This window comes from Brevibacterium sp. OS20 (assembly GCF_056837565.1).
Window position 1 is genome coordinate 1669073 of the sequence record NZ_CM166367.1, and the last position, 456076, is coordinate 2125148.

At 64.1% G+C, this 456076-nt stretch carries 433 protein-coding genes, 12 tRNA genes, 1 other RNA gene and 1 riboswitch (2 of these 447 cut by a window edge); of the genes, 264 read left to right on the forward strand and 182 right to left on the reverse strand.

Going from position 1 to position 456076, the window contains the following annotated elements:
- Together ACVZTU_RS07315 and ACVZTU_RS07320 are read right to left on the reverse strand one after the other, a co-directional pair.
- Window positions 1-231, reverse strand: partial view of a methionine synthase gene (locus ACVZTU_RS07315; protein ID WP_139466837.1) — the beginning only. 804 nt of this gene lie to the left of the window's left edge; 231 of the gene's 1035 nt are visible here — the first part of the coding sequence; its start codon is at window positions 229-231; its stop codon lies off the left edge, out of view.
- Between the two features lie 17 nt (window positions 232-248).
- Entirely contained in the window at window positions 249-1241 is a 993-nt protein-coding gene (locus tag ACVZTU_RS07320; RefSeq protein ID WP_139466838.1) for a putative oxygenase MesX, read from the reverse strand.
- Window positions 1242-1364: 123 nt separating this feature from the next.
- On the opposite strand from ACVZTU_RS07320, the gene ACVZTU_RS07325 reads away from it, so the two are divergent.
- Entirely contained in the window at window positions 1365-2312 is a 948-nt protein-coding gene (locus ACVZTU_RS07325; RefSeq protein WP_139466839.1) for a LysR family transcriptional regulator, read from the forward strand.
- 43 nt (window positions 2313-2355) lie between these two features.
- Window positions 2356-2610: a 2-phosphosulfolactate phosphatase gene (locus ACVZTU_RS07330; protein WP_139467400.1), complete on the forward strand. Its 255-nt coding sequence runs from the start codon at window positions 2356-2358 to the stop codon at window positions 2608-2610.
- Window positions 2611-2625: 15 nt separating this feature from the next.
- On the opposite strand, the gene ACVZTU_RS07335 is transcribed toward ACVZTU_RS07330, so the two are convergent.
- Window positions 2626-3480: an NAD(P)H-binding protein gene (locus ACVZTU_RS07335; protein WP_181270394.1), complete on the reverse strand. Its 855-nt coding sequence runs from the start codon at window positions 3478-3480 to the stop codon at window positions 2626-2628.
- Between the two features lie 167 nt (window positions 3481-3647).
- Between ACVZTU_RS07335 and ACVZTU_RS07340 the strand changes: the two genes are divergently transcribed.
- From ACVZTU_RS07340 to ACVZTU_RS07355, 4 genes are all read left to right on the forward strand, one after another.
- Complete coding sequence (locus ACVZTU_RS07340) at window positions 3648-4241, forward strand: TetR/AcrR family transcriptional regulator (protein ID WP_229663894.1); 594 nt, start codon at window positions 3648-3650, stop codon at window positions 4239-4241.
- Window positions 4242-4448: 207 nt separating this feature from the next.
- Window positions 4449-5678, forward strand: a complete 1230-nt coding sequence (locus tag ACVZTU_RS07345; protein WP_482401653.1) for an alpha/beta hydrolase fold domain-containing protein — start codon at window positions 4449-4451, stop codon at window positions 5676-5678.
- A gap of 221 nt (window positions 5679-5899) precedes the next feature.
- Window positions 5900-6253: a DUF1801 domain-containing protein gene (locus tag ACVZTU_RS07350; protein ID WP_139466843.1), complete on the forward strand. Its 354-nt coding sequence runs from the start codon at window positions 5900-5902 to the stop codon at window positions 6251-6253.
- Window positions 6254-6417: 164 nt separating this feature from the next.
- Complete coding sequence (locus ACVZTU_RS07355; RefSeq protein WP_139466844.1) at window positions 6418-6858, forward strand: YtoQ family protein; 441 nt, start codon at window positions 6418-6420, stop codon at window positions 6856-6858.
- 77 nt (window positions 6859-6935) lie between these two features.
- Here ACVZTU_RS07355 and ACVZTU_RS07360 read toward each other — a convergent pair whose 3' ends face one another.
- Window positions 6936-7409: a phage tail protein gene (locus tag ACVZTU_RS07360; RefSeq protein ID WP_482401654.1), complete on the reverse strand. Its 474-nt coding sequence runs from the start codon at window positions 7407-7409 to the stop codon at window positions 6936-6938.
- A 148-nt stretch (window positions 7410-7557) separates the two neighbouring features.
- Between ACVZTU_RS07360 and ACVZTU_RS07365 the strand changes: the two genes are divergently transcribed.
- The 4 genes from ACVZTU_RS07365 (at window position 7558) to ACVZTU_RS07380 (ending at window position 10492) form a co-directional block, all read left to right on the forward strand.
- Complete coding sequence (locus tag ACVZTU_RS07365) at window positions 7558-7953, forward strand: hypothetical protein (protein WP_482401655.1); 396 nt, start codon at window positions 7558-7560, stop codon at window positions 7951-7953.
- 139 nt (window positions 7954-8092) lie between these two features.
- Window positions 8093-9064 (forward strand): alpha/beta fold hydrolase, encoded by a 972-nt coding sequence (locus ACVZTU_RS07370; protein ID WP_482401656.1) that lies wholly within the window; start codon window positions 8093-8095, stop codon window positions 9062-9064.
- Window positions 9065-9098: 34 nt separating this feature from the next.
- Window positions 9099-9626, forward strand: coding sequence for a GNAT family N-acetyltransferase (locus ACVZTU_RS07375; RefSeq protein WP_482401657.1), 528 nt, complete (start codon window positions 9099-9101; stop codon window positions 9624-9626).
- A gap of 2 nt (window positions 9627-9628) precedes the next feature.
- The gene (locus tag ACVZTU_RS07380; protein WP_482401658.1) at window positions 9629-10492 is read left to right on the forward strand and encodes a GNAT family N-acetyltransferase; all 864 of its coding nucleotides are present in this window, start codon (window positions 9629-9631) and stop codon (window positions 10490-10492) included.
- A 6-nt stretch (window positions 10493-10498) separates the two neighbouring features.
- On the opposite strand, the gene ACVZTU_RS07385 is transcribed toward ACVZTU_RS07380, so the two are convergent.
- The 4 genes from ACVZTU_RS07385 to ACVZTU_RS07400 are packed head-to-tail and all read right to left on the reverse strand — an operon-like array spanning window position 10499 to window position 12704.
- On the reverse strand, window positions 10499-10993 hold the full coding sequence (locus tag ACVZTU_RS07385; RefSeq protein WP_139466850.1) for a mycothiol transferase: 495 nt from the start codon (window positions 10991-10993) through the stop codon (window positions 10499-10501).
- Window positions 10994-11038: 45 nt separating this feature from the next.
- Window positions 11039-11482, reverse strand: a complete 444-nt coding sequence (gene arfB / locus ACVZTU_RS07390) for an alternative ribosome rescue aminoacyl-tRNA hydrolase ArfB (RefSeq protein WP_482401745.1) — start codon at window positions 11480-11482, stop codon at window positions 11039-11041.
- A gap of 1 nt (window position 11483) precedes the next feature.
- Entirely contained in the window at window positions 11484-12089 is a 606-nt protein-coding gene (locus ACVZTU_RS07395) for a 1-acyl-sn-glycerol-3-phosphate acyltransferase (protein ID WP_482401659.1), read from the reverse strand.
- Window positions 12090-12122: 33 nt separating this feature from the next.
- Window positions 12123-12704 carry a hypothetical protein gene (locus ACVZTU_RS07400; protein WP_482401660.1) on the reverse strand — a complete coding sequence of 194 codons (582 nt, stop codon included), beginning with the start codon at window positions 12702-12704 and terminating at the stop codon, window positions 12123-12125.
- Between the two features lie 88 nt (window positions 12705-12792).
- Here ACVZTU_RS07400 and ACVZTU_RS07405 point away from each other — a divergent pair, with 88 nt between their 5' ends.
- Complete coding sequence (locus ACVZTU_RS07405) at window positions 12793-13479, forward strand: SDR family oxidoreductase (RefSeq protein WP_139466853.1); 687 nt, start codon at window positions 12793-12795, stop codon at window positions 13477-13479.
- 114 nt (window positions 13480-13593) lie between these two features.
- Here the strand turns inward: ACVZTU_RS07405 and ACVZTU_RS07410 are convergent, their stop codons facing one another.
- Window positions 13594-14232: a dihydrofolate reductase family protein gene (locus ACVZTU_RS07410; RefSeq protein WP_139466854.1), complete on the reverse strand. Its 639-nt coding sequence runs from the start codon at window positions 14230-14232 to the stop codon at window positions 13594-13596.
- A 120-nt stretch (window positions 14233-14352) separates the two neighbouring features.
- Here ACVZTU_RS07410 and ACVZTU_RS07415 point away from each other — a divergent pair, with 120 nt between their 5' ends.
- Window positions 14353-14844 (forward strand): winged helix-turn-helix transcriptional regulator, encoded by a 492-nt coding sequence (locus ACVZTU_RS07415; RefSeq protein WP_139466855.1) that lies wholly within the window; start codon window positions 14353-14355, stop codon window positions 14842-14844.
- A gap of 11 nt (window positions 14845-14855) precedes the next feature.
- Here the strand turns inward: ACVZTU_RS07415 and ACVZTU_RS07420 are convergent, their stop codons facing one another.
- The gene (locus tag ACVZTU_RS07420) at window positions 14856-15716 is read right to left on the reverse strand and encodes a sigma-70 family RNA polymerase sigma factor (protein ID WP_139467402.1); all 861 of its coding nucleotides are present in this window, start codon (window positions 15714-15716) and stop codon (window positions 14856-14858) included.
- A gap of 77 nt (window positions 15717-15793) precedes the next feature.
- Here ACVZTU_RS07420 and ACVZTU_RS07425 point away from each other — a divergent pair, with 77 nt between their 5' ends.
- From ACVZTU_RS07425 to ACVZTU_RS07435, 3 genes are all read left to right on the forward strand, one after another.
- Entirely contained in the window at window positions 15794-16183 is a 390-nt protein-coding gene (locus ACVZTU_RS07425) for a DoxX family protein (RefSeq protein ID WP_218973594.1), read from the forward strand.
- A 103-nt stretch (window positions 16184-16286) separates the two neighbouring features.
- Entirely contained in the window at window positions 16287-16619 is a 333-nt protein-coding gene (locus tag ACVZTU_RS07430; protein ID WP_139466856.1) for a VOC family protein, read from the forward strand.
- Window positions 16612-17082 carry an SRPBCC domain-containing protein gene (locus ACVZTU_RS07435; protein ID WP_482401661.1) on the forward strand — a complete coding sequence of 157 codons (471 nt, stop codon included), beginning with the start codon at window positions 16612-16614 and terminating at the stop codon, window positions 17080-17082. The genes ACVZTU_RS07430 and ACVZTU_RS07435 overlap by 8 nt, the downstream gene beginning before the upstream one ends.
- Here the strand turns inward: ACVZTU_RS07435 and ACVZTU_RS07440 are convergent.
- Window positions 17072-17974: a carbohydrate kinase family protein gene (locus ACVZTU_RS07440; protein ID WP_482401662.1), complete on the reverse strand. Its 903-nt coding sequence runs from the start codon at window positions 17972-17974 to the stop codon at window positions 17072-17074. The two genes, ACVZTU_RS07435 and ACVZTU_RS07440, sit on opposite strands and share 11 nt — an antisense overlap.
- Window positions 17975-18093: 119 nt before the next feature.
- Between ACVZTU_RS07440 and ACVZTU_RS07445 the strand changes: the two genes are divergently transcribed.
- From ACVZTU_RS07445 to ACVZTU_RS07465, 5 genes are read left to right on the forward strand one after another with little or no spacing between them, the layout of a single operon-like run.
- A complete protein-coding gene (locus ACVZTU_RS07445; RefSeq protein ID WP_482401663.1) occupies window positions 18094-18552 on the forward strand; it encodes a DUF2695 domain-containing protein in 459 nt (152 codons plus the stop codon).
- A 27-nt stretch (window positions 18553-18579) separates the two neighbouring features.
- Window positions 18580-19740 carry a nucleoside hydrolase gene (locus ACVZTU_RS07450; protein WP_482401664.1) on the forward strand — a complete coding sequence of 387 codons (1161 nt, stop codon included), beginning with the start codon at window positions 18580-18582 and terminating at the stop codon, window positions 19738-19740.
- Entirely contained in the window at window positions 19737-20615 is an 879-nt protein-coding gene (locus tag ACVZTU_RS07455) for a histidine kinase (protein WP_482401665.1), read from the forward strand. Before ACVZTU_RS07450 ends, ACVZTU_RS07455 begins: the two co-directional genes overlap by 4 nt.
- 17 nt (window positions 20616-20632) lie before the next feature.
- Window positions 20633-21451: an energy-coupling factor transporter transmembrane component T family protein gene (locus ACVZTU_RS07460; RefSeq protein WP_139466862.1), complete on the forward strand. Its 819-nt coding sequence runs from the start codon at window positions 20633-20635 to the stop codon at window positions 21449-21451.
- Window position 21452: 1 nt separating this feature from the next.
- Window positions 21453-22859: an ATP-binding cassette domain-containing protein gene (locus tag ACVZTU_RS07465; protein ID WP_482401666.1), complete on the forward strand. Its 1407-nt coding sequence runs from the start codon at window positions 21453-21455 to the stop codon at window positions 22857-22859.
- A gap of 39 nt (window positions 22860-22898) precedes the next feature.
- On the opposite strand, the gene ACVZTU_RS07470 is transcribed toward ACVZTU_RS07465, so the two are convergent.
- Window positions 22899-23186 (reverse strand): YrhK family protein, encoded by a 288-nt coding sequence (locus ACVZTU_RS07470; protein ID WP_139466864.1) that lies wholly within the window; start codon window positions 23184-23186, stop codon window positions 22899-22901.
- A 113-nt stretch (window positions 23187-23299) separates the two neighbouring features.
- Between ACVZTU_RS07470 and ACVZTU_RS07475 the strand changes: the two genes are divergently transcribed.
- From ACVZTU_RS07475 to ACVZTU_RS07495, 5 genes are all read left to right on the forward strand, one after another.
- Entirely contained in the window at window positions 23300-23941 is a 642-nt protein-coding gene (locus tag ACVZTU_RS07475; protein WP_482401667.1) for a hypothetical protein, read from the forward strand.
- Window positions 23942-24001: 60 nt separating this feature from the next.
- A complete protein-coding gene (locus ACVZTU_RS07480) occupies window positions 24002-24574 on the forward strand; it encodes a DinB family protein (RefSeq protein WP_139466866.1) in 573 nt (190 codons plus the stop codon).
- 13 nt (window positions 24575-24587) lie between these two features.
- A complete protein-coding gene (locus ACVZTU_RS07485; RefSeq protein ID WP_139466867.1) occupies window positions 24588-25049 on the forward strand; it encodes a VOC family protein in 462 nt (153 codons plus the stop codon).
- A gap of 80 nt (window positions 25050-25129) precedes the next feature.
- Complete coding sequence (locus ACVZTU_RS07490) at window positions 25130-25810, forward strand: PepSY domain-containing protein (protein ID WP_248283828.1); 681 nt, start codon at window positions 25130-25132, stop codon at window positions 25808-25810.
- Window positions 25803-26423, forward strand: coding sequence for a thymidine kinase (locus ACVZTU_RS07495; RefSeq protein WP_482401668.1), 621 nt, complete (start codon window positions 25803-25805; stop codon window positions 26421-26423). The genes ACVZTU_RS07490 and ACVZTU_RS07495 overlap by 8 nt, the downstream gene beginning before the upstream one ends.
- Before the next feature lie 24 nt (window positions 26424-26447).
- Here the strand turns inward: ACVZTU_RS07495 and ACVZTU_RS07500 are convergent, their stop codons facing one another.
- Window positions 26448-27092, reverse strand: coding sequence for a mismatch-specific DNA-glycosylase (locus ACVZTU_RS07500; RefSeq protein ID WP_181270400.1), 645 nt, complete (start codon window positions 27090-27092; stop codon window positions 26448-26450).
- A 23-nt stretch (window positions 27093-27115) separates the two neighbouring features.
- Here ACVZTU_RS07500 and ACVZTU_RS07505 point away from each other — a divergent pair, with 23 nt between their 5' ends.
- Window positions 27116-27631, forward strand: a complete 516-nt coding sequence (locus ACVZTU_RS07505; protein ID WP_482401669.1) for an SRPBCC family protein — start codon at window positions 27116-27118, stop codon at window positions 27629-27631.
- Here the strand turns inward: ACVZTU_RS07505 and moeB are convergent.
- The 4 genes from moeB to thiO form a co-directional block, all read right to left on the reverse strand.
- Complete coding sequence (gene moeB, locus ACVZTU_RS07510) at window positions 27602-28882, reverse strand: molybdopterin-synthase adenylyltransferase MoeB (RefSeq protein ID WP_139466871.1); 1281 nt, start codon at window positions 28880-28882, stop codon at window positions 27602-27604. The genes ACVZTU_RS07505 and moeB overlap by 30 nt on opposite strands.
- Complete coding sequence (locus ACVZTU_RS07515) at window positions 28879-29646, reverse strand: thiazole synthase (RefSeq protein WP_139466872.1); 768 nt, start codon at window positions 29644-29646, stop codon at window positions 28879-28881. The genes moeB and ACVZTU_RS07515 overlap by 4 nt, the downstream gene beginning before the upstream one ends.
- Window position 29647: 1 nt before the next feature.
- Entirely contained in the window at window positions 29648-29905 is a 258-nt protein-coding gene (thiS, locus tag ACVZTU_RS07520) for a sulfur carrier protein ThiS (protein ID WP_139466873.1), read from the reverse strand.
- Complete coding sequence (gene thiO, locus ACVZTU_RS07525) at window positions 29902-31059, reverse strand: glycine oxidase ThiO (protein WP_139466874.1); 1158 nt, start codon at window positions 31057-31059, stop codon at window positions 29902-29904. The genes thiS and thiO overlap by 4 nt, the downstream gene beginning before the upstream one ends.
- A riboswitch (TPP riboswitch) is annotated at window positions 31049-31152 on the reverse strand. Its footprint overlaps the gene before it by 11 nt.
- A gap of 11 nt (window positions 31153-31163) precedes the next feature.
- On the opposite strand from thiO, the gene thiE reads away from it, so the two are divergent.
- Together thiE and ACVZTU_RS07535 are read left to right on the forward strand one after the other, a co-directional pair.
- A complete protein-coding gene (thiE, locus tag ACVZTU_RS07530) occupies window positions 31164-31847 on the forward strand; it encodes a thiamine phosphate synthase (protein WP_229663897.1) in 684 nt (227 codons plus the stop codon).
- Window positions 31844-32809, forward strand: a complete 966-nt coding sequence (locus tag ACVZTU_RS07535; RefSeq protein ID WP_181270402.1) for a ketopantoate reductase family protein — start codon at window positions 31844-31846, stop codon at window positions 32807-32809. The genes thiE and ACVZTU_RS07535 overlap by 4 nt, the downstream gene beginning before the upstream one ends.
- On the opposite strand, the gene ACVZTU_RS07540 is transcribed toward ACVZTU_RS07535, so the two are convergent.
- Window positions 32763-33986: a DedA family protein gene (locus ACVZTU_RS07540; RefSeq protein WP_181270403.1), complete on the reverse strand. Its 1224-nt coding sequence runs from the start codon at window positions 33984-33986 to the stop codon at window positions 32763-32765. The two genes, ACVZTU_RS07535 and ACVZTU_RS07540, sit on opposite strands and share 47 nt — an antisense overlap.
- Window positions 33987-34139: 153 nt before the next feature.
- Here ACVZTU_RS07540 and ACVZTU_RS07545 point away from each other — a divergent pair, with 153 nt between their 5' ends.
- The 6 genes from ACVZTU_RS07545 (at window position 34140) to ACVZTU_RS07570 (ending at window position 41264) form a co-directional block, all read left to right on the forward strand.
- Window positions 34140-35336, forward strand: coding sequence for a sensor histidine kinase (locus ACVZTU_RS07545; RefSeq protein WP_139466878.1), 1197 nt, complete (start codon window positions 34140-34142; stop codon window positions 35334-35336).
- Between the two features lie 29 nt (window positions 35337-35365).
- On the forward strand, window positions 35366-36025 hold the full coding sequence (locus ACVZTU_RS07550; protein WP_139467405.1) for a response regulator transcription factor: 660 nt from the start codon (window positions 35366-35368) through the stop codon (window positions 36023-36025).
- Complete coding sequence (locus ACVZTU_RS07555; protein WP_482401670.1) at window positions 36022-37275, forward strand: alpha-hydroxy acid oxidase; 1254 nt, start codon at window positions 36022-36024, stop codon at window positions 37273-37275. The genes ACVZTU_RS07550 and ACVZTU_RS07555 overlap by 4 nt, the downstream gene beginning before the upstream one ends.
- A 27-nt stretch (window positions 37276-37302) precedes the next feature.
- Window positions 37303-38622, forward strand: a complete 1320-nt coding sequence (locus ACVZTU_RS07560; protein WP_482401671.1) for an FAD-dependent oxidoreductase — start codon at window positions 37303-37305, stop codon at window positions 38620-38622.
- Between the two features lie 106 nt (window positions 38623-38728).
- The gene (locus ACVZTU_RS07565) at window positions 38729-40207 is read left to right on the forward strand and encodes an amino acid permease (RefSeq protein ID WP_482401672.1); all 1479 of its coding nucleotides are present in this window, start codon (window positions 38729-38731) and stop codon (window positions 40205-40207) included.
- A gap of 100 nt (window positions 40208-40307) precedes the next feature.
- Window positions 40308-41264: an ABC transporter substrate-binding protein gene (locus ACVZTU_RS07570; RefSeq protein WP_139466881.1), complete on the forward strand. Its 957-nt coding sequence runs from the start codon at window positions 40308-40310 to the stop codon at window positions 41262-41264.
- A gap of 38 nt (window positions 41265-41302) precedes the next feature.
- Here ACVZTU_RS07570 and ACVZTU_RS07575 read toward each other — a convergent pair whose 3' ends face one another.
- Window positions 41303-41761: an NUDIX hydrolase gene (locus ACVZTU_RS07575; protein ID WP_172169011.1), complete on the reverse strand. Its 459-nt coding sequence runs from the start codon at window positions 41759-41761 to the stop codon at window positions 41303-41305.
- A 91-nt stretch (window positions 41762-41852) separates the two neighbouring features.
- On the opposite strand from ACVZTU_RS07575, the gene ACVZTU_RS07580 reads away from it, so the two are divergent.
- The 8 genes from ACVZTU_RS07580 (at window position 41853) to ACVZTU_RS07615 (ending at window position 48652) form a co-directional block, all read left to right on the forward strand.
- Window positions 41853-42341 carry an SRPBCC family protein gene (locus ACVZTU_RS07580; protein WP_482401673.1) on the forward strand — a complete coding sequence of 163 codons (489 nt, stop codon included), beginning with the start codon at window positions 41853-41855 and terminating at the stop codon, window positions 42339-42341.
- A 9-nt stretch (window positions 42342-42350) separates the two neighbouring features.
- Window positions 42351-43139, forward strand: coding sequence for an alpha/beta fold hydrolase (locus tag ACVZTU_RS07585; RefSeq protein ID WP_482401674.1), 789 nt, complete (start codon window positions 42351-42353; stop codon window positions 43137-43139).
- A 72-nt stretch (window positions 43140-43211) separates the two neighbouring features.
- Entirely contained in the window at window positions 43212-44120 is a 909-nt protein-coding gene (locus ACVZTU_RS07590) for a sulfurtransferase (RefSeq protein ID WP_482401675.1), read from the forward strand.
- Window positions 44120-44605: a SufE family protein gene (locus ACVZTU_RS07595; protein ID WP_482401676.1), complete on the forward strand. Its 486-nt coding sequence runs from the start codon at window positions 44120-44122 to the stop codon at window positions 44603-44605. The genes ACVZTU_RS07590 and ACVZTU_RS07595 overlap by 1 nt, the downstream gene beginning before the upstream one ends.
- 96 nt (window positions 44606-44701) lie before the next feature.
- A complete protein-coding gene (locus ACVZTU_RS07600; protein ID WP_139466886.1) occupies window positions 44702-45769 on the forward strand; it encodes an iron chelate uptake ABC transporter family permease subunit in 1068 nt (355 codons plus the stop codon).
- 86 nt (window positions 45770-45855) lie between these two features.
- Window positions 45856-46869, forward strand: coding sequence for a FecCD family ABC transporter permease (locus tag ACVZTU_RS07605; RefSeq protein ID WP_139467407.1), 1014 nt, complete (start codon window positions 45856-45858; stop codon window positions 46867-46869).
- Entirely contained in the window at window positions 46866-47693 is an 828-nt protein-coding gene (locus ACVZTU_RS07610) for an ABC transporter ATP-binding protein (protein ID WP_181270407.1), read from the forward strand. The genes ACVZTU_RS07605 and ACVZTU_RS07610 overlap by 4 nt, the downstream gene beginning before the upstream one ends.
- A 29-nt stretch (window positions 47694-47722) precedes the next feature.
- On the forward strand, window positions 47723-48652 hold the full coding sequence (locus ACVZTU_RS07615) for an ABC transporter substrate-binding protein (RefSeq protein ID WP_172169026.1): 930 nt from the start codon (window positions 47723-47725) through the stop codon (window positions 48650-48652).
- Window positions 48653-48734: 82 nt separating this feature from the next.
- Here the strand turns inward: ACVZTU_RS07615 and ACVZTU_RS07620 are convergent, their stop codons facing one another.
- Genes ACVZTU_RS07620 through ACVZTU_RS07630 form a run of 3 tightly spaced genes read right to left on the reverse strand, consistent with a single transcriptional unit; the run spans window position 48735 to window position 50503 of the window.
- On the reverse strand, window positions 48735-49706 hold the full coding sequence (locus ACVZTU_RS07620; protein ID WP_139466889.1) for a DUF808 domain-containing protein: 972 nt from the start codon (window positions 49704-49706) through the stop codon (window positions 48735-48737).
- Window positions 49707-50027, reverse strand: a complete 321-nt coding sequence (locus ACVZTU_RS07625) for an META domain-containing protein (protein WP_139466890.1) — start codon at window positions 50025-50027, stop codon at window positions 49707-49709. It abuts the gene before it with no gap.
- Window positions 50024-50503 (reverse strand): META domain-containing protein, encoded by a 480-nt coding sequence (locus ACVZTU_RS07630; protein WP_172169032.1) that lies wholly within the window; start codon window positions 50501-50503, stop codon window positions 50024-50026. The genes ACVZTU_RS07625 and ACVZTU_RS07630 overlap by 4 nt, the downstream gene beginning before the upstream one ends.
- A 246-nt stretch (window positions 50504-50749) precedes the next feature.
- Between ACVZTU_RS07630 and ACVZTU_RS07635 the strand changes: the two genes are divergently transcribed.
- Both ACVZTU_RS07635 and ACVZTU_RS07640 read left to right on the forward strand, forming a co-directional pair.
- Complete coding sequence (locus tag ACVZTU_RS07635) at window positions 50750-52690, forward strand: S1 family peptidase (RefSeq protein ID WP_181270408.1); 1941 nt, start codon at window positions 50750-50752, stop codon at window positions 52688-52690.
- 267 nt (window positions 52691-52957) lie between these two features.
- On the forward strand, window positions 52958-55153 hold the full coding sequence (locus ACVZTU_RS07640; protein ID WP_482401677.1) for a S1 family peptidase: 2196 nt from the start codon (window positions 52958-52960) through the stop codon (window positions 55151-55153).
- Between the two features lie 75 nt (window positions 55154-55228).
- On the opposite strand, the gene ACVZTU_RS07645 is transcribed toward ACVZTU_RS07640, so the two are convergent.
- Window positions 55229-56206 (reverse strand): GNAT family N-acetyltransferase, encoded by a 978-nt coding sequence (locus tag ACVZTU_RS07645; protein WP_345788930.1) that lies wholly within the window; start codon window positions 56204-56206, stop codon window positions 55229-55231.
- Between the two features lie 84 nt (window positions 56207-56290).
- Here ACVZTU_RS07645 and ACVZTU_RS07650 point away from each other — a divergent pair, with 84 nt between their 5' ends.
- The 7 genes from ACVZTU_RS07650 to tpx all read left to right on the forward strand — a co-directional run bounded on the left by ACVZTU_RS07650 (window position 56291) and on the right by tpx (window position 62427).
- Window positions 56291-56506 carry a hypothetical protein gene (locus ACVZTU_RS07650; RefSeq protein WP_139466894.1) on the forward strand — a complete coding sequence of 72 codons (216 nt, stop codon included), beginning with the start codon at window positions 56291-56293 and terminating at the stop codon, window positions 56504-56506.
- 42 nt (window positions 56507-56548) lie between these two features.
- Window positions 56549-57367: a thioesterase family protein gene (locus ACVZTU_RS07655; RefSeq protein ID WP_434594985.1), complete on the forward strand. Its 819-nt coding sequence runs from the start codon at window positions 56549-56551 to the stop codon at window positions 57365-57367.
- Window positions 57368-57474: 107 nt separating this feature from the next.
- Window positions 57475-57846 carry a VOC family protein gene (locus tag ACVZTU_RS07660; RefSeq protein WP_101544850.1) on the forward strand — a complete coding sequence of 124 codons (372 nt, stop codon included), beginning with the start codon at window positions 57475-57477 and terminating at the stop codon, window positions 57844-57846.
- Between the two features lie 55 nt (window positions 57847-57901).
- Window positions 57902-58420, forward strand: coding sequence for a DinB family protein (locus ACVZTU_RS07665; protein ID WP_482401678.1), 519 nt, complete (start codon window positions 57902-57904; stop codon window positions 58418-58420).
- 44 nt (window positions 58421-58464) lie between these two features.
- Window positions 58465-59472, forward strand: coding sequence for a DUF368 domain-containing protein (locus ACVZTU_RS07670; protein WP_139466898.1), 1008 nt, complete (start codon window positions 58465-58467; stop codon window positions 59470-59472).
- Between the two features lie 115 nt (window positions 59473-59587).
- Window positions 59588-61786, forward strand: coding sequence for a bifunctional metallophosphatase/5'-nucleotidase (locus tag ACVZTU_RS07675; RefSeq protein ID WP_139466899.1), 2199 nt, complete (start codon window positions 59588-59590; stop codon window positions 61784-61786).
- Window positions 61787-61926: 140 nt separating this feature from the next.
- Complete coding sequence (gene tpx / locus ACVZTU_RS07680; protein WP_139466900.1) at window positions 61927-62427, forward strand: thiol peroxidase; 501 nt, start codon at window positions 61927-61929, stop codon at window positions 62425-62427.
- Between the two features lie 147 nt (window positions 62428-62574).
- On the opposite strand, the gene ACVZTU_RS07685 is transcribed toward tpx, so the two are convergent.
- Entirely contained in the window at window positions 62575-63291 is a 717-nt protein-coding gene (locus ACVZTU_RS07685) for a PIG-L deacetylase family protein (RefSeq protein WP_482401679.1), read from the reverse strand.
- 105 nt (window positions 63292-63396) lie between these two features.
- Here ACVZTU_RS07685 and ACVZTU_RS07690 point away from each other — a divergent pair, with 105 nt between their 5' ends.
- Window positions 63397-64059, forward strand: coding sequence for a hypothetical protein (locus ACVZTU_RS07690; RefSeq protein WP_218973595.1), 663 nt, complete (start codon window positions 63397-63399; stop codon window positions 64057-64059).
- On the opposite strand, the gene ACVZTU_RS07695 is transcribed toward ACVZTU_RS07690, so the two are convergent.
- The 4 genes from ACVZTU_RS07695 to ACVZTU_RS07710 all read right to left on the reverse strand — a co-directional run bounded on the left by ACVZTU_RS07695 (window position 64029) and on the right by ACVZTU_RS07710 (window position 67600).
- Window positions 64029-65264, reverse strand: coding sequence for an NAD(P)-binding domain-containing protein (locus tag ACVZTU_RS07695; protein ID WP_139466903.1), 1236 nt, complete (start codon window positions 65262-65264; stop codon window positions 64029-64031). The two genes, ACVZTU_RS07690 and ACVZTU_RS07695, sit on opposite strands and share 31 nt — an antisense overlap.
- A gap of 90 nt (window positions 65265-65354) precedes the next feature.
- Window positions 65355-65909 carry a hypothetical protein gene (locus ACVZTU_RS07700; protein WP_180345513.1) on the reverse strand — a complete coding sequence of 185 codons (555 nt, stop codon included), beginning with the start codon at window positions 65907-65909 and terminating at the stop codon, window positions 65355-65357.
- A gap of 305 nt (window positions 65910-66214) precedes the next feature.
- Window positions 66215-66853, reverse strand: a complete 639-nt coding sequence (locus tag ACVZTU_RS07705; RefSeq protein WP_482401680.1) for a hypothetical protein — start codon at window positions 66851-66853, stop codon at window positions 66215-66217.
- A 159-nt stretch (window positions 66854-67012) separates the two neighbouring features.
- Window positions 67013-67600 (reverse strand): HhH-GPD-type base excision DNA repair protein, encoded by a 588-nt coding sequence (locus ACVZTU_RS07710; RefSeq protein WP_139466906.1) that lies wholly within the window; start codon window positions 67598-67600, stop codon window positions 67013-67015.
- 53 nt (window positions 67601-67653) lie between these two features.
- Between ACVZTU_RS07710 and ACVZTU_RS07715 the strand changes: the two genes are divergently transcribed.
- From ACVZTU_RS07715 to ACVZTU_RS07740, 6 genes are all read left to right on the forward strand, one after another.
- Entirely contained in the window at window positions 67654-68037 is a 384-nt protein-coding gene (locus tag ACVZTU_RS07715; RefSeq protein WP_482401681.1) for a YchJ family protein, read from the forward strand.
- Window positions 68038-68232: 195 nt separating this feature from the next.
- Complete coding sequence (locus tag ACVZTU_RS07720; protein WP_482401682.1) at window positions 68233-68712, forward strand: DUF2087 domain-containing protein; 480 nt, start codon at window positions 68233-68235, stop codon at window positions 68710-68712.
- 59 nt (window positions 68713-68771) lie between these two features.
- Entirely contained in the window at window positions 68772-69275 is a 504-nt protein-coding gene (locus tag ACVZTU_RS07725; protein ID WP_025778180.1) for a phosphoribosyltransferase, read from the forward strand.
- A gap of 9 nt (window positions 69276-69284) precedes the next feature.
- Entirely contained in the window at window positions 69285-70586 is a 1302-nt protein-coding gene (locus ACVZTU_RS07730) for a carboxylesterase family protein (RefSeq protein WP_446655693.1), read from the forward strand.
- Window positions 70587-70674: 88 nt separating this feature from the next.
- Complete coding sequence (locus tag ACVZTU_RS07735; protein WP_172169074.1) at window positions 70675-71784, forward strand: winged helix DNA-binding domain-containing protein; 1110 nt, start codon at window positions 70675-70677, stop codon at window positions 71782-71784.
- A 35-nt stretch (window positions 71785-71819) separates the two neighbouring features.
- Window positions 71820-72833, forward strand: a complete 1014-nt coding sequence (locus ACVZTU_RS07740) for a diacylglycerol/lipid kinase family protein (protein WP_446655692.1) — start codon at window positions 71820-71822, stop codon at window positions 72831-72833.
- Here ACVZTU_RS07740 and ACVZTU_RS07745 read toward each other — a convergent pair.
- Genes ACVZTU_RS07745 through pdxS form a run of 3 tightly spaced genes read right to left on the reverse strand, consistent with a single transcriptional unit; the run spans window position 72816 to window position 75887 of the window.
- The gene (locus ACVZTU_RS07745; protein WP_139907601.1) at window positions 72816-74417 is read right to left on the reverse strand and encodes a helicase HerA-like domain-containing protein; all 1602 of its coding nucleotides are present in this window, start codon (window positions 74415-74417) and stop codon (window positions 72816-72818) included. The two genes, ACVZTU_RS07740 and ACVZTU_RS07745, sit on opposite strands and share 18 nt — an antisense overlap.
- A gap of 10 nt (window positions 74418-74427) precedes the next feature.
- Window positions 74428-75009: a pyridoxal 5'-phosphate synthase glutaminase subunit PdxT gene (pdxT, locus tag ACVZTU_RS07750; protein ID WP_434595010.1), complete on the reverse strand. Its 582-nt coding sequence runs from the start codon at window positions 75007-75009 to the stop codon at window positions 74428-74430.
- Window positions 75006-75887, reverse strand: coding sequence for a pyridoxal 5'-phosphate synthase lyase subunit PdxS (gene pdxS, locus ACVZTU_RS07755; RefSeq protein WP_139466913.1), 882 nt, complete (start codon window positions 75885-75887; stop codon window positions 75006-75008). Before pdxS ends, pdxT begins: the two co-directional genes overlap by 4 nt.
- 218 nt (window positions 75888-76105) lie before the next feature.
- Between pdxS and pdxR the strand changes: the two genes are divergently transcribed.
- Complete coding sequence (gene pdxR, locus ACVZTU_RS07760; RefSeq protein ID WP_172169083.1) at window positions 76106-77500, forward strand: MocR-like pyridoxine biosynthesis transcription factor PdxR; 1395 nt, start codon at window positions 76106-76108, stop codon at window positions 77498-77500.
- Window positions 77497-77886 (forward strand): hypothetical protein, encoded by a 390-nt coding sequence (locus ACVZTU_RS07765; RefSeq protein ID WP_172169086.1) that lies wholly within the window; start codon window positions 77497-77499, stop codon window positions 77884-77886. The genes pdxR and ACVZTU_RS07765 overlap by 4 nt, the downstream gene beginning before the upstream one ends.
- 180 nt (window positions 77887-78066) lie before the next feature.
- On the opposite strand, the gene ACVZTU_RS07770 is transcribed toward ACVZTU_RS07765, so the two are convergent.
- The 3 genes from ACVZTU_RS07770 to ACVZTU_RS07780 form a co-directional block, all read right to left on the reverse strand.
- Window positions 78067-78711: a 4'-phosphopantetheinyl transferase family protein gene (locus ACVZTU_RS07770; RefSeq protein ID WP_482401683.1), complete on the reverse strand. Its 645-nt coding sequence runs from the start codon at window positions 78709-78711 to the stop codon at window positions 78067-78069.
- 3 nt (window positions 78712-78714) lie between these two features.
- A complete protein-coding gene (locus ACVZTU_RS07775) occupies window positions 78715-79173 on the reverse strand; it encodes a LapA family protein (protein ID WP_139466917.1) in 459 nt (152 codons plus the stop codon).
- A 102-nt stretch (window positions 79174-79275) separates the two neighbouring features.
- Window positions 79276-81504, reverse strand: coding sequence for an NADP-dependent isocitrate dehydrogenase (locus tag ACVZTU_RS07780; protein WP_181270422.1), 2229 nt, complete (start codon window positions 81502-81504; stop codon window positions 79276-79278).
- A 157-nt stretch (window positions 81505-81661) separates the two neighbouring features.
- On the opposite strand from ACVZTU_RS07780, the gene ACVZTU_RS07785 reads away from it, so the two are divergent.
- The 4 genes from ACVZTU_RS07785 to ACVZTU_RS07800 all read left to right on the forward strand — a co-directional run bounded on the left by ACVZTU_RS07785 (window position 81662) and on the right by ACVZTU_RS07800 (window position 85034).
- Window positions 81662-82303 (forward strand): thymidine kinase, encoded by a 642-nt coding sequence (locus ACVZTU_RS07785; RefSeq protein WP_139907616.1) that lies wholly within the window; start codon window positions 81662-81664, stop codon window positions 82301-82303.
- A 96-nt stretch (window positions 82304-82399) separates the two neighbouring features.
- On the forward strand, window positions 82400-83179 hold the full coding sequence (locus ACVZTU_RS07790) for an alpha/beta fold hydrolase (RefSeq protein ID WP_482401684.1): 780 nt from the start codon (window positions 82400-82402) through the stop codon (window positions 83177-83179).
- An 82-nt stretch (window positions 83180-83261) separates the two neighbouring features.
- Complete coding sequence (locus ACVZTU_RS07795) at window positions 83262-84332, forward strand: NADH:flavin oxidoreductase/NADH oxidase (protein WP_181270424.1); 1071 nt, start codon at window positions 83262-83264, stop codon at window positions 84330-84332.
- Between the two features lie 48 nt (window positions 84333-84380).
- The gene (locus ACVZTU_RS07800) at window positions 84381-85034 is read left to right on the forward strand and encodes an MBL fold metallo-hydrolase (protein WP_139466922.1); all 654 of its coding nucleotides are present in this window, start codon (window positions 84381-84383) and stop codon (window positions 85032-85034) included.
- A gap of 2 nt (window positions 85035-85036) precedes the next feature.
- Here the strand turns inward: ACVZTU_RS07800 and ACVZTU_RS07805 are convergent, their stop codons facing one another.
- Window positions 85037-85621, reverse strand: coding sequence for a hypothetical protein (locus ACVZTU_RS07805; RefSeq protein ID WP_229663900.1), 585 nt, complete (start codon window positions 85619-85621; stop codon window positions 85037-85039).
- A gap of 259 nt (window positions 85622-85880) precedes the next feature.
- Between ACVZTU_RS07805 and ACVZTU_RS07810 the strand changes: the two genes are divergently transcribed.
- The 7 genes from ACVZTU_RS07810 to ACVZTU_RS07840 all read left to right on the forward strand — a co-directional run bounded on the left by ACVZTU_RS07810 (window position 85881) and on the right by ACVZTU_RS07840 (window position 97483).
- Window positions 85881-87686 (forward strand): ABC transporter family substrate-binding protein, encoded by a 1806-nt coding sequence (locus ACVZTU_RS07810; RefSeq protein ID WP_482401685.1) that lies wholly within the window; start codon window positions 85881-85883, stop codon window positions 87684-87686.
- Between the two features lie 104 nt (window positions 87687-87790).
- Window positions 87791-89335 carry an ABC transporter permease gene (locus ACVZTU_RS07815; RefSeq protein WP_139907628.1) on the forward strand — a complete coding sequence of 515 codons (1545 nt, stop codon included), beginning with the start codon at window positions 87791-87793 and terminating at the stop codon, window positions 89333-89335.
- On the forward strand, window positions 89332-90363 hold the full coding sequence (locus ACVZTU_RS07820; RefSeq protein WP_139466925.1) for an ABC transporter permease: 1032 nt from the start codon (window positions 89332-89334) through the stop codon (window positions 90361-90363). Before ACVZTU_RS07815 ends, ACVZTU_RS07820 begins: the two co-directional genes overlap by 4 nt.
- Window positions 90363-92285, forward strand: a complete 1923-nt coding sequence (locus tag ACVZTU_RS07825; RefSeq protein ID WP_139466926.1) for an ABC transporter ATP-binding protein — start codon at window positions 90363-90365, stop codon at window positions 92283-92285. Before ACVZTU_RS07820 ends, ACVZTU_RS07825 begins: the two co-directional genes overlap by 1 nt.
- Before the next feature lie 106 nt (window positions 92286-92391).
- The gene (gene typA / locus ACVZTU_RS07830; RefSeq protein ID WP_139466927.1) at window positions 92392-94302 is read left to right on the forward strand and encodes a translational GTPase TypA; all 1911 of its coding nucleotides are present in this window, start codon (window positions 92392-92394) and stop codon (window positions 94300-94302) included.
- A 52-nt stretch (window positions 94303-94354) separates the two neighbouring features.
- Window positions 94355-95674, forward strand: coding sequence for a PIG-L family deacetylase (locus tag ACVZTU_RS07835; protein ID WP_181270425.1), 1320 nt, complete (start codon window positions 94355-94357; stop codon window positions 95672-95674).
- Window positions 95675-95722: 48 nt separating this feature from the next.
- On the forward strand, window positions 95723-97483 hold the full coding sequence (locus ACVZTU_RS07840) for a VanW family protein (protein WP_482401686.1): 1761 nt from the start codon (window positions 95723-95725) through the stop codon (window positions 97481-97483).
- Between the two features lie 33 nt (window positions 97484-97516).
- On the opposite strand, the gene ACVZTU_RS07845 is transcribed toward ACVZTU_RS07840, so the two are convergent.
- A complete protein-coding gene (locus ACVZTU_RS07845) occupies window positions 97517-98602 on the reverse strand; it encodes a GNAT family N-acetyltransferase (protein ID WP_139907636.1) in 1086 nt (361 codons plus the stop codon).
- Window positions 98603-98792: 190 nt separating this feature from the next.
- Here ACVZTU_RS07845 and fdxA point away from each other — a divergent pair, with 190 nt between their 5' ends.
- From fdxA to ACVZTU_RS07860, 3 genes are all read left to right on the forward strand, one after another.
- The gene (gene fdxA, locus ACVZTU_RS07850; RefSeq protein ID WP_025776980.1) at window positions 98793-99119 is read left to right on the forward strand and encodes a ferredoxin; all 327 of its coding nucleotides are present in this window, start codon (window positions 98793-98795) and stop codon (window positions 99117-99119) included.
- A 3-nt stretch (window positions 99120-99122) separates the two neighbouring features.
- A complete protein-coding gene (gene dapC, locus ACVZTU_RS07855; RefSeq protein WP_172169106.1) occupies window positions 99123-100244 on the forward strand; it encodes a succinyldiaminopimelate transaminase in 1122 nt (373 codons plus the stop codon).
- A gap of 234 nt (window positions 100245-100478) precedes the next feature.
- Window positions 100479-101762, forward strand: a complete 1284-nt coding sequence (locus tag ACVZTU_RS07860) for a citrate synthase (protein WP_482401687.1) — start codon at window positions 100479-100481, stop codon at window positions 101760-101762.
- Between the two features lie 609 nt (window positions 101763-102371).
- Here the strand turns inward: ACVZTU_RS07860 and dapD are convergent.
- Window positions 102372-103316, reverse strand: coding sequence for a 2,3,4,5-tetrahydropyridine-2,6-dicarboxylate N-succinyltransferase (gene dapD / locus ACVZTU_RS07865; RefSeq protein ID WP_139466931.1), 945 nt, complete (start codon window positions 103314-103316; stop codon window positions 102372-102374).
- Between the two features lie 41 nt (window positions 103317-103357).
- On the opposite strand from dapD, the gene dapE reads away from it, so the two are divergent.
- The 6 genes from dapE (at window position 103358) to ACVZTU_RS07895 (ending at window position 108204) form a co-directional block, all read left to right on the forward strand.
- On the forward strand, window positions 103358-104524 hold the full coding sequence (dapE, locus tag ACVZTU_RS07870; RefSeq protein ID WP_139466932.1) for a succinyl-diaminopimelate desuccinylase: 1167 nt from the start codon (window positions 103358-103360) through the stop codon (window positions 104522-104524).
- Window positions 104525-104529: 5 nt separating this feature from the next.
- Window positions 104530-105393 (forward strand): LOG family protein, encoded by an 864-nt coding sequence (locus ACVZTU_RS07875; protein WP_482401688.1) that lies wholly within the window; start codon window positions 104530-104532, stop codon window positions 105391-105393.
- Complete coding sequence (folP, locus tag ACVZTU_RS07880) at window positions 105390-106289, forward strand: dihydropteroate synthase (protein ID WP_216656715.1); 900 nt, start codon at window positions 105390-105392, stop codon at window positions 106287-106289. Before ACVZTU_RS07875 ends, folP begins: the two co-directional genes overlap by 4 nt.
- A gap of 35 nt (window positions 106290-106324) precedes the next feature.
- On the forward strand, window positions 106325-106660 hold the full coding sequence (locus ACVZTU_RS07885) for a DivIVA domain-containing protein (RefSeq protein ID WP_139466934.1): 336 nt from the start codon (window positions 106325-106327) through the stop codon (window positions 106658-106660).
- Window positions 106657-107892 carry a hypothetical protein gene (locus tag ACVZTU_RS07890; protein ID WP_139466935.1) on the forward strand — a complete coding sequence of 412 codons (1236 nt, stop codon included), beginning with the start codon at window positions 106657-106659 and terminating at the stop codon, window positions 107890-107892. Before ACVZTU_RS07885 ends, ACVZTU_RS07890 begins: the two co-directional genes overlap by 4 nt.
- A gap of 141 nt (window positions 107893-108033) precedes the next feature.
- Complete coding sequence (locus ACVZTU_RS07895) at window positions 108034-108204, forward strand: DUF3117 domain-containing protein (RefSeq protein ID WP_064485784.1); 171 nt, start codon at window positions 108034-108036, stop codon at window positions 108202-108204.
- A gap of 79 nt (window positions 108205-108283) precedes the next feature.
- Here ACVZTU_RS07895 and ACVZTU_RS07900 read toward each other — a convergent pair whose 3' ends face one another.
- Together ACVZTU_RS07900 and ACVZTU_RS07905 are read right to left on the reverse strand one after the other, a co-directional pair.
- On the reverse strand, window positions 108284-108919 hold the full coding sequence (locus tag ACVZTU_RS07900; RefSeq protein ID WP_139466936.1) for an O-methyltransferase: 636 nt from the start codon (window positions 108917-108919) through the stop codon (window positions 108284-108286).
- Window positions 108920-108955: 36 nt separating this feature from the next.
- Window positions 108956-109288, reverse strand: coding sequence for an MGMT family protein (locus tag ACVZTU_RS07905; RefSeq protein ID WP_139466937.1), 333 nt, complete (start codon window positions 109286-109288; stop codon window positions 108956-108958).
- A gap of 79 nt (window positions 109289-109367) precedes the next feature.
- On the opposite strand from ACVZTU_RS07905, the gene ACVZTU_RS07910 reads away from it, so the two are divergent.
- The gene (locus ACVZTU_RS07910) at window positions 109368-109823 is read left to right on the forward strand and encodes a twin-arginine translocase TatA/TatE family subunit (protein WP_139466938.1); all 456 of its coding nucleotides are present in this window, start codon (window positions 109368-109370) and stop codon (window positions 109821-109823) included.
- 85 nt (window positions 109824-109908) lie between these two features.
- Here the strand turns inward: ACVZTU_RS07910 and ACVZTU_RS07915 are convergent, their stop codons facing one another.
- The 4 genes from ACVZTU_RS07915 to ACVZTU_RS07930 form a co-directional block, all read right to left on the reverse strand.
- Window positions 109909-111330 (reverse strand): polysaccharide deacetylase family protein, encoded by a 1422-nt coding sequence (locus ACVZTU_RS07915; protein ID WP_139466939.1) that lies wholly within the window; start codon window positions 111328-111330, stop codon window positions 109909-109911.
- A 4-nt stretch (window positions 111331-111334) separates the two neighbouring features.
- Complete coding sequence (locus ACVZTU_RS07920; RefSeq protein WP_181270429.1) at window positions 111335-112456, reverse strand: Mrp/NBP35 family ATP-binding protein; 1122 nt, start codon at window positions 112454-112456, stop codon at window positions 111335-111337.
- A 69-nt stretch (window positions 112457-112525) separates the two neighbouring features.
- The gene (locus ACVZTU_RS07925; RefSeq protein ID WP_229663902.1) at window positions 112526-113074 is read right to left on the reverse strand and encodes a DUF1003 domain-containing protein; all 549 of its coding nucleotides are present in this window, start codon (window positions 113072-113074) and stop codon (window positions 112526-112528) included.
- A gap of 2 nt (window positions 113075-113076) precedes the next feature.
- On the reverse strand, window positions 113077-114351 hold the full coding sequence (locus ACVZTU_RS07930) for a magnesium transporter MgtE N-terminal domain-containing protein (protein ID WP_101544936.1): 1275 nt from the start codon (window positions 114349-114351) through the stop codon (window positions 113077-113079).
- A gap of 216 nt (window positions 114352-114567) precedes the next feature.
- Here ACVZTU_RS07930 and ACVZTU_RS07935 point away from each other — a divergent pair, with 216 nt between their 5' ends.
- The gene (locus ACVZTU_RS07935; protein WP_172169129.1) at window positions 114568-116493 is read left to right on the forward strand and encodes a calcineurin-like phosphoesterase C-terminal domain-containing protein; all 1926 of its coding nucleotides are present in this window, start codon (window positions 114568-114570) and stop codon (window positions 116491-116493) included.
- A gap of 110 nt (window positions 116494-116603) precedes the next feature.
- On the opposite strand, the gene ACVZTU_RS07940 is transcribed toward ACVZTU_RS07935, so the two are convergent.
- Both ACVZTU_RS07940 and ACVZTU_RS07945 read right to left on the reverse strand, forming a co-directional pair.
- Window positions 116604-117695, reverse strand: a complete 1092-nt coding sequence (locus ACVZTU_RS07940) for a P1 family peptidase (protein WP_172169131.1) — start codon at window positions 117693-117695, stop codon at window positions 116604-116606.
- A complete protein-coding gene (locus ACVZTU_RS07945) occupies window positions 117695-119221 on the reverse strand; it encodes an aminopeptidase P family protein (protein WP_139466943.1) in 1527 nt (508 codons plus the stop codon). Before ACVZTU_RS07945 ends, ACVZTU_RS07940 begins: the two co-directional genes overlap by 1 nt.
- Window positions 119222-119299: 78 nt before the next feature.
- On the opposite strand from ACVZTU_RS07945, the gene ACVZTU_RS07950 reads away from it, so the two are divergent.
- Window positions 119300-120157, forward strand: a complete 858-nt coding sequence (locus tag ACVZTU_RS07950; protein WP_139466944.1) for a PHP domain-containing protein — start codon at window positions 119300-119302, stop codon at window positions 120155-120157.
- Between the two features lie 228 nt (window positions 120158-120385).
- On the opposite strand, the gene ACVZTU_RS07955 is transcribed toward ACVZTU_RS07950, so the two are convergent.
- Entirely contained in the window at window positions 120386-121918 is a 1533-nt protein-coding gene (locus ACVZTU_RS07955) for a DEAD/DEAH box helicase (protein ID WP_482401689.1), read from the reverse strand.
- 60 nt (window positions 121919-121978) lie between these two features.
- Here ACVZTU_RS07955 and ACVZTU_RS07960 point away from each other — a divergent pair, with 60 nt between their 5' ends.
- Complete coding sequence (locus ACVZTU_RS07960; protein WP_482401690.1) at window positions 121979-122611, forward strand: ferritin-like fold-containing protein; 633 nt, start codon at window positions 121979-121981, stop codon at window positions 122609-122611.
- A 148-nt stretch (window positions 122612-122759) separates the two neighbouring features.
- Here ACVZTU_RS07960 and ACVZTU_RS07965 read toward each other — a convergent pair whose 3' ends face one another.
- Both ACVZTU_RS07965 and ACVZTU_RS07970 read right to left on the reverse strand, forming a co-directional pair.
- Window positions 122760-122981, reverse strand: a complete 222-nt coding sequence (locus ACVZTU_RS07965) for a DUF3107 domain-containing protein (RefSeq protein ID WP_139466946.1) — start codon at window positions 122979-122981, stop codon at window positions 122760-122762.
- A 120-nt stretch (window positions 122982-123101) separates the two neighbouring features.
- A complete protein-coding gene (locus ACVZTU_RS07970) occupies window positions 123102-123695 on the reverse strand; it encodes a TetR/AcrR family transcriptional regulator (RefSeq protein ID WP_253903686.1) in 594 nt (197 codons plus the stop codon).
- 115 nt (window positions 123696-123810) lie between these two features.
- On the opposite strand from ACVZTU_RS07970, the gene ACVZTU_RS07975 reads away from it, so the two are divergent.
- Window positions 123811-127131, forward strand: a complete 3321-nt coding sequence (locus tag ACVZTU_RS07975) for a PD-(D/E)XK nuclease family protein (RefSeq protein WP_482401691.1) — start codon at window positions 123811-123813, stop codon at window positions 127129-127131.
- On the forward strand, window positions 127131-130310 hold the full coding sequence (locus tag ACVZTU_RS07980; protein ID WP_181270436.1) for an ATP-dependent helicase: 3180 nt from the start codon (window positions 127131-127133) through the stop codon (window positions 130308-130310). Before ACVZTU_RS07975 ends, ACVZTU_RS07980 begins: the two co-directional genes overlap by 1 nt.
- A 2-nt stretch (window positions 130311-130312) precedes the next feature.
- Here ACVZTU_RS07980 and ACVZTU_RS07985 read toward each other — a convergent pair whose 3' ends face one another.
- Complete coding sequence (locus ACVZTU_RS07985) at window positions 130313-131539, reverse strand: protein kinase family protein (protein ID WP_229663904.1); 1227 nt, start codon at window positions 131537-131539, stop codon at window positions 130313-130315.
- 137 nt (window positions 131540-131676) lie between these two features.
- Here ACVZTU_RS07985 and nudC point away from each other — a divergent pair, with 137 nt between their 5' ends.
- Both nudC and ACVZTU_RS07995 read left to right on the forward strand, forming a co-directional pair.
- The gene (gene nudC, locus ACVZTU_RS07990) at window positions 131677-132654 is read left to right on the forward strand and encodes an NAD(+) diphosphatase (RefSeq protein ID WP_139466949.1); all 978 of its coding nucleotides are present in this window, start codon (window positions 131677-131679) and stop codon (window positions 132652-132654) included.
- Window positions 132651-134690, forward strand: coding sequence for an ATP-dependent DNA helicase UvrD2 (locus tag ACVZTU_RS07995; protein ID WP_139466950.1), 2040 nt, complete (start codon window positions 132651-132653; stop codon window positions 134688-134690). The genes nudC and ACVZTU_RS07995 overlap by 4 nt, the downstream gene beginning before the upstream one ends.
- On the opposite strand, the gene ACVZTU_RS08000 is transcribed toward ACVZTU_RS07995, so the two are convergent.
- On the reverse strand, window positions 134667-135569 hold the full coding sequence (locus ACVZTU_RS08000) for a hypothetical protein (protein WP_139466951.1): 903 nt from the start codon (window positions 135567-135569) through the stop codon (window positions 134667-134669). The two genes, ACVZTU_RS07995 and ACVZTU_RS08000, sit on opposite strands and share 24 nt — an antisense overlap.
- 570 nt (window positions 135570-136139) lie before the next feature.
- Here ACVZTU_RS08000 and ACVZTU_RS08005 point away from each other — a divergent pair.
- Window positions 136140-136691, forward strand: coding sequence for a M48 metallopeptidase family protein (locus ACVZTU_RS08005; RefSeq protein WP_139466952.1), 552 nt, complete (start codon window positions 136140-136142; stop codon window positions 136689-136691).
- On the opposite strand, the gene ACVZTU_RS08010 is transcribed toward ACVZTU_RS08005, so the two are convergent.
- Both ACVZTU_RS08010 and ACVZTU_RS08015 read right to left on the reverse strand, forming a co-directional pair.
- Entirely contained in the window at window positions 136675-137229 is a 555-nt protein-coding gene (locus ACVZTU_RS08010; protein WP_139907689.1) for an NUDIX hydrolase, read from the reverse strand. The two genes, ACVZTU_RS08005 and ACVZTU_RS08010, sit on opposite strands and share 17 nt — an antisense overlap.
- On the reverse strand, window positions 137230-138666 hold the full coding sequence (locus ACVZTU_RS08015; RefSeq protein ID WP_482401692.1) for a zinc-dependent metalloprotease: 1437 nt from the start codon (window positions 138664-138666) through the stop codon (window positions 137230-137232). It lies immediately after the preceding gene.
- A 171-nt stretch (window positions 138667-138837) separates the two neighbouring features.
- On the opposite strand from ACVZTU_RS08015, the gene ACVZTU_RS08020 reads away from it, so the two are divergent.
- Together ACVZTU_RS08020 and ACVZTU_RS08025 are read left to right on the forward strand one after the other, a co-directional pair.
- Complete coding sequence (locus ACVZTU_RS08020; protein WP_139466955.1) at window positions 138838-139977, forward strand: YlbL family protein; 1140 nt, start codon at window positions 138838-138840, stop codon at window positions 139975-139977.
- The gene (locus ACVZTU_RS08025) at window positions 139977-142997 is read left to right on the forward strand and encodes a UPF0182 family membrane protein (protein ID WP_434595047.1); all 3021 of its coding nucleotides are present in this window, start codon (window positions 139977-139979) and stop codon (window positions 142995-142997) included. The genes ACVZTU_RS08020 and ACVZTU_RS08025 overlap by 1 nt, the downstream gene beginning before the upstream one ends.
- 508 nt (window positions 142998-143505) lie before the next feature.
- On the opposite strand, the gene ACVZTU_RS08030 is transcribed toward ACVZTU_RS08025, so the two are convergent.
- A tRNA-Met gene (locus ACVZTU_RS08030) sits at window positions 143506-143579 on the reverse strand.
- 161 nt (window positions 143580-143740) lie between these two features.
- Here ACVZTU_RS08030 and ACVZTU_RS08035 point away from each other — a divergent pair.
- Window positions 143741-144289, forward strand: coding sequence for a YceI family protein (locus tag ACVZTU_RS08035; protein ID WP_139466957.1), 549 nt, complete (start codon window positions 143741-143743; stop codon window positions 144287-144289).
- Window positions 144290-144507: 218 nt separating this feature from the next.
- Here ACVZTU_RS08035 and ACVZTU_RS08040 read toward each other — a convergent pair whose 3' ends face one another.
- The 5 genes from ACVZTU_RS08040 to ACVZTU_RS08060 are packed head-to-tail and all read right to left on the reverse strand — an operon-like array spanning window position 144508 to window position 149512.
- Window positions 144508-145773 carry an aminotransferase class I/II-fold pyridoxal phosphate-dependent enzyme gene (locus ACVZTU_RS08040; RefSeq protein WP_434595049.1) on the reverse strand — a complete coding sequence of 422 codons (1266 nt, stop codon included), beginning with the start codon at window positions 145771-145773 and terminating at the stop codon, window positions 144508-144510.
- The gene (gene hisN, locus ACVZTU_RS08045; RefSeq protein WP_482401693.1) at window positions 145773-146564 is read right to left on the reverse strand and encodes a histidinol-phosphatase; all 792 of its coding nucleotides are present in this window, start codon (window positions 146562-146564) and stop codon (window positions 145773-145775) included. The genes ACVZTU_RS08040 and hisN overlap by 1 nt, the downstream gene beginning before the upstream one ends.
- Window positions 146565-146573: 9 nt before the next feature.
- Entirely contained in the window at window positions 146574-147677 is a 1104-nt protein-coding gene (gene rsgA / locus ACVZTU_RS08050; protein WP_139466960.1) for a ribosome small subunit-dependent GTPase A, read from the reverse strand.
- 1 nt (window position 147678) lies between these two features.
- A complete protein-coding gene (gene aroA / locus ACVZTU_RS08055; protein ID WP_219922131.1) occupies window positions 147679-149022 on the reverse strand; it encodes a 3-phosphoshikimate 1-carboxyvinyltransferase in 1344 nt (447 codons plus the stop codon).
- Window positions 149015-149512, reverse strand: a complete 498-nt coding sequence (locus ACVZTU_RS08060; protein WP_139907894.1) for a DoxX family protein — start codon at window positions 149510-149512, stop codon at window positions 149015-149017. The genes aroA and ACVZTU_RS08060 overlap by 8 nt, the downstream gene beginning before the upstream one ends.
- Window positions 149513-149657: 145 nt before the next feature.
- Between ACVZTU_RS08060 and ACVZTU_RS08065 the strand changes: the two genes are divergently transcribed.
- The gene (locus ACVZTU_RS08065) at window positions 149658-150314 is read left to right on the forward strand and encodes a sigma-70 family RNA polymerase sigma factor (RefSeq protein WP_373284066.1); all 657 of its coding nucleotides are present in this window, start codon (window positions 149658-149660) and stop codon (window positions 150312-150314) included.
- A complete protein-coding gene (rsrA, locus tag ACVZTU_RS08070) occupies window positions 150311-150568 on the forward strand; it encodes a mycothiol system anti-sigma-R factor (RefSeq protein WP_039210641.1) in 258 nt (85 codons plus the stop codon). The genes ACVZTU_RS08065 and rsrA overlap by 4 nt, the downstream gene beginning before the upstream one ends.
- A 97-nt stretch (window positions 150569-150665) precedes the next feature.
- Here rsrA and ACVZTU_RS08075 read toward each other — a convergent pair whose 3' ends face one another.
- The 3 genes from ACVZTU_RS08075 to ACVZTU_RS08085 form a co-directional block, all read right to left on the reverse strand.
- A complete protein-coding gene (locus tag ACVZTU_RS08075; protein ID WP_098731028.1) occupies window positions 150666-150740 on the reverse strand; it encodes a 50S ribosomal protein bL37 in 75 nt (24 codons plus the stop codon).
- A 174-nt stretch (window positions 150741-150914) separates the two neighbouring features.
- Window positions 150915-151529 carry a GDSL-type esterase/lipase family protein gene (locus ACVZTU_RS08080; protein WP_139466963.1) on the reverse strand — a complete coding sequence of 205 codons (615 nt, stop codon included), beginning with the start codon at window positions 151527-151529 and terminating at the stop codon, window positions 150915-150917.
- The gene (locus ACVZTU_RS08085) at window positions 151526-155248 is read right to left on the reverse strand and encodes a multifunctional oxoglutarate decarboxylase/oxoglutarate dehydrogenase thiamine pyrophosphate-binding subunit/dihydrolipoyllysine-residue succinyltransferase subunit (protein WP_139466964.1); all 3723 of its coding nucleotides are present in this window, start codon (window positions 155246-155248) and stop codon (window positions 151526-151528) included. The genes ACVZTU_RS08080 and ACVZTU_RS08085 overlap by 4 nt, the downstream gene beginning before the upstream one ends.
- 102 nt (window positions 155249-155350) lie before the next feature.
- Here ACVZTU_RS08085 and guaB1 point away from each other — a divergent pair, with 102 nt between their 5' ends.
- The 30 genes from guaB1 (at window position 155351) to ACVZTU_RS08235 (ending at window position 188163) form a co-directional block, all read left to right on the forward strand.
- Window positions 155351-156808: a GMP reductase gene (gene guaB1 / locus ACVZTU_RS08090; RefSeq protein ID WP_139907896.1), complete on the forward strand. Its 1458-nt coding sequence runs from the start codon at window positions 155351-155353 to the stop codon at window positions 156806-156808.
- Window positions 156809-156939: 131 nt separating this feature from the next.
- Window positions 156940-158271: a hemolysin family protein gene (locus ACVZTU_RS08095; protein ID WP_139466966.1), complete on the forward strand. Its 1332-nt coding sequence runs from the start codon at window positions 156940-156942 to the stop codon at window positions 158269-158271.
- The gene (locus tag ACVZTU_RS08100) at window positions 158268-159329 is read left to right on the forward strand and encodes a hemolysin family protein (RefSeq protein ID WP_101545483.1); all 1062 of its coding nucleotides are present in this window, start codon (window positions 158268-158270) and stop codon (window positions 159327-159329) included. The genes ACVZTU_RS08095 and ACVZTU_RS08100 overlap by 4 nt, the downstream gene beginning before the upstream one ends.
- Before the next feature lie 416 nt (window positions 159330-159745).
- Window positions 159746-160783: a M15 family metallopeptidase gene (locus ACVZTU_RS08105; RefSeq protein WP_139466968.1), complete on the forward strand. Its 1038-nt coding sequence runs from the start codon at window positions 159746-159748 to the stop codon at window positions 160781-160783.
- A 112-nt stretch (window positions 160784-160895) separates the two neighbouring features.
- A tRNA-Arg gene (locus ACVZTU_RS08110) sits at window positions 160896-160971 on the forward strand.
- 122 nt (window positions 160972-161093) lie between these two features.
- Window positions 161094-161867 carry an ABC transporter ATP-binding protein gene (locus ACVZTU_RS08115; RefSeq protein WP_139466969.1) on the forward strand — a complete coding sequence of 258 codons (774 nt, stop codon included), beginning with the start codon at window positions 161094-161096 and terminating at the stop codon, window positions 161865-161867.
- On the forward strand, window positions 161864-164413 hold the full coding sequence (locus ACVZTU_RS08120) for an ABC transporter permease (RefSeq protein WP_139466970.1): 2550 nt from the start codon (window positions 161864-161866) through the stop codon (window positions 164411-164413). Before ACVZTU_RS08115 ends, ACVZTU_RS08120 begins: the two co-directional genes overlap by 4 nt.
- Before the next feature lie 49 nt (window positions 164414-164462).
- Window positions 164463-165638 (forward strand): MFS transporter, encoded by a 1176-nt coding sequence (locus ACVZTU_RS08125; protein ID WP_446655672.1) that lies wholly within the window; start codon window positions 164463-164465, stop codon window positions 165636-165638.
- 84 nt (window positions 165639-165722) lie between these two features.
- Complete coding sequence (locus ACVZTU_RS08130; RefSeq protein ID WP_420095545.1) at window positions 165723-166550, forward strand: DALR anticodon-binding domain-containing protein; 828 nt, start codon at window positions 165723-165725, stop codon at window positions 166548-166550.
- The gene (gene lysA, locus ACVZTU_RS08135) at window positions 166550-167989 is read left to right on the forward strand and encodes a diaminopimelate decarboxylase (protein ID WP_446655671.1); all 1440 of its coding nucleotides are present in this window, start codon (window positions 166550-166552) and stop codon (window positions 167987-167989) included. Before ACVZTU_RS08130 ends, lysA begins: the two co-directional genes overlap by 1 nt.
- Window positions 167990-168024: 35 nt before the next feature.
- A complete protein-coding gene (locus ACVZTU_RS08140; protein ID WP_420095543.1) occupies window positions 168025-169332 on the forward strand; it encodes a homoserine dehydrogenase in 1308 nt (435 codons plus the stop codon).
- A 2-nt stretch (window positions 169333-169334) separates the two neighbouring features.
- Window positions 169335-170420: a threonine synthase gene (gene thrC, locus ACVZTU_RS08145; RefSeq protein WP_172169184.1), complete on the forward strand. Its 1086-nt coding sequence runs from the start codon at window positions 169335-169337 to the stop codon at window positions 170418-170420.
- A gap of 2 nt (window positions 170421-170422) precedes the next feature.
- Window positions 170423-171325, forward strand: coding sequence for a homoserine kinase (gene thrB / locus ACVZTU_RS08150; RefSeq protein ID WP_482401694.1), 903 nt, complete (start codon window positions 170423-170425; stop codon window positions 171323-171325).
- A gap of 224 nt (window positions 171326-171549) precedes the next feature.
- On the forward strand, window positions 171550-173544 hold the full coding sequence (gene rho, locus ACVZTU_RS08155) for a transcription termination factor Rho (protein ID WP_482401695.1): 1995 nt from the start codon (window positions 171550-171552) through the stop codon (window positions 173542-173544).
- Between the two features lies 1 nt (window position 173545).
- A complete protein-coding gene (gene prfA / locus ACVZTU_RS08160) occupies window positions 173546-174622 on the forward strand; it encodes a peptide chain release factor 1 (protein ID WP_482401696.1) in 1077 nt (358 codons plus the stop codon).
- Window position 174623: 1 nt separating this feature from the next.
- On the forward strand, window positions 174624-175550 hold the full coding sequence (prmC, locus tag ACVZTU_RS08165) for a peptide chain release factor N(5)-glutamine methyltransferase (RefSeq protein WP_482401746.1): 927 nt from the start codon (window positions 174624-174626) through the stop codon (window positions 175548-175550).
- 77 nt (window positions 175551-175627) lie between these two features.
- A complete protein-coding gene (locus ACVZTU_RS08170) occupies window positions 175628-176278 on the forward strand; it encodes an L-threonylcarbamoyladenylate synthase (RefSeq protein WP_482401697.1) in 651 nt (216 codons plus the stop codon).
- On the forward strand, window positions 176279-177388 hold the full coding sequence (locus tag ACVZTU_RS08175; RefSeq protein WP_181270442.1) for an MraY family glycosyltransferase: 1110 nt from the start codon (window positions 176279-176281) through the stop codon (window positions 177386-177388).
- Window positions 177385-177831 (forward strand): Cg1360 family ATP-synthase-associated protein, encoded by a 447-nt coding sequence (locus ACVZTU_RS08180; RefSeq protein WP_482401698.1) that lies wholly within the window; start codon window positions 177385-177387, stop codon window positions 177829-177831. The genes ACVZTU_RS08175 and ACVZTU_RS08180 overlap by 4 nt, the downstream gene beginning before the upstream one ends.
- Window positions 177832-178158: 327 nt before the next feature.
- Window positions 178159-178905 (forward strand): F0F1 ATP synthase subunit A, encoded by a 747-nt coding sequence (atpB, locus tag ACVZTU_RS08185; RefSeq protein ID WP_039211199.1) that lies wholly within the window; start codon window positions 178159-178161, stop codon window positions 178903-178905.
- An 80-nt stretch (window positions 178906-178985) separates the two neighbouring features.
- Window positions 178986-179216, forward strand: coding sequence for a F0F1 ATP synthase subunit C (atpE, locus tag ACVZTU_RS08190; protein WP_139907920.1), 231 nt, complete (start codon window positions 178986-178988; stop codon window positions 179214-179216).
- 19 nt (window positions 179217-179235) lie between these two features.
- Entirely contained in the window at window positions 179236-179787 is a 552-nt protein-coding gene (locus ACVZTU_RS08195) for a F0F1 ATP synthase subunit B (protein WP_039210678.1), read from the forward strand.
- Complete coding sequence (locus ACVZTU_RS08200) at window positions 179787-180593, forward strand: F0F1 ATP synthase subunit delta (protein WP_420095677.1); 807 nt, start codon at window positions 179787-179789, stop codon at window positions 180591-180593. Before ACVZTU_RS08195 ends, ACVZTU_RS08200 begins: the two co-directional genes overlap by 1 nt.
- Before the next feature lie 81 nt (window positions 180594-180674).
- Window positions 180675-182309 carry a F0F1 ATP synthase subunit alpha gene (gene atpA / locus ACVZTU_RS08205; RefSeq protein ID WP_482401699.1) on the forward strand — a complete coding sequence of 545 codons (1635 nt, stop codon included), beginning with the start codon at window positions 180675-180677 and terminating at the stop codon, window positions 182307-182309.
- A gap of 31 nt (window positions 182310-182340) precedes the next feature.
- Window positions 182341-183273: a F0F1 ATP synthase subunit gamma gene (locus ACVZTU_RS08210; protein ID WP_139466984.1), complete on the forward strand. Its 933-nt coding sequence runs from the start codon at window positions 182341-182343 to the stop codon at window positions 183271-183273.
- A gap of 26 nt (window positions 183274-183299) precedes the next feature.
- On the forward strand, window positions 183300-184748 hold the full coding sequence (gene atpD / locus ACVZTU_RS08215; RefSeq protein WP_139466985.1) for a F0F1 ATP synthase subunit beta: 1449 nt from the start codon (window positions 183300-183302) through the stop codon (window positions 184746-184748).
- Window positions 184749-184751: 3 nt separating this feature from the next.
- On the forward strand, window positions 184752-185012 hold the full coding sequence (locus ACVZTU_RS08220) for a F0F1 ATP synthase subunit epsilon (protein WP_101545515.1): 261 nt from the start codon (window positions 184752-184754) through the stop codon (window positions 185010-185012).
- 22 nt (window positions 185013-185034) lie between these two features.
- Entirely contained in the window at window positions 185035-185502 is a 468-nt protein-coding gene (locus ACVZTU_RS08225; protein ID WP_025776910.1) for a DUF2550 domain-containing protein, read from the forward strand.
- The gene (murA, locus tag ACVZTU_RS08230) at window positions 185502-186815 is read left to right on the forward strand and encodes a UDP-N-acetylglucosamine 1-carboxyvinyltransferase (RefSeq protein ID WP_482401700.1); all 1314 of its coding nucleotides are present in this window, start codon (window positions 185502-185504) and stop codon (window positions 186813-186815) included. The genes ACVZTU_RS08225 and murA overlap by 1 nt, the downstream gene beginning before the upstream one ends.
- Before the next feature lie 340 nt (window positions 186816-187155).
- Window positions 187156-188163 (forward strand): hypothetical protein, encoded by a 1008-nt coding sequence (locus ACVZTU_RS08235; RefSeq protein ID WP_482401701.1) that lies wholly within the window; start codon window positions 187156-187158, stop codon window positions 188161-188163.
- 256 nt (window positions 188164-188419) lie between these two features.
- Here ACVZTU_RS08235 and nucS read toward each other — a convergent pair whose 3' ends face one another.
- Entirely contained in the window at window positions 188420-189115 is a 696-nt protein-coding gene (nucS, locus tag ACVZTU_RS08240; protein WP_139466990.1) for an endonuclease NucS, read from the reverse strand.
- A 30-nt stretch (window positions 189116-189145) separates the two neighbouring features.
- Here nucS and ACVZTU_RS08245 point away from each other — a divergent pair, with 30 nt between their 5' ends.
- Window positions 189146-189442, forward strand: a complete 297-nt coding sequence (locus ACVZTU_RS08245) for a hypothetical protein (RefSeq protein WP_482401702.1) — start codon at window positions 189146-189148, stop codon at window positions 189440-189442.
- Window positions 189443-189626: 184 nt separating this feature from the next.
- Here ACVZTU_RS08245 and ACVZTU_RS08250 read toward each other — a convergent pair whose 3' ends face one another.
- Window positions 189627-191246 carry a cell division protein gene (locus ACVZTU_RS08250; RefSeq protein ID WP_482401703.1) on the reverse strand — a complete coding sequence of 540 codons (1620 nt, stop codon included), beginning with the start codon at window positions 191244-191246 and terminating at the stop codon, window positions 189627-189629.
- Window positions 191247-191479: 233 nt separating this feature from the next.
- Between ACVZTU_RS08250 and ACVZTU_RS08255 the strand changes: the two genes are divergently transcribed.
- The 9 genes from ACVZTU_RS08255 to ettA all read left to right on the forward strand — a co-directional run bounded on the left by ACVZTU_RS08255 (window position 191480) and on the right by ettA (window position 200364).
- Window positions 191480-192670, forward strand: coding sequence for an acetyl-CoA C-acetyltransferase (locus ACVZTU_RS08255; protein WP_482401704.1), 1191 nt, complete (start codon window positions 191480-191482; stop codon window positions 192668-192670).
- A gap of 87 nt (window positions 192671-192757) precedes the next feature.
- A complete protein-coding gene (locus tag ACVZTU_RS08260; protein WP_139466993.1) occupies window positions 192758-193072 on the forward strand; it encodes a thiamine-binding protein in 315 nt (104 codons plus the stop codon).
- An 88-nt stretch (window positions 193073-193160) separates the two neighbouring features.
- Window positions 193161-193367 (forward strand): hypothetical protein, encoded by a 207-nt coding sequence (locus ACVZTU_RS08265; protein WP_139466994.1) that lies wholly within the window; start codon window positions 193161-193163, stop codon window positions 193365-193367.
- A 121-nt stretch (window positions 193368-193488) separates the two neighbouring features.
- Window positions 193489-193562: transfer RNA gene (locus ACVZTU_RS08270), tRNA-Arg, on the forward strand.
- A 124-nt stretch (window positions 193563-193686) separates the two neighbouring features.
- Entirely contained in the window at window positions 193687-195384 is a 1698-nt protein-coding gene (locus ACVZTU_RS08275; protein ID WP_172169214.1) for a dynamin family protein, read from the forward strand.
- The gene (locus ACVZTU_RS08280; protein ID WP_482401705.1) at window positions 195381-196961 is read left to right on the forward strand and encodes a GTPase; all 1581 of its coding nucleotides are present in this window, start codon (window positions 195381-195383) and stop codon (window positions 196959-196961) included. The genes ACVZTU_RS08275 and ACVZTU_RS08280 overlap by 4 nt, the downstream gene beginning before the upstream one ends.
- 190 nt (window positions 196962-197151) lie before the next feature.
- Entirely contained in the window at window positions 197152-197745 is a 594-nt protein-coding gene (locus tag ACVZTU_RS08285) for a single-stranded DNA-binding protein (RefSeq protein ID WP_180987860.1), read from the forward strand.
- Window positions 197746-197846: 101 nt separating this feature from the next.
- On the forward strand, window positions 197847-198572 hold the full coding sequence (locus tag ACVZTU_RS08290; protein ID WP_139466998.1) for a DUF6993 domain-containing protein: 726 nt from the start codon (window positions 197847-197849) through the stop codon (window positions 198570-198572).
- Between the two features lie 109 nt (window positions 198573-198681).
- Window positions 198682-200364, forward strand: coding sequence for an energy-dependent translational throttle protein EttA (gene ettA / locus ACVZTU_RS08295; RefSeq protein WP_139466999.1), 1683 nt, complete (start codon window positions 198682-198684; stop codon window positions 200362-200364).
- 208 nt (window positions 200365-200572) lie between these two features.
- Here the strand turns inward: ettA and ACVZTU_RS08300 are convergent, their stop codons facing one another.
- Both ACVZTU_RS08300 and ACVZTU_RS08305 read right to left on the reverse strand, forming a co-directional pair.
- Complete coding sequence (locus ACVZTU_RS08300) at window positions 200573-200818, reverse strand: hypothetical protein (protein ID WP_258041945.1); 246 nt, start codon at window positions 200816-200818, stop codon at window positions 200573-200575.
- Complete coding sequence (locus ACVZTU_RS08305; protein WP_139467000.1) at window positions 200815-201723, reverse strand: acyl-CoA thioesterase; 909 nt, start codon at window positions 201721-201723, stop codon at window positions 200815-200817. The genes ACVZTU_RS08300 and ACVZTU_RS08305 overlap by 4 nt, the downstream gene beginning before the upstream one ends.
- Before the next feature lie 95 nt (window positions 201724-201818).
- Between ACVZTU_RS08305 and ACVZTU_RS08310 the strand changes: the two genes are divergently transcribed.
- The gene (locus tag ACVZTU_RS08310; RefSeq protein WP_139467001.1) at window positions 201819-202361 is read left to right on the forward strand and encodes an acyl-CoA thioesterase; all 543 of its coding nucleotides are present in this window, start codon (window positions 201819-201821) and stop codon (window positions 202359-202361) included.
- Entirely contained in the window at window positions 202358-203029 is a 672-nt protein-coding gene (locus ACVZTU_RS08315; RefSeq protein ID WP_139907946.1) for a DUF8185 domain-containing protein, read from the forward strand. Before ACVZTU_RS08310 ends, ACVZTU_RS08315 begins: the two co-directional genes overlap by 4 nt.
- Window positions 203030-203057: 28 nt before the next feature.
- Here the strand turns inward: ACVZTU_RS08315 and ACVZTU_RS08320 are convergent, their stop codons facing one another.
- The 3 genes from ACVZTU_RS08320 to pepN are packed head-to-tail and all read right to left on the reverse strand — an operon-like array spanning window position 203058 to window position 207225.
- On the reverse strand, window positions 203058-203459 hold the full coding sequence (locus ACVZTU_RS08320) for a globin (protein ID WP_181270454.1): 402 nt from the start codon (window positions 203457-203459) through the stop codon (window positions 203058-203060).
- The gene (locus ACVZTU_RS08325) at window positions 203443-204534 is read right to left on the reverse strand and encodes a mechanosensitive ion channel family protein (RefSeq protein WP_139467004.1); all 1092 of its coding nucleotides are present in this window, start codon (window positions 204532-204534) and stop codon (window positions 203443-203445) included. Before ACVZTU_RS08325 ends, ACVZTU_RS08320 begins: the two co-directional genes overlap by 17 nt.
- Before the next feature lie 12 nt (window positions 204535-204546).
- A complete protein-coding gene (gene pepN, locus ACVZTU_RS08330) occupies window positions 204547-207225 on the reverse strand; it encodes an aminopeptidase N (protein WP_139907948.1) in 2679 nt (892 codons plus the stop codon).
- Window positions 207226-207418: 193 nt separating this feature from the next.
- Between pepN and ACVZTU_RS08335 the strand changes: the two genes are divergently transcribed.
- From ACVZTU_RS08335 to ACVZTU_RS08345, 3 genes are all read left to right on the forward strand, one after another.
- Window positions 207419-208024 carry a mycothiol-dependent nitroreductase Rv2466c family protein gene (locus tag ACVZTU_RS08335; RefSeq protein ID WP_139467006.1) on the forward strand — a complete coding sequence of 202 codons (606 nt, stop codon included), beginning with the start codon at window positions 207419-207421 and terminating at the stop codon, window positions 208022-208024.
- 64 nt (window positions 208025-208088) lie between these two features.
- Entirely contained in the window at window positions 208089-208562 is a 474-nt protein-coding gene (locus ACVZTU_RS08340; RefSeq protein ID WP_139467007.1) for a ribose-5-phosphate isomerase, read from the forward strand.
- 13 nt (window positions 208563-208575) lie between these two features.
- On the forward strand, window positions 208576-209688 hold the full coding sequence (locus ACVZTU_RS08345; RefSeq protein ID WP_139467008.1) for an alcohol dehydrogenase catalytic domain-containing protein: 1113 nt from the start codon (window positions 208576-208578) through the stop codon (window positions 209686-209688).
- A gap of 153 nt (window positions 209689-209841) precedes the next feature.
- On the opposite strand, the gene ACVZTU_RS08350 is transcribed toward ACVZTU_RS08345, so the two are convergent.
- Window positions 209842-209915, reverse strand: a tRNA-Pro gene (locus ACVZTU_RS08350).
- A 165-nt stretch (window positions 209916-210080) separates the two neighbouring features.
- Here ACVZTU_RS08350 and ACVZTU_RS08355 point away from each other — a divergent pair.
- The 7 genes from ACVZTU_RS08355 to ACVZTU_RS08385 all read left to right on the forward strand — a co-directional run bounded on the left by ACVZTU_RS08355 (window position 210081) and on the right by ACVZTU_RS08385 (window position 217474).
- Window positions 210081-210154 (forward strand) — tRNA-Gly (locus ACVZTU_RS08355).
- Window positions 210155-210216: 62 nt separating this feature from the next.
- Window positions 210217-211635, forward strand: a complete 1419-nt coding sequence (locus ACVZTU_RS08360) for a glycoside hydrolase family 15 protein (protein WP_248283833.1) — start codon at window positions 210217-210219, stop codon at window positions 211633-211635.
- Between the two features lie 212 nt (window positions 211636-211847).
- A complete protein-coding gene (tig, locus tag ACVZTU_RS08365) occupies window positions 211848-213224 on the forward strand; it encodes a trigger factor (RefSeq protein WP_139467009.1) in 1377 nt (458 codons plus the stop codon).
- 203 nt (window positions 213225-213427) lie between these two features.
- Window positions 213428-214024 carry an ATP-dependent Clp protease proteolytic subunit gene (locus tag ACVZTU_RS08370; protein ID WP_101545567.1) on the forward strand — a complete coding sequence of 199 codons (597 nt, stop codon included), beginning with the start codon at window positions 213428-213430 and terminating at the stop codon, window positions 214022-214024.
- A 26-nt stretch (window positions 214025-214050) separates the two neighbouring features.
- A complete protein-coding gene (locus ACVZTU_RS08375) occupies window positions 214051-214695 on the forward strand; it encodes an ATP-dependent Clp protease proteolytic subunit (RefSeq protein ID WP_139467010.1) in 645 nt (214 codons plus the stop codon).
- A gap of 196 nt (window positions 214696-214891) precedes the next feature.
- Complete coding sequence (gene clpX / locus ACVZTU_RS08380; protein ID WP_139467011.1) at window positions 214892-216175, forward strand: ATP-dependent Clp protease ATP-binding subunit ClpX; 1284 nt, start codon at window positions 214892-214894, stop codon at window positions 216173-216175.
- Between the two features lie 12 nt (window positions 216176-216187).
- Window positions 216188-217474, forward strand: a complete 1287-nt coding sequence (locus tag ACVZTU_RS08385) for an MFS transporter (protein WP_139467012.1) — start codon at window positions 216188-216190, stop codon at window positions 217472-217474.
- A 549-nt stretch (window positions 217475-218023) separates the two neighbouring features.
- Here ACVZTU_RS08385 and ACVZTU_RS08390 read toward each other — a convergent pair.
- The gene (locus tag ACVZTU_RS08390; RefSeq protein WP_139467014.1) at window positions 218024-218716 is read right to left on the reverse strand and encodes an AIM24 family protein; all 693 of its coding nucleotides are present in this window, start codon (window positions 218714-218716) and stop codon (window positions 218024-218026) included.
- A 258-nt stretch (window positions 218717-218974) separates the two neighbouring features.
- On the reverse strand, window positions 218975-221620 hold the full coding sequence (valS, locus tag ACVZTU_RS08395) for a valine--tRNA ligase (RefSeq protein WP_482401706.1): 2646 nt from the start codon (window positions 221618-221620) through the stop codon (window positions 218975-218977).
- Window positions 221621-221806: 186 nt separating this feature from the next.
- Here valS and ACVZTU_RS08400 point away from each other — a divergent pair, with 186 nt between their 5' ends.
- The 6 genes from ACVZTU_RS08400 (at window position 221807) to ndk (ending at window position 229811) form a co-directional block, all read left to right on the forward strand.
- A complete protein-coding gene (locus tag ACVZTU_RS08400; protein ID WP_482401707.1) occupies window positions 221807-223039 on the forward strand; it encodes an acyltransferase in 1233 nt (410 codons plus the stop codon).
- 78 nt (window positions 223040-223117) lie between these two features.
- Window positions 223118-223873, forward strand: coding sequence for an SDR family oxidoreductase (locus ACVZTU_RS08405; protein ID WP_482401708.1), 756 nt, complete (start codon window positions 223118-223120; stop codon window positions 223871-223873).
- A gap of 311 nt (window positions 223874-224184) precedes the next feature.
- Entirely contained in the window at window positions 224185-227448 is a 3264-nt protein-coding gene (gene ileS, locus ACVZTU_RS08410; RefSeq protein WP_482401709.1) for an isoleucine--tRNA ligase, read from the forward strand.
- Window positions 227445-228947 carry a bifunctional folylpolyglutamate synthase/dihydrofolate synthase gene (locus ACVZTU_RS08415; RefSeq protein ID WP_482401710.1) on the forward strand — a complete coding sequence of 501 codons (1503 nt, stop codon included), beginning with the start codon at window positions 227445-227447 and terminating at the stop codon, window positions 228945-228947. The genes ileS and ACVZTU_RS08415 overlap by 4 nt, the downstream gene beginning before the upstream one ends.
- A complete protein-coding gene (locus tag ACVZTU_RS08420) occupies window positions 228944-229309 on the forward strand; it encodes a DUF4233 domain-containing protein (protein ID WP_139467025.1) in 366 nt (121 codons plus the stop codon). The genes ACVZTU_RS08415 and ACVZTU_RS08420 overlap by 4 nt, the downstream gene beginning before the upstream one ends.
- Window positions 229310-229391: 82 nt before the next feature.
- Complete coding sequence (gene ndk, locus ACVZTU_RS08425) at window positions 229392-229811, forward strand: nucleoside-diphosphate kinase (RefSeq protein WP_039210750.1); 420 nt, start codon at window positions 229392-229394, stop codon at window positions 229809-229811.
- 105 nt (window positions 229812-229916) lie between these two features.
- Here ndk and ACVZTU_RS08430 read toward each other — a convergent pair whose 3' ends face one another.
- Window positions 229917-230564 (reverse strand): vitamin K epoxide reductase family protein, encoded by a 648-nt coding sequence (locus ACVZTU_RS08430; protein ID WP_482401711.1) that lies wholly within the window; start codon window positions 230562-230564, stop codon window positions 229917-229919.
- 301 nt (window positions 230565-230865) lie between these two features.
- On the opposite strand from ACVZTU_RS08430, the gene ACVZTU_RS08435 reads away from it, so the two are divergent.
- Complete coding sequence (locus ACVZTU_RS08435) at window positions 230866-233889, forward strand: Rne/Rng family ribonuclease (protein WP_482401712.1); 3024 nt, start codon at window positions 230866-230868, stop codon at window positions 233887-233889.
- Between the two features lie 93 nt (window positions 233890-233982).
- Here the strand turns inward: ACVZTU_RS08435 and ACVZTU_RS08440 are convergent, their stop codons facing one another.
- Window positions 233983-235380 carry an SPFH domain-containing protein gene (locus ACVZTU_RS08440; protein ID WP_229663909.1) on the reverse strand — a complete coding sequence of 466 codons (1398 nt, stop codon included), beginning with the start codon at window positions 235378-235380 and terminating at the stop codon, window positions 233983-233985.
- 140 nt (window positions 235381-235520) lie between these two features.
- Between ACVZTU_RS08440 and ACVZTU_RS08445 the strand changes: the two genes are divergently transcribed.
- From ACVZTU_RS08445 to ACVZTU_RS08500, 12 genes are all read left to right on the forward strand, one after another.
- On the forward strand, window positions 235521-237050 hold the full coding sequence (locus ACVZTU_RS08445) for an alanine/glycine:cation symporter family protein (RefSeq protein WP_482401713.1): 1530 nt from the start codon (window positions 235521-235523) through the stop codon (window positions 237048-237050).
- A gap of 112 nt (window positions 237051-237162) precedes the next feature.
- A complete protein-coding gene (locus ACVZTU_RS08450; protein ID WP_139467033.1) occupies window positions 237163-237480 on the forward strand; it encodes a chorismate mutase in 318 nt (105 codons plus the stop codon).
- Window positions 237481-237728: 248 nt separating this feature from the next.
- Window positions 237729-238037: a 50S ribosomal protein L21 gene (gene rplU / locus ACVZTU_RS08455; RefSeq protein ID WP_025776790.1), complete on the forward strand. Its 309-nt coding sequence runs from the start codon at window positions 237729-237731 to the stop codon at window positions 238035-238037.
- A 15-nt stretch (window positions 238038-238052) separates the two neighbouring features.
- Window positions 238053-238304 (forward strand): 50S ribosomal protein L27, encoded by a 252-nt coding sequence (gene rpmA / locus ACVZTU_RS08460; protein ID WP_025776788.1) that lies wholly within the window; start codon window positions 238053-238055, stop codon window positions 238302-238304.
- Between the two features lie 100 nt (window positions 238305-238404).
- The gene (gene obgE / locus ACVZTU_RS08465; RefSeq protein WP_139907960.1) at window positions 238405-239970 is read left to right on the forward strand and encodes a GTPase ObgE; all 1566 of its coding nucleotides are present in this window, start codon (window positions 238405-238407) and stop codon (window positions 239968-239970) included.
- Window positions 239967-241133 (forward strand): glutamate 5-kinase, encoded by a 1167-nt coding sequence (gene proB / locus ACVZTU_RS08470; RefSeq protein WP_139907962.1) that lies wholly within the window; start codon window positions 239967-239969, stop codon window positions 241131-241133. The genes obgE and proB overlap by 4 nt, the downstream gene beginning before the upstream one ends.
- Before the next feature lie 3 nt (window positions 241134-241136).
- Window positions 241137-242426: a glutamate-5-semialdehyde dehydrogenase gene (locus ACVZTU_RS08475; protein WP_139467039.1), complete on the forward strand. Its 1290-nt coding sequence runs from the start codon at window positions 241137-241139 to the stop codon at window positions 242424-242426.
- 176 nt (window positions 242427-242602) lie between these two features.
- Window positions 242603-242764: a hypothetical protein gene (locus ACVZTU_RS08480; protein WP_167443897.1), complete on the forward strand. Its 162-nt coding sequence runs from the start codon at window positions 242603-242605 to the stop codon at window positions 242762-242764.
- Between the two features lies 1 nt (window position 242765).
- On the forward strand, window positions 242766-243371 hold the full coding sequence (nadD, locus tag ACVZTU_RS08485) for a nicotinate-nucleotide adenylyltransferase (RefSeq protein ID WP_139467041.1): 606 nt from the start codon (window positions 242766-242768) through the stop codon (window positions 243369-243371).
- Window positions 243364-244833: a prolipoprotein diacylglyceryl transferase gene (locus ACVZTU_RS08490; RefSeq protein WP_139907963.1), complete on the forward strand. Its 1470-nt coding sequence runs from the start codon at window positions 243364-243366 to the stop codon at window positions 244831-244833. The genes nadD and ACVZTU_RS08490 overlap by 8 nt, the downstream gene beginning before the upstream one ends.
- A 52-nt stretch (window positions 244834-244885) precedes the next feature.
- Window positions 244886-245263: a ribosome silencing factor gene (gene rsfS / locus ACVZTU_RS08495; protein WP_229663911.1), complete on the forward strand. Its 378-nt coding sequence runs from the start codon at window positions 244886-244888 to the stop codon at window positions 245261-245263.
- Window positions 245260-245856, forward strand: coding sequence for a histidine phosphatase family protein (locus ACVZTU_RS08500; RefSeq protein ID WP_139907964.1), 597 nt, complete (start codon window positions 245260-245262; stop codon window positions 245854-245856). Before rsfS ends, ACVZTU_RS08500 begins: the two co-directional genes overlap by 4 nt.
- A gap of 95 nt (window positions 245857-245951) precedes the next feature.
- On the opposite strand, the gene ACVZTU_RS08505 is transcribed toward ACVZTU_RS08500, so the two are convergent.
- On the reverse strand, window positions 245952-247091 hold the full coding sequence (locus ACVZTU_RS08505) for a glycosyltransferase family 4 protein (protein WP_180987862.1): 1140 nt from the start codon (window positions 247089-247091) through the stop codon (window positions 245952-245954).
- Window positions 247092-247205: 114 nt separating this feature from the next.
- Here ACVZTU_RS08505 and ACVZTU_RS08510 point away from each other — a divergent pair, with 114 nt between their 5' ends.
- From ACVZTU_RS08510 to ACVZTU_RS08535, 6 genes are read left to right on the forward strand one after another with little or no spacing between them, the layout of a single operon-like run.
- Entirely contained in the window at window positions 247206-250244 is a 3039-nt protein-coding gene (locus ACVZTU_RS08510) for a DUF4040 family protein (protein WP_139467046.1), read from the forward strand.
- On the forward strand, window positions 250241-250573 hold the full coding sequence (locus tag ACVZTU_RS08515) for a sodium:proton antiporter (RefSeq protein ID WP_139467048.1): 333 nt from the start codon (window positions 250241-250243) through the stop codon (window positions 250571-250573). The genes ACVZTU_RS08510 and ACVZTU_RS08515 overlap by 4 nt, the downstream gene beginning before the upstream one ends.
- Window positions 250570-252087 (forward strand): monovalent cation/H+ antiporter subunit D family protein, encoded by a 1518-nt coding sequence (locus ACVZTU_RS08520; RefSeq protein WP_139907965.1) that lies wholly within the window; start codon window positions 250570-250572, stop codon window positions 252085-252087. Before ACVZTU_RS08515 ends, ACVZTU_RS08520 begins: the two co-directional genes overlap by 4 nt.
- Window positions 252087-252461, forward strand: coding sequence for a Na+/H+ antiporter subunit E (locus ACVZTU_RS08525; RefSeq protein WP_139467420.1), 375 nt, complete (start codon window positions 252087-252089; stop codon window positions 252459-252461). The genes ACVZTU_RS08520 and ACVZTU_RS08525 overlap by 1 nt, the downstream gene beginning before the upstream one ends.
- Window positions 252458-252718, forward strand: coding sequence for a monovalent cation/H+ antiporter complex subunit F (locus tag ACVZTU_RS08530; protein WP_139467051.1), 261 nt, complete (start codon window positions 252458-252460; stop codon window positions 252716-252718). The genes ACVZTU_RS08525 and ACVZTU_RS08530 overlap by 4 nt, the downstream gene beginning before the upstream one ends.
- Window positions 252718-253107 (forward strand): cation:proton antiporter, encoded by a 390-nt coding sequence (locus ACVZTU_RS08535; protein ID WP_482401714.1) that lies wholly within the window; start codon window positions 252718-252720, stop codon window positions 253105-253107. The genes ACVZTU_RS08530 and ACVZTU_RS08535 overlap by 1 nt, the downstream gene beginning before the upstream one ends.
- Before the next feature lie 45 nt (window positions 253108-253152).
- Here the strand turns inward: ACVZTU_RS08535 and ACVZTU_RS08540 are convergent, their stop codons facing one another.
- Window positions 253153-253875: an alpha-ketoglutarate-dependent dioxygenase AlkB family protein gene (locus ACVZTU_RS08540; RefSeq protein ID WP_139467053.1), complete on the reverse strand. Its 723-nt coding sequence runs from the start codon at window positions 253873-253875 to the stop codon at window positions 253153-253155.
- A 56-nt stretch (window positions 253876-253931) separates the two neighbouring features.
- Here ACVZTU_RS08540 and ACVZTU_RS08545 point away from each other — a divergent pair, with 56 nt between their 5' ends.
- A complete protein-coding gene (locus ACVZTU_RS08545; protein ID WP_139907966.1) occupies window positions 253932-254600 on the forward strand; it encodes an alpha/beta fold hydrolase in 669 nt (222 codons plus the stop codon).
- A 68-nt stretch (window positions 254601-254668) separates the two neighbouring features.
- Here ACVZTU_RS08545 and ACVZTU_RS08550 read toward each other — a convergent pair whose 3' ends face one another.
- Window positions 254669-255880 (reverse strand): NAD(P)/FAD-dependent oxidoreductase, encoded by a 1212-nt coding sequence (locus ACVZTU_RS08550; protein ID WP_139907967.1) that lies wholly within the window; start codon window positions 255878-255880, stop codon window positions 254669-254671.
- A 162-nt stretch (window positions 255881-256042) separates the two neighbouring features.
- Between ACVZTU_RS08550 and ACVZTU_RS08555 the strand changes: the two genes are divergently transcribed.
- From ACVZTU_RS08555 to ACVZTU_RS08570, 4 genes are all read left to right on the forward strand, one after another.
- Window positions 256043-256115 (forward strand) — tRNA-Ala (locus ACVZTU_RS08555).
- A gap of 117 nt (window positions 256116-256232) precedes the next feature.
- Window positions 256233-256589: a DoxX family protein gene (locus tag ACVZTU_RS08560; RefSeq protein ID WP_229663912.1), complete on the forward strand. Its 357-nt coding sequence runs from the start codon at window positions 256233-256235 to the stop codon at window positions 256587-256589.
- A gap of 203 nt (window positions 256590-256792) precedes the next feature.
- Window positions 256793-258103: a GH1 family beta-glucosidase gene (locus ACVZTU_RS08565; protein ID WP_482401715.1), complete on the forward strand. Its 1311-nt coding sequence runs from the start codon at window positions 256793-256795 to the stop codon at window positions 258101-258103.
- 65 nt (window positions 258104-258168) lie between these two features.
- Window positions 258169-259389 (forward strand): MFS transporter, encoded by a 1221-nt coding sequence (locus tag ACVZTU_RS08570; RefSeq protein WP_482401716.1) that lies wholly within the window; start codon window positions 258169-258171, stop codon window positions 259387-259389.
- 35 nt (window positions 259390-259424) lie between these two features.
- Here ACVZTU_RS08570 and ACVZTU_RS08575 read toward each other — a convergent pair whose 3' ends face one another.
- From ACVZTU_RS08575 to ACVZTU_RS08590, 4 genes are all read right to left on the reverse strand, one after another.
- Window positions 259425-259967: a YdeI/OmpD-associated family protein gene (locus tag ACVZTU_RS08575; RefSeq protein WP_482401717.1), complete on the reverse strand. Its 543-nt coding sequence runs from the start codon at window positions 259965-259967 to the stop codon at window positions 259425-259427.
- A 112-nt stretch (window positions 259968-260079) separates the two neighbouring features.
- Window positions 260080-261609 carry a 3-hydroxyacyl-CoA dehydrogenase NAD-binding domain-containing protein gene (locus tag ACVZTU_RS08580; protein WP_482401718.1) on the reverse strand — a complete coding sequence of 510 codons (1530 nt, stop codon included), beginning with the start codon at window positions 261607-261609 and terminating at the stop codon, window positions 260080-260082.
- On the reverse strand, window positions 261606-262517 hold the full coding sequence (locus tag ACVZTU_RS08585; protein ID WP_139907972.1) for a beta-keto acid cleavage family enzyme: 912 nt from the start codon (window positions 262515-262517) through the stop codon (window positions 261606-261608). The genes ACVZTU_RS08580 and ACVZTU_RS08585 overlap by 4 nt, the downstream gene beginning before the upstream one ends.
- Window positions 262514-263446: a TetR family transcriptional regulator C-terminal domain-containing protein gene (locus tag ACVZTU_RS08590; protein WP_139907973.1), complete on the reverse strand. Its 933-nt coding sequence runs from the start codon at window positions 263444-263446 to the stop codon at window positions 262514-262516. Before ACVZTU_RS08590 ends, ACVZTU_RS08585 begins: the two co-directional genes overlap by 4 nt.
- A gap of 193 nt (window positions 263447-263639) precedes the next feature.
- On the opposite strand from ACVZTU_RS08590, the gene ACVZTU_RS08595 reads away from it, so the two are divergent.
- Window positions 263640-265013 carry a pyridoxal phosphate-dependent decarboxylase family protein gene (locus ACVZTU_RS08595; RefSeq protein ID WP_482401719.1) on the forward strand — a complete coding sequence of 458 codons (1374 nt, stop codon included), beginning with the start codon at window positions 263640-263642 and terminating at the stop codon, window positions 265011-265013.
- A gap of 70 nt (window positions 265014-265083) precedes the next feature.
- Here ACVZTU_RS08595 and yczE read toward each other — a convergent pair whose 3' ends face one another.
- Window positions 265084-265779, reverse strand: a complete 696-nt coding sequence (gene yczE / locus ACVZTU_RS08600) for a membrane protein YczE (protein WP_139907975.1) — start codon at window positions 265777-265779, stop codon at window positions 265084-265086.
- Between the two features lie 108 nt (window positions 265780-265887).
- Between yczE and yczR the strand changes: the two genes are divergently transcribed.
- The 5 genes from yczR (at window position 265888) to ACVZTU_RS08625 (ending at window position 271365) form a co-directional block, all read left to right on the forward strand.
- Window positions 265888-267378: a MocR-like transcription factor YczR gene (gene yczR / locus ACVZTU_RS08605; protein WP_482401720.1), complete on the forward strand. Its 1491-nt coding sequence runs from the start codon at window positions 265888-265890 to the stop codon at window positions 267376-267378.
- A 41-nt stretch (window positions 267379-267419) separates the two neighbouring features.
- Entirely contained in the window at window positions 267420-268199 is a 780-nt protein-coding gene (locus tag ACVZTU_RS08610) for a YggS family pyridoxal phosphate-dependent enzyme (protein ID WP_482401721.1), read from the forward strand.
- A 14-nt stretch (window positions 268200-268213) separates the two neighbouring features.
- On the forward strand, window positions 268214-269239 hold the full coding sequence (locus tag ACVZTU_RS08615; protein ID WP_172169308.1) for an arsenic resistance protein: 1026 nt from the start codon (window positions 268214-268216) through the stop codon (window positions 269237-269239).
- A gap of 92 nt (window positions 269240-269331) precedes the next feature.
- Window positions 269332-270729 (forward strand): DNA-3-methyladenine glycosylase 2 family protein, encoded by a 1398-nt coding sequence (locus tag ACVZTU_RS08620; protein WP_482401722.1) that lies wholly within the window; start codon window positions 269332-269334, stop codon window positions 270727-270729.
- A 63-nt stretch (window positions 270730-270792) separates the two neighbouring features.
- The gene (locus ACVZTU_RS08625) at window positions 270793-271365 is read left to right on the forward strand and encodes a methylated-DNA--[protein]-cysteine S-methyltransferase (RefSeq protein WP_318278508.1); all 573 of its coding nucleotides are present in this window, start codon (window positions 270793-270795) and stop codon (window positions 271363-271365) included.
- A 103-nt stretch (window positions 271366-271468) separates the two neighbouring features.
- Here ACVZTU_RS08625 and ACVZTU_RS08630 read toward each other — a convergent pair.
- A tRNA-Ala gene (locus tag ACVZTU_RS08630) sits at window positions 271469-271541 on the reverse strand.
- Between the two features lie 186 nt (window positions 271542-271727).
- On the reverse strand, window positions 271728-271955 hold the full coding sequence (locus tag ACVZTU_RS08635) for a hypothetical protein (RefSeq protein WP_139467077.1): 228 nt from the start codon (window positions 271953-271955) through the stop codon (window positions 271728-271730).
- 863 nt (window positions 271956-272818) lie between these two features.
- Between ACVZTU_RS08635 and ACVZTU_RS08640 the strand changes: the two genes are divergently transcribed.
- Window positions 272819-273724: a universal stress protein gene (locus ACVZTU_RS08640; RefSeq protein WP_139467079.1), complete on the forward strand. Its 906-nt coding sequence runs from the start codon at window positions 272819-272821 to the stop codon at window positions 273722-273724.
- Between the two features lie 133 nt (window positions 273725-273857).
- Window positions 273858-274601, forward strand: coding sequence for an alpha/beta fold hydrolase (locus tag ACVZTU_RS08645; RefSeq protein WP_229663913.1), 744 nt, complete (start codon window positions 273858-273860; stop codon window positions 274599-274601).
- A gap of 94 nt (window positions 274602-274695) precedes the next feature.
- Here the strand turns inward: ACVZTU_RS08645 and ACVZTU_RS08650 are convergent, their stop codons facing one another.
- Window positions 274696-274926, reverse strand: a complete 231-nt coding sequence (locus tag ACVZTU_RS08650; RefSeq protein ID WP_139467084.1) for a hypothetical protein — start codon at window positions 274924-274926, stop codon at window positions 274696-274698.
- Between the two features lie 72 nt (window positions 274927-274998).
- Window positions 274999-275418 (reverse strand): phage holin family protein, encoded by a 420-nt coding sequence (locus tag ACVZTU_RS08655; RefSeq protein WP_039210811.1) that lies wholly within the window; start codon window positions 275416-275418, stop codon window positions 274999-275001.
- A 252-nt stretch (window positions 275419-275670) separates the two neighbouring features.
- On the opposite strand from ACVZTU_RS08655, the gene ACVZTU_RS08660 reads away from it, so the two are divergent.
- Together ACVZTU_RS08660 and ACVZTU_RS08665 are read left to right on the forward strand one after the other, a co-directional pair.
- Window positions 275671-276981: an MFS transporter gene (locus ACVZTU_RS08660; RefSeq protein WP_229663914.1), complete on the forward strand. Its 1311-nt coding sequence runs from the start codon at window positions 275671-275673 to the stop codon at window positions 276979-276981.
- A gap of 147 nt (window positions 276982-277128) precedes the next feature.
- Window positions 277129-278598 (forward strand): peptide MFS transporter, encoded by a 1470-nt coding sequence (locus tag ACVZTU_RS08665; RefSeq protein ID WP_139467086.1) that lies wholly within the window; start codon window positions 277129-277131, stop codon window positions 278596-278598.
- 221 nt (window positions 278599-278819) lie between these two features.
- On the opposite strand, the gene ACVZTU_RS08670 is transcribed toward ACVZTU_RS08665, so the two are convergent.
- A complete protein-coding gene (locus ACVZTU_RS08670; protein ID WP_373284067.1) occupies window positions 278820-279677 on the reverse strand; it encodes a CPBP family intramembrane glutamic endopeptidase in 858 nt (285 codons plus the stop codon).
- Between the two features lie 111 nt (window positions 279678-279788).
- Here ACVZTU_RS08670 and ACVZTU_RS08675 point away from each other — a divergent pair, with 111 nt between their 5' ends.
- Window positions 279789-281006, forward strand: a complete 1218-nt coding sequence (locus ACVZTU_RS08675; RefSeq protein WP_139467088.1) for a molybdopterin molybdotransferase MoeA — start codon at window positions 279789-279791, stop codon at window positions 281004-281006.
- 37 nt (window positions 281007-281043) lie between these two features.
- Window positions 281044-282246 (forward strand): ThiF family adenylyltransferase, encoded by a 1203-nt coding sequence (locus ACVZTU_RS08680; RefSeq protein ID WP_139907980.1) that lies wholly within the window; start codon window positions 281044-281046, stop codon window positions 282244-282246.
- A 32-nt stretch (window positions 282247-282278) separates the two neighbouring features.
- On the opposite strand, the gene ACVZTU_RS08685 is transcribed toward ACVZTU_RS08680, so the two are convergent.
- Window positions 282279-282524, reverse strand: a complete 246-nt coding sequence (locus tag ACVZTU_RS08685) for a MoaD/ThiS family protein (RefSeq protein ID WP_139467091.1) — start codon at window positions 282522-282524, stop codon at window positions 282279-282281.
- A complete protein-coding gene (gene moaA / locus ACVZTU_RS08690) occupies window positions 282525-283613 on the reverse strand; it encodes a GTP 3',8-cyclase MoaA (RefSeq protein WP_139907981.1) in 1089 nt (362 codons plus the stop codon).
- Window positions 283614-283654: 41 nt separating this feature from the next.
- Here moaA and ACVZTU_RS08695 point away from each other — a divergent pair, with 41 nt between their 5' ends.
- From ACVZTU_RS08695 to gluQRS, 13 genes are all read left to right on the forward strand, one after another.
- Entirely contained in the window at window positions 283655-284875 is a 1221-nt protein-coding gene (locus tag ACVZTU_RS08695; protein ID WP_482401723.1) for a molybdopterin molybdotransferase MoeA, read from the forward strand.
- Window positions 284872-285342 carry a cyclic pyranopterin monophosphate synthase MoaC gene (gene moaC, locus ACVZTU_RS08700; protein WP_482401747.1) on the forward strand — a complete coding sequence of 157 codons (471 nt, stop codon included), beginning with the start codon at window positions 284872-284874 and terminating at the stop codon, window positions 285340-285342. Before ACVZTU_RS08695 ends, moaC begins: the two co-directional genes overlap by 4 nt.
- Window positions 285339-285770, forward strand: a complete 432-nt coding sequence (locus tag ACVZTU_RS08705; protein ID WP_139467095.1) for a molybdenum cofactor biosynthesis protein MoaE — start codon at window positions 285339-285341, stop codon at window positions 285768-285770. Before moaC ends, ACVZTU_RS08705 begins: the two co-directional genes overlap by 4 nt.
- Window positions 285767-286168, forward strand: coding sequence for a TOBE domain-containing protein (locus tag ACVZTU_RS08710; RefSeq protein WP_259356743.1), 402 nt, complete (start codon window positions 285767-285769; stop codon window positions 286166-286168). Before ACVZTU_RS08705 ends, ACVZTU_RS08710 begins: the two co-directional genes overlap by 4 nt.
- Window positions 286169-286264: 96 nt before the next feature.
- Window positions 286265-287029 (forward strand): molybdate ABC transporter substrate-binding protein, encoded by a 765-nt coding sequence (modA, locus tag ACVZTU_RS08715; RefSeq protein ID WP_420097574.1) that lies wholly within the window; start codon window positions 286265-286267, stop codon window positions 287027-287029.
- Between the two features lie 2 nt (window positions 287030-287031).
- Window positions 287032-288765 carry an ABC transporter permease gene (locus tag ACVZTU_RS08720; protein WP_482401724.1) on the forward strand — a complete coding sequence of 578 codons (1734 nt, stop codon included), beginning with the start codon at window positions 287032-287034 and terminating at the stop codon, window positions 288763-288765.
- Window positions 288766-288793: 28 nt separating this feature from the next.
- Window positions 288794-290485 carry an AMP-binding protein gene (locus ACVZTU_RS08725; RefSeq protein ID WP_139467104.1) on the forward strand — a complete coding sequence of 564 codons (1692 nt, stop codon included), beginning with the start codon at window positions 288794-288796 and terminating at the stop codon, window positions 290483-290485.
- Window positions 290486-290612: 127 nt separating this feature from the next.
- The gene (locus ACVZTU_RS08730; protein WP_482401725.1) at window positions 290613-291362 is read left to right on the forward strand and encodes an amino acid ABC transporter ATP-binding protein; all 750 of its coding nucleotides are present in this window, start codon (window positions 290613-290615) and stop codon (window positions 291360-291362) included.
- Between the two features lie 45 nt (window positions 291363-291407).
- Entirely contained in the window at window positions 291408-292307 is a 900-nt protein-coding gene (locus ACVZTU_RS08735) for a glutamate ABC transporter substrate-binding protein (protein WP_139467106.1), read from the forward strand.
- 68 nt (window positions 292308-292375) lie between these two features.
- Entirely contained in the window at window positions 292376-293038 is a 663-nt protein-coding gene (locus tag ACVZTU_RS08740; protein ID WP_092014068.1) for an amino acid ABC transporter permease, read from the forward strand.
- The gene (locus ACVZTU_RS08745) at window positions 293035-293877 is read left to right on the forward strand and encodes an amino acid ABC transporter permease (RefSeq protein ID WP_139907983.1); all 843 of its coding nucleotides are present in this window, start codon (window positions 293035-293037) and stop codon (window positions 293875-293877) included. Before ACVZTU_RS08740 ends, ACVZTU_RS08745 begins: the two co-directional genes overlap by 4 nt.
- Before the next feature lie 95 nt (window positions 293878-293972).
- Window positions 293973-294293, forward strand: coding sequence for a GNAT family N-acetyltransferase (locus ACVZTU_RS08750; protein ID WP_139467109.1), 321 nt, complete (start codon window positions 293973-293975; stop codon window positions 294291-294293).
- The gene (gene gluQRS / locus ACVZTU_RS08755; RefSeq protein ID WP_181270479.1) at window positions 294290-295228 is read left to right on the forward strand and encodes a tRNA glutamyl-Q(34) synthetase GluQRS; all 939 of its coding nucleotides are present in this window, start codon (window positions 294290-294292) and stop codon (window positions 295226-295228) included. Before ACVZTU_RS08750 ends, gluQRS begins: the two co-directional genes overlap by 4 nt.
- Window positions 295229-295272: 44 nt before the next feature.
- Here the strand turns inward: gluQRS and ACVZTU_RS08760 are convergent, their stop codons facing one another.
- Window positions 295273-296484: a glycosyltransferase gene (locus tag ACVZTU_RS08760; protein WP_482401748.1), complete on the reverse strand. Its 1212-nt coding sequence runs from the start codon at window positions 296482-296484 to the stop codon at window positions 295273-295275.
- A complete protein-coding gene (locus tag ACVZTU_RS08765; RefSeq protein WP_259356748.1) occupies window positions 296485-297396 on the reverse strand; it encodes a DMT family transporter in 912 nt (303 codons plus the stop codon).
- Between the two features lie 256 nt (window positions 297397-297652).
- Here ACVZTU_RS08765 and ACVZTU_RS08770 point away from each other — a divergent pair.
- The 5 genes from ACVZTU_RS08770 (at window position 297653) to ACVZTU_RS08790 (ending at window position 301945) form a co-directional block, all read left to right on the forward strand.
- Window positions 297653-297725 (forward strand) — tRNA-Asn (locus tag ACVZTU_RS08770).
- A gap of 110 nt (window positions 297726-297835) precedes the next feature.
- Complete coding sequence (locus ACVZTU_RS08775) at window positions 297836-298852, forward strand: LLM class flavin-dependent oxidoreductase (RefSeq protein ID WP_376905215.1); 1017 nt, start codon at window positions 297836-297838, stop codon at window positions 298850-298852.
- Window positions 298853-298950: 98 nt separating this feature from the next.
- Window positions 298951-300372, forward strand: a complete 1422-nt coding sequence (locus tag ACVZTU_RS08780) for an MFS transporter (RefSeq protein ID WP_376905398.1) — start codon at window positions 298951-298953, stop codon at window positions 300370-300372.
- Between the two features lie 120 nt (window positions 300373-300492).
- Window positions 300493-301776, forward strand: a complete 1284-nt coding sequence (locus ACVZTU_RS08785; protein WP_139467118.1) for an EAL domain-containing protein — start codon at window positions 300493-300495, stop codon at window positions 301774-301776.
- A gap of 92 nt (window positions 301777-301868) precedes the next feature.
- A tRNA-Ile gene (locus ACVZTU_RS08790) sits at window positions 301869-301945 on the forward strand.
- 54 nt (window positions 301946-301999) lie between these two features.
- Here the strand turns inward: ACVZTU_RS08790 and ACVZTU_RS08795 are convergent.
- Window positions 302000-302734 (reverse strand): tyrosine-type recombinase/integrase, encoded by a 735-nt coding sequence (locus ACVZTU_RS08795; protein WP_139467120.1) that lies wholly within the window; start codon window positions 302732-302734, stop codon window positions 302000-302002.
- A gap of 110 nt (window positions 302735-302844) precedes the next feature.
- On the opposite strand from ACVZTU_RS08795, the gene ACVZTU_RS08800 reads away from it, so the two are divergent.
- The 4 genes from ACVZTU_RS08800 (at window position 302845) to ACVZTU_RS08815 (ending at window position 305317) form a co-directional block, all read left to right on the forward strand.
- On the forward strand, window positions 302845-303789 hold the full coding sequence (locus ACVZTU_RS08800; protein ID WP_482401726.1) for a CHAP domain-containing protein: 945 nt from the start codon (window positions 302845-302847) through the stop codon (window positions 303787-303789).
- Window positions 303790-303792: 3 nt separating this feature from the next.
- Window positions 303793-304191 carry a hypothetical protein gene (locus ACVZTU_RS08805; protein ID WP_139467123.1) on the forward strand — a complete coding sequence of 133 codons (399 nt, stop codon included), beginning with the start codon at window positions 303793-303795 and terminating at the stop codon, window positions 304189-304191.
- 136 nt (window positions 304192-304327) lie between these two features.
- Window positions 304328-305044, forward strand: a complete 717-nt coding sequence (locus ACVZTU_RS08810) for a RelA/SpoT domain-containing protein (protein ID WP_139467125.1) — start codon at window positions 304328-304330, stop codon at window positions 305042-305044.
- Window positions 305045-305317 carry a hypothetical protein gene (locus tag ACVZTU_RS08815; protein WP_139467126.1) on the forward strand — a complete coding sequence of 91 codons (273 nt, stop codon included), beginning with the start codon at window positions 305045-305047 and terminating at the stop codon, window positions 305315-305317. It abuts the gene before it with no gap.
- Between the two features lie 61 nt (window positions 305318-305378).
- On the opposite strand, the gene ACVZTU_RS08820 is transcribed toward ACVZTU_RS08815, so the two are convergent.
- Window positions 305379-305636: a hypothetical protein gene (locus ACVZTU_RS08820; protein ID WP_139467128.1), complete on the reverse strand. Its 258-nt coding sequence runs from the start codon at window positions 305634-305636 to the stop codon at window positions 305379-305381.
- A 641-nt stretch (window positions 305637-306277) separates the two neighbouring features.
- Window positions 306278-306766: an FBP domain-containing protein gene (locus ACVZTU_RS08825; RefSeq protein WP_139907991.1), complete on the reverse strand. Its 489-nt coding sequence runs from the start codon at window positions 306764-306766 to the stop codon at window positions 306278-306280.
- A 394-nt stretch (window positions 306767-307160) separates the two neighbouring features.
- Here ACVZTU_RS08825 and ACVZTU_RS08830 point away from each other — a divergent pair, with 394 nt between their 5' ends.
- A complete protein-coding gene (locus tag ACVZTU_RS08830; protein ID WP_139467132.1) occupies window positions 307161-307595 on the forward strand; it encodes a hypothetical protein in 435 nt (144 codons plus the stop codon).
- Here the strand turns inward: ACVZTU_RS08830 and ACVZTU_RS08835 are convergent.
- Both ACVZTU_RS08835 and ACVZTU_RS08840 read right to left on the reverse strand, forming a co-directional pair.
- The gene (locus ACVZTU_RS08835) at window positions 307561-307830 is read right to left on the reverse strand and encodes an N-acetyltransferase (protein ID WP_139467134.1); all 270 of its coding nucleotides are present in this window, start codon (window positions 307828-307830) and stop codon (window positions 307561-307563) included. The genes ACVZTU_RS08830 and ACVZTU_RS08835 overlap by 35 nt on opposite strands.
- 119 nt (window positions 307831-307949) lie before the next feature.
- Window positions 307950-309065, reverse strand: a complete 1116-nt coding sequence (locus ACVZTU_RS08840) for an FUSC family protein (protein ID WP_139467136.1) — start codon at window positions 309063-309065, stop codon at window positions 307950-307952.
- Between the two features lie 273 nt (window positions 309066-309338).
- On the opposite strand from ACVZTU_RS08840, the gene ACVZTU_RS08845 reads away from it, so the two are divergent.
- Both ACVZTU_RS08845 and ACVZTU_RS08850 read left to right on the forward strand, forming a co-directional pair.
- The gene (locus ACVZTU_RS08845; protein ID WP_139467137.1) at window positions 309339-309788 is read left to right on the forward strand and encodes a hypothetical protein; all 450 of its coding nucleotides are present in this window, start codon (window positions 309339-309341) and stop codon (window positions 309786-309788) included.
- The gene (locus ACVZTU_RS08850) at window positions 309785-309973 is read left to right on the forward strand and encodes a helix-turn-helix domain-containing protein (RefSeq protein ID WP_139467139.1); all 189 of its coding nucleotides are present in this window, start codon (window positions 309785-309787) and stop codon (window positions 309971-309973) included. The genes ACVZTU_RS08845 and ACVZTU_RS08850 overlap by 4 nt, the downstream gene beginning before the upstream one ends.
- A 259-nt stretch (window positions 309974-310232) precedes the next feature.
- Here the strand turns inward: ACVZTU_RS08850 and ACVZTU_RS08855 are convergent, their stop codons facing one another.
- On the reverse strand, window positions 310233-310760 hold the full coding sequence (locus ACVZTU_RS08855) for a hypothetical protein (protein ID WP_139467141.1): 528 nt from the start codon (window positions 310758-310760) through the stop codon (window positions 310233-310235).
- Window positions 310761-310918: 158 nt separating this feature from the next.
- On the opposite strand from ACVZTU_RS08855, the gene ACVZTU_RS08860 reads away from it, so the two are divergent.
- Window positions 310919-311410: a DUF3145 domain-containing protein gene (locus ACVZTU_RS08860; RefSeq protein WP_039211244.1), complete on the forward strand. Its 492-nt coding sequence runs from the start codon at window positions 310919-310921 to the stop codon at window positions 311408-311410.
- A 275-nt stretch (window positions 311411-311685) separates the two neighbouring features.
- On the opposite strand, the gene ACVZTU_RS08865 is transcribed toward ACVZTU_RS08860, so the two are convergent.
- From ACVZTU_RS08865 to aceE, 6 genes are all read right to left on the reverse strand, one after another.
- Window positions 311686-312930, reverse strand: coding sequence for a beta-ketoacyl-[acyl-carrier-protein] synthase family protein (locus ACVZTU_RS08865; protein ID WP_482401727.1), 1245 nt, complete (start codon window positions 312928-312930; stop codon window positions 311686-311688).
- A 67-nt stretch (window positions 312931-312997) separates the two neighbouring features.
- Entirely contained in the window at window positions 312998-313249 is a 252-nt protein-coding gene (locus ACVZTU_RS08870; RefSeq protein ID WP_025776743.1) for an acyl carrier protein, read from the reverse strand.
- Between the two features lie 119 nt (window positions 313250-313368).
- Window positions 313369-314370, reverse strand: a complete 1002-nt coding sequence (locus ACVZTU_RS08875; protein ID WP_482401728.1) for a beta-ketoacyl-ACP synthase III — start codon at window positions 314368-314370, stop codon at window positions 313369-313371.
- Between the two features lie 18 nt (window positions 314371-314388).
- Entirely contained in the window at window positions 314389-315294 is a 906-nt protein-coding gene (locus ACVZTU_RS08880) for an ACP S-malonyltransferase (RefSeq protein WP_139467147.1), read from the reverse strand.
- A gap of 34 nt (window positions 315295-315328) precedes the next feature.
- Window positions 315329-316549, reverse strand: a complete 1221-nt coding sequence (locus ACVZTU_RS08885; protein ID WP_181270481.1) for a PucR family transcriptional regulator — start codon at window positions 316547-316549, stop codon at window positions 315329-315331.
- A 126-nt stretch (window positions 316550-316675) separates the two neighbouring features.
- Window positions 316676-319438, reverse strand: coding sequence for a pyruvate dehydrogenase (acetyl-transferring), homodimeric type (aceE, locus tag ACVZTU_RS08890; protein ID WP_139467150.1), 2763 nt, complete (start codon window positions 319436-319438; stop codon window positions 316676-316678).
- Window positions 319439-319731: 293 nt separating this feature from the next.
- Between aceE and ACVZTU_RS08895 the strand changes: the two genes are divergently transcribed.
- The 3 genes from ACVZTU_RS08895 to ACVZTU_RS08905 all read left to right on the forward strand — a co-directional run bounded on the left by ACVZTU_RS08895 (window position 319732) and on the right by ACVZTU_RS08905 (window position 321107).
- Window positions 319732-320175: a DUF3052 domain-containing protein gene (locus tag ACVZTU_RS08895; protein WP_139467151.1), complete on the forward strand. Its 444-nt coding sequence runs from the start codon at window positions 319732-319734 to the stop codon at window positions 320173-320175.
- Entirely contained in the window at window positions 320172-320639 is a 468-nt protein-coding gene (locus ACVZTU_RS08900) for a redoxin domain-containing protein (protein WP_139467153.1), read from the forward strand. Before ACVZTU_RS08895 ends, ACVZTU_RS08900 begins: the two co-directional genes overlap by 4 nt.
- A gap of 63 nt (window positions 320640-320702) precedes the next feature.
- Complete coding sequence (locus tag ACVZTU_RS08905) at window positions 320703-321107, forward strand: HIT family protein (protein ID WP_139467155.1); 405 nt, start codon at window positions 320703-320705, stop codon at window positions 321105-321107.
- A 26-nt stretch (window positions 321108-321133) separates the two neighbouring features.
- On the opposite strand, the gene ACVZTU_RS08910 is transcribed toward ACVZTU_RS08905, so the two are convergent.
- Both ACVZTU_RS08910 and ACVZTU_RS08915 read right to left on the reverse strand, forming a co-directional pair.
- A complete protein-coding gene (locus ACVZTU_RS08910; RefSeq protein ID WP_139467157.1) occupies window positions 321134-321895 on the reverse strand; it encodes a MerR family transcriptional regulator in 762 nt (253 codons plus the stop codon).
- Window positions 321896-321966: 71 nt separating this feature from the next.
- Window positions 321967-323148, reverse strand: a complete 1182-nt coding sequence (locus ACVZTU_RS08915) for a trans-sulfuration enzyme family protein (protein WP_139907999.1) — start codon at window positions 323146-323148, stop codon at window positions 321967-321969.
- Window positions 323149-323257: 109 nt separating this feature from the next.
- Here ACVZTU_RS08915 and ACVZTU_RS08920 point away from each other — a divergent pair, with 109 nt between their 5' ends.
- Window positions 323258-323734, forward strand: a complete 477-nt coding sequence (locus ACVZTU_RS08920) for an Lrp/AsnC family transcriptional regulator (RefSeq protein WP_101546684.1) — start codon at window positions 323258-323260, stop codon at window positions 323732-323734.
- 17 nt (window positions 323735-323751) lie between these two features.
- Window positions 323752-324180 (forward strand): DUF1801 domain-containing protein, encoded by a 429-nt coding sequence (locus ACVZTU_RS08925; protein ID WP_139467160.1) that lies wholly within the window; start codon window positions 323752-323754, stop codon window positions 324178-324180.
- A 79-nt stretch (window positions 324181-324259) separates the two neighbouring features.
- On the opposite strand, the gene ACVZTU_RS08930 is transcribed toward ACVZTU_RS08925, so the two are convergent.
- The 3 genes from ACVZTU_RS08930 to ACVZTU_RS08940 all read right to left on the reverse strand — a co-directional run bounded on the left by ACVZTU_RS08930 (window position 324260) and on the right by ACVZTU_RS08940 (window position 325685).
- A complete protein-coding gene (locus ACVZTU_RS08930; protein WP_139908000.1) occupies window positions 324260-324850 on the reverse strand; it encodes a DUF2249 domain-containing protein in 591 nt (196 codons plus the stop codon).
- A gap of 157 nt (window positions 324851-325007) precedes the next feature.
- Window positions 325008-325081 (reverse strand) — tRNA-Val (locus tag ACVZTU_RS08935).
- A gap of 118 nt (window positions 325082-325199) precedes the next feature.
- Window positions 325200-325685 carry a TetR family transcriptional regulator gene (locus ACVZTU_RS08940; RefSeq protein ID WP_139467163.1) on the reverse strand — a complete coding sequence of 162 codons (486 nt, stop codon included), beginning with the start codon at window positions 325683-325685 and terminating at the stop codon, window positions 325200-325202.
- 82 nt (window positions 325686-325767) lie between these two features.
- On the opposite strand from ACVZTU_RS08940, the gene ACVZTU_RS08945 reads away from it, so the two are divergent.
- Window positions 325768-325844: transfer RNA gene (locus tag ACVZTU_RS08945), tRNA-Pro, on the forward strand.
- A gap of 299 nt (window positions 325845-326143) precedes the next feature.
- Here ACVZTU_RS08945 and ACVZTU_RS08950 read toward each other — a convergent pair.
- Window positions 326144-327610, reverse strand: coding sequence for a uracil-xanthine permease family protein (locus tag ACVZTU_RS08950; RefSeq protein WP_482401729.1), 1467 nt, complete (start codon window positions 327608-327610; stop codon window positions 326144-326146).
- Between the two features lie 260 nt (window positions 327611-327870).
- On the opposite strand from ACVZTU_RS08950, the gene bioB reads away from it, so the two are divergent.
- On the forward strand, window positions 327871-329025 hold the full coding sequence (bioB, locus tag ACVZTU_RS08955) for a biotin synthase BioB (RefSeq protein ID WP_139467164.1): 1155 nt from the start codon (window positions 327871-327873) through the stop codon (window positions 329023-329025).
- A 14-nt stretch (window positions 329026-329039) separates the two neighbouring features.
- Here the strand turns inward: bioB and ACVZTU_RS08960 are convergent, their stop codons facing one another.
- A complete protein-coding gene (locus ACVZTU_RS08960) occupies window positions 329040-330581 on the reverse strand; it encodes a fatty acyl-CoA synthetase (protein ID WP_139467165.1) in 1542 nt (513 codons plus the stop codon).
- Window positions 330582-330709: 128 nt separating this feature from the next.
- On the opposite strand from ACVZTU_RS08960, the gene ACVZTU_RS08965 reads away from it, so the two are divergent.
- Together ACVZTU_RS08965 and ACVZTU_RS08970 are read left to right on the forward strand one after the other, a co-directional pair.
- On the forward strand, window positions 330710-331564 hold the full coding sequence (locus tag ACVZTU_RS08965) for a Nif3-like dinuclear metal center hexameric protein (protein WP_139467166.1): 855 nt from the start codon (window positions 330710-330712) through the stop codon (window positions 331562-331564).
- A gap of 14 nt (window positions 331565-331578) precedes the next feature.
- Window positions 331579-332307, forward strand: coding sequence for a zinc ribbon domain-containing protein (locus ACVZTU_RS08970; RefSeq protein WP_139908001.1), 729 nt, complete (start codon window positions 331579-331581; stop codon window positions 332305-332307).
- A gap of 57 nt (window positions 332308-332364) precedes the next feature.
- On the opposite strand, the gene ACVZTU_RS08975 is transcribed toward ACVZTU_RS08970, so the two are convergent.
- Window positions 332365-333141, reverse strand: coding sequence for a peroxide stress protein YaaA (locus ACVZTU_RS08975; RefSeq protein WP_139908002.1), 777 nt, complete (start codon window positions 333139-333141; stop codon window positions 332365-332367).
- A 141-nt stretch (window positions 333142-333282) separates the two neighbouring features.
- On the opposite strand from ACVZTU_RS08975, the gene rnpB reads away from it, so the two are divergent.
- Window positions 333283-333651, forward strand: an RNA gene (gene rnpB / locus ACVZTU_RS08980) — RNase P RNA component class A.
- A 28-nt stretch (window positions 333652-333679) separates the two neighbouring features.
- Here rnpB and ppgK read toward each other — a convergent pair.
- On the reverse strand, window positions 333680-334513 hold the full coding sequence (gene ppgK / locus ACVZTU_RS08985) for a polyphosphate--glucose phosphotransferase (RefSeq protein WP_139467169.1): 834 nt from the start codon (window positions 334511-334513) through the stop codon (window positions 333680-333682).
- A 1-nt stretch (window position 334514) separates the two neighbouring features.
- The gene (gene map / locus ACVZTU_RS08990; protein WP_139908003.1) at window positions 334515-335423 is read right to left on the reverse strand and encodes a type I methionyl aminopeptidase; all 909 of its coding nucleotides are present in this window, start codon (window positions 335421-335423) and stop codon (window positions 334515-334517) included.
- Window positions 335424-335548: 125 nt separating this feature from the next.
- Between map and ACVZTU_RS08995 the strand changes: the two genes are divergently transcribed.
- Window positions 335549-336274, forward strand: coding sequence for a FadR/GntR family transcriptional regulator (locus ACVZTU_RS08995; RefSeq protein ID WP_139467171.1), 726 nt, complete (start codon window positions 335549-335551; stop codon window positions 336272-336274).
- 78 nt (window positions 336275-336352) lie between these two features.
- On the opposite strand, the gene ald is transcribed toward ACVZTU_RS08995, so the two are convergent.
- Window positions 336353-337471 carry an alanine dehydrogenase gene (gene ald / locus ACVZTU_RS09000; RefSeq protein WP_482401730.1) on the reverse strand — a complete coding sequence of 373 codons (1119 nt, stop codon included), beginning with the start codon at window positions 337469-337471 and terminating at the stop codon, window positions 336353-336355.
- Between the two features lie 319 nt (window positions 337472-337790).
- On the opposite strand from ald, the gene ACVZTU_RS09005 reads away from it, so the two are divergent.
- The 3 genes from ACVZTU_RS09005 to ACVZTU_RS09015 are packed head-to-tail and all read left to right on the forward strand — an operon-like array spanning window position 337791 to window position 342398.
- Window positions 337791-337994 carry a hypothetical protein gene (locus tag ACVZTU_RS09005; RefSeq protein WP_062242447.1) on the forward strand — a complete coding sequence of 68 codons (204 nt, stop codon included), beginning with the start codon at window positions 337791-337793 and terminating at the stop codon, window positions 337992-337994.
- 4 nt (window positions 337995-337998) lie between these two features.
- Window positions 337999-339357, forward strand: coding sequence for a type I glutamate--ammonia ligase (glnA, locus tag ACVZTU_RS09010; protein ID WP_062242448.1), 1359 nt, complete (start codon window positions 337999-338001; stop codon window positions 339355-339357).
- Window positions 339357-342398, forward strand: a complete 3042-nt coding sequence (locus ACVZTU_RS09015; protein ID WP_139467173.1) for a bifunctional [glutamine synthetase] adenylyltransferase/[glutamine synthetase]-adenylyl-L-tyrosine phosphorylase — start codon at window positions 339357-339359, stop codon at window positions 342396-342398. The genes glnA (ACVZTU_RS09010) and ACVZTU_RS09015 overlap by 1 nt, the downstream gene beginning before the upstream one ends.
- A gap of 78 nt (window positions 342399-342476) precedes the next feature.
- Here ACVZTU_RS09015 and ACVZTU_RS09020 read toward each other — a convergent pair whose 3' ends face one another.
- Together ACVZTU_RS09020 and glnA (ACVZTU_RS09025) are read right to left on the reverse strand one after the other, a co-directional pair.
- Window positions 342477-343943, reverse strand: coding sequence for a mycothione reductase (locus tag ACVZTU_RS09020; protein ID WP_181270487.1), 1467 nt, complete (start codon window positions 343941-343943; stop codon window positions 342477-342479).
- 150 nt (window positions 343944-344093) lie between these two features.
- Window positions 344094-345518: a type I glutamate--ammonia ligase gene (gene glnA / locus ACVZTU_RS09025; protein WP_101547431.1), complete on the reverse strand. Its 1425-nt coding sequence runs from the start codon at window positions 345516-345518 to the stop codon at window positions 344094-344096.
- Between the two features lie 143 nt (window positions 345519-345661).
- On the opposite strand from glnA (ACVZTU_RS09025), the gene ACVZTU_RS09030 reads away from it, so the two are divergent.
- Window positions 345662-346102 carry an RDD family protein gene (locus ACVZTU_RS09030; RefSeq protein ID WP_139908007.1) on the forward strand — a complete coding sequence of 147 codons (441 nt, stop codon included), beginning with the start codon at window positions 345662-345664 and terminating at the stop codon, window positions 346100-346102.
- 163 nt (window positions 346103-346265) lie between these two features.
- Here the strand turns inward: ACVZTU_RS09030 and ACVZTU_RS09035 are convergent, their stop codons facing one another.
- The 3 genes from ACVZTU_RS09035 to lipB form a co-directional block, all read right to left on the reverse strand.
- Window positions 346266-347003 (reverse strand): DUF4191 domain-containing protein, encoded by a 738-nt coding sequence (locus ACVZTU_RS09035; protein WP_139467176.1) that lies wholly within the window; start codon window positions 347001-347003, stop codon window positions 346266-346268.
- A 63-nt stretch (window positions 347004-347066) separates the two neighbouring features.
- Window positions 347067-348119 (reverse strand): lipoyl synthase, encoded by a 1053-nt coding sequence (gene lipA, locus ACVZTU_RS09040; protein WP_092013963.1) that lies wholly within the window; start codon window positions 348117-348119, stop codon window positions 347067-347069.
- A gap of 10 nt (window positions 348120-348129) precedes the next feature.
- A complete protein-coding gene (lipB, locus tag ACVZTU_RS09045; protein ID WP_139467178.1) occupies window positions 348130-348768 on the reverse strand; it encodes a lipoyl(octanoyl) transferase LipB in 639 nt (212 codons plus the stop codon).
- A 158-nt stretch (window positions 348769-348926) separates the two neighbouring features.
- On the opposite strand from lipB, the gene ACVZTU_RS09050 reads away from it, so the two are divergent.
- Window positions 348927-350342 (forward strand): hypothetical protein, encoded by a 1416-nt coding sequence (locus tag ACVZTU_RS09050; protein WP_139467179.1) that lies wholly within the window; start codon window positions 348927-348929, stop codon window positions 350340-350342.
- Between the two features lie 62 nt (window positions 350343-350404).
- Here the strand turns inward: ACVZTU_RS09050 and sucB are convergent, their stop codons facing one another.
- The 3 genes from sucB to ACVZTU_RS09065 all read right to left on the reverse strand — a co-directional run bounded on the left by sucB (window position 350405) and on the right by ACVZTU_RS09065 (window position 355267).
- The gene (gene sucB / locus ACVZTU_RS09055) at window positions 350405-352228 is read right to left on the reverse strand and encodes a 2-oxoglutarate dehydrogenase, E2 component, dihydrolipoamide succinyltransferase (protein ID WP_139467180.1); all 1824 of its coding nucleotides are present in this window, start codon (window positions 352226-352228) and stop codon (window positions 350405-350407) included.
- Window positions 352229-352249: 21 nt separating this feature from the next.
- Complete coding sequence (lpdA, locus tag ACVZTU_RS09060) at window positions 352250-353638, reverse strand: dihydrolipoyl dehydrogenase (RefSeq protein ID WP_139467181.1); 1389 nt, start codon at window positions 353636-353638, stop codon at window positions 352250-352252.
- A 153-nt stretch (window positions 353639-353791) separates the two neighbouring features.
- On the reverse strand, window positions 353792-355267 hold the full coding sequence (locus ACVZTU_RS09065) for a leucyl aminopeptidase (RefSeq protein WP_482401731.1): 1476 nt from the start codon (window positions 355265-355267) through the stop codon (window positions 353792-353794).
- Between the two features lie 122 nt (window positions 355268-355389).
- On the opposite strand from ACVZTU_RS09065, the gene ACVZTU_RS09070 reads away from it, so the two are divergent.
- Window positions 355390-356496 (forward strand): quinone-dependent dihydroorotate dehydrogenase, encoded by a 1107-nt coding sequence (locus ACVZTU_RS09070; protein WP_482401732.1) that lies wholly within the window; start codon window positions 355390-355392, stop codon window positions 356494-356496.
- On the opposite strand, the gene ACVZTU_RS09075 is transcribed toward ACVZTU_RS09070, so the two are convergent.
- Window positions 356471-357082, reverse strand: a complete 612-nt coding sequence (locus ACVZTU_RS09075) for a DUF3043 domain-containing protein (RefSeq protein ID WP_482401733.1) — start codon at window positions 357080-357082, stop codon at window positions 356471-356473. The genes ACVZTU_RS09070 and ACVZTU_RS09075 overlap by 26 nt on opposite strands.
- Before the next feature lie 23 nt (window positions 357083-357105).
- Here ACVZTU_RS09075 and ACVZTU_RS09080 point away from each other — a divergent pair, with 23 nt between their 5' ends.
- The 6 genes from ACVZTU_RS09080 (at window position 357106) to ACVZTU_RS09105 (ending at window position 362697) form a co-directional block, all read left to right on the forward strand.
- Window positions 357106-358482 (forward strand): M20/M25/M40 family metallo-hydrolase, encoded by a 1377-nt coding sequence (locus ACVZTU_RS09080; protein ID WP_482401734.1) that lies wholly within the window; start codon window positions 357106-357108, stop codon window positions 358480-358482.
- A 79-nt stretch (window positions 358483-358561) separates the two neighbouring features.
- Entirely contained in the window at window positions 358562-358915 is a 354-nt protein-coding gene (locus tag ACVZTU_RS09085; RefSeq protein ID WP_025778316.1) for a HesB/IscA family protein, read from the forward strand.
- 29 nt (window positions 358916-358944) lie between these two features.
- Window positions 358945-359622 (forward strand): leucyl/phenylalanyl-tRNA--protein transferase, encoded by a 678-nt coding sequence (gene aat, locus ACVZTU_RS09090; RefSeq protein ID WP_181270490.1) that lies wholly within the window; start codon window positions 358945-358947, stop codon window positions 359620-359622.
- 110 nt (window positions 359623-359732) lie between these two features.
- Window positions 359733-360605: an aa3-type cytochrome oxidase subunit II gene (gene ctaC / locus ACVZTU_RS09095; protein ID WP_139467187.1), complete on the forward strand. Its 873-nt coding sequence runs from the start codon at window positions 359733-359735 to the stop codon at window positions 360603-360605.
- On the forward strand, window positions 360602-362299 hold the full coding sequence (ctaD, locus tag ACVZTU_RS09100; RefSeq protein WP_482401735.1) for an aa3-type cytochrome oxidase subunit I: 1698 nt from the start codon (window positions 360602-360604) through the stop codon (window positions 362297-362299). The genes ctaC and ctaD overlap by 4 nt, the downstream gene beginning before the upstream one ends.
- Window positions 362296-362697: a cytochrome c oxidase subunit 4 gene (locus tag ACVZTU_RS09105; protein ID WP_139467189.1), complete on the forward strand. Its 402-nt coding sequence runs from the start codon at window positions 362296-362298 to the stop codon at window positions 362695-362697. The genes ctaD and ACVZTU_RS09105 overlap by 4 nt, the downstream gene beginning before the upstream one ends.
- A gap of 1072 nt (window positions 362698-363769) precedes the next feature.
- Here ACVZTU_RS09105 and qcrB read toward each other — a convergent pair.
- Genes qcrB through ctaE form a run of 4 tightly spaced genes read right to left on the reverse strand, consistent with a single transcriptional unit; the run spans window position 363770 to window position 368002 of the window.
- Window positions 363770-365395, reverse strand: coding sequence for a cytochrome bc1 complex cytochrome b subunit (qcrB, locus tag ACVZTU_RS09110; protein WP_139467190.1), 1626 nt, complete (start codon window positions 365393-365395; stop codon window positions 363770-363772).
- Window positions 365392-366435 carry a cytochrome bc1 complex Rieske iron-sulfur subunit gene (qcrA, locus tag ACVZTU_RS09115; protein ID WP_139467191.1) on the reverse strand — a complete coding sequence of 348 codons (1044 nt, stop codon included), beginning with the start codon at window positions 366433-366435 and terminating at the stop codon, window positions 365392-365394. The genes qcrB and qcrA overlap by 4 nt, the downstream gene beginning before the upstream one ends.
- Window positions 366436-366484: 49 nt before the next feature.
- The gene (qcrC, locus tag ACVZTU_RS09120) at window positions 366485-367270 is read right to left on the reverse strand and encodes a cytochrome bc1 complex diheme cytochrome c subunit (RefSeq protein ID WP_139467192.1); all 786 of its coding nucleotides are present in this window, start codon (window positions 367268-367270) and stop codon (window positions 366485-366487) included.
- Window positions 367271-367327: 57 nt separating this feature from the next.
- Window positions 367328-368002 (reverse strand): aa3-type cytochrome oxidase subunit III, encoded by a 675-nt coding sequence (gene ctaE, locus ACVZTU_RS09125; protein ID WP_172169436.1) that lies wholly within the window; start codon window positions 368000-368002, stop codon window positions 367328-367330.
- Window positions 368003-368181: 179 nt separating this feature from the next.
- Here ctaE and trpD point away from each other — a divergent pair, with 179 nt between their 5' ends.
- Complete coding sequence (gene trpD, locus ACVZTU_RS09130) at window positions 368182-369303, forward strand: anthranilate phosphoribosyltransferase (protein WP_139467193.1); 1122 nt, start codon at window positions 368182-368184, stop codon at window positions 369301-369303.
- Here trpD and ACVZTU_RS09135 read toward each other — a convergent pair.
- The 3 genes from ACVZTU_RS09135 to ACVZTU_RS09145 are packed head-to-tail and all read right to left on the reverse strand — an operon-like array spanning window position 369271 to window position 372345.
- Window positions 369271-371028, reverse strand: a complete 1758-nt coding sequence (locus ACVZTU_RS09135) for a DEDD exonuclease domain-containing protein (RefSeq protein ID WP_139467194.1) — start codon at window positions 371026-371028, stop codon at window positions 369271-369273. The genes trpD and ACVZTU_RS09135 overlap by 33 nt on opposite strands.
- Before the next feature lie 47 nt (window positions 371029-371075).
- A complete protein-coding gene (locus ACVZTU_RS09140) occupies window positions 371076-371528 on the reverse strand; it encodes a YiaA/YiaB family inner membrane protein (RefSeq protein WP_139467195.1) in 453 nt (150 codons plus the stop codon).
- Window positions 371529-371556: 28 nt separating this feature from the next.
- Window positions 371557-372345 (reverse strand): alpha/beta hydrolase, encoded by a 789-nt coding sequence (locus ACVZTU_RS09145; protein WP_139467196.1) that lies wholly within the window; start codon window positions 372343-372345, stop codon window positions 371557-371559.
- Window positions 372346-372451: 106 nt separating this feature from the next.
- On the opposite strand from ACVZTU_RS09145, the gene ACVZTU_RS09150 reads away from it, so the two are divergent.
- Window positions 372452-373204 (forward strand): lysophospholipid acyltransferase family protein, encoded by a 753-nt coding sequence (locus ACVZTU_RS09150; RefSeq protein WP_139467197.1) that lies wholly within the window; start codon window positions 372452-372454, stop codon window positions 373202-373204.
- A 248-nt stretch (window positions 373205-373452) separates the two neighbouring features.
- A complete protein-coding gene (locus ACVZTU_RS09155; protein ID WP_101544153.1) occupies window positions 373453-374034 on the forward strand; it encodes a MerR family transcriptional regulator in 582 nt (193 codons plus the stop codon).
- 202 nt (window positions 374035-374236) lie between these two features.
- On the opposite strand, the gene ACVZTU_RS09160 is transcribed toward ACVZTU_RS09155, so the two are convergent.
- Entirely contained in the window at window positions 374237-375082 is an 846-nt protein-coding gene (locus ACVZTU_RS09160; RefSeq protein ID WP_446657545.1) for a ParA family protein, read from the reverse strand.
- Between the two features lie 175 nt (window positions 375083-375257).
- Between ACVZTU_RS09160 and ACVZTU_RS09165 the strand changes: the two genes are divergently transcribed.
- Genes ACVZTU_RS09165 through ACVZTU_RS09175 form a run of 3 tightly spaced genes read left to right on the forward strand, consistent with a single transcriptional unit; the run spans window position 375258 to window position 380063 of the window.
- Entirely contained in the window at window positions 375258-378659 is a 3402-nt protein-coding gene (locus ACVZTU_RS09165; protein WP_139467199.1) for a pyruvate carboxylase, read from the forward strand.
- Window positions 378652-379158, forward strand: coding sequence for a peptide deformylase (locus ACVZTU_RS09170; RefSeq protein WP_139467200.1), 507 nt, complete (start codon window positions 378652-378654; stop codon window positions 379156-379158). The genes ACVZTU_RS09165 and ACVZTU_RS09170 overlap by 8 nt, the downstream gene beginning before the upstream one ends.
- A 50-nt stretch (window positions 379159-379208) precedes the next feature.
- Entirely contained in the window at window positions 379209-380063 is an 855-nt protein-coding gene (locus ACVZTU_RS09175; protein WP_139467201.1) for a 3-hydroxybutyryl-CoA dehydrogenase, read from the forward strand.
- An 84-nt stretch (window positions 380064-380147) separates the two neighbouring features.
- Here ACVZTU_RS09175 and ACVZTU_RS09180 read toward each other — a convergent pair whose 3' ends face one another.
- Window positions 380148-381407 (reverse strand): aspartate aminotransferase type Ic, encoded by a 1260-nt coding sequence (locus ACVZTU_RS09180; protein ID WP_139467202.1) that lies wholly within the window; start codon window positions 381405-381407, stop codon window positions 380148-380150.
- A 129-nt stretch (window positions 381408-381536) separates the two neighbouring features.
- On the opposite strand from ACVZTU_RS09180, the gene ACVZTU_RS09185 reads away from it, so the two are divergent.
- Entirely contained in the window at window positions 381537-382271 is a 735-nt protein-coding gene (locus ACVZTU_RS09185) for a class I SAM-dependent methyltransferase (RefSeq protein ID WP_139467203.1), read from the forward strand.
- A gap of 113 nt (window positions 382272-382384) precedes the next feature.
- On the opposite strand, the gene ACVZTU_RS09190 is transcribed toward ACVZTU_RS09185, so the two are convergent.
- Window positions 382385-382855: an Hsp20/alpha crystallin family protein gene (locus ACVZTU_RS09190; RefSeq protein WP_139467204.1), complete on the reverse strand. Its 471-nt coding sequence runs from the start codon at window positions 382853-382855 to the stop codon at window positions 382385-382387.
- Window positions 382856-382937: 82 nt separating this feature from the next.
- Between ACVZTU_RS09190 and ACVZTU_RS09195 the strand changes: the two genes are divergently transcribed.
- Window positions 382938-383870 (forward strand): AEC family transporter, encoded by a 933-nt coding sequence (locus tag ACVZTU_RS09195; protein ID WP_139467205.1) that lies wholly within the window; start codon window positions 382938-382940, stop codon window positions 383868-383870.
- Between the two features lie 147 nt (window positions 383871-384017).
- On the opposite strand, the gene ACVZTU_RS09200 is transcribed toward ACVZTU_RS09195, so the two are convergent.
- From ACVZTU_RS09200 to ACVZTU_RS09220, 5 genes are all read right to left on the reverse strand, one after another.
- The gene (locus ACVZTU_RS09200) at window positions 384018-384533 is read right to left on the reverse strand and encodes a ferritin (RefSeq protein WP_139467206.1); all 516 of its coding nucleotides are present in this window, start codon (window positions 384531-384533) and stop codon (window positions 384018-384020) included.
- Window positions 384534-384692: 159 nt separating this feature from the next.
- Window positions 384693-386126: an amidase gene (locus ACVZTU_RS09205; protein ID WP_139467207.1), complete on the reverse strand. Its 1434-nt coding sequence runs from the start codon at window positions 386124-386126 to the stop codon at window positions 384693-384695.
- Window positions 386123-387364, reverse strand: coding sequence for an amidohydrolase (locus tag ACVZTU_RS09210; RefSeq protein ID WP_139467208.1), 1242 nt, complete (start codon window positions 387362-387364; stop codon window positions 386123-386125). The genes ACVZTU_RS09205 and ACVZTU_RS09210 overlap by 4 nt, the downstream gene beginning before the upstream one ends.
- A gap of 94 nt (window positions 387365-387458) precedes the next feature.
- Entirely contained in the window at window positions 387459-388196 is a 738-nt protein-coding gene (locus tag ACVZTU_RS09215) for a hypothetical protein (protein WP_139467209.1), read from the reverse strand.
- A gap of 9 nt (window positions 388197-388205) precedes the next feature.
- Window positions 388206-388952, reverse strand: coding sequence for a DUF5058 family protein (locus ACVZTU_RS09220; protein WP_139467210.1), 747 nt, complete (start codon window positions 388950-388952; stop codon window positions 388206-388208).
- Between the two features lie 241 nt (window positions 388953-389193).
- Here ACVZTU_RS09220 and ACVZTU_RS09225 point away from each other — a divergent pair, with 241 nt between their 5' ends.
- The gene (locus tag ACVZTU_RS09225; protein ID WP_139467211.1) at window positions 389194-389754 is read left to right on the forward strand and encodes a maleylpyruvate isomerase N-terminal domain-containing protein; all 561 of its coding nucleotides are present in this window, start codon (window positions 389194-389196) and stop codon (window positions 389752-389754) included.
- Between the two features lie 37 nt (window positions 389755-389791).
- Here ACVZTU_RS09225 and ACVZTU_RS09230 read toward each other — a convergent pair whose 3' ends face one another.
- The 9 genes from ACVZTU_RS09230 to ACVZTU_RS09270 form a co-directional block, all read right to left on the reverse strand.
- On the reverse strand, window positions 389792-390310 hold the full coding sequence (locus ACVZTU_RS09230) for a hotdog fold domain-containing protein (RefSeq protein ID WP_218973596.1): 519 nt from the start codon (window positions 390308-390310) through the stop codon (window positions 389792-389794).
- 48 nt (window positions 390311-390358) lie between these two features.
- Window positions 390359-390784 (reverse strand): DUF1801 domain-containing protein, encoded by a 426-nt coding sequence (locus tag ACVZTU_RS09235; RefSeq protein WP_139467212.1) that lies wholly within the window; start codon window positions 390782-390784, stop codon window positions 390359-390361.
- Window positions 390785-391135: 351 nt separating this feature from the next.
- Window positions 391136-391633: a transglycosylase family protein gene (locus ACVZTU_RS09240; protein WP_482400260.1), complete on the reverse strand. Its 498-nt coding sequence runs from the start codon at window positions 391631-391633 to the stop codon at window positions 391136-391138.
- Between the two features lie 142 nt (window positions 391634-391775).
- Window positions 391776-394148 (reverse strand): ATP-binding cassette domain-containing protein, encoded by a 2373-nt coding sequence (locus ACVZTU_RS09245; RefSeq protein WP_248283836.1) that lies wholly within the window; start codon window positions 394146-394148, stop codon window positions 391776-391778.
- A 5-nt stretch (window positions 394149-394153) separates the two neighbouring features.
- Window positions 394154-394564 carry a VOC family protein gene (locus ACVZTU_RS09250; protein WP_139467215.1) on the reverse strand — a complete coding sequence of 137 codons (411 nt, stop codon included), beginning with the start codon at window positions 394562-394564 and terminating at the stop codon, window positions 394154-394156.
- A gap of 19 nt (window positions 394565-394583) precedes the next feature.
- Window positions 394584-394991 carry a helix-turn-helix transcriptional regulator gene (locus ACVZTU_RS09255; protein WP_482400261.1) on the reverse strand — a complete coding sequence of 136 codons (408 nt, stop codon included), beginning with the start codon at window positions 394989-394991 and terminating at the stop codon, window positions 394584-394586.
- Complete coding sequence (locus ACVZTU_RS09260; RefSeq protein ID WP_482400262.1) at window positions 394988-396511, reverse strand: APC family permease; 1524 nt, start codon at window positions 396509-396511, stop codon at window positions 394988-394990. Before ACVZTU_RS09260 ends, ACVZTU_RS09255 begins: the two co-directional genes overlap by 4 nt.
- Before the next feature lies 1 nt (window position 396512).
- Window positions 396513-397871: a flavin monoamine oxidase family protein gene (locus ACVZTU_RS09265; protein WP_181270496.1), complete on the reverse strand. Its 1359-nt coding sequence runs from the start codon at window positions 397869-397871 to the stop codon at window positions 396513-396515.
- 103 nt (window positions 397872-397974) lie between these two features.
- A complete protein-coding gene (locus tag ACVZTU_RS09270; RefSeq protein ID WP_139467219.1) occupies window positions 397975-398961 on the reverse strand; it encodes an SDR family oxidoreductase in 987 nt (328 codons plus the stop codon).
- Between the two features lie 63 nt (window positions 398962-399024).
- Here ACVZTU_RS09270 and ACVZTU_RS09275 point away from each other — a divergent pair, with 63 nt between their 5' ends.
- Window positions 399025-399960 carry a helix-turn-helix transcriptional regulator gene (locus ACVZTU_RS09275; protein ID WP_181270497.1) on the forward strand — a complete coding sequence of 312 codons (936 nt, stop codon included), beginning with the start codon at window positions 399025-399027 and terminating at the stop codon, window positions 399958-399960.
- A gap of 29 nt (window positions 399961-399989) precedes the next feature.
- Here ACVZTU_RS09275 and ACVZTU_RS09280 read toward each other — a convergent pair whose 3' ends face one another.
- Together ACVZTU_RS09280 and ACVZTU_RS09285 are read right to left on the reverse strand one after the other, a co-directional pair.
- The gene (locus tag ACVZTU_RS09280) at window positions 399990-400805 is read right to left on the reverse strand and encodes a septal ring lytic transglycosylase RlpA family protein (RefSeq protein ID WP_482400263.1); all 816 of its coding nucleotides are present in this window, start codon (window positions 400803-400805) and stop codon (window positions 399990-399992) included.
- A 282-nt stretch (window positions 400806-401087) separates the two neighbouring features.
- A complete protein-coding gene (locus ACVZTU_RS09285) occupies window positions 401088-401411 on the reverse strand; it encodes a hypothetical protein (protein WP_181270499.1) in 324 nt (107 codons plus the stop codon).
- 56 nt (window positions 401412-401467) lie between these two features.
- Between ACVZTU_RS09285 and ACVZTU_RS09290 the strand changes: the two genes are divergently transcribed.
- Together ACVZTU_RS09290 and ACVZTU_RS09295 are read left to right on the forward strand one after the other, a co-directional pair.
- Window positions 401468-402232 (forward strand): glycerophosphodiester phosphodiesterase family protein, encoded by a 765-nt coding sequence (locus tag ACVZTU_RS09290; protein ID WP_139467221.1) that lies wholly within the window; start codon window positions 401468-401470, stop codon window positions 402230-402232.
- 111 nt (window positions 402233-402343) lie between these two features.
- The gene (locus tag ACVZTU_RS09295) at window positions 402344-402685 is read left to right on the forward strand and encodes an RNA polymerase-binding protein RbpA (RefSeq protein ID WP_098731087.1); all 342 of its coding nucleotides are present in this window, start codon (window positions 402344-402346) and stop codon (window positions 402683-402685) included.
- Between the two features lie 127 nt (window positions 402686-402812).
- Here ACVZTU_RS09295 and ACVZTU_RS09300 read toward each other — a convergent pair whose 3' ends face one another.
- Entirely contained in the window at window positions 402813-403571 is a 759-nt protein-coding gene (locus ACVZTU_RS09300) for a polyprenol monophosphomannose synthase (protein ID WP_229663922.1), read from the reverse strand.
- 277 nt (window positions 403572-403848) lie between these two features.
- Window positions 403849-404775: an amidohydrolase family protein gene (locus tag ACVZTU_RS09305; protein WP_181270642.1), complete on the reverse strand. Its 927-nt coding sequence runs from the start codon at window positions 404773-404775 to the stop codon at window positions 403849-403851.
- A gap of 76 nt (window positions 404776-404851) precedes the next feature.
- Here ACVZTU_RS09305 and ACVZTU_RS09310 point away from each other — a divergent pair, with 76 nt between their 5' ends.
- Both ACVZTU_RS09310 and secA2 read left to right on the forward strand, forming a co-directional pair.
- Window positions 404852-406555: a 5'-3' exonuclease H3TH domain-containing protein gene (locus ACVZTU_RS09310; RefSeq protein WP_434595310.1), complete on the forward strand. Its 1704-nt coding sequence runs from the start codon at window positions 404852-404854 to the stop codon at window positions 406553-406555.
- 42 nt (window positions 406556-406597) lie between these two features.
- On the forward strand, window positions 406598-408859 hold the full coding sequence (secA2, locus tag ACVZTU_RS09315; RefSeq protein ID WP_139467224.1) for an accessory Sec system translocase SecA2: 2262 nt from the start codon (window positions 406598-406600) through the stop codon (window positions 408857-408859).
- 54 nt (window positions 408860-408913) lie between these two features.
- Here secA2 and ACVZTU_RS09320 read toward each other — a convergent pair whose 3' ends face one another.
- The 5 genes from ACVZTU_RS09320 to ACVZTU_RS09340 all read right to left on the reverse strand — a co-directional run bounded on the left by ACVZTU_RS09320 (window position 408914) and on the right by ACVZTU_RS09340 (window position 414727).
- Complete coding sequence (locus ACVZTU_RS09320) at window positions 408914-411634, reverse strand: DEAD/DEAH box helicase (RefSeq protein WP_139467225.1); 2721 nt, start codon at window positions 411632-411634, stop codon at window positions 408914-408916.
- Complete coding sequence (tatC, locus tag ACVZTU_RS09325) at window positions 411627-412469, reverse strand: twin-arginine translocase subunit TatC (RefSeq protein ID WP_308423766.1); 843 nt, start codon at window positions 412467-412469, stop codon at window positions 411627-411629. The genes ACVZTU_RS09320 and tatC overlap by 8 nt, the downstream gene beginning before the upstream one ends.
- On the reverse strand, window positions 412466-412747 hold the full coding sequence (gene tatA, locus ACVZTU_RS09330; protein WP_139467226.1) for a Sec-independent protein translocase subunit TatA: 282 nt from the start codon (window positions 412745-412747) through the stop codon (window positions 412466-412468). The genes tatC and tatA overlap by 4 nt, the downstream gene beginning before the upstream one ends.
- An 86-nt stretch (window positions 412748-412833) precedes the next feature.
- On the reverse strand, window positions 412834-413721 hold the full coding sequence (locus ACVZTU_RS09335; RefSeq protein ID WP_139467227.1) for a WYL domain-containing transcriptional regulator: 888 nt from the start codon (window positions 413719-413721) through the stop codon (window positions 412834-412836).
- On the reverse strand, window positions 413705-414727 hold the full coding sequence (locus tag ACVZTU_RS09340; RefSeq protein WP_229663924.1) for a helix-turn-helix transcriptional regulator: 1023 nt from the start codon (window positions 414725-414727) through the stop codon (window positions 413705-413707). The genes ACVZTU_RS09335 and ACVZTU_RS09340 overlap by 17 nt, the downstream gene beginning before the upstream one ends.
- A 40-nt stretch (window positions 414728-414767) precedes the next feature.
- On the opposite strand from ACVZTU_RS09340, the gene ACVZTU_RS09345 reads away from it, so the two are divergent.
- On the forward strand, window positions 414768-415901 hold the full coding sequence (locus ACVZTU_RS09345) for a DUF3866 family protein (protein WP_139467228.1): 1134 nt from the start codon (window positions 414768-414770) through the stop codon (window positions 415899-415901).
- A gap of 139 nt (window positions 415902-416040) precedes the next feature.
- On the opposite strand, the gene ACVZTU_RS09350 is transcribed toward ACVZTU_RS09345, so the two are convergent.
- The 7 genes from ACVZTU_RS09350 to dop form a co-directional block, all read right to left on the reverse strand.
- The gene (locus tag ACVZTU_RS09350; protein ID WP_025778366.1) at window positions 416041-416415 is read right to left on the reverse strand and encodes an FKBP-type peptidyl-prolyl cis-trans isomerase; all 375 of its coding nucleotides are present in this window, start codon (window positions 416413-416415) and stop codon (window positions 416041-416043) included.
- 42 nt (window positions 416416-416457) lie between these two features.
- Complete coding sequence (locus tag ACVZTU_RS09355) at window positions 416458-417414, reverse strand: FKBP-type peptidyl-prolyl cis-trans isomerase (RefSeq protein WP_229663925.1); 957 nt, start codon at window positions 417412-417414, stop codon at window positions 416458-416460.
- A 64-nt stretch (window positions 417415-417478) separates the two neighbouring features.
- Window positions 417479-418882 (reverse strand): Pup--protein ligase, encoded by a 1404-nt coding sequence (gene pafA / locus ACVZTU_RS09360; RefSeq protein WP_482400264.1) that lies wholly within the window; start codon window positions 418880-418882, stop codon window positions 417479-417481.
- Window positions 418883-419572: a proteasome subunit alpha gene (gene prcA / locus ACVZTU_RS09365; RefSeq protein ID WP_181270501.1), complete on the reverse strand. Its 690-nt coding sequence runs from the start codon at window positions 419570-419572 to the stop codon at window positions 418883-418885. It abuts the gene before it with no gap.
- 34 nt (window positions 419573-419606) lie between these two features.
- On the reverse strand, window positions 419607-420404 hold the full coding sequence (prcB, locus tag ACVZTU_RS09370) for a proteasome subunit beta (RefSeq protein WP_139467231.1): 798 nt from the start codon (window positions 420402-420404) through the stop codon (window positions 419607-419609).
- A 1-nt stretch (window position 420405) separates the two neighbouring features.
- Window positions 420406-420597 (reverse strand): ubiquitin-like protein Pup, encoded by a 192-nt coding sequence (locus ACVZTU_RS09375; RefSeq protein WP_025778371.1) that lies wholly within the window; start codon window positions 420595-420597, stop codon window positions 420406-420408.
- Between the two features lie 11 nt (window positions 420598-420608).
- Entirely contained in the window at window positions 420609-422138 is a 1530-nt protein-coding gene (gene dop / locus ACVZTU_RS09380; RefSeq protein ID WP_181270502.1) for a depupylase/deamidase Dop, read from the reverse strand.
- 32 nt (window positions 422139-422170) lie between these two features.
- Here dop and ACVZTU_RS09385 point away from each other — a divergent pair, with 32 nt between their 5' ends.
- Window positions 422171-422575, forward strand: a complete 405-nt coding sequence (locus ACVZTU_RS09385; protein WP_139467233.1) for a DUF3054 domain-containing protein — start codon at window positions 422171-422173, stop codon at window positions 422573-422575.
- A 102-nt stretch (window positions 422576-422677) separates the two neighbouring features.
- Here the strand turns inward: ACVZTU_RS09385 and arc are convergent, their stop codons facing one another.
- The 3 genes from arc to ACVZTU_RS09400 are packed head-to-tail and all read right to left on the reverse strand — an operon-like array spanning window position 422678 to window position 426606.
- Entirely contained in the window at window positions 422678-424330 is a 1653-nt protein-coding gene (gene arc / locus ACVZTU_RS09390; protein WP_139467234.1) for a proteasome ATPase, read from the reverse strand.
- Entirely contained in the window at window positions 424327-425400 is a 1074-nt protein-coding gene (locus ACVZTU_RS09395; protein ID WP_139467235.1) for a tRNA (adenine-N1)-methyltransferase, read from the reverse strand. Before ACVZTU_RS09395 ends, arc begins: the two co-directional genes overlap by 4 nt.
- A gap of 45 nt (window positions 425401-425445) precedes the next feature.
- A complete protein-coding gene (locus ACVZTU_RS09400; RefSeq protein ID WP_139467236.1) occupies window positions 425446-426606 on the reverse strand; it encodes a site-2 protease family protein in 1161 nt (386 codons plus the stop codon).
- Window positions 426607-426733: 127 nt separating this feature from the next.
- Between ACVZTU_RS09400 and ACVZTU_RS09405 the strand changes: the two genes are divergently transcribed.
- Window positions 426734-427543, forward strand: a complete 810-nt coding sequence (locus ACVZTU_RS09405; RefSeq protein ID WP_139467237.1) for a RecB family exonuclease — start codon at window positions 426734-426736, stop codon at window positions 427541-427543.
- 3 nt (window positions 427544-427546) lie between these two features.
- Here ACVZTU_RS09405 and ACVZTU_RS09410 read toward each other — a convergent pair whose 3' ends face one another.
- Window positions 427547-428221 (reverse strand): HAD family hydrolase, encoded by a 675-nt coding sequence (locus tag ACVZTU_RS09410; protein WP_139467238.1) that lies wholly within the window; start codon window positions 428219-428221, stop codon window positions 427547-427549.
- Between the two features lie 22 nt (window positions 428222-428243).
- Between ACVZTU_RS09410 and ACVZTU_RS09415 the strand changes: the two genes are divergently transcribed.
- Window positions 428244-429074 (forward strand): PAC2 family protein, encoded by an 831-nt coding sequence (locus ACVZTU_RS09415; RefSeq protein WP_139467239.1) that lies wholly within the window; start codon window positions 428244-428246, stop codon window positions 429072-429074.
- Window positions 429075-429130: 56 nt separating this feature from the next.
- Here ACVZTU_RS09415 and mshC read toward each other — a convergent pair whose 3' ends face one another.
- From mshC to ACVZTU_RS09430, 3 genes are read right to left on the reverse strand one after another with little or no spacing between them, the layout of a single operon-like run.
- Window positions 429131-430390 (reverse strand): cysteine--1-D-myo-inosityl 2-amino-2-deoxy-alpha-D-glucopyranoside ligase, encoded by a 1260-nt coding sequence (gene mshC / locus ACVZTU_RS09420; RefSeq protein WP_139467240.1) that lies wholly within the window; start codon window positions 430388-430390, stop codon window positions 429131-429133.
- A 60-nt stretch (window positions 430391-430450) separates the two neighbouring features.
- A complete protein-coding gene (locus ACVZTU_RS09425; protein WP_139467241.1) occupies window positions 430451-431263 on the reverse strand; it encodes an SCO1664 family protein in 813 nt (270 codons plus the stop codon).
- A gap of 6 nt (window positions 431264-431269) precedes the next feature.
- On the reverse strand, window positions 431270-431833 hold the full coding sequence (locus ACVZTU_RS09430) for a DUF3090 family protein (protein WP_139467242.1): 564 nt from the start codon (window positions 431831-431833) through the stop codon (window positions 431270-431272).
- 57 nt (window positions 431834-431890) lie between these two features.
- Between ACVZTU_RS09430 and ACVZTU_RS09435 the strand changes: the two genes are divergently transcribed.
- The gene (locus tag ACVZTU_RS09435; RefSeq protein ID WP_025778383.1) at window positions 431891-432151 is read left to right on the forward strand and encodes a hypothetical protein; all 261 of its coding nucleotides are present in this window, start codon (window positions 431891-431893) and stop codon (window positions 432149-432151) included.
- A gap of 29 nt (window positions 432152-432180) precedes the next feature.
- Here ACVZTU_RS09435 and ACVZTU_RS09440 read toward each other — a convergent pair whose 3' ends face one another.
- Window positions 432181-433095 carry an aldo/keto reductase gene (locus tag ACVZTU_RS09440; protein ID WP_172169536.1) on the reverse strand — a complete coding sequence of 305 codons (915 nt, stop codon included), beginning with the start codon at window positions 433093-433095 and terminating at the stop codon, window positions 432181-432183.
- A gap of 69 nt (window positions 433096-433164) precedes the next feature.
- Between ACVZTU_RS09440 and ACVZTU_RS09445 the strand changes: the two genes are divergently transcribed.
- Window positions 433165-434001: an undecaprenyl-diphosphate phosphatase gene (locus ACVZTU_RS09445; protein ID WP_139467244.1), complete on the forward strand. Its 837-nt coding sequence runs from the start codon at window positions 433165-433167 to the stop codon at window positions 433999-434001.
- A gap of 78 nt (window positions 434002-434079) precedes the next feature.
- On the opposite strand, the gene ACVZTU_RS09450 is transcribed toward ACVZTU_RS09445, so the two are convergent.
- Window positions 434080-434793 carry a histidine phosphatase family protein gene (locus ACVZTU_RS09450; protein WP_181270504.1) on the reverse strand — a complete coding sequence of 238 codons (714 nt, stop codon included), beginning with the start codon at window positions 434791-434793 and terminating at the stop codon, window positions 434080-434082.
- Window positions 434794-434851: 58 nt separating this feature from the next.
- Between ACVZTU_RS09450 and ACVZTU_RS09455 the strand changes: the two genes are divergently transcribed.
- Together ACVZTU_RS09455 and ACVZTU_RS09460 are read left to right on the forward strand one after the other, a co-directional pair.
- Window positions 434852-435034 carry a DUF5703 family protein gene (locus ACVZTU_RS09455; RefSeq protein ID WP_139467246.1) on the forward strand — a complete coding sequence of 61 codons (183 nt, stop codon included), beginning with the start codon at window positions 434852-434854 and terminating at the stop codon, window positions 435032-435034.
- Window positions 435035-435038: 4 nt separating this feature from the next.
- Complete coding sequence (locus ACVZTU_RS09460; protein WP_482400265.1) at window positions 435039-436067, forward strand: DMT family transporter; 1029 nt, start codon at window positions 435039-435041, stop codon at window positions 436065-436067.
- Here ACVZTU_RS09460 and ACVZTU_RS09465 read toward each other — a convergent pair.
- The 5 genes from ACVZTU_RS09465 to ACVZTU_RS09485 form a co-directional block, all read right to left on the reverse strand.
- The gene (locus tag ACVZTU_RS09465; RefSeq protein WP_181270506.1) at window positions 436021-437328 is read right to left on the reverse strand and encodes a M20/M25/M40 family metallo-hydrolase; all 1308 of its coding nucleotides are present in this window, start codon (window positions 437326-437328) and stop codon (window positions 436021-436023) included. The two genes, ACVZTU_RS09460 and ACVZTU_RS09465, sit on opposite strands and share 47 nt — an antisense overlap.
- Window positions 437329-437580: 252 nt before the next feature.
- Window positions 437581-437668 (reverse strand) — tRNA-Leu (locus tag ACVZTU_RS09470).
- Between the two features lie 84 nt (window positions 437669-437752).
- Window positions 437753-438604, reverse strand: a complete 852-nt coding sequence (locus tag ACVZTU_RS09475; protein WP_139467249.1) for a MaoC family dehydratase — start codon at window positions 438602-438604, stop codon at window positions 437753-437755.
- Window positions 438601-439953, reverse strand: coding sequence for a 3-oxoacyl-ACP reductase (locus tag ACVZTU_RS09480; protein WP_482400266.1), 1353 nt, complete (start codon window positions 439951-439953; stop codon window positions 438601-438603). Before ACVZTU_RS09480 ends, ACVZTU_RS09475 begins: the two co-directional genes overlap by 4 nt.
- Window positions 439950-441239, reverse strand: a complete 1290-nt coding sequence (locus tag ACVZTU_RS09485; protein WP_139467251.1) for an acetyl-CoA C-acetyltransferase — start codon at window positions 441237-441239, stop codon at window positions 439950-439952. Before ACVZTU_RS09485 ends, ACVZTU_RS09480 begins: the two co-directional genes overlap by 4 nt.
- A 58-nt stretch (window positions 441240-441297) precedes the next feature.
- On the opposite strand from ACVZTU_RS09485, the gene ACVZTU_RS09490 reads away from it, so the two are divergent.
- Entirely contained in the window at window positions 441298-441909 is a 612-nt protein-coding gene (locus ACVZTU_RS09490; protein ID WP_139467252.1) for a TetR/AcrR family transcriptional regulator, read from the forward strand.
- A complete protein-coding gene (locus ACVZTU_RS09495) occupies window positions 441906-443945 on the forward strand; it encodes an acyl-CoA dehydrogenase family protein (protein WP_482400267.1) in 2040 nt (679 codons plus the stop codon). The genes ACVZTU_RS09490 and ACVZTU_RS09495 overlap by 4 nt, the downstream gene beginning before the upstream one ends.
- A gap of 129 nt (window positions 443946-444074) precedes the next feature.
- Here ACVZTU_RS09495 and metX read toward each other — a convergent pair whose 3' ends face one another.
- From metX to ACVZTU_RS09525, 6 genes are all read right to left on the reverse strand, one after another.
- Entirely contained in the window at window positions 444075-445109 is a 1035-nt protein-coding gene (gene metX / locus ACVZTU_RS09500) for a homoserine O-acetyltransferase MetX (RefSeq protein WP_139467254.1), read from the reverse strand.
- Window position 445110: 1 nt separating this feature from the next.
- Window positions 445111-446433, reverse strand: a complete 1323-nt coding sequence (locus ACVZTU_RS09505; protein ID WP_139467255.1) for an O-acetylhomoserine aminocarboxypropyltransferase/cysteine synthase family protein — start codon at window positions 446431-446433, stop codon at window positions 445111-445113.
- Between the two features lie 173 nt (window positions 446434-446606).
- On the reverse strand, window positions 446607-450053 hold the full coding sequence (locus ACVZTU_RS09510; RefSeq protein ID WP_139467256.1) for an error-prone DNA polymerase: 3447 nt from the start codon (window positions 450051-450053) through the stop codon (window positions 446607-446609).
- 44 nt (window positions 450054-450097) lie between these two features.
- On the reverse strand, window positions 450098-451723 hold the full coding sequence (locus ACVZTU_RS09515; RefSeq protein WP_139467257.1) for a Y-family DNA polymerase: 1626 nt from the start codon (window positions 451721-451723) through the stop codon (window positions 450098-450100).
- Window positions 451713-452507, reverse strand: coding sequence for a porin (locus ACVZTU_RS09520; RefSeq protein WP_482400268.1), 795 nt, complete (start codon window positions 452505-452507; stop codon window positions 451713-451715). The genes ACVZTU_RS09515 and ACVZTU_RS09520 overlap by 11 nt, the downstream gene beginning before the upstream one ends.
- A gap of 39 nt (window positions 452508-452546) precedes the next feature.
- Window positions 452547-454286: an HNH endonuclease signature motif containing protein gene (locus tag ACVZTU_RS09525; protein WP_482400269.1), complete on the reverse strand. Its 1740-nt coding sequence runs from the start codon at window positions 454284-454286 to the stop codon at window positions 452547-452549.
- A 257-nt stretch (window positions 454287-454543) separates the two neighbouring features.
- Between ACVZTU_RS09525 and ACVZTU_RS09530 the strand changes: the two genes are divergently transcribed.
- The 3 genes in view from ACVZTU_RS09530 to ACVZTU_RS09540 are tightly spaced (at most 45 nt apart) and all read left to right on the forward strand, a layout consistent with a single transcriptional unit that may run on beyond the window.
- A complete protein-coding gene (locus tag ACVZTU_RS09530; protein ID WP_482400270.1) occupies window positions 454544-455221 on the forward strand; it encodes a class I SAM-dependent methyltransferase in 678 nt (225 codons plus the stop codon).
- A gap of 20 nt (window positions 455222-455241) precedes the next feature.
- On the forward strand, window positions 455242-455706 hold the full coding sequence (locus tag ACVZTU_RS09535; protein WP_482400271.1) for a tRNA (cytidine(34)-2'-O)-methyltransferase: 465 nt from the start codon (window positions 455242-455244) through the stop codon (window positions 455704-455706).
- Between the two features lie 45 nt (window positions 455707-455751).
- A protein-coding gene (locus ACVZTU_RS09540) for a PfkB family carbohydrate kinase (protein WP_167196378.1) crosses the window boundary here: on the forward strand, window positions 455752-456076 show its beginning. 500 nt of this gene lie beyond the right edge of the window; the window shows 325 of its 825 coding nt (coding positions 1-325); it begins with the start codon at window positions 455752-455754; the stop codon falls past the right edge of the window.

Here is a 456076-nt window from a genome sequence, read left to right on the forward strand (position 1 = left end):
ATGCTCGATGAACGTCGTCACGAAGTGTTGACGGGTCTGCTCTCCGTCGCTGACGATGTCGATGCCGCGGTTGGTCTGCTCATGAGTCGAGATGCGCAGGGCATCGTGCCTGCCCTCGACCAAGGCTTCGCCTTGGAGGTTCCAGGGGGACCAGAGGGTTTCGGGCTGCGCGAGCCAGGACGGCTTCGGCAGACTGCCGACGATTGAGGTGGGCAGCAGCGGCTGGGTCATCGTTTCTTCTCCTGCGGTCATGCGACTGGGACGGGGCGGTCGGACGCCCACTGCTCGAGCATCTCTCGGTGCGGGTTGACGAAAAACTCCTCCGTGAACTTTCCCTGTCTGGTGCCGAGCTGGTTGCGTTCGACGCGATCATAGGTGACCGGCATCTCCGAGAAGTCGTGCCGGTCCAGCGTCGGCCGGTAGACCTCTCCGGCGGCGGTATTCGCGTTGTAGATCTCGGGCCGATAGATCTTCTGGAAAGTCTCCATCGTGCTGATCGTGCCGATGAGCGCCAGATCGGAATAGTCGCCGAGGAGGTCGCCGCGATGGTAGAAGGCCAGCGGTGCGACGCTGCCCGGTGGCATGAAATACCTCACCTGGAGTCCCATCTTTGCGAAGTAGTCATCGGTCAGCGAGTAGTCGTCCTGCTGGTATTCGAACCCGAGAATCGGGTGGTGATTCTCGGTCCGACGGTACGACTTGCTCGTGGACACGCTGATGCAGATCACGGGTGCCGTCTGGAACCGTTCCCGATAGGCAGCAGAATCGAGGAAGTGTTGGAATAGTTTGCCATGCAGATCACCGAAGTCATCGGGGACCGTGAACTCGGTTGCGGCCTCATTGGCAGCCGGCAGCCGCACGCTGAAATCGAAATCGCGGACAAAGGACGAGAAATTGTTCCCCACGATCCCGGGGTAACGTTTTCCAGTCAGTCTGTCGATGATCTGGATATCCAGGACTTCGAGCAGCGGGAACTCCTGTTCCCGGCCGCCCGAGGTGAAGTGAAGTCCTCCGGAGACGATGTCGAGTTCGAGGACATAGCGATCCCGGTCGGGATTGTCCCAGGACGCGAGTTCGTTGAAGCGGCGATTGATGATGCTCAGAGCAGTGCGGAGGTTCTGCTGGCGGTCCTCGCCCCTGGCGAGGTTGGCGAAGTTCGTCGTCGCTCGGGTGCTCTCCGACGGCGAGTAGTCCTCGTCGAATCGAGTCGTGGTGATGCTGAATGAGAACTCAGGTGTCATGGACGTCCAATTCGGTGGGTGTTCGGCCGGTTGTGGTCGCTGGCATGTCTGTGATCCATCCTGCCCGTCCCCTGTGGTCATCGGGTAACTCGGGGGAACTATGGATTCCTATAGCCTTGATCTATGTCTCGAGGTCTGAAGAACATCACGCTGCTGCAACTCCAGTACTTCATCGAGGTCGCGTCGGAGGGATCGATCACCGCCGCCGCCGATCTCCTCTATGTCTCTCAGCCGACCATGTCTGCCGCGATGAAGGACCTGGAGACCCGTGTGGATCGCGCTCTGCTCGTCCGATCCGCCCGCGGGGTGACGTTGACTGACGACGGTGTGGAGTTCCTCGGCTATGCCCGGCAGGTCGTCGAACAGGTGGAACTCCTCGAGCAGCACTACCTAGGGCGCCCACCGTCCCGGCGTCTGCTCGGAGTCTCGGCGCAGCACTACTCGTTCGTCGTCGATGCTTTCGTTCGGATGGTCAAGGCCAGCGATGCTGCCGAGTACGAGTTCTCACTGCGAGAGACGCGTACCTGGGACATCATCGAAGACGTTCGCACGCTCCGCAGTGAGCTCGGCATCCTCTACCGCAACGACTTCAACAGGAAGGTCATCGATAAGCTGCTGCGAGATTCCGGGCTTGCGTTCCACCCGCTCTTCCTCGCCTCCCCGCACATCTTCATCTCTCGTACGAACCCGCTTGCCTCCCGCCGCCGCGTCACCCTCGACGATCTCGCCGCCCTGCCTCGGCTCACCTTCGACCAGGGGGCGAACAACTCGTTCTCCTTCGCCGAGGAGATTCTCTCCACCCTGTCGAGCAAGCAGGAGATCCGGGTTTCTGACCGTGCGACCATCTTCAACCTGATGATCGGGCTCGACGGCTACACCATCTCGACGGGCATCATCAGCGACGATCTCGATCCGGCCATTGTCGCGATTCCACTCGAGGTCGAGGAGCGCATCGAGATCGGCTGGATCGATCATTCCGGGATCCCGCTGACCGAACAGGCGCAACGCTACCTCGACGAAGTACGGGCCGTCGTCGGCGGTTTCGGCATTGCGCTGCTCGATCAGCCGTGACCGAGGACAGCGCCGAGGCGGTCTCGAATAGCCGTACGACTCGCTGCGCCCCTCGCTTGAAGACCACCTCGGTGCAGGGGCCGTGCGCTCTGGGGTTGCAGATCGCGGAATCCGCGAGGAGATGAGTCCTGTGGCCTCAGCTGCCGCCGACCTATTCGAGGCAGTGAGGCCACGTCTGACTCAGGCCCTGGCCGAATGCGTCGGGATTCGAGAGCTGGAAGCGGTGGGACTTCACTCCGACGTTGAAGTGGCAGCCTCGTTGGACGTCTCATGGGTGGAACTCAGATTCGACGTCTAGTGGACGGCGACCGTGTCACCGAGTATCGAGATCTTTCAATTGATCGGTGATGCTGCGTGGGCTGCGTCCCAGGAGTCGCGTGAGCGTGGGGTCCGAATCCGAGAAATGCCCGCTCCTTGTTGCCTGGAACATCGACAGGGTGAAACGCGCGACCTCCTCGGGCGTACCGCGGGAGATGGCGTCGGCCACCCACTTCTTGTCGTCCACGACGACGCGCTCGATTCGGCGTCCGGCGATCTCGGACGCGGAAGCGGCGAAATCCGCGAGGGTGACCGGCTTGGGCAGCGTCAGGTCGATCGGGCCCTCGAACGGTTCATCCGCAGTCAGAACCGCAGCAGCGGCCTCCGCCGCGTCGCGGCGATCAATCCAGGAAAATGGTCCATCGGCGGGCATAGCGATCTCGCCGGTTTCTTCCCACGCACCGAGCAGCTGAGCCGGGTCTCCGTAGAAGCCGTTTCGCAACGAGGTCCAGGCTGCTCCCGATTCTGATAAATACTGTTCCGTGGCCGCATGGATTCCGAGCGGCGGGTAGGGAGTGTCAAAGCCTGCTCCGTGGGTGCTTGTGTACAGGATCCGCTGAGCCCCTGCACCGACGGCTGCATCGATCGCCCTGCGGTGTTGTGCGACGACGTCGGCAGTAAGGTCGCTGGAGGACACCAGGAGAACCTGTTCGGCGTCCGCGAACGATTGGCGCAGAGCCGCTGGATTGTCATAGCTCCCCTGCCGTACGCGGACTCCGTGATCGGCCAAATGGGTCGCACGCGAGGGATCGCGTACGCTGACGCCGATCTGCTCTGGCGGAATCCGCTTCAGAAGGTGGTCGACTGTGGCTCCGTTGAGAGTGCCTGTCGCTCCGGTGACGATGATCATCTGAATTCCCGTTCGTGCGAAATATGAACTGACGTCGTGCTCAGTGCGCACGTCAGAGCTGCTGTCATGATTGAAATTGACTCATAAGGTCAACTTGCGTGGCCCCATTCTGCACCAAATTGACTGCTATGATCAAGTTATTTGTCGCTGTGGGAGGGAGCGTCATCGTGTCTGATCCAAGTGGTGTGCAGTCTCTTCGCTCGGATGCTCGCCGGAATGTCGACCGGATACGACGTGCGGCGGTCCAGGTGTTCCGGGAGCGGGGGTTCTCTGCGCCCCTCGAGGAGGTCGCCGCAGTCGCAGATGTGAGCAAGGCGACGATCTTCAATCGACTCGGCGGGAGAATCGGGCTCATCGATGCCGTCATCGACGAGGTTGTTGCGGTGGAGCTGCAGACGGTCATCGAGGAGATGCGGTCCATCGGCGAGGTCCGAGAACGTATCTGCTCGTATATCTATGCGTTGCGTGACCTGCAGTATCGAGTTCCTGCGGTCAATGATGTTCTCCTCCAGGAGTATCGCGACTCCGAGCCGTTGCTGGCCCTGTGCCATGCCGGAACGGAATTCCACGACAGCCTTGTCGCTCAGGGGCACGCCGCCGGCGTATTGGTCCCCGCCTTCACAGCAGAAGACTTCCAATCACTTGCCCGCGACAATGCTCTCGTCCTCAAGCACGGGGGCCGACCGCCTCGAGCCGACTATGACCGCCGAACCGCATTCCAGATCAGTGGGATCTGCAGATCGTCCAATATGCCCGACTAGCCTCGCGACATCGATGAGGCTGACTCAGTGCAGGGATTCTCTGCTGACCTCGGCTGCGCTCCCATGGCCGTGGACGCAGGCCGATTCATCTGGGTTGTGAGAATCGGACTGCGTTAGAGTGGCCCCTGGCGTCAGGAGGTGACCGCCACGATGAGATCTGCTGCAGCGGGAATCTCAACCCGACAGATCGGAAGGCGAGGACCGAAGATGACAGCCAGCAAGAGTTCGTCACAGCCCGCGGTGCCCCAGCGCGCGGCCAATACAGTTCGGGCAACGGGTCTCATCCTCGCGCTCGTGTTCGGTGCGATCGCTGCGGTCATCGGCCTGGCATCGCTCATTCCCGGGCTTGGCCCGTTCAGTTCCGCTGCGGCCCGGTTTGCGCCGACGATGGCGCCGATGGCGACTGTGATCGGAGCGATTGTGCTTGGGTTGGGAATCGTCTGCCTGCGCCGAGGCCGGCGAAGGACCGGAGCTGTGGTGACAGGATTCGGAGTGGTGAGCACGATCGCGAATCTGGCTGTCGTCATTGTGCTCCTCGTCGCCATCACCTCGGCCGGTGGTTCGGTGAACCTGTTCACTGCGACGTTCGGACTCTCGGCGATCGACTCGGCATCGCCTGATCGCAAGGAAGTGTACGACAAATCCAGCTCAGGCGATGACCTCTCCGTATCGATCTACGAACCTGAGAGAGCGAAGGGTTCAGCTCCGACGATCATGTACGTCCACGGAGGCGGTTGGATCGCAGGCGAACCGAACGCGGCGAGTTCAGAGCTCCGTGAACTCGCCGATCACGGCTACCTGGTCGTATCGGTCGAATACGAACTCGCCACCCTGGATAACGCCACTTGGCAGAGCGCACCGTCGCAGGTCGCCTGTGCGGCAAGCTGGATTCAGACCCACGCAGACACGATCGGTGCAGACACCGATCGTCTTGCGTTCTGGGGCGAGAGTTCGGGCAGCAACATGGTCGCCAATACCGCCGGTGCCGCAGCGCAGGGCGACGCCGAATCGTCCTGCGGTGGGAAGGTTCCGGTTCCGGCGGCGGTCATTGCCGACTACCCCGCGTTCGACGTGACGGGCCTCTACGAGAACGCCCCCACCGGGCCCGGCGCGGGATCCGGCACGCGCCTGTTCGCAACCAGCTACACGGGTGGCACACCGGAGGAATATCCGGAACGCTACTCAGTGGCCGATTCCGTCACGCATCTGAAAGCACCCGCGCCGCCGGTGCTCATGATGACAGCGATGCGCGATGACGTGATCACCCCAACCGACCAGCTTTCATGGGCCGAATCGGCCCGAAGCCGCGGAGTCGACGTCATAACCGTGAAAGTTCCCCTCGCCAATCATGCGTACCCGCAGAAGGCGAAGAACTCAATCGGCAGCCAGGGACACCTGAGCATCGCAGAGGCCTACTTATCCGAACAACTTCGCTAGCCACACGTCCGTTGTGGATCTCGGCTGTCCTGGCGGGGAGGCGTCGATGCAAGTATCGTGGAAACTGGCAGCACGTACGGTTGCCAGCACTTCCAGGTACCTAAGCCTGAATCATTGCGGAGAGCTCCGGTCGGCCCGGAACATGTCCAGATGGGGTGCGGCGCATTTCTGCGCCGTCTTCAACCGCCGGTGCGACACACCGGCTGACGTAAGGACATGACATGACGACCAAAGACGAGAAGAACCTGTCCCAGGTGATCGACAAGATCGCGAAGATGGACGAACCGGAACGATCGCTCATGCAGCGAGCGCACGAGATCATCGTGACCGTCGCCCCCAGTCTCAAGCCGCGGATCTGGTACGGCATGCCTGCCTATGCTCTGTCAGCGAGCACTCCTGCACTGGTGACACTGCGCAATGACGAGCGGGTCAACCTGGCCCTCACCGAAAAGGTCGACCTCACCCCAGCCGGTGGTTCCGATGGAACGCTGATGCCCGCCGCATGGTACTTCGACACTATCGATGAGGTCGCCGAGAAACGCATTGCCGAGATCGTCTGGACGGCAACCTCCTGACGGTGACGACCGCCGGGGCTGAGCCCGCAGACGACACTGCCTGCGACATTTGTGTCTGGGGCTCGGCCGCGCGGTCGGCGCTGAGCGTCTGACCTCCGATTGGCTATGGTGGTGCCTGAGGGACGAACCGGTCCCTTCTGCCATAAGAATGAGGAGTGATCGACTTGAGTTTCTCTGTCTATCTGTCCGGTGAGATCCACACCGAGTGGCGCGATGAGATCAAGCGCGGTGCCGAGGCGGCCGGTCTGGATATCGATTTCACCGCACCCGTGACCGACCATCCTGCCAGCGATGCTGCCGGTGACCACCTCGGCGAGAACGACAGCGCCTTCTGGCGTGATCACCAGTCGGCGAAGGTCAACGCCATCCGCACCCGGACCCTGATCGAAAAGGCCGATATGGTCGTCGTGCGCTTCGGAGACAAGTACAAGCAATGGAACGCCGCCTTCGATGCCGGCTATTGCGCGGCACTCGGCACACCCTATGTGACCCTCCACGATGCCGACATCGTGCATCCGCTCAAAGAAGTCGATGCCGAAGCCAAGGCCTGGTGCCAGACGACGGATCAAGTGGTCGAAACCCTGAAGTATGTTCTCAGAGACTGAACTCGATGAGTTGAGACCGCGAACGACCGAGGAGTGAAAACGGCCGGTCGCGGCCTCAGGACCTGCGCGTCGTGACGCTACGGCAGGGGATGATCACCCTTGATCTTGAAGAAGGATCCACGGATCTCCCCGGCGAGCTTCGACTTCTGACGGGCGAACTTGAACGCCGACAGCTCGGGAGGCACGTCCATCCCCTCCGAAAGTTTGAAGCCGACGGCCCGCTTGCCATCGTCTGCTCGTGTCCATAGGACATTGACTGCGAGCCCGGACTCGTAGAAGACGTGCACCCAATAGATGCCATCGACGTCATTGATGCTGACTTCGAGGGCAGGCGAGGTCGGTACGATCTCACGCTCGGAGTCAAGGATCTCCTCCACCCAGTTCAGGGCCTCCTGTACCTCGGCGGCCGGGGCCACGGCGAATGTGTGTTTGTATTTGTTGGAGAAGTACCGTGCCTCGTTGGCGCGCAGACCAGCCAGCGCCTCGGCGACGGGGGAGGATTCGAGTCCCGCGGTGGAGACATCGGTGAATGAAACGACTTCGAACGGCATGGGTCAAGGATATGCCTGATCCTGGATATCCGCCCACGACCGGGCCCACGGTCGTCAGGAAGGGTGAGAGACTCGCTCATGAGGCAGCGAATCCGCATGTCGCCGAGGGCCGATGAACATCTGTCAATGAACCTCTGAGGAGGAATGCATGCACAGCGGAACCGACGTCAAACCGTTCACACCGTCAGACCACTGGCTCAACGACTGGCCGTTCGACGTGTGGACCGTAGTTCAAGTCCGGGCCTCGATCACAGGTGCTGCCGCCGAGCGCGCGGTGCGCGCGTTTCAGGCTGCTCTCAGGCCCGACCCCGATGCTGATGTCGCCGAAGGCACAGAAGTTCACTTTTGGGGAGGCTATACGGCGGAGACGTCTCCGTCGACTGGCAGAATTGGATGGCAGATCGTGCTCAAATCGTCGGGTCAGGACGGTATCAGCTCTGTCATCGGAGCGACTGACGACCTCGTCGAGGCGATTCGTCAGACGTCTGGAGAGGTGCGACTCACCTGGCACGAGATGGCCGCGCGCCGGGCCGAAGGCCATTGAGCAGGTGAAAGCCTCCGTCCCCGCACCCAGGGTCCCCGCACCCAGGTCGAATCGGTGCGGTAGGGTGATCTGCATTCCACAGGTTTTGCGAACTGCACCACGGCGGTGCGGACACACGTGACGACAGAGGAGTCCCACCTTGGCCCTGCACGAAATCGAGTTCACCTCTCACAACGGTCGTGACACGGTCTTCGGCTGGCTCTACACACCGACCACTGAACCTCGAGCCACCATCCACATCATCCACGGCCTCGGCGAGCATTCCCGGCGCTACCACCACCTCATCGCCACCCTCGTCGACTCCGGATTCGCCGTCGTCGCCGATGACCATTCCGGTCACGGTCGGACGGCCATGCAGTCGGGAATCTGGGTCGATACAGGTGACGACGCAGCTCGAGTGGTCGTCGCCGACGAACTGACGCTGCAGCGCAAGGCTCGCGAGATCCTCCCGAATCTGCCGTACATCGTGTTCGGTCACAGTTGGGGATCGATGATTGCACGGGTCATGGCCTCCGATCCGACGGCTGGCCTCGCGGGGCTGGCTCTGTGTGGAATCGCTGCGCAGATACGCGGTATCGATCAGACCATCGACCGTGTCGAACTCGCCGAGGCGGCCACCGGCAACCGACGAGCCGAACCTGCATCCGATCAATTGGTGGGCCAGCTCTTCGACGGATTCATCGAACGTTTCGGTCCGGATGCCGGCCCCACCTCCTGGGTCGCCCTCGACGAGGCTGTCGTCGCCGATCATGGGCGCGACCCCTTCAACAACTTCGGCGCCCCGATGAGTGCGCGATTCCTGCAGGGGTTCGTCGACCTCTATGACGGTGCCAATGCCGATTCCTGGTACGCGACGATCCCCAGCGGTCTGCCGGTGCTCATCCTCGCAGGTGATCAGGATCCTGTCGCGAACTACGGCGAAGGCGCCTATCACGTCGCGAACCGCCTCCGCGCGACCGGACACGACGATGTGCGCACCCGCGTCTTCGCCGGAGTCCGCCACGAAGTCCACAACGAACCGACCACCCGCCTCGAGGTCGAGGCGGAGATCGTCGACTTCGCTTCCCGCGTCAGCAATCGGACGAGGCCCGTTCAAACGAACGAGGGCTGAATCCGTGAACCCGGCAGAAAGCTCGAACCGCAGTGTGAATTGGCCACGGGCGACACCCATCGTCACCGACAGGCTGCAGCTTGAGCCGCTCACAGTCCACCATGCGTCGGAGATGGTGGAGACACTGTCCTCACTCGACCTATACACCCATATCGGTGGGACGAGCCCGAGCCTGTCCGAACTCGAACGACTCTATGCACTCCAATCCGCAGGTGCCTCACCGACCGGTGACGCCGGCTGGCTGAACTGGATCGTTCGCGAAACGGCTGAGTCCGCTGCAGTCGGATATGTCCAGGCCACAGTGACAAGAGCCGAAACCGGTTATCAAGCCGACATCGCTTGGGTCATCGGAGTCGACAGCCAGGGGCAGGGATTCGCCACCGAGGCGGCCCGAGCCATGGTAGATTGGCTGGCGGATCACCACGTGACCGCGCTGAGTGCGGCCATCCATCCTGACAACGCCGCCTCCGCCCGAATCGCTGACCGTCTCGGACTGCAGCCGACCGACGAGATCGACGACGGTGAAGTGATCTGGCGAGCAGAGACGAGGACAGAGGAATGACCATGTTGACACCGACTACGACGGACCTGCCGGGCATCATCGACATCGTCGGGTCCTGGCAGCGCGAAGGAATGCCTCTGCAGGTTCATCCCGGCGACCTGGGCTGGTATCAGCGTTTCGGGGCCGATGCGCTCGCCTCGGCACTGCGGGTGTGGACTGTCGGCGACGAAGCTGCGGCCGTCGGATTCCTCGACGAATCCGAACTCATCCGAATGGCCATCTCACCCGATCACTCCGATGACCAAGCGCTCGCTGAGGCGATCTTGGCCGATTTCACCGGAGATCTCACCGAACTGCTGCCTGCAGGGAAGGGCATCGTCGAAGCTCGATTCGGATCCGCCCTGCAACATACCCTCACCGAGGCGGGCTGGGGATCTGATGAAGCGTGGACCACGCTCCACCGAGATCTGAGCGAACCGATCCCATCCGTTACCCAGCGGATCGAAACGGTCGACCCCGACAGAGCAGATAACCGTATCGCCGACCGTATCGCGGTCGAATCCTCGGCTTTTCCCGGGTCCTCATTGACTGCGGACCGTTGGCGGTCCATGGCCGACGGTCACGCTTATAAGCAGGCCAAATGTCTCGTCGGATTTACCGCCGACGGCGCTCCAGCCGGTGCCACAACCGTTTGGTCGGCCGGTCCTAGGCGCCCCGGTGTCATCGAACCACTCGGCGTCCACGGCGACCACCGGGGTCACGGATTCGGAGTCGAGATGACACTGGCCGCGGCCGCGGCGCTGAGGGAGATGGGGGCGTCGAGCGTCACCGTTGCCACGCCGACATCGAACACAGTCGCCGTCGCCACTTACCGTGCGGCTGGGATGAGCATCCTCGGCGAAGTCAGGGATTTCTGTCGACCCTGAACCGAATCAAACAGACGCACCTGCGATGAACGCCGCCTGCGCGACATGCTGGATCGCATCGTCGATGATCGAGACCATCCGAACGCCACGAGTGACTGCGGGAGTCCAGTTCCTGTCGATGACTTCGTCGAAGTCATCCTCGGAGAGCGTCTTTGCATAGTCGGTGAACGCGTTCAGAGTAGCGGCGAGGTAGTCGACGAGCAGCTGTTGATCGTCGACCTTGATCTCTGCCGCCTGTTCGGGACTGTGTCCGTAGCCGAAGGTCTCGCCGATCTCGCCGAGATCGAACCGGTTCCGGAAGTCCTCCCACTGCTGAGGGCGGCCAGTGAGGTCCGAAAGCTGCACATCGATCTCACGGCCGCTGTGCCACAGCAGCCAGGCGACGGAATTCGGATGACCACCCAGACGGCTGTTGAGCTGTTCGGGGGAGAGGTCGGGCAGAGCTTGTGCTGCCTGGAGAGGGCGCTGGGACAGGTCGGTGAGAATGTCGATGCTGTTCATGTCGCCCATTCTGCTCTTCACGTCAACCGCTGTCACCACCGGGGCTCAATCGAGACGGGGCTTGCGACGGTTGCGTTTGATCTCCGACCGCCGCTGTTCGGTCCGGACTCGGCGACGACGGGAATTGCGTGACGGCTTCGTCGCTCGCCTCTGCACCGGCGGAGCCAACGCCTCACGCAGCAGCTGCGCCAGACGCATGCGTGCGTCCTGACGGTTCTTCAGCTGTGACCGCTGCTTCTCCGAAGTCACGGTCACCACGGTGCCCGACGGTCGTGGTGCCAACCGACTGAGCACTCGCTCGCGTTGAACCTCGGTGAGGAATCTCGCTGAGGCCAGGTCGAGGCTCAGTTGCACCCGTGAATCGGAGGTATTGACGTGCTGGCCGCCCGGGCCGGATGACCGGGAGAACTGTTCGGACAGGTCGGACGCGGGGATGACCAGCCCGGCGGGGATACCCGGCCCGGCGGGGACGCGCAGATCACCGTCCATCTCAGTTCGGCTCCGCTTCGCCTTCGCGATCGTCACCGGCGGAGTCTTCTTCGCGCAGCCTCGGCGTGATCTGCAGGTGCGGGCGGATTCCACGCTTGTCGGCGTAGAATTCGCGGATCCGATCCATGTCCGCGGCGATGTCGCCGGTCAACTCCAGGGTCGGGCCCAGCCCCGTCGTCCGGGTCGCGGTATCCAGGTAGCCCAACGTTACGGGCATTCCCGTTGCCATCGCGATGCGATGGAACCCGGATTTCCAATGAGTGTGTCCGCCGCGGGTGCCGTCCGGGGTGATGACGAGCGCGAAGACCTCGCCGTCTCGCATGCGGTCGACCACCTCGGTGACGATCTTGCTCGGATCAGACCGATCGACGGGAATCCCACCGAGTCCCCGCATGATCGGCCCCCGCCAGCCGGTGAACAGGGAATGCTTACCCAGCCAATGGACGTCGACGCGCATGCGCCACGCGATCGCGAGCATGACGACGAAGTCCCAGTTCGAAGTGTGCGGAGCGCCGACGAGGATGGTCGGACGGTTCGGAGCGGGCTCGGTCACGAGGTTCCACTTGCTGAAGGACCAGAAAGCGCGAGCGAGGAGGCGTCGGATCATGAACTCAACGGTAAGGCACGAGGATGTGTGGGCCTATCGGTGTCCATGGACGTGTGGTGAGAAACGGGCATGAGCGGCCCTGAGGACCGGGTAGAGTCGGCGATGTGAGAGGACGAATCCGCTTCTGACGAGCACGCGCGGATTGCGCCCGCGTCCGATGAGTCGGCGGGTTGCCTCTTCGGTGAGCATATAAGCGAGCACCTTCGGGCCTGGAGACACCGCCGATTCGAAGACCACTGACTCGATATCGTGCCATGGCAGCAGAGTCCCGGGCAGAACCTCACCGCGCCGGGCCGACCCGACGCCGGTGGGGGAGACGACGAGGGATTCGTGCCTGCGCAGCCGCACGAATACGCCGATCGGCGCGACGACGAGGCATCCGATGATGCCAGCGACAATTGCCCACATGCGCAGGTTCGCAACGATGACCCATGGGCTGCCTCCGTCACCGAGAGCTGCAGTGACAATGTAGACGAAGAAGGCGAGCAGGCCGATGCCGAGCGGGACCGCGATGGCCAAAGCAGTGAAGACGTTGCGTTTCGAGGAGGGGATGACGACCTGCTGTCCACGCTCGAGCCGGCGCACGACGTCGGCGGGGGAGAAGTCGTCGGTCATGGTCCTCAGAATACCGGCGGACTGGGAATAATCGCGCAAGTGGCATCGCTGTACCGAATGCCAAGCTTCACCGACAACGGAGGTAGATATGTCTGATTCAACTCGTGTCGTCATTCTCGGCGGCCATGGAAAGATCGCACTTCTGGCCGCGCCCAAGCTCAAGGCCGCAGGCTTCGCCGTCGATTCGGTGATCCGCAACCCCGACCAGTCATCAGATGTCGAAGCCGCTGAGGCCAACCCGGTCGTCCTCGACATCGAAACCGCCGACACTCAGGCGCTCGCCGATCTGTTCTCCGGAGCCCAGGCTGTCGTCTTCTCCGCAGGCGCCGGCGGCGGCAACCCGGCCCGGACCAAGGCCGTCGACCTCGAAGCAGCCAAGCGATCGATCGACGCCGCCGGGCAGGCGGGCGTCAAGCGCTTCGTCATGGTTTCCTATGCCAGTGCGAGCGTCGACCGTGATCGCGTCGACCCCGAGAGCTCGTTCTACCCCTACGTCGAGGCCAAGGCCGGTGCAGACGAGCACCTGCGCGCCAGCGACCTTGACTTCACGATTCTCGGACCCGGCGGTCTGACCCTCGAGCCCTCCAGCGGCAAGGTCCTCATCGCCGATGCGGCCGGCGATCTCGACGGTGAACGCCCGGCAGACGAGGTGCGGGTGACCTCCCGCGAACTCGTCGCCGAGGTCATCACACACGTCATCGCCGAATCTGCAGCTGTGCGTGAGACTGTGAACTTCTACGACGGGCAGACCCCCATCGCCGAGGCGATCAACTGACCTGACAATCCATGCGGGCGCTGTCCCGTCCCTACCCGATGGCCTGTGGTCTCCGAACCGAGACCACAGGCCATCGGGCGTTCCGACGAGTCCGGTTCGAGTCGCCGCTGAGATTCAGCCTCGTCTGTTCCACAGTTGATGGGTCAGACCGCTGGCCGTGGTGAGACTCTCGATCGTGAAGTCCTTCTCCAACCCCTCGAGTCCTTCCCAGAGCCAGACCCCGCGGCCGAGGGTGACCGGGACGATGACGAGGTGCATGAAGTCGACGAGGCCGTCCGCAAGGAACTGTCTGACCATCGAAGGACCGCCGCCGATGCGGACATTGCCGCCGTCAGCGGCAGAGGTCGCCTCGGCGAGTGCCTCCGCGGGCGACGCGTCGATGAAGTGGAAACTCGTGCCGTTGTCGAACTCCATCGGCTCCCGTGGATGATGAGTGAGAACGAAGCACGGGGTCTTGAACGGCGGCTCCTCACCCCACCAGCCACGCCAGCCGTCGTCGGGCCACGGCCCCGTCTGGGGACCGAACTTCTTCCGGCCCATGATCTCGGCTCCGATGCCCTGCCCCCACATGGCGAACAGAGCGCGGTCTGCGGTCACCGGGGCGTCGACCTTGTCCACGCCCTCGATGCCGCGGCCGTCGAAGTAGGAGAACAGTGCTTGGGCTTCGCCGATCGGCTGATCGAAGGTGACGAACTCGCCGGCAGCGAATCCGTCGAGGGAGACGAAGAGGTTGTTGACACACGCTTTGGCCATGTGCACTCCAATGTGATGGTTCGGCTGATGTCTTCAGTCCGACGGATGGCGTGGGTTCCGGGGAAGTGGACCCAGTGTAAGATTAAGTAGTTTCAGAATGCAATCACTGGAGGTGGGGCGATGCCTGCACAGCCGCGTTCAGGATGTGCGATCAATGCCGCCGTCGAGGTCCTCGGCGACAACTGGTCGCTCATCGTCCTGCGGGACATCATCTTCGGCAATCGTCGGCACTTCCGCGAGCTGCTCACCCACAATGATGAGGGCATAGCCTCGAACATGCTCGCCAGTCGTCTGAGGAAGCTCATCGACGAAGGGCTGCTGACAAAAGCGGAAGCCGCACGCGGGCAGCGAGCCCAGTACACCCTCACCGAGGCTGGAATCCAGACTCTGCCGGTCATGGTCGCCCTCGGAACGTGGGGAATGACCCACCGGGAGACCTCGCCGGAGCTGACGATCCGATCCAGAATCATGGCCGATGACTCCCGACTCGTCGCAGGTCTCGTGGATGAGCTTCGGGAGACCCACCTCGGGGTGCCGCGCCCGAATCCTGACGAACCGCGTTCCTCGGAGCGACTGCAGGCCGCCTACGAGGCCGAGATCTCGGGAAGCTGATTCAGGTGGGCCTACTGCCCGGGCAGTCTCAGTCGCTCCAGCAGCTTCCTTGAGGTGATCGAGACGATGCCGACCAATCTGCCGTCTGCCACGGTGCATGCCATGAGTCCCAAACGGTGACCGCTTGCGGTCAGAACGAGCAGACCCGGCTCGCCGTTGACGTTGACCTTTCGAACTTCGATCCTGTCCGGATCGCCGCGCCGAATCGCTGCGAGCACCTCGTTCGCACCCATCCGGACCATGTGGCCGCGGGCGTTGCTGCGGTGCCACGTCAGTCCCGGGTCGAGAAAGTGCAGCAGAGCGTCGAAGTCTCCAAGCCGTGCGGCAGTGAGGAATGCGTCGACGACAGCACGGCGCTGTGAAAGTTCTCCGGACGGTGGTGGTGTGTCCTTGACCTTGCGCCGGGCCCGACTGGCGGCCATCTTCGCGGCGGCTTCCGAGGATCCGATGACGGCCGCGATTTCGGCAAAGGGCACTGAGAACATGTCGTGGAGGACGAACGCGACTCGCTCCTCCGGGCGCAGCGAGTCGAGCACGATGAGCATGGCCGGTCCGAGCGAATCCGACAAAGTTGCATTCTGCTCAGGCGTCGGGTCATCCTCGTCGACGATTGCTTCGCTGAGCCAGGCGTCAAGCGACGATTCTCCCCGAGTGGTGCGTCGGCGGAGCGCATCGAGGCAGATGCGTCCGATGACCCGGGTCAGCCACCCGCCGAGATTGTCGATGGACTCCGGGCCGTTCCGCTCCCAGCGGAGCCACGTCTCCTGAACGGCATCCTCGGCGTCCGAGTGCGAGCCGAGCACTCTCGTGGCCAACGCAGTGAGGCGAGGGCGATGAGCTTCGAACTCTGAGGTCGAAGATGACTGCGCGATGGCTGTTACCTTTCCTGGCGGCGATGCGTCATCAGAGTGAGAGTCCGACCGGGCTCTTTCGGCAAAGGAGAATTGCAATGATGGACATCGTACTATGGGTCGTCGCCGCCGCAATGGCAGTGGCTTTCGGCATCGGCGGAGCCTCGCAGGTGATCCTGTCCAAGGAGAAGTATCGGGCGCTGGCTCACAGTCAGCACTGGGTGGACGATTTCAGTCCGGGGCATATCAAAGCCATCGGAACAATCAAGCTCCTCGGTGTGATCGGACTGATCGTGCCGCCGCTGGTGGGGGTCCTTCCGGTTCTCTCGCCGATCGCGGCGTGTGGACTCATGCTGGTGATGGCTGGGGCGGCGACAACCCGATTTCGACGCAGCGAATGGGGCCTGATGGCGGGGGACACCGCATACCTGCTGGTATTTGCGTTCCTCGCATGGGGCCGGTTTGCGTTGGCCCCGTTCGGGGGCTGAGCTGAGCGTCGCTCTTGTTCCCGGGGCCGATGTGTGCTTCCATGGAATAAGTGATTGCAGAATGCAATCACTCAATCTCAAGACTGATCCCGAAGGAGCGATCATGATCACCGGACTCATGGCCAATATCGTTGTCACCAGCGAGAAGGAAGCGACCGAATGGTATTCCCGACTCTTCGAAAGACAGCCGGATGACAAGCCGATGGCGGGGCTGGCCCAATGGCTCTTCGACGAGAGGTTCGGAATCCAGATCTGGGAGGACCCGCAGCGAGCCGGACGCTCCAACGTGGTTCTCGACGTGGACGACCTCGACACGATGGCCGAGCATCTGCGAGCGGCCGGAATCGACCATGACGAACCGTCCCCAGGAGGCGGACAGCGCATCCTGCCGGTCACCGATCCGGACGGAAACCAGGTGGTGTTCTTCGGTGAGTGAGGCAGCATCCGACCAGGGCGCGCCAGTGACCGCGACGATCAGCCTCGGCGCTGATTTCGAGCATCCGGTCTCAAAGGTCTGGAACGCCTTCGCCGATTCGGATCAGCGCGTGCAGTGGGGAGTCCCCGAGGGAGAGGAGATGGTGTGCGACATCGACGAATTCCGTCCGGGCGGTGCGATCCGTGCCCGCTGTGGGTCACCGGGAGAACTCGAGTTCGTCTCCACCGGGCAGTACTGCTCACTTGAGCCGGGACGTCACATCGTCACAACGGAGACTCTCACCAAAGACGATGAGATCCTCTCGACGGCCATCATCACCTGGACCCTGACCGCTATCCCGACAGGCACCCGGGTCGAGCTCGTCGACCAGGTCGTGTCCTTCGTCGGTCGGGGAATGATCGACGGACACCGCAACGGCCATGACATCTGCCTGCGACAGCTCGGCGAATTCCTCAGTTCGTGAGGTCCGCGGCCCACGGCAGATCCGCACCCTCACGGCTGACCGTGATCGCCGCAAGCGCCGATGCGCGATCTCCCAGGGCTGTGAGTTCTGCCGTGCTGAGATCGGACACAGCGTTCTCCTGTGCATTCAGGTCGTGGATGAGTGAGACCATGAACGTATCCCCGGCCCCGATCGTGTCTTTGACTTCCACCTTCTTTGAGGTCACCGATGCCCGCGCCGAGGCGGTCGCCACGATCGCACCCTCACCACCGCGAGTCATGGCGACCAGATTCGCCCCGAGGCTGAGAAGACGGTCGACCTGTGCGGACTCGTCGAGATCGGGATAGAGCCAGTTCGCATCGACGTCGCTGAGTTTGAGAACGTCGACTCGACGAGCCAACTCCTCGAATCGCGGCAGCGCATCTTCGCGGGCGCCGATGATCGACGGTCGGATATTCGGGTCGAAGGAGATGAGCGGACGAGGATGCGTACCGAAAGCCCCGGTCGCAGAGGCGAGGACATCATCGATGGCTGCGGCGCCGGGCGAAAGGAATGCCGCAATCGAGCCGAAATGCACAACGGAGCGAGGTGCGTCCTTGAGCAGGGAAGAGTCAGGGTCCCACCGCAGGTGGAACTCGTACTCGGCGGAGCCGTCATCGGCGAGGCGAGCCAGCGCCGTCGACGTGGCGCCACGTGGTGAAGCGAGCACGGCGACCTGAGACTCCTGAAGATGAGCGAGAAGGAACCCACCGTGGAAATCATCGCCGACATCGGTGAGGAACTCGACATCGTCGCCGAGGCGGCCCAGCCCGAGAGCGACATTGGCTGGAGCTCCACCCGGTGCATATCGGTCTGGACTCCCGGGCGTGCTGACGATGTCGATGAGGGCCTCACCGATGACGAGAATGCTCATGGGCACGATTCTAAGGTGAAAAGTCTTCTCCAGCTGTGACCTGCATTAATAGGTCGGAAATCGATGAACGATGTTAATTCGCCTCGTGTCATGTCAGTGCCGTCTGGAACTGTGTGGCCATGGACAAGAACACCATTGACAACGACGTCAGAACGATCATCGACGAGGAGACCGCACGTGTCTTCGCTCCGCGCCCCGGCGAATGCCTGGCCTGCTATGTGTTCCGCCAACTCGGCGAATTCGGCTGCAACGGCACCCACAGGTTCGCGGAAGGCTTCCGTGACCGTACGGCTCCACGCGCCACGGCTCTTCTCGCGCGGCTGAGCAGCATGGGTGCCTGCTGCTGTGACTGTGAAATGTTCTTCAACGCCTTCACTTTCGCCGCCAAACCGTGGATCACCAGCATGCCGTTCGGTGAGGTCATCGGCACTCCCTTCGGCAGTGAGGAAGCCATCGACATGAGAGAAAGGTTCGGAATCGACGAACCTCCCTCGGCGAAGCTCTACCTCTGCTGCCGACTGGTGAGACGGGGATCCACCCAAGCCTGCGGAAACTGGGCCCGCCTCCGACGGTGGTGACACAGCCGGGTCCGGCAGAATAGAACCATGCCTGCCGCTCTGCCGCTCTTCCTCGACTGCGACCCCGGAATCGACGATGCTATTGCACTGGCCTACCTGTGCTGCCAAGACGACGTGGACGTTGTCGGCATCGCCGCATCCGGAGGCAACGTCGCCACCGCACAAGTCGTCGAGAACACCCGCGGATGGCTGTCGCTGGCCGGACGCAGCGACATTCCCGTACACGCCGGCCACAGTCTTCCGCTGGCATGGCGGGTCCTGCAGATGGATCCGCAGGCAGCGGAGACGGCAACGGGCGAAGCCCTGGAATATGCCGACCTCACCCATGGGGAGTCCGGGCGGGGATATGCGCGGCTGCCGACCCCGAGCGGGCCGGTGAGTTCGGTGACGGCGGCTCAGGCCTGGGTCGATGCTGCCCACGCCCATCCCGGACAGCTCCTCGGTGTCGTCATCGGTCCAGCCACGAATCTTGCCCTGGCCCTCGAAATCGACCCGGAACTCCCGAGTCTGTTCAAACGTCTCTTCATCATGGGCGGAGCGTTCAACTACCGGGGCAACACCCACCCGACGACGGAATGGAATGTCACCTTCGACCCTGAGTCCACCGCCCAGGTGCTTGCCGCTTTCGACCGCACCAGACAGGAGGAGAGGCTGGCCCACCTTCCGGTCATCGCCCCGATCGAAGCGACCGAAGCCGTTGAGATGACACCCGAGCGTCTCGCCACCATCCTCGACGGATCCTCTGCCGGTGGTGCCGATGACCGCTGGCAATCAGTACTCGCACAACTGGCCGAGGCGCTTCGGTTCTACTTCGAATTCCACGAAACCGACGGGCTCGGCTACCTCGCCCACATCCACGACCCGTTCGTCCTCGCCTGCGCTCTGTCCTGGGCTCGGCAAGACACCACAACGTCGACCGGAACAGAGCTCGAGGGATCGGACTCCGACGCCCGGGAGCCGTCCGCCCCGGTGCCCGTGAGGGGAAGTGCGGGGGACCTGCCATGGGCGTCGACGCTGTGGGCACCTGTCGATGTCGAACTCACGGGTACACTCACACGAGGCGAAACCGTCGCCGACTGGCTGGGGCGGTGGGGCCGCCCCGTGAACGCAGAGATCATCCGCGCCATCGACGCTCCTGCCTTCCTCGACCACCTGAGCGCCACCCTGATGAAAGGACCACCCGCATGACCGCACACTCCAGACAGTCTGGGCAGGGGCCGACCACCATGGTCGGTCCCGGACAAAACCGCAACCGCACTCTTCCCCTCATCCTCACACTGCTCGGCACCCTCATCGTCTTCGGCACCTACGTCGCCGTACTCCTCACCCAACCTGCCAACCTCGGCGTTGACCTCGGATACACCACTCTGTGGGTCATGCTCGGCTATCTCGGCGGAGGAGTTCTGCTCGCCGCAGGCACTCTCCCGCTCATTCCTCGCAGCGTTCTCGCGCTCATCCCGGTCGCCATCGCCCTCAACGTCGTCGTCGGGCAGATCATCGGCAACTACACGCCTGTGCCCCTCTACCTCGACTCCATCGGAACCGTGCTCATCGGCGTCCTGGCAGGCCCCGCAGCAGGTGCCTTCACGGGAATCATCTCGAACCTCATCTGGGGCGTGACCCTGAGCCCCAGCGTCATCGCCTTCAGCTCCGGGGCCGCCTTCATCGGCGCCGCCGCCGGCTGGGCAGCAAGGCTCGGAGTCTTCCGCACACCCTGGACCGCGATCATCGTCGGCGCCGTCGCCGGTGTTCCCGCCGGCGCCATCGGAGCACCCGTCGCCGCTTATGTCTTCGGCGGCGGGCTGGGGGCCGGCACCGGGGGAGTCGTCGCGATCCTCCAAGCGACGGGCCTCGAGATGTTCAATGCCACCTTCGCTCAGAGCATGGTCTCCGACATCGTCGACAAGGCGCTCATCTTCGCCCTCGCCTATGTCGTCATCCAGTCGCTGCCCAAACGCATCGTCGGTCGCTACGAGTTCGCCGCTCATAGTCGCCCCCGGGCGAAGAAGTCCGACGGCCCCGATCTGACCAAACAGACCGAATCGGCACAGCCGGCGGAATGAGTCACGCCTCTTCCGACATGCACGCCGCCGTTGACGCGGCTGAGGCTCACCGCCCGAAGCGTCGTCTGCACCCTGCCACGGAATTGATCATCCTTGCCTGCAGCCTGCTGCTCGTCTTCGGAATCCCCTCTCCGATCGTGCCGGTCATCATCCTGACCGGCACGGTCGTGACCGTGACAGTCTCACCCGCCGTGCGACTGCGGGAATGGGCGATGACAGTAGGTCTCCTGTGCCTGCCGACTCTGGTTGTGCTGATCGTCGTGCAGGGGCTGTTCTACCCCGGAACCGATGTGTATGTGCTCTGGCAGGTCGGACCCGCTCGCCTCAGCGTCGAAGGACTGAGCATCGCCGTTCAGATCTGGCTGCGGGTGAGCGCCCTGATCGGGCTGTGCGCGATGTTCGGTCTGGGTGCCGACTCCGCTCGCCTCTTCGACGGTCTGCGTCGACTTCGTCTGCCCTCGGCAGTCGCCTATATGTGCGCCTCTGCCATCGGTCTCATCCCAATGATCGGCGCACGCACCCGACACATCATCGAAGCCAGACAGGCCCGCGGCTGGGCCACCGACTCCTGGCGGGTGCGCATCCGACTGCTGCCGGGAATCGTCACAGGACTCGTCACCGCGATCCTGCTGACCGTCGACCAACGTCACGACGTGCTCGAATCCAGCGGACTCAATTCGAACGCGACCGCGACTGCGCTCCAGGACCACACGGACGGGACAGGGCAGAGCCTCCTGCGGATCCTGACTCCGCTCGTGAGCATCGGACTCATCGTCGCCTCGGTGACGGGATCCCTCCCGCTGCCGGGCGCCGCGCAGCTGATCGGCGGTGCCTGAGATGACCGTTTCGATCACGGACGCGTGGTTCACCTATCGTGGAGAGGACACTGCCGCGCTGAGCGGAATCACTTTCGACGTTGTCAGCGGCACCATGACCGCAGTGCTCGGACCGCTCGGATCGGGAACGTCGACTCTCTGCCGCCTGTTCGCCGGACAGGTCGTCTCTCGGGGAGCCCTGACCGGCACCATCGACCGGAACGGAACCGTGGCGCTGCTCGGCGATGACCCGGAAGCGCAACTGAGCGGAATGACCAGCCACGTCGGTGACGAGTCCCAGCTGGCGTGTCGACTGTACGGGCATGATCCGGCCGATGCCCACCGCCGAGCCCGGAACCTGCTCGAGCTCCTCGGCATCGGAGACCTATGGAACCGACGGCTGGACACGCTCTCCGGAGGGCAGAGGCAACTGGTCGCGGTGGCACGGATCCTCGCACCCGGGCCCGACCTGCTCGTTCTCGACCAACCAGCACAGTCCTTGGATCCGCAGATGCGTGTGCGCCTGGTGACAGTGCTGCAGGAATTCTGTGATCGGGGAGGGGCTGTGCTCATCACCGGTCATCAGACTGACGAACTGACCCGGATCTGCGAAGAGGTCCGCTTCCTTGACGCCGGTCGGCTGCAGACGGCGACTCCCACGGTTCGATCCGTCGGAATCTGGGACAGCCGCCCGAACGATGATGCGACTCTCTCGACGATGCTGAGGTCACAGGCAGATCCGCTGCTCACCGTTCGCGACCTCACCGTGGATCGGGGGAGCAGCCGAATCCTCGACGGCCTCGACCTCGATCTGCGGCCCGGCGAACTCACCTCAGTCACCGGTGCCAACGGGGCCGGCAAGTCCACGCTTCTGCGGGCCCTCCTCGGCCTGCTCGACCGGTCGGCGTCCGTGACGGGCACGATCACAGTCAGCCGCCTCGGCGAGATGATCCGATTGGACACCCTGCCCGCCCACGCGCGCAGTGCTCACCTCGGATGGGTGGGACAGGATGCAGGACTGCAGCTCTCCGCAGCCACAGTGGCACGCGAACTGCTTCACGCCGCTCCGCTGCCGCCGCATCGACGGCGAGACCGAAAGCGAGTGCGCGACCATCGCCTGGCAGCCGCAGACAGCGTCCTCGCCGAGGCGGACCTGACCGAGGTCGCCGACGACCATCCATTCGACCTCGATGTGGCCAGGCGCAAAGACATCGTCATCGCCTCGGCTCTGATGACCGAGACCACGGTGCTGCTGCTTGACGAACCGACGATCGGGCGCGACCTCGCGGCAATGACCCGACTGAACGCGATTATCGAGTCGTTCCTCAACAGTGGAGGCGCTGTCCTGGCAACAACACACGACCAGCGCTGGGCGAACGAGTTCGCGCACCGCAGACTGCGGCTTATCGACGGGCGAGCCCGGTCATGATGGAATGGCGGGCGGATACTTGAGAGCGGATGACAGCGGTCAGTAGTCGAAGGAATCGTCTCCGGCGGCTGCGGGGCTGCGCAGCCTCTGCAGGTGCAGATGCCTGATGAGGCGGATGACCGGGCGAATGAGCATCTCGACACTGCCGATGACGAACAGCCAGGTTCCCGAATAGGTCAGTGATTCGGAGAAGAACATGAAGCTGCCGATGAGGAACCACAGGCCGATGAGCACATCATTGGCGATGCTGATCACCTGGTAGCGCTGCCGGACGACGAGTTCCTCCCGCCCGATCCGCAGATGAAGATCCGGATTGTGCTCGGTCAACACTCTCTCCTTTCCCGCTGAATCTGTTTCACAGCGAGCCTACCGCCGCCGCCCGGGCACGGACTCCGACCGGCGCCGAATCTCGTGTCAGGGGCTGCGCCTACCGTGAGAACATGGATCAGAAGTCGAAACCATTCGATTCCCACGTTGCCGAGTTGCTCGACCGTCACTTGCCGATGTCATGGGATGAGTTGCTCGCCGCTGTTCGTCGGTTCCCGCAGCTCTCCGCCGTCGAAGCGGCCCGCGGTGCGAAGCAGAGGCCCGATCGCACGACCGACGGTCTCAGGTCTCTGCCCGCGGCGAGCCCACCCACCTGGGATGGACTGCACGCAGTCATCAATACGCTGCACCGGAAGAACCTGCTGCCGGACGACCTTCCGCACACACGCAGCCCCTCCGTCATGCTCATCCATCTCCTCAGCGAACTCGCGCTCAGCCTCTCCGACCACCGCAGGCCAGGGCGCGACCTCGGTGCGGCGTCGGTCGAGCCGAAGGCTGAGGGAGTCCAGGCGCGGTTCGAAACCGAATGCATCATCTGGCTCATCACCGGGCGACTCGGTGTGAGGGCCGCCGCGACCGGATCACTCAAGGGCTACCTCAAATACGGAGAGCTCATGCCCGAGTTCTCCCGGGACCGGGTGCTGCAGACCGTCGACACGATCGAGGGACTCTTCGGAGGTGCGCTCGCCTTCGGGATCATGATCCGAGAGGAGATGCCGAGCCTGTTCGAACTCGATGACAGCTTGGCTGTCTGAACCCTGGCAAAGCGCCTTCGACCCTGGTGCTCAGCCGTCCACCGGAGCAGAATGACCATCATGTCCACCTCACCACAGCGCTGGAGCATTGCCACCGTCTACCCCGATATGTGGGTCGATCCCGACGACGACCCCCGCAGCTCCGACAGACACAGTCCCGACGGAGAACTCGCCACACTGCTGAGCTACCTGCGCGACTACCGGCTGACCCTGGATCTGAAATGCCAGGGACTCACGTTTGAGCAGATGATGAAGCTCTCCGTCCCACCGTCGACGATGTCGCTGTTCGGGTTGGTCCGTCACATGACCGAAGTGGAGCGAGACTGGAGGAATTGGATCACCGACGGCGAACCCGAACCCCCGATCTATGGGAGCTTGGATGACGCATTCGACCTCAGTGATGTTCCGTCTCACCCCGAGGAAACCGTCCTCACCGATGCCTTCGCCCGACTGGAACAGGAGCAGGCCGCCACCGACGCTGAAGTCAGCAGACACGACGACCTCGGCACACACGTGGGCCGAGAAGACATCGCGGTTCGGGAATTCTTAGTCCACCGCATCGAAGAATATGCCCGCCACTGTGGTCACGCTGACCTGCTGCGTGAATGCATCGACGGCAGAACCGGACAATAGGGAGCCACCGACCATGAGCCGAACAATCCAGGTGACCGTCGACTGCCACGACCCCGAAAGGCTCGCCCGCTTCTGGGCCGAAGCACTCGGCTACATCATTCCAGGACCTCCGGGGGTGCGACTCGGTGCTGACGACGACCCCCTCGTCGCTTGGAAGGAATTCATCGCCGGACTCGGCATCGAACTCGGTCCCGAGAACATGCGTGCCGCCATCGAAGACCCTGAACAGGTCGGTCCTCGGGTCTTCTTCCAAACGGTGCCCGAGCCCAAAACGGTGAAGAACCGCGTGCACCTCGACGTCCGTGCCGCTCCGGGACTCGACGGCGATGAGCGGATGGATGCACTCGAAGCAGAATGCACCCGACTCACGGGACTCGGAGGCACTCGGTTGCGCCGAGTCGATCCGGACCCGCCGTTGGAACACGGCTTCATCGTCATGGCCGATCCCGAAGGCAACGAATTCTGCCTTGACTGACCAGCAGTCTCGAACCCCTTCAGATGAGATTGTTCTCAGAAACGACTTGTGAAAGGTGTTCGCTTGCTAGCGTGGCAGCCATGAAGACGAATCGCATGGCAATGAGTACAGTGGCCGGACTTGCAGCACTCACTCTCGGCCTGGCCGGGTGTGGCGGAAGTGATTCCGGAAACGGAGGCGATGAGGCGCAGGACTCGTCCGCGGCAAGCGAATCGGCCGAGGCCAGCCCTGCCGGAGGCGAGGATCAGAGCGACGATGGCCAAAACGATGACGGCGATGAAACCAGGCCGGCGGAGGAATCGTCCGGGAAAGGCCTGAGCGCCGGTGCCGACCTGAGCAAAGAATCGCCGGCCATCAGTGCCGAAGACGCGATCAAGACTGCCGAGGAGGAAGTCGGGAACGGAATCGTTCATGGCATCGAGCTCGACTGGGACGACAAAGACGAGGCCTGGCAGTACGAGGTGTCCATCCTCGACGGAAACACCGACCATGACGTCGAGATCGACGCGGAGACCGGGAAGATCGCCGAACACGAGCAGGACTCGACCGATGACAAAGAGAAGGCCATCGACCTCAACGATCCGATGGCCTTCGACGACGCTCTCAAACTTGCCCAGAAGAAAGCCGACGGAAAGCTCGTGAGCTGGAAACTCGAATTCGACGACGGCAAGCAGGAGTACCAGTTCGATTTCGAGAAGGGCAGCGGAGACGTGGAAGTCACCGTTGACACCGACTCCAAGAGAGTCAGCGTCGATGACTGACACCGGTCGTCTCACGGTCATCGCCGGACCTATGTTCTCCGGAAAGTCCGAAGAGCTTATGCGCAGGGTCCGGCGGGCTACGATTGCCGGAATCGATGTCCTCGTCGTGTCCCACTCGCTCGACACCCGATCGGACATCTCCACGATCACCTCGTACACCGGGGTGAATATCCCCGCAGTGCCGCTCGGAGACGTCGCGTCCCTTGCAGGGGCGGCCCTACAGAAGGACTATGACCTCATCGCCATCGATGAGGCGCAGTTCTTCGGCCCGGAGCTCGTCCCCGCCGTCGAGGACCTCCTCAGCCGTGGACTCGACGTCATCGTCGAAGGACTGTGCGTGACCTTCGACGGGCAGCCGTTCGAACCGCTGCCCAGCTTCATGGCCGTCGCTGAGGAGGTCCTGAGACTCACGGCGGTGTGCACAGTCTGTGGGAAGGACGCTGTGTTCCACCAGCGTTTGGAACAGACGGAGAGCCCGAACGGACCAGACGCAGCACGGGCAGTTCAGCCACCCGAGGCGACTCTGGCCGCGACTGAGATCGACGCCAGCCACATCGGTGGCTTGGATACCTATGTCGCTCGCTGTCGGCAGCACTTCACCGGGGCCGGGTAGCTTCACCGGACCTGTCCAACGGTCCTAGCCGTCGATGCTGTCCCAGACCTCTCGCCAGATCCGCGCGAGGTCTGGGATCTGATAGTGGGCGTTGAGGCCGCTCGGCTGCGGAACCACATGCAGCGCCACATCAGCCGGCCACCCGTCGATCAGCGTCGTATCCTGCCGGCCGAGCCGAGCTTTCGGCACCTGAAAGCCGGTGCGGAACGCTGTGATCCCGGCGATCGCGACCGCCCGGGGTCGGATATCGGCAAGACGCTCGATGAGGTGAGCCGCACCTTCACGCAGCTCCTGCCGGGAGAGTTCGTCGGCGCGGACAGTGGCTCGCCCCACGAGGTTGGTCAGACCGATTCCACGACTGAGCAGCTGCAGCTCATCCGCAGGCTCGAGCCCACACGAGGCATCGACTTGGTGATCGGTGAGACCCGCCTGATGCAGAGACGGCCAGAAACGGTTGCCGGGACGTGCGAACGGCGCATTCACCGCGGCCGTCCACAGCCCCGGATTGATGCCGACGATGAGCATCTTCAGCCCGGAGGAATCGCTCGGCAGAATATCGTCGATCGCATCCGGGTCGTCCGTGGCGAAAGCCGCGAGATCGTCCTTGGTCGGTTTGCGACCGCCCAGAGGGGATAGCCGACGATTGCTGACGAAGTTGTCCTCACTCACATCTTTCACACTACCGTCGTACCATGAGCCACGATCATGTGACCCCACAGCCCGGAGAGTCCGCACCCTTCCATTTCAACGACCGCTGGACCACCGACGCCGGAATCGAATCGGTGTGGGCGGTTCTGGAACAGGTCGACGAGTGGCCTGGGTGGTGGCCGGGACTGACAGCAGCCGAAAGGGTCGGGGCCGCACAGGCTGACGTTGATGCCGCCGATCTGCCGGTGACCCCAGGCAGCCGAGCCCGCCTTCTGGTCCACGCACCGGTCGGGTGGTCTCTGCGGTTCTCCATCGAAGTCGAGGAGGTCGATGCACCCCATCACATCCGGTTCCGGGCGAGTGGTGATCTGCGCGGCGAAGGCAGATGGACTCTGACCGCCACCGAGGGGGTGACGACAATCGATTCTCTGTGGTGTGTGACGACGAGCAGAACGATCATCAGTGCGATGCGACCGCTGTCCGGACTCATGCATGGGGCAGTGATGAGTGCCGGCGAACGGGGACTGCGATCACGACTGGCCGACCGGCCCGGCTCCTGAGCGAACCGGTACCCAGGTCCTCGAATCTGCCGGTCGCTGGTCTCTCTGGTCTGCCGAGGCGCGAGCGGCGGCCTCCCACGCCTCGATGCCCCCGGCAAGCGAGCGCAGACGTACTCCGGTCGGGACCGATCGGGACAGAATCTGGGCGGCCTCGGCCGATCGGGCCCCGGACTTGCAGTGGAAGACGATATCGACCGGTGCCTCAGCCCGGCCGGAGGCACCGAGCAACGACTCAAGCGCCTGCCACCCGCCGTCTCGGAGGGCGCCGAGCGGCAGATGCATCGAGCCGGGGATGGCCGCCAGCTCACGTTCCCAGTCCTCCCGCACATCGACGACGAACACATCGTCTTCGACGGACAGGAATTCGGCGACGTCGATCTCATCCGCCGCAGGCTCTGCCACGCCGCCGCCGTCGAGGTCCACAGCACAGGCGGCAGCCACCTCGGTGAGGTCGGTGACCGGGGGACGGTCGGGATCGAGGGAGAACCGCAGGGTCGAGTACTCCCCGGTCAGCGCCTCATAGCGCAGCAGCCGACCGATGAATGGGGCACCGATGCCGCAGATGAGCTTGATCGCCTCGGTTGCCATCGCCGAGCCCACGGTTCCGCACAGCACACCGAGGACTCCGCCCTCGGCGCAGTTGGGCACCGAATCGGGTTCCGGGATATCCGGGAACAGATCGCGCAGCATCGGCCCGTGACCGGGAACGAACGTGCTCACCTGACCGGCGAAGCGGAAGATCGTGCCCCACACCAACGGGGTGCCGGTGAGTTCGGCGGCATCATTGGATAAGTACCGAGTGGCGAAGTTGTCCGCCCCGTCAACGACGACATCGTGTTCAGCGAAGAGACCGAGCACATTCTCCGGGCTCAGCCGTTCCGCGATCGTGCGCACCTCGAAGTTCGGATCGAGCCGGTGCACGGCATCGGCGGCAGATGAGACCTTCGGTCGGCCCACATCCGCATTCCGGTGGATGATCTGGCGCTGCAGGTTCGAAGCCTCCACCACGTCATCGTCGATGATCGTGATCGACCCGACTCCTGCGGCCGCGAGATAGTTGAGGACTGGAGCCCCGAGCCCGCCGGCGCCGATGACCAGCACCGAGGCGGCCCGCAGACGCCGTTGTCCCTCGAGTCCGAATCCCGGCAGGCTCAGGTGCCGGGAGTAGCGTTCCAGCTCCGTCCGGGACAGAGACTCCACGGGGTCGACGAGAGGAGGCAGCGACGGAGGAGTGGCGGCAACGGTGGTCATTGTGCTGCGAGCATTCCATCGAACGGCGATGATGCCAATGCCAACGGTCGTTTGGGAATCCTCCCGGCTCCGGCCGCCAGATGCCCGGCCTCGACGGCCAAAGCCATCGCCCGGGCCATGGCGTGAGCATCGTGGGCGCGGGTGACCGCCGAGGCCAGCAGCACCGCGGTGCACCCGAGCTCCATCGCCAGAGCGGCATCGGAGGCGGTGCCTACACCGGCGTCGAGGATGACGGGCACCTGTGCACGGGAGACGATGGTCTCGATGTTGTGAGGGTTGAGGATGCCCAGCCCACTGCCGATCGGAGCACCGGCCGGCATCACCACAGCTACACCAGCGTCCTCCAGACGCTTCGCCAGGGCCGGATCGTCGTTCGTGTAGGCGAAGACCGTGAACCCATCGAGGACGAGCTCCTCGGCTGCGGCGAAGAGCTCGATGGGATCCGGCAGCAGGGTGTCCTCATCGGCGATGACCTCGAGCTTCACCCAATTCGTCTCCAGCGCCTCTCGGGCCAGTCGGGCGGTGAGCACGGCGTCTCGGGCCGTATAGCAGCCGGCGGTGTTCGGCAGCACCCGAATACCCAGACGCTGGAGCATGGTGAACACTGAGTCGCGGGACTCGGCGTCGAAACGGCGCATCGCCACAGTGGTCAGCTCGGTTCCCGAAGCCACGAGTGCGTCTTCGAGAATGCTCAGGGAACTCGCCCCTCCCGTGCCCATCACGAGGCGAGACGACATCTCCACATCATCGATCGTCCAGGTCATCTCAACCTCCCTGCACAGCGGTGACGATGTCGACGGTGTGCCCGTCGGCCAGGGTGCAATCGGACCAGGCACCGCGACGGATGACTTCACCGTCGACGGCCAGGGCGATGCCCAGGCGGCCGCCGTCGGCTGGTGTCCCATCGGGGTTCAGCTCCCGTCCGGTGACGTCGGCGATGAGGTCGAGCGCCGAGGTGGCACCCGGCAGCTCATGGCGAGCGCCGTTGAGGACGATGGTCGGTGAGTGTTCGTGGTCGGTCATGAGATGCTCCTCATCGGGTAGGCACTGGTGTGGTCTGTGGTGAAGCGGTGTGGGGACACGGACTCGAGCGTCCCGTCAGGAGGCCAGTCGGAGGCGACGCCCAGGGCGAGCTCGGCACCGAGCCTGCCGCCGAACGGGGCCAAGAGGATGCCGTGGCGGAAATACCCGGTGCTCACGATGCAGCCGGGATCGATGCGGCCGATCATCGGCAGGTCGTCCGGAGAACCGGGCCGGGCACGGGTGGTGATATCGGTGATCTCCGCGTCGAGGATGCCCGGGACCAGTCGCTGCCCGTCGGCGAGCAGCCGGTGAATCGCCCCGGCCGGAGTGCCGGAGAGTCCGTCCTCACGCGAACTGGCACCGAGCACGATCTCGCCGTCCGGGCGAGGAACCAGGTAGACGGGGCGACCATTGACCAGCCCGCGGATGGTGCGGCTCAGCAGCGGAGTCGCCTTCGCGGAGGCGCGCAGTCGCAGAACATCACCCCAGACCTCACGCAGAGGCAGCTGCGGGGCACCGACGAACGCGGACACAGCGCTGCCGGCGCAGATGATCACCTGATCGGCCTCCAACCGGCGGCCATCGCCCAGTGCGACTCCCACAGTCGTATCGCCGTCCTTGATCAGGCTGGCCGCCCGCTGGCGAATGAAGCCTCCTGAGTGAGAGGACAGGACAGTCAGCAATGCGGCAGTGAGCCGACGGGGGTCGATCGAGTGATCGCCTGGAATGTGCACGGCCCCGGCGACGGCAGGCGACAACGACGGCTCAACCCGGCGGGCAGCACTGCCGGTGATGAGCTCGGTGGCGAAACCGGACCGCGACTGTGCATCGCGCAGCTCCCGCAGAGCCTGCAGATCAGCTCGGTCACCGGCGCACACCAATGTTCCGGCATCCGAAAAACCGAGATCGCTGCCAGCGGCGCTCGCCACCTCGGCGGAGAACTGAGGATACATCTGCGCGGAGGCTCGCATCAGCGGGTACAGGGGAGTCTGCCCCCAGACCACCTCGGCGGCGGGAGCGAGCATCCCTGCGGCAGCATGGCTCGCACCCTGAGCGGGCGCAGGATCGATGATGGTGACTTCGGTACCGAGGCGGCGCAGATACCAGGCCGTGGACAGGCCGATGATCCCGGCGCCGACGACAATGACTCTCACAGCTTCTCCCTCCGGCGGCATGATCCGCATCAGGTCTGACGGTCGGCTCTTACGCCCTCTCAGCCTCGTTGGGAGGCTCCCGCGAACTCCTCTACTCTATGACCATGACCACACAGATGCCACCGCGCACCGCAGCGCGGCAGACGAAGAGAGCCTGGAGAGAGGCACGACTGGCAGAGGCGAAGCTCTACCTGTGCACCGATGCCCGGACCGGTCAGGGCGACCTCGCCGAGTTCCTCGACGCCGCCTACCGTGGAGGTGTCGACATCATCCAACTGAGGGACAAGAGCCTCGAGGCCCGCGCCGAGATCGCGGCATTGGAGGTCCTCAAAGATATTGCCGCCCGTCACGACAAGCTCTTCTCAGTCAATGACCGTGCCGACGTTGCGCTGCTGACCGACGCCGACGTCTTCCACGTCGGTCAGGGCGACCTCACCAGTGCTCAGGCCAGGGCTGTGCTCGGACCCGATGTCATCCTCGGCCGCTCGACCCATTCCCTCGAGCAGGCGCTCGCCGCCGAGGCGGACCCGGAGACCGACTATTTCTGTGTCGGGCCGGTCTGGGAGACCCCGACGAAGCCGGGCCGCGCCTCTGTGGGGACGGCGCTGCTGACCGCCACCGCCGCCGAGGCGGCCAAACCGTGGTTCGCGATCGGCGGTATCGCGACCGGGGAGAGGCTGGACGCGATCCGGCAGGCGGGCGCGAGGCGTGCCGTCGTCGTCCGTGCGATAGCCTCGGCTGAGGATCCCGCTGCGGCCGCGCGGGAGCTCAAGGAGGAGTTGGAATGACCCAAGCAGCTGACAGAGCATCCGAGGGAATCGGTGCTGGCGCTGACCTGTCGGTTCTCATCGCCGGGGCGGGGGCGACCGGCGGAGCGTTCGGCACCTATCTGCAGGAGGCCGGACGCGATGTCACTTTCCTGCTCCGGCAGGCACGGGCGGAGACGGTCCGCGCGGAGGGACTGCGCTTCACTGCACCCGGTGATGATCGGACGAATCAGGTCGATGTCATCACCGCTGAGGAACTCACAGCCGCATCACGAACCTTCGACCTCGTCATCGTCGCGGTCAAAGCGGGTGGACTCGACTCGGTCATCGCCGATATCGGACCGGCTGTGGGCGAGCAGACGACGATCATTCCGTTCCTCAACGGCATGGCTCAGATCGAGAAGCTGCAGAGCAGATACCCCGGACAGGTGCTCGGAGGGTTCGTCAAGATCGTCGGCACCATCAGGGACGGAGCCGTCGTCCAGCTCACCGACCTGGCCGTGATGACCATCGGAGATCTCCACGGCGCCGAAGTGCCCACACGCATCTCCGAGGCGCTCGATGTGCCCGGATTCAAACTCCAGACCGTCGATGGAATCATCGACGGGCTGTGGGAGAAATGGATCTTCATCGCCGCGGCAGGAGTCGTCACCTGCCTGTTCCGCGCCCCGGTCGGAGCGATCATGGAAGCCGGCGGCAGATCGCACGTGTATGCCATCATCGATGAACTCGAAGCCGTGGCGGCTGCGGCAGGACACCCGGTGTCGGAAGCCTCCCACGCCATGACTATCAAGATGCTCACCGAGGACGGTTCCGCCTTCACCTCATCCCTCTACCGGGATGTGACGGCAGGGCTGCCGAGCGAAACGGAGCACATCCTCGGCGACCTGTCGATCAAGGCGGAGGATCTGGGAGTGGCGACTCCGCTGCTCGACCTCACACTTGTGCAGCTGCGGGCAGGGGAAGCCCAGAAGCGGCTCTGACTTCGGCAATGCCGGTGCGCAGCATCGCCAGATACGGCTCCTGCGGCTGAGCGTGTTCGACGTCTGACGAACGATGCGCGGCGGTGAACGTGACCATCGGGACACCGTCGACATCATCGAGGACGAGCAGCGTCTCGTACCCGCCCGGACCCAGAGAGTGGGAGCTGCCGGCTGCCAGATCGAAGACGAGGCGTTCCAGCGGACTGTCCGGTTCGGGCGGTCGGTGCATCTCCTGTGCCGCCACATCGGCGAACTGTTCGGCAGTGATGAGGTAGGCCTTGGCGGGGGTCGGTCCGGGGAGGAAATGATCGTAGAAGGCCATGCCGCCGCCCCACACCTTGGACTCGCCGGCGAAATAGATCGTTCCGGGCAGTTCGATCCCGGCTTCTGCGCGGGGCAGTGTTGCGTCCCTGGCACCTGGATAGGTGACCATCGCCCCGGGCGGTCGCCCGCCCTGCAGATAGCAGGCGAGCCGATCGCGAGCCATATTCGATCCGTAGCTGACGTACCACACATATGTTTGAGACATCCCTGCCATCGTGACATCTCGGTCTTGGAATTCGGTGAATCGGTGCCGAGTGTGTCCTCTGCGGCGCCGGCATAATCGGCGGATGAGTTCGGCGCTGCCGGTGATGGCCAGGGCGATGCCGATGCCCACGGCGACTCCGAGCAGCGGCCGGTCCTCGAAGATCATTCCCCCGATGAGTCCGATCACCGTCGAATAGAGCGCCCAGGCGAGACTGCCGATCCCGTCCCAGAACAGGAAAGTGCGGATCGGGAACCCGAGCAGACCGGAGCCGATGGTGGCCAGGCTGCGGCCCCCGGGAACGAATCGGCCGGCGATGAGCACGGTCCCGCCTCGGCGAGAGAAGACCGTGTGGGCGGAGTCGAGCAGGTTCGCGATGCGAGCCCACCGTCGCCATCGGCCGACCCCGGTCGCAGCGAATCGGCCGACGAGGTGAGCCGCCAGATCCCCGAGGAGAGCCCCTCCGGCAGCGGCGAGGATGAGTCCTGCCGGGTGAGGGTGCCCCGTCGCGGCGAAGGTCGCAGCGGTGATGAGCAGAGTCTCCGACGGCACAATCGGCATGAGCGAGTCCAGTGCCGCGGCCACGGCTATGAGCAGGTACACCCATGGAGATGTGAGGGTGGCAGTGAGCAGCTCGAGTGCGAGATCCATACTCATCCACGCTAGGCACAAGACGGCAGGGCCGGTACGCGGTCGGGCACACGGTCAGTGCGGTCGAACAACAACCGCCATTGCGGAAAACCGGAATCCGAGACTGCGGCCGAACCTCTGGGAGGCGGCGTCAGGCGTTGCTACGATCGACTCATGCCCTGGCCGAGCGCGCTGTCCACCCGCCTTCCTCCCGAAGTACGGATGTTCACCGCGCGGTGGGCGCGGTCCGTACTCGCCGTCGCGTGGGGCGGTCTGCTGTGTCTGCCGCTGCTCATGGCCTCCGTGCTTCCGCCCACCTCACGCATGGCCGCGAAGGTGCGGAGCTGGGAACTCGCTCGGCATTCTCGCGGGTTCGGACTCGTCCTTGCCGACGAGCCGACCAAACGTCGGTTCCTGCTCGGCAACGGCCTGGTCGCAGCACTCGCCATCATTCCCACCGCGAACCTCCTCGGCGGATTCTTCGTCGTGACTCTCGGATCGCTCTTCCAAGGATTCTTCATCGGGGGAGCGGTCAACATCGGGTTCGACATGTGGTCGATCTCGCAACCCACGCTCTTCGTCGGTGTCCTCTACGGGGCGGCGAACCTCATCGGCGCCGTCGCTCTGGCCGAGGCGGCAAGCTGGGCGCATGGTCGCATCGACGCTCATTTCGTCGAGGTGGAGCGTCCCTTCGCCGTGTACACCCGCATCAGCGAGCTGCTGACGACCCGCCGTGGAGTCGTGCTCGCCATCGACGAGGAACGACGCCGGATCGAACGGGACCTGCACGACGGCGTGCAGCAGAATGTCGTCTCCCTGTCCGTGCTCATCGCCCGAGCCAGGCGTGCCTCTGACCCGGCGAAGTCCCAAGCGCTGCTCGACGATGCGCTGGTCCAGTCCCAGGACCTCATCGACGAGATGCGGGAAGTCGCCTGGCGGGTCTATCCCACTGCGCTGGACGACCATGGTCTTCGAACCGTGCTCGAGAGGATCGCCGGTCGCAGTCCTATTCCGCTGACCCTCGTGACCGTGCCGGAAGGCAGATTTCCGCCCGCAGTGGAATCTGCCGCCTACTTCGTCGTCCGTGAAGCCGTCACGAATGTCGTCAAACACGCCGAGGCGTCCGCGATCACGGTGAGCGTCGTCGCCGAGCCCCGGACCGCGTTGACCGTGACCGTCTCCGATGACGGTGTCGGTGGAGCCGATCCGCGCGGGGGAGGGCTCCAAGGGCTCACACGGCGGGTCGGAGCGCTCGACGGGAATCTCGAGGTCGACTCCCTTGAGGGCGCAGGCACCACAGTTCGAACTCGGATCCCGTTCGGGACCGACGCACAGGACGGCAGCACGACGAAGGAGAAGAGACAGAAGTGAACACGACAGAGGTCCAGACAGAGAACCGGATGCGCGTCGTCCTCGCCGATGACGCGGTGTTGCTGCGAGAGGGCGTCCGCAGTCTGCTCGAAGACGAAGGGATCAGCGTCGTCGCGTCCGTCGGAGACGGAGGGGAGCTGCTGCGGGCGGTCGCCGAGCTGCGCCCGACCCTGGCGATCGTCGATGTGCGGATGCCTCCGACTCACACCACCGAAGGACTCGAAGCGGCGTTGGCGATCAAACGTCGCTTCCCGGATATCGGAGTCCTCGTCCTCAGCCAGTATGTGCTGCGGGAGTATGCGACGGAGCTGCTGAGCACCGAATCGGTGGGCGTCGGCTACCTCCTGAAGAACCGGGTGACCGACATCGACCGGTTCCTCGAGTCCGTACAGCGGATCGCAGAGGGAGGAACGGTCATCGACCCCGACGTCGTCCGGCAGCTGCTCACCACCTCGGAAAGGCAGAATACGTTGTCGACGCTGACTCCACGTGAGAGCGAAGTGCTCGAGGCGATGGCCGAAGGACTGTCGAACCGGGGAATCGGCGAACGGCTCTTCGTCTCGGTCAGTTCCGTCGAAAAGGCGATCAGCTCCATCTTCGATAAACTCGGCCTCCAGGCAGGGGAGACCACGAGCCGCCGTGTCGCGGCAGTGCTCGCCTACCTCAACCGAGAACGAGGAGAGAGATGAAGCGCCGACTGCCCGATCTGAGAGAACTCGCCCCCTTGCTGCAGTTCGACCTGCCCCGACTCGACCGGGTCGCAGCCAGATTGGAGTCGGCCGCAGACATCTGGGACCTCCGCCGCATCGCCAAGCGCGTGACGCCGACCGCGCCGTTCGACTATGTCGACGGTGCCGCTCTGGACGAGCGGACCTTGGCGAAGAACCGTGAGGCGCTCGGCAACGTTGAGCTCCTTCCGCGCATCCTCCACGGAGTCGATGCGCCGGATACGTCGACGACGATCGCCGGTGCCCGAACCCGGCTGCCCTTCGGCATCGCCCCGACCGGTTACACCCGCATGATGCACTCCGAAGGCGAGGTCGCCGGAGTGCGTGCGGCGACGAAGGCCGGAATCCCGTTCTCACTGTCGACGATGGGCACGACCTCGGTCGAAGACGTCGCGCAGGCGGCGCCGGATTCCACCCGGTGGTTCCAGCTCTACCTGTGGAAGGATCGGCAGCGCAGCCTCGATCTGATCCAGCGGGCCGCCGCCAGCGGTTACGAGACCCTGCTGGTCACCGTCGACACTCCGATCACCGGTCAGCGTCTGCGCGATCACCGCAACGGTCTGACGATCCCGCCCCGACTGACGCTGGGAACCATCCTCGACGCCTCCTATCGACCCGGCTGGTGGTTCAACTTCCTCACCACCGAACCGCCGAAATACGCGTCGCTGTCGAACACCTCCCAGTCCCTCGCGGAGATGACGAAGACGATGTTCGACCCGACCCTCGACCTCGATGGCCTGCGGTGGATCCGCGAACAGTGGAACGGACGCCTGTTCGTCAAGGGAATTCTCACCGCCGAGGATGCCCGCCGCGCTCAGTCGATCGGAGCCGATGGACTCGTCGTCTCCAATCACGGCGGCCGGCAGCTTGATCGGGCTCCGGACTCGCTGACCTCACTGGCCGAAGTCCGTGCGGAGGTCGGACCGGAGATGGAGCTGATCTTCGATTCCGGGATCATGTCCGGCACCGATGTCGTCGCCGCGCTGTGCGCCGGAGCCGACTTCGTGCTCATCGGCCGGGCGTACCTGTACGGGCTCATGGCCGGAGGCCAGCGAGGCGTCGAGCGGGCAATCGAGCTCATCGGACAGGAAATCCTCACCGCCATGGGACTCATGGGTGCCCGGAGCATCTCTGATTTGGGTCCCGAGCTCGTCCGCGGGCTGCCTCAGGCACCGGCCGCTGACGGGGAGTTGCGGACCGACGCTGTGTGAGCCTCGGCCCGACGAAGGAGACCACGCATGATCATCGCGGCAACGGTCAACGAGCAGCTGAAGCACGTGGACTCGGACGAGCTGCGCATTCTCATCGTCGGAGCCGGAATCGCCGGGATCACCCTGGCGCAGCTGCTCCGGGGTCGCGGGATGCACCCGACCCTCATCGATCGGTCGGCCGATTCCGGTCGGATGATCGGTGACAATCGTGCCGGATATATGCTCGCCCTCATGCCCATGGTCGATCCCATCATCGAAGAACTCGAGTGCCGGGAAGCCTACCTCGAAGCCAGCGTCGGCATCGATCGCTATATCGCCCATGCACACACCGGGAAAGTCCTCCGACAGGACCACCTCGGTGATCTTCTGGCCGACTTCGGCGACTATCGCGGGATCTCCCGCTCAGCGCTGCTCGACGTGCTCACCGGCAGCGACTGCCCGATCGCCTTCGGCACCACAGTGACCGGTCTGTCCGACGACGGCGGCACCGTAACACTGGCCCAGGCGAGCGTCGGCCGACAGCGCTTTGGAGAGCAGGAACAGAGCCGTGGCCAGGAAGAAGTGCTCGAATTCGATGCCGTCGTCATCGCAGACGGAATGAATTCCCGAACCCGCAGGCTCGTGACAGGTGGGCCTGCCGCGACCGCCATGTCCGGCTCCGGCAAGACTTCCGCTGACGGTTCTGATAAGCCCTCGTCAGAGTCCGCTGTGGACACGACATGGGGCGGATGGGTCTGCTGGGCAGAGGCGGATGACGATCAGGACGCCGTCGATGAGATATGGGGCGATGGATTCTTCCTCGGCATTTATCCGGTCAAGGGCGCCCTCGGAGTCTTTCTCGGCTGTCCCGACGCCCGGCAGCCGCTCGGCTCCCGGCGGTTCGCCGCCGAGGTCCGCAGTCGACTCACGGTGATGACTCCGCGGATCGACGCCTGCCTCACCGCGGTCGAAAAGGCCGAAGCACCGTTCTTCTGGCCGCTGCGGGATTCGCGAGCGCAGCGCTGGAGCCGTGGTCGCACCGTTCTGCTCGGCGATGCCGCCGCCGGGTTCCTTCCCACCGCCGGAATCGGGGCCGGAATGGCGATGGAATCGGCCGGAGTGCTCGCCGACGAACTCTCCTCCCTGACGACCGGGCCAGGTGCATTCGCAGCGCTCGAACGCTTCGAGGCCCGCCAGCGGTCGCGAGTCGAGGCCGCTCATGACAACTCGCGGTCCCTGGCCCGACTGATGTTCGACCGGTCCCGGCTCTTCGCGTTCGCCCGCGACCAGGCGTTCCGCTTCATCAGCATCCGCACCGCGCTCAAGCCGATACTGCATCTGCTCGAATCCCCGCCGAAGAGGGTGTGACCCTCCTCCCACCTTGCATCTTCGTCGGCCGTGGATGCCTCCGTTTGTGGTAGGAATGGCCAGGGTCCTCGTGCGCGGACCTGCCGAACCACGAACGAGGATGACCATGGGAATGCCAGCCGTTTCGGCGAACGAAGAACGCCGACTCCGACGGGGACTGAAGTCCCGCCACCTGCAGATGATCGCCATCGGCGGTGCCATCGGCACCGGGCTCTTCCTCGGCTCCGGCGGCACGATCTCACAAGCCGGCCCCGGCGGCGCCCTGCTGGCCTATGCCGCGATCGGCATCATGGTCCTCTTCGTCATGCAGTCCCTCGGCGAGATGTCGACCCACCTGCCCGTGGCCGGATCGTTCCACACCTACGGGACCAAATACGTCAGCCCCTCTTTCGGCTTCGCCATGGGCTGGAACTACTGGTTCAACTGGGCGATCACCCTGGCTGCCGAACTCGTCGCCGCCGGCGTCATCATGTCCTTCTGGTTCCCCGACGTGCCCTCGTGGATCTGGGCGGCGGTCTTCCTCATCCTGCTGGCCGGGCTCAACTTCCTGTCCGCGAAGGCCTTCGGCGAAGGTGAATTCTGGTTCGCCGCCATCAAGGTCACGGCCGTACTGGCGTTCCTCGTCCTCGGTGTGCTCATGATCGCCGGCATCCTCGGCGGAACCGCGCCCGGGGTGAGCAACTGGACGACGGGAGAAGCTCCGTTCGTCGGTGGATGGATGTCCGTCATCAGCGTCTTCATGATCGCCGGATTCTCGTTCCAGGGCACCGAGCTCGTCGGCGTCACCGCGGGGGAATCGGAGAACCCGCGCAAGGACATGCCGCGCGCCATCCGCACCGTGTTCTGGCGCATCATGCTCTTCTACATCGGCGCCATCGCCGTCATCGGCTTCATCCTGCCCTATACCGACCCCTCGCTGCTGGCCTCGGCGAACAATGAGGACATCACGGCCTCACCGTTCACTCTCGTCTTCGAACGCGCCGGAATCGCCGTGGCCGCCGGCATGATGAACGCCGTCATCCTCACCGCCATCCTCTCCGCCGGCAACTCCGGCCTCTACGCCTCCACCCGCATGCTCTATGCCATGGCCAAAGAGGGAACCGCGCCGAGGCTGTTCGCCCGACTCAACGAACGCGGAGTCCCCGTCATGGCGCTGCTGGCCACCGCCATGATCGGACTGTTCGGATTCCTCACCGAGATCATGGGCGACGGTGGAGCCTATACCTGGCTGATGAACGTCTCCGGGCTCTCCGGCTTCATCGTCTGGGTCGGCATCGCCTGGTGCCACTTCCGGTTCCGCCGCGCCTATGTGCGGCAGGGGCATGCTGTTGCGGACCTGCCTTATCGGGCGCCGCTGTTCCCGATCGGCCCGGTCATCGCGCTCATCATGCTCATCGTCGTCATCATCGGGCAGAACGTGCAGGCGATCGTCAACGGGCAGCTGCTCCAGGTCGCCAGCGCCTATGCAGGGCTTCCTGCGTTCCTGCTTCTGTGGGTCATCCACCGCATCGTCACGGGCCGCCGCTCACGCATGGTCGCCCTCAATGACATGGACGTCGAAGGGCTCGAGATCAAGGCTCCCTGATCCCTTGGTCGATTCCTCGCCGAGGCGGCCGTGCGGTCGGATTCGAACCGCCGGAGAAATGGGTTAAGCTAGGCTCGCCTAACTACTCAAGAAGGATTCCATGCGCCGTATTCTCGCCCCAGTGATTGCCTCCGTTCTCGTCCTCGCCGGCTGCGGCGGAGGAGCAGATTCAGCCGACGAGGCCTCGGGGCCCACCGTCGACACGAAGTTCGGCGCCGTCGAGGTGCCCGCCGACCCGCAGAAGGTCGTGGCGCTGGGATGGGGCGATGCCGAGACCGCTCTGGCGCTCGGAGTCCAGCCCGTCGGCGCCTCTGACTGGGTCGAGTTCGGCGGCAAGGGCGTCGGGCCGTGGGCCGAAGATCTCTACGACGAAGCTCCGGAGATCATCGCGACGATGGAACCCGACTACGAGGCCATTGCCGCACTTGAGCCCGACGTCATCCTCGATACGAACAGCTCCGGAGAGAAGGAGCGCTACGACCGCCTCTCTGAGATCGCTCCCACGGTCGGAGTGCCGGAAGGCGGCGACAACTACCTGACGACGATGGACCAGCAGGTCGACCTCGTCTCCCAGGCGCTCGGCAAGGAAGACGACGGGAAGAAGCTGCTCGACGACCTCGACGAGACCTACGCCGATGCGCGCGAAGCCCATCCGGAGTTCAAGGACAAGTCCGTGACCGTGGCAGCGAAGACCTCCGAGGGATGGGGTGCCTACGTCGAGGAATCAGGTCGCGTGCAGGTCATGGAGCAGCTCGGCTTCAAGCAGTCCGAGACGATCGCCGGAATGAAGGCGGACGGCTTCTCCGTGCCGATCTCCGAGGAGAACCTCGATCAGCTCGACGCGGACCTGCTCCTGACGTTCCCGATCTACATCGAGGACAAGGATGTCACCGAGGATGCTGCCTACAAGCGCATTCCTGCCGTCAAGGACGGGCACGACCTCGTTCTGACCAACGACAATGACGACATCCGCAAGGCTTTCTCACTCAACTCGATCCTCTCGGCCAAGTACACCGCAGAGGAGCTTCCGGGACTCATCGCCGACAAGGTGAAGTAACCGACTGACGAGCGCTGCTGCGCGCCCATGCGCAGAACTCACACAGCGGCACGCCACGCATCCAGGCCGAGGTCGATGATGCGGGCGTGCCGCACATCTTGAAGCGAATCGATCGGCAGCCATTCCGCCCGATCCGTCGTCCCATCGACCTCGAGTGTGCCCAAGGTGCCGCCGGTGATCCGCGCCTCGTAGACGACGCGTACGCCTTTGAAAGGACGATCCGTCGAATCGCTGAAGATCGGATTGCGACGTGCTTCCGTGAAGGAATGAGTGGTCAGCGGGCGGACGACCTCAGCGTCGAACCCGGTCTCCTCTTTGATCTCACGGACCGTGCCGGCTTCGATGCTCTCGTCGAACTCGATTCCGCCTCCGGGCAGCGTCCAGATCGCGTGCAGGCGGTCCTTTCCGCCGTTGAACCAGCTGAGGAGGATTTCGTCGTCGTCATTGACGATGACCGCATAACCGGCAAGTCGGGTGTCATATTCGGAGAAGTGCATGACCTCACCCTACCCGCGTGTGGCGGTCGCCGAGGTCGGCAGAACTCACGGAAGCCTTGTTCGGCCGGCGTCGGATACTTAGTGTGAAGATATGAGCGAACAGCCGCAGACGCCGAAGGACAGGCTCGTCCGTACCCGCACGATCCCCGCCTCCGTCGATCAGATCTTCACACTGCTGTCCGACCCGCGACGCCACCATGAGACCGAACCCGGTGACTGGGTCCGCGGCGCCATCGACGGCGCCCCCATCACGGAGGTCGGACAGGTGTTCTCCATGGACATGTACCTCGATGTCGTGGGCGGGGCCTACCGCATCGACAACACCGTCACCGCCTTCGACCCTCCGCACGCCATCGCCTGGGACCCCGGCCAGGCTGACGATTCCGGACGAATCGTTCCGGGAGGGTGGAGATGGCGCTACGACCTCGCTGCGACCGACGCCGGCACCGAGGTGGCTCTGACCTATGACTGGTCCGCTGTGACCGAATCCACCAGGGAGGAGTTCGGCGGCTTCCCTCCGTTCCCTGCCGAATTCCTCGAGGCCTCACTGGAGAGCCTCGAACGTGCCGTCACGGGCTAGGCTGGGATCGTGACCACCATCAACAGCACTCGAATCGGCGAGTCCGGGCGCCTGGTCGTCTTCCTCCACGGCCTGTTCGGCCGAGGCAAGAACTTCACCCGCATCGCCAAGGACATCGAGCCCGAATTCTCCAGCCTGCTGGTCGACCTGCCCAACCACGGCGAGTCCGAATGGACCGAGACCTTCGACTACGTCGACCTCGCCGATGCCGTGGCGGCCCATATCGCCGAGGCGGTCGATCCCGGCGATCAGCCAGTGCACCTGGTCGGACATTCCCTGGGTGGAAAGGTCGCCATGGTGCTCGCACTGCGCCACCCCGAACTCATCGACCGCCTCGTCGTCGTCGACATCGGACCCAACGCCGGCGGGTCCACCGGAGTCTTCGACCATCTGCTCTCCAGTCTCGCCGCCCTCGACCTCGACCGGATTGAATCGCGTACCGACGCGGATGAGGCGCTTCGGGACCCGATCCCCGAGGCTGCGATCAGGGGATTCCTGCTGCAGAACCTGCGCCCCACCTCGGCGGGGTATTCCTGGCAGCCCAACCTCGCGTTGCTGCATTCGAGCCTCGACATCATCGGAGGCTTCCCGGACATGGGCGGTGCCGTCTTCGACCATCGGGTCCTCTGGGTCGCCGGTGAGAAATCGGACTATGTCGACCGTGACGACCTGCCGCAGATGCGCAGTCTGTTCCCCCGCACCACCCTTCTCACGGTCAAAGGCTCGGGGCATTGGGTGCATTCGGAGAAACCGCGTGAGTTCGTCTCAGCGCTGTCGGCATTCCTCAGCCGCCCCTGAAAGGGAATATGCTGAACGCGCTCGACGTTGCCACAGCGAGCACAATTGGACTCAAACCCTCAGGAGGAATGCGTGAGCACTTCGATCCCGGCCGATCCCGCAGAGAAGTTCGCCGAATACGCGGACGGAACCCGACTGGTCAGCACCGATTGGGTGGCTGAGCATGCAGGCGATCCCGGACTCGTCATCGTCGAAAGCGACGAAGACGTGCTGCTCTACGAAACGGGGCATATTCCCGGAGCGGTCAAGGTCGATTGGCACACCGAACTCAACGACCCGGTGGCCCGTGACTACGTCGACGGCGAAGGATTCGCCGCACTCATGTCCGCCAAGGGCATCTCCCGCGATGACACCATCGTCGTCTACGGCGACAAGTCCAACTGGTGGGCTGCCTACGCGTTGTGGGTCTTCACTCTCTTCGGCCACGAAGACGTCCGCCTCATGGACGGTGGTCGCGCAAAATGGCAGGCCGAGGGTCGTGAGATGACAACGGACAGGCCGCAGCCTGTACCGACCGAATACCCCGTCGTCGAACGCGACGATTCGGTCATCCGCGCCTTCCTGCCCGAGGTCCGCGACAGCCTCGGCGACCTGCCGCTCATCGATGTGCGCAGCCCGGAGGAATACACCGGCGAACGCACCCACATGCCCGCCTACCCGGAGGAAGGCGCACTGCGCGGCGGCCATATCCCCGGCGCGAAGTCGATGCCCTGGGGCAAGGCGGCCAACGAAGACGGCACCTTCAAGTCCGCTGCCGAACTCAAGGAGCTCTACACCGAGCAGGCAGGGCTGGGCACCAGCGATGAGGTCATCGCCTACTGCCGGATCGGCGAACGCTCCAGCCACACCTGGTTCGTCCTCAAGCACCTCCTCGGATACGAGAACGTGCGCAACTACGACGGTTCCTGGACCGAATGGGGCAATGTCGTCGGCGTGCCGATCGTCACCGGAGCGGAGCCGGGAGAGGTGCCCGGACGCTGATGAGCGAGACGACGACGCCTAAGACCGACGATCTGCCGGAGGCGCTGGCGGAGATCGTCACGGACTTCGCCGAAACCCCGTCCGACGACCGTCTCCAGGTGCTGCTGGAGTTCGCGACGGACCTTCCCGACCTGCCGGAGAAGTACACGGACCACCCGGAGCTGCTCGAGCCGGTACCCGAATGCCAGTCGCCGATCTTCCTCGTCACCGAGGTGGCCGACCCCGAGGCGGGGGCGCGGGCGGAAGTGCGCCTGCACTTCTCCGCGCCCCCGGAGGCGCCGACCACGCGGGGCTTCGCCGGGATCCTGCACGAAGGGCTCGACGGAGCCACCGCCGAGGCGATCCTGTCGGTTCCAGCCGACCTGCCCCTGCGGCTGTCGATGTCGGAGATCGTCAGCCCGCTGAGGCTGCGCGGAATGAGCGGAATGCTCTCGCGGATCCAGCGGCAGGTGTCCGAGAGGATCGGCAAGATCACAGCCGAGTGAGACCTCTCTCGCTTGGCTGAGGTGGTCCGGTGAGTTACAGTGTGGTTAGCCTGCCCTTAGTCACCTGACCGCCACCTCACTCAAAGGACCACCTCGATGACCGGTTCCGCCACCTCTGCCGAGGCGAAACCGCATACCGACACCAGTCATCCGACCGGTGGGAGCCTGCGGATCAGAAGAGTACTGGGACTGGTCGCAGCGATCATTGCGCTCATCGTCGTGATCGCAGCCTCCTTGGCGATCGGCGCCAGGGACATGCCGATCTCGGAGGTCCTCCGAGCCTTCTTCGCGCCCACCGGCAGCGACGATCAGCTCGTCGTCCTCGAACTGCGCCTGCCGCGGACCGTGCTCGGCATCCTCGTCGGCATGGGATTGGGCCTGGCCGGCGGTCTCATCCAAGCCCTGACGCGCAACCCCCTGGCCGATCCGGGCATCCTCGGCGTCAACGCGGGTGCGTCCCTTGCGATCACGATCGGCGTCGCATTCTTCGGGATCTCCTCGATCACCGGTTACATCTGGTTCGCGTTCGCCGGCGCCCTCGTCGCCACTGTCGGCGTCTATGTCATCGGGTCCGCGGGCCGCAGCCGCACGGTCGATCCGATCCGCCTGACTCTGGCCGGAGTCGCCGTCGCCGCTGTGCTCACCGGACTGACCAAAGCCATCCTGCTGACCAACGAACGCGCCTTCGACGCCTTCCGATCTTGGGACGTCGGCGCGATCGCCGGCCGCGATTTCGATACGATCACCGCGATCCTGCCGTTCATGGTCATCGGCACCGTGCTCGCACTGGCACTGTCCCACTCACTCAACGCCGTGGCCCTCGGCGACGATCTGGCCGCCAGCCTCGGCACCTCGGTCAACCGCACCCGAGTGCTCTCCATCCTCGCGGTGACCCTCCTTGCCGGAGCGGCTACGGCCGCTGCCGGACCGATCGGATTCATCGGCCTGATGATTCCGCACATCGCCCGTTGGATCGTCGGTCCCGACCAGCGCTGGATCCTCGGCTACTCACTCGTCCTCTCTCCCATTCTGCTCCTGGCCTCGGACGTCATCGGCAGAGTCGTGATGAAACCCGGCGAACTCCAAGTCGGAGTCGTCACCGCGTTCGTCGGTGCTCCGGTGCTCATCGCCCTTGTCCGTCGAAAGAAGGCGAGCGGCCTGTGAAGACCACCAACCTCGCGGTCACCGACCGCAGCCTCACCGCGCACCCGCATGCACTGCCGGGGGAGAAAGTCGACTTCGGCCGGCCCATGCTGCGAGTCTTCGGATTCCGCATCGACCTGCGGGTTGTCATCACCGCCGGAATCATCACGCTGATCGCGCTGGCCTGCGGCTTCGCCGGTCTCATGCTCGGCAAGTTCTCGCTGACTCCGACCGAAGTGTTCCAGGGCCTGTTCGGGGCCGCTGAGAAGCGCATCGTCAATACCGTCGTCGGGGAGTGGCGGGCACCGCGCATCATCGCCGGCATCGTCCTCGGCGCCGGACTCGGAGTCTCCGGAGCCGTCTTCCAATCGCTGACACGCAATCCTCTCGGCTCCCCGGACATCATCGGCTTCTCCACCGGTGCCTACACCGGCGGCATCGTCACGATCATCGTCTTCGGCACGAGCTTCGTCTCCACCGCGGCGGGCGCGATTATCGGCGGACTCCTGACCGCCGTGGTCGTCTACCTGCTCACCTGGAAAGGCGGGGTCCAGGGCTTCCGGCTCATCATCGTGGGTATCGCACTGACGGCGATGCTCAACGCCTTCAACACCTGGCTGATCATGCGCGCCGATCTCGAGCTCGCCATGGCCGCTGCCACATGGGGTGCCGGAACCCTGAATGGAATGGGCTGGTCGACGATCGCACCGGCGGCTGTGGCCACCATCGTCCTCGGTCTGGCCTGCGGACTCTTCTCCCGAGATCTCGGCACTCTGGAACTCGGTGACGATACGGCGAAAGCGCTGGGCGTACGCAATGAGCCCATCCGTGCCGTTCTCATCGTCATCGCCGTCGCCCTCGTCGCCGTGGTCACGGCCGCGGCCGGTCCGATTGCCTTCGTCGCCTTGGCCGCACCGCAGATCGGGCGGCGGATCGCGCGGGCGCAAGGCACCAGCCTGCTGACCTCCGCGGCTGTCGGAGCACTGCTCCTCGTCGCCGCCGACCTCATCGCCCAACATGCGTTCGGCGATATCCAACTGCCCGTCGGCGTCATCACCGTGAGCATCGGCGGCATCTACCTCATCTGGCTCCTCATCCAAGAAGCTCGGAAGGCATCATGAGCATTCCCAACCCCGCAGGCGCAGCCTCCCCGCTGATCGCCGAGAACCTCGACCTGGCCTATGACCAGCGCCAGATCGTCAGCGATCTCGACGTGAGCATTCCCGACGGTAAGTTCTCGATCATCGTCGGCCCCAATGCCTGCGGCAAATCAACTCTGCTGCGTGCTCTCGCGCGACTGCTGCCGCCGGCGAAGGGCACTGTGCTTCTCGATGGGAACAACATCGAGAAGATGAAGACGAAGAAGATCGCCCAGCGGTTGGGTCTTCTCCCGCAGTCGTCCATCGCCCCGGACGGGATCACGGTCGCCGAGCTCGTCTCCCGCGGGCGGCACCCGCATCAGTCGTTCCTGCGCCAGTGGACCGACGCCGATGAAGCAGCTGTGCTGTCGGCGCTGCGGGCGACGAACACCGAAGAGCTGTCCTCACGGCTCGTCGACGAGCTCTCCGGCGGTCAGCGTCAGCGCGTCTGGGTGGCCATGGTGCTCGCTCAGGAGACTTCCCTCCTGCTGCTCGACGAACCGACGACCTTTCTCGACGTCGCCTATCAGATCGAGCTGCTCGACCTGTTCTCGCAGCTCAATCACGAATACGGGCACACGCTGGTCGCCGTCCTCCACGACCTCAACCAAGCCTGCCGCTACGCCGACGAGATCATCGCCATGAAGAACGGTTCGATCGTCGCTCAGGGGGCTCCGGAGACGATCATCACCTCGGAACTCGTCAACGAGGTCTTCGGCATCGACTGCACAGTCATCGACGATCCGGTCACGGGTGCGCCGATGATCGTGGCGGGAGCACCGAAGAAGACATTCGCTCAGCGCTGAGCGCACGTATCCCGGAAATGAGAACCCTAATGACAAGGACCGCTCTCGGAGTCATCTCGGTGCTGGCGGCCTCGACGCTGCTGCTGGCAGGATGCGGCGGAACCGATGAGGCGGCGGACAACGCCGACTCGGTCACGGTCGACACTCTCAAGGGGGAGGTCGAAGTCCCGGCTGGTGCGAAGAACGTCGTCGTCCTCAATTCGCCTGCCGCTGACGCGGCTGCGGGAATGGGCGTGACACCGGTCGCCGTTGCATCCACGAAAGACCAGATCATGCCGTGGCAGAAGGGCGTCACCGACGATGTCGCGGACGATTCGCTCATCAACGCCGAATATGCGCCGAACCTCGAGAAGATCGCGGAATACGAACCGGATGTCATCTTCGCAGCACCCTGGAATATCGCCGACGACTCCACCTACGAGCAGCTCTCCGACATCGCTCCGGTGATCATTCCGGACACGGAGTCGGCGAATCCCGACTGGGATGAGATGACCGAACAGGTCGGCGAAGCTCTGGGGAAGTCTGATGAGGCAGAGAAACTGATCGACACGACGAAAGACAAGCTCGAAGCCGTCGGTGCCGACCTCGGGGTCGACGGGAAGTCATATCAGCTGATCTCGCCGCGGGCCGAAGGGATCTATTTCGGTAACGCCGCACCGCTGGAACTCTTCGGCCTCAAACCCGGGCAGCACCAGACGCCTGAAGAGATCAACAAGTTCACTCTCTCGGCCGAGAACCTCGACGAGCTCGACGCAGACTACCTTTTCGTGTGGGCCATGGACGACGACGGGAAGAAGCAGGTCGTTGACAATCCGAGCTATGACTCGCTGCCGTCGGTGAAGAACGGCACCGCAGCCTTCATCGACGCCGAATTCGCGACCGCCGTCAATGCCGCCAGCCCGGCCAGCCTCGACTGGCTGGTGACCGACAGCGGCATCGAGGACATGCTCAAAAAGTAGGCGACCGGGCCAGCCCTTCTCTCACCGGCCCAACCCAACTCACGGAGCCCGGAACCCGAGCGACAAGGGACGCCGCCGCAGCTCAGGCGGTAGCAGTGTCCTTCTTGCCGTCCTTCTTCACGAGCGCTTTGACTCCGAAGATCACGCCGACGACGATGCCTCCCCAGATCGCACCGAGGATGAGGGAGAAGAACGTGTTGACCAGCCAACCCAGGAAGGCGCCGATGACCGCGATCGCAGCGACCGGCTCTTCGAGGTGGTGGACAAAGCCGTAGAGGGCGTGGAAGCCGAGCTCATCGGTGCCGACGAGGATGATGTGTCCTCCGACCCACAGCATGGCGAAGGTGCCCACGACAGAGAGCAGAGCGAGCAGCTTCGGCATCGCTCCGACGAGGAACCGACCGAACTTCTGCTGCCCGGGTGAGTCCTTCTTCGCCATATGCAGACCGATGTCATCCATCTTCACAATGAGTGCGACGACACCGTAGACGCCGACGGTGATCGCAACGCCGACGACGGCGAGGATGACGGCACGGCTGGTCAGGGATTCGGCGGCCACCTCGTTGAGGGCGATGACCATGATCTCGCAGCTGAGGACGAAATCGGTGGTGATGGCCGATCGCACGACCTTCTTCTCTGCCGCCTTGCCATCGGTCGACTGTTCGGCGGCCGGGGTGTCCTTCTCGTGGTGGGCGATCCAGCCGAGCTTCTCGAAGACCTTCTCGGCACCCTCATAGCAGAGGTAGGTGCCGCCGATCATGAGCAGCGGAGTGAGGAGCCAGGGCAGAAACTGGCTGAGCAGGAGAATGATCGGGAGGATGATGACGAGCTTGTTGAACAGGGAGCCCAAAGCGATGCGCTGGATGATCGGAAGCTCGCGTTTGGGGTCCACTCCTTCGACGAACTTCGGCGTCACCGCGGCATCGTCGATGACGACCCCAGCCGCCTTCGCACCGGCTCGTGACGCACCTGCGGCGACATCGTCGAGGCTGGCAGCCGAGAGTTTGACGAGTGCGGCCACATCGTCGAGGAGTGCGATCAGACCTCCGGCCATCTAACGACCGCCGAGCTTGTGAGTTGGGCCGGGCAGCTGACGATGAAGGTCGCCGAGGTGGTTCTCGGCAGCGTCGAAGAGGTGCAGACGGTCGCCGTCGGGTTCGACTCTCCTGGCTTTGGGAACCCAGGTGACCATTCCGGGAGCGGCTTTGAGCGTCATCATCGAGGACTTGATCATCAAACCCTCGGGCTCGGCCGACCATGAGGTCATAAGGTTGTTGGCGCCGTCGCTGCCGTGCAGTGAGCCGTCCTCGGTGAACTCGAGGAAGGCCCGCTCGTTCGTCTCGGCCGTCCAGCGGCCGATGAGTTCCTGTGTCATTTGTCGTCCTTTTCCAGTCCGCCGATGACTTTCCCGTTGCTGTCTTTGACCTTCATGACATCGCCTTCGATAGTCGCCGTTGAGGCTTTGCTCAGCCAGGTGTCGACGCCAGCGCAGGCTTTCTGGGTCGACATGAAGGAGTCGATGGTGATCTCGTCGCCTTTGACCTTCCAGCTCGTGACGATCGCGTTGCAGCCGTCAGAGCCTTCGAGCGAGCCGTCGTCAGAGAATTCGAGGAACGGGTCGCCCTTCTCCGGTGAGGTCCATTTACCGGTGGGATCGAGCTTGGAGGCGTCGTCGCTGGGAGACGTGGTTTCGCTGGACTCGGTGGGGGAGGGGGAGCTGGGGTTTCGGGGGTCGTTGCCGGTATCACAGGCTGCCAGCGGCAGAGTGAGAGCAAGGGCCGCGAGTCCGAGCGCGAGCCTCGAGGCGGGTCTTACGGAGGCCAGGGGGCGAAGCTTTGTGTGGTTCGGCATGCCCCTGATCATAACGGCACCGTTTTCGAGCGACCTGGAAGAACACAGGACAGCTTGTGTAGTCCGACTTCTGTAAGTTGTGTTCACCTGCGACATTGATGGTTCTTGCATTGCGTCGTGATCAAACCGTAACCTTTCACACGGTTGGAAATCTGACACCGGAAGCATGAACCGCCGAGTCGCGGCGAAGCCTGTTGACGGGGTCGGGCAATCGAAGCATCGACAACGATCAAGGGAATCAACCTTATGCAGAAGAAACTCGTGCAGAGTTCACTGGCGATCAGCGCCGCTGCGGCGCTGAGCCTGAGCGGCGCGCTCGTCGCCTCACCGGCGATGGCTGACAACGCCCCGCAGAAGCTGGACCTTCAGAGTGAAGCTCACGTCCAGAAGGCACTTTCCGGTATCGAAGGCGTCAACGCCTACGGCACCGACGGCGGCGAGCTCAGCATCGGCGTTGCCAAGAAGACCGACGAGATCAAGAAGCTCGAAAAGAAGTACCAGAACATCAAGGTCACCGAGGGCGTCAAGGAACTGAAGCCCTATGCGAAGAATGATCTCGTCGGCGGTGCCGGCTACCTGGTCAAGGCCGGCGAGAGCGGCGGGGCCTGCTCGACCGGTTTCTCCGGCTGGGACGGAGACGGCAAGCCCGTCGTCCTGACCGCCGGTCACTGCTCGAAGATCATCAACGAGCAGACCAACGAGTTCGACGGCGACACCACTGTCGATCAGACCGAGAAGCCCTCGATCTCCGAGGCCAACGGCGGCGAAGGCTTCCAGGCCTCCGGCAGCGGCGTCATCGGCAAGTGGGGCTTCCACAACTTCGGCGGCGACCTCCTCGAGGGCGCCGACCAGAACAAGTGGCCTGAGCCCAGCGAGTCCGACATCGACTTCGCCGTCATCAACGTCGACGAGTCGAAGTACAACGTCAAGAACGGCATCACCGACTGGTCGACCGCCGATTCGGACGATCTGGCCAAGTCGACCACCGAGATCACCGAGGTCGGTGCGCACAAGGACGGCGCCATCAGCAAGTCCGGTCGCACCACCGGTAAGACCGACGGCGAAGTTCTGCCCCGCTCGGAGTACGACTTCGACTACCAGAATGTCGGCGGTCGTTGGGTCCACGGATTCGGCGTGACCGCGCCGATCGACAAGCCCTTCTCCCAGCCGGGCGACTCCGGCGGCGGCGTCTACCAGGGCAGCACCGCCGTGGGTGTCATCTCCGGCGGCGGCGACCTCGATGCGAACACCTCGTTCACCTGGGTTGCCGACCTGGACCACTCGCTCGAGGAGTCCGGCACGGACTTCAACCTCAAGAAGCCGGGTGAGGAGACCCCTGAGGCACCTGCCGCTCCGAAGGCCGAAGACCAGACCATCGAGCCTGAGGGCAAGGTCAAGGGCAAGGCCGAGGCTGGCGCCAAGGTCGAGGTCAAGTGGGAACCCGCTGAAGGTGCTCAGGCAGCCGAGAACGGTTCTGAGACCGTCACGGCTGACAAGGACGGAAACTTCTCCGTCGAGGGCCCCAAGGCCGAAGGCGACTACAACTTCACTGCGACGGCGATCGTTGACGGACAGGAATCCAAGACGACCGAATTCGATGTGACCGTTGAGAAGGACGAGTCCGAGACTCCCGCTCCTGCCGAGCGTGAGATCAGCGTCGACCCCAAAGAGATCGTCGCGTCCGACTTCGTGAAGGAAGACAAGGGCGTGACGATCACGGTTAAGGGCTTCGACGAGGGCGAGAAGGTCAACCTCGAAGTTGCCAACGGGCCTGAAGGCGTCGAGGGCATCAAGCTGGACGAGACCGCCAATGAGAACGGTGCCGCCGCATTCTCGATCTACGGCACCAGCGCCGAGAACGCCGAGGCCTACCTCGGTAAGTACGACGTCGAGGTTACCGGCGCCAACGATACCGAGGACGAGTCGGCACTGACCGGTACGTTCGAGGTAGTCGCTGACGAAGACGGTTCCGGCGGCGGATCCGGCGGAGACGATGACGGCAACAACGACGACGGCAATGCCGACGGCGGAGCCGGCGACGGAAACGACGATGACGGAAACGGTGACGGCGGTTCTGACCTGCCGCGCACCGGTGCCGAGCTGACCGGCCTGGCCGCCGGAGCCGGACTGCTCCTCGTGGGCGGAACCGCGGTCGTTCTGACCATGCGTCGCAAGAACAACAACTGAGTGCTGTGATGCCGGCCGTCTGACGGTCTGGCGAACTGACACTGACGATGCCCCCGGTCTTCTGACCGGGGGCATCGTCTATTCATGGCGACTGCCTAGAGGCGATAACAGCAAGTCTCTTTGTATACATCTACTGAAGTTTCGTACATTAAGTTCACAGTCTTCGGCCTACTTTTTTGGTAGTCACTGAGTGCGCCCCGTAACCTTATCGTGACTTAGGTCATCAACTTGTGACATTGATCCCTCAGAACAGAGAGACAACAACTTATGCAGAAGAAACTCGTACAGAGTTCGCTGGCGCTCACAGCGGCAACGGCGCTCGGCCTGGGCGGAGCGTTCGCTGCTTCTCCGGCCGTCGCTGACAACGGTCCGCAGAAGCTGAATGTGCAGAGCGATGCGGCTGTGCAGAAGACTCTGGACAAGGCGTCCGGTGTCAACGCATACGGCGCCAAGAACGGCAAGCTCACCATCGGTGTTGAAAAGGCCGACAAGACAACAAAGAAGCTTGAGCAGGATTTCTCGAACGTCAAGGTCGTTGAGGGAGTCAAAGAGCTGAAGGCCTATGCCGGCAACGACTTGGTTGGCGGCGCAGGTTACCTCGTCAAGGCAGGCGAGGGCGGCGGAGCCTGTTCAACCGGATTCTCCGGTTGGGATGCTGATGGAAAGCCGATCGTGCTCACCGCTGGTCACTGCGCGAAGATCATCAACGAGCAGAGCGGGGAATTTGAGGGCGACACGACGGTCGACGAGACCGAACAGCCTTCCACTGCTCCTGCGGTCGGTGGAGCGGGATTCAAGCAGACCGGACTCGGCGTCATCGGCAGCTGGGGTTACAACAAGTTCGGCGGCGAACTGGTTCCTCCGGGTTCAGACGCTCAGCCCAATGACGACGATATCGACTTCGCGGTCATCAATGTCGATGCTTCGAAGTACAACGTCAAGACAGGTGTGACTGACTGGTCGACCGCCGGAGACGACGATCTGGCTGCGAAGCTCGCCACTGATATCACCAAGGTCGGCGCTCACAGCGAAGGTACCGTTCAGAAGGCCGGCCGGACGACCGGACTGACCGAGAACGAGACATGGACTGCCTACAACGAGCAGTTCGACTTCGTCAACGTCAGCGGACGCTTCGTCCATGGTTTCGGTGTTAAGGCACCGTCCGGCAAGCCGTTCTCCGCGCCCGGCGATTCCGGTGGCGGCGTCTTCCAGGGAGACACTGCAGTCGGCGTCATCTCCGGCGGCGGTCCTGCAGAGGACGAGAACGGTCAGGAGATCGACTTCAGCTGGGTAGCCGACCTCGACTACTCGCTCGAGAAGTCCGGACAGTCGATCTCGTTCACTGATCCTAACGAAGAGCCTCCGGGTGATGATGAGGCAGAAGCTGACGCTTCCGCTGCTGCCGACGGTGAAGATGCAGATGCTTCGGCCGCTGCCGAGGGAGACGACGCAAACGCTTCCGACAACGCTGACGCCGACGCCAAGGAAGCTGATGCTTCGTCCGCTGCGGAAGGCGACGACGCTGAAGCTTCGGCCGACGCAGACGGAGCAGAGGCTGACGCTTCCGCTGCCGCCGATGGCGACAATGCCGATGCTTCCTCCTCAGCCGATGGCAAGGATGACAAGGCCGATTCCGACGCCGACGGTGACGAGAAGCCTGAAGCTCCCAAGGTCGGAGACCAGACAGTCGTTGAAGGCGGAAAGATCACCGGCAAGGCTGCTCCGAACGCTGACGTCAAGCTGACCTGGAAGCCCGCTGGCGATGCCCAGGCAGGTTCCGCTCAGGCCCAGGCCGCACCGGCTGAGGGCAGCGTCACGGTCAAGACCGATGCTGATGGAAACTTCTCCACCGAGGCTCCTGCTGAAGCTGGCGAATACGCCTACTCCGCTACGGTCACAGCTAACGGACAGACCTCGGAAGCCACTAACTTCACGGTGACTGTTCGGGCTGCAGAGGCCGAGCGCAAGCTGACTGTCGAGCCGAAGGAGATCGCTGCTTCGGACTTCGTGAAGGAAGACAAGGGCGTGCAGATCACGGCTGAAGGCTTCGAAGAGGGAGAGAAAGTGACCCTCAAGGTTGTCGACGGGCCTGAAGGCGTCAAGGACTACGAGATGACGCAGACTGCCAACGCTGAGGGAGTCGTCGGATTCTCGATCTACGGCACCAGCGCTTCGAACCCCGAGGCCTACCTCGGTAAGTACGACGTTCAGGTCACCGGCGCCAACGACACCGAAGACGAAGAGGCCCTCACCGGCTCCTTCCAGGTTGTTGCCGACGAAGACGGCAACGGCGGCGGCAACGATGGTGACGACAACGGCAACGATGATGGAAACGGTGACGGCGGCGGATCTGATCTGCCTCGCACCGGTGCCGAGCTGACCGGCCTGGCCGCCGGAGCCGGACTGCTCCTCGTCGGTGGAGCCGCTGTTGTTCTGACCATGCGTCGCAAGAAGAACAACTGAAACACACTCTGACGGTCACTCGTTGACCGACTGAGAGAAAGTGCCCCTGGCCTTCTGGCCAGGGGCACTTTCACGTCATCGGACGAAAGCACGGACCGCCGCCCCTGCAGACGGGGCGGCTTCGCTGAAGCCGAGCGACGTGTAGAACTCAGCCAGTCCGGGATCGGCGTCGGTGAGCAGGACGGTCTGTCGGACATCGGCGAAAGGTTCGAGGACGCGAGCGACGAGTTCAGCCCCGATGCCGCGCCGCTGCATTCCTGGAGCGACCAGGACATCTTGGAGGTAGACAAGTGTTCCGAAGTCGCTGACCACGCGCGCCAATCCGACGAGCAGCTCTGCCTGGTGAGCACAAACCACGTGCGAAGAATTGAGGACACTGCGGACCAGTCGTTCCGGGGCGTTCGTGTACGCCGACCATCCGACTGAGTTGTAGAGCGCGAGCATCTCACTGCACGATGGCGGAGTATTCGACGAATACGTGATCCCGGCACGAGTCTGCTCACGGAAATGACGTCGATCATGCCAGTGCAGCTCATGGACGACGCCTGTCTCCCATTCCTCGCGCAGGATCGCATAGCCGACCGAATCCAGCGGATCGCTGCCGATTACAGGCCACGAGCGGCGATAGTGAGCTTCTTTCGTCCAGCCTGCCCGGTCGAAGACCGCCCTCATGGCGTGATTGTCTTCGCGCGTCTGACCCTCGAGTCGAATCGCTCCCGTGGTGGAAAAGACATGAGCGGTAATGGCGGTCAATGCCTCAACGCCGAGGCCCCGACCTCGAAATCGCGAAGCTAATCGGAGGTCGAACATCGGCGTCTCGTCACGAAGATCCTCCAGACGGACGATGCCGATCCGGCCCAGCTCGCTGTGAACGAGCCAGAACGTCTCGGTCTCCTCGCTGATGAAATAGCCGTCCGCAATCCGTTGGCGGACTTCTTCTGCCGACCAGCGAGACAGCCTGGCGTGGAAAGGGAACTCTTCCGTGGTGTAGAACTCAGTCAGATCATGATCGTCGCAGCCATGTGGATCGACCCGGGTCAGCTTCACACTCATGCGCTTAGACTAATCGGTGAGCGCTCACAGCAACTCAACGCAGAGATGAAAGCGACAAGGTGCGCCCGACGAAGGAGTCCAGACATGAGCCTTGAAGACGATCCATTCGACTACCAAATCACCAAATCCGGAATCCTCTTCATTCGCCGAGGCGGCCGCACCGTCATGGAGCTCGGCGGAAAGAAGGTTGCCGCGCTCATTCCCAAACTCGGCCGAGATGACGACACCGACCAGCAGCTGTTGGCACGGGCAACAGGTCACTATCGTCACGGCAACGAACGACAGTCCGGTCGGCATTGAATCTGGCTGGACGTTCGTTCAGTTGTTGGTACTGTATGTGATATGAGTCAATCGACCGTCAGTGAGTTTTCACAGGCCACCGCAGTCACCCGCCAAGGCGACCACAGCTTTACCGCCGACCTCGACGCCGGCTGGAAAGTCGCCGGAGCCGTGAATGGAGGCTACCTCCTCGGAGTCGCCGGACAAGCCCTGCGGGCCGTCAACCCGAGCACCCCGGACCCCCTCGTCATCTCCACCTTCTATCTCGGACCGAGCAGAGAAGGTCCGGTCGACATCTCCACGCGCACACTGCGCGAAGGCCGATCGACGGCGAGCTACGGCATCGAACTCTCCCAGAACGGGGCACCGACGATCTCGGCGATGGCGACGATGGGCAACCTCGGCGACCTTCCCGACGATGTCGGCACGACAGCCACGCCGCCCCAGCTGCCCCCACCGGAAGAATGCGTCGGTGTCGCCGAAGCCAGCGAGGACTTCAAGAAGGCGGCGCCGCTCATCGAACGGTTCGATATGCGCCTCGACCCGGCCACCGCAGGATTCGCGGTCGGCAAACCCAGTGGTCGTGGAGTGCTGCAAGGTTGGATTCGGCTCATCGACGGGACCGACCCGGACCCGCTGTCATTGCTGACTTTCCTCGACTCGTTTCCGCCGGTGATGTTCGACCTCGGTCGCTTCAACTGGGCGCCGACGATGGAACTGACCGCACACGTCCGCGCCCTGCCCGCTCCCGGCTGGATCAGCGCGCGACTGTCCACTCGGAACATCGCCGGTGGAATGTTCGAAGAGGACTGCGAACTGTGGGACTCGGCCGGTCGCCTCGTCGCTCAGTCGCGGCAGTTGGCGCGCCAGCCCCGCGGGTGACGCGACGATGACGGCGGATAACCGACGATGACGCCTTCGACTTGTCATGTCTGTGGGGTGCTCTAGAGTCGGGTCAACACCTATCCGACTGCGAAAGGACCGCGCTCATGGCGTCGCTGGCATCTTTGAGCATCACCTTCGACTGCCTCGATGTGGAAGCACAATCGATCTTCTGGGCAGACCTCCTCGGTGCCGACATCGATCCCGGCGCCAACGAGTTCGTTGCGAGCATCGGGGGAGTCCACAACAGCGAGTCACCGACCCCGGGAATGCTTTTCCTCAAGGTCGACGAACGGGCAGAGGGGAAGAACCCGCTGCACATCGACCTCGACGATCCGCACTATCCGGCGGACGTCGACCGCGCGGTCTCCTTGGGTGCACATAAGCTCGCGTCTTTCGACGAATATGGGATCGAATGGACGACTCTGAAAGATCCCGAAGGAAATCTCTTCGACATCGGTCGGCGAAAACTAGACTGAGCCTCATACACCTGGTTCGAACTTCAGGCCGTCTGCATGGTCAGAGAGGCTCAGCATGACCCTGCCATTGACCGATCCGAGCAACTCCCCGAACGAACGTCGTGGGCTCGAAGAATTCGTCGAGTACTTCCGACAGGTGGTCAGACGCAAGGTCGATGGGCTGACGCCCGAGCAGCTCGACCACGCCGTGGCCTCATCGTCTCTGACGATCGGCGGCATCCTCCGCCATCTCACGCTCGTCGAGGAGAGCTGGTTCGTCGAAGTGCTGCAGGGCCGAGAGCTGGGGGAGCCGTGGTCGAGCGTCGACTGGAACAGCGACCGTGATTGGGACTTCGAGTCTGCGTCAGGGATGACCGCGGACGAGCTCCTGGCGGACCACGAGCAGGCCTGTGAGAAGTCCCGTGAAATCCTCACCGAGGTGGCCGACCTCGACACGCTCACCGAACGAGGAGACCGTGACGGAGAGAAGTTCAACGTCCGATGGATCCTCATTCATCTCATCGAAGAGTACGCTCGTCACGCAGGTCATGCGGACATCCTCCGCGAAGACATCGATGGTGAGATCGGCGACTGAGTCGCACCTCATCGGCGCCCGGTGGATCTAATAGGCTGGAAAGTATGACGAACACCCCGCCGACCGATACCGCCGCTGCGCCGAAGAGATCCAAAGCACTCCTCCCGCTCGACCTGATCCGGGGCTTTCTCATCGGCAGCGCGGAACTCGTCCCCGGGGTCTCCGGCGGAACCATCGCCTTGGTCACCGGCGTCTACGACCAGCTCATCGACTCCGCAGCCCACGTCGTTTCGGCCGCGAAGACCCTCGTGACAGGACCGAACCGTGCCGCGGGGGCTCTGGCGGAACTGCGGCGCACCGACTGGTTCCTCGTCATTCCGGTGCTGTTGGGCATGGCCGCGGCAGTGTTCACCATCGCCGGTGTCATGGAAGGCTTCGTCACCAGCAACCCCGAACTCTCCCGGGGTCTGTTCTTCGGTCTTGTCGCCGCCAGCATCGCGGTGCCGTTGAGGATGTTGCCGGCCCGCTCCTCACGGCAGCCCGTGCTCCTCGGCGTTCTGGCGTTCATCCTCGCCGCCGCTCTCGCGTTCTGGATGACGAGTCTGGCAGGTGGGGCAGACGTGGAGAATCCACCGCTCATCGCCGTCTTCTTCGTCGCCTCTATCGCCATCTGCGCTCTCGTCGTGCCCGGAGTGTCCGGATCGTTCTTCCTGCTGGCAGTGGGTATGTACTCGACCACTCTGCGGGCCGTGGACTCACGCGATTTCGGGTACCTCGGAATCTTCATGCTCGGCGCGATCCTCGGCCTGGCGGTCTTCGTCAACATTCTCAAATACTTCCTGCACAACCACCGGTGGTGGACCCTCATCGTCATGGCAGGACTGATGTTCGGTTCCCTCCGCGCGCTCTGGCCGTGGCAGTCATCTGCAGAGGTGGGCGCCGACGGCGAAGAACACGGAGCGGGCGGCCTGCTGGCCCCCGTCGATCCGGTACTCGGTCCGATCCTGCTTGCGGTCCTCGGCGCGGCCGTCGTCGTCATCCTCATCATCGTCGAGGCTAAATCTGCGTCTGCGAAGGATGAGGCTGATAGAGCCGATTCCACCACAGCGTGAACGCAAGAGAGTTTGTGCAAATTTCTCTCAAGATCCATTCAGAAAACGATCAGCGCCCACTAGGGTAAGAGAGTTGGATCACTTTCATCCTCTCTGACCAGTTCTCTGGAGACTCATGCGTCTGCGCACCCTGACCTCGTCCACACTCGCCCTCGCTCTCATCGTCACCGGCCCCGCGGCCGCCTCCGCGACTGGCCTCGGCAGTGCCGACGCCCCCGCCGACTCTCAGGCGGCGACAACCGGAGAACTGACTCTGTTGGCGACGACTGACGTTCACGGCAACGTACTCAATTGGGACTATTTCGCGAACAAGCCCTACCCTGCAGGGGAGGAGCTGGGCATGTCCCGAGCCTCGACTCTCATCAAGGGAGTGCGCGAGGACAAAGGTGCCGATTCCGTGCTCCTCGTCGACAACGGCGACACCATCCAAGGCAATCCCTTGGCCTACTACTTCGCCAAACAGGAACCGATCACGACGAGCGGCCAAACCCACCCATTGGCCAAGACCTTTAACCACCTGGAATACGACGCACAGGTCGTCGGCAACCACGAATTCAACTATGGCCTCGATCTGCTGGCCACCTACCGCGACCAGGTCGACTTTCCGCTGCTCGGAGCCAATGTCATCGACGATGCCGACGGACAGACCCATTTGGACCCGTACTCGATGGTGGAGAAACAGGTCGATGGTGAGACGATCACCGTCGGCGTTCTCGGCGTGACCACACCCGGCAGCCGCATCTGGGACAAGAACAACCTGTCCGGGAAGGTGCACTTCGACGATCCGGTCGAGACGGCACAGAAGTATGTGCCCGAGATGAAACAGAAGGGCGCAGACGTCATCGTCGTACTGTCCCACTCTGGCAAAGATCCGAAGGGACAGAGCTGGGATCCGGACCAGCTGCAGGAGAACGTCAGCACCTCGGTAGCGAAAGTGCCAGGAGTTGATGTCCTCGTCGCCGGCCATACTCATCAGAACGAACCCAGTCAGGTCGTGACCCGTGACGACGGCACCCAAGTGCTCATCACCCAACCGAACTATTGGGCGCGATCGGTATCCGAGGTGGGACTGCCGATCAATCTTGACACCCACCACGTGGACTGGGGCGAGACCGAGCCGCACGCAGACGCTCTTGCCACACAAGGGGAGGTCGCTGAGGACCAGGAGATCAATGACCTTGTCGATGAGCAGCACCAGACCACGATCGACTACGTGAACACGAAGATCGGATCGGTCACCGAAACACTGTCGGCGAAGACCTCCTACTACGAAGACACGGCCATCCTCGACTTCATCTCCCATGTCCAAACCGAGACGGTTGAAGAAGGACTGAAGGGAACGGACTATGCCGATCTTCCCGTGATCTCGCAGGCATCACCCTTCAGCCGCACCGCAGAGTTCCCGGCGGGCGACATCACGATCCGAGATGTGGCAGGACTCTACGTCTACGACAACACTCTTGCCGGTGTCGAGATCAACGGTGCTCAACTGCGCGACTACCTCGAATTCTCGGCACGCTATTTCAAGCAGACCGAGGAAGGCGCCGAATTCGACCCGGTGGACGGCACGAACGCGATCGACGAAGTCTCGGAATCTCCGATCCCGGACTACAACTACGATGCGCTTGCCGGAATCGACTACGACATCAATGTCTCCAAACCGACCGGGGAGAGGATCGAGAACCTCACGCTGGCCGACGGCAGCGAAATCGGAGACGATGACCGGTTCATCCTCGCCATCAACAACTATCGTCAGTCCGGTGGCGGCGGCTACCCGGTCGACGGACTCAAAGAGGTCTACAACGAACAGGTCGAGGTTCGTCAGGCACTCATCGACTGGGCGGAAGAGAAGCAGATCGTCGACCCCGCCGATTTCTTCGACGAGAACTGGCAGGTCGTCACCAGCAGCCGTGCACCGGGCGGAGACGATGACGATTCCGGCGACAGCGAGGATTCCGACAGCTCCGGCGAAGCCACTGCCGAGGCAGGCTCGAAGGCGTCCGCTGGAGCCGAGTCCGATGCCGGTGGGTCCTCCGACGGCGCGGGTTCCGGGAGCTCCGGAAGCGCTGACGGGGAGGACAATGCCGGAGAGGCAACATCCGAGAACGACGGCTCGACGAACAGTGCATCGGACGGCAATTCTGACGGCGGCGACGCCGACGGCCGTGAAGCTGACGGTTCGGCAACCGGTGCAGGTGGCGGGGCCGACCTGCCGCGGACAGGCCTCGAGCTTGCCACAAGCATCGGCCTCGCTGCTGCGATCATCGCACTCGGTTCGGCACTCGTGGTCGTCTCACGCCGCCGTCGTCGCTGAGCGGCAGTCTGCCACCGGTGGGAATCAGCGGTCCGAGAGGCGGTCGAATGACCGGTCTGCATTCACCAGGTTCCCCTCGGCGCCGTCTCACGTAGAGTGAGAGTGACAGCAGTCAGCTCTGAAGAAGGAGAGAGTCAAGCATGGCCAACACAGCATTTCAGGGATCCCCGGTCAAGACCGTCGGCGAACTGCCCGCAACGGGCGAACAGGCCCCGGCATTCAGCCTCGTCGGCGACGACCTCGGTGATGTGAACTCACAGGACAACTCGGGCAAGCGTGTCGTGCTCAACATCTTCCCTAGCCTCGATACGGGAGTGTGCGCCGCCTCGGTGCGCAAGTTCAACGAACTCGCCTCCGGACTGGAGAACACCACTGTTCTCTGCGTGTCCAATGACCTTCCGTTCGCCCAGGCTCGCTTCTGCGGCGCTGAAGGCATCGAGAACGTCGTGACGGCGTCGGGATTCCGCAGCTCCTTCGGCAAGGATTTCGGAGTGACTATGGTCGACGGTCCGCTCGCCGGTCTGCTCGCTCGGTCTGTCGTCGTCCTCGACGAGAAGGGCACCGTGACGTATACGCAGCTCGTTGACGAGATCACCACCGAACCCGACTACGATTCGGCAATCGCAGCTCTGGGAGCCTGATCTTCTCCCGCGGGTCGAAGGTTCGACTCGCAAAGTACGAACCGGGTGGGACGCACACGCGTCCCACCCGGTTGTTCTGTATCAGCAGCGTGCCGGCCGAAGTGGTTCGGAGCACCGGCTGCTGACGAGGAGCAATTGGCGAAGTGTTCACATATCGACGACGGTGATCGGCAGGGCGTAGTCGACGCCGGCGAGTTCTCCACCGCTCGTGGTGATGCCGGGGATCATATCCTTCGGCGCCGGATGATCGCTGAGGGCGTCCAAATAGACCTTGTGCGCCTCAAGCGATCGCACACCACGGTCGACGTGTGCAGCAGTGAGCGCCACGGCGTGAGTGGGCTGGGCGCCATTGATGAGCAGCCGATCGGCCTTCCACGCTTCCAGTCCCTCATCCTTGAGATCGGTGAAGACCCAGGGATTGTCCGCATCGCGAATTGCATCGACGGTGGCAACGCCGGCATGGCGATGGTCGACATGATTGAGCCCCCATTGCACCTGGAGGTCGAAGGTCGTCACGACAACCGCATTCGGGCGGAACTCGCGGATCTTCCGTGCGATTGCCCGACGCAACTCGTGCGTGGGTTCCAGCAGACCATCCGGGAAGTCGAGGATCTCCAGATCGTCGACGCCGACGATATTGCACGCCCGACGCTGTTCCTCGGCGCGCAGCGGTGCCACTTCCTCCGGGCTCATCTCCCGGATTCCTGCTTCCCCTCGGGTGAGCAGAAGATAGGCGACTTCTTTGCCCTCATCGGTCCATTTCGACACGGCTGCCGAACCCCCGTATTCCATATCGTCAGGGTGGGCGACCACGCAGAGCACACGGTTGATATCGGAGTCATCGAAAAGCGGGATCTCAGTCATGAGTCCAGGCTAGGCGGCAGTTGACGCTTGCGCCAGAGACCGGGGACGACCAGATGATTGGGTACGATGTGGAGGACCCCACCGATCGAGTGAAGGCAGACAATGATGAACAGACCACTCGTAGCGGTGACGCTGGCCCTGGGCCTGACTCTCAGCGGATGTTCGGCGTTCAAGGTCAGCAGCTCCGAAGATGCGGGATCCAAACCGGCGAATGTGGGAATCGGCGACGGACAGTCGCCCTCGCCGACCGCAACCGGCCCGACGATTCCAGACGGGATGAGCGAGACCACTGTCGACCTGGGCGGACAATGTCCCGTCGAAGTCAGTTTGGCCTTGGGCGCCGACTGGGCAGATGGGTCCGGCTACGACGGCTATCGGCTCTACGAGGCTGATTCTGGCGCGATCATCACTGTCAACTGCATTGATGACGACGAGTCGTCACCTCAAGAATTGGTGGACAAGGCGCGGGAGAGGATGTTCAGCACGTCGGGATCGTCCATGACCAGTGAGGCCACCGGATCACTCAGCGGTGGAGAGTACTGGGTCTTCCACGGCACCTTGGCACCCGATGACATGCGAGCTGTCGACAAAGAGGACTCCGTGATGTTCGGTGCAGTTGCCGGAATATCTGTCGACGGTCGACTCTTCAAGGTCAGCGTCGACATGCTTGCGCAAGCCGATGACACAGAGGCTCAAGACCAGTTCCGACAGATGCTGCCGACGGTTCGCTTTGGCGATCAGGTGCTCAAAGCCCCAGACCTGCGCTGAGGCTGCCGACTGCCAGACATGCGTTTGAGCAGTTCTCGAGCCGCTATCCTCCCGGCCCTGGTCGCGCCGACCGTGGAACTGGCTGATCCGTAGCCGACGAGGAACAGCCGTGGATCGTCTTTGACCGCGACCTCGGTTTCCATGGAGATTCCGCCATCAGGTGTGCGCAGGCGCAGCGGTGCAAGGTGTTTGAGTGCTGCTCGGAACCCGGTGTTCCAGAAGATCACGTCGACCTCTTCGACACGGGGTTCGTCGAACGGCGCCCATGATTCGGGCACTGCCAGGTGGTCGCTGGCCGAAGGACCCAAGCCTTCAGAAGTGGGCGGCAGCTCGGTATCGCCGATTCCGGGGAAGTGGACGCCGTGGGGAAGGATGCGGTCGAACATGCCACGAGACACCAGAACTCCCGAGTCGATTCCTTCCCGGAACTCTCTGCGGATCGGCAGGCCAGTCGTGCGGACGACGCTGGCTGGGGCCAGACCGGACAGAGTTCGTTCGCGAACGGCTCGTTCGACCTCAAGTCCCCATTGGCCGTCGAATTGCCTGGACGTGAAGTTCGGGGGACGGCGTGTGGCCCAAAGAGTGTCGGTCACTTCGGCGAGTTCGAGGAGAAACTGCGTGGCGGAGATTCCGCCGCCGACGACGAGCGTGCGCAGCCCCCGGAAGTCCTCGACGTCACGGAAGTTCACGGTATGCAGCTGGTGGCCCTCGAACTCCGCGATGCCGGGGACGAAGGGGACGTAAGGCTGGGTCCACGTGCCGGTTGCGTTGATGAGGTAGTCGCTGGAGAGCGTCACGTGTTCACCGTCGATGGTGGCGGTGATGGTGAACCGTCCCTGTCCGGGTTCTTCGGACCGGACGGTGTCCACTTCAGCCGGGCGGATGACGCAGAGTTCGAGTTCGCGTTCGAAGCGGGAGTAATAGTCGGACACGACCTCCGAGGCGGGAACGTTCGGGTCGGGACGTCCGAGAGGAAACCCAGGCAGGTCGGAGATGTGGTTGGTAGTGCCCAGGGTCAATGAGTCCCACCGTTCTCGCCAGGCACCACCGGGGCCGTCTCCGGCATCGAGGATGATGAAATCTTTGCCCGGTGCGAGGCCGTCGCGCCACAGGTAATGTGCTGCGGACAGTCCGGCTTGGCCCGCGCCGATGATGACGATAGGCCAATGAGAGTCGATCAGGAGCTCGTTGATTCGGCACACCATGGGGCCATTGTTTCAGGTTTCTCTCGTCACGGGTTCACTGATCATGGCGGGGCGATGGGCCGAGCCTTTCCGACTGAGAATGTCACGGCGTCATCGGGCAGATTGGGCACAGTCCGGCCCGCGGGGATTCGAATAGCAGTCTTCGTCGACAAGGTAGCGGTGGTAGCGGTAGACCTCAATGCCGATGTCGTTGCTGGCGACGTGAGCGAATCCGTCGATAGGGAGCCAGGGTCCGCCGTCGACCGAGAATTCTCCGCTGAATGTCGCAGTCATCGATGCCGACACGTTGCCGGATTCTTGGTATTCGTGTCCGATCTGGGGTGTGCCGCCGGGCAGGGGCTTCGCCCCCTTCGCAGTAGTGGTCGTGCCCGAGCCGTCTCCGAAGTCCCAATTGAAGCGCTCTGGGGTGACTTTGACCTTTACTGCGTAGGTCAGCAGGGTCATGTCGATATAGCTGACGTCGATGTCCGTCCAGAAGGCCGCCGGTTTGCCGACGACAGCCCAATCCTTCGGCCAGGCATAGATTGTGGGAGCCGGTATGTCGAAATTCTGGAACTGCGATTCGGGGATATGTGTCGGGGGATCGGGGCGCGCAGGAGTGCCGCCGCCACCGCCCCCTCCGCCACCGGGGCCGGGTTCACTCACGCACAGATAGCCGACGTCTTCAGTCGGGCAGTCAGGCTGACCGCCGCCTCCGCCGGCGCCACCTCCACCTCCGGATCCACCGCCGCCGTTGCCGCCACCACCAGAGCCGCCACCTCCGGAGCCTCCGCCGTCAGATCCCCCTCCGCCATTGTCCGAGCCGCCCCCGCCACCTCCGCCTGGGGTGTCAGCTGAGCAACCGTTGATGTTTCGCATATCGCAGGTAGGAGCGGCCCACGCGGGAAGTGGCAGAAATAGTAATTGGGTCAAGACAACTGCAAGGAAAACTCCCAAAGATGTATTCGCCTTCAACATTTTCGTTCTCGAAGGGTTTGTTCTGTGACTTTCCAGTTGCCAGAGTCTTTGTAGATGTTGTGCTCCATTGTCACCAGATCATCGCCATTGGATGTTTGCGATTCGTTCTTAGGTAACAACGACCACTTTGAAAGATCGAAGCAGAAGTGAACGGTGACTGCATTGGGTGAATCAGTTCCCGCCTCGGACTCAACCTTCTCTATTTCGAGCTTGCTAGGGGCGACGTTGCCAGTGAATTCATACGATCCATCCTTGATGACATCAACGTCTCCGTTGACGGATTTCAGCGCTTCGCCGCTGGCATATTTTGGAAACTTATCGGCCGCGGCGAAATCTCCTGAGTAGGCCTTGTTGACCGTCTGAAAATATCCGACGAACGCAACCAGCGCGCCCTCGACGGCCTTCTTTTCCTCTTTGTCGAGGTCAAGGTGGGTTTCGTAGTCGGGGATGGCCACCTCGGCGGGACTATCGGTCGACCCTCCGTCGGGCTGCTGTGCGGGCAGGGTCGACGTCGGCGCGGCTACCGGCGAGTTGTCGGCACAGCCGACGACCGAGACCAAACTCAACGCGGAGAAAACGGCAACGAATATTTGGGAAGGTCGACGATACGGTCGGGACGATCCAGTTCTCATTCCACGCCTCTGTGGTCTGCAACTGCGGCGCGACCCCGTCGGCCGACACCCGGATTCCCTACATTATTCGACAGGCACGCTTTTTAGAACAGGCGAAGTCCAATCTGTGGATAACTCACGCCCGAGGGTGTGGGAGCACCGACCTTTCGGCGACTGCGGTTACTTGTTCGCGGCCTTCGCCGCCTTGGCCGCAGCCTTCTGCTGCTTCTTGAAAGCACGCACCTCTTGCAGAGTGACGTCATCGACGACGTCGGCGATCGAACGACGGGCGTCCGCGTCACCGTAGTCGCCGGCAGCCTCTTGCCAGCCCTCGGCCTGGAGTTCGAACTGCTTGCCGAGCAGCGCCAGGAAGATCTTGGCCTTCTGATCACCGAAACCGGGGAGTTTCTTCAGTCGTTTGAGGACCTCGGCGCCGCTGGGGTCGCCCTCAGTCCAGATAGCCTCGGGGTTGCCGTCGTATTCGTCGACAATGGCCGCGGCCAGCTTCTGCACCCGTCCAGCCATCGACTTCGGGAACCGGTGGACCGCGGGAGTCTGCGCGAAGATGTCGAGGAAATCGTCCGGGTTCATCTCGGCGATCTCGTCGATATCGAGCTTGCCGAGCCGGTCGGCCAGCTTGGCCGGCCCAGCGAAGGCGCTCTCCATGGTCACCTGCTGGTCGAGCAGCATCCCGACAAGCAGAGCGAAGCGGTCTTCGGCCAAGAGTGCATCGGCCTTCGGATCTCCAGACAGGAACAGTGAAGTCATGACTCCATCTTCGCACGCCGCCTGCGGCTGTCCACTGCCGATATCATCGACAGATGATCTGCCCTTGCTCCGGAATGCCTCCCGGTACCGCCTACGACGACTGCTGCCGCCCAGCCCTCGACGCTGAAATCTGGCCCACCACCGCCGAGGCGCTCATGCGCTCCCGCTACACCGCGTTCGTCCGCGGCAACGAAGACCACCTCTTCCGCACCTGGCATGCCAAGACCCGACCCGACGATGTCGGCGTCGATGACGCCACCACGTGGCTCGGCCTCGAAATCGTGTCCACCACGGGCGGGGGAATCGACGATGCCACCGGCACCGTGCACTTCCGTGCGCGATTCCGAGACCACCTCGGCGATCATGTCCTCGAAGAGAACTCCTCCTTCGTCCGCCGAGCCGGGCGGTGGATGTACCTCGAAGCGCTCGAGAGCTGACAACCGGCAACGGCTTCGAACGCCGACCACTGTGTCTATACTGGTGTTCGGCGCATCCAACGCCCAGCCGAGGTCGTGTTCCCAGCACACCGACCGCATGGCGAAGGGGAGAGAATCCTCGGACGAAACCGGCACGGTGATTTCCTGACCAGGTTTCGTGCTGGGGGAGACTTGGTCGTTTGAGGAAGTGACACCATGACCAAGGACAAGGATTTCAAGAAGCTCGTTCGCACGCGGATGACCGAAACCGGTGAGAACTACACCACGGCCCGCACCGCGCTCGTCGCCGCGAACCAGGGTTCAGGATCCAACAGTGATTCCCGCAGCGAATCCGTCATCGCCCCAGAGATCGCACGGTTTCGGGCGAAGACTCTGAAGTCGTTCATGCCTAACGGTCGCATCGTCGCCATTCCGACGAAACGACGCGCCCTCGTGCTCGTCCTCATCGAAGTCCTCGCCGCCCTCGACCCGGACCAGGTCTACGCCGAGAAACGACTCAACGGCATCCTCGGGGATTTCCATCCGGACTTCGCCCTGCTGCGTCGCGAACTCATCGACTACCGCCTGCTCGAACGCAATGCCCACACGGGGGAGTACTGGGTCAACCCGAACCCGCCGACCCATACCGGTTCGCAGGCGCAGGAGATAGCCGGACTCGAGGTATTTCTGCGCTGAACCGGCGACAGCGTATCCTTGAAGCTCGAACCACAAACGGGCAGACACGAGGAGCATCCATGGCCTATCACGCCGATTCGACCGATCTCGACGAAAAAGAGATTCTCAGCTGGGACATGTTCGGCCGATCGGCGCGTGAGATGGCGCAGACCATCGCGGATTCCGACTACGATCCCGAGATCGTCATCGCCGTAGCCCGCGGTGGACTGCTGCCCGCCGGAGCACTCGCCTACGCGCTCGGACTCAAGCTTTCCGACGCCATCAACGTCGAGTTCTACACCGACGTCCACGAGACCCTGCCCGACCCCATCCTGCTCGCCCCGATGCTCGACATCGAAGCGATCAAGGGCAAGAAGCTGCTCGTCGTCGATGACGTCGCCGACTCCGGCCGCACCCTCGCCCTCGTCCTCGAACTGCTGCGCAAACACGGTGCGGAAGCCCAGTCGGCCGTCATCTACGCGAAGTCCGCATCGATCATCGACCCGGACTTCGTGTGGAAGCGCACCGATCAGTGGATCGTCTTCCCCTGGTCGGCCGAACCCCCGGTCGAACCCAGCAAGTAAGCTGACCAAATGGAGGAGACACGGGACATCGCCGCCCCGTGCGGACGCGTGCGCGCCTACGTCAACGACGACGTGATCCGCGCACGGGGCATCCGCTACGCCCGTGCAGGTCGTTTCCTCCCTCCCGTCGATGAACCTCCGGTGGACTTCATCGACGGCGGTCGACCGGGCCCGGCAAGCCCGCAGCTGCGCCGCGACCCGAATGCCGGAATGACCTTCGACCAGCTCGGCGGGCTGCCCATCAGCGAAGACTGTCTGCGCGTGAGCGTGACTATGCCGAAGGACACCATCACCGAGGCGGGGCTTCCCGTCCTCGTCTGGATCCACGGCGGAGCCTACGTCGCCGGGGCCGGGGACGCGGAGATCTACGATCCGCACGCCCTGGCCGCCGAGCAGAACATCATCGTCGTCTCCGTGACCTACCGCCTCGGAGTGCTCGGATATCTCGGAACCGGCCGAGACGAACACCTCAACCTCGGAGTGCTCGACCAGATCTCCGCCCTGCGCTGGGTGCAGACGAACATCTCCACTTTCGGCGGCAACCCGGACAACGTCACGATCGCCGGGCAAAGCGCCGGAGCAGACGCCTGCGCCCACCTCATGATCGCCGAAGGCACCGAAGGACTCTTCCATCGTGTGCTCATGGCCTCAGCACCCCTGGGGCTCGCCGGCGGCACCGACGCAATGAACTGGGCAATGGGGAAAGTCGCTGCGAAGATCGACCCTGAAGCCAGCGTCGACGGCATCCTCCGAGCGCAGGAAGAAGTGCACAAGGCCGCCCTCGTCGGGGGTCTGCATGCCGGAATGTGCTTCGGAGTCCGCTACGGCCAGTACCCTCTGCCATCGCGCTCGAAGGCAGCCGAGGCCTGGGCCGAAGTCGCTTCGAAATTCGACGTGCTCATGACTCGCACGGAACGGGAGATGGCGTTCTTCGCCGGTTTCGTTCCCGCACTGCGTCGCCTCCACGACCGCACCCTGACCTCGCCGATGCTCGAATCCCTCATCTCCGGAATCACGTCGGCAGTCTATACCCGGGCCGGACGCGAATTCTACGACCGCCACCGGATGTCCGGCGGTCAAGGAGCCCGCCTGCTCATCGTCTCCCGCGGAGACAGGAGCTTCTTCGACGCGGCCCACTCCGGAGATCTGCCGCTGATCTTCCCCGGCGATATCTGGCACGATTCCTTCCTCGACTACGGTGCGACCACCGATATCGCCGGTCCCGAGCTGCGCCGGACCTGGGGCGAATTCGCCTCCTCGGGCACACTGCCGCGGGTGCGGGTGCCCGGACTCATCGACATCATGGGCTGAACGGTCAACTGTACGATCGCCGTCTACGATCCCAGCTCTGTCGTCTTTTCACAACCGCCATGTCACCGGCGTGCACTACCGTTGGACCATGGACGCACATCAGATCTCGGCAGCCCGTCTGATCTCGCAGGGACTCATCGGACCTCCACCCGAGTCACCGACAGGAACCGACCTCTCAACCGCCGGCGCAGTCGTCGAGCATCTCGGCTGTGTCCAAGCCCAAGCTCTCGGCGGTGCACTGATCTCCATCGCCCTGCGCCTAGGACCGGATGTCACTGACGGTGTGGCCGCGGTCCGTGCCGCCATCGATTCCGGAGAGATCGTGCGTTCCTGGACCCAGCGCGGCACCATCCATCTGACCACGGCCAAGGACATCGGGTGGATCCTCGGCCTCACCGGGGCACGGATCATGAAATCCACGGCCAAGCGGCGCGAGTATTTCGGCATCACCGACGCGATGCTCGATACTGCAGCGGAACTCGCCACAGCGGCCATCCGGGACCGGGGACCGCTGACGCGCGAAGAGCTGCTCGAAGCGTTCGCTCCCATCGGTGCCGGAGACGAATACGGCCACGCCCGTTACCTCATCACTTCCTTGGCGCTGCAGAACATCATCGTCCAAGCCCCCGTGATCGAGGGCAAAGATGACATGAAATACGTGCTCACCGCCGATTGGGTGCCCACACCTACAGAGCTGGACACCGAGGCGGCCGACCACGAATGGATGAGACGCTTCGTCACCAGTCACGGACCGGTCACAGTCGATGACGCGACACGGTGGACGGGACTGCCGAAGACGAGAATGAGAAAGGCCATCCGCGCCGGAATCGATGCCGGAGAGATCGTGAGCACCGACATCGACGGCACCGACTACGCTCACGCACCGGATCTGGAGGACCGACTGGCCGAATGGGAGACGGCGGCGCAGGAGACCATGCTGCTGCCGGGATTCGACGAGATCATCCTCGGGTACAAGGACCGCAGCGCCACACTCGACCCTGCGAATGAGAGACTCGTTGTGCCCGGAGGCAACGGAATGTTCAAGAACACGGTGGTGACCGGCACCCGCGCACGCGCGACCTGGAAACGATCACCCCTCAAGACCGGTCCGCGGGTCCGCGTCGACACCTTCCCAGGGGAGAAGGTTGACCTCGAGGCCGTCGAATCGGTGAGTGCAACCCACCCGGCCTTCGTCTGAGCACGCAGAGACGACCGACGGTGGACGATCGCCACATGACACGCACACAGTGGGCCAGCCGTGTGGGTGAAGGCGACCGACCGGCATCGCCTGCGGGCCGAACTGCCGTCGGGATCATCCTCAATCCCAAACACCCGGCGACCCTGCGGGCGTATGCCGAGCTCGTGCCGGAACTGCGCAATACCGGCGCGCACTACCGAAGCATGACCACCAGCGTCGACCGTTCCGGTCGTCGGCAAGCCGAACAGCTCGTCAAATGGGGCGCTGACATCGTCATCATCCTCGGTGGCGACGGCACCATCCGAGCGACAGCGCCGGTACTCGCCGAGGCGGACATCCTGACGTTCCTCGTCCCGACCGGGACCGCGAACGTGCTCAGCCGCCATATCGGCCTCCGATCCTCCCGGCACGCCATTGACCATTGCAAGCGCACGATCGCCTCGATCATCCGTGACGGCTATCCGCCGAACCTCCGGAACGTTCCGATCAATACTGCGGAGTACCAGACGGCCGACGGCGCTCGACATCGCACCGAGTTCATCAGTCTCGCAGGAATCGGGGGAGACGCCCGGGCCGTCGCCCACCACCATGTCTCGCTCGGGCTGCTCGGCTACGCCTGGGGAGCCGCGCAGGCCCTCTTCGCCGCAGATTTCATCGCGAGCACGTGGGACACCGCAAGTATGTGGGAGCGAACCGCCTCGGCGCCGGTGTGGTCGGTGATGGCGTCGAAGGTGGCCCGTCCTGCCGGTCCCATAGCCGTGTTCCCCGAAGCGCACATCGATGCTCCGGCCTTCTCCGTGCTCACCGTCGGCCCGTTTCCGCACTCACCCATGGCGCGGTGCCGAGCCTGGGCAGGAATCGCCGCGGCATGCCTGCAGGGCAGACCGGAGGCCCACCCGCTCATGAACTATCGCCGTACGACCGAGGTGACGGTCACCGTCGAGTCACCGGTACCGGCACAACTCGACGGCGACCTCATCGGCGACTGCCTGGAGCTGCGGGTGAACGCCGGTGAGAAGACACTGCGGGTATCAGCGCCGGCGTCGTGAGGTACCGAAGATTCCGCGTGCGATCTCGCGTGCCGCGGTCCTTGTGAACTGCTTGAACGCCGAGGACTTCACGACCTGGGAAAACAGGTTCTCGTCGTCCTTCTTCGCCGACTTCTTCCCGGAGCCGCCGGACTCCTCCGGGAAATCGATCTTGTCCGCCGATGCGTCGCGACCCTGACTCTCGGCGGGCGCATCGGCAGGAGCTGACTTCCGTTCCTCGGCGTGAGCTTCTGACCCGCCTTCGAGGCGCTTGGTGAGGATCTCGCGGGCAGATTCGTTGTCGATCGCGGTCCCGTACTTCTCATGCTGGGGCGACTCCGCCACAGCCGCTTTGATCTCGTCCTCGCTCATCGGCCCCATCTTCGACTCCGGGGCTCGCATTCGCGTCGGTGCCACCGGGGTCGGAGCACCATCGGGGTCCATGACGGTGACCACGGCTTCGCCGATGCCGAGCGAGGTGAGCAGCTCTTCGAGGTCGTAGTCGGACTTCGGGAAGGTCTGCACGGTCGCTTTGAGAGCCTTCGCGTCGTTGGGTGTATGTGCCCGCAGCTGGTGCTGAATGCGCGAACCCAACTGTGCGAGCACATCTTCGGGAACATCCTTCGGCGTCTGAGTGACGAAGAAGATGCCGACGCCCTTCGAGCGGATCAGTCGCACGGTCTGCGTCACCGACTGGAGGAAGGCCTTCGACGCGCCGGCGAAGAGCAGGTGGGCTTCGTCGAAGAAGAACACAAGCGAGGGCTTGTCCGGGTCGCCGACCTCCGGCAGGTCCTGGAACAGGTCGGCCAGCAGCCACATGAGGAACGTGGAGAACAGGGCCGGCGACTGACTGAGTTTCTGCAGTTCGAGCACAGAGACGATTCCGGCACCGTTGTCGTCGGTGCGCAGCAGATCAGCGGTGTCGAATTCCGGTTCGCCGAAGAACACGTCGCCGCCTTGGGCAGCGAGTTCGGAGATCTTGCGCAGGATGACGCCGACGGTGGCCTTCGACGCCCCGCCGATGCCTTCGAGATCGGCCTTTCCCTCGTCAGAAGTGAGGAAGGTGAGGACGGCCTTGAGGTCGGAGAGGTCGAGCAGCGCCAACCCTGCCTGATCGGCATAGTGGAAGACCAGAGAGAGGACGGATTCCTGAGTGTCGTTGAGTTCGAGCACCTTTGCCAGCAGAATCGGCCCGAACGAGGTCACCGTCGCTCGCAGGGGAGTGCCGAGCCCCGAATCACCGAGAGTGTAGAACTCGGTCGGATTGGACCGCGACTGCCAGTCCTGACCGGCGGCATCGAGGCGCTTGCGCAGCTTGTCGGATTCGACGCCGGCAGCGCCGATGCCCGAGAGATCGCCCTTGATGTCAGAGGCGAACACCGGCACTCCGGCCCGTGACAGCTGCTCGGCGAGCACCTGCAGGGTCACGGTCTTACCGGTTCCCGTGGCACCGGCGACGAGGCCGTGCCGATTGAGCATGGACAACGGGATGGAGATCGGGGTCTCCTTCGAGGGTTCTTCACCGTTCAGGGCGACCCCAAGATCGAGTGTCTCGCCGTCGAAGGTGTATCCGTCTTTGAGTGTCTGCAACGCCTGCTCAGTCATGAGTCAATCTTTACACAGCGGCACCGAGGTGGTGGAGGAATTCTGCATGGATTCGTCCGTCGGTGCCCAATTCCGGGTGGAAGCTGGCACCCCAGACCGAGCCCTGCCGGACGAGGACGGGCACGTCGTCGTGACGGGAGAGCACCTCGGTGTCAGGCCCGAGCTCGAGGATCTGCGGGGCACGAATGAATGTGCCCTCGACCGGTTCGTCCAGTCCGCGTACGGTCAGCGGGGCGGTGAAGGACTCGCGCTGTCGACCGTAGGCGTTGCGGGCAACGATGATATCGAGCCCGCCGAGGCGGTCATACCCACCCAGCGAATCGTCGCTGAGCCGGTCGGCCAAGAGAATGAGTCCGGCACAGGTGCCGAAGACCGGCAGACCGCCGGCCATGTGTTCGCGCAGAGTCGCGAAGAGATCCGTGCCGGCGGCGATGCGCACCATGGCAGTGGACTCACCGCCGGGCAGAACGAGCGCATCGAGGCCCGTAAGGTGTTCGGACCTGGTGACTTTGAGGGTGTCGACCCCCAGGGAGCCGAGCATGAGCAGGTGCTCACGGAAGGCTCCCTGGAGGGCGAGGACGCCGACTCTCACCAGCCGCGCTCGGCCAGGCGGTGCGGTGCGGGGACGTCGGCGACGTTGATGCCGACCATCGCATCGCCGAGTCCGCGGGATGCCTCGGCCACGGCCTGCGGGTCATCGAAGTGCGTGGTCGCCTCGACGATGGCTTTCGCACGGGCCTCCGGGTTGCCGGACTTGAAGATGCCGGAGCCGACGAAGACGCCGTCGGCACCGAGCTGCATCATCATCGCTGCGTCTGCCGGGGTGGCGATGCCGCCGGCGACGAAGGTCACGACGGGCAGACGGCCGAGGCTGGCGACCTGCTTGACCAGGTGGTACGGGGCGGCGATCTCCTTGGCCGCGACGTAGAGCTCGTCTTCGCTCTTCGCTCCCAGTGCACGGATCTCGGAGTTGATGGTCCGCAGGTGGCGCATCGCCTCGGAGACGTCGCCGGTTCCTGCCTCGCCTTTCGAGCGGATCATCGATGCGCCCTCTTGGATACGGCGCAGAGCCTCACCGAGGTTGGTCGCACCACAGACGAACGGCACCTTGAAGACGGACTTGTCGATGTGGTTGACGTAGTCGGCGGGGGAGAGGACCTCCGATTCGTCGATGTAGTCGACACCGAGGGTCTCGAGGATCTGGGCCTCGACGAAATGGCCGATGCGGGCCTTGGCCATCACCGGGATAGACACGGCGCTGATGATCGAGTCGATGAGGTCGGGGTCGCTCATCCGGGCGACTCCACCCTGTGCGCGGATGTCGGCAGGGACGCGTTCGAGGGCCATGACTGCGGAAGCGCCGGCCGCCTCGGCGATGCGTGCCTGCTCTTCGTTGACGACGTCCATGATGACGCCGCCCTTGAGCATCTGAGCCAGTCCGGTGTTGAGCAGGGTCTGTGTTTCGGTCATTGTGGTGTAGATCCATTCACTGTCGCGGAGTCGATCCGGGTCGCCACGGGGAACAGAACAGAGGGATCTCTGTCTGCTGCCGGAGGTCGGAGGGATCGTGGTTCTTCGGGGTGAACGGCCGTTCTCGACCAGCCTAAACCGATGAGTGGCTCATTGAGAGAGCCAGTAATATGCAAGTATTTTAGGCCAGATAGACGTGATCGCTCTATGATCGACTCATGGTCACGAAGTCACCGAACGGCACTCAGGCCGAGGGCATCGCTCTGCCGGTGAACGTCGACAAAGGTCTGTCGACTCCGCTGCCGGATCAGCTCACTCAGGAGCTGCGTCGTCTGATTTCGGAGGGGACTCTGCGGCCGGGGGATGCTGTGCCTTCGAGCCGTCGGTTGGCCAAGCATCTCGGAATCTCTCGCGGCAGTGTGGAGACCGCCTATGCGCAGCTTGCCGTGGAAGGATTCCTCATCGCCGCCGAGCGTTCGGCCACGCGGATCAATCCCGACCTGCCCGCCGCCTCGACGACGGTGCGTCCCAAGCGCCGAGTTCCGGACTCGCCGAGGCGGCGCCTGCGCAACTATGTCGACCTGCGCCCGGGGTTCGGCGGTGACGATCCTCTGCGCGAACCGGCCTTTCGTCGGGCCTGGAGGGAATCACTCGACCTCGACCCGGGCCCGATCGACCCCTTGGGCCAGCCCCGTGCCCGGTGGGCGATCGCCGACTATCTGCGGCTGACTCGTGGGATGGCCGTCGACCCCGACGAGATCATCCTCACCAGCGGGTCTCGCGATGGTCTGCGCCTGCTGCTGAGCCTCGGCGTCTCCGGATCCATCGCCGTGGAGAATCCCGGTTTCCCGGGTCTGCGCCAGGCGATGACCGACCAGCAGCTTGTGCCTCTGGACTTGGTCGGCTCCTCGCCGGCACGGGCCGATGTGGCTGCGGCCGTCGTGACACCGAATCACCAGTTCCCGCACGGAACACCGATGCCGGTCGACCAGCGTGCCCGCCTGCTGGACTGGGCAGCTCGAGGAAACGTCCTCATCGTCGAGGACGACTACGACAGTGAGGCCCGCTTCACCCGCACAGTGCTGCCGACCCTCTTCGACCTCGCATCATCGACCGGCAGCAGCGCGCAGGTCGTCCACATCGGCACCTTCTCTGCCCTGCTGACCTCGGCCGTATCGACCGGATACGTCATCGCTCGCGGACCGATCTCGGAGGAGCTCATGAGCCTGCGCGCGGCACTCGGGCCGGCCTACTCGCCGATTCTGCAGATGGCCATCGCCTCCTACCTCGGCTCCGGTGGGCTGCGTCGCCGCATCTCCCGGGGACGGCGGCGACTCCGGGCCGCCGAGGATGTCGTATCCGAGATCGGCCCGATCCCCGGTCTCGTCCACGAGGGACGCACCCTCGTCATCGAAACGTCTCAGGCCCAGGCCGAAAGCCTCCTGAGGGAGCTAGCCGAGCGCGGCATCCTCGTCGCCTCGTTGGCTCGCGGCTGGACCGGTGGCGACGAGATTCGACACGGTCTGGTCATCGCCCATTCGAACGTCGAGGCCCCTGCGCTGCGGGAGGCCTTGGGGGCGGTGAAGTCCCTGTTGAGTAGGATTCAGTCATGAGGAATTCCGGATTTGCAGTCGACGGCATCATCAAGCTGCTGCTGGCCGTGCTCGGCTTCATCTTCATCGGCGGGCTCGAGGACTTCTTCCTCGCCCCACGCTGGTTGGTCGTCACCGCGCTGGTGCTGCTCTTCCTCAGCGCTGCCACCCAGATCTCCTATGCCGTGACCAAGGGGGAGAAACGCTACCTGAAGTTCCCGATGGTCTTCGACGCGCTTCTCATCGTCGCGGTCGTCGTCGGCCTCATCCTCGCCGCTGCGAGCAACCCTGCCGGCGCCTGGGTCCTCTTCGGATTGGTCGGAGTGGGCTCGTTGGGCATCGCCGTGGTCTTCACGACCGGCGAGAACGGCCCGTCGTTCAGCGAAGACGAGCCGCAGAACCCCTGACCGCTGTCGCACGCCGCCCTACGCCGATGAAGCGTTCCCGCACGGTGCTTTCCGTCGATCAAGCGTTCCCGCGCGCCGCTCTCCGTCGATCAAGCGTTGGCGCACTTGTGCGCCCGTCTACCGGCACGTATCTGCTGTAGGCCTTGATCGGCGCGCAGCTGACGTCGGCAAGGCGTGCGCTCAGCGGTTGAAGGCGATGGCCGCGATATGGCCGTCGGGAATACCGGCCTCGAGATCGTGGATGTCGACATCGGGATGCGGTGAGTTCGGTTCCGGTCCGGCGCCGATGTAGTCGAGACCCGGATCGCGAGCCAGGCCCGTGCTCAGCGCCTTGAGAAAAGCTTCGGTGCGCGCCCACACACGGACGAAGCCGGCAGCGAAGTCGTCATCGGGAAGCGCTTCGAGTTCTGCCCGTTCTCTCTCATGGAGCAGCTGCATCGCCTCCAGTGCGACATCTCGCTCGGGGATCGCTTCGATGTCGAGTCCGACCGGGTCGTCGGCGACGGCGACGAGGACGAGGCGACGAGACCTCGAGACCGAGAACTCGCACTCGTCGTGACGTGGTTTGCCCGCCGAGTCGAGGCGGATCTCGATCGCGGCGGGGTCCTGACTCAGATGCGCTCCGAGCACATGGCGGAGGACGACCCGGCCGGCAGACCAGGTGGCGGCCGCCTCGGCGTCGAATTCCTTCGCATAGTTGCGTTCCTGCTCGGTGAGCACGGAATCGTCATCCCGCGCCCAGGCCGCTTCGGCCGAGGTATCGGCGAGGATGAGAGTGACGGGCAACTCGGTGGGCAGTTCGGTGAAGCTGGGGTGGTGCGCCATCGATCAGCGGCCCAGGGCCTTGTTGATCTTCTTCAGCTTGCGGTTGAGCACGAAGATCCGCACCGAACCGATGATTCCGGCGATGAGGATGCCGCCGATCGCAGCGAAGAGCATCGCCACGCCCAGGGGCAGTTCGAACTGCCAGCCGAAGTACTTGAACTCGGCCGGGACATTGTTCTGCAGAATGAAGATGAGCAGCAGGACGACGATGAGGGCGCCGAGGATGAGGGAGACCCACATTCCCGCGGACATTCCGGATCCGGCCTTCGTCGACGGCAGTTCACCGGTGTGTCCCGTCGGAGGCTGGGTCTGCTCATGCCTCTCCTGCGGGGACATCTCTCGGGTCTTGTCCACCGCAGCGGTCTCGCCCGTCGCGGGAGTATCGCTGCCGAGGACTGAATCGGTTTCGGCCAGGAGCTCTTCGGGCGTCTGCGAATCGCCACGCGGGTCTTGAGTACTCATGCGCCCCATCATAACTGCTGATGGGGCGCATAAGGCAGGTTTGCAGAAAGAGTCCCGGCAACCGCTGCCGGGACTCTTTCCTAAGGGGTGTCGATCAGTTGATCAGACGGTCTTGCTCAGCGAGGAGATGATCTCATTGAGCGTGGCCGAAGGCCGCATGGCGGCTTCGGTCTTCGCATCGTTCGGGTAGTAGTACCCACCCAGGTCGACCGGGCCGCCCTGAACCTCGAGGAGCTCGGCCACGATGGCGTCCTCCTTCTCAGCCAGTGCCTTCGCCACGGGGGCGATGGCCTCGGCCAGAGCTTCGTCCGCGGTCTGCTCGGCCAGCTGCTGCGCCCAGTACAGGGTGAGGTAGAAGTGGCTGCCGCGGTTGTCGATCTCGCCGACCTTGCGCGACGGCGACTTGTTCTCTTCGAGGAACTTGCCGGTCGCGGCGTCGAGGGTGTCGGCCAGCACTCCGGCCCGCTCGTTTCCGTGGACGTTGAACTCGTGGCGGAAGGACTCTGCCAGGGCGAGGAACTCACCGAGGGAGTCCCAGCGCAGGTGGTTCTCCTCGACGAGCTGCTGAACGTGCTTCGGAGCCGAGCCGCCGGCACCGGTCTCGAACAGCCCGCCGCCCGCGATGAGCGGAACGACGGAGAGCATCTTCGCCGAGGTGCCGAGCTCCAGGATCGGGAACAGGTCGGTGTTGTAGTCGCGGAGCACGTTGCCGGTCACCGAGATGGTGTCCTTGCCCTCACGGATGCGGTCGATGGAGAACTGAGTGGCCTCCACCGGGTTCATGATGCGGATGTCCAGGCCCTCGGTGTCGTGGTCCTTGAGGTATTCCTCGACCTTCGACGTGATGTTGCGGTCGTGGGCGCGGGTCTCGTCGAGCCAGAACACGGCCGGAGTCTCGGACAGGCGGGCACGGGTGACGGCGAGCTTGACCCAGTCGCGCACTGGGATGTCCTTCGTCTGGCAGGCACGCCAGATGTCACCGGCAGCGACCTCGTGGCTCATCAGCACATCGCCGGTGGAGTTGACGACCTCGACGGTTCCGGCCTCCGGGATCTCGAAGGTCTTGTCGTGGCTGCCGTACTCTTCGGCCTTCTGCGCCATGAGACCGACGTTGGGCACGGTGCCCATGGTCCGCGGGTCGAAGGCGCCCTTGGCCTGGCAGTCCTCGATGACGGTCTGGTAGACGCCGGCGTAGGAGGAGTCGGGGATGACGGCCAGGGTGTCCTGGGTCTGGTCATCCTTGTTCCACATCTTGCCGCCGACGCGGATCATCGCCGGCATAGAGGCATCGACGATGACGTCGGAGGGCACGTGGAGGTTCGTGATGCCCTTGTGCGAGTTGACCATGGCCAGGTCGGGCCCGTCGGCCAGACCCTTCTCGATTCCGGCTTTGACTCCGGCAGCCGCCTCGGCAGGCAGGGTGTCGAGCCCGGCGAGGATGGCGGCCAGTCCGTTGTCGGAGGTCAGTCCCGCCTCGGCGAGGACGTCACCGTACTCGGCGAAGACGTCGGGGAAGAAGGCTTCGATGACCTTGCCGAAGAGGATGGGGTCGGAGACCTTCATCATCGTGGCCTTGAGGTGGACGGAGAAGAGGACGCCGTCGGCCTTGGCCGCGGCGATCTGGTCCTTGACGAATTCGTCGAGGGCGGCGGCGTTCATCTTCGTCGAATCGACGATCTCGCCGGCCAGAACGGGCAGGGACTCCTTGAGGACCTTCGTCTCTCCCGCAGCGGTGCGCAGGCGGATCGACAGGGTGTCATCGGCCTCGATGATCACGGACTTCTCGTTGTCGCGGAAGTCGTCCGAGCCCATGGTGGCGACGCGGGTCTTCGAGTCCTTGGACCATTCGCCCATCGAATGCGGGTGGGCCTTGGCGAAGTTCTTCACTGCCTGCGGAGCGCGACGGTCGGAGTTGCCCTCCCGCAGCACCGGGTTGACGGCCGAACCCTTGACCTTGTCGTAGCGTGCCCGAACGTCCTTCTCCTCATCGGTCGAAGGCTCTTCCGGGTAGGCGGGCAGGTCGTAGCCCTGGGACTGCAGTTCGGAGATCGTCGCCTTCAGCTGCGGGACGGACGCCGAGATGTTGGGCAGCTTGATGATGTTGGCATCGGGGGTCTTGGCGAGATCGCCCAGCTCCGCGAGTGCGTCGCCGACCTGCTGTTCCTCAGGCAGACGGTCGTTGAACTGGGCCAGCACGCGTGCGGCGAGAGAGATGTCCCTGGTCTCAACCTCGACACCGGCCGACGTGGCGAAGGCTTCGATGATCGGCTTGAGCGAATACGTCGCCAGAAGCGGCGCTTCATCCGTGCGCGTGTAAATGATTTTAGCCATAGTTAAGGACCACTCCGCATCTTCTTGGGGTTTATCGCCCTCCATCCTACCTTCTGGGCCATTTCGGTAGGCGGCCCCGGCCGATGATGGTGCTCACATCCCCAGGTGGCACCCGGTAGTCTTCTGTGTCGGCACGGACAACAGAAAGAGGACGACAGTGGCCAAACTCTACTTCCGGTACGGGGCGATGAATTCCGGCAAGTCGACCGCTCTTCTGCAAGCGGCCTTCAACTACGAGGAACGCGGCCAGCGCGTTCTGCTGGCCAAGCCGCTGATCGACACCAAAGGCGCATCGCAGATCGTGTCCCGATTGGGCGTCACCCGTGAGGTCGACTTCGTCATCCCCGCCGACGGTGACGTGGAGCGGATCTATGCCGAACATGCCGACTACGTCGACCACGATGCCCTCATCGAATCCATCGACGCCCCGAAGATCCCGGTCGCGTGCCTGCTCATCGACGAAGCGCAGTTCCTCAGCCCCGTCCAAGTGGATTCGCTCATGCGGATCGCCACCACCGCCTCGGTGCCGGTGATGTGCTACGGAATCCGCACAGACTTCCAGACGAAGGCATTCCCCGGTTCAGCGCGACTGCTCGAGATCGCCCACACCCTCGAGGAACTCAAGACGATCTGCCGCTGCGGCCGCAAGGCGATGTTCAACGGCCGCCTCGTCGACGGACAGTTCATCTTCGACGGCGATCAGGTCGCCATCGACGGCAATTCCGTGACCTATGAGTCACTGTGCCCGAGCTGTTATCTCGAGTACTCCGGCGGTAGGCTGTCAACGACAGACTCCTGACCGATCCCGACACAGCTTCCCCGTCGAATCCAGCTCATCGACGACCGTCGTATCCAGTCGAAATCCGTTCGCACTTTCAGTTCTCAAGGAGCCTCCATGCGCATCGCCGTTCGTGCCTTCAACGACAATCCCGGTTCTCCCGTCCTCGTCTTCGGCAACGCTTTGGGCACTCGGATGCCTTTGTGGACCTCCGTGGCCGCGCGTCTGGCCGACGATTTCCAGATCTATCTCACCGACCTTCCCGGACATACCCTTCCCGCCGGCGATTCCCTCGCCGAGGCGTCCGCCCCGCTGACAGTCGAAGCGCTGGCTTCCGGTGTCGTCGAGTCCCTCGCCGAGCTCGGGGTGGAGTCCTTCATCTACTGCGGAGTCTCGATCTCCGGCGGCGTCGGTCTGACCCTGGCGCTCAACCACCCCGATTCGCTGGCCGGACTCGTCGCCTGTGCGACGGCCGAGAAGTTCGGCACTCCGGAATCCTGGGACGAACGCATCGGCGAAGTCCGCGCCGACGGCACCAAGGGACTTGTCGATGACACCGCCGATCGGTGGTTCGCCGCCGGGTTCCTCGGCGAGGACATCGCCACCGGCCACCTCATCCTGTCCGACCTCGCCCTGGTCGATGACGAGGCGTACATCGCGGCCGCCTCGGCGCTGAAGACCTACGATCTGAGTGGGAAGCTCGGCTCGATCGCCACCCCGACGCTCGTCATCGCCGGCGCCCAGGATTCCGGCTGCACTCCCGAAGCGATGTCGGAGATGGCCGAACAGATCGAAGGTTCGCACTTCGCCACGATCCCGGACTCCGCTCACCTGCCGATGGTCGAACACCCTGAGATCGTCGTCGATCACATCCAGGAGTTCTGCGGCCAGCTCTAGAGAGGAGCGGACCGCGGCATCTTCGCCGTTCCGGTATTCGGGACCGGTGTCTGAGTCCGAGCGGAACTGGCAGACTGATGTCATGACTGAGCTGTTCGAACCGCTGACACTGCGCGGAACCGAGATCCCCAATCGCATCTGGCTGGCACCGATGTGCCAGTATTCCTGCGAAGCCGAAGACGGAATGCCCGGCCCCTGGCATCTCGTCCACCTCGGTGCCCGGGCGCAGGGCGGATTCGGGCTCATCCTCACCGAAGCCTCCGCAGTCGTCCCCGAAGGTCGAATCTCACCACAGGACGCCGGAATCTGGAACGACGACCAGGCAGAGTCATGGTCGGCCGTCGTCGACTTCGTCCACTCCCAGGGCAGCATCATCGGCATTCAGCTCGCCCATGCCGGCCGCAAGGCCAGCACCTATCGTCCTTTCACCGGTGAACCGAAGGGCAGCGTCCCCGAGTCCGAGGGCGGATGGCCGACGTTCGGCGCCAGCTCCATCGCCTATCCGCAGCTGGCCGAGCCCGTGGAGATGACGAAGGACGACATCGCCGAGGTGGTCGCCGCCTTCGCGGCCGCTGCCCGACGTTCGATCGATGCCGGGTTCGACCTCGTCGAGCTCCACGCAGCCCACGGCTATCTGCTCCATTCCTTCCTGTCCCCGCTGTCGAACCAGCGCAGCGACGAATACGGCGGCGATCTCGCCGGTCGGTCCCGACTGCTCCACGAGGTCTATGCGGCCGTCCGCGCCGAGGTCGGTGAGGACGTGCCGGTGTTCGTACGCATCTCGGCCAGCGAATGGACCGACGGCGGATTCGACATCGCCGAAGCCGCCGATGTCAGCCGTGCGCTGTCGGAGGCTGGAGTCGACCTCATCGACGTCTCCTCGGGCGGCAACTATCCGGTGCGGATCCCCATCGGTCCCGGTTACCAGGTGTCGCTGGCCGCGGCGATCCGCGCCGAGGGCGTGCCGACCGGAGCCGTCGGACTCATCACCGATCCGAAGCAGGCCGAGACCATCCTCAGCACGGGACAGGCCGATGCGATCTTCATGGCCCGAGCAGCCCTGCGCGAACCTTCCTGGCCGCAGCGGGCCGCCCATGTCCTCGGAGCCGAACCCGGACCCTACCCTCCGCAGTACACCCGCGGAGCCTGGTGACCTGTCCCTGAACCTCGGAAGCATCAGCACAGATTGAGGAGTTTGGAAATGCACACGATCGAAACCGAGCACGTCATCATCCGCTCTATCGCGGTCTCCGAGATGGCGAACAACGTCTATCTGCTCACCGCCAAAGAGACCGGCTCCCAGGTGCTCATCGACGCCGCCGACGACGCCGAGGCGATCACCGAGCTCATCGACTCGGGAGCCCAGGACACCGACGCGGAACCCATGCTGCGAGCGATCATCACCACACACCAGCACTGGGATCATATTCGGGCACTGCCGGCCACCTCGGCGAACTATCCCGAGGCGATGACGATCGCCGGTGCCGCGGACGCGGCCGCCATCACCGAGGCGGAAGGCGTGGAGATCGCGCACTCTGTCGATCACCTCGATGTCGGGGACTTCGGCGGATTCGTCCTCCAAGCCATCGCACTGCGCGGGCACACTCCCGGCTCGATCGCACTGCTTCTGCGCGACGGCGGTCAGACGATCCTGTTCTCCGGTGACTCGCTGTTTCCGGGCGGGCCGGGCAAGACCTGGTCGGCGGAGGACTTCACCTCACTCATGGACGACCTCGAGGAGCGGGTATTCGGCGAACTTCCGGACGAGACTCTCGTCCTGCCCGGACACGGGGACTCGACCACCCTGGGCGAGGAACGTCCGAAACTGGGGGAGTGGCGCGAACGCGGCTGGTGACCTCAGCTCGGCAGTGCCGCGAAGCCGAAGAGCGCCCAGACGATGGCGAGGAGACCCACGGCGATGATGCCGATGTTCCATCTCGTCTCGATGACACGCTGCCCACCGGGGTTGGCGAGTTCTGCGTCGCTGAGCGACGAATAGCGCTCGAGCACTGTGTCGACGGCCGGGCTCGGATTCTCGACGAGCCGGCGCATATCGTGCTCGTCCTTCTCCCACTTCTTGCCCTTGCCGGCCAGCGGCCATGAGGCGAACTTCTTCTCATGGGTGCGCACGCTCAGACCGAAGTGGGTCTCGAAGCCGTCGACGAGGTTCCACGGGATCGTCACGGTCTGCAGCGGATTGACCAAGATGAGCTGCTGTCTGTGCAGCTCGACGCGGGGGAACCGGTAGAAGACGAAGACCAAGGTGCCGACGGCCAGAGGGATGCCTGCGGCGGCCAGACCGCGCAGCGTGAAATCGCCGAAGAGGATTGAGAGCACGCCCAAGGCGCAGAGCCCGCCGACGATGAAGAACAGGGCCGTCGAACTCGTCGTCCGCACGACGGTCGGCTCGGTCTCATTGCGATCTATCTCACTGTCAGCCACCTGATCATCCTATCCATTGAGACTGAACAAAAGTTGTCTGTTCCCTTGGTTTCGAAACGGTAACGATTCCGAAATTTGCTCATTATGTGGACTCCGTCACAGTCGCCGGTGAATTAACTTTGTTGCAATCCATGTGAAAAACATGAACGCGGTCACATGCGCTTCGGTCTCTGCCGAAATGCTTCACGTGACCGGAATGCACTCCGGCTTTGGGGTGCAAGAACGAGGGTGACTCGCCCTAGAACAACAAGGAGAGAACGTGAACAAGCGCTTCCTCGCGGCTGGTGCCTCTGTGGCTGCCGCTGCAATGGTGCTCACCGCCTGCACACCCCCTGGCGGAGGCGAAGACGACGAAGCATCGAAGGACACCGCCATCAATATCGGTTGGAACGAATCGTTCCGGTCGATGAATACGTTGACCGCCAACGGCAATGCAACCTCGAACGCCATTCTCACCTACATGATGAATGACAACTTCGGGTACTACGATGGTGACCTCGAAGTTCAGGACGGAGCCCTCGGCAAGGTCGAACAGGTTTCCGAAGACCCGCTCAAGGTCAAGTACACATTCAATGATGATGCCAAGTGGTCCGACGGCACCCCCGTCGACGCCGCCGACCTGGCGCTGACCTGGGCCGGCACCTCGGCGAACTTCAACACCGTCGAAGCCAACAACAACGACGACGGAACGGTGAAGAAGAACGACGCGAAGACCGTCTACTTCGATTCCTCGACCGCCGGTTCGGCTCTGATCAAGAAGTTCCCCGAGATCTCCGACGACGGCAAGGAGATCACCCTCGAATACTCCAAGCCCTTCGCCGACTGGCAGACCGAATTCGGCACTGGTGCCGACGGCGTCGGTGTGCCCGCTCATATCGTGGCGAAGAAGGCTCTCGGGATCGACGATGCCGAGAAGGGCAAGGAGGCCATCCTCAAGGCCATCAAGGACAAGGACACCGAGAAGCTGTCGAAGATCTCGAACACCTGGAACACCGGGTTCGACTTCACTTCGATGCCGAAGGACGAGGACCTGCTGGTCCACAACGGTCCGTACAAGATGACGAAGTTCGAGGAGGGACAGTATGTCACCCTCGAGCTCGACGACAAGTACACCGGTCCGGTGAAGCCGAAGGTCAAGACAGTCACGGTCCGCTACAACGGCGACCCGATGGCGATGATCCAGGCGATCGAGAACGGTGAGGTCGATATGACTCAGCCGCAGGCGACCGCTGACGTCCTCTCCGCCGCCGAGAAGATCGACGGAGTCAATGTCGATGCCGCCGATGGTGCGACGTATGAGCACGTCGACTTCACCTTCGACAACAAGGGTCCCTTCGATCCTGCTGCCAACGGCGGCGACGAGGAGAAGGCGAAGAAGGTCCGTCAGGCGTTCCTCAAGGCTCTGCCGCGTGAGGACATCGTCGAGAAGATCATCAAGCCCCTCAACGACAAAGCCGTCACCCGTGATTCGTACTCGCAGGTGCCGGGCTCGCCGATGTACGACGCGATCACCAAGGTCAACGGCGTCGCCGATGCCGCAGATGGTGACGTCGAGGCCGCGAAGAAGCTGCTCAAGGAAGCCGGAGTGGACTCCCCGACCGTGCGTGTCATGTACGACAACACGAACTCGCGTCGTCAGCAGGAATTCCAGCTGATCAAGGAATCGGCTGAGAAAGCCGGCTTCAAGATCAAGGACGTCGGAGATGTCAACTGGGGCACCCGCCTCGGTGACGGCACCTACGATGTTTCGCTGTTCGGTTGGCAGTCCGAGGGCACCGGCGTGTCCGAGAACGATGCGAACTTCCGCTACGGTGCGCAGAACAACTACGGCGGCTACAAGAGCGAGAAGATGAACAAGATCCTCGACAAGCTTCTCGTGTCCAAGGAAGAGGAGCAGCAGGATCTCCTCATCGACATGGAGAAGCAGCTGACCGAAGATGCCTTCGGTGCGCCGATCTTCCAGTTCCCCGAACTGACGATCTACCGTGACAGCGTGAAGAACGTGAAGTCGACCGCTGTGTCGCCGACGATGTTCTGGAACTACTGGGAGTGGGAAGTCAACTGATCCGCGACTGACGCGATCGGTTCTTCTCCACTCAAGCCTTCTGTGGGGATCACTGTGTGGTCCCCACAGCGGCGTTTTCGGAAGATTGAAACGGAACTCCCATCATGATCAGATTCATCCTCCGACGATTGCTGTCGACAGCGCTCGTGCTCCTCGTCGTCACCTTCGTCCTCTACCTGCTCCTCAACGTCGCGCTCGACTTCTTCTGGGACCTGCGCGCGAGCACATCACCGAACATCGAAGCTCTCTACGAGTCGCGTCGACGTCTCCTCGACCTCGACACTCCGGCCATCGTCCGGTATTTCAAGTGGTTGGCAGGAGTCGGCGGCTGCGCCATCGGCCAATGTGACTTCGGCATCGCCTGGAAGTCGGGTCAGGAAGTCACCGAACAGCTGCAGGGCGCGATCGTCAACACGATCAAGCTCATCACCGCCTCGACGATCGTGGCCATCATCCTCGGCATCGCCGTCGGCATGATCTCGGCCATCCGCCAGTACTCGGGCTTCGACTACTTCATCACCTTCGTCTCGTTCCTCCTCTACTCGCTGCCCGTCTTCTGGGTGGCGGTGCTGCTCAAGCAGTACGGAGCGATCGACATCAACAACTTCATCAACGATCCGACCTTGGAATCCTGGTGGCCGATCATCATCGGCTGTGTGGCCATGGGGCTGTTCTGGATGGGTGCGCTCGGCGGCAGCGCGAAGCGTCGCGTGATCACCTTCGTCGCCGCAGCGGTCATCACCTTCGGCACCATCTACTACATCCTCGCCAGCGGCTGGATGCAGCACCCGACGATCGGCCTCCTCGGCGTGGTCGTCATCGGCGCCGGTGCGGCCATCGTCATGACGTACCTGTCGACGGGCCTGAAGAACCGCCGCGTGCTCTATGCCACACTCATCACGGTGGCCGTCGGCGCGCTGCTCTACTGGCCGCTGATGAACCTCTTCTACTACGTCGACATGAACTGGCTGTGGATGTTCGGGCTCTTCATCGTTGCGATCGCCGTCGCCGTCGGCATCGGTCTGGCATTCCGAGGCCCGGATCCCTGGGATACCGCGCGCACGACGAGCTTCACGGCCATCATCGTGGCAGTGCTCATCTTCGCCGACCGTGTGCTGCAGGGCTGGCAGGAGTATTCGGACGACCCGGCCATCAACAATCGTCCGATCGCGACGATCGGTGCATCGGCGCCGAATATCGACGGCGACTTCTGGATCACGAACCTCGACTCGTTCACTCACCTGCTGCTGCCGTCGATCGCTCTCGTCCTCATCTCCTTCGCCTCGTACACCCGCTATACCCGCGGTTCGATGCTCGAGGTCCTGGGCCAGGACTACATCCGCACGGCACGAGCCAAAGGTCTCAACGAACGTACGGTGATCATGCGGCACGCTATGCGCAATGCGCTGCTGCCATTGGCCTCGGTCGTTCCCGTCGACATCATCACAATGATCGGCGGTGCCGTCATCACGGAGACGATCTTCGGCTGGAACGGCATGGGCAAGCTCTTCATCGATTCGCTGAGACAGGCAGAGCTCGACCCGGTCATGGCCTACATCCTGATCACAGGCCTGCTCGCTATCATCGCCAACCTGGTCGCGGACTTCCTCTATGCCGTCCTCGACCCGAGAATCCGAGTGAACGCATGAGTACTGACAACGACAAACAGAACGCTCTCGCCCTCGACGAAGTCGGGGACAATGCGATCGAGTCGAAGGAAACCGAAGGTCTTTCCCAGGGCAAGATCGTCCTGCGCAAATTCCTCCGTCACAAAGGCGCGATGATCTCCATCGTCGTCCTTGTGCTCGTGGCCATCTTCGCCTTCAGCGCACAGGGATTTGCGGGAATCCCCGGTTGGTGGAAGTTCAGTCATACGGCGTCCGGGCCCGTGGTCAACCCCGGCGGAGCCCCGACCTGGTCGTTTGCGAACTTCTTCTCACTCGGTGATCATCCCTTCGGTCAGGATGAGATCGGTCGTGACAACTTCTCCCGAGTGATGAAAGGGACACAGATCTCTCTCGTCGTCATGTTCATCATCGGCATCGTCTGCCTGATCATCGGCACGGTCGTCGGTGCTGTTGCGGGCTACTACCGCGGTTGGGTCGATTCGGTGCTCATGCGCATCACCGACGGTTTCGTCATCCTGCCGGTCATCGTGGTCGGATCGATCCTCGGTGTGCTCGTCGGCGGAGCGAACGGCCCGCTGCTCGGTGTGGCGCTGGGCTGCATCCTCTGGGTGGGTCTTGCACGTCTCGTCCGCGGTGACTTCATGTCGCTGCGCGAACGGGAGTTCGTCGATTCGGCCCGCGTGGCCGGGGCCAGCGATTTCCGGATCATGTTCAAGCACATGCTGCCCAATGCCATGGGCGTCATCATCGTCAACACGACGCTGATCATGAGTCAGGCGATCGTGCTCGAAGCCTCGCTGAGCTACCTCGGCTTCGGCATCAAACCGCCCGGCATCTCGTTGGGACAGCTCATCAGCGAATACCAGACCTCCTTCGCCACTCGTCCGTGGCTGTTCTGGTGGCCCGGCTTGTTCATCATCGTCATCGCTCTGTGTGTGAACTTCATCGGCGACGGTCTGCGCGACGCGTTCGACCCGCGGATGAAGACCATCCCGAGTTGGAGGAAGATGAAGAAGGCCGAGCGCATGGCACAGAAAGAGGCGAAGTGATGGCTGAGAAGAAAGCAGAGGCCCAGCCGAAGACGGGCTCCCCGATCCTCGAGGTCAATGACCTCGGAGTCCAGTTCTGGGTCAGCGACGAATGGTGGATGGCCGCCGAACACCTCGACTACACGGTCAATGCCGGCGAGGTTCTTGCGATCGTCGGCGAGTCCGGCTCCGGAAAGTCGCAGTCGAGCATGTCACTGCTCGGCCTCCTGCCGAGCAACGGCCGTGCGACCGGCTCAGCGAAGCTCAATGGGCGCGAACTCATCGGCATGCCTCCGGAGAAGATGCAGGCCGTGCGCGGCAACGACATCTCCGTGATCTTCCAGGAGCCGATGACTGCGCTCAACCCGGTCTACACCGCGGGGTACCAGATCGTGGAGACGCTGCGCGTCCACCTCGACATCGGTCCCAGTGAGGCGAAGCAACGGGCGCTCGAGCTCATGCGGCTGGTGGAGATCCCTGATCCGGAGGATCGGTTCCATTCGTTCCCGCATCAGCTCTCCGGCGGTCAGCGTCAGCGCATCATGATCGCGCAGGCTCTGGCCTGTCAGCCGAAGCTGCTCATCGCCGATGAGCCGACCACGGCGCTCGACGTCACGGTGCAGGCCGAGATCCTCAAGCTCATGCGCGAACTGAAGTCGAAGCTCGATGCGGGCATCATCCTCATCACGCACGATATGGGCGTGGTGGCGGATATGGCCGATCGCATCATCGTCATGCGCGCCGGCAAGGTGGTCGAATCGGGTACCGCGGAGGAGATCTTCTACAACCCGCAGCATCCGTATACGAAGCAGCTCCTCGAGGCTGTTCCCCACCTCGGTGAGGGTACCGACAGCGAAGCATTCGGCGGTAGCATCGACGATGTCGAGGCCTCGCTGTCCGATATCACTTCCGATCAGGCCTCGCACGCCGATGACCCGGTCGGCGCACCGGACTCCGCCGTAGGTGGCGACGGTCTCTCCGAGGCCGGGGCTGCCGATATGGCCGTGGCCGAGGCTCGCGCTCAGGTGACCGCGCAGGACCGTCCCGATATCGAGATGGACTCCACGGAGACGTACTACCATCCAGGTTCGCAGGCGGACTTCTCGAAGCCCTCTGCCCTGCAGCTGCGTGACGCCGCGATCGAGTACCCCGCAATCGGAAGGAAGAAGGCCTTCCGCGCCGCTCATCACATCAATCTAATGATCGCCCCCGGCGAAGTCGTGGGCCTGGTGGGGGAGTCGGGGTCGGGCAAGACCACGATCGGGCGCGCCGCTCTCGGGCTGCTGCCCACCGTTGAAGGCGACATGGTCGTCAACGGCACGAGCATCAAGGGCCTGAGCAATAAGCAGATGAGGCCCCTGCGCAAGGAAGTCGGGATCGTGTTCCAGGATCCCGGTTCCTCGCTCAACCCGCGACTGCCGGTCGGAGAGTCGATCGGTGAGCCGCTCTACCTCCACGAGGGGATGAAAGGGCCGGAGCTGAGCAAGCGGGTCGAGGAGCTGCTGACCGCGGTCGAACTGCCGACTTCTATGCGCAACCGCTATCCGCATGAGCTCTCCGGAGGTCAGCGTCAGCGCATCGGCATCGCCCGTGCCCTGACCCTGCGCCCGAAGCTGCTCATCGCCGATGAGCCGACCTCGGCCCTCGACGTGTCCGTGCAGGCGAAGGTCCTCGACCTGTTCGAAGGTCTGCAGAAGGAATACGGCTTCGCGTGTCTGTTCATCAGCCACGACCTGGCCGTGGTCGAGCGCATCGCCGAGCGCATCGCGGTGATGCGCCACGGCTACCTCGTCGAGATCGGCAAGTCCTCACAGGTCGTGTCGAACCCCGTCCACCCGTACACACAGCGTCTGCTGTCTGCGGTTCCCGTTCCGGATCCGCAGGAGCAGCGCAAGCGTCGGGAGGCCAGGGACGCGGTTCTCGAGGCCACGATGAACGCCTGAGTCCGCCCAAGCTGACGGCCACCTGCACGCGAGAGCGTGCGGGTGGCCGTATAATTGTCTGTTGGGTCCGGGCTGGACCGATCTCTCTATCTCAAAAAGGTTCTTGATGACTGAAGCCATCACACGACGGGAAAACCGCCGAAACGTAGCAATCGTCGCACACGTCGACCACGGCAAGACCACGCTGGTCGACGCCATGCTCCGGCAGACCGGTGTGTTCAGCGAACACGGCGACTTCGCCGAACGCGTCATGGATTCAGGCGACCTCGAACGTGAGAAGGGCATCACCATTCTCGCGAAGAACACCTCCGTCCTCTACAACGGTCCCTCGGCCGGCGAGGACCCCATCGTCATCAACGTCATCGACACCCCCGGGCACGCCGACTTCGGTGGTGAGGTCGAGCGCGGACTGTCCATGGTCGACGGCGTCGTCCTCCTCGTCGACGCATCGGAAGGTCCGCTGCCGCAGACCCGCTTCGTCCTGCGCAAGACGCTGGCCGCGAAGCTGCCCGTCATCCTCGTGATCAACAAGACCGACCGTGCCGATGCCCGCATCGACGGAGTCGTCGAGGAAGCTCAGGACCTGCTCCTGGGTCTGGCCTCCGACCTCGCCGACGAAGTCCCCGACCTCGACGTCGACTCCGTCCTCGATGTGCCCGTCGTCTTCGCCGCCGCGAAGGCAGGTGCCGCCTCCCTCGAACAGCCCGCCGATGGAGCGGTCCCGGACAACCCCGACCTCGAACCGCTGTTCAAGACCATTCTCGAGACGATCCCGGCACCGGAGATCAACTCCGACGGCATCCTCCAGGCACATGTCACGAACCTCGACGCCTCGCCGTTCCTCGGCCGTCTGGCTCTGCTGCGCATCTTCGGCGGCACGTTGAAGAAGGGCCAGCAGGTCGCCTGGGCCCGCGGTGACGAGATCAGCTCGGTGAAGATCACCGAACTGCTCGAGACCCAGGGTCTCGACCGGGTGCCCGCCACGGAGGCCTCGGCCGGTGACATCGTCGCCGTCGCCGGCATTCCCGACATCATGATCGGTGACACGCTCACCGACATCAACAATCCGAAGCCGATGCCGGCGATCGTCATCGACGATCCGGCGATCTCGATGACCGTGGGTATCAACACCTCCCCGTTGGCCGGCCGTGAGAAGAACACGAAGGTCACCGCCCGCATGGTCAAGGACCGCCTCGACCAGGAGCTCGTCGGCAACGTCTCGCTCAAAGTCGTCCCGACCGAACGCCCCGACGCCTGGGAGGTCCAGGGTCGCGGTGAGCTGGCTCTGGCCATCCTCGTCGAGCAGATGCGCCGTGAAGGATTCGAACTCACGGTCGGCAAGCCTCAGGTTGTGACCAAACAGGTCGACGGCAAGGTCCATGAGCCCTTCGAAGAGCTCACGGTCGATGTGCCGGAGGACTACCTCGGCGCCGTGACCCAGCTGCTGGCTGCCCGCAAGGGTGTCATGTCGACCATGACGAACCACGGCACCGGCTGGGTGCGGATGGAGTTCAAGGTCCCCGCTCGCGGCCTCATCGGATTCCGCACTCGGTTCCTCACCGAGACCCGCGGCACCGGTATCGCGAACACGATCTCGGCCGGATACGGACCGTGGGCCGGCAATATCGAGTTCCGCATCAACGGATCTCTCGTGGCCGACCGCGCGGGAACAGTGACCCCGTACGCGATGATCAACCTGCAGGACCGCGGTACCTTCTTCGTCGAACCGACCTCCGAGGTCTACGAGGGCCAGATCGTGGGCGAGAACTCGCGCGCCGACGATATGGACGTCAACATCACGAAGGAGAAGAAGCTGACGAACATGCGTTCGGCTTCTGCCGACAGCTTCGAGAACCTCACTCCGCCGCGCAAGCTGACCCTCGAGGAGAGCCTCGAGTTCGCTCGTGAGGACGAGTGCGTCGAGGTCACCCCGGGTGCCATCCGCATCCGCAAGGTCGAACTCGATCAGAAGGAACGCGCAAAGCTCTACGCGAAGATGCGCCGCCAGAACGCCTGAGCCGGATTCCTTGATCCGGCAGCACCGAATGACCTCGAGCACCCAGGAACCAATGACTGTTACGCCACGCGTCCTCCTCGTGCACGCTCATCCCGACGATGAGACGATCACGACGGGCGGCACGATCGCCGAATTGGTCTCCGAGGGTGCCGAGGTCATGGTGCTCACAGCCACCCGCGGTGAGGGCGGCGAGGTCATCCCCGCAGAGCTGAAGCAGCTCGAGGGCGACCGGGCCGGTCTCGCCCGGGTCCGGGAGCAGGAGATCGCCGAGGCGATGCGTGCTCTCGGCGTGCGTATGCACACCTTCCTCGGCGGGACCACGCGCACCTTTGAGGATTCGGGAATGGAATGGGGACCGGACGGTCACGCTCGACCCGCGGCATCGATGACCGACAACGCTCTGAGCGCAGCCGACATCACGACCGTGGCCAGACACATCGCCGCCGTCATCGACGCCTTCGAACCGCATGCGATCATCACCTACGCCGCCAACGGGGGCTATGGTCACCCCGACCACGTGCGGGTGCACGAGGCCACGACCGCGGCAATCGACTTCGCCGAATGGCGGACCGGTCGACTGCTCTACGTCGACACCCCCACCGAGGTGGCCCGCCATTCGTTCGACCCGCACCAGGCAGGCTTCGCAGACACCGGATTCGCCCCCGCCGAGACGATCCCGGCCAAACCGCCTGTCGGTCAGATCGTCATCGACCAGGACGTCAGCGCGGTGCTGCCGGCGAAACGGGCAGCGTTGGAAGCCCACCGTACGCAGGTGAGTGTGTCAGGCGGTTTCTTCGCTCTGTCCAACGGTGTCGGCCAGAAGATCGGCGACCGCGAATACTTCTCGATCGGAGCCGGAGCGCCGATCCCGTCCGAGATCCTCAACGCCGGATCGGCCCCGCACGTGCTCACCGGCCTCGATGTCGCAGTGGTCGAAGCTCAGGAGAATACAGCGGTTCAGCCCCTGCGACGGCGACGCGCACCGCGGAAGCCGGGAATCTTCGCCTACCTCCACTCCGCTGTGCTCGGACTGCTCATCGCCTTCCTCGGCACCATGCAGCACCTCAACGTCACGGTGGTCAACCTCGGCGAGACCCCGATCATCCTGCCGTGGGGACTCGTGCTGGCCCTGGCTCTGGCCGCGGCGGGACTGTGGCACCTGAAAACGATGTATCGCAGCAGCGCCCCGATGCTGGTCGCCGCCGTGATCATCGCCGTACTGTCCTTCGTCTTCGGTCAGCCGAAGTGGCTGCCCGGCGCCGATATGATCGTCACCGGACTGCTGCGTTCAGTTGTGTGGCTGCTCGGACCGATGGTCCTGGCTGCCGTCTTCTCCTTCATCAACGTGCGCGGGCACGATCGCACTCGATAGACTCGTGCGAACCGCACCGAATCAGTCGTTATCGACACCCTCGGGAGAATGATGCCGACCAATACCCTGTCCGATGGAACCTCGAACGCAGGCGGGCCCGACCCGTCCGGCAGCGCTGTCCGGAAGAAGTCGGTCTGGCCCTTCATCCTCGTGGCCGTCGTCGTGCTGGCCGCCATCTATGTGGTGATCGGCTTCTTCAGCGGTCGTATGCTCGCACCGGGGACGACCGTGGCCGGAATCGACATCGGCGGCAAGTCCGCGACAGACGCCGAGAATACACTGCGCAACGACCTGCGCGATGACGCGGAGAAGGACATCGTCTTGAAGGCCGGAGAACCGACGGCGAAGCTCGACCCGGAGAAGGCCGGAATCACCTTCGACGCGGAAGCGACAGTCGAGCGCATCACCGGCTTCAGCCTCGACCCCACCGTCATCTGGGACCGCCTGTTCGGTGAGGACGAAGTCGATCCCGTCATCGAGGTCGACGAGGAGAAGTTCGACAAGGAAACCGCGAAGGTCACGGAATCCCTGGCCGTGGATCCCAAAGACGCCGAACTCGAGTTCGACAAGACCACACCGAAGGTCAAGGACGGCAAGAACGGCCAGACCGTCGAGACCGCCGCCGTGCGCACCGCCGTCGACGATCATTGGCTGCGCACCGAGGATGCTCTCCCGGTCATTCCGACGAACGTCGATCCCGATATCACCACGTCCGAAGCCGAGGACATGGCCGACGGATTCGCGAAAGACGCCGTGAGCAAGGACCTCACGATCACGGCGAAGCCCGGGAAGGATGCGGATTCGAAGGTCAAGGGCGGTGACCTCACCGTGTCTCCGAAGACCGTCGCGAAGACTCTGACGTTCAAGGCCGAGGACTCGAAGCTCAAGCCTGTCTTCGATCAGGAGGCTTTGCAGAAGTCCGTGCTGGCCGCGAACAAGGACATCGGGCGACCGGCCGAAGACGCGAGTTTCGAGATCAAGGACGGCAAGCCCGAGGTCGTGCCCTCCCGCGATGGAATCGGGATCAAGGCCAAGGAGCTGACCGGCGCGGTCACCGATGCCATCAACGGCAAGGAGGACAAGCCCACGGTCACTCTGGCCTCGGTCAAACCCGAGTTCACGACGAAGGACGCGAAGAAGGCCGATGTCTCCGACACCGTGTCACACTTCTCCACCGGCTACAGCTCCGAACCCAACCGCGATACGAACCTGCGAGTGGCTGCGAAGAGGGTCTCCGGCACCGTTCTCAAACCCGGTGAGCAGTTCTCCCTCAATGAAGCTCTGGGCCAGCGCACCGCCGCAAACGGCTACAAACCTGCCGGCGTGATCTCCGAAGGGCAGATGAAGGAAGACTACGGCGGCGGCGTCTCGCAGGTGTCGACGACCCTGTTCAATGCGGCGTTCTTCGCCGGCTTCGAACTCGACGAACACCAGGCGCATTCGCGCTATATCTCCCGCTACCCGGAGGGCCGCGAGTCGACCCTCGACTGGTCGTCGATCGATATGAAGTTCACGAACAACTCGAAGACTCCGGTCGTCCTCGACATGTACCTCAAAGACGGAGAGGTCCACGCGAAGGTCTTCGGCGTCAAGAAGTACGATGTGTCGGCCGACGCCTCGGACCGGTTCAACCACACGTCACCGGGGTCGGTCACCGAAAGCGGGCCTTCTTGCTCCCCGCAGTCGCCGAAGGGCGGCTGGTCGATCCGGATCACCCGGACCATGAAAGACATCGCTTCGGGTAAGACCACGAAGGACGGCTTCACCACGGTCTACCGGCCGGTGAACAAGGTCGAGTGCAAGGGCTGAGCCCTCCCCGCTGGATTCCGGCCGGCTGACCGGTCAGCGTGCTTCGGCGTACCAGGACCGGTGACGCACTGCGGCTCCGAGAGAGGCGAAGAGGCCCAGTGATGCCTCATTGCTCGACTCGACGTCGACGAGGTAGGACCTGACCCCGCGCTGAGCGAGCAGTGCTGCCGCGGCTGCGGCCACCGAACGTCCGGCACCGCGTCTGCGCAGATCGGGACGGGTGATGAGGTTGGTGATGACACCCCATTTGCTGCGCTCGACCACCCTGCAGGCCGCCACCATAGTCCGGGACCCATCGGGATGCTCGGCGTAGGCGGTGACGAACTCACACGGCTGATCGGCTTCGATGAGCGTCTTGAACGCCTCAGCTGAACCCGGTTCCTCACCGGGGTTGCGCTGCGACGTCCATGCGGCGAAATGCTCGGAGGTCGGGGCATCGGAGACGTCGACGATCAGTCCGGCCGCGGCCGCCTCGGCGGGGGAGGATGCACCGCCGGCTGCCTCTGCCGTGGCGCCTGTGAGCAGAAGTGTGGCCTCGGAAGGGGTGTAGCCGCGAGCCGAGAGCAGGGGAGCGAGCCCCTCACATTCGGGTGCCAGCGTCGAGGAATCGTCAGCGGAATAGATCTGGACGCGGCTCGGCCTGCCTCGGGTCCGATACCACTCCTCGACGGCATCGAGTCCCTGTTCCCACCCGAGTCCGGTGTCGGTCACCGGCAGGCAGGAATTGGCGCGCCGGGTCGCTGATTCCGAATGCCGCAGCAGCCAGCCCTTCTGCAGCAGGCTGACCTCGGCGGCCGCCTCGGTGCCTTCGTTGCGCAGATTCTCCACGTGCAGCCAGGACACGTCGTGAGGAAGCCAGGCGGCGGCCGAGATGCGCCGCAGATCCACGGCGGAGACGATCTCATGCGTGCGCCCGGCCTTCGTCGGAGCCGGGGGCACCTCGTGGACGAGGAGGATCTGGGCGCGAGCGATGCGCAGGGGACCGCGCTTCGTATCGATCTCGAGCCCCGCCTCGTCGACGGCTGTGACGACGCCGAGGGCATCCGACGTCGAATGGGTGTCACCGGGTGCGAGCGAATACCGCACGACCACTCGTCTGCCGGGCTGCAGATCGTCCACTTCTGGCCTTCCTCCGCGAAATTGATGCCCTCCCACCCTATGACACGCGCGCCCCGGTCGGGTGCAGGCGTGGTCAGGGATGTCAGATGCAATGCGAATCACTTGAGACCGGTGGTCACGGGAATCGGGCGAAGGCGTATTGTGGGATGTATATGCGCACCATCTGTGAGTCTTTCGAGGAGTCAGCCCAGTGACGTACATCATTGCCCAGCCCTGTGTCGACCTCAAGGACAAGGCCTGCATCGACGAATGCCCCGTCGACTGCATCTACGAGGGCGAACGCAGCCTGTACATCCACCCCGACGAATGCGTCGACTGCGGTGCGTGCGAACCGGTGTGCCCCGTCGAGGCCATCTTCTATGAGGACGATGTGCCCGATGAGTGGGAAGAGTACTACAAGGCCAATGTCGAATTCTTCGACGACCTCGGTTCGCCCGGCGGTGCCGCGAAGCTCGGCAACACCGGCAAGGACCATCCGATCATCTCCGCCCTGCCGCCGCAGAACCACGACGACTGACCGATGACGAACGCCTTCGGACTCAACCTCCCGGACTACCCCTGGGACCGTCTCACGGAATACCGCAACCGGGCCGCCGAGCATCCCGACGGAGTGTGTGACCTCTCCATCGGCACTCCGGTCGACCCCACCCCCGAGGTGATCCGGCGTGCGCTGTCGGACGCAGGGGATGCGCACGGCTACCCGACGACTGCCGGAACCGCACAGCTTCGTGAAGCCATCGCCTGGTGGTACGAGAACTGGCACTCGGTTCAGCTCGATCCCGCCACGGAGATCCTGCCGACTGTGGGCTCGAAGGAGCTCGTAGCCTGGCTGCCGACCCTGTTGGGACTGCGCGAGCGAGGACTGGCCGTCGCCTGTCCCTCCGCTGCCTACCCGACCTACGAGATGGGTGCGACGATCGCTGGCGTCGAATGCCGCCGTCTCGACGCCGCGCAGATCGTCGACGGCGAGTCATTGGACGGTGTCGGTCTGCTGTGGATCAACACGCCGAGCAACCCGACCGGTGAGGTCCTCGACGTCGACACCATCGCCGAGGTGGTTCGCCGTGCTCGTGCCGCCGGAGTCGTCGTCGCATCGGACGAATGCTACGGACTGCTCAATTGGGAATCCGATGAGCCGGCGCCGAGCGTACTTGCAGCCGCGGGGGAGTCGAATGCCGGTGTGCTGAGTGTGTACTCGATGTCGAAGCAGTCGAACCTCGCCGGCTACCGCGCGGCGTTCGTCGCCGGTGACGCCGAGCTCATCTCCGATCTCACCCGCTCACGCAAGCACGCGGGAATGATCGTGCCGTTCCCGATTCAGGAAGCCATGGTCGCCGGACTCCGCGACACCGAACACGTGCTGGCGCAGAAGGAGACCTACCGGTCACGACGCGAGCAGCTGCGAACTGGTCTCGAAGAGTACGGATTCCGCATCGACCATTCGACTGCCGGTCTCTACCTGTGGTCGACCGCGGACAAGAACTGCTGGGAGTCCCTGGCTGACCTTGCCGAACTCGGCATCGTGGCGGGTCCCGGAGAGTTCTACGGAGCGGCGGCTGCCGACCATGTGCGGATTGCGCTGACCGCCACCGACGAACGCATTCGAGCCGCGGCCGAGCGTCTTCGGGCCGCCGCGAGATGATTACGAGGGCGGGGCACGGTGCGAGGAAGTCGACGGTTTCCGAGCGTCCGCTAAGTTCCTGCTAAGACTTCATGCAGGGCGAAAAACTGTTATCTGCCCTGGTCAGACGTATTACCAGCCAGTAAATGAAGCGTGCAGTGATTTTCTGATTCCCGCAGTTGTCGGTAGTCTTTGAAAGAACTGTGCAAAACACCTCAGGAAGTTCTTGGGGTCGGTCAACGGTGAGGAGATCGAATGACTTCGGAGGCGAACCTCAGGATCGCTGATACGGAGCTGACACTGCCCGAGGTGTCAGCAACAGCGGGCAACAACGGATACCGTATCGGTTCTCTGCTCAAAGAGACCGGCGCGGTCACATACGATCCAGGGTTTGCCAACACTGCAACCACCTCGTCGTCCATCACCTACATCGATGGTGACAACGGTGAGCTGCAGTACCGCGGTTACCCGATCGAACAGCTCGCGGAACAGTCGAACTTCGTCGAAGTCTGCTACCTCCTCATCTACGGTGAGCTGCCGACTCAGGAACAGTACGATGCCTTCGACGCTCGCCTGCGCGGACACACCATCGTCCACGAGGACCTGCGGCGCTTCTTCCGAGCGTTCCCGTACGACGCTCATCCGATGCCTATGGTTGCAGCTGCCGTCGCGGCTTTGTCGACGTTCTACCAAGACGACCTCGATGTCTTTGACGAAGACCAGATCGACACCTCGTCGTTCCGTCTGCTCGCGAAGATGCCGACCATCGCGGCACTTGCGCATCGGAAGAACATGGGCCTGCCGGTCATCCACCCGGATAACTCGCTGAGCCTCGTGGAGAACTTCCTGCGAGTGAACTTCGGCGTTCCCGCTGAGGAATACGAACCGGATCCGCTGGCGGTCAAGGCCATGGATCAGCTGTTCATCCTCCACGCCGATCACGAGCAGAACTGCTCGACCTCGACGGTTCGCCTCGTCGGCTCGTCGCAGGCCAACGTGTTCCAGTCGATCTCGGCCGGCGTCAACGCCCTGGCCGGACCGCTGCACGGCGGCGCGAACTCCGCAGTGCTCGAGATGCTCGAGCAGATCGCGGCCTCCGATGACGGACCGAAGAAGTTCATGGAACGCGTGAAGAACAAGGAAGACGGCGTCCGTCTCATGGGCTTCGGTCACCGCGTGTACAAGAACTACGATCCGCGCGCGAAGATCATCAAGAAGACGGCTGACGAGGTTCTCGCGCGGTCCGGCGGCGACCCGCTGCTCGAACTGGCTCGGCAGCTCGAAGAGATCGCGCTGGCCGACGACTACTTCGTCGAGCGCAAGCTCTACCCGAACGTCGACTTCTACACGGGCCTCATCTACAAGGCTCTCGGATTCCCGACGAATATGTTCACCGTGCTCTTCTCGGTCGGTCGCCTGCCCGGCTGGATCGCCCAGTGGCGCGAGATGATCAAGGACCCCGAGACGAAGATCGGCCGTCCCCGACAGATCTACACGGGCGAATACAACCGGAACTACAAGGACATCAGCGAACGCTGAGTCCCAGCGGACGCAACGGCGTCGGAGCAGATTCGTCTGCCCGGCGCCGTTGTGCATTCACCTGCCCGGCACAGTCGTAACTGCCCAGGTCCGTCCCGCGCCGCTGCCCTTTCCCCCGCACCGGCTGCGCTGTTCCGCGCTGCCCTTTTCACAGGTGCATTTCTCCGGCAGGCCTCCCGTCGCCAACATGTCCTCAGCGTGGGCCTTCGTTCGCCATCCCGCACCGGTAGTGCCACTATGCGCCGGTGGTGGCTTCTCCTACACGTGCTTGGGCATGCGTCACCGTTGGTGCCACAACCCCCTGTAGGAACGGGGCGTTATGGCACGCGCGAGATGTTTTGCCTCAAGCGGAGTGATTTGCGACGAGCCATGGTGGATGCACGCTCGCAGGCGAGGCAGATGCGTGCGTGTTCGCTAGGACTGCAGCGATGGGGCGCGTTATCGGAGGAGTGAATGCGCTGAGGGCGCGTCCACATGATGTGAACGCGCCCTCGGCTGCTCTTCGCAGGCGATTCGGCTTCCGCCTCACCGTCAACAAGGTGCCCTCATCTTTCCAGCGAACGGCAGGTCGGTCGATGAGACCCGTTTCGCCGGTCGCCGGAGGCTGACTCAGTGGAGGTCGGGGTTGAGCTCGATGCCCTTTGAGTCGCGAGCGATCGCCTCGACGGTGCCGGTGACAGAATTGCGGCGGAAGAGGATGTTGTTCTTCCCGCTGAGCTCGGCGGCCTTGACCACGGCATCGTCTTCGCCGGGGACCGTCACGCGAGTGCCTGCAGTGATGTAGAGACCGGCTTCGACGATGCAGTCATCGCCGATGGAGATACCGACACCGGCGTTCGCGCCGAGGAGGCTGCCCGAGCCGATGGAGATGCGGTGCGTGCCGCCGCCGGAGAGCGTACCCATGATCGAGGCTCCGCCGCCGATATCCGATCCGTCTCCGACGACGACGCCCTGGGAGATGCGCCCTTCGACCATGGCCGAACCGAGCGTCCCGGCATTGAAGTTCACGAAGCCTTCGTGCATGACTGTGGTGCCGGGAGCAAGGTGAGCGCCGAGGCGGACACGGTCGGCGTCGGCGATGCGCACGCCGGAGGGGATGACGAAGTCCGTCATCCTCGGGAACTTGTCGAGCCCGTACACGGCAACAGGGCCGCGGGCGAGGAGCTTGGCGCGAGTGGCCTCGAAATCCTCGGGGGAGCAGGCGCCGAAGGAGGTCCACACGACATTGGCGATATGGCCGAAGATTCCGTCGAGGTTGACGTCGTTGGGGGTCACGACGCGGTGGGACAGTGCGTGCAGACGCAGGTAGGCGTCGGCCGCCGAGGCGGGACCGGCGTCGAGATCGATCGTGGTGGTGACGACCTCTGAGCGGGTGCCGCGAGCTTCATCGGTGCCCTCCAGGGCGTCGAGACCGTCGTCGGCGGCGCGAGCGGTGGCGGCCGCCTCGGCGGTGTCGTGGGTATCGCCGGTGCTCAGTATCGGGTACCAGACGGAGAGGACGGTGTCGGAATGGATCGTGGCGAGTCCACGTGCGGAAACGATGCGTTCTGTCATGCCTCAAGCCTAGACGGTGGCGCCGTACTAGGCTAAGAGACATGACTGTCGATCCATCTGCTGAGACTGATGCCATATTCGCGCCCGTCGGCGACCTCGGCGAGTACCTGTTCGCCGCGGTGGGTGACCCGGCCGAACTCACCGGCCGATTGTGCGCCATCGAATCCGTGTCCGGGAACGAAACCGTCCTCGCCGATGCCGTTGTCGCTGTGCTGGAGAGGATCAGCGCGGGTCCGGGACCGGACCTGGAGATCCTTCGCGACGGAGACACCGTCATCGCTCGCACGAACCTGGGGCTGGCCGAGCGCATCGTAGTCGCCGGCCACCTCGACACCGTTCCCGTCGAAGACAACCTTCCGCCCGTACGCACCGACATGTCCGGAGACGAGTACCCCGATGACGAGGTCATCTGGGGGCGGGGTGCCTGCGATATGAAGGCCGGAGTGGCGATGCAGCTGTCCACCGCGGCCGCGCTGACCAGTCCGAACCGCGATGTCACCTGGGTCTTCTACGACCATGAGGAGGTCGATGCCTCACTCAACGGACTCGGCCGCGTCTCTCGCAGCCATCCCGATTGGCTGGCCGGCGACTTCGCGATCCTCGGCGAACCCTCGAACGCCTCCGTCGAAGGCGGCTGCAACGGAACCATCCGCGTCGACGTCACCACCACCGGAGTCCGCGCCCACTCGGCCCGTGCTTTCATGGGTGTCAACGCCATCCACGCTGCCGCCGAGATCCTCACCCGGCTCGCCGAATTCGAGACCGGCACCGTCACGGTCGATGGGCTCGACTACCGCGAATCCCTGTCCGCCGTGAACATCCGCGGCGGAGTCGCCGGCAACGTGGTGCCCGACGAGTGCGTGGTGTCCGTGAACTACCGCTTCGCTCCGAGCAAGTCGGCCGCCGAGGCGGAATCCTTCCTGCGCGAGCTGTTCACCGGTTTCGACGTCGTCGTCACCGATGCCGCCGAGGGGGCTCGCCCCGGACTCGACAGGGCGATCGCCCAGGACTTCATCGACACACTCGGACTGTCCCCGGCACCGAAGCTCGGCTGGACGGATGTGTCCCGATTCAGTGCACTCGGCGTTCCGGCGGTGAATTTCGGTCCCGGCAACCCTCTGTACGCCCATAAGTCGGATGAGCATGTGAGAGTCACCGAGGTGGAGCAGGCCACCGCAACTCTGCGCAGCTACCTTCAGGGCCGGTGAATGAGATGACCAGAGCGACAGACGACGTCGATGGCGAGCTTTCGAGTGCTCCCGGGTGCCATTCTGCCGACGATCCGACAGGCGACCTGGGAGACGACCCAACAGGTGACTCGGGCTTCTACAGCAAGGGCCCGCTGCGGCTGAGCGGTGACCAGGTGCCGGAGACGACGACAGACCAGCGCCTCCTCGAATCGAAGTCGGGCACCGACTGGGTGCATGAGGACCCGTGGCGTGTCATGCGCATCCAAGCCGAGTTCGTCGAAGGATTCGGCTCGCTGGCCGAGATCGGACCGGCAGTGTCCATCTTCGGCTCTGCCCGTCTGAAAGCCGGCACCCAGGCCTATGCGGACACCCGCGAGATCGCTCGCCGCATCGCCGAGAACGGCAACGCAATCATCACCGGCGGGGGACCCGGAATCATGGAGGCCGGCAACCTCGGTGCCTGCGAGGGCGGGGGAGTGTCCATCGGGCTGGGCATCGAGCTGCCCTTCGAGACCGGACTCAATCAGCATGTCGAACTCGGCGTGAACTTCCGCTACTTCTTCGTCCGCAAGACCATGTTCCTCAAATACTCGCGCGGATTCGTCGTCATGCCCGGCGGCCTGGGTACTCTGGACGAGCTGTTCGAGGCCTTCACCATGGTCCAGACCGGCAAGATCACCTCATTCCCGATCGTGCTGTTCGGGACCGACTACTGGCGCGGGCTCGTCGACTGGATGCAGAAGACCCTTCTGGCCGCGGGGACGATCAGCGAAGCAGACCTGAATATGTTCACCCTCACCGATGACCTCGACGAAGTCGTCGCCGCGATCGGACCGGGACACGGCCAGGACTCGGCCGCGGCGAATCCTGCGAACGGTCGACCATGAGGGGCGACATCTCATCAGTGCCGGAGGGCGAACGGTTCGATCTGGCCCGGGCTCGGCCCGGAACCCCGGCGATCATGGCCGTGATCAACCGCACCACAGATTCGTTCTACGAATCCGCCGCCACCCTCGACGAGGCGATCACGGCGGTGGAGGCGGCCGCCTCGGCGGGTGCTCAGATCGTCGATATCGGGGGAGTGCGCGCCGGCCGCGGACGGGAGATCTCCGTGGCCGAGGAGATCGACCGCGTGTGCCCGACCATCGAAGCAGTCGCAAGGTCCCACCCGCACGTGCTCATCAGCGTCGACACCTGGCGCCATGAAGTGGCCGAGGCTGCCTGCAGGGCCGGTGCGGGACTGCTCAACGACACCTGGGCCGGGATCGACCCGAAGCTCGCCGAGGTGGCCGCCCGACATGATGTCGGCATCGTCTGCTCCCACACAGGGGGATTGGATCCGCGCACCGACGCCCACCGCAACCGCTATGGCCTAAAGGCCGGTGACGTCGTCGATTCCACCTTGGCAGGCGTCATCGACCTTGCCGAGGCGGCGCGTGCAGCAGGGGTGCGCGAAGACCGGATCATCATCGATCCCACTCCCGACTTCGGGAAGAACACGTACCACTCGCTTCGTCTGCTGCGTGAACTCGACCGATTCGCCGCCACCGGCTATCCGGTGCTGCTGGCGATCTCACGCAAGGATTTCGTCGGTGAGGCCATCGGTGAGGTCGCCCCGTCGGACCGGCTGTACGGAACGATCGCCGCGACCGCGCTGGCCGTCGAGAAGGGAGCGGCGATGATCCGCACCCACGATGTCAGGGCCACTGCCGACGCCATCGACGTGACCGTGGCGATCACCGGCGAAGCGGCGCCGAGACACACCGTGCGCGGACTGCGCTGAGCCTTCCGTGCAGGCGCCTATGCGAAAATGGGGGCATGCCTCTGTGGATTGTCATCGGTGTCGCAGCTGCGGTCTTCGTCCTCGTATTCGTCGTCGCAGCGACCTTCAACGTCTTCTCCTCCGAAACCGTCGACGAGGCCGAAGAGAGCTGGACCGGGCTGCCGGCGGAGTTCACCGTCAAGGACCTGGAATCGGTGCGGTTCCGGCCCGCGCTGCGCGGCTACCGGATGGAAGACGTCGACGCGGCCATGGCGATGCTGCGGGCACGCCTGAGCGAACTCGAAACCGCAGCCGCCCCCGCCGAGGCGGCATCGCCCACCAGACCGACAACCTCACCTGACGGACCGGAAACGGCTGCCGGACCACGATGAGCCGCCCCGCAGACCTCCCCGGAATCACCCTCGCCCCCGAAGTCTTCGACTCCTCCCGTTTCAGCCGCCTCGGCGCACTGTTCATGGCTCTGCCCGTGTGGCTGCAGGCCGTGGCAGTGTACTTCGCCTCCCGCGTCGTGAGCATGTCGATCTTCGCCGCAGTCCTCAAACGGCAGGACCCGGCGAACTGGTCGTCGTCGCCTGTGACGACGACGCTCAATGACTTCCTCAACTTCTGGGACGGCGGCTGGTACGGGCGCGTCGCCGATGAGGGCTATCCCCGCATCCTGCCCGTCGACGAATCCGGAGCGGTCGCGGAGAACCAGTGGGCGTTTTATCCGCTGCACCCCTCGATCGTGTCCACTCTGGCCGACCTCACGGGGCTGAGCTACGAAGTCATCTCGCCGATCGTGTCCACGATCGCGGCCGGTCTGGCCTCGATCGTCATCCTCCACCTCTTCCGGAAGTACGTCGATGCCGGTCAGGCGCTGATGGGCCTAGCGCTCGTGATGTTCTTCCCACCGGCCGCGATCTTCTCCACCGGCTATGCCGAATCACTGACCCTCCTGCTGCAGGCGTCGGCGCTGTTCCTCGTCGTCGAACGCCGCTATCTCACGGCGATCCCGGTCGTCGTCTTCATGGATCTGTCGCGGCCGATCGGCGTGGCGTTCTCGTTCTTCATGCTCTTCCACCTCATCGACCGCTTCCTCCGCCGCCGCAGCGATCCGTATCCGACCGGCGAGGTGATCCGGTCCTGGGCCCTGGGTGTGCTCTCCTGCGCAGCGGCCCTCATCCACCCGGTCCATGCCTGGTGGGCAACCGGATCGCTGACGGCCTATACCGACACCGAGGCGGCCTGGCACACCGGCGAGACCACGTTCGTCGTCCAGTGGGTGGCTCGGTCGATCAGCCTCATCGGTCCGCTCGGTCCGGTGCTTCTCGTCATCGTCGTCGCCGGAATGCTCGCGTTGATCTTCTCCCCGGCGGGAGCGCATATGGGACGGACACTGCAGCTGTTCTGCCTCGGGTACGGCCTGTATCTGCTCATCTTCTTCAATCCGCAGACCTCCACCCTGCGTCTGCTGCTGCCGTTGTTCCCGCTGGCCCTGACGTTGTCGCTGGTGCGCTCACGAGGCTATCGGGCCGCGATGCTGGTGGCCTATATCCTGCTTCAGATCGTATGGGTCGCCTACCTGTGGCACTTCACTCCGCCGGCCGATCTGCCGCCGTGATCGCCTGCTGATCTGCCCCCGTCACCGTCCGTTGGGCGGGAGAGTTACCGGGAACGCGCGGATCATGGAATAATCGTAGGTACATCATTCGGTCCACCTGGTGTGAACCGTCTTTGAATGACAACGGAAGGAAGAGCCCATATGGCAGCCCAGAAACCCCGCACCGGCGACGGACCTCTGGAAGTGACCGAAGAAGGCCGAAGCATGGTGATGCGGCTTCCAGTCGAAGGCGGAGGCCGTCTGGTGATCGAACTCAGCAGAGATGAAGCCACCGGACTCCACGACACTCTCGCCCAGACGCTGGGGCTCTGAGCCGACGGCCGCAGAACACGGCCGGACGGAGACGCACGAACAGCAGAGACTTACCTGTAAGTCTCTGCTGTTGTTGCATTCACCGGGTCTTCTGCAGCAGCAGCAGCCCTTCTCCGATGGGCAGCAGAACCCGTTCGAGGTGCTCCTGTTCGGCGATGCGGTTGAGCATGCTCCGTGCCGCCTGAGTCCGGGGACTGCGATCGACGGGATCGGCGACGGCGCCCTTGAGCAGAGTCTTGTGGATGACCAGCAGGCCCTGGGCATCGAGCAGGCGGAGAGAGGGTTGGATCATCCTCTCAAGGCTGCCCGGCTCCACGTCGATGAAGACCATGTCATAGGCCGAAGGCGCGAGACGTTTGAGCACCTCTTCGGCTCGACCGCTCATCAGACGCAATCGCCCCGGCCGGATTCCTGCCATGTCGGCGAGGTCACGAGCTGCGCTCTGGGTCGTCGAATTCGTGTCGATCGACGTCAGTATCCCGGCGGTCGGCATCCCGCGCAGAAGTGACAGCGTCGACGTTCCCACACCGGTGCCGACCTCGACGGCCGCGACCGGTGTGAGCAGTCGGGCCAGCAGCGTCAGCGTCCTCGCCGTGGTCTGCGACACCGGTGCGATCCCGAACTCATGAGAGTGGGTGCGAGCGGCGTCGAGCAGCGGATCGGGACCGTTGTACTGTTCCGAGAAGGTGAGATCACCTGCATTTTCGCGTGCCAACCGGCCCCTCCCTTCTGGTGCTGAGTTCTCCCAAGTCTAACTGCAATCGGGGTCGATTCCTTGGTTGCGCCACAGTCGATCGAGTTCATCGACTTCGAGGAATGCCGCGCGTTCGACCCGCTCATGTGAATGCGGTGTGCCCTCCTCTTCCCAGTGGATGCGGGCGCGGGCGAAGATCTCGGGCGGCAGGATCCCGGCCGCGTTGACGACTCGCCACCAAGTGACGTTCGATCCGAATTCCCTCATCACCCGTCCGACATAGCGGGGTGAGCAGTCGGCAACGGCGCCGACTGTCCCGTAGGCGACGACGCGTGCGGCGGGTACGAGTTCGATGATGCGCAGCACCCGTTCGACTGCTATCTCGTCCACTGCACCTCCCGGCAGCGGGATGTCGAACCTGAGCTGACCATGAGTCGATGCTACCGCCGTCCACGGTAGACTTGAGACCATGTTCGGTATCAACGGCACCGAAATGGTGATTCTGGTCGTTGTGGCGTTGGTCGTCATCGGACCCAAACGCCTACCCGAATACGCTCAGAAGCTGCGGGACTTCGTGCGGCAGATGCGTCGCATGGCCGAAGGCGCGAAAGACAGCGTCCGACGCGATTTCGGCGACGACTTCAAGGACGTGGACTGGCAGAAGCTCGATCCGCGCCAGTACGATCCCCGCCGCATCGTACGTGAGGCACTCGTCGAAGAGGATGCAGCCATCCGCGAGTCCAAACGTCAGGAACGGGCCTCTGAAGAATTGTCATCCGCTGAGTCCTCCGGTGCTGCCCTGTCCACTGAGACCGACACCGGGGCGACCCCTACCCGGGAGAAATCACCCATCGAACGGTTCCAAGCTCAGATCGACCAGCGCGACCGTTCCGCTGCGGCACCGTTCGACCCCGAAGCCACCTGAGCCGCCCCCGGAACCCACCTGGGGTTGGGGCCGACGGCGTCTGTTGGGAATGTTGCATTCCCACCTCCGTGCAAGCGTCAGTGGCTCAGTTCTTCATCACCGCGGGATGTTCGGGATTCGAGCACAGCTCATCGCCGTAGCCGCGGCAGAAGTACGACCCGCCCTTCTTCCATTCGATCCCGGAGAAGAGCTCGCGCACGGTCACTGCGTAGAGGCCCTTGTCCGCCACGGCCGAGAACACCTCCCGAGCCGCCTTCGCGGTCGACGGATGAATGGAATGCATGAGCACGATTGATCCGGGCCTGGTCAGAGACTGCACACGTCGGACCGTCTTCTTCGCATCTCTGTGCTGCCAATCTCCGGTATCGACGTCCCATATGATCGCAGGGCCACCCAGAGCATGTGCTGCGCGTTTGTCGAGGGCACCGTACGGGGGACGGACGAGAGGTTCGTCCTTCACTCCGACCGATCGCAGTGATCTGTCCGTCCGGTCGAGCTCTCTGCGGATCGTCGCCGAGGAGGTCTTGTCCATCTGGACATGCGAAAACGTGTGATCGTCGACTTCATGGCCGGCGGAGATGATGCGCTCGGCCACTTCGGGGAAGGCAACCGTGTTCTTCCCGAGGAAGAAGTAGGTCAGACGGATGTTCGCCTCATCGGCTGCGTCGAGGATCGTCTGTTCGGTCTTCGCCTCTCCGGGACCGTCGTCATAGGTCAGCGCCACACAGGGCAGCAGCGCGCAGGAGAAGTCGGGGGAGCGCAGATCAAACGGCTGCGGCAGTTCGAGACTGCTGTGCAGCGCCTTCTGGACACGGACGCCGATGGAGGACAGATCGGTGTCGGAGACGGCATCGTCATTGATCGTCAGCGTGCCGGTGTCATCGGCTCCGACGGCGGCCGGGTCGACCGGTGCGGCGAAGAGCCGGCGGGCATTGACTGTGCTGTCGTGGGCGAGATCGGTCAGCAGCAGCCTTGTCTGCGGATGCGGCGACTGAACATCGATTGCGGTCACGACGAATTTCCCGCCGCTTGCCAACACCCGAGTGCTGATGTCCACAGCACGCGGGTCGACTCGAGACGCAGGAGCGTCATCGATGCTGGTCTGGGCTGGTGTGAAAGCCGTCGCCGGCCACCTGTGGACAGGGGCTGTCTGAACGGGGTCGAAGGCAGCGCGGTCGGCGAAGCCTCCGGAACCGTCGATGAGAGACAGCACATGTTCTTCGATCGCCGCATTCAACGAGGCGGCCGTGGGCAGACCGAAGGTGTGGACGTCCAGTCGCGGCGTGCGTTCGTCTGAGACGAGCGCGTAGCTGCGCAGCACTGCGGAGAGAGCGTCCCGGTTCTCGGCGGCGATCGTTCGCTGCGCGGATTCCACCGGCCGTCCGGGGGTGGGGTCATCTCGAAGAGCAGTGACGACAGCTCCGGCCAAGAGGACGAGAGTGGTCAGAGCGCTGAGGCCGACGAAGGCAGAGTAGACGAGGGTATCGCGAGGGGAGAGAGGAGACACCGACTCAGACCGGGCTCAGTCCCAAGGACCTGCCGGACAGGCCGCGACTGCGTCGCCGCAGCGACTCCGCAAGGGTGTCGAAAGCCCTCGCCGCAGGCGAATCTGGACCGCCGAGCACGACCGGGGTACCCGCGTCCGAACCTTCCCGCAGACGAGTGTCCAAGGGGATCTGGGCGAGCAGTGGAACCTCCTGGTCGAGGGCGGCGGCGAGGTTCTCGGCCACGCTGGCACCTCCGCCGGAGCCGAACACCTCCATCCGAGTGCCGTCGGGCATCTCCATCCATGACATGTTCTCGATGACTCCTGCCAACGTCTGCTTCGTCTGTGTGGCGATGGATCCCGCACGTTCGGCGACTTGGGCGGCCGCCGACTGCGGTGTGGTGACGACGAGGAGCTCGGATCCGGGCAGCAGCTGAGCCACGGAGATCGCAATATCACCTGTGCCGGGAGGCAGATCCAGCAGCAGCACGTCGAGGTCGCCCCAGAACACATCGGTGAGAAACTGCTGCAGAGCGCGATGGAGCATGGGACCGCGCCAGACGACGGCCTGGCTCGGCGGGACGAACATGCCGATGCTCATCACCTTCACGTCATGGGCGACCTGGGGCAGGATCATCTCATCGACTCGGGTCGGCTTGCCGGAGAGACCGAGCATACCGGGGATGGAGAAGCCGTAGATATCGGCATCGACGATGCCGACACGCAGGCCCTTGTCCGCCAGGGACACGGCGAGGTTCGCGGTCACCGACGACTTTCCGACTCCGCCTTTTCCGGACGCGATGGCATAGACCTTCGTCAGCGATTCCGGGCGATTGAAGGGGATATCGCGGGTGCCGGAGCCCTGCAGCTTCTCCTTCATCTCCTTGCGCTGTTCGGGGGTCATCGTGCCCAGAACGACAGCCACCTCGGCGACCCCGTCGACACCGGCCACCGCAGCCTTGGTGTCTTTGGTGATCGTGTCCTTCAGCGGGCACCCGGCGATCGTGAGGAGAACTGTGACGGTGACCTTGCCGCCTTCGATCACGATCGACTCGACCATATCGAGTTCGACGATGCTGCGGCGGATCTCAGGGTCGATGACCCCGGTCAGCGCCTCTCTCACGGCGTCCTCAGAGGGACCAGTCATGCCCACGTCCTTTCCTTCCCGGAACAGTGCTCCCGGGCCCTCAACACTACCGCTTCGGCGGTCGTCTCGTCATCCGCCTCGAGGGCCGCCTCGGCGCTTTTCGGAGGCCCGGGGATCGACCTTGTCGGTCCCGTTTTCGTCCTGTCTCTCCTCCTCGAGCTCCTTGAGCAGATCCTTGAGCTCGGAGCGGATGAAGTCACGAGTGGCGACCTCGCGCATGGCGATGCGCAGCGCCGCCACCTCTCGTGCGAGGTACTCGGTGTCGGCCAGGTTGCGTTCGGCGCGCTGCCGATCGTGTTCGAACTCGACGCGGTCCCGGTCGGTGCTGCGGTTCTCCGCGAGCAGGATCAACGGCGCGGCATAGGAGGCCTGAAGGGACAGGATGAGGGTCAACAGGGTGAAGTTGAGCGATCGCGGGTCGAACTGCCACGATTCCGGCAGCAGGGTATTCCACAGCAGCCACACCGCACAGAACACCGTCATCCCGACGAGGAACGCGGGAGTGCCCATGAACCGAGCGAAGGCCTCGGCTCCGCGTCCGAAGGTCTCGGGGGAGACGGTGAAGCTCGGCAGTCGGCGCTTGCTCGACCGCGGGATCTCGAAATCATCGACGGCCATATCTACCCCCTGCTGCGATCGTCTCGACCGGTGGTTCGCCAGTCCTCGGGCAACAGCTCGTCGAGGACGTCATCGACGGTGACCACACCGACGAGGCGATCGTTGTCGTCGGTGATCGGCACCGACACCAGATTGTACGCGGCCAGCAGCTTCGCCACCTCGCCGAGCGGAGTCTCCGGCGACAGCGGTTCGACCTCGGTGTCGAGCATGATGCCCACGGCCTCGTGCGGCGGATGGCGCAGCATCTCCTGGATGTGGACGAGACCCAGATACTTGCCAGTCGGGGTCTCTACCGGCTGCCTGCAGACGAAGACCGCGGCAGCCAGCGCCGCAGGCAGGTCTTCCCGCCGGACATGGGCCAGCGCCTCGGCGACAGTGGCTTCCGGGGTGAGGATGACCGGTTCGGTCGTCATCAGACCGCCGGCTGTGTCATCGTCGTACGCCAGAAGCGTACGCACATCTTCGGCCTCATCCGGTTCCATCAGAGTCAGGAATCGTTCGGCCTGTTCATCGCTGAGCTCGCCGAGGAGGTCTGCCGCATCGTCTGGAGCCATCTCTTCGAGCACGGTCACGGCTCGTTCGGTTTCGAGTCCGGTGAGGATCTCGATCTGGGTCTCGGCCGGCAGCTCCTCGACGACATCGGCAAGGCGTTCGTCATCGAGGGCTCGGGCCACCTGGAGGCGGCGAGCGGCGTTCATCTCGAAGAGCACATCGGCGAGGTCGGCAGGCTTCGTGTCCTGATAGGCGGCGATGAGCTGAGTGGCTTCCTGATCGACCTCGGAATCCACAGGATGGTCGGCATCCGTCCAGTCGATCTGCTTGGTCTCGCCGCGGCGGCGGAACGCGGCGAAGGCGCTGCGTTCGGGCACACGACGCACGAACAGCCTGGTGACCTCCCAGTCCTTGTTCACCTGCTGTTCGATGCCGACGTCCTCGACGAGCACCGGTGAGTTGTCTTCGCGCAGACGCAACCGTCGGTCGAGCAGGTCATTCATCACCAGGGTCTCGGATTCGCGCTGTTCGAAGCGGCGCATATTCACCAGGCCGGTCGTGATGACCTGGCCGGAGTCGATCGCGGTGACCCGGCCCATCGGCACGAATACTCGGCGACGGCCCGGCACTTCGACGACGAGGCCGATGACTCGCGGGAACTGCCGCATCGTCGCACGATAGACGACGACGGCGTCACGGACACGGCCGACCTGATCGCCGAGAGGGTCGAACACGGGGGCGGAGACGAGTCGGGCGACGAAGACTCTTTTCGGTGGACCACTCATGTTCTCAGACTACGTGGTGCATGGAGTTTTCAGTGATCGCCTCCACGAATTGAATCGAGATCACATTCGCGGGCGGTGAACGCAGTGGGCGTCGGGTTCCACTCGCCCACTTTTCCTATTCATCAAGCCGTCCTGTCTGCTTCATCTCGATGTCGCCCCGTCTCCCTAGGGTCATTTCTCGGCAGAACCCGCCATAGTCGAATACAGGAGAAATCCATGCAGACACGACGAATCCGCCCGCGCACCGCTGCCGCAGGCTTGGGAGCCTGTGCCGCGCTCTCGCTCTTCGCTCCGCTTCTCTCGCCGACCTCGGCGACGGCCGCGGACGCACCGGCTGAACTCTACGAGGGCCACGTCCAGGTCGACCGCGGCAAGGCCGCCGACCCGAAGAAGTTCACCGGTCAGGTCTTCGATGACGTGAACGAGAACTCGAAGCTCGACGGCGACGAGAAGGGAGTGGCCGGAGTCGCGGTGTCCAACGGCGTCGACGTCGTCCAGACCGACGGCGAGGGCCGCTACGAGCTGCCCGTGCGGGACAACATGACCGTTTCCATCACTCAGCCGTCCGGCTGGCAGGTTCCCGTCGATGAGGACAAGGTCGCACAGTTCAGCTACAACCACCTGCCCGAAGGGTCCGGTGATCTCGAATACGGCGGCATCGAACCGACAGGGGACACGCCGAAGGCCGTGAACTTCCCGATGGTCGAGTCGAAGGCCTCGGCAAAGGGCGAGCAGAACTGCCCGATCGCCTCCGACACCCAGGCCTATGACAAGACAGAGATGGGCTACGCCCGCGACGGAGCCGTCGGTGACCTTGCTGATCGCAGTGATTATGGGGCCTGCGGAGTGCTGCTGCTCGGGGACAACGTCGGTGACGACCTCAGTCTCAACGATGAACTGCGCGATATCTACTCCCAGATGAACGGACCCGTGCGCGTGGCCCCGGGCAACCATGACCAGGACTACGACGCGGTCGACGACGCTCACGCCCTCGACACCTTCCGTGACCAGTTCGGACCCTCTTACTTCTCCTACGACGTCGGCAAAACCCACTTCGTCGTCCTCGACAGCATCGAATACGAGGGCAAGGCGAACAAGAAGAAGTACAAGGAGAAGATCAGTCAGGATCAACTGACTTGGCTGGAGAACGATCTGAAGAACGTGCCGAAGAACGCACAGGTCGTCGTCGCCACCCACGCGCCCATTCTCACGCACAAAGAGGTCGTCGTCGACAACGCGAAGGACTTCTACGACGTCATCTCCGACTACCCGAACGCCGTGACCGTCGGCGGACACACTCACACTCAGGAGAACCTCGTCGCAGGCGAGACGAGGAAGGAATGGGCTGCAGCCGGGATCGAGAAGCTGCCGAACACGCAGATCGTCGCCGGTGCCGTCTCCGGCGACTGGTACTCCGGCGGCCTCAACGCCGACGGGCTGCCGTACTCATTCACTCAGGACGCTTCGGAACCGGGCGTGCTCACCCTCGAATACGACGGTGCTTCGCGCAGCGAACGCTACACCGTGCGCAACGAATCCGACGACCACCAGCTGCTGCTCGGCGTGAACTCGCCCGAGTGGCGCGACTGGGCGCAGAAAGCCCAGGAATGGCAAGACGCGGACAAGAAGGGCACCGCTCCGAAGGAGATCTCCGAACGCGTCGTCACCCGCGAGGACCTCAAGCAGGGCGAGACCTGGCTGACCTCGAGCTTCCTCGCCGGCACCTCGGACGCACGAGTGGAGGTCAGCTTCGACGGCAAAGCACCGAAGCAGTCCGAGCACACTCAGCCGGGCAAGGGCGAAGCTCTGGCCAAGGGCTGGGAGTACACCGATCCGTACACGGCATCTCAGAATCTGCGCACCTCCGGCAATGTGGGCCAGTCGAGCTCGCACCTGTGGCGGACCGAGATCCCCTCGAACCTCGACCTGGGCACCCACACCGCCGAGGTGACCGGAACCGACCGCTACGGTCGTGACTTCACCGAGTCGGTCCGGTTCACCGTGGTCGAGGATGAGGCCGCGGCGAAGACCGAATCGCAGAAGCTGCTGCGTCAGGATGGCTTCGATACTCAGCAGAAGAAGGAAGTCCGAGACCCGAAGGGTCTCGACTCCGAAGAGGCTCAGTCGGCTCGCAACGACTGACAGCTGAAGAAGGAGCTGCAGCTTCGTGCGGCTGTCGGATGATGGCGCTTGGAAGCTGCGGAGAACTGAGAGGAGCGGGGCCCGCCGAACGGCGGGCCCCGTCTCCGTGATCAGAGAGCGTTGAACTCCGAGGCGAAATCCGGTGCGATCTCGCTCAGCGTCGGCGGCTGCCCCCACGAGCTGTCGACGGGTGTCGCCGAAGCGTGGGCGTCGAGGATCGCCAAGCTCAGCGCATCGGCTGCCGCCGCGGAGATCATCACGAGCTCTCGGGTGGCGGCGTCACGATCGGAGGGCAGATCCTGCGCTCCGGTGGCGATGCCGAAGACCGTGTCGCCGTCGAAGAGGGTGTGCGAGGGCCGCACAGCTCGGGAGATGCCCGCGTGCGCACCCGATGCCATCCGCGTGGTCTGTGCCGAGTCGAGGCGTGCATCGGTTGCGACGATCGCAATCGTCGTGTTCTTCGCAGCAGTCCCCGGGACCGGCGCTGCCGAGTCGGGGAGACTCAGCACCTTCGGCAGATCGAGGCCGATCGAGCGCAGCAGCGGGTCCAACCACAGACCGCCCGACGGCGTGCCGATCGTTCCCAGCGAATTCGCCACGACGAGCGCCGCGACCATGGTTCCGCTGGGGAGCCGGACGGCATAGGATCCGAGCCCTCCGCGCACACTCTGGAATCCGGACCGGGCTCCGATGCCTGCCCCGATGCTGCCTCGGACGTCGTCCGTCCGTCCGGACAGCGCCGCTCGTGTCGCCTCGGCGCCTTCGTCCGGTCTCGGCGGTGCCACGGAACCGTTTCCGCGGCCGAGGTCGAAGATCGCGGCGGCAGGAACGAGCGGAATGACCGCATCGGCAAGTCCGGGAGCAGGGAATCCGAGTCCCGCCTCGGCGAGGGTATCGACGACTCCGGAGACGGCACCCAGCCCGAATGCGGATCCGCCGGTGAGGACGATGGCATCGGCACCATAGGAATGTGTTCCCGTTGCGATGACATCGGTCTCACGGGTGGCGGGACCGCCCCCGCGGACATCGACGCCGATGGTCGAACCGATCGGTGGCAGCACGGTGGTGATCCCGGTCAGCCGGCTGTCGGTGAACTCACCGGCATGGCCGAGGCGGATACCGGGGATCTCGAGGACTCCGCGCCCGCGGAACGGGCCGGGTCGTGCCTCGGAGCCCGAACCGCGTGCGGTATCCGAGGTCATCAGCGGTCCTGGGCTCGGCTCTGCACCCAGGCCTCGATCTCGGCGCGGGTGCGGGGGAAGTCGGCCGAGAGATTCTCCACTCCGTCGGCGGTGACGAGGACGTCGTCCTCGATGCGGACACCGTTGCCGCGGAACTCCTCGGGCAGGAGCAGGTCGTCTGACTTGAAGTACAGTCCGGGTTCGATGGTGAAGACCATTCCCGGTTCGATGGTCGCGTCCAAGTACATCTCCGCTCTCGCCTGCGCACAATCATGGACGTCGAGGCCGAGGTGATGACTGGTGCCGTGGACCATCCATCGACGGTGCTGCTGTCCTTCCGGTGACAGCGAAACGGCAGCGGAGACCGGCAGCACACCGAACTCTTCGAGACGCTTCGCGATGACCTCCATGGCCGCCTCGTGGACCTCACGGAACTTCACAGGACGGTTGGGGTGATCTGCGGCCACAGCGAACGCGGCATCGGAGGCTTCGAGCACGGCATCGTAGATCTTCGCCTGCACCGGAGTGAAGGTGCCCGAAACGGGCAGGGTGCGGGTGATGTCCGCGGTGTAGAGCGAATCGGCTTCGGCTCCGGCATCGACGAGGATGAGGTCACCGTCCCGGACCTGACCGTCATTGCGGATCCAGTGCAGGGTGCAGGCATTGTTGCCCGAGGCGGCGATCGTGTCGTAGCCGACCCCGTTGCCGTCGGAGCGAGCGGCGGTCTCGAACGCGGTCTCGACGACACGCTCACCACGACGGTGTCCGAGTGCCTTCGGCAGCGCTGCCACCACGTTGTCGAAACCGGCGCGGGTGATGGCGACGGCTTCGCGCAGCTGCGCGATCTCGTGGTCGTCCTTGATCAGGCGCAGCTCGGAGAGCAGCTGGGCCAGTTCGGCGTCGCCTGCCTCGGATGTCTCGAGATCGGCCTGGACCTGGCTGCGAGCCAGGTCGATGACTCCGTCGATGCGGGCGTCGGCCTGTCGGACGAGGCGCACGGAGATGGCCCCGAGATCCTTCGTGATGGCGTCATCGACAGTGGCGGAGCTCTCAGTTGCGATGCCGGTCATGGTGGACATCGCTTCGAGATCGGCACGCGGTCCGACCCAGTACTCTCCGTAGCGGGAATCGGAGAAGAACTCCTCCGTCTCGGCACCGGCGCGGGGACGGAAGTACAGCGTCACATCGTGGCCGTCGCCCTCGGGTTCGAAGACGAGCACGGCGTCGGGTTCGGAGTCGGTTTCCAGACCCGTGAGGTGGATGAACGCGGAATGAGCGCGGAAGCGATAATCGGTGTCGTTCGAGCGGACCTTGAGTCCGCCGGCGGGAACGACCAGCCGTTCGCCGGGAAATGCCGCCGAGACCGCGTCCCGACGGGCAGGGGTGAAACCGGCGGCGGCGAGAGCCTCGGCGTTGAGGGGAGTGCGATCCCAACCGGAGGCGACGAAGTCGCGGAAGGCGGCGGAATTCGGGCGATGCGAGCGGTTGTTGACGCGGTCTGCGAGGTCCTGAGTCGAGTCTGGGGTATCTGAGTTGTGCTCTGTCATGCCGCCAGTCTAGACGGGCGGAGTGACATGGTGTGTACACGTGGAAGTCGGAACGACAGATGCAGATAGACTGTGACCATGGTCATCGATCTCCACGTGCACACCGCATTTTCGGACGGGACCCAGACCCCGTCCGAACTCATCTCAGAAGCCTCGATGGAGGGCATCGACGTCGTCGGACTCACCGATCACGACACCACTGCAGGTTGGACCCTTGCCGAAGATGCCGCCCGCGTCTACGGGCTCGGCCTGGTGAGGGGAATGGAGATCTCCTGCCGCTACGAGGGGATCAGCGTGCACCTGCTCTCCTACCTCCACGACCCGTACGATACGGGGCTGGCCGAGGTCGTGCAGGAGACCAGGCGGGCGAGACTCGATCGCACCCACCTCATCATCGAACGATTGGCCGAAGACTATCCGATCGACATGGATGCGGTGCTCTCCGTCTCGGGAGAGGACGCCACGATCGGACGTCCGCATATCGCCGATGCGCTGGTCGCGGCCGGCGTCGTCGAGTCCCGCACCGAAGCGTTCTCGTCGATTCTGTCCAGCCAGGGAAAATATCATGTGTCCCTGCCGACGATCGATCCGATCACCGCGATCGGGCTGATTCGGGAGGCCGGGGGAGTCTCGGTCTTCGCCCATCCGCGCGCAGCCATGCGCGGTCGGGTCGTGCCCGATTCGGCGATGACCGAATTCATCGCCGCCGGTCTCGACGGACTCGAGGTCGACCATAGGGACAACCCTCCGCAGGAGCGAGAGGCGATGCGACGTCTGGCGCATGAGCACGACCTCATCGTCACCGGCTCCAGCGACTATCACGGCACGGGCAAACCCAACCGCCTCGGCGAGCACGTCACCTCCGACCATATGCTCGCGAAGCTGCTCGAGCGTGCGGCATCACGGCCGGGGGGCGTCGACTACATCCAGGGCTGAGCCCGGCTCCGATCTGCGCCAGCCTTCATCCGGCGGTTGAGATCGGCCGAGGATTCGGCGGACGCAGCGCATGCGCGTGATGGATGATGAAGCGTGCGAACATCATCGGTCACAGAATCGAACGGGATCAGGGCTCGAGTCGAATACAGGATGCACGAAGGGCCCCGACCGAGTGGTCGGGGCCCTTCGTGCAGACGGTACGGAGAATAGGTCTCGCCAGCGGAGAGGTCAGTCCTCGCTGGAGTCGGTGGCCGGGTGACCGCCCTGACCCGCCTGGCCGCCCTGCGCGCGGTTGACCGGCTTGCCGCCGCGGGTGCGGCGACGGCTGCGCTGGCGGCGCGGTTTGCGGCTCTCCTCGCCGGATGCGGACGAGGCGTCACGACGGTCGGATGAGCCGCCTCGGCGAGAATCCGAACGGCCACGGCCGGAACCGCGACGATCAGACTCACGGGGCTGGCGCTCACCGGAGGACTTCTCGTCCTCGCTTTCGGGGTGCTGGCGCGGCAGTCGGCCCTTGGTGCCCTCCGGGATGCCGAGCTCGGAGAAGAAGTGGGGCGAGGTCGAATAGGTTTCGGCGGGTTCATCGAAGTCGAGGCCGAGGGCCTTGTTGATGAGACGCCAGCGGGGCATGTCATCCCAGTCGACCAGGGTCATGGCGACACCGGAGTTGCCGGCTCGACCGGTGCGTCCGATGCGATGGACGTAGGTCTTCTCGTCCTCGGGGCACTGGTAGTTCACGACGTGGGTGACATCGTCGATGTCGATTCCGCGGGCCGCGACATCCGTGGCCACGAGCACGTCGACCTTTCCGTCGCGGAAGGACTTCAGAGCCTTCTCACGCTGTGACTGACCGAGATCGCCGTGGAGCGCCTTGACTGCGAAACCGCGATCCTCGAGTTCGGCTGCGAGCTTGTCGGCGGTGCGCTTGGTGCGGGTGAAGATGATCGTGCGACCACGACCCTCGGCCTGGAGCATGCGGGCGACGAGCTCGGATTTGTCCATCGAATGGGCGCGGTAGACGAACTGTGTGGTGTTCTTGCCCGTCAGCGACAGGTCCTCATGGTCCTGGGCGCGGATGTGGGTGGGCTGGTTCATGTAGCGGCGGGCGAGGGTGATGACCGCCCCCGGCATTGTCGCGGAGAACAGCATCGTCTGCCGGTGGGCGGGCACCGCGTTGATGATCTTCTCGACGTCGGGCAGGAAGCCGAGGTCGAGCATCTCATCGGCTTCGTCGAGGACGACGGTGCGGACGCGGTGGAGCTTGAGGATCTTGCGACCGTAGAGATCGAGGAGGCGGCCGGGGGTGCCGACGACGACGTCGACGCCGGATTTGAGCCGGTTGATCTGCGGATCGAAGTCCATGCCGCCGTAGATGGTCATGATGTCGATGTCACGCTGCACCGAGGCGGTGACGAGATCGGCCGCGACCTGCTTGGCCAGCTCACGGGTGGGAACGACCACGAGGGCCTGCGGCAGCCGCGGCTCCTTGGCATCGCCCACGCTGTCGGGAGTCGAATCGGGGTCGGAGGTGACCGACGAGTCCTCGGTTTTGCCGACGACACGCTGGAGCAGGGGGATTCCGAATCCCAGGGTCTTTCCGGTGCCCGTCTTCGCCTGCCCGATGATGTCGGCTCCCGACAGTGCCACGGGCAGTGTCAGCGCCTGAATGGGGAAGGGGTGGGTGATTCCTGCCGAGGCCAGTGAGGCCACGATCGGTCCGGCGACTCCCAGCTCCGCGAAATCCGCTTCTGTCTCCGCCATATTCCAAACTCCTTTTAGCGCGTACGCGCTTGTCATGGTGCGAACCGGTAGTCTTGAACTATGCCCGATTCTGTCCCATTGGCCGGTAATGATGCTGCAACGCTCGCACTTCTGGCGTTCGGCGAGCTGACCGGTTTCGAACGTATGGCCACAAACGCGACGACCGCAGCGGATCTGGATGACAAGGTCATCCTGGCGCGGCTGGCCTCTCAGTCATTCGCGAACTTCGAACAGCTCTCACAGCACATCGATCAGATGGGCCAGGATGTGATCGAGCTCTGTCAGCATTTCGAACCGACCTTCAGCACTCTGGCTGAAAGGACTCGTCCTCGCGACTGGTACGAAAGCCTCATGAAGGGATTCGTCTTCGACGGAATCATGAATGATTTCTACCGCACGGCGGTGGACGAACTCGCGGAGCCCGGATACAGCCTGGCTATTGCAATTCTCGATGATACACGTGCCAGCGAATATGCGCGCAATCGTCTGACCTCCGAAGTGGCTGTCAACACACAGCTGGCCTCGCGGCTGGCCCTGTGGGGCCGCAAGCTCGTGGCCGAGACCCTGGGACGGGCACGCAGTCTGCTCACCGATCCGTTCCTCGGCCTCGACGAAGATCTCGTCGTCGAGCTGATCCCGGCGGTGACGTCGAATCACTCGAAGCGGATGTCGGCGCTCGGTCTCGTCGCCTGATCACACTATAGGCGCCTGCACCGGCAGCGGAGCACGATTCCGCGTCTGCAGCACGAACCTGCGGATCCTGCGAGGGACGCATGGTTCCGCCGCGAACGCGAAAAGGGCCCCAGTCGTTGCGACCGGGGCCCTTCCGCTCAGGCGCAGCTCAGGCGCTGAAACCTACGCGACGTGAAGTCTCGGCACCGATTTCGAGGTAGCCGAGCGAAGCGGAGGGGACGTAGACCTGACGGCCCTTCGTATCGGTGAAGGTCAGCAGTCCATCGGACTGGATCTTCTCTTCGACGCGGGCGGCGAGAGCCTTCGCATCCTCGTCCGTTTCGAGGGTGATCTCGCGCTGAGTCTGCTTGACGCCGATCTTGATTTCCATGGTGCTCCTTGTGCCGATGCTCGGTGATCGATGACGGATTGGACTGTGTTCAGCTTAACGTCCGCAGACTTGGGTTTCTTCCCCATGGATTCTGCTGAAGGCTGAGCGGCCGGTGGAACGTCAGCGATCTGCGAACGACCGCAGTCCGCCCCAGCTCATCTGGGTGAGCAGTTCGACGGCTGTGTCGACGTCGACACCGCGCTGAGAGTCGATCTGCTTGACGACGACCTCGGCGGTGCCGATGAGAGCCCGGCACAGCAGCTGTGCCTCATCGTCGCTGAGGCGGGCGAAGTTCTTCAGCGCCGACACGACCCGTGTAGCCGAACTCTCCCGCAGCGCGCGCAGCTTCTGTTCGGCTTTCGGCTCGTAGACGTCCGAATTGAAGATGATGACGAACTCTTCGCGGTGTGAGACCACGAAGTCGAAATACGCGCGATAGGTCGCGTGGACCTGCTCATGCGGATCTGTCGTCGATCCCAGAGCTTCGGCGAGCCGAGAGTCGAGCAGCGCCGCCGAGGAATCGATGAGCGCCAGATAGAGGTCCTGCTTCGAATCGAAGTGCTGATAGAGCACAGGCTTGGACACACCGGCTGCCTCGGCGATCATGTCCATTGAGGTCGTCCGATATCCACGGGTGGCGAAAACGGAGCGTGCGACTCCCACTAATTGGTCGCGGCGCTGGTCACGGGGCAATCTCTGTTGTGGACTCGACATTCTTCAATGCTACGCGAAGTCAGGCTGTGCACCGGGCATCCGCGCTGTCACATTGACGACGCGCCGGTCAGGGGCTCGGAAGTCTCATGTCAGCGGGCCGTGATGGAATACGAGTATGGATGAGATGACGCAGCGGATGGGCAGCACCCTGCTCTCGGGCGGCTGCCTGAATATCATCGGGCGGCCGGGAACCGGGAAGACGACTCTGCTCGAGTCGCTCTATGCACAGCTGGTGTCGACGATCGACCCCGCCTCGGTCCTCGTTCTCACACCCGACCGTGATCACGCCGATGTGCTGCGCAATCGTCTCGAGCTGCCCGCTGACGCGGTTCTCTCCTCCGCCCCGGCCCGCAGTCTGGCGTCGTTCGCGTACGGGATCGCCCGTGCCGCACATACGACGCGGACCGGGGAGGATCTCGAATTCATCTCCGGTGCCGATCAGGATGTGTTCCTCGCCGATCTCCTCGCCGGACACGAACTCGGTCGTTCCCGTGGCCCGGCGTGGCCGTCGGAGATCACCGCCGAGGTGCGCTCGACCTCGGCCTTCCGAACCGAGGTCCGCGACGCGCTCAACCGAGTGATGGAGTTCGATTTCGGAATGCGCACGCCCGACACGTCGCAGGAGATCGCAGAACACGTGTTCGACTTCGGTCGCAGCGCCCTGGATCGTGCCCTTGCCGACAACCCCGACCCTCGGTGGCAGGCCGTGGCTGAGATCCTCGACGAATATCTGGGCATCATGTCCATGCCCGGCTACGGGGGCGTCGACTCCGCGACCGTTCTCGCCCTTGCCGCTTTCGAGATCCTCCGCGAACCTGCCGAGGTGACGGCCGGACGTTCGTGGACGTTCGCCCCTGACCGATTGCCCACAGTGGTTCTGGCCGACGGGGTCCAGGACTTCCCTGCCGCCAGTTGGGGAATCCTCGAACAGCTGCGGGCCAGGGGGAGTGCCATCGCTCTGTTCGGCTCGCCCGAGACGGTGACCGGACGTTTCCACGGAGCCGACGCGTCGATCATCGATCAGGCGACGGCCGAGGCCGGCTTCGAAACGGTCGTGCTCGATCGTCAGTGGGATGTCGACCCTGCATTGGCGACGACCATCGACGGCTTCGGAGCCAGGATCACCACGCGCTGGTCGACCGGTCATATGCCGCGCCCACGTCCCCTCGAGGATGCTGTTGATTCTGCGGCTTCCGCTGAGGCGTCGGCGACCGTGCCGCAATCAGCTCCGACAGCGGCACCGGTTGAAGAGCTGTCTCCCGTGTCGTCCGAGCCTGCCGTGGAGACGCACGTATTCGAGGGCAGTGCGTCCGGACACCGATATCTGGCCCGTCGGATCACGAACTTCGTCGAACAGGGGCACAGCTGGTCCGATGTCGCACTCATCTGCCGCAATTCGTCGAGTGCTCGCGCGATCGCCAATGAGCTGAGAGCGTCAGGGGTCTCGATCGCCACTCTCATGCAGCCGCTCAATGTCGACCCCGCGACCGCACCGTTGTTGGACCTGCTTTCGGCCGCCCCTGATTTCGACGATGACGAGTCGATCGCCGACCTCGCTCTGTCCCTGGCCGGCAGCATCTACGTCCGCCTCGACCCCGTGCAGATCCGCCGTTTCCGACGAGCAGTGCGCAGACAGTTCCCGGCGTCCAGCAGCACGGCGTCGCTGGCTCAGGCACTGCGCAGCCCGATCGACGATTCGTCCCCACAGGGACTGGCCACGATCTCACGGATGCTCCACGCCGCTGCTGAGGTCGGCACCACCGACCCCCACCAAGCGCTCTGGAGCATCTGGGACGCGGCCGGAGTCGCTGAGAAATGGCAGATCGAAGCCCTGCGCGACCCGGAATCGGTGACCAACGGCTATCTCGATTCGGTGCTTCGGCTGTTCGCGCTGGCCGAGAAGATCGCCGACCGCGGCGGTTTCACCGCTCGCTCGTTCGCCGGCATCGTCGCCGAACAGGACATCGCCCAGGATTCCCTGGCCGATACCGCAGGATTCGCCGACCACGTGCTGGTGGGCACCCCGTCCTCACTGGCCCATGTGCGTGTGCCTCTGGTGATCATCGCCGAAGTCAACGAAGGCGTCTGGCCGAACCCGAAGCTGCGCGGCGGAATCCTCGGCCTCACCGATCTCACGGCGGTGCTCGCCACGGGTGAGACGGTCACCGGTGACCCCGGCTACCACGCGCATGCGAAACGGACGAATCTGCGTGAAGAGGGCGAGCTGTTCTTCACCGCGCTCAGCCGTGCGCAGGAACGCGTGATCGTCACCGCCGTCACCGATGCGGAGACGGAGCCGTCCCCGTTCTTCGATGTGCTCGCCGCTGGCTCCGCCAAGGGCACCGAGGCGGCCGACGGCTATGCGATCACCCACGAGGATGAGCTGCCTCCGCTGACGGTACCGGAGATGGCAGCACATGCCCGCGCTCATCTGCTGCTGACGGCTGCCGCGGCCGATGTCGAAGCTGCGGGGCCATCGTCGACGCTTGTGGACGCCACCACGACCGAAAGCGCCGAAAGCTCTGCGATTCCGGACGCGGACACGCGGTCATGGGCGGCGCTGATGCGGGCGCTCTCAGCTGGTGGCGGGGCGGTGGGGTCACCGACGCAGTGGCGCGAGGCTGAGGACATCACCACGAATGAGCCGCTCTTCACCGACTCCGATACGGTTCGCGTCTCACCCTCCCAGGTCGAAGCATTCACCGACTGCTCTCTGCGGTGGTTCCTCACCCACAACGGTGGTGACCGCCCGATGTCGACAGCCCAAAGTCTCGGAACCATCATCCACGCCGCCGCCGAGAACTATCCGGAGGGCCCCACCTCCGCGATCCGCAGCTTCGTGGAAACTGAGTTCGCGTCCTTGGAATTCGACGCAGAATGGGAACGGGAACGGGAATTCGATGTGGCGATGACCATGGCCGACCGGCTCGGCGACTACATCAAGAAGACTCCGGGCCGCCTCGTCGGAGTCGAAGCACAGGTCTATGCGGTCGGTGTCGACTCGAACGGACGTGAGTGGAAGGTCACCGGACGCCTCGACCGAGTCGAGGAGGTCGAGGGCGGACTGCGCATCGTCGACTTCAAGACCGGCAGGAACGTCGTCGCCGGCAAGGAGATGGACCGGCATGCACAGCTGGGTGTGTATCAGGAAGCCATCAATTCCGGGACCATCAGGATCGGTGAGGACCAGGAGCTCGATGCACACGCTTTCGGCGCTGAACTCGTCTTCCTGCGCAAGTCGGCTCGCACTGTTCGGGAGCAGTCGGCGCTCGACGTCGATGAGAACCCCGACTGGGCTCGTGAACTCATCGACGACGTGTCCGGCAGGATGCGTGCCGCGAGCTTCCCTGCACGGGTCGACCCGCAGAAGTGCAAGTCGTGCCCCGTCCGATCATCGTGCCCGGCGATCGGCCCGAAGATGTTGGAGGAGAACTGATGCGCTTCACCGCCGAGCGGCTTGCCGAGCTCACGGCTGCCGACCCTGCCCAGGCCTTCCCTCCGAGCCCGGAGCAGAAGGTGATCATCGAGGCCGACCCGGCACAGTCGATGAAAGTCACCGCCGGGGCCGGATCGGGAAAGACCACAGTCATCTCCCAGCGTGTGGTGTGGCTGGTCGCCAACGAATTCGTCTCTCCCGAAGAGATCCTCGGCCTGACCTTCACCCGCAAAGCAGTCGGAGAACTCGGCGGACGCATCCGAGTGCTTCTGTCGCGTCTGCGGCACAACCTCGGCCGGGGTCAGGACCTTTCACTGCCCGGTCTCGACAATCCGACCGTGTCCACATACAACTCCTATGCCGCGTCCATCGTCAGCGAACACGGGGTGAGCATCGGCATCGAACCCGAAACTGTCCTCCTCGATGACGCCGCGGCACACACCATCGCCGGGACTCTCATCGATTCGACGCCACCCGACGAGATCCCCGGCGATTTCTCCCGCGAGACGATGATCGCCGATGTCATCGCCCTGGCAGGGCAGATGAATGATCACGGTCGTGATGTCGACGACGTCACGGACTATCTTGAGCAGTGCCTGGCTGCCCTGGTGTCCAGCAAGGGCAAGCCCGTCGATCCCAGTGGACGACGGGCAAAGCTCGAAGCGAAGATCCGAACGGCCCGACTGGCTGATGCCTATATGCGCGCGAAACGGCGCAATCTGGCCATGGACTTCTCCGACCAGGTGCGATTCGCCCAACGCATCCTCGACGAGGTGCCCGCCGCGGCCGAGGCCGAGAGAGCCAGGTGGAAGATCGTCCTCCTCGACGAGTTCCAAGACACCTCGGTGGCTCAGCTGAAGCTCTTGCGCGACCTCTTCCACTCCACCGCAGTGACCGCAGTCGGTGATCCCCGCCAGGCCATCTACGGTTGGCGCGGCGCCAGCGCCGACAACATGGTGCGTTTCTCATCGGACTTCCGGGACGTCGAATCACTGTCGCTGAGCACAAGCTGGCGCAACGACCGCTCGATCCTGCAGGTGGCCAACCGCATCGCCGCCGGACTCGCTGACAGCAGCGAGTCTCCGCTGTCGGCCCGCGATGATGCCGGTGAGGGCGAAGTCTGTGTCGAAATCAGCTCGGGTGCCCACGATCCCGATTTCCTCACCACGGGCCTGCGCGCACTCACGGATTGGTTCCACACGATCCCCGCAGGTTCGTCGAAGGCCGTGCTGTGCCGCAAACGTGCCCACTTCGCGCCGGTCGCGGCGGCGCTGGAAGCCGCCGGATTCGCTGTACACGTGCACGGTTCCTCCGGGCTGCTGACCGATCCCTTCGTCGCAGATCTGCGCGCGGTGCTCACCGCTGCGGTCGATCCTATGGCCGGCGACGAGATCATGAGGCTCGTCAGCGGACGCATGCTCGGCCTCGGCGCAGGCGACATCGCGGGGCTGCAGGCCTTCACTCGCCGTCAGACCGAGCGGCGAGCGTCCGAGCGAACCGAACCGGCCGCCGAGGAGGTGATCGCCGAAGCTATCGACCAGGCGACGATCGTCGAAGGCATCGATGAGCTCATCGAAGTGCGGCGCGTCCTCGACCAAGGAGCGCGGACAGCTGCTGACAGGGGACTCATCGCCGACTATCAGCGGTCCGGTCTGAGCTCGGAGGCGCTGCATCGTCTGGTCCGGTTGGCTCGCGCGCTGCGGGCCACCCGGTCGGGAACCGGCACCGTGGCTTCGATCATCCGCACCGCGATGTCCGAGACCGGAATCGATTCGGATATCTGGGGCCTCGGCGATTCGCTGCGCAATCTGCACAGAGCCTCCGTCGACGCTTTCCTCTCCGCGGCCAGCCAGTACTCGGCCACCGATGACAAACCCTCGATTACAGGCTTCCTTTCCTGGCTCAGTCTCATGGAAGCTCATGATGCGCTGAGCGTCGCCGAGCCGACGACGGCAGCCGATGCGATCAACATCATGACCGTCCATGCCTCGAAGGGTCTGGAGTTCGACGCCGTCGCCGTTCCGTCTCTGGTGGTCAAGGACTTTCCCACCGAGCCGCGGGACAAGGAAGGGTGGATGGATCGCACGGCTCTGCCGTACCCGTTGCGCGGTGACCGCGCACACCTCGTCGACTTCGACCTGCGGGAGGCCGAATTCGAGACGAAGAAGGCCCTGGATGAGTGGATCGGAGACTTCATCCGTCCACGGATCGCCGACGCGCACGAGGGGGAGGAGCGACGCCTCGCCTACGTGGCGTTCACTCGTGCGAAGAGGCATCTGTGGCTCGGGGCGGAACTGATGGGTTCGCGCGCGGTTCCCGACGACCCCTCGCCCTTCCTCACCGAAGCGATCGAAGCCTTGGGCCTCGAAGTGGAGATTCCGGAACCTGCCGACGACACGGCGGAGGACCGCATCGAGACCACTCCATGGCCGGTGCCGCGCACGAAGCAGGTCGCCGCCGCACAGCGAGCCGCCGGTTGGGTCGAAGCGAGCCCGGACGTCAGCTTGGAGTCCTTGGCCGATAATCCGGGAACGATCGGGCGCTTCGCCGCTCAGGCCCTGCGCATCGGTGACCGGCCCGAAGCGGTGTCCGCTGCGGCCATGCCCGACCGTCTGTCGGCAACGGCGCTGGTCGCATGGAGGAGGGACCCGCAGGGTTTCCGTACGCAGACCCTGCGTCCGATCCCGGCTCCGCCCAGCCGGGCGGCCGAGATCGGAACGACCTTCCATTCCTGGGTGGAACAGCACTTCGGCCAGTCGAGCATCGAAATCGGCGAAGACGAATCAGTGAGACCGATCGACGCCGCGACGGTCCAACGGCTGCAGGAGACATTCTCAGCCTCCGAGTTCGCGACGCGTCGGGCCGACCATGTGGAGATGTCCTTCGAACTCGTCCTCGGCAGATTCCGGGTGCCGGGGAAGATCGATGCGGTCTTCATCACCGGGGATCATGCCGAAGTTGTGGATTGGAAGACCTCGAAGAAACCCGATGCGGCAGTGCTCGAAGTGATGAAATGGCAGCTGGCGCTCTACCGGTTCGCGATTCTCAGGGTGCATCCGGAGATCGCCGAGGTGACGGGGACGTTCTACTTCGTCGGCAGTGACGACATCGTGCAGTTCACAGATCTGCCTGATGAGGCCGAAGTCGTCGAATGGCTGGAAGACAACGACATGGGCTGAGATCAGCGGATCCGGCCGGTCTCTTCCCCGTCATCAGTTTCGTCGGCGTCCCGAGTCGGCTCGGTCCGCACCTGCGATCCCGGCTCGGAGTCGAACTCCGAATCGTCTTCCGAGGGCGCCGACGGAGGCTGAGCTCCGGGAATGAACACATCGGGGGCTGCGGTCTCCGTGATCGCAGCTTCCACGTCGGGAGCATCGGCCGCTGCCGGGGCAGAGGAATTCGGGGCCGCTCCGCGAGTGTCTCCACCGTCTGCAGGTTCGATCGCGGACTCAGAAGTCGGTTCCTCAGTGGAGGCGGCTGCATCGGCGGAGGAACCGAACAGGACCTCATTGAACGAGCTGAGGAGCCCGGCGGCATCCTCGACGGCGGTTTCATCCCCGGAGTCGACCGCCTCGAGCAGCCAGTCGAGCACTGCGAATTCGGCCAACAGCTCGGCGCGGGCAATGACATGCTCGTCGGCGCGGGGCCGGGAATTGCGGTACTCCTCGTAGAAGGTCGGCAGGGCGGCAGGATCGATCAGCGCGGAGGCCGCCGCCAGATCGATGGCCGGATCGGCGACGCGCAGACGACCGATCTCGGCGAGTGCGAGCACTCGCTCCTGATCGGTATAGACGCTCGTCTCATCGAGAGAACCGTGGATGGGCGTGGCAAGGAAATGCCAGAGCGCCACCTTCTCGAATTCCTCCTCCCAATGCTGCAGCAGAGACGACGGGACTCGTCCGGTGCTCGCCGCCTGGTCGAGGCGCTCAAGGATGAGGAACTGTGATCGAGAGGGATCCTCCACCGGGAAACCGGCATCGGCGACGGGCTCGGGCGCAGCCGAATGCAGAGTCGCCAGAGCCTGGGCCAGCGAACTGGCCCGCGCAGTGTCGGAGATGGGCACATCGCCCAGCGGCGCACCCGGCAGCGGATCGGCTAGTGTCACAGTCGTCGGGGACGACGTGTCGAAGTAGTCGGCGTCCACCTCGGTGATGGCCCGCAGGCGCGGCCATACGAAGTCAGCGTGTGGATACATGGACTCGTAGATTCGTCCCGCCTCGGCTGCTGAGCCGATGTCCGCGGTCCGATCGAGCTGGGTCTGAGCCGTTGCGACGAGCTGCTGATCGTCATCGCCGAGCAGGACTCTGACTCCGGCATCCAGCGGCGGCAGGGGTGTCCATGTCGTCGGGACGAAGCCGTCGAGCATCGTCGCCGCGATCGCAGTCAACTTGAGCGCCTTGGTATCCACCTTCCCCAATCTACCGTCTGGGTTCGACTGAGACACGGGACTCGCCGTCGAGCGTGTCTGCCGAGGGGACATTCGGGTCCGGTCAGGCATTCACGGCCACGGTCTGAGTGTCAGGACGCTGAGATATCGTGGAGGGCATGAAGCCATTGCCTCCAGTGCAGCCGATCAGCCTCGCCCGACACGGAATCGATCGGGACCATCTGACTCGGGGCCACGACGGAGACCTCAGCGAGATCTGGGCCTCAGGGGCCCTCGCCGTCCTCGAACATCGCGGATCGCTGCTCGTCGCCGGCGGCGGGCTCTTCCTGACCGACCGCGAAGCTGTGCCGGAGGGCCAGACGGAGGTCTACCTCGGCCGAGACCCACAGGGCACCCGCTATATCGGAGTGTCCTTGGACGACGACGGTCGCAGCCACGTCGATTCCCGATTGGACGCCTCTCGCGCCCGGGACGCCACCGATCTGCTGACCGCTCCGGGAGAGGGGATCGACAGTTCCGAACCCGTCTGGCTGACCCTGCGTCATCTCGCCGAAGCCCTTGACGATGTGCAGGTATCCCTGGCCTGCGAGATCGTCGGTTTGGGAAACTGGCATCGTGCACACCTGTTCTCCCCGCGCACCGGCGCACCGACCACTCCGATCATGGGCGGATGGGTCCGCCGCGATCCGGTGACCGGAAGCGAACACTTTCCCCGCACCGATCCGGCAGTCATCGTCGTCATCGTCAACACCGATGACGACGGAGTCGAACGTGTCCTGTTGGGCAACAACGCCGCCTGGGAATCCGACCGGTATTCGCTCCTGGCCGGATTCGTCGAACCGGGTGAGACACTCGAACACGCGGTGATCCGCGAGATCTGGGAAGAAGCTCATCTCGAAGTCACCGAACCTCGGTATCTGGGCTCTCAGCCGTGGCCGTTTCCCTGTTCGCTCATGCTCGGCTTCTCGGCCGTCGCTCCCAGCCGAGACTTCGCCGCCGACGAGGCTGAGATCGCCTCGCTGCGCTGGTTCACCCGGGCGGAGCTGCGCGCTGCCATTGCGAACGGCGAGGTGCGCGCTCCATCGACGATCTCCATCGCCGGTCAGCTCCTGTACAGCTGGTTGGACAACGCATGAATGCTTCGGCCACGGCCCTGCTCGAGGCCTTGGACGAGGAACAGCGCGCCGTCGCCACCCATTTCGACTCACCGGTGATCGTCCTCGCGGGTGCCGGCACCGGTAAGACCCGCGCCATGACGCACCGGATCGCCTTTGGAATTGCGTCGGATGTGTTCCCTGCCAACCATGTCCTCGCGCTGACATTCACCGCCAAGGCGGCGGGGGAGATGCGCTCACGCCTGCGCGGACTCGGAGTCCCCGCGGTCCAAGCCCGTACGTTCCACTCCGCAGCGCTGCGTCAGCTGCGGTTCTTCTGGGACCGGTTCGCCGAAGGAGACTTTCCGCGGATCATCGAGAACAAGGCGGGCATCATCGGCTCGGTCATGCAGAGCCTCGGGTTGGAGACCAGTCGGGAACTGACCAGAGACGTCGCGTCGGAGATCGAGTTCGCGGCCTCGTCCCTGCTCGGCGTCGACGACTATGCGACGAAGGCAGCGGCCCGGGACCTCCCCGGTCAGCTGAGCGTCGACGATATGGTGCGGATCTTCGAAGCCTACGGGGAGGCGAAGACACGGGGACGGCTGCTCGATTTCGATGATGTGCTCCTCGTGCTCTCGGGAGTTCTGGCCGAGTATCCGGCGATCGCAGCCGAGATCCGCGAACAGTACAGGCACTTCGTCGTCGACGAGTTCCAAGACGTCTCGCCGCTCCAATACGATGTTCTCTCCCGGTGGCTGGGCCCCCGTGACAATCTCTGCGTCGTCGGCGATCCCGCTCAGACCATCTATACCTTCGCGGGAGCCGATGCGAGCCTGCTCGGTTCGCTCAGCACGTCGATGCCCGAGGCCAGAACGATCCGCCTGGTGCGCAACTACCGGTCGTCCCAGGCCATCGTGTCCACCGCGAACAATCTGCTGCGACACACCTCTCGGACCGCGCTGACCTTGCGGACCGACAACCCGATGGGCCGCCTGCCGCGCATGGTGGAGTATCCGACCGACGAGGCCGAGGCCACCGGGGTCGTCCAGGCTATCTCGGCAGAGATCCAGGCCGGACGTCGTCCGCGCAACATCGCAGTCCTCTTCCGCACGAACGGACAGAGTCCCTCCTACGAACAGGCTCTGGCCGCAGCCGGGATTCCCTATGTGCTGCGCGGCGGAGAGCGCTTCTTCGCGCGCAAAGAGGTCAAGGAGGCCGTTCTCATGCTCAAGGCCGCACGCGCGACCTCGAGCGGACAGCGTCTGACCGAAGCCGTGACAGAGGTTCTCGGCTCTCTCGGATTCACCCGAGAGCCGCCGGCCGCCGGAGCCGGCAGACAGCGTTGGGAATCGCTCAAAGCCCTCGTCGACCTCGCCGAGGAGCATCAGCACGGTCAGGAACTCCCTGTGCCGATGGAGGTCTTCCTCAGCGACCTGTCGGATCGTGCCGAGCACCAGTTCGCCCCGGACATCGAAGGCGTCACTCTGGCTTCCTTCCACGCGGCGAAGGGCCTGGAATGGGACAGTGTGCACCTGGTGGGTCTCAGCGAAGGTCTGCTGCCCATCAGCTATGCCCAGACGCCTCGAGCCATCGCTGAGGAACGTCGCCTGTTCTACGTGGCGCTGACGCGTGCAGGCACAGACCTGCGGATGAGCTGGTCGCTGGCCCGGTTCGACTCCAAACAGAGACCGCGGAGGTCATCACGCTTCCTCGCCGAACTCGGGCAGTCGGGACCGACGATGGGAGATGGCCGCACAGCGTCGAACTCTGCGGCGCTCAACCGCTGCCGCGGCTGCGGGAGGGCATTGGTCTCGCACCTCGACCGTGCACTCGGACGATGTGCGGACTGTCCTGCCGACATCGATCTCGAGCTGCTGGACCGTCTGCGACGCTGGCGGGTGCGCATCGGAATGGAGCAGGGACTGCCGCCGTACCTCGTTCTCACGGACACCTCGCTGTCAGTCATCGCGGAGGTCCGTCCCCGCACCCTCGACGAACTTGCGCGGGTCCCCGGCATCGGTGCGACGAAGCTCGAACTCTACGGAACTCACCTACTGGGTCTGCTCGGCGACTGACCCGAAATCCGGGACCGGCGTGCGACACTGGCAGCGATCGTGGAAGGTCATTCCACTATCCGTGACCTCGCCGGCATCCAAGGTGACCACGCGTCGGATCGGTGCTGTTTCGGGGCGCAGCAGCGCCTGACGAAGCATCTGAACAACATGCGCCGAACCGAGGATGCGTGCGGCGGGATCGCTGAGGCTCTCACGCTCCGGCAGGGCACGCAGACGCGGATGCTGATCGAGCCAACCGGCATCGCTGTCCTTCCGGTGCAGGCAGGAACACACAGAGCACGGTGTCGAACCGGGCCGGATGAGTCCCGTGATCTCCACAGACTGCTCACCGAGGACGACCTGACAGTGGTCGACTTCGCGATCACTGAGCCACATGGCGGAATTGAGGTCCGGAACCAGGTGAGAACTCGTGACCACCACCGGTGAAGCCATGAGATCGAGCTCCTCGACACGGCGAGCCGCGGCGACGGCGAATCCGAGAGCCGCCAGCTGCCCTTCGACATGGGAGCGCAATGGACCCGTGACCAGCACGGGCCGGGACCTGAGGACCTGGGAGACCCGATCCGGCGACAGATTGAATATGCGCGCCGCGGCGAAGACCGGGGACCCCTTCGGTACGGCGCCGCCGTCCGCGTCGGCCGGGATGAGGACACCTGCCTCGCCGAGGAGGGTGATGAGGGAGCTCGCCCTGCTGAGGTCGACCCCGAGTTCCTGAGCGCGTGAATAGAACTGAGCCGAGCCGATGCCGAGACGGAGATCTTCGATGAGACTGGCGTCACCGAGCAGCAGCCCATCGATGAGCACAGGATCATCTGCGCCGAACTGGATGCACGAGGACGAACGCCATGTGATGGGAACACTCGGAAAGATTCTGAACATCTCGGCCCCTTCGCCTCGCCATCGTGGAGACTTCCACAGTAGTGAACGAGAGCCGGAATGGCCACGGCAGGAGAGAAGTTGTGGATAATCCTGTGGAAAAACGGCTGAGGACAGGCCGGGAAGCGCGTCCCGGCATGCCCTCAGCCGCATAGTGCCCCAGGCGCTCGCGAGGACTCGTGCGGCTTCCCCTTCCGCACGCATCCTCGGGTTTTCCGGGGTCAAGCATAGAACTTATTCCGCAAAAGCCTCCGCGTCAATGCACCGTCATGCACAGACACGTCAACAGCCTGTGGATAACCTGTGGGAATCGCCGTGGAGTCTGTGGAGGAAAGGCGCCTTGAGTGTCGATATGACTGTTGATAAACACGCTCCCGGGTCGGATCAGCTCCCGTTCTGCGGGGACTGCGTTCTCGGAGGCGGCTGTGGACGGGGGATTCGACCTCAACTTTTCGGCAGACTCAGGAAACTCACAAACTCCGAAGGCTGTTCGTCTTCAGAACCGCTGCAGAGACGCCGCCACGGTGCCGGTGGCACTGTCACCGTGTCAGTGCGGTTTCCTATGATGGTCCGGTGAGCAGAGCACAGCGGTGGAGTGAAGAAGAGGTGCTGCGGGCGATCGCCCGGGGTGAGATCGAAGTGCGTCGATCGGTACGGCGGAAGAAGACCGTCGCCGTCTCGAAGGAGGTCGAGACCTACGTGCTGCGCACTCCTGAGCGCTACAGCGTGGAGCGCAACATCCGTTCGCTGACGGATCTGTTCAATCGCCTCTCCGCCCGTGATCACTCGTCGGATGCCGACCTCGCCGAGCTGGCTGAGGAGATGAGCCGTCGTTTCTTCGGCGGCAGGCTGCGACCGACGTCGATCCGCTGGGTGACGAATCAGAATGTCAGCAGATGGGCGTCAACGACGACGTCGACGGGTGACATCCGCGTCTCCCATCGCCTGCAGGCCGTGCCGCGCTGGGTGCTGGAGACGGTCGTCGTCCATGAACTCGTCCATCTCCAGATCGGTCCCCACTCGAAGGAATTCCATGCATTGGCCGATCGCCATCCGCGGCAGACCGACGCAAAGATCTATCTCGAAGGATTCAGCGATGGGGAGCGTTTCAGGCGTGGGAGCTGAGCGCTGACACAGCGGAGCGGAAGAGGCCCGGCAGCCGGTCCGGCAGGTCGGGCATGAGGTCAGCGGGCAGTCGGTCCAGAGTGAACCAGGCGACGTCGAAGGACTCCTCCGACACATTCGGCGAATCGTCAGTCGAAGCCTGGGCTGCGAAGACGACGTCGAAGTGTCGGGTGCAGGTCCCGAACGCGGCCGAGAGGTCATGCACATGCACGTCGATGGGATCGGCAGTGACTCGTGCGAGCGGGCGCAGACCGCTTTCCTCTTCGGCCTCTCTGCGAGCGGCATCATGCAGCGAGGTGTCGACAGATTCGAGGTGTCCTCCGAACTGACCCCACAGCCCGGCCTTCCGGTGGTGGTTGAGCAGAACCGCCTCGGTGACCGGATCGATGACCAGACAGCTGGCTGTGAGATGGTGCTCACCGCCGGAGCGGTGCAGGGCATCGGCACCCTGCCGGTCGAATAGCTCCGCGAAGGACGCGGAGAATGAGTTCCGCGGTCCGCGCTCGACTTCCTGCCGGGCGGTATCGAGATCGATCATTCAGCGATCGTCGCGATCGTCGGAGCTGTCGTCGTCGGAGCTGCTGTCATCGGTCGGCGCAGAGTCGTTGCGATCCGTCTCTTCGGACTCTGTTTTCGCATCGCTGCCGCCGGCTCCCTCAAGTCCCTCGGCGAGAATGCGGGACAGGGCCTCATCGATGCTCGATTCGTTGGTCCATTCGGCCTGACGTCGCTCGGAATAGCCCAGCGGGTCGTCCAGATCCTGCGTGGTCGGCAGCAGATCCGGATGGGAGAACACGCGATCGCGGGCTTCGGCGCCGCCCTGCGTCTCGAGATACGCGAAGAGCGCGGCGGCATCGCGGAGGCGACGGGGGTTGAACTCGAGACCCACAAGGGTTGAGAAGGTCTTCTCCGCCGGTCCCGCGGTTGCCCGCCGACGGCGCAGCGCTTCGCGGATCTGATCGCGACCTGGCAGATGCTTGCACGCCTCATAGACGACAACGTCGACCCACCCGGCGATGACGGCGAGGAGGTTCTCCAAAGACGTCAGCGCCTTCCTCTGATCGTCTGTCGTCGGCGGGTTGAACAGTCCCTGGCGAATATTGTCGCTGAGGTCGGAGATGTTCGACGGATCGATGTTCGACGCCATGTCCTCGATCTGCGAGGTGTCGACCTTCAGTCCCTGCGCATAACGAGTCAGAGCGGTCTCGACCTGGGCGCTCAGCCACGGGGCGCGCTCGAACAGAGCGAGGTGGGCGAGCTCCTGAGCCGCGAGGTAGATGCGGACCTCGGAGACGTCGACGTCGATCTCGGAAGCGAACGTCTCGACGTTCTTCTCGATGACCACGGCAGTGTCGTGGGGCAGCAGCGGGAGTCCCACCTCGGTGCCGGTGAGGACGCTTTCGGACAGCGCGCCGACGGCCTGTCCGATCTGCATGGCGAACATCGAATCGCTCATCGATCCGAACATCGACGATGCGCCTGCGAGGATGCCCTTCATCTCGGCCGGGACCTGGGACTCGAGCGTGTCCGTCAGGGCCGAGGACATGTTCTCCTTGATGGGCAGCACGAACTTCTGCCAACCGGGCATCGTCTCCTTGACCCAGTCGGCTCGGCGCAGCGGACGGGCGGAGCGGTTGGCGACGGAGAAGTCGGTGGCCTCGGCGAGCCAGAGCTCGGCCAGACGGAACGCATCGGTCGTCGCCCGCTCAGCGTCCTCGGATACAGAGGGGTCGGGAGTCGGAACCGCCTTCTGAGCGATCGACACTGCCTGGGCCTGCGAATCGGCACCCTGCCCGAAGAGCCCCTGCATCTGATTCATGATCGTGGACATCATCGCCGGATCGATCGGGAAGCCCTGCGGCATGCCCGAACTGTTCTTGTCATCTCCCTGACCGGATCCGGGACCATTGGCGCCGAAGAGCATTCCGAAGATCTGCTCGAACGGATTCTGTTCGTTGTTGTTGTCATCGGTCATTGTTCTACAGCCCCCAAGAATCGGTTTGACATCAACGTTAACGGTTCCGAATGTGCGAAGCTTCCCAATTCCGGGAGGTTTCGCAGGATGTTCGCACCGGGCGAAAGGAGTCTGTGAAACGGACGCTGAGGTTTCAACTAGACTGGTGGGGCGGTGCAGCGAAAGGATTACATGACAGAGAACGCCCCTCGGGCCGTGCCGGCGTCACCGGCACCGACACGCGGCACCAAACGACGACGGACTCCACGTCTGGCCACGACCTCGGGCGTCCTCACCTACGTCTTCATCGCGCTGGCCGTGCTTCTGCCGGTTCCGTACATGCTTCAGCTGCCGGGACCGGTTTTCAACACCCTCGGCGACTACCAGGGCGACCCCATGATCAGCGTCTCCGGAGCCAAGACCTATCCGACTGCAGGCCGCATCGACATGCTCACCGTCGCCGTCAGCGGCGGACCCGGTCGCGACATCTTTGCCTCTCAGGCACTCGGCGCACTCATCAACGGCGAACAGACCGTCGTCCCCACGGAGGCGTACTACCCGCTGGACACCACTCGCGAGGACGTGACCGAATCGAATGCGGTCGAGATGTCCTCGAGCCAGGATGTCGCCATCGCCGCCGCCATGGGCCAGATGGACAAGTCGTACTCCGTGCATCTGTCGGTCGATGACGTCGTCGCCGATGCTCCGGCTCAGGGCAAGCTGCGCAAGGGAGACCGACTCATGTCGGTCAACGGCAAGAAGCTCGATTCCGATCCCCAGGCCGCGCAGATCATGAGCAGGACAGTGCAGGGGACGGACTCCGTCGAGCTCGGCATCGAACGCGACGGGAAATCGAAGACGATCTCCCTGACTCCCGCGAAGGTCGACGACCGCAAGGCGATCGGCATCACGATGAAGCAGGACTTCGAGTTCCCCGTCGACGTGAAGTTCAACGTCGACGGCGTCGGCGGTCCCTCAGCCGGGACGATGTTCGCGCTGGCCATCATCGATGAACTCACTCCCGGTGCGATGACAGGCGGCAAGCATGTGGCTGGCACGGGAGAGATCACCCCTGACGGAACGGTCGGCCCGATCGGCGGTGCTCGCCAGAAGGTGGCCGCCGCCACCGAGAAGGGAGCGACGCTGTTCCTCTCTCCCGCCGACAACTGCGCGGAGGTCATGGCCGCCGCGGACCAATCCAAGATCACGGTGGCGCGCATCGACACGCTCGATGACGCGCAGACCACCGTGGAGCAGTACGCCGCCGGCAACACTTCGGACCTGCCGAAATGTCCCGCCGATGGTGCCGACAACAATGAGAAAGGGCAGTAGTGAGCACCTCGTCCTCACCCACCTCCGCACGCATGCCGGCGAATCGGCCAAGACGTTCGCCGCTGCTGCTCACCCTCGTGTCTGTGGCGATCCTGCTGATCGCCTTCATCGCCTTCACCCAGGTCTACACCGAGGTGCTGTGGTTCCGCCAGATCGACGCGGCGAACGTCTTCCGAACCATGTGGCTCACCCGCGGGCTGACATTCCTCGGCGGCTTCATCCTCATGGCCGTCCCGGTCTGGCTGAGCCTTCATCTGGCCTACCGCCATCGTCCGGTCTACGCGCCGACGACCCCGCGACAGGAGAACCTCGACCGCTATCGTGAGGCCATCGAGCCTCTGCGGCGGGTCGCGACGATCGCGATTCCCGCGGTCATGGGTGTCCTCGCCGGCATCACCGCCTCGGCGCACTGGAACACGATCCTCGAATGGATCAACTCGACGTCCTTCGGCTCGAAGGACCCTCAGTTCGGTCTCGACAAATCGTTCTTCGTCTTCGTCCTGCCCGGTCTGCGCCTCATCGGCAATCAGCTGGGCATGGCGCTGCTCTTGGCGCTCATCGCCGCCCTCGTCGCCCATTACCTCTTCGGCGGAATCCGTCCGGGGGAGCAGAAGGGCGTCATCCTGACGAAGGCCGCCCAGTGGCAGCTGGGCATCACCGTGGCGGTTCTCGTCATCGTTCAGGCCGGTCGGCTGTGGCTCTCCCGCTACGACCGGATGACCGCTGCCGGCGGGATCGTCCCCGGCGTCACCTACGTCGACGATCATGCCGCCCTGCCGGCCATGGCGATCGTCGCCATCGCCGCCGTCCTGGTCGCACTGCTGTTCGTCTACACCGCGTGGAAGGGCAATTGGCGGATCTCGATCATCGCCACGCTCACCCTCATCGTGCTCGGCGGAGTTTCGATCATCGCGTACCCGGCCCTGCTCCAGCAGTTCCAGGTCAATCCGTCGCAGCAGAGCAAGGAATCCGATTACATCCAGCACAACATCGATGCCACACGCGATGCGTTCGACTTCGATGACATCGAGGTGACTCCCTACTCGCCCAGCACCACCGGCAAGAAGGGTGACCTGCGCAAGGACGCAGAGACCGCGGCGTCGATCCGTCTGCTGGATCCGAACCTCGTCTCGGACACCTTCCGGCAGCTGCAGCAGGTGCGACCGTATTATTCGTTCCCGCAGAAGCTCGACGTCGACCGCTACAACATCGACGGGGACATGCGCGACACTGTCATCTCGGTGCGCGAACTCGCCCCGAGCTCGGTGAACAACCAGAGCTGGTTCAACCGGGCGATCGTCTACACTCACGGATTCGGTGTGGTCGCAGCCAACGGCAACCAGCGCAACCCGGACGGCGAACCGCTGTTCATGGAGTCGGATATTCCGCCGAAGGGCGAGTTCCCCGAATACGAGCCGCGTGTGTACTTCGGAGAGTCATCTCCGGACTATTCGATCGTCGGCGCCCCGAAGGGTGCGACTCCGCGTGAGCTCGACTACCCCTCCGATGAGAAGAGCGGCTCCGGTCAGGTCAACAGCACGTTCTCCGGTGACGGCGGACCGTCGGTGGGCAATGTGTTCAATCGTCTCGCCTACGCCCTGAAGTTCCAGGACGAGCAGATCCTTCTCTCGGACGCGCTCAACGAGGAGTCCCAGATCCTCTACGATCGTCACCCGCGTGAGCGTGTGGAGAAGCTCGCTCCCTTCCTCAAGGTCGACGGCGATCCGTACCCGGCAGTCGTGGACGGGAAGATCAAGTGGATCCTCGACGGCTACACCACCGCCGAGGACTACCCGTATTCGACACCTCAGCCGCTCCAGCAGGCCACTGAGGATTCGACCACGGCGTCGGCTCCGAACTCGGTGGCGACTCTGCCGGACGATGAAGTCAACTACATCAGGAACTCGGTGAAGATCACCGTTGATGCCTACGACGGTTCCGTCGACATGTACCAGTGGGACAAGGACGATCCGGTTCTCAAGACCTGGATGAAGGTGTTCCCCGGAATCATCAAGTCGTCCTCGGAGATGTCCGGTGATCTGATGAGCCACGTCCGGTACCCGGAAGACATGTTCAAGGTCCAGCGCGACCTGCTCACGAAGTACCATGTCACCTCCGCCAGTGAGTTCTACTCCGGTCAGGACTTCTGGACTCTGCCGACCGATCCGACGACGAAGGCGAGCAGCGGGCTGACGCAGCCGCCGTTCTACATGACCCTGCAGATGCCGGGCCAGCAGTCGCCGTCGTTCTCGCTGACGAGCTCGTATATCCCGGCTCGATCGTCCGAGGGGCAGTCGCGAAACAACCTCACCGGGTTCCTCTCCGCCGATGCCGATGCCGGCAACAAGAAGGGCGAGACAGCCGAGGGCTACGGCAAGCTGCGCCTGTTGCAGCTTCCGCGCAACACCACTGTGCCCGGACCTGGTCAGGCTCAGAACAACTTCAACACCGCGCCCGATGTGCAGCGCAGTCTGAACCTGCTGCGTCAGGGTGAGTCCGAAGTCGAGAACGGCAATCTGCTGACTCTGCCGATCGGCGGGGGTCTGCTCTACGTCCAGCCGGTCTATGTCCGGTCTGCCGGTGAGACCTCCTATCCGCTGCTGCAGCACGTGCTCGTGGCGTTCGGTGAGGACATCGGGTTCGCTCCGACCCTCGACGAGGCGCTCGACCAGGTGTTCGGCGGAGATTCCGGAGCCTCGGCCGGTGACGCCGGAACCGAGGACAGCGGAGATGGCGAGTCGGGATCGACCTCCGGCGGAGAGGACGCGGATTCGAAGTCCGGCTCGCCGGACAAGGCTCTCAACGACGCTCTCCAAGAGGCGAAGAAGGCCATGGAGGACTCCGATGCCGCGCTGAAGGACGGCGATTTCGCGGAGTACGGAAAGGCCCAGGACCGCCTGAAGAAGGCGCTTGAGGATGCCGTCGCGGCTGACCCGTCGCTGGCAGAGGACGCGGCGGGCAAGGAATCCTCCGCTCCTGCCTCGGAGCCGGCTGACGAAGGCGGCGACTCGGGCAACTGAGTCAGAGGCGAACCGGTACGGCGCTGAGAGGCCGTGCCGACCGAGTTCGGACTTTCCGCGACGAACGCCCCTGGGACATCCCAGGGGCGTTCGTCGTTCGCAATGGATTCGCCGGAGGTGAGACCGGCGTCGCTCGCTTCTCTGGACGCACTCGCAGCGCTGCGTCAGCCTAGGTGCGCGGTATCTGTCTGAGGTGCTGCGTCAGCTGAGGGCAACGCACCTGTCTGAGGCGCTGCGTCAGTCCGAGATTCGGCATCGGCTTGATGCGAGATGAAGGCGGTGCGGTGAAACAGGCCGTGCGCTCTGCAGATCGACATCTGCCTGGGTGCTTGATGGCCTTCGACGTGCCGAGCGCTCGAGTTGCCGTCACTGTATCGAGTTATGCGGCGAGCGGTCGACGCTGAGTCGAGCGGTCGGCAGGGAATCGGCTCTGCAAAGTCGGTCGGCAAGGGGTGTGAATGAGAAGAACCCCCAGTCAGAGAACTGACTGGGGGTTCTGCCGCTATCGTGGCGGGGGAGGGATTTGAACCCCCGACCTCCGGGTTATGAGCCCGGCGAGCTACCGAACTGCTCCACCCCGCGGCGTGTTCTTAACTTTACACGAGGGGTCACCTGGCGGCCAAACCGAATACAGGTGACCTCCGCCACATGGTCACTTGCCGTTCATCTGCAGCGGTTGCAGCTGGTTGAAAGTTGAACTATAGTCATTCTTGTACTTCAAATTTCAACCAAAAGGAGAAATCATGACTGCTCTGCCTCAGGGACTCACCGCCGGAACCTGGAACATCGACCCCATCCACTCGGAGTTCACCTTCACCGCTCGCCACGCGGGCGTCTCGAAGGTCCGCGGCCACTTCGAAGAGATCGCCGGCAGCGTGAACGTCGGTGAGACCCTCGAAGACAGCGCCGTGTCCGCCGAGGCCTCAGCGAACTCGATCAACACCCGCAACGAACAGCGCGACGGTCACCTCAAGAGCGGTGACTTCTTCCTCGCGGAGGAACACCCGAAGCTGAGCTTCAAGTCGACCGCGATCAAGGCCGACGGAGCCGATGAGTTCGAGACCGTCGGCGAACTGACGATGCGCGGCGTGACCAAGGAAGTCGCCTTCGCCACCGAATTCGCAGGAGTTGCCACCGATCCGAACGGCAACCAGGTCGCCGGCCTCTCGGCCACCGCCACGGTCAACCGCAAGGACTTCGGAATGTCCTTCGAAGCCGTCCTCGGCGGAGGAGAGCTTCTCGTCTCCGACAAGATCAAGATCGAACTCGAACTGGAGCTCGTCAAAGCCTGATATGCCCTGAGCTGGGCTGCTGATCGGCGCGTGCGCCGACACGGAGCCAGACTCAGCGGGCAGCGTCGCTGCCCGAGACAGAAGGGGCGAACCGTCTATGCGGTTCGCCCCTTCTGGCGTCTTTGGGCGCCGCGACTCCTGTCCCTCGGCGCGGCGATGCCCGTGCCGTCCCGCGTATCAGGAACTCATTGTGCCTCGGCCACGAAAGCCAGCGATACTCAGTTCCTCCGACGCAGCGCGTCCGGGTGCTCCCGCAGGTGCCCTCCGAGTGCGTTGAATAGCTGTGCGCCCTTGTCGACATCGGCAACGGACTTACAGAACGAATATCGGATCGAGGACCTATAGGCCTCATACGCCGGGCTGCCCTGCCTGCACAGAGCGGGTACGGGAATTCCGACCAAGGAGAATTCTCTGGCCAGCAGCTCATTGAGCTCGAAGGCATCGCGATCCGTCAGCGCAGAGAAGTCAACCACTGTGAAATAGCCGGCGCGCGGAGTGGACACTTCAGCGCCCGGCACCGAGCGACAGGCGGGCACGAGGACATCGGCGCGTGCCCGCAGCGAAGCTCGGTTCTCGGCGACGAACTGCGAATCGCCGTCCAGCATATCGGCCATTCCGATCTGCATCGGACCGCCGGCCGTGAACGACAGGAACTGCTTGACGGTCTGAATGGCCTGGCGAACCTCGGGAGAGGCGATGACCCAGCCGATCTTCCATCCTGTCGTGTTCCATGATTTGCCCGCCGAGGAGACCGTGACGACGCGTGCAGAATCCTCGATGGCAACTGCGGGAGGCACATGCCCCAGATCAGTGAGGACGAGCTGCTCGTAGACTTCATCGGAGAGTACCCAGGCGTCGACCGCCTCGGCGGCTCGTCCGATGCGGGCGAGATCAGCGGCAGAGAAGATGAACCCGGTGGGATTGTGCGGAGTGTTGACGAGGATGATCGCCGGATCGACCTCGGCGATCACTCGGTCGAAAGTCTCCCAGTCCGGGGCGAAGTCACCACGGCCATCGGGCAGGATCGGCACCGTGTGCAGTGTTCCGCCGGCGGCGGCGATCGCCGCCGGATAGGAGTCGTAGAACGGTTCGAAGGCGACGAGAGAGCCGCCCGGCGGCAGCAGTGCGAGGATCGCGGCGGTCAGGCCCTCCGTGGCGCCCGCAGTGTAGAGCACCTCGTCCGGATCGACGTGCTGTCCGAAATCGCGTCCGCGTTGAGCGCCCACAGCTTCGAGCAGCTGCGGGTATCCCTGACCGGGGGCGTACTGATTGAAACCGGCCCGCATCGCCTCTTCCGTTGCGGCGATGAGCTCGTCCGGAGGCTCCGTGCCCGGAGCGCCCTGTCCGAGGTTGACGGCTCCGACCTCGGCGGCGAACTTCGTCATCTGCCCGTAGATCGTCTCACCGATCGACCCGTCCGGATTCGTGAGCCCTGCGGCCTCGGCCATCTCATGCCACAGCGGGGCTCCCATGATGTCCGGCATCAGGAGACCTCCGCGGGAGCGACCCGACCGAGTCGGTCGAGTGCGGCTTCATGGAGGCGAGAATTGCTGGCCAGGGCATTGCCGCCGAAGGGCCCCGGAAGTCCGGCCGTGTTCGTGAAGGTGCCTCCGGCTTCGAGGACGATGGGTACGAGCGCTCCCATATCGTAGAGCGCGAGCTCGGGCTCGCAGGCGAGGTCGACAGCACCCTCGGCGAGCAGCATATAGGAGTAGAAGTCGCCGTATCCGCGAGTGCGCCACAGCGAATCGCAGAGATCGAGGAACTCATCGAGGATGCCGAGTTCCTTCCAGCCCGACAGCGACGAATACGACAGGGACGCATCGGCGAGAGAATCGACGGATGACACAGCGATGCGTTCGGCCGGGGACCCGAGCTCGGTCGCGTAGGCGCCCTGGCCCGTTACTGCCCACCATCGGCGACCGAGCGCGGGAGCGGAGACGACTCCCAGCAGCGGCTGGTCACCGTCGTAGAGGGAGATCAGCGTCGCCCACACCGGCACCCCGCGCACGAAGTTCTTCGTTCCGTCGATGGGATCGATGATCCACCGTCGCGATGACTGCCCGTGTGCACCGAATTCCTCACCGAGCACGCTGTCATCGGGTCGAACCTCTGTGAGGCGATCCATGATCGCCTTCTCCACCGCACGGTCGCATTCGGTGACCGGGGTGAGATCGGGTTTGGTTTCGACGGCGAAGCCCTGTGCCCGGAAGTGCGGGTGGCTGATGGCATCGGCGAGATCGGCGAGTTCGATCGCCAAGTCGAGGTCGTTCATGCCTCCAGCCTATCCAGTCGAGGGCAGCAGCCGGCGCAGGGACTCCAGCCGTGAGACTCCTCCCGGTCCGGCCTTGCCGTCGGCCACCCATTCATCGAGTCGGCAGCCGGGAGAGTCCGCGAGGTGAGTGCATCCGCGGGGGCAATCGGCCGTGGCCTCGACGAGTTCGGGGAAGGCGGAGAGCAGGGTCTCCCGGTCCACATGGGCCAGGCCGAAGCTACGCACTCCCGGGGTGTCGATGAGCCATCCGCCGCGTTCCAACGGCAGGCACACGGCCGAGGACGAGGTGTGACGTCCGCGTCCGGTCACGTCGTTGACATGGCCCGTCGCGCGCTCGGCGGCGGGAACGAGAACGTTGGTCAGCGTGGATTTGCCCACCCCGGAATGGCCGACGAGGACGCTGATGCGTCCACGGAGACGCTCGGCCACCTCGGCGTGAGGTTCTGTCTCGTCGCGGGCCGCATCGTTCGCGGCGATTGTCGTATCGGTCGGCTCGGCGTCGGGATCGATGGAGGATTCGACGATGTCGATCCCGGACGCGGAGAAGCGTTCCTTCAGCTCCGTCGCCGGGCGCAGATCGGTCTTCGTCACGATGAGCAGGGGAGTGATCCCGGCATCGAAGGCCGCGACGAGTGCGCGATCGATGAGACCGAAAGAGGGATCCGGGTCCACGGTGGCCGTGACGATGCCCATGACGTCGACGTTGGCGACGAGGACGCGCTCGGTCGGGTCGGTGTCATCGGCGCTGCGGCGCAGCAGGGTCTGCCGTTCGGTGATCTCCACGAGCCTGGCCAGGGTCCCCTCGGCCCCCGAGGTGTCGCCGACGAGGCGGACGACGTCTCCGGGAACGATCGCCTGCTTGCGCAGGTGCGAGGCGCGCACCGCCGTCACCGAGGTGGCCCCCCGTGACCGCTTCCCCTTCTTCCGAATCGGGGGACTCGACGGGAAGTTCCCGTCGTCGTCAGCGAGGATGACCCGGTACCGGCCCCGATCGACCGCGGTGACCAGGCCCGATACAGCGTCTTTGTGGTCAGGGCGGTTCTTCGTCCGCGGTCGTGAACCGCGTCGGTTCGGCCGGGGGCGGTAGTCCTCATCGCGAAAGATCTTCGCCATATCAGGCTCCGGGGGTGAGCATGGCTTCCCACAGCTGGGTGAAGGCAGGCAGAGTCTTGGCCACGGTGCCGGCGTTCTCGATGACCATTCCGTCATTGCGCAGGGCGAGGACGGCACCGGCCATGACCATGCGGTGGTCGTGGTAGGTATGCCACAGCGCCGGGCGCAGGTGTGTGGTGCCGGTGATCGTCAGTGCCTCGGCGTGCTCGACGACATCGACGCCGATGGCACCGTACTCTCTGGTCAGAGCCGCCAGACGGTCGGTCTCGTGCCCACGCAGATGCCCGATTCCGCGCAGCTGCGACGTTCCTTCTGCCATAGCTGCGAGAGCCGAGACCACTGGGGTGAGCTCGCCGACGGCCGACAGGTCGAGATCGACAGCGGTGAGCCGGTCCGGGCCCTGCACGTGCAGTCCTTCCCTATCGAGGCGCACCGTGGCTCCGAACGCCTCGGCGATCTCGCGGAAGCCGTCACCTGCCTGCGTGGTGTGCACGGGCCAGTCGGCGATGGTCACGGATCCGGCGGTGGCCACGGCCGCCGCTGCGAAGGCTGCGGCATTGGACAGGTCGGGTTCGACCTGCACGTCGAGACCGCGCGGAAGTCCTGGTTCGACGATCCAGCGCTCGGGTTCGGGCTCGCTGATGTCGACGCCCGCGTCGCGGAGGACTTCGATCGTCATATCCACATGCGTTCGGCTGGGCACCGAGTCCGCAGTGTTGGTGAGTTCGAGTCCCAAAGGCATGACGGGAGCGGCGAGGAGCAGACCAGAGACGAATTGGCTGGAGGCGCTGGCATCGATGCCGAGGTGGCCTCCGCGCAGCTGAGAGTCGGCGTGGATCGTCATCGGCAATGTGCTCGCTGCGGAGGTGATCGACGCACCGAGCTCCCGCAGCGACTCGATCGTCACCGACATCGGCCGCACGCGGGCCTGTTCGTCGCCGTCGAGGACGACCTCACGACCGGTGAGCGCGGCAAGTGGGGGGATGAAGCGCATCACGGTTCCGGCGAGACCGCAGTCGATGGTGATCGGTGCGGAGTCCTGTGCAGCTGCGTCTGTGGGTACGTGTCCGTCCGGGAAGGGGATCGGCTCGATGTGGAGCTCATCGCCGTCTTCGTCGATCACGGCGCCGAGACGACGCAGGGCGTCGACCATGAGCAGGGTGTCGCGGCTGCGAAGCCATCCCCTGAGATCGGATCCGGAACGGGCGAGAGCCGCAAGGATGAGATAGCGGTTCGTCAGAGACTTGGAACCGGGAACGGTCACAGTGGCAGAGACGGCGGAACCGGCGACCGGCGGCTGCCAGTCGCCGGTCGCCGGGGGAGTGTGCGTGGAGATGTCAGTCAACTCCGAGTGCGCTCAGAGCCTGCTTCGAGGTGTCTTCCACGCTCGACCACAGGTCTTCGGCCGCGTGCTGGGTCCGCCACCACAGGCCGGGGCGTCCAGCAGTGTCGACGGCGGCGAGCAGGGCACCGCCGAGCATCGAGGTCCGCAGAAGAGTGCGTTCGTTGCGAGCCTTCTTCTCCTCCTTCGACGTCGTCTTGTCAGCAGACAGACGCTCACCGACGGTGTCGAGCAGGTAGGTGCCGACGAGGATCGATGCGCTGAGGCGGGGGAAGCGTCCGATGGCGAGCATCGAACCGGCAGCGACCTGTGCAACACCGGTGGCTCGGGCGAGAGTCACTGCGTCGACGGGGACGTCGACCTGCTTGCGAGCCTGGTTGAGGAGCGGGCCGACCGATGCGGCCGCTGCCTCCGGCTTGCGCAGTCGTTCGACGCCGTTGAGGATGTAGCCGGCGGCCAGCATGGGCCGTGCGATAAGACGAATGGGAGACACAGTGGTCCTTCCTACGTGGCGGTCATCTCACTGGCAAGCATAACTGCTGAGGTGGGAATAGTGGGGCGTCGGTCCGATGTTGTACGGGGTGAAGCCATTCGACGGGTGCACCCGTCGGGAAGTCGACAGGCAGAAGGAGAAGTCTATGAGCGCCACTGCCGTCCTGGAGAGAACGGGCGTACCATTGACTGCGATGACCGAATCAGTCAAAGAAGCCCCCGAAACCGACGCCGAGAGGTCGGCGCGTTTCGAACGGGATGCTCTGGAATATGTCAATCAGCTCTACGCAGCTGCTCTGCGTATGACCCGGAATCCGGCCGACGCCGAAGACCTCGTCCAGGAAGCCTACGCGAAGGCGTATGCCGCCTTCCACCAGTACAAGCCCGGAACCAACCTCAAAGCCTGGCTGTACCGGATCCTGACGAACACCTTCATCAACAACTACCGCAAGAAGCAGCGTCAGCCGCAGGAACACGGCAGCGAAGACATCGAGGACTGGCAGATCGCACAGGCGAACAGCCACTCGTCCTCCGGCGGTCGTTCCGCCGAACTCGAAGCCCTCGACCACCTTCCCGACTCCGACGTCAAGGAAGCACTCTCGGCACTGCCCGAAGACTTCCGCATGGTCGTCTACTATGCCGATGTCGAAGGACTGCCGTACAAGGAGATCGCCGAGATCATGGAGACGCCGATCGGCACTGTGATGTCCCGACTGCACCGCGGTCGCCGACAGCTGCGAGAGATGCTGGCCGACTATGCCGCCGAGCGCGGTTTCGTGAGTCCAGAGGGAGGTGCGAAATGAGCGACGAAGGATGCTGCGAAAGCGTCAGGACCGAGTCACTGATGCGCATCTACCACTACCTGGACGGAGAACTGACGACGACGGAGATCCGCGAGATCTCGATCCACCTCGAACAGTGCCCGTCGTGTCATGACGAGTACGAGATCGAAGCGCTGCTCAAAGAGCTCGTGCGTCGTTCGTGCAGCCACGACCGTGCCCCGATGGGACTGCGAGAGAAGATCCGGCAGCGGATCGCGCTCGAACAGAACTCCTGACCGGCGCCCAGGCACAGGGGAGTCCACGGACACAACGAAGGCGGGAAGAGATTCGAATCTCTTCCCGCCTTCGTCATTCACCGAACGTATCAGCGAATCATGCGTTTGGACGCTTGCCGTGGTTTGCTTTCTTACGGCGGCGATCGCGACGCTTACGGCCACGCTTGCTCATTGTGCCCTCCTTTGATAGACGCTCAATTGTCTCATGATCACCCGAGCAGAGCAAAGTCGGACCAGGTCACCCGCCTTGCCGAATTCGTCTGACAAGATGATGCGACTGTCACGGCTGAGCTCTTCGTCGGCCGGGCACCCGCAGAGATCTTCGGTCGGGCACCTCATCGACGGCTCAGCTGTCGCCGAGGACGTCCTGGACTCCCAGCCAGTTGAACCAGCCGCGATGGAGAACCAGCCAGGCCAACAGACCGTATCCTTCCTGCGCCGGCAGATGGTCCCGCGACGATGCGACCTCGCGCTGCCACACGGGATGGCCGAGGAGGGGCGTGAAGGTGTCGACATAGGTGATGCCGCGCCGCTTGGCCACATCGGAGAAGCTGGCATTGAGCTCGGCGATGCGACGGTTGCGGTCACCGTCGTGTTCAGGCGGAGGGCCCAGCACGAACGTCGAGACCTTCCGAGCCAACGCCTCGTCGAGGATGTTGGCCACATCGAGCCGGGCCCTGGCCACCGAACGCCCCGAATCGAGATCCCCGGACCCCAGAGCCAGCACCAGACGATTGTCCCCTTCCCGAGTGAACCGCAGGGACGCCTCGGCGATGGTCCGACCGTGAAGACCAGCGGAATCCTCGGCCGGCACGGCCAGGGGATACACCTTGAGTTCAGGCAGACTCGGCAGAGTCCTCGCCGTCACCCGACCGACCCACCCGAGGCCACGGCCATCGCCGTGGCCGGCGACCAAAGGGCCTCCGACCACGGCGATGGTTGTGGTGACGTCGCTGCTCACCGGCTGAAGATCCGGTCGACGAGTTCCTTCTGCTGAGCTTCGTGGAAGTGCTTGAGCCCGGTCGAGGTGGCGGCAGAAGCGGCACGGGAGATGACCTTGACCTCACGGCCGCCGAGGAGCTCGGGCAGGTGCAGTGCCATGAACGGCCATGCACCCTGGTTCTCCGGCTCTTCCTGGGCCCAGACGATCTCGGCATCGGCCGGGAAGCGGTCGAGCACAGCGGTGATGGCCGCCTCGTCGAGCGGGTAGAGCTGCTCGAGGCGGACGAGCGCCATCTTCGTGTCGTTGTCCTTCTCCCGCTTGGCTTTGAGCTCCCAGTAGAGCTTGCCGGAGACGAGGACGACGCGCTCGACCTGCGAGGCATCGACGTCCGTATCGTCGATGACGGCCTGGAACCTGCCCGAGGTGAAGTCCTCCGGCGAGTTCGCGGCAGCCTTGAGGCGCAGCATCGACTTCGGGGTGAAGACGATGAGCGGACGCTTGTTCGTCGTCGAGGCGTGGCGACGCAGCAGGTGGAAGTACGAGGCGCCCGAGGACGGGTAGGCCACCGTCATATTGTTCTCCGCGCACAGCTGGAGGTAACGCTCGATGCGACCCGAGGAATGGTCGGGTCCCTGTCCCTCATAGCCGTGGGGCAGGAGCATGACGACACCGGAGTTCTGCTGCCACTTCTGCTCGGAGGAGGAGATGAACTCGTCGATGACGGTCTGCGCACCCTGTGCGAAGTCACCGAACTGAGCCTCCCACGCCACGAGGGCGTCCTTGCGTTCGACGGAGTAGCCGTATTCGAAGCCGACAGCGGCGTACTCGCTGAGCAGGGAGTCGTAGACCCAGAATCGAGCCTGCTCCTCGGTGAGGTTCTGCAGCGGCGTCCATTCGTTGCCGTTGACCGAGTCGATGAGCACCGAGTGGCGCTGGACGAAGGTCCCGCGACGGGAGTCCTGACCTGCCAGCCGCACCGGCACGCCGTCCATGAGCAGCGAACCGAAGGCCAGCAGCTCGGCGAAGCCCCAGTCGATTCCGCCCGACAGCGACATCTCCTTGCGCTTCTCGAGCAGCGCCCGCAGCTTCTTGTGAACCGTGAAGCCCTCGGGGATCTCGGTGAAGGCCTCGCCGATGCGCTGCAGCGTCTCGGGACTGATGGCCGTCTCGGCATCGTTGAAGGTCTCGATGTCGCTGGGCTCGTAGGGAGCGTTGAACGCTTCTCCGTCGTAGGAGCCGGTCTCGGCTTCCTTGGTCTCGGCGAAAGCCGATTCCAGCTTGGACTGGTAGTCCTTGAGCGCCTCGGCGGCCTCTTCGTCGGTGATGCACTTCCTGCCGACGAGGGATTCGGTGTAGAGCTTGCGCACCGAGCCCTTCTTCTCGATGAGGGAGTACATCGTCGGCTGGGTCATCGACGGATCGTCGCCCTCGTTGTGGCCGCGGCGGCGGTAGCACACGAGGTCGATGACGACGTCCCGGTTGAATTCCTGGCGGTATTCGAAGGCCAGGCGGGCCGCCCGGACGACGGCTTCGGGGTCATCGCCGTTGACGTGGAAGATCGGGGCGTTGATCGACTTGGCGACGTCCGTGCAGTAGAACGAGGACCGCGCCGAGGCGGGGGGAGTGGTGAACCCGACCTGGTTGTTGATGATGACGTGGACCGTTCCGCCGGTGCGGTAGCCGCGCAGCTCGGAGAGGTTGAGCGTCTCGGTGACCACACCCTGTCCGGCGAATGCGGCATCGCCGTGGACGAGGACCGGCAGTACGGTGAAGCCGGACTCGCCCTGGTCGACGAGATCCTGCTTGGCGCGCACGATGCCCTCGAGGACCGGATCGACGGTCTCGAGGTGGCTGGGGTTGGCCGCGACGTAGACGCCGGTGGTGTTGCCTGCCGGCGAGGTGAACGAACCCTTGGTGCCCAGGTGGTACTTCACATCGCCGGAGCCCTGGACGCTGTCCGGGGACATGGTTCCGTCGAACTCACGGAAGATCTGCGCATAGGACTTGCCGGCGATGTTCGTCAGCACGTTGAGGCGACCACGGTGGGCCATGCCGATGGCGACCTCGTCGAGGCCGGTGTCGGCGGACTGGTTGAGGATCTCGTCGAGCAGGACGATCGCAGATTCTCCGCCTTCGAGGCTGAAGCGCTTCTGTCCGATGTACTTCGTCTGGAGGAAGGTCTCGAAGGCCTCGGCGGCGTTGAGACGACCGAGGATGTGTCCCTGCTCCGAACGGGTGAGTTCCTGATGCGGGACCTCGATCTTCGACTGGAACCAACGGCGCTGGACCGGGTCGGCGATGTGCATGTATTCGAAGCCGGTGGTCCGGCAGTAGCTCTCACGCAACAGTCCGAGGATGTTGCGGAAGGGCATCATCGGCTTCGATCCGAACCCGCCGGTGGGGAACTCGCGTTCGAGATCCCACAGGGTCAGACCGTGCTGATTGATGTCGAGATCCGGGTGGGACCGCTGACGATAGACGAGAGGATCGATATTGGCCATGAGGTGACCGCGCGTGCGGTAGGCATCGATGAGTTCGATGACGCGTGCGGTCTTGTTGACGTCGTCCTGGTCTTCGGCCGAGACGTCGGGAACCCAGCGCACCGGCTCGTAGGGCAGGCGCAGGGATTCGAAGACATCGTCGTAGAAGCCGTCTTCGCCGAGCAGGTAGCTGTGGACGAGCTTGAGGAACTCGCCCGAACCGGCTCCCTGGATCACGCGGTGATCGTAGGTCGAGGTCAGGGTCAGCACCTTGGACACGGCCAGAGAGTTGATGGTCTGCTGGCTGGCACCCTGGAACTCGGCGGGGTAGTCGAGCGCGCCGACACCGATGATGCAGCCTTGGCCCTTGGTCAGACGCGGAACGGAGTGGACCGTGCCGATTCCGCCGGGGTTCGTCAGCGAGACCGTGGTGCCGGCGAAGTCGTCGGCGGTGAGCTTGCCCTGCCGTGCCTTGTCGACGAGGCCGTCGTAGGCGTCGACGAACTGGCGGAAGGTCAGCGTCTCGGCCTTCTTGACGTTGGGCACCAGCAGGGTGCGTGATCCGTCCTTCTTCGGCACGTCGATGGCGAGGCCGAAGTTGATGTGGGCGGGGGAGACCATCACGGGCTTGCCGTCGCGGACGTCGTAGGAGACGTTCTGCGAGGGGAAGTTCTGCAGGGCGCGGATCACGGCGAATCCGATGAGGTGGGTGAAGGAGACCTTCCCGCCTCGGGTGCGCTTGAGGTGCGAGTTGATGACGATCCGGTTGTCGATGAGCGCCTTGGCAGGCAGGGCCCGGACCGAGGTGGCGGTCGGGACTTCGAGCGACTCATCCATGTTCTTGGCGATGAGCTTCGCGGGGCCGCGCAGGGGAGTAATCGTCTCCTCCGGTGCGGGCTTCGGTGCGGCTTCCTTCGCGGTGACCTTCGGCACGGACTTGGTCTCTGCCTTCAGCGTCTCGGACTCAGCCGAAGACGGGGAGACGCCGCGAGAGGTCTCACGGGAGGTCGCCGGGGCTGCAGCTGAAGCAGGGGCCTTGGCATCCGACTTGTTCGCGGCCGGCTTCGCCTCCTGCTTGGCGGCGGGCTCGGCAGCGGACTGAGCGCCTCCGCCGTTCTTCTCGTACTTGTCGAAGAAGGGCCACCAGGACTGGTCGACCGAATTCTTATCTGACTTGTACTGCTCATACAATTCCTCGACCAGCCACTCATTCGACCCGAAGTCTTCAACGGTGCGGTTCGGAGTATTGACGGACACGGCGTTGATCGCCTACTTCCTGATTCAAGACTTGCTGCTTAACGACATCTCCAAGCCTAACGTGATGTGCCATCGAATGTGCAGTTAAGGGACAATAGTGTTATGCGTTTCATCTCAAATGACCCGAACACCGATCTCACCTACTCCGATGTCTTCCTCGTGCCGAACTCGTCGGCACTGACTTCGCGCTTCGAAGTCGACCTCACGGCGACCGATCCGACCGGGTCGACGACGCCGCTCGTCGCAGCGAATATGACTGCTGTGTCCGGTCGACGGATGGCGGAGACGATGGCACGTCGCGGGGGACTGGCGGTGCTGCCCCAGGACATTCCGCTGACCGCCGCGCAGGAGACCATCGCCTGGGTCAAGAGCCGCGACCGGATCTTCGAATCCGCGCTGCGCTTCTCGCCTGATGACACAGTGCTCAACGCTCTGCACGTGCTGGCCAAGCGTTCGCACGGCTTCGGCGTCGTCGTCGACGACGGGGGAAGGCTCGAAGGCATCATCAATGCTGCAGATCTGCGCGGAGTCGATCGCTTCACCTCGGTGGCGGAGCTGTTGGACTCCTCACCGCATGTCATCCGCGCTTCCGAGGTAGACTGGGAGGACGCTGCACAGCTGGAGTCCCTCTTCGAGTCGATGACGGAGTCGCGAGCCGAGTTCGCCGCTGTCGTCGACGATGAGAACACGGTGCTCGGCAGCCTGACTCCGAAGTCGCTGCTGCGCTCGTCCATCTACACGCCCAATGTCGACGATCGAGGACGGCTGAAGATCGCCGTGGCCATCGGCGTCAACGGTGCCGCGGTCGAACGTGCCGCTGCGTTGGTCGAAGCCGGCGCGGACGTCCTCGTCGTCGACACCGCCCATGGCCACCAGGTGAAGATGCTCGACACACTGTCGGCGATCGCGGATGCCGAGCTCGGGGTGCCGATCGTGGCCGGAAACGTCGTCACGGCCGAAGGGGTCCGCGACCTCGTCGCTGCCGGCGCCGACATCGTCAAGGTCGGAGTCGGCCCGGGAGCCATGTGCACGACCAGGATGATGACCGCGGTCGGTCGTCCCCAGTTCTCCGCAGTGCTCGAATGCGCCGAGGCGGCTCGCGAGCTGGGTGCCCACGTGTGGGCCGACGGCGGAGTCCGCTACCCCCGCGATGTCGCTCTGGCCCTGGCGGCCGGGGCCTCTCAGGTGATGGTCGGATCCTGGTTCGCCGGGACCCACGAATCGCCCGGCGACCTGCTCGTCGACGGAGAGGGTCGGAAGTACAAGGAGAGCTTCGGCATGGCTTCGGCTCGGGCCGTGGCCAACCGGACCAGAGCGGAATCGGCCTTTGCGCGCGCTCGGAAGGGACTGTTCGAAGAGGGCATCTCTTCGTCAACTATGTACATCGACCCTGAATCTCCTGGGGTCGAGGACCTGCTCGACGGCATCACTTCGGGCGTCCGCAGCTCCTGCACCTATGCCGGGGCCGGTGATCTCGGAGAATTCGCGCGTATGGCCGCGGTCGGTGTTCAGAGCGCCGCCGGCTACGAAGAGGGCCGACCGCTGTCGGGAAGTTGGTAAGATCTCCTCATGCACAGTGACAGTCCCGGCCGGCGGGAAGCCGGCGCCCCAGATGACGACCCTCACCCCGCGAGGGTCTCACACCTCAACTGCTCTGCTGAGCAGATAGCGATCGGCGGGGACAGTCACTGATGGAATGGATACTCCTCGCCCTCGCGCTGCTGCTCATCCTCGGCACCGGAGTCTTCGTCGCAGCCGAATTTTCGCTGCTGACGCTCGACCGCCATACAGCCGATAAAGCGGTTGAAGAAGGTGTCGTCGGCGCGAAGACGCTGCGGCGTTCGATGACCCACCTGTCCACCCAGCTCTCGGCAGCGCAGGTGGGCATCACGATCACCACTCTGCTCACCGGTTACCTCATGGAACCGTCCTTGGGCAGGCTGCTGGCGCCGCTGTTCGAGGCCTGGGGCGTCGGCCCCGGCCTCGCGGCCCCGCTGGCGCTGACCATCGCCCTCATCGTCTCCACCGTGGGATCGATGATCTTCGGAGAGCTCGTGCCGAAGAACCTCGCCATCGCTGTTCCGCTGGCGACCGGTCGCATCGCCGCACCGATGCAGTACGTCTTCTCGATCGTCTTCAAGCCCGTCATCGCCGTCCTCAACGGTACGGCGAACAAGATCCTCATGTCGATGGGCATCGAGCCGCAGGAAGAAGGCTCGGTGGGGCGTTCCCCGGAGGAGCTGACCTCACTCGTGCGGCACTCCGCCGAAGAGGGCGTGCTCGATGAGCAGACAGCAGGTCTGCTGGAGAGGACTCTGAGCTTCTCCGAGCGCACCGCGGAAGACGTGATGACTCCGCGCACGCGCATGTCCACGGTGGACAAGGACACCACGGCTCGACAGATCATCGAACAGGCTCGGGACACCGGATTCTCCCGGTTCCCCGTGGCTGACGAGGACAAGGACCACATCGTCGGAGTCGTTCACGTCAAACAGGCCTTCGCCGTGCCTCCGAGCAACCGCGACGACGCCTACGCAGGAGGGCTGATGACCGAGGTCCGTGAGATCCCGGAGACGCAGCGCCTCGACCCGCTGCTCTTGGAGCTGCGCGCCACCGGTCTGCAGATGGCTGTGGTCGTCGATGAGTTCGGCGGCACAGCTGGAGTGGTCACGCTCGAGGATGTCGTCGAGGAGCTCGTGGGCGAGGTCGCCGATGAGCACGATCGGATGCGCGTCGCGGCACGACCGGCTCGCGACGGCTCCTGGATCGTGCCCGGTCAGCTGCGGCCCGATGAGATCTCGTCGACGATAGGGGTCACGATCCCGGAGGACTCGGACTACGAGACTCTGGCCGGATTCGTCCTCAAGGAGCTCGGGCGGATTCCCGAACCGGGTGACGAGGTCCGCATGGACGATGCCCGCATCGTGGTCGAACGGATGCACGGACGACGCATCGAACGCCTCCGGGTGGTGCTGCGCGCCGCCGACGCAGGGGCTTTCGAAACCGGAGGTGAGACTCGATGAGCGCCGATTGGTTCGGACTGGTCTGGCTGGTCGTTCTCCTGCTGGGCAACTCCTTCTTCGTCGCCGCCGAATTCGCGATTGTCGCTGCCAAGCGATCACAGATCGAACCGCGAGCGGCCGAAGGCTCCGCGGCGGCCAAGACCGCTCTCTATGCGATGGAGCACGTATCACTGATGCTGGCGATCTGCCAGCTCGGCATCACCGTGTGCTCCCTGCTTTTGGGCAATGTGGCCGAACCGGCCATCCACCACCTGCTCGCCGGTCCCCTCGAGGGCCTGGGCATTCCCGCCGGACTGTCCTCGACGATCTCCTTCGTCCTGGCGCTCGGCGTCGTCACCTACCTGCACGTGGTCATCGGTGAGATGGTGCCGAAGAACCTGGCGCTTGCCGCCTCCGGCCAGGCCGTGATGCTGCTGGCGACACCGCTGGTGTTCCTGGCGCGGGTCTTCGGTTTCGTCATCCGCCCCCTCAACGGCCTGGCCAATGGGGTCCTCCACCTGTTCAAGATCGAGGCCCGTGACGAGGTCAATGAGGCCTATACGATCGAGCAGGTCGAATCGATCGTGGCCGAGTCGAAGCGCGAGGGACTGCTCAGTGATGATACTGGGCTGCTCAAGGGCGCCATCGAGTTCAGCGACAAGACTGCGTCCGACATCATGGTCCCGATGTCCGAACTCATCACGATCTCGGACAAGGTGACCCCGAACGAGCTTGTGACCTTGGTCGGCAAGACAGGCTTCTCCCGATACTTCGTCGTCGGTGACGACGGGTATCCGCAGGACTACCTCCACATCAAGGATGTCCTCTACGCGGACACCGAAGAGGCCTTCGACGCTCCAGTGCAGAGCAAGCGCTTCCGCCCCCTGTTCACGGTCACCGCCGATGACGAGGTCGAAGAGGCGCTGGCGCAGATGCAGAAGGCGGGAATCCATGTCGCCCGCGTCATCGACTCTCAGGCGCAGGTCCTCGGCCTGCTGTTCCTCGAAGACGTGCTCGAAGAGCTCGTCGGCGAAGTCCAGGACGCGATGCAGCGGGGACGATTCGACTTCCGCCGCTGAGCGTTCTGCGCCGGCCGATCCGCCCGGCTCACCCATTCGCCTAGACGGCGGCCTCCTGATTGCGGGGAGGCCGCCGTCGAGGCGTCGCGTCCGCTCCCGGCGCTGTGCCGGTGCGCGGGGCCATGTGTTCGGCCGTGAGCCCATGCCTGTGCTCGTGGGAAGTGCCGTTCGGCGCGGAGTCCCAGACGTGACCGACTGTGTAACGGTTCGTAACGAAACAGTGATTCAGGACAGCTGGAGTAGGGCGCCTGTAGTGATCTGTGACCATGCATCGTCAGGAAATGACCAGGTCACACGCTGTGTATGAACTGAAGGTGACATTCTGTAACGATGTCGTTATAGTGTTGTGACATAAGCTTTCGGGCGCCCGGCAGAGGGCTTCCACCGCACAATCTTCACCAACAGTATGGAGCACTATGTCGAGTGAGCTCTCGACCGTCGAGGCGCCGCCGGTCCGCCGACGTGATCTGCGGAAGCAGAACGCCTCTTCGCAGGTTTCGACGATCAACTCTTCGCATCCCGTGACATCGCAGTCGCGGAACAGCGCATCCGCAGCCCTCTCACCTCGTCGCGCGGCGATGGCCGCCGAGGCCCGCGCAGCAGTGGGCTCACCGCGACGGGCAGCGATGGCCAAAGAGGCTTCTCGACCGATGACCCCTGCGGGTCATACGTCGACGCTGGCCGCGGCTCAGCTCGGCAACCGCGGTTCCGACGGTTCGCTGCTGCGCTCGGTCCGCCGCCGTCAAGTCACCACCTTCTCCGCTCTGGCCACCGTCTCGGTCACCGGTACCGCCATCGCTGCCGTGATGGTCGCCGGCAACATGAGCGGCAACCAGGAAGTCAAGGTCGACGACACGGCTGCACAGTCCCAGCCGCGTGCGATCAACGCCGAATCGGTCTCCGCCGACATCAAGGTCGACGACGATGACAAGACCTCGATGACCATCGGCGCCCCGAGCGCCAAGCAGACCAAGGTCGACGCGGCGTCTCGCGCGATCACGAAGACCGTTCTGCCCGGCTGTGACGAAGCAGCCCCGAAGGGTGAGGCGAGCAACGGCGAGCTGCCCGACGGATGGCTGTGCGAGATCGGCGTGGGCAATCACAAGCTGCGCTCCGATGCGGCCGTGTCGTTCGCGAAGATGAACGCTGCCTTCAAGAAGGACACCGGCAAAGACCTCGCAGTCACCGACTCCTACCGTTCGCTGGAATCACAGGTCTCCGTCGCCGCACGCAAACCCGGCTTCGCGGCTCGTCCCGGAACCTCCAACCACGGTTGGGGCCTGGCACTGGACCTCGGCGCGGGAACGCAGAACGGAACCGGCCAGCAGTACGAATGGCTCGTCGCCAACGCCGAGAAGTTCGGGTGGGAGAATCCGGACTGGGCCAAGCGCAATTCCTATGAGCTCTGGCACTGGGAATACGTGCCCGGCCGCAAGGCTATGAAGGGTGCCTGATCTGCTCGAACATCGCTGATCACAGCCCTACGGCACCGCGGGCAGTCCTCGAGGACTGCCCGCGGTGCCGTTTTGGGAGGTGGTGCCCAACGGTGATAGAGTTGCATCCGTTGCCCGCGTAGCTCAGTGGATAGAGCGTCTGCCTCCGGAGCAGAAGGTCGTAGGTTCGAATCCTGTCGCGGGCACCACGACACCGCCCATCTCAACTTCTGAGGTGGGCGGTTCTGCATTCGCGGTCCGAGTGGTCGATGGTGCAGACAGGATCTAAGGTAGTCGGAGACGAGACCCGGACCGCGATGTGAGGCATACGATGTCGGAATCTGCTGAAGAGCCCGTCCAGACCGGCGCGGGGGACGATGAGATCGTCCTCCGAGCGCAGGGTCTGCGCAAGAGCTTCGGCCGCGGTGATACGGCAGTCGACGCTCTCGACGACATCAGCGTCGACTTCGAATCGGGACGCTTCACCGCCATCATGGGACCCTCCGGGTCCGGAAAATCGACGTTCATGCATGTGCTTGCCGGGCTCGACCGTGTCGATTCGGGTTCGATCATCATGCGCGGCCAGGACATCACCCGTCTCAACGACCGGCAGCTGACTCAGCTGCGGCGTGACCGCGTCGGCTTCATCTTCCAGGCCTTCAACCTCGTCCCGACGCTGAGCGCTGAACAGAACATCGAACTGCCGGTCTCGCTGGCCCGGAAGAAGATCGATCGCGAGTGGAAGGCCGAAGTGGTCGAACGCCTCGAACTCGGCGATCGGCTGCAGCATCGTCCGCACGAGCTCTCCGGCGGTCAGCAGCAGAGAGTCGCCGTGGCCCGGGCTCTGCTGACGCGACCGGATGTCATCTTCGCCGATGAGCCCACGGGAAACCTCGACTCCCATGCCGGAGCGGAGGTCCTGTCCCTGCTCGGTCGGGCCACGACCCTGTACGGGCAGACGATCATCATGGTCACCCACGACCCCGTCGCGGCATCGCACGCCGGCCGGGTCGTTCTGCTCAAGGACGGACGAGCCACGGGTGAAGTTCGTCAGCCGACGCGCGAGAGCGTGGTCACGGCGCTGAGTGAACTGAGCTCTCTGTGATCGCAGTCGCCCTCGCGCAGATTCGGATCCACTGGGCCCGATTCCTCGCAATCGGCCTCGGCATCGCATTGGCTTCCGGATTCGTCGCAACCACCCTGATCATCAATTCCTCGCTGCAGGACAGCCTCGAACACGCCGTCGGCCGTTCTTTCGAGAAAGCCGACCTCACCGTCGTCCCGGACAGAGACGTCTTCGTCGGGGGAGACGAGGCCTCTCCGCTGCTGCGCCCCTTGGCCGAAGTCGACGGGGTGGCTACCGCGTCGTTGTCGGCCCGCACAGTGACCACGGGCCGAGGTGCCGCATTCTCCGAAAGCTCTTTTGCGCTGTCTCCGGTGCCCGCCGATGAACGGCTCGACACGTTCGATATGGTCTCCGGTCAGCGACCGGAAGCGACGACGGACCTCGTGCTCGACACTCGCACGGCCAGCGATCTCAACGTCGGAGTCGGCGATGAGATTCGCTTCACCGTCGATGCTGTGCCAGTGGAGAGCGGAAACGATGACATGCCGATCTACCGGGGTCCGAGTCAGAGCAGCGTCACCTTCTCCGTCGTGGGCATCGCCGAAATGGGGCAGGATCCGGCCCTGCCCGGCGCCACTCGAGCGCTGACGACAGCATCGGGCTATCAGGAGTATTTCGCCCAGCAGGGCGATGTCATCGCCATTCAGATCGCCCTCGAGAGCGGCGCGGACCCAGAGGCTGTGCGTACACAGCTGCAGAGGGTCATCGACGGTTCGGAACTGAGCGGCAGCCTCGAAGCGCTCTCCGTGGACGATGCCGTGAAAGCGAAGACCGACCGCCTCTCCGGCGGCAACGCTGTCGTGACCGGTCTCCTGCTCGTCTTCGCCGGAATCTCCGTCATCGTCGCCATCCTCGTCGTCTCCAACACCTTCTCCGTCATCGTCGCCGGACGCCGTCGGGAATTCGCTCTGCTGCGCTGCCTCGGCGCCACCCGCCTGCAGATGTACGGCTCGGTCGTGGCCGAAGGGCTCTTCGTCGGATTGCTCGGGTCGATCTTCGGTGTGCTCACCGGGGTCGTCGGCAGTCGCGGACTGATGGCTGTAGCGGTGCGCTACTGGCCGCAGGAGTTCCCCTACGACACTCTCACCGTTCCCGTCTCCGCCCTGGTCAGCGGTGTCGTCGTCGGTGCCCTGCTGACGATTGTGGCCACCATCCGACCGGCTCGCAGTGCCATCGCTGTGACACCGCTCGAAGCACTCCAGCCCTTCGACGCATCCATCTCGCCGAGCACCCGCGCTCGTCCGCGCCACCTCGTGGGTTTCGGCTGCATCGGGCTGGGTGTGGTTCTCGTCATCGTCTCGGTCTATGCGGTGTCGGCTTCGCAGCTCTGGATCCTCGGCGGAGCGCTGGGTGGGGGACTCGTGGTCACGGGGCTGGTCATCAGCGCGGCGAAGATCATCCCGCCCGTCGTCGCATGGACGGGGGAGGTGCTGTTCAGCCCTTGGGGCGTTCCCGGTCAGCTGGCGACCCTGAACACATTGCGCAATCCGCGTCGCACCGCGGCCACAGCCACGGCGCTCATCATCGGCGTGACCTTGGTGGCGACGATCCTCGTGGGCGGCATGTCGACGAAAGCGACGCTCAGCCACGGCCTCGACCAGCGTTATCCCGTTGACATCTCCGTGCCGCTGTCGGGCCTCGTCGATGATGACCAACTCGACGATGTGCGCGAGATCCCCGGCGTGTCCACCGCGGTCATCGCCCACCGCGCCGAGGCGGTCGAAGACTTCAAAGGCTCCCGTCCCGAGATCTTCGTCATCGACCCGGACAGCGCCGAGACCGTACTCGGAGACGCGGCCGCGAACATCGTGTCCGGACGGGTCACAGTCCCCGAAGACTATCCTTCACCGACAGTGCGGGTGAAAGGGCTCAACGAGATGAGCGTGCCCGTGCACAGGGACGGCCTCTCCAGTCTCGCCTTCTTCACCACCCCCGACGTCGGCAACGATCTCGGCATCTCGGCGACGACGACGGCCGTGCTCGTCCGCCTCGACGAGGATGTCGACGTCGACGAGATCACCCGCATCCGTCAGTCCGTGGCCGAGACGCTCGACGTCTCCAGCGACGAGGTCGGCGGCTCGGCCGTCGCCCGGGGCGCCTATTCCGAACTCATCGATGTCATGCTGGCCGGGGCCGTGGCTCTGCTGTTCGTCTCCGTGGTCATCGCGCTCATCGGCGTCTCGAACACGGTCAGCCTCTCCGTCATCGAGCGCCGCCGGGAGAACGCGCTGATGCGGGCGCTGGGGCTGAGCCTTGCGCAGCTGCGGACCCTACTGGCGCTCGAGGCGGTGCTCATCTCATCGGTGGCTGCACTGCTGGGACTCGTGCTCGGCGGTGCCCTGGGCATCGTCGGCACACGGTTGGTCACCCACGACTACTCCACCGACCTCATCGTCGACTTCTCTGCCCCGTCCTTCCTCGGCATCCTCGGCGTGGCGGTCGTCGCCGGCATCCTCTCCGCTCTGGCACCGGCCAGGCGAGCGTCCCGACTCTCACCGGTCGAAGGTCTCAAACTCGACTTCTGATGGGCCCCGGCCACCGAACCGGACGTCGGTGTCTGATAGGAAAGAGCTCATGAACTCCGCGCGCATCCGCATTCTGATCGTCCTCGGAATCGTCTTCGCTGCCTTCAATCTGCGCCCCGGAGTCACCGGGCTCTCGCCTCTGCTCGACACCATGGGCGAAGAGATCGAACTGAGCGCGGTGTTCCTGGCCGTCATCGGCATGCTGCCGCCGCTGCTCTACGGCATCAGCGGCTTCATCACCCCGCGGCTCTATGCCCGCTTCTCCGGACTCGGCCTGACCTTGGCCGCCATGGTGATGGTCATGATCGGACTGGGTGTCCGCTCGGTCATCGATTCGCCGTCGCTGTTCCTGGCGCTGAGCGTGCTGGCCCTGCTGGGAATGGGCATCGGAAACGTCGTCCTCCCGCCCCTGGTGAAATCGTATTTCCCCGACAGGGTGGCCCTCATGTCGACCGTGCACGTCGGGCTCCTCCAGTTCGGGACGTTCATTCCGCCGCTCGTGGCGGTTCCCCTCGCCTCCGGTGTCGGTTGGAGAGGCTCACTGCTCGTCTGGGCCGGTTTCGCGGCTCTGGGTGCGGTCGTGTGGATCGTCATCCGCATGGCCAGGCCCGCACCCGCCGCCGAGGTGGCCGTCGCCGTCGTCGGCGGCAGCGAGCTCTCCCGCCTTCTGCGCAGCCCTCGGGCCTGGGCGCTGATGACGATGACGGGTCTGACGTCGTTCAACAACTTCATCCTCTTCACCTGGCTGCCGGGTCTGCTCACCCGCTCCGGGTTCGATGCTGCCTTCGGCGGGGCGATGCTCGCGCTGGTCACAGCCATCCCTCTCGTCCTCGGATTCGTCCTGCCGACCCTGGCTCAGAAGATGACCTCGGCCTATCCCATCGTCGTCGGCTTCTGCCTCAGCCTGGCCGTGGGGTACCTGGGTCTGTGGCTGCTGCCGACAGCGGCTCCCGTGCTGTGGACAGTGTTGCTGGGCATCGGCATCTCCACGTTCCCACTCGCTCTGACACTCATCACCCTCCGGGCGCGAAACGCCGAGGCGGCGGCTTCCCTGTCCGGCTTCGTCCAGGGCGGAGGGTATCTCCTCGCGGCCACCGGCCCGCTGATCTTCGCCTTTCTCCTCCAGAGCTTCGACAGCATGTGGCCGGCATTCGTCGTGGTGCTCGCCTCGGTGGCCGTCAAATTCTTCGTCAGCCACGCCGCCTGCCGACCCGGCGCCATCTGAAGCCCGGCGGGCCTCCGTCTCGTCATGAGAGCGAAGATGACATCGGATTCGTCCTCGCCGTCCGGGCCCGAGTACTCTGTTCGAGTGACCCCGGAAGACTTGCAGACTGCACTCGCGCGCGCCTTGGCGACGGCCGAGGCAGGCCTCGTCGCACCGGGGTTCGCCATGCAGATCGACGTCCTGGCTCCGAACCGTTCCGAACTCGGTGACTGGACGACGCCCGTGGCGCTGCGCGCCGCCGCTGCACCCGAGCAGCGGACCGAGCTCGCCGCGCATCTGTGCACCGAACTGCATGCCCTGACCGGGGTGGCGGATGCCGTCATCGCCGGGCCCGGCTTCGTCAACGTGACCCTCACTCCCGCTGGCCGAGCACATGTGCTCAACGACATCATCACCGCAGCGGGGGAGACCGATTCGATCGAGGGAGCGGAACAGGACGGGTCGCCGCTGCGCACCCTGCTCGTCGCTGCGGACCGGGAATCGGCACAGGCGCCCGTCGCCGGCGACCACGACCGTGACGTCGACCCGGTCGCGGTGAATAGCCTGCAGCGCGGCCATGCCGCCGCCTGCCGTGAGCAGCGGCGGGCGCACCGGGCGGGAATCCGGTCCGAGGCCGTCGATGCGGCGAGACTCGAGGATCCGAGCGAGACGCGAATGCTCAATGCCGTGGCGGGACTGCCGTCAGCGCTGGAACGCTCGCGCCGCCTCGGCGAGAACGATCTGTTCGTCAACGCTCTTATCGACCTCGGCGATGCCGTCGAGGACTGGATCCGCCGCTGTCCGGTCACTCCGACGGTCGACGAGGACATCACCGTCACCCATGCCTCCCGGCTCTTCGCTCTGAGAGCCGTCATCATCGTCCTCGCCGCAGGACTACGACAATTGGGCGCTTCGGCCCCGGAGAGGATCTGATGCCCGCACATATCGCAGGGACTCTGCACGCGACACCGGCCCCGGTGTGGCTGCCCTATCCCGATGACGTCAATGCGCTGCTGCCGAGTCTGTGGTCGGACAACGTCACGAAGACCGACGACGGAGTGCTCACGATCGCCGGTCATTCCGTGACGGACCTGGCCGAACGCTACGGGACCCCCACTCTCGTCATGGACGTCGCTGACTTCCGCAGCCGTGCCGAGGCCTACCTGAGCACATTCTCCAACGCCTTCTCCGTGGAGAAGGGACTGGCTGGCGCCGATGTGTTCTACGCCGGGAAGGCATTCCTGTGCACAGCTGTGGCCCGCTGGGTGCATGAGGCCGGGCTCGGCCTCGACACCTGCTCCCTGGGCGAGATGATGATCGCCCGCGCCGCCGATGTCCCCGGCGACCGCGTCGGGCTGCACGGAAACAACAAATCGACGGCGGAGCTCGAATACGCACTCGACTACGGCGTGGCCAGGATCTTCGTCGACAGCCTCGATGAGGTCGCACGTCTGGAATCCATCGCTGCGGCCAGAGGAACGGTCGCCCCGGTCATGCTGCGAGTCACGGTCGGCGTCGAAGCGCACACCCACGACTTCATCGCCACGGCTCACGAAGACCAGAAGTTCGGGCTCTCGCTCGCCGACGGCACCGCCGCCCGGGCCGCTCGGCTGGTCGCCGAATCCGAACATCTGCGTCTCGACGGTCTCCACTCCCACATCGGTTCGCAGATCTTCGACATCTCCGGATTCCAGGTCGCCGCCGCCCGCGTACTCGCCTTCCGAGCCGAGATCATGGGCGAACACGGCATCGACCTGCCCGATGTCGACCTCGGCGGCGGCTTCGGCATCCGCTACACCTCCCAGGACACGCCGATCCCGGTCGCGGAGATGGCCGCAGAGCTCGCCGCCGTCGTGGCCAAGGAATGCCGGGGCCTGGGCACGAGCGTCCCCAGGATCTCCATCGAACCCGGTCGCGCCATCGTCTCCCCGGCGGTGTTCACTCTCTACGAGGTCGGCACCGTCAAACAGGTGAGCACGGACAGCGGCACTCGCACATATGTCGCTGTCAACGGGGGAATGAGCGACAACATCCGCACGGCACTCTACGACGCGGACTATTCGTGCACCTTGGCCAACCGGAACTCGAACGCCGAGCCTGCGATCGTGCGGGTCGTCGGCAAGCACTGCGAATCCGGTGACATCATCGTCCGCGACGAATACATGGGCGCAGACGTCACTGCAGGCGATCTCGTCGCGGTCCCCACCACCGGGGCGTACTGCCGCTCGCTGGCCAACAACTACAACCATCTGCCCCGGCCGGGCGTGCTGGCCGTCGAGGCCGATAGAGTTGAGTGGATCGTGACCCCCGAAGACCACACGCAGATGTTCGCCACGGACCCGGGAATGGCCGGGGGAGTGGCGTCGAACTGATGAGTGCGAGAGACAAGAGCGGAAAAGGTGAGGAAATGCAGGCACTGAAGGTTGCCATGCTCGGATGCGGAGTCGTCGGCACGGAGGTCGCCGCCCGAATCCAGAATCGCGCGGAGGGCCTGGCCGAGCGCATCGGCGCTCCGCTGGAGCTGAGCGCAATCGTCGTCCGCGATGCTTCCAAGGCCCGTCCGGGAATCGACGAGAAGCTGCTGACGACCGACGCCGAGGCGGCCATCGCCGGAGCCGATATCGTCGTCGAGCTGATGGGCGGAATCGAACCCGCCCGCTCGCTCATCACCGCAGCGCTGCGCCAGGGTTCATCGGTCGTGACCGCGAACAAGGCTCTGCTGGCCGCCAGCTACGGCGAGCTCATGTCCGCTGCCGACGACGCTGGTGTGCGCCTCGAGCACGAAGCGGCGGTGGCAGGGGCGATCCCGATCATCCGACCTGTCGGCGATTCGCTGGCCGGGGACCGAATCGAACGCATCATGGGCATCGTCAACGGCACGACGAACTACATCCTCGACCAGATGGACTCCGAGGGCTGGGATTTCGACCAGGCCCTCACTGCCGCCCAAGGGCTCGGATACGCAGAGGCCGATCCGACCGCTGACATCGGCGGACACGATGCGGCGGCGAAGGCTGCGATCCTGTCCTCGCTGGCCTTCCATGCACCCGTGTCGATCGATGACGTCCACGTCGAAGGCATCGAAGGCGTCACCGCCGAGATGGTCGAGACCGCCCGGGACCAGGGCTTCGTCATCAAACTCCTCGCCGTGTGCGAACGTGTGGCCTCATCACCGGCAGGGGCCGGTCTCTCGGCGCGCGTCTATCCGGCGCTTCTCGACCGAGGACACGCACTGGCATCCGTCCGCGGTGCCTTCAACGCCGTGTTCATCGAGGCCGAAGCCGCCGGCGAGCTGATGTTCTACGGACAGGGAGCCGGTGGAGCACCGACCGCATCCGCCGTGCTCGGCGACCTCGTGTCCGTGGCCAGGCGCAAGGTGCTCGGCGGACGCGGACAGTACGAACGCCCCTTCCACGAGGACTACCCGATCCTGCCGATCTCGGCGATCACGACCAGGTACCACATCACCCTCGACGTGGTCGACCGTCCCGGTGTGCTCGCCGCGGTCTCCGAGGTCTTCGCCGATGAAGGGGCATCCATCGAACTGATGCGACAGACGATCGGGGACATCGACGACAACGGCGTCCAGCACGCGAAGCTCGTGCTGGCCACCCACTCGAACACCGACTCGACTCTGCAGAAGACGGTCGATCGACTCGTCGATCTGCCTGTCGTCCACACCGTCAAATCCGTGATCCGCGTAGAAGGACAGTGACTATGAACTACCCCAGACACCAGTGGCAGGGCGTCGTCGAGGAATACCGCAGCCTCCTCGACATCTCTGCTGACACTCCTGCCGTCACACTCGGTGAGGGCGGGACCCCGCTGATCAGGGCGGAGAAGCTCAGCGCACGCACCGGTGCCCAGGTGTGGGTGAAGTACGAGGGCCTCAATCCGACTGCGTCGTTCAAAGACCGCGGTATGACAATGGCGATCACCAAGGCTGTGGCCCACGGTGCCAAAGCCGTCATCTGCGCCTCGACGGGCAACACCTCGGCCTCTGCCGCCGCCTATGCCACGAAGGCCGGACTGACCTGCGCTGTGCTCGTGCCCACCGGCAAGATCGCGCCGGGGAAGATGAGCCAGGCCATCGCCCACGGAGCGACCCTGCTCGAAGTCGACGGAAACTTCGACGACTGCCTGACGCTGTGCCGCAAGCTCTCGGAGTCCTACCCGGTCCACCTCGTCAACTCGGTCAATCCCGATCGCATCGAAGGCCAGAAGACCGCGGCTTTCGAAGTCGTCGACGTCCTCGGCGACGCTCCCGACATCCATGTTCTGCCCGTCGGCAACGCCGGCAACATCACGGCGTACTGGAAGGGCTACAACGAATACCGCGAACACGGGATCTCCAAGCAGCTGCCTCAGATGTGGGGCTTCCAGGCCGCCGGTGCCGCACCGCTGGTGCTCGGCCACCCCGTCGACGAACCGGACACGGTGGCGACCGCCATCCGCATCGGCAACCCCGCCAGCTGGACGCAGGCCGAAGCTGCGCGTGACGATTCGGGCGGTCTCATCGATTCGGTCACCGACGACGAGATCCTCGCCGCCCATAAGATCCTGTCCAGCGAAGAGGGCATCTTCGTCGAACCCGGTTCGGCCGCCTCGGTGGCGGGTCTGCTGAAGATGGCCGACGCCGGTCGGGTCCCTGCCGCTGCGACGATCGCGGTCACCGTGACCGGTCACGGACTCAAGGACCCCAGCTGGGCCCTGCACACCGCCGACGGGTCCGATATCGAGACCAAGCGGGTCTCCGTCGACGCCGTCAGCGCCGCACGCGCCCTGGGACTCGAGGACAGCTGAGGGTGCGCGTCCGACTCGAGGTCCCGGCCACCTCGGCGAATCTGGGGCCCGGCTACGACTCGTACGGGCTGGCCCTCGACATCGTCGACACCCTCATCCTCACCGTCCACGACGCAGCGGTCGATCCTCACCGCTGCGTCGAGGTCACGGGGGAGGGCGCCGAGGTGCTGCCCCGGGACGGCTCGCACCTGATCATGCGCATCATCGGTGAGGTGCTCGACTCGGAGTTTCCCGCCGTCGCGGCGGAGCTGAGGCCGCGTCTGTCGCTGGAGTGCGACAACCGGATCCCTCATTCCCGCGGACTGGGCTCCTCGGCCGCAGCCGTCGTGGCCGGCATCGCCCTCGCAGCGGAGCTCGGAGCCTGGTCGACCGGAGTCGAGCTGAGCCGGGACCGGATCCTCGAGATCGCCACCGCCGTCGAGGGGCATCCGGACAACGCCGCCCCCGCGATCTTCGGCGGACTCACTGTCTCTCTGTCGGAGCCAGTGAAGTCGTGGCAGGTGCCGGTGCGCACCGTCGAGGCGGTCACCGTGCTCGTGCCCTCGTTCCGCCTTGACACCGAGGTCGCCCGTGGACTCATTCCCGCCGGCATCGATCACGCGATCGCGGCCGACAATTCGGCTCGGGCGGGCCTGCTCGTCCACGGGATGAGCAATGACTCCCAGGTGCTCTTCGAAGCCACCCGCGACCAGCTCCATCAGGAATTCCGTCGCGGCGCCTATCCGGAGTCGATGGCGCTGGTCGACGCACTGCGCGCCGAGGGTCTCCCGGCCGTCGTCTCCGGCGCCGGACCGACGGTGCTCGTCCTCGCCGAGGCGGTTCCCGACGCCCTCGTGCCGGAAGGCTTCGTCGCTCAGCGCACCGCGATTGACCTCGGTGGTTACCGGGTGAGCCGAGAAATCTGAGGAAACGATTCGCCAGATCGTCTCCGAACAAGTAGACTGTAGGTGTTCCGACAGGGCACGGCTTCCCGCTGTTCTTCACAGGTCCGTCGCCGATGTCATACATTCTGGAACATCTCCTGCTCATTCTTTAGCAGGTTTTCTTTCACAACGCACCGTCAATGGTGTTTCCGTCGCCGTGAGCAAACGGCACATGCCGCACGGCCGAAAGAGGGAGAAGGACCTTCGTGTCTGAAACCACCACTCAGGATTCCACCCCGCGCACAGGCAGCCTCACAGCGCTGCGGCTGCCTCAGCTCCAGGAAATGGCTGCCGGTCTGGGAATCAAGGGTTACCGTCGCCTTCGCAAGAGCGAACTGATCGACGCCATCAACAGCCACTCGGGCGGATCCGCTGAGAAGAAGTCCGCCCCCACCGAGAAGAAGCCCGCCGCAGAACCGGCCGCCAATACCGAGAAGCCGGCGGAGAAGCAGGACGAGAAGAAGCAGGAGTCGACGAACCGTCGCTCCTCGCGTCGCTCTGCCGCTTCCGCGTCCGAGGACGCTCCGGCGCTCATCATCGAACCGAACTCCGAGTCCTCGTCGTCTTCGACGGCGAACGAGTCCGGTGCGGACCAGTCGGCGGGAGCACCCTCCGAGGAGAACAGCGGCGACCAGGATCGTCAGCGCTCTCGCCGCAGCCGTTCTCGCTCCCGGGGCTCCGAGTCCCAGACCGAGGGCAGCGACAGCAGCGGTGAGGAATCGGCCGACCGCGGCGGCCAGGATCGCTCCGGCGACCAGGACCGCTCCGACCGTGACCACCGCGGAGGACGCGACAACGACCGTCGCAGCCGGAACAACGACCGCTCCGACGACAACCGCGGCGGCAACGGCCGGGGCAACAATGACCGGGACGGCGGCAACGATCGCAGCCACCGCAACGACCGGGGCGGCAACAACGACCGCAACGATCGTCGCAACCGCAGCAACGACGATGACGATCGCGGCAACAACCGCCGCGGACGGGGTCGTGACCGGAAGCGCCGCGGCCGCGGCAACGACGAGCCGGACATCCGCAACGACGATGTGCTCATCCCCGTCGGCGGCATCCTCGACGTCCACGACAACTACGCCTTCCTCCGCACCTCCGGCTACCTGCCGGGACCGAACGACGTGTACCTTTCGGCATCCATGGTGCGCAAGAACGGTCTGCGCAAGGGCGACGCAGTCGCCGGTGCGATCCGTCAGCCGCGTGAGAACGAACAGCGGAACAACAAGCGCGAGAAGTTCGATGCTCTCGTCCGCCTCGATTCCGTCAACGGGCTCACCGTCGACGATGCCCGCAGCCGTGTCGAATTCTCGAAGCTGACTCCGCTCTACCCGCAGGATCGTCTGCGCCTCGAGACCACCTCGAAGCTGCACTCGACTCGTCTCATCGATCTCATCACCCCCATCGGCAAGGGCCAGCGCGGACTCATCGTCGCGCCTCCGAAGGCCGGCAAGACGACGATCATGCAGCAGATCGCCAACGCGATCACGGAGAACAACCCCGAAGCGCACCTCATGGTCGTCCTCGTCGACGAACGTCCCGAGGAAGTCACGGACATGCAGCGTGCGGTCAAGGGCGAAGTCATCGCCTCGACCTTCGACCGTCCGGCCGACGACCACACCACGATCGCCGAACTCGCCATCGAACGCGCCAAGCGTCTCGTCGAGATGGGCTCCGATGTCGTCGTGCTGCTCGACAACATCACGCGCCTGGGACGTGCCTACAACATCGCCCAGCCTGCATCCGGTCGGATCCTCTCCGGCGGTGTCGACGCCAATGCGCTCTACCCGCCGAAGAAGTTCTTCGGTGCTGCACGCAACATCGAAGGCGGCGGCTCGCTGACCATCCTCGCCACGGCTCTCGTCGAGACCGGCTCCAAGATGGACGAAGTCATCTTCGAAGAGTTCAAGGGCACCGGCAACATGGAGCTGCGTCTGAGCCGTCAGCTTGCCGACAAGCGCATCTTCCCGGCCATCGACGTCAACTCCTCGAGCACCCGCCGCGAAGAGATGCTCATGACCAAGGAAGAGACGAAGGTCATGTGGCAGCTGCGCCGACTGCTCTCGGGCCTCGAGCAGCAGCAGGCTGTCGAACTGCTCATGTCGAAGCTCAAGGAGACCGGCTCGAACGTCGAGTTCCTCATGCAGGTGCAGAAGACGACCCCGCTGCCGAAGTCGTCGACCGACAACAGCTGAGATGGTCGACGACACCCTCACGGCCAGCGTCAGCGCACTGCTCGATGAGCACGCCCGGGTGCAGGAGGAACTCTCCGACCCCGCGGTCCACGCTGACGCCGGCCGGGCCAAGAAGCTGACCAGGCGGTACGCGGAACTCGACAAGGTCGCCGCGGCCGCCCGGCACTTCGCCCAACTCGAAGCCGACCACGCAGCCGCCGTGGAGCTGGCCGAGGACGACGTCGACTTCGCAGCGGAGGCCAAGCGTCTGTCCGCAGAGATGGAGACGGCCGAGGGTGAGCTCAAAGATCTCCTGGTACCCAGCGACCCGGATGACTCCCGAGACGCCATCATCGAGATCAAAGCCGGCGAAGGCGGCGACGAATCCGCACTGTTCGCCGGTGACCTGCTGCGGATGTACCAGCGGTGGATCGACTCGCGCGGCTGGTCGAGCCAGATCCTCGACGCCACGCATTCGGATCTCGGCGGATACAAGGACGTCACCATGGCCGTCAAGGCGAAGAACGACGGCGCCTACGGCTGGGTGAAGTTCGAAGGCGGAGTGCACCGTGTCCAAAGGGTGCCGGTCACCGAATCGCAGGGACGCATCCACACCTCCGCAGCCGGGGTGCTCATCTTCCCCGAAGTCGATGAACCCGAAGAGATCCAGCTGGACGAACACGATCTGCGCATCGACGTCTACCGCTCGTCCGGACCCGGCGGCCAGTCCGTGAACACCACGGACTCCGCTGTGCGCATCACGCACCTGCCGACCGGCATCACAGCGAGCTGCCAGAACGAGAAGTCCCAGCTGCAGAACAAAGACGCAGCGATGCGCATGCTCCGCGCTCGGATCTTGGCCAAGCAGGCCGAAGAGGCCGCAGCGGAAGCCGCCGACATCCGTCGTTCGCAGGTGCGCACCGTCGATCGCTCGGAACGCATCCGCACCTACAATTTTCCGGAGAACCGGATCACCGATCACCGCACCGGATACAAGGCCTACAATCTCGATCAGGTGCTCGCCGGCGACCTCGATCCGGTCATCGGATCCTGCCGCGACGCTGACAAGGCCGCACGCCTCGACGCACTGGGGGACTGACCTGGACACTGTCAGGCCGACTCTCGTCTCCGACCTCCTTCGCGGGGCGACCACGCTCCTCACCGAAGCAGGCATAGCGAGTCCCGAAGCCGATGCGCTCGAACTGCTCGCCCACGCATGGTCGATCGACAGGGCATCGCTGAGCCGCCGCCGTCTCTTCGACGAACCCGTGCCGGAGTCGGTGAGCACTCGATTCGCCGAACTCTGTGACCAGCGGCGGCGGCGGACACCGCTGCAGCATCTCACCGGCATCGCCCACTTCCGGCATCTGCAGCTGCAGGTGGGCCCCGGAGTCTTCGTGCCCCGACCGGAGACGGAGCTGCTCGCCGGAGCCGTTCTGAGCGAACTGTCCGAACTCGCCGAAACTGACTCGACGACGGAGAACGACAAGGCTCGGCGTCCCTTCGTCATCGACCTGTGCTCCGGTTCGGGAGCGATCTCCCTCTCCGTTGCCACCGAATTCGACTGCGTCGACGTCCTCGGCGTCGAACGCGAATCCGCGGCCCTGGAATGGTCTCTGAAGAACCTCGAGCAGTGCCGCCTCGGCGAGTCGACGGTCGAGTTCATCTCCGGTGATGCGACGACGATCACGAAGGCTCGGCCGGATCTGTGCGGGCGTGCCGACATCGTGGTGACGAACCCGCCCTATGTTCCCGATTCCGCCGTGCCGCGGGACCCGGAGGTCGCCGAACACGATCCCGCGGCCGCGCTCTACGGCGGGGATTCGGGTTTGGAGATTCCGGGACTCATCATCAGTCAAGCCGAGCAGCTGCTGAGATCAGGCGGACTCTTTCTCATGGAACACAGCGAGGAACAGGGCGAAGGGGCACGGGAACTCCTGGAGGCCACGGCCAGTCTGAGACATGCCGCCACATTCCAGGACTACACTGGACGCGACCGCTATACAGTGGCGCGCCGTGAGGCGTAGGGGATCTCGGAGACGAATTCCCGCCGCGTACTGCCCAGTACCGAAACCACAACCCGAACATTCGAAACGGAGAACTCGTGTCGAGACGATTCGACGTCAGCCAAGAAGAGATCCGTGAACTCGTCTTCGACGAGTGCGCGCGAGTCGTCGACACAGGCAACCTGCTCGTCATCCCCACCGATACGGTCTACGGGATCGCCGCCGATGCCTTCAGCGCATCGGCCGTTGCGGCTCTGCTCGCGGCCAAGGGCCGGGGACGGGACATGCCGCCTCCGGTTCTCGTCCCACGCGCGGAGACCATCTTCGGGCTCGTCGACGGGGTCGATGAGACCGTGCTGGCACTGACCGCGAAATTCTGGCCCGGACCGCTGACGATCATCGCGAACGCTCAGCCCTCCCTCGACTGGGACCTCGGCGATACCCACGGAACCGTGGCCGTGCGCATGCCCGGCGACGAGTCGGCGCTGGCCCTGCTCGGCCGCACCGGGCCTCTGGCCGTGTCGAGTGCGAACATCTCCGGACAGCCCGCCGCCAGGACCGCCGACGAAGCGCAGGAGATGCTCGGCGACGATGTCGACATCTACGTCGACGGGGGAGTGCGGGAGTCGGGGCTGTCCTCGACGATCATCGACCTCAGCGGCGACGTGCCCCGCATCCTGCGCCGCGGTCCGATCACCGCCGAGGACCTGCGCGAAATCGTCCCCGAACTCATCGACCTGGACGGCTGAGTGCGCGCCTACCTCTTCATCCTCGTCGTCTCCGCCCTCGTGGCGTACCTGCTGACTCCAATGGTCAAGCGGGTGGCCGAACGAGGAAAGATCTTCTCACCGCTGCGTGACCGCGACGTCCATTCCGTTCCGACACCGAGGCTGGGCGGAGTCGCGATGTTCGGCGGGCTTCTGGCCGGCCTCATCTTCGCCTCCCAGATGCCCTTCCTCAATCGGATCTTCGTCGAATTGGGCCCGATCATCGGAATCGCCGGAGCCGCCGGCCTGCTGTGTCTGCTCGGAGTCATCGACGACATCTGGGACCTCCACTGGATGGCGAAACTCGCGGGCCAGGCTCTCGCCGCAGGCTTCATGGCGATCAAGGGAGTGGCGCTGCTGTCGATCCCCTTCGGCGGAGTCATCATCGGCTCGCCGCGGATGTCGATCATCGTCACTGTCCTCGTCGTCCTCGTGACCATCAACGCGGTGAACTTCGTCGACGGACTCGACGGTCTTGCCGCGGGCGTCGTCGCCATCGGCGGCAGCGCCTTCTTCATCTACTCCTACTGGCTCGCTCGTGACGCTTCACCGGAGTCGTATGCGAACCTCGCCTCGCTCATCATTGCGATCCTCGTCGGCGCCTGCCTCGGTTTCCTCCCGCACAATTTCAATCCGGCGAGGATCTTCATGGGCGACTCCGGGTCGATGCTCATCGGCCTGCTGCTCGCCGCCTCGACGATCAGGGTCACCGGCCAGGTCGACCCGGCGCTGATCGGCCAAGAGCGAGCGTTCGCCACATTCATGCCGATCATCCTGCCTGTGGCCGTGATGTTCCTGCCGCTGCTCGACCTCGGACTGGCCGTGGTGCGCAGGCTGCGTGCCGGACAGTCTCCGTTCTCCGCCGATGCCAAACACCTCCACCACCGGATGCTGCGTCTGGGACATTCCCACGCGCGTGCGGTGCTCATCCTCTATACCTGGACGGCGCTCATCGCCTTCGGATCGGTGCTGCTCCTGTTCAAGGGCTGGCTGTTCTCGGCCTGCGTCATCGGCGGCCTCGCTGCCATCACCCTGATCTTCACCTTCTATCCCCTTCGCATGCGTCAGAAAGCCAGAGAGGAAATCTCGTGACCGATCCGACACCGCGCCGAGAGACCGAAGTCGAAGCAGCTTGGACCCGCGTCTGGAGGACGCTGCTCATCCGGGGCATCATCCTCGTCCTTGTCGTCGCGGCCCTCGGCATGGGCATCGGCTGGCTGGTCTCGGGGATGACGGGATTCGTCGGCGGGGCCGTCGGCGGGGGACTGGCCGCGGTCTTCATCATCATCACCCTCGTCGTCATGTACGTCGGACGGAACATGGGGCTGACCGCGATCGCCGGGTTCCTCGGCATCGGTTTCCTCTTCAAGGCCTTCATCTTCATGATCGTCATCTGGCGCATCAAGGACGCCACCTGGCTCGACGGAACGGTCGCCTTCTTCACGATCGTCGTCGCAGTGATCGGCTCCTCGCTCGTCGAGGCGATCACCGTGGTCAAGGGACGGGTTCCCTATGTCGATCCGGAGGCGAATTAGTCGGGGAGACCAATCCTCGCTCCCATTTGAGACGCGTCGTGGGGCGAGGCGCAAGACGAATGACGTGTCGTATAAAATCGTTGACAGAAATTGCACAGAGAAGCCTGATGAATTTGTCGGTCACTCTCTACAGTTGGTAGAGTAGACCCGGTGCTTGGGCGGATCTTCGCCCTTTGTCGCTCCTGAACCTCAAGCCTCGCCTTCAGTGCGGGGCCAAGGCCAGGCCATCAGGGCCCTTGACCATGGGAGAGTAGTAAAAACGTGGGAACACTCAACGCCGCGAACACAACAGTCAGTGCTGCAGAAGGCGGCTTCCACGCACCGTCGATGGCTGAATTCTTTCCAGCCTCGTTCCTCTTTGAGGGCACACCGTTCGAAATGAACCGCGTGATGCTCATCCGCATCATCGCCACCGTCGCCGTCGTTGTGCTGCTGGCCGTCTGGGCCAAGCGCATGAAGCTCATCCCGTCCCGCTTCCAGTCGAGCATGGAGCTCGCCATGGAATTCGTGACCGTCGGCATCGCCGAAGACACGATGGGCAAGGAGAAAGCCAAGAAGTTCATGCCGCTCATTGTGGCGATCTTCTTCGGTATCCTCTTCTGGAACGTGACGAAGCTCATTCCGTTCCTCAATATGCCGGGAACCGGCGTCATCGGTATGCCGATCGTGCTGACCCTCGTGGTCTATGTGACCTACCACTGGGCCGGCATCGCGGAGAAGGGCCTCGGCCGCTACCTGAAGGATTCGCTCATCCTGCCCGGCGTCCCGCCGGCGATGCACATCCTGCTCATCCCGATCGAGTTCATCACCAAGTTCGTCACCCAGCCGTTCACTCTGGCGATCCGACTCTTCGCGAACATGATGGTCGGCCACCTCCTGCTCGTCCTCTGCTTCTCCGCTACGAGCTTCTTCCTCTTCGACGCCGCCAACGGATTCCAGTTCTTCGGCATCGTCACCTTCGCCGGCGGCATGTTCGTCTTCATTCTCGAGATGCTCATCGTCGTGCTGCAGGCCTACATCTTCGCTCTTCTGTCCTGTGTGTACATCAATGCCGCGATCTCGGACGAACACTGAGATCGCACCCAGTCTGTAACCCCCTAGTGTTACAAAGCCGGGCCAACCACCCGGCTGCCATATGAAAGGAAAAGCATCCTATGGATACGCTCGCTGCAGTTGAGATCACCGGTAGCCTCAGCACCATCGGCTACGGCCTCGCCGCAATCGGCCCCGGTGTCGGTGTCGGCATCGTCATCGGCAAGACCATCGAGGGAACCGCCCGTCAGCCCGAAATGGCCGGCGCCCTGCGCGGAAACATGTTCCTCGGTATCGCTCTGATCGAGGCCCTGGCCCTCATCGGTATCGCCACCCCGTTCTTCCTGCCCTGATCTCGAAGAGGACTGAAAGATGACTCCGGTAAACATCGTCGCCTCCGCGGAGAACCCGCTTCTCCCGGCGCTGTACGACATCGTCTGGAGTGCCGTCTGTCTGCTGATCGTCTTCCTGGTTGTCTGGAAGTACGTCCTTCCCGCCTTCAACAAGACCCTCGACGAGCGCGCTGAGCGCATCCAGGGTGGAATTGAGAAGGCCGAGAAGGTGCAGGCCGAAGCCGATCAGGCTCTGGCCGAGTATCAGAAGCAGCTCGCCGACGGTCGTGCCGAAGCTGCACGACTGCGCGCCGAGGCTCAGGAAGAAGGCGCCCAGATCATCGCCGACATGAAGGCCCAGGCTCACTCCGAGGCTGATCGCATCATCGCTCAGGCACAGACCCAGATCGACGCCGAACGTCAGTCCGCCATGGTGCAGCTGCGTTCCGAGGTCGGCACTCTTGCCACGGACCTGGCATCGCGCATCGTCGGTGAATCACTCACCGATGACCAGCGTTCGGCCAATGTGGTTGATCGCTTCATCTCCGATCTCGAGTCCAACTCGTCCGCGCAGCCGGTCAAGGGGGCGTGATGCTCCAGTCGAGCAGATTGTCCCTGCAGGCCGTCCTCGAGACCGCGAATTCCGAGATCTCCGGGGGAGACCCCCGACAGATCGGTGAGGAGACTCTGGCACTCGTCGGCGTCCTCGCCGAGAATGTCGGACTGCGCAAGGCTCTGGCAGACTCCTCCGAGTCGGCCGAGAGGAAGCAGCAGCTGCTGCGGACTCTGTTCTCGACTCGGATCACGGATGCGGTTCTGCGTATCAGCGACAAGGCCGTCGGTCATCGTTGGGCGCGGACCCAGGACCTCGTCACCAGTCTCGAAGTCGCCGGTGTGACTGCGATCGCCGCTGCCGCACAGGCAGACGGGAAGCTGGGGCAGGTCGAAGAGGAGATCTTCCGCTTCGCGCGTCTGCTTGAATCCAACCACGAGCTGTCCCGCGCGCTTGATTCGCAGGCCACCGATGAGAGCAAGCGCGCTCTCGTCTCCGACCTGCTCACCGGCAAGGCACAGCCAGACACCATCAAGCTGGTCGAACAGGCAGCTCTGCACCCGCGCGGACTCCGCGTGGCGAAGGCGCTCGACCAGTACAGCGATATCCTCGCCGCCCGCCAGCAGCGGTCGGTTGCGGACGTCACCGTCGCCAGACCTCTGAGCGAGTCGCAGACCGAAAGGCTGCAGGCGGCATTGTCGGCCAGCTATGGTCGCGAACTCGTCCTCAATGTCCAGGTCGACCCCGATGTTCTCGGGGGAGTCCGGGTGCAGGTCGGCGACGAGATGATGAACTCGACCGTGGCCGATCGACTGGCCGATGTGCAGCGCAAGCTCGCAGGTTGACACTAGTGGCCGGCTTCTCCGGCATCGGCGGCCCACCGGTCGTCGGACGCAAGATTTGAGTAAAGGAAGCAGGGAAACCAGATGGCGGAACTGACAATTCGCCCGGAAGAGATCCGGGACGCTCTCGGGAAGTTCGTTGATTCGTACAACCCGGAGAGCTCGGAAAAGACCGAGGTCGGCAAGGTCGTCACCGCTGGTGACGGTATCGCTCACGTTTCGGGCCTGCCCGGCACCATGGCCAACGAACTCCTGCGGTTCGAAGACGGCACGCTGGGCCTGGCACAGAACCTCGACGAACGCGAGATCGGCGTCGTCATCCTCGGTGAGTTCTCCGGAATCGCCGAAGAGCAGAACGTGTACCGCACCGGCGAGGTCCTCTCGATTCCTGTCGGCGACGGCTACCTCGGCCGTGTCGTCGATCCGTTGGGCCGTCCCGTCGACGGACTCGGCGACATCGAGACCGTCGGCCGCCGCGAGCTCGAGCTCCAGGCCGCCGGAGTTATGGACCGCCAGGAAGTGCGTGAGCCGCTCCAGACCGGCTACAAGAGCATCGACGCGATGATCCCCGTCGGCCGTGGTCAGCGTCAGCTGGTCATCGGTGACCGCAAGACCGGTAAGACCGCTCTGGCGATCGACACGATCATCAACCAGAAGGCCAACTGGGAGACCGGAGACCCGAAGAAGCAGGTCCGCTGCATCTACGTGGCCGTCGGCCAGAAGGGCTCGACCATCGCCGGCGTTCGCCGTTCGTTGGAAGAGGCCGGTGCGCTCGAGTACACGACCATCGTGTCCTCGCCCGCCTCGGACCCCGCAGGCTACAAGTACCTGGCTCCCTACTCCGGTTCCGCTATCGGTCAGCACTGGATGTACGACGGCAAGCACGTCCTCATCGTGTTCGATGACCTGTCGAAGCAGGCTGAGGCCTACCGCGCCGTATCCCTGCTTCTGCGTCGTCCGCCGGGCCGTGAAGCCTACCCCGGCGACGTCTTCTACCTGCACTCGCGTCTGCTGGAACGCTGTGCCAAGCTCTCCGATGAGCTCGGCGGCGGTTCGATGACCGGTCTGCCGATCATCGAGACGAAGGCCAACGACGTCGGTGCGTTCATTCCGACCAACGTCATCTCGATCACCGACGGCCAGATCTTCCTGCAGTCCGATCTGTTCAACGCCGGTCAGCGTCCTGCTGTCGACGTCGGTGTGTCCGTGTCTCGAGTCGGTGGTGCGGCTCAGACGAAGGCTCTCAAGGGAGTCTCGGGCACTCTGAAGATCTCGCTGGCCCAGTACCGTTCGCTCGAAGCCTTCGCGATGTTCGCATCCGACCTCGACGACGCGACCAAGCGCGATCTGGCCCGGGGCGCGCGTCTGACCGAACTGCTCAAGCAGGGTCAGTACGCCCCGATGCCGTTCGAGAAGCAGACGGTGTCGATCTTCGCCGGAACCAACGGCTACCTCGATGAGATCCCGGTCGACGACGTGCTCCGCTACGAGTCCGAACTGCACGATCACATCGAGCGCAAGACCGGTATCTTCACGACCATCCGTGAGACGCTGAAGCTCGACGACGACACGACCGAAGAGCTGAAGAGCGTCCTGGCCGAGTTCACCAAGAACTTCGCCAGCTCGGACCAGAGCGGTTCGAAGGCCGGCAGCGAAGACACCGCAGCCGCGTCCTCCGACGAGGTCGAGCAGGAGCAGATCGTTCGGCAGAAGCGTTGAACCTGTTCCGTAACGGCGAAAGGAAGAACTGATGGGAGCCCAGCAGAGGGTCTTCAAACAGAAGATCCGCTCGACTCAGTCCTTGAGGAAGATCTTCAAGGCGATGGAGCTCATCGCTGCTTCGCGGATTCAGAAGGCCATTGCCCGCTCGCAGGCCGCAAGCCCGTACGCGAACGCCCTGACCCGGGCCGTGTCGGCAGTGGCCAGCGAGTCGAACGTCGACCACGTTCTCACCACGGAGTCGGACAACGTCAAGCACGCTGCCGTCCTCGTGATCGGACCCGACCGCGGATTCGCCGGTGCCTATTCGGCGAACCTGCTGCGCGAAGCCGAGGAACTCATTCGGCTGCTGCGCAACGAGGGCAAGAGCGTCGACCTGTTCACGATCGGCAGCAAGGCCAAGAACTACTACACCTTCCGCGATCGCAAGATCGAGAAGTCCTGGACAGGCATCTCCGAGAATCCGCTGGCCGAACACGCACGCGAGATCGGCGAGGCGCTGTTGGAGAACTTCGACCCGGAGTCGGCTGACTCAGGGATCGACGAGATCTACATCGTCTTCACCCGTTTCGTCTCCAGCGTCACGCATGACCCGGAATACCGGCGACTGCTTCCGCTGGAGGTCGTCGACGCCGAAGAGGCATCGACCGGCGGACAGGCTGGGGAATCGTCCGACGCACCCGCGTTTCCGCTCTATGAGTTCGAACCGAGTGCGGAGGCTGTGCTCGACGCACTGTTGCCGCGATACATCGATTCGCGCATTCTGTCGGCGCTGCTCAGCGCAGCAGCATCCGAGCAGGCCTCGCGACAGGCGGCGATGAAGACAGCCACGGACAACGCGGATGATCTCATCAAGACCTACACCCGGTTGGCCAATACGGCTCGCCAGGCGGAAATCACCCAGGAACTCACCGAGATCGTCGGTGGGGCGGATGCCCTCGCGGCATCGGCAGCCGGCGACTGACCGGCGAGAGCAGAGAGAAAGAGACCATGACTGCCACAGCAACGGAAACCTCTCCGGCACAGGGCACTGCCCTCGGCCGGATTTCCCGAGTCATCGGCCCGGTTGTCGACATCGAGTTCCCGCTCGACTCCGTGCCCGAGATCTACAACGCACTGACCGCGTCGGTGGAACTGTCCGAAGGAACCCGGAAGCTGACCTTCGAGGTCGCGCTTCACCTGGGCAACGGACTTGTCCGCGCAGTGTCGCTGCAGCCGACCGACGGACTTGTCCGGGGACAGGAAGTCGTCGACAGCGGCGCACCGATCTCCGTTCCCGTCGGAGACGTGACCAAGCACCACGTGTGGAACACCACCGGTGACTGCCTCAACCTCGCCGACGGCGAGGAGCTGGAGATCTCCGAGCGGTGGCCCATCCACCGTCCGGCTCCGGCCTTCGACGAGCTCGAGTCCAAGACCGAGATCCTCGAAGTCGGCATCAAGAGCATCGACCTCCTGACCCCCTATGTCCAGGGTGGCAAGATCGGTCTGTTCGGCGGCGCCGGTGTCGGCAAGACCGTGCTCATCCAGGAGATGATCTTCCGTATCGCTCACAACCACTCGGGCACCTCGGTGTTCGCCGGTGTGGGCGAGCGTACCCGTGAGGGCAACGACCTCATCATGGAAATGGATGAGGCAGGAGTCTTCAAGGACACCGCGCTGGTGTTCGGCCAGATGGACGAGCCGCCAGGCACCCGTCTGCGTGTGGCGCTGTCGGCGCTGACCATGGCGGAGTACTTCCGCGATGTGCAGAACCAGGACGTGCTGCTGTTCATCGACAACATCTTCCGCTTCACCCAGGCCGGTTCCGAGGTCTCGACCCTGCTGGGTCGCATGCCCTCGGCCGTGGGCTACCAGCCCAACCTGGCTGACGAGATGGGTCTGCTGCAGGAGCGCATCACCTCGACGCGTGGTCACTCGATCACGTCGATGCAGGCGATCTACGTTCCCGCTGATGACTACACCGACCCGGCGCCTGCGACGACATTCGCCCACCTTGACGCGACCACGGAGCTCAGCCGTGACATCGCTTCGCGCGGTCTGTACCCGGCGATCGACCCGCTCGCATCGTCTTCGCGCATCCTCGATCCTCTGATCGTCGGTGACGAGCACTACCGCGTGGCCAACGAGGTCAAGGCGATTCTGCAGAAGAACAAGGAGCTGCAGGACATCATCGCCATCCTCGGTGTCGATGAACTCGGCGAAGAGGACAAGCTCGTCGTTCACCGTGCACGTCGCATCGAGCAGTTCCTGTCGCAGAACACCTACACCGCTGAGAAGTTCACTCAGGTTCCCGGTTCGACCGTGCCGCTGGCCGACACGATCGAAGGCTTCTCGAAGATCTGCTCGGGCGAAGTCGATCACATCCCGGAGCAGGCATTCTTCAACGTCGGTGGCCTTGACGATGTCATGCGCAACTACGAAGAGATGCAGAAGTAAGCCATGGCGACACTCGAAGTGAATGTCGTGGCTGCTGATCGCGAGGTATGGGTCGGTGAGGCCAAGCGCGTCATCGCCCGTACCCTCGACGGCGAGATCGGCATCCTGCCGGGCCACGAGCCCGTGCTGGGTGTCGTCGCCGACGGCGAAGCACGGATTCTCACCCCGGGAGAGGACACCATCAGGGTCAAAGCCGATGGCGGATTCCTCTCCGTGGAGAACAACCGTGTGATCATTGCCGCTGATCAGGCCGAACTTCTCTGATCCGCAGGTTACACTGGCAACCGTGAACCCTTCTGTCCTGCTGATCGTTCTGCTCTCGTTGGTAGGACTCGCGCTTGCTCTGATCGTGGTCGTCACGATCCGACGCAGGTCGATCTCGAAGCTCTCGGGTGCCTTTGACTGTTCCATCAACGTGGGCGAGGAGTATTCTTCTCGCCCACGTTGGCGTCTGGGCGTGGCCGTGTTCTCGGTCACCTCCCTGGACTGGTACCCGGTCTTCGCACTGACCCGGCGCGCCGCGTTCCGATTGCCGCGCGCGGATCTCGACATCCTCGTCCGACGCAAACCCACCTCAGGAGAGCAGTACTCTGTTCTGCCCGAAGCGGTCGTCGTCGACTGCTCGTACGGCAAGGCGGACGGTCGTCCGCGTTCCGTGTCTCTGGCAATGGACACCGAATCCCTGTCCACGATGGCTTCGTGGCTCGAATCATCACCTCCTGGCTTCAATCCGACGATGGGACGTTTCACTTAATGGATGTCTTCCGCTTGACCGGGCCCGCACAGCTGGCGGGAACCATCGACGTCAGAGGCGCCAAGAACAGCGTCCTCAAACTCATGGCGGCGAGTCTCCTCGCCGTGGGGCGCACGACCATCACCAACGTCCCGGCCATCCTCGACGTGCGGATCATGGTCGAACTGCTCGTCCGCCTCGGCTGCGAGGTCGACTATGACGCCGAAGACGGCGTCGTGAGCATCGACGTCCCCGCCGAAGTCGGCATCCAAGCCGACTACGAACTCGTCCGCGCAATGCGGGCCTCGATCTCCGTCCTCGGCCCACTGACCGCACGGATGCGTGCCGCACATGTGGCTCTTCCCGGTGGTGACGCCATCGGATCCCGGGGACTCGACATGCATCAGGCCGGTCTCGAGGCCCTGGGCGCTGTCGTCCACCTCGACCACGGCTATTTCGTCGCAGAGGCTCCGACGGGTCTGCGCGGTACCGAGATCGTCCTCGAATTCCCCTCCGTCGGAGCCACCGAGAACCTCGTCATGGCGGCAACTCTCGCCCATGGCACCACGACCATCGCCAACGCCGCGCGCGAACCCGAGATCGTCGACATCTGCACGATGCTCGTCGAGATGGGGGCGCAGATCGAGGGGATCGGCACCTCTGACCTCACCATCACCGGTGTCGAATCGCTGCAGCCGGTCACCCACCGCACCGTCGGCGACCGCATCGTCGCCGGAACCTTCGCCTTCGGCGCCGCATTGAGCGGGGGCGATGTGACCGTACGCGGAGTCGGACTCGACATCATGCCCAATATCGGTATGAAGCTTCGGGATTCGGGCGCCACGGTGGAAGACCTCGGTGAGATCATCCTCGGTGACGGAACGCGGGGCAAGGGATTCCGCGTCATCGGCGCTCCGCGTCCTCATGCCATCCGGGTGGCCACCATGCCGTTCCCGGGATTCCCGACGGATCTGCAGCCGTTCGTCATCGCATTGAACTCAGTGTCCGACGGAATCGGTCTGCTGTCTGAGAATCTGTTCGAAGCGCGCTGGCGCTTCGTGCAGGAGATCGCCCGCCTCGGCGCGAAGGTCCGCATCGACGGCAACCACGCACTCGTCACCGGCAGCGAGAGTCTTTCCGGTGCCGAAGTCGAAGCTTCCGATATCCGCGCGGGAGCGGGCCTGGTCATGGCCGCCCTCCGGGCCGGGGGAGTGACCGAGGTATCGGGAATCGATCACATCGAACGCGGCTACGAGAACTTCGTCGACAATCTTCGCGCCCTCGGTGTCGACATCGAACGCGTCGAGAAGCGCGACGTCCTCAGCTTCGACTAGAACTCACTCGACGAACTCCGCGGATCTTGGCTGTCAGGAGATGCCTCGTTCGTGCAAGTCCTCGGTTTTCGGTAGTCGTCGTACTCATTCAAGCGGGCCCCCGTCTGTCCGAGGTTCGCTCTCTCGTTCAAGGTCGCCCTCGTTTGTCGATCGGTAGACGGCGCGGAATTCGCGCTTCGCCTTGAACGGCGACTGCGGCCGACCGCCGTTCGAGGGCCAGCGTGGTGGTTCCGCGGACCTGCACGTCGGCCGATCCTCATGACGATGCGGTCTGTGTGGAGGAGACGAGAGTTGTCCACAGCCCGACTTCTCATCCTGGTTCTCCCGCGTCTCGTCACGCATGCTTGAAGGCATGTATATATGTCTGTCGACTGCCGCACTGCTCGAGGCCGGGTGGGACTGTCATCGGATCAGCGCTGCCGAACGCTGCTGTCTGCGACGATTGGAACGAGGGCGATATGTTGTCACCGCAGAATGTTCTGATCCGGCGCACAGTTTCGTCAGTGCGATAGCCGCGGCTCCCACAACCACACTGCCGATAGAGTCGACGGGCCTGCGCAAACGCGTGGAGGATCTGAGAATCCTCGTCCGGTCGTACGTCGATCGCCTGCCTCCGGACGCAGTATTCTCTCACCGCAGCGCACTGATCGTTCACGGCCTTCCAATTCCCTACGTCGAGCGGGACGACGTCTTCGCCGAATCGGTGAGTCCGCGCAGCGGAGTTCGTCTGGCGAAGATGCTTGTGCGGCGACGCGTCTCAGATCGTGCAGGGAACGAGTTCGTCGATGAGATCCCGGTGACGACGGTCCTGCAGACGCTGCTCGACATTGCTCGGGACTGTCCGCTCGCATTCTCTGTCGCGGCGCCCGATGCAGCTGTGCGCAGCTCAGTCGTGACCGTCGAACAGATGCGTTCCTACAGTGAAGCGCATCCTGTTCGCACAGGCACACGGAAGATCGTCAAGGTATTCGAGAGTGTCGATTCACGCCGCGAGAGCGTCGCTGAGTCGATCTGCGCGGTGCGGTTCGTCGAGCATTCGATTCCGGAGTTCGAGCCGCAGGTCGACATTCGCGATGGAAACGGCAAGCACTTGGGCCGTACCGATTTCGCCAATAGACGGGCGAAGGTCATCGCAGAGTTCGATGGTGCAGGAAAATACCACCTCGACGGAGCGGATCCGCAAGTGACTTTCGAGCGTGAACGGCGCCGCGAGTATGCGCTGCGCAACGAGGGTTGGTTGGTCTTCCGGGTCCGGTGGAGCGATCTCTTCTCCGCCGACCTCTTCCTGCGTATCGGAGAGTCAGTGCGACGACGACTGATCATGGACGACAGCCGCCGTGAAACATGATCCTGACGCTCGATCAAGGCGGACAGCGTAATTCGTTCCGGAGACAGGGCGATAAGCGCAGTCCGCCTTGATCGACGGTGTGGGCCCGCGCTGAGGAGCTACGGACGTTGCACGAAGGGAGCGACACGGCTCGGCTTGATCGGCGCGGCTGAAGTGAGTGGCCGGCTTTCCCGCGGGTTGATCGGCGACGCTGGAGTTGGTGGCCGGCCATCCCGCAGGTTGACCGTGGGCTGCTCCGCCGGCTGATCGTGGGTGATCAGAAGAGGCGCGTCTCGGGGTCGTCCATTCCGCGGAGAGCATCGTAGTCGAGAACGACGCAGCGGATGCCGCGGTCCTCAGCGAGAGTACGTGCCTGCGGTTTGATCTCCTGAGCAGCGAAGACTCCGTTGACTGGGCTCAGCAGTGGATCGCGATTCATCAGCTCGAGATAGCGGGTCAGCTGTTCGACACCGTCGATATCGCCGCGGCGCTTGATCTCCACCGCCACAGACTTCTGTCCGTCGTCACGAGCCAAGATGTCCACCGGACCGATCGCGGTCATGTACTCGCGGCGCACCAGACTGTAGCCCTCGCCGAGGGTCTCGATATGCTCGGCGAGCAGTTCCTGCAGATGCGCTTCGACCCCGTCCTTGACCAGCCCGGGATCGACCCCGAACTCATAGGAGTCGTCAGCGAGGACCTCGGCGATGGAGATGACGAGACGGTCACCGGTCTTCGTCTGCGAAACCTCCCACAGCTCCGTCAGACCGGCCTCTGCCTGCTCGGCGTCGGGCTCGATATGCCGAACCGTACACGGGGGAGTCATCCAGTTCAGCGGCTTATAGGAACCGCCGTCGGAATGGATGAGTACCGAGCCGTCAGACTTGAGCATGATGAGGCGGGTGGCCATCGGAAGGTGGGCGGTCAGACGACCGGCATAATCAACGGAGCATTGGGCAATGACTAGACGCACGCGCTTCAGCCTACGTGAGACAATGACTCAATGCCACGATCTTCATCCTCGCGTCGCAAGAACAAATGGCAACAGGCTCCCCGCGATCTGTCCGACTCTGTGGCAGGCATGAGGACAAGCCGTTCACTGCCGGACGGAAACTGGTCCGTGCAGACCGTGAAGGGAAACGAATCCGGCAAGGTCTATGTCTGCCCCGGCTGCGGTCGCGACGTCAGCGCCGCCTCGAGTCATGTCGTTGCGTGGCGTCAGGATGCTCCCCACGGAATCGAGATCGGGGTCGAGAGCAGACGGCACTGGCACCAGCACTGCTTCGACCGCTTCCGGTGAGGGCAGGGTGAGAACAGAAGATCTCTGGGCTGTCGGAAACAGGGCCGGAGTCGACTGAGACCTCAGTCAGCCAACGTGCCTCATAGTGACGAAGGGACCCGCGTCAGCGGGTCCCTTCTCATAGTCGATTCGGCCCGTCTCAGTTCGATTCGTCTGGACGCAGTCGGTCTCGACTCAAACGATCTCAGCGCAGCGAGTTGCGCGAGCGCGAGGTCTTCGAGTTGTCCTTCGAGCCGGAGACCTGAGCGTTGATCGAGATCGTGTCCTCGTCGGTGGCGCCGTTGGGCAGATCTTCGCCTGCCGTGTCCTTCTCATCAGCGGCAGAGTCAGCGTTCGACTCCGCAGCGTTCTTCGAAGCAGGAGTCGACTTCGAGCTTTCGGCCGACTCGTCGGAAGCCTTCGCAGGGCCGTTGCCCTTGGCTCCGGCACCATCGTTCTTCGCAGGACCGGTCGACTTCGAACCCCCGCCCGAGGCGGATCCGGACTTCGAGGTTTCGGCGTCGTTCGATGCTGCGTCATCGGTCGACTTCGCGGAGTCGTCGGCCTTGGGCGCATCCGACGAGTCATCGTCGGCCAGCAGGTCCTCGAGCTCCTGACCGTCGGCGATCTGCTCGGTGGCGTGAGACGCCGATTCGGCCTTCGCCGGATCCACTGAGTCGCCGCCCATGACCCCGGGCATAGCGAACAGCGAACGGAGCTGGTCGAGCTGAGCAGTGATCGTCTTGCGCTGCTTCGTGAGCAGATCGACCTGCGACTGTGCGGAGGCCACATTGCGCTTGGCCTCTGCCGCTGATTCCTCGATGGTCGCCTCGGCGGTGGCGCGAGCTTCAGCGATGAGCGTCTGTGCGCGGGACTTTCCATCGGCAATGATCTCGTCGGCCTTCTTCACTGCGTCGGTGCGAGTCTGCTCCGCACGCTCGGCAGCTTCCTTGGCCTCGGTGTCGGCCTTCGCTGCGCGTGCCTGAGCCTCTTCGACGAGCTTCTTGTTCTCGACCTGAGCCTCTTCGTAGCGCTTCTTGCGTTCGGTCTCGGCTTCCTTGCGCTTGTTCGCGAGCTCGACGTCGAAGTCGTTTCCGGCCTTCTTCGATGCCTCGTCGCGTGCCTTCGCGGACTTGAGTAGCTCATCGGCCTGCGCCTGAGCAGCCGCCACTGTCTCTTCTGCCTCGGTCTTGGCCTCGGCACGCAGATCCGCAGCTTCCTTCTCAGCGGTCGCCCGCAGTTCGGAGAGCTCGAGATCGAGACTCTCACGAGCCTCCTTGGCGGAAGCGGCATTCGCTTCCTTGGCCTGGTTGGTCTCGCGTTCGGTGGTTGCGCTGAGCTCGGCTGCGCGTTTCTCAGCAGCTTTGATCGTCTCTTCGGCGCGCAACTCGGCCGAGGAAGTGATCGCATCGGCTTCCGAACGCGCATTGGACAGTGTGTCGTTGCTCTCGGTGTGCATCCGAGCGCGAGCGGATGCCGCCTCGGCGCGGGCCTTGTTCCGAATCGTCTCGGCATCGGAATTGGCCTGAGCCAGGGTCTCGCGGGCCTGCGACTCGGCGATCTTGAGAAGATGGTCGATGCGGCTTCCGGGAGGCCCTGCCGCCTCTGCATTGTCGTTGGCAGCCTTCTTCAGCTGTGCTTTGGCTTCGGAGAGCTCACCTGCGATCTGCAGCTTCGCCCGATCTGCATTGATGACCTGGCTTCGCGCATCGGCCAGGGCCTTGCGGACCGACTCGACCTCGGTGCGCAGCTGCTGCAGTCGCGAATCGACTTCACTCTTCTCGTAGCCGCGCATCGCTGTGCGGAATTCTTCGGTGGGCGTCACTGAAGCGAACTCCTGTCATCTTGGAAAGGGGGTGTTCTTAGGCTGTCCTCGTCCTACTCTAACGGAGACTCCATGAGTGTTGGGTGCGAATGCGAGAGTGTGGACGAGGGCTTGATCCATGGCCGCGCGGACCCCGTGATGCAGGCCACATGGGCCTCGACTAGGCTGGTGGATGTCGAAATGCATACGTGCTGCGGACACGCGTCCGCAGCGCGGATATCCGAGGAGGAAATATGGCTGATGCAGTGATCGTCGCCGGAGCGCGCACACCGTTCGGGCGACTGCAGGGAGAGCTGTCGAAACTCAGTGCCGTCGAGCTCGGCGCCGAAGCCATCGCCGGGGCACTCGATCGTGCCGGCATTCAGGGCTCCGACGTCGACTACGTGATCATGGGCCAGGTTCTGCAGGCCGGAAACAGTCAGGGCCCCGGTCGACAGGCGGCAGTCAAAGCCGGCATTCCGATGTCCGTTCCGGCTGTGTCGGTCAACAAGCTGTGCCTGTCGGGAATCAACACGATCACCCAAGCGGCTCAGCTGATCCGAGCCGGCGAGTACGACGTCGTCGTGGCGGGCGGGCAGGAATCGATGAGCCAGGCCCCGCACATGCTGATGAAATCGCGTTCGGGGTACAAGTACGGTGATGTCGTCGCCAAGGACCATATGGACTACGACGGACTCTGGGACGCATTCACCGATCAGGCTATGGGCGGACTGACCGAAGAGGCCAATGCCGGTGACCGCGAGTTCTCGCGCGCTGAGCAGGATGAGTTCTCCGCTCGTTCGCACCAGCGCGCGGCGGCGGCACAGAAGGCCGGTGCCTTCAAGAATGAGATCGTGCCAGTGACCATCAGCTCGCGCAAGGGCGATGTCACCATCTCCGCAGACGAGGGTGTGCGTCCTGACACGACGGCCGAGTCCCTGTCCAAGCTGCGGCCGTCTTTCCGGAAGGACGGAACGATCACCGCCGGCAACGCTTCGCAGATCTCCGACGGAGCCTGCGCTGTCGTCGTCATGTCGCGTGAGAAGGCCGAAGAGCTCGGCGCTCCGATCCTCGCCGAGATCCGTTCGCATGCCTGGACCGCCGGACCGGACTCGACTCTCCAGCACCAGCCCTCACAGGCGATCAAGGTCGCTGCCGAGCGTGAAGGCGTCGCAGCCGACTCCTTCGACCTCTATGAGATCAACGAAGCCTTCGCCGCCGTCGGCCTGGCCAGCGCCAAGGACCTCGGCATCGACGAGGACAAGGTCAACGTCAACGGCGGCGCCGTCGCACTTGGCCACCCGATCGGTGCCTCGGGAGCCCGGGTCGTCCTCACCCTTGCCCTCGAACTCCAGCGCCGAGGCGGCGGCACGGGTATCGCCGCACTCTGCGGAGGCGGCGGGCAGGGTGACTCGCTCATCGTGACAGTGCCCGCTCAGGCCTGAGCCGAGTCGTTCGACCTCAATTCAGCCAGATGAACCGGTGGGGAGCCGATCGGCTCCCCACCGGACCGGACAGAAGGGACCATCAACATGCTCGCAGCTTTCTCAGTCGCTCCCAGTGGGGGAGAAGGGGCCGACGCCTCGGTCCACGATGCCGTGGCAGCGGCTGTCGAGATCGTCCGCAATTCCGGTCTGCCGCACCGGACGGACTCGATGTTCACGACCATCGAAGGGGAATGGGACGAGGTCTTCGCGGTCATCAAAGAGGCCACCGAGGCTGTCGGCCAGTTCGGCACTCGAGTGTCCCTGGTAGTCAAGGCCGATATCCGTCCCGGCTACACCGGCGAGATCGACGGCAAACTCGAGCGTCTGGAGAAGGCGATCGACGCTCGGGGCGAAGGCTGAGTCGAATTCTTCCGAAATTCTCAGTGACGTGAGTCTCATCTGGCGTTAGTCTTTCTCCATCGGATGCATCGATCGAAGGAGATGGACAATGAATGGTGCAAAGCTCTTCTCAGTTGCCACGGCACTGACGCTTGTCGCGTTGCTGGGCTTCATGCTCGCAGGATTCTTCCCGATCATCGTCGACTTCGCCTTTGGGATCGAAGCCGTGGCAGTCATTCTTGCGATGACGGGAGTGGTGGCCGTGTCATTCGTGACGGTGAGGAAGTCGATGGAGAACGCAGCCCGTCACTACTGAGATGTTCCTGCCGAGCTTTCACGGCAGCGCGTCGGCCCCGGTTCGAGGCGACGGACGAGACAGTCCGCACCGACCCGGGGCCGCTTTCTGTTCTCATCCGGGCATCGGTTACGATATTTGAGCCTCCGTAGCTCAGTCGGATAGAGCAACCGCCTTCTAAGCGGTAGGTCGCGGGTTCGAGCCCCGCCGGGGGCGCTTCTCATGCCCGCACCCGTTGAACGGGCGGATCCGTCTGATCCCTGCAGTCGCTGAGCAATTCCGCGCCGATACGGCGTGGCAGTTGGTGCCGAGCTGGGAAAACATAGAGAGTGGAGGCGTGATGACTGAGAGCAAGAGCGCCGTGACGCCGCCGGTCGGCCAAGCGTTGAACGATATCGTCAAGCGAGTTTCGGAGACGCGCTTCACCCTGCGCAGCGAAGACTTCGCCGACGCTCGCACAGCACACTCGACACTGACTGCGGAACTCAACGACTACGTGCTGCCGCGGATCAATCGTTCGCGGACTCCGTTCCTCATCGCCGTGGGCGGGTCGACAGGTGCCGGCAAATCGACACTGGTCAACTCCCTCGTAGGGCGCAATGTCAGTCCTGCCGGCGTGCGTCGACCGACGACGGGCAACCCGGTCGTCATCTTCAACCCCGCCGATGCGAAGTTCTTCGAATCAGAGCATTACCTGCCTGACCTGCCGCGCAGCTCCGATCCTCAGTCGGCCATGCCCGGAGTCGTGCTCATCGCCGATGAGAACATCGAAGCGGGCACGGCTATCCTCGACTGTCCGGACATCGACTCCATCTCGGAGACGAACCGTGCGCTCTCGCGCAGGGTGCTGCTCAGCGCCGACCTGTGGCTCTTCGTGACGACGGCGAACCGGTACGCCGATGCCGCCCCGTGGGCCCTGTTGAAGACGGCCGCTGCGCGAAGCACTTCGGTGGCCATCGTTCTCGATCGGGTTCCGCCCGAAGCCAACCGCGAAGTCAGGCATCACCTGTCGAGTCTTCTCGCCGATGCAGGACTGGCGAACTCACCGATCTTCTCCGTCGCCGAGCTCGAGCTGGAAGACGGTCTGCTGCCTCATGCGGCGATCTACCCTATTCGCTCCTGGATCTCTCAAGTCGGCACGGAGGGCACCTCACTCGAACGCATCCGCAATCGCACGCTGACGGGTGCGATCGCTGCCCTGCCCGCACGGGTGAGGGAGCTCGCCGACTTCGCCGAAACTCAGGAACAGGCCCACATCGCCCTGGTCGGCTCAGTGGAGAAGAGCTTCCGATCGGCTCAATCCGGACTCGCCGAAGTCTTCTCCGACGGACGGGTCCTCCACGGAGAGGTCAATGCCCGCTGGCAGGACTTCGTGGGCACAGGACAGCTCTTCCGCGGACTGGAGCCGACGATGGCTCGAATGCGCGATCGCATCTCCGCCGCAGTGACCGGCAAACATGACGCGGCCACTCCATTGCATGTCGCCATCCTGCGCAGCGCGGCTGTGTCGCTGCGCGAACAGGCCATCGACGTGGTCGATGAAGTCAATGCCGAATGGCGAAACACCGCTGCAGGTGCAGCGCTCATCGAAGATCAACCCGAACTGCGCACGGTGGCCGCGGGGCTCGAGGACTCAGTGAAGTCGGCGGTGGCCACGTGGTCGGATGAAGTCAACGCGCTAGTGCGCGATATCGGTCAGGGCAAGAAGTCCAAGGCCCGGATCCTCTCCTTCGGCGTTGCAGGAGTCTGCGCCGTCGTCGAATACGCGGCCTTCTGGGATCCGCGGAGCGCCAGCGATGGCGGGCAGAGCACCCGACAAGGGGCAGGAGTCGCACTCAATCTTGCGGAGACGATCTTCGGAGCCGACGAGGCGGCCGGTCTCATCGCATCGATCCGACAGCGCTTCCTCGACGCGGCTGTAGGCATCGTGGCGGGCTGCCGTACTCCTTTCGACAACGCACTGAGACTATCCGCGGTACCGGCGCGGCAAGCGGGCGCCCTGCGCGCCTCCGGTGAACGACTTGAGGTGGCATTGTGAACAGTTCCGCACAGACCGAGATCCGGCGTCTCGCCGAAGGCATCCGACACGCCCTGTCGCTGAGTGAGGACAAGCTCGGCGGAGAAGTTCGCACCGATGCTCAGAATCTGCTCGACCGGGCGGAAGACCGCCTGGGCCTGGGTGAGGACTTCACCGTCGTGGCCTTCGCAGGGTCGACGGGCTCCGGCAAGTCCTCACTGTTCAACGCAGTGGCCGGTCTCGAGATCGCCCGTGTCGGTGTGCGCAGGCCGACGACTTCACGACCGACCGCATGCGTCTGGGGCGAGGGCGGAAACGATGTCCTCGACTGGCTGCACGTGCCCGAACGCAGCCGCACCTGGCGCGAGTCCGCGCTCGACGGCGACGATCAGAGACGCCTGCACGGACTGATCCTGCTCGACCTGCCCGACCACGACTCCACGGCAGTCGAACACCGTGTCGAGTCGGATCGTCTGGTGGGACTCGTCGATGTCGTCTTCTGGGTCGTCGACCCACAGAAATACGCCGACTTCTCGCTGCACTCCGAGTACCTGACCAAACTTGCCGAGAACAGTGGGAACATGGTCGTCGTCCTCAACCAGATCGACAAACTCAGCCCGGAGGAGCAGAGGGCCGCAACCGACCATCTGCGCCAGCTGCTCAACGAGGATGGGCTGAGCGAGACGAACGTGCGCATCTCCTCGGCCGTGACCCGAGAGGGCATCCCGGAGATCCGCAGCATCCTCGCCGACACCGTCGACTCGAACGACGCAGCGGCCGAGAGGCTGTTGGCCGATATGCAGGCGATGGCCAATCGGATCCGGAAGGAACTCGGAGAACCGGTCTCCTCGCCGGACGAACTGGCCGGCGCATCCCGACTGGTCGAGACGATGTCGGAAGCCGCCGGTGTCGAAGCCGTGGCACAGACCGTGCACGATGATTACATCCGCCGTTCCTACCGCAAGACCGGGTACCCCATCCTCGCATGGGCCCAGCGCAATGCGCCCGATCCGCTGGGTGCCAAACACGGTCAGGACAGGGACGAGCTCGTCCGCGCATCGGTGCCGGCGACGACGAAGGCACAGAGCTCCCACGTCCGGCTCATGGCCCACGAACTCATCGCAGAATCCGTGTCGACCATGCCGCAGGCATGGCAGAACGAGGCCGCGGAAGCAGAGAAGAAGAGCACCGACGAGCTGTCGGCGAATCTCGACTCGGCCGTCACCGCTGTGGATATCACTCGCCAGAGCCCCGGTTGGTGGTCGCTGGCGCACACCCTGCAGATCATCTTCTTCGTCGCCTCGATCGTCGGTCTCCTCGGCATCATCGTCTCCGCCCTCGTCGCCGCAATCGGTTCGGGTGCCTTGCCGACGTGGTGTTGGATCGTCAGCATCGGGCTGTTTCTGATCGGCTGCATCGGTTCGTTCGTGACCTCTCTGATGGCGAAGTCGGCGCGGGCCAGAGGCGCGAAGGAGGCGGCATCCGAGGTCGACGGCAAGCTGCGAGACGCGGTCGGCCGCGTCGCCCAGAGCTCGTATCTCAACTCGGTGAAGAGCGTCATCGGAGAGCACCGACGGGCATACGAGATGCTCGGCTGAGACGCAGACGCGCATCACCGACTCGAACACACCCCGTGGGCGACTCGGACTGTGAAGCCCTGTGGACGGAGAACCTCTGTCCACAGGGCATTTCATGTTTCTGGACACCCGAGCGAAGGACCGGGCTCACTGGAGATCCATGCGGACGCAGACGACCGTATGGTTTCATCACACCGATTTGGAGACACCGATGTCCGCAATCCCGATCAGCGTCACCGGCACCATCGCCACCGAGCCGAGCGCACGAACGCTGCCGTCCGGGCGAGCCTGCGCCTCGTTCAGGCTGGCCGTCAACCACTGGCGAGTCGACAAGAACACCGGCGAGTTCGTCACAGACGGCACCTCGTGGTTCGGCGTCGACTGCTACGGCGACCTGGCGAGCAATTCCGCGATGTCGCTCAACACCGGCGCCGCGGTGATCGTAACGGGCAGCCTGAGGAATCGAGAATGGGCCACCGAGGAGCGCAGCGGAATCTCGCCGACGGTGGTCGCGGAGCATATCGGCCCCGACCTGAGGTACGGAACCGCCCACTACAAGCGCGCCAAAGCAGCCGACCGCTCACAGTCGACGACCGGAGAGTCGAACTCTGAGCCATCCGGATCGAATGATTCGGTCTGGAACACCTTGGGCACCGCAGAAACGCCGCCGGAGTCCGAATCCGACGGCGACACCGATCATGGCGACATCGTCGATGCCGCGAGCGGCGCCGATGCCGACATCGACACCGGTGCCGAAGATGATCCGATCGCACAGGAGACCGCAAAAGCCGCGGCGCCCTTCTGATCGCGTGAATTCCTTGCAGTCCTGGAGAATCTATGCGCCTCGCGGCCCGTGACATCCGCTAGAGTGAGACTGTCAATCGTCCCCTCTCGCCGAGGTTGCAGATGCGTCTTGTTCCTGTGCTGAGTGCTGCGGCACTGACTCTGGCATTGTCGGGCTGCTCGCTTCTCGGCTTCGGTGCCGATGATTCGCAGCCGCAGCCGAAGCAGACCCAGGCGAAGCCCGTTGCCGAAGTCGACAAGGTGCTCAAGGCACTCAAACCGCTGACGGGTGACAAGGAATCGGTGCCGTCGACGAAGAAGTTCTTCTCCACGATGCTCGACGCCGGCTATGAGCCCGAACAGCTGGAGGCGACGATCGACGAATCGCCGCTCGGCAATGAAGTCCCTTCGAAGATGTTCGGAGTCAAGACCGACAAGGGCTGCGTCGTCGGCGAGATCCGGAAGGGCAAAGCCACCGCCGACCTCGTCCAGCCCACCGAATCGACGGGCTCCTGCCTGTTCGGCGAAGTGGAACGGCCGAAAGGTGTCAAAGCACCGAAGGGCGAGAAGCGCGACGAAGACGGCGACTCGAACGGTGCCGGCCACCTGCCCGGCGAGGACATCAACGGCAAGGACGGGGAAACCGAGAGCCCCGTGCCGAGTGAAGACGGCTCCTCGTCGGCAAGCACCGGGGGAGCGGAAGGGACTGCGGGCTCCGAAGGCACTGACAGTTCCCAAGGAACCGATGGTTCTCAGGGCACCGACGGATCCTCCGGTGAGGGCGGGTCCGAGGAGACTTCGAGCGACGGTGGCACTTCGGGTGAAGCCCCGTCTCTCGGCGGAGGCTGAGCGCTCGTCAACGCAGGTCTGGCCGCCTCGGCGGAAGTTCGGACATCCCCGGCGGATGCCGAGCGTCAAGTGGCGCTGGGGTGCGCCGAACCGATAGCCTGAGTGCACTATGGCCGAATTCATCTACACCATGCACAAGGCGCGCAAAGCGCACGGTGACAAAGTCATCCTCGACGATGTATCGATGTCGTTCTACCCCGGAGCGAAGATCGGTATGGTCGGCCCCAACGGCGCCGGCAAATCAACCATTCTGAAGATCATGGCGGGTATCGAGCAGCCCTCCAACGGTGAAGCTCGACTCAGCCCGGGGTACTCGGTGGGCATCCTCATGCAGGAGCCGCCCCTGAATGAAGAGAAGACCGTCCTCGGCAACGTCGAAGAAGGCGTCGGCGAGATCAAGGCAAAGGTCGATCGTTTCAACGCCATCTCCGAGGAGATGGCCGATCCCGATGCGGACTTCGACGCCCTCATGGAAGAGATGGGCAAGCTGCAGGAGGCCATCGACGCCGCTGACGCTTGGGATCTCGACTCCCAGCTCGAACAGGCGATGGACGCTCTGCGGTGCCCGCCGCCGGACGCGGACGTCGCTGTACTCTCCGGCGGTGAACGTCGCCGTGTGGCACTGTGCAAGCTTCTGCTCGAGAAGCCCGATCTGCTGCTCCTCGACGAGCCGACGAACCACCTCGATGCGGAATCGGTGCTGTGGCTCGAGCAGCACCTGAAGACCTACCCGGGCGCTGTCATCGCGATCACCCACGATAGGTACTTCCTCGACCACGTGGCCGAATGGATCGCCGAAGTCGACCGTGGGCACCTCTACCCGTATGAGGGCAACTACTCGACCTACCTCGAGAAGAAGCAGGAGCGCCTTCAGGTCCAGGGTAAGAAGGACGCGAAACTCGCCAAGCGGCTGAAAGACGAACTCGAATGGGTGCGTTCGAACCCCAAGGCGAAGCAGACGAAGTCGAAGGCACGTCTGGCCCGCTACGAAGAGATGGCGGCCGAGGCGGAGAAGACGCAGAAGCTCGACTTCGAAGAGATTCAGATTCCGGCCGGCCCCCGCCTCGGTGATGTCGTCATCGAAGCGGACAAGATCGAAAAGGGCTTCGATGGGCGCAAACTCATCGACGGCCTGAGCTTCTCCCTGCCGCGCAACGGCATCGTCGGCGTCATCGGCCCCAACGGCGTCGGAAAGTCGACGCTGTTCAAGACGATCGTCGGTATGGAAGAGCTCGACGGCGGAGATCTCAAGGTCGGAGAGACCGTGAAGATCTCCTATGTCGATCAGTCCCGCGGCGGAATCGATCCGGACAAGAACCTGTGGGAGGTCGTCTCCGACGGACTCGACTTCATCCAGGTCGGCAAGGTGGAGATGCCCTCCCGTGCCTATGTCTCCGCGTTCGGATTCAAAGGCCCGGACCAGCAGAAGAAAGCCGGAGTCCTCTCCGGCGGTGAGCGCAACCGCCTCAACCTCGCTCTCACCCTCAAACAGGGTGGAAACCTGCTCCTGCTCGATGAGCCGACGAACGACCTCGATGTCGAGACCCTCGGCTCGCTGGAGAACGCTCTGCTCGAGTTCCCCGGCTGCGCAGTGGTCGTCTCGCACGATCGCTGGTTCCTCGACCGTGTGGCCACGCACATCCTCGCGTGGGAGGGCACAGAGGAGAACCCGGCGAACTGGTACTGGTTCGAAGGCAACTTCGAAGCCTATGAGAAGAACAAGGTCGAGCGACTCGGCGAAGATGCGGCCCGACCGCACCGAGTCACCCACCGTCGTCTCACCCGAGACTGAGCTCAGTTCGGTCTGAGCCGAACCGGTTCCGACTCTTCTTTCGAACACAGTGATGCCCCGGTCATAGAGACCGGGGCATCTCTGGATCCTTGCGGAACAGGTGGACGATGAACGCGCCCGCACAGAATCGGTGGGAGACGTGTACTGCGTCCGCTGGCGGACGGTCCAAGCGGGCCAGCGTGAAGCCGCGACCGAGTGAGGAGAAGAGTCAGTCCTCTGAGCGGCGGGTGAGTCCGCCGAGGTTCGCGATCCCTCTGAACAGCAGACGGACGAGAATCGTGCCGATGACTCCACATACGACTGCCAACAGCCCGCAGACCGCCAGATGCAGATCCGTGCGTCCCATGAACGCCACGAGGCTGAGCAGCCCGATGACGAGGAAAAGCGCCACGTTGACCAGTCGGCTGAGGATGGTGCCGATGATGTCCATCATCGTCGGGTCCTTACTCGTCACTGAACCTCCTTGACCCGGACCATGCCTTCCTGGGCCACAGTGGCCAGCAGGGTTCCGTCCTGAGCGAAGATGCGGCCGTAGCCGAGACCGCGCCCACCCTGTGCGGCAGGAGACTCCTGCACATAGAGCATCCAGTCGTCGACGCGCACCCGGTGGTGCCACCACATCGCATGGTCGAGGCTGGCCACCCGCAGCCCCGGGGTTCGCCACGTCAGTTCGTGATGACGAAGGACGGGTTCGAGCAGGTTGAAGTCACTGGCATAGGCCAGAGCCGCGGCATTGAGCACCGGGTCGTCTCCGAACGTCGAACTGGCTCGGAACCAGGAATGCTGTTCGGTGATCGAGGGATCGGAGACGCCCGAGGTGTGCAGGGACGGCTCGACAGGACGGACTTCGAAGGGCCGCTTCCGCAGCCAGTCGCTGACGACCGGAGAATCCTCGTCGCCGATATAGTCAAGCAGTTCCGGGCAGTCCGCGGGAGCCGGCAGACCGGTCGGCATCTGCTCGGCATGGCTGAGACCCGGCTGGTCGTCCTGGAACGAAGCGCTCAACGACAGGATCGGCGCGCCCTTCTGATATGCGTGGACGCGGCGGGCCGAGAACGAACGGCCGTCACGCAGCCGTTCGACGCCGAATTCGATGGGCTCGCTGACATCGCCGGCGCGCAGGAAATATCCGTGGAGCGAATGGATCAGGCGGTCACTGGGAAGTGTGGCAGCGGCTGCGACGACACACTGTGCGAGCACCTGCCCGCCGAAGACCCGACCGTCGGGTTTGTACTGGCTGTGCCCGATGAAGAAGTCCGTTTCGCTGGACGCCGCAGTGAACTCGAGCCGGCGCAGATCGAGGATCTCGTGCAGCCGAGCTACGTTCGCCTCCGCTTCGGAGGATGCTTCGTCGGTCATGGGCTTCTCCCTCGGATGACTGGGCCAATCGTGCGTACGAGTCACGATCCTATCGCGTGCGGCACCGTCGTGATGAAGGTGGCATGATGGGAGGCATGCACTCTGGCGCCACCAACCCCCTTCTCGACGAATTCACCCGCGTACTGTTGGAACTGAGATGGGGTGATATGGACGCCTACGGCCATGTGAACAACGTCACCCAGCTCAAACTGCTGGAAGAGGCGCGCGTCCGTGCCCTCGGCTCTCCCACCCACAGCTCCGATGCACCGACCACGCCGGGAGAGCATGGGGTGTCCGAGACGGTCAGCGGGGTCGAGATACCGACGATCTTCGCCGACGCCTCTGCCACCACCGAGCTGCTCGTGGCCTCCCACGCCATCGAATACCGTGCCCCGATTCCCTATCGGACCGGACCCATCGCCGTCGATCTCGTCATCAGCGAAGTCCGACCCGCCTCGGTGACGGTGGGCTATGTCATCTGCGAACCGGACGGTTCGCGCACCTACACGGTCGCCGAGACCGTCATCGTCTTCATCGACATCGCCAGCGGCCGGCCGCGACGCCTCAGCGAAGCCGAGACCGTCGCCATGGAATCGGTGCTCGGCACGCCCGTTCCGCTGCGGAGGGCCCGACGATGACGGATCTGCATATCAGTGACCCGCTGGCGATGCGGGATCTCTCCGCCTTCACTTCTCTGGCGCACAGGGCAGATGCTGACGGAGCGATGCGACTGCAGGTCGCCTCCGACGTCCTGGCCGCCACCGTGGCACCGCTGTTCCCGCACGGGCTCGGCGATTCGACACCGCTGGTGCTGGCCATGCGGATGCTGCGCCTGCACGACCACGAACAAGACGGATTCGACGAGGCGGTCCCGCTGTCGAATCTGCTCGACCGCTTCGCCCGAGACGAGAATGGAACCACTCTGCCGGTGCCGCCGAATTCGGTGCTCGTGTCGTGGACCGGGATCGCGCCCCCACGCGGGGGCTGGTCCGAGTACGACACGATCAGCGTCGGGCGGCTCCACGAGACTGCGGAGTCGGGGATCGCAGAGATCAGCACCGGTGCGCCCGAGGGTTCCGGGGGACACGCGGTCAAAGCTCTGCGTTCCCGCGTGTGGTCACGTCCGATGGCGGGCGAGCAGGGAACCGGGATGCCAGGAGGATTGGCCTTCGCAGCCGCTGCGCTGCGCTTCATTCCACCGCCGGGGCGCGATGACGACCGTCAGCTGCGCATCATGGAATCCGGAGGCTGGCTGCGTCTCGTCGCCCCAGGCGGTCACCTGCTCACGCGTGCCCGCGGACTGTGATCAGCGGTCTGTGGTCACCGGAGAGTGATCACCGGATGTTCGGGTTCGTATTCACCATCGCGGTCGCTGCCCGCTGGAAGTAGTCCCAGAACATCTCGTCGTACAGCGGCGGCAGGCTCACATCGTCGAGCGCCGCGCGCATGCAGCGCAGCCAGCGGTCCCGGGCATCGAAATCGATCGGATAGTCGAAATGCCGCATCCGCAGTCGCGGGTGACCTCGCTGCTCCTGGTAGGTCGACGGTCCCCCGAAATACTGCTCGAGGAACATCTGCAGACGGTGCTTCGCCCCCTCCAGCTCATGGCCGTCGGGATACATCGCAATGAGCTGAGCATCCGCATCGACATGCTGGTAGAACACGTCGACGAGGCGGGTGAACGTGTCATGCCCGCCGACGGCCTCGAAGATGGAACCGTCAGTTATCTGCGACATCGCTCGATCCTTCACTGGGGGAGTCCTCCTGCACGGTGCTGCGGATCTCCTGGTCACTGGGCAGAGGCGAGGGATTCTCGGAATCCTCGGCGACGGCCGGAGCCATCGCCTTCTCCTGAGCGGGCAGGGTACGCAGAACCGTCTCCTGCACCATACCGATCTGTCCGCCGCGCTTGGCCAGCTGGGTCATCAGTTCGGCACGGAAGGCACGCTCGACCATCCACTGCAGGTTCGGCTTGGTCTTGACCATCGTGCGGATGACCCGGTGGGAGCCCGACAGCGACTGGACACCGGCGATCTCGGGATCCTCCAACATCGCACTGGCCAGCTCGGGATCCTTCCGCAGAGTGCGCGTGATGTCCGCGGTCATCTCGCGGTACTCATCCATCGAGGTCCGGTAGTCGAGCGGGATGTCGAGCACGGCACGAGCCCAACCCTGGGACAGATTGCCCACACGCAGGATCTCGCCGTTGCGCACATGCCACAGGGTGCCGGTGAGGTCACGGATCTGGGTGCGGCGCAGGCCGACGTCCTCGACTTCGCCGACGGCTTCGCCCAGGTCGACGGTGTCACCGATTCCATACTGGTCTTCGATGACGATGAAGAATCCCGACAGGTAGTCGCGGACGAGCTCCTGAGCACCGAAGGCGATGGCAACACCGGCGATACCGGCAGAAGCGAGGATCGGGGCGATGTTGAAGCTCAGCGCATCGAGGATCATGAGGACCGCGATGACACTGACGAGGATCGTCGTCACCGACGACAGCATGCGCCCCACGGTCTTCGCCCGCTGGGCTCGACGCTGCTTGATCGTCTGCTCATCGATCCCGGTCCGCTGAGCCTCAAGCGCGGTGGCGGAGAATTTCGCTCGTCCCGCGCTTTCGGCCTTCTCGCTGCCGACCGTGCCCTTGGCCACCGCAGTGGTGAACCGGCGGATGAAGAGCCGGATGATGAGGTTGACGACGATGGCGCCGATGATGATCACGGTGATCTTCAGCGGAGCGCCGAGGAGGAACGTTGCCCAATCGAAGTCACTTGCGTTCTGAACAGTGGAGTCTATTGCATCGGTTGTCATGATCTTTCGAGACTAACTGTGAAGGTTCAATGATCCCTTGGAAGCGCTGGACACACGCTGAACCTGCAGCGCCCGATTCGCATCGGCTAAGTTCTCCCGCATCAGCCGCACCAGGCCCTTCGGCGCTGAGGGATGCTCGTCGAGCCACTGTGACGTGGCGTCGACTGTGGCAGAACTCACCGGTGGGTACAGCCGCAGAGTCATCGTCTGCGCCATCTCCAGGGTGCGCGTCTCCCACCAGCCTGCCACCCGTGCGAAGTATTCGTCGGCGAAGGACCGCAGCGGCGCCTCGGCGGCGATGGAATCCCCGGAGTTCGTCTGCAGCCCGGTGCCGAAGCCGAGAGCGAGCGCCCCGAGTTCCGAGTTCGGCAGATCTGCATCGTCGACCATCCTTGTGAAGGCCTGCGATTTCGACGCCGAGTTGGGGCGGCTGGCCCGTGCGGTCGCGGCGTGGCGGACGCCGGTGGCGCTGGGGTCTCTGCGGCTCATCTCCCCGACGGTCGAATCGTCGACGGCGTCGTTCGAACACAGACCGATGATGATCTCCCACGTGAGATCGGTGTCCAGGGCGACCCCATAGACGCGTTCGGTCTCCGGTCGCAGCCAGGACTTCAGACGCTCCAGCTGCATAGGTGTGGTCGCGTGACGGATGAATCCGCGCACGAACTGGAAGGCCTGGTCCGATCCTTCCTCGGTCGCCTCGAGGACCTCGAGGAAACGGTCAGCCACCTCGGCGTGCATCCTCTCGCGCTCCTGCGGCGGCAGGTAGGAGCCGACCGCGGTATCGAGCTGGCGCATCTGCGTGAGCAGTCCGGAGGAATGGGTGATGGCGCCCAGATGGGTGAGCACAGTGTTGATGTAGTCGTGGACGGGCCGTTCTCCGTCACGGACTTCATCCCACAGCGTTGCCAGCACGAGGAGCTGGGTGAGCGAATCGTCGAAGTCACCCAGTCTGTTCGCCGCAGTGTCCATGCTGCGGGCGTCGAAGCGGACCTTCGCATAGCTGAGATCGGCGTCGTTGACGACGATGACATCGGGCAGGGCCAGGCCTCGAGCCTCGTCCACCTCTGCGGATTCTCCGTCGATGTCGAGGGGGAAGGAATGAGTGCGTTGCAGACGTCCCTGCCCATTGTCCGAATAGAAGCCGACGGCCAGCCGGTGCGGACGCAGCGACGGGGTCGGCTGACCCGGAATCGACCAGGGCTGCTGAGTCACGCGCAGGCTCGAGATCGTCTGCTCGTCCGTTCCCGATGCCTTGGCCGTGCCATCACCGGCTTCAGTGGTGACGACGGCCTCGAGGAGGTTGACTCCGGATTCCTCCAGCCACAGCTTCGACCAGCTCTCCAGATCCCTGCCCGAGGTGGCCTCGAGCTCCGTGAGCAGATCGGAGAGCTCGGTGTTCGACCACGCGTGCTTGTCGAAGTAGCTCTTGAGGCCGGAGAAGAACTCCTCGCGACCGACCCAGGCCACGAGCTGTTTGAGCACGGAAGCGCCCTTGGCGTAGGTGATTCCGTCGAAGTTGACTTCGACATCGGCAAGGTCCTCGATCGGGGCGACGATCGGGTGCGTGCTCGGCAGCTGATCCTGTCGGTAGGCCCAGGACTTCTCGATCGTGGCGAAGGTCGTCCACGCATCGGCGAATTCGGTGGCCTCGGCCGTCGCCAGCGTCGACATGAACTCGGCGAAGGACTCGTTGAGCCACAGATCGTTCCACCAGCGCATGGTGACGAGGTCGCCGAACCACATATGGGCGAGCTCGTGGAGGATCGTGACGGTCCGGCGCTCAACAAGAGCCTCGGTTGGACGTGACCGGAACACATAGTTCTCGAGGATCGTCACGGCGCCGGCATTCTCCATCGCTCCGGCATTGAACTCGGGCACGAAGAGCTGATCGTACTTCTCGAACGGGTAGGAGACACCGAATTCGCGTTCGAAGAACTCGAAACCGGCCTTCGTGATCCGGAACAGCTTCGTCGCATCGAGGTGCTCGAGCAGAGACGCGCGGCAGTAGAGGCCCAGAGGAACAATCGAACCGTCGGAGGAAGTCAGCTGCGAATGCACGGACTCATACGGGCCGGCGATGATCGCGGTGATATACGACGAAATCGGCGTGGTCGGGGCGAACTGCCACACCGCCATGCCCTCCTGCGGTTCCTCTCCGAGCTCGGCGAAGGTCTCCTTCGCGTCGCTCGGAGTCGGAGTGGGGGAGTTCGAGACGACGGTCCACTTCTCCGGCGCGACGACGGTGAAGGAGTACGGAGACTTGATATCGGGCTGCTCGAACACGGGGAAGACACGGCGGGCGTCAGGGACCTCGAACTGAGAGTAGAGGTATACCTCGTCATCGATCGGGTCGACGAATCGGTGCAGACCTTCTCCGGTGTTCATATAGGCGAAATGGGCATCGACGATGAGTTCGTTCTCAGCGGCGAGGCCGGGAAGGGTGATGCGGGCCGGTGCGACCACCTCGGCGAGGTCGAGGTCGGTGCCGTTGAGTCGGACGCGCTCGACACTCGCGGTGATGGCGTCGATGAATGTCGTCGAATCCGCTGCCGCGGTGAACCGGATACGTGAACGGACGCGGAAACTCTCACCGACTCCTGTGAGGATCAGAGTGTGCTCGTAGCTCGTGACGTCCACGATGGCTGAACGTTCGCGTGCTTCGTCGCGTGTGAGATTGTGTTGCGGCACAGTGAGGTGACCTTCGCTTCGGGAACCGGGTGTACTCGGTCATTCTTTCATGGACAGGCTCCGCTGCGGCGGTGTCGGTGCGACGGATCGCGATTCGGCCACCGTCACCGAGGATGGCCGGTCTTGATAGATTGAGCACTGACACGATGGGTGCCCGGCACGGGACCCGCGAGCGTTTGACGGAGGAGAGACAGTGAGCAAGGAAACACTCGATCTGTGGTTCGACACGGCCTGCCCGTGGGCATGGATGACCTCACGCTGGGGACTCGAAGTGGCGAAGGTCCGCGACGTCGAGGTGAAGTTCCACCCGATGAGCCTGAACTTCCTCAATCGGGACAAAGACATTCCCGAGGACTACCGGGCACTGATGAACCGGGCCTTGGCCCCGATGCGCATCGTCACCGCCGCGATCGCCGAGCACGGTGAGGAGATTGCCGAACCTCTCTACACCGCGATCGGCACAAGGATCCACCCGGGCGGAGAGAAGGACTTCGAGAAGGCAGTGTCCGAGGCTCTGGCCGAACTTCAGCTGCCCGCCGACCTCATGAAGTACGGCGAGACCGATGACTACGACGCGCAGCTCCAGGCCTCCCACGACGAGGCTCTGAGCTTGGTCGGCGACGATGTCGGCACACCGATCTGCCGTGTCGCCGGAACCGCGTTCTTCGGTCCTGTCGTCACCCCCGCTCCGAAGGGAGAGGACGCCGGACGCCTCTTCGACGGAGTCCTCGCGGTCGCCTCGACGCCGGGATTCTTCGAACTCAAGCGCACACGTGACCAGGGCCCGAACTTCGACTGAGACTCAACGGTCCGCACAATCAGCGGACTCGATCGATCAACAGATCCCACCGAAAGGCAGACATATGAAGGTTCACCTCGGCACCGACCACGCCGGATTCGAATTCAAGGAGGTGCTCAAGGCGCACCTCGAGTCGGCCGGGCACGACGTCGTCGACCACGGCGCCCTTGAATATGACGCGCTCGATGACTACCCGGCCTTCTGCATCGCCGCGGCACAGGCTGTCGTCGACGATCAAGCCGCCGGTCAAGAAGCACTCGGAGTCGTGATCGGCGGATCGGGCAACGGCGAGCAGATGGCCGCGAACCTCGTCAAGGGTGCACGCACCGCTCTGGCTTGGAACCCGGAGATCTCGAAGTTGGCCCGTCAGCACAACAACGCGCAGATCGTCGCCGTCGGTGCCCGCCAGCACCCGGAAGCCGAAGCGATCGCGATCGTCGATGCATTCTTGGCCGAGCCGTTCTCCGGCGATGAGCGCCACGAACGCCGCATCGACATCATGGCGAAGTATGAGGAGCAGGGCCGGCAGGCTCTGTAAGAGGGAGAACACTGTGAAGATCCACGGCGCTGTGCTGCGCGAGATGCAGCGGCCTCGGCCATTTGCTCAGTCGCAGCCGATGTCGGTTGAGACCCTCGAACTCGATGAGCCGGGTCCCGGTGAGGTGCTCATTCGGATGACGGCGGCCGGGGTCTGCCACTCGGATCTCTCTGTCGTCGACGGCAACCGTCCCCGCCCGCTGCCGATGCTGCTCGGGCACGAAGGCGCGGGAGTCGTTGAGAAGCTCGGCGACGGCGTCGATGATCTCGAGATCGGCCAACAGGTCGTCACAGTGTTCCTGCCTCGCTGCGGGGAGTGCGCGAACTGCCGCACCGACGGAAAACTTCCGTGCACGCCCGGCAGTGCGACGAACGGAGCCGGGACCCTGCCGTTCGACGGACACAAGGTGCGTCTCCACGACGACACCGGCGCCGAGGTGCTCCACCACCTCGGCGCGTCCGTGTTCGCCACTCACGCAGTGGTCAACCGGGCATCCGTGGTTCCCGTCGACGACGATGTTCCCGCCTCCATCGCTGCGGTGCTCGGCTGCGCCGTGCTCACCGGCGGGGGAGCGGTGCTCAACGCGGGACGGCCGGGACCGGATGACGAGGTGATGATCGTCGGCCTCGGCGGAGTCGGAATGGCCGCGCTCATCACGGCTCTGTCGATCGAGACCGCCGGAGTCATCGGCGTCGACGCGAACCCCGACAAGCTGGTGCGGGCGAAGGAACTCGGCGCCGTCGAGGTCTACACCCCCGAGCAGCTTGGCCAGAGGACAGCGCCGATCGTCATCGAATGCGTCGGGCATGCTCGGGCCTTCGAGACCGCGTTCACGGCCACAGCCGTCGGCGGAACGACTGTGACGGTGGGGTTGCCCGCCCCGGATGCGCAGTCTCACATCACCCCGGTGACCCTGACAGCCGAGGCCCGGACCGTGATCGGCTCCTATCTGGGGTCGGCAGTGCCGAGTCGGGATATCCCCGTCTATGCCCAGCTGTGGAGAGAAGGCAAGCTGCCCGTCGAGGAGCTCATCTCCGACACGATCAAGCTGAACGACCTCAACGAGGCCTTCGACGCGCTCTCCGACGGGACGGTCGTCAGGCAGGTCATCGACTTCGAGGCGTGAGCCTCACCTGAGATGTCTCCTTTGGTACTACCTGACGGCGGCTGAGCAACCTAGCGCCAGGTATCTGGGCCGCCCTCAGGTAGTAATTGGGGGCCAGCGTATTTCGGCATGACGAAGCCGCCCGGACCGATCGGTCCGGGCGGCTGGAGTCTGTCGGGATGACAGGATTTGAACCTGCGACCCTCTGTTCCCAAAACAGATGCGCTACCAAGCTGCGCCACATCCCGCGACGGCTCCTATCTAACCACAGGCGGGTCGCGACGTGCACCTTGTGAATCGCGCAAACCCGTCAATGCGATGCACCTCACATTGAGATCGCAGGGGTGACACAGGTCACCGAATGTCGATTTGGCGCTCGAAGAAGTTCTCGACTATAGTCGAACTCGCAACACGGGGATGTAGCTCAATGGTAGAGCCTCAGTCTTCCAAACTGATGGTGCGGGTTCGATTCCCGTCATCCCCTCCACAAGCCGGTCTGACCTGATGGTCAGGCCGGTTTCTTCATTCCCGGACGGGTAAGATCCTCAGATGACCACAGTCGATCAGCCGCCGCAGAGCACGCCCTTGCGCGATGAGCGGGACACTGCGTCGGCGATCGCCCGGCCCAGCCGGCGAGCGATGCTCACCGGAGCGGTCGCCGGGATCGGTGCGATCGGTCTCGGTTCGGCGATCACCGCAGCCCTCGCCGAGGCGGCCCAACCGGATCCCGTCCGCTCGGTCACCGCCGCCTACACCGGATCAGGCCGGCGTGAGGCCCTCGACGCCGTCGCCGCGCGACGCCTGCCCGCACAGTCACGAGTCATGCCGGATCTGTCCGATCCGGGCCCGGCCCGGAGGCAGCGGGAATTCCTTGACAGATGCGAATCGTGGCTGGGAACGCTGCCTGCCCATCGCCGCGACCTCGCTGTCTCCGCCCTGCTCGACCTATGGGTCCTCAGCGACGAGCTGCCCGCGCCGGTCGCCGGATGGGCCGATGCCTGGCGCTATGTCTGGCCGCGGGACACGGCCTTCTCTGCAGTGGCTCTGGCGCGGGTCGGGTTGTCGGAACTGTCATGGAGCCATCTGCGCTGCCTGCAGTCCGTGCAAGCGGTCGACGGGTCGTTTGCCGCCCGCGTCGACCCGTCGACCGGACTGCCTCCGGACGATCGCGAGTCGCAGTTCGACTCCCTCGGTCTCGTCCTGTGGGCGATCTCCGAAGTGCATTCGGTCTCCAGGGCGACGGCCGCTCAGTTCGACCTCGGCGAGTTCGATGACCTTCTGCGACGGACCACCCGGCGTCTCTTCGACCTCACCGACCGCGGTCTTAGCCTGCCTCCGGTCGGCCCGGACTATTGGGAGGTCGGAGAATCCCAGGTCACCCTCGGCTTGGCCGGACCGACTCTGGTCGGGATGAACTCACTCACCGCACTGACGAAGGCGGATCCGGAACTGTGGGGCCGCCTCGGCGAGGATGCGGCAGCCGTTCTGCTCGCAGCGGATGATTTTCGAGCGACCTTCACTCGAACCTTCGGAGCCAATGGGATGCAGCGGTACCCCACCTCGGGCGGATCGGATTCGGCCATCGCCTACCTGCCTGCGGCCGGGCTCGTGTCGAATCGGTCAGATGGGATCTACGCGCTCGAACCCGAGGTTCTCGCCGGCGTCTGGGACCACCTCGAACAGCCGGCCGGAGGGATCAAGCCCGGACACGGCTGGATCATCGACCGCTCCAGCTGGACGCCGTCGACGTCGCTCATGGCGCTCGGCTTCGCGCGCCTCGGGCTCAGCGACCGAGCCGAATCGATCCTCGACTGGCTGGCAGAGCACCGCACGAGCGCAGGGTCCCTGCCGGAGAAGATCAGCGGGGACGGCGATCCGGTCTCCGTGGCGCCGCTGTCGTGGACTGCGGCCAACGTCATCATCACCCTCGACGAACTCTATGGGCACCGAGGTGGAACGAGCTCGTGAAATCACCCCGGTTTCGCGTATCGGGCGGGGTTTCGCGTAACATAGGGGATTGCGTCTTGCGGACGTGCGCGAACTATTCGTGGACTTTCGCTCCCTCTAAGGTCACGAGATGACCGATCAGGCTGTGAGATGACCGTTTGCGGTCACGAACCCGGATGATCAGGTCGGAGATGACCGAAAATGCATGACTGTCGAATTTGAAAGGTCACACTGTGAAGAGCTCCGTCGAGCAACTCGACCCCACCCGGGTCAAGATCAGCGTGGAAGTCCCATACGCCGAACTCAAACCGAGCGTCGACGAGGCATACAAGACCATCGGGGCCCAGGTCACCGTCCCCGGGTTCCGTAAGGGCAAGGTCCCCGCGCGCATCATCGATCAGCGCATCGGCCGTCCTGCTGTGATCCAGGAAGCCATCAACAACGGTCTTGACGACTTCTACCGCAACGCGGTCGAAGAGCACGACCTCAAGCCGATGGGCCAGCCCGAGGTCGAGATCTCCGAGGTTCCCGGACTCGACGGAACCGAAGACGGCGAACTCGGCTTCACCGTCGAGGTCGACGTGCGCCCCGAGGTCACGCTGCCTGCCTACGACACGATCAACATCGAGGTCGACCCCATCGAGGTCACCGACGCCGATGTGGACGAAGAGCTCGAGCAGCTGCGTACCCGCTTCGGAACCCTCGTCGCCGTTGAGCGCCCCGCGGCCAAGGACGACTTCGTCACCCTCGACCTCGTCGCCACCATCGGTGACGAAGAGATCGACACCGCCTCCGACATCTCCTACCAGGTCGGTGCCGGAACGATGCTCGAAGGCATGGACGAAGCGCTCGACGGCCTCTCCGCGGGAGAGACCACGACCTTCGAGACCACCTTCGCAGGCGGCGAGCACGCCGGCGAGCAGGGCACCGTGAAGATCACCCTGGGTGCTGTGAAGGAACGCGAACTTCCCGAGGCCGACGACGACTTCGCTCAGCTGGCCAGCGAGTTCGACACGATCGACGAACTGCGGGAGGACCTGCGCGTCCAGGCCGGCAAGGCCAAGGAGACCGAGCAGGGCGTCCAGGCACGGGACAAGGTCCTCGAGCATCTCATCGAGACCCTCGACGTCCCGGTCCCGGCCAAGATCGTCACCGACGAGGTCGAGCGTCACCTCGAGTCCGAGAACCGTTCGGACGACGACGAGCACCGCAAGGAGGTCACCGAGGAGACCGAGCGCAACCTGCGCACGCAGTTCATCCTCGATGCGGTCTCCGAAGCCGAGAACGTCGAGGTCAGCCAGCCCGAACTCATCGAGTACCTGATCTCCGCTTCGCAGCAGTACGGAATGAACCCCAACGAGTTTGCCCAGATGCTCGACAGCTCCGGCCAGGTCAACGCCCTCGTCGGCGAGGTCTCGCGCCGCAAGGCTCTGGCCGCCGTCCTCGCCGGTGCCACGGTCAAGGACACCGCCGGAAACGTCGTCGACATGGAGGCCTTCACCTCCGCCGGGGACGACGCCGAGGAAGCCGGCGCCGAGGATGCCGACGCGACTGCGCAGAGCGCGGAAGCCGCGGACGAAGCACCTGCAGAGGCCGCCGAAGAGAACTGAGGACGAGCCGCCTCGGCGGTGGAATCCTGATGAGACGGTGGGTACGGATCACGATCCGCACCCACCGTCTTCGCATCTGCGCAGGTCCGATCACGCTGAGGGCGAACACGGGCCTCGCCGCGGACTAAAACCCGGGGGAGAGCGGTTAGAGTCCATAACAAGCCATCCACAGAACACAGGAGTGAAACGTGAGCGCATACGACATGACAGCTCCCGTCGGCCTCGACGCCGGTGGGGGAATGGGTCTGGACGACCACATCTTCAATCGTCTTCTCAAAGAGCGCATCATCTGGCTCGGTTCGGAAGTGCGTGACGACAACGCCAACGCCATTTGCGCGCAGATGATGCTGCTGGCCGCCGAAGATCCCGAAGCGGACATCTCGCTCTACATCAACTCGCCCGGCGGCTCCGTCACCGCCGGAATGGCCATCTACGACACGATGCAGTACATCAAGCCCGATGTCTCCACCGTGGCCATGGGCATGGCCGCCTCGATGGGACAGTTCCTGCTCTCCTCGGGCACCCCGGGCAAGCGCTACGCGACCCCGCACGCCCGCATCCTCATGCACCAGCCGCTGGGCGGCATCGGCGGCACGGCCACCGACATCAAGATCCAGGCCGAACTGATCCTGCACATGAAGAAGCAGATGGCCGAACTGACTGCTCAGCAGACCGGGAAGTCGCTCGAGCAGATCCTCCAGGACAACGACCGCGACCACTGGTTCACCGCCGAAGAGGCGCTCGAATACGGATTCATCGACAAGATGGTCACCCGCGCGTCCGACGTCGAGAACAACTGAGCAGGAGTGAGGGAAGAATGAATTCAATGAACTTTATGCCGGGTTCGACGGCGTCGAACATGCCGCAGTCGCGTTATGTCATGCCGCAGTTCGAAGAGCGCACACCCTATGGCTTCAAGCGCCAGGATCCCTACACGAAGCTCTTCGACGACCGCGTCGTATTCCTCGGCGCACAGGTCGATGACACCTCCGCCGACGATGTCATGGCTCAGCTGCTCGTCCTCGAATCGCAGGATCCTGACCGCGACATCACTCTGTACATCAACTCGCCGGGTGGGTCGTTCACGGCGATGACGGCCATCTACGACACGATGCAGTACATCAAGCCGGAGATCCAGACCGTCTGCCTCGGTCAGGCCGCCTCCGCAGCCGCCGTGCTGCTGGCCGCCGGCACTCCCGGCAAGCGTCTGGCCCTGCCGAACGCGCGAGTGCTCATCCACCAGCCCGCGATGCAGGGGCAGGGACAGGGTCAGGCCTCTGACCTCGAGATCCAGGCCGCTGAAGTGCTGCGGATGCGCGAATGGCTCGAGGGAACTCTGGCAAAGCACTCGAACAAGGAGGCCGCACAGGTCTCGAACGACATCGAACGCGACCTCTTCCTCACGGCCGAGCAGGCCAAGGACTACGGTCTCGTCGACCAGGTGCTCTCTTCGCGCAAGAACGCGAGCTGATCACCTGTCGGAGGACAGGGAAACACTGAGAACGGGTTCGTGCGATTGTGATCGGACGGACCCGTTCTCGGTTCCTTCCGCCGACACACCGAGTCGTGGCTGGGGGCTCGTGTCAGCCACGTATGGGAAGCTATTGAGGTACAGGAAACACGAGCGGTAGAGTTGGGGCCAAGCGTCCTGGCGAAAGGTTGTGACAGTGGCTCGCAGTGCGGACGGAGCAGACCTGCTCAAATGCAACTTCTGTGGGAAGTCTCAGAAGCAGGTTCGGAAACTCATCGCCGGACCTGGTGTTTACATCTGCGATGAATGCATCGGATTGTGCAATGAGATCATCGAAGAGGAGCTCAGCGAATCCAGTCCGGAGCAGGCCGAACTCGAGTTGCCCAAACCTCGTGAGATCTTCGACTTCCTCCAGGAGTACGTCGTCGGTCAGGAACCGGCTAAGAAGGCACTGTCGGTAGCCGTCTACAACCACTACAAGCGCATCCGATCGCTGCAGTCCGGTGACGAGAAGACCCTTGGCTCCAGCGAGTCCGAGGTTGAGATCGCGAAGTCGAATATTCTGCTCGTCGGTCCCACCGGCTCGGGAAAGACCTACCTCGCCCAGTCGCTGGCCAAACGTCTCAATGTCCCATTCGCGGTCGCCGATGCCACCGCGCTGACCGAAGCCGGCTACGTCGGCGAAGACGTCGAGAACATCCTGCTCAAACTCATTCAGGCCGCGGATTTCGATATCCAGCGTGCCGAGCACGGAATCATCTATATCGACGAGATCGATAAGATCGCTCGCAAGTCGGAGAACCCGTCGATCACCCGTGACGTGTCCGGTGAGGGCGTGCAGCAGGCACTGCTGAAGATCCTCGAAGGCACCCAGGCGTCGGTGCCGCCGCAGGGCGGGCGCAAACACCCGCACCAGGACTTCCTGCAGATCGACACGACCAATGTGCTCTTCATCGTCGCCGGCGCTTTCGCCGGGATGGAGGAGATCGTCGCCGGCCGCAAGGGCAAGCACGGAATCGGCTTCGGCGCCCTGCTGCAGTCGAAGAACGACGAAGAGGACCTCTACGCGGACATCCTTCCCGAAGATCTGCTCAAGTTCGGCCTCATCCCGGAGTTCATCGGCCGCCTGCCGGTGCTGGCCACCGTGTCCAACCTCGACCGGGCAGCGCTGATGTCGATCCTCACGGAACCGAAGAACGCCCTGGTCAAGCAGTACCAGCGGATGTTCGAGTTCGACAATGTCTCCCTGACATTCGAGACCGAGGCACTTGAGGCCATCGCCGATCTCGCTCTGCTGCGCGGCACGGGCGCTCGAGGCCTGCGCTCGATCATGGAAGAGGTCCTGCAGCCGGTCATGTTCGATGTGCCTTCGCGCGAAGACATCGCCGAGGTGGTCGTGACCAAGGACGTCGTCGAATCCAATGTCGCCCCGACCCTCGTGCCGAAGTCACGGAACAGGACGAATAAGAAGTCTGCCTGAGTCTCTTTTCGCATGAGACTCCTGGCCGACACACGCCCACTGCGCTACGCGTCGTTCCGACGACTGTGGGTGGCCAATATCGTCACCGTCATCGGTGCGCAGATGACTGTTGTGGCGATCCCCGCACAGATCTTCCATATCACCGGGTCGTCCGGGTATGTCGGGCTCGCCGGTGCGTTCGGGCTGGTTCCGCTCATCGTCTTCGGACTGTGGGGCGGATCGTTGGCCGATGTCATCGATCGACGCAGACTGCTCGTGATCTCGACGATCGGTCTGATCGTCACGAGCGCTCTACTTGCCCTCATCGCGGTGCTCAGCATCGACAATGCCTGGCTGCTGCTGTCGGTGTTTTCGATGCAGCAGGCATTCTTCGCACTCAACCAACCGGCGAGGGGAGCTCTGCTGCCCTCGATCATCCCGCTCGGCCTGCTGCCCGCGGCGAACTCGCTGAACATGACCGTGATGACATTGGGCGCCGTCGTCGGCCCTGTCGTCGGCGGAGCGCTGATCCCTCTGTTCGGGTACCAGTTGCTCTACGTCATCGACGCCGTGTTCCTGTTCGCTACGCTCTACGCAGTGATCCGACTGCCGTCGCTGCCGCCGCAGAAACAGCCCGATACACGGTCTGGGTTCAAAGGCATCGTCGACGGGTTCCGGTATCTGCGGACGAACACCGTCGTCATGGTCTCTCTGCTGGTGGACATCATTGCGATGGTCTTCGGAATGCCGCGGGCACTGTTCCCGCAGATTGCCGCGGAGACCTTCGACGGTCCGCCTGAGGGCGGCATCGTCTTCTCGCTGCTCTTCGCCGCGCTGGCCGGCGGAAGTGCATTGGCCGGGATCTTCTCCGGGTGGGTCTCACGCGTGGAGCGCCAGGGACTGGCCGTCATCGTCGCCATCGTCGTCTGGGGTGCGGCAATGACGGTGTTCGGACTGTCCCTTGAGCTGGCGGCTGGGTTCTGGCTGACCGCACTCGTTGTCGCATTGGCTGCGATGGCGGTCGGCGGAGGAGCCGATATCGTCTCCGGCGCTTTTCGGCAGACGATGCTCCAGGAAGCCGCAACCGATGCGATGCGCGGTCGGATGCAGGGAGTGTTCATCGTCGTCGTCGCCGGCGGACCTCGTATCGCGGACGTCCTCCACGGCTCCGTTGCTGCAGTCACAGACACCACGGTCGCCTCGGCGGGTGGCGGCATCGCCGTCATCGTTCTCGTGCTCGCCTGTGCGGTGGCCTTTCCGACCTTCCGGAAATACCGGGTCGAACGCGGCGGGCACGAGCACACTGTCCCCACTGCCTGATCCATCGAGCAGACCTGACGTTCGACCGTGCTCCTGCTACGAGTCGTCCCCGAATCAGCGCGAGTCGTCGTCCCGGAGGGCCTGCTCCATTCCGGCCAGTATTCCCGGTCACCCCGATCCCATGCCCTTGAACGCCTGACGCCCCAGCGGAGAGTCGACGTCGAGCCCCGAATGAGCCAAGCGGACTCGGTTTCTCCGACATGTCAGGATAGCCCGACTCTTCTGCGCTTTCGGGTATTGTCGCGCAGCTTGCCGCGTACCACTCACACCGGATTGCAAGAGCCATGACGCTCCAGTACTTTCGCATCTCTCAGTGCTGCTCTCGCTCTACCGCGTTGGTGTCTTAACGCCCCGGTGCTGGCGCATCCCTCACCCGTCCTGTCGAAACACCGTTGTGCACCAAGGCGTTGAGTCACGACGGGTGAGGGGCGCCCGATGCGAGAACATGGGGAGATGCGCGGGGGAGACGACGACACCCCCGACTCGCTGCCGAAGCTGCAGGTCGGGGGTGCGTCAGCGTGGTGATGCTGCGGACGGCCGCCAGGTGCGTCAGCTGGTGGTGGCCGAGTAGACGGCGTTCTCTGCGGGCTGGACGACGACGAAGCCGGGGCCGTGGAATGCCAGCTGCACGGACTCACCGGAGCCGCGACCGAAGAATGTGCCGACGCTGACGTCGGTCTTGATCTGCGGGGCCAGCGCCGAGGACCAGCAGACGGCGGCCTGCGGGTCGACGAAGGTCGGTTGCTGCGAGCAGTCGAGGACCATGGGCTCACCCTTGCAGCAGATGGCGGCAGTGCCCTGGCCGGCAAGTTCGAGGTTGAATAGTCCCGAACCGCTGACCATCGCACCGACACCGCCCTTGATGCGTTTGATCTCCCAGCTGAGCGCGTCGTCGAAGGCGAGCAGATTCGCGGTGTTGACGGTCAGTGCGTCCTGCGGACCTTCGAGCGCCATCATGAAGATGTTCGAGGCCTCCCTGGCGAAGAACACCTCTCCGTGTCCCTCGACGCGCATGACGTTTCCGCCCTCGCCGGTGGCTGCCTTCTTCATGAACTGGCCGACCGACTTCGACCCCTGGTGGGTGAAGCGGACATCGCCCTGATAGGCGACCATCGCGCCCTTGGTAGCGATCATCGGCGCGTTCGGCGTGACCACCGAACGCAGCATCTTGTTCGACTGGAGCGTCCACCGCTCTTGATTCTGGACCTCGGCGTTGCGCTTGGAAAAGAGTTCGCTTCTCACGGTTCTGGGGACCTTTCGTTCAGGGAGGACTTCGGTGTTTCTTCAGTGGTCGATAACCATAGTACGGCGGAGAGAACGCAGACCCCGGTCATTTCGTGTATCCGTTCCGGAACATGAACAGAGCCCCACGGCATCCACTGCTCCGACGCTGCGGAGGAACGAATGTCGCGGGGCTCTGCGGGACCAGTTCGGGTCTCAGCTCAGCCGGTGGGGCCGGAAGCTGCTTCTTCTGACAGTCAGGGCCGGCTGGTGTTCGGCTCAGTCCTGGTCGACGAAGTCGATCGAGGCAATGGTGATCTCATCGCCGGCTTCCTCGGTGCTCAGGGACTTGATACGGCCCGCCGCCGTGAGGTCGCCTTCTGCCGCCGTGATCGCGGAGACGACGGTGGCCGGCGCCTGAATGGTCACGGAAGCGACCTCGGTCTTCTGCGACACCTTGGCCTCGGTCTTCGTGCGGCGGATCTCGGTCAGTGCGGCTGCCACCGAGGCTAGCAGCTCGGGATCGACGGACGATTCCGGATGGCTCAGCACCTCATCTGCCGGCCACGGCGCACGGTGGACCGAACCGGTGCGCCACCAGGACCAGACCTCTTCGGTGACGAACGGAGTGAACGGAGCGAACAGACGCAGCAGGACATCCAGAGCAGTGGCCAAGGTGACGTGCGCCGACAGCTGATCGTCAGATCCCGATGAGCCGTAGGAACGGTCCTTGACGAGCTCGACATAGTCATCGGTGAACTCCCAGAAGAAGCTCTCGGTCACACGCAGTGCATGAGCATAGTCGTAAGCGGCCATATGCTTCCCGGCCTGCTCGACGACCTCGGCAAGCTTTGCCAGCAGGGCCCGATCGAGATCGTGGGTGACGGCGCCGAGCTGACCGATGAGACCGGCATGCACACCCTGTGCCAGAGCGAACTTCGAGGCGTTGAGCAGCTTCATCGCCAGCCGGCGGCCGATCTGCATCTGTGCGACGTCATAAGCGGTGTCCGCACCGAGTTTCGCGCTGGCCGCCCAGTAGCGGACCGCGTCAGGACCGAATCCCGGCTTCGCCTCGCCGAGGATGTCCGACGGAACCACGACATTGCCCTTGGACTTCGACATCTTCTTCCGGTCCGGATCGAGGATCCACCCCGACAGGCCGGCGTGCTTCCACGGTGCCGCATCGTTGAGCGAGTTCGCCCGGACCACGGTGGAGAACAGCCAAGTGCGGATGATGTCGTGTCCCTGCGGACGCAGGTCGAAGGGGAAGACCTTGTCGAAGAACTCCTCGTCACGCGACCAGCCGCCGAGCAGCTGCGGCGTCAGCGACGACGTCGCCCAGGTGTCGAGGACATCCGGGTCTGCGGTGAACCCGCCGGGCACATCACGCTGGTCGTCGGTGAAGCCGGCGGGAGCCTCGGCGATGGGGTCGCACGGAAGCGACTCGGGCACGATCGGATCATCATAATCGGGCTGACCATCAGCGTCGAGGCGGTACCACAGCGGAATCGGGACACCGAAGAACCGCTGCCGGGAGACCAGCCAGTCGCCGTTGAGGTTCTCCACCCAGTTCTCGTAGCGGGAGCGCATGTACGCCGGATGCCACTCGATCTCGCGACCGCGGGCGATGAGCGCATCCCGCAGCTCGGCCGACCGCCCGCCGTTGCGGATGTACCACTGACGGCTGGTGACGACCTCGAGCGGTTTGTCGCCCTTTTCGTAGAACGGGACCGGATGCGTGATCGGCTCGATCTCACCGATGAGGTCACCGGAGTCGATGAGCATCTGCGCAATGTCCTTGCGCGCAGAGAACGTCGTCTTTCCTGCCAGCGCCTCATAGTTGGCCACAGCATCGGACTTCGGCGAGTTCGCGATCCACTCGGGCACCTCGAGGTTGAGGCGGCCGCCTCGGTTGATCACCGCGCGGGTCGGCAGATCGAGTTCACGCCACCACGTGACGTCGGTGAGGTCGCCGAAGGTGCAGACCATGGCGATGCCGGTGCCCTTATCGGACTTCGCAAGCTCATGGGCGCGGATCTCGACGCTGACACCGAAGAGCGGCGAAACGACATTCGTGCCGAACAGGGAGGCGTAGCGTTCGTCATCGGGATGGGCGACGAGCGCCACGACCGAAGGAATGAGCTCCGGACGCGAGGTGAGGATGATGATCGGTTCCGCCGAGGTGTCGGCCAGGCCATCAGCGCCCTCGGGGAAGAACTTCACCTTGTGGTACGCGCCTTCGCGCTCACGATCCTCGAGTTCGGCCTGAGCCACAGCAGTGCCGAAGGTGACGTCCCACATGGTCGGTGCGTCCTGCGAATAGGCATGCCCGTTCTTCAGATCGGTGAGGAAGGCCCTCTGGCTCACCGCACGCGAATCGTCATCGATCGTGCGGTATGTGTACTTCCAATCAACGGACAGTCCGGTGGAGCGGAAGAGGTCTTCGAACACCTTCTCGTCCTCGGCGGAGAGCTTCTCGCACAGTTCGATGAAGTTCTGGCGAGAGACCTTGACGAAGTCGCGCGAATTCTTCGGTGCCTTCTCCGGCGGCTGGAAGTCCGGGTCGTAGGACTGGCCGGGATCGCAGGTGACTCCGTAGTAGTTCTGCACGCGACGTTCGGTCGGCAGGCCGTTGTCGTCCCAGCCGAGGGGATAGAACACGTTCTTGCCGGTCATCCGCTGATAGCGGGCGATGATGTCGGTCTGGGTGTAGGAGAACACGTGTCCGACATGCAGCGACCCCGAGGCGGTCGGCGGGGGAGTGTCGATCGAGTAGACCTGCTCGCGATCGGTGTCGACGTCGAAGGCGTAGACATTCTGCTCGCTCCACGCGGCGTCCCATTTGTCCCGCAGCCCCTCGAGGGCCGGCTTGTCAGGAAGGTTCACTGACTCGTGCGTCGAGTCCGAAAAGGCAGGTGTGTTCATAATTGCTGATTTTCTCACCCGGTTCGCGATCGGCCAAACCGGTTCGCGCCAGTGGCCGCGCGAAGCCCGACCGGAGCTCGAGTGCAGCACTCGCGCCCCGGCCGCCCCAGTCCGACGGCGTGGGACGGCTCACACCCTGAAGGCGCAGTGAGTCGCCTGCGCCGCGGGCAATGACATCATGGACACATGGCGCCCTTGGACCGAATTCCGACAGAGAATCCGCCGCCCACGTCGACCGCGTGGATGAATCCGGCACGTGCGATCGCGATCATCGCCGTCGTAGCCATCCATTCCCTGGGCACCGTCGTCGAAGAGAACTTCGCGAGTATGGGACCCGACTGGTGGCTGGCCAACACCATCGACTCCGCCTGCCGGTGGTCGGTGCCCGTGTTCATCATGATCTCCGGGGCTCTGGCCCTCGACCCCGACCGGGGCAGCAAACCGCGCAGGTTCCTGTCCAAACGTGTCTGGCGAATCGGCATCCCCCTCGTGTTCTGGACAGTCGTGTACGTTCTGTTCCGCCGCTACTACCTGCAGCCCGACGATGACACCTGGAACCCGGGCATCGCGATCCTCACCGGATCGCCCTTCGTCCAGCTCTACTTCCTCTACGTCCTTGCCGGTCTGACCCTGCTCACCCCGTTCTTCCGCCTGCTGAGCGTCCATGGCTCCCGCCGTCTGCAGTGGGGGACCGGTCTGATCTTCCTCGGCATCGGCATGACCGACCAGTGGGTGTCGATGGTCTTCGACGTCGGCGAAGCCAATATCGCCACCAGGTTCCTGCCGATGGCCGGTTTCTACATCCTCGGCTGGGTGCTGCGCGATATCGTGCTCTCGGTCAGAGGTGCAGTCCTGGCGTGGGTCAGCCTCATCATCGCGGTCGCCGGAACCGCGGTCTGGGCAGGTCTGGGTCCCGGTGAGAAGCCGTGGATGTTCCCGTATGAATACCTCGCCCCCGGAGTCGTCCTCGCCTCCATGGCCGCCTACCCCCTCCTGCATTTCCATCTGCGCGAAGGCTTCGGACTGCTGCACCGGTTCTACCCGTATTCCTTCGGTGTGTTCCTCCTCCATCCGCTCCTGCTCTACCCTGTCCGAAATGCCATGGGCCTGCCTGACACCGTGCCAGGCGTCCTCCTCCACGCCGTGATCATGCCGATCGCCTATGCGATCATCTGCGCCGCAGTCACCTGGGTGGCAGTGAAGATCCCCGGCTTCCGTGCCGTCTTCGGCGAAGGCGGGCCCCGCAACCCGCACACCCGACCGAGCGTGAAGAAACTCCGACCGGGCGCGAAGGGTGCCCCACCTGCCGCGTCGACGACCCCGGAAGAAACGACGCCACCCGAGCCGGCCGGGAGAGGCCCTTTCGAGACCGATCTCGGCTCAGAAGACACCGCACGCGGCCGAGAGCCGACTCCGTAGACTGAGATGCGAACAGGAAACCCCGCTTCCGGAATCCAGACTCAAACCCGCCGACAGACCCGACAGAGGAGAACACAGATGGAAAAGCTCAGAGCAGTAGTCACAGGAGCCAGTTCCGGAATCGGTGCGGCCACGGTCCGACAGCTGCGCGAGCAGGGCTGGGACGTCGTCGCCGTGGCTCGCCGTGAGGACAAGCTCAAGGCCCTCGCCGAGGAGACCGGAGCCGACTACATCGTCGCCGACCTCACCGATGACGCCGCCGTGGTGTCCATGGCCGAACAGGTGCTCGCCGGCGGAGCCGTCCATTCCCTCGTGGCCAATGCCGGCGCCGCATTCGGAACCGACACCGTCGCCGAAGCATCGGTCGACGGGTGGCGGGACATGTTCGACATCAACGTCCTCGGCGTCCTGCGCGTCGTCAAAGCACTGCTGCCGGCTCTCAGCGATTCCGGCCGCGGAGACATCGTCGTCATGTCCTCAACCGCCGGCCATCAGGCCTATGAAGGCGGCGGTGGCTACGTCGCTGCGAAGCACGGCACCCACTCGATGGCAGCGACCCTGCGCCTCGAGCTCGCCGGCGAACCCGTGCGCGTCATCGAGATCGCACCAGGAATGGTCGCCACCGACGAGTTCACCGTCAAACGCGTCGGCGGTGATGAGACGAAGGCCGCGAAGGTCTACGAAGGCGTCGAGAACCCGCTGACCGCGGACGACGTCGCCGACGCCGTCGTCTACACCCTCACCCGGCCCCACCACTTCAACGTCGATCTCATGGTCATCCGACCGATCGCCCAGGCCGCTCAGCATAAGGTCGCACGCAACCGGGGGCTGTGAGCACCCACGGCTCCAGCCCGGGGCCGCCTCGGCAAGGGAGATCCCCGCGCCGCCGAGTGGTCTCGGGCGGAGTCGACGGTATACGATTGTCTTGCGTCGATCCGGCTATCACCGGGGAGCATCCGGAAGAACGGAACCAGCGTTCGAAACGCCGCGTTCTCAGTAGACCCGGACGGGTGGACCCGTCATCGTCTGAGTGAATGAGCGATCCGCTGACCGACCTGAACCGGTCGGACTGCGGATAAGCGAGGTGGTACCGCGGCAGACTGTCGTCCTCGTGACAGTGACCGCAGTGACCCAGAAGGACGCTCATGACTCAGCCTCTCTATCCCAAGGTTTCGACCTCGACCTTCGGACTCTCGTCGTCCCCGAACTTCCCTGCCATCGAAGACGCTGTGCTGCGCTACTGGCAGGAGGACAACACCTTCAAGGCATCGATCGCCCAGCGCGATGCCGGCGAGAACGGCGAGAACGAATTCGTCTTCTACGACGGACCTCCCTTCGCCAACGGCCTGCCCCACTACGGTCACCTGCTCACCGGCTACGTCAAGGACGTCGTCCCGCGCTTCCAGACGATGCGCGGCAAGAAGGTCGACCGCCGCTTCGGCTGGGACACCCACGGGCTGCCTGCCGAACTCGAAGCCGAACGTCAGCTGGGCATCACCGACAAGTCCGAGATCGGCCGCATGGGACTGGCCGCATTCAACGACGCCTGCCGCTCCTCGGTGCTGCGCTACACCCAGGAATGGGAAGAATATGTGACCCGTCAGGGCCGGTGGGTCGACTTCGACAACGACTACAAGACTCTCAACGTCGAATACATGGAAAGCGTCATCTGGGCGTTCAAGCAGCTCTGGGACAAAGGCCTCGTCTACGAGGGCTACCGCGTGCTTCCGTACTGCTGGAAGGACGAGACGCCGCTGTCGAACCATGAGCTGCGCATGGACGACGACGTGTACAAGATGCGTCAGGATCCGGCCGTGACCCTCGGATACAGACTCAAGGACTCCGACGAGTGGGTCCTCATCTGGACGACGACCCCGTGGACAGTTCCGTCGAACCAGGCCGTGGCCGTCAACCCGGAGATCCCGCTCGTCGCAGTGAACCCCGGTGAAGACGGAGCCGAAGAGCTTCAGGGCAAGACCCTCATCCTCGCCGAGGCGCGCCTGGGTGCCTATGCTCGTGAACTCGGTGCCGAACCGCAGGTTGTGCGCACCTTCCCCGGCAGCGAACTCGTCGGCGCATCCTACGAACCTCCGTTCCCGTACTTCGAGGGCCGTCAGGAGGAGTTCGGCGAGAACATGCACACGATCCTGGCCGCAGACTTCGTCACCGTCGAAGACGGCACCGGAATCGTCCACCAGTCACCCGCCTTCGGTGAAGAGGACAAGGAGCTCACCGACTCCTACGGAATCACCGCCGCCCGTCCCGTCGACGACGCCGGTCGCTTCGATACGACCGTTCCCGACTACGCCGGCCAGCAGGTCTTCGACGCCAACAAGGCGATCATCAAGGATCTGCGCAACCACACGGGTCCGATGGAATCGCGGGGTGCTCTGCTGGTCCGCCACGAATCCTACGAGCACTCCTACCCGCACTGCTGGCGCTGCCGGAACCCGCTGATCTACCGTGCGGTGTCCTCCTGGTTCGTCCGGGTCACCGAGTTCAAGGACCGCATGGTCGAACTCAACGAGCAGATCAACTGGGTGCCCGACAACGTCAAGCACGGACAGTTCGGCAAATGGCTCGAAAACGCCCGTGACTGGTCGATCTCGCGCAACCGCTTCTGGGGCTCGCCGATCCCCGTGTGGATCTCCTCCGACCCGGCCTACCCGCGCACGGACGTCTACGGTTCCCTGGCCGAGATCGAAGCCGACTTCGGACGTCTGCCGCGCAACGACTCCGGAGACGTCGACCTCCACCGCCCGTGGGTCGATGACCTCACCCGTCCGAACCCGGACGACCCGACGGGTCAATCGGTGATGCAGCGCATCCCGGAGATCTTCGACGTCTGGTTCGACTCCGGCTCGATGAGCTACGCCCAGGTGCACTATCCGTTCGAGAACTCCGAATGGTTCGACAACCACTTCCCGGCCGACTTCATCGTCGAATACGTGGGACAGACACGCGGCTGGTTCTATCTGCTGCACGTCCTGGCCACAGCGATCTTCGACCGCCCCGCATTCACGAACTGCATCTCCCATGGCATCGTGCTCGGCTCGGACGGGCAGAAGATGTCGAAGTCCCTGCGCAACTACCCCGATGTCAACGAGGTCTTCAACCGCGACGGCTCGGATGCCATGCGCTGGTTCCTCATGGCTTCGTCCATCCTGCGCGGCGGCAACCTCGTCGTCACCGAACAGGGCATCCGCGACGGTGTCCGCCAGGTCGTGCTCCCGCTGTGGAACACATGGCAGTTCTTCGCCACCTACTCCAACGCGGCCGACGGCCCGGCGGGGGAGAAGACCGGCTACCAGGCACAGTCCCGCTACGACTCGTCCCAGGTCCTCGACCGGTACCTCCTGGCCAAGACGCACGACCTCATCACCGAGTTCGCCGAGGCGATGGAAGGCCTCGACATCTGGGCGGCATGCGAACTCGTGCGCAACTACCTCGACATGCTCACGAACTGGTATGTGCGTCGTTCGCGTCGCCGGTTCTGGGACGGCGGCACCGACACGCATGAGTCCTTCGACGTGTTCTATACCTGCCTGGAGGCATTCTGCCGTGTGGCCGCACCCCTGCTGCCGTTCACGGTCGAAGAGATCTATCGCGGACTGACCGGGCAGCGGTCGGTGCACCTGGCCGACTACCCGGACGCCGAGGCATTCCCCGCCGACGCCGACCTCGTCGCGGCAATGGACCTCACCCGCGATATCTGCTCAACGGCCTCCTCGGTGCGCAAGGCCAACCAGCTGCGGGTGCGCCTGCCGCTGTCGCAGCTGACCGTCGCCACCGACACGGACCTGAGCTCCGACTTCACCGAGATCATCGCCGATGAGCTCAATGTGCGTACCGTCGAGGTCCTCGACGTCGCCGAGGCGGAGGCCGCCGGATTCTCCCTGTCACAGAATCTCGTCGTCAACGCCCGTGCCGCCGGACCCCGTCTGGGCAAACAGGTCCAGCAGGTCATCAAGGCCTCGAAGTCCGGCGACTGGTCCGTCACCGACGGCACCGTCGTCAGCGGCGGAATCGAACTCGTCGACGGCGAGTACACCCTCGAATCCGTGGCCGAATCCGGCACCGAGGGCATGGAGCTCGCGGCACTCGACTCCGGCTTCCTCGCCCTCGACACGCGGGTCACACCCGAGCTCGAGGCCGAAGGCATGGCACGAGATGCCGTGCGCGCCATCCAGGGCATCCGCAAGCAGCTCGATCTCGACATCTCCGACCGGATCGCCGTCACCATCGAAGCCGGCACCGAGGTGGTCGCCGCGCTCGAGCCTCACATCGACCTCATCGCCGGTGAGACCCTGACGACCGCTCTGAACTTCGGCCCGGTCGCGGCCGATGCCGATGTCTTCAGCCCCGAAGAGCTCCCCGGCGGCACCCGTCTGGCGGTGAAGCGGGCATGAGCGAGCACAACACCCCAGCCGAGGATCCGGTGGCAGCAGCCGAGGAGCTGTTGGCCGCTGTCGAAGATCCGCAGACCGCAGAACAAGACGCGGATTCGGAACCTCTGCCCGAACCGGTCGTCGATGAGGCCACTCGGGCCGAGCTCGCCCGCGTCTATGCCCTGCTGCTGGCCCGGGCGGGGGAGACGCAGGTCGAGCTGCGCCTCGATGCGACTCGGAGGGCGTGTGAGATCCTCGGCGATATCCACACTGCGGCCCCGACGATCACGATCACCGGCACGAATGGGAAGACCTCGACGGCACGGATGATCGATTCGCTCATCTCCGCTCATGAGCTCCGGGTCGGTCGGTTCACCAGCCCCCACCTGCATTCGGTGACCGAACGGATCTCCGTGGACGGCGCCCCCGTGTCCGCTCACACCTTCGTGCGCATCTATGACGAGATCGCCCCGTACCTCGAGATCGTCGATGCCCAGCTCGAATCCGAAGGACGCGCGAAGCTCACCTACTTCGAAGCGCTGACCGTGCTGGCCTTCGCCGTGTTCGCCGATGCTCCGGTCGATGTCGTCGTCACCGAGGTCGGCATGGGCGGACAATGGGATTCGACGAACGTCGCCGATGCTCAGGTGTGCGTGTTCACGAAGATCGGTCTCGATCATCAGGCGTTCCTCGGCGACACCATCGAGGAGATCGCTGCGACCAAGGCTGGGATCCTCGACCGCAGCGTCGAGGACAGCCCGGCTCCCGAACCTGTTGCCGTGTCTGCTGTCCAGGACGAGGCCGCCCAGGCGGTCCTCGACGAGGAAGCTGCCCGTCGTGAGATTCCGCTGGCCGCCGAAGAGCGGGACTTCCGTCTCCTCGAACGGCAGCGGGCCGTCGACGGTCAGCTCATCACGGTCCAGGGCCGCAGAGACGTCTATTCCGACCTGTTCCTGCCGCTGCACGGAATTCACCAGGCCCACAATGCCGCAGTCGCGATCGTCGCAGCCGAGGCCTTCCTGGGAGCCGAAGACAAGCCGCTCAATCAGGAGACGGTGGCCGAGGGGCTGGCCCGCGTGACGTCACCGGGCCGCGCGGAACTCCTGCGCACGGGACCGAGCGTCGTCGTCGACGGCGCCCATAACCCGGATGCTGCGCATGTGCTGGCCGAGACCCTCGCCGAGGCGTTCGACTTCGACTATGTCGTCATCGTGCTGGCGATGCTGGCGGACAAGGACAGCGACGGTGTCATCGAAGAGCTTCATCGCAGCGCAGATGTGTTCGTCGTCAGCGAGAATCTCAACTCCCGTGCGCTGCCGGCAGGCGACCTCGCCGAGGCGGCGCGGGAATGGGTCGACGAGGATTCCGTCATCGTCGCCTCCGATCTCAATGCCGCTCTGATGAAAGCCATCGACCTGGCCAACAGCGTCGATGCGAAGAGTCCGGGAATCGTCGTCACCGGCTCCATCTACACCGTGGCCGAAGCGCGCCTGCTGCTCGGACGAGGGGAGGAGGGATGAAATCGAAGTACCCCGTGCTCTGCGGATCGATCCTCATCTGCGAGCTCGTCGTCGTCTACTTCGCCGTGCTCACGACCTTCGGCTTGTCGGTGAAGTCAGCGCAGACCCTGACCCTGGCACAGCTGCTCATCGGCGCCTCGGTCATCGCAGTGTTGGCCATCATCGCCGTCATCCTGCTGCCGCGGCGGATCGGTGAGAAACGTCCCGGTGTGATCATCGGCTGGGTCGTGCAGGGGCTGCTGCTGGCCTCCGGCTTCGTGCTCACCTCGATGTTCTTCGTCGCAGCGCTGTTCATCGCCCTGTGGGCCGTGGCCGTGTACTGGTCGGCCCGCATCGATCGTGAGGTCGCCGCGCGCGGCTGAACTGTGAGAACGCCGAGGCGGGAGCGCCTCGGTGCCCGGGTAGACTGTGGACCGACGTCCACACGACATTGGAAGGACCGGAATGGAACGTACGCTCATCCTCATCAAGCCCGACGGAGTCGCTCGCGGACTCGTCGGACAGATCGTGGCCCGAATCGAAGCCAAGGGCTATGCGATCGACGCCTTGGATCTCCGTTCGGCCACCGCCGCCGAACTGGCAGCCCATTACGCCGAGCACGAAGGCAAGCCCTTCTACCAGCCGCTGGTCGACTTCATGTCCGAAGGGCCGATCGTCTCGATCATCGCCTCCGGACAGGGCGTCATCCCCGGCTTCCGGTCCCTGGCCGGCGCCACCGACCCGACGGCAGCTGCTCCCGGCACGATCCGCGGCGATCTCGGTCGCGACTGGGGTGAGAAGGTGCAGAAGAACCTCGTCCACGGATCCGATTCCACCGAATCGGCCGAACGCGAGATCGGAATCTGGTACCCGGCCGAAGGCTGATGACAGGCAGAAGACCGATCGCGGCCGACGTCTGAGCCGAGCCGGTCGAATAAGTGAGGGTGCCCCACCGTTTGGTGGGGCACCCTCACTGCATGTGATTCATGGTCAGAGCAGATTGGAGAAGAATGCCCAGAACTGCACGACGATGCAGGCGAAGATGATGAGCATCCACAGCACCGACAGGGCGATGTTCTCCTTCGCCAGGACCCTCAGCACGGCGTTGTCGGCGGCGCGCCGACCGAAGGCGCCGGTGAGCAGATTGCGGGCGGTGACGGCCATGAACATCGGAATCGTCACGGTCCACACGATGATGCACCACGGGCACCCGACTCCGATCTTGTAGATCGAGACGTAGAACAGGAACATCACCAGCGCCACGCCGCAGCCCAGTCCGATATTCAGTCCCACCATCACCCAGCGGGGCAGCCGGGTGCCGGACAGGATGAGCACACCGAGCAGCAGCGGAATGATGAAGGCTGCCACGCCCATGAGCTGATTGGGAAAGCCCAGGAGCTCGGCTTCGGCATGTTCCATGACCGAACCGCACGAGAAGAACGGGTTGAGGTCGCACGAGAGCACGACGTCCGGGTTCGCCAGTTTCTCGTACTTCTCCGCCGACAGTGAGAACGAGGCGAGGAAGCCGATAGCAGAGGCGATGATGAGGAAGATCCCGAAAGGCACCGATCTGAGCACCCACGACGAGGTGGTGTCGGCGGACTCGCGATCATCGGAATGAGTCAGAGTGGTGTTCACTCCTCAAGAATGCCTGGCCATGTCCCGTGCGGCAAACCCCGGCCCTATCGAAACCTCAGCGCAGAGGCACTTCTGTGACATAATGGTCGGACGGATACCTGTTCTCACACCGAGCAGGAGATGTGCCTCCACCGAGTCGAGGGTATGACCTCGCAGGTCGACAACAAGATGAGGCAGCACGGAAGGCCTACGCGCTGAGCGCGAGCCGGATGTGCCATCCACAGGTTTCGGTCCATTGCGGACCATGCAAGGATCCGAAGATCCGTACGGTGTGGACGGCGTCTTCGGACTGGGAGATACGATGAACGATACGTCGAACGACGGCACAGAGTCGACAGATCCGACCGAAGGCATTCTCGCGGACCTCGCGAATCTGCAGCAGTCGGCGGGTGCCAAGAACGCCGAACACGAGGATGTCGACGACAGCGTGCGTGCGCGCCTCGATGACATCGCCGAGGCGGCCGAGTCGCTGCGCATCGGTGATGCCGATGACAGCGACGACGAAGAGGACGAAGAACCGACCCCTCGCCGAGGCGGGCAGAAGTCCGCACGCGATGCCGTGGCCAATCGGGGACTCGTCTTCGAGGAATTCGTCCGCGGAGACTCGGACGACGATGACGACGATCACGACGACGCTGACAATGCCGATGGCGACGAAGAGGACGATGAGTCCGATGCTGCGTCGCAGGCATCGCCGAGCTTCGACCCGCGCAATCCCTTCGCGGCCCCGGCCGCTCCGGCTGCCGCACCCGAACCCCGCACGACTCCAGCCGTGCCCTATGACGGCGGCCTGATCTTCCAGGTGCCGAAGGCCGAACACGCCGAGGTCATCACGGTCGACGACGATGACTCCGACGACGACTGGGAAGATTCCCACGACTCCGATGAGGACACGTCGTCCTCACAGGAGAACCGTCAGAACGACCGTGGTGAGGACGATTCCTCCAGCGGTCCGCGTCGGCGGCGAGGCGGCCGCGGGCGCCGATCGCGGGGTCGCGATGACTCCCACGACGATTCCTCGGACTCCGATGACGACTCGAAGGACTCCGAGGACGACTCCTCGGACTCTGCCGGCAACCAGGACGCGAAGTCGTCGAAGCGGGGATCTCGGTCGAGCAATCGCGGTTCGAAGCGTTCCGATGCGGATGCCGAGGACTCACATTCGAAGTCGGATCATCAAGACTCCGATCACAAGGAGTCCGACCACAGGGACTCCGACGATTCGGATTCGGACGATGGTGATGACGACTCCGACGGCGGCTCGCGCCGTCGCCGCCGTCGCCGGTCTCGCACCCGCAGCACCGACCGCGACGAAGTCACCTCGCTCAAGGGTTCGACCCGCCTCGAGGCAAAGCGCCAGCGTCGTAAGGAGGGCCGCGAGGCCGGACGCCGCCGCCCCATCATCACCGAAGCCGAATTCCTCGCTCGACGTGAATCCGTCGACCGGACCATGCTGGTGCGGGAGAGCGGTGACCAGACTCAGCTCGTCGTCGTCGAAGACGGGATCGCTGTCGAGCACTACCTCAAGGAGAACCGTCAGCAGTCCTCGCTCATCGGCAACGTCTACTTGGGCAAGGTCCAGAACGTGCTGCCGAGCATGGAGGCGGCATTCATCGACATCGGCAAGGGCCGCAACGCCGTGCTCTACGCCGGTGAGGTCAATTGGGACGCCCTCGGCATGGACGGCAAGGCGCGCCGCATCGAAACCGCGCTGAGTCCCGGCGACGCCGTGCTCGTGCAGGTGACGAAGGACCCGATCGGGCACAAGGGCGCCCGCCTGACCAGCCAGATCTCCTTGCCCGGGCGGTTCCTCGTCTACGTTCCGGGCAATTCGATGACCGGAATCTCGCGGAAGCTGCCCGACAACGAACGCGCACGTCTGAAGAAGCTGCTCAAACAGCTCGTCGGCGATTCGAACGGCGTCATCGTGCGCACCGCTGCCGAGGGTGCCACCGACTCCGATCTCTCGCGTGATGTCGAACGTCTCGCCAAACGGTGGGAGACGATCGAGAAGAAGTCGAAGTCGACGAAGGTGCTGGCCCCACAGCTGCTCTACAGCGAGCCGGACATGATCGTGCGCATCATCCGTGATGTCTTCAACGAGGACTTCAGCTCGCTCGTCATCGACGGCGACGGCGCATGGAACACCATCCACGAGTATGTCGAATCCGTCGCACCGGACCTGCTCGATCGTGTCCACAGTTACAACGAGGACGAGGACATCTTCGACCACTACCGGATCGAAGAGCAGGTCCAGAAGGCGCTGCAGCGTACGGTCAACCTGCCCTCGGGAGGTTCACTCGTCATCGACCGCACCGAAGCGATGACGGTCGTCGACGTCAACACCGGCAAGTTCACCGGCTCCGGGGGCAACCTCGAGGAGACGGTGACCCGCAACAACCTCGAAGCCGCAGAGGAGGTCATTCGGCAGATCCGCCTGCGCGACATCGGCGGAATCATCGTCGTCGACTTCATCGACATGGTGCTCGAGTCCAACCGCGACCTTGTGGTGCGCCGCCTCGTCGAGTGCCTCGGTCGCGACCGGACGAAGCATCAGGTGGCCGAAGTGACATCGCTGGGACTCGTGCAGATGACGCGCAAGCGCATCGGCACCGGACTCGCCGAATCCCTTGTCAGCGCCGGTGAAGACCTCACCGGCCGTGGACTGCTTCTGCCGGGTTCGGAAGAAGATGGATCGAAGGCGCATCGCGGCGGCCGCTCGGCGAACCACGACAACCGCCGTGACCGCAAGCGCCGGGGAGACTCAGGCTCGAAGTCCAAGCACAATGAGTCCGAATCGGCAGATGAGACAGTGTCATCGGACGCTTCTCGGTCAGCCGTCGCCGCGATCGCGAAGGCCACGCTGAAGAAGGATGATGCCGATTCGCCCGAATCGACGTCCGACGCTCAGACGCAGTCCGATGATTCGGCGAACAACGGCGAGAACGGCAAGTCCCGATCGCGTTCACGGAACGGCCGGCGACGTTCGCGCTCGAACCGGAGCGACGACTCGCAGGCTGAGACGCCCGACGAGAAGCCCACCGGCAGCGAGAAGTCGAACGGCGCTGAGCACACACCGGCGGAAGCGACGCCTGCGAACGAGCAGACACAGTCCGCTGAACAGAAGCCGGCAGCCGAGCAGAAGCCGGTCGTCGAAGAGCCGAAGGATCTGCCGTTGATGATCGGCGCGGACAGCGAGACGAAGGTCGCCGCCGCTGAACCGGTCAAGAGCACTCCGGCGAAGAAGCGCGAACCGGCGAAGAGGGCCCCTGCCCCCAAGCAGGAGCAGCTGCCTGCCTCGTTCGTCATCATCGGTGAGGACTGAACGCCTCTCCTGAGCTGAGACAGAAGACAGCGCCCCGCCGACGGATGACGTCGGCGGGGCGCTGCCGTGTGCGGTGGACCCAGCTCCGGGAGGTCAGCCTGCCGACTGCTGATTGCGGGTGGTGCTGATCGTCGGCTGTGCGGCCTGGTCACCGCAGAGGACGATCATCAGGTTCGATACGAGGTCGCTGCGTTCGGTCTGCCCGAGCCTGACGATCTGCCGTCCTTCGATCTCCTCGATCGCCGTCTCGACCATGCCCACAGCTCCTTCGACGATGAGCTGACGGGCGGCGACGACGGCCGTGGCCTGTTGGCGCTGGAGCATGGCACGGGCGATCTCCGGGGCGTACGCCAGTTGGGTGATGCGCGACTCGATGATCGTGACGCCCGCAGCCATGACCCGGGCAGCGACCTCATCGGAGAGCCGCGAGGTGATCTCGTCGGCGTTGTCACGCAGCGACATACGGCCGGGATCCGAGGAATCATAGGCATAGGAGTTGGCGATGTGACGAACCGCGGTCTCCGCCTGGATGGCGACGAACTCTTCGAAATCATCGACCTCGAACATCGCCTGTGCGGTATCGCGGACCTGCCAGACCACCACGGCGCCGATCTCGATCGGATTGCCGTCGAGATCATTGACCTTCAGCGTCGAGGTCTCATGGTTGCGGATGCGCGTAGAGATCTGATCCTTCGTGTAGAAGGGATTGACGAATCGCAGACCCGACTGCCTGACCGTTCCGACGTACTTGCCGTAGAGCTGGAGGACGACGGCATGTCCGGGCGCCACCGAGGTGCAGCCCTTGAACAGGAACATCGAAGCGATGAAGCTGAGGACGGCCACGATGAAGAGGACGACACCGACCGCGACCTGGGCGAAGGTCATGACGAACCCGACGATGCCCAGGAGCACAGCGAGGAGCAGCAGAACGATGGCGCCGACGATCGCGAAGTAGCCTGAGACCCCGCCCGCCGGCTTCTCTCGGACACGTTCGCCATCGGGGGAGACGATGCGCTTGGGGGCAGAATTCCCCTGCCCCGAGGCGGATGGGCCGCGGTGGGAATTCGGCGTCTGCGAAGCGGACCGTCGGTTCCCAGGGGGCGGTGCCTGCGACGAGACAGGTCCGGACCCGGTGGACGGGACCGGACCTGAACCGGCAGGCTGTCCGTCCGTGCGACGACTCTGCGGTGCCGGTGGCAGCGGTGTGCCTTCACGGTGGTGCGGCGGCGCACCGGTGTTCGCTTGGGCGCCGGCGGGCGGACCATACGGTGGCGTCGTGCCCGAACCGCCGATCGACCCGGACTGAGCACCTTGCGAACCATAGTGGCCATTGGGATTCGTCACTGCTTCAGCCCCGGGATAGGCCGCGGGCTGACTGTGTCCGGCCTGGATATGTGTGCTCTGATCACCGCTGGGGACGGGGCCGCGATCGGGGTTCGGGCCCGAGGATCGATTCGGTCGCTGACCGGGCTGCTGAGGATTCTGAGTCATGCCCCCAGTCTAAGTCAGGTAATGAGACGCGGATCTCAAAAGTCCCGCGAACGCCCCATTTGGTAACGGTTCGATAACTGAAACGGTCCCACAACATGGAACGCTTGAATGTGACGCAAGTCTCAGTAGGTTGTCGCACTATGAACAATCTTCAAATCTCAGCAGCGCCGGTCTCGCCGGTCGACGATGCCATCAACTCTTGGTTCGACCCGATCGCCACATGGTTCGGCAGCATCATCTTCTTTCCGCTCACCTTCGGAGACTTCTCGTTCCCCTTCGTCGTCCTGTGGCTGATCTTCGCCGCAGCGGTCTTCACCGTCTACTTCGGTTTCATCCAGGCTCGAGGGGCGAAGCTGTCTCTCGAGATCATCCGCGGAAAATTCTCGTCGAAGTCCGACCCGGGTGAGGTCACCCATTTCCAAGCCCTTGCCTCTGCCCTGTCGGGCACCGTGGGCCTCGGCAACATCGCCGGTGTCGGCGTAGCCATCGCTCTCGGCGGCCCCGGAGCGACCTTCTGGATGATCGTCGCCGGCCTCCTCGGCATGTGCACGAAGTTCGTCGAATGCACCCTCGGGGTGAAGTACCGTGAGATCGACGAGAACGGCGTCGTCCACGGCGGTCCGTTCAAATACCTCCCCGTTGCGTTCCGACGCTTCTCGAAGCCCGTGGCGACCGCTCTGACCGGACTCTTCGCCGTCGCCATCCTCATCTTCGGTGTCGTCGGCGGCGGCATGTTCCAGGCCAATCAGACCTTCGCCCAGGTCCGCACCGCCACCGGCGGCGATGACGGCTTCCTGGCCGGCCCCTTTGCCTCACTCGTGTTCGGACTCATCTTTGCGGGGCTCGTGGCCCTGGTGATCCTCGGCGGCATCCGCTCGATCGCAAAGGTGACCGACAAGCTCGTCCCTGGAATGGCCATCTTCTACGTCGTGTCATGCCTCCTCGTGCTCGGTCTCAACTACGCGAACATCCCGAACGCCATCGGCGAGATCTTCGCTGGAGCGTTCAACCCTCAGGGAGTGGCCGGCGGCATCGTCGGAGTCATGATCATCGGCTTCCAGCGTTCGGCCTTCTCGAACGAAGCCGGCATCGGTTCGGCGGCCATCGCCCACTCCGCTGTCAAGACCCGTCGCCCCATCTCCGAAGGATTCGTCGCACTGCTCGAACCTTTCATCGATACGGTGATCATCTGCACCATGACCGCGCTGACCATCATCGTTGCCAACCAGGCTTCGTATCGAAACGACCTCGGTGAGGGCGAGATCGGCGGAGTTGCTCTCGCCTCGGATGCATTCTCCACCGTCGCCTCGTGGTATCCGATCCTGCTGGCCATCGCCGTCGCACTGTTCGCCTTCTCGACCCTCATCACATGGGCGTACTACGGGGAGCGGGCGTGGAGCTATCTGTTCGGTCGCTCGAAAGCCACGATCATGATCTTCCGCACGCTCGTCTGCCTCTTCGTCGTCGTCGGCTGCATCGCCAGCTTCTCCAAGGTCGTCGAATTCGCCGATGCGGCCCTGTTCATGTGCGCGTTCATCAATATCCTCGGCCTCTACATGCTCATGCCGGTGGTCAAGAAGGAGATGAGGAAATACCTCGCCGACCGGAGGGCCGGAACGCTCAACGACCCGGACACCGCCGACGCCGTCCCTGTCGACCAGCCCGCCTGAATCCCGACCTCCGTCGGCATCGGAGGAGCACCAGCTCGATCAAGGATGCCTGTGCGCCGCGCCCAAACGGATGCGGCGCACGGGCATGTCCGGGCATCGATAGACTGGGAGCGTGGATGAGAACAGAGACGACAGAACACGCGCAGTCGAACGGCTGCAGGAGCTGCGAGGCAGCATCGACAACATCGATGCCTCCCTCGTTCACCTGCTCGCCGAGCGCTTCAAACTCACCGAACGCGTCGGTGAACTCAAGGCCGACCACGGTCTGCCCCCGGCCGACGAGTCGCGGGAAGCCAGGCAGGTCGCCCGACTGCGAGAACTCGCCGAGGAGTCCCATCTCGATCCGGAGTTCGCAGAGAAGTTCCTGGCGTTCATCGTCGCCGAGGTCATCCGCCGGCACGAGCGCATCGCGGAGACGCGCGAAAGCTGAGTCGACGTGCCCGGGGAGCCGCCTGCCTCCGGGAGTGAACGAGAGATGGCTCACAATGGGCAGGTCTTCCCCTCGAGCATGAGCGGCGGGTTTGCCGTTGCTGTGCACTCTCGACTAGAATTGATCGTCGGTGCGCGTGACGCACCACGGCTGGTGATTCCTCTCAATGGGATGTCTGCGGGACTCGTTCTGCGGCAGCCAAGGGACAACCGCCGTTCGTTTGTTTTCAACAGAAAGAGGGTTCGACCATGGTCTATGCCATCGTCCGCGCCGGAGGCCACCAGGAAAAGGTGAGCGTCGGCGATATCATCACAGTCAACCGAATGAAGGCGAAGGCTGGAGACAGCGTCGAACTCGATGCCGTACTTCTTGTCGACGGTGAGACGGTCACGACCGATCCCGACGCACTGGCGAAGGTCTCGGTCAGCGCTGAGGTCGCCGGTGAACTCCGCGGTCCCAAGATTGTGATCCAGAAGTACAAGAACAAGACCGGGTACAAGAAGCGTCAGGGCCACCGCCAGGACCTCACCCGTCTGAAGATCACGAACATCAAGTAAGAGGAGACTTCTCACATGGCAAGCAAAAAGGGAGTCAGCTCGACCCGCAACGGTCGCGACTCGAACCCACAGTACCTCGGCGTGAAGCGCTTCGGCGGCCAGGCCGTCAAGGCCGGCGAGATCATCGTCCGCCAGCGCGGAACCAAGTTCCACCCCGGAGCCAATGTCGGCCGTGGAGGAGACGATACCCTCTTCGCTCTGACCGCCGGTGCCGTGGAATTCGGAACCCGCAACGGTCGCAAGATCGTCAACATCGTCGGAGCCTGATCCTTCCCGGATCCGTTCCGTCGTCAATATGATCTCTCCCTGAAAAGGGAGCATGAAGGGTGAGTCGAACGACTCACCCTTCATCTGATATAAGGACATTATGGCCACCGAGTTCGTAGACCGTGTCACCGTTCACCTCGCCGCAGGCGCAGGTGGGAACGGGTGTGCCTCGATCAGGCGCGAGAAATTCAAACCGCTCGGCGGGCCCGACGGCGCCGACGGCGGCAACGGCGGCAACATCATCTTCCGCGTCGACCGTCAGACCACCACCCTGCTTCCCCTGCACCACCGTCCGCACGTGCGTGCCGACGACGGCGGGATCGGCAAGGGCGATCTGCGCCACGGCGCCGACGGCAGAGACCTCATCGTCGACGTCCCCGAGGGCACCGTGGTGAAGAACACCAACGGTGACGTCATCGCCGACCTCGTCGAAGAAGGAACCGAATTCACAGCAGCCGCCGGTGGCCGCGGCGGTCTCGGCAATGCCGCGCTGGCTTCGACGAAGCGCAAGGCCCCCGGCTTCGCGCTCCTCGGAGAGCCCGGGCAGACCCTCAGCCTCGTGCTCGAACTCAAGACGATCGCCGATATCGCCCTCGTGGGATACCCATCGGCGGGCAAGTCGAGCCTCATCGCTGCGCTGTCGGCCGCCAAGCCGAAGATCGCCGACTACCCATTCACGACACTCGTGCCCAACCTCGGGGTCGTTCAGGCCGGCGACACGCGCTACACCGTCGCCGACGTTCCCGGACTCATCCCCGGCGCATCTGAGGGCAAGGGACTCGGCCTCGAGTTCCTCCGCCACGTCGAACGCTGTGCCGGCCTCGTCCATGTCATCGACATGGCCACGTGGGAGCCCGGACGTGATCCCGTCTCCGACCTCACGATCATCGAATCCGAACTCGCCGCCTATGCCGTCGACCTCGACGACGGGAGCGGACTCCTGCCGCTCTCGCAGCGCCCGAAGCTCGTGGCGCTGAACAAGATCGACATCCCCGACGGTCGCGACCTTGCCGATATCGTCCGGCCCGATCTCGAGGCCGCCGGATACCGGGTCTTCGAGATCTCGGCAGTCAGCCATGCCGGTCTGCGGGAACTCTCGTTCGCCATGGCCGAGCTCGTGCTCGCCGAACGGGAACGTCGCGCCGAGATCGAAGCGACACCGCAGCGCGTGGTCATCCGTCCGAAGGCCGTCGACGATCGCGGATTCGAAGTCCGTTCCGAACGCACCTCCGATGGCCCGCTGTTCCGCGTCCTCGGCGACAAGCCTCGTCGGTGGGTGCAGCAGACGGACTTCGGAAACGACGAAGCCGTCGGCTACCTCGCCGACCGCCTCGAGCACCTCGGCGTCGAAGAGGCTCTTTTCAAGGCCGGAGCGAAACCCGGCGACACCATCGTCGTCGGCGGAGACGACGGCGTCGTCTTCGACTGGGATCCCACAACCGTCGGCGGAGCCGAACTGCTCGGCTCCCGCGGATCGGACGCCCGACTCGACGAGGAAACGCGCTCCACACGCAAGGAACGCAAGGCCGCTTATCACGAGAAGATGGACGCGAAGGCCGCCACCCGGGCCGAGTTCGAACAAGAACGGTTGGCCGAACGAGCACACCGCGAGAGCCGCCTCGGTGCACCTGCGACAGAGTCTGGTGAGGGAGCCGGCGAGGAGTGAGCGCCGCAGCTCAGGCGGACTCTTCCGCAGGATCGTTCCGTGACGACATCGCCCGAGCCCGTCGCATCGTCGTCAAGGTCGGATCGTCCTCGCTGACGACGATCGACGGCGGACTCGACGAAGCCAAACTCATCGCGCTCACCGATGTCATCGGGGCGCATCGATCAGCCGGTCATGAGGTCATCCTCGTCTCCTCCGGCGCGATCGCGGCCGGACTGGAGCCGATGGGGCTGAAGAAGCGCCCTCGAGACCTCGCCAGCCAGCAGGCGGCGGCCGGGGTCGGTCAGGGACTGCTCATGGCCGCATACACGCGAGCGCTGGGACGCTACGACCTCGTTCCCGGCCAGGTGCTGCTCACCGCCGATGACCTGATCCGACGCACCCAGTACAAGAACGCGCAGCGCGCCATCGACAAACTCCTGGCCCTGGGCACGCTGCCCATCGTCAACGAGAACGACGCCGTGGCCACCGAGGAGATCCGCTTCGGAGACAACGACCGGCTCGCAGCCCTCGTCGCTCACCTGGCTCACGCCGATGCGCTCGTGCTGCTCTCCGATGTCGATGCGCTCTACTCGGGACCCCCGGATCAGCCCGGCTCCCGCCTGATCAGCCGTGTGCACGGACCCAGCGACCTCGATGACCTCGCCATCGGCGGTGTCGGGACGGCCGGAACCGGCACCGGCGGAATGGCCACGAAGGTCGATGCCGCCATCATGGTCGCCGATTCGGGGATCCCGGCGGTGCTGACCTCGGCACCGCAGGCCGCCTCGGCGCTGGCGGGGGAGACCGTGGGCACATACTTCGCTGTCACCCACAGACGACGGGGCACCCGCCTGCTGTGGCTGCGCCATCTCGCCCGGACCTTCGGCTCGGTCACGATCGACAGAGGAGCCGAAACAGCTGTGCTCTCCCGGGGGACGTCCCTGCTCGCCGCGGGAGTCACCTCCTGCAGCGGAGACTTCGAAGCAGGGGACCCGGTCGAGATCCGCAATCTCGACGACGAGGTCATCGCCCGCGGTATGTCGAACTTCTCCTCGGACGAGCTGCCGCTGATGTTCCGTTCCACGACCGAGGAACTTGGCACCCGTCTGGGAAATGATTACCGTAAAGAGGTCATCCATCGAAACGATCTCGTTCTCACACAGGTGAGCGGGGGGAGATAGCACATGACAGCAGCAGCCGAGATCCACCCGAAGACCGTGCGCGGAGTGACCCGCATCGTCCGCAACGCCAAATCCGCCTCGAGCCTGTTGGCAACGACCTCTACCGCCGAGAAGAATGCCGCTCTCGGCGCCATCGCCGAGGCGCTGCGCAGCAGCACCGACCGCATCGCCAAAGCCAACGACGCCGACATCGCCGCCGGCACCGAGAACGGAATGAGCGAGTCTCTGCTCGACCGTCTGCGCCTCGACGCCGATCGCATCGCGGCGATCGCGGACTCCGTCGAGGACGTCATCGATCTCGCGGATCCCGTCGGCGACGTCGTCGTCGGACGCACCCTGCCCAACGGCATCCGACTCACCCAGAACCGTGTGCCGATGGGCGTGATCGGAGCGATCTACGAAGCCCGTCCGAACGTCACCGTCGACATCGCCGTCCTCGCACTCAAATCCGGAAACGCCTCGGTCCTGCGCGGAGGATCGGCTGCACAGAACTCGAACACTGAGATCATCTCCATCCTCCGCCGCGCCGTCGAATCGGCGGGACTGCCTGCCGACTCGATCAACGGCATCGACCAGTACGGACGCGAAGGCGCGAACGTGCTCATGCACGCCCGCGACTACGTCGATCTGCTCATTCCCCGAGGCGGCGCCGACCTCATCAACATGGTCGTGCAGGAATCGATCGTGCCCGTCATCGAAACCGGTGTGGGCAATGTGCACATGTTCATCGACTCCACCGCCACTGTGAAGACCTCCGTCGACCTCGTCCTCAACTCGAAGACGCATCGACCCAGCGTGTGCAACTCACTGGAGACCCTCCTCGTGCATGAGAAAGCCGCGAAACGAGTGCTGCCGAAGATCCTGGAACGCCTCGACGGCGCCGGGGTCATCGTCCACGCAGACTCGGACGTCTCGGCACTGGCACCGGCAGGGATGAAGGTCCGACGGGTGTCGCGGCGAGACTGGGCCAAGGAGTACCTGGGACTGGAGATCGCCATCAAGCTCGTCTCCGGTATCGAAGAGGCCATCGACCATATCCGTGCCTACAGCTCCGGCCACACCGAGGTGATCGTGACGAAGGACCTCGACAACGCGGACACCTTCGTCACCGCCATCGATGCAGCGGCGGTGGGAGTCAACGTCTCCACGCGATTCACTGACGGGGGAGAGCTCGGCTTCGGTGCGGAGGTGGGCATCTCCACCCAGAAGCTGCATGCTCGCGGCCCCATGGGACTCGAACAGCTGACGACCACGAAATGGGTGATGATGGGCAACGGCCAGGTCCGTTCCTGAGCCCGAATCGACTCCGACACTCCGCGATCAGGGTACTCACCGCCCGACCAGGGGAGACATCGGAGAGGGAAGAATTCATGTCGATGCCGGATTCCCGGATGGTTCATGAGAAACTGAGAAGGTAACGACCCCGAAGCGCTCTGCGCGCGACGGATCACTGAGTAAGGAGAAATGACGTGAACGCAGCCATTATGGCCGCCGCGGCCGAAGGTGGGGAGCACGCAGCCCACGTGGAGCTGCCGATGGATCCGATCTGGTACGGACTCATCACCCTGGCGATCTTCATCACGATGGGCATTGTGTCTCGGTCGTGGAAGGGCATCTCGCACCGCCACTGATATGGCAGAGCACAGACGCAGAGTCGGTGTCATGGGCGGCACCTTCGACCCCGTCCACAACGGCCACCTCGTCGCGGCAAGTGAGGTCCAGGCGACCTTCGACCTCGACGAGGTGGTTTTCGTCCCCACGGGACGGCCGTATCAGAAGGACGTCGAAGAGGTCAGCAGCGCCGAGCACCGGTACCTGATGACCGTCATCGCCACGGCATCGAATCCGCGGTTCACCGTCTCCCGAGCCGACGTCGACAGACCGGGTCCGACCTACACGATCGATACGCTGCGCGACCTTGCCAGCAGCTACGGTCCCGATACCGAGTTGTTCTTCATCACCGGCGCGGACGCTTTGGCTCAGATCTTGACGTGGAAGAATGTGGATGAGCTGTTTTCCCTGGCCCATTTCGTCGGGGTCAGCCGGCCCGGGCACGAACTCCGCGGTGAGGGACTGCCGGTCGACCGACTGAGTCTCGTGCAGATCCCTGCGCTGGCGATATCGTCCACGGATTGCAGACAACGGGTGATGGATGGTGCACCCGTCTGGTACCTCGTACCGGACGGCGTAGTGCAGTACATCGCGAAATACGAGTTGTACAGGAGTGAGAATGGCTGAGGAGCAGTTCACGTCACGTCGAGCACGGCGGGAAGCCGAAAGGCTGGCGGCGGAACAGGCGTTCGAAGCACGAGAGGTTCCTGAGCAGCCGAAGGAGGCTCCGAACTCTCGCGCCGGACTCCTCAGTCCGCTGCCCCCGAAGAAGCCCGGTGCGAAACCCGCCGCCGAGACCAGTGACGACACCGCCTCGCGCATCGACCCCGAGCCCTCGCCGCGGACCAGCCATGAGCGCGGCGCCCTGGCATCGGATCACCCGCAGGAGTCCCGGCCGCCGGTACATGCCGAAGACCGTCTCGACCCGACAAGAACCCCGTTGCCGCACTTCCAATCGCGCGCTGAGAAGAAGCGATACCTGCGCGAACACGGACTTTCGCTGTACGGCGATCTGTCCACCGGCGCGATGCCCGTTGTGGCCGACGAGAAGGAACTGGCCGAACGCCAGGCCGCTGCCGAAGGTCGACTGACAGGACCGATCCCGGAAGTCTCGGAATCCGAATCCGCGGACTCGAGCTCGGAATCTGCGACGCCGACAGCAGACTCCGCCGAAACTAAAGCTTCGGCAGCCGCTGCGAAGGAATCGGCAGCCGATTCGCAATCCGACGCGAAGTCCGCTGTGACTGAGCACGAATCCTATGACACCGCCGGTTTCGGGGGAGCCTCCGACGAGGTCGCCGCCCGCGACTTCGAGGCGCCTGTCACGCCTGCCTCGGCTCCGCGGCCGACGACCGTGGAGAGCGAACCCTATGACGCACTGTCGATGCCGTACTCGGCTCTCGACGGCGACGCTCCTGCACTGGGCACCGAGGAAGAGGGCGAGAAGCCTGCCGAGACCCCGGACGAGCCGGACGCAGAGGATCAGAACACATCAACCGACAAGCCGACCACGGGTGCTGCCGCTGCAGCAACCCCCGCGGATGAATCTGCACCGGAAGACAAGTCGGCTGCGAAGCCTGAAGCAGATGCCGAGGACGAGTCCGAGCCTTCGTCTCGGTCGCGGCGGATGCCGATCGTGCAGCCGCCTTCGACATCCGGAGTCCGCGTCGTCACGGCCGCCTCGGCGCAGATCCCCGAGGTCGATGAACCTCGCAAGAGCGATGCTCGCGGACCGCAGACGCCGCTGTCCGGTCGTGCCGACGAGCCGCAGTCCGGCTCAGACTCCGGCAGGACCGATGATTCGGGCGGCGACGCAGGCTCCGACGACGCGGCACGCGCCCTGGCCGCCAATCCGGAGACCCGGCCGATGGACGCTGTGCCCGAAGCCTGGTCGCTGCCGAACGCCGACTACGAAGACGAAGAGACCGTCAACCCTCCCGGCTCACGCATCCGTGCCAGCTCGGTGACCGGGCAGGACGGTCAGATCCTCATGGGCGAAGAGCCTTCGAAGATGCCCTATATCGTCCTCGGCGTGGCCGCATTCTTCGCTCTTGCCCTCATCGTCATCGCCCTCGTCATGTTCCTCTGAGCAACACCCGGGACACACCACCTCGATAACCGCATCCATGCGAAAGGATCTTGTGAGCGAGATCGCCGAATCCACCCAGCTGCTTCGAACCGCGGCCAAAGCCGCGGACGAGAAGCTCGGAACCGACATCATCGGCCTCGATGTGAGCTCCACGCTCTACATCACCGACGCGTTCCTCATCGTCTCCGCCGACAACGAACGCCAGATCGGCGCGGTCATCGACGCGATCGAACAGGAAGTGCAGCTCGTCCACGACCGCACCCCGCTGCGCCGCGAAGGCCGGGGAGGGGACTGGGTGCTGCTCGACTTCGGCGAGATCGTCGTCCATGTCTTCTCCGCCGAACAGCGCGAATACTACGCGCTCGAGCGGTTGTGGAAGGACGTCCCGGTCATTGATCTGCAGCTGCCCGAACCCGGCTCGGACACATGACGAAGACCGTTCTGTTCTGGCGTCACGGACAGACGGACTTCAACGTCGCCGGACGGTTCCAGGGACAGTCCGACGTCCCCCTCAACGACACCGGCCGAGCGCAGGCCGATCAGGTCGCCAGGCGGCTCGCCGAACTCGAACCGGAACTCATCGTCTCCTCCGACCTCTCGCGCGCCGCTGCGACCGCCGACAGCTTGGCGACACACGTCGCTCTCGAACCCGTTCGCGATGAGCGGCTGCGCGAGACCGCCTTCGGCGAGTGGGAAGGCTCCACCCGCGCCGAGGTGGCGGAGACCTGGCCGGACGAACTCGCCGAATGGGCCTCCGGAGCCGATATCGCACCTCCCGGAGGAGAATCGCGTTCCCAGTCGGGTCGCCGCGTCGCCGACGCCATCACCGATATCGTGCGGTCCGCTGAAGCCTCGACGATCGCCATCGTCGCCCACGGTGCGGTGCTGCGCGCCGCCGCCGAAATTCTCCTGGAGATGAACGGGACCGGCCGGCTCGGGGTTCTCGGAAACTGCGGTCACGGAGAGTTCGGGTACACCGGCGACCGATGGGTCCTGCGCAGTTGGGGCACGCGCTCTCACTGAGTCCTTTGGTCGCACCGCTGCGGGTTCGATGATCGGCCGAACGCGCCCCTACGGTACCGGAAGACGGACATCCGTGCATCAGTGCCCGCTCTGACTCAGTTGTTCGTCTTCCGATGCGCAGCGACTGATCTGATGAGCTCGACCAGCGAGTCTGCCGACTTCGCCCAATCGAAGACCTGTGACTGACGCCTGCCGGCCGCGGACTGCTCCGCCCACCTGCCGGCATCGGTGAGCCGGTCGATCGCGTGCGCGATCGACCGCGGATCCTCAGGGTCGAAGTATTCGGCCGCCTCGGCGGCGATCTCCCGGAAGATCGGAATATCCGACACGGCCACGGGCACTCCCTTGGCCATCGCTTCAATCACGGGCAGACCGAAGCCCTCCTCCCGCGAAGCCGTGACCAGGGCAGTCGACTTGTCGAGCAGACGTGCATACTGCTCATCGCTGATTCCCCGATGGAAGACGACCCTCGCCCGGTCGGGAATGAGGGCTCGCAGCTGAGCTTCCCTCCGGCCATCGATGCGGCTGGCGATGTGCAGGGTCCACCCCGGCAGGTGCTCGAGCGCACGGATGAGGGATTCGACGTTCTTGTACGGCAGGAACGCACCCATGTAGATGAGCGTCTTCGCATCGTGTCGGTTCACGGTCCGCGCCGGCACAGCGACCGCCTCGGCGGCATTGGACACCACCTGCACCGGACGATCCGTCAACCGGTTTGCGGCGATGAGCTCTTTCGTCGTCTCGGAGACAGCTGCCACGGCATCGGCACGATTGAGCAGCAGCCGCTGCGGGAAGAAGCTCAAGTGATACGCCCGCCACAGCAGCCTCACCGGCAGCGGCAGGTCACCCGGCGGTTCGGGGTGGGAGTAGTAGATGAGGTCGTGGATGGTCAGGATGAGTCCGTAGCGGCGTCCGAACGAGCCCATCGTCTGCATCGTCGAGAACACGACATCGGCGCCTAGAGCATTGAGCTTCCCGGCGATGGCCACCTCGGCGGGGGAGGTGGGATCGCTCAGCTGCACCCACGAGCATTCGGGAAGCAGAGCCAACTGAGCCTCATCGCTGATGATCACGGTCACGTCGATCTCCGTGCCCTCGACAGCCGTCAGCAGGGCCGCGAGCAGACACGAACCGTACCGGGAGATCCCGTCGTGATGAGTCGTGCGGGTGAAGCGTGCGTCGAAGAAGACCGACAGCCTCGGGGATGATTGGGGGCTCTTTGTGCTTTTGCTCATGGAACTCCGAGTCGATAGTCTGAATCTTCGAAAGCCTGTGTCTATCAGTTTGCGCACGAAGGATCAGTGAGTGAAGGAACGATCACCTGTGCCCGCGGCCGTTGAGGCCCGGTCATGATCCTAACGCTAATCGCTCTGGCCGCACTCGTCGCACTCACCCCCGTTCTCACCCGTTCTGCGGGTCGGGAGAGCGGCTGGCCGCTGGCGATCGCCTATCTCGGCGTGGCAGCCCTGTTCACTCCCACCGCCGCCGAGGTGATGGCCGGGCGGAATCCGGAAGTGTCCTACCCCTGGATTCCCAGCCTCGGGGTGGACCTGGCGCTGCGCGCCGACGGAATCGGTGTCGTGTTCACCTATGTCGCGCTGATCATCGGTGCGGTCGTGTTCGTCTATTCGACGCGCTATCTCAGCCCTGGACGCAATACGAGCTTCTATTGGCTGATGGTGATCTTCACCTTCTCCATGGTCGCCCTTGTGTTGACCAACGATGTGCTCGTGCTGTTCGTGTGCTGGGAGCTGACGTCCCTGGCGTCGTTCTTCCTCATCGCCCGGTCCGGATCCCCCGGGCAGGCACCGGCCCTGCGGACGATGTTCTTCACCTTCATCGGCGGCCTCAGTCTGCTGGTGGCCACCGGAGTGATCATCGCCGTGACGGGGACGACGAACCTCGCGGAGGCTATCAGCTCCCCGGTGTGGGCGGGCCAGCCCGAAGTCACGACGCTCGTGGCCCTGCTCGTCGGCGTTGCAGCCATGACGAAGTCGGCTCAGTTCCCTTTCCACCCATGGCTGCCCGATGCGATGGCCGCCGCCACCCCTGTTTCGGCTTATCTGCATGCCGCAGCCGTCGTCAAGGCCGGTATTTTCCTCATGCTCCGGTTCTCACCGACCTTCCACGCCACGCCGGCATGGAACGTCCTGCTCGTGACGGCCGGACTCCTCACTGCCTGCCTGGGCGGCTGGTTCGCGCTCAACCAACATGACGTGAAGAAGCTCATGGCCTATTCGACAGTGTCCCAACTCGGGCTCATCACCGCGGTCATCGGTGTCGGCACCGAGGCTGCGATCGCCGCCGCCACCCTCCACGTCATCGCGCATGCACTCTTCAAGTCCGGCCTGTTCATGATGGTCGGCGTCGTCGATCACCTCGCCGGCACCAGAGACCTCGCACGTATTCCGAAGCTCATGCGCACCGCCCCGGCGGCGTTCACGGTGATGATCATCGGCTGTGCGTCCATGGCCGGGATTCCGCCGCTGTTGGGATTCGTGTCCAAGGAGGCTCTGTTCACTGCGCTGGGGGAGACCCCGGGCGGGCCCTGGGCCGGCTGGGTGGCTCTGCTCGTCGCCGTGGGTGCCTCGGTGCTCACCTTCGCCTACTGCGCGAAGACGGTCTGGGGCAGCTTCATCGACGGCCGCGAACCCGAGGAGCGCCGCATCCACCGCGGTTCACCCGTCATGCTCATCGCAGCGGCCCTGCCGATCCTGGCCTCGGTGCCGCTGAGCTTCGTCCTGTTCCTCCTCGACACCCCGCTCGACCAGGTGGTGCGGGCAGCGGTGCCGACAGCCTCGGAACACGTGCACCTGGCGCTGTGGCACGGGTTCAACATCGAACTGCTCGCCTCCGGGCTCATCATCGTCATCGGCGTGTTCATCATCCTCCGCCGATCACGAGTCTTCGTCTTCTTCCACAAAGCCACGCTGCCCTTCGACGGAGCCGATGTCATCGACTCACTGACGAAGACTCTCAAACGGCTGGGATACGGGCTCTCCGCTTTCGTCCGGCCGATGAACTCAGGGCCCTATCTCGCTCTGTCCCTGGGCGGACTGAGCGTGCTCGCCATCGGGGCCCTGCCTGTCGTCTTCGCCGAACTGCCGCCGCTGCAGGAGAACCTCAGCCGTCCGGTGGACATCATTCTGCTCATCCTCATCACCGTGGCTGTGCTCGTCCTCTGCACCTCGCACTCACGACTGACCACCGTTGTGGCGCTCTCGGCCATCGGCATCCTCGCCACCGTGCAGATCCTCGCTCTCGGCGCCCCCGACGTCACCCTGACACAGCTGCTCGTCGAAGCGATGACGATCATCGTCATCATGCTCGTGCTGCAGAAGCTGCCGCGCTCGTTCTGGAAGTACCCGAAGCGCAAGCAGACACCGCGTCTGCTCCTGGCGATCATCGTCGGCGCGAGCGTCGCCGGACTGACTCTGGCGCTCAACGGCCGTCGGGAACGCTCCGCCCTCGGCCAGTACTATCTCGACAAGGCTCCGGACATCAGCGGCGGAGACAACATCGTCAATACCATCCTCGTCGAATTCCGTGCACTCGACACCCTCGGTGAGCTGACCGTCCTCGGCATGGCCGGAATCGCCATCGTCGCGGTGATGTCGACGGTCAAGGACAAGTTCATCGACCCGCCGGCCGAGAACATCCCGGAACCGCCCAGGCCCCCGTGGGTGTCGATCCGCCCCAAAGGCACCACCGCATATCGAGCTGTCCACGAGGCGTGGCCGAACGTCATCCCTCTGCAGCTGACTCTGAAGGTTCTCGGGCCGCTGCTGGCGCTGAGCTCCCTGCTCATCTTCTGGCGCGGTCACAACTCCCCGGGAGGCGGATTCATCGCCGCCCTCGTCGGTTCCGCCGTCATCGGTCTGGCCTACCTGTCCACGCCGAAGGACCGGGCGCTCGGTCCGCCGCGTGCGCCGCTCTATCTCATCGGCTCCGGAGTCGCCACGGCGGTGGTCACAGGAATCATCGGTCTCCTGCTCGCCGGTTCGTTCCTCCAGCCCATGCACACGGAATTCGCCGGTCAGCATTGGACGACATCGATGCTCTTCGACGTCGGCGTCTACTTGGCGGTACTCGGCCTCATGCTGCTCTCGTTCAACCTCCTCGGCGTCTCGGACTCCGCGGCCACGCCGGCCGGAGACGATGTGCTCACCAACGGCATCATCCGCCGAGACGTCGAACGCACACGCGAACGTGCCGATGAACTGCTCTACGGTGAGCTGAGCGGTCCGATGGAGGCCATCCGCGGGGAACGCCCCGAACGCAGCCGCCGCCGCGGCGTCGAAGCGTCCGGGGAGGCGAAGGTGCGCGCGAATTCGACGCATATCCTCCACGGGGACCCACCAGCCGACGGAGATGAGGAGGAAGCATGATCCTGGCACTGACGATCGGCGTCCTCACCACAGGCGGCGTCTACCTCATGATGCAGCGCTCCATGGTCCGGGGAGTCTTCGGTCTCACCCTCATCTCCCATGCCGCGAACTTCATCCTGCTCTCGGCTGGCGTCGGCGCGTGGAGAGGGGAACCTCTGGCCGGGCGCGGTGACCTCGCCGAGGCGGCCGATCCGCTGCCTCAGGCCTTCGTCCTCACCGCCATCGTCATCACCTTGGCGGTGACCATCTTCATGCTCGCGCTGGCCGTGCTCGGCCACGATGACGATCAGAAACGCAATCCCGAGACAGGGGAGGAGCGCGACTCATGAACTCCGCACTGCTCCTCCTGCTCATCGGCATCCCGCTCCTGGCCTCGGCCCTGAGCGTGCTCATCACCTCACGCACCTTCGACCGGCTGCTCCTGCTCGCCGTTCCTGTGCTCGTCGGCGGCAGCGGCATCGTCCTGCTCGGGGTGCACGCCTCGACCCCGGTGATCGCCCATTCGGTCGGTGACTATGTGCCCGGCCTGGCGATCGTGTTCGTCTCGGACACGTTCACCGCGCTCATGCTCGTGCTCACCTCGCTCGTAGCGCTCGTCAGCAGCCTGTTCCTCATCTCCACCGGAGAGGACCAGTACAGATTCGTCCCGGCCCTCATCCTGATGATGCTCACCGGCGTCTACGGTGCGCTGCTGACCGGTGATCTGTTCAACTTCTTCGTCTTCGTCGAAGTGATGATGCTGCCCGCTTACGCTCTCATCGCCGTCACCGGCACCTGGCGCAGGCTCGGCATCGGACGTCTCTACGTCATGGTCAACCTGCTGACCTCGACGATGCTGCTCATCGGTGTCGGGTTCGTCTACGGAGCCACCGGAACCGTCAACCTCGCCGTCCTGGCAGATCAGGGCCGCCCGACCGGACAGGCCGCGATCGCTCTGGGCGTGGTGCTGCTCTCCCTGTTCGTCAAGGCCGGCGGCGCGCCCTTCCACGGGTGGCTCGTCCGCTCCTATCCGAACACCTCGGCGGGCATGATGTCACTGTTCTCCGGTCTGCATTCGAAGGTCGGGCTCTATGCGATCTATCGCATCTACACCACCGTCTACGGTGAACCTGCCCCGTGGGCGACCGTCATCCTCATCGTCGCGGTGGCCAGCATCCTCATCGGTGCGATCTCCGGATTCGGGCAGGTGCGGGTGCGCAACGTGCTCGGATTCCAGATGACGGCCGGTGTGGGCCATATCCTCATCGGCGTCACACTGCTGACTTCGGCGGCTCTCGGTGCCGGTGCCTTCTACATGATGCACCACATGATCACGATGGCAGGCCTCCTGCTCATCATGGGTGCCGTCGAACAGACCTACGGCACCGGTTCCTTCCGCAAGCTCTCGGGCCTCGCCTCACGAGAGCGGTGGGCGACCGTCCTCATGATCCTCGGACTCTTCTCACTCGTCGGTCTGCCGCCGACCTCGGGACTGTGGGGCAAGGTCGGACTCGTCAGGGCCTCCACGGACACAGGCGGCGGCTTCGGATGGGTCCTGGTCGCCGTCATCGTCGCGGGCGCACTGATCAGTCTGCTGGCGCTTCAGCGCACCTGGCGCAACACCTTCTGGGGACCGCCGATGCAGACGTACCGTCCCGACTCGGCTGAGACCGGGCGTGCCCCGGCCGAACCGATCACGCGCAGCGTGCGCATCCCGGGCCGACTGCTGGTGCCCGCCACGATCATGATCGGGCTGTCCGTTGCGCTCTTCTGCTTCCCGGAGCCTCTGCTCGCCCTCACGCATCGGGCAGCCGAAGGTCTGCTCGATCACAGTGACTACATCGAGGCGGTGATGGCACCGTGATGCGAGTCATCCACGGCATCTCATACGTCGGCTTCATCGTCTGGGCGATCATCACGGGCTCGGCGACCATCATCTCCCGACTCTTCCGCAGCGACTACGCCCAGCCGATGATCGTCGAACTGCCGATGCGTTGCGCCACCGACCTCGAAGTCACGCTCTTCGCATCGTCGATCACCATCACTCCCGGCACCCTGGTGACAGCGATCGCCGCCGGCACGTCGACGACCCCGCCGGTGATCTTCGTCCATGCTCTGTTCGAGGAGTCGGAGGAATCCGCTCTCGACGGACTCATCGATATGGAATCCCGACTGCTGTCCATGACCCGCGGACGAGCACCGGGGCCACACGCCGATCCGCAGGGAGGCCGTCCGTGATCGTCATCGCAAGCATCTGTGCGGTCATCCTCGCCGCCGCCATCATCATCGGCCTCATCCGCGTGCTCACTGCTCGCGATCAGGGCTCACGCGCGGTGGTCTCGGACCTCATCTACTTCTCGGCGATCGCCATCGTCACCATGCTCGGCATCACCGTGTCCTCGTCGATCGTCCTCGATGTGATCTTCCTGTCGTCCATGGTGGGCATCCTCGCCACGATCGCTCTGTCCCGAATCCTCACGAGGGGGCACCGCTGATGAATGAAGCACTCGCCACGACCCTCGTCGGGATCTTCGGAATCACCGGCTCCCTGCTGCTGCTCGGCTCCGCTCTGGCGATGTTCAGGGTCCGTGATGCCCTGTCTCGGATCAATGTGTTCTCTCCGGCCACCGGACTGGGTATGCCGTTCATCGTCATCGCGGCCTTCATCTACGACCTCTACGCGTCCGGGTTCTCCTGGAGTTCGCTGATCATGGCGGTCATCGCCGTGCTGTGCCTGATCATCGTGTCCTCGGTTGCGAGCAACACCCTGGCCAGGTCGGCGGTGCTCTCCGGACAGCCGGTATTCCGGAAGACGTCACCGAATCGGCTGGCAGCGCCGCCCGAAGGGGTTGTCGACATCGACCCCGACGCGACGGACTCCTGAGCCGACTCAGTCAGTCGGGTCTGCCCGGCCATTGATCACGTGAGCTCAGTTCCGTCCGGTCGTGCGCATCGTGATGTTGATCCTGCCCCCGCCGAGGTGGTTCAGTCGTCCCGCATCCGGTGCAGTTCCCGGCTGGATCGACCTGACCCCGTGGTAGGCGAAGCGGGCAGGGCCGCCGAAGACGAAGGCGTCACCCGAGGCCAACCGCAGATCCTCGAAGGGACGGTTACGTGTCTCCGTGTTCCCGAACCGGAAGAGGCACGTATCGCCCAATGACAAGGAGACGACAGGAGCAGGGTCGAATTCGTCCTTGTCTTGGTGCATACCCATCTTCGCGTGCTCGTCGTAGTAGTTCACGAGGGCCACATCCGGGTGGTAGTCGGCGGGGTCGAATCCCCACGCGGCGGCTGTACCCGGGGCGAGATCCGGTGCAGCCTCGACGACCGCTGCTGTGGACTGCAGAACCTGGCGGCCCAGACGGGTCATCCAATCGGGGAAGGGCAGCACCACCTTGTCGTTGACGTCGACGGCGCGGCGGTCGTAGCGCCCGGGCTGCCAATGCCAGCCCAGCCCGATCGTCGTGACACTCATCGGATGCCCTGCGATCGTCGTCGCATGGGGAGGAACCGGACCGGACTGCCAATCGGCATAGCGGGCGATGATCCACTGCTGCGCCTCGGCGCTGAGGAAACCCGGTACCCAGACCGCGCCGGGGGCGACGATTCTCGGTCGGCGGTCGAAGGCCTCATCGGCGAAGAGCGAATCCATGTCTACCAGGATGCCAGAGCGGGATCTAGAATGATCACGAGACCCGAGGAGACGCGATGAACGCAGCCAACACGCAATTGATCTTCCTCCACGGCGCCGGTGAGCGCGCCGATGTCTGGGACGACGTCATCGCCGAACTGCCGGCCGATTGGTCGTGCAACGCCATCGACCTCGGCGAACTCGGCGTCATCGACGACGGAATGTTCGACTTGTCCGACGCCGCGGATCGAGTTCTACAGAGGATCGAAGCGGAGCAGTCGACAGTGGTCTGCGGACTCTCTCTCGGTGCGATGGTGGCGACGGTGGTCGCGGCTCGAGCCGACCCCGGCGCACTCGACGCGCTGATTCTCTCCGGTGGACAGGTGAGGCCGCCGAAGTGGATGATGCGCCTGCAATGGCAGATCTCCATCCGACTGCCGGAACGGGCATTCGCCGCATACGGTTCGACGAAGTCCGAGACCTTGGCCATGTACGCGGCGGTCGAAGCCGCCGATCTGCGGGACCGCCTCGGCGAGGTGAGGGTGCCGACTGCAGTGTGGTGCGGAACGCGGGACATCGCGAACAGGCCTGCGGCCAGGGAGTTGGCGGAAGGCATCGACGGAGCCGAACTCCGGTTCGTCCCCGGGATGGGCCATGACTGGCACCGCAGTCATCCGGCGGCTTTCGCAGCGCACCTGCGCGAATTCCTCTCTGCCACGTCGGCACGCACGCCGCGGGGCCGGTGACATTCGGTCACCGGCCCCGCGGAGTCGACGATGGATCGCCGATCCGTCCGACTCGGACGTTCTCGGACTCAGAGTTCGCCGACCGGCACCTGTTCGTCGGCGAGGCGGTCGGCGCTGACTTCCTTGCCGATGAGGGCGCGGAGCTCGTCGCCGTAGTCCCAGACATTGACGTTCATGGCCGCGGTGACCTTGCCGGCTCGGTGCCAGAACACGATGAATTCGCCGCTGGACTTGTCGCCGCGGATGACGACGTCGTCCTCGGATTCGCCTTGACCGACGTATTCCATGCCGAGGTCGAACTGGTCGGTGTAGAAATACGGCTGCCAGTCGTAGGTCTTGGTCCCGCCGCTGATCGTCGAGGCTGCGACCTCGGCCTGGCGAACTGCATTGTCCCAGTGCTCGACGCGCAGACGTTCACCGCGCAGAACGTTCTTCGCATTCGCGATATCGCCGATGGCAAAGATGCTGCCATCAGAGGTGCGCATCTGTTCGTCGACGATCACGCCGTTCTCGGTCGTCAAACCCGCCGAGGTGGCCAGATCGACGGCGGGATCCGCGCCGATTCCGATGACGACGAGATCGGCGGGTACACTTCCGGCAGACGTTTCGACGGCCTCGACAGCGGAGTCACCGGTGAAGGCTGTCGTGTCCGCGTTCTTGAGGAAGTTCACTCCGTTCTTTCGGTGCAGGTCTTCGAAGTACTCTCCGAGCTCCTGCCCGAGGACACCGGAGAGCGGGGGAGCATCGGTGTGGAGGATGACCGTGACATCGCAGCCGTGAGACTTCGCTGCGGCCGCAACTTCGAGGCCGATCCAGCCGCCGCCGATGATCGCGACCTTCTTGCCCTCACCGAACTGGGACCGGATGGCCACGGCATCCCCGGCGTCGCGGAGAGTGTGGATATTGCCCAGTTGAGCGCCGGGGACATCAAGAGTTCGGGGCACCGATCCGGTCGCGAGGATCACCTGACCATAGGACAGGTCACCGCCGTTGTCGAGAGTAAGGGTCTGAGCATCTGTGTCGACCGCGGTCACCGAGGTGCCGAAGAACGTCTCGACGTCGTGGGCCGAGTACCAGTCTTCTCCTCGGAGGGCCGAGTCGGCGGGATCCGAACCCTCGATCATCACCTTCTTCGACAGATCCGGGCGGTAGTACGGAGCTGCGGGATCGGTGCCGACGAGCGCGATCCGAGCGGTGTAACCGGCATCCCGCAGCGATTCGACCACGGTGCCTCCTGCCAGGCCTGCGCCGATGACGACTGTTCCGAATTCTTCTGCCATTGTCGGTCCTTTCGTAGAGGGGACTCTCGTTCGACTGTACTCGCCGAGTTCAAGTGGCTCCACCGGGCCCGCCCCAGGTGACACACTGTGCCTCACGAGGTCCCATACCGCTCGTGCGATTTTGATCAAGGGCAGGGGGCAGGCGTAAGCTGAAGTCGAAAAGGGGCTATAGCTCAGTTGGTAGAGCGTCTCGTTCGCAATGAGAAGGTCAGGGGTTCGATTCCCCTTAGCTCCACGCATCTCTCCGTCGAGTCGTTCGATGCCGAATATTGCGTTGTGGACCTCATGCAATCGAAGCCGGACGCCGGGTCAGGCGGCGCGTCGAAGCGAGCAGAGTCAGGACGGACGTGGAATGGACACGAAGACGGCGACCATGACCGGCGTCCTGGGCCTTGCCGGGGTTGCCCATTTCGCCCGACCCAAGCTCTTCGACTCCATCGTCCCGCCTCGGTTGGGCAATCCACGTTTCTGGACCATAGCCAGCGGCGTCGCCGAACTCGGTTGTGCAGGGCTGTTGGCCAACCCGGCCACCCGGCGCCTCGGCGGTGTCGCTTCTGCCGCGCTCATGGTCGGCGTCTTCCCGGCCAACATCTACACAGTGGTCAAGCAGTGGGACAATCCGAAGGGCCGAGCCATCGCCTGTGCGAGACTGCCTCTGCAGATCCCGCTCGTGTGGGCATCGGCGGCGATTGCCGCTGAATCCGACTGATTCTCCTCCTGCACACCCGAACCTCCTGCCGCGATCAGTCCTGAGCTGACCGTTCGCGACGCCCCCTACACGCCGCCCGTCCTCCTCGCAGAGTGAAGACCTGGCTGCAAGGTTCCGGATCATCTGTTGCAGGCCCTCACCAACCGTGACATATTCGACTCATGGTGGGGAATCTTCCAAGCAATGTCGAGACTTTGGCCGAAATGCACTTCTCTGCGGCCACAGCTGCCTTCCAGATCGAAGGGGCGCGCAGCGCAGATGGTCGCGGCCGCAGCATCTGGGATGACTTCGTTGACACGCCCGGCAACATCATCGACGGCAGCACTGCCGAACCCGGTCCCGACAGCTATCACCGCTTCGATGACGATATCGCGATGCTTGCCGACCTCGGTGTCGACCGGTACCGGTTCTCCATCTCCTGGACCCGTGTCATTCCGAATGCCAGGACGGACGCCTCGGTGAATTCGGCGGGGCTCGACTACTACGACCGCCTTGTCGACGGACTCCTCGCCGCCGGGATCGCACCCGAACCGACGCTCTACCACTGGGACCTGCCGGTCGCACTCGAGGCGAACGGCGGATGGCTCAATCGCGACACAGCCCACCGCTTCGGTGACTATACGCAAGTGGTAGCCGGTCGCCTCGGTGACCGTGTCCGTCATTGGTACACGATCAACGAACCCGCATCGACATCGCTGCAGGGCTATGCGCTGGGGGAACTGGCCCCCGGGCGTACTCTGCTCTTCGACTCTCTGCCCACGGTCCACCACCAGCTGCTGGCCCACGGGATCGCCGCTCCAATTCTGCGCGAACACGGCGCAGTTCAAGCGGCGCCGACTCTCAACCACAGTCTCGTCCTCCCCGCTTCCGAGTCTGCCGACGACCATGCTGCGGCCGACCTGCTCGATGCGATTCACAACCGCCTCTTCACTGACCCGTTGCTCACTGGCCAATATCCCGACCTCAGCCCCTTCGGCGTCGAACTGCCGGTGGCCGACGGCGATATGGACCTGATCTCCGCACCGAACGAGGTCTACGGCTTCAACTACTACAATCCGACCACGGTCCGTGCCTCGACAGGACCGGTGCCGTTCGAGATGGTGCCCACCCCCGGGGCGCCCGTGACCGGGTTCGGTCCCATGTGGCCGATCCGACCGGACACGATGCGCGACTTCCTCATCGACATGGGTCGACGCTACGGGTCCGCACTGCCGCCGATCATCATCACCGAGAACGGAGCCTCGTTCCCCGAACCCGACACCACCGATACGGAGATCATTGATTCCGAGCGGATCGACTATCTGCGTGACCACCTCGGCGCGGTGAGTGAAGCGAAGGCAGCAGGTGTGCGCATCGACGGGTACACCGTCTGGTCGCTGTTGGACAATTTCGAATGGGCCGAAGGATGGAGCCAGCGCTTCGGCCTCGTACATGTCGATATGAACACCGGAACGCGGACACCGAAGGCGTCCTTTCGCTGGTATCGGGATCTCATCTCCGCGGTTCGGCCATGAGCGCGGTCAGCCCTCCGCCCCACCCAGGCGGCTCCGTTTCGCGAGTACGTGTATCGGTTGGGTGGATGGTGTGGTTCACACTCGCCTGGTTGGCGATCTGGACGGTTCAGCTGACACCGATCCAACTCCTCCTGCCACTTCAGCTCGACACTCAGAGCGGACACTGGATCGACGGAGTCGTCTGGTCCGGACTCGTCCTCTCGGCCGGCGGCCTGGCAGGTATCGCTGCCGCCCCCGTGGCCGGTCGGCTCTCTGACCGCACCCGTTCGCGGTACGGTCGGAGACGTCCTTGGGCGATCGGAGGATCGGTGCTCGCCGCACTCGGTCTCGTCCTCACCGGCAGCGCGGAAGGACCCCTGCTGGTCGGGGCGGCGTGGGTGGTCGCCTCGGTCGGCGTATCCGTGGCTTCTTCGGCGCTGACTGCACTCATCGCCGATCAGCTCGATGACCAGCGCGGTGCAGCCTCCGCTGCGGCCAGCTCGGCTCAAGCCGTCGGCGTCGTCGTCGGCGTCGCCACGATCGTGCTGCTCGGCCTGAGCGCCGGCGCATCCTATGCGGTGCTCGCCTGCTTCATCCTCGTCATCGGCACGGTCACTGCGCTACTGCTGCCCGATCCGCCGCTGCCGCATGCCGCCGTGCTCGAGTTCCATGCCCGTCGTGATCTCATTCGGCCGCGAGTGTCCTCACTTGTCGACCCGAGCTTCACCCGCCTGCTCCTCAGTCGCTTCATCGTCAACGTCGGCAATTCGTTCGGAACGTCGCTGCTGCTGTTCTTCCTGCTCTACGGGATCATGATCCCCGCCGCCGACGCCGAGGACCGCCTGCTCATCCTCATCGTCATCTACACGGTCTTCGTGGTGGCGGCCTCGATCCTCGTCGGCATGGTCACGGACAGACGAGGCAGCCGACGTTTCTGGACAGTCGTCGCCGCACTCGTCCAGGCCTGTTCGGGAATCATCATCCTCATCAGCCCGAACTTCACCATGACAGCAGTGGCGGCCGGAGTCATGGGTGCCGGATACGGAGCCTATATGGCGGTCAGCCTCGCCCTGGCCACGGATCTGCTGCTCGACCCGGACGACCATGCTCGCGACCTCAGTCTCGTCAACAGTTCCGCGAACCTCGGCCAGCTGATCGGTCCGCTCCTGGGCGCCGGGCTCGTTGCCTTGGTCGGTGGGTTCTGGCTGCTCTTCGCGGCCGCCGCGGTCGTCTCCGTGCTTGGGGCAGGACTGACGCTGACTGTGCACCCCTCACGTGCCGTGCTGCGGGCTCCGCAGCCGGACTGAAGCGCATCCGACTCGTCGGTCGGATGGGCTCTGGCTCAGGCCAGCCCGAGCAGCTTTCCGCTCTTCGACAGTTCCGGGTCCGTACATGAGGACAGATCGAAGCAGCAGGGACGACGTTTGCCGGACTCGAGCTTCGAGATTGCGACGTCGACACGGCGTGCCCGTGTATCGGCGCTCTTCGTCGACTTGATCCAGCGCACCCATTCCCACCGGGCCATCGGCGTGAGTCCGGCCCAGACATCGTCGAGATCACCGGCACCGTCGAGCGCCGCACGGAGGTCTGAGGGAACCGTCACCTCCGGCCAGTTCTTCGTCGGCGTCAGGCCGACCTCGATCCCCGCTCCTTCTCTCTTCCCAAGCTTCTCCCACTGGTCGTCATCGAGACTGATCCAATGACCGCGACGTCCGTCGGGTTCGATGACAGTGCTGAATTCGGTGCCGTCGAGGGTGCCCGTGACTGCGACCTGGCCGCGTGAGGGCAGCTGATCGCTGGCGTCCTGAGGCAGGCGCAGAATCGGCCGGTCGAAGAGCAGCTCGGCGTTCGCAGTGAAAGTGACGTCGGCAGTCGTGGCGGTCATGGTGACTCCTCAAAGTACGGATGCTCGGGTCGGGACACTCGGCTTCTGTTGAACCAATGACTTTCAGAATAGCGGCACGAGGCGGTGCCGGCTTCTTGATTCCTGACGTACTTCAGCCGATCGCCCGACCCACCCAATCCGGGCGCTCCATGTCGATCTGTGAGATCCGTTCCGCCACTGTGTCCGGGAAGGGCACGACTCGGTCCTCCGCCTGGTCGACGTGGAGGGCCATGATCTCCTCGGTCGATACGAGGCGCTCATCGACGTACATCTCATAGGCCAGGTGCAGCTTCTTCTCACCCACACTCACGAGGTGCGGGACGACGGTGAGTCGGTCGCCGAGGGCCGCCTCGTCGAGGTAGCGGATATGGGATTCGACGGTGTACAGGGACGCCTTCGCGCTTTCCCGGTAGGCGGCATCGAGGCCGAGCTGATCCATCACCTGATCGGTGGCGAAACCGAACACGAGGACGTAGAAAGCTTCGGACATGTGCCCGTTGTAATCGATCCACTCGGACACGACTTCGGTGCTGTATGACCCGAGTGTCGTCGCCGAGGCGACCCTTGACATCGGTGCGGACGTCGGGGGAGCAGCAGAGGAGGGAGGAGCGCCTGCCACGCCGTCCGCAGACTCACCGTCACCGGAGCCTGCCGTGGTGGTGGCCAACTGGTCGGTGAGCCGACGCAGGGCGATGATTCCGGCATCACGATGCGCCACGAGGTCGGCGATGGAGCGGTCACCGGCCTCGATATCGCAGCCGGCCACGACATCATCACGCAGCCGTTGACTGAGCTCCGGAGCGGTCAGCCGCGTCCACGGAGACTTCAGCGAGGGGCCGAAATGGTCGAGCATATGCGCCATTCCGCCCTCGCCGCCGGCGAGGTGGAAGGTGAGCATCGGCCCCTGGAACGGCCACCGCAGACCAGGGCCATCGGTGATCGAGCGGTCGATCTGCTCGACCGTGGCCTCGCCCTGCTCGACCATGTACAGGGCCTCGCGCCACTGAGCTTCCTGCAGTCGGTTGGCGATGAATCCGGGGACTTCACGGTCCATGCGGATGACGGATTTGCCGATATGGCTGAAGAAGTCGGCGGCCCAGTCGACAGCAGCGGCCGATGTGGACTGGCCGCCGACGACCTCGACCAAGGGGATGAGGTAGGGCGGGTTGAATGGGTGGCCGACGACGAGGCGCTCGGGGTGGGCCGCCTCGGTGGCCATTTCGGTCATGCTGTATCCCGAGGTCGACGAGCTGATCACGATATTCAGTGGGCACACCTCGTCGATCTGGGCGAGCAGTCCGCGCTTGAGGGCGAGGTCCTCGGGTGCGGACTCCTGGACGAATCCGGTGCCGGCGACCGCCTCGGCGAGGTCGGTGTGCATCGACCAAGCGGTGCGGTCGGCTGACTCGACCATGTCGAGTTCGGCCAGGGCCGGCCAAGCCGCATCGAGGAGGCGCGCGAATTTCTCGCCGGCGTCCGGAGCCGGGTCCCAGATCTTCACCCGGTAGCCCTGTGCGAGGAAGTATGCGGCCCAGCCGCCGCCGATCGTTCCAGCGCCGACGCAGGTGATGGTGTCGATCGCGTCGAAGCCGAGGAACTCCGGCGTGTCGGGAAGGGGCGCGGCGGGGGTGGAATCGTTCACAGATCGCCTCCGGTGATGGTCGGTGTCTGCACGCGCAGATCGAGGATCTCGCGGGCCTCGTCAGGAGTGGCCACGGATGCGCCGAGGCCGGTGATGATGTCGACGGCACGAGCGGTGAGATCGGCGTTCGTGGCCTTGACGCCCTTGGACATGTAGAGGTTGTCCTCGAGTCCCACGCGGGCATGACCACCGGCGAGCACGGAGTGGGCCACCCACGGCAGCTGGTTGGCACCGATGGCAAATGACGTGAACTGCGCACCTTTGGGCAGCATGTTCACCATTGCAGCCAAGAGGCCAGGATCGGCCGGAGCACCGTAAGGGATGCCCATGCACAGCTGGTACAGGGGCGGGGCGTCGATGAGTCCCTCCTCGACCAGCACATTGGCGAACCACAGATTGCCGGTGTCGAAGATCTCCATTTCGGGACGCACTCCCAGAGTCTGGATGCGCTTCGACCCTTCGCGCAGCATGTCGGGGGTCGAGACATAGAGGTTCGAACCTTCGCCGAAGTTGAGGCTGCCGCAGTCGATCGTGCAGATCTCGGGCAGCAGCTCCTCGACGTGGGGGAGTCGGTCCAGGGCGTTGATGAGATCGGTGCCCGGCATCGTGGTCAGCGGATCCTGCGGATCGATGACGAGGTCGCCGCCCATCCCGGCGGTGAGGTTGATGACCGGGTCGACGTCGGAGGCGCGGATGCTGCGAACCACTTCGCGGTAGTAGGCGACTTCGCGCGAACCCTGTTTCGTCTCGAGGTCGCGGACATGGATATGGACCACCGACGCCCCGGCGCGGGCCGCCGCAATGGCATCGTTCGCAATCTCTTCGGGGCTGACGGGAACGTGTTCGCTCTTGCCGGTGGTGTCCCCGGCTCCTGTGACGGCACAGGTGAGGATGACCTTGCGGTTCATGATGACTCCTTCAGTCGATCGGCGGTTGTTGCGGTTGTGGGTTCTGTGGGATGCATGATGGCGCGATCGAGGTAGGAGCGCAGACGCCGGGAGAAGGTCTCGGTGTCCATCACCCCGGTGAGCACCTTGATTCCGAGTCCGTCGAGGAGGGAGGTGAGTTCGTCGGCCATGGCACGTGGATCACCGCCTCGGAAGCAGCCGGTGCGCTGACCGTCCTCGAGCGTCGTCTGGACGGTGCGCGACCAGCGTTCGTAGCTGAGCGGATAGTTCGACAGAGCCGAACCTTCGAGGGCCATTCGAGTCCACGTCTGCAGCCAGATCGACCATTCGCCGCGTTCCGTGCGTCCCAGCGGGGACTGCAGCTTCAACAGACTTTCTAGTCTCTGCGCGGGGTCCGCGATGTCGTCAAGCCACGCGATCTGACGGTCGAAGGCGAGTTTGACCGAATAGTCGAGAGCGGCATCGAAGAGCTCGGACTTGTTGGCGAAGTAGTAATGGATGCTCGGCGCCGAGACCCCGGACGCCGCCGCGATATCGGCGATGCGCACCGCGTCGAAGCCGTACCGGCCGAACAGCGTCCACGCCGCCTCGGCGATCGTGCGTCTCGGGTTGGCGTCGTCGTCGTTGGCCGCAGCAGCTGCCGAGTTCGGCGGAAGCGCGGAGACCTGGGACTCGTCGCCAAGCAGCCACCGGACGGTCACACCTGTGGCGGTGGCCACGCCGAGGAGCTCATCGGCGGTGAAGCGGCGGCGACCTGACAGCGCCTTGGACAGCTTCGTCTCGTCGATGCCGATCACAGAGGCGATCTTGCGCTGCTTCAATCCGGACCGCCGGATGGCGTCCCGGACGCGGAGTCCGGTGGCCTCGGACCCCCTGTCGATCGTGCCGCGGGAATAATCCCCGGTTTCGGTCGTCTGCCCTCCTGCCATGGTGCCGAACCTACCTCAGCAACAAGTCCGCTCGCAAGTAAATATGAATAAGAGTCAGAACTTGCGATCAGTGACCATGGAGAGGAATTCGTGTCGATCCGAACCGTCCGAGGCACCACAAATCGGTTCTATGCGGTTAGTCTCGTTATCGGTGGGCGATCCCCATCACCATCGACCGCGCCGAGGAGCACCCATGACCGACAGTCTTCATTCCCGCATGCACGTTGTCTCCGATGAGACCCGAAACCTCGTGAATCTCGTGCTCGAGTACTCGCGTCGTCGGACTCTGGCCGAGGACACCCCGCTCGACCATCCCACGTCCGAAGCCGAGCTGCGTCGACTGGCCGGTCCCACCGTCACCGAGGAGGGGTTGGGATCAGCTCGGGCGCTGGCGATCTTCGAGCACATCTTTGCTCCGGCCTGTATCTCCACCGACCATCCGAAGTACCTGTCGTTCATCCCCAGCGCTCCCACGAAGGCGGCTGTCGCCTTCGACCTGGTCGTCTCCGCCAGCGCTCTCTACGGCGGTTCGTGGCTCGAAGGTGCCGGAGTCGTCCATGCAGAGAACGAAGTCCTGCGCTGGCTGGCGGGAGAGTTCGGGCTGCCCGCTGGAGCCGGGGGAGTCTTCGTCCAAGGAGGTACGATCGGCAACCTCTCAGCTCTCGTCGCCGCCCGCAACGCACAGAAGGAGAAGCTCGGTGAGACTCGGCCGGGACGCTGGGTGATCGTGTGCAGCGCCGAAGCCCACTCCTCGGTCGCCTCCGCTGCCGAGGTCATGGATGTCGATGTCGCCCCGGTGGCCACCGGCGAGGACGGGATCCTGCGTCCCGACGGCGTGCGTGAGGCCCTGCTCGAACACGGGGACGCCGTGATCGCGGTGGTCGCCACCTCGGGGACGACGAACTTCGGCACCATCGATGACATCGCCGGCATCGCCGCTCTCAAGGACGAGTTCGACTTCTGGCTCCACATCGACGGCGCCTACGGTCTGGCCGCGATGCTCTCGCCGCAGGCACGCCACAAGTTCGCCGGAGTGGAGAAGGCCGATTCGCTCATCGTCGACCCTCACAAATGGCTCTTCGCTCCCTTCGACGCCTGTGCGCTCATCTACCGCGATCCGAATTCGGGGAGGCGAGCGCACACGCAGAAGGCCGAATATCTCGATACGCTCACCGACGCTCAGAATTGGAGCCCCTCGGACTTCGCCATCCAGCTGACGCGGCGACCGCGTGGGCTGCCGCTGTGGTATTCGCTGGCCAGCTATGGTGCCGAAACGTATCGGGAGGCGATCGGCCATTCGATCGATCTGGCGCGTGAGATCGCCACGGAGATCAAGCATCGAGAGCATCTGCGGCTCGTGCGCGAACCCGAACTCTCGGTCGTCGTGTTCGAACGCGACGGTTGGCAGCGGTCGGATTATGACGCATGGTCGGATCGTCTGCTCGAGGACCAGCGCGCTTTCGTCGTCCCGAGCTCGCACCAGGGGCGGCCGAATGCCAGGTTCGCGATCGTCAATCCGCTGACGACGTTCGACGATCTCACCGACATCCTCGATTCGATGGAGTGAATGGATGCGTTCGATCCGTCCTTCACTGAGGTCCTCGATCTTCTGAGGGCCCCGCAGAGGTGACGGTCGCTCAGTCTTCGGGTGCATCCTCGGCGGCGGTCGTCGGCTTCGACCGGGGACGGAGTTCGACGGTGAAGGCGGGAAGCAGAGCCTGGGTGATCGGGCCGATCCCCAAGGCATAGAGGACTGTGCCGACCCCGACGACTCCGCCGAGAAGCCAGCCCACGGCGACGACGCTGACTTCGATGAGGGTGCGCACCAGTCGGATCGAGCGTCCGGTCACGCGGGAGAGCCCGGTCATCAGCCCATCGCGGGGGCCCGGCCCGAATTGGGAGCCGATGTACATCGCCGAGGCGGCCCCGTTGAGGACGACGCCCGTGACCATGAGAGAGATGTTCCACCCGAGTTCTTCGGGCCGGGGCAGGAACAGGCGGGTGAGGTCGAGCGCCGGCCCGACGAGGAGGGCATTGAGAATCGTGCCGATCCCCGGCTGCTGGCGCAGCGGGATCCAGATGAGGAGTACGAGGAACGCGAGAATCGTGATGATGGTGCCGAAGGTCAGCGGCACGTGATTCTGAATGCCGGAGTGGAGGACGTCCCACGGCATCATGCCCAAGCCCGCGTTGACCATCATCGCCATCGAGGCACCGAAGAGGTAGAGGCCGAGGATCAGCTGGGGGAGACGCCGCCACAGCCGTCCGCCGCGCAGCTGTGCGATGGGACCGACGTTGGCCAGCTGACGCCTCGAGGCTCTCATCTTCGTCATGTGGTGGCTTTCTGAGGGTTGCGATCAGAGGGACAATTCCATCATGACCGAAATTGGTCTTGTGCGATATAGCCACTTGCTGGAAAGTGGTCCCATGAGGTCAGAACCATGAGCACACCGGTCCTGGGAGCCAAACGACTCATCGGCATCATCGGAGACGGACCGTGGAAGGCGCCCGCATACGGATCGCTGGCCGCCGCAGTGGCCGCGGCGATCACCGACGGACGACTCCCGGTCGGCACGAGGCTGCCGAGCGAACGCGAACTCGCAACTGCCTCCGGTCTCTCGCGGACGACGACGGGACGGGCGTACGCTCAGCTGCGGGAACAGGAATACATTCTCACTCGCCGAGGCTCCGGCAGCATCGTTCAGCTGCCCAGCGTCCCGGGCGGCCGTATCGACCACCTGCTCTCACCTGCCGGCGGCGACGAGTCGGAGGTCGATCTCACGTGCACCGCTCCGGTCGCACCTCCGGATATCCTCGACGCCTACGACCGGGCACTGTCACGTTTGGGTGCCTACCTGCCCGGCACCGGGTACTATCCTTCCGGGCTGCCGGTGCTGCGGGAGATCATCGCCGATCGCTATACCCGGCGCGGCGCCCCGACCGACCCTGATCAGATCCTCATCACCTCTGGGGCACTCGGCGGTGCGGCCATCGCCGTCCGCGCCCTCCTCGACGTCGAACCGCATGAGTCCGCGCGCCTCGGCGGGGCACGGTCGACCTCGCGGGTGCTCATCGAAAGCCCCACCTATCCGAATGCGATCGCCACACTCGAAGGCGCGGGCGCCGCTCTCGTGACCTACCCCCTCGAGTTCGGAACTCAGGGGCATCATTGGGACATCGACGCCATGGAGCAGCTGATGGGACAGACACGTCCGCGCAGCGCCTATCTCATCCCCGACTTCCACAATCCGACCGGCGCACTGCTGCCCGAAGCCCAGCGCAGTGAGCTCGCGGAGGCTCTTCGTCGGCATCGAGTCGTCCCCGTCTTCGACGAATCCCTCGTCGAACTGGAACTCGAGGACGGCAGGATGGCCACTCCGATGTCCGCGCTGATCACGGACGCGGTGACAGTGGGCAGTGTGAGCAAGATCTATTGGGGAGGTCTGCGCATCGGATGGATGCGCATTCCCCGCCACCGGATCGGTCATTTCGCGTCCTCCCGGCTCGGACTCGACCTGGGAGCACCGGTCCTCGAACAGCTCGTCACGGTCGAACTCATGAGCAATCACGATGCTGTCGTCGCCGACTGCCGCTCCCGGCTCAGAGCCGCCCGAGACCTGCTCGCCGCACAGGTGAGGTCATGGCTGCCAGAGTGGAAGCTCATCGTCCCCTCCGGTGGAATGGCGCTGTGGGCCGAACTGCCGGAGGCACGTTCCGGGGTACTCTCGATCGCCGCGAGAAACCATGGTCTCCGCCTCGTCGCAGGACCGAACTTCGCCCCCGCCGGTGGACTCGATCGGTGGGTGCGCCTGCCCTATACGGTGACGGAGAGCGAACTGCAGCATGTGGGGCCGCGACTGGCCGCAGCCTGGGAGGAAGCCAAATCGATGACCGGACGTGGACCGACCGACCGGGCCCGCATCGTGGCGTGAACATCGCGGGCACGCAGGGAAAACCTGAGTACGATGACCGTATGGGAGACGACAGCGGACTCAGTCACGATGGGCAGTACTCGACGGCGACGACCGTCGGGGAGTTCCGAGCCAATATCGCCGAGGTGAAGCGCCGGATCGCCGCTGCCGCCGAGCGCGCCGGCCGGGACCGCGCCGACATCGAGCTGCTTCCAGTGAGCAAGACCGTACCCCAGGAACGCATCCGCCTCGCCGTTGCCGCCGGTTGTGCGAAGTTGGGTGAGAACAAGGTTCAGGAGGCCCACCGCAAATCCGAGGAGATGGCCGACCTCGACATCGATTGGGCTGTGATCGGGCACCTCCAGTCGAATAAAGCCAAGGACGTGGCGAAGTTCGCCAGCGAATTCCAGGCGCTCGACCGACTCAAGGTCGCCAGAGCCCTCGACCGTCGACTCGAAGCGGAAAGACGCAGCCTCGACGTGTATGTCCAGGTCAACACCTCCTCTGAGGACTCCAAATTCGGCATGCCGCCGGAAGAGCTCCTCGACTTCCTCAAGGAGGTGCGAGCCTTCGAGACTCTCAAGGTCCAGGGACTGATGACTTTGGCAGTCTTCTCTTCGGATATCGACCGTGTCCGTCCCTGCTTCCAGCTTCTGCGCGGTCTGCGCGACCAGGTTCGCGAAACCGATCCTGACCTTCTCGGCCTGGGGCGGCTGTCGATGGGCATGTCTGGTGACTTCGAAGTGGCCATCGAAGAGGGCGCAGACTGCGTCCGTGTGGGGCAGGCCATCTTCGGTCGACGAGCGCTGCCGGACTCCCACTACTGGCCCGAAGCCGACTGAACGGCCGACCGGCTGTGCCTCCTTCCCACCCGGAGTCCGGACGTGACAAGCCATCGGCTCAGACGAGTTCGGACGCCGTTCGGCGCCCCTCGACGCAGACGCTCTGGTGGTTCGGCGGTGCCGTGCTCGGCGTCATCCTCGGTGCGGGAATCTCCGGATTCGCCGCTCTGGCCGAAACCGCCCTGACGTCGTGCCTCATCGCTCTGCTCTTCCTCACGTTCCTCGACATCCCTTTCGAAACGGGATTGCGTGCGGTTCGCGATCTGCCTCTTCTTGCTGTGACGGCGGCCTTGAACTTCCTCATCGTCCCGCTGGTCGTCGCCGGTCTCATATCGGTCTTCGACATCGCTGATCCGCTGCTGCCGGCTGTGCTCATCGTGCTGCTGTGTCCCTGCATCGACTACGTCATAGCGTTCACACGTGCTGCAGGAGGCGCCGCCGATCGCCTGCTGATGCTCACTCCCATGCTCATGATCGCTCAGCTGCTGTTGCTGCCCGTGATGCTGTGGGCGGTCACCGGAGGGCGGCTGAGCATCGATCTGCCTGTTCGTCCGCTCGTCGGCGCGCTGGTGCTGTTCATCATCATTCCTCTTACGGCCGCCGTCGTCGTTCGTCGACTTGCCCGCCGGACGCCACGATTGGGCCGGCCCCTCGCCGCGAGCGCACGTCTGATGGATCCGGTCATGACGCTGACGCTGCTCGTCATCACTGCCTCGGTCACCCCGAGGATCGCCCATTCCGCCGGACAGTTGGGGACCGTGGCCGTCGTCTTCGCAGTCTTCGCTGTCGTGATGACCACGATCGGGTGGGGCGTCACGCGGGCTCTGCACGTCGGTCCGCGGCGATCACGTGCTGTGATCCTCTCCGCCGTCACGCGCAATTCCCTGGTCATGCTTCCGATCGTTCGTGCGATCACCGGGGAGGGCATCGGTCCAGCGGGGGTCGTGACGCAGACCCTCATCGAGCTTCTTGTTCTGATCGTCCTCGTCCGCGTCCTGCCTCGTCTGGTGCCGGCCACTGCCGTGGCCGAAAACCGCTAGTAATCGTACTCCTCGGGGCGGACAATGGAACTATGTTCACCTCCGATCAGTGTTATCAGGCAGTCACTTCCCGTGACCGACGCTTCGATGGAATGTTCTTCACCGCGGTGCGCACCACCGGGATCTTCTGCCGTCCGTCGTGTCCGGCGAGGACTCCGCGGCGGGAGAACGTGGACTTCTTCGTCACGGCCGCGGCCGCGGCAGACGCCGGTTTTCGGGCCTGCCGACGGTGCCGCCCGGATGCCAGTCCGAATTCGCCGCAGTGGGATACCCGCGGAGACGTCGTGGCCCGAGCCATGCGCCTCATCCGCGACGGTGCCGTCGACCGCGGAGGAGTCGCAACCCTCGCCGCCGAACTCGGGTACAGCACTCGCCAACTCGGGCGCCTCATCCACGCCGAGCTCGGTGCCGGACCTCTGGCGCTGGCTCGCACCGAAAGGGTACGCACTGCCAGGACACTCATCGAGGCCACCTCGATGCCGATGAGCGAGATCGCCTTCGCCGCCGGCTTCTCCAGTATCCGACAGTTCAACGACACCTTCCGAACGATGTATTCGATCAGCCCACGACAGCTGCGCAGAGACGGTGCCGAACATTCGGTGACCGACGAAGTCGTACTCCGATTGGCGTATCGCCCGCCGTTCGACTTCGCGCATCTGCTGGGGTACTTCGAGGCACGAGCCGTTGCCGGGATCGAAAATGTCTCGGACGGCGCCTACACCCGGTCGATGCGGCTGGCTCACGGTCCCGCCGTGATCACGGTGCGGCAAGGGCACGGGGACTTCGTTGACTGCCGTCTCCGCCTGGCCGACACCCGCGACCTCGGCAGCGCCGTCGCACGAGTCCGGCGCCTCCTCGACCTCGATGCCGACCCCGAGGCGATCGCCCATACACTGCGGTCGGCGGGCCTGCGCCGCCTCGTCGACGACCATCCAGGACTTCGTTCACCGGGCCACAGCGACCCCGTCGAACTGGCTCTGCGGACAGTCCTCGGACAGCAGATCTCCTTGGCCGCCGCCCGCACCCATCTGGAACGCCTCGTCGCAGGTGTTGGAGAATCACTGCCGGAGGAGCTGAGCTTCGGCGGAGTCGACAGGGTCTTTCCCACCGCCGAGGCGATCGCCGCTGTCCCCGCATCCGAATGGGCGTTGCCTTCGAGTCGGATCAGGACGATTCAGACACTGTCGCAGGCGTTGGCCGAGGGCAGTGTGGACCTCGGCGCGGGCAGCGACCGCGAGGAAGCGAGCCGGAATCTGCTGGCACTGCCCGGAATCGGTCCGTGGAGCAACGGCTATATCCGGATGCGCGCCCTCGGAGATCCCGACGTCTTCATGGACTCAGACCTCGGCGTTAAGAAGACCATCGCCGATCTCGACGCGAGTTCAGCGGCACCTGTCGATTGGAAACAGGTCGCAATGAACTGCAGTCCCTGGCGCTCCTACCTGACCCACCTGCTGTGGGCACATCACGCCCGCAGCCCAGCAGCCTGACCGACCGAGACCGAGCAAGGAATGATTCTGCCCATGACTCACCGACACGAAGGACACGCAGACATGACCACGCCGACAACGACCCAACCCGACACCGCACGGAAGTTCACCGCTGCCATGGAGCTGCCGACCGCCTCGGCACCGGTATATACGACGATCCTCGATACGGACCTGGGACCTCTCCTGCTCACCTCGGATGGGACCCACCTCACCGGGCTCTATCTCGAGGTCTCCGAGGCGATCGATGCTCGACTCGACAGAATGTTCGGAGTCGAACCGACTCCGGAAGACGACCTGGAGATCTTCCACCGCGCCGAGGCACAGCTGGGGGAGTACCTTTCAGGCCAGCGCACACAGTTCGATCTGCCCTTGGCGGCGAAGGGAACGGAATTCCAACGCTCGGTGTGGCAGGCGCTGACGCAGATTCCGTTTGGCAGCACAGCAGGTTACGGTGAGCTGGCCGAGATGCTGGGAAGACCCGGTGCGGCGCGTGCTGTGGGGGCCGCCAACGGAAAGAACCCCATCAGCATCATCGTGCCCTGCCACCGAGTCATCGGAGCGGACGGATCCCTGACCGGCTACGCATGGGGAGAGGGAAAGAAACGCACCTTGCTCACCCTGGAAACCCGCCCCTAATTACTACCTGACGGCGGCCCAGCAACCTCGCGCCAGGTTGCTGGGCCGCCGTCAGGTAGCAAGAAGGGCGGGGATCCTTGTTTGGATCCCCGCCCTTCAGCGGTGGAGGTAAGGGGATTCGAACCCCTGACCTTCTCCATGCCATGGAGACGCGCTACCAACTGCGCCATACCCCCGCTTGCCTGATCAATATTACCCACGTGTGGGTGAGAGACCAAATCGGCGGAGAGTGACGCTCGCCACAAGGGCGGGAATACTGGAACCCCGTGTTCAGGCACTGATCGGGGCCGACCCCGCGGCCCGAGTCCGATGAACTCGGGCCGCGGCGAGTCAGCTATCCGCCGAGGATTCTCCGCGGTGGATCAGATGAACGGCCGGACCTGGCTGAGGTAGCGCACGATATCCCGCTCGCGCAGTTCACGTACGCGCTGCTCGCGAGCGTGTTCGCGCAGGCGAGCCTGCTGACGACGGGCAACCTTCAGGCGGCGAGACTCGGGTGTCGGGGCTGGGCGGCGCGCCCACCGGATGAGCTTCATTCCGGTGCTCAGGGCCCAGCGTCGTGGATAGGTGAATGGGAATGTGGTGGACACAATTATTCCTCGTGGTTTTCGGGCAGGGGATATCCGCAAATGGGCAGGAGATATCCCGGAATGACGGTCAGATAAACAATTGCCGAAAAAGTCGTGACATTGACAATGAATCGCCTGCGCAAGGGTGCATATGACAAAGGCAGCTAATTGCCAATATGGGAATAGGTCATTGCAATGACAGATTCACTGATATGGCAACGGAATACGATAGGCAATGAATCCGAACTGGTCGGCCGCACAGCGGAAGGCGCCAGGTGGTACGGCGCTCACTCGCGAATGCAGCAGATCGGACCGAACTCAATGATGTTGGCGTGAAGTGGCCGGATCAGGTGCGGCAACTGGCGGTGCTAGGCACAGCAGGGATGCCGAAAGTGATCTGGACACAAGCCGGGCGTGAAGAATGCCGGATATCAGGCAACCGGTGGCTCAGAGGACAACGGTGGCCGGAAGCCAACCGGTGGAAAAGACGTGGGAGACGGCTGTGTCAGCCGACGAGTCCTTGTCCGCCAATCGGGCAGGCAGCGTATTCATGCCAAGGCGTTCGAAGGTCAGGGCCTGCAAGAAAATTCATCATCGTAACTGCTCTCCTTTCATGGTCGTGGATCTCGTGGGGACGGCGTCAACGTCCGCTATTGTCAAGGTGCAATCAGGTTGGTGTCTGCGAATCCGTAATTGCACTGTCGAATTTAGCACAGCTTTCATTGCGTGTGGGAGTTTTGTTCATTATTTTCTCAAATATTTTCACTTCGACTGTTCGGGCGAGAAAGACGGTTCGTGAAAACTGTTGGTCGAAGCGCTGTTTGGGCCGACGTAGAATCGGAAGAGACGTGCATCAGTCGGACACGCAGCTTGAGGAGTTGAGGATGTCAGAGACCGCCACCACCAGACGTCTGGTCGTCGGATACATCGCCACGGATCGGGGCCGGGATGCGATCTCGCTGGCCATTTCGATCGCGCGTTCCATCGACGTCGAACTCGTGGTCACCATCGTCCGTCCGGAATCATCGACGATTCTCGCCGGCAGCGCCGTGCCCAAGGACGGGGCCGGGATCGTGGCCCAGCAGATCGACGATTGGCTGGACGAAGCCCTGGCACTCATCCCCGATGACATCCGCGCCAGAGGCTGCATCCACATCGCCTCGAACGAATCCAAGGGCCTCATGGAGGTCGCCGAGCAGGAAGGCGCACTGGGCATCATCATCGGTGCACGGGCCACCACACTGATGCGCCAACTGCGCATCGGCACGGTCGCTTCGTCGCTGCTGCACTCGTCGACGGTGCCCGTCGTGCTCGCCCCGTCGGGCAGGTCCGACATCGGGCCGATCTCGCGGGTGACCGCACTCTACGGGGCTCGCCCAGGTGCTTCGTCACTCATCGGAGCGGCCATCGAATCGGCTGTCGGCCTCGGAGTCGATCTCAGACTGCTGTCCTTGATCGAGAACGACGGACTCTATGACGACGAGGTCGCCGAGATCACCGAATTCGCCGAACAGTACGGGGGAGCGGTGCTGGCGGACGACGCTTCGGAGATGCTAGCCTCTGGCCGTGCGACGGTGAGAACCAAGGCCGGAGCCGATATCGAAGAGGCCGCCGAGACCATCGACTGGCAGCCCGGCGACCTCGCCTTCATCGGATCGAGCCGCTTGGGCCACGGAGGCAAGGTAGCAATCGGTGCGAGGGCTCGCCGTCTGCTGCGTGTCCTGCCCGTTCCGGTGGTGGTCGTGCCCCGACGTGCCGTGAGTCGACTGCACACCGCCGAAACCGACTGAGGTGCGGATACGTCAATCACAGCGGACCGACATCCGGCTGGGCTCCCACAGCACGGCCGCGTGGATCCATCCGGGTGAGCGGCGTCGGCGTCCGCTGCTGATGGTGCATGGCTTCCGTGGGGATCATCATGGAATGGACCTCATCGCCGGCAGCATCACCGACCGCGAGGTGGTCGTGCCCGACCTGCCCGGGTTCGGTCTCACTGCCCCGCTGGATTCGGGTTCGTCGCTCTCTGCCTTCGTCGATCATCTCCTCGCTCTGCGCGCCGAGGTGGGCAGGCAGCGGGGCGTGACACCGATCCTGGTGGGGCACTCCTTCGGTTCGATCCTGGTCAGCCACCTGGCGGCCTCCCACCGGGACGTCGTCGACGAGCTCGTGCTCATCAATCCGATCACCAGCCCCGCCCTCGAAGGGCCCGCACGATTCCTCACCGCGGTCACCCGGGCCTATTACGCCCTCGGTGCGCGGCTGCCCGAGCGAGCCGGTCGCTCCCTGCTGAGCAACCCCGTGATCGTCCGGGCCATGAGCGTGGCCATGGCCACGACTCGCGACCCCGGCCTGCGTTCGTACATCCATGATCAGCATTCGCGGCACTTCTCGTCGTTCGCTGACCGCGCGTCCCTGTCAGAGGCCTTCGCGACGTCCGTCGCGCACACCGTCACCGAGGTGGCCGACCACCTGAGTATGCCCACGCTCGTCATCGCCGGCGATCAGGACGCCATTGCCCCGATCGGCCCGACCCGGGCATTCGTGGAGAAGCTCCCCGACGTCGAATTCGTGGAATTGGATGGGGTGGGCCACCTCGTGCACTATGAACGGTCGGAGGAGGCCGCCTCGGCGATCATGGATTTCTGCCACCGGCGAATCGACCGGTGATTCGGCGCGTGACAGGCCGAAGGCAGATACGGTGAATCGACGAAGGGCCGCTGCGCATCAGCGCAGCGGCCCTTCTCTTCAACCGTGTTGGAGATCAGCGGCGGGAGTCGCGTGCCCAGCGGTAGAGAATCGGCACGAGGAATGCGAAGCACGACGCGAGCAGACCACCCCAGAACACCCAGAACTCGGTTCCCTCAGGTGAGGAGAATGAGGCTCCGAAGAGGTAGAGTCCGAACACGAACAGAGCGAAGGCGAAGACGAAGACGATGACATCGGCGAACGATGCTGAATTGCGGGTTCTCTTCGGGGCGGCGATATCGGACATGGTCTCCTCCGGCGATGTTTCTGGTGGTCAGCTGACTCTCAGCAACAGTCTACATCGCGTAGAGGACTTTGCTCATCTCCGGTCGTGTTCGGCGCTTCGCTCCGGGACCAGCCAACCGAGCAGAGCCGAGACGATCGAGACGATGATCGCGGCGAAGATGGCGGAGAAGAAGAACGAATCGATGGTGAACTCGAACGGGGTGAACCCGCTGAGCCAACTCGTCAGCGCCAACATGATCGCGTTGATGACGATGGAGAACAGTCCCAGGGTCAGACACGTGATCGGAGCCGAGACGAAGCTGAGGATCGGTTTGATGAAGGCATTCGCCAATCCGAAGATGAGGCCGATGACGAGGTAGGAGATGATCATCGCCGGAATGGCGCCGGCCTGCTCCTCGACGACCCGGTTCCCTGTGATCGTCACACCCGGCAGGATCCAGGCCGCCACCCAGATCGCACAGGCGTTGACGATGACGCGAGACAAGAAGTTCATAGCCGTCATCCTCGCAGACCGATCTGCGTTCTTTCTGAGTCGCGGATGGGAATGAGGTCCGTGCCATGGTGATCAAACTCAACGTCGCTTGGTGCATTGGCACTCGAATCGGATCGCCAAACACAGTAGCCTGAAGGTGAACCCTTCGGTTCGACTTTCTCAGACCAACAGCGTGCACCTACCGAGTGATTTGATCCAGGTCACCACGGCGGCACGACCTCCCGGACGAGCGGGAGCAGAAACTGGATTGATATGACAGACAGCGACATGCCCGCCTCGGCTCGGCGCACCACCGCGCAGCAGTCCTCACCGACTCTGTTCTCGGCCGTCGGACGCAGCTATTTCCCGATCGCCTTCGTCGCCCGCATGCCTTTCGCCATGATCGTCGTCGGTGTGCTCACCCTCGTTGTGGCCGGCCGCGGATCGCTGAGCTTGGGCGGGATCAACTCAGCTGTGGTCGGATTGGGCACGGCTCTGTTCGGTTCCTTCATCGGGGCGGCCGCCGACCGGTGGGGTCAGCGCTATGTTCTGCTCATCGCCGGGATCCTCAACTGCCTGGCGCTGACCTTCATGGCGTGGGTCGTCTTCAGCCCGCTGCCGGATTTCGTCGTGTTCATCGCCGCCTTCGCGATCGGTGCCACCTCACCTCAGGTCGCGCCGATGTCGCGGTCTCGCCTCGTCGACATCGTCATGTCCGTGCTGCCCTTGTCGAGGCGGCCGAAGGTGCTCAATGCCACGATGGCCTATGAATCCGCAGCCGATGAGGTCATCTTCGTCTTCGGACCCTTCCTCGTCGGGCTCTTGGCGACCTTCTTCACCCCGGTCGCGCCCATCATCGGGGCGATCGTGATGACGCTCGTCTTCGTCTCCGCCTTCGCACTCCACCCGACCGGGCGGGCGCGTTCGACTGGAACGTCGAGCAGCCTCGGCGAGCGTGCCCCCGCCAAGGACATGTTCACCGCCGGTGTCTTCGTCATCATCCTCGGTGTCTTCGGCGTCGGAATGGTGTTCGGCTCCACCCTCACCGCTCTCACCGCGCTGACCAACGACATCGGCCGGCCGGAGGAGGCCGGTCTCATCTACGGAGTGATGGGCATCGGCTCTGCGGTGCTGGCGATCTCGGTGGCGCTGTTCCCCTCTGCGTTCGCTCTGTGGGCGCGACTGCTGTGCTTCGCGCCCATTCTGGTCACGGGATCGGTCATCCTCGCGTCGACGGAATCGATGCCGATCATCGTCATGGCTCTGCTGCTCATGGGCACGGGAATCGGCCCGAGCCTCGTCACCCTCTTCAGCCTCGCCGCCGAACGTGCGCCGCTCGGACGGTCGGCGACCGTGATGTCGATGGCGGGGTCGGCGATCATCGTCGGCCAATCGGTGTCCTCGGCGATCAACGGAATCCTCGCCGAGGATCGGGGAACGGCCGTGGCGATGGCCGTCCCGGTGGCCGCCTCGGCGATCGTCCTGTGTGCCGGTGTCCTCAATCTGTTCGTCGGGAGGCGCCGCGATCTGAGCTCTGACAAGCCGTCACGGCAGCGCGTCGACGGAGCCGAGGAAGAGATCTGAATCACTTCGACTTTCCGTGTTTTGGGACGGCGTGTCCCAGGCATTGCCAGGTGTGACCGGGACATAACCGAGGAGTAGGATGTCCGCTGGTCCATCGTGAAATGCGCCACGGATCGTGGCCTCTCACACCACTACGGAAAGCACACAATGTCTTCAAGCACCTCGACGACCGAGGCCGTCCGCAGCGATACCCGCTTCTTTGGACACCCTCTGCCGCTCATGCAGCTGTTCAGCCTGGAACTGTGGGAGCGATTCTCCTACTACGGGATGAACGGCATCCTCGCGATTTACCTCTACTTCAGCGTCACCGACGGCGGCATGGGGATGGAGCAGGGTACGGCAGTGGGCATCGTCGGTGCGTACGGCGGTGCCGTCTTCCTCGCCACGATCCTCGGCGCCTGGATCGCCGACCGCCTCGCCGGAGCGGAGAAGGTCCTCTTCTACTCCGCGATCATCATCATGATCGGTCACATCTGCCTGGCGTTCATCCCCGGCTTCGGGGGAGTGGCAGTCGGCCTCATCCTTGTTGCGCTCGGCTCGGGCGGTCTCAAGGCGAACGCCTCGGCACTGGTCGGTGAACTCTACGAAGAGAAGGACCCGCGTCGTGACGCCGGCTTCACCATCTTCTACATGGGCGTGAATATCGGTGCCCTCCTCGGCCCGCTGCTCACCGGACTCCTGCAGAAGAACATCGGATTCCACTATGGATTCGGGGCCGCCGCGGTCGGTATGGCACTCGGCCTGATCATCTACCTCACCGGTCGCAAGAGCCTGCCGCCGGAGTCTCGTGTTGCAGTCAATCCGCTGCCGAAGAACAAGCTCTACCTCTTCATCGTGGCCGTCGTGGTCGTCATTCTCCTCGCCGTCATTCTGTGGATGACGAAGATCGTCAACGCGGAAAACCTCGATTGGTGGATCGCCGGGATCTCTGCCGGAGCGGCCGCCTGCTACTTCATCGTCATGTACACCTCGCCGCAGACGAACTCCGACGAACGCTCTCGTGTTCTCGCCTTCATCCCGTTCTTCCTGACGGTTGTCGTGTTCTGGTCGATGTACCAGCAGATCTTCGGAGTGCTGACCGTCTACTCGGATACTCAGCTCAACCGGTCGATCTTCGGATGGGAGATGCCGATCAACTGGATCCAGCTGATCCCTGCGTTCTTCGTCATCGTCTTCGCCCCGCTGTTCGCGACGATGTGGATGAAGCTCGGACCCAAGCAGATCTCGACACCGGTCAAGGCCGGACTGTCACTCGTGCTCATCGGCATCGGGTTCCTCATGTTCCTGCCCTTCGCTGAGGCCGGCCCCAATGAGACTCCGCTGCTGTGGGTGGCTCTCACATTGGCCGTATTCGTCTTCGGTGAGCTGCTCATCTCGCCGGTGGGCCTGTCGTTCTCGACGAAGGTCGCTCCGAAGGTCTTCCAGTCGCAGATGATCGCCGTGTTCTTCCTTGCCTCGGGTGTCGGTACGGCACTGTCCGGTGTGCTCGGCGGGTACTTCGACGCCGGCAACCAGGCACCCTACTGGCTGTCGGTCGGAGGATCGTCGGTCGTGCTCGGCCTGCTCGCGCTGACGCTGACGAAGCCGATGCTGGGGCTGCTGCGCGGAATCCGCTGATTCAGTAGCTTCGCGCATAGCCAGCGCAGTCCGAAGGCTCCTGTGGGTCACCGCCTCACGGGAGCCTTCGTCGTTTCCGGGCGGGCATCCCTCACCCGCAGTGTCGCTTCAGAGCGTTGCAGCACGAGGGTGTGGCCGGACGGGTGAGGGGTGCGGTGCCACCGGCAGATTATACGAGTTCGGGTGACAGATGCCGGGCATCGAGAGGCTGCCTGCAGCAGTCAGACGCCGATGAAGATGGGCAGCGCGTCAGGATGGTGGGCGTGGACGATCGTGAGGAACACGAGCGCGTCGAAGAGCAGATGCACCGTGACCGTATACGGCAGCGATTTCGTGCGAGTGAAGATGAAGGCCTGCACGAGTGCGAAGGGGATCGTCAGCAGCGGACCGATCGACCGGTAGCCGAGCTCCCAGAGGAACGAGACGAAGATGATCGTGGTGAATATGTTCGCGGTCCAGAACGAGAAGTGTTTGCGCAGGAGCGCGAAGACCGTGCAGATGAAGAACAGCTCGTCCCAGATGCCCACGGCGTTGACCCCGAAGAACAGTCGGATGATCTCCGACCAGTTCGTCAGCGGAGGCCAGTTGAGGTAGACCCCGGTGCGCATGAAGTACTGCGGCAGCACTGCCCAGGCGACCACAACGACGAAGACCAGCCATGCCCATTCCAGCCGCGACCAGGGTTGGCCGCGACGCAGCGGAAACTGGATCGTCTTGTCTTCGAACACATAACGAGTCACGAGCCAAGGGCCGATGACGACGGCCGAGAGCACAACGCCCATGCGTGCGATGTTCGACCACGAGATATCGGCTTCGACCGATATCGCCGAGATGAGAGCGAGACACGCGGCGATGATGCTGAGGTCTCTGGCGAAACTCCGATTGACACTCCACGCGATGATCAGGGCCGCGAGCATCGGTGCGTATCCGAAGGCGCGGACCTGCGGAAACGTCGTTCCCAGGCCGAAGAGCACAACCGCCGAGACCGCCAGCGAGGCAGCCGCAGCGGCCTCCCAGCTGAGCGGTTTCAACTGTGAGGATTCGATGGTTACTGCTCGGTCAGTGTCCACGCTCCACACTGTAGACGAACCCGGTCCGAGTCGCACCGGAACTTCGACCAGTGCCGCACCGAATCATCGCGTCTGGCTCCGCCGATTCACAAGTAGGATCGGAGCGAGGGAAGGACATCATTGGACCCAGAGGACTACTCCGAGCTCATCGCCGAATTGGCACCGAATCTCCACACCGAGACGACGCCGGTACGCAGCGCCGTCGGGCGCACCACGGCCTCGGACATCAGAGCTCCGCGATCGGTGCCCGACTTCGCCGCCTCGGCGATGGATGGTTTCGCCCTCGACGGCGCTGCCCTGAACTCCGCCCGCGACGGGAACGCCATTCGAGTCGTCGGCGACACCCCCGCCGGGCATTCCGCCGTCACGCTGCAGACGGGATGCGCTGTGCGCGTGATGACAGGTGCTCCCGTTCCCTCCGGCGCCGAGGCGGTCGTCCCTGTCGAGCTGACCGACGCTCGACAGACCGGGCCGGCTCCCGAAGCCATCCGAATTGATTCCCTCCCCGCCGCTGTCCCGCCCGGGTGGAACATCCGCTCGATCGGTGAGGACATGTGCCGGGGCGACATCGTCCTGACCGCCGGGGAGCGGATCACCTCGGCCGGAGTCGGCGTGCTGGCGATGCTCGGCATCACCGAGATCGAAGTTCTCCGCAGACCCCGCATCGGTCTGATCGTCACCGGGGACGAAATCCAGGGTGCCGACCAGACAGGTGAGAGTCGCACCGAGGCGGCCGCCTCCTCGATCTTCAATTCGAACCTGCCGATGCTCGCCGCCGCAGTCCGCGGCTTCGGTGCCGAATCCATCGAAGCCACGTGCAGCGACGACGCCTACGAGCTGCGCGGTGTGCTCACGACGATGAGCGCCGAGGCCGACCTCGTTGTGACAACCGGAGGTATCAGCGCCGGTGCCTTCGAAGTCGTCCGTCAGGTCCTGGAACCCGACCATTCGACGTTCCGCCGACTGGATATGCGACCCGGATCGCCTCAGGGCTTCGGACGCCGCGGCACTCTGCCGCTCATCCATCTGCCCGGCACTCCACAGGGAGCCTTCGTCGCCTTCCACCTCTTTGTCGGCTCGCTGCTGACCGGGAAGAGCCTGCGACGGAGATGGCGGAAGGGACTTCTCGCGGGGCCCGATCTGCGAACACACGGAAACGTCGTCACTTTCCGTCCCGGCACCTTCACCGAATCAGGGGAGATCCTCCCTGCCGACCGGTCCAGGCTTCCGAACTTCGCCGCGGCCGATGTGATCATCAGAATCCCGCGCGGCACCGATACCCCGCATGGTTCAGCAGAACTGTGCGCAGGCACGGCCATCGACTACCTCGAGTGCTGACGCCTTCCCTCCCTCCCTTCCGGATTAGGATGGGGTCATGTCGACTTCACGCCTGAGTCCTGCCGACCGGACCCGCTACGCCCGGCAGATCCGACTGTCCGGATTCGGTGAAAGCGCGCAGGCCGCACTGCTCGACTCGCATGTTCTCGTCATCGGTGCCGGGGGACTCGGCGCCCCGATACTCAGCTACCTCGCGGCCGTCGGCATCGGCACGATCACCGTGATCGATCCCGATGTCGTCGAGCTGAGCAATCTGCATCGCCAGGTCATCCACACCGAGGCGGCCATCGGCACTCGTAAGATCGATTCCGCCCGGCAGCGGATGAACGGGATCAATTCGTCGATCGAGGTCCGGACGATTCCGCAGCTGCTCACTCCGGACAACGCTCTCGAACTCTTCGAAGGCGTCGACATCGTCGTCGACGGCAGCGACAACTTCGCCACCCGCTACCTTGCCAACGATGCCTGTGAGATTCTCGGAATCCCACTCGTGTGGGGGACGATCCTCGGTTTCGACGGTCAGGTCGCCGTCTTCGATGCCGAACGCGGCGCCACACTGCGCGACCTCTACCCCGAGGTTCCGGCTCCGGGCAGTGTGCCCGACTGTTCGGTCGCCGGAGTCCTCGGGCCCCTGTGCGGAAGCATCGGATCCGCGATGGCGATGGAGGCCATCAAGGTGCTCACCGGAATCGGCACACCGCTCGTCAACAGCGTGGCCATCCACAGCAGCCTCGACACCAGTTGGGAGACGGTCCCGGTGCGACCGATTCCGGGCAGGCCTCCGGTGACAGACCTCGGGCAGCACCGCGGCGACTACGCCCAGCACACGTTCGACTCACTCAAGACCGACGACACCGCAGAGAGAACAGCCGGCCCGACCACAGGGGAAAGCCTCCTGGGGCCGGCCACCGTGACCTGGGCGGACGTCGAGGCCGACTCCATCCTCGTCGACATCCGCGATGACGATGAGGTCGCCTCGGGGATGGTCCCCAGTGCCATTCACATTCCGATGGACGAGCTGCTCGCCGATCCCAGCCGCTTGCCGACTCCCGACACAGCGGACACCCCCGCCTCCTCTGATGCCGCCCCAGCACGGCCGCACGGCATCGCCCTCTACTGCCGGTCGGGAGTGCGCTCGGCGAAGACCGCTGCGCAGCTGCGCTCTCACGGCATCGCGGTGACCTCGGTCAACGGCGGATATCTCGCCTATCTGTCACAGCCGACTCCAGAGCAGAGCTGACGAGGCTTCAACCGATCTCGCTGTTCAAGGTCCTACCCGCCGGCGAACGGCGGGAGGACATCGACGGTGTCACCGTCGGACAGTTTCACGGACCGATCGGTGGCGGCCACGGAATTGACGAGGAAGCTCGAGCGCGACAGCACGGTCGCGGCTTGGGGGTCGGCCGCCTCGGCGAGGGACGTGACGAGCTCATCGACGGACCCGGCACGGATCTGTGATTCGCGGGCGCCGAAGGCCTCCCGGGCTGCGGCGAAGAACCGAACGGTGATGGTGGGCACTTATCCTCCGATGGCGCTCATGGGTCGTTGTGGCTGCTCGAACGAATCCGTGTCCATCCCATGACCGGCGAGCTTCTTCCAGTGCGCACCCTTCCATAGGTTCGCAATCGATTCGTCGGAAGCACCATCGCGCATCGCCGTGAGCAGATCAACCTCGGTGCGGGAGAACAGGCAGGTGCGCACACGTCCCTCCGCGGTCAGGCGGGTGCGAGTGCAGTCTGCGCAGAAGGGACGCGTGACCGAAGCGATGATGCCGACAGTGCCGAGGATCGAATCGGGACGGCGTCGATCGGCGACGAGGAACTTCTCGGCCGGGGCCCCGTTCCGCGGGGCCGAATCCGGGGTGAGCACGAATCGGGGTTCGAGGAGGGCGAAGATGTCGGCTGCGGTGATCATCGACGTCCGCTCCCAGGAATGTCCGGCATCCAGGGGCATCTGTTCGATGAACCGCAGGCTCAGATCCTGCTCGAGACACCACTGCAGAAGATCAGGAGCCTGTGCATCGTTGACCCCCGGCAGCAGCACAGCGTTGATCTTCACAGGGTTGAGACCGGCGGCTTTCGCCCCGTCGATGCCCTCGAGCACACGTTTGAGGAACGGGCGCCGGGTCATGGTCGCGAAGGTCTCCGGATCGATCGTGTCGAGAGAGACGTTGATGCGATCCAGTCCCGCCGCTTTCAGCCCCGCGGCGCGTTTGTCCAGGCCGATCGCGTTCGTCGTCAGTGCGATGTTCGGTCGCGGCTCCAGTGCTGCGACGCCGGCGATGATCTCGTTGATGTCCTTGCGGGTGAGAGGTTCGCCTCCGGTGAAGCGGACCTGGTCGACGCCGAACTTCTCCACGGCGATGCGGACGAAGCGGACGATCTCGTCACCGGACATTGCGGAGTCGCGAGACATGAACTCGACGCCCTCTTCCGGCATGCAGTAGGTGCAGCGCAGATTGCAGAAGTCGGTGAGGGAGATGCGGAGGTCGCGAGCGCGGCGATCGAAGGTGTCGAGCAGCGAGTCCTCATTGTGAGCGGTGAACTCCTCGCCCGGGTCCACCGTCGGAGTTCTCAGCACCGGCATGGGCAGGCCGATCTTCTCCATTGCGTCATCCTCCTTGAACAGCGTGTCGATATCATCGTCCCATGACTACTGCGAAGATGCATCGTGAGCGCATATCCGAGATCATTACGCCGCTGACCGGTCCGGTGAGCCTGCCGCTGAGTTCACTGCTGGAAGCGCCGAGGCGACTGACCGCCGATGTGGAATCGCCGATCGATGTGCCCGGCTTCGACAACTCGAGCATGGACGGCTACGCCCTGGCCGCGGCCACCGTGGAGGAGATGCGGCAACGCCCGATTCTCGTATGCGGTCGCGTCGCAGCGGGGTCCCGTGGTGAGACAGTCCAGCCGGGCACCGCGGTGGAGATCATGACCGGGGCACCGCTGCCGCAGGGAACCGATATGGTCGTCAAGATCGAAGACACCTCGCCGGGACGCTTCGGTGCCGAATCCATCACCCTATCCATCACCCTCGACGCTCATGCGGAACCGTGCCCGGGAGCATTCGTCCGCCCCCGCGGCTCCGACGTGAGCGCCGGTCAGACCGTGTTGAGCGCGGGCACCATGCTGACGCCCGCTCACCTCGGCGTGGCCGCCGCGTGTGGAGTGAACGAACTGCCCGTGCTCGGCCTGCCGCGTGTCCTCGTCGTGAGCACGGGTGATGAGATCGCCGCCGAGGCGGCCGCCGGGATCAACGACGCGAATTCCGTGACGCTCAGCTCCGGGCTGCGCCGCCTCGGTGTCGACACCGAGGTCGCGTTCGTCCCCGACGACCCGCAGCAGCTGCTCGACCGAGTCCGCGACAGCGACGCTCAGCTGGTCATCTCGACCGGCGGCATCTCGAAGGGAGCGCACGAAGTCGTCAAACTCGCTGCCGATCTCGATGCGGGCTCTTCGATGACCTTCGAACCGATCGCCATGCAGCCGGGGGGACCGCAGGGCTGCGGACGTCTGGCCGACCACGCGTGGGTGGCACTTCCCGGCAACCCGGTGAGCACACTCATCAGCTTCGAGCTCTTCATCCGCCCCGCCCTGCTCGGGCTGGCCGATCATGAAGCACCCCGGGAAGTCGCCCACCACCGACTGGCCCACGGATTCGACGAAGCCCCTCCAGCCGGAAAGCTGCAGGTCCGCCGTGCCAGACTGACTGAGGCAGGCCTCGAGTTCGTCGGTGACTCCCGATCCCACCTGCTGCAAAGCTATGCCGAAGCCAGCCATCTCGTCTTCATCTCACCCGAGGAGGCGGGCACAGGCGATCCGTTCTCAGCTGTGGAAGATAGGCTGATGACGTGGAAGATCGCATGAAACTCAGCCACGTCGACGCATCGGGGACAGCCCAGATGGTCGATGTCGGCGACAAGGACGTCACGAAGCGCCGGGCCGTCGCCTCCGGCCTCATCACCACTCGGTCCGAGGTCATCGACCTCATCGCCGAGGCGGGCCTGCCCAAGGGTGATGCCCTGCCCGTGGCCCGCATCGCGGCCGTGATGGGCGCCAAGCGCACCAGCGACCTCATCCCGCTGTGCCATCCGTTGCCGCTGACGGGAATCGATGTGGAGTTCGAACTCCGCGAGGATGCACTGGCCATCACCGCCGCGGTCAAGACCGTGTCGAAGACCGGCGTCGAAATGGAAGCGCTGACGGCTGTGACCACGGCGGCGCTGACGATCTTCGACATGATCAAAGCCGTCGACAGTCGAGCCGTGATCGGCGACATCAAGGTCATCGAGAAGACCGGAGGAAAGAGCGGCGATTGGACACGAGAGTCATGAGCACCGGAACCGTCGTGACCACAGGAGTCGTCGAGACCCCGATTTCGACCCAGGAGCTCGAACCCGAGGTCCTCACCGACGCCTGTGGTGCCGCCGTCAGCTTCTCCGGTGTCATCCGCGACCACGATGAAGGCCGTGGAGTGAGCCGACTGCACTATGAATACCACCCCCTGGCCTCAACACAGATCGCCGAGGTGGCGGCAGACGTCGCTGCCCGTCATCCCGCGGTCAGGCTCTCCGTCGTCCACCGCGTCGGTGACCTCGAGATCGGCGACGTAGCCCTGGCCGCGGTCGTCGCCTCCGCTCACCGGCAGGATTCCTTCCGCGCCTGCTCCGAGCTCATCGACGAGGTCAAGGCCCGGGTCGCGATCTGGAAACACCAGCACTTCAGCGATGGCACGGACGAATGGGTAGGAGCCCTCGAATGACACGACTGCGTATCAGCGATGCGGCACGTTTCCTCGGAGTCAGCGATGACACGGTTCGCCGGTGGGTCGCCGATGGTCGCCTCTCCCAACACAAAGACGCGTCGAACCGGGCGGTCGTCGAAGGCAGTGAGCTCGCCGCTCTCGCCCAATCATCGCCCGGGGCTCTGCCCGATCCCAGCGGCGTCGTGAGCTCCTCGCGCAACCGCTTCGCCGGACTCGTCACAGACGTCAACATCGACGGAGTGATGGCCCAGGTCAGCATGCAGTGCGGTCCCTTCCGCGTGGTATCGCTGATGTCGGCCGAAGCCTGTCGCGAACTCGAGCTCGAACCGGGAAGCCTCGCGACCGCCTCGGTGAAGGCGACGATGGTGTCGATCGACACCGTCCCGGGTTCGTGAGGGGCAGCCGACTCTTCCGTGCTGCACGAACTATCCGAGTCTCATAATCGGAACTGAAGTCGACAAGGAACCGCATCTGCGGGTTCAATGGGGGGTATGAAGAAAACCCTGCTGGGGCTCTGCACCGTCGCAGCCCTGACCCTGACCGCCTGCTCCTCCGGACCCGACACGGGGGCCGAAGCGGACCAACCGGAAGAGATCACCGTCTTCGCCGCCGCTTCGCTCACCGAAGTCTTCGAAGACATCGCCGATGAGTTCACGGCCGCCGACCCGAACGCACCCGAGGTGAAGTTCTCCTTCGCCGGATCGTCCGACCTGGTCTCCCAGATCTCCGAAGGCGCCCCCGCCGACGTCATCGCCACCGCTGATGAGAAGACCATGGACACGCTGGAGAACGACGACCTGCTCGCCGGCGAGCCTGAGATGTTCGCTTCGAACACGCTCACCCTGGCCGTGGCCGACGGCAATCCGAAGGCGATCAAGAGCTCCAAGGACTTCTCTGGCAATGACCTCGTCGTCTGCGCGCCTCAGGTGCCTTGCGGAGCCGCGACGGAGAAGTGGGCCGAGACCAATGACGTCGAACTCGATCCGGTCAGCGAAGAGAACTCGGTCACCGATGTCCTCGGCAAGGTGGGCGCCGGACAGGCCGATGCGGGAATCGTCTACGTCACTGATATCGCCCGTGGCGACGGCAAGGTCGAACAGGTCGATCTCGACGGCGCAGACAAGGTCATCAACAAGTACCCGGCCGCCACCGTCAAGGCCAGCGAGAACCAGGACCAAGCCGATGCCTTCGTGAAGTTCCTCGGCTCCGACACAGCCCAGAAGCTGCTGCGCGACGCCGGTTTCGCCGCAGGCTGACAATGCCCGCGCCCTCCCCGAACCGACCGGCGGCGTCCCCGCCCAGCCGAGAGAGGCGGCTCAGATCGGATCCGCTCATCCCGGGCTGGCTGTGGCTGCCCGCCGTCATCGGCATCGTCTTCCTGCTCCTGCCGATCATCGGCATGCTCACCCGAGTCGACCCGCAGGGTCTGCTTGCCGTGATCACGGCCGAGGAATCGCGGCTGGCGATGAAGCTGTCCCTGCTGACCTCGGTGACCTCGGCTCTCATCAGCGTCCTCATCGGCTTTCCCCTCGGGTACCTGCTCGCCACCCGAACGTTCCCCGGCCAACGCATCGTCCGCACCCTCATCCTGCTGCCCCTCGTGCTGCCACCGGTGGTCAGCGGACTCGCACTGCTCTACACCTGGGGCCGGTCGGCCATCCTCGGCGGCGGACTCGAGGCGGCGGGCCTCAGCCTCGCCTACACCACCTCGGCGGTGATCATGGCGCAGGTCTTCGTGTCCCTGCCGTTCATGGTCATGTCCGTCGAGACCGCCACCGCGGGACTCGGCCGCCGCTATGAGCTCACCGCCGCCGAGCTCGGCGCGAAACCCAATCGCGTCTTCTTCACCGTCACCCTGCCGCTGCTCCGACACGGGATCATCACGGGTGCCGTGCTGTGCTTCGCTCGCTCGCTCGGCGAGTTCGGGGCGACGCTGACCTTCGCCGGGTCGCTGTCCGGCGTCACCAGGACGATGCCGCTGCAGATCTATCTCGTGCGCGAATCCGACCCGCAGGCAGCCATCGGCCTCTCGCTCCTGCTCATCGCCATCGCCGTGCTCATCATCATCCTCGCCTACCGGTCCCCGCACGCTCCCCGCCTGAAGTCCCCGCGCAGTTCTCCGACCCCCACTCCCGCCGACACGGTCCCGGCTGCCGCCCCCGTCGAGGCGGACCCGCGCTCCCCGACGGATGTATCCGAACGTGGGGGAGCGGACAGCACAGACGCGCAATCCGCGGACCCCGGGCAGGGCATCAGTGCCGAAATCCGACTCAGCGCCCGTGGAATCGCACTGGATCTCAGTGCCTCGCGGCCGGGAACCACCGCGATCATCGGTCGCAACGGGGCCGGAAAATCCACCCTGTTCCAGGTCCTCACCGGAGCCCTCGTGCCCGACTCCGGACGACTCCGCATCGGGGAGGACACGGTGTTCGATATCGCCGCGGGCCTGTGGCCACCCGTCCACGATCGCGGCATCGTCCATCTCGCGCAGAACCCGCTCCTGTTCCCGCACCTCAACGTCATCGAGAACGTCAGCTTCGGTCTGCGGGCTTTGGGCGCGTCTCGCGGCGCCGCAAATGAACGCGCGCAGGCGATGCTCGACCGCCTCGGCGTGGGGCAGTGCGCGAACCGCAGACCGGACGCCGTCTCCGGCGGGCAGGCCGCCCGCATCGCCCTGGCTCGTGCTCTCGTCGTCGAGCCGAAGCTGCTGCTGCTCGACGAGCCTCTCGCTGCCCTCGACGTGGATGTGGCAGTCGAGACCCGGCAAGTGCTGGTCCGTCTGCTGAAGGGTCGCAGCGCACTGCTCGTCACTCATGACGTCGACGATGTCACCGCCTTGGCCGACTCACTGGTTCTGGTCGAGAACGGAAGCGTCGCCCACTCGGCTCCCATCGGGCAGGTCGACCCCGAATCCGCAGGTGAGGCCGCTGAATTCCTCCTCAGCTTTTGCATGCGGGACCGTGACGGAATAGTGTGCAATCAGTCACAGTGAAAATTGGCATGCAAGGGAGCACACCGCAGTGTCCGAATTGTCTTACTCGTCGGGAACATCGACGGAACCGCTGCTCGGGATCACCATCGCCGAGCACATCAAACGCACCGCAGCCGAGAATCCCGAAGCGCTGGCCTTGGTCGATCGGCATTCGAACCGGAGGTGGACGTACTCCGACTTCGATCGTGATACCGACGCACTGGCCATCGGTCTTCTCGAACGTGGGGTGAAGAAGGGCGACCGCGTCGGCATCTGGGCGCAGAACGTCGGCGAATGGGCGCTCGTCCAGTACGCCACGGCGAAGATCGGGGCGATCCTCGTCAACGTCAACCCCGCCTACCGCAGCCACGAACTCGAGTTCGTCGTCGAGCAGTCCGGAATGAGCCTGATGATCTCGCAGATCGTCGCACCTCCGCACTCGGACTTCCATGCCATCGCCACCGAGGTGGCGGCCAAGATCCCCGGCCTCGACCTCGTCTTCCTCGACACTGTCACCGAGGACCTCATCGGCGGTGTCACGGTGGGCGAGCGCGAATCCTTCGCCCACCTCATCGAGCAGGGTCGCGAGATGCTCGACGACGAAGGGGCGAAATACGCGGTGCGGCTGCAGCAGCTCATCGACGACCTCTCGGCCGATGATCCGATCAACATCCAATACACGTCCGGAACGACAGGCTTCCCCAAGGGCGTGACGCTCAGCCACCACAACATCCTCAACAACGGCTTCTTCATCGGCGAGATGCTCTCGTACACCCCCGCCGACACCGTGGTCGTTCCCGTGCCGTACTACCACTGCTTCGGCATGGTCATCGGCAACCTGGCCGCACTCAGCCATGGCGCAGCGATCGTGCTTCCGGCTCCCGCCTTCGACCCGGTGGCGACGATGCGGGCGGTCACCGAAGAGCAGGCCACCTCGCTCTACGGTGTACCGACGATGTTCATCGCGGAACTCGAGCATCCGCAGTTCGCGGAATTCGACTTCTCCTCGCTGCGCACCGGCGTCATGGCCGGTTCGCCCTGCCCGGTCAATACGATGCGTCGAGTCATCGACGATATGAACATGTCCGAAGTCGCCATCTGCTACGGCATGACGGAGACCGCGCCGGTGTCGATGATGACGCGAGTGGATGACTCACTGGAGAAGCGCACCGAGACGGTCGGCCGAGTCATGCCCCACCTGGAGATCAAGATCGTCGACCCCGTCACCGGACAGACCGTTCCGCGCGGCCAGAAGGGCGAGTTCTGCACTCGCGGATACGCTGTCATGCTCGGCTACTGGAATCAGCCGGACAAGACGGCCGAAACCATCGATGCGGCTCGCTGGATCCACACCGGCGACCTGGCCATCATGGACGACGATGGGTACGTCGACATCTCCGGACGGATCAAGGACATGGTCATCCGCGGAGGCGAGAACATCTATCCGCGCGAGGTCGAGGAATTCCTCTACCATCATCCCGCGATCCGCGACGTCCAGGTCGTCGGCGTCTCCGATGAGAAGTACGGCGAAGAGCTTATGGCGTGGGTGATCCTCAAGGACGGATTCGACTCGCTCACCGCCGACGAGGTCCGTGAGTTCTGCTCCGGCAAACTCGCTCATTTCAAGATCCCTCGCTATGTCGAAGTCCGTGAGTCGTTTCCGATGACCGTGTCGGGCAAGATCCGCAAGATCGAGCTGCGCAGAGAAGGCGAGAAGCTCGCTCACACGGCCGACGCCTGAGGGCTGCGATCGCGTCCCGGCAGGAACTGCAGTCGGGGGAGTGCTCGAGGTCACAAGTCGGTTGCAGTTCTGTCTGCCCCGGGCGTGCCGTTCTTCTGCGCGCCCATATTCACTAGGATCACAACATATGAGAGCTGAATCACCACCACTGGTGTCCTTGAGTAAAGTCGAGAAGCACTACGGCGACTTCCACGCATTGAAGAACGTCAATCTCGATATCGCCGAACGCGAAGTCGTCGTCGTCATCGGACCCTCCGGCTCGGGCAAGTCGACCCTGTGCCGGACGATCAATCGGCTGGAGACCATCACCTCCGGCAGCATCACGATCGATGGCCGGGAACTGCCCGCCGAAGGCGCGGCCCTGGCTCAGCTGCGCTCCGACGTCGGCATGGTGTTCCAGGCCTTCAACCTCTTCGCCCACAAGACGATCCTCGAGAACGTCACTCTGGGACCGATCAAGGTGCGCAAGATCCTGAAGGCCGAGGCGGACAAGCAGGCGATGGCGCTGCTCGAACGCGTCGGCGTCGCCCACCAGGCCGACAAGTATCCGGCTCAGCTCTCCGGTGGTCAGCAGCAGCGTGTTGCGATCGCCCGGTCTCTGGCGATGAAGCCGAAGGTGATGCTCTTCGATGAGCCCACCTCGGCGTTGGACCCGGAGATGATCAACGAAGTCCTCGACGTCATGGTCGGACTCGCCGAGGAGGGAATGACCATGGTCGTGGTCACACACGAGATGGGCTTCGCCCGCAAAGCCGCCCATCGCGTGGTGTTCATGGCCGACGGGGAGATCGTCGAAGTCGCCGAACCCGAGGAGTTCTTCACGAACCCCCAGAGCGCCCGAGCCAAAGACTTCCTGTCGAAGATCCTCACCAACTGACACCACCGCTTTCAATCAGCACCACCTCACTCACAAGGAGAGACCATGAAGAAGCTCAGACTGGCGGTCGCCTCGGTGGCCATCGGAATGCTGGCACTCAGCGGCTGCGGCCAGGGCGGAACCCCGGACGCACCTGCCGACGGCGACGGAGCCAAGGCAGAGGCTCCCGAATACACTGTCAACGAGAGCGCGGACATCGCCGACTCGAAGACGTGGAAGGCGGCGAAGGACGCCGGCGAGATCACCATCGGCGTGAAGTACGATCAGCCGGGTCTCGGAAACGTCTCGGCCGGATCGAAGACGCCCGAGGGCTTCGATATCGAGATCGCGAAGATGGTCGCCGCACAGCTCGGTTTCAAGCCCGACCAGATCAAGTACACGGAGACCGTTTCGGCCAACCGTGAGCCGTTCCTGCAGCAGGGCAACGTCGACATGGTCGTCGCCACCTACACGATCAACGACGAGCGCAAGAAGGTCGTCGACTTCGCCGGGCCGTACTACGTCGCCGGTCAGGATCTGCTCGTCGCCGAGGACTCCGATATCGCCGGTCCTGAGGACCTCGACGGCAAGAAGGTCTGCTCCGTCGACGGTTCGACTCCGGCGCAGAACATCAAGGACAAGTACAAGAAGGCCGAACTCGTCACCTATGATGCCTACTCGAAGTGCGTCACCGACCTGCAGTCGGGATCCGTCGACGCGGTGACCACCGATGACGCGATCCTGCGCGGCTATGCCAAGCAGTACGAAGGCGAATTCAAAGTCGTCGGCAAGCCCTTCACCGAAGAGCCCTACGGCGTCGGACTGCCCAAGGACGACAAAGCCCTGCGGGACGCGGTCAACGATGCTCTGGAGAAGGGCATGGACGACGGCGATTGGAAGAAGGCATTCGAATACACACTCGGATCCACCGATGGTGTCGACATGCCCAAGGTCGACCGCTACTGACCCAGTCCACAGATTGACATGATGCGAGGGCACCGTGCGGTGCCCTCGCATCGATTAAGGAATCTGCCATGGATTTCCTGGAGCTTCTCCAGATGTTCCTCTCCGGCGCGTGGGGAACGATCAGACTCTTCACCGTCGCCCTGATCGGATCGATGATCCTCGGTACGGTACTCGCCGCCATGCGTGTCTCACCGACCCCGGTGCTGCGCATCGCCGCATCGACGTACATCAACGTCGTCCGGAACACTCCGCTGACGCTCGTGATGTTCTTCTGTGCATTCGGACTGCCGTTCCTCGACATCCGATTCGGGTCGACGAGTTCTTTCAACTCCTTCGTCTACGCCACGATCGCTCTCATCGCCTACACCGCGTGCTTCGTTGCGGAGACGCTGAAGTCGGGAATCTCGACGATTCCCGTCGGACAGGCCGAAGCCGCCCGCGCAGTAGGCCTGAGTTTCGGACAGACCTTGAGCGAAGTGGTTCTGCCTCAGGCCTTCCGAACGGTCATCCCGCCCCTGGGCAGTGTGATCATCGCGATGCTCAAGAACACCTCGATCGCTTCGGCGTTCAACAACCGAGAGCTGATCTCCGCGATGCGCAATGCCATCGAAATCCGCGGTGACCTCGTCATCCCGATTCTGTTCGGCACCGCATTGGCCTATCTGATCCTGGCTCTGCTGCTCGGCCGTGTCTTCGACTACCTGGAGAAGAAGCTGGTGATTCTGCGATGAGCGCACCCACTCAAGTGCTGTTCGACGAACCGGGGCCGAAGTCCCGCCGGAACAACATCATCCTCTCGATCGTGTCGCTGATCGTGCTGTTGGCTCTCGTGGCGTTTGTGATCTGGAAATTCGCCGACGCCGGTCAGCTCGAACCCGAGAAGTGGTACCCCTTCACCTTCGCGCAGATTCAGACCGTCCTTCTCCAAGGCATGCTCGCGACCCTCAAAGTCGCGGTCGTGGCATCGGTCCTTGCCTTGGTGGTCGGAGTGGTCTTCGCCCTCCTGCGGCTCTCACACAAGAAAGTCATCTCGGTTCCCGGAACGATCGTCCTCGAATTCTTCCGCGGCGTGCCCGTGCTGCTGCTCATCTTCGCGATGTTCCTCCTCTTCGGCAACGAGATCGGTGCCTTCTGGTCGGTCGTCTTCGGCCTGACTCTCTACAACGGAATGGTGCTGGCCGAGATCATCCGCGCAGGCATTCTCGCCGTCCCCACCGGGCAGCGTGAAGCGGCCATGGCGATCGGGCTGCGCTCGGGGCAGGTGATGAGCCTGGTGCTCATGCCGCAGGCGCTGCGAGCGATGATGCCGACGATCATCGCCCAGATCGTCGTGCTCCTGAAGGATTCGGCCCTGGGCTTCATCGTCACGTATCAAGACCTGCTCTACCAGGTGAACCTCATCGGTCGTGAGTACAACAACCTGCTGCCGACGTTCATCGTCGGTGCGGCACTGTTCATCATCATCAACATGATCGTCGCCGGGTTCGCCCGCTGGCTCGAGTCCCGACTCCAGCGCAAGACCACCGCCGACACCGAGGCCGACGGCCTGACCTCGAAGATCGTCGACTGACTCTGCAGTCGCGAACAGGGCCCGGTCGGCAGCGACCAGGCCCTCGTTCGACCATGTATCGTTCACATAGGAGTCGGCCATGAAGGAGTGCATCAATGCCACAGCCTCAACTCAGCCCCACACCGGTTCGAGTAGTGAAGAACATCGACCGCGAACGGTACGAGCTGTTCACCGATGAGACACCGGGAGAGTTCATCGGGTTCCTCGCCTACCAGGTCATCGATGACCACACCCTGGAACTCCAGCACACGATCATCTCCGAAGGCTTCTCCCGACGAGGCTTCGCCCGTACCCTCGTCACTCGGGTGCTCGACCTCATTCGGGCCGACGAGTCGACCCTCGTGCCGACCTGTTCGTACGTGCAGGACTACCTCGAGCGGTTCCCGCAGTACGGCGATCTCGTGGCCCATCAGTGACGGAGAGACCTCGAGGCGGCGGGGCCGGCCGTTTCGCTCCGAGCCCGAGCGGTGACCTCCACATCGGCAATATCCGCTCCGGGCTGCTCAGCTATGTGCGTGCCCGGCAGACGGGCCGGCGATTCCTGTGGCGGATCGAAGACCTCGATCGGGTGAAGGTCGGCGCGGCCGCCTCACAGCTTCAGGTCTTCGCCGATCTCGGCGTCGTCCCGGACGAGGCGCCGCTGGTCCAATCCGAACGCACTGCCGAATACGCCGCTGCGCTTGCGAGGCTGGAGGCGGACGGACTCGTCTACGAATGCTATTGCTCACGCAAAGACATCGCTCAGGCCCCCAGTGCACCGCACGCACCACCCGGAGCCTACCCGGGGACCTGTCGCCGCCTCGGGGAAGAGGAGCGCGAGTCCGCCCGGCTGAGGCTCGAAGCGAACGACCGGCGGCCGGCGCTGCGTCTGCGCGCGGACAATCGAGTTCACAGCATCGACGATGTGCTGCTCGGCCGGGTGGAGGCGGTCGTCGACGATCTCGTGCTGCGGCGAGGTGACGGTGTCTTCGCCTACAATCTCACCGTCGTCGTCGATGATGCAGCGACCGGAATCGACGAGATCCTGCGCGGGGACGATCTCGCTTCTTCGGCACCCAGGCAGGCGTATCTGGCTCGGCTGCTTGGTCTGGCCGAACCGGGCTGGGTGCATGTTCCGCTGGTGCTCAACGAGTGCGGTCAGCGGTTGGCCAAACGTGATGGAGCGGTGACTTATCAGCAGCTGTGCGGCCTCGGATGGACCAACGAGGACCTCTTCGCCTGGATGCAGCAGTCGCTGGGATTCGCCGGAGACGGTGGCCCGTGGAGATCCGTCGACGATATGGTCAGCGGCATCGATTTCGCCCGGATGTCCACGACGCCGACGGTCTTCATCCCGCCTGCGGGTTCCTAGGGCCGAATCCGCTCATGCCGGCGCCTCGTCAGGCCGCTTCTTCATCAGGCTGCTGACGAGTCGACGGCGTCTCGGATGACTCCGTCGTAGATCGCTTCGAACGTGTCGAGAGTGTATTCGATATCGTGTTTGGCCACGACGTCGAGCGACGCCTTCGACATGGCATCGAGTTCATCATCGGGCATTCGGCAGATACGGGTGAACCGGTCAGCCAGCGCATCTGTGTCGCGCGGCGGGAACAGGTACCCGTTGACTTCGTCGCGGACGAGGTGCGGCAGAGCCACCGCATCGGCGAGGACCACGGGTTTGCGCGACGCCAGCGCCTCCAGCGTAGCGATGGACTGCAGCTCAGCGGTCGAGGGCATGCAGAAGAAGGTGCAGCGCTGGTAGGCCTCCATGAGCGCCTCGTCACTGATCTTCCCGAGCACATGCACACGATCGGCGATGCCGAGTTCGACAGCCAGCTGCTTCAGCGGCTCCTCCTGGTCACCACCGCCGACGATATCGGCTTCGAGCCCCAGCGCTGGATCGGTCTTCGCCATGGCCTCGACGATGTCGGCGGCGTGCTTCTCCGAGGAGAGTCGGCCGACGAAGAGAACACGCGGGGGAACGGCCCGCGACGCGGCGCAGTCGAGTTCGCGCAGATGAGCGAAGCGTTCCAGGTCGATCCCGCAGGACACCGCCCTGATGGGCGAGGAGAACCCGTTCTCGGTGAGCAGATCGGCGGCCAGCTGCGTCGGAACCGTGATGAAATCGGCGGACTGGAACTTCCGGCGCAGATCCCACCAGGCGATGGCGGTGCCGCCGTCGAGAACGGCCTTCGGAGCCTTGAGATAGGGGCGGACGTTGTCGGGCATGAAGTGGTTCGTGGCCACGACAGGGATTCCGCGCCTGATCGATTCGGAGAAGGCATAGCGGCCGATGACGAAATGCGCCTGAGTATGCACGACATCGGGGCGGACGCTGTCGAGGAGTCGCGAGAGCTCGGGCTTCGTCTCCCACGGCATGCAGATCATCCACGTCGGGTGCAGAGGCCATCTGTGAGCGGTGAGGCGGTGGACGGTGACCCCGTTATCGACACTGACCGAGGGTTTGCCCGTGGCCGAGGGGCAGGCCACGTGGACATCATTCCCGCGAGCGGCGAGACCTTCGGCCAAGCGCTCGGCGAACTTCGCGGCACCATTGACTTCGGGGGCGTACGTCTCCGCCGGGATGAGGATGCGGCGTTTCGGGGTGGGACGGTGCGCAGACAGGATTCAGCTCTCCTCGGTGTCGGTCATGGTGTCGGAACGGCGGGCGTTCCTGCGCTGAGCTTCTCGATCTCTGACATCGGGATGATACCGCGACAATACAACGACGGCTGCGCAGGCGACCAATCCGGTGAGAGAGATGAGGATGATGAGCCAGACGGGGGAGTGAGCCGCCTCGCCGAGGACGACGGTGCCGAGGATCACGGCACCGATCGGGTCGATGACGGTCAGGCCGGCGATGACCATCTCCGGGGGGCCCGCGGCATAGGAATTCTGGACGAACAGGGACCCCAGGGCAACTGCCGCCAGCAGCGCCGCGACGTTGATCCAGGTGACCTGGTCGAGTCCGGCCTGGAGGAACTGGACGCTGACCAGGTGAGCGTTCGTCGCCACACAGGCGAACAGCAGGCCGGCGGCGATGATGAGCACGAGCTGAGGGGCGTGGCGGAAGACCACCACGATCACCAGGCCGACCGCCACGGCAACGGCAGTGATCCAGAACAGCGGCATCGCATCGGCTCCGAGGTGGACCTCCGATTGTGCCGTCGTCGCCGATAGCGCGACGAAGAGCGTCACCCCGGCGGTACACCAGACGACTGACTGGACGAGTCGCCTGTTGACCTTGAGCCCACGGTGGCGGACGCCGAGCAGCACCGAGACGATGAGTGAGAACGCTCCGATCGGCTGCACGACCATCACCGGAGCCAGCGCCAGGGCCACGAAATTGCCCGCCGTTCCCACTCCGAGGATGATCAGTCCGAGCAGCCACCGACGATTGCGCAGCAGTTCGGTGAAATGGGCCCAGCTCAGGCCGTTGTGGGAGTCATCCTGCCCGGCGACCGCATCGTGCTGATACAAGGCGCCATAGGCCAGTGCCACGGCCGCGATGACGGCGAGGGCGATTGCCACTATGGTCACGATGAGTCTTCCGGTATCGACGGTGTGGATGTGGGGAGCGGATCGCTTCGAGTCTATCGCGCGAGGCGGCGGCGAAGATGGCCGCAGACTGTGTTTGTCCTGACTGTAAGGCAACCCTGCGGCGACAGGTGGGGAAACCCTCAGCGCCGTGGCCGAAGCACCCTCAACGCTGTGAGCTAAAGCACTCGTCACGGTTTTGTTCGCCGGCCCGGGGGTTTGCTAAGCTGGAACACACGTCCGCAGGAAACTGCGGCATTCCTCCGTAGCTCAGTTGGCAGAGCATTCGACTGTTAATCGAAGGGTCGCTGGTTCGAGCCCAGCCGGGGGAGCAGCCAAGGCCCCGTCCGTTAGGACGGGGCCTTCGTCGTTGCCCGACACCGCGCTCGGGGTCGTCGACGTGGCTGGGGAATAGGCTCTGCACACGGCGGGTTCATCTGGCATGAAGTCTTTCGGATTCCTCAGTTTCGGTCACTACGACCTTGGCGGCGACCTCGACGCCGGGCGGATGCTGCGCGATGCGGTGGAGATCTCCGTCGGTGCCGACGTGCTCGGCGTCAACGGCGCCTACTTCCGAGTCCACCATTTCGCGACCCAGGCGGCCTCTCCCATTCCGCTGCTGGCGACGATCGCCGCGAAGACCAGCAACATCGAGGTCGGCACCGGGGTCATCGACATGAGATATGAGAACCCGCTCTACCTCGCCGAGGAGGCCGCCGCCCTTGATCTGCTTTCCGACCAGCGAGTGGCGTTGGGCATCAGTCGCGGGTCCCCGGAGCCCGCCCTGCGCGGATGGGAGGCCTTCGGCTACGAGGATCTCACCGAGCCGAAGGCCGCGAACATGGCCAGAGAGAAGTTCGATCGGTTCCTCCGGGCCGTCCGCGGCGAGGAACTTGCCCCGGCCGATCCGCAGCAGTTCGGTTCGGGGAAGCGTCTGCGCATCGAACCGCATTCCCCTGGCCTTGAACGCCGCATCTGGTGGGGAGCCGGGTCCGCCTCCACCGCCGAATGGGCTGCACAGCAGGGTGTGAACCTGATGAGTTCGACTCTGCTCACCGAGGCGACAGGCGCCGCATTCGGAGACCTGCAGGCCGAGCAGATCGCCAGGTACCGTCAGGCATGGAGCGCCGCGGGGCACGGATGGACTCCACGAGTGTCCGTCAGCCGCAGCATCTTCCCGATCACCACCGACCTCGACGACCTCTACTTCGGTCGGCGAGGGGCGGGCCAAGGGGATCAGATCGGTATCATCGACGACACACGGTCGACGTTCGGCCGTACCTACGCGGGCGAACCGGACAAGCTGATCGAAGAGCTCAAGGCCGACGCGGCGATCGCGGCAGCTGATACCCTCATGCTCACCATCCCCAGTCAGCTCGGCGTCGACTACAACCTGCATATCCTCGAGTCCTTTGCCCAGCACGTTGCGCCGGCGCTGGGCTGGGCTCCTGCCGGATAATGCTGAGACGCGGGGCCGAACTGAATTGCATGAACGTAGGATGAAACGAGGCAGAGACGACGAATAGCTGAGGGGGCCGCGTGAGCGAGAGCACGAAGATGACGCAGACTCAGAAGCACATCCTCCTCATCGGCCTCGTTCCCCTCTTCATGTCCCTGCTGTCGGTGTCCAGCATCAACGTCGTCCTGCCGTCGATCGCTGCTGATATCGACGCCTCCACTTCGGCGCTGCAATGGGTGCTCACCGGTTATGCGCTGTCATTCGGTGTGGTCCTCGTCGCCGCCGGACGTGCCGGAGACGTCTTCGGACGTGGACAGCTGTTCACCATCGGAGTCGGCCTGTTCGGCCTGTCTTCGCTGGTGGCCGGAATCGCCCCTGATCCGCTGACGCTCAACATCTCCCGAGTGACAATGGGGTTGGGCTCCGGATTCCTCAATCCGCAGGTTGTGGGCCTGCTGCAGCAGTACTTCCAGGGGCCGCCGCGCGGTCGTGCATTCGGGTTGATGGGCACCACCGTCGGTTTGTCGGTGGCCATCGGCCCTGTGCTCGGCGGAGCCCTCATCGCACTCTTCGGCAGCGACCTCGGCTGGAGAGCGACCTTCCTGGTCAATGTGCCCTTCGCCATTGCCTCCCTCATCCTCGCCCGGGCCTGGCTGCCTGCCGGCGCATGGCGACCCGCCGTCGACCAGGATGCGAAGAACTCCGATGGCGGCAAGGATCTCGACCCCGTGGGGGTCATCCTCCTTGGCGTCGGCGTCCTCCTCATTCTTCTGCCCTTCGTCGAATCATCGCTGGGCTGGTTCGTCTGGCTGTCCCTGCCGATCGGCATCGGCATGATCTGGGTGTGGGCCCGGTGGGAGCGTCGATACGCGCGTCTGGGCCGTCCCCCGATGGTCGATCTCGATCTCTTCCGCATCCGCAGCTTCAGCAACGGGTCGATCATCATCGCTCTCTACTTCCTCGGCGTCACCAGCGTCTGGGTCCTCGTCGCCATGTACATGCAGCAGGGACTGGGACATACAGCCCTGGCCGCGGGAATGATCGGTCTGCCGGCCGCGCTGTGCTCGGCGGTCTCAGCCGATGTGTCCGGACGGTTCGTCTTCCAGATCGGCCGCCGCCTCGTTGTCTGGGGGATCGCGCTGTGCCTCGTCGGTCTGGTGGCCACGATCGCCGTCGTCGCGCTGCTGTCCCAGGGCATCGGCAGCGAGTGGTGGATGCTGCTGACTCTGGCGTTTATCGGCACCGCGCAGGGCATGGTCATCAGCCCCAATCAGACTCTCACCCTGCAGGAGGTCCCCCTGAGGTACGCCGGGTCCTCGGGAGGAGTGCTCCAGACCGGGCAGCGCATCGGCACTTCGATGGGGCTGGCGATCATGACCGCGCTGGCGTTCTCGATCACCGCGGTGAGCAATTGGCATTGGGGGATGATGGGGGCGTTCGTCGCGATCGCCGTCATCGTCATCCTCGCCGGTATCGTCGGTCTCATCGAGGTTCGCCGAGGCGGCCCCCGCCGGGCTTGAGTGCCGCTCGCAGCGCGCCCGGCCGAGTCAGGCAATCGTCAGCTGTCAGCGCAATAATGTTACGGATTTTAGACAATCCGCTGTGTCCGAATGTGGAAGACTGTGAACGCACATCAGCCCATGGAAGGAAACACAGTGGTCGAGGCCGTACCCGATGACGAGCTGGAGCTCGAGGAACTCGTGCGCTCGGGCGGGATCGAAACCTATTTCGCCCCCGTCGTCGACGCACTGACCTTCCACCGAGTCGGCCACCAGATTCTGCAGGCTCCCACGGGTTCCCCGGAGTTGGGTCGCGCCGAGTCGGAGAACCTGCGCCACGCCATGCGCGCCTCGACGATCACGGGTGATATCGATGCCTCTCTGCGTGACTCTGCGCTGCGCACGGCAGAAGGTGCCGGACTGCCGAAGTCGAACCGCCTGTTCCTCCATGCCGAAGCTGAGTCTTTCGCGACCCTCGAGGACCGCACCGGAGAACCCGACCGCTCGGTCATCCTCCAGCTCGACGCCACTCGGGTCGCCTCGTCCCCGGCCTCCGTGCTGCGCTCGGTGCGCTCCGCACGCGCCATGGGATGGGGAGTCGGCATGTCTTCTGTGGGTGCCGACCTGCGCAGCACCGCTTTCGTCCCGCTGGTCAATCCTTCGGTGGTCGGACTCCACCCGGACGTTCTGCGCATCGACTGCGATTCTCATCTGGCCGAACTCAACCGCCTTCTCCACGCCCACCTCGAGCGCACGGGAGCGGTCATCCTCGCCGACGGCGTCGAGACCGAAGACGATTTGGACCGTGTGCGTGCGCTCGGGGCACGGTTCATGTCTGGGCCCTACTTCGGTGAGGCCACGAAGCAGCCGCAGGCGTTCTCCGAGCCGAGCGAGGATGCCCTCGTCTCTCACTACTCTCGCAATCTGCCTGCGCTGGGCACCCCGTATTCGATCTCTCAGGGACTGCGGCGCGAGCCTCTGGTGATGAACCGCGAACTTCTCGTCGCTCAAATCGCGGCATTGGAAGAACGCGCTCTGGCATCGGGTACCGCAACCATCACCCTCGGCGTGTTCGGGGAGGACGACGAATTCTCCGAGGCGACGCGACTCCGGTACGAGAAGATCCGGGACACCGTGGGGCTCACGGCGATGTTCTCCGGCGGCTTCGACGGACCGCCGATTCCCGGAGTGCGCACCGGACTCGTCGACGCGTCCGATCCCATCCGCAACGAACACGGCGTCGTCGTGGTCGGGCCGGACTGGTCGGGCATGGTTGCCGCGTCGAAACGCAACGACCCGGGCAGCGACGGACAGACCGTCTTCGATGTCTACATCACGACCGACCGATACACATGCGTCGACGCCGCACGCAGCGTTCTCACTCGCGTCGCACCTCTCACCGCAACGGCGAAGCTGCGGACCTGAGCAGCGCGAGTCCGGGTGTCTCGACTCCGCTGAACGCACGTGTGATCCGAATGGGGAAGCGGACTCCGATGGTGCTAATGTTGTCTCGGCTGGCCCCCGTAGCTCAGCTGGTTAGAGCAGGGAACTCATAATTCCTTGGTCGTCGGTTCAAGTCCGACCGGGGGCACCACTGACCAGGAACGATAGGCAAATCTACCTCCCGGCCTGATACTGAAACACACGGTTACGACACGGTTTCGTTCTCGTCGACAAATCGATCGAGCAATGCCACGACTTCGGCAGGACCGCGGTTTTCGTGCTCAATGTAGTGCCTACTCGTAACTCCCACTTCAGAATGCCCGAGCTGCTGTGACGCATCCTTGAGGTCCGATGATCGGTAGACCTGAGTTGCGACGGTCTTCCGGATCGTGTGCGTAGTCACCCACGAGAGATCCACACCCTGGGCCATGGCCCGTACCTGTCGGAACCGGCCGCTGAAGTTGTCCTTGTCCATCCATGAGCCCACTGAAGTCGGGAATATCGCATCGTTCTCCGGCTTGTGGTCAAGGTCGTGCCAATAGCTCCTGAGGCTCGCCACAGTGAATTGGGGCAGGTACAGCACTCGCTCAGAAGACCGCGACTTCGACAGCTCTTGCCGCTTCACGCGCCCGTCTTCCCCGTACACGATGGTGCCCGACACAGTCACAGTGGGATTATCAGAAACCAAGTCGAGGTCGGACCAGCGGAGGGCCAGCAGTTCACCGACCCGCAATCCCGTGCCGAGCATGACATCAATGCACACGCCGATACGCAGTTTCGGCCACGGACGCGTATTCTTCCGCGGTCTTGCCTCCCACTTCGCCGCAGCTGCTCTCAAGGCAGACACTTCGGCCCCGGTCATCGCCCGCGCCTCCTTCGCTGACACTTCGATAGACCGCGTTGCCAGGACTGGATTCACAGCGATGACGTCGAGGCGCACTGCCTCGTTGAATCCCTGACGGAGTACGTTGCGAAGCTGTCTTGCTGTCTGCGGCGTGGACTTCTTGATGCCCTGCAGGACGGCCTCGATTCGTCCCGTCGAGCTGACTCATGGCTACACCATCTCAACTCGTCGCCAAGGCAACATCGAAGGTCGGCACCACTGAGATCGGGTACACCAACAAGGTCGAGTTCAACGACTGGTTCTACGGCGGCCGATCCAAATACGGGTCGTGGGCCGCATGGTGTGCCGCGTTCACATCCTGGGCCTGCGCCCAGATCGGCATGAAAGCCAACATCGACTACCCGCGCACTGCCGGTGTCGCGATCGCCCGCTCCTGGGCGCAGCAGCGTGGCCGGTGGGTGTCCCCGTCGAACATCAAGAAGGGAGACCTCGTCGTCTTCCTGCCCCACTTCTCCCACATCGCCATCGCCCGCGCCGACGCCTCCGGCGGTTCGGTGAAAACCGTCGAGGGCAACACCTCGCCGGGGTCGAGCGGTTCCCAGCGTGACGGCGGTGGCGTGTGGAACCGCACCCGCCCGCTGTCTCTCGTCGGCGGAGGAATCCGCCTCAACTTCACCAGCACCGAAACCACCACCCCCAGTAAGCCCACCGAACCAGAAGGGATTCTCGGCATGAGCGTCACCAACGCAGGCTTCAGAAACAAGGACGTCCCACTCCCGAAGGGGAAGTGGAAGTCCATCCCCATCGGCGACGCCGGCGGCTACTCGCTCGGCATCCTCGCCAACGGCACCAGCTTCATCGCTGACACGGAACTCACGTTCAAGGGCCTCAACCCGGGTGCCGCGGTCATCGGCCGCTTCTACCTCGTTTCCTATAAGAAGGGCACCCCCACCCGCCGGTTGAAGGGTGGCACCTACCCGGCCAAGGAAATCGTCGGAACTGCGGGCACCAGCCTCGGTTCGGTGATGCGGATGGCGAAGTCGTCCCGCACCCCCGACAAGGGGCGCAGCATCCGTCTCCGCTTCGAAGTGTTCGCCGGGACGAAAGGCGTCACCTTCACCAAAGCCTCCCACCGATTCGCAAAGGACTGAACTATGAACCTCAACGAAATCATCCCCGCCGCTTGGCGGAAACCCACCTACGCCGTCTACGCCCTCATCGGTGTTGCACTCGGCGCGATCGCCACCGCCTACGGGCCCGAGCATGTGCCCGCCTGGCACGCCGTGGCCACGAACGTGTTCCTCTACGTCGGTGGCGCGTTCGGACTCACCGCTGCCGCGAACACCATCGTCAACCAGCGAGCCACCGGTGACGAGCCGATCATTGAACCCGATGACGACAACGACATCATCGACCCCGACGAAATCGAACCAGACGAGGAGCTCGACTCCCTCGAGGTGGTGAAGGCCGACGAGCAAGCTGCCCTCGACGCGCAACTCGCAGCCGAGATCGACAAGACACCCCCGGCAGAGGACTACCGGCCTCGGCACTGACCCGGTATTCTTTACCCTCTAGTTCCCCGACTAGATGCGTCCGCTGGACGCTCGGCCCCGGCCTCACCACACAGTGCGGTCGGGGCCATTCGTCGCTGTTTGAGCAGGGTTGATAGCTCTCGCATATGATAAGCCCATGGAAAAGGCACGCGAGATCTCTAAGTCTCGAGCGAGGAAGATCGGCAAGATACTGCGCCGATCTCCTGAGACGATGGAGGAAGTCGATGCCTATATGGATGCAGTCGAGGATCTCGACGCCTACCGGGCGACGTTCCAGAGCCCACTGGTCAGAATCAATAATGGTATTCGTCATTACGCCCGGAAAACGGGCGTCGAAGCCCGAGTGACCCAGCGCTTGAAACGATTGCCGACGATCGTCGACAAGTTGAGTCGCGTCCGTGGTCTTGATCTTTCTCGCATGCAAGACATCGGTGGATGCCGCGCCGTCACCGAGACGATTGACGAGCTCGAGCAGCTACGAAAATCTCTAGAGGCAGCATGGGGATCGGATATCATCCGCAGAACCGATTACATTGCCGAGCCTCGAGAATCGGGGTATCGAGCGGTTCACCTCGTGGTCGAACGCGACGGCAAGCCAGTCGAAATCCAATTACGCTCAGCACTGATGCACTCCTGGGCCGAGTTTATCGAAGGTTTATCCGGTGCACTGGGGGAGAACTACAAACAAGACGGGTCAAGCGTTGTGCAAGATCTAGGTAAATCTCTGTCTGTCCGGTACCGTTGTGAGGAGGAGGGCATACCGGAGCCAGTGAGTTTGCGCGCTACGATCAGCCATCAACTCGCAGACGTTAACTCTGCACTCAAGGCCCACCGCACAAGGAGGGACACCTAAATGCCTAACGAAGCAAGCTCAATTAACCACTTCTTGCTCGTGTTCGATCACTCAAAGGATCGGCTAATTGAGGTAGAAGACTATGGCCACGACTCAGAACTAGCGATGGCCGAGTATGCGGCACGAGAAAAGAAGTTCAGGGACTCACACGCCATCGACATCGTGCTCGTCGGATCGGACTCTATTGAGACAGTCAAGGTCACTCACGGCACTTACTTCAACGAAAAGAAGGACGAGCGAACGGCAGAGGACTTCCTTCGCGCTGTGCTCTGACTGAATTACCCTGGCCCCACCGCTACGGCGGTGGGGCCATTTGTCGTCTGCTCGGAAGATTTCATTGAAGCGTGAAGTCGAGCACCTGCTTCTCGCCGAGGTGGTTCTCCCAGGTCACGTGCAATCCACCCGTCGTCACGTGCAATCCACCCGTCTTTCGCTGAAAGGGTGGAGCTAGTTCGAACTGGACATGTTGGCCCGGTATCAGCTCGGGTACGTTGATGTCATTGCGCACGTCGCCGGCGATCGTGACGTGATACGCCGCGGTGCTGCCGTTTCGGAGAGTGCATAGTTCGCTGCTGTTCTGAATCAGTTCCATGACTCGCTCCTGCGATGGATGGGCCATAAAGATTACCGAGCGCTACTGGGGTGCCGTTGGTATTTTCATGTGCTTTTGCTGCGGGCAGCCCGTCGACGACTGGTGCGATTGATCTCCTCTATGGACGCGACGGAACGACCGAGAATGGCTGCCCTTTCCGCGACCGTTAGGTCTGTTCGGGTCACAGCGAAGTCGATGTCGTCTCGCGCCCACGGCCGCCACAGGATCGCAGCTCTCGCATCTTCTCGTGTCCCGACCCGCACGCCCCACTCGCGCAGCCACCTACTCGCGGTAGATGTGTTAACCCGACCGCGGCGGCAATGTCAGCAATTCTCTGCCCGGCCTCTCGGTGCAGTGTAATCTCGTCGCGCAGGCGTGCCTTGTCCTCGGCTACCGCATGCCGCTTGGTTGGAGAGATGGGGCTGATGCCTCGCCGGTACCGGTCATAGCAGCGTTTGCACAATCCACGCGCTATTGCGTCCCGGTCACACCACACTGCGGCACAGGTGCTCATGCTGGGCTCATCGTTGAGGGCATGGCAATAGGGTAGCGGAAGCAATGTAGGCCCCCACCGTGGTTACGGCGGGGGCCTACGTTGTTTCATGGTGGGATCGCCGTGGTTTGACGGGCCCGAGTGGGGACTACTTTTCGCCTAGCACTCTCTTGACGAAGCTGGTGGCACGCTCGTTCAGTTTGTCGACGCGCATTGACACATGGGCTTCGAAGTCATTGTGACCTTCGACTGCGCGTGGAGGATTCCTGACGATCTCGGAGCACTCGAAATTGCCGTGTATGAGCGTCCCGAGCGAATTGCCGTTTCGTCCCGAAGGCCCGGCCTTCTTCGCTGTGAACATCCGTACGCCGGTGGTCTCGTGCAAGTCCTCGCACCAACTGCACATCGCTTGGGACTTCGCCATGGGCACTGCCCTGAGCATCAGTCCGCGTGGGACGTCGTCTACGGGGACGACTATATAGGCCCGTTGAGGAATTTTCGCATCAGCCCAACCAAAGTAGTCGAGCTCGGCCCACTCGATCTCAGCGAGATTGGGTGGCAGTGTGATCTTTTCCACTTCGCGGCGAGAGGTGTTGATAAAGGACTTCTTAATCTGGGTGGCATTGAGTTGCTGCATGACTGGCTTTCTCTGATTTCAGCAGTTGCCTGAAGGTGAATAGCCGTGAAGCCGGTGCAGTTTAGCCTTCGCGCATTCTTGCGGGCAGCTCTTTGGGGGTGCTGGCGGGCTTTGTTCGCACCAAGCATGACCGGTGAACGCGAGTGGCTAACTGAGAATGTTTAGCGTGGCAATCAGCTACGGCAACAGGGAATGGGTAGAAGCTAGGTCGACTGTGTTTAGGCACAAGTCACCTATCACGCGACCGGCTGTGAATGCGGAGTTCGGGTGATTCTAGGGCAGCAGGACTAGAAGCAGGCCACGAGGGCCACCATTCCTTTCTTCCTGAGATTTCAGGTGGTTCGGCGATAGTTTCCGAGTTTGACTATATCCAAGTCCGCGTCACTGGTTCAACATGGTTCTGTTGCGTACTGCTGGCGTCGATGCTTTCGGTGGGAAGTCGGTGCTAGCTCGGGTCGCGTGCGCTCGTGTCCGGTTCGGCCTTTGGCTGTGGGTGGAGTATGGCGGATGCAGAATAGAACACAAGATCGAATATGAGGACTATGTCACAGCCACCTGGCGGTACTGGCAGAAGATCCGCAACGACGCCGGCGCCCGCGGTTCCTTCCAGAGCCGTCCGCCCGTGCCGGTGCGTGCTCATGTCATGTTCGAGCGCGACGGTGAAGTATGGCTCGATGGCACCGCGACGCGACTCGGTTTCGATGGTGCGATATTCGTTGAGATCAAAGATCGACGAGTCCAGGCGATCGGGGCGTGGTTGCCGCCGGATGATGTGTGGTGGGAGGGGAAGCCTGTCAGTTCTCAGCTGCGTTCTGCTCCATATACTTGAGCGCGATCGGGCATGTCACGTTCACCTTTAGCCACCGGCCGCGAGCATCTTCCAGAGCTCGTTTCATAATCTCCTGGCAGTGAGCGTCCTTGTCGGTGTCCTCGATCGCCTCGCAGTAGACGAACATGACTTCGTTGTCTTCGTCGTCGATCTTGTAATGCAGCGATGCAACGAGTTTCCCGGGCAGGTACAGGTCGAATTTCGACTGTTCCTGGTTGTTGAGCATGGTGTACACGAGACACACTCCTTCTGTGGAATTGTCAAAGCACTGAATGAAAAAGACTCTAAACTGCTGGTCAGACTGCTGCAAGAGGGGTTTAGAGTCTTCCGACGATCTTCGCAACAGGCACATCTTCAACCCTTGTTCGGCTCTCGAGCTTCTCTGGCAGAGGCAACGTCATCGACGACAACAGCAATATGACGCATGCTCGTGATCAACGCCCCGTAGAGGGGCCACGAAGCAGTCGGGAGATGCTGGTCATCGGAAAGGGCTCTCGCCAGTGAGTCGAGGCGTTCATACACGGGCTCAACTTCAGCATCAGGGTCGCTGATCGAGCGCCCGGCATCTTTGACAATGTTTCCCCACTCGCGGCGAAAGCTGTCATCCCACTCGCCCTCGGCGTACGTCGCGTCGCGGAGCGTGCGCGTCAGATTCCTCAGATGCGAGATCCCTTCATCGACCCGCTGCAGGATATTCTCGTAGCTCGTTTCCTCCGCCTGAGACTGTGCTTGGTTGCGAACCCGAGGATTAAGCGACTTCCTCAAATCGCCTCTCGGGTTTGCTCGCCTGCTTTCCCTTGCGAAGCGAACGGACTGCCATGCTGTGTTGAGCTCGTCGCTCATGGACTCGGTCTCGCGGAACCACTCATCGGCGCGGTCTGTGTCCCAGGAGTCGCTGAACTCGTCGGACATGCTGGTCAGGACGTCGCCCATGCGCCGATTGATACTGTCGACGTAGCGAGAGGCCTGCCGGTCCCGGATCGGGGGAATGATGATCAAGTTGACGGCGAGCCCGACAGCTACGCCCAGCGCGATCTCAATGATTCGTTCTAGAAGGAGGGGCTGCTGACTGTCGAATCCGCTTCCGAGGATGAAAATCGCGGTGGTGGCGATGGCGATCCCCTCGTCTCGGATCCATGTCACCCTGGCTCCGAGAAGACCAACAAAGAGCGCCAGGGCGAACGTCCACAGGCTGACTCCGAGGTAGTTGCCAATCAGGAAGGACAAGCCCACGCCGATTGCAGAGGCCACTGTTGACTGGGCGCCTCGCGAAAGTGATCGGTAGACCGTCGCGTGAACGGTGAGCAGTGCAGTCCATGGCGCGAGGAAAGGCATCGCCGAGTCGAGTATTGCGATTGACAGCCACCATGCTGCCGTTGCCGCGACGACAGATTTGACGATCTGGAGGAGATCGGTCGTGACTTCTGGGCGTTGGAGTAGTTCAGTGATCTTCTTCGTTGGAGTTGGCAAGGTCGCTCCGTTGCAGGTCCGTCTCTGTCATGATTACACCGTAAGCAAAGCTCGGTTTGAGACTAGCATTTCCCCTGGTCGAAGTCGTTTTGCTCTTGACGACTCAGGACTGAATTCGGTCGGCTGAGCGTCCTAGCGTCTCAGGCAACGATGGTCTCGGCAATCAAGGGGTGACGGTAGACCCTGTTCACGAGCACGACTGTCCGAACGCACACCTAGCCGAGACCCAGAGGCGTCCTTAGACTCTATTCACGAGCGCCGAAGGAGGCAAACATGACCACCTACGAAGAAGCAATCAAGCGGGCAGCAAAGCCACTCGCGGAGGCATTCTCCCGCATTCAAGAGGGCACAGCACGGGAAGCAGCTGAACGCGCCTACACGCCCGGTGGGCCGGGGCTCGATGAGCTCGAGGAGCGCATCCAGGCATGGCGGGACGAGTTCATGATGGAGCAGGGAGACAAGGCAGCCGCTGGGCGAGATCACGAGCTAGAAGGACGGAAAGTTGCATTGCTATCCGACCAGGAAGTCGCCGAACAGCTCGGCTGCAGTGTCTATCAGCTACGAGCCGACCGCGCACTCGACCGAGGCGACAGAGGTGACCGAGCCCCCGCATGGATCGAGGTCGGCACCTCCTGGCGCCCCCGAGCACGCGGAACACGCCAGTCCGCCGTGGACGCCTGGCTCGACCGACATGAAACCGGGGGGAGCAAGGAAACGAGATGATCGATCTAGAGCAGCTACTCACTTCGAAAGAGGTCGCGGAGACCCTCCAGTGCACTCCGAAACATGTCAACACGTTGCGTAAGCGTGGAGACTTGCCGGCGATGGCGATTGGCGGTATGTGGCGCTACGACCCACGGGATCTCCGGCAGTATGTTGAGCGACAACGGAGGGCTGGAGCGCAATGAACGTGCGCCAACTAGGAGACGCTGGTCTGCGACACGTTTACGACACGGTTTGAGCGAAATTTCTAGTCTCTTGGGCCATCTGCCGAGAATCGGTCTAAGGTGCTGAAGGCCTCGAAATCACTGGTCAAGGACAGACCAGTGCGATCAACGACTGACACGCAAGATCAGTACCTCTTAGAATTCCTTGGCCGTCGGTTCAAGTCCGACCGGGGGCACCACGAAGCGCTCCGCTGATTCGTACGCGAACCCTCAGGCCCCGTCACTCAGCTTCTGTTGGCGGCTCGCCTTTCTCATTCGAATTCGGTTTGAAGACGGTCCCGGACAACGGAGCGTAGGCAGTCCACTCTCCGTCCGGTTCGTTCCTGACGAGTTCGGCAATTCTGCGGTCGTCTGCCTCCGCCTCGTCGAACAGCCGTGTGAAAGCTGCTTCCGCCTTCGGGTTCTCGGCGGAATGCTCGGCCCGTATTCGCATTGCCTCGGTGTCGTCATCGGATGAAGAGATCTCGACGACGAACTGCGGGCCGACTTCGGCAGACACGAGTCGCGCGAGATGCACGCCTTGCTCGGCGAAAATGCGCGCAGCAGTCTCCGGCACCCAATTGAAGTCGGAATCCAGCGAGTCATAGTAGGACTGTTCCCATGCCTCCAGCTGCGCGACAAGTGCGCCGGACAGCCCCGTGTCCTCGTAGTCGATGGGCATGCTGATCCACAGCACCGTACCCGCATAGTCGGGGAACATGCGGATGGTCCGCGGCGGTCGTTCGTCGGTCATCTGCTCCTCGGTCATGGCGCCAGCCTAACGCCGGTCATTCGCTCGGCCCAGACACCCGACGCCACCAGCATCTTTGATGCTTGGCTGCACGCCGAACATCGACTATCATGTGGTCAGCACCTCCTTTCGGATCGTAGGGGAAGACGTATCCGAGGTAGGAGGCAGAAATGGATATGACTCAGGGCGTACTCTTCGTCCACTCAGCACCTCGTGCGCTGTGCCCTCACATCGAGTGGGCAGCGGGCGGGGCCATAGGCGCACAGGCACGCTTCGACTGGACACCCCAGCCGGCAGCACCAGGTCTCGTGCGCGCAGAAGTCTGCTGGCGCGCGCCCGCAGGCTCAGGAGCTCGCATCGCATCCGCCCTGCGCGGCTGGGACTCACTTCGCTACGAAGTCACCGAGGAGCCCTCGGCCGGAGTCGACGGCGGTCGATGGAGCCACACACCCGATCTGGGCATCTACCACGCTGTCACCGACACAGCCGGCAACATCCTCGTCCCTGAAGACCGCATCCGCTCCGTGATGGAACGCGCTGCCGGGGACCCGGCGAAGTTCTCCTCGGAGATGGCGATCGCCCTCGGCGAAGCCTGGGACGAGGAGCTCGACGCGTTCCGCCACGCAGGTGAAGGCGCACCGGTGCGCTGGCTGACGAAGGTCGGCTGAGCCGCTCCATTCACCGCCGAACTGCACTCAGGTGCGAGAGTACGGGCGTTCACAAATGCCGATGGGCACACCTTCCTACCTCGGGTGTGTCCATTTCGCATGCTTTCGTGCCTGAACGCCCCGTGCACGATGCGCTGCACAAATTACCTTCCCAAGCACGCACCGCGTCCTGCGCCCTCATGGAAACGGCCCACTCTGAGTCGGAAAGCACAGTTTCAAAACCGTGCTTTCCGACTCAGAGTGGGCCGTAGAGCTGTCTGAGTTCGCTCAGAACCTCAGACTGAGCGGAACGCGACGACGGCGTTGTGACCGCCGAAGCCGAACGAGTTCGTGATCGCTGCGATATCGCCGGCAGGCAGATCAGCAGGAGTGTCACGGACGATGTTGATCCCCTTGACCTTCGGGTCGACTTCGTCGATGTTGATGGTCGGGGGAGCGGTGCGAGTCTGCAGCGCCTTGACCGTGAGGATCGCCTCCACGGCACCCGTACCTCCGAGGAGGTGTCCGGTCATCGACTTCGTGGCCGAGACCAGTGCATCGGAGACGTTGTCACCAAGGAGTTCGCTGATGGCCAGCGATTCCGGGATGTCTCCGACCGGAGTCGACGTGGCATGCGCGTTGACGTGCTTGATTTCGCCGGCGGTCAGACCTCCGGCGTCGAGTGCCTGCTGCATGGCGGCCAGCGCGTGCTTGCCCTCCGGCTCTCCACCGGTGATGTGGTAGGCGTCGTTCGAGATGCCCCAGCTGGCCACCTCGGCGTAGATCTTCGCTCCACGAGCCTTCGCATGCTCCTCGGTCTCGAGGATGAGCGTGCCCGCACCTTCGCCCATGACGAAGCCGTCGCGGTCGACGTCATAGGGACGCGAAGCGGTCTCGGGTGAATCGGTGCGACGTGACAGCGCCTGCATCGAATTGAACGCGGCAAGAGTGATCGGGTGGATCGCTGCTTCCGAACCGCCGGCGATGATGATGTCGGCCTTGCCCGAAGCGAGAACGTCATAGGCGTGGCCGAGGCTCTCGGTCGATGAGGCGCAGGCGGAGACCAGGGTCTGCACACCGGCACGTGCCTTGAATTCCATGCCGATAGCGGCCGCAGGTCCATTGGGCATGAGCATGGGAACTGTCAGGGGCATGACCCGGCGCGGGCCTTCCTCCTGCAGGGTGTCCCAGGCGTCGAGCAGAGTCCAGACTCCGCCGATCCCGGTGGCCCAGGAGACGGCGGTGCGTTCCGGATCGGTCTCCTCAAGACCGGCATCGGCCATGGCTTCACGAGCAGAGATGAGAGCGAACTGGCTCGAAGGATCGAGGCGTTTGGCCTGGACCCGTCTGAGATTGTCGGGCACGACCTGTGGGTCGACCTGCGCTGCGAAGTCCACGGCGAGGCCGTACTTCTCTGACCAATCGTTGTCCATCGTGTGGACGCCGGACTGACCGGCCAGAATGGCTTCCCAAGTGGCATCGACAGTCGCGCCCAAGGGGGTTACCGCACCGATTCCGGTGACGACAACTTTAGATGTCATGGTACAAACCTCGTCGATAGTGTGGACACGGCCCGTCTGTGGACGGGCCGTGTTCGGCTGCTGTGTGTCAGGCTTCCTGAGCCTTGTTGATGTAGTCGACAGCGTCCTGAACGGTGACGAGGTCCTTGACGTCGTCATCGGGGATCTTCACGCCGAACTTCTTCTCAGCGTTGACGACGATGGTCATCATCGAGATGGAGTCGATGTCGAGGTCATCGGTGAACGACTTGTCGGCTTCGACTGCTTCGACAGCAAGGCCGGTCTCTTCGTTGACGATCTCTGCCAGCCCAGCGAGGACTTCAGCTTCGGTGAATGCCATTTCTTTCCTACTTTCTGATTTCGGTCGAGGGTCTTTCGACCGTTTGAGGAACTTTTCGACGAGTGTCCCGCCGAATATCTTAGGACATTCACGGAGAGTTTTCCGTGAATGGGTGTGTCTCAGGGCAGGCGCACGACCTGAGCACCGTAGACGAGGCCCGCACCGAAGCCCATCTGCAGGGCGAGACCGCCGCTGAGTTCGGGCTGTTCGCGCAGGAGACGTTCGGTGGCCAGTGGGATCGACGCCGCCGAGGTGTTCCCGTTGTCGGCGATGTCACGTGCGATGACAACGGACTCGGGGAGCTTCAGCTGCTTGGCGAGTTCGTCGATGATGCGCATGTTCGCCTGGTGTGGGATGAATGCAGCGAGGTCCTCGGCCTCGATGCCGGAAGCAGCGAGAGCCTCCTTTGCCACCTCGGCGCCGTCCCACACGGCCCAGCGGAAGACGGTCGGCCCGTCCTGACGCAGGGTCGGGAAGGGCAGTTCCCGGTCGTCACGGATGTCGTAGAGGGAATCCGTCATCCGGATGGTCGACCAGTTCTCGCCCTTCGAGCCCCACACCGTCTTCGAGATGCCGGGTTCGTCGGAGGAGGACACGACGACCGCGCCGGCGCCATCACCGAGGATGAACGAGATCGAACGGTCCTCGGGGTCGATGACCTCGGAGAGCTTCTCGGCTCCGATGACGAGGACATTGTCGAGCGTGCCTGCACGCACCAGTGCATCGGCCTGCGAGATACCGTAGCAGTAGCCGGCACACGCCGCGCTGATGTCCCAAGCCGGAATCGGCCCGGTCCCCAGTCGTGCGGTCAGAGCCGCAGCCGCTGAGGGTGTGAAGTACTCGAACGTGACGGTCGAGATGATGATGCCGCCGACGTCCTCCGGCTTCAGCCCCGCCGAGGCGATCGCCTCGAGCGCGGCTTCCTCGGACATGTCGAGGACGCCGACGTCCTCGCTGGCACGACGGCGGGTGACGATGCCCGTGCGCTGACGGATCCATTCGTCGGAGGAGTTGATAGGTCCGGCGATATCGTCATTGGTGACGAGGTTCTCCGCACGGTAGGCACCGATTCCGGCAATGCGGGAGAAAGTGCCGGGCTCGGCAGTCTTGAGTGTAGGCATGGCGTCTTCTTTCGATTCTCAGGCGTGGGCTGCCGCGAACTCACGCGCGCCGTCGAGGTCGGCGGCCGATTTGATGGCGAATGTCTCCACGCCCTTCATGGCGCGGCGAGCGATTCCGGTCAGCGTGCCACCGGGGACGAGTTCGATCATTCCGGTCACACCGGAGTTCAGCAGCGCCTCCTGGCACAGATCCCAGCGCACCGGGTTCGTGACCTGCTTGACCAGACGGTCGACATACTCTCGGCCGGCTTCGACCGCAGTGCCGTCGGAGTTGCTGAGGATCGACACGGAGGGATCGGAGACCTCCATCGCCGAGGCGGCGGCATCGAGATCAGCGGTGGCGGGAGCCATGAACTCGGTGTGGAAGGCGCCGGCCACGGCCAGCGGGATGACCCGAGCACGTTCCGGCGGGTTCTCGGCCAGGGTCTCGAGCGCCTCGAGAGAGCCGGCAGCTACGGTCTGGCCCCCACCGTTGACATTGGCGGGGCTGGCCCCGGCGGCCTCGATCGCGGCGAGAACGTCCTCGGGCTGGCCGCCGACCACGGCGGACATGCCGGTCGGGGTGACGGCGGCAGCGGCCGCCATTCCATCGGCACGGACCTTGACGAAGGCCATGGCGTCCGCCGGGGTGAAGATGCCTGCGATCTGTGCGGCTGCGATCTCTCCCACGGAGTGGCCGGCGACGACGGCAGGGCTGACGCCGAGCTCAGCGGCGCAGGCGACGGCGGAGGCGACGAGCAGAGGCTGTGCCACCGCGGTGTCCTTGATCGTCTCGTCATCGGATTCGGTTCCGTGCAGACGCAGATCGATTCCCGATGCGGTCGAGAGTTCGTCGATCTGTGCCGAGAAGGTGTCGAGTTCGAGGAACGAACTCAGGAAACCGGTCTTCTGGGCTCCCTGGCCCGGACAGGTGATTGCAAGCACTCAGTTCTCTTTTCGTTGGGTTCCGTTGATCAATCTAATGGACACTGGACCGATCTCGGCGAGATTTGTCGTTGTTCGACAATACGCCGTCCTCGGACAGTCGCCCATACACCAAGGCGATGTGGATGACGAAGGCATCACGCGAAGTCGTCGGATCGAGCCCGATGGCGTCGGTGATCTTCCGCAGTCGGTAGCGCACGGTATTCGGGTGCACGGACAATGCCTTGGCCGTGGCTTCGAGCGAGGACCCGAATTCGACATAGGCGCTCACGGTCTTCAGCAGCTGACCCGTTCCCGAGGTCAACGGTTCGTAATAGCGTTCGATGAGTTCGGTCAAGGCGATCCGGTCCCCGGACAGGGCGCGTTCGGGCAGAAGATCATCGGCTTTGACCGGGCGCGGGGAACCGGGGCGGGCGGTCGCCGCCTTGAGTGCGCGGATCGCCGCCTTCGCCGAGGTGGCCGCTTCGGCAAGTCCCGGCACTGCCGGTCCGACGATGACTTCGGAGGGCCCGAAGCAGTCCGAGAGGTCCTCGACGGCATCGTCGAGTTCCGTCACCCCGCCGAGGACGATGAGCAGACGGTTGTCGTGGATGCCCACAAGAGCATCATCGGCCCAGCGACTGGCCTTGCGGCGGATGCCGTCCAATCCCTTCTTCGCCGAGCGCTGCGGTGCGCGGCCGACGATGACGCACACGGGACCTTCTGACTGCCAGCCGAAGGCAGCGGTGCGGCTGGCGAGTTCGTCGACGGAGTCTCCGCGGACGAGGGCGTCGACGACCATCGCCTCGAGTCGTGCGTCCCAGCTGCCTCGGGCTTCTGCGGCCCGGGCGTAGACATCGGCCGCGGCGAACGCGATCTCCCGGGAGTAGATGAGCACCGCTTCGCGGAGCGCCGGCTGCTCGACGGGGCGAGCGATGTCCGGAACGCGTTCCTCGACGACTTCGACGACGATCTTGAGCAGCTGCAGGGTCTGCTGCAGGCTGATGGCCCGGATGAGGTCGCGTGGCGCAGTCTTGAAGATGTCGGAGACCACACGCAGATTCGTATCGGGCTTGCGGTACCAATCGACGAACGAGGAGATGCCCGATTGGGCGAGCAGCCCCACCCAAGAGCGATCGGACGACGACATCGAGCGGTACCAGGGCAGCTGAGCCTCCAGCCGCTGCAGAGTCACCGATGACAGGACGCCGACTCCGGCACGCAGTCTGCGGGCGGTTTCGGCACGACGGCGCAGGGTCTCGGCATCAGACATCATGAGCACGAGTTTAGATGAATGAGAACAATCCGGTTGTCAGCGACATACAAAGAGTCGAAAAAGGTGACAAATATGGCCGGAGTCTTGGAGACTCCGGCCATATTCGCTGTCAGTGTGCGGGCGAGATCAGGCGCCTGCCCCCTCGGTGGAACCCGAGTTGCCGGCACGGACATCGTTGAGCTGGTACTTCTCAGCCGCCTCGGCGGCCTTGTCGATCGAGATCTTCCCGGTATCGGCCAGCGAGATGAGTGCCTGCGTGACCACGGAAGGACCATCGACGAGGTAATAGCGACGTGCGGCAGGACGGGTGTCCGAGATTCCGTATCCGTCGGTCCCCAGCGAGGTGAAGTGGCTGGGCACGTACTGGCGGATCTGATCCGGCACTGCGCGCATATAATCCGAGGTCGCGATGACCGGGCCCTCGGTCTCGGCCATCTTCTCGGTGACATACGGAGTCCGCGGTTCGGATTCGGGGTTCTTCAGACGCTCGTTCTCGGCGTCGAGTCCGTCACGGCGCAGCTCGGTCCACGACGTCACCGACCACACATCAGCCGAGACGCCCCAGTCCTGGTCAAGCAGCTCCTGAGCCTCGAGCACCCACGGCACACCGACGCCGGAGGCCATCAGCTGAACCTTCGGTCCGCCGTTGTCGGGTCCCTTCTTCAGGAGGTAAAGACCCTTGAGCACGCCTTCGACGTCGAGATCCTCCGGTTCGGGCGGCTGGACCATCGGCTCGTTGTACATGGTGATGTAGTAGAGCACGTCAGGATCTCGCTCATCGGCGGGATCGTACATCCGGTGGATGCCGTCCTTGACGATATGCGCGATCTCATAGCTGTAGGCCGGGTCGTACGAGACCACGGACGGATAGGTCGACGCCAGCACGTGCGAATGTCCGTCGCCGTGCTGGAGGCCCTCGGCCACCAGAGTGGTGCGTCCCGCGGTGGCGCCGAGGACGAAGCCGCGAGCCATCTGGTCACCGGCGGCCCAGAAGAAGTCACCGGTGCGTTGGAAGCCGAACATCGAGTAGAAGATGTAGAACGGGATCATCGGCTCACCGTGGGTGGCATACGAGGTGCCGACCGCGGTCAGTGCCGCGGTCGCCCCGGCCTCGTTGATGCCGACGTGGAGCAGCTGACCGTCCGTGGCCTCCTTGTAGGCGAGGAACAGGTCGCGGTCGACGGAGATGTAGTTCTGTCCGTGCGGATTGTAGATCTTCGCCGTCGGGAAGAACGAGTCCATGCCGAAGGTGCGAGCCTCATCGGGGATGATCGGCACGATCCGGTGGCCGAACTCCTTCTCCCGCATGAGATCCTTGAGCACGCGTACGAAGCCCATCGTGGTGGCGATCTCCTGTTTGCCTGATCCACGACGACCGGCCTGGTAGGCCTTGTCCGAGGGCATCTTGAGATCGACATGGGTCGATCGACGCTCGGGGGAGTAGCCGCCGAGCTCCGCGCGGCGCTCCTGCATGTACTTGATCTCGGGTGCGTCGACACCCGGGTGGTAGTACGGAGGCAGCTTCGGGTTGTCTTCGAGTTCCTTGTCCGAGATCGGGATCTGGAAGTGATCGCGGGCGAGCTTGAGATCGTCGACCGTGAGCTTCTTCATCTGGTGCGTGGCGTTGCGGGCCTCGAAGTGCGGTCCGAGCGAGTAGCCCTTGACCGTCTTGACGAGGATGACGGTGGGCTGTCCGGTGTGCTCCATCGCGGCCTTGTAGGCGGCGAAGACCTTTCGGTAGTCATGCCCGCCGCGCTTGAGGTTCCAGATCTGCTCGTCGCTGTAGTCCTCGACCATTGCCTTCGTCCGCGGGTCGCGGCCGAAGAAGTTGTCGCGCACGAAGCCGCCGGACTCACCCTTGTAGGTCTGGTAATCGCCGTCGGGGGTGGCATTCATGAGGTTGACGAGCGCGCCGTCGCGGTCCTTGGCCAGCAGCGCGTCCCATTCGCGTCCCCAGACGACCTTGATGACGTTCCAGCCGGCACCGCGGAAGTACGACTCGAGTTCCTGCATGATCTTGCCGTTGCCGCGGACGGGCCCATCGAGACGCTGCAGGTTGCAGTTGATGACGAAGTTGAGGTTGTCGAGCTCTTCGAAGGCAGCGACGTGGAGCATGCCGCGGCTCTCCGGCTCGTCGAGCTCGCCGTCACCGAGGAAAGCCCAGGTCTGCTGCTGTGAGGTGTCCTTGATCCCACGATTGTGCAGGTATTTGTCGAACTGTGCCTGCGCGATCGCATTCATCGGTCCCAGACCCATCGACACCGTCGGATGCTCCCAGAAGTCGGGCAGCTGGTGCGGGTGGGGGTAGGACGGCAGTCCCTGCGGCTTGCCGTCGATGAAGTGCGACTGCTGCTGACGGAAGCCGTCGAGCTGTTCTGCGCTCATCCGGCCCTCGAGGTAGGCGCGCGCATACATGCCGGGGGAGGCGTGGCCCTGATAGAAGATATGGTCGCCGCCGCCTGGATGGTCCTTGCCGCGGAAGAAGTGGTTGAGACCGACCTCGTAGAGGGTCGCCGAGGAGGCGTAGGTGGAGATGTGCCCGCCGACCTCGACGCCGGGACGCTGTGCCCGGTGGACGAGCATGGCGGCATTCCAGCGGTTCCAGCGACGGTAGCGGCGTTCGACCTCTTCATCTCCGGGGAACCAGGGTTCGTTCTCCGGACCGATGGTGTTGACGTAGTCGGTGGCAGTGAGGCTGGGCACGCCGATCTGCTTCTGGCGAGAGCGCTCGAGCATGCGCAGCATGACATAGCGTGCTCGAGTCCGACCGCCCTCGTCGATGAGGCCATCGAGGGAGGCCAGCCATTCAGCGGTCTCCTCCGGGTCGATGTCGGGCACCTGGCTGGGCAGCCCGTTGAGGATGGGCCCGCCCTGATTCCGATTGTCCACGATGTGGTCCTCTCTTCAGCTCCACGATCTTCTTTGGTGTAGAGATCATGACCATCGGATGGTGTGTGCTCCGCAGGTTGTCTGAGCCCAGAGGCCACCCGATCTACCTGTCAGCCTAGTACTCCCAGCCGAACTTCGCGCTCCCGCGAAGTTGTGATCTCTCTGACGCATCTGCGCACTGTGCTGACAGGCTCACAGTCCGGTGTGCTGATTGAGTGCCGTTTGAGTGCGCTTGCCGCGCGCGGGCGCGCCGATATTTGCACCTTGGCCACTGTTGGCGGAAGAATACAGGCATGAGCAACTCCGCTTCTGAAAGGACATCCTCCACTTCGACCCTCGCAAACGAGCTGGGACACAACCTCGGCTTGAAAAAGGGCGACTATGTGCAAGAGGTCGGCTATGACGACGACGTCGATCAGGCACTCTGCGAGGCGATCGAGAACATCATCGGAGACAAGATCGCCGATGGCGAAGAGGATGACGTCTACGACGTGATCCTCATGTGGTGGCGGTCGGACGACGACGACCTCGTCGACGGTCTCGTCGACGCCCAGACCACACTGAAGGAGGGCGGAGTCGTCTGGCTGCTCAGCCCGAAGGCGAACCGTCCGGGACACATCAGCCCCGCCGACATCTCCGAAGCGGCTCCCACCGCCGGAATGCACGTGACCTCCACGGTCAGCGCCGCCGACGATTGGGCCGGATTCCGGCTCGTGGGCAAGAAGAACTATTCATGATCCTGCGGCCCGGTGATCGGGCCCCGGATCTCACCCTTCCCGATCACCTCGGATCGGTCATCACCCTCACCGAGGCGGCCCCACTTACCGCTCGTGTGCTCGCATTCGTTCCGTTCGCCTTCTCTCCGATCTGCGGAGACGAACTCGCCGCTCTCGAACAGTGGCAGGAACGGATGCGAAAGGGCTCTCATGCCGTCGACGTCGCGGTCGTCTCAACCGACTCCAAGTACACCTTGGCGGCGTGGGCACGGCAGACGAGGGTCGACGTCACTCTCGCATCGGACTTCTGGCCCCACGGTGAGGCGGCTCGCGCGTTCGGCGTCTTCGACGAGGTCCACGGTGTCGCCGAACGAGGAGTCTTCGTCATCTCACCTGCGGGTACGATCGTGAGTGGCAGGCATGTCGCCCGCACCGAGACTCGGGACTTCTCCGAGGATTTCGCCGCGGCGCTTTCCAGCCTCTGAGAATCGAGCCTCGCCGAAGAACCGATCGACGGCACCTTCGGCGCCTATTGAGGAGGACCCATCATGGCCACGCTGTTCACGAAGATCATCAACGGAGAGATCCCCGGCACCTTCGTCCATCAGGATGACAAGTGCGTCGCATTCCTCGATGTCGCTCCGATGACCGAGGGCCATGTGATGGTCGTCCCGCGCGACGAGATCTCTCACTGGATCGACGCCGACGCAGAGCTTCTCGCCCACCTCACCGCAGTGGCGAAGAGGATCGGAGAAGCCCAGAAGGCGGCCTTCGACTGCGAGCGGATCGGCCTCCTCATCGTCGGCTACGAAGTGCCCCACCTGCACATCCACGTCCTGCCGACGAACTCCATGGATGACTTCGACATCTCCGACCGTGCTCCGATGCAGACACCGGAGCAGCTGGAGGCGCCCGCCGAGAAGATTCGGCAGGCGCTCTCCGCACTGTCCTGATCCGATGCTGCTCGGCTCAGATCGACTCAGAGGCCTTTGACCTCGAGGTAGTGGTCGAGTGAGTCTCTGACGAGCTCGGCTCCCGCGGTTCCGCCGTAGTTCGCGCCGAATCGCGGGTCGTCGACATACATCTGCCCGAGACCGCGCACGTATCCTCCGAGGTCTCCGTCGGGATCATCTGCGGGCGTGCCCGGAACTGCTCGCAGCCATTCGATATGACGTCGGGCGAGGTCCTGGCAGCGGTCCGATTCGGGACGCGCCCCCGCCTCGGCGGCGGCGATCCAGTCCGCGGAGAGAGCGGAAACGAGGGCTTTCCACTCCTTCTTCTCCTCAGGCGACTGGCTGGACCACCATTCGTCTCCTCGTCGGTAGGCGTCGGCTCCCCAGCGCCTGGTCACTTCCTCTTCGTACTCGCGATGGTCGAAACCATCGAACATCTCTTCAGCCATGAGCGGCTCACCTGCTTTCAGTCGTGTGATGGTGACGGTGACGGCGGTGAGCTGTCGGTCGAGCCGGTCTCTCTCGCGTCCGAGTGAGACCAGATGCTGCGACAGCGCCTCGACCGGATCGTCTCTCCGATCGAGTACCTCCGATATCGTCGTCAATGGCAGTCCCAGCTCCTTGAGCAGCAGGATGCGCTGGAGGCGCACCAGGGCTGCTTCGTCGTAGCAGCGATAGCCGTTGGCGGCGATGGAGGTCGGCGGCAGCAGACCGATGGCGTCATAATGACGCAGGGTTCGGCTCGTCGTTCCCGTCAGCCGTGCGATTTCCTGAATGGACCAGTCCATGCCTGACAGCTTAGAAGTTGACGCGGCGTCAAGGTCAAGAGCCGTTTGAGACCCTCGACGAGTGGACGGTGTCAGGCCGCTTCGCGAATCGCGTCCAGCGCCGTGAATAGGTCGCGTGCAAGGTCGTCGACATGTTCGAGCCCGACCGACAGGCGGACGAGGCCGTCGCCGGGCTTCGCCGTCGCGGCTACGGGCCGGTGTGTGAGTGAGGCCGGATGCTGGACGAGGGTATCGGCGCCGCCGAGCGAGACCGCGTGCACGATGAGGTCGCAGTGTTCGACGAAGGTGCGGGCCGCTTCGAATCCACCGGCGAGTTCGATGGCGATCATCGCCCCTCCGCCGCGCATCTGCGAACCGACCAAACCTCGCGGATCGGACCCGGCGAGACCGGGATAGTGGACCCGGGCGACCTCGGGGCGTGTCTGGAGACGACGAGCGAGCTCACCTGCGGTGTCCTGAGCTGCGCGCATCCGCACGGCCAGCGTCCGCAGCCCGCGATGGAGGAGATAGGCGCCCATCGGGTGCAGGAGGGCCCCTGTGATGGCGCGGACCCGGCGCAGGCGCATGGTCCATTCGGTGTTCGTCGCGATGATTCCGCCCATCGCGTCGCCGTGACCGCCGAGGTATTTCGTGGCGCTGTGGAGGACGAGGGCGGCCCCGTGATCGATCGGCCGTTGGAGCACGGGGGTGCAGAAGGTGTTGTCGACCAGCACCGGCACAACTCCCGCTGCGGCGACGACCGAGCCGATGTCGACGAGGTCGAGGCTGGGGTTCGCCGGTGTCTCGACGATGACGAGCCCGGTGTCCTCGCGAATCGCCTCGGCGATCTGGTCCTCCTCCGCCCAGGTGACCGACGTGCCGAGAAGACCTGACTCGAGCAGGTGGTCACTGCCGCCGTAGAGGGGACGGACGGCGACGATATGGGGCGTCCCGGCCTCGACTGCGGCCAGCAGTGCGGCGGTCATGGCAGCCATTCCCGTGGCGAAGGCGACGGCAGATTCGGCGTTCTCCAATTCGGCGAGCGCGGATTCGAATCGCGCCACACCGGGCTGCCACAGACGTTGGTAGACGGGGGAGTCCCCTTCCTTCAGAGGATGTCCGCTGGCGAGGCTCTCATAGGAATCTCCTCCCGTGCGGACGTCGTTGACCGGGTTGGTGGTGGAGAGGTCGATGGCGGGGACATGGACGCCTGCGGCCGCGAGACCGTCCATTCCGCCGTGAACCATACGGGTCTCAGGGTGCATAGAAGTCATAAGCGCATTCAATACACTTCTCCCAGTCTGTGCAATGAACGTGCAATCTCCTCCAAGTATTCGGCCGTTTCCGGGATAGTCTGCGATCAGATATGGGAGACTGTGACTCATGTCGCAGAACGTCTCACTCGATGACACCGATCTTCGCCTTCTGCAGGAGCTCAACGCCGATGCCCGGGCCTCGGGTGCGGTCTTGGCTGCGGCCGTCGGGATCTCCGAATCGACGGTCTCCCTGCGTCTCAAGAGACTGAAGTCGCTCGGCGTCATCCGCGGCTTCCATATCGACGTCGATCCGACTGCGCTCGGGGTCGGTCTGCAGGCTCTCGTATCGATTCGGCTGGCCAAACACGATCGGGCCGAGATCGACGCGTTCACGGCGGCTGCGCCGAAGTTCCCTGGGGTGGTGCGGATGTACCACATGGCCGGAGCCGATGACTACCTGCTGCATATCGTCGCCACTGACACCGCTGCGGTACAGTCCTTCGTCCTCGACTACCTCACCCGATATCCCGCTGTCGCACATACGCGCACGAACCTCATCTATCGGGTCGAAGACGGTTCTGCCTGGATCCCTTCGGAGGCCTGAACTGCCATACTGGCTTCATGGCAGAGAACAAGACCCAGCCGACCGATGCCGATGTCGCCGCTTACCTCGATTCGGTGACTCCCGAGAAGCGTCGCGAGGATGGAATCGCTCTTGACGCGATCTTCCGAGACGTCACCGGTGAGGAACCCGTGATGTGGGGACCCTCGATCGTCGGCTACGGCCGGTACCACTATCGGTCGCCCGTGAACCCGCGCAACCACGGTGAGTGGCCGGCCACGGGATTCTCCCCGCGCAGGAGCCAGCTCTCTCTGTACGGACTCAAGGACCTTCCCGAAGGAGCGAGGCTGCTCCCGCAGCTCGGAAAGTACACCGAGGGGGCCGGGTGCGTCTATGTGCGCCGTCTGGAGAACATCGACGAGGCGGTGCTGCGCCGACTCATCGCGATCGCCGCTGCCCGTCCCGACGATCCCGAGCCGGGCAGCTGATTGCACACGCTGACGGTCGATGACAGGTCCTGTCCGAGAGATCGCAGAATGACCTCGGTGGCCGAGAACGTCGCGGTGTTCATCTGCGAGCCGTGATGCTCAGCCCCGATTTGCGCTGATGGACTGAGAAGTACTGCAGTCCCGCCTCGGCGTCGGCTAGGAATCGCCGGCGGGAGCGGCGGGGCAGCCACACGATCTGACCGGGGGACAGTTCGATCGTTCCGGTTGCGGTCTCAAGGGTGCCGGCACCGGCGAGGACGTGGATGAGCACGTCGAGAGATGGGCCGGTGTGTTCGCGGATCTCGCCGCCGGGGGCGAGCGCGATGACATTCGCATCGAGGTCACGGTGGTGCGTCGGCAGCTGCCAGACGGACCCGGAATCCTCGACGGTCGCGGTCAGCTCGGCAACATCGAGAACGACGCGGGGTACAGGGGTGGCGGCACGACAGATGATGCGCACCCGAACCCCGTCCTGCGTGCTCTCCAGCGGCTCCCACCCGACCGCCTCGGCGAACTCGCGGTCCATTTCGACGCGCAGCCCTTCAGGCGAGTGGTCATTGATGAGGATCAGGCTGGAGCCGACGTCAAGATCTTCATACGCTCTGATGACGAGCGGATGCCGTTCCGACTTCGGTAAGGTCCGGACGTCGATGACGGGTTCGTCTGCCACGGCTGCCCCTCTCAATCGCTTCGATAGTTCCTCCTCGAAACTATCACCGGAGTGATGACTGCCGGCCTGGGCCGGCCAGCGGCGCCGGGCAAAGACCGCTCGGGTCGGTCCTACAGGAGAACGGAAAGGCACCCCGTGATACGGGATGCCTTGACGGTGGGCCCAGAGGGACTCGAACCCCCGACCCTCTCGGTGTAAACGAGATGCTCTAGCCAACTGAGCTATAGGCCCCACCTGCGTCGTCGATGTCTCCGACAGCGCTTGATCAGTATGCCACATCCGATGGGGACCGGCGAAACGGGAACGCAGGCGGTCGCGGGACCGCTCAGTGCGTCGGTCCGGACTGCCATCAGGAGGATCGGAGCAGGCGTGCCGCATTGGCGGCGAAATTCTCAGCTGCCTCTGCGGTGTCGACGTCGAAGATCCTGCGATTCTGCTCAACGGCCACGGCACCGAGTGTGAGGGTGAGGATTCCGTGCGAGAGTTCGGCGCCCAGGCGATCAGCACTCAGGGCCCGAGGCGCAACGTCTGTCGGAGCGATCGAATACCCCAGCAGCACGATCTCTGCTCCATCACGGTATTTCAGCAGCACCTCGCGCAGAGACATCGCCGCGGCGAGCGGGTCGGCAGTGGCGGGACAGAGGGCATCGACTTCGGCTTTGAGTGAACGTGAGATGAGAATGAGCAGTGACTGCTTGTCCTTGACGTGCCAGTACAGTGCAGACGGCTGAACGTCGAGTTCGCGGGCGAGCCGGCGCATGGACAGATCGCCCAGACCGTACTGCGAAAGAATGCTCAATGCAGTGGTGGTGATGCTTTCGGCTGTCAGTGCCAATGAGATATACCTTTCATTCTCGAGCAGAGGTCCTTCCCGATTTTTCAGATCGCGTTCCCCTCGCTATAGTAGTTCCTGGTCACGGGATATAGCGCAGCTTGGTAGCGCGCCTCGTTCGGGACGAGGAGGTCGTGGGTTCGAATCCCGCTATCCCGACCAAGGGAAAGTGCCGCAGCATCGCTCAGGCGAGACTGCGGCACTTCTGCATTCCCGGACCGTTGCGAGACCACTCTGCGTCCAAACCATCAAGACGCGAGCAGACGCCTAGAACGAGAAGCAGCGCACGGCCGCACCGAAAGTGGTGCGGTGCGTTCTCGCCGTGGCGCAGGACCAATCGAGTTCTGACCAGATGATCGAGTTTGACCCCGATGACTGGTCCAGAACTCGATGCTAAATGCACAAAGGCGATGGGGCGCACTGCTCGAAACAGCAGTGCGCCCCATCGCCTCAACTCGTGCTCAGACGGGTGAGCCCGGCTCTTGGGAGGAGCCGTCCGTCGCGTCGGAAGCGAACGGGTGGGTCGCCCGGCCCCGTCGTGGAGCCTGCGGCGCATCGGTTCGGTGGGCCGCCTCGGCGAAGTTCTCTGTCACGAGGTCAGAGTCGGTGCCCCGCCACCGGGCGATGGCCTTCATCGCCTGATAGATGATGATCGCCGAGGCGGTGCCCAGGGCGATGCCTTCGAACTGCAGTCCGCCCGGGGTCCAGGTGAAGTTCGCGATGGCGACGATGAGCGAGACCGCGGCAGTGTTGAGATTGATCGGGTTGGAGAAGTCGACCTTGTTCTGCACCCAGATGCGCACGCCGAGCATGCCGATCATTCCGTAGAGCACGGTCGCCGCTCCGCCGAGGACTCCGGGAGGGATCGTCGCGATGATCTCGCCGAACTTCGGCAGCATGCTGAGGACGAGGGCGATGACCGCCGCGCACAGGTAGGCGGCAGTGGAGAAGATGCGCGTGGCTGCCATGACGCCGATGTTCTCGGCATAGGTCGTCGTTCCGGAACCGCCGCCGGATCCGGCGAGGATGGTGGAGAACCCGTCGGCGAAGAGCGTCCGGCCCGTCAGGTGATCGAGGTCGCGGCCGGTCATTGCGGCGACCGATTTCACATGGCCGATGTTCTCGGCGATGAGGACGAGGACGACGGGCAGGAACAGGCCGAGGTAGCCGAGATCGAACGCCGGTGCATGGAACGCGGGCAGTCCCACCCAGTCGGCTTTCGAGACGGTGGAGAAGTCGAGCTCACCCTGCAGCCATGCCGCACCATAGCCGACCAGGACGCCGATGAGGATCGAGAGTCGGCCGAGCATCCCGCGGAAGAGCACCGTGGTCAGCAGGATCGCGACGATCGTGATCACGGCGGTCAGGGGAGCGGCCTTGACCCAATCCCAGGCGGCCGGGGCCAGGTTGAGGCCGATGAGGGCCACGATGGCCCCGGTCACCACTGGGGGCATGGTCACTTCGATCCATCGGACGCCGACGAAATGGACCACGAGCCCGACGAGCGCCAAGGTGACTCCCACCGAGATGATTCCACCTTGAGCCAAAGCCATGGCATGAGGTTCGAGGTCCTCTCCGGCCGTGGCCGAGAACCCCGTGACCGCCCCGATCGGGGCGAGCAGCCCGAACGACGAACCGAGGTAGGAGGGCATCATCCCCTTCGTGATGAGCAGGAACAGCAACGTGCCGATGGCGGTGAAGAACAGCGTCGTCGACGGTGGGAACCCGGTGAGAAGGGGCACGAGGAACGTCGCGCCGAACATCGCCACGACGTGCTGTGCGCCGATGCTGATGGTCCGCGGCCAGCTCAGACGCTCTTCCGGCAGAACCCTCTCACCGGGAGCGATCGTCCGCCCGTTTCCGTGCAGACGCCAGCCGCGGCGATTGCCTGTTCCTTTGTGGGTGTCCGTGGGTGCCGACTCCGCCATTGTGTTCCTCGTTCCGTTCTTCCCTGTACTGGGTCGTTGGCCGGCGGTCGGGCAGTGCTCCGGGCCGGCGAAAGAATTCTATGCTCCAGCTCACCGGCACGCCGACTCGACGGCTGACGAAGCGGTATGGCCGGTGTGTCTGAGGACCCTGCTCCGGAAGGCGGGGTCAGCATTCTGATAGCCTATTGAACGGTGTTCAGGAGATCTGAACTCGACCGATTCTGACCTTGTTCAATCGCACGGAGACAAAGGACCAATCGATGACGACTGTGAACCCTGACCAGAACGTGAACCCCGGCCAACTCGCCGAGTCCATCCTCAACGGGGGAGCGGCCACCGAAGCCGACGCGCTCACGCTCCTGGCTACGCCGGATGAGGAGCTGTTCGGTCTCGTCCATGCCGGATCGCGACTCCGCCGAGAGCACTTCGGCATGACGATCAAGCTGAACTATCTCGTCAACCTCAAATCGGGAATGTGCCCGGAAAGCTGCACCTACTGCTCACAGTCACTGGGGTCGAAGGCCGAGATCCTCAAATACTCGTGGCTGAGCACTGACGAGGCCATGGAACAGGCGAGCATGGGCATCGGCGGAGGGGCGTCCCGCGTCTGCCTCGTCGCGAGCGGTCGTGGGCCGAGCCGTCGCGACGTGGGCCGCGTCGGTGAGATCGTCGAACGCCTCAAAGACGAGAATCCCGAAGTCGAGGTGTGTGCGTGTCTGGGCATCCTCAAGGAAGGTCAGGCCGAGGCGCTCAAGGAAGCCGGCGCCGATGCCTACAACCACAACATCAACACCGCGGAATCCTTCCACGACAATATCGTCAAGACCCACACCTACGAGGACCGGACGAATACCGTCGAACACGCCAAAGCGGCGGGACTCTCACCCTGCAGCGGCCTCATCGTCGGGCTCGGCGAAAGCGACGAACAGATCGTCGAAGCGCTGTTCGCGCTCAAGGCCCTCGGCTCCGAGTCGATCCCGATCAACTTCCTCGTCCCGTTCGACGGAACACCGCTCGAAGGACAGTGGAACCTCACACCCATGCAGTGCATGAAGATCGTCGCGACAGCCCGCTTCGTCTGCCCCGACCGGGAGATCCGGCTGGCCGGCGGTCGCGAGATTCACCTCAAATCCCTCCAGCCGATGGCGCTGCAGCTGGCCAACTCGATCTTCCTCGGCGACTACCTCACCGCCGAGGGCCAAGCCGCAGCCGACGACCTCGCCATGATCCGAGACAACGGATTCACTATCCTCGGCCAGGAGGACGAGGAGGCCCGGACGGAAGAATCCGTTGGGTGCTGCGGTGCGGAAGCCGGCTGCTGTTCCGATTCGAAGACCACCGCCGAGGCGGCCACCCACACCGATCCCGTCATCCGCAGGCGCGGTGCAGGCACCGCTGAAGTCGCCAACGCCTGAGCGGCCGCAAGCCCTCAGGCTTGGCGCAGGCTCCGCTTGAGGATCTTCCCGGCCGAGTTCTTCGGCAGTTCGGCAACGAACTCCACCCGCTTGGGCACCTTGAATCCGGCCAAACGGGACTTGACGTGACCGATGACATCGTCGGCCGACAACGGCGGCTGGCCGTCCTTGAGGACGACGAAGGCGGCCACCGCCTCGATCCACTTCTCATCGGCGATCCCGACCACAGCCACCTCGGCGACCTGCGGCAGCTCGAAGACGGCATCCTCGACCTGGCGGCTGGCGACCAGCACGCCACCCGTGTTGATGACGTCCTTGACCCGGTCGACGACCTCGACGAAACCCTCCTCGTCGACCTTGACCAGGTCCCCGGAATGGAACCAGCCGTTGTCGAACGCCTCGGCGGTGGCCTCCGGCCGGTTCCAGTAGCCTTCGCACAGCTGCGGCGACCGGTAGAGGATCTCGCCCTCCTCGCCGGGGCCGACGTCGTCACCGCCGGCGTTGACGACGCGGGTCTCGACGAACATCACCGGGCGACCCGCCGAACCGGGGTGATCGTCGTGCTCCTCGGGACGCAGCACAGTGCACAACGGGCCGAGCTCCGACTGGCCGAAGCAGTTGTAGAAGCCCAGCTGCGGAAGCCGCTGGCGCAGGCGCTCGAGGATCGGTCCGGGCATGATCGAAGCACCGTAGTAGGCCTTGTGGAGGCTGTCGAGGTTGCGGGTTTCGAGGTCAGGGCTGTTGGCCAGCGCCACCCAGACGGTGGGGGCGGCGAAGAACGAATTGATCTTCCGTTCCTCGAAGATGCCGAGCAGCTGCTCGGGCACGGGAGCGGGGACGATGATGTTGTGCGCGCCGATCGACAGAAGCGGCAGCAGGAAGACGTGCATCTGCGCTGAGTGATAGAGCGGCAGGGCGTGGACGGCGCGATCTGTCGCAGCGAAGTCGAGGGACATGAGGGACGACAGGTACTCGTGCAGAAGGGCGCGATGGGTCATCACCGCACCTTTCGGCGCCGAGGTGGTGCCGGAGGTGTAGAGCAGCTGAGCCACGTCCGTGTCGTCGACGGAGAACTCTGTGCTGACGGCTGGGGCGATCTCCTCCGCGGTGGCGACCGGAACGAGATCGGCGAAGTCGATCACCTGCGCCTCGGCTCCGGTCGGGGTTGAGGCGACTGCGGACATGAGGTCGGAGTCGGAGAAGACGATCTCGGCACCGGAGTTGCTGAGGATGTAGTCGAGTTCGTCGTTCTTCAGCTGATAGTTGACCGGCACGTGGATGAATCCGGCACGTGCGCAGCCGAGATAGAGGAGGACGAAGAGGTCGGAGTTCTTCCCATAGGCGGCGACACGGTCGCCTTTCGTCACACCGAGACGGACGAGTTCGCGGGCCACCGCGGTCACGGCAGAGTCAAGTTCTGCATAGGTCCAGGTTCGGTCCCCGAATTCGAGGGCCGTGTCGGTGGGGAATCGGCCGGCGCTGCGGCGGATGAGATCCGAGACCGTGGACGAGTTTCTGATGACGGGTGATTCGGAGGAGATGCGTGTAGATGTCATGACCCAAATATATGAGCCACATCACTCTCTCTGAAAATCGTCCGCCCATCTCTGCTTCATCGGCCGGCTGGTCTTCGATCCCACGGTGCCGACGATGTGCCCCGGTTCGGATGTAATAGTGTGGGGGCATGAGACATCCGAAGGTGAGTGACTGCGCAGAGGTGTTCGACTCACTGTGGCCACCGGCCTTGGCCGAGTCCTGGGACTCCGTGGGCCTGGCCGTCGGCGACCCCGACGCCGAGGTCCAGTCGATCCTCTTGGCTCTCGATCCGATGGACGCCGTGATCGCCGAGGCCGTCGTTCTCGGCGCAGACCTGGTGTTCAACCATCATCCGCTCATGCTCAAACCCGTGAAGTCGGTGAATGCCGCAACTTTGAAGGGCGGAGCCGTCCACACTCTCATCAGCAACGATATTGCGCTGTTCAATGCGCATACGAACGCTGATTCGGCCCGCGGCGGAGTCTCCGATGTGCTCATCTCACTCCTGGGCATCGAGGGCGCGCAGCCACTGTCCCCCCATGACGAGGCTGATGATTCGGGACGCGGCTCGCTGCCGACCGGAATCGGCCGCGTCGGCGACCTCGACCGGCCCACACCGGTCCGGGACCTTGCCAGGCGACTGGCTGCGCAGCTGCCGCGCACCACGACCGGTGTGCGCATCGCCGGCGACCCCGCTGCGACAGCGACCCGTGTCGCGGTCTGCGGCGGCGCCGGCGACTCGCTGTTCGACGAGGTCAGGGCCAGCGGCGCCGACGTCTACGTGACGGCTGACCTCCGCCATCACCCGGCCACCGAGGCGCTTGATGCGGCGAATCGTCGAGAGAGCGGACTCTCGCTCATCGACGTCTCCCACTGGGCGTCCGAGACAGTCTGGCTGAGTGCGGCGGCCGAGGCTCTCGAGACCGAATTCGCGCGGCGCGGGTTCACTGTCTCGCTGCAGCATTCGGCAGTCAACACCGACCCCTGGGTCGAACGGTACTGACAAGGAGACCGACGATGCTCATCACCGACAGCCAGAGAACCGCGCTGCAGACCCTCATCGAACTCATCGCCCACGGGCGCGCCCTGCAGTTCGAGCATGACAACCCGAAGAGGGCAGAGGAGCTGCAGGAGCTCATCTCCCGCCACAAGGAACTCGGCGAGAAGCGGACCGAGGCCGCCGCTGTCGTCGACGGCCATCAGGACGCCATCACCGAAGCCACCGGACTCATCGAAGCACAGCGATCGAAGATCGAGAAGAAGACCGCCGAGCTCAACGACGGAACCGGTCTGACCAGCAGAGACATGGTGAATCTGCAAGAGGAGATCGCCGGTCACGAAGCTCGGGTCGCCGAACTCGAAGAATCGCAGCTGGAGGAGATGGAGAAGCTCGAAGCCGCTGAAGACGAACTCGCGGCAGTCGATGACCGAATCGCCGAGGTCACGGCCTCCGGTAAAGAGGTGCAGACCGCGGTGAAGGACAGGAAGGCCGAACTGCGGGAGCTCATCGCCGAGAACGAGTCCGCGGCGTCGGGCGCGAGGAGCGAGCTGCCGGAGCAGCTGCTCACGACATTCGATGCCAATGTCCGCCAGGGCGGTCCCGGGGCCGCCCTGCTCAACGGACCGAACTGTCAGGCGTGCGGACAGGAGATCGGCGGAGCAGTCTGGCACGGAATGCTCGGCGCCGATGTCAACGAAACCTATGAATGCGAAGAATGCGAGGCGGTGCTGCTGCGTCGCAGCTGATCCTGCCTCGACTGATCTCGTCGACCTTGGTCGACAGGGTCGTTGTTGAGGCGCGTCTCAGTCGCGGAGGACGATCATGAGGTTGGCCGGCTTCGAGTTCGTCGAGCCTGTGAACTCGACCTCATACAGCTCCTCCGCCCGAGACACAAGGTCTTCAGCGGTCTCCGGCAGGGCCCGTTCATCGGACAGCAGCCGACCGGCGAACTCACCTCGGTAGAACTTCGCCCAGTGGGAGACGACGCAACGTTTCCCGCCGCTGACGGACACGGCACCCATGGTGACGACCTGATCGGTGGGACCCGGCCACACGGACCGGTAATCGCTCGAGCGGCAGTCGAGGGCCACCTCGGCGGGGTCGAGGGAGCAGGACTTCGCCAGAACCGGCTTCCAATAGGATGTCAGCTTTCCCAGGGTCCCCAGATCGGTCTTCATCGCCAGTCGGTAAGCGGGGATATCGTCGAGTCCGTGCACCCGGCCGAACAGGGCGGAGAATACGTGGACGTCGTGGAGACGGTCCCGCAGCTTCTCGTCATCGGTCGACTGCGCCACCAGCTCACTGGCGCCCATCGCCTCATAGAGCACACCGGAATAGGTGAGCAGCGCGGGGGCACAGGGGATCTCATCGAGGACGGTGTTCCGTTCGACGTCCGCTGAGAGTGACGCGCCGACGCCGAGCTTCTCGAGGGCATCTCGACGCTTTGAGACCTTCTTCAACGCAGCGAGCACACGCTTGCGCTTGGTGGTGAGTTCCGGAGCCGAGAGACCGTCGAGATCGAGCGTGGGACCGGTCGGCGACGGAGTCTTGCCCTCGGAGGGCGGCAGCAGGATCTTCACCACCCCATCGTATGATCACGCAGTGACGCGGCTGGGACCGGGTGCGGATGAGGTTGATCACGTTCGATGTCCGGTCTCCGCCGCGTGCGGGTGCTGTGTGCGTGGGGGCATTGCTGAGCGACTACACTGGGTTGCTTGAGGACAGGTCACCAGACGGTCGCGGCTCTCTTCACGAGGGCTGAGGAACGTCCGGGCTCCACAGAGCAGGGATGGTGGGTAACACCCACCCGGGGCGACCCGCGGGCCAGTGCAACAGAAAGCAGACCGCCCAGTTCCGACTGGGTAAGGGTGAAACGGTGGTGTAAGAGACCACCAGGGCGGCGGGTGACCGTCGCTGCTGGGTAAACCCCATCCGGAGCAAGATCAGACAGACGACGTTCGAGGCTGCTCGCCGAGTCGTCGGGTGGATTGCTTGAGGCCGGTGGCAACATCGGTCCCAGATAGATGACCGTCAGGCGAGAAGGGCAACCGACTCGTCGACAGAACCCGGCTTATCGGTGGCCTGTCCTCTCCCACATCCTCAGCTGCGGCGCGTCTTTCAGGACGGACTGCGACGCACCTTCGCCTTACCGCCGTTGACCGCGATCATCGCTGCTCCCACGATTCCGGCGTTGTTGTACAGCTTCGCCGGCTTGAGTTTCGCCCGCGTCTCGATGAGCGGCAGGAACTGGTCATGGGACTTCGAGACTCCGCCGCCGACGATGATGACATCCGGAGCGACCAGCAGTTCGATCTGCGAATAATACTGTTGCAGCCGAGCCGCCCACTCCGGATAGGTCAGTCCCAGCCGGGTCCTGACCGATTCCGCGGCCTGCGTCTCGGCATCGGCGCCGTTCATCTCGATATGGCCGAGTTCTGTGTAGGGAACCATCCGGCCGTGAGTGAACAGGGCGGTTCCGATTCCCGTGCCCAGCGTCGTCAGCAGCACCGTCTTCTTCCGGTGTTTGCGCCCGGCACCGAAGGTCATCTCGGCCAGTCCGGCGGCATCGGCATCGTTGAGGAAGTACACGGTGCGGCCCGTGCTCTCGCCGATGATGTCGGAGATGGGCGAACCGATCCAACTCTGGTCGAGGTTCGCCGTGTACTCGACGAGTCCTTCGCGGATCACGCCGGGGAATCCGCAGCCGACAGGCAGGGAGTCGATCGCGGCACGGTCGGCGACGAGTTCGAGTTCGACGGCATGTTCGCTCAGTGCATCCAACAGCGTGGCAATCGTCGCAGCCACGGCAACCGGGGTGCTCGGCTTCGGTGTGAGCTCGCGCAGCCGCTTGAACGGCAGCTTGCCCGTCACCGTGTCGACGAGTGCCGCTTTGATCCCGGTGCCGCCGATGTCGATGCCGATCGCAAAGCGTGGGGAGGTCTCCGCGCTCATATCAGCTCTCCTCGTGTGCGGGTCCGGCGGCAATCGCGGTGTCGGCATCGGGCAGAGTCAGGATATCGGCACCGGACTCGGTCACCACTAGTGTGTGCTCGAACTGAGCGGAGCGCTTGCGGTCCTTCGTCACCACGGTCCAGGAATCGTCCCAGACGTCCCAGTCGATCGTGCCGAGGTTGAGCATCGGCTCGATCGTGAAGATCATTCCCGGTTCCATCGTCTCCGCATGGGCGGGAGCCGCGTCATAGTGCGGGATGATGAGCCCGGAATGGAATTCGCGGCCGACTCCGTGCCCGCTGTAGTCGCGCACGACTCCGTAGTCGAAGCGCTTCGCGTACTTCTCGATCACCCGTCCGACGACGTTGATCTGACGTCCCGGTTTGACCGCTTTGATCCCACGCATCATCGACTCATAGGTGCGTTCGATGAGGAGACGGGACTCCTCATCGACGTCTCCGGCGGTGAATGTGTAGTTCGTGTCTCCGTGCATGCCCTGGTAGTAGGCGGTGATGTCGACATTGACGATGTCGCCGTCCTCGATGACGGTCGAATCGGGGATGCCGTGGCAGATCACCTCGTTGACGGAGGTGCACACGGATTTCGGGAAGCCCCGATAGCCCAACGTCGACGGGTACGCTCCGTGATCGCACATGAACTCGTGCGCCACCCTGTCGATGTCATCGGTGGTGATGCCGGGGACGATCATCTCGCCGACGGCGGCCAGGGCATTGGCCGCGATCCGACCGGCCGCCCGCACCACCTCGACTTCTTCGGGGCTGTAGAAATTGTTTCCCCGGCCTTCATCGGCGTCGGCGCGACCGACGTACTCCGGGCGGGGGATGTCCTTCGGCACACCGCGTTCGGGCGAAATGGTGCCGGGCGTGAGCAGGCGAGTGTGAACAGTCATGATGGTGTCGATCCTATGCTGGAAACGCGGCTTTGTCCCGCTGCCCGGTCGCCTGTCGATGCCGCGGTGCGGGACCTGTGGAGTCTAGAATCGGAAGCAGCCGTGCCAAGGAAGCGGGAGGCAGATTGAGCGACGACACGACATCGGCGGGCCACGAGTTCGCTGGACTGGGCGAAGTGGTGAGCCTGACGAGCGCGCCGCAGCAGATCGCCGACCACATCCTCTCCGGAATCGCCGTCGGAGCGCTGCCGGAAGGCACCTTGCTGCCGGGCGAACGGACGTTGGCCGCAGATCTGCAGGTGTCCCGCTCGAGCGTGCGCGCAGCCCTGCTGCGCTTAGAGCGTCTCGGGGTCGTCGAACGCCGCCGCGGCCGCGGGGGAGGGACGTTCGTCAAGACCGCCCGCCCCGAGGCGCTGGCTCCCATGGCCGGTAGAATCGACGAGTTCCATGCCGAGAGGCGGAACCTGCTTGACGCCCGCGCCGTCTTCCAGAATTCGCTGGCGGCGACCGCGGCCCTGCGACGTACCGAGGACGAGCTGAGCGAGCTCCGGGAACTGGCCGAAGTCTATTCCCAACGCGCCGAAGCGGCCGCCGCGCGCACCGCGGACGCGCAGTTCCACTTCGCCATCGCCCGTGCCGGTCACAACCCGGAACTCGTGCGCATGGCCATCGACCTCGATACGAAGATCAACGCCGGTTTCCGTCACGACCCGTTCTCGGCCGAGCTCTTCGATCACGCCGTGGACGACCACGCCGCGATCGTCGAGGCGATCGCTGCCGGAGACGCAGAAGCTGCGGGAAGACTCTGCGAGGAGCACTTCAGGTACACGACCATCGTCCCCCGCCCCTAACCCCTATTACTACCTGACGGCGGCCCAGCAACCTCGCGCGAGGTTGCTGGGCCGCCGTCAGGTAGTAATAGGGGTTCTTCAGTTGGCTAGGGCGTGGGCCACGGAGACTGCTTCGAAGCCGAATGCCTCTGCGACGTTGTCGTTCGTGACGTGCCCATTGTGGATGTTGAGACCACGGGCCAGAGCCGAATCGTTCGACAGCGCCTTGTGCCACCCCTGGTCGGCGATCTTCACGGCAAAGGGCAGAGTCGCATTCGTCAGCGCCGCCGTGGCTGTGTTCGGCACCGCACCCGGCATGTTCGCCACGCAGTAGTAGACCGAGTTATGGACGGTGAACGTCGGATCGTCGTGAGTCGTCGGACGCGAATTCTCGAAGCACCCGCCCTGGTCGATGGCGATATCGACGAGCACCGAGCCCGGCTTCATCCCAGAGACCATCTCGTCGGTGACGAGCTTCGGCGCCTTCTTGCCCGGGATGAGCACCGAACCGATGACGAGGTCGGCTGTGGCCAGAGACTTCGTGATCTCGTACTTATTCGACACCTTCGTGCCGATGGCACCTGCGAAGGTCTCATCGATCTGCCGCAGACGCGGAATGTTGATGTCGATGACCTCGACGGTCGCTCCCAGGCCCAGAGCCATCCGGGCGGCATTCGTTCCGGCCACACCGGCACCGATGACGACGACATTCGCGCGCTCGACACCGGGGACTCCGGACAGCAGGATCCCGCGGCCGCCGTTGGCCTTGAGCAGGCTGTGAGCGCCGACCTGAGTCGACAGGCGTCCGGCGATCTCGCTCATCGGAGCGAGCAGCGGAAGTCCGCCGCCGTCGGGCTGGACGGTCTCATAGGCGATCGCGGTGGTGCCGGCCTCCATGAGAGCAGTGGTGAGCGCCTCATCCGCGGCGAGGTGGAGGTAGGTGAACAGGACGAGATCCTTGCGCAGGAAGCCGTACTCCTGGGTGATCGGCTCCTTGACCTTGAGCACGAGGTCGCCGGCTGCCCATGTGGTGGCGGCGTCGGGGGCGATCTTCGCTCCGGCAGCCTCGTATTCGGCATCGGCGATGAAGGAGCCCTCGCCGGCTCCTGCCTGCACGGTGACCTCATGGCCGTGGGCGACGAGTTCATGGACGCCGGCAGCGGTGATGGCGACTCGGAACTCATTGTTCTTGACCTCGGTGGGCACTGAAATGCGCATGGTGTGTCCTTCTCTCCTGATCGTGTGCCGCAGGGGCGGAGGCGACCGACTTCTCCGTCGGTCGTCGATGGTGTCAACTCTATTCCTTAGAAGGTTTGGAGAGCAAACCTTTAAATCTGTTTTCGTCACCAATGATGCGAAATCAGTGCGTCTGGGTGCCAGATAACGCGGAAAACATGATTCCAGTCGGACTCAGACTGCACCAAAGATGCTGATAGGGCGCTTCCAACGCATAAGCGACACATGCCGTCAGTTCGCGACTTGAAACGGTAAGCTGAAAGCGTCAATGCAGAACCCCGCAGAGGAGAGAAGGCTCGCCATGGGACTCTACGAAGATATCGACGACCCGAACTCGAAGTACTACTTCAACCTCGAGACGAACACCGTGGAAAAGGGCCTGGTCAGCGACTGGACCCACCGCATGGGGCCCTACGAGACCGAGGAAGTCGCCCGCGCCGCCCTGGAGAAGGCACGTGAACGCAATCAGCAGTGGGACGAAGACGACGAGAAGTGGAACGGCTGAATAGATGTCGCGTCAGGAGGAATTCGTTCTCAGGACCGTCGAGGATCGTGAAGTGCGATTCATCCGACTCTGGTTCACTGATGTCCTCGGACAGCTGAAGTCCGTGGCCATCGTCCCCGCCGAACTCGAAGGCGCCTTCTCCGAAGGCATCGGATTCGACGGCTCGGCAGTCGAAGGACTGTCCCGCGTGTTCGAGGCCGATATGGTGCTCAAGCCCGACCCCTCGACGTTCTCTCTGCTGCCCTGGCGCGGGGAGACCGAGCCCACCGGGAGGATGTTCTGCGATATCCACGTGCCCGGGGGAGAGCCGGCGCCGGCCGATCCGCGCAACGTCCTCAAACGCACTCTGGCCAAAGCCGCCGAACGCGGCTTCACCTTCTATGTGCATCCTGAGATCGAGTTCTACCTCTTCAAGACCGACAACCTCGATCCTGTCTCCGGGATCAGCGACGGCACAGCCCCGATGCCCGTCGACACAGCCGGCTACTTCGACCATGTCAACGGGGGAACGGCCAATGATTTCCGGCGCGAAGCTGTCACCATGCTCGAGGCGATGGGGCTGTCCGTGGAGTTCTCCCATCATGAGGCCGGGCCCGGTCAGAACGAGATCGACCTGCGCTACGCCGACGCGCTGACCATGGCCGACAACGTCATGACGTTCCGGTCGGTCATCAAAGAGGTCGCGATCTCCCAAGGCGTCTACGCTTCGTTCATGCCCAAGCCGATGGCCGATCACCCGGGCAATGGGATGCACACGCACGTCTCCCTGTTCGAGGGCGAGAACAATGCCTTCTTCGAACCGGGGGCCGAATATCAGCTGTCGAAGACCGGCCGACAGTTCATCGCCGGACTGCTCACCCACGCCGCCGAGATCTCGGCAGTGACCAACCAGCACGTGAACTCCTATAAACGCCTCTGGACCGGCCATGAAGCTCCGTCGTACATCTCCTGGGGCCACCGCAACCGTTCTGCTCTCGTGCGGGTCCCGCAGTACAACTCCGGAAAGTCCTCATCCGCCCGCGTCGAGTACCGTGCTCTGGACTCCTCGGCCAACCCGTACCTGTCGTATGCGCTTATGCTCGCAGCGGGACTCAAGGGGATCGAAGAGGGCTACGAACTGCCCGAAGAGGCCGAGGACAACGTCTGGCTGCTCTCTTCCACCGAACGTCGGGCGATGGGGATCGAAGCGCTGCCGCGCAGTCTGTCCCATGCCCTGGAGCTGATGGAGGGATCGGATCTCGTCGCCGAGACCCTGGGCGAAGAGGTGTTCGACTTCTTTCTGCGCAACAAACGGCAGGAATGGACCGATTACCGCGCGCAGGTGACTCCGTATGAGCTCGCGAAGCACTTCACCTCGATGTGATGGCCGCTATCACCTCACGCACGACCAGCGTCCCGGAGGCCACCTCTCGGTTCCTCCATGAGCTCGATGAGCTCCTCGGCGTCCCTCTGGCCACTGATTCGCGGTTCGTTGATCTCCTCATGGCAACCCCGGATCCGCATGGAGCGGCGCTGGGTCTGCTGCGCGTGATCGAGGCCGCAGGGGAGGGTTCCGCGGCCCTGCTGGACGCAGTGCGGACCGGATCGAAGAGCGAGCTGGCCGAGGACGAACTCAACCGCCCCCTCCTGGCCCGGCTCCTCGCTGTCGTCGGCACCTCGGAGGCGATGGTCGACCATCTGGTCCGGCATCCCGACTCCCTGCCGCTGCTGCTCGTTCCCGACCCGTTCCTGCTGATCTCCACGCCTGCCGCCTCGGCGGTGTCCCTGCGAGCAGAGATGCTCACGGTCCTCGGTGCGGACCCCGAGGACCCGGCTCCGCGCGCGACTGTGACCGGAGATGACGGGGTCAAGGCGCTGCGAAGGAACTACCGGGATGCGGTGCTTCGCCTCGTCGCCGATGATCTGTCGGCGGAGTCTCCGGACGAAATCGTCGACCAAGTCATGGCAGTCCTCTCCGACCTGGCCGCCGCTGCCCTCGACGCGGCGCTGGCCATCGCACGAGCCGAACTCGACGAGGCGGCCGACATCCGTCTGGCGGTCATCGCCTTGGGTAAGACCGGAGCACGAGAACTCAACTACGTCTCCGATGTCGATGTCGTCTTCGTTCTCGATTCCGCCGAGACCGAAGGGGCCAGGAGCCTGGCCACCGACCTCGCCCAACGCATGCGCGGCATCCTCTCCGATGCCGGTGGTGAGCCTGCACTGTGGGAAGTCGATACGGCGCTGCGCCCCGAAGGCAAAGCCGGAGCGCTCGTGCGTACGCTGTCGGAGTTCGAGCACTATTACGCCGATATCGCGGAGAACTGGGAATTCCAGGCCCTCCTCAAGGCCCGACCGGTGGCCGGCGATGTCGAAGTGGGGGAGGCGTTCTCCCAGTCACTCCTGCCCTTGGTCTGGCAGGCGGCCAGCCGTCCCGGCTTCATCGACGGGATCCGTGCGATGCGTCGGCGCGTCGTAGACCTCATCCCGGCGGTCGAAGCCCCGCGTCAGATCAAACTGGGTCGCGGCGGTTTGCGTGATGTCGAGTTCTCCGCACAGATGCTCCAGCTCGTCCATGGACGCAATGATGAGGACATCCGCACCCCGAATACGCTCGTCGCCCTCGGTGAACTCGGAGAACATGGCTATATCGGGCAGCAGGACGCCTCTGTCTTCTCCACTGCATACCGGTTCATGCGTGTCGTCGAACACCGAGTGCAGATCCCGAGGATGATGCGCAATGCGCTCATCCCCGATGATGAGGCCAAACTTCGGTCGTTGGCCCGTTCCGTCTTCCGGTCCGGATCTCGGACCGGGGATCGCCTCGAAGAGGCCCGCCGCGACTATGCCAAACAGGTCACCCGCCTCCACGAACAGATCTTCTATCGGCCCATCCTCGAGGCGGCTGTCGGCGTCCACGGCGCCGTCGTCGATGCACAGAAGCGCGGGTCGAGCCTGCAGGCTGCCGCCGACCGTCTTCAGGCGTTCGGATACGTGGACCCACAAGGAGCTTTGGGCCATATCAAGGCGCTGACGACTGGTATGTCACGCACTGCCATGGTCATCAAGCAGGTGCTTCCGGCCCTGCTCGATTGGTTCTCCGATGGAGTCGAGCCCGACCGAGCACTGCTGGCCTTCCGCCGGCTGAGCGAATCGCTGTCCTCCTCCGGCTGGTTCCTCAAGATGCTCCGCGACTCCGGTCTGGCGGCCAAATCTGTGGCCGAAGTGCTCTCCCTGTCCGGATATGCGACGGAACTTCTGCTGCGCCAGCCCGCCGCTGTCGCCTGGTTGGACCGCCATGAGAACCTTAAGGCCCGTGACCTGGAAATTCTCAATGCTGAGGTCGATGGACTGCTCAAGCGCCATGGCGCCGAGGCGGTCACTCCGATCCGTGAGACCTACAGTCGTGAACTTCTGCGGATCGCGTTGCGCGACGTCCTCGGGGTCGGGGACCGAGTCGCCATACCCGGTGATCTCTCCGACCTCATGGACCTGGCGGTCAGAGGTGCCCTGCAGGCGGTGCGAGCAGACCTCGACGGGTCCGAGACCCCGGACTACGAATTCGCAATCATCGCCATGGGCCGGTGGGGCGGACGGGAGATCGGCTACTTCTCGGACGCCGATGCGATGTTCGTCTACCGTCCCGTGTCAGACGACCTCGACGCCGAGGCGCGCGGAAGGCTGAGCAAGCACGTGACGAAGGTGGCCCTCCAGCTGTCGACTCGCCTCAAGGCCAGCGAAGGCGCTCAAGGGGTCGATCTCGATGCTGATCTGCGTCCGGAGGGCAAGAACGGCCCCTTGGTGCGCAGCTTCTCGTCTTACCAGGCCTATTACGCAAAGTGGTCCCAACCGTGGGAGGCGCAGGCGCTGCTGCGGGCCAGGCCGGTGGCAGGCGATGACGGCCTCATCGCCGACTACCTGGCGCTCATCGATCCGCTGCGCTATCCCTCGGAGATGCCGCAGAAGGCACTGACGCAGGTGCGCACTCTCAAGGCGCGGATGGAAGACGAGCGACTGCCGCGCAATGCCGATAAGCGACGACATCTCAAGCTCGGCCGGGGAAGCCTCTCCGATGTCGAATGGACCGTTCAGCTTCTGCAGCTCCAGCACGGGCATCAGGTGGAAGGGCTGCGCACGACCTCGACGCTGACGGCCCTCGACGTGGCCGCTGACGGGGGTCTGCTGCCGACCGAGGATGCCGAACAGCTGGCCGCTGCCTGGCAGCTGGCCACCGATGTGCGTTCGGCCGTGATGCTCTTCCGTGGGCGCACCGCCGAGTCGCTGCCGGCCGATCATACCGAGCTCGAGGCCACAGCCCGCCTGCTCGGTTATCCGGCTGGGGCGGGCCATGACCTCGAAGACGACTATCTGCGCACCACCAGGCACGCACGTTCAGTGATGGAACACCGCTTCTACGACTTCTGATTCTCCAGGTGCGGCAGTCCGCCTACGTGCGATCTGCCGCTCCCGGTCATCGGCCGAATCAGCTGACAGTTGATGTGCTCAGTCGTCGAATTCGAGTCCGAGCAGGGCGTTTTCGACCACCTCGGGCAGGGCGGGGTGGATCCAGTACTGGCCGGTTGCCACCTCGTCGGCTTTCTGGCCGAAGGCCATGGCCTGGATGAGCGGTTGAATGAGCATCGAGGCTTCGTGACCGACGATATGAGCGCCGAGGATGCGCCTGGTGCTGCGATCGGCGATGATCTTCACGATTCCCGGATCATCGGCCATCGCCCAACCGTAGGCGACATCGGAGAACTTCTGCACCTTGATCGTGACGTCGTGTCCGGCATCAATGGCCTCTGCTTCGGTCATGCCCACATAGGCGACCTGTGGGGAGGAGAAGACGGCACCGGGAACGGCATGGTGATTGACTGCGGCGAGGTCGTTCCCCCGAGCACTGCCGGGCAACCCTGCGGCAACGTCTGCGGCCAGATTGCGGCCGACGATCTTCGCTTCGTGGTTGGCGACGTGTTTGAGCTGGTGGGGTGAGGAGATGTCTCCGAGAGCGAATACTCCGGGAACGGGCTGACCGCCCGAGAGGACTCTTTGGTGCTCGTCCACGGACAGGCGGTTGCCGTCGGTGATGTCGAAACCGGCGGCCTCGACGTCGAGCTCGGCGGTGTTGGGAACCCTTCCCGTGGCCACGAGCAATCCGTCGGCGGTGATCGTCTCCGGCAGGTCCGCCTCGGCGAGGCGACCGCTGGGTTCGAGGGTCAATGTGACTTCACCGTCGGCGATGTCGATCTGCTTGGACTGAGCACCGTGGAGGACGGTGTGGGAGGAGTCGAAGATGCGAGTGAACTCGTCGGCGGCCTCCTCGTCGATATTGCCCAGGAGGCGGGGGCCGCGGGCGAGGACGGTCACCTCGGTGCCGAGGGCGGCGAAGACGTGGGCGAATTCCATGGCGATGATCCCGGAGCCGATGATGACCAGTCGCTTCGGCTGTGCGGCGCGGCGCATCACCGTGTTCGATGTGAACACCGGATAGTCATCGGTGTCGATGCGGGCTGAGTCGAGCCCGGCGATGTCGGGGATGATCGGGTGGGCGCCGGCGGCGATGACGATGCGTTCGGCGGTGATCTCCTCACCGGAGGCGGTGCGCACGGTCTTCTGCCCGGTGAAGTGAACATGTTCAGCGACAACGGTGATATTGGGCTGGCGGTCGCTGCTGCGGTACTCGCGTCCTCCGGATTCGATCGCGTCGATGCGGGAGAAGATGCGGTCCTGGAGTCCGGCCCAATCCACTTTCGGGTGGGTCGAGGTGAGGTTGTATCGATCGGCTTGGGCGGCCTGCTCGGCGAGGGTGGCGGGGTAGACGAACATCTTCGTCGGGATGCACCCGACGTTGAGGCAGGTACCGCCGAAGTGCCATTCCTCGGCGATGGCGGTCTTCAGTCCGGCGAACCGCTTGTCGAGGAACATGTTTCCCGATCCGGTGCCGATGAGCAGCAGGTCATAATGCGTCAAAGTCCATCCCTCCGATGGTGCGTGATCCGACCGGCCGCGTCGACGGCCGCAGAGCCGAAAGGGCGCCACGGGTGATAACCCGTGACGCCCTCACTCTATTCCACCCGGCGGCGGGATCTCAGTTCACCTGGAATCGACCGCCGACCGAGGTCAGAGTGCGTAGTAGAGCTCGAACTCGGTCGGTGTCGGACGCAGACGAGCAACATCGAGTTCGTTCTCACGCTTGATGCGGATCCACGTCTCGATGAGGTCGGGAGTGAACACATCGCCGGCGGTGAGGAAGTCGTGGTCCTTCTCGAGCTCGTTGAGCGCCTCGTCGAGGGTGCCGGGGACGAGCTTGATGTCCTTGGCCTCCTCGGGCGGGAGCTCGTAGAGGTCCTTGTCGATGGGCTCCGGCGGTTCGATGCGGTTGCGGATACCGTCGAGCCCGGCCATGAGCTGGGCCGAGAAGGCGAGGTAGGGGTTCGACGAGGGGTCCGGAACGCGGAACTCGAGCCGTTTGGCCTTCGGCGAGGATCCGGTCACCGGAATGCGGATCGCGGCAGAACGGTTGCGCGCGGAGTAGACGAGATTGACCGGAGCCTCATAGCCGGGCACCAGGCGGCGGTAGGAGTTGATAGTCGGGTTCGTGAACGCCAGCACCGCGCCGGCGTGCTCGATGAGTCCGCCGATGTACCAGCGAGCCAGGTCGGAGAGCCCGCCGTAGCCGTTCTCGTCGTAGAACAGCGGCTCGCCGTTCTTCCACAGCGACTGGTGGCAGTGCATGCCGGAGCCGTTGTCGTCGAAGAGCGGCTTGGGCATGAAGGTCGCGGACTTGCCGAGCTCGAAAGCGGTGTTCTTGATCACGTACTTGAAGTCGAGCAGCTGATCGCCTGCGTGCTGGAGCGTCTTGAACTTGTAGTTGATCTCCTGCTGACCGGCGGTGCCGACCTCATGGTGCGCCCGCTCCATCTCGAAGCCGATCTCCTCGAGCGTCAGCGACATCTTGTCGCGGACATCTGCGTACTGATCCTGCGGCGAGACCGGGAAGTAGCCGCCCTTGAACGGGGTCTTGTAGCCCTGGTTTCCGCCGACCTCATCAGAGCCGGTGTTCCACGCAGCTTCCTGTGAGCCGATCTTGTAGAAGCTGCCGCCGGGAGTGTTCTCGTAGCGGATGGAGTCGAAGAGGTAGAACTCGGCCTCGGCGCCGAAGAAGACAGTGTCGGCGATCCCAGTGGATTCGAGGTAGGCCTCGGCCTTGGCCGCGACCTGCCGGGGATCGCGGGAGTAGGGCTCATCGGTGAACGGATCGACGATCGAGTGCGTGACGACCAGCGTCTTGGCCTCACGGAAGGGGTCGATGTACGCGGAGGTGACATCGGCCAGCAGTTTCATATCGGATTCGTGGATGCCCTGGAAGCCTGTGATGGAGGACCCGTCGAAGAGCAGACCTTCGGTGATCTCCTCGGTGCCGTATGAGGCGGCGGGGAGATTGAAGTGCTGGACCACACCGGGCAGGTCGCAGAACCGGACATCGACGAATTTGACGTCATTGTCCGATATGTAGTTGACGAGTTCTTCAGCAGACGAGAACACTTAGGTCTCCTAGTTCGTGTACGGTGGCCGTTTGTCCTGACCACGGTCAATCTTAGTCGCCGAAGAATGAAGTGGTGATGTCGACCATGTTTCGGGCATGTTTCCTGAGGATCCACTCAGGCCGGATTTCGTAGGCTGGGGGAGTGATCAATCGTGACGACCTTGGTTCCTGGCTCGAAGGACCCCGGTTCGACAGGGAAGAAGACGACTGGCCCGGAAAGCGGCTGGGTCTGCCTGTCAACGGCTCGCATTCTCTGGCCCCGGCGTGGAAGCGAATCCTCGCCCTGCTCGTCGACTGGCTGATGTGTCTGGCGATCGCCAATCTCATCGATCCGGCGAATCCGATCCTCGCGCCCGCGTTCTTCGCCCTCGAGAATTTCGTGCTTGTGGGAACTCTCGGGTATTCGGTTGGCCATCGTCTCTTCGGCATCGAAGTCCGGCGCCTCGACGGCCACGTGCCGGGACTGCTCAAGTCGCTCATCCGCTCAGTCCTCGTCGTGCTCGTCATTCCGGCGCTCATCTTCAACCGCGACAACCGCGGAGTCCACGACCTTGCGGCAGGAACCGTCATCCTCCGCCGCTGACCCCTCTTACTACCTGACGGCGGCCCAGCAACCTCGCGCCAGGTTGCTGGGCCGCCGTCAGGTAGTAAGAGGGGAATGGGAAGCGGCGCCGACTCTCGTTGAGTCGGCGCCGCTTCTCCTTGCCTCGGCTGAAGGGCTCGTGCCTTCGCTGAGGGGCTGCGGGTCAGCGTCCGCGCATCGCCTTGTGGTTCGGGCGGGCCTTGTTCGGGTCGATGCCCTTCGGGATCGGCGGGCGGGTGCCCTGCGTCCCGAGAGCAGCCAGACGATTGCGCACGGCCAGGACCTCGGCGCGGTTGAGCTTGCGCGGCAGCTTCTGCACGGCCGGAACGACCTGCTTCATCGCCAACTGGCCCTCTTCCTTGCCGCCCTGGAAGGTGTGCACCGGAACATTGGGGAGGATGCGTTCGTGGCGCTTCTTCTCCTTGGCCAGCAGTTTCGCGCTGCGTCCCTTCGGACCTTCGCTCAGCAGCACGACGCCGGCACGACCGGTCGACCGGAACACGAGGTCACGGCTCTTCGGATCGACGGCGATCGGCTTCTCATCCATCAGGTACCCGCGGCGGGCCGTGTTGAGAACAGCGCCGAAGGCTCCGGGCTGTCCGTCCATCTGAGCGAATGCGGCGGTCTCGGCGAAGCGGCCGAGCATGAACATGCCCAACAGCAGACCGACCATGAAACCGAGGATCGTCGTGAAGATCGCGGTGGTGCCGCCGATGAGCAGACCGATCAGCAGGCCGATGAGCGTGCACCCGAGGATCGCCGCGGCCAGCAGCCACGGGGTCGCTTTGTTGTGTTTGGCGGACAGCTCGTAGACCTGACGCATCTGCGCCAGTCGGCCGGGCTTCTTGTTCGGATCCTTCGGCTTGCGCCGGAACAGTCCCTTACGCGGTTCTTCGCTCATTCTCTCACTTGCTCTTGAGGGGCGTTGCGGCGTCGCCTCCAGAAATCAGGGGGAGGCCGACGCTCATTGCTCAGCAGTCAAGTCTACCTCTTCGCCGGGGCCGAAGGTATCCACAACGGCCTGCGCCTCCTGCTTGGCGGGGGTGTGCTTGTCCAGGTGCGCCAGATGCGAGGGGATCTCCTCTCCGCGGCGGCGCATGGCGGTGGCCCACAGGCGGCCTGCACGGTACGACGAACGCACGAGCGGACCCGACATGACGCCGAGGAAGCCGATCTCCTCTGCAGCATCGCGCAGCATCACGAAGTCGGCGGGCTTGACCCACCGGGTGACGGGATGGTGCCGAGGAGAGGGACGCAGGTACTGCGTGATGGTGATGAGGTCGCAGCCGGCATCGTGGAGGTCCTGCAGTGCGGAGATGATCTCGTCGTTCGTCTCACCCATCCCGAGGATGAGGTTCGATTTCGTGACCAGGCCGGCCTCGCGGGCCTGAGTGATCACCGACAGCGATCGTTCGTAGCGGAATGCGGGACGGATGCGCTTGAAGATGCGCGGAACCGTTTCGACATTGTGCGCGAGCACTTCAGGTCGGGAGGAGAACACCTCGGCGAGCTGATCCGGCTTGGCATTGAAATCGGGGATGAGCAGCTCCACGCCGGTGCCGCGTCCGTCGACATACGAGAGGTCGTGGATCTGGCGCACGGTCTCTGCATAGAGCCAGGCGCCGCCGTCTTCGAGGTCGTCTCGTGCCACACCGGTGATCGTCGAGTAGCGCAGACCCATCTCCGCCACCGAGGCGGCCACGCGGCGAGGTTCGTCAGCGTCGAATTCAGCCGGTCGGCCGGTGTCGATCTGGCAGAAGTCACAGCGCCGGGTGCACTGTTCGCCGCCGATGAGGAAGGTCGCTTCGCGATCTTCCCAGCATTCGAAGATGTTCGGGCAGCCTGCCTCTTCGCAGACCGTGTGCAGCTCCTGCTTGCGCACGAGCGACTTCAGTGCGGTGTATTCGGGGCCGATATGGGCCTTCGCTTTGATCCAGGCCGGCTTGTCCTCGATGGGAGTCTCGGAGTTGCGGGCTTCGACGCGGAGCATGCGGCGGCCCTCTGGTGCGATCGTCATCTGAGTTCTCCTAAGCGGTGATGGTCTCGTGCAGGATTTCGTCGAGTCGCTGCGCCACATCTTCGGGAGTGACGGTCCGACCGAGCTCAGCACTGATGGACGTGGTGTCGGCGTCTGTGATCCCACACGGGATGATGGACTCATAGGCGCCGAGGTCGTTGCTGCAGTTCAGGGCCAGGCCGTGCATCGTCACGCCTTCGTGGATGCGGATGCCGATGGCACCGATCTTGCGGTCGCGACGGAGTTCGTCGCCGCGCAGCCAGACACCGGCCCGGCCCTCGATCGTGGTCGCCTCGATCTCGTATTCGGAGAGCAGTCGGATCATCGCGTCCTCGAGTTGGGACACGAAGAGTCGGACCTCTTTGGGGTCGTTGAGCTTGTAGATGCAGTAGGCGACCAGCTGTCCGGGACCGTGCCAGGTGATCTTCCCGCCGCGGTCGACGTCGATGACATCTGTGCCGTCGGTCGGTCGTTCGAAGTCCTCGGTGCGCTTGCCGGCCGTATAGACCGGGGAATGCTCGAGGAGTAGGATCGTCGATCGACGGTCGCCGGCGAGCACTTCGTCGTGGTATCTCTTCTGCAATTCCCAAGTCTGCCGATAGTCCGAGAGGACAGGGGCGAACCCGAGCGTTTCTGTGGCCAGGGGCATGGCTCCACACTATGACTCTTGACCCCAGTGTTCAATTTGTTTCCAATCACATCTGGCGACCTCCACCGAGGCTGTGGCCCTTGACACATAACGACATCGGCGAGCATCATTAAACAACACTAAATGCGACTGATCATCATCAACGGAGATGACGAACCATGACATGGGAGTTCCAAGCAACGATCGCGGATGATATCCATCGCGTCGTCGATTCCGACGGTCGCAGTGCATGGGGCGTCGTGCACAATGATTTCGATGCCGACGACCCCCGTGTTCTCGCCCTCACCGAGGTGGCTCTTCCGACCGGCGCCCGTTCCCTTCTCATCGTCCCCGCTTCGCCCGGTGGTCTCGTCCTCGACGTGATCCGCACCTATCAGGGACTGACCGAGGCCGAGCTGTGCACCCTGTTCCTGGGCATCATCGAGGAGCTCACGACGTGCACGCGACCAGAGGATCGGCTCACTCTGTCCGCGTTCTCCCTCGACGCCCACGGTCGACCGGTCCTCATTCCCGGAGTCTCGGCGCCCATTGCGACGACACCGCGCCGCGCCGTGGGAGAGATGATCTATCACGCCGTCCACGGGCGGCCGTGGGCCGAGGTGCTGCTTCCCGTCGACCTCGCTCTGTCCGAGTCATCGTCGGCTCTGCGGTCGCTCGTCGCAGGCCTCCTGGACGATGCGGCGTCCGAAATCGGGTTGGGCACCGCCCTCGCCGAGGCGGCGGATTCCCTTCGTACACTCGACCGTCCCGCTGCGCTTCCAATGGTGCCTGCCGAGAGCGGAACGTCGCCGGAATCGGCCCTCACGGCTCGTCTGCGCGTGGCAACCGGACTCAGACCGCACCGGCGATCCGAGGAGGACAGCGGTTCGACGCACAGCGCACCGGCCCCGCCTCTGCGCGGAGGCGGAGTGACTCCGCTGCGCGCCGAGGCGAAGAGCTCGCGACGCTCGAGACGTGATCGCCGACGCGCAGGCGGCCGAAAGGAGTGGATGGTACCGCTGCTGGGCTCCGTGGGCTCCCTGTGGACCCGCCTGCGGGCGGTGGACCTGCATCGTGTGTTCGGTCACGGCACCCTGCTCATCGGCCTCGCCGTGTGCCTGACGGTTCTGGGCGGAGTCGTCGTCTGGTCCTCATGGTCGTCCACCGCGGCCGTGAGCGGAGAAGAGGCGCCGTCCGCCGAGGGGGCGACCCGGCCGCCCGAAGCGACGTCGACGCCGAGCGCAGACGACGTGTCCGCCGTCCTCGAGGAACTGTGCGAGTCACGCGCAGCAGCTCTCAGCAATGGCGACGAGGCGGCTCTGAAGGCACTGACGGTGCCCGACTCGGCTGCCGCAGCAGCCGATGAGCTCATCGATCCCTCGGCGTATGCCGACTCCGACTATTCGATCGATGTCGAGGACGTGGAGATCGTCGCCGCCGACGATGACCGGGTGGTCGCCTCGGCGCTTATGCGGTCGAGCGGAGGCACCGGGGCCGCCCTGGTGGAGTTCGCCGAGCAGACCGTCGAGTTCGAACTGCACAGAGTCGAGGGTACATGGCTCGTAGCGGAGGTCCGGGAGGCGACGACGCGGTGAATGGCCCGAGGGGCCGACCACGAATGGTCGGCCCCTCGATCAGGTGTGTCGGAGAGTCAGGCTCAGAGGTCGAGATCGGCCTCGAAGTTGCCTTCTTCCAGACGTGCCTTGATGGTCTGCAGGAATCGTCCTGCATCCGCACCGTCGACCAGCTGGTGGTTGTAGGTCAACGGCAGGTACACCATGTCGCGGATGGCGATCGCCTCATCGCCGTCGGCCGTCTTCACGGCGATGGGACGGCGGACGATCGCGCCCGTGCCGATGATGCCCATCTGCGGCTGGTTGATGATCGGCGTGTCGAACAGTGCCCCGACGGAACCGATGTTGGTCACCGTGAAGGTTCCACCCGAAAGCTCGTCCGGCATGATCTTGTTGTTGCGGGTCCGGTCGGCGACATCGTCGATGGCCTTCGACAGACCTGCGACGCTGAGGTCACCGGCATCCTTGATCACGGGCACGAGCAGTCCGCGCGGGGTATCGACCGCAACGGCCAGGTGCTCGTGATCGAAGTAGGTGATCTGCTGCGACTCGAGATCGTACTGAGCGTTGACCTTCGGGTGCACCTGAAGCGCTTCGACGATGGCCTTGGCGAAGAACGGCAGGTAGGTCAGCTTCGAACCGTGCTTGGCCTGGAATGCCTCCTTATTGGCCTTGCGCAGCTTGACGACGCGAGACATATCCACTTCGATGACCTGCGTGAGCTGAGCGGAGACATCGAGTGACTCGCTCATGCGCTTGGCGATGGTCTGGCGGATACGCGAAGCCTTCTCCGTGGTGCCGCGCAGCTTCGCAGCCTCCTCGGGGATCTCGACCTTGAACGGAGCCTTCGGAGCTCCGGCCGATGCGCCGGACTGTGCCGCGGGAGCGGCAGCAGGGCCGTTCTTCGCGGCCGATTCGACATCCTGCTTGCGGATGCGACCGCCCACTCCGGTGCCGGAGACCTGCGAGAGGTCGACACCCTTCTCGCGGGCCAGACGGCGCACGAGGGGAGTGACGTAGGCAGCGTTCTCACCGACGGTGTCGGCGGCGGCAGGTGCCTGTGCAGCTGCTTCCACCGGCTCTTCGGCCTGAGCGGCCGAGGCGGACTGTGCGGATGCGGTCGCGGCCGGCTTGGGAGCCGATTCCTGCTTCGCTGCCTCCTCCTTGGGGGCTTCCTGTTTCGGAGCCTCTTCGGCGGGGGCTTCCTGCTCCGGAGCTTCCTCGGCGGGGGCCTCTTCCTTGGGCGCATCCTCAGCCGGTGCGGATTCGGCCGGGGCACCGGAACCGATGCGAGCCAGAGGCGCGCCGACCTCGACGGTATCGTCCTCTTCCGCCAAGTGAGCCTGAACGACTCCGGCAACGGGGGAGGGGACCTCGGTGTCGACCTTGTCGGTGGAGACCTCGAGGAGCGGTTCGTCGACCTCGACCTCTTCACCGACTTCCTTGAGCCAGCGGGTCACGGTGCCCTCGGTGACGGATTCGCCGAGCGCGGGCATTGTGATCTCGGTGCCTTCGGAGGATCCTGAATCCGAAGCGGCAGGTTTCGGATCCTCGGCCGGGGCCTCTTCGGCCGCCGGTGCTTCTTCGGCGGGTGCTTCTTCAGCCGGGGCCTCTGCAGGCTCCTCGGCGGGTTCCTCCGCAGGTTCCTCGTCGTGGGTTGAAGCGCCGCTGCCGTCGCCGATGTAGGCGAGGTCGCCGCCGACCTCGACCACGTCATCTTCTTCGGCCAGGATCTTCTCGAGGGTGCCTGCGTAGGGGCTCGGGATCTCAGTGTCGACCTTGTCGGTCGACACCTCGAGCAACGGCTCGTCTACCTCGACTTCTTCGCCCACTTCCTTGAGCCAGCGAGTGACAGTGCCCTCGGTGACCGACTCTCCGAGAGCCGGCATCTGAACGGAATTCGACATGAGTATTCGTCTCCTCGGATCTTATGAGTGGAAGTGCAGGGGTTTGCCGGCCAGGGCCAAGTGCGCCTCGCCGAGTGCTTCGTTCTGCGTGGGGTGCGCGTGGATGAGCTGCGCGACTTCCTCGGGGAATGCTTCCCAATTGACGATGAGCTGCGCTTCACCGGCCTGCTCGGACAGGCGAGCACCGATTCCGTGCACGCCCACGACCGGACCGTCCTTCTCGCGGATGACCTTGATCAGGCCTGTGGTGCCCAGGATCACGGACTTGCCGTTGCCGCCGAGGTTGTACTCGAGCGATTCGACCTGGTCCGCTCCGTACTTCTCTTCCGCCTGAGCGGAGGACAGTCCGACGGAGAAGATCTCCGGTTCGCAGTACGTCACGCGCGGGATGCCCGATTCGACGACCGGTGCCGGGTTGAGGCCGGCGATCTCCTCCGCGATGAAGATGCCCTGGCCGAAGGCGCGATGGGCCAGTTGGAGTCCGGGGACGATATCGCCGCAGGCGTAGATGTTGCCGACGCCGGTGTGGAGACGTTCATTGGCGAGGACGAACCCGCGATCCATCGGGATACCCTGCTCTTCGAAGCCGAAGCCCTCGGTGACTGGGCCGCGGCCGACGGCGACGAGGAGGTACTCCGCCTCGAGCGTCGAACCGTCTTCGAGAGTGACCTTGACCCCGTCGGCAGTCTCTTCGACGCCCTTGAACATGACGCCGAGCTTGAACTTGATCTTGCGCTTCTTGAAGGCGCGCTCGAGGTTCTTCGAGATGGTCTCGTCCTCGTTGGCAACGAGGTGCTTGAGGCCCTCGACGATCGTGACGTCAGCTCCGAAGGAGTTCCAAACGCTGGCGAACTCGACGCCGATGACGCCGCCGCCGAGCACGATGGCCGAGCTCGGGACCTTGTCGAGCTGGAGAGCCTCGGTGCTCGTGATCACGCGGTCGGTGACCTCGAGACCGATGGTCTTCGATGTCGAACCGGTCGAGAGCAGAACGTTCGTGCCCTTGACGGTGTGGTTGCCGTCTTCGCCGGTGACCTCGACAGTGTCTTTGCCGACGAGCTTGCCGGTGCCGAAGTAGGTGTCGATTCCGCGAGCCTTGACCAGACCCTGCAGACCCTTGTAGTTGCGGGTGATGACCCCGTCCTTGTACTCGAGCACCTTGGCGATGTCGATCCCCTTGAACTCGGCCTCGATGCCGAAGGTCTCAGAGTTCTTGGCGGTGTCGGCGACTTCTGCGGCGTGCAGAAGAGCCTTCGTCGGCACGCAGCCACGGTGCAGGCAGGTGCCTCCCACCTTGTCGCGTTCGATCAAAGCGACCTTCATGTCGAGCTCTGCGGCTCGCAGAGCAGCGGCATAGCCACCGGTTCCGCCACCCAGAACGACAAGGTCGTAGGTCAATTCGTCACTCACGGATTTCTCCTCGTAGCTGTGAATAAGCCTGCAGTACGCAGCTTTCAGTCTTATCTTTCCACTTTTCTTGCGCGGGGCGAAGAAAAACGCTGTCTGATTGGACACAGGTGGGCATCATCACGTTCACCTCGACAGCGTGTAGAACCACCGGGCTCAGGCCTTCGCCTTCGCGATTTCGATGAGGGTGCGCACCGCGGCTCCAGTCGCGGCCTTCGGCGTGTAGCCGAAGGGTGCTGAACCGTTGAAGCTCGGTCCGGCGATGTCGATATGCGCCCAGTTCGCATCCTCTCCGACGAATTCACGCAGGAACGCCGCAGCGGCGAGCATGCCGCCGGGGCGCGGTCCTGAGTTCGTGAGATCGGCGGCGGTGGAGTCGAACCCGGAGAGCATCTCCTCGGGGATCGGCATCGCCCACATCTGCTCACCGGCTACGGAAGCCGAGGCGATGACCTCTGCCCGTGCGGCCTCGGAACCCATGACACCGGAGGTGCGTTCGCCGAGGGCGACGATCTGAGCACCGGTGAGTGTGGCCACATCGATGAGCAGATCCGGGTTCTCAGCCCCCGCATCGGTGAGCGCATCCGCGAGGACGAGGCGACCCTCGGCATCGGTGTTCGTGACCTCGACGGTCTTGCCGCTGCGCATCTTCAGCACGTCGCTGGGGCGCTGTGCCGAAGACCCGGGCATGTTCTCCGCCATCGGCAGCCACGCAGTGACACGCACCGGGAGCTTGAGGTCGGCGATGCCGAAGAGCGCCTGAACGACGGCCGCGGAACCGGCCATATCGGACTTCATGTCCTCCATGCTCTTCGCCGGCTTGAGTGAGATGCCGCCGGAGTCGAAGGTGATTCCCTTGCCGACGAAGCTGAGATGGCGCTTGGCGCCGCGAGGTGCGTATTCGACCTTGACGAGGCGGGGTCCACGAGTCGAACCCTGGCCGACGCCGATGATTCCGCCGTAGCCTCCGGCCTTGAGCTCCTTCTCGCCGAGCACTGTGACCTTGAGCTTGCGGTCCTTGGCCTGGTCCTTGACGATCTCCGCGTAGGACTCCGGGTAGAGATCCAGTGGGGGAGTGTTGACGAGATCGCGAGCTCTGTTCGTCGCGGCCGCGATCACTGCGCCGGCGTCATGGGCTACGGCGAAGGTCTTGCCCTTGGGGCCGATGATGGTGATCTCGCCCGGAGTCCCGCCTTCGCTGCGGTAGTCGAGGAAACGGTAGGTTCCGAGTCCCGCGCCCACCGTGATCGCTTCGACCTCTGTCGGAGTGGCGGCGGGCAGGGCCAGTGCGATCGACTCGACACCGTCGAGTGCACGCAGCGCCGCTCCCGCGCCGCGACGCAGCGTTTCAGCAGCTGCGGCGACATCGGAGTCATCGGGATCGCAGTCCCCGAGCCCCACGAGCAGGACGGAGTCGGCGGCGACACCCTTCGGAGCGGGAACACGAGCGGTGGATCCGGCCTTTCCGCTGAACCCGATGGCGCGAGCGGCTTCGTCGAGGGCGGTCTTCGCCGCCTTCGCCCCTTCGAGTCCGAGGACCGTCGAGTCGGCTGCCGCCAGCACCAGAACGGAGGCGGTGGCCTTCACCGGTGAGGTCGTGGAGTAGCTGCTGAGGGTGGATGCACCAGCCATGAGTTCCCTTTCAGTCGTCTTTGAACGTTGCTTCGATCCTAATGCCAAACACGCCGACTTGCTGAAGCAGTGAGTCGAGCGCCTGCTGAAGCGATGAGGGACTCTGACATATTCTTAGGTGCGTGTACTCATTGATCTTCAGACTCCTCTTCGTTCCCATGGACGCCGAATGGGCCCATCACCTCTCGTTCTCCGCGCTGCGCCTTCTTGACTCCATTCCTCTGCTCGGTCGCCTGCTCCGCGTCGTTTGTGCCCGCGACACCGTCCGGCCCGCTCAGGTGATGGGTCTGCCCTTCCCCAACCGAGTGGGCCTGGCCGCGGGGTTCGACAAGAACGGCGTGGGGGTCCGTGCTCTGTCGTCATTGGGCTTCGGACATATCGAGGTCGGCACGATCACCGCCCATGCGCAGCCGGGCAATGATCGTCCGCGGCTGTTCCGTCTGCGGAAGAATCTCGCCCTGCTCAATCGGATGGGGTTCAACAACGACGGAGCCCGGCAGGCATCGTTCAACATCGCCGCCGAACGGAGGAAGATCGAATCCCTCCCGCAGCGCCTGCGTCCAATCGTGGGCATCAACATCGGCAAGACGAAGGTCGTCGAGGCGGCCGACGCGGTGGCCGACTATGCCGCCTCGACCCGTGCGCTGGCTCCCTTGGCCGACTACCTCGTCATCAATGTCAGCTCACCGAACACTCCCGGTCTGCGCGATCTGCAGTCCGTGGGCAGCCTGGAGCCGATCATCACCGCCGTCCGCGACACCGCCGCCGAGGTGGTCGAGCGCCCGCGGTCGACGCTGGGTCATGTGCCCCTGCTGGTCAAGATCGCCCCGGATCTCGCCGACGAGGATGTGGCCGAGATCTGCGACCTCGCTCTGCGCACCGGCGTCGACGGACTCATCACGACGAACACGACGATCGATCGCGGTGTGCTGACCGGCGCCGAGGCGGAGTTCGCCGAAGGTCAGGCAGGCGGCATCTCCGGACGCCCCGTGGCCGAACGCTCTCTCGAGGTGCTGCGTCTGGTCAAGAGGCACGTGGGCGACGAGCTCACCGTCATCTCCGTCGGCGGCGTCGCGGATGCGAAAGACGCCCGGGCTCGAGTGGCCGCGGGCGCCGATCTGGTTCAGTTCTATTCGGAGATGATCTACTCCGGTCCGTTCTTCCCCGGCCGCATCGCACGCGGCCTCGAGTCGAGCCGGCTGCTCACTCGGGGTACTGGCGGCGCTTGACCTGAGGCTTGGGCATGCGCAGCGGACGCAGCTGGATGCTGCGCATGACTGCGTAGAAGGTGATGCCCCGTTCGACCTCGCCGAACTTGTTGCGCAGCCGGTTCTTGAGGATGTAGTTGAGCACGAACCCGTCGAGGACGATCAGTGCGATGAGACCCCAGACGGCGTAGGTGAAGTACTGCTGGATCTGCACCGGCTGCGTGAACGCGATGACGAGGATGAGGATCGCGGCTGGTATGAAGATCTCGCCGATCGAGAAGCGGGCATCGATGTAGTCGCGGATGTACCGGCGCTGCGGGCCCTTGTCACGGCGGGTGAGGTATTTCTCCTCGCCGTTCATCATGCCGATGCGTGCGCGGTCGCGCTCCTGCCGCTGGTGCTCCTTGGCTTGTCTGTTCGCGACTTTGCGATCCTTGTTCACCAAGGGCTGACGGCGCGCGGACTCCTGTTGGCTGCGCTTGGGCGTGGGCCGTCCCTTCTTCGCCTCCGCTTCGCGACGGGCGTCGGCTTCTGCGGAGGGGTCGTCATGGACTGGCTGAGAGGCGGAGGTTTCGTCCTCGGCGCGAGATTTTTTGTTTCCGAACACGAGATGAATACTACCTTTGGAGAATGAGCGAATCGACTTCAGCACTTGACAGTGCACAATTGCATGCCGAACTGGACACCATCTTCGACGAGGTTCTCGGCAATCTCACGGATCTCGTCGCCATCCCCTCCGTCGCCTGGCCGAGCTTCGACGCCGCGAATGTCACGGCCAGCGCCGAGGCTGTCGCGGGCTTGGCGCGTCAGCTCGGCCTCGAGACGGAGATCCTCACCGCGAAGCAGTCGGACGGCGCCGACGGATACCCGGCCGTCGTCGCCTCCGTGCCGGCGCCGGAGGGCGCCCCGACCGTCCTCCTCTACGCCCATCACGATGTGCAGCCGCCCGGCCGCGCCGAGGATTGGGACACCGAACCCTTCGTCGCCACCCGGAAGGGCGACCGCCTCTTCGGCCGTGGAGCCGCCGACGACAAGGCCGGGATCATGGTCCACCTCACGGCTCTGCGGCTGCTGGCCGACCGCCTCGGTGTCGGTGTGACGCTCTTCTTCGAAGGTGAGGAAGAAGCCGGCAGCCCGAGCTTCCGCAATTTCCTCGAGACCTACCGGGACCGCCTGCGCGCAGATGTCATCGTCGTCGCCGATTCGGGCAACTGGGCAGCGGGGACTCCGGCCCTGACGACGAGCCTGCGCGGAATGTGCGCCGTCGAATTCGAGGTCTCCACCCTCGACCACGCCGTGCATTCGGGAATGTACGGGGGAGTGGCACCGGATGCGATGCTCGCGATGACGAAGCTGCTGGCAACCCTCCATGACGACAACGGCTCCGTCGCTGTCGCCGGCCTGCACTCGAGCACAGAGACCTCCATCGACTTCGAAGAGGCGACGCTGCGAACAGACTCCGGGGTGCTCGCGGAAACCGAGCTCATCGGCGCAGGCACCTTGGCCTCCCGTCTGTGGACACAGCCGTCGATCACCGTCATCGGTCTCGACATTCCCGATGTGGCGGTCTCCTCGAATACCTTGCAGTCCTCCCTAAAGGCCAAGCTCTCGATCCGACTCGCGCCCGGGGACACCCCCGCCTCGGCGGTCCGGGCCGTCGAGGAGCATCTGCGCGCGCATCTGCCCTTCGGTGCGCAGTTGAGCATCGGGGAGACCGAGGGCGGAAGCCCCTGGCAGGCCGATGAGAACGACCCTGTGGTCCGGACCGCCCGCCAGGCGCTCACCGACGCTTGGGGCACCGAATCGGTGACGATGGGCATCGGCGGATCGATCCCCTTCATCGCCGATCTGCTCGATGTGTTCCCCCGCGCATCGATCCTCGTCACGGGCGTCGAAGATCCCGACGCGAGGGCCCACAGCGCCAACGAATCGCTCTACCTGCCCGATTTCAAAGCCGCGATCGTCGCCGAAGCCCTGCTGCTGCAGCGCCTCGGCGACCACGGATGACACGAATGGGGAATAGCTTGCCGGGCACCGACGTTGTCACCGGTGTAGCCTGGGGACAGGAACGCGAAAAGGAGTAACCATGACTGTGACCGAAAAAGCAGAAGCCACCCACGAGGTGGAGCTGTCGTCGACCGCTGCCGACAAGGTCCGCAGCCTGCTGGAACAGGAAGGTCGTGACGACCTGCGCCTGCGCGTGGCTGTCCAGCCCGGCGGATGTTCCGGACTGATCTATCAGCTCTATTTCGATGAGCGCTTCCTTGACGGAGACGCGGTCCGCGACTTCGACGGCGTCGAGGTCATCGTCGACCGGATGAGCGTTCCCTACCTCAGCGGTTCGACCATCGACTTCTCCGACACCATCGAGAAGCAGGGCTTCACCATCGACAACCCCAACGCCGGGGGATCCTGCGCCTGCGGAGACTCGTTCCACTGATCAGCCTCGGCTGAGGAGGAGCGCTTCTCATGGACCTGGAGGATCTGCGTGCCGTGTCGTACACGGCAACGCAGCCCCAGGTCCTTTTGTCGTATCGGGCCGGACTCTTCCCGATGGGAGTCGGCCACGGGGGCACCGGTCGGATGGGATGGTGGGCTCCACGACGACGTGGAGTTCTGTTTCCCGGTGACCTGCGTGTGACGAAGAGCCTGCGCAAATCGATGAAACACTTCACCTTCACCACCAACCGCGCCTTCATGCACGTCATCCGGGCATGTGCCGACCCGCGGCGGACGGGCAGCTGGATCACCGAGGACATGATCGAGCTCTACCAGGGCCTCCACGACGACGGGTGGGCGCATTCGGTCGAGGTCTGGAACGGCGATGAGCTTGTCGGCGGTCTCTACGGAGTCGCCATCGGTTCGTTCTTCGCCGGCGAATCGATGTTCCACACTCAGCGCGACGCCTCGAAGGCCGCGCTGGCCCACCTCGTCGGACTCTTCGACGGAACCGACGTCGTCAGCGGAGAAACCCGGTCCACCTCGGCGGATGCGGATACGGGACCGGGGAATTGGCTCATCGACACCCAGTGGCAGACATCACACCTCGCCACCCTCGGCGTGTCGGAGATCAGCGGCCTGGAGTACTCCGCGCACCTAGATTCCGCGCTCAGGGGCAGTGTCTGTCAGCATATTCTCAACAAATGAACATCTGCAGGTGAATTTCTACCGCGTGTAGCGGTAGTCTTATGAGTGACAGAGTAAGTACACGTCTCTCGGCCTGACCTGGAGACGCAGAACGTTGTGAAAGGCTGCACGTGGATTCTCCGAATCAGTCAGGACCGCAGCGGTCCTGGGCGAAGCGGCTCGGCATTCTGAGCGCCGTGTTGATACCGGCGTTGCTATCGGGTTGCACTAAAGAGCAGATCGCCACAGGATTTTTTCCCGTCGAATCGCAAGGCGCGACGAACCACACTGATGCCTATACAGCGCTGTGGAACGGCGGCTGGATCGCCCTTCTCATCGTGGGCCTCATCGTCTGGGGACTCATCCTGTGGGCCATGGTCGCCTACCGCCGCCGCAAGAACGATCGCGGACTGCCGGTGCAGATGCGCTACAGCATGCCGATCGAAATCCTCTTCACGGTGACTCCGGTCGTCCTCGTCCTCGGCTTCTTCTTCCAGAACGTCCAGGTCATGGAGAAGACGACGGATGACTCCACCCCTGGCGAGCAGGTCATCGAGGTCGCTGCCAAGCAGTGGGCCTGGGACTTCAACTATGAGACCGAAGACGTCTACTACGCCGGCACTCAGGTTGCCCTCGACGGCACCGAAGCCCCCGAGAAGACCGCTCCCGTCCTCTACCTCCCCGTCGACACCGACCTGGAGATCCGCCTGCACTCCCGCGACGTCCTCCACTCCTTCTGGGTCCCCGCCTTCCTCGAGAAGCGCGATATGATCCCCGGCCACGATCAGAGCCTGCATCTGCGTGCCGAGAAGGAAGGCGAGTATGTCGGCAAGTGTGCCGAGCTTTGCGGTGAGTACCACTCGGAGATGCTTTTCAACGTCAAGGTCGTGTCGAAGGAAGAATTCCAGGAGTACACGCAGTCGCTTGCCGATCAGGGCAACACAGGCCAGCTGGGACCGGAGTACGATCGCAACTGGTACCCGAAAGAAGGTGCTGAGAAATGACCGCCACGATGGATCAGGCGGCTCTTTATGCTCCGGTAGTTCCACGGAGCAAGGGCAAGATCATCGTCGACTGGATCACGTCGACGGACCATAAGACGATCGGGTACATGTACCTCATCGGCTCGTTCTTCTTCTTCTGCGTCGGCGGTGTGATGGCGCTCATCATCCGCCTCGAGCTCTTCGAGCCCGGAATGCAGATCGTTGAGACCAAGGAACAGTACAACCAGCTGTTCACCATGCACGGCACATTGATGCTGCTGATGTTCGCCACCCCGCTGTTCGCCGGCTTCGCCAACGTCATCATGCCGTTGCAGATCGGCGCTCCGGACGTGGCGTTCCCGCGGCTGAATGCCTTCGCCTTCTGGATGTACCTCTTCGGCAGCCTTGTGGCCATCTCCGGATTCCTCACCCCTCAGGGTGCGGCATCCTTCGGCTGGACCGCCTACGCGCCATTGAGCAATACGACGTTCACACCGGGCGCCGGTGGTAACTTGTGGGTCCTCGGACTCGCCCTGCAGGGCTTCGGAACCATCCTCGGCTCCGTCAACTTCATCACGACTGTGATCACCATGCGCGCCCCGGGCATGACCATGTTCCGCATGCCGATCTTCACCTGGAACGTCCTGGTCACCGGCATCCTCGTGCTCATGGCCTTCCAGCCTCTGGCTGCTGCGCTGCTGGTGCTCGGTTCCGACCGCGTCCTCGGTTCCCATGTGTTCAGCCCGGGCAACGGCGGACCGATACTCTGGCAGCACCTGTTCTGGTTCTTCGGCCATCCGGAGGTCTATGTCATTGCGCTGCCGTTCTTCGGCATCGTCACAGAGATCTTCCCGGTGTTCAGCCGCAAGCCGGTCTTCGGCTACAAGGAACTCGTCTTCGCGACAGTTGCCATCGCTGCGCTGTCGGTGACCGTGTGGGCCCACCACATGTACGTCACGGGCGTCGTGGCACTGCCGTTCTTCGCCTTCATGACGATGCTCATCGCGATTCCGACAGGTGTCAAGTTCTTCAACTGGATCGGCACGATGTGGAGAGGCTCGATCACATTCGAGACTCCCATCGTGTGGTCGATCGGCTTCCTCGCAACGTTCCTCTTCGGCGGTCTGACCGGAGTCATCCTGGCCAGCCCGGCCCTCGACCAGCATGTGTCCGACACCTACTTCGTCGTGGCGCACTTCCACTACGTCGTCTTCGGCACCGTCGTGTTCGCGATGTTCGCCGGATTCTACTTCTGGTGGCCGAAGTGGACGGGCAAGATGCTCAACGAAAAGCTCGGACACATCCACTTCTGGATGCTGTTCATCGGCTTCCACGGAACCTTCCTCGTCCAGCACTGGCTGGGTGTCGACGGAATGCCGCGTCGTTACGCCGACTACCTGCCGCAGGACGGTTTCACCTGGATGAACCAGGTGTCGACGGTCGGTTCGCTGCTGCTGGGTCTGTCCATGGTTCCGTTCTTCTGGAACGTGTGGATCACCCACCGCAATGCACCCAAGGTGACGGTCGATGACCCATGGGGCTACGGAGGATCGCTCGAATGGGCTACCTCCTGCCCGCCCCCGCGTCACAACTTCACCTCGCTGCCGCGGATCCGCTCCGAACGTCCTGCCTTCGACCTCAACCACCCCGAGCTGCTTGAATACAGCGGTCACGGTCAGGCAGAACCCCAGCTCACAGGAGACAACGCCAAATGAAGTCATCGATCTACGTCTTCAACCTCTGCGGCCTGTTCTTCATCGCAGTCGGGATCTTCTACGGCTTCTTCACCGACTTCACCGAGCTCGTCGGATTCCCGGCGTTGCTCCTCGTCGGACTGATGGCCCTGATGATCGGCGTCTACCTCTGGCTGACGGATCGACGCGTCGGTCGTCAGCCTCAGGACAACGACGACGCCGAGATCTCCGACGCCGATGCCGACTACGGTATGTTCAGCCCGTGGAGCTGGTGGCCGATCGTCAGCGCGGGAGCCGCCGCCGTCGCATTCTACGGAATCGCCATGGGTTGGTGGATCTTCCCGTTCGGTGTCGTGCTCGGCATCGTTGCTCTGGTCGGTCTCACCTACGAACACGATCGCGGCGATTTCGCCCACTGATTCAGTTATCTGATCGCCCAGCCACTGTGGCCCGGACTCAAGTCGAGTCCGGGCCACAGTGCTATTCACCGGCAGCGGACAAACCCGACACAGGTGGACAGAAATCATCGTGGGCACGTCCTCCGGTCCCTTGTCGGCGCCGGAGTGGCTGATGGACGCTTGCGTGGTCCCCTGCGGCCCATACGTACACCCGCAGGGTCGCACTTCTGCCGTTCGCAGTCGGAGCAAGCGGCGGACTGCTCTTCCGGAGCTAAAGGCGGACTGCGGTTTGGTCCAGGCTGTTCTGAACTCATCACTTTGTTCGGTGAGCATTTGAGAACATTCAGTACCAATTCGACAGAGCACACCGCGATGAAGGAGGCGTTGTGCCGACGCAATCGCCAAGATCGACATCGGGTCCACCACGGATCGCGGCGAGCGTCCACTAGGGCGGACGCAGACGCAGCCGGAGGCGACTGGAGGCTGAAGAGAGCCCTGGTGACACTCTTTCGCTGGCCAAGATGCGGCAGTGTGTCACTGTATCGTTCGGCTCATTCTCTTTCTGCCAATCTCGGGGCCGATGAGCCTCGATCGGCAGTCGAGACTTTGAGAGCAGCTATGAGGCGCAAGGCAACGGGCCAGGGGAGAGGCAGATTCCACGTCTGGGCACCGCTGAACGAACGCCCGTCTTCGTGCTCGGGCCTCCCCGAGGCGAACGGAGCAGTACGTTCAGAAGCTTGCTGCAGGCCCGTCAGCGGCCCGTCGGCAGTCTCAGACGAACTCGTGCTCGGCCAGAGCATTTTGAGACGCAGGACGTGGCTCTCATAGCCTACGGCGGGTGTTCCGATTCGCGGAGAACCAGATCGGACCGACACGGGACTATTCCGATCGAGGCGGAAGCGGCTCAATCCAGGTGGTACTGCCCCTGGCCAGCAGTTGCTGAGACCGACAGGGTCAGGTGCAGATATCCACATCAGGAGGCGGAGAACGGAGTACGCGACGGAGAGTGACGAGTGACCGCCTCTTCTGTGAATGGAGCGAGGGGCTCAGCAGTTGAACTGCTGAGCCCCTCGTATCAGGTGTGTCGGACCTGTCAGTGTCCGAGTTCCTTGTTGTTCGAACCCTCGACAGCGTCATGGTCGTGGTGCGAAGCTTCGAGCTCCTGCTTCGTCACCGGGGCCACACGATCTTCGAAGAAGAAGCGAGACAGACGTGCACGCAGCTTCTCCATCCCCGTGATCTTGCCCTCGGCATTCGGCTCGGCCGGTACGTAGGCCGGCGACTCGAACGCGGTGATCTTCCACAGCTTGTGCGGGGGAAGAGCCTCGTGACGTTCGAGGAACTCACCGTGGGGCAGACGGATGATATGGGCCGTCTCCCGTCCGTGCAGAGCGATTTCACGGTCCTTGCGCTGAAGCGCGAGGCACATGCGCTTGGTGATGATGTAACCGATGATCGGTCCGAAGAAGAACAGGAATCGGAAGATGTAGATCATGTCGTTGAGCGACATCTGGAAGAACACTGCGATGATGTCACCCGATGCAGCCGCCCACATGTTGCAGTAGAAGATGATTCCTGCAACGCCGATGGCGGTACGAGTCGGGTTGTTGCGCGGACGATCGAGGATGTGGTGCTCACGATGGTCCTTCTGCAGCCACGCCTCGAAGAACGGGTAGATGAACATGACAGCGAACACGCCGCCCATGACGATCACGGCGCTGTTGATGTTGAACGAGATCGGCCATCCGAAGATGTAGAACTCGAACCAGCCCGGGACGATGCGGAGGAACCCATCGGCCCAACCGATGTACCAGTCAGGCTGGGTACCGGCCGAGACCGGGGAGGGGTCATACGGACCGTAGTTCCAGATCGGGTTGATCGTGAACAGCGCCGAGATGAGCGAGAGCAGACCGAAGATGAGGAAGAAGAATCCTCCGCCCTTGGCTGCGAAGGTCGGCAGAACAGGTTCTCCGACGACGTTCTTCTCGGTGTTTCCGGCACCAGGGTACTGGGTGTGCTTGTGCACGACGACGAACATGAGGTGGATGCCGATGAGTGCGATGAGCAGAGCCGGCACGATCATGATGTGCAGGGTGTAGAGGCGGGCCACGATGTCGATGCCCGGGAACTCTCCACCGAAGAGGAAGAACGAGATATAGGTTCCGACGAGCGGCAGCGACTTCAGGATGCCGTCGATGATTCGCAGTCCGTTGCCCGAGAGCAGATCATCGGGGAGCGAGTAGCCGGTGAAGCCGGCCGCCATGCCCATGATGACGAGCAGAACACCGACGACCCAGTTGAGCTCACGCGGACGGCGGAAGGCACCGGTGAAGAACACGCGGAGCATGTGGACGCTCAATGCGGCGACGAAGAGCAGCGCGCCCCAGTGGTGCATCTGTCGGATGAACAGACCGCCGCGGATCTCCAGGGAGATCGCGAGTGTCGAATCATAGGCTTCGGAGATCTCGACGCCGCGCAGCGGCAGCCAGGGTCCGTCGTAGTGCAGTTCGCCCATGGCCGGCTGGAAGAAGAACGTGAGGAACGTTCCGGACAGAACGACGATGATGAAGCTGTAGAGAGCAACCTCGCCGAGCATGAACGACCAGTGGGAGGGGAAGATCTTGCGACCGAACTCGCGCACGAGGACAGATGCCCCGACGCGGGTTTCGGCGAAGTTCGCCGCCTTCCCGATGGTGGTGGTTGGCTGTGTAGTACTCATGGGTGGTTGATCTCCCAGAACGTAGGTCCGACAGGCTCAGGGAAGTCCGACTGGGCAACCAGGTAGCCTTCGCTGTCCACGGTGATGGGTAGCTGAGGAAGCGGTCGCTTGGCCGGGCCGAAGATGACCTTGCAGTGTTCCGTCACGTCGAAGGTCGACTGGTGGCAGGGGCACAGCAGGTGGTGTGTCTGGTGCTCGTACAGTGCGACGGGGCAGCCGACGTGGGTGCAGATCTTCGAGTAGGCGACGATTCCGTCGTGCGACCAGTCCTTGCGATCCGGATCCTCTTTGAGTTCCTTGGGATCGATGCGCATGAGAAGCACGGCCGCCTTGGCCTTCTCGTTCAGCGGGTGCTCGCTGGCCTCCTCGTCGCCGATGCCCGAAGGCAGGACATGGTAGGCCGAGCCGATGGTGACTTCGTCGGCCTTGATCGGACGTTCGGAATCCACCGAGGGGATTCCGCCGACGTCGCGGATGAGGCGAGTGCCCTTCTGCCAGAGCGTGTTGAACATCTTGTCGCCCGGCAGCGGACCGAGGTCGCGGAAGACGAGAACTGCCGGCAGCGGGGCGATCGCCAGAGCGGCGATGAGCGTATTGCGCAGCAGAGGACGACGGGCGATGCCCGACTCTTCCTTGGCCTGGTGGAGGATCTCGAGCGCAATCGCCTGATCCTCTTCGCTGCCGCCGATGTCATGGCGTTCGTCGATGCCCTCGTGATCGCTCATGAGGTTCTTGGCCCAGAGCACTGCACCGAAGCCGATGGAGAACATCGCGACAGCGGCACCGAGGCCGACGAACATGTTGTGAAGGCGGATGCTCTGCATCGATTCGCCCGGGGTGAACAGGAAGTACGCCACGATGAACCAGATGGTTCCGATCATCGAGAGGATGAACCAGGCGGCTACCTGTCGTTCGGCGACCTTCTCGGCGCGTGGGTCCGAGTCGGCCAGGCGCGGTTTGTGCTCGGGCAGACCTGGGTTCGTGAACCCGTTCAACTCCTCGAGCTGGCTGCCGCCGCCGGAGTGCTCTTTCGAGGTCATTGAATTCCCCGTCTATTCTCGTAATTGATGGTGAACGACACTGTCAGACTCACTTGGCCCTGGATGACAGCCACACTGTCAGACCGATGACGGCAGCAAGTCCGAAGAACCAGATGAACAGGCCCTCTGCCACTGGGCCCAGCGAACCGAGCTTGAAGCCGCCGGGGGAGGGGTTGTCCGAGACTTCCTTGACGTAGGCGATGACATCGCGCTTGTCTTCGGGAGTCAGGTTCGCGTCGTTGAAGATCGGCATGTTCTGGGGGCCGGTCTGCATCGCTTCGTAGAGGTGCTTCTCGGAGACTTCGGACAGGTTCGGTGCGTACTTGCCGCGGGTCAGCGCACCACCGGAGCCGACCACGTTGTGGCACATGGCGCAGTTGGTGCGGAACAGACCGCCGCCGGCAGCGGGATCACCCTTCGAAGCATCGAGGTACTCGTCTTCGGGAACTGCCGGCCCGGGGCCGAGCGAAGCGACGTAGGCAGCGAGCTGAGCGGTCTGCTCTTCGTCGAACTGCGGTTCCTTGACGCGAGCCTGAGGGCCGTTGGCCTGCAGCGGCATGCGTCCGGTGCCGACCTGGAAGTCCACTGCAGCGGCGCCGACGCCGATGAGGCCGGGACCGGCCTTCGAGCCTTCGGCGTTCATGCCGTGACAGGTGGCACAGTTTGCCGCGAAGAGTTTCTTGCCTTCTTCGATATCAGAGGCGCTGGCTGTGTCCGCCTTGGCGCTCGAAGTCTGCGTGAAGAGTGCATAGGCTCCGCCGGTCAGCAGCAGTCCCACGAGAAGAAGCGCGACCAGCGCCATGGGATGTCTGCGGCGATCTGCTAGAAGCTTCACTTGATCGTCCTTTGCTTGAAGTGTTGTGAGTCCTGGGGGCCGAGCATCTCGGGCCGGCTACTGGAGCAGGTAGATGACGCCGAACAGACCGATCCAGACGACATCGACGAAGTGCCAGTAGTAGGACACGCAGATTGCGAATGTGGCTTCATGGTGACCGAACTTCTTCGCTCCGTAGGCGCGTCCGATGACGAGCAGGAAGCAGATGAGTCCGATGGTCACGTGAATGCCGTGGAAGCCCGTGGTCAGGTAGAAGACGGAACCGTAGCCGTCGGAGCTGATCGAGATGCCCTCGCTGACGAGGGTCGCGTACTCCATGACCTGACCGGAGACGAAGATCGCGCCCAAGGCGAAGGTGAGGTAGAACCACTCGACCATTCCCCATTTGGCGATGTTGAACAGCGACCCGGTCCGCCGGGGACGGAACCGCTCGGCAGCGAACACACCGATCTGGCAGGTGAACGAAGACGACACCAGGATCAACGTGTTGCCGAGAGCGTAGGGGATGTCGAGGATCTGGGTCCTCGCCTCCCACAGCTCCGGAACAACGGACCGGACGGTGAAGTACATGGCGAAGAGCGCGGCAAAGAACATCAGGTCGCTCGCGAGGAACACGATGAAGCCCACCGTGGTCACATTCGGACGATTGACAACCGGATGTGCTGGCGCTGTTTGAGATGCAGTGGCAGTTGACACAACCCCATTATTACCCGTCTCGGGGTGAGTTTTCATCTTTTACCCAGGTTTCGAGAAAGAAATTTCTACACGACGTAGCAAAAACCGCGATCTGGTGCCGAAATCTCGTTTCGGATGCCGCTTCCGCCCGCGTGTCGAAGTCGCGATAGTATGCCGCAGGTAAGGTCCGCCCTGAGCTTCGGGGCGGCGGCAGCCCCTAGTGAGAGTTCAGACGGATGACCGATTCGACGCCCAAGACCACCCCGGCAGCTCAGGCTTCCGGGGCCCGCACCACGGTTCCGGCGGCCGCTGAGAACTGGCCCGACTTGCTCATGGCTCTCATGCACCAGCAGGACCTCGATGGAGACCAGGCGGCTTGGGCGATGGATCAGATCATGTCGGGCAAGACTCCGGATGTGACAATGGCCGCATTTCTCGCCGCACACCATACGAAGGGCGAGACGGTCGAGGAGATCGCCGGCCTCGTGGCGGCCATGATGGATCATGCCGTTCCCCTGCCAGGACTGGAAGATTCCGTCGACATCGTCGGCACCGGAGGCGACCGCGCGAAGACGGCGAACATCTCCTCGACCGCGGCCATGATCATCTCCGCCACCGGACAGCGGGTCGTCAAGCACGGAAACCGCGCGACATCCTCGGCGTCGGGATCGGCCGATGTGCTCGAAGCCCTCGGCGTGCGGTTCGACATCACACCCGAACAGACCGGTCAGATCGCCCAAGAGGTCGGACTGGCCTTCTGCTTCGCCAACGTGTTCCATCCGTCGATGCAGTTCGTCTCTGCAGTGCGGCGCCAGATCAACGTTCCCACCGCGTTCAACATCCTCGGCCCCCTGACGAACCCGGCTCGAGCCAGGCATACGGCCATCGGCGTCGCCGATGCCCAGATGGCCCCGCTCGTCGTCGGCACGCTGGCCAAACGCGGGCACCAGGCCGTGGTCTTCCGGTCACGCGACGGTCTCGACGAGCTGAGCAACACCGACGTCAACGATGTGTGGGAAGTCCGTCACGGCGAGATCGAACACACGACGTTCGACGCCCTCGACCTCGGCATCGAGCGGGCGACGAAGGACGATCTGCGCGGCGGCGGCCCGAATGAGAACGCGGCCATCACGCGCGCGGTCCTCGACGGTGAACGATCGGCCGTGCGCGACATCGTGGCCATCAACGCCGCAGCGGCGCTCGTCGCCGCCGACGAGTCGGCTGTGGGCACCTTCACGGAGCGCTTGGCCCTCAAACTCGAAACTGCGGTGGCGACGATCGACAACGGGGGCGGCGCGGACAAGCTCCAACAGCTCATCGACGTCTCACACAGAGTCGCTGAGTCGAACCGCTCCTGAGCTCTGTACATGGCTGGTCGCTCCCTGACGGGGCAGCGACCAGCCATGATCGCCTGCGGGCGTCACAGAGACGAGCTCGGCGGTCTCCAGCCAGCCGGCCAGCAGACGCGACTCCTCCGGGAGCGAGTCGGTCTCCTGCGGCAGCGCTCCGGGGGCAGGGACCCATTCGGCCGTCGAACTCAGGGCCGACAGAGAATCTCCCATGGCTTGCCTGGTCGACACATGGCCGGCGCCGGCGAGTTTCCCGTGGCGGATGATCGCCAGGTCCCAGCCGGAGTCGAAACCGGGGGCCGCCGCAATCAGTTCGGGAACTCTCCGTAATGCCGTGACCTGTTCGGCTCGCGCCGCGATGGACACTGCCGAGCGCATTGAGTCACGGACCTCGGCGGCCGTTTCGAATCGGGCCTCTCCTGACAGTCGCTGCATGCGTTCAGCGGCCAAGCGCTGCAGTGAGGACAGGTCCCCATCGAGCAGAGCGAAGAGCTCGCGGATCGAGCTCTGGTAGTCATCGACATCGGTGATCCCAGCGCAGGGACCGCCGCATTGACCGACCTGTGCACTCACACAGGGACGATGTTCGCCGAGGCTGCGCTGCGTGATCGCTGCCGTGCACCTCTTGACGGGGTAGAGGGTGTCGAGGAGTTCCTTGACGGCCTGTGCCGACTTCCGTGAACGGAACGGTCCCAGCGGTGGAGCGGGGGAGCGTTCGAGAGCCGAGTTCGCCCGGACCACCGACAGTCGGGGGAAGAGCTCATCGCTGAGGACGATCCAGGAATTGCGTTCCGGGTTCTTCGACCGTCGGTTGTAAGGCGGCGCCAACTCTCCGATGAGGCGGATCTCGCGGACTTCGGCTTCCAGCGCATGGGCGCAGGGCAGGCAGCTGACCTCTTGTGCCGCAGTGATCATCTCGGCCATGCGGCCACGGTTCTCCGAGGCGTTGAAGTACCCGCGCACTCGCCTGGCCATATTTCCGGACTTGCCGATGTAGAGCACACGGCGAGTGCCGTCGAGGAACATGTAGACGCCGGGCTCCGCGGGAACGCCCTTGGCCAGGTGGGATTTGGCCTGACGCTTCGCCCACCCTGACTGCCTGACGGTCGACAGCTCCTCCAGCGTCGTCACTCCGTAGCCTCCGAAGCGTTCGAACAGATGGTGGAGGAGCTCGCCGGTCGCTCGCGCATCGGAGAGCGCACGGTGATCGGGCTCGACCTGGGTGCCGAAATGAGCGGCGAGCGTCGAGAGTTTGTGGTTGCGCACTTCGTCGCGGCCGACGACGCGTCGGGCCAGCGTGACGGTATCGAGGACTGTGGGCGCCGGCCAATGGTAGTCGAGACGTTCGCAGGCCGAGCGGAGGAATCCGATGTCGAAGGGCGCATTGTGTGCGACCAGCACCGCACCGACGGAGAATTCCAGGAAGCTCGGCAGAACCGAGCTGATCGGAGGTGCGTCATCGACCATCGCATGAGTGATGCCGGTGAGCCGGGCGACGAATGGGCTGATCACGGAGTGTTCCGGTTTGACCAGGGTCTGGAACTCGCCGATGACCTCGCCGCCGAGAGTCTTGACCGCGCCGATTTCGGTGATCTCCGATTGCCCGGCTCGGGTGCCCGTCGTTTCGAGGTCGACGATGACGAAGGTGACGTCGGACAGGGGAGTTCCGAGGCTGTCGAATGACAGCTGAGTGTTGTGCAGTGCGCTGGGCGCGCGGTCGAACGGGACGGTCATGATGTCCAGTCTCTCAGGTGTCGCTGACACGAAGCGGCCAGCATCGCTCACACCGAGGATCCGTCGCCGTCGTCGGCGGAACGATGGCTCGGCAGGTGGAAGAACAGACCGACCGCGCCGCCGATGCCGACGGCCAGGCCGATGAGCAGGTACCACCCGGGCAGCGGTCGGAAGAAGATCACGCCGATGAGCAGCAGCACGACCGCGCCGAGAGCCGCGGCCCAGGACAGCACGAGAGTGGGCGAAGCGGTGCGCCACCCGATCGGCTCCGCCGGTTCGCGCTCCCAATGCTCGGTGTCCTCGAGGGCGTCGCGAACATCCTCGGCGGGCATATCACCCGTCGTCGCCGAGGGTTCGGCGATCTGCCGGACGAGGTCGTCCCATTCCTCGTCACTGATGCGCGATCGGTCGTGCCCGATCCGCTCCGGATCGGGAACCTCCCCTCGCCAGTCCTCCCGGCCCTCGTCGTCGGGAGTCGAAGCGGTGCCGTCGTCGTTCATACCTGACTCAGCAATTCCGTGGCCCCAGCTATTCCCCGGTCTCGGACTGCCGTGGCACGGTCGTTTCGGTGGAGACCGCCTGCAGGACCGCCTCTGCGATGGTGTTCGCGTCGAAGTCGAGGGTCGCCACATGGCGAGATCGGCGCAGGGCGACGATCCTCGGCGGGTGCGGAAGGTTCGATCGCAGCGCACGCAGCGTCCGCGGACTCACGACGTTGTCCTCACCGGAGACCATGGCAGTGACGGGGCGGGTGACTTTCCACAGATCGTCGCGCAGGGTTCGCAGCGCACGATGGAACGTGGCCAGGGGAGCCACCGGCGTCCGTTCGTAGGCGTACTCGTCGCGGTCCGGGTGGGCGATGTCGCCGCCGATCGACGGAATCGTGCGCACGACGTGCCTGAGCACTGGCAGCAGGGGAGCGAAGGGAGAGTCGATGTAGAGGGCAGGATTGACCACGACGATCTCGTCGGGCGCACCCGCTGCCGCCGCCAGGGCGAGTGCAAGGGCTCCACCCATCGACAGGCCGGCGACGACGACACGCTCGTGGTCGGCCTGCAGCCGACCCAGCTCGGTGCGCGCCTCGCCGAGCCAGTCGGACCATCCAGTGGAGTCCATGTCCTGCCATGAGGTGCCGTGTCCGGGCAGCTGGGGGACGCTGACGTCGACGCCCTCCGCTGCGATCGCGCGGGCGATCGGGACCCAGGCGACGGGCGAACCGGTGAGTCCGTGCAGGAAGAGAACCGCGGAGGCTGAACCGTTGTCGAGGCTGCGATAGGCGGCCGTCGGGTCCGCTCCGAGTGTGAAATCGATCTCCATGCTCCCAGCATGGCACGGATGAGTCCGAGACGGACTTCGCTGTTCACCGTTCGTGTCGATATATGATTGCCGAGGACGACAAAGAGTCGTAGTCGGAAGGGTGCGCGTGTTCTACTGGTTTCTCAAGCGAGTCCTCGCCGGACCCATCCTGCGGATCCTCTTCCGTCCGTGGGTGCGGGGCCTGGACAATCTGCCGTCCGAGGGCCCGGCGATCATCGCAGGAAATCACAACCACTTCATGGACTCGATCTTCGTTCCGCTGCTCGCTCCGCGTCCCGTCGTCTATCTGGCGAAGAAGGACTACTTCACCGGTCGCGGAATCAAGGGTGCGGTGACACGGTGGTTCTTCAAGCTCAACAATCAGCTGCCCATGGACCGCGGCGGCGGATCGGGATCTCAGGCGTCGCTCGAATCGGGTCTGAAGGTTCTCCGTGAGGGAAACTCGCTGGGCATCTATCCCGAAGGCACTCGCTCGCCCGACGGGAAGCTCTATCGCGGACGCACTGGCATTGCGCGTCTCGTCCTCGAGTCCGGCGCGCCTGTGGTTCCAGTGGCGATCATCGGCACGGACAAGCTGCAGCCTGCCGGTCGCCTCGTTCCCAAGCTCCGGCGTGTCGGAGTCGTCTTCGGCGCACCGATGGACTTCTCGAAGTATTCGGGTCTTCCTGTCGACCGTTTCATGCTGCGGTCGGTCACCGACGAGATCATGTACGAGATCATGCGCCTGTCCGGACAGGAATACGTTGACAGCTATGCGTCGACGGTCAAAACCAAGCTGCTGACGAGCGCCAAGCCGAAGAAGACGGATCCTCCGAACCGGGATGAATCGAAATCAGACGGCGAAAGCCCGTCGAACTAGGCCCTTCGGCCCCGGCTCCTTCCGCTCCGGGTCGCCTGAATGACATCCATGTGACATGTTCGAATACTGCGGTAACGGCGACACGCGGAAATTGTTACCTCGAGATGTTTGTCCTGGCGGGGACGGCAGAATAACTTGGAGTTGTTGAATCCCACTGTAGGTTCGCTGGGAAGAGAGCTAGAATGACTATGTTCTCGGTCCTTCCAAGCGACCTTCGCTTCCCCCAGGGACTTTAAGGAGGAGTCGGTGTGAACCGCTCAAGTCATGAAAGCGTCGACATGACGCCGATGCCGTCAGCAGCCCAAGGGCTGCTGTTCGATGATGATCTGCCCGTACTCGATGAAGAGGCCGGCTACCGCGGTCCCACCGTCTGCAAGGTCGTCGGCATCAGCTACCGTCGCCTCGATTACTGGGCGCGCACCGATCTGGTGACCCCGTCGATCCGCAATGCGACCGGATCCGGCAGCCAGCGGCTCTACAGCTTCCGTGACATCCTCGTCCTCAAGATCGTCAAGCGACTTCTCGACACCGGCGTCGGACTGCAGTCGATCCGCACCGCGGTTGAGCACCTGCGTTCCCGCGGCGTCGACGATCTCTCACAGATCACCCTCATGTCCGATGGCGCCAGCGTCTTCGAATGCACCTCACCTGATGAGGTCGTCGACCTCCTCCAGGGAGGGCAGGGCGTCTTCGGCATCGCCGTCGGCCGCGTCTGGAACGAAGTCGAAGGTTCGCTGTCCGAGTTCCCGAGCGAACGAGTCCCAGAAGACGACGCGGCCCTCGAAGCCATGGATGAGCTCGCCGCCCGTCGCGCACGCAAGTCCGGCTGACAGCCGACAGAGTACTCACACCACCACCGAGGCGGTCCGCTCAGTTCGAGCGGACCGCCTCGGTCGTCGTATGGAACGGAAAGGTGAGGCGCCGGGCGCCTCGAATGTGTCCGAGGCGCCCGGGAACAGAGAACTGCCGTCGCGAACCTGAGTTCGCGACGGCAGTCGACGTGTTGGTGGGGGAGCGGGGGCAGCTAGTCGTTCACTTCTGCTCGGGGTGCTGAGCGCCGTTCTTCGCCGGGGCGGCACCGCGTCGTCCGCGGATGTTCTCCGAGCGCAGTGCTCGTTCGAGAAGAGCGTCGAACGAGCCGGCGACTTCTTCGGCGGGTTTGCCCGGCCAGGAGTGGATCGGACGCGCCGATCCCTGAGCCTGCTGCATGACGGCCCGTTCGGCCAAGGGCGGATTGAGGACGAGAGGACCGAACATCTCACGCATCTCCTGGATGCGATAGTCATGTTCGGTCGAACCGGCACGTACCCGATTGACGACCAGGCCGAGTGGCTGCAGATCGGAGGCACCACGCTGCCGCAGCTCGTCCGTCGCCCGCAGGGCACGGTCGGCAGCCGCAACAGAGAACAGGCTGGGCTCGGTGACGACCGCGACTCGGTTGCTCGCTGTCCACGCCGTACGGGTGAGACCGTTGAGGCTGGGCGGACAGTCGATGAGGACGAGTCGGTAGCCTTTCGCGATGCGAGTCAGGGCATCTTCCAGCCGGCGCAGATAGCGCTCGGACAGCGAAGGCCGATCGAATTCCGCGGCACGCGGAGATCCTGAGATCACATCGAGGTGGCCGAGCCTGTCACCGACCCACCCGGAGGGGATGATCGCCTCGGACAGGATCTTCTGGGACTTCGGAGCAGCGAGCACATCGGCGATGTCGACACGCGTCGAGGTCGGCACATCGAGGCCGGTCGACGAGTCCGCCTGCGGGTCCATGTCGACGACCAGGGTGGGAATCCCCCTGTTGTAGGCCGCCGAGGCCAGACCGAGCGTCACGGATGTCTTACCGACTCCGCCTTTGAGGCTGCTGATACTTAGGACAAGCACCCTCCTACGTTAACGTATCGGCGGCTGCCGAGCCGTGCCGACCACGCCGAGACTCACGTCTCAGTCCAAAGTCGACCCCCGGGCGCAGAGGTGTTCCAGGTCACTTGTAGAGTATGTTCCCGACAGCTTGTCGACCAGTCGCCCAGTGCGGCCGATACAGAAGTGAGAGACACCTATGTTCTCTAAAGTCCTCGTGGCCAACCGCGGAGAGATCGCCGTTCGTGCGTTCCGTGCCGCCTATGAGCTCGGAGCCTCCACCGTCGCAGTCTTCCCGTATGAGGACCGCAACTCCGAACATCGCATGAAGGCCGACGAAGCCTACATGATCGGTGAGGAGGGTCATCCCGTCCGCGCCTACCTCAGCGTCGAAGAGATGCTGCGGGTGGCGAAGGAGAGCGGCGCCGACGCCATCTACCCCGGATACGGCTTCCTCTCTGAGAACCCCGATCTGGCACGAGCCTGTGCCGAAGCGGGCATCACTTTCATCGGCCCCAAGGCCGATGTGCTCGAACTGGCAGGAAACAAGGTCCAGGCGCTGGCGGCAGCACGCAATGCGGGCATCCCCGTCCTCGACTCGACACGTCCGTCGGCCGATATCGCGCAGCTGCTCGCCGATGCCGAATCGATGGAATACCCCCTCTTCGTCAAGGCCGTCGCCGGCGGCGGTGGTCGCGGAATGCGTCGCGTGGCTCAGGCCTCCGACCTCGAAGACGCTCTCAAGGCCGCGATGCGCGAAGCCGAAGGCGCCTTCGGCGATCCCACGGTCTTCATCGAGCAGGCGGTGCAGCGCCCCCGTCACATCGAAGTCCAGGTGCTGGCCGACAACGACTCGAACGCCATCCACCTCTTCGAACGCGACTGCTCCGTGCAGCGCCGCCACCAGAAGGTCGTGGAGATCGCTCCGGCCCCGAACCTCGATCCCGAGATCGCGGCCGCCCTGCACGCAGATGCCCTGAAGTTCGCAAAGGCGCTGGGCTACCAGAACGCCGGCACCGTGGAATTCCTCCTCGAAACCGACGGGCCGCGCGCCGGCAAGCACGTGTTCATCGAAATGAACCCGCGTGTCCAGGTCGAACACACAGTGACTGAAGAGATCACCGACGTCGACATCGTGGCCTCGCAGATGCGCATCGCCGCCGGGGCCACCCTCGAAGAGATCGGCCTGCGCCAGGACGAGATGCGGATCAAGGGCGCCGCACTCCAGTGCCGCATCACCACCGAGGATCCCGCGAACTCGTTCCGCCCCGACACCGGCACGATCACCGCCTACCGCTCTGCCGGTGGTGCAGGTGTGCGCCTCGACGGCGGAACCGTCCACGCCGGTGCTGCCGTCAGCCCCCACTTCGACTCGATGCTCGTGAAGCTCTCGTGCCGCGGCCGCGACTTCGCTCAGGCCGTCGGCCGTGCCAAACGCGCCCTGGCTGAGTTCCGCATCCGCGGCGTATCGTCGAACATCGGCTTCCTGCAGGCCGTCCTCGATGATCCCGCATTCGTCGCCGGAGACTTGTCCACGTCCTTCATCGAAGAACGCCCGCAGCTCTTCGACGCTCGAGTGAGCGCCGACCGCGGCTCGAAGCTGCTCGACTACCTCGCCGATGTCACGGTCAACCGCCCCCACGGCGAACCGGGCCTGCGCATCCGTCCGGGCGACAAGCTCCCGAGCATCGACCTCTCCGCAGCACCCGCTGCGGGCAGCCGCGACCGTCTCGCCGAGCTCGGACCGGAGGGCTTCGCCCGCGCCCTGCGTGAGCAGAGCTCCCTGGCCGTCACGGATACGACATTCCGCGACGCCCACCAGTCCCTGCTGGCCACCCGTGTGCGCACACGAGACCTGCTGGCCGTGGCCGGGCACGTCTCCCGCATGACACCCGAGCTGCTGAGCATCGAGGCCTGGGGCGGTGCGACCTATGATGTGGCGCTGCGCTTCCTCGGCGAGGATCCATGGGAACGTCTCGAAGCCCTGCGCACCGCGGTGCCCAACATCAACCTGCAGATGCTTCTGCGCGGACGCAACACCGTCGGCTACACCCCGTACCCGACCGAGGTTACCGACGCATTCGTCGATGAGGCGGCCCGCACGGGCATCGACATCTTCCGCATCTTCGACGCTCTCAACGACGTCGAGCAGATGCGTCCGGCGATCGAGGCCGTGCGCGGAACGAACACGGCACTGGCCGAGGTGGCCCTGTGCTACACCTCGGACATCCTCGATCCGAAGGAAGAGCTCTACACGCTCGACTACTACCTGCGCTTGGCCGAACAGATCGTTGGCGCCGGAGCTCATGTGCTCGCCATCAAGGACATGGCCGGCCTGCTGCGCCCTGCCGCCACGGTCAAGCTCGTGACTGCTCTGCGGGAGAACTTCGACCTGCCCGTCCACGTCCACACCCACGACACCGCGGGCGGACAGCTGGCCACCCTCTATGCAGCTGCCGCCGCCGGTGCCGATGCCGTCGATGCCGCCTCGGCGGCCATGGCCGGAACCACCAGCCAGCCGAGTCTCTCCGCGCTCGTCGCCGCATTCGAGAACACCGAGCGCGACACCGGCATCAGCCTCGACGCCGTCAGCGACCTCGAACCCTACTGGGAATCGGTGCGCAAACTCTACGCACCCTTCGAGTCCGGGCTCGCCGGACCGACCGGCCGCGTCTACCGTCACGAGATCCCCGGCGGACAGCTGTCGAACCTGCGCCAGCAGGCCGTCGCACTGGGCCTGGGGGAGCGGTTCGAGGACATCGAGCACATGTATGCGGCCGCCGATTCGATTCTCGGCCACCTCGTCAAGGTCACCCCGTCCTCGAAGGTCGTCGGCGATCTGGCGCTCCATCTCGTCGGCGCCGGAGTTGCGCCGGAGGAGTTCGCGGAGAACCCCGACAAGTTCGACATTCCCGATTCGGTGATCGGCTTCCTCAACGGTGACCTCGGTGACCCTCCGGGCGGATGGCCCGAGCCGTTCCGCACGAAGGCCCTCGCCGGCCGTTCCGCCAAGCCGCTCACCGAGCATCTCGAACCGGCGGATGCCGAAGCACTGCAGACGCCGGGCCGGGACCGGAAGGACAAGCTCAACGAGCTGCTGTTCCCCGGGCCGACGAAGGAATTCCAGTCGATGCGCTCGAACTACGGCGACCTCTCCGTCGTAGAGACCTCCGAGTACCTCTACGGCCTCACCAGTGGGGAAGAGCATGCCGTCGAGCTGGCGAAGGGCAAGAACCTGCTCATCGGCGTCCAGGCCATCGGCGGCACTGACGAGCGCGGGATGCGTTCGGTCATGTTCACCCTCAACGGGCAGCTGCGTCCGCTGCAGGTGCGTGACCGGTCCGTCGAAAGCGAAGTCAAGACTGCGGAGAAGGCCGATCCGAATAACAGCGGACACGTCGGCAGCCCGTTCGCCGGTGTTGTGACCATGCAGGTCCACGAGGGCGACAAGGTCTCCGTCGGCGACACCGTGGCCACCATCGAGGCGATGAAGATGGAAGCGACGATCACCACGCAGACGGCCGGAACCGTCTCCCGTGTGGCCATCGCCGATGTCCAGCAGCTCGAAGGCGGAGACCTCGTCGTGGTGATCGATGCCTGAACGTGAGATCCGACTGTGGGGAGACCCCGTGCTCCGCAGCAAGTGCGAACCGGTGATGGTCTTCGATGATCACGTCGAAGCTCTGGCAGCCGACCTCGTCGACACCGCACGGCCCGAGGGCCGTGCGGCCGTCGCCGCTCCGCAGATCGGGGTCGGACTGCGAGCCTTCGGCTACGACCTCGACGGTCGCACGGGATATGTCATCAACCCGGAGATCGTCGAGCTCGGCGGGCAGCTGCGAGATATCGAAGAAGGCTGCCTCTCCGTTCCCGGGCTGTTCTTCCCCACCCCACGCTACGAATTCGCTCGGGTACGCGGGGTGGATGCGAAGAATCAGCCGATCGAGATCGAAGGCACGGAAGTCTTCGCCCAGATGCTCCAACACGAGGTGGGGCACCTCGACGGGCAGGTCTACATCCAGACTCTGCCCGGGGAACGCCGGCGGGAGGCCATGAAAGCCATCCGCTCGGCCGGTTGGTTCCTCGCCCGAATGCCCTGAGCCGAGTCATTCGCACCCGACCGACCATATAGACCAAGAAGGAGAAGTTTATGAGCATCCAGCGCACCGCCGTCATCGGCAGCGGACTCATGGGAGCCGGAATCGCCGAGGTGCTGGCAAAGTCCGGTCTCGACGTCATCGTCCGCGAGATCAACGAGGAGGCCTCGGCCGCCGGTCGTGCCCGCATCGAGAAGTCCCTGGCTCGCGCAGTGGACAAGGGCAAACTCGATGCCGCTGCCCGTGACGAGGCGCTCGGCCGACTGCGGTTCACCACCGATATCAGCGATCTCGCCGATCGTCAGCTCGTCATCGAGGCGGCCAGTGAGAACGAGGACATCAAGAAGTCGATCTTCGCCGAGCTCGACCAGGTCGTCACCGACCCGGAAGCGATCCTGGCCTCGAACACCTCGTCGATGCCGATCATCCGATTCGCGCAGGCGACCTCGCGCCCCGAACGCGTGCTGGGTGTGCATTTCTTCAACCCCGCACCGGTCCAGCCGCTCGTCGAGATCGTGTCCTCGGTGCTCACCACCGAGGATGTCCGCAGCACCGTGACGTCCTTCGTCGCCGATGTGCTCGGGAAGAATCCGATCCAGGCCGATGACCGCCCCGGTTTCATCGTCAACGCCCTGCTCATCCCGTACCTGCTCAGTGCGGTCCGGATGCTCGAGGCCGGACACGCGACGAAGGAGGACATCGACGCGGGAATGGTCGGCGGCTGCGCCCATCCGATGGGACCGATCAAGCTGGCCGACCTCGTCGGTCTCGACACCTGTCTCTATGCAGCAGAGAGCATGTATGAGGAGACCGGTGACCCGGCGAACAAGCCTCCGATCCTGCTGTCGCGCATGGTCGATGCCGGCCTGCTCGGTGTGAAGTCCGGACGCGGATTCTACGAATACTGATCTGACGCTCCGGTACAGACAGGTCCGCCCCGAACCCTTCGGTTCGGGGCGGACCTGTCTTTGTCTGCAGGCAGCGTTCGGGTGTCAGCCGGCGAGCAGCTTCTCATAGCTGGCCAGGCGCACACACGCCACGAGACCCTGAGCGGCGAGTTCGACCTCATCGAGGGTCGGCATCGTCGGCGCGATGCGGATGATGTTGTTGTCAGGGTCGAGACCGTACGGGTGTGTGGCACCGGCAGGAGTCAGCTTCACTCCGGCTTCCCCTGCGAGTTTGACGACGCGATCGGCGATGCCCTCCATCGTCGTCAGAGTGATGAAGTACCCGCCGTCCGGGGAGGTCCACTGCGCCAGCTCTTCCGCTCCGAGTCCGTCCTCGAGCGCCTTGAGCACCGCGTCGAACTTCGGTGCGACGATCTCGGCATGCTTGCGCATATGTGCTTCGACCCCGGCCGGGTCGGAGAAGAACCGGACATGGCGCAGCTGGTTGATCTTGTCAGGGCCGATCGCGACCTTCCCGAGGTTCGCTCGCATCCAATCGACCGTGGCCGGGCCTCCGGCGAAGAACGACACACCGGCCCCGGCATGAGTGATCTTCGACGTCGAGGCGAAGACCCATGCGCGTTCGGGATGACCCGCCTCTGCGCAGAGGGAGAGGATGTCGAGATTGTCCGGATGGTCCTCTCGCAGATGGTGCACCCCGTAGGCGTTGTCCCACAGCAGAGTGAAGTCGGGCGCCGCCGTCGGCATGGCAGCCAGCTCCCGTGCCCGCGCTTCGGTGACCGTGATTCCGGTCGGGTTGGAATACATCGGCACCAGCCACATGCCCTTGACCGCCGGATCTTCGGCCAGACGCTGCGCCTCGGAGATGATCGGGCCCTCGTCATCCATCGGGATGGTCAACAGCTCGAACCCGAGGGATTCGGCCAGGGTGAAATGGCGGTCGTAACCGGGCACGGGACACAGCAGCTTATGCGGACCCTGCCCCCACGGGCGATCATCGACGACCGTGCCGTGCATGAGGGCGAAGGTCAGCGCCTGGGTCATGAAAGTCAGCGAGGCATTGCCGCCGGCCAGCAGCTGATCGGCCGGAACCTTGAGCAGCGGAGCGAAGATCTCCCGCAGTTCGATGAGTCCGTCGAGTCCGCCGTAGTTGCGGGTATCGACACCACCGGGAGTGCGGAAGTCGTCGCCGCTGACCGCAGTGAGCAGATCGGCAGCGAGGTCGAGCTGCTCCGGGGCCGGCTTGCCCCGTGTGATATCGAGCGCGAGACCGCGCGAGGCGAATTCCTCGTATGCGGCGGAGGCTTCGTCCAGTTTGGACGAGAGGTCGGACGGTGCGGACATGCTGGCTCCTTAGGGCTGGGAACGGGCCGTTGACTCCATCCTATCGACTCGGCGAATGTCGACGGCGCTAGAGTGGTCTGCAGCGGTGACCCGGACGACCGCAGGCAATTCGATGAAAGGCAGACTCAGATGGTGCGACCACGTGCGCAGGCCGCCCACGGACGCAGTTTCGGCACCCAGGCCGGAGTCTATGACGAGGTGCGGCCCGGATATCCCGACTCCGCCCTCGACCTCGCGCTGACCGGTTGGGAGCCGCAATGGTCCGGTCTGCGCGTATGCGACCTCGGTGCGGGAACAGGAATCCTCAGCCGCCGGCTGCTCGCACACGGTGCTGATCTCATCGCCGTCGATCCCGACACAGCCGCACTCGAACGCAATCCTGCCCCCACGAAGATCGGCACCGCTGAGGACACCGGCCTGAAAGCAGAGAGCCTCGACCTCGTCACTGTCGCGCAGGCCTGGCATTGGTTCGACGAAGCGCAAGCAGCCGCCGAAATGGCGCGCATCCTTCGCCCGGGAGGCCGGCTGCTCATCCTCATCAACCAACTCGATGTCCGCGTCGACTGGGTGCTGCGCCTGAGCCGGATCATGCACGCGGGCGACGTCTATCGACCGCAGTACCGACCTCAGCCCGGCAACGGTCTGGCTCTCACCGACCACAGGCTCGTCGAATTCACCACGGAGCTCGCCGTCGACGGAATCGTCGACCTCGCTCGCACACGGTCGTATTGGCTGCGCTCGAACGAGAGGACACGAGCCCGAGTCGAAGCGAACCTGCGCGAGTACTTCAGTGTCGAGCATCCTGTGTCCGGCACAGTGGATCTGCCGTATATGTGCCTGGCGTATCTCCTCGAACGGGCCTGAAACGCACGAAGCGGGCCGCACCCGATGAGGGTGCGGCCCGCTGTTGGCAACCGGGGAACGCCTCGGCGTCCGAACCTCGGCCACCGTGATTCCGTCGGAATCCGGCGCCGGTGTCAGCTGTCGAGGCCGGGGGAGCGGGGCTCGTCGGACGAAGACGATTCAACCACCTCGGGGGAGGTCTGTCCGGCTGCATGGGAGACGGAGATCTTCCGGGGGCGGGCCTCCTCGGCGACGGGGATCGTCAGCGTGAGGACACCGTCGCTGTAGTCGGCGCGGATACGATCCAGCGCCACCCGGTTGCCGAGCGTGAGCTGGCGGGCATAGGTGCCGTTGGTGCGTTCTCGGGTCAGCCACTTCACGTCCTTGTCGGCGACCTCGGACTCGCGGCGAGCGCGAACCGTGAGCGTGCGGTCTTCGACGTCGACATCGATGCTGCTCGGATCGACTCCGGGCATATCGATGCGCGCGATGAAGACTTCGCCGTCGCGGTAGAGGTCCATCGGCAAGGTGGTGGCGTTCGGAGTGCGGGTCACCTCGGAGAAGAATCGGTCGAGGTCACGGATGGGGTCGAAACGTGTAGCCATGTGCTTCCTTTCGTTCGGGTCCTACATTGAGTCAAACACACTCAACTTTGAAATGATTCCAAACTCATGAAATTCTCAGTCTGTGAGCCTGGTTCCCATACTCCTCGCCCTTCTTCCCGTCACGGCGCTCATCGCGTTCGGTCTCGTGCTGAAGAGACTGCCGGGATTTCGGAGTCCGGAATTCTGGTCGGGCGCGGAGAAGCTCGCGTACTACTGTCTCCTTCCGGTGCTCCTCTTCACCTCCGTCGCCGAGGTAGATGTGGCCCATGTCCCGCTCGCGCGCTTGGCAGCGGCTCTCGTCATCCCCACCGTGATCGTGTCCCTGGGCATCGTCCTCGCCCGCCGGGTCATCGCCCGCGATCTTCCGGCCTTCACCTCCGTGCTCCAAGGCGGGATCCGCTTCAACACTTATATCGGCCTGTCGTTGGCGGGCAGCCTGTTCGGTTCCGAAGGCAGCGCCGTGGCCGCGATCATCGCGGCGATCCTCGTCCCCACGGTGAATGTCATCTCGAGCCTCGGCTTCGAGTTCCTGCGCACCGGACCGAGCTCGCTGCTCGCGCTGTTCAAGGCGATCGTGACGAATCCTCTCGTGCTCGGCTGCGTCGCGGGAGCCGCGGCCAATGTCAGCGGTCTGGGTCTGCCGGACGTGGCGGCCACGGTCCTCGAACCCTTGGCGGCCGCCTCGCTGCCCATCGGGCTCCTCTGCGTCGGTGCCGGTCTGCAGGTGTTCTCGATGCGTGCCCATGCCCGGGCGATCATCGTCTCAACGATCGTCAAGCTGATCGTGCTGCCGGGGCTGTCCCTCGTCGCACTGTCTCTCTTGGCAGTCCCGACGGTGTCGGCGCTGGTCGGGCTGCTCTTCCAGTCGATCGCCACGGCGAGTTCGGGCTATGTCATGGCCCGGCAGCTCGGGGGAGATGCGAAGCTCATGGCTGCACTCATCGCCGGTCAGACCGTCGTCATGCTCGTGTCCCTGCCGGTCGTGCTGCTCATCGGCAAGTCGGTCCTCGGCTGAGGACGGACCGGTCTCCCCGCAACCTCGGTCCTGCATACGTCAGCGGCCGATCCCGTGCTGGGATCGGCCGCTTGAGTACTCGATTCGAGTTCACACTCGACTCATAGAGCTCGCTCGGAGCGCTGAGCCGGAGCGGTCATGCAGTTCTCACTCGCTGTCGGCGGTGATATCAGGGTGGCGTGAGCCGAGTTCGGAATCGATGCGCAGGACGCCGGCACCGTCGTTGCCGACGCGCTCAAGGCGACCGATGATCTCGGAGATGCTCGACTCCTCCTCGACCTGCTCGTCGATGAACCAGTGGAGCAGCGGCAGGACGTCGAGGTCGGCCTCGTCCTGAGCGGTGCGGTAGATGTTGCGGATGGACTCCGAGACCTTCTCCTCATGGGCCAGTGCAGCCTTGAAGAAGTCGATCGGCTGCGAACCGGAGACCTTCGGAGCGGCGATGTCGCCGATCTGAGGGGCGAATCCGCGGTCGAGGCAGTGCTGGGTGAACTTGGCGGCGTGAACCTGCTCTTCTTCGGACTGGGCGCGCATCCAGCGCGTCATTCCGGGAAGATCGAGATCATCGAGCTGGATGGAGAGCTGGAGGTAGACCAACGAGGCTTCGAGTTCGAGGGTGACCTGCTCGTTGAGGACCTTCTGCATAGCGGGGCTCAGGTGCATCTTTTACTCCTTTGCGGTTCGAGGCGGATCCGTTCCGCCTGCTTAGAGAATATCCTGACACCTTTTCTAGAACCGTTCCAGTGTGGAAAGGCTCGGCAAACTCTGCCCAGGTATGCCATACCTGCCTCGACCGACGCCGCGTCCTGCGCAGAATGCCGATCAGAGGTCCGGCCGTCTGAGGTGATGTCCAGTGGCGGATTCGAAGGCATGAGCGACTCGCAGCAGCTCGACGTCCGCCCCCGGCTTCGCCACGATCTGGACACCCACCGGCAGGCCGGAAGCCGAGAAGCCGGCGGGTACCGAGATGGCTGGGCAGCCCGTCGCCGAGATGAGGCACAGTGCCCGCATCCAATCGAGATAGTTCTCCAGCTGTACCCCGTTGATCTGCCTGGGATACTCGATGTCCGCATCGAACGGCAGGACCTGGCACGTGGTGAGCACGAGGACGTCATGGCCGGCGAAATAGCTGTCGACTTCCGCGTGCAGGCGGGTGCGTGCTGATTCGGCCGAAGCCACCTCGGCACCGGTGAGGTCGAGGCCCATGCGGATGTTCCACCGGACCGATTCCTTGATTCTGTCCGGGTGCGCCTCATACAGACCGCCCCAGGAGCCCACGAAGTCGAGGGCGCGGCGGACGTTGAATACCTCGTCGGCGTCCGTGAGATCCGGGATCTCTTCGTCCACATGCGCGCCGAGGCTGCCGAACACCGGCGCGGCGGAAGCGACGATCTCCTGCACCTCGGATTCGACCGGAAGCAGTCCGTCCAGGTCGGGGTTGAAGCCGACCCGCAGTCCGGCGAGGTCGGGGGAGCGGTCGGCGTCGAGTGCGAACTCCGGGAGGTCGAAGACACTGCCCGATTCCAGGATCGATTCCGGCGCCGAAGGATGTGGCCCCGAAGCCACCGACATGAGCAGCGCCACGTCGGAGACCGTGCGTGCCATGAATCCGCTCTGGGACAGCCACGCGAAGGGGTTGCCCGGTCGAACGTGGGGGATACGGCCGTTGCTCGGTCGCAGACCGACGACGTTGTTGAACGATGCGGGCGACCGCAGTGATCCGCCCATATCTGATCCGTCGCCTGACGCCTGGATCCCGGCCGCGAGCACCGCCCCCACACCGCCGGAGGATCCCGATGCCGATTTCGTCCGGTCGTAGGGGTTCACGGTTGTGCCGAACACCTCATTGTAGGTGTGGGAGCCGGCGGCGAACTCGGGCACGTTCGTCTTGCCTGTCGTCGTGACGCCGGCGGCTTTGAGCCGGGCGATGATGAGCGCATCCGCTTCGGGCACGCGATCGGCCATGAGCGGTGAACCCCAGGTCGTGCGCATACCTGCCGTGTCGTGGGTGTCCTTATGCGTCATCGGCACTCCGTGCAGGGCACCGAAGCTCTCACCGCGGGCGGTTGCTGCGTCTGCGGCATCAGCTTGAGCGAAGGCAGCTTCGTCGTCTCGTGTGACGACGGCGTTGAGAGCAGGGTTGACCTCATCGATGCGGTCGAGATGGGCCTGCAGAGCCTCCCGAGCAGAGACTTCTTTGGCGGCGATTCGGCCGGCCAGCTCACGGGTCGACCACCACAGCACCTCCTCGCTCATGCGCGGTCCTTTCCGACCTTGCTCAGCACCGCGGACAACGCGGCTCTGATGCCCGTCTCGAGAGTGGTCTCGACATCGTCGGGAGCGAAGAACGGGGAGTGATTCCCGGGCGGGGTCTGACCATCGGCGAACTTCTCGGGGGAGTAGCCGCCGAAGAACCAGTACACGTATGGGACTCCGATGTCATCGCCGAACGCTCCGACATCCTCGCTGCCGGTGGCGGGCTCGGACAGGTGGACCTGTTCGGTGCCGAGTTCGGCTCCGACATGGGTGAGGAACGACTCGGTCTCCTCGGGGTCGTTGTAGCACCGCGGGAACCGATACATCTCTTCGATCTCGGGTTCCGGAGCTCCGGAGGCAAGAGCCTCGGCTTCGATGATGCGGCGGACCCGGTCGAGGACGACCGCGCGGACCTCCTCGGTGAAGGTGCGGATATTGAGTTTGAATTCGGCGGAGTCGGGGATGATGTTCTCTTTGAGTCCGCCGTGGAAGGTGCCGACGGTGACGACCGACATGTCGCGGCCGGAGATCTCGCGTGACACGACCGACTGAAGGCGGGTGATCATATAGGCGCCGAGGACGATCGGGTCGATCGCGTTCTCCGGCTGGGATCCGTGTGCCTGCTTGCCCTTGACGGTCACGCGCAGGCAGTCGGACATCGCCATGGCGGTGCCGCTGCTGACGTAGAGGTGACCGGCGGCACCGGGCCACACGTGCTGACCGAAGATGACCTCGGGGCGCACGATCTCATCCCAGAGCCCGTCATCGAGCATGGCGCGCGCACCTTGGCCGGTTTCCTCACCGGGCTGGAAGAGCATGACGACTGTTCCCGACCACAGGTCCCTGTGTGCGACGAGGTGCTTGGCGAGGTAGAGGCCGACTGTGATGTGAGTGTCGTGGCCGCAGCCGTGCATGACCTTCGTCGTCTCGCCGTCGGGAAGAGTGCCGTCCGCCGTGGAGGCATAGTCGAGTCCGGTGTCCTCGCTGATCGGCAGTCCGTCGATGTCGGCACGGTAGCCGATGACCGGGCCGTCGCCGTTCTCGATCACGGCGACGACTCCGGTTCCGCCGAAGGTGTGTGTCTTCAGTCCGAGGGCCTGGAGCCGGGAGGCGATCTCCGCGGCGGTGTTCGTCTCCTGCATGGACAGCTCGGGAGTGCGGTGGAAGTGCTTGTAGTCGGCGATCGTCTGGTCAAGATCGGCACTGATCGACGCGCGGAGGGCGGAGTTGAGTGACATGATGTCCTTTCAGCAGAGGTCTGGTGCCATCTTGGCAGGAATTGTCGGATGCGGGGGTCGGTCTCGGCAGACGAGCACCGAACGTTGTCAGCCCTCAGTTGATGCCGACGGTGTCGGTGCCGTCGCTGTCGGGTCTTTTGTCCGTGACCGCCTTGTTGCGGGTGAACCATGTGATGAGGATGGTCAGGAACACGACGATGGCGACGTCGCCGGGCGCGAGCACGGGAACCAGTCTGACGAGGACGAGGATGACCAGCGCCGCCATGCCGAGGGCGATGAGCGTCGATTTCAGCTGCTTGAGAGAAGCGATGAGCTGGACGGTGACACCGCCGAGGATCGCCGGGAGGATGTAGAGCTTCGCGACGAGGGTCACCGGCTCGGGAATGAGGGAGACGAGCCAGGTGCCGAGGATGCCGACGAAGATGACCATCGAGGCGACGTGGATGATCGCGGCTCCGCAGATGGCCATCGTCGCCGCGTATTCTCCCTTGCGGGTGCCGGGCTTCGCCCCGATCGTGTCCTGGGCGACGATCGCCGAGGGCAGCAGCTTGTTCGCGACGTTGCCGATCATGAAGGCCTGGTACATCCCGGCGGGTCCGAGGATCGGGAAATAGGTGAGAGGTTCGACGATGTAGAAGACTCCGTAGACGGCGAACACGGCGAGGAATCCCTTGAGGATCTCTCCGAGATCGATGTTCGCGTCGGCGACGAACAGAAGATAGAACGGCACCGAGGTGGCGATGAGGAATCCGATGAACAGCGTGATCGAGCCCCACCGGCTGGTGGTGCGCTCGAATGCCGCGTGCGAGGGTGATGTGATGATCGATGACATGGTCTCTCCTCAGGCTTCGGGCATGCCGAGACCGGCATAGTGGGCGAAGTAGGCGGCGACGAGGCCGATGAGCAGGGAGATTCCCAATCCCCATTCCTTCAGCCAGTTCTGTTTGAGCGTCTTGGCGAGCAGCAGGCAGATGCTCATCACCACTGCCGAGACGATGACGGCGATGACATGGGTCGGTGACTTCGGCAGCTCACGGAAGGTCAGCGCCGCGAAGGCCGCGAGCAGTGCCGCACCCGGGATGATCGACATGAGTGCGGGATTGACCTTCTCGAGCTTGTGAGAGCTGCGTTTGAAGATCGGGGTGAGGATGAGGGTGGAGATCATCCAGCCGGCGCCCGAGAGGCTCATCGCCATGAGGGCGACGATGAACACGCCGCGAGTGAAGGTCTCATCACCGAGGTTGGCACCCATGGTGCCTGCCGCCAGGGACGCAGATGCGACCTCGGTGGCGGCGGACCCGATGAGTCCGACGCGGACGATGACCGGGGGAGTGCCGAACAGAGGCAGCAGAGCGATGGCGACGAGGACCACCGACAGCGATGGCCCGATGGCGGCGACACCGCCGGCGCGGAAGGCCGAACGGACTTCCTGTTGGCTCATACCCGCGGACTCGGCGTTCTTCTTCACCGCGGTCATGTAGATGAGCGATTGAACGACGACGACACCCATCACCGCCATCGCGAGTATCCAGAGAATCGGTGCGTTTGCGAGGCCGATGTAGTCGGCCGAACCGCTGGCCACGGTCATGGTCAGCTCCTCACTTCATTGTCGAGTTGCAGGGGCGCAGGACGGCGATCCACATTGGTATACCATCACGCAGCGCGCAGGAACAACTTATACTGACCGAACGGTCAGGACCATGGTTTGACCAGAAGTTCTCAACACTCGAGATTCAGCGGAGCGATTTCTGATGCCCTTCCCGCCTTGCGGAACGACACCACCCGAGATCGTCGGTACGGTCCCAGGCATCCGGACTTAGGCTGAGGGCATGGATGAAGTCACGACCACTCAGCTCGATCAGGCAGAAGCATGTTGGGTCACAGCCCTCCGTCGAGTCCGCACCTCCGATCTGAACCGGACGAGCGGGGCGGCGGAATGGTCGAATGCGGAGCTCATCAATCACCTGATCGGCGGGGGAGTCCGCTACACGAAGCTGCTGCAGCAGGCGAGCACGGAGGAAGTCGAAGCCACCAGGGGAGCCGATCACCTCGGAGAGGACATGCTCGATTCCTTCTGGACTCACGAGAGGACGTTCAGAGCGCTGGTGTACGAATGCGACCTCCACGCGCCCGTCGCTCACCGGATCGGCAGCATCCCGGGAGCGCAGCTGGTGCAGATGCGCATTCTCGAGCTCGCACTCCATGCCGCTGATCTCTCACGCGGCACCGGACATGACTGGCCGATCGATGAGAGCCTTGCCGAGTTCATCTCAACCGAGCTCGGCGATCTCATCATCGACTTAGGGCCTGAGGGCGGGTACAGGCCGCCACGCCCGATCGGCGGGGGAGTCACGCACGCTCAGCGCGTGTTGCTGCTGTCGGGCCGGTAAAGGGTTCCAGGCGGTGACCTGGTGGATCCGCGGTGCTTCAGCGCTTCTTCGGTGAGATGTACATGGTGATGCGTGCGGTGACGAAGGCGATGCCATTCGCGTCGAGGACATCCACAGGGACGATCAGGTCGAACTTCTCGTCGCCGAATTCGGGGATCTCTTCAAGCCGGGTGACTGCCATGACCGCCCCTTTGCTGGCCTTGGCGTTGTATTCCACGGTCATTCCCGCTGGGATCCAGCGGTGAGTGGGCGGCACGGTCGCTTCCGTCATGACACCGGCGGCGACTTCGGCCATATTGCACGACGCGATTGCGTGATAGGTGCCGATATGGTTGTGCATTCCACGGCGGTTGGGCGCAGTGACGCGGCACAGCCCGGGTCGCAGCTCTTTGATCTGCGGGCGCACAGTACGGAAATAGGGTGCCTTGAAGCAGATGCCCTGAGAGAACAGCCATGAACCGACGAGGCCGCCCAGAGGCATCTCCTGCATCTTCTTCCAGAGCTTGAAGGTGGGTGCAGATTCGGCGGTCTGCACGGCTGTGGTGTCTGCGGTCATGGAGGCGCCCTTCACTGTGATCTGAGTTACTGTTCAGTACACATGCTATCAGTCGGACCATTCGGCGAGCGTGTGGTCACGAGTGCGCTTGAGGAGTTCACGCAGCACCGATTCGTCGGCATCATTCAAGCGCGTGAGATACAGGCACGACGTGCCGCTGCGGTACTTGCCGAGCCTGGAGGCAAGGTCGGGCCAACGGTCCTCATAGTCGCTCGTGAGATAGATCGTATGCTGACGCGAGGCAGGGGAGTACGCGAGAACCGGCATCGTGCCGCCATGTCCTGATTCGTAGCGATACTCGACCTCGCCGAATCCGATGATGCGTGAGGCCCAGACAACGGGCTCTTCGCCGGAGATCTCTGTGAGGATCTCGCGCAGGCGATCAGCCTCGGCGCGCCTGGGACCGCCTGCACGGTCGAGCACGTCATCGACGGGTTCGCCTGTCGGTCGCATTGCTGGTTGCTTCGTCGCCATTTCGCCTCCCAGTCAGAACTCAGCAGAAGACCTGGACCATCAGATTGCAGAACACATCTGCGGCCATCGATCGTCAGCATCAACTCTATAGGCGAAACCACGGGGCAGCGGCTCGGCTCTCAATCTTTACTTAACATAATGTATATTATCGGCGTTCTATCCTAAGGCGGAGAGGAGCATCGAAACTCACGAATCACGCTCCCGACACGAAAGCACAATGCGCAGCGACGACCCTCACCGACAGAAATGGCCGTGAGCGACGCATGGGTCACTCACGGCCATTCCAGGACCACGATCGCTGCGCACGTGTTCATGCCTGGAGATCGTTGATCGTCAGATCATCGTGTGGTCTCAGCTGCCGACGGTGACGTTGCCGCCGAGGCCGACCTTGCCGCTGTCGTCAGAGCCACCGTCGTCCTTCTTGCCGCCATCGTCCTTCTTGCCGCCTCCGTCATCGGCAGCGCCATTGGACTTCGTCAGTCCGGCTTTCTCACCGCAGGTCGGCCATGCGCCCGGCCCCTGCTCCTTGAGGACCTTCTGAGCAATCCGAATCTGTTCCTTCTTGCTGTGCTCATCCGCAGTGCCCGAACCGCCGAAGCCGTTCCAGGTCTGCTTGGAGAACTGCAGTCCGCCGTAGTATCCGTTGCCGGTGTTGATGTGCCAGTCTCCGCCGGATTCACATTCGGCGACCTTGTCCCAGACGCCCTTCTCAGATGCCTGGGCCGGCTGCCCTGCGCTCATTCCGGTCAGTCCGGCGGCTGCGATAGCGCCGGCGCCGACGAGCAGGGCGACCTTGCGGAGGCTTGTGCTGTAGAGGTTCACTGTGTCTTCTCCAAAGTACGACTGCATTTCGGTTCTGTAACCCGGTCGTTACCGAGCCGTTATACACCGTAACGAATCACTTGCCGCATTTGAACCCGAGACCGTGAATTCAGCATCCGAATCGCCTCCGCGGAACCTGAGTGAGGCCTGAAGAGCAGCGGCTCCCCAGTCAGGAATTCACGTACTGTGCCAGATGCTCCGCGGTCAACGATCCATTCGCCTTCGCCCCTGCGACCAGCTCAGTCGGGCTGCCTTCGAAGACGATCGACCCTCCGTCATGTCCGGCGCCGGGACCCAGGTCGATGATGTGATCGGCGTGAGCCATCACGGCCTGATGGTGTTCGATGACGATGACGGTCCGCCCGGAATCGACGAGCCCGTCGAGGAGCTGCAGCAGATTCTCGACATCGGCCAAGTGCAGACCGGTCGTCGGTTCGTCGAGGATGATCACCTGCGCGGCATCAGCGGCTTTCGCCGACAGATGGACCGCCAACTTCAATCTCTGCCGCTCTCCCCCGGACAGAGTCGTCAGCGGCTGACCGAGGCTGACATAGCCGAGTCCCACCTCGGCGAGGATCTTCAGAATCTTCACGACCGCGGGGATACGCGACTCCCCCGCACCGAAATGCTCGATCGCCGCGTCAACGGGCAGGTCGAGGACTTCACGGATATTCAGTCCGCCCAAGGCGAACTCGAGCACCTCGGCTTGGAAACCCTTGCCCTCGCACTCGTCGCAGGGTGCGGACACGCCGCCCATGAGCGCCATATCCGAATAGATGATTCCGGCCCCGTTGCACACGGGACAGGCACCTTCGGAGTTCGCGCTGAAGAGAGCGGGCTTGACCCCATTGGCCCTCGCGAATGCCTTCCGAATGGGCTCGAGCATCCCTGTATACGTGGCTGGGTTGCTGCGCCGGGATCCCTTGATCGGCGCCTGATCGATCATCACGACCCCATCACGTCCACGCAGGGATCCCTCGATGAGGCTGCTCTTACCGGACCCTGCGACGCCGGTGACGACGGTGAGCACGCCGAGGGGCACGTCGACATCGACATCTCGCAGATTGTGCGACCCGGCGTCGCGGATCTCGAGAGCTCCCGCCGGCTCCCGCACCGTTTCCTTGAGCGACGCCGTGTATCCGAGGTGGCGACCGGTGAGCGTATCGGATGCCCGGAGACCGTCGACGGTGCCGGTGAAGGTGACCTCTCCCCCGTTGCTGCCGGCTCCGGGTCCGAGATCGACGATGTGATCGGCGATGAGGATCGTCTCGGGTTTGTGTTCGACGACGAGCACCGTGTTGCCTTTGTCCCGCAGCGCCAGCAGGAGTTCGTTCATCGATCGGATGTCGTGTGGGTGCAGGCCGATCGTCGGTTCGTCGAAGACGTAGGTGACGTCCGTGAGCGAGGACCCGAGGTGGCGGACCAGTTTGATCCGCTGCGCCTCTCCCCCGGACAGCGATCCGGCTGATCTGTCCAAGGACAGATAACCGAGGCCGATGTCGTTGAAGGCGCGCACATCCGCACGCAGGGAATCGAGCAGCGCCGAGGCGGCTCCCGGCTTGATCTGGTCCAACCAACCCGTGATGTCCGAGATCTGCAGAGCGCAGACATCGGCGATCGATTTGCCGGCGACCAGCGAGGACCGGGCGGCTCCGTTGAGCCGTGTCCCTGCGCATTCGGGGCAGGTGGTGAAGACGACGGCACGGTCGACGAATTCGCGGATGTGCTTCTGCATCGAGTCCCGGTCCTTGGACAGGAACGACCGTTGGATCCGCGGGATCAGCCCGTCGAAGGTGATGTTCGTGCCATTGATCCTGACCTTCTCGCCTTCGGCATAGAGCAGATAGTGCCGCTCCTTCTCATCGAAATCGGCGACCGGTTTGTCCGGATCGAAGTACCCGGATTCGGAGAACATGCGCACCGACCAGCCGCCGGGTTTGTACCCGGGAACGGTGATGGCCCCGTCATTGAGGGATTTCGACTCATCGACCACCTCGGCGATGGAGATGTCCGTAGCTGTGCCCATGCCCTCGCAGTGCGGGCACATGCCGCCGTTGACGGAGAATGCCTTCCGTTCGACCTGTTTGCCCTCGCCCTTGTCGATGGTCACCGCGCCCTTGCCGCTCAGGGTGGCGACGTTGAAGGAATACGCGTTCGTCGATCCGAGGTTCGGTTCTGCCAGACGCGCGAAGAGGGTGCGCAGCTTCGCATTGATGTCAGAGACCGTGCCCACCGTGGAGCGCGGGTTCGCCCCGATCCGCTCCTGGTCGACGATGATGGCCGTCGTCAGTCCCTCGAGGACGTCGACCTCGGGTCGGGCCATCGCCGGCATGAAGCCTTGGACGAAGGCGGAGTAGGTCTCGTTGATCATCCGCTGGGACTCGGCGGCGATGGTGTGGAAGACGAGTGAGCTCTTTCCGGAGCCGGACACGCCGGTGAAGACCGTGAGACGGCGCTTGGGGATCTCGACGCTGACGTTCTTGAGGTTGTTCTCCCTGGCTCCGCTGACTCGGATGAGGTCGTGGCTGTCTGCACTGTGCACTGGTGTCAGTCTCTCTGCTGGATGCGGATCATGTTCCCGGCGGGGTCCCGCAGGGCGCAGTCTCGCAGACCATAGGGCTGGTCCATCGGCTCCTGCACGATGTCGGCGCCCTTGGCCTCCACCTCGGCGAAGGCCTCATCGACGTTCGGTGTCGCGAGCACGATCGCGGCATAGCTGCCTTTGGCGATGAGTCTTTCGATGGTCTCCCGTTCGGTGTCGCTGATCGTCGGGTCGGTCACGGGCGGGGTGAGCACGATCGATGTGTCGGGTTGGCCGACCGGTCCCACCGTCAGCCAGCGCATGCGTCCGGCACCGACGTCGAGGCGCAGCTCGAAGCCGAGGATGTCACGGTAGAAGGTCAGGGATTCTTCCGCATCGGTGTGCGGCAGGAAGCTGGCGTTGATCGAGATGTCCATGTCAGCAATCGTAGACTGCTCAGCTCGGTGGGACTTCTCGATTCCTGACCGGTCGCAGTGCATTCTTCACCACGATCGTCGGCAGCCGATGCTCGCCTGCGGCGACCCCGTCGCGGTAACGGGTCGGTGAGAGTCCGACGAGTTCGCTGAAGAGAGTGCTGAAGGTGCCCAGGGACGAGAAGCCGACGGTGAAGCAGATCTCGGTGATCGTGAGATCGCCGCGGCGGATGAGGGCCATGGCCCGTTCGATCCTGCGCGTCATGAGATACGAATACGGCGACTCGCCGAAAGCCGCTCTGAACTGGCGGCTGAGGTGCCCGGCGGACATGTGCACGCCTGTGGCGAGGGCCTCCACGCTCAAGGGCTGGTCGAACTCGCGGTCGATGCGGTCCCGGACCCGGCGCAGAGCCACCAGCTGTTCGTTCACCCCTCGTCGACTCCCTGCTTCAGGGTGCGGCCGCGGAAGAAGTCGGGATGGCGGACGGATTGGATGATCATGATGACCACGCCCAGGGCCAGCACCCCAATGCCGAGGACGAAGACGAGTCCGACGCCGAAGACCGAGGATCCCGAACCGTAGTCGGGGTCGAGCGAGTCGATTGCGGTGGTGACGAAGATGACCAGCAGGGTCACTCCCCCGATGAGCGGGAACAGGAACCGGTAGAAGAACGTGCGGGTCGAGGCGAAGAGGCTGCGTCGGAAATACCAGATGCAGGCCAGGCCCGTGATGCCGTAGTAGAAGCAGACCATGAGTCCCAGCGCAGTGATCGTGTCCCACAGAGCGTTCTCCGAGAGCAGCCGCATGACGACATAGAAGATGATCGCGGCTCCCGCCGAGGTGACGGTGGCGACCGACGGGGATTTGTAGCGGGGAGAGACGCGACCGTACTTCTCCGGCAGCGCCCCGTAGTGGCCCATCGCCAGGATCGTCCGCGAGGGCGAGACCATCGTCGCCTGCAGCGAGGACAGGGACGATGAGAGCACCGCAATGGACACGAGCACTGCGAAGGGCCCCATGACCGGGCCGGCGAGTGAGGCGAAGATCGACTCCTGGTTATCGGGGTTGCCCGCACCCAGGCCTTCGGTGCCGACTCCGGCGAAGGAGATGACGGCGATCGTGCAGGCGATGTAGATGATGACGATCGCGATGATCGTGAGCATGGCAGCGCGGCCCGGAGTCTTCTCCGGATCCTTCGCTTCCTCGTTCATCGTGATCACCGTGTCCCAGCCCCAGAACAGGAAGATCGACAGCGATACGGCCGCCGCGACGGTGGAGAAGTCGCCGGCGGACAGCGGATTGAACCAGTCGAGAGACACCGGGGTCGGATCATAGGAGGTGCCGTTGGACGCCTGCACAATCGCGGCGACGACGAACCAGCCCAGTGCCAGCACCTGGAAGGCGACGAGCCACACCTGCAGCTTCTCGGTGGCTTCGACTCCTCGATAGGACACCCAGGCCGCAGCAACGGTGAGGATGATCGTCACGGGGATGTTGATCCACAGCACCCGTGTGAGTTCGGCGATGGACGGATCGGAGAACACCTGGGACAGCAGGAGGAAGATGAAGTCGACGGCCACGGCCGCGAGATTGGACAGCACGAGGACGGTGGCGGCGACGAGCCCCCAACCGCCCATCCAACCGAGCCAGGGCCCGAACGCTCTGGTCGCCCATGTGAACGTCGTGCCCGAATCCGGCATCGCGGTATTCAGTTCGCGGTAGCCGAAGACGACGAGGAGCATCGGCACGAAGCCGATGAGCAGCACGGCCGGGGTGTGCACCCCGACCTCGGAGATCGTCGGGCCCAGTCCCGAGGTCAGCGTATAGGCCGGGGCGATGCAGGAGATGCCGATGACGGCTCCCCCGATGGCTCCGATTTTGCCGGCGGAGAGTCCCTTCGAGCTCAGTCCGCTCGTGTTCGTCGACGGTGACGGCTGTGTGCTGCTCATCTCAGGACTTCTCGCCGAGGATCCTCTCGGCGGTGGCGGTGCCGATGCGCACCGCTCCGTCGACGTGCTGGTAGCCTTCGGCAGCGATATCGGAGCTGGCGAAGTGGATGGGCCCGACCGGGTCGTTCTGGAACGGACCCCACCGGTGCAGACCCCCAAGGTCATAACTGGTCGCATAGGCTCCGCGGGTCCATTCCTCCGCGCCGAAGTCGGAGAGGTAGAACACCCGGGGGTCGAGTGCCTTCGGGCCGAGGAACTCGGCGAGGGCTTCGAGGATCTTCGTCCGGCGGGACTCTTCGTCCAGGGCCCACATGGCATCGGCGTTGACATCGGAGATGAAGCCGACGAGAGTACCCTGCTCTTCACCGTGGTTCGTGTTGTCGTAGACCTCTTGGACAAGACGGGAGGCGCCGAAACCGGTTCCGCACAGACCGTCTTCGCGCCAGAACGGGGTGTCGTAGGTGGCGTGGACCTTGATGACGAGCCCCATCGACTGGTGCTGGTGGAAGATCTGCTGAAGCCTCGGCAGAGGTGGGTCATAGCTGATGCGCGAGTAGAGGTTCGGCGGCACGGCGACGATCGCCTGGCCTGCGCTGACTGTCAGTTCGTCGGTGGAAACGCTGACGCCGGTCTCCGACCATTCGATCCGACGGACCGGCTGCTGCAGACGGACGATGTCCTCACCGAGTTCCTCGGCCATCTGCACCGAAACCGACTGCATTCCGCCGACGACACGACGGTCGAGGATGAAGTGATCGTCGACGAGATTCGTGAACGATCCCGCCGAGGCGGCCATGAGAATGGCTTGGAGTGCTGAGAAGGTGGTGGCGGGCTTGGTCAGCATGCCGCCGGCGACGAACAGCCCGATGTTCTCGCATGCGAGTTCGTCCGCGGACTGCTCACGCAGCCAGTGATGGAAGGAGATCGAGTCGAGTTCGGCAGCGTCTTCAGCATCCCAGGGTGAATTCGGACCGATCCTGGCGGCGAGTTCGTCGAGGATGCCGATGAGACGTTCCATCTCGGACTGGGTCGACTCCCCCACCGGGAACATCTCTCCCGAGTAGACGGTGCGAGTTCCGTCGGGAGCGATGTAGACGCTGTCTCCGTCACGGTACCGCGGGTAGGTCTCTTTGCCGAGTTCGTCGACGAGCGCGAGCAGCGCGGTCTGGTCCGGGGAGATCCACTGGCCGCCGAGTTCGAACATCTGCCCGTCGATGTGCTCGGTCCAGGTGCGGCCGCCCACGCGGTCACGGGCCTCGAGAACGATGACGCTGCGTCCGGCCTTCCGCAGCCGACGGGCGGCGCTCAGGCCCGATGGGCCTGCTCCGATGATGACGACGTCACGGGATTCTGCGGACACGGCGAACTCCTCCTGAAGCGATTGGGTGGCTTCAGACTAACGAGGTCCCGGGCCCGTGCCAAGACGGATTCGGCAAGTGCGGAATCCGCACTCGCCCGTGCGGTCAGCGGAACTCGCGAGGATCCGCCGCAGGGTCGTTCTCGAGGGCGGTGATGAAGCTCCACGAATCGGGTCGCGAACCGTCGAGGTCATTGAATCCGTAGTGGAGGGCCAATCCGTGGGTGTCCTGCGTCGTCGAGTTGAAGCTGTGCCGGTCGGGATCGGCGGCCAGTGCGACAACGGAACGACCGAGCAGATGAGGCGTCTCGGAGATCGCAAAATCACGTGGCGGTTCGGTGCGGGTTTCGTCGAGCGAGTCGCGCATCCAGTCATCCTCTGTGGTGCCGAAGTGATCGAGCATCATCTCCGAGCGCAGCCAACCGGGGGTGATGGCGACCGCAGTCGCTTCCACCTTGGCGAGTTCGTGGCCGAGCCCGAAGGCCAGACGGCTCACAGCCGTCTTCGTGAGGTCGAGGAAGATATTCTCCCGGTAATGGCCCGCGTTGAACTCTGCGGTGCCGTCGGTGATCTCGACGTGGAGACCGCCCGGATTCCTTGTGAGCAGGGGCAGGGCGGCATGTGCGGTGTGCAGGTGAGTGAGCAGACCCGCCCGGAACAAGCGCATCTCGGTATCGAGTTCGGTCTCCCAGAACGGTGTGCCCCACTCAACGTAGGCTTCTCCCCCGATGTCGTTGACGAGGATGTCGAGACGACCGTGGTCGGCTTCGATCTGGCCGATCACCTGTGAGATCCGGGCCGGATCGAGGTGATCACAGACGTGGGCTTCGGCCTGGCCGCCTTCGTCGGTGATGAGGGCGGCGGTGCCTTCGATCGTCTCTGTGCGTGCGTAGTCGGAGGGACGCTCGTGGGTCGATCGGCCGGTGCAGTGGACGAAGGCGCCGGCGCGTGCGAGGTCCCGGGCGATGGCGCGGCCGGCTCCTCGGGTGGCCCCGGCGACGAGGGCGACCTTGCCGCTCAGTGCACGTTGGGACAACGGAGCGAAGTCGTCGGGGTCGGCGGCGTGAGCTGATTCCGGTGTCGGTGTATTCATGGGAACAGTCTCATCGGCTTCCACTGACATCTCGTGTCAGTGTCCTTCATTATTCTCGGAATTATGAAAGCTGCTCGCCTCGTTTCGGAGATCGTCATCCTCGGTGCGCGTTCTCGGCCGATCACGGCATCCGATCTCGCGCAACGTCTCGAGGTCACCGAGCGGACGATCTACCGTGACCTCGGTGAGCTGTCGCGGATGGGCGTGCCCGTCATCACCGAGGCGGGGCCCGGCGGCGGGATCAGCCTCCTCGGCGACTGGGTCTCGCCTGTGGCGGGTCTGACCCGGGACGAACTCGACTCCCTCCTCATCGGCTCCCCCGCCGCGGCCGATCTCGGCTTCTCGTCCGCGTTGGCCACGGCCCGAGCGAAAGTCCTCGCCGAATCGTCATCGGCATTCTCGCAGCTCATCCTCGTCGACGGGCCGGATTGGTTCATGGCCAAGGAGGATCCCGAGCAGCTCGACACCATCGTCACCGCACTGCGCACTCAGCGGGGACTGCAGGTCACATATCGCGGACGGAACGATCTGCGATCGCGCACACTGCTGCCTCTGGGACTCGTCGTCAAGGCTGGTCGCTGGTATCTCGCGGCGCAGCCGCCGGGAGGCAGTCCCCGAACGTATCGAGTCTCACGGATCGGCTCGGCCGAGCTGCGATTCCTCGACTGCACTCCCCCGCCTTCTTTCGACCTCGCGGACTACTGGACGGGGGCGCAGGCTGAATTCGATGCTTCGATTCGTCGGATACTCGTGAGACTGCGGCTGCCCGTGGCCCAGATCGACGACCTTAAGCGCGCGATTCCGGGCCGACTCACCGAGGACGCCATCGACTCGGGGCGGACGGATCGCGACACTATCGAGATCGACCTTCCCATGGAACCCGCCGGGGTGGCCGTCAGCCAGCTCGTCACCGTGCCCGGGGTCGAAGTCCTCTCGCCAAAACAGCTCCGCCGCGACCTGCACGATCATGCATGGGCCGCGGCGGAGCTCAATGAGTGACGTGAGCAGTCAGCAGCTCACCGCCCGGGTCACTGCACTTCGTACTTGCCGTTGATCTGCCCGGCGCCGACGCCGCCGACGGCCTCCATGGCGGCTTTGGACAGGTCGAAGCACCGATTGCCGTGGTAGGGGCCTCGGTCGTTGACCCGCACCGTCACGGACTTTCCGTTCGCGCTGTTCGTGATCTTCACCTTGGAGCCGAACGGCAGGGTCTTATGGGCCGCGGTGAGCTTGTTCGTATCGAAGATCTCGCCGTTTGCGGTCTGTTTCCCGTCGAATCCGTCACCGCCGCCGTAGTAGGACATGGGGCAGCTGCCGGATTCGCCGGCCGACTTGCCGGAGTTCGAAGGTCCGTCGTTCTCATCCGCGGACCCTCCGGACGAACCCTCGTCGCCAGAGGATTCTCCGCCGCCGGTCGAGCCCTCATCCTTCTTGTCCGCGGTCTTCGACGGCTCGGGGCTCGGTGTCTCGATATGGGTGTCGATCGTGACTTCTGCGGGCTTCTCCTTGGCCTGCTTCTTCGCCTTAGCGAGAAATTCATCCGCGGCCTTGGTCGGTTCGGAGACGGCGACGGCGGGGGCTTCGGCCGGCGCTTCGGCCACGACCTGGCCGCCCGTGGAAGAATCATTGGGCACCATTGCAAGGCTCGAAGCGACGACGGCTGCCGTTGCGGCGGTCGGCACGATGAAGGCGGAGAGCACCGGACGGGTGCGGACTGCTGCCAGCACTCCCCCGGCGGTGTTCAGGCGGTCGGTCGGTGCGTGGCGTCCGGTCTTCTTCTTCGCCGTCAGCGCTGAGAAGATCGACCCGGTCTTCTTGGTGCTCGGTGCTGAGTGTCTGCCCACAGTGGTGTTCCTCGTCGTCATCAGAGAGTGTCTCGGCAACTCGGAGATGTAATGGGAAGACCTCTCGCAGCAGTGCGCTCGAGGAGAAACTCCAAGTTATCTGATCGTTATCTTCACAGATTCTAGTTAAGGAACTGTTACAAAAGCAATGTGGCACACCGAAATGGTGTGCCACATGGATGAGAGTCTGCTCACTGAGTGCTTCGGTGAGAGTTGGTCAACCGCCGCCTCTCGAACGCGGTGCGCGAGCTGCGCAGATCCAGGCCGGTGGAGTCTGCCCGGTCAGCGGGACTTGCGTGTCACCAGCTTCCGGACACCTTCGGCTCCCGTCGTCACGGTCTCCTGCGCCCGGTCGAAGGCGCGTTCGACCTTGCCGCTGCGCACAGCATCATCGATCGCGTGCGAAACGCTTCCCAGTGCACGGTTGACCCCATTCTCGGTGGCTTCGATGAGGCGGGAGGTCGAGGCCGCCTCCCGCACGTTCTTCACACCGCTGCTCGCAACGCTGTAAGCGCGTCCGGCGGCCCGGCGGGCGCGTTCGGTCGGGGTCTTCGCGGTCGCGTCGATGACGTCGTCGGGTTCGATGGGTTCGCGGTGTGAGCTCATGGCTCCATCCTTGAACACAGCCTCGGCGAAATCAACACCCTGGTTAGGATTGGACCATGAATTCCCAGCGGGAGGTCATAGCGGACCCAGAGATCATCGCGCACCGAGGCGGCCTCTGGCCGGGGATGAGCGAAAACACCCTCGAGGCCTTCGCCGCTGCGGCGTCGGCCGGAGTCGAGTGGATGGAGACCGACGTCCACGCCTCCGCCGACGGAATCCTCTTCGCCGCACACGATGCCGACCTCAATCGCATCGCCGGGCTGGACCACACCATTCGGGAACTGCCGGCAGCCGAGCTCGACCGAGTCGAACTCCTCGCGGGCGGTCGACTCCCCCGCCTCGAGACGTTGGTGGAAGCACTGCCGGACGTGCGATGGAACATCGATGTCAAAGCCGCCCACAGCATCGGCCCGATGATCCGCTTCGTTCACAATTTCCATGCCGCCGACCGCATCCGCCTCGCTTCCTTCGATTCCGCAACGCTCCGACGGCTGCGCATAGCTCTGCCCGGTGTGCGGACGTCGACGGGGACGACGGAGACCGCCCTCTTCGCCCTCGGCCGACTGCCGGGAATTCCCGACCACGGGGTTGCTCCCCTCCCGCCCGGAGCCGACGCCCTCCAGGTTCCGGTGTCGTTCAGACGGGTCCCTGTGGTGACTGCCGACTTCGTCGACCGGGCTCACCGGTCAGGTCTGCTCGTCCACGTCTGGACGATCAACGACGAGGCGACGATGCGGTCGCTGCTCGACCTCGGAGTCGACGGGATCGTCACCGATGATGTCGAGCTCGGCCTCGACGTGCTGGCCAGCCGACGCGGCTGAGTCGAGATTCCGGTCGAGGAATGGATCACTCCCGGTCGGCGAGGAATATCCGAGCACGGTAGACTGTTACATTGCGTCCAAGGTGTGCAGTCGAGTCGGAAGGTCTTAGATATGAGCGAACGCAGTCTCCGCGGAACACAGTTGGGCTCGCGCAGCCTCGAAACCGAGGAGGGCGTCGAGCCGGCACCCCGCCAGATGGTCGAATTCGAATGCGAAGACGGAACCCGCTTCAAGGTGCCGTTCTCCATCGAAGCCGAAGTCCCCTCAACCTGGGATTCGGGAATCCACGGCATCGGCGTCCGCGTCGGAGTCAACGAACCCGATGGCGAGCCCGTCAAGCATGTGCGTTCCCACTGGGACATGCTCCTGGAACGCCGATCCTTCGACGAACTCCAGGTGCTCCTCGACGAGCGCCTCGCAATCCGTCGCGGTGAGGTTCCGGCCCAGAGCTGATATAACCACAACAAGAGCACACAAGGGGTGCAGGTCAACCGACCTGCACCCCTTATTGCTACCTGACGGCGGTCCAGCAACCTCGCGCGAGGTTGCTGGGCCGCCGTCAGGTAGTAAGAGGGGGAATTTAGGTGGTGGGGGTGGAACGGGTCAGCAGGCGGCGCAGCTGACTGCGGCGGCGGGTCAGGCCCCAACTCGCAACCTTCGTGAACGCCTCGGAGATGATCGAGCCGCTCATCTTCGATTCACCGAGCTCGCGTTCGACGAAGACGATGGGCACCTCGGCGACGCGGAAGCCGGCTTCGACGGTGCGGTAGGTCATGTCGATCTGGAAGCAGTATCCCTGCGACTGCACACCGGAGAGATCGAGTGCCTCGAGCACAGCGCGGTTGTACGCGCGGAAACCGGCGGTCGCATCTTTGACTCCCAGACCCATGACAGCGTTGACGTAGACGTTCGCGCCGCGGGAGAGGAAGTATCTCGACTTCGGCCAATCGACGATCTCGCCGCCGGGCACCCACCGTGAGCCGATGATGAGGTCCCCTCGTCCTTCTCCCGCGGCGTCGAGCAGCTGCCCCAGGTCGAGGGAACGGTGAGAACCGTCAGCATCGAACTCGCAGATGATCTCGTAGTCGCGTTCCAATGCCCATTCGAATCCAGCGATATAGGCCATTCCGAGCCCTGACTTCTCGCTGCGGTGGAGGACGTTGATGCGGGGGTCCTTCTCAGCCTGCTCATCGGCCCACTCGCCGGTTCCATCGGGAGAGCCGTCGTCGACGATGAGGACGTCGACTTCGGGCTGCTGTTCGAACAGTCCGGCCAATGTCACGGGGAGGGCGAGACGTTCGTTGAAAGTGGGGATGACGACAAGAATCTTGGAAAGCACGGACTCCACGATACGCGGAAGTCGCCCCAGACAATGAGTCGACACCCCCGCCTTCGGACCACGCTGCCGCAGCAGCGAGTTATCTATTGACGGGAGTGCCGACTCCATCCCACGTCAAGCGGAATGTTCACGTCGAATCTAGTGGCCGCCGGAGACTTTGCAAAATCGCTGTGACCTGGGCTGATGGCTGAAACTGCAGGTCAGAGGCTTAGTTGAAAAACCGGAACTTTCAGTCCATCGGCGTGTCGGCTGGACAGGCCGAAGCATCGGTTTCAGATCAGAGTTCCACCCGGGTGGGCAGCGCCACATCGGGAGACAGTTCGGGCAGCCCAGGCGTTCCCGACCGCGGGTCGGTGCTCCAGGCTGCGACGCGCGGGTCGGCGACCTGGACGACGAGCCGGTCGACCTTCCAGCGCACGAAATCGGCATCGGCACCGGGGGCGAGCACTCCGCCTTCGGGATTACCGGCCGCGCGGTGGGCGAAGCGGGTGGCAGCGTTGAAGGCCGCACGAGCGCCGATTCCTCCGTCGCCGACAACGGCATCCCGCACTCCTGCCCAGGGAGAGGTCTGGGAATGGCTGAAGGACACCTGCGCTCCGGCGGCGAGCAGCTGAGCCAAGGGCTGCGGGCGAGCAGGGTCGAGGGTGATGGCGATTCCGCTGCGGCCGAGGGCTTGAACCTGATCGTCCGGAACGGAGAAGTCCAGGCGCAGACGGTACCCGTGGCGTTGGGCATGAGCGGCATCGGCTCGCAGGGTCTCGAGCACCTCGGTGAGCTGGGCGTCCGAGGCGACGAGGATGAAGAGGCTCAGTGCCGGCAGCTCCTCGAGTCCGAGCAGGTCAGCGGCGGTGATCGAGGCGCGACGGGACCCAACGGAACCGGAGTCCAGCTGCGGGTAGTCGACGATCGACAGTGCCTCAGGAGTGTCGGCGGCGAACCGGGCGACCGCCTCGGCGGTGCCGATCGCGTGCACATGGGTGAAACCCTGTGCGTACAGGTCGGCTGCCGACGGGGCCGAGTCGTCCACGATCAGCCCGGCATGGACGAATCCCGGGGTGAGGAAGCCCTCACCGAGGTCGATCGCCTCCGGGTCCAGAGCCTTGGCCGCTTCATCGGAACCGATGAACGAGACCTTCCCGTCCTCATATCCCAACGCCGTCGCAAACGGATCGACACTGCTGTAAACATCTCCACCAAAGTACATAGTCACAGCCGACAGGCTACACCGTCGGCCGTTGCGGCTACACCTGTGTCAGGAGGGTCGGGTATCGTCACCTGATGTGAAGCCCTTGGTTCTGCTCGATACTCCAGCCCTGTACTACCGCGCCTTCTATTCGGTGCCGGATTCGATCGTCAATGCCGACGGTCACCCGGTCAACGCCGTTCGAGGGGTGCTCGACACCGTCGCGCAGATGGTGCGCCGGTTCGACACCGATCGTGTGATCGCGACGATGGACGCGGATTGGCGTCCGGCCTTCCGCACCGCGATCATGCCCGAGTACAAGGCGGCACGCGTCAAGGACGAAGAAGCCGGCACGGAGATCCCACCTGAGCTGGCCGTGCAGCTGCCGATCATGAACCGCGTCCTCACAGCCGCGGGGATTCCCATCGCCGAGGTGGCCGGGACCGAAGCCGATGACGTCATCGCCACGATGGCTGCCCAGTCGAAAACCCCTGTGATCATCGTCTCCCCCGACCGCGATCTGTTGGCTCTGCTCGACTCGTCCGCCGAAGTCAGCGTACTGCGCCCCCGGAAAGGCGGCGAGTGGGAAGCCCTGGCACAGACCGACCTTCCGACCGCCTACGGAGTGCCCGACGGCGCCCGCTATCGCGAGCTCGCCGCTCTGCGCGGCGATCCGTCCGACGGGCTTCCCGGAGCACCCGGTATCGGGGAGAAGACCGCCGCGACGCTGCTGGAGAACTTCGGCTCCCTCGAATCGATCGTCAAGGCCGCCAAGGCCGGGGTGAAGACCGGCGGGCTCAGTCCGAAGCGAGCCGCAACGATCATCGAGGTCGAGGAGAGTCTCTACAAGACTCTGGAGGTCATGCGCTGCCTGACCGACGTCGAGCACGGCATCGACCTCGACCGCGTCCCGAACAGCTTCGACCGCGCCGGGGTCGAAGCTGCGGCCGAGGGGCAGAACATCCGCCGCTCCGTCGACAATCTCACCAGTGCTCTCGAATCCGTGTCGGGGACCGCCGGTGCGGCTTCCGCACACTCCGCGGCACCTGGGAGCACAGCGACAGCGTCCCTGCCATCCAAGTCTGCCGTGTCAGCTGAGTCAACAGTACGGAACGGGACCGACGGTTCGTGGGCTCAGTCGCGGCTCGTCGGCTTCGACCTCGAGACCACCGGAGTCGAACCGGCCACCGCCCGAATCGTCACCGCCGCCTTCGTCGACTCGGCGGATCAGGTGCGCACGTGGCTGGCCGATCCGGGGATCGAGATCCCCGAATCGGCGCGGGCGGTCCACGGCATCACCACCGAATTCGCTCAGGCCAACGGAGCCGCCGCCACCCAGGTCATCAGCGAGCTGTGCGCAGAATTCGCCGCACTGAGAGAAGAAGGCGCCGTCGTCGTCGGACACAACGTCGTCTACGACCTCAGTGTGATGGCCGCCGAGGTGGCCCGCCACCGCCCGGACATCGATTTCCCCTCGATCATCCCGACGATCGTCGACACCTTCGTCGTCGACAAGCACATCGATCCCTACCGCAAGGGCAAACGGACGCTCATCGAGACGGCGAAGACCTACCGCGTCGAACTCCTCGACGCCCATGATGCTGCCGCCGACGCTCTGGCCGCTCTGGACATTTCCCGAGCATTGGCCGAAAAGTCGACGGAAATCTGGGCGATGAGCAACGATGAGATCATGGCCGCACAAGCCGATTGGAAGCGCTCACAGGCGGCAGGGCTGCAGGCCTGGCTGCGGAAGAAGGGCAACGCCGAGGCCGTCGTCGACGGTTCGTGGCCCATGTCCTGAACGCTAGACTCGACATCGACGTACAAACGACGAAGGACGACAATGGGATTCTTTTCTCGCCTGCTCAACCGACCCGGCTCTCATGCGGAGAAGACGACAGGTTGGTTCGAGCGCGCCGTCGACGATCTGGACGCGGCCGGGCGCGAATTCTCCGAGCTCAGCGATGCCGAAATCACGGAGGCCGCCGGCGAGGTCTTCGGCTCGGGCACACAGCAGCAGACTCTCATCCGCTACTGCGCTCTGGCGCGCGAAGCTGGTGAGCGGGTGCTGGACGAACGCGCCTATGACACACAGCTTCGCGGACTCGTCGGGCTGCTGCAGGGCAGCATCGTCCAGATGGCCACCGGTGAGGGCAAGACTCTCGTCGGTGCGCTGGCCGCAGCCGGCTACGCACTGCAGGGGCGACGCGTGCACGTCGTCAGCGTCAACGACTACCTCGCCGTCCGTGACCGCAACTGGATGAAGCCCCTGTTCGACCTCCTCGGGGTGAAGTCAGCCGCGATCTCCGGCGCGCAGGGCGACGACGAACGCCGTGAAGCCTACCGCTCCGAGGTCGTCTACGCCTCGGTCACCGAGGTCGGCTTCGATGTCCTCCGTGACCGGTTCCTCACCGAGGATGCCGATCAGCGGGTTCCCGAACGCGATGTCGTCATCGTCGATGAGGCCGACTCCGTGCTCATCGACGAGGCGCGTGTGCCGCTCGTCCTCGCCGGTTCTTCCAGTGTCCAGGACACCGACGCCGCGATCGCAGCGCTCGTGTCCCGGCTCAGCCCTGACACCGACTATGAGGTCAGCGCCGACAGGCACGCCGTCTCACTCACCGACGCCGGAGTCGACCGGGTCGAGGAGGAACTCGACGTCGAACTCTTCGGAGAGGACTCCGAGACGCTCGCCGCCGTCAATCTGGCACTCCACGCCCGAGCGCTGGTCAGACGCGACGTCGACTATCTCGTCGTCGATGGACGGATCAAACTCATCTCCTCGTCCCGAGGTCGCGTCGCCGAACTTCAGCGCTGGCCGGACGGACTCCAAGCCGCGGTCGAAGCCAAGGAGAGCCTCGACGCCACCGACAGCGGTGAGATCCTCGACCAGATGACGGTCGAAGAGCTCATCCACGGATATCAGACCGTCTGCGGAATGACCGGCACCGCCCTGGCCGTCGGGGACGATCTGCGCGAATTCTATGGGCTGGAGATCGTGCCCATCGATACGCACCTGCCCGTGATCCGCGTCGACGAACCCGACCGCCTGTTCACCTATCAGGAGTCGAAGGAACGAGCGATCGTCGAAGAGGTCGCCGACCAGCATGCCCGCAGCCGTCCCGTTCTCATCGGCACCTCCTCGGTGGCCGAGAGCGAGTCGTTGGCCGAACGGCTGACCGAACGCGGAATCGACGTCGCCGTCCTCAACGCCAAGGACGATTCCCGGGAAGCAGAGATCATCGCGAAAGCAGGTGCACCTGGCGCGGTGACGGTGTCGACGCAGATGGCCGGACGCGGGACGGACATCCGACTGGCCGACGACGAGGTCGCTGACGCCGGGGGCCTCCTCGTCATCGGCGCCGGTCGCTATCCGTCATCGCGACTCGATGACCAGCTGCGCGGTCGCGCAGGTCGTCAGGGCGATCCCGGCACGTCCGTGTTCTTCACCAGCCTCGAAGACGAACTGGTCACCAGGGTTCCCGAGATCCAACGCTTCGTCTCCGAAGGTGATGAGACGGGTCTCATCGAATCCAAGCGCGCGCTCGGCCTCGTCGAACACGCTCAGCGCATCGCTGAGGGACAGAACACCGCACTGCATCGTGACACCTGGCGCTTCAACGAGCTCATGGCCAAACAGCGCGAGCTCGTCCTTGAGCGCCGAGCCGAGATCCGCAAGGACGACGAGCCCGTCGAGCAGCTGCGCAAGGAGCTCGGCGACCGTGCCGATGAGATCGCGCAGGACCACTCCGAGGAGCTGCTGGACTCGGTGCTGCGAGAGGTCATGCTCTTCCACCTCGACGCGCGTTGGGTTGATCACCTCGCCTTCCTCAACGATCTGCGTGAGGGCATCCACCTGCGCACATTCGCCAGGGAGAAGCCGCACGAGGCGTTCAACACCGAGTCGATTCGGGTCTTCTCATCGTTCTGGTCCGATGTCATCGACGATTCGAAGTCGACGATCGAGGAAGCGACGATCACCGATGAGGGAATCGACCTCGAGTCGCACGGACTCAAACGCCCGTCGTCGACGTGGACCTACCTGACGACGGAGAACGCGTTCGGCTCCGATATCGAGAACATCGTGAAGAAGGTCCGCCGCTGAGACGAAGACGATGCGTCTGCGCTCCCCCGGCGGAGAGCGCAGACGCGGTGACGCTCAGGAGTCGGCGACGACTCCGCGACGAATGGCTTCGATGGTGCGACGAACGCGCACTGCGGTCTCCGCGTCGATGACCTCCGCGACCTGACCGAGCAGATCGAGGCTCTGCTTGGCCCATCTGACGAAGTCACCGGCGGCGATATCGCTGCCCCGCAGTGATTCCGACAGGGTTCTGCCTTCTGTCCACCGGTACATCGGTCTGATCAGCCCACGGTCCGGTTCGTCAGTCGTGGTCAGAGCATGCTGTTCTTCGAGGTGGAAGAGCCGACGCCAGATCGTCTCCGATTCGTCGCAGACAGCCTTGAGGTCGGGGCTCGGAGCCCGATGTGCGGTCAGGGTGTCCCTGCGCGACTGGAAGACGAAGATCGATGCGAAGGCCGCAAGTTCCGGCTCATTGAGTCTGTCCCACAATCCGGCGCGGATCGTCAGTGCCACCAGGAGATCCCGTTCGCCGTAGATCCGACGCAGCATAGTCGAGTGCTCGGGATCGAACCCGAGCCCGCGCAGCACATCCTGGACTCGGTCGAACACCAGAGCGATCGAGGTGGTGCGGCCTTCGATCCGGGCGATGAGCGAATCGTTCTCCCGGATGAGTTTGTCCGCACGGTTGGCCCACCGGGCGTGGAGTTCCCGGTCCGGGCAGTCGTGACAGGGATGTGCCCGCATCTGCGCTTGGAGCTCGGCGACAGTGGTGCTCTCCCCCTGATGCTCTCGGGTCGATTCCCAATGGGCTTCCGCATCGACCCTGCCGTCGGCAACGGCGGATTCGAGGATGGACAGCAGCTGCCTGCGGTCGCCTGCCTGCCGGTGGTTGAACTTCTTCGGTACTCGGACGCGCCCTTGAGAGGCGACGGGTTCGGTCACCTCGTGGGGTCGCAGATGCCACACCTTGCCCTGCTCTGTGAGGACGGTGGGCAGTCGTGAGACACCGTCCTTGTTGCTCATCGGAGAGATGATGACTGCGCGTCCGCCGACCCGTTTGGCCGGCATCGTCACGACATCGCCGATCTTGAGAGCGGTGAGGGATTCGACGATGTCGCGCTGCCTGTTCCGCGACTTCGTCCGGGTCTCCTGCTTCTGCGTATCCGAGATCGCCCGGCGCAGTCCGGCGTATTCGGAGAAGTCACCGAGGTCGCAGTGCATGGACTTCTCGTACGCCTCGATCGTGGCTTCGTTCTTGCGCACCTTCCGGGCCAGGCCGACGACGGCCTTATCGGCCTGGAACTGGGCGAAGGAGGTCTCGAGCACCTTGGCTGCCTCGTCCGAACTCATTCGCGACAGCAGATTCGCGGTCATGTTGTAGGTCGGCCCGAACGCCGAATTCAGTGCGTAGGAACGGTTCGAGGCCAAGGCTGCCAGCTCGCTGACCTCGATGGTCGGGTGCCAGACCACGACCGAATGGCCGATGCGGTCGATTCCGCGGCGACCGGCTCGTCCGGTCAGCTGGGTGTATTCCCCCGGGGTGATCATCACATGTGCTTCGCCGTTGAACTTCACGAGCTTTTCGAGCACGACGGTGCGCGCAGGCATGTTGATGCCCAGCGCCAGCGTCTCCGTGGCGAAGACGACCTTGATGATTCCCTGCGAGAACAGCTCCTCGACGAGCTGTTTGAACTGCGGGATCATCCCCGCATGGTGCGCAGCAACTCCGAGCAGCAGACCCTCACGGAAGGTGTGATAGCCGAGGATGCCGAGGTCTTCGTCGGCGAGATCGTCGCGCAGCGACTCGAGGGCGGCATTGACGATCGTCTTCTCCTCCCGAGAGTTCAGATCGGTGCCCGTGCTCAGATACTGTTCGACGGCTTCATCGCAGCCATTGCGGGAGAAGATGAACATGATCGCCGGGAGCATGGCCGCCTCGGCGAGAGATGCCACCACCTGAGTGCGGCTGGGACGGCGGAATCGGGCACGGGTGGCACGTGCGCGCTTCGACCGCGGTCCCCCGTGTGTCCGAGTGGCGTGGTTGAGTGCCGGATCGATGCGGTCGGAATCGCTGTGCGTGAACAGGTCGTACATCCGGTGGCCGACCAGGACGTGATTGACCAGCGGCACCGGCCGGTGGCTCGTGGACACGATCGTCGTCGGTCCCCGGACTTCACGCAGCCAGGCCCCGAACTCCTCCACATTCGACACCGTCGCCGACAGAGACACCATCTGCACTCGGTCCGGCAGGTGGATGATGACCTCTTCCCACACCGGTCCGCGGAATCGGTCGGCGAGGTAGTGGACTTCGTCGAGGACGACGAAGCCGAGGTCCGAGAGACCAGACACGTCGTTGTAGAGCATATTGCGCAGCACTTCGGTGGTCATCACGATGATCGGCGCATCGCGGCGGATCGATGTGTCGCCGGTGAGCAGCCCGACGTTCTCCGCCCCGTGGACCTCTGCGAGGTCATTGAACTTCTGATTGCTCAGCGCCTTGATCGGGGTCGTGTAGAAGACCCGTTTGCCCTCGCCGCGGGCCAATTCCACAGCGAACTCCGCGATGAGCGTCTTGCCGGCACCGGTCGGCGCTGTGACCAGCACGTCCTCGCCGTCCTGCAGATGACTGCAGGCTTCGATCTGGAAGTCATCGAGGGCGAACTCGGTGCGCTCCATGAACTGTCCCAAGGGAGTGCGGGCGAATTCCGCACGCTCCTTGAAGTCGGCATAGGCGGCCGAGGGGCTCAGCGGTTCATCGGCAGAAGCGTCGGTCGAAAGCGGCGTAGGGTCAGTCATTCTTCTCTTCGTCGGTCAGTTCATCCTCGTCGACCCACAGGCCCTGCGCGATGAGGCGCTTCTTACGTCGGCGATCATTGAAGACACAGATCACCCACGCCAGACAGAACAAGGTCATCATGGGGATGACGAGGAAGAACATGGACATGGCGTCCGGAGTCGGGGTGGCGATCGCGGCGAACAGGAAGACGAGCATGACGATGATGCGCCACGATTTCTTGATCCTCTCCGCCGACAGGATTCCGAGCATGTTGAGTCCCACCATGAGCACGGGAAGGACGAACGCAAGTCCGAAGACGACGATGATGATCATCACGAAGCTCAGATAGTCCTGTGCCGGGATGATGTTCGTGCCGCCCTCGGGGGTGAACGAGGTCAGTGCCTTCACCGCATTGGGCAGAGCGAAGAACGCCATGGTCGACCCGGCCAGGAACAGCGGAATCGCTGCCCCGAGGAAACCGAGGGAGTACAGCTTCTCCTTGCGCTTCAGTCCCGGGACGATGAAGGCCCAGACCTCATAGAGCCAGATGGGGCAGGAGAGGAAGAGACCGATGAAGAACGAGAGTTTGATCTTCAGGTCGAAGGGAGAGGCGACTCCGGCGAAGTTGATCTCGGCCATCCGTCCGCCGTTGTCACGGATCGTCCGGATCGGCTCTTGGAGGATGTCGAGGACAGGGTCGTAGAGGAACCAGCCTGCCACCGCGCCCAGAGCGATGGCGATGGCGGAGATGATGACGCGATTGCGCAACTCGACGAGGTGCCCGACGACGGGCATCTTCTTCTCAGGATTGCTCTTCCGTGATCGAGATGGCTTCCGCTGGCTGTTCTCTTTCACTTCTCGTGAGACTGCGGGTCCTGCTTCTCTCGCCGCGACTCCTCGGTACCAGTGGTTTCACCGGTGGCCGTGGTGGAATCGGTCGAGGAGTTCTGGTTGAGCGCTCCCGGCTCGGTGGTCTTGCCGGATTCGTCGTCGTCGCGCAGGTCCTTGACTTCGGACTTGAAGATCTTCATCGACTGTCCCAGGCTTCGGGCCAGCTGCGGCAGTTTGGGTGCGCCGAAGATGATCACGATGATGAGGATCACGATCGCGATCTGCACGAAACTTGGTCTCATGGGGAGCTCCTTGGATTGTTGATGCTGTGGATGATTCTACGCGCTGCGGCTGAGCCTTTCATCCACATCCGGGCGCGGTCTTCGTCTCAGCCGAGCCTGCGCAGGGCGGCCGCAACGGCTTCGGTGTCGTCGATCTCGGTGATGACATCGGCATGGCAGAGCAGGAACCGGCTGAGCCAATCCACCGAATGCACGAGCAGGCGGATGCGTACGCTCGTGTCACCGCCGTCGAGGTACTCGCGATTCGTCACGTCGAGTTCATCTGCCAGCCATGCTCCCGCGGCCCCGAGACCGAGGGTGACTTCGTAAGAGCTCGTCGTCGACTCACTGACCGACATCGGCGGATGCGCTGCCGGTTCCCAGGAACGGATGCGCCCCAGGGCGAAGCGGCGGGGTGCTCCGGCCGAGTAGCACCAGGCATCGACGTACCAGTCAGCACCAGGTACGAGCCGGGTCGGGGCGATGGTCCGGGTCGTGAGTTCGTCGCGGGAGCCGACGTAGTAGTCGATGCTCATCGCCGTGCCTTCTTCGACAGCCTGTCGCAGTGCGGTCAGCAGCTCTTCGTCGGCATCGATGGGGCTGACGTCGACGGCGGTGCGCAGGTTCTCTCCTGCCGCCACACGCAGTTTGGATGCTGCTGTGGCCACGGCTTCGGAATCGAGTCCGGGCAGGGAAGAGAGCATATCGAGCGCGAGCACGAGGACGCCGGCTTCCTCGGCGCTGAGCCGCACGGGCACGGAGACCTCTTCGGCGTTGGAGATGAATATCTGCCCGCCTTCCCAGGAGGCGTCGATGAGATCATCGGGCATATGTCCGGGTCGACCTGTGACGAAGAGCAGCTGCAGATCGTCGATGAGGGTGTCGGAGTCGATGCCGAAATAGGCGGCGGTCTCTTCGAGGTCCGCTCCCGGATGCGCGTCGAGGTAGGGCACGAGGCTGAGCAGCCGGGTGAGGCGTTCACGCGCTGAGGACACTGGTGCCTCCCAAGCGGTTGAGCGAGTCCCGAATCGTTTCGCGTCGGCGGTCGACGGCACGCACGAGGTCGGGCGGATCGACCACGTCGACGGCGTCCCCGAAGCCGACGATCTCAGCGGCGAGGCCCTCGACATCGGAATACCCGATGATCACGTCGTCTCCGTCGCTGCGGATCTGTCGACGGCGCAGCGGATCGGCCCGGTGCGCACGGATGCGCAGCGTCGCCTCGGCGACGACGGCCATCTCGGAACTCGACTGCAGCGCCAGCTGCGGGGAGAAGTCCTCGGGAATCTCATAGTCGCCGGGTTCACGGCCGCTGAGCTTCGCGATCCCTCCCTCAACACGGGAGAGCCGGAAGGTGCGGCGAGCTTCGCGATCGAGATCGAAGCCGAAGAGGTAGACGCGGTCACCGCGGCTGAGCAGCGCATAGGGTTCCAGACGCACTTTCCTCACGCTCTGGCCGGGTTTGTGGTAGCGGAAGCCGACGGCTTCGCGGGCGTTGATGTGGTGAAGGGCCGTGGCGAAGTTCGCGCTGGCCAGCCGGTGCGCGGCGGTGCCCGGGTCGACGCTTCCCGGTCCGGCGGCGGACTGGCCGAGGTCGATGCCGAGAGCACGCAGCTTCGTCAGCGCCTGAGCCGAGGACTCCCCGAGTTCGGTCTCCGCCCAGAACGCGGCGGCCACGGTCACGGCAGCCACCTCGGCGGGGGTGAGATCGACGTCGCCCATCGCATAGTCGGCGGTGGAGATCCGATACCCCGTCTCCCCCGCATCGCCATAGGCATCGTGTTCGGCCCGGGTGGCGATGGTGATGCCCATGTGCCGCAGCAGCTCTTTGTCGCGAGAGAATTTGCGATCGAAGGCGACCTCGTCGAGTCCGGAATAGCCGTCGATGGCGCTCATCAGCGTCTTGCGCGACACCCAGCCGCGGGAAGCGCGCAGGGCGATCAGCAGATTCATCAGACGTTCGGTCTGCTGTCTCTGTCTGCTGGTGCGGGGTGTATTCACGATTCCACCGTAACCTAAGCCGGGCGATAGTCTTGGGACCATGATTCATTGGCGCAAAGGAATCGTCGCAGCGATTCGCTCCACCCGGCCAGGATACACAGAGGTCGAGGTCGAACTGGACGAGGCCGTGCCCGGCACCGATGTGAGATCCATCCGAGCGGTCGCCTACACCGATGCCGTCGGGCAACCGCAGAACCGGGACACCGTCATCGTCAATGTCTCGGCTCTTGCGAAGCGCCTGGGCACCGGTGGCTTCGGTCTCATCGTCGCCCTACCCGATGCGCTGCCGGCAGATCCCCCGGACGGCCCCGGTCATCTGGTCAAGGACCGCTATTCGCCGTTGCAGACGATGGTCCTCGGCGTCGACGATCAGGAGTCGCAGCATCATTCCACCCTCGCCGAGGCGGACAGCCTCGGTGGCATGCCGGTGGTCGTGGCCGATCTGCATTCGGCTCTGCCCGCGGTACTTGCCGGCATTCGCGCCGTCGACCCGTCGTTGTCGGTGGCTTATGTGCTCAGTGATGGTGCGGCTCTGCCGGCCCCGTTCTCTCAGGCCGTCGCCGGACTCAAGGACGCCGGCTGGCTTCAGGGCGTGATCAGCACAGGTCAGGCCTGGGGCGGAGATCTCGAAGCGGTGACCATCCACACGGGACTGCTCGCGGCCAAACACGTGATGGGTGCCGATATCACCATCGTCGCTCAGGGGCCAGGGAACCTGGGCACCGGCACGAAGTACGGCTATTCGGGACTGGTCACCGGAGAGCACCTCAATGCCGCCGCTCTGCTCGGCGGGCATCCGATCGGTCTGCTGCGGATGTCGAACGCCGATGCCCGCGGCCGCCATTTCGGTATCTCCCATCATTCGCTGACGCCCTTGAGTGAGATCGCACGACCGGGGATGACCGTACCGGTGCCCGATTTCTCCACCCTCACCGAGGCGGAACGAGCCGAGATGGACCCGGATCCCGGTGTCGTCGCCGAAACTGTGGCCGAGCAGCTGCATCGACTCCGGAAGCATGATCTCGTCGACATCGATCTGATGGGGCTGTGGGAAGCGCTGCGCACCTCACCTGTGGGTCTGTCGACAATGGGCAGGAAGCTGCCCGCCGATGCTGCGTCGTTCCTCGCAGCGGCCGCCGCTGGACGCTGCGCCGCCGGGCTCGCGCGCCGCTGACCGCGTCGAACACAGGTCAGCGCCTGATCTCCTCAGAATCCCCCTCCGCGTCGGCGAAGACAGATGTGGCCGGGTTCCGAAGAACCCGGCCACAGCCGCCTCAGTCAGGATCAGCGTGTGCTGATGATCCGGCTGAGTCTCAGCGCACGTTCTCGAGGTCGCAGACGAAGATCAGCGACTCTCCGGGTTGGATGACTCCGCCTGCGCCCTGATCGCCGTACGCCAGGTGCGGTGGGATCTGCAGGGTGCGGCGTCCGCCGACCTTCATGCCCTGGATGCCCTGGTCCCAGCCGGAGATGACCATTCCGGATCCGAGGCGGAACTCCAGCGGGGTGCCGCGGTTGTACGAGGCGTCGAATTCCTCGCCCGTGGAATGGGCGACTCCGACGTAGTGCACGCTCACGGTGTCGCCGGGTCCCGCCTCGGCGCCGGTGCCGATCACATCATCGGTGATGATGAGCTCGGTCGGGGCGTCCCCGCCGGGGAAATCGACTTCGGGCTTCTGCTTGCTCATGTGTTCCTCCTGGTGTCGGTTCTGTTGAGATATCGGACGTTCTCAGCCCTGGGCCGAGAGGATGTCGACGACGAAGATCAGGGTCGCATCACCTGGGATGGACGGTTCGCTGCCCTGTTTGCCATACCCCTTGTCCGGCGGGACGACGAGGACGACCTGGTCGCCGACCTTCTTGCCGACGAGCCCCTCGTTCCAGCCGTCGATGACCTGGGCCTCGCCGACCGGGGCGACGACGAAGGGCTGTCCGTCCTTCTTCCAGTTCGAGTCGAAGGTCTTCGATGTGTCGTCCCAGAGCCAGCCGGAGTACTTCACGGCGACGCTCTGGCCCTTCTTGACCTCGTCGCCTTTGCCTTCGATCGTCGTGTACGACTCGAGCTCGGTCGGCTTCTTGCCCTTCGGCTTCGAGATCGATGGGGCGCCGTCGTCGCCCCACTTCACGGTCACAGGGTTGTCCGACTGATCGGCCTTCTTCCCCTCGGCGCGAGTCAGCGGCTTCTTCGTGTCCTCGATGTCGATGACGTAGACGAGCGTCTGCGACGCCTCCCCCTGCTGGGCGCTGCCGTTGAGCGACATCATCACGCGGGAACCGACCTTGACGTCGATGAGTGCGTTGTAGAGGTCTTCGGAGATCTGGGACTTGTCCATGGGGAATCCGGCGGCGGAGTCCGAATCGTAGCTGGATTCGACGGTCTTGCCGGTCGTCCCGGAGACCAGCGTCATCTGTGCCGTGACCTGCTCGCCGTCGGCGACCTTGTCGCCGGTGCCCTCTTTGAGCACCTTCTTCTCGGTCTTGTCCATGACCAGCGGTGCTTCGAAGCTGACCTTGGGCTTCTTCCCCATCTTGCCGTCGACGGTGATGTCGTCGAGGCTGGTCGACTTCGCGTCCTGAGCGGCCACCGACGGCGGAGGCGTGGTCGAGTCCTCTGACTCATCACCCTGCCCGCAGGCCGAGAGCAGCAACAGGCCCGCCGCGATGGCGCTGAGCACTTTGGTGCGCACTGGTTTCCTTTCGTCACGCCGAGGCCGCGCCCGGGTAGGGGCTCGACCGAATCACAGGGCGATCTTACAGGCCCGCGATGAGTGTTTCCGCCTGCGGGTGAGTCGTGGCGAACGGGTCCTTGAGTGCGACGGCTCGACCGGATTCGTCGTTGAGGCGCAGGTGCACCCAGTCGACGGTGTAGTCGCGACGGGCCGCATGGGCTGCGCGGACGAATTCGCCGCGGATCGCCGCCCGTGTGCTCGCTGGCGGTACGTCCTTCGATCGTTCGGCTGCCTCGGCGGGGACGAGACTCTTCGCCATTCCCGCGGCCTCGAGCTTGGGAAACAGCCCCGTCGCGGGCGTGATGTCGTGGAAGGCGATGTCGAGTCGGTGGATGCGCGGATCGGCGATATCCGTGATTCCGCGCTGCAGCGACCGTTCGATGAGGGTGCGTTTCATCACCCAGTCGATCTCCGTGTCCACGGTCGAGAAGTCCTGCGATTCGACGGCGGTGAGCATCCGCGTCCACAGGTCGATGACGTAGTGGGCCAGATCATCATCGCCGAGGCTGTGCTCCCCGGACTCCACGATCCGCTGTGCCCGATCCCGGTAGTCGCCGAGCAGTCCCAGCGGAGTCGTCGTGGTTCCGTCGGTGCGTTCGAGCACGACCCGTCCCGTGAGATCACGGGCGACGAGCCTGATATCGCGCACCGGGTGGCGCAGCCCGTTCTCCGGGATCCGTGCGCCCTGTTCGATGAGGTCGAGCATGAGGACTGCGGATCCGATCTTCAGCGCCGAGGTGGCCGTCGACATCGAGGAATCACCGACGATGACGTGCAGCCGCCGGTACTTCTCCGCATCGGCGTGCGGTTCGTCGCGGGCGTTGATGATCGGACGCGACCGTGTCGTCGCCGATGACAGTCCTTCCCACATGACGTCGGACCGAGCTGAGAGGCCGAACATCATCTCCGAGCGGTCGGCTTCCTCATCGGGGGTGAAGGCCGAACGGCGCGGGATCACGGCTCCGGCACCGACGAGCAGCTGACGCGAGACGAGGAAGGGCAGCAGGACCGTGGTCAGCCGGTTGAAGTCGAGGGTACGGCGGATGAGGAAGTTCTCGTGGGACCCGTAGGAGTTGCCTGCCGCGTCCGTATTGTTCTTGACCATGTGCACGCGTCCGCCGATGCCATCGACTTCTAGCGCGGTTTGGGCCTTGTCCAGCAGGTCGATCATCAGACCTTCGCCGGCTCGGTCCTGGGAGAGCAGGTCCCCGAGATCATCGCATTCGGCGGTCGCATACTCCGGATGGGATCCGACGTCGAGGTAGAGGCGCGACCCGTTGGGCAGGAACACGTTCGACGACCGGCCCCATTCGACGACAGGACGGAAGAGATACCGGGCGATCTCCTCGGGGCCGATGCGACGTTCGTCGGGGTCGGCGGTGTGGGCGAGTCCGTATTCGGTTTCGAGCCCGTAGATGCGTGCCATTCAGTCCTCCCGCAGTTCGCTCATCGCCGCGTCGTCGAGGCGGCGGAAGGTCCGCTGCTTCGTCGTCGTGCGGTCGAGGACGGCTGCCTCGAGTGCGTCGGTGGCCAGGATCGCCTGGGTCGCGGCTCCCAGTGCGGTCACACCGTGGTTGAATACTTCGCGCAGAGTCATCTGTGAGCTGCGCACCCCGGCCAGGGATGCCGTGATCGCATCGGCCTGACCGCCGATGGCCACATGTTCGGTCTCGTCGATGACGGATCCGTCGTAGCTGAGCCGATAGAGCTGGTCGGTCTCCGGTGTGAGTCCGAGTTCGGCGACGACGAGTTCGACCTCGAACGGCTTCGACTCGGTGGTGAAGACGCCGGCCAGCGTCTGTGCGTACGCGTTCGTCAGTCCGCGAGCGGTGACGTCGGTGCGGTCGTAGGAGTATCCGCGCAGGTCGGCGTAGCGGACTCCGGCTTGGCGCAGGGTCTCGAATTCGTTGTACTTGCCGACGGCGGCGAAGCCGATGCGGTCGTAGATCTCAGCGATCTTGTGCAGCGTCGGTGACGGGTTCTCCGCCAGCAGCAGGATGCCTGTGTCGAAGCGCATGACGACGACGGATCGGCCGCGGGCGATGCCCTTGCGGGCGAAGTCGGCCCGGTCCTTCATCAGCTGTTCGGGTGAGACGTAGAACGGTGCCTGACTCATCGACGGTCCTTTCGCGGTAACGGTGCCGCAGTCATCACCGGGCGGTGGCCGTGCGGCGGGCGACGACCTCGGTGGCGGTGTCCAAGACGGAGGCCGAATCGACCTCGGTGACCCCGTTCTCGAGGTCGACGGTGAAGATCGTCGGGGCGATCTGCCGGACGAAATCCGGTCCGCCCGTCGCCGAGTCGTCGTCGGAGGCGTCGAAGAGGGCTTCGACGGCAACCCCAATCGCCTGCTCGTGGTCGAGGTCGGCCCGCCACAGCTTCTTCAGCGCCCCGCGGGCGAAACCGGAACCGGAGCCGATGGAATGGAATCGGTGCTCTTCGTACTTTCCGCCGGTGACGTCGAAGCTGAAGATCTGACCCTGCGGTCTGGATACGTCGACTCCGGCGAACAGCGGGACGACGGTGAGTCCCTGCATCGCCAGCCCGAGGTTTCCGCGCAGCATCGCAGCCAAGCGGTTGGCTTTGCCGTTGAGCGAGAGACGGGCGCCTTCGATCTTCTCGTAGTGTTCGAGTTCGAGTTGGAAGAGCCGGATGAGGTCGAGTGCGACCCCGGCGGTGCCGGCGATGCCGATGACGGAGTAGTCGTCGGCGGCTTTGACCTTCTCCATCGAGTGCGAGGCGATGAGGTTGCCGATCGTCGCTCTCCGGTCACCGGCCATGAGGATGCCCGAGGCGGTGCGGAAGCAGATGATCGTCGTGCCCTCCGGGGACTGTTCGGCCAGATCCCGCACACCGGGGTGCGGCAGCGCTTCAGGCGCCGAGGAGCGGGCGAGTTCGACGAACGAATTGCTCGTCGAACTCAAGAATGCAGGAGGGAATCCTGCCATCTCATTGGCCGCCCTTCTGCACGAAGTTCTTGACGAACTCCTCCGCGTTCGACTCGAGCACACCGTCGATCTCGTCGAGGATGGAATCGACGTTCTGAGTGTTGATCTGTCCCTGCACGGCCTCCGGCGGATCGACGGGGGCGTCTCCCCCACCGGACGATTTGTCTCTCTGGACCTGTTCCTGCGAGCTCATCTCACACTCCTTCAGTCGTTCTTCGAACTCAGTCTATCCACTCCGAGTGCCTTGAGCAGGCCCTCGGCGGTTTCGATTCCCTTCACCCGATCGGCAAGCAGCTCACGGGTGCCTTTGAGCGGTTCGTGCATGGGCAGACGCACCACACCGAGGGCTCCCGCGTTGACCACGAGCGAGTCCCAGCTGGCGGCGACCAGATCCTCGCCGAGGCGGCTGACCGCCACGGAGCGCAGGAACGCGCGGGTCCCGTCGGGTGCGTTGACCACGGCGGCTTCGACCTCGGCGTCGGTGGTCATCCGACGGATGCGGCCGGCTCGTTCGAGCTTGTGGAACAGTCCCTTCTCCGGGCGCACATCGTGGTACTGGACGTCGATGAGGGCCAGCTTCGGATGGTCCCAGTCGATTCCCTCACGAGAACGGTAGCTCTCGAGCAGCACCCATTTGGCGACCCAGTCGATGGAGTCGGCCAGGGTCGTCGGGTCGGTCGAGAGCCCATCGAGGAATCGGCGCCATTCGGCGAGCACCTCGGCAGTTTCGGCATCCTCGGCATCGGCGTGTTCGAGGCACGCGGAGTAGAAGGCTTCTTGAATCTCCAATGCCGTTGTCGTCGTACCGTCGCTCAGCGCCAGCGGAGCCCTGAGGTCGAGGTCGTGGCTGACGTCCCACAGTGCCTGCAGGGCATCGGCGAGTTCGATCTGCGGTGCCAGCCCGGCCTCGATGAGTCCGAGGACGAGGGAGGTCGAACCGAAGCGGACGAACGTCGCAGGCTCCGCCAGGGTGGCGTCGCCGATGATCACGTGCAGCCGGCGGTATTTCGCGGGATCGGCATGTGGTTCGTCCCGGGTGTTGACGATGGGACGGCGCAGGGTGGTCTCGAGCCCCACTTCGGCTTCGAAGAAGTCGGCGCGGGACGAGATCTGGAAGCCCTTGCCCTCGCCTTCGCGACCGATGCCGACCCGTCCGGATCCGCACAGGATCTGCCGGGTGACGAAGAACGGGACGAGGCCCGCGACGATGTCGTCGAAGTCCGTGGACCGGTCGACGAGGTAATTCTCATGGGTGCCGTAGGAGGCTCCCTTGGAGTCCGTGTTGTTCTTGTACAGATTGACCGGTTCCGCGCTCTTCTCGAGGGTCCGCACCGATTCGAGGGCGACGAGGTCGCCGGCCCGGTCGAAGGTGACGATATCGCGTGGAGTGAGGACTTCCGGGGACGAGTACTCGGGATGAGCGTGGTCGACGTAGTAGCGGGCACCGTTCTCCGTGACGACGTTCGCCAGGTACTGGGCTTCGACGTCGTCCTGCGGGATATGGGTCAGCTGCGAGGAGTCGGCGTCGGCGATGTTCATGAAGAAGCCGCGGGCGTCGGCCAATGGAGACTCGGTGGCGAAGTCCCAGAAGTTCTGGGACGACTTCAGTCCGCGCGGCCCGGCATAGGCGTCGACGACACGCGCCGAGTCCCGCATCGGGTTCGCTCGCGGATTGCCCGGCTGGCTGAGGCCGAACTCCGTCTCGGCTCCCATGACGCGCCTGACTCTGAGCATCTGATTCTCCTCCAAGGTCTAGACTCGGGGACGTGGCAACGAAGAAATCTCATCTCCCCATCGCACTGATCGTCGACCTCATCCTCGTGGTTCTGTTCACGATCGTCGGTCATTACACACATTCTCACAATTTCGATCCGCAGGGGCTGATGACCACAGCGTGGCCGTTCGTCGCAGCCCTCGTCATCGCCTGGCTGCTCACGGCCGTCTGGGATCGGCCGATCGCTCCGTTGGCCACGGGAACCGGGGTCTGGGCTATCACCGTCCTCGTCGGACTCGTCCTGCGCGGTGTCACCGGAGCCGGCGGCGATCCGGGGTCGGTGCCGGTGAGCTTTATGATCGTCGCGACGTCGCTCAACCTCATCACTCTGGTCGGTTGGCGTCTCATCGCCACGGCCGTCTCCGGGGGTTCGGGCCGCCGCAAGCGCAGCCGTTGAGCATCTTCCCCTTCGGCACTGTGCACGGCCGGTAACGAGACGAGCCCGCCGCTTCCGTCAGCTGACGGAAGCGGCGGGCTCGTCGTTCTTACCGGACCCTTCTCAGACGAGGTCCGAGTTGGGCCGCACCTCGGCGATGTCGGTCTCGTACGGCACTGTCGGGGCTCCCCTGGTCGTGTCGAGGTGCATCATCCGCAGATGAGTGACCCGTTCACCCTTGCGCCCGGAGATCCGTGCCCATTCGTCGGGGTTCGTCGTGTTCGGCAGGTCTTCGTGTTCGCTGAACTCTTCGGCGATCGCATCCTCGAAGTGGCCGGGGCGCAGGCCGCGCTCGCCGGTGTCGAGCAGCGATTTGATTGCCGCCTTCTTCGCACGGTCGACGATGTTGTGGATCATCGCGCCGGAGGCGAAGGCCGAGAAGTGGAGGATTTCCTTCGACCCGTCGGCGTAGCTGACCTCGACGAATTCGTTCTCCGGAGTCTCTGCGAACATCCGTTCGACACAGCTGTCGATGAGTGCCGAGACCGCCTCGGCGGGGGTGTCGTGGCCGGCGAGCACGCTCGAATGCAGGGGCAGCTCCGCGGTGAGGTACTTCTCGAAGATGTCTCGGGCCGCTTCGGCGTCGGGGCGTTCGATGCGGATCTTCACATCAAGCCGGCCGGGGCGCAGGATCGCGGGGTCGATGAGGTCTTCGCGGTTCGACGCACCGATGACGATGACGTTGTCGAGCTGTTCGACTCCGTCAATCTCGGTGAGCAGCTGCGGCACGATCGTCGTCTCCACGTCCGACGACTTGCCGGTGCCGCGGGTGCGGAACAGTGATTCCATCTCGTCGAAGAACACCACGACGGGGAAGCCGGCCGACGCCTTCTCGCGTGCCCGGGCGAAGATCAGGCGCAGCTGACGTTCGGTTTCGCCGACGTACTTGTCGAGCAGCTCCGGACCTTTGATGTTGAGGAAGTAGGTCTTGCTCGTGCGGACCTTTCCGGTGCGGTCGGCCAGGGAGTTCGCCACGGCCTTTGCGATGAGCGTCTTTCCGCAGCCGGGAGGGCCGTAGAGCAGGATGCCCTTGGGCGGTTTGAGTCCGTGTTCGGTGTAGAGCTCGGGATGTTCGAAGGGCAGTTCGACGGCATCCTTGATCTGTTCGATCTGGTCGGCCAGTCCGCCGATGTCCTGGTAGGTGATGTCGGGGACTTCTTCGAGCAGCAGCGAGGAGACCTCGGGCTTCTCGACGACCTGCAGCGCGTAATGGGTCCGGGTGTCGACGATGACGGCATCGCCGACGCGCAGTCCTGCGTCGACGAGGCCGGCGGCGAGGGTGAAGACCTGCTCGTCATCGCCGGGAGCTCCGACGAGGATGCGCTGGGAGTCGACGAACTCACGGACGTTGACGACCGATCCCACGGGTGGGAACTCGCCGGTGCCGATGATGACGAGGCCTTCGGACAGGAGCACATCGGCTCCGGCTCGCAGCGTCTCGGGTTCGATTTCGGGGGCGACGGCCACGCGCATGCGTCGTCCGCCGACGATGACATCGGCCGTCACTGCGTTCTCGCCGAGCGCGATGAGCGTGCCCCAGTTGTTCGGCGGCTCGGTCAGGCGCCGAGCCTCTTCCTTGATCCGGTTCAGCTCATCACGGGCCGTGCGCAGAGTCTTCGACAGTGCTTCATTGCGTTTGCCCGCTGTGTAGAGCTGCTGGCGCAGGGACGCGGTGTCCTCGCGCAGCTTCTTCACCTCGGTCGTGGTCTCTGTCATCGATCCTCCTTCGGCCCTGTGCTGTTGCTGGTCGGGCTTTCTGTGACATCTGTGGGCTGCGCATCTGCGGAGTCCTCGGGCTCGGTGCGCAGGCGTCTGCCGGCCTCTCGCATCACCCGGCGCAGCTTCTTGCCGTGCGCGGTGCGGGTGCCGATCGCCGCCTCGGTGACTTCGGGCTCCGTCCACGCCGCCACATCCTCGGCGGCCGCGGTGGCTCCCTGGGGGCGTTTCTTCTTCTCCAGCGGACTGATGCCGTCGGCCATTCGGCGGGCCATGATGAGGAACCCGGTGTGGGCGATCATCCGGTGGTCGGGCCGGACGGCGAGTCCGTCGACGTGCCAGCCGCGGACCATGGCCTCCATGGACTCGGGTTCGGCGAACTTGCCGGAAGCGCGCAGGGCTTCGACGAAGCGTGAGAGCTGCGGGACAGTGGCGACATACGCGATGACGATTCCCCCGGGTGTCAGGGCTTCGCTGACGGCCTCGAGCGTGTTCCAGGGGGTGAGCATGTCGAGGACGACGCGGTCGACGCTGCCGGGCCCGAAGGTCTGCGGCAGAGTTTCGGCGAGGTCGCCCACGGTGACGGACCAGTTGTCCGGTTCGCCGTCGAAGAAGTCGGCGATGTTTCCGGCCGCGATCGTGGCGAATTCCTCACGCAGTTCGAACGAGTGCACGGATCCCGTCGCGCCCACGGCGCGCAGCAGCGCCATCGACAGGGCTCCGGATCCGACGCCGGCTTCGACGACGGTGGCGCCGGGGAAGATATCGCCGAGGGTGACGATGAGTCCCGAATCCTTCGGGTAGACGACTGCGGCGCCGCGGGGCATGGAGAGCACGAAGTCCTCGTAGCGCGGGCGGAAGACCTGGAAGTCGACTCCCCCGGTGTTCGCGACGATGATTCCTTCTGTGCGCCCGATGATGTCGTCGTGGCTGATGAGGCCCTTGTTCGTGTGGAAGTGCTCACCCGGGGCGAGCACGAAGGTGTGCATCCGCCCCTTGGGGTCGGTGAGCTGGACCTTCTCTCCGCGGCTCAGAACGCGCGGGGGCAGGGAATGCAGTGGCTGAGTCATGATGAGTCCACTCTACGCTGGTGAGGATTGCCTCACACAACCGGCTCAGGCTGCCAGGAGTTCGTCGAAGAATTCCTGCAGGTCGATGACTCCGACCAGGGTGTTGCCGTCCATGACCAGGCTGAACTGCGCCTTGGGGCGGTGGGTGAGCGATTCGAGCAGGTGCGGGGCCGTGATGTCCTTCGGCACTCCGATCCACCCGGCCAGAGGGCGGGCGACCTCGCCGGCGGGAACCGCTTCGAGGGTTTCGGCGAGGCGACCGGCTGCGGCGTGCCGGTCGACGAGACCGTACGGCAGCCCCTTCTGGTCGAGGACGACGATGAGGGTGCGCTCCTTCGCGTTCCCGAGCGTGTTCGCATAGTCGAGGGTGTCGGCCAGGTCGGCATCCCAGGTGGCGGCGATCGCGGGCTGGATGACCTGGGAGAGGTCGTAGGTCTCCATCTTCCGGGCCCGCTTAGCGTGGGTGGCGGCATCTCCGGCGGAGAACCACAGCATGATCGCAATGAGCGACATCCAGGCCACGGTCAGCGGTTCCGGCCGATCACCGCGGAGCAGCGGGGTGATGACCGACCAGCCGATGAAGCCGACGGCGATGATCCGGCCGACCCAGCTGGCCACGATCGTGCCGAGGAACTGCGAACCGGTGATGCGCCACATGATCGCCTGCAGCGCCCAGCCGCCGTCGAGCGGAATGCCCGGCAGCAGGTTGATCGCACCGAGGGCGACGTTGGCGAAGGTGACGGCGATGAGCAGCAGCCACGGCACCGAGGTGGGGCTGGCGGCGCTGAGACACCACCATCCCAGCAGGGCCAGGACGATGTTGACGATGGGGCCGACGATGGAGATGACGAAGCTCGTCATCGCCGCTTTGTCGCGCGGGTTGTCCATCTGGGGCTCGAAGCGGGTGAACCCTCCCCAGATGTTCAGCTCGATCGCGGCGACCTTCTGTCCGTAGAACTGGCCGGCGACGCCGTGCGCGAGTTCGTGGAGGAACACGGACGCGAAGAGGAGCACCGCATAGGCGAAGGCGACGAACCAGGCCCCGATCCCCAGATCCGGTCGGACCTGGTTGAGCCACGGGGTGAAGAGGATGGTGATCACGATGGCGGCGAGGAACCACGACCACGCCAGAATCACCGGAGCGCCGAGGACAGTGCCCAGGCGCAGACCCGATGACGCACCGGGGTGGTGGTTTTTCGCGGCCATTGAAGGGGTTCCTCCGGTCGATGTCGTGGTCAGCGGACCACTGAGGGTCGGTTACTCAGCCTAACAGCGACGACGCACTCATCGCTGGTCGCCACGTCGTGTCCGTGCAGGTCGTTACAGTGGAGTTATGGCCGAGCTCACCAGTTTGTCGCCCTCCCGGGCCAATGACTTCATCCAATGCCCTCTGAAGTTCCGTTTCCGCAGCATCGACAAGCTGCCGGAGCCGCCTTCGCAGGCGGCGTTCCGCGGCACGGTGGTCCATGCGGTGCTCGAGAAGCTGTTCACCGCACCGGCGGCCGAGCGCACGGCGGAGCTCGCGCAGACGATGCTCATGCCGGCGTGGGACGAGCTCGTCGAGAAGGACCCGGATGTGCTCGAGATCTTCGAGGGCGAATCGGAGAAGGAGACGTTCTTCACATCGGCGCGTCGGCTCATCGATTCCTACTTCGTGCTCGAGTATCCCGAGCATCTCGAACCGGAGGAGACGGAGAAGTTCGTCCGCACCACACTGGACAGCGGTCTCGAGCTGCGCGGGTTCATCGACCGCGTCGACGTCGCCCCGGGTGGGGAGCGGCGCCTCGTCGACTACAAGACGGGCAAGCAGCCGAAACCTCAGTACGGACGAGAAGCCAAGTTCCAGATGGGCTTCTACGCTCTCGTCGTCTACCGACTCTCCGGCGAGCTCGTCCACACCCTGCAGCTGATGTACCTGGGTTCGCGCAGCGTGCTGAAGTCTCATCCGACGATGGCGGAGGTCGAACAGACCCAGTTCGAGATCGATGCCATCTGGAAGGACATCATCGCCTCGGCCGAGTCGGACCGGTGGCGGCCGAAGAAGTCACCGCTGTGCAACTGGTGCACCTTCAAGCCGCTGTGCCCGGCGTGGGGCAACACCGCTCCCCCGACTCCGGAGATCACGAAGATCGTGGGAGCGTAGAGCTCAGGCGCTCTGCTGCGCACGGAGTCGTCGCAGGTCGGCGACACTGCGGCCTTCGAGGGTCTCCCATAGGGTTCGACCCGGACGGGGTTCGAGGTCGATGAAATGCGGGATCCCGATCGCAATGGTGCCGGCCGCCTCGGCACTGGCCAGACCCGGCTTCGAATCCTCCAGTGCCACACAGTCGGCAGGGGCGAGGTCGAGCAGCGCAGCCCCACGCAGGTAGGGCTCGGGATCCGGTTTGCCGGCGGTCACCTCATCGCCGGAGACGAGACCGGCGAAGCTGTCGGGCGGACAGCTGGCGATGACTGCCTCGGCCAGCGGGCGGTACGACATCGTGACCATGACGCTCGGAATGCCTTCGGTCTTCAGTTCGGCCAGCAGCTCCAGCGCACCGGGGCGGAAAGGCACGGACTCTCGGATCTGTCCGATGACGTTGCCCATCAGGGTCTCGACGATCTCCTCGGCGGGCAGGTCGAGCCCGGCCTCACGCATCATTCGGGCGGAGACGATCAGCTCGTTTCCGACGAATTCGAGCCCCTGCTCTTCCGACCAGGACAGCCCGTGGGCGTTCATGAGTTCGGTCTCTGCGCGGATCCAATACGGTTCGGTGTCGACGAGGGTTCCGTCCATGTCCCACAGGACGGCGGCAGGGTCGGCTGATGCATGGTTCGTCATACGCCCAGCGTAGTCTGGAACCATGAGTATTCTTCCATCCGGGTCCGGGGCACTCGTCTTCATCGCCTTCGAAGGTCAGGATGCCGATGCTTCCGAAGCGGCGAGTTCGCTGGTCAAGGATCTCATCGAGGTCTGGCACCTGGACGACTCCGAGATCCTCGACACCGATGGGTTCTACGAATTCCGCTTCTCCGAACCCGAGATCATCCGCGACGAGGACGGGACGGCGTCGATCGCCTGGCCGGGCATCGCGGTCCACCGAGGTCGCCTCGGCGAGCAGTCGATCACGGTCATCCACGGTCACGAACCGGGATTGAAATGGCGGGAGTTCCTCTCCCTCGTCCTCACCCACGTCGGCGATGACGATGCCGTCATCCTCCTCGGCGGTCTCCATGCCGAGGTTCCGCATACGCGTCCGCTGCCGGTGGTGGCCAATACGGAGGACGCAGAGCTTGCGTCCGAGCTCGGCATCGACGCCAACGGCTATGAGGGCCCCATCGGCATTCTCGGTCTCCTCGGCGTCGCCTGCCGGTGGCGCGGAGTCCGCGCCGTCAACCTGTGGGTGGGAGTACCGGACTATCTGGCCGAGTCGCCGTCGCCGAAAGCCGAACTCGCGTTGGCGAAGGCAGTCGAACGCTATGCCGGCATCGAAATCGACATCCACGTGCTCGAGGAGGAGAGCCGGGCATGGGAGCTCGGCGCCGATGAACTCGTCTCCTTCAATCCCCGGCTGGCAGAGCTCGTTCAAGCGCTGGAGAAGCAGAACGATTCGACGGAGCTGCCCGAAGCCAGCGGAGACGCCATCGCGGCCGAGTTCGAACGCTATCTGCGCAAACGCGGCCGCGATAAGTGAATCGCCGACTCCCGGTGGTCAGGCGGTGAACGCCGAGAGCTGTTAGTCGAGCGATATCAGTCGAGCAGGCGGATGCCCAGGAGGGCATCGACGGCGTCGGCAACTCGGTCGCCGGTGATGGCCGCTGTCTCCGACGGATCGGAGTCCGCATAGTGTTCGGCCCATTCGTCGAGGATCCCGAGAGCCCGCGGGCTGTCGAGGTCATCGGTGAGTGCTTCGCGCAGCAGGCCGATGATGTGCTCGCGCAGACCCTGGCGACATTCTGATTCGCATTTGGCCGCATGCTTCCATGCCTGCAGGCGTGCTTCTGCGATGGACAGCTGCTCCTCGGTGAAGCTCCAGTCGCTGCGGTAGTGGTTGGACAGGATCACGGTGCGAATGGCCATGGGGTCGACTCCGCGCTCGCGCAGCTTCGAGACGAGGACGAGGTTGCCCTTGGACTTGCTCATCTTCTCGCCGTCGAGGCCCACCATTCCGGTGTGCATATAGGTCTTCGCCATGGGTGTGTCCCGCCAGGCAGCAGCATGGGCGGCACTCATCTCATGGTGAGGGAAGATGAGGTCGCTGCCGCCTCCCTGCACGTCGACGGGGAAGCCGAGATACCGATCGGCGATGACAGTGCATTCGACATGCCAGCCCGGTCGTCCCTGGCCCAGTGTGCCTCCGTCCCAGGACGGTTCGCCTTCGCGTTCGGCCCGCCACAGCAGCGGATCGATGGGATTCTCCTTGCCCGGAGTCTCGGGGTCACCGCCGCGTTCGGCCGAGAGCGCTGCCATGGTCTCGGCGTCGTCATGGCTGACTGTGCCGAACGGTGGGGTGATCTGCGTCGACACACGGTAGTAGACGTCACCGCTGTCGAGAGTGTAGGCGGCCCCCTTGTCCACGAGATCGCGGACGCCGGCGGCGATCTCGTCGACGGATTCGACGACGCCGATGAAGTTCGCCGGCGGGATCACCCGCAGGGCTTCCATATCCTCTCGGAAGAGATCGATCTGCGACGAGGCGAGTTCGCGCCAGTCGACTCCCGTGGCGTCGGCCCTCTCCAGCAGCGGATCGTCGACGTCAGTGGTGTTCTGTGCGTACTCGACCTCGAGTCCCGCATCACGCCAGATCCGGTTGAGCAGGTCGAAGGCCACATAGGTGGAGGCGTGCCCGAGGTGCGTCGCATCGTAGGGGGTGATGCCGCAGACGTAGAGTCGAGCGGTCTGCTTGGATCCGCGCAGCCTGCGCGGGCTGCGTGTGCTCGTATCAAAAACCGTAGGCACCTTGCCGGTGCTGGTCAGACGGGGCAGTTGAGGTTCGGGCCATGACTTCACGGCACCCAGCCTAACCGAGAGGCAGGCGTTCGGCACTTCCGAGGCGAAGTGATGCCGGTTTCAGATCGGCGGCCAGGGAATTGCGGTGCGATCGTCCGGTGCGTCGGGGAAGAACTCGGCGGCGAGAAGCCGGTCGGCCCTGTCTTTCAGAGCCTCGATCTCGTCTGCCGACAGGCAGTCGCTCAGCTGCGTCCGCAGCCTCTCGTCCATGGCGGTGACTTCCTGAAGCGCATCGATCTCTTCGGCGCAGAACGAGGTGCGAGAGAAACCCCACAGAACGGTGCGCAGCTTCTCCTCATTGTGGAAGGTCAGTCCGTTGTCGATGCCGAAGACGCCGATGTCGGCCGCGGCGGTGCTCGGCAGGCAGCTGCCGGTGATGACATGACCGGCTTTGCGGTCGGCGTTGTTCGCGAGCAGGTCGAAGAAGGCAATGGAACGCAGGCTCTCGTCGACGGAATGGGAGAGTACGAGGTCGCGTCCGTCCTCGGTGCGCAGAGCGAAGATCGGTGTGTGATCGACGGGGATCGCGTTGACCGTCGACAGGGTCACGGCTTCGTCATCGTCGGAGGCTTCGACATAGGCCTGCAGGGATCCGCGGCCGGCGGGCAGATCATCGCGCAGAACCGTCGGCGGAACGACCCCCAGGTCGAGTGCGGCGGAGAGTCGATACGCCGCCACCTCGCGCAGGGCCAGTGTCTGTGCCGGGAAATCGTGCAGGGGCCGTTCGCCCGAGATGGGTTTGTAGACGGCCTTGATCGCCCGGCCCTCGTGTTCGAGCACGAGCAGTCGGGTGTCGTTGCTGGCGCGTGGGATCGATCCCATCTCCGTCCACTCCCCCGCAGCCAGTGCGTCGAGGAGAATCCCGTGGTCCATCACGGTTCAGGCGCGCGGGATCCCGTTGGCCCGGGGACACAGATGGCCGTCGGGTTCGAGCGGGAGGGAGCAGAACGGGCAGTCTCCGCGTCCGGCGCTGACGACCTGTTCTCCGCGGCGGGCGAATTCTCGGGCGGCGGCGGCGCCGAGGACGATGCGCAGGACTTCGCGTTCGACTTCGTCGTCATCGGGGTCGGCGGAGGTTCCGGCCTGGGCGTCCGCCTCGGTGAGTTCGAAGCATTCGATGACGAGTTCGTGCTTGACGGTGTCCCAGCCCAGGCTCATCGTGCCGACGCGGAACTCCGGTTCGATGGGCACGTTGAGCCCGGCGTTGTCGATGAGATCGTCGAGCGCCGTCTGCGGCACCCGCGCGGCCGGATCCTTGATCATCACCATATCGAGCAGTTCGGTGATCCGGTCGGAGAGGATCTCGACCTGCTCCTTCTCGACGACCACGGTCGTCAGCGCGTTGCCGGACTTCGCCTGGAGGAGGAACGTCCTCTCACCGGGGAGTCCGATTGTGCCGACGACGAAACGATCGGGTGTGGGGTGGTCGTACAGAGCTGCCATGTCTTCAGCCTAGTTCAAAGACTTACATGACGGTCCGGCCTGGGATACATTTGAGTCATGAGCACTGATCCTCGTGAGGCCCTGGACGCATTCCTCGAAGCAGTGAGAGAGCACTACGCTGCATCCGCGCACCGCAATGGTGACCAAGACCCCCGAGTCGAAGCCGCTTATATGGCTTTGGCCGATGCCTTCGAAATCTACGAAGACGCGATCTACACCGCGTTCGACGAAGTCACTCCATTCGAACTCTTCGATGACGTCGAGGATGCCAAGGACGATGACGAGTTCCTCCTCGACGATGACGACGAGGACGACTGAGGGCCTGACAGAGCGTCGGACCTGCCGCTCTAGTCCGACGGACCCCAGGAGATCTGGTCGAGCACTTCGGCGATCTCATCCGCCAGTTCGACCTCGCTGGCGGTGACCTCGGCCAGCTGTGCCGAAGTGCGCGGCGAGACCAGGGTGCTCGCGATACCGTGCTGTCGGTTGAACGCCAGGGCGATGTCCAATGTCGACACGCCCAGAGCGGTCGCGGCACGACGGACGCCGGCAAGCACACGGTTCGACCGCTCGTCGAGGTAGGCACCGGCGTATTCGCTCAGCTCCCCCGCCAACCGCGAATCCTGGGGAGTCGCGTTCCGGTACTTGTCGGTGAGCACTCCGCGCCCCAGTCCCGCTCCGGCGATGAGTGAGACTCCCGCATAGTCGGCGGCCGGAACGAGCTCTGCCTCGGCCTCGCGGTTGAGCAGCGAGTATTCTGCGACGACACACGCGACCGGAATCCCGGCCCCGCGCATCTCCGCCAGCTGCCAACCGGTGTGGTGGGACACGCCCACGTAGCGGATCTTCCCGAGAGTGAGCAGGGTCTCGACCGCCGATGCGGTCTCGGCACGGTCGACCTCGGCATCGAAGACGTCGAGGACGAGCACGTCGAGGTGGTCGCGACCGACTGTGCGCAGCAGGGAATCGACTTGGCTGAGGATTCTCGAGCGCCCGAGTCCGGCCTCGATGTGGCCGGGTTCACTGATGGACACGCCCACCCGGGCCAGCAGCAGAATCTCTTCGGGAAGTCTCAGCCGTCCGAGCACCTCGGCGGAGATCGTAGCCGAGCTGGGCAGCTCGATGAGGTTGCCACCTGCGTCTTTGTACTCATCGACGAGGCGCTGGGCGACCTGGTCATCGACCCGATGCCCCCACTCGAAGGTTCCGAGACCCACATCGCTGACGTCCAGACCGGTAGTGCCGAGGCGTTGGTGCTTCATGCTTCTTGAGGTTACCCGATGCTGCGACTACCGTGGTTTCGTTCCCACCTCATATTCTCAAGGAGTCGTATGTACGACTGGCTGGTCGCTGCCGTGCTCGGAATCGTGCAGGCACTCACCGAGTTCCTCCCGATCTCCTCCTCGGCGCATGTGCGCATCGTCGGCGAACTTATGCTGCCCGGTTCGGATCCGGGCGCGTTCTTCACCGCCATCATCCAGATCGGCACCGAGGCGGCCGTCGTCGTCTACTTCTGGCGCGATATCGTCACAATCATCTCCAAATGGTGCAAGGCACTCGTCGGCAAGCATGATCGCAGGGACCCCGAGGTGCGCCTGGGTTGGCTGATCATCGTCGGTTCGATTCCCATCGTCATCATCGGCCTGCTCTTCCAGGACTACATCGAGGGTGCACTGCGCAGCCTCTGGATCACCGCGACGATGCTCATCGTCTTCGGTCTCATCATCGGCATCGCCGACTGGGCCGGGAAACGCGAACGCACCCTCGAGGACATGAACTGGGGTCAGGGCATCCTGTTCGGCTTCGCGCAGGCGCTCGCCGTCATTCCCGGCGTGTCACGCTCGGGCGGCACGATCATGGCCGGCCGTTTCATGGGCTTCGATCGTCCAGCGGCGGCTCGCTACTCGTTCCTGCTCGCCATTCCCGCCGTCGTCGGTTCCGGTCTCTACGGTGTGGCGCAGACGCTCGGTCGGAGTGAAGCCATGGTTCTCGGCTGGGGACCGACGATCCTCGCCACAGTGATTTCGTTCGCTCTCGGTCTCGTCGTCATCCACTGGTTCCTCAAGTACGTGGAGACGAAGTCCTTCGCCATCTTCGTCTGGTACCGCGTGGCCCTGGGCATCGTCCTCTACATCCTGCTCGGCACCGGAGTCCTCGCAGCAGTCTGAGCCCGCGCGTTTCATTTCGGGCTGTCGTCCGACACTCCAGCATCATCTGATCCCGGCATTCGCTCCTGAGTGCCGGGATCAGCGCATTCCGCCGCCGCCGACGGCGGCCGATTGGGCGAGTCCGGCGGCGGTCACCGACATCGCCGCGAGCACCGGCCTGTCACCGGAGAAGTCGATGACCGTGAACGATCCGGGAGCGACGCTCAGCCGTTGGAAATCGTCCAGCGGCATCCCCAGGGCGTCGGCGATGATCGCCTTGATGATGTCTCCATGGGAGACGATCATCGCCCACCGAGGCGGCGCCGATTTCTCGGTACCGTCCGTGGGCACTGCATCGGGCCGTGCTTCGGCATCGGCACGTTCGTCCTTACGCAGCTGGGCCACGAGATCACGGACTCGGGCTGTGGAACGTTCGGCCGCCTCGGTGATGGATTCCCCTCCGGGGAACCTGGCCTGCGACGCCGACTTCACTACGGTCGCCCACAGGGGCTCCTGGCCCAGTTCCTTGAGTGGCCGGCCCGTCCATTCGCCGTAGTCGAGCTCGATGACGGCCTCGTCGACGTCGATGCGATCGAAGTCAGCTGTTTCGGCTGCGATCGATGCGGTCTGTTCGCAGCGCTGCAGGGGCGAATGCAGCAGCTGGGTGAAGTGCCGATGCGGCAGCAGTTCGAGGTTGGCCCGCAGTGCCCGGGTTCCCTCATCGGTGAGGGACACGCCGGGTGCGCGTCCGGCCAGGATTCCGGAGACGTTGGCGCTGGAGAGGCCGTGCCGCAGCAGAACGATGACGGGCATACTCTCAAGATTAGCCCAGATCGTCTAGGGTGAGGCTATGAAACGTCAGCGTCCACGTATGACATACGAGTTCCGCAAGGTCTCGTTCTCTCGTGATGTGCCGCGGTCGGTCAGCCTGCAGGAACTCAACGACCAGGCGGAATACGGCCAATGGGAGCTCGCCCGCACCCGCATATCGGTCGGCGGAGTCCGCACCGTGTGGCTGCGCCGGAAGATCATGCCGTTGACGATGAGCAGCTGATGGTGTGAGATCGCCTTCCCTCGTTCCTGTTCTCACTGCCGGCCTCGTCACGATCACTGCAGGAGCGGCGATGTCCCTGCAGGGACGAGCGAACGGTCTGCTCGGGCAGGTGCTCGGACATGCCGTCTTCGCCGCGCTCGTCTCATTCTTCGTCGGCCTCCTCTGTGTCGGCATCGCCTTGGCAGTCTCGGCCCGATCCCGTGCTGCCGGCCGACGTCTCATCGCGCTGCTGCGGGATCGTACGCTGCCCTGGTGGATGCTCCTCGGGGGCTTGAGCGGCTGCCTCGTCGTCATCGCACAGGCCACGACCATTCCGCGGATCGGCGTGGCCATGTTCACGATGGCGTTCGTCTCCGGCCAGGTCACCGGTGGGCTCATCGTCGATGCCACCGAGCTGCCGCCGGGCGGCCGTCAGCGTCTGAGCGTCCTGCGCATCCTCGGCGTGGTCATCGTCCTCGCTTCCCTGGCCTTCGCCGCAGGTGACCGCCTGCAGTCGGGGATTCCGCTGTGGACTCCCCTGCTCCCGCTCGTCTCCGGGGCACTGACGAGTGTGCAGCAGGCGTTCAACGGCCATATCCGGGCTGCTGCCGAATCGGCGGTGGTCGCGACGACGGTGAACTTCACGGTCGGCTTCGCAGCACTCGTCGTCGGCACATTCGTCCTGCTCATGACCGGACATCCCTGGCGCGAATTCCCGACCGCGCCGGATCAGTGGTGGATCCTCCTCGGCGGGGCCTTCGGGGTGGTCTTCATCGCCCTGACGACGGTCACCGTAGCCAGGCTGGGTGTGCTGCTGCTCAGCCTGTTCGCGCTCTTCGGCAACCTCGTCGGGGCATTGGCCCTCGATGTGCTGCTGCCGATTCCCGGCTCCGATGTCACGCTGACCACGGTGCTCAGCGCCATCGGAGTGCTCATCGGTATCGTCGTGACGATTCTGCCGGTGCCGGTCGGGCCTTCAACTTCAGCGGTCAGGCCCAAATCAGCGGTCAGGCCTTCATCAGGAAGTCGCCGAGGACCCGCGTCCCGAACTTGAGCGCCGAGATCGGCACCCTCTCGTCGACGCCGTGGAACATGGCCGGGAAGTCGAGGTCGCCGGTCAGCTGGAGCGGAGCGAAGCCGTAGCCGGTGATTCCGAGCTCGGCCATCGACTTGTTGTCCGTGCCTCCGGAGAGCGTATAGGGCAGGACGTTCGCGCTCGGGTCGTCGGCGAGCAGGCTCTTCTGCATCTGCGCGACCAGCGGAGTGTCGAACGGCGACTCGAGCGCCTCGCCTTCGTCCTCGGCGGTGATGTCGATCCCCTCCCCCGCGAGTTCCTTGATCTTGAGCATGACGTCCTCGTGCTGTCCCGGCAGAGTGCGACAGTCGACGTAGGCGGTCGCGGTGCCGGGAATGACGTTGTGTTTGTATCCGGCTTCGAGGAACGACGGGTTGGAGGTGTTCTGCAGGGTCGGTGCCACGAACTTCTCGACCGAACCCAGCTCGGCGAGCAGCTGCGGAATCGTCTCTGCCGTGAACTCGATTCCCGTGAGCTCCGAGACGCCTTCGAGGAGCTTCCTTGTGGCCCGGGGGATCTCCTGCGGCCACGGGTGGTTGCCGATCCGGGTGATCGCGGCGGCGAGCCGCGTGACGGGGTTGTCGTCGTTTCGCTGAGATCCGTGTCCGGCGGTGCCGTGAGCGACGAGGTTGAGCCAGGCCAGCCCCTTCTCTGCCGTCTGGATGAGGTAGATCCGCTGGCCGCGGACGTCGACGGAGTAGCCGCCGACCTCCGAGATCGCCTCGGTGGCTCCCGAGAACAGCTCGGGACGGTTGCGCACCATATGGCGGGCACCGTAGTTTCCTCCGGCCTCCTCGTCGGCGAAGAACGCGATCACGAGGTCCCGACGCGGAGTGAGTCCCTGACGGAGCATGGCACGGACGGACGCGACGATCATCGCGTCCATGTTCTTCATGTCCACCGCTCCGCGGCCCCACAGCAGACCGTCTTTGACGACTCCTTCGAAGGGGTCGACGCTCCAGTCCTCCGCGGCCGCCGGAACGACGTCGGTGTGGCCGTGGACGACGAGTGCCGGAGCCTCCGGATCGGAGCCTTTCACACGAGCGACGAGATTGGCCCGGCCCGGGGAGGATTCGACGATTTCGGACTTCAGGTCAACCTCGGAGAGCCAGGACGCGATGAGTTCGGCGGCCGGCAGCTCCGGGTTGGCTTTGTTCCCGCCCCAGTTCTGTGTGTCGATGCGGATGAGCTGACGGCACAGTTCGGTGACTTCGTCCTCTGCGGTGCTGAAATCAAACACGGGACTCCCCTCGATGGTGGTTCGATCACGCGGCAGTGCTGTGATCGGCCTGACAGTCACCACCGTATCCCACCCGCGAGCCCGTCTCACAGACGAACGGGCGTGTATCAGCGGGTCAGAAGTTCATCCGTGGTGATCGGGATCGGGGCGGATGATCATTGAACCCGCAGAAGCCCCGATGCCGCAGACGTCTCCGACTGCCGAATACGAAAATGGCCTCCGGATCGAAATCCGGAGGCCATCTCCTCGTTGTGCGCGAAGGGGGACTTGAACCCCCACGCCCGATAAGTTGGGCACTAGCACCTCAAGCTAGCGCGTCTACCAATTCCGCCACTCGCGCTGGCAACAGAGATAACTCTACATGCGCGAAACGGTGTCGCAAAATCGAAATCGGGTTTTGTGACGCACTGCACTTATCACGCCATCATTCGAGGTGTGCCACCCGCGAGAGGACGTGCGGTTTGCCGTTCTTCAGGTCGAAGACCGCCGACTCCGCAGCCTCGTGACGACGCCCGGAGGTCAGCGCATAGCCGACCGTGCCGGGCAGCAGGATCGGCTTCGCGAAGGACACATCCCAGCGGTAGGACTCGAGCCGCGGATCCATTGCCGAGAACGCCCGGGAGGCGCTGTACATCCCATGGGCGATCTGCCGTGGGAATCCGAATCCCTTCGCGGCCAGACCGTTGAGGTGGATCGGATTGTAGTCACCGGAGACCTTCGCATAGCGCTGACCGATGATCGGATCCAGACGCCACAGGGCACTGGGCTGCGGCGCCGTGAACTCGAGGTGCGGCACCTGTGCCTTCGGCTTGGCTCCGGAGAGCTTCCGCCCCTTGGCCAAGTACGTCGAGACCTCGTCCATCACGGGACGACCGTCGACCTTCGCCTCGAGCCGAACCTCGATCGTGGTGCCCTTCGTGTGCTCGAAGGGACCGGCGAGCTCGAGGTGGAAGTCCACAACCTCGCCGAGGCGGGCCTGCGAATGCATATCGACGCGATTGTGGATGTGGACCATCCCCATCATCGGCAGCGGCACTTCGGGGTCGGCCAACAGCTGCATGCTCAGCGGGAAGCCGAGGATGTGCAGGTAGCCGGGGTGGACGATATCGTCCAGACCGTGACCGACGACGTGGGCGAAGCCCGCATAGGCGACCGGTTCGAGCGGAATGCTGCGATCGATCGCATGGTCCGGCAGCTCCGGACCGGTGCGCGGGCCCACCGGCAGGGTCTTGAGCAGGGCACGGGCATAGATGGGAAGCATCGAATCCGCCATCATGCACCCACCATGTTCTGACCGCAGACACGCAGCGTCTGTCCGTTGATGCCGCGGGCACCGCTGGATGCGAGGAAGCCGATCGCTTCGGCCACATCGACCGGCTGCCCGCCCTGCTGCAGGCTCGAGAGCCGGCGCGCGACCTGGCGTGTGAGAGTCGGCATCTTCGCGGTCATATCCGTTTCGATGAAGCCGGGTGCCACCGCGTTGATCGCTCCCCCGCGGGCGGCGAAGTCCTCCGCCGAGGCGGCCGTGAGTCCGATGACGCCGGCCTTCGAGGTCGCATAGTTCGTCTGGCCGCGGTTGCCCGCGATTCCCGAGGTCGAGGCCAGGGAGACGACCTGGGCGCCGTCGGCGAAGAGTCCTTTCTCCGCCAGGCGCGCATTGATCATCGTCTGCGCGGCGATGTTGACGGCGATGACAGAATCCCATTTGGCCGCGTCCATGTTCGCCAGCATCTTGTCGCGGGTGATGCCGGCGTTGTGGACGAGGACGTCCACGGGTGCCCCGAGCGCCTCGGCGATCTTGTCCGGGGCATCGGCTGCGGTGATGTCGAGCTGCAGCGACTTGCCGCCGATCCGGTTCATCACCTGCGCCAGCGCCTGCCCTGCCTGCGGCATGTCCACGCCGATGACGTAGGCGCCGTCGCGGGCGAGGTTCTCGGCGATCGCGGCTCCGATTCCACGTGCGGCACCGGTGACCACGGCAGTGCGACCGGCCAGCGGGCCGGCGTCACCGGTGGACATGAATTCGTCCAGGCTCAGCCGCTGACCGGCGTCCGAAGACACCGTGAGGAACTGGCCGGAGACATAAGCGGACTTGCCCGAGAGCAGGAACCACAGGGCCGCATTCACCGAGGGTGCGGTGAGGTCGACGCCGTCGAGCAAGATTCCGTTGGCGGTCGAGCCGGCGCGCATCTCGTGGGCGACGGACCGGGTGAAGCCGGTGATGCCCTGGGCGGTGGCGGCCTGCTCCGGTGTCTGGTTCTGCGCATCCGGTGCCGTCGAGATTGTGATCACTCGACCGCAGGTGGCAAGCGAACGCAGGGCGGCGCCGATTTCGAGCACGACCGGTGACAGGTCAGCCGGGGACTGCGCATCGTCGAGGACGGCGATGACGGCCCGCAGCTTCTCACCGGTCTGTGCGTTGCGGCGGACCTCAAGTCCGTTCTCCAGCAGCTGATCGGCCAGCCCCTGGGCCCCGGGACCGGTGCCGAGGACGAGGACCGGCTTGTTCTCATAGGACGCCGGGGTGGAGCCGAAGCGATTGAGTTCGACCGGCTGCGGCAGACCGAGGGTTTTGGCCACCTGCTTCAGCGGTCCGTTGACGAGGGAGAGATAGGTGTCTTTCATGCTGCCTCCACAATCGCAGTGAGTCCCTGTCCGCCTGCAGCGCAGATCGAGACCAGGGAGCGCTTCTTGCCGGTGGTCTTCAGGTGCTTGGCGGTGCTGGCGATGATGCGTCCGCCGGTGGCGGCGAAGGGGTGGCCGGCGGCCAAGCTCGAGCCCAGCGGGTTGAGCTTGTCGCGGTCGATGGTGCCCAGCGCCGCATCGAGACCGACCTTATCCTTGCAGAACTCTTCGGATTCCCAGGCGGCCAGGTGCGAGAGCACGGTGGAGGCGAATGCCTCGTGGATCTCGAAGACATCGAAGTCATCGAAGGTCAGCCCGTTGCGGGCCAGCAGCCGCGGAACTGCGTAGGCAGGGGCCATGAGCAGACCTTCGTCGCCGTCGACGAAATCGACGGCGGCGGCTTCGGCATCGACGAGGCGCGCCAACGGGGTGAAGCCGTGCTCGTCTGCCCAATCCTCACTGCCCAACAGCACCGAGGAGGCGCCGTCGGTCAGCGGAGTCGAGTTGCCGGCGGTCATGGTCGCCTCGGTGGCGAGCTTCCTGCCGAAGACGGGGTTGAGCTTCGCCAGGGATTCCACGGTCGAGTCGGCACGCATGTTCGTATCGCGGCTGACCCCGAGGTACGGGGTGGTGAGGTCATCGAAGAAGCCGGATTCCCATGCCGCGGCGAGGTTCTTGTGGGAGGCCACGGCCAGTTCGTCCTGGGCCTGTCGGCTGATGCCCCAGGCGGCGGTGGTGATCGCCTGATGCTCGCCCATGCTCAAGCCCGTGCGCGGTTCGCCCGTGCTCGGAGCCTGCGGTGCGAGGTAGGCGGGGCGGATCTGGGAGGCGATCTTCGCCTTCTGCACCATCGTCTTCGCACGGGTGAGCTCGAGGAGGATCTCGCGCATCGAATCGTTGATGACGATCGGAGCGTCGGACGTCGAATCCACGCCCGAGGCGATTCCGGATTCGATCTGCCCGGCATTGATCTTGTTGTTGAGGCTGACCACGGCTTCGAGGCCGGTGGCGCAGGCCTGACCGAGATCGAAGGCGGGGGTCGTCGGTGCCAGGGCGGAGCCGAGCACGGCTTCCCGGGTGAGGTTGAAGTCCTTCGAATGCTTGAGGACTGCACCTCCGGCGACCTCGCCGATGTTCTCTCCGGCCAGTCCGAAGCGGGCAACGAGCCCGTCGATGGCCGAGGTGAGCATATCGAGGTTCGTGGCCTTCGAGTACTGCTTGTTCGAGCGGGCGAAGGGAATTCGGTTGCCGCCGAGGATGACGGCGCGGTTGTTGGGAGCGGACATGTGCACCTCCGAGTGGTTGATTTAGCCGATACCGACAGTACCTGATACTGTCGGTTACATGAAATCGATCACAGACGGTCGCTCGACGAGATGGCAGAAGCATCGCGATGAGCGTCGTCGCGAACTTCTGCGTTCCGTGCGGCTCGTCGTCGACGAGTACGGCGACGATATGTCGATGGAGCAGATCTCTGACGCGACCGGGACGTCGAAGTCGGTGCTCTACCGATACTTCACCGACCGGGCAGGTCTGCAGGCGGCCATGGGTGAATGGGCGATGGGCGTCATCGTCCGGTCTCTCGACGAGGCCGCGGCCGCCTCGGCGAAGGGCGAGGGCTCAGCCGCGGCGCAGGAGTCCCTGGCCGCGATGATCCGCGCATTCGTCACGCTCGCCGCGAATTCTCCGAACGTGTATCGCTTCTGCGACACCGCGGTCAACCGGTTCGCGCCCGAGGAGACCGGCGGTTTCTTCAATTCCATTGCCGGGCAGCTGGCCGAACGCCTCGGGCTGAGCGGCGAACAGGCTCGGCTGTGGTCGGCCGGAGCGATCGGTTTCGTCCGCGCCGCCACCGAGACGTGGCTGTCCCGACCGGACCGGCCCGAGGAATTCGCCACCACCATCACCCATTGGCTCTGGGCAACCCTGCCCGAACAACGAGGAGTAGAACAATGAAGCTGTCTCTTGACCCGAAAGCCATCAACGACGTCCTCGACGGACATTGGGCAGAAGCTCGCCGACGCGGGCGGACTCTGGCCGAAGAGCCGTCGACCCATGACGATCCGGCCGATGATCTCGACACCGCACGAGCGAAGACCCTAGACGGGGTCATGATGATGGCCGAGACCGGGCTGCCGATGACCGGGCTGTCACCGGAGATGGGCGGAAAGAACGAACACGCAACGAACGTCGCCGGGTTCGAAGAGACCGTCACGGCCAACCCGAGCCTGCAGATCAAAGCCGGCGTCCAGTTCGGACTCTTCGGCGGAGCGATCCTCCATCTGGGAGACAAGGAGCAGCATCAGAAGTGGCTGCTCGACGCTCAGTCCGGCCGTCTGCTGGGTTCGTTCGCGATGACGGAGATCGGGCACGGCTCCGATGTGGCGAACGTGGCGACCACCGCCACCTACGATGAGGCGACCGAAGAGTTCGTCATCGAGACCCCTTTCCGGGCCGCAACGAAGGAGTACATCGGCAACGCCGCCCGCGATGCCCGGGCCGCCGTCGTCTTCGCTCAGCTCATCACCAAAGGTGTCAAGCACGGGGTGCATGCCTTCTTCGTGCCCGTCCGCGACGAGGCCGGTGAGCCGATGCCGGGAGTCTCGATCGAAGACGACGGCTACAAGGGCGGGCTCAAGGGAGTCGACAATGGTCGCCTCGCCTTCGACTCCGTGCGGATCCCACGCACCAACCTGCTCAATCGCTACGGAGACGTCACCGCCGACGGCACGTACTCCTCCCCCATCGAATCGCCGGGACGCCGCTTCTTCACGATGCTCGGCACCCTGGTCCAGGGTCGTGTTTCGCTCGACGGCGCCTCAGTGGTCGCATCGAAGATCGCCCTCGACATCGCCGTGCGCTACGGACTCGAGCGCAAGCAGTTCACGGCCGGCGATGACTTCGCCGAGACGACTCTGCTCGACTACGGCCAGCATCAGCGTCGCCTCATGCCGGCCCTCGCCGCCGTCTACGCCTCGGCGTTCGCGCACGAGAAGCTGCTGACCTCCTTCGAAGAGGTCTTCGCCGGAGCCGATGACTCCGAGGAGAACCGGGCTCTGCTCGAGACCCGGGCGGCTGCGTTCAAGGCCGACTCGACCTGGATGGCGCTCGACGTCATCCAGGAATGCCGTGAGGCCTGCGGCGGTGCCGGATTCATGGCGGAGAACCGCCTCGTCGGGCTGCGCGCCGACCTCGACGTCTACGTCACCTTCGAAGGCGACAACACGGTGCTGCTGCAGCTCGTGGCCAAGCGCCTGCTCGGCGACTATGCCAAGGAATTCGCGAACCTCGACGTCGGCGGAGCCGCCCGCTTCATCGGCACCCAGGCCGCCGAACATACGCTCTACCGCACCGGTCTGGCCAATGCCGGACGGGCGATCTCGGATGCGCTGACCCCGAACCTCGGCGACAAGCGGATCAGGTCGGGACGCCTGCAGCGGACACTGCTCGAAACGCGACTGGAGGTCATGGTCGCCGGAGTCGCTCAGGCACTGCGACCTGCGACGAAGATGCCGGCCGCGCAGGCGGCCGATCTGTTCAACGTCCACCAGCATGAGCTCATCGAGATGGCACGCGCCTATGTCGAGCTCGAGAAGTGGAAGGCGCTGGACGAGAAGATGAAGGAGCAGACCGACGCCGATCAGGCCAAGGCCTTCCGTCGTCTGCGTGACACCTACGGTCTCGGACTGATCGAGAAGCACATGGCCTGGCACCTCATGTACGGTCGCCTGCCGATGTCGCGTGCACGCCAGATCAACGAGACGCTGAACCGTCTGTGCAAGAAGCTTGCCGCCAATGCCCTCGACCTCGTCGAAGCATTCGGCTACTCGGATGTCCACCGTCGGGCCACCATCGCCTCCGGCGTCGAAGCCGAGCGTCAGGCAGAGGCCGCCGACTACTACCGTCGGGCGCGGGCTCGTCAGGACTTCCCGGTCGACGAGAAGCAGCTGCGCAAGGCCGCGAAGAAGAAGGCGAAGGCCGGCGCACGGTGACCGCAGGCCCGTGATCCGGGCACACCAGAAGACCCCCGCAGCGAACGGTCTGCGGGGGTCTTCTGGTGCTTGGGGAGATTCGGGTCGCCGGCTGGCGACGGTGCTCGCTACCAGCCAGCCCCGACGGTCTCAGTCGGCGAGGAAGTCGGCGAGCACCGCGGAGATCTTCTCTGTCTCGGTGAGGAACCCGTCGTGACCGACCGGGGAGTCGATGATGTGGTGTCGCACTCTCCCCGGCAGCGCCTCGGCGAGGATGCCCACCTGTTCCGGCGGGAACAGCCGATCCGAGGACACGGAGACCACGAGGTTGTCGGTGCAGGCGTCGGCCAGTGCCACCGTGAGGTCGGAGGAGCGACCTCGGCGCACATCGTGGTCGCGCAGGGCACGTGTGAGCACGATATAGCTGTGCGGATCGAACCGGGCGGTGAGCTTCTTGGCCTGATGGTCCAGGTACGAGGTCACCTCGTAGTAGTCCTCCGAACGCAGGCGGCGGGAGAAGCGTTCATTGAGATCGGCATCGTTGCGATACGTCAGGTGCGCGATCTGCCGGGCCAGTCCGAGACCATGACTGGGGAAGCTGCCGACGGCCGAATAGTCTCCGGAGTAGTAGTCGGCGTCGAGTTCGATCGCGCGTTCCTGCATCATCGCCCAGGCGATCTGGTCGGCTTCGCAGAAGGCCGGTGCGGCGATGACCGCACATTTGCGGACCTTCCGGCTGTCCAACAGAGCGAACTCGAGCGCTCGCGCACCACCCATGGATCCGCCGATGACGGCGACCCAGGAGTCGATGCCGAGGATCTGGGCGAGATTGTGCTCCAGACGTGCCATGTCGCGGATCGAGACCCGAGGGAATCGGGAGCCGTAGGCCAGACCGTCATCATAGGACGACTGCGGCCCGGTCGTTCCCGAGCAGCCTCCGAGGGAGTTCGCACACACCACGAAGTACTTGTCGGTGTCGACGGCTTCCCCGGGCCCGACGACACCCGCCCACCATTCGGTGACGCGGGTGTCGCCGGTCAGAGCATGCTCGATGAGGATCGCATTGGACCGGTCGGCGTTGAGGGCGCCGAATGTCTCATAGGCGATCTCGACCGTGCCGAAGGTGTGTCCCGAGTCCGTGCCGAAGCCGAGGATCCGTTCGACGGAAGTGCTCTGGGTGGTCATCTCAGGCCGCGGTCTGCGCCTTCGCCGCAGCTGCCGCGAAGCCCTTGTCGAGGTCGCCGATGATGTCGTCGACACCTTCGATGCCCACGGACAGGCGGACCAGTGCCGGGTTGACTCCGGCCGCCTTCTGGGCTTCCTCGTCGAGCTGAGCGTGCGTGGTCGAGGCCGGGTGGATGACGAGCGAGCGGACGTCGCCGATGTTCGCCACCAGCGAGTGCAGTTCGAGGGCGTCGACGAAGGCCACAGCGGCGTCGTATCCGCCGGCGATGTCGAAGGCGAGCACCGAACCCACGCCGTTCGGCAGGTACTTCTTGGCCAGTCCGTTCCAGGGGCTCGACTCGAGTCCGGCGTAGGCGACGCGGTCGACCTGGCTGTGAGCCTCGAGGTAGGCGGCGACCTTGTTCGCGTTCTCCACGTGGCGCTCGATGCGCAGGCTCAGGGTCTCGATGCCCTGGGCCAGCAGGAATGCGTTCGTCGGACTGAGCGAGGGTCCGAGGTCGCGCAGGCCCTGCACGCGAGCCTTGAGTCCGAAGGACACGTTCACTCCGAAAGCTCCGTCGGCGCCGAGGTCGCGAGCGAAGACGAGTCCGTTGTAGGAAGCGTCGGGTTCATTGAAGCCGGGGAACTTCTCCGGCTGTGCTCCGTAGTCGAAGTTGCCGCTGTCGACGAGGACACCGGCAACGGAGTTGCCGTGGCCGCCGAGGTACTTCGTGGCCGAGTGGAGCACGACGTCGGCGCCGTGTTCGATCGGACGCACGAGGTAGGGGCTGGCGAGGGTGTTGTCGACGATCAGCGGCACACCGGCATCGTGAGCGATTCCGGCGATCGCCTCGATGTCGAGGATGTCTGAGCGCGGGTTCGACACGACCTCGCCGAAGAGGAGCTTCGTGTTGTCCTGGATCGCGTTCTTCCACGCCTCATGGTCGTCGACATTGACGAAGGTGGTCTCGATGCCGAGCTTGCGCAGGGTGACGTCGAGGAGGTTGACGGTTCCGCCGTAGAGGCTGGAGCTGGCCACGATGTGGTCACCGGCTCCGGCGACGTTCGTGATCGCGAGGAATGCCGCGGACTGGCCCGAGGCGGTGAGGACGGCGTGGACGCCGCCTTCGAGATCGGCGATGCGGTTCTCGACGACCTCGTTCGTCGGGTTCGTCAGGCGGCTGTAGACGGGGCCGACGTCGGTCAGCGCAAAGCGCGCTGCGGCGTGGTCGACGTCGTTGAACACGAACGAGGTGGTCTGGTGGATGGGCAGGGCGCGCGAACCGGTGGTCGGATCGGGAACCTGTCCGGCATGGATCTGACGGGTTTCGAATGCCTGGGTCATGGTGACTCTCCTGTATGAGTGCGGTGGCGGTGTCGCTGGTTGAGGCGATGTGATGTGTCTACTGTCATCGACTTCGCCGGCTGGCACCCGCCTGTGTGTCATGTTGGCGTCATCGTGTGTCATGTTTCGTCACACCGCGCCGTGCAGTTGTCACACGTGTGCTGTGCCGACGATCACCGGAAGTTCCGCGCCTTCGTCGGCAGCTGCACCTCGAGGGGGACGAGTTTGTGCGCGTAGAGGCTGACCACGTCTCCCCCGCGCTGGATGAGTCCGGTGACGACGAGGGCGTTGCGGGAGGTCGCGACCGTGCGGAAGCGTTTCATCAGCCCGGCCGTGGCTACGACGTTGAGCATCCCGAATTCGTCTTCGAGGTTGATGAAGGTGATCCCCGAGGCGGTGGCCGGGCGCTGCCGATGGGTGACGATCGCGGCCACCGTCATCCGGGTTCCGTCCGCCGCACGCGCTGCATCTGCGGTCGATGAGTATCCGCGGGCGCTCAGCGTCTCGCGCATCATCTCCGTGGGGTAGCCGTCGACGGTGATCCCGGTGGAGAAGAGTTCGGCCAAGGTCGTATCGAAGGCGTCCATGGTCGGCAGGCTCGGCGCCGAGTCCACGCTCGCCGTTCCCGGCAGCAGCCCCGGATGGGCACCGGCGACTCCCCCGGCCAGCCACAGGGCCTGCCGTCGGTCGAGGTCGAATCCGGACAGGGCCCCGGCCGTGGCCAGCGATTCCAGGGCCTGCTTGCCGATGCCGGTGCGTTCGGCCAGGTCCGCCACCGAGGCGAAGGGAGCGATCTCGCGTTCGGTCACGATCACCTCGGCGAAGGAGCCGACATGCGCGACCGTGTCCAGCCCCAAGCGGATCCCCAGCTCCCCCGCCGAGGCGGTCGTGTCCTTGTCCTCCCCCGCTGAGGCGGTGTCCCCATCCCCGGCCTCTGCGACCCGTTCGAGGTCCGTGGCCGCCTGGGACCGGCGGATGTCGACGGGCAGGATCGGCACTCCGTGCCGGCGGGCATCGGCGATGAGCGACTGCGGGGAGTAGAAGCCCATCGGCTGGCTGCGCAGCAGACCGGCGGTGAAGGCGGCGTGGTGATGGTATTTGAACCAGGCGGACTGATAGACGAGGTTCGCGAAGCTGATGGCATGCGATTCGGGGAATCCGTAGTTCGCGAAGGCCGCGATGGTGGAGAAGATCGTCTCGGCGGTCTCCGCGTCGACTCCGCGCTCCATGGCTCCGGTACGGAACTTCTCGGCGAGTTCGGCCATCCGCTTCTCCGACCGACGGGAGCCCATGGCCTGCCGCAGCCGGTCGGCATCGGCCCCGGTGAACCCGCCGACGTCGATGGCCATCTGCATGAGCTGCTCTTGGAACAGAGGGACCCCGCAGGTCTTGGCCAAGGACTTCTCGAGCAGCGGGTGGAGGTATTCGACCTCATCCAGACCCTGCCGTCGGCGGATATAGGGGTGGACGGAGCCGCCTTGGATCGGCCCCGGTCGGATGAGGGCGACCTGCACGGCCAAGTCGTAGAACTTCTCCGGGCGCAGCCGGGGCAGGGTGGCCAGCTGGGCGCGGGATTCGACCTGGAAGACCCCGATCGCATCGGCACGGCAGAGCATCTCGTAGACGGCTTCGTCGTCGTCATCGATCTCCGCCCGGTCGATGAGGACCCCAGTATGACGGTGGACGAGTCCGACCATCTCGTGCAGGGCGGTGAGCATGCCCAGACCGAGCAGGTCGAACTTGACCAGGTCCATGGCCGCGCAGTCGTCCTTGTCCCATTGGACGACGGTGCGGTGGCCCATCGTCGCCTTCTCGATCGGCACGACTTCACCGATGGCACGGTCGGCCAGGATCATCCCGCCGGAGTGGATGCCCAGATGGCGCGGTGAGCCGAGCAGATCCTCGGCGACCTTGAGCACCGGTGCGGGCACCGGTGAGTCCTCGGCATCGGGCAGGCTCGACCACCGGTTGCTCGACTTCGAGAACGCATCCTGCTGGCCGGGGGCATAGCCGAGGCTGAAGGCGGCGTCCCGGATAGCCGATTTCGCACGGTAGGTGATGACATTGGCGACCTGGGCGGCCCGGTCACGACCGAAATGGTCGTAGACGTATTGGATGACCTCTTCGCGGCGGCCGGATTCGATGTCGATGTCGATGTCCGGGTACCCCTTGCGGTCCGGGGACAGGAACCGGTCGAAGAGCAGTCCGTGTTTGACGGCGTCGACGGCGGTGATGCCGAGGACGTAGCAGACCGCGGAGTTCGCCGCCGAACCCCGGCCTTGGCAGAAGATGCCCATATTGCGGCAGAACTCGGTGATGTCGAAGACGATGAGGAAGTAGCCGCAGAAGCCCAGTTGGGCGATCATGTCCATCTCCCGGTCCAGCTGCTCCCAGGCCCGCGGGTGCTCTGCTCGGGATCCGTAGCGGGTGCGGCCGCGTTCGGCGATGAGGCCACGCAGATACGTCTCCCCCTCGGTCTCATCGGGCATCGGCGCCTTCGGCAGGTCGGGACGGGCCGAGGAGAGGACGAAGGAGCAGTCCTGACCGATCCGCACCGCATTGTCCACAGCCTGCCGCGGGAATCGCGCGAGCATCTCCTCACCGGTGTGGATGCGTGCGCTCGCCGTCGCCGGCAGCCATCCGGCCAGTTCGTCCAGGGGCTTCCGCGACCGCACCGAGGCACGCACCTGAGCCGACTTCCACTCGGCCCGGGTGGCGAAGTGGACGGCGTTGCTGGCGATGATCGGCAGTCCCGTCCGCTGGGCCAGATCGCCGAGGTGGCGCAGCCTCTCGTCGTCATCCGGGGTTCCGTCCCGGCTGAGTTCGACGGCGACCCGGTCGGGTCCGAAGAGTGCGGTGAGTTCGCGCAGAGCGCTGAGCCCGCCGTCATCGTCGCCCAACGCTCGTCGCAGCGGTCCTTTGCGACAGCCGGTGAGGATCATCCAGTCTCCGTCCTCGGCCGCGAGTTCTTCGAGGTCGAAGAGCGGACGGTTCTTCTCACCGCGCAGGTTCGCCTCGGTGATGATCTGAGAGAGCTGGTGGTAGCCCTCGACACTGCGGGCGAGGACGAGCAGGTGGGTGGCATCGGGATCGGTCTGGCCGGGGATCTTCTCCTGCAATCCCACGGACAGCTCGGAGCCGAACACGGTGTCCAGCCCCACCTCGGCGGCGGCATGGGCGAAGCGGACGGCTCCGTAGAGTCCGTTGTGGTCGGTCAGCGCCAGGGAGCTCAGCCCGGCGGCGGCACCGGCGGCGACGAGCTCCTCGGGGTCGGAGGCTCCGTCGAGGAAGCTGAACTGGGAATGCACATGCAGCTCCGCCCAGTCGACCTGCTTCCGCAGCAGTCCCGGTCCGTGGTTCGGCCCCTGAGCGCTGCCGGCGCCTGTCGGCTCCTGATAACGGCTGCGTCCGTCCGAACCGCCGGGGCCGACCGAGACTTGGTAGCGGTCGGGACGGGAGAACGCAGGGGCGTCGGAGCCGTCGGCGTGCTTGTCGACAGGCTGTGTTCCTGCCGGGTTCTCGCCAGCAGGCTGTTTGTCCGCCGGGGAGGACGGGATGTCCTTGCCTTCGAGGCGGCGCGCCAGCTTCGACCACGGTGTGCGCGGGTTAGAGAATCCCATCGGGACCTCCTCTCAGATGGGGTCGTTGGTCAGCAGGTTGCCGGTCAGCGGTAACGGCCGGTGAGGTACCACTGACCGCGCTCTTTGCTCAGCAGAAGGGCACGGCCGGCGTCGGTGACCACCTGCAGCCGGGTGCGGTAGACGGCTCGGTTCGGGTCCCACCACCCGGATTCGATGGGCCAGGAACCGGAGTAGTCGGTGATGGTCTCGGTCTGCCCGGTGGGGAATCTGATCGTCGCCGGGGCCGCACCCAGGCCCGAGGGGCGTGCCTCCACCGGTGAGCCGTCCGCGGCGAGCACGTCGACGGCGGAGTGTTCGACGGTCGTCGGACGGGGTGCGTGCAGGGCACCGGGCCAGGGAGCGGCAGGGCTGCGTTCGGGAACGGCCGCCTGCTGCCACGGGGTCCACAGGTTCGTCTCTGCCGGGTCCCACCCGCCTTGGATGCCCGGAACCAGGACGGCATCGGGGCCGAACAGTCCCTGCAGACGCTCGAGCGTATGGGTGATCTGCCCGGTGTTCTCATCGAACAGGCTGCGTGTGGCACCGATCGGGGTGGTCAGTTCGGCCGCGATGAGGCGCAGCGCGATGATGCCGTCGTCGGAGAAATCCTCGGCGTCGGGCGCCGGCTCGTCGACGATGTCGAGTTCCTGCGGGTCAGGCTGTGCCGTGCGGGGTTTGTGTCCCGGATGCGAACCCCGGCCCACTCCCGCCAGCCAGCCTTCGGCCTGCCACCGCAGGCGGTCGGCGATCGCATTCTCCTGCATGTCCTCGATCCGCCAGGTCCGGGACGAGGACCGGCCGCCCGCGGCATCGAGTTCGATCGTGATCTGGGTGCAGACCAGCCCCTGTCTGCGCACCTTGGCCAGCAGGTCGGCACCGAGCTGGCGGGCGAGGAAGCCGAGGGTGTCGCTGCGGGTCGTCGGGGCATCGAGGTCGAGTTCGACGTCGAGCTGTTCGCCGCGGACATGATCGGCGAGCGGGGCTCCTGCCCGACCGGAGGCCAGGTCGTGCAGATGCCGACCGAAGGCGCCGAAGCGTGCGTTCACGTCTTTGGCCGCGAGGCGGGCGAGGTCACCGAGGGTGCGCAGCCCCAGCTGCAGGAAGACCTCGATCAGCGCGGTCGCCTCGGCGCCGGCGTATTCCAGGGTGGTGATCGGCTGGGCGGAGAGGAAATCCACGGTCTGTCCGGGTTCGACGCGGCGCGCCTGTCCGGCGGCGAGGACCGCGGCGAAGACGGTGTCGGCGATTCCGGGGAAGAACTCCCATCCGGTGTCATCGACGAGTGCCGAGACCAATGTCTCGACCGCATCGGCTTCGTCGGCGTAGCCGTGTCTGAGCGAGTCGAGAGGGATTGCCAATGTTCCCGGGCTGAGCAGGGTGAACCGTGCGACGAGGTTGTCGAGGGCACCGACCCCGGCACTGAAATGGCGGTTGTCGGCCTCTTCGTCCCAGACTGCGATGTGAGCTTCCGGACAGCGGTATCCCACGGCGCGTTTGTTGTTCCCGGCGGTGATTCCAGCGGCACGGGCCGGAGCATCGGCGGCGATGACCTTGCCGGCGTGGAGGACCGCGACAGGGCGGCCCGGTGCGACGTCGTGTTCGACCGCTGCGGCCACCGCCGGCCAGTCGGGAACGGTGAGCACGAGGGTGCGGCCGGACTCATCCGACATGGCTGATCACTTTCCGCAACTGCGTGATCGCCGACCACCGAGGATCATCGGCCGTGTCCGCGTTCGTGTCCGTGTCCTCTGCAGGAACGGCGCGTGCTTCGGCTGCCACGTTCGCAGTCCCTGCGGAGCCCCCGCCTGCCACCACTTCCAGCGTCCCCGCGGGGACGCTGGTGGGAGTCCCTGATGGTCCCGGCAGCAGGAACCGGTGGGTTCCCGTCTGTGAACGAGCACGGACGAGGCAGGACTGCAGACGTCCGCGACCATGTTCGGCACCCGACCAGCGGGTGTCGGTGATCTCGATCTGCTCCGTGCTGCCGGACATGGGGCGGAGGCTGATGAGGCTCATCCGCCGTTCACGGATCTTCGCCAGGAGTCGGGCCCGTTCGGAAGCGCTCGGGGCGAAGCCGGGGTCGACGAGGATGATGTCGAAGGACTCGATGAGGATCGAGGCCACTCGCAGCCAGTCCTCACCGGGAGTCGCGAGGTTGACGAAATGGTCGAGGTCCACACCGAGGTCGGCGATCGAGGACACGGACGGCTCGCCGAGTCCGATGCCGGCACACCACTTCTGCTCCCGGGTCGCCGCAGCGATCGTCGCCAGCCCGCAGCTCAGCGACAGCTCACCGGTGACGGTGACGAGTTCCCCACGCGGCAGGCCGCCGCGACGGAACAGCGGAGAGAGCACAGGATCCACCGGATGGGGCGGGATCTTATCGAACAGCGCCGCAGCCGTGGAGATCCCCGTCTCCCGGCTGAGCTGTTCGATGACTGGTGCTGCTGACATGACATCCATTATCGAACTGGTGTTCTAAATTGGCAAGATTCAGGCAGCCGCATTCTTCTCCCGGGCGTGTCGCCATTCGGCTTCGAACATCCATGCGATACAGAGGCCGAGGTCAAAGCCGTAACCGCCACCGACGGTGCCAGGATCGGCCGCTTTCGTGATCTTCTTGACCTCGGCGACGCGAACCGCTGTGTTGAACATCATCCGTCCCCTCACTCGACTTTCCAGAGGAAGCAGCTGAGAGCCGTCGGGCAGGTAGAAGGCAAAGGCGGCGGGACCGTGCATCGCTCCGGCGAAGTCCGCTCCGGTGCGTTCGATGCGCAGCTGATACTTGTGCACCACGGTGTGGTGACGACGGCAGAGCAGGATGAGATTGTCCATGTCCGTCGCCCCTCCCTGCGACCAGGGGCGGATGTGGTGGGCGTCGCATCGTCGGCGGCTCCGGCAGCCGGGGAACTGGCAGCAGACATCGCGCACACTCAGAGCCAGTCGCTGCCGCCTGCTCACCAGACGCTTCGACCGCCCGAGCATGAGGACGTCGCCTCCGGAGTCCTTGATCACCCCGCTGATGAGAGCCTCGCAGCTCAGACGCTCCGCCGTCGCTGCAGTGATGCCTCCGAATCCCTCGATCCGACAAGTCGTGTCCGCGCGCTCTTTCTGCGTCCCCGCGGGGACGTCTTCCTCGCACGTCGCCCCTGTCAGCATGTCCGCCCTGGACTTCCCTCCGGCAGGTGTCCCCGCGGGGACACCGGTTTCGGTCGCGGCCCTTGCGGGGATGCTCACCATCGGGGGCTCAAAAGCCGGGGCGGCTTCCACGGTGGCGCCGCTGCGGGTGATCACCTCGGCGGAGGCGTGGACGAGCAGGCGGGCACGGTCGGCATCGACCGAACCGGCGGGCGCAGCGCGAGGGAAAGCCCGGATGACCTCCATCAGGCACATCACCTGGGAGACCGGCTCGTACGGCACTTCCCCAGCACTGTTTTCGACTTCATCCTCCGCACCGGACTCTGCCGTCTCGCCCACCTCGGCGATAGGGCGCTCGAGAACCTGACGGGCAGCGTCGAGCATTGTGGCGATCTCCGCCGCTTCATCCTCCTCGAGCTCGATCGTGATGCGAGTGCGCCCTGGCCCCACCTGACGCATGCTCACACTGTCCTGAGCCAGATACAACGGGAACGGGCCGTTGTCGATCTTGTCGGCCAGCTGCTGATAGTTCTGCGAGATCCGACTGATCTGGCTGCCGGTGGCAAGTGTGGCCAGACGCAGCGCCTCATCGTCGCCGATCCGCTCCCCCAGCCGGGTCACCTCCCTCACCTTTGAGAAGCTGACATCACCGCCCGCCAAACTCTTCTTCACCTTCGGCATCTCCCGCAGCGCCCTCATCACACGCACATACTCGCGAGCCGTGTGCATGCTCACGGACGCCACATGCATCACCCACTCGGTCAGGGTCTTCACCCCGACCCATTCCGCCCACAGTCCCCGCCTTTCGACCTCGTCGATGAGGGCGATGACGCGTGCATGGCAGAACGAGATGCATGAGATGTTGCGCCGAATGTCATCCACGATCTGCGCACAGGTGAGGGTGCTGAGATCTACGTCGTCCGCGGATCCCCCATAGTCTTTCGAATCGACGCTCAGCCCATCGAGTTCCGCGGCCTTCGCTGCACGCGGTCGCACCGTCTCCCCCGAGGTCGAATCCGGCGCTGCTGCCTCCCTCGGGCGCCTTGCCCTCTCCACGATCACATCCCATGAATCGCCCAGTTCTTCGTTGCGCATGGCTCCCCTCCCCGCGGCCTTCCGGCCCTCCGGCTCCGCAGCCCCCATGACCGCCGACCGTGCCATCACTCTAGAACTCGGCGCTGACACGAGAATCCCTCTTATCCCTCTTTCCACTCATCATTCATTCCATAGATTCGATTCGTTTTCGTTTCCGATGGTGACACTCGCACACCCGACCCGGGCCACCGGTGCCGTGTCCAGACAACGTGCCCAGACGATGAGTCAGCGACGGCGCATCCGGGTAGGGTGACGTCATGACCGACGAAGCCCACGAGACCAGTACGCACGAATCCTCGACGCGTGATTCCTATGACGCGATCGCCCAGACCTACACGGAATGGATCGCCGATGAGCTCACCGCGAAACCTCATGATCGCGCAGTGCTCGGGGCCTTCTCCGAACTCGTCCTCGGCACCGGTTCAGCCGAGGTCCTCGACATGGGCTGCGGTCCGGGCCGCATCACCACATTTCTCGCCGCCCTCGGACTCGGACCGCGCGGACTCGACCTCTCTCCTGCCATGGTCGAACTCGCTCGGGGCCTCTATCCGACGCTTCCGTTCGACGTCGGATCGATGACCGCACTGCCCTATGCCGATGATTCCTTCTCCGGTCTCGTCGCCTGGTATTCGACCATCCACATCCCCGATGAGGAGCTTTCAACCGTCTTCGCCGAGGCGGCTCGCGTCCTTCGTCCGGGCGGCTGGTTCCAGCTGGCGTTTCAGCTCGGCGATCGAGTCGATCACTTCTCCGATCTCGCAGGCTTCGACGTCGACCTCGACTTCCACCGACGCTCGATCGATGACGTGCTCACCGCCCTTGCCCCTCATGGTTTCGTTCCGGCCACCCGTCTCGAACGCGAACCCGATCGGGCAGGCCGCTTTCCGGAGACGACTGGGCAGGGGTACCTCCTCGTGCGTAAGGCCAGTCTCTGAGGTGAGAAGATGAGGGGGATATGAATATCGACATCGTCTTCCATACTCCCGAGATCCCCGGCAACACCGGAAACGCCATCCGGCTTGCCGCGGTCACCGGGGCCCATCTTCATCTCGTCGAGCCCCTCGGCTTCGATCTCTCCGATGCGAAGCTGCGCCGCGCCGGGCTCGACTATCACGACCTCGCCCATGTCACCGTCCATCCATCGATCGACGAACTGTGGAGCCACCTCGGTGAGCGTCGGGTGATCGCGTTCAGCACGCACACGGACAATTCCTTCGCCGAGGTCGAATACCAAGACGGCGACGTCCTCCTCTTCGGGCGCGAGTCGACGGGGCTGCCCGACGAGGTCATCAACGACGACCATGTGGACATGGCGGTGCGGATCCCGATGCTGCCAGCCCGTCGTTCGCTCAACCTGGCGAATTCGGCATCCATCGCCATCTACGAAGCCTGGCGTCAGCACGGCTACGCAGGGGCCTGAACCCGCGTAGACTTCTTCGCGAACGCTTTACCTGAAAGGACCACAATGACCGCAAAGGTGCTCACCGTCGCCGGATCCGACGTATCCGGAGGAGCCGGACTCGAAGCCGACCTGAAGATGTTCGACGAATACGGTGCCTTCGGCACTGCCGCCGTCACCTGCATCGTCACCTTCGACCCCAATGACGGATTCGCCCACGTCCTCGAGTTCATCGAACCAGAGGTCGTCACCCGTCAGCTCGAATCGACGATGGCCGTGCACGAGTTCTCCGCCATCAAGTCCGGAATGCTCGGCTCCGTCGATTCGGCTCTGGTCCTCGCCGAGAAGCTGAAGACCAACGATCTGCCGTACGTCTTCGACCCTGTGCTCG

Excerpts from the sequence above, each read along its gene's own strand:
- ACVZTU_RS09435 (WP_025778383.1), top strand. The coding sequence starts at position 431,891 with ATGAGCACTGATCCTCGTGAGGCCCTGGACGCATTCCTCGAAGCAGTG.
- ACVZTU_RS08970 (WP_139908001.1), top strand. The coding sequence starts at position 331,579 with ATGCTCATCACCGACAGCCAGAGAACCGCGCTGCAGACCCTCATCGAA.
- ACVZTU_RS07740 (WP_446655692.1), top strand. The coding sequence starts at position 71,820 with ATGACACGCACACAGTGGGCCAGCCGTGTGGGTGAAGGCGACCGACCG.
- ACVZTU_RS08360 (WP_248283833.1), top strand. The coding sequence starts at position 210,217 with ATGACCACAGTCGATCAGCCGCCGCAGAGCACGCCCTTGCGCGATGAG.
- ACVZTU_RS08845 (WP_139467137.1), top strand. The coding sequence starts at position 309,339 with ATGACCACCTACGAAGAAGCAATCAAGCGGGCAGCAAAGCCACTCGCG.
- ACVZTU_RS08400 (WP_482401707.1), top strand. The coding sequence starts at position 221,807 with ATGGCGCCCTTGGACCGAATTCCGACAGAGAATCCGCCGCCCACGTCG.
- ACVZTU_RS08520 (WP_139907965.1), top strand. The coding sequence starts at position 250,570 with ATGAACTCCGCACTGCTCCTCCTGCTCATCGGCATCCCGCTCCTGGCC.
- ACVZTU_RS09455 (WP_139467246.1), top strand. The coding sequence starts at position 434,852 with ATGACATACGAGTTCCGCAAGGTCTCGTTCTCTCGTGATGTGCCGCGG.
- ACVZTU_RS07345 (WP_482401653.1), top strand. The coding sequence starts at position 4,449 with ATGACAGCCAGCAAGAGTTCGTCACAGCCCGCGGTGCCCCAGCGCGCG.
- ACVZTU_RS07565 (WP_482401672.1), top strand. The coding sequence starts at position 38,729 with ATGGGAATGCCAGCCGTTTCGGCGAACGAAGAACGCCGACTCCGACGG.
- ACVZTU_RS09490 (WP_139467252.1), top strand. The coding sequence starts at position 441,298 with ATGAAATCGATCACAGACGGTCGCTCGACGAGATGGCAGAAGCATCGC.
- arfB (WP_482401745.1), bottom strand. The coding sequence starts at position 11,482 with ATGGACGGTGATCTGCGCGTCCCCGCCGGGCCGGGTATCCCCGCCGGG.
- ACVZTU_RS09085 (WP_025778316.1), top strand. The coding sequence starts at position 358,562 with ATGACTGTGACCGAAAAAGCAGAAGCCACCCACGAGGTGGAGCTGTCG.
- ACVZTU_RS08825 (WP_139907991.1), bottom strand. The coding sequence starts at position 306,766 with ATGCAGCAACTCAATGCCACCCAGATTAAGAAGTCCTTTATCAACACC.
- ACVZTU_RS08695 (WP_482401723.1), top strand. The coding sequence starts at position 283,655 with ATGACTACTGCGAAGATGCATCGTGAGCGCATATCCGAGATCATTACG.
- ACVZTU_RS09430 (WP_139467242.1), bottom strand. The coding sequence starts at position 431,833 with ATGGCAGCTCTGTACGACCACCCCACACCCGATCGTTTCGTCGTCGGC.
- ACVZTU_RS07570 (WP_139466881.1), top strand. The coding sequence starts at position 40,308 with ATGCGCCGTATTCTCGCCCCAGTGATTGCCTCCGTTCTCGTCCTCGCC.
- ACVZTU_RS07365 (WP_482401655.1), top strand. The coding sequence starts at position 7,558 with ATGCACAGCGGAACCGACGTCAAACCGTTCACACCGTCAGACCACTGG.
- ACVZTU_RS07965 (WP_139466946.1), bottom strand. The coding sequence starts at position 122,981 with ATGGAAATCAAGATCGGCGTCAAGCAGACTCAGCGCGAGATCACCCTC.
- ACVZTU_RS08255 (WP_482401704.1), top strand. The coding sequence starts at position 191,480 with ATGGCTGATGCAGTGATCGTCGCCGGAGCGCGCACACCGTTCGGGCGA.
- qcrA (WP_139467191.1), bottom strand. The coding sequence starts at position 366,435 with ATGACCTCGAAAGAGCACTCCGGCGGCGGCAGCCAGCTCGAGGAGTTG.
- ACVZTU_RS08870 (WP_025776743.1), bottom strand. The coding sequence starts at position 313,249 with ATGGCATTCACCGAAGCTGAAGTCCTCGCTGGGCTGGCAGAGATCGTC.
- ACVZTU_RS07505 (WP_482401669.1), top strand. The coding sequence starts at position 27,116 with ATGAGCCACGATCATGTGACCCCACAGCCCGGAGAGTCCGCACCCTTC.
- ACVZTU_RS07350 (WP_139466843.1), top strand. The coding sequence starts at position 5,900 with ATGACGACCAAAGACGAGAAGAACCTGTCCCAGGTGATCGACAAGATC.
- ACVZTU_RS08535 (WP_482401714.1), top strand. The coding sequence starts at position 252,718 with ATGAATGAAGCACTCGCCACGACCCTCGTCGGGATCTTCGGAATCACC.
- bioB (WP_139467164.1), top strand. The coding sequence starts at position 327,871 with ATGACGACTGTGAACCCTGACCAGAACGTGAACCCCGGCCAACTCGCC.
- ACVZTU_RS09510 (WP_139467256.1), bottom strand. The coding sequence starts at position 450,053 with ATGGGATTCTCTAACCCGCGCACACCGTGGTCGAAGCTGGCGCGCCGC.
- ACVZTU_RS08800 (WP_482401726.1), top strand. The coding sequence starts at position 302,845 with ATGGCTACACCATCTCAACTCGTCGCCAAGGCAACATCGAAGGTCGGC.
- ACVZTU_RS07535 (WP_181270402.1), top strand. The coding sequence starts at position 31,844 with ATGACCCAAGCAGCTGACAGAGCATCCGAGGGAATCGGTGCTGGCGCT.
- ACVZTU_RS09400 (WP_139467236.1), bottom strand. The coding sequence starts at position 426,606 with ATGGCCGCGAAAAACCACCACCCCGGTGCGTCATCGGGTCTGCGCCTG.
- ACVZTU_RS08420 (WP_139467025.1), top strand. The coding sequence starts at position 228,944 with ATGAAATCGAAGTACCCCGTGCTCTGCGGATCGATCCTCATCTGCGAG.
- ACVZTU_RS08570 (WP_482401716.1), top strand. The coding sequence starts at position 258,169 with ATGGTGTGGTTCACACTCGCCTGGTTGGCGATCTGGACGGTTCAGCTG.
- ACVZTU_RS07635 (WP_181270408.1), top strand. The coding sequence starts at position 50,750 with ATGCAGAAGAAACTCGTGCAGAGTTCACTGGCGATCAGCGCCGCTGCG.
- nudC (WP_139466949.1), top strand. The coding sequence starts at position 131,677 with ATGAAGCCATTGCCTCCAGTGCAGCCGATCAGCCTCGCCCGACACGGA.
- ACVZTU_RS08665 (WP_139467086.1), top strand. The coding sequence starts at position 277,129 with ATGTCTTCAAGCACCTCGACGACCGAGGCCGTCCGCAGCGATACCCGC.
- ACVZTU_RS07775 (WP_139466917.1), bottom strand. The coding sequence starts at position 79,173 with ATGAGTACTCAAGACCCGCGTGGCGATTCGCAGACGCCCGAAGAGCTC.
- ACVZTU_RS07790 (WP_482401684.1), top strand. The coding sequence starts at position 82,400 with ATGCGCATCGCCGTTCGTGCCTTCAACGACAATCCCGGTTCTCCCGTC.
- ACVZTU_RS09205 (WP_139467207.1), bottom strand. The coding sequence starts at position 386,126 with ATGAGCGAGGAGGTGCTGTGGTGGTCGACCCGTGAGCTGGCCGGCCGA.
- ACVZTU_RS09485 (WP_139467251.1), bottom strand. The coding sequence starts at position 441,239 with ATGTCCGCTCCCAACAACCGCGCCGTCATCCTCGGCGGCAACCGAATT.
- ACVZTU_RS08235 (WP_482401701.1), top strand. The coding sequence starts at position 187,156 with ATGCTTGAAGGCATGTATATATGTCTGTCGACTGCCGCACTGCTCGAG.
- ACVZTU_RS08625 (WP_318278508.1), top strand. The coding sequence starts at position 270,793 with ATGACCACGCCGACAACGACCCAACCCGACACCGCACGGAAGTTCACC.
- ACVZTU_RS07745 (WP_139907601.1), bottom strand. The coding sequence starts at position 74,417 with ATGACTGAGCAGGCGTTGCAGACACTCAAAGACGGATACACCTTCGAC.
- ACVZTU_RS08210 (WP_139466984.1), top strand. The coding sequence starts at position 182,341 with ATGGGAGCCCAGCAGAGGGTCTTCAAACAGAAGATCCGCTCGACTCAG.
- guaB1 (WP_139907896.1), top strand. The coding sequence starts at position 155,351 with ATGCGTTTCATCTCAAATGACCCGAACACCGATCTCACCTACTCCGAT.
- ACVZTU_RS09220 (WP_139467210.1), bottom strand. The coding sequence starts at position 388,952 with ATGACCGTGGCCAGCGGTTCGGCCGACTACATCGGCCTCGCAAACGCA.
- ACVZTU_RS08500 (WP_139907964.1), top strand. The coding sequence starts at position 245,260 with ATGACGAAGACCGTTCTGTTCTGGCGTCACGGACAGACGGACTTCAAC.
- tatA (WP_139467226.1), bottom strand. The coding sequence starts at position 412,747 with ATGAGACCAAGTTTCGTGCAGATCGCGATCGTGATCCTCATCATCGTG.
- ACVZTU_RS08660 (WP_229663914.1), top strand. The coding sequence starts at position 275,671 with ATGACAGACAGCGACATGCCCGCCTCGGCTCGGCGCACCACCGCGCAG.
- ACVZTU_RS07540 (WP_181270403.1), bottom strand. The coding sequence starts at position 33,986 with ATGGATCTCGCACTCGAGCTGCTCACTGCCACCCTCACATCTCCATGG.
- ACVZTU_RS07495 (WP_482401668.1), top strand. The coding sequence starts at position 25,803 with ATGACTGACACCGGTCGTCTCACGGTCATCGCCGGACCTATGTTCTCC.
- ACVZTU_RS09005 (WP_062242447.1), top strand. The coding sequence starts at position 337,791 with ATGGGACTCTACGAAGATATCGACGACCCGAACTCGAAGTACTACTTC.
- ACVZTU_RS09450 (WP_181270504.1), bottom strand. The coding sequence starts at position 434,793 with ATGCCCGTCATCGTTCTGCTGCGGCACGGCCTCTCCAGCGCCAACGTC.
- ACVZTU_RS09345 (WP_139467228.1), top strand. The coding sequence starts at position 414,768 with ATGATTCATTGGCGCAAAGGAATCGTCGCAGCGATTCGCTCCACCCGG.
- rsrA (WP_039210641.1), top strand. The coding sequence starts at position 150,311 with ATGAGCGACGAAGGATGCTGCGAAAGCGTCAGGACCGAGTCACTGATG.
- ileS (WP_482401709.1), top strand. The coding sequence starts at position 224,185 with ATGACTCAGCCTCTCTATCCCAAGGTTTCGACCTCGACCTTCGGACTC.
- qcrB (WP_139467190.1), bottom strand. The coding sequence starts at position 365,395 with ATGAGTACTACACAGCCAACCACCACCATCGGGAAGGCGGCGAACTTC.
- ACVZTU_RS07630 (WP_172169032.1), bottom strand. The coding sequence starts at position 50,503 with ATGCCGAACCACACAAAGCTTCGCCCCCTGGCCTCCGTAAGACCCGCC.
- ACVZTU_RS09260 (WP_482400262.1), bottom strand. The coding sequence starts at position 396,511 with ATGAGCAGCACACAGCCGTCACCGTCGACGAACACGAGCGGACTGAGC.
- ACVZTU_RS07720 (WP_482401682.1), top strand. The coding sequence starts at position 68,233 with ATGACCAAGGACAAGGATTTCAAGAAGCTCGTTCGCACGCGGATGACC.
- ACVZTU_RS09170 (WP_139467200.1), top strand. The coding sequence starts at position 378,652 with ATGCCTGAACGTGAGATCCGACTGTGGGGAGACCCCGTGCTCCGCAGC.
- map (WP_139908003.1), bottom strand. The coding sequence starts at position 335,423 with ATGACTGTTCACACTCGCCTGCTCACGCCCGGCACCATTTCGCCCGAA.
- ACVZTU_RS08950 (WP_482401729.1), bottom strand. The coding sequence starts at position 327,610 with ATGGCGGAGTCGGCACCCACGGACACCCACAAAGGAACAGGCAATCGC.
- ACVZTU_RS07920 (WP_181270429.1), bottom strand. The coding sequence starts at position 112,456 with ATGACTGGTCCCTCTGAGGACGCCGTGAGAGAGGCGCTGACCGGGGTC.
- ACVZTU_RS07400 (WP_482401660.1), bottom strand. The coding sequence starts at position 12,704 with ATGACCGACGACTTCTCCCCCGCCGACGTCGTGCGCCGGCTCGAGCGT.
- ACVZTU_RS08305 (WP_139467000.1), bottom strand. The coding sequence starts at position 201,723 with ATGACCGACGAAGCATCCTCCGAAGCGGAGGCGAACGTAGCTCGGCTG.
- ACVZTU_RS09210 (WP_139467208.1), bottom strand. The coding sequence starts at position 387,364 with ATGTCACTCAACTCCGCCCTCCGCGCGTCGATCAGTGCCGATCTTGAC.
- dapC (WP_172169106.1), top strand. The coding sequence starts at position 99,123 with ATGACGAACGCCTTCGGACTCAACCTCCCGGACTACCCCTGGGACCGT.
- ACVZTU_RS07550 (WP_139467405.1), top strand. The coding sequence starts at position 35,366 with ATGCGCGTCGTCCTCGCCGATGACGCGGTGTTGCTGCGAGAGGGCGTC.
- ACVZTU_RS07765 (WP_172169086.1), top strand. The coding sequence starts at position 77,497 with ATGAGGAATTCCGGATTTGCAGTCGACGGCATCATCAAGCTGCTGCTG.
- ACVZTU_RS08265 (WP_139466994.1), top strand. The coding sequence starts at position 193,161 with ATGAATGGTGCAAAGCTCTTCTCAGTTGCCACGGCACTGACGCTTGTC.
- ACVZTU_RS09190 (WP_139467204.1), bottom strand. The coding sequence starts at position 382,855 with ATGGCTACACGTTTCGACCCCATCCGTGACCTCGACCGATTCTTCTCC.
- ACVZTU_RS07385 (WP_139466850.1), bottom strand. The coding sequence starts at position 10,993 with ATGAACAGCATCGACATTCTCACCGACCTGTCCCAGCGCCCTCTCCAG.
- ACVZTU_RS07515 (WP_139466872.1), bottom strand. The coding sequence starts at position 29,646 with ATGACCTGGACGATCGATGATGTGGAGATGTCGTCTCGCCTCGTGATG.
- ACVZTU_RS07575 (WP_172169011.1), bottom strand. The coding sequence starts at position 41,761 with ATGCACTTCTCCGAATATGACACCCGACTTGCCGGTTATGCGGTCATC.
- ACVZTU_RS07645 (WP_345788930.1), bottom strand. The coding sequence starts at position 56,206 with ATGAGTGTGAAGCTGACCCGGGTCGATCCACATGGCTGCGACGATCAT.
- thiS (WP_139466873.1), bottom strand. The coding sequence starts at position 29,905 with ATGACCGACCACGAACACTCACCGACCATCGTCCTCAACGGCGCTCGC.
- ACVZTU_RS07975 (WP_482401691.1), top strand. The coding sequence starts at position 123,811 with ATGGATGAGATGACGCAGCGGATGGGCAGCACCCTGCTCTCGGGCGGC.
- ACVZTU_RS07415 (WP_139466855.1), top strand. The coding sequence starts at position 14,353 with ATGCCTGCACAGCCGCGTTCAGGATGTGCGATCAATGCCGCCGTCGAG.
- ACVZTU_RS08805 (WP_139467123.1), top strand. The coding sequence starts at position 303,793 with ATGAACCTCAACGAAATCATCCCCGCCGCTTGGCGGAAACCCACCTAC.
- murA (WP_482401700.1), top strand. The coding sequence starts at position 185,502 with ATGGATGTCTTCCGCTTGACCGGGCCCGCACAGCTGGCGGGAACCATC.
- ACVZTU_RS08640 (WP_139467079.1), top strand. The coding sequence starts at position 272,819 with ATGTCAGAGACCGCCACCACCAGACGTCTGGTCGTCGGATACATCGCC.
- ACVZTU_RS07770 (WP_482401683.1), bottom strand. The coding sequence starts at position 78,711 with ATGGCGCACCACCCCAGCTTCACCGAACTGCCCACCGAGTTGCCCGTC.
- ACVZTU_RS08705 (WP_139467095.1), top strand. The coding sequence starts at position 285,339 with ATGAGCACCGGAACCGTCGTGACCACAGGAGTCGTCGAGACCCCGATT.
- prcB (WP_139467231.1), bottom strand. The coding sequence starts at position 420,404 with ATGGCAGGATTCCCTCCTGCATTCTTGAGTTCGACGAGCAATTCGTTC.
- ACVZTU_RS08585 (WP_139907972.1), bottom strand. The coding sequence starts at position 262,517 with ATGAACCGCAAGGTCATCCTCACCTGTGCCGTCACAGGAGCCGGGGAC.
- ACVZTU_RS08655 (WP_039210811.1), bottom strand. The coding sequence starts at position 275,418 with ATGAACTTCTTGTCTCGCGTCATCGTCAACGCCTGTGCGATCTGGGTG.
- lipB (WP_139467178.1), bottom strand. The coding sequence starts at position 348,768 with ATGCCCCTGGCCACAGAAACGCTCGGGTTCGCCCCTGTCCTCTCGGAC.
- ACVZTU_RS09515 (WP_139467257.1), bottom strand. The coding sequence starts at position 451,723 with ATGTCGGATGAGTCCGGCCGCACCCTCGTGCTCACCGTTCCCGACTGG.
- aat (WP_181270490.1), top strand. The coding sequence starts at position 358,945 with ATGGACCTGGAGGATCTGCGTGCCGTGTCGTACACGGCAACGCAGCCC.
- dapE (WP_139466932.1), top strand. The coding sequence starts at position 103,358 with ATGACTGTCGATCCATCTGCTGAGACTGATGCCATATTCGCGCCCGTC.
- ACVZTU_RS07995 (WP_139466950.1), top strand. The coding sequence starts at position 132,651 with ATGAATGCTTCGGCCACGGCCCTGCTCGAGGCCTTGGACGAGGAACAG.
- ACVZTU_RS07325 (WP_139466839.1), top strand. The coding sequence starts at position 1,365 with ATGTCTCGAGGTCTGAAGAACATCACGCTGCTGCAACTCCAGTACTTC.
- ACVZTU_RS07705 (WP_482401680.1), bottom strand. The coding sequence starts at position 66,853 with ATGAGAACTGGATCGTCCCGACCGTATCGTCGACCTTCCCAAATATTC.
- ACVZTU_RS08785 (WP_139467118.1), top strand. The coding sequence starts at position 300,493 with ATGGAAGGAAACACAGTGGTCGAGGCCGTACCCGATGACGAGCTGGAG.
- ACVZTU_RS07320 (WP_139466838.1), bottom strand. The coding sequence starts at position 1,241 with ATGACACCTGAGTTCTCATTCAGCATCACCACGACTCGATTCGACGAG.
- ACVZTU_RS08275 (WP_172169214.1), top strand. The coding sequence starts at position 193,687 with ATGACTGAGAGCAAGAGCGCCGTGACGCCGCCGGTCGGCCAAGCGTTG.
- ACVZTU_RS07600 (WP_139466886.1), top strand. The coding sequence starts at position 44,702 with ATGACCGGTTCCGCCACCTCTGCCGAGGCGAAACCGCATACCGACACC.
- ACVZTU_RS08195 (WP_039210678.1), top strand. The coding sequence starts at position 179,236 with ATGACTCCGGTAAACATCGTCGCCTCCGCGGAGAACCCGCTTCTCCCG.
- ACVZTU_RS07455 (WP_482401665.1), top strand. The coding sequence starts at position 19,737 with ATGACCGCACACTCCAGACAGTCTGGGCAGGGGCCGACCACCATGGTC.
- ACVZTU_RS07930 (WP_101544936.1), bottom strand. The coding sequence starts at position 114,351 with ATGAGTGGTCCACCGAAAAGAGTCTTCGTCGCCCGACTCGTCTCCGCC.
- ettA (WP_139466999.1), top strand. The coding sequence starts at position 198,682 with ATGGCCGAATTCATCTACACCATGCACAAGGCGCGCAAAGCGCACGGT.
- ACVZTU_RS09410 (WP_139467238.1), bottom strand. The coding sequence starts at position 428,221 with ATGACGAACCATGCATCAGCCGACCCTGCCGCCGTCCTGTGGGACATG.
- ACVZTU_RS09015 (WP_139467173.1), top strand. The coding sequence starts at position 339,357 with ATGGCCGCTATCACCTCACGCACGACCAGCGTCCCGGAGGCCACCTCT.
- ACVZTU_RS07960 (WP_482401690.1), top strand. The coding sequence starts at position 121,979 with ATGCCCGATTCTGTCCCATTGGCCGGTAATGATGCTGCAACGCTCGCA.
- nadD (WP_139467041.1), top strand. The coding sequence starts at position 242,766 with ATGGCAGAGCACAGACGCAGAGTCGGTGTCATGGGCGGCACCTTCGAC.
- thiE (WP_229663897.1), top strand. The coding sequence starts at position 31,164 with ATGACCACACAGATGCCACCGCGCACCGCAGCGCGGCAGACGAAGAGA.
- ACVZTU_RS09270 (WP_139467219.1), bottom strand. The coding sequence starts at position 398,961 with ATGAATACACCGACACCGGAATCAGCTCACGCCGCCGACCCCGACGAC.
- ACVZTU_RS07895 (WP_064485784.1), top strand. The coding sequence starts at position 108,034 with ATGGCAGCCCAGAAACCCCGCACCGGCGACGGACCTCTGGAAGTGACC.
- ACVZTU_RS07685 (WP_482401679.1), bottom strand. The coding sequence starts at position 63,291 with ATGACTGAGATCCCGCTTTTCGATGACTCCGATATCAACCGTGTGCTC.
- ACVZTU_RS08730 (WP_482401725.1), top strand. The coding sequence starts at position 290,613 with ATGAGAGCTGAATCACCACCACTGGTGTCCTTGAGTAAAGTCGAGAAG.
- ACVZTU_RS09525 (WP_482400269.1), bottom strand. The coding sequence starts at position 454,286 with ATGCGCAACGAAGAACTGGGCGATTCATGGGATGTGATCGTGGAGAGG.
- yczR (WP_482401720.1), top strand. The coding sequence starts at position 265,888 with ATGAGCACACCGGTCCTGGGAGCCAAACGACTCATCGGCATCATCGGA.
- ACVZTU_RS09395 (WP_139467235.1), bottom strand. The coding sequence starts at position 425,400 with ATGACTCAGCCACTGCATTCCCTGCCCCCGCGCGTTCTGAGCCGCGGA.
- ACVZTU_RS08750 (WP_139467109.1), top strand. The coding sequence starts at position 293,973 with ATGCCACAGCCTCAACTCAGCCCCACACCGGTTCGAGTAGTGAAGAAC.
- ACVZTU_RS07820 (WP_139466925.1), top strand. The coding sequence starts at position 89,332 with ATGAGTACTGACAACGACAAACAGAACGCTCTCGCCCTCGACGAAGTC.
- ACVZTU_RS08340 (WP_139467007.1), top strand. The coding sequence starts at position 208,089 with ATGAAGGTTCACCTCGGCACCGACCACGCCGGATTCGAATTCAAGGAG.
- ACVZTU_RS08745 (WP_139907983.1), top strand. The coding sequence starts at position 293,035 with ATGAGCGCACCCACTCAAGTGCTGTTCGACGAACCGGGGCCGAAGTCC.
- ACVZTU_RS09235 (WP_139467212.1), bottom strand. The coding sequence starts at position 390,784 with ATGGCGACGAAGCAACCAGCAATGCGACCGACAGGCGAACCCGTCGAT.
- ACVZTU_RS08965 (WP_139467166.1), top strand. The coding sequence starts at position 330,710 with ATGAGACATCCGAAGGTGAGTGACTGCGCAGAGGTGTTCGACTCACTG.
- rplU (WP_025776790.1), top strand. The coding sequence starts at position 237,729 with ATGGTCTATGCCATCGTCCGCGCCGGAGGCCACCAGGAAAAGGTGAGC.
- ACVZTU_RS07835 (WP_181270425.1), top strand. The coding sequence starts at position 94,355 with ATGACTGTTACGCCACGCGTCCTCCTCGTGCACGCTCATCCCGACGAT.
- ACVZTU_RS07815 (WP_139907628.1), top strand. The coding sequence starts at position 87,791 with ATGATCAGATTCATCCTCCGACGATTGCTGTCGACAGCGCTCGTGCTC.
- ACVZTU_RS08095 (WP_139466966.1), top strand. The coding sequence starts at position 156,940 with ATGGAATGGATACTCCTCGCCCTCGCGCTGCTGCTCATCCTCGGCACC.
- ACVZTU_RS08315 (WP_139907946.1), top strand. The coding sequence starts at position 202,358 with ATGACGGATCTGCATATCAGTGACCCGCTGGCGATGCGGGATCTCTCC.
- ACVZTU_RS08920 (WP_101546684.1), top strand. The coding sequence starts at position 323,258 with ATGTCGCAGAACGTCTCACTCGATGACACCGATCTTCGCCTTCTGCAG.
- ACVZTU_RS09275 (WP_181270497.1), top strand. The coding sequence starts at position 399,025 with ATGAAAGCTGCTCGCCTCGTTTCGGAGATCGTCATCCTCGGTGCGCGT.
- ACVZTU_RS08290 (WP_139466998.1), top strand. The coding sequence starts at position 197,847 with ATGCGTCTTGTTCCTGTGCTGAGTGCTGCGGCACTGACTCTGGCATTG.
- ACVZTU_RS08125 (WP_446655672.1), top strand. The coding sequence starts at position 164,463 with ATGAACTCCGCGCGCATCCGCATTCTGATCGTCCTCGGAATCGTCTTC.
- ACVZTU_RS07795 (WP_181270424.1), top strand. The coding sequence starts at position 83,262 with ATGACTGAGCTGTTCGAACCGCTGACACTGCGCGGAACCGAGATCCCC.
- ACVZTU_RS08735 (WP_139467106.1), top strand. The coding sequence starts at position 291,408 with ATGAAGAAGCTCAGACTGGCGGTCGCCTCGGTGGCCATCGGAATGCTG.
- sucB (WP_139467180.1), bottom strand. The coding sequence starts at position 352,228 with ATGTCGAATTCCGTTCAGATGCCGGCTCTCGGAGAGTCGGTCACCGAG.
- ACVZTU_RS08220 (WP_101545515.1), top strand. The coding sequence starts at position 184,752 with ATGGCGACACTCGAAGTGAATGTCGTGGCTGCTGATCGCGAGGTATGG.
- ACVZTU_RS07885 (WP_139466934.1), top strand. The coding sequence starts at position 106,325 with ATGCCTCTGTGGATTGTCATCGGTGTCGCAGCTGCGGTCTTCGTCCTC.
- metX (WP_139467254.1), bottom strand. The coding sequence starts at position 445,109 with ATGACCACCCAGAGCACTTCCGTCGAACGGATCCTCGGCTTCGGCACG.
- ACVZTU_RS09175 (WP_139467201.1), top strand. The coding sequence starts at position 379,209 with ATGAGCATCCAGCGCACCGCCGTCATCGGCAGCGGACTCATGGGAGCC.
- ACVZTU_RS07425 (WP_218973594.1), top strand. The coding sequence starts at position 15,794 with ATGATGGACATCGTACTATGGGTCGTCGCCGCCGCAATGGCAGTGGCT.
- ACVZTU_RS07440 (WP_482401662.1), bottom strand. The coding sequence starts at position 17,974 with ATGAGCATTCTCGTCATCGGTGAGGCCCTCATCGACATCGTCAGCACG.
- ACVZTU_RS07735 (WP_172169074.1), top strand. The coding sequence starts at position 70,675 with ATGGACGCACATCAGATCTCGGCAGCCCGTCTGATCTCGCAGGGACTC.
- ACVZTU_RS07405 (WP_139466853.1), top strand. The coding sequence starts at position 12,793 with ATGTCTGATTCAACTCGTGTCGTCATTCTCGGCGGCCATGGAAAGATC.
- dapD (WP_139466931.1), bottom strand. The coding sequence starts at position 103,316 with ATGACAGAACGCATCGTTTCCGCACGTGGACTCGCCACGATCCATTCC.
- ACVZTU_RS08035 (WP_139466957.1), top strand. The coding sequence starts at position 143,741 with ATGACTGCTCTGCCTCAGGGACTCACCGCCGGAACCTGGAACATCGAC.
- ACVZTU_RS09290 (WP_139467221.1), top strand. The coding sequence starts at position 401,468 with ATGAATTCCCAGCGGGAGGTCATAGCGGACCCAGAGATCATCGCGCAC.
- ACVZTU_RS08525 (WP_139467420.1), top strand. The coding sequence starts at position 252,087 with ATGCGAGTCATCCACGGCATCTCATACGTCGGCTTCATCGTCTGGGCG.
- ACVZTU_RS07410 (WP_139466854.1), bottom strand. The coding sequence starts at position 14,232 with ATGGCCAAAGCGTGTGTCAACAACCTCTTCGTCTCCCTCGACGGATTC.
- ACVZTU_RS07660 (WP_101544850.1), top strand. The coding sequence starts at position 57,475 with ATGGCGTCGCTGGCATCTTTGAGCATCACCTTCGACTGCCTCGATGTG.
- ACVZTU_RS09140 (WP_139467195.1), bottom strand. The coding sequence starts at position 371,528 with ATGAACGACGACGGCACCGCTTCGACTCCCGACGACGAGGGCCGGGAG.
- ACVZTU_RS08435 (WP_482401712.1), top strand. The coding sequence starts at position 230,866 with ATGAACGATACGTCGAACGACGGCACAGAGTCGACAGATCCGACCGAA.
- ACVZTU_RS08710 (WP_259356743.1), top strand. The coding sequence starts at position 285,767 with ATGACACGACTGCGTATCAGCGATGCGGCACGTTTCCTCGGAGTCAGC.
- ACVZTU_RS09320 (WP_139467225.1), bottom strand. The coding sequence starts at position 411,634 with ATGACTGACCCTACGCCGCTTTCGACCGACGCTTCTGCCGATGAACCG.
- dop (WP_181270502.1), bottom strand. The coding sequence starts at position 422,138 with ATGCTCAGAGTCAGGCGCGTCATGGGAGCCGAGACGGAGTTCGGCCTC.
- atpA (WP_482401699.1), top strand. The coding sequence starts at position 180,675 with ATGGCGGAACTGACAATTCGCCCGGAAGAGATCCGGGACGCTCTCGGG.
- ACVZTU_RS09105 (WP_139467189.1), top strand. The coding sequence starts at position 362,296 with ATGAAGTCATCGATCTACGTCTTCAACCTCTGCGGCCTGTTCTTCATC.
- ACVZTU_RS07780 (WP_181270422.1), bottom strand. The coding sequence starts at position 81,504 with ATGGCTAAAATCATTTACACGCGCACGGATGAAGCGCCGCTTCTGGCG.
- ACVZTU_RS09050 (WP_139467179.1), top strand. The coding sequence starts at position 348,927 with ATGACATGGGAGTTCCAAGCAACGATCGCGGATGATATCCATCGCGTC.
- ACVZTU_RS08385 (WP_139467012.1), top strand. The coding sequence starts at position 216,188 with ATGAGACTCCTGGCCGACACACGCCCACTGCGCTACGCGTCGTTCCGA.
- ACVZTU_RS09425 (WP_139467241.1), bottom strand. The coding sequence starts at position 431,263 with ATGGACCACGGGATTCTCCTCGACGCACTGGCTGCGGGGGAGTGGACG.
- ACVZTU_RS07725 (WP_025778180.1), top strand. The coding sequence starts at position 68,772 with ATGGCCTATCACGCCGATTCGACCGATCTCGACGAAAAAGAGATTCTC.
- ACVZTU_RS07665 (WP_482401678.1), top strand. The coding sequence starts at position 57,902 with ATGACCCTGCCATTGACCGATCCGAGCAACTCCCCGAACGAACGTCGT.
- ctaE (WP_172169436.1), bottom strand. The coding sequence starts at position 368,002 with ATGAAAACTCACCCCGAGACGGGTAATAATGGGGTTGTGTCAACTGCC.
- ACVZTU_RS08565 (WP_482401715.1), top strand. The coding sequence starts at position 256,793 with ATGCACTTCTCTGCGGCCACAGCTGCCTTCCAGATCGAAGGGGCGCGC.
- ACVZTU_RS07475 (WP_482401667.1), top strand. The coding sequence starts at position 23,300 with ATGGATCAGAAGTCGAAACCATTCGATTCCCACGTTGCCGAGTTGCTC.
- moeB (WP_139466871.1), bottom strand. The coding sequence starts at position 28,882 with ATGACCACCGTTGCCGCCACTCCTCCGTCGCTGCCTCCTCTCGTCGAC.
- ACVZTU_RS08780 (WP_376905398.1), top strand. The coding sequence starts at position 298,951 with ATGACGCAGACTCAGAAGCACATCCTCCTCATCGGCCTCGTTCCCCTC.
- ACVZTU_RS08720 (WP_482401724.1), top strand. The coding sequence starts at position 287,032 with ATGCCCGCGCCCTCCCCGAACCGACCGGCGGCGTCCCCGCCCAGCCGA.
- ACVZTU_RS07605 (WP_139467407.1), top strand. The coding sequence starts at position 45,856 with ATGCTGCGAGTCTTCGGATTCCGCATCGACCTGCGGGTTGTCATCACC.
- ACVZTU_RS09165 (WP_139467199.1), top strand. The coding sequence starts at position 375,258 with ATGTTCTCTAAAGTCCTCGTGGCCAACCGCGGAGAGATCGCCGTTCGT.
- ACVZTU_RS09200 (WP_139467206.1), bottom strand. The coding sequence starts at position 384,533 with ATGCACCTGAGCCCCGCTATGCAGAAGGTCCTCAACGAGCAGGTCACC.
- ACVZTU_RS08515 (WP_139467048.1), top strand. The coding sequence starts at position 250,241 with ATGATCCTGGCACTGACGATCGGCGTCCTCACCACAGGCGGCGTCTAC.
- ACVZTU_RS07445 (WP_482401663.1), top strand. The coding sequence starts at position 18,094 with ATGGACAAGAACACCATTGACAACGACGTCAGAACGATCATCGACGAG.
- ACVZTU_RS08285 (WP_180987860.1), top strand. The coding sequence starts at position 197,152 with ATGTCCGCAATCCCGATCAGCGTCACCGGCACCATCGCCACCGAGCCG.
- ACVZTU_RS08505 (WP_180987862.1), bottom strand. The coding sequence starts at position 247,091 with ATGAGCAAAAGCACAAAGAGCCCCCAATCATCCCCGAGGCTGTCGGTC.
- ACVZTU_RS09535 (WP_482400271.1), top strand. The coding sequence starts at position 455,242 with ATGAATATCGACATCGTCTTCCATACTCCCGAGATCCCCGGCAACACC.
- ACVZTU_RS08645 (WP_229663913.1), top strand. The coding sequence starts at position 273,858 with ATGGACCTCATCGCCGGCAGCATCACCGACCGCGAGGTGGTCGTGCCC.
- ACVZTU_RS08740 (WP_092014068.1), top strand. The coding sequence starts at position 292,376 with ATGGATTTCCTGGAGCTTCTCCAGATGTTCCTCTCCGGCGCGTGGGGA.
- ACVZTU_RS08370 (WP_101545567.1), top strand. The coding sequence starts at position 213,428 with ATGACAGCTCCCGTCGGCCTCGACGCCGGTGGGGGAATGGGTCTGGAC.
- ACVZTU_RS08550 (WP_139907967.1), bottom strand. The coding sequence starts at position 255,880 with ATGGCAGAAGAATTCGGAACAGTCGTCATCGGCGCAGGCCTGGCAGGA.
- ACVZTU_RS08910 (WP_139467157.1), bottom strand. The coding sequence starts at position 321,895 with ATGGACTGGTCCATTCAGGAAATCGCACGGCTGACGGGAACGACGAGC.
- ACVZTU_RS09215 (WP_139467209.1), bottom strand. The coding sequence starts at position 388,196 with ATGTCATCGATCATCACATCACCCTCGCACGCGGCATTCGAGCGCACC.
- ACVZTU_RS07490 (WP_248283828.1), top strand. The coding sequence starts at position 25,130 with ATGAAGACGAATCGCATGGCAATGAGTACAGTGGCCGGACTTGCAGCA.
- ACVZTU_RS08855 (WP_139467141.1), bottom strand. The coding sequence starts at position 310,760 with ATGACCGAGGAGCAGATGACCGACGAACGACCGCCGCGGACCATCCGC.
- valS (WP_482401706.1), bottom strand. The coding sequence starts at position 221,620 with ATGAACACACCTGCCTTTTCGGACTCGACGCACGAGTCAGTGAACCTT.
- ACVZTU_RS07465 (WP_482401666.1), top strand. The coding sequence starts at position 21,453 with ATGACCGTTTCGATCACGGACGCGTGGTTCACCTATCGTGGAGAGGAC.
- ACVZTU_RS07555 (WP_482401670.1), top strand. The coding sequence starts at position 36,022 with ATGAAGCGCCGACTGCCCGATCTGAGAGAACTCGCCCCCTTGCTGCAG.
- moaC (WP_482401747.1), top strand. The coding sequence starts at position 284,872 with ATGAAACTCAGCCACGTCGACGCATCGGGGACAGCCCAGATGGTCGAT.
- ACVZTU_RS07860 (WP_482401687.1), top strand. The coding sequence starts at position 100,479 with ATGACTTCGGAGGCGAACCTCAGGATCGCTGATACGGAGCTGACACTG.
- ACVZTU_RS09350 (WP_025778366.1), bottom strand. The coding sequence starts at position 416,415 with ATGAGCAAGCAGAAGCCCGAAGTCGATTTCCCCGGCGGGGACGCCCCG.
- ACVZTU_RS07730 (WP_446655693.1), top strand. The coding sequence starts at position 69,285 with ATGGAGGAGACACGGGACATCGCCGCCCCGTGCGGACGCGTGCGCGCC.
- ACVZTU_RS07450 (WP_482401664.1), top strand. The coding sequence starts at position 18,580 with ATGCCTGCCGCTCTGCCGCTCTTCCTCGACTGCGACCCCGGAATCGAC.
- ACVZTU_RS09495 (WP_482400267.1), top strand. The coding sequence starts at position 441,906 with ATGAAGCTGTCTCTTGACCCGAAAGCCATCAACGACGTCCTCGACGGA.
- ndk (WP_039210750.1), top strand. The coding sequence starts at position 229,392 with ATGGAACGTACGCTCATCCTCATCAAGCCCGACGGAGTCGCTCGCGGA.
- ACVZTU_RS07380 (WP_482401658.1), top strand. The coding sequence starts at position 9,629 with ATGTTGACACCGACTACGACGGACCTGCCGGGCATCATCGACATCGTC.
- ACVZTU_RS09375 (WP_025778371.1), bottom strand. The coding sequence starts at position 420,597 with ATGAGCTCGCAGGAACAGGTCCAGAGAGACAAATCGTCCGGTGGGGGA.
- ACVZTU_RS07650 (WP_139466894.1), top strand. The coding sequence starts at position 56,291 with ATGAGCCTTGAAGACGATCCATTCGACTACCAAATCACCAAATCCGGA.
- ACVZTU_RS08310 (WP_139467001.1), top strand. The coding sequence starts at position 201,819 with ATGCACTCTGGCGCCACCAACCCCCTTCTCGACGAATTCACCCGCGTA.
- ACVZTU_RS08680 (WP_139907980.1), top strand. The coding sequence starts at position 281,044 with ATGTCGACTTCACGCCTGAGTCCTGCCGACCGGACCCGCTACGCCCGG.
- ACVZTU_RS07335 (WP_181270394.1), bottom strand. The coding sequence starts at position 3,480 with ATGATCATCGTCACCGGAGCGACAGGCACTCTCAACGGAGCCACAGTC.
- ACVZTU_RS07695 (WP_139466903.1), bottom strand. The coding sequence starts at position 65,264 with ATGGTGTGCCGAATCAACGAGCTCCTGATCGACTCTCATTGGCCTATC.
- ACVZTU_RS07675 (WP_139466899.1), top strand. The coding sequence starts at position 59,588 with ATGCGTCTGCGCACCCTGACCTCGTCCACACTCGCCCTCGCTCTCATC.
- ACVZTU_RS08620 (WP_482401722.1), top strand. The coding sequence starts at position 269,332 with ATGTTCTTCACCGCGGTGCGCACCACCGGGATCTTCTGCCGTCCGTCG.
- ACVZTU_RS07560 (WP_482401671.1), top strand. The coding sequence starts at position 37,303 with ATGATCATCGCGGCAACGGTCAACGAGCAGCTGAAGCACGTGGACTCG.
- ACVZTU_RS08260 (WP_139466993.1), top strand. The coding sequence starts at position 192,758 with ATGCTCGCAGCTTTCTCAGTCGCTCCCAGTGGGGGAGAAGGGGCCGAC.
- ACVZTU_RS09445 (WP_139467244.1), top strand. The coding sequence starts at position 433,165 with ATGTACGACTGGCTGGTCGCTGCCGTGCTCGGAATCGTGCAGGCACTC.
- ACVZTU_RS08925 (WP_139467160.1), top strand. The coding sequence starts at position 323,752 with ATGGCAGAGAACAAGACCCAGCCGACCGATGCCGATGTCGCCGCTTAC.
- ACVZTU_RS09475 (WP_139467249.1), bottom strand. The coding sequence starts at position 438,604 with ATGATGGCGGATTCGATGCTTCCCATCTATGCCCGTGCCCTGCTCAAG.
- ACVZTU_RS07430 (WP_139466856.1), top strand. The coding sequence starts at position 16,287 with ATGATCACCGGACTCATGGCCAATATCGTTGTCACCAGCGAGAAGGAA.
- ACVZTU_RS08650 (WP_139467084.1), bottom strand. The coding sequence starts at position 274,926 with ATGTCCGATATCGCCGCCCCGAAGAGAACCCGCAATTCAGCATCGTTC.
- modA (WP_420097574.1), top strand. The coding sequence starts at position 286,265 with ATGAAGAAAACCCTGCTGGGGCTCTGCACCGTCGCAGCCCTGACCCTG.
- ACVZTU_RS08560 (WP_229663912.1), top strand. The coding sequence starts at position 256,233 with ATGGACACGAAGACGGCGACCATGACCGGCGTCCTGGGCCTTGCCGGG.
- atpD (WP_139466985.1), top strand. The coding sequence starts at position 183,300 with ATGACTGCCACAGCAACGGAAACCTCTCCGGCACAGGGCACTGCCCTC.
- ACVZTU_RS07925 (WP_229663902.1), bottom strand. The coding sequence starts at position 113,074 with ATGGCCGTCGATGATTTCGAGATCCCGCGGTCGAGCAAGCGCCGACTG.
- ACVZTU_RS07655 (WP_434594985.1), top strand. The coding sequence starts at position 56,549 with ATGAGTCAATCGACCGTCAGTGAGTTTTCACAGGCCACCGCAGTCACC.
- ACVZTU_RS07610 (WP_181270407.1), top strand. The coding sequence starts at position 46,866 with ATGAGCATTCCCAACCCCGCAGGCGCAGCCTCCCCGCTGATCGCCGAG.
- ACVZTU_RS09230 (WP_218973596.1), bottom strand. The coding sequence starts at position 390,310 with ATGACCGCAGACACCACAGCCGTGCAGACCGCCGAATCTGCACCCACC.
- ACVZTU_RS09295 (WP_098731087.1), top strand. The coding sequence starts at position 402,344 with ATGAGCGAACGCAGTCTCCGCGGAACACAGTTGGGCTCGCGCAGCCTC.
- prfA (WP_482401696.1), top strand. The coding sequence starts at position 173,546 with ATGGTCGACGACACCCTCACGGCCAGCGTCAGCGCACTGCTCGATGAG.
- lipA (WP_092013963.1), bottom strand. The coding sequence starts at position 348,119 with ATGACGATCGCACCAGAGGGCCGCCGCATGCTCCGCGTCGAAGCCCGC.
- ACVZTU_RS07935 (WP_172169129.1), top strand. The coding sequence starts at position 114,568 with ATGCAGACACGACGAATCCGCCCGCGCACCGCTGCCGCAGGCTTGGGA.
- ACVZTU_RS08040 (WP_434595049.1), bottom strand. The coding sequence starts at position 145,773 with ATGCCGGACATCATGGGAGCCCCGCTGTGGCATGAGATGGCCGAGGCC.
- ald (WP_482401730.1), bottom strand. The coding sequence starts at position 337,471 with ATGCGCATTTCAGTGCCCACCGAGGTCAAGAACAATGAGTTCCGAGTC.
- ACVZTU_RS08905 (WP_139467155.1), top strand. The coding sequence starts at position 320,703 with ATGGCCACGCTGTTCACGAAGATCATCAACGGAGAGATCCCCGGCACC.
- ACVZTU_RS08475 (WP_139467039.1), top strand. The coding sequence starts at position 241,137 with ATGACAGCAGCAGCCGAGATCCACCCGAAGACCGTGCGCGGAGTGACC.
- ACVZTU_RS09250 (WP_139467215.1), bottom strand. The coding sequence starts at position 394,564 with ATGGACATCTCGATCAACGCCAGCTTCCTGCCGCACACCGATGCGGAA.
- ACVZTU_RS08860 (WP_039211244.1), top strand. The coding sequence starts at position 310,919 with ATGACTCAGGGCGTACTCTTCGTCCACTCAGCACCTCGTGCGCTGTGC.
- ACVZTU_RS07545 (WP_139466878.1), top strand. The coding sequence starts at position 34,140 with ATGCCCTGGCCGAGCGCGCTGTCCACCCGCCTTCCTCCCGAAGTACGG.
- trpD (WP_139467193.1), top strand. The coding sequence starts at position 368,182 with ATGACCGATTCGACGCCCAAGACCACCCCGGCAGCTCAGGCTTCCGGG.
- thrC (WP_172169184.1), top strand. The coding sequence starts at position 169,335 with ATGAACTACCCCAGACACCAGTGGCAGGGCGTCGTCGAGGAATACCGC.
- ACVZTU_RS07460 (WP_139466862.1), top strand. The coding sequence starts at position 20,633 with ATGCACGCCGCCGTTGACGCGGCTGAGGCTCACCGCCCGAAGCGTCGT.
- folP (WP_216656715.1), top strand. The coding sequence starts at position 105,390 with ATGAGGGGCGACATCTCATCAGTGCCGGAGGGCGAACGGTTCGATCTG.
- ACVZTU_RS08885 (WP_181270481.1), bottom strand. The coding sequence starts at position 316,549 with ATGATGTCTGATGCCGAGACCCTGCGCCGTCGTGCCGAAACCGCCCGC.
- ACVZTU_RS07825 (WP_139466926.1), top strand. The coding sequence starts at position 90,363 with ATGGCTGAGAAGAAAGCAGAGGCCCAGCCGAAGACGGGCTCCCCGATC.
- ACVZTU_RS09065 (WP_482401731.1), bottom strand. The coding sequence starts at position 355,267 with ATGGCTGGTGCATCCACCCTCAGCAGCTACTCCACGACCTCACCGGTG.
- ACVZTU_RS08415 (WP_482401710.1), top strand. The coding sequence starts at position 227,445 with ATGAGCGAGCACAACACCCCAGCCGAGGATCCGGTGGCAGCAGCCGAG.
- ACVZTU_RS08775 (WP_376905215.1), top strand. The coding sequence starts at position 297,836 with ATGAAGTCTTTCGGATTCCTCAGTTTCGGTCACTACGACCTTGGCGGC.
- pdxS (WP_139466913.1), bottom strand. The coding sequence starts at position 75,887 with ATGACCGAAACACAGACCCTGCTCAACACCGGACTGGCTCAGATGCTC.
- ACVZTU_RS08590 (WP_139907973.1), bottom strand. The coding sequence starts at position 263,446 with ATGGCAGGAGGGCAGACGACCGAAACCGGGGATTATTCCCGCGGCACG.
- hisN (WP_482401693.1), bottom strand. The coding sequence starts at position 146,564 with ATGAACGACCTCGACTTGGCGATCGAACTCGCCGATCTCGCCGATGCC.
- typA (WP_139466927.1), top strand. The coding sequence starts at position 92,392 with ATGACTGAAGCCATCACACGACGGGAAAACCGCCGAAACGTAGCAATC.
- ACVZTU_RS07875 (WP_482401688.1), top strand. The coding sequence starts at position 104,530 with ATGACCAGAGCGACAGACGACGTCGATGGCGAGCTTTCGAGTGCTCCC.
- secA2 (WP_139467224.1), top strand. The coding sequence starts at position 406,598 with ATGGGATTCTTTTCTCGCCTGCTCAACCGACCCGGCTCTCATGCGGAG.
- ACVZTU_RS09530 (WP_482400270.1), top strand. The coding sequence starts at position 454,544 with ATGACCGACGAAGCCCACGAGACCAGTACGCACGAATCCTCGACGCGT.
- ACVZTU_RS08595 (WP_482401719.1), top strand. The coding sequence starts at position 263,640 with ATGACCGACAGTCTTCATTCCCGCATGCACGTTGTCTCCGATGAGACC.
- ACVZTU_RS08865 (WP_482401727.1), bottom strand. The coding sequence starts at position 312,930 with ATGACATCTAAAGTTGTCGTCACCGGAATCGGTGCGGTAACCCCCTTG.
- ACVZTU_RS07485 (WP_139466867.1), top strand. The coding sequence starts at position 24,588 with ATGAGCCGAACAATCCAGGTGACCGTCGACTGCCACGACCCCGAAAGG.
- ACVZTU_RS09135 (WP_139467194.1), bottom strand. The coding sequence starts at position 371,028 with ATGACCGTCCCGTTCGACCGCGCGCCCAGCGCACTGCACAACACTCAG.
- ACVZTU_RS08065 (WP_373284066.1), top strand. The coding sequence starts at position 149,658 with ATGAGCGCCACTGCCGTCCTGGAGAGAACGGGCGTACCATTGACTGCG.
- ACVZTU_RS09185 (WP_139467203.1), top strand. The coding sequence starts at position 381,537 with ATGGTGCGACCACGTGCGCAGGCCGCCCACGGACGCAGTTTCGGCACC.
- arc (WP_139467234.1), bottom strand. The coding sequence starts at position 424,330 with ATGACAGAGACCACGACCGAGGTGAAGAAGCTGCGCGAGGACACCGCG.
- ACVZTU_RS07940 (WP_172169131.1), bottom strand. The coding sequence starts at position 117,695 with ATGACCTCGGATACCGCACGCGGTTCGGGCTCCGAGGCACGACCCGGC.
- prcA (WP_181270501.1), bottom strand. The coding sequence starts at position 419,572 with ATGAGTCAGGCACCGTTCTACGTCTCACCCGAACAGCTGATGAAGGAC.
- ACVZTU_RS09035 (WP_139467176.1), bottom strand. The coding sequence starts at position 347,003 with ATGAGCGAAGAACCGCGTAAGGGACTGTTCCGGCGCAAGCCGAAGGAT.
- ACVZTU_RS08100 (WP_101545483.1), top strand. The coding sequence starts at position 158,268 with ATGAGCGCCGATTGGTTCGGACTGGTCTGGCTGGTCGTTCTCCTGCTG.
- ACVZTU_RS08325 (WP_139467004.1), bottom strand. The coding sequence starts at position 204,534 with ATGACAACCGATGCAATAGACTCCACTGTTCAGAACGCAAGTGACTTC.
- ACVZTU_RS07910 (WP_139466938.1), top strand. The coding sequence starts at position 109,368 with ATGTTCGGTATCAACGGCACCGAAATGGTGATTCTGGTCGTTGTGGCG.
- ACVZTU_RS08610 (WP_482401721.1), top strand. The coding sequence starts at position 267,420 with ATGGGAGACGACAGCGGACTCAGTCACGATGGGCAGTACTCGACGGCG.
- ACVZTU_RS08140 (WP_420095543.1), top strand. The coding sequence starts at position 168,025 with ATGCAGGCACTGAAGGTTGCCATGCTCGGATGCGGAGTCGTCGGCACG.
- pafA (WP_482400264.1), bottom strand. The coding sequence starts at position 418,882 with ATGGCACGCATCTACGGGCTCGAAACCGAATACGGACTCGCCCACACC.
- ACVZTU_RS08020 (WP_139466955.1), top strand. The coding sequence starts at position 138,838 with ATGACAGAGAACGCCCCTCGGGCCGTGCCGGCGTCACCGGCACCGACA.
- ACVZTU_RS09180 (WP_139467202.1), bottom strand. The coding sequence starts at position 381,407 with ATGTCCGCACCGTCCGACCTCTCGTCCAAACTGGACGAAGCCTCCGCC.
- tpx (WP_139466900.1), top strand. The coding sequence starts at position 61,927 with ATGGCCAACACAGCATTTCAGGGATCCCCGGTCAAGACCGTCGGCGAA.
- ACVZTU_RS08820 (WP_139467128.1), bottom strand. The coding sequence starts at position 305,636 with ATGGAACTGATTCAGAACAGCAGCGAACTATGCACTCTCCGAAACGGC.
- ACVZTU_RS07480 (WP_139466866.1), top strand. The coding sequence starts at position 24,002 with ATGTCCACCTCACCACAGCGCTGGAGCATTGCCACCGTCTACCCCGAT.
- ACVZTU_RS08540 (WP_139467053.1), bottom strand. The coding sequence starts at position 253,875 with ATGGATTCGCTCTTCGCCGATGAGGCCTTCGACCGCCGACCGAGAATC.
- ACVZTU_RS08575 (WP_482401717.1), bottom strand. The coding sequence starts at position 259,967 with ATGACCGCCACGACTGCCGACGTCACTTTCACTGCGAACGCCGAGCTG.
- ACVZTU_RS07360 (WP_482401654.1), bottom strand. The coding sequence starts at position 7,409 with ATGCCGTTCGAAGTCGTTTCATTCACCGATGTCTCCACCGCGGGACTC.
- ACVZTU_RS08815 (WP_139467126.1), top strand. The coding sequence starts at position 305,045 with ATGCCTAACGAAGCAAGCTCAATTAACCACTTCTTGCTCGTGTTCGAT.
- moaA (WP_139907981.1), bottom strand. The coding sequence starts at position 283,613 with ATGGAGAAGATCGGCCTGCCCATGCCGGTGCTGAGAACTCCGACGGTG.
- pdxR (WP_172169083.1), top strand. The coding sequence starts at position 76,106 with ATGGTCACGAAGTCACCGAACGGCACTCAGGCCGAGGGCATCGCTCTG.
- ACVZTU_RS09520 (WP_482400268.1), bottom strand. The coding sequence starts at position 452,507 with ATGTCAGCAGCACCAGTCATCGAACAGCTCAGCCGGGAGACGGGGATC.
- ACVZTU_RS08115 (WP_139466969.1), top strand. The coding sequence starts at position 161,094 with ATGTCGGAATCTGCTGAAGAGCCCGTCCAGACCGGCGCGGGGGACGAT.
- ACVZTU_RS08015 (WP_482401692.1), bottom strand. The coding sequence starts at position 138,666 with ATGACCGATGACAACAACAACGAACAGAATCCGTTCGAGCAGATCTTC.
- ACVZTU_RS09225 (WP_139467211.1), top strand. The coding sequence starts at position 389,194 with ATGGATGAAGTCACGACCACTCAGCTCGATCAGGCAGAAGCATGTTGG.
- ACVZTU_RS07670 (WP_139466898.1), top strand. The coding sequence starts at position 58,465 with ATGACGAACACCCCGCCGACCGATACCGCCGCTGCGCCGAAGAGATCC.
- ACVZTU_RS07800 (WP_139466922.1), top strand. The coding sequence starts at position 84,381 with ATGCACACGATCGAAACCGAGCACGTCATCATCCGCTCTATCGCGGTC.
- lysA (WP_446655671.1), top strand. The coding sequence starts at position 166,550 with ATGCCCGCACATATCGCAGGGACTCTGCACGCGACACCGGCCCCGGTG.
- ACVZTU_RS08445 (WP_482401713.1), top strand. The coding sequence starts at position 235,521 with ATGAACAATCTTCAAATCTCAGCAGCGCCGGTCTCGCCGGTCGACGAT.
- ACVZTU_RS08850 (WP_139467139.1), top strand. The coding sequence starts at position 309,785 with ATGATCGATCTAGAGCAGCTACTCACTTCGAAAGAGGTCGCGGAGACC.
- ACVZTU_RS08895 (WP_139467151.1), top strand. The coding sequence starts at position 319,732 with ATGAGCAACTCCGCTTCTGAAAGGACATCCTCCACTTCGACCCTCGCA.
- rsgA (WP_139466960.1), bottom strand. The coding sequence starts at position 147,677 with ATGGCGAAGATCTTTCGCGATGAGGACTACCGCCCCCGGCCGAACCGA.
- ACVZTU_RS08875 (WP_482401728.1), bottom strand. The coding sequence starts at position 314,370 with ATGCCTACACTCAAGACTGCCGAGCCCGGCACTTTCTCCCGCATTGCC.
- ACVZTU_RS07640 (WP_482401677.1), top strand. The coding sequence starts at position 52,958 with ATGCAGAAGAAACTCGTACAGAGTTCGCTGGCGCTCACAGCGGCAACG.
- ACVZTU_RS08320 (WP_181270454.1), bottom strand. The coding sequence starts at position 203,459 with ATGTCGCAGATAACTGACGGTTCCATCTTCGAGGCCGTCGGCGGGCAT.
- ACVZTU_RS08440 (WP_229663909.1), bottom strand. The coding sequence starts at position 235,380 with ATGACTCAGAATCCTCAGCAGCCCGGTCAGCGACCGAATCGATCCTCG.
- ACVZTU_RS08830 (WP_139467132.1), top strand. The coding sequence starts at position 307,161 with ATGGTTCTGTTGCGTACTGCTGGCGTCGATGCTTTCGGTGGGAAGTCG.
- ACVZTU_RS07580 (WP_482401673.1), top strand. The coding sequence starts at position 41,853 with ATGAGCGAACAGCCGCAGACGCCGAAGGACAGGCTCGTCCGTACCCGC.
- ppgK (WP_139467169.1), bottom strand. The coding sequence starts at position 334,513 with ATGAGCGCGGAGACCTCCCCACGCTTTGCGATCGGCATCGACATCGGC.
- ACVZTU_RS07615 (WP_172169026.1), top strand. The coding sequence starts at position 47,723 with ATGACAAGGACCGCTCTCGGAGTCATCTCGGTGCTGGCGGCCTCGACG.
- ACVZTU_RS08200 (WP_420095677.1), top strand. The coding sequence starts at position 179,787 with ATGCTCCAGTCGAGCAGATTGTCCCTGCAGGCCGTCCTCGAGACCGCG.
- ACVZTU_RS07625 (WP_139466890.1), bottom strand. The coding sequence starts at position 50,027 with ATGACACAGGAACTCATCGGCCGCTGGACGGCCGAGACGAACGAGCGG.
- ACVZTU_RS08405 (WP_482401708.1), top strand. The coding sequence starts at position 223,118 with ATGGAAAAGCTCAGAGCAGTAGTCACAGGAGCCAGTTCCGGAATCGGT.
- ACVZTU_RS07395 (WP_482401659.1), bottom strand. The coding sequence starts at position 12,089 with ATGATCCGACGCCTCCTCGCTCGCGCTTTCTGGTCCTTCAGCAAGTGG.
- ACVZTU_RS09240 (WP_482400260.1), bottom strand. The coding sequence starts at position 391,633 with ATGCAGTCGTACTTTGGAGAAGACACAGTGAACCTCTACAGCACAAGC.
- ACVZTU_RS07945 (WP_139466943.1), bottom strand. The coding sequence starts at position 119,221 with ATGACAGAGCACAACTCAGATACCCCAGACTCGACTCAGGACCTCGCA.
- ACVZTU_RS09440 (WP_172169536.1), bottom strand. The coding sequence starts at position 433,095 with ATGAAGCACCAACGCCTCGGCACTACCGGTCTGGACGTCAGCGATGTG.
- ACVZTU_RS08245 (WP_482401702.1), top strand. The coding sequence starts at position 189,146 with ATGCCACGATCTTCATCCTCGCGTCGCAAGAACAAATGGCAACAGGCT.
- ACVZTU_RS09415 (WP_139467239.1), top strand. The coding sequence starts at position 428,244 with ATGAGTATTCTTCCATCCGGGTCCGGGGCACTCGTCTTCATCGCCTTC.
- ACVZTU_RS09505 (WP_139467255.1), bottom strand. The coding sequence starts at position 446,433 with ATGACCCAGGCATTCGAAACCCGTCAGATCCATGCCGGACAGGTTCCC.
- ACVZTU_RS07980 (WP_181270436.1), top strand. The coding sequence starts at position 127,131 with ATGCGCTTCACCGCCGAGCGGCTTGCCGAGCTCACGGCTGCCGACCCT.
- ctaD (WP_482401735.1), top strand. The coding sequence starts at position 360,602 with ATGACCGCCACGATGGATCAGGCGGCTCTTTATGCTCCGGTAGTTCCA.
- ACVZTU_RS09285 (WP_181270499.1), bottom strand. The coding sequence starts at position 401,411 with ATGAGCTCACACCGCGAACCCATCGAACCCGACGACGTCATCGACGCG.
- atpB (WP_039211199.1), top strand. The coding sequence starts at position 178,159 with ATGGCTGAATTCTTTCCAGCCTCGTTCCTCTTTGAGGGCACACCGTTC.
- ACVZTU_RS07690 (WP_218973595.1), top strand. The coding sequence starts at position 63,397 with ATGAACAGACCACTCGTAGCGGTGACGCTGGCCCTGGGCCTGACTCTC.
- ACVZTU_RS08915 (WP_139907999.1), bottom strand. The coding sequence starts at position 323,148 with ATGACTTCTATGCACCCTGAGACCCGTATGGTTCACGGCGGAATGGAC.
- ACVZTU_RS07620 (WP_139466889.1), bottom strand. The coding sequence starts at position 49,706 with ATGGCCGGAGGTCTGATCGCACTCCTCGACGATGTGGCCGCACTCGTC.
- glnA (WP_062242448.1), top strand. The coding sequence starts at position 337,999 with ATGTCGCGTCAGGAGGAATTCGTTCTCAGGACCGTCGAGGATCGTGAA.
- obgE (WP_139907960.1), top strand. The coding sequence starts at position 238,405 with ATGGCCACCGAGTTCGTAGACCGTGTCACCGTTCACCTCGCCGCAGGC.
- ACVZTU_RS08010 (WP_139907689.1), bottom strand. The coding sequence starts at position 137,229 with ATGATCGATCTCGATACCGCCCGGCAGGAAGTCGAGCGCGGACCGCGG.
- ACVZTU_RS08105 (WP_139466968.1), top strand. The coding sequence starts at position 159,746 with ATGTCGAGTGAGCTCTCGACCGTCGAGGCGCCGCCGGTCCGCCGACGT.
- ACVZTU_RS07840 (WP_482401686.1), top strand. The coding sequence starts at position 95,723 with ATGATGCCGACCAATACCCTGTCCGATGGAACCTCGAACGCAGGCGGG.
- ACVZTU_RS08960 (WP_139467165.1), bottom strand. The coding sequence starts at position 330,581 with ATGACATCTACACGCATCTCCTCCGAATCACCCGTCATCAGAAACTCG.
- ACVZTU_RS08375 (WP_139467010.1), top strand. The coding sequence starts at position 214,051 with ATGAACTTTATGCCGGGTTCGACGGCGTCGAACATGCCGCAGTCGCGT.
- ACVZTU_RS07595 (WP_482401676.1), top strand. The coding sequence starts at position 44,120 with ATGAGCGAGACGACGACGCCTAAGACCGACGATCTGCCGGAGGCGCTG.
- ACVZTU_RS08545 (WP_139907966.1), top strand. The coding sequence starts at position 253,932 with ATGAACGCAGCCAACACGCAATTGATCTTCCTCCACGGCGCCGGTGAG.
- ACVZTU_RS08000 (WP_139466951.1), bottom strand. The coding sequence starts at position 135,569 with ATGTTCAGAATCTTTCCGAGTGTTCCCATCACATGGCGTTCGTCCTCG.
- ACVZTU_RS09305 (WP_181270642.1), bottom strand. The coding sequence starts at position 404,775 with ATGTACTTTGGTGGAGATGTTTACAGCAGTGTCGATCCGTTTGCGACG.
- ACVZTU_RS08900 (WP_139467153.1), top strand. The coding sequence starts at position 320,172 with ATGATCCTGCGGCCCGGTGATCGGGCCCCGGATCTCACCCTTCCCGAT.
- ACVZTU_RS07890 (WP_139466935.1), top strand. The coding sequence starts at position 106,657 with ATGAGCCGCCCCGCAGACCTCCCCGGAATCACCCTCGCCCCCGAAGTC.
- yczE (WP_139907975.1), bottom strand. The coding sequence starts at position 265,779 with ATGACGAAGATGAGAGCCTCGAGGCGTCAGCTGGCCAACGTCGGTCCC.
- ACVZTU_RS08490 (WP_139907963.1), top strand. The coding sequence starts at position 243,364 with ATGGCTGAGGAGCAGTTCACGTCACGTCGAGCACGGCGGGAAGCCGAA.
- ACVZTU_RS08810 (WP_139467125.1), top strand. The coding sequence starts at position 304,328 with ATGGAAAAGGCACGCGAGATCTCTAAGTCTCGAGCGAGGAAGATCGGC.
- ACVZTU_RS09405 (WP_139467237.1), top strand. The coding sequence starts at position 426,734 with ATGGCCGAGCTCACCAGTTTGTCGCCCTCCCGGGCCAATGACTTCATC.
- ACVZTU_RS09480 (WP_482400266.1), bottom strand. The coding sequence starts at position 439,953 with ATGAAAGACACCTATCTCTCCCTCGTCAACGGACCGCTGAAGCAGGTG.
- ACVZTU_RS07970 (WP_253903686.1), bottom strand. The coding sequence starts at position 123,695 with ATGTCGAGTCCACAACAGAGATTGCCCCGTGACCAGCGCCGCGACCAA.
- ACVZTU_RS09145 (WP_139467196.1), bottom strand. The coding sequence starts at position 372,345 with ATGGAGATCGATTTCACACTCGGAGCGGACCCGACGGCCGCCTATCGC.
- ACVZTU_RS07950 (WP_139466944.1), top strand. The coding sequence starts at position 119,300 with ATGGTCATCGATCTCCACGTGCACACCGCATTTTCGGACGGGACCCAG.
- ACVZTU_RS07710 (WP_139466906.1), bottom strand. The coding sequence starts at position 67,600 with ATGACTTCACTGTTCCTGTCTGGAGATCCGAAGGCCGATGCACTCTTG.
- atpE (WP_139907920.1), top strand. The coding sequence starts at position 178,986 with ATGGATACGCTCGCTGCAGTTGAGATCACCGGTAGCCTCAGCACCATC.
- ACVZTU_RS09080 (WP_482401734.1), top strand. The coding sequence starts at position 357,106 with ATGAGCGAATCGACTTCAGCACTTGACAGTGCACAATTGCATGCCGAA.
- ACVZTU_RS07715 (WP_482401681.1), top strand. The coding sequence starts at position 67,654 with ATGATCTGCCCTTGCTCCGGAATGCCTCCCGGTACCGCCTACGACGAC.
- ACVZTU_RS08510 (WP_139467046.1), top strand. The coding sequence starts at position 247,206 with ATGATCCTAACGCTAATCGCTCTGGCCGCACTCGTCGCACTCACCCCC.
- ACVZTU_RS07955 (WP_482401689.1), bottom strand. The coding sequence starts at position 121,918 with ATGGCGGAGACAGAAGCGGATTTCGCGGAGCTGGGAGTCGCCGGACCG.
- rpmA (WP_025776788.1), top strand. The coding sequence starts at position 238,053 with ATGGCAAGCAAAAAGGGAGTCAGCTCGACCCGCAACGGTCGCGACTCG.